General features: G+C 65.4%; 440 protein-coding genes, 4 tRNA genes, 1 other RNA gene, 3 pseudogenes and 1 riboswitch (2 of these 449 only partly in view). Of the genes and pseudogenes, 298 read left to right on the top strand and 150 right to left on the bottom strand.

All coding sequences use genetic code 11. The features are described 5' to 3' along the window. Positions 1-73, bottom strand: the 5' portion of a protein-coding gene (gene uraD, locus AYK61_RS07300; protein WP_121870325.1) for a 2-oxo-4-hydroxy-4-carboxy-5-ureidoimidazoline decarboxylase. 1,832 nt of this gene lie to the left of the window's left edge; the window shows 73 of its 1,905 coding nt (coding positions 1-73); its start codon is at positions 71-73; its stop codon lies off the left edge, out of view. 175 nt (positions 74-248) lie between these two features. Here uraD and AYK61_RS07295 point away from each other — a divergent pair, with 175 nt between their 5' ends. Both AYK61_RS07295 and AYK61_RS07290 read left to right on the top strand, forming a co-directional pair. Further along, a complete protein-coding gene (locus AYK61_RS07295; protein WP_121872541.1) occupies positions 249-785 on the top strand; it encodes an NTP transferase domain-containing protein in 537 nt (178 codons plus the stop codon). Continuing rightward, positions 782-1,132: a CHC2 zinc finger domain-containing protein gene (locus AYK61_RS07290; RefSeq protein ID WP_183130198.1), complete on the top strand. Its 351-nt coding sequence runs from the start codon at positions 782-784 to the stop codon at positions 1,130-1,132. The genes AYK61_RS07295 and AYK61_RS07290 overlap by 4 nt, the downstream gene beginning before the upstream one ends. On the opposite strand, the gene AYK61_RS07285 is transcribed toward AYK61_RS07290, so the two are convergent. Then, positions 1,104-1,664, bottom strand: coding sequence for an alpha/beta fold hydrolase (locus AYK61_RS07285; RefSeq protein ID WP_121870323.1), 561 nt, complete (start codon positions 1,662-1,664; stop codon positions 1,104-1,106). The genes AYK61_RS07290 and AYK61_RS07285 overlap by 29 nt on opposite strands. 168 nt (positions 1,665-1,832) lie before the next feature. Between AYK61_RS07285 and AYK61_RS07280 the strand changes: the two genes are divergently transcribed. The 5 genes from AYK61_RS07280 (at position 1,833) to AYK61_RS07260 (ending at position 4,856) form a co-directional block, all read left to right on the top strand. Beyond that, positions 1,833-2,234, top strand: coding sequence for a VOC family protein (locus AYK61_RS07280; protein WP_121870322.1), 402 nt, complete (start codon positions 1,833-1,835; stop codon positions 2,232-2,234). 5 nt (positions 2,235-2,239) lie between these two features. Continuing rightward, on the top strand, positions 2,240-2,881 hold the full coding sequence (locus tag AYK61_RS07275) for a class I SAM-dependent methyltransferase (protein ID WP_259467958.1): 642 nt from the start codon (positions 2,240-2,242) through the stop codon (positions 2,879-2,881). Positions 2,882-2,908: 27 nt separating this feature from the next. Beyond that, positions 2,909-3,736 carry a hypothetical protein gene (locus AYK61_RS07270; RefSeq protein WP_121870321.1) on the top strand — a complete coding sequence of 276 codons (828 nt, stop codon included), beginning with the start codon at positions 2,909-2,911 and terminating at the stop codon, positions 3,734-3,736. An 86-nt stretch (positions 3,737-3,822) separates the two neighbouring features. Beyond that, complete coding sequence (locus tag AYK61_RS07265; RefSeq protein ID WP_121870320.1) at positions 3,823-4,299, top strand: DUF2306 domain-containing protein; 477 nt, start codon at positions 3,823-3,825, stop codon at positions 4,297-4,299. Further along, positions 4,296-4,856 carry an AAA family ATPase gene (locus AYK61_RS07260; RefSeq protein WP_310886817.1) on the top strand — a complete coding sequence of 187 codons (561 nt, stop codon included), beginning with the start codon at positions 4,296-4,298 and terminating at the stop codon, positions 4,854-4,856. Before AYK61_RS07265 ends, AYK61_RS07260 begins: the two co-directional genes overlap by 4 nt. Before the next feature lie 9 nt (positions 4,857-4,865). On the opposite strand, the gene AYK61_RS07255 is transcribed toward AYK61_RS07260, so the two are convergent. The 9 genes from AYK61_RS07255 to AYK61_RS07215 all read right to left on the bottom strand — a co-directional run bounded on the left by AYK61_RS07255 (position 4,866) and on the right by AYK61_RS07215 (position 15,198). After that, a complete protein-coding gene (locus AYK61_RS07255; protein WP_121870319.1) occupies positions 4,866-5,552 on the bottom strand; it encodes a haloacid dehalogenase type II in 687 nt (228 codons plus the stop codon). Next, positions 5,549-5,974: a DUF1707 domain-containing protein gene (locus AYK61_RS07250; protein ID WP_121870318.1), complete on the bottom strand. Its 426-nt coding sequence runs from the start codon at positions 5,972-5,974 to the stop codon at positions 5,549-5,551. Before AYK61_RS07250 ends, AYK61_RS07255 begins: the two co-directional genes overlap by 4 nt. Positions 5,975-5,981: 7 nt before the next feature. Then, on the bottom strand, positions 5,982-7,778 hold the full coding sequence (locus AYK61_RS07245; protein WP_121870317.1) for an acetyl/propionyl/methylcrotonyl-CoA carboxylase subunit alpha: 1,797 nt from the start codon (positions 7,776-7,778) through the stop codon (positions 5,982-5,984). 128 nt (positions 7,779-7,906) lie between these two features. Continuing rightward, positions 7,907-9,376, bottom strand: a complete 1,470-nt coding sequence (locus AYK61_RS07240) for a condensation domain-containing protein (protein ID WP_121870316.1) — start codon at positions 9,374-9,376, stop codon at positions 7,907-7,909. Between the two features lie 125 nt (positions 9,377-9,501). Next, positions 9,502-9,915 (bottom strand): SufE family protein, encoded by a 414-nt coding sequence (locus tag AYK61_RS07235; protein ID WP_121870315.1) that lies wholly within the window; start codon positions 9,913-9,915, stop codon positions 9,502-9,504. Beyond that, entirely contained in the window at positions 9,912-10,808 is an 897-nt protein-coding gene (locus tag AYK61_RS07230; RefSeq protein ID WP_121870314.1) for a sulfurtransferase, read from the bottom strand. Before AYK61_RS07230 ends, AYK61_RS07235 begins: the two co-directional genes overlap by 4 nt. Before the next feature lie 86 nt (positions 10,809-10,894). Then, positions 10,895-12,268, bottom strand: a complete 1,374-nt coding sequence (locus AYK61_RS07225) for a condensation domain-containing protein (protein WP_183130197.1) — start codon at positions 12,266-12,268, stop codon at positions 10,895-10,897. Further along, on the bottom strand, positions 12,246-13,703 hold the full coding sequence (locus AYK61_RS07220) for a condensation domain-containing protein (protein ID WP_121870312.1): 1,458 nt from the start codon (positions 13,701-13,703) through the stop codon (positions 12,246-12,248). The genes AYK61_RS07225 and AYK61_RS07220 overlap by 23 nt, the downstream gene beginning before the upstream one ends. 46 nt (positions 13,704-13,749) lie before the next feature. After that, positions 13,750-15,198: a condensation domain-containing protein gene (locus AYK61_RS07215; RefSeq protein WP_121870311.1), complete on the bottom strand. Its 1,449-nt coding sequence runs from the start codon at positions 15,196-15,198 to the stop codon at positions 13,750-13,752. 602 nt (positions 15,199-15,800) lie between these two features. Here AYK61_RS07215 and AYK61_RS07210 point away from each other — a divergent pair. Continuing rightward, complete coding sequence (locus tag AYK61_RS07210) at positions 15,801-17,105, top strand: hypothetical protein (RefSeq protein ID WP_121870310.1); 1,305 nt, start codon at positions 15,801-15,803, stop codon at positions 17,103-17,105. Positions 17,106-17,110: 5 nt separating this feature from the next. On the opposite strand, the gene AYK61_RS07205 is transcribed toward AYK61_RS07210, so the two are convergent. After that, entirely contained in the window at positions 17,111-18,376 is a 1,266-nt protein-coding gene (locus AYK61_RS07205; RefSeq protein WP_259467957.1) for a glycosyltransferase, read from the bottom strand. Positions 18,377-18,531: 155 nt separating this feature from the next. Here AYK61_RS07205 and AYK61_RS07200 point away from each other — a divergent pair, with 155 nt between their 5' ends. Together AYK61_RS07200 and AYK61_RS07195 are read left to right on the top strand one after the other, a co-directional pair. Beyond that, entirely contained in the window at positions 18,532-19,917 is a 1,386-nt protein-coding gene (locus AYK61_RS07200; protein ID WP_121870308.1) for a hypothetical protein, read from the top strand. 114 nt (positions 19,918-20,031) lie between these two features. After that, a complete protein-coding gene (locus AYK61_RS07195) occupies positions 20,032-20,475 on the top strand; it encodes a flavodoxin domain-containing protein (protein WP_121870307.1) in 444 nt (147 codons plus the stop codon). A 48-nt stretch (positions 20,476-20,523) separates the two neighbouring features. Here the strand turns inward: AYK61_RS07195 and AYK61_RS07190 are convergent, their stop codons facing one another. Genes AYK61_RS07190 through AYK61_RS07180 form a run of 3 tightly spaced genes read right to left on the bottom strand, consistent with a single transcriptional unit; the run spans position 20,524 to position 23,089 of the window. After that, positions 20,524-21,192: a nucleoside triphosphate pyrophosphatase gene (locus tag AYK61_RS07190; RefSeq protein WP_259467956.1), complete on the bottom strand. Its 669-nt coding sequence runs from the start codon at positions 21,190-21,192 to the stop codon at positions 20,524-20,526. Beyond that, positions 21,189-21,452 (bottom strand): acyl-CoA carboxylase subunit epsilon, encoded by a 264-nt coding sequence (locus tag AYK61_RS07185; RefSeq protein ID WP_121870306.1) that lies wholly within the window; start codon positions 21,450-21,452, stop codon positions 21,189-21,191. The genes AYK61_RS07190 and AYK61_RS07185 overlap by 4 nt, the downstream gene beginning before the upstream one ends. After that, positions 21,449-23,089 carry an acyl-CoA carboxylase subunit beta gene (locus AYK61_RS07180; RefSeq protein ID WP_121870305.1) on the bottom strand — a complete coding sequence of 547 codons (1,641 nt, stop codon included), beginning with the start codon at positions 23,087-23,089 and terminating at the stop codon, positions 21,449-21,451. Before AYK61_RS07180 ends, AYK61_RS07185 begins: the two co-directional genes overlap by 4 nt. Before the next feature lie 96 nt (positions 23,090-23,185). On the opposite strand from AYK61_RS07180, the gene AYK61_RS07175 reads away from it, so the two are divergent. From AYK61_RS07175 to AYK61_RS07160, 4 genes are read left to right on the top strand one after another with little or no spacing between them, the layout of a single operon-like run. Beyond that, the gene (locus tag AYK61_RS07175) at positions 23,186-24,022 is read left to right on the top strand and encodes a biotin--[acetyl-CoA-carboxylase] ligase (protein WP_121872537.1); all 837 of its coding nucleotides are present in this window, start codon (positions 23,186-23,188) and stop codon (positions 24,020-24,022) included. A gap of 47 nt (positions 24,023-24,069) precedes the next feature. Further along, positions 24,070-24,669 carry a PH domain-containing protein gene (locus AYK61_RS07170; RefSeq protein WP_237669608.1) on the top strand — a complete coding sequence of 200 codons (600 nt, stop codon included), beginning with the start codon at positions 24,070-24,072 and terminating at the stop codon, positions 24,667-24,669. 39 nt (positions 24,670-24,708) lie between these two features. Continuing rightward, positions 24,709-25,389 carry a response regulator transcription factor gene (locus AYK61_RS07165; RefSeq protein ID WP_121872536.1) on the top strand — a complete coding sequence of 227 codons (681 nt, stop codon included), beginning with the start codon at positions 24,709-24,711 and terminating at the stop codon, positions 25,387-25,389. A 6-nt stretch (positions 25,390-25,395) separates the two neighbouring features. Then, positions 25,396-26,715, top strand: coding sequence for a HAMP domain-containing sensor histidine kinase (locus AYK61_RS07160; RefSeq protein WP_121870303.1), 1,320 nt, complete (start codon positions 25,396-25,398; stop codon positions 26,713-26,715). A gap of 5 nt (positions 26,716-26,720) precedes the next feature. Here the strand turns inward: AYK61_RS07160 and AYK61_RS07155 are convergent, their stop codons facing one another. Beyond that, positions 26,721-27,281, bottom strand: a complete 561-nt coding sequence (locus AYK61_RS07155; RefSeq protein ID WP_183130195.1) for a GtrA family protein — start codon at positions 27,279-27,281, stop codon at positions 26,721-26,723. 147 nt (positions 27,282-27,428) lie between these two features. On the opposite strand from AYK61_RS07155, the gene AYK61_RS07150 reads away from it, so the two are divergent. The 3 genes from AYK61_RS07150 (at position 27,429) to AYK61_RS07135 (ending at position 29,783) form a co-directional block, all read left to right on the top strand. Further along, positions 27,429-28,682: a 5-(carboxyamino)imidazole ribonucleotide synthase gene (locus AYK61_RS07150; protein WP_121870301.1), complete on the top strand. Its 1,254-nt coding sequence runs from the start codon at positions 27,429-27,431 to the stop codon at positions 28,680-28,682. Between the two features lie 241 nt (positions 28,683-28,923). Beyond that, positions 28,924-29,397, top strand: coding sequence for a 5-(carboxyamino)imidazole ribonucleotide mutase (purE, locus tag AYK61_RS07140; protein WP_057477451.1), 474 nt, complete (start codon positions 28,924-28,926; stop codon positions 29,395-29,397). 59 nt (positions 29,398-29,456) lie between these two features. Beyond that, the gene (locus AYK61_RS07135) at positions 29,457-29,783 is read left to right on the top strand and encodes a hypothetical protein (RefSeq protein WP_121870300.1); all 327 of its coding nucleotides are present in this window, start codon (positions 29,457-29,459) and stop codon (positions 29,781-29,783) included. On the opposite strand, the gene AYK61_RS07130 is transcribed toward AYK61_RS07135, so the two are convergent. After that, the gene (locus AYK61_RS07130) at positions 29,771-30,496 is read right to left on the bottom strand and encodes a TIGR03089 family protein (RefSeq protein ID WP_121870299.1); all 726 of its coding nucleotides are present in this window, start codon (positions 30,494-30,496) and stop codon (positions 29,771-29,773) included. The two genes, AYK61_RS07135 and AYK61_RS07130, sit on opposite strands and share 13 nt — an antisense overlap. Positions 30,497-30,553: 57 nt before the next feature. Continuing rightward, positions 30,554-31,978 (bottom strand): LCP family protein, encoded by a 1,425-nt coding sequence (locus tag AYK61_RS07125; RefSeq protein ID WP_121872535.1) that lies wholly within the window; start codon positions 31,976-31,978, stop codon positions 30,554-30,556. Positions 31,979-32,422: 444 nt separating this feature from the next. On the opposite strand from AYK61_RS07125, the gene rfbD reads away from it, so the two are divergent. Genes rfbD through AYK61_RS07110 form a run of 3 tightly spaced genes read left to right on the top strand, consistent with a single transcriptional unit; the run spans position 32,423 to position 35,307 of the window. Next, on the top strand, positions 32,423-33,277 hold the full coding sequence (gene rfbD, locus AYK61_RS07120) for a dTDP-4-dehydrorhamnose reductase (protein ID WP_121870298.1): 855 nt from the start codon (positions 32,423-32,425) through the stop codon (positions 33,275-33,277). 34 nt (positions 33,278-33,311) lie between these two features. Continuing rightward, the gene (locus tag AYK61_RS07115) at positions 33,312-34,223 is read left to right on the top strand and encodes a glycosyltransferase family 2 protein (RefSeq protein WP_121870297.1); all 912 of its coding nucleotides are present in this window, start codon (positions 33,312-33,314) and stop codon (positions 34,221-34,223) included. Then, positions 34,213-35,307: a sugar phosphate nucleotidyltransferase gene (locus tag AYK61_RS07110; RefSeq protein ID WP_121870296.1), complete on the top strand. Its 1,095-nt coding sequence runs from the start codon at positions 34,213-34,215 to the stop codon at positions 35,305-35,307. The genes AYK61_RS07115 and AYK61_RS07110 overlap by 11 nt, the downstream gene beginning before the upstream one ends. 27 nt (positions 35,308-35,334) lie before the next feature. On the opposite strand, the gene AYK61_RS07105 is transcribed toward AYK61_RS07110, so the two are convergent. From AYK61_RS07105 to cofD, 3 genes are all read right to left on the bottom strand, one after another. Beyond that, positions 35,335-35,793, bottom strand: coding sequence for an NUDIX hydrolase (locus tag AYK61_RS07105; RefSeq protein WP_121872534.1), 459 nt, complete (start codon positions 35,791-35,793; stop codon positions 35,335-35,337). Positions 35,794-35,916: 123 nt separating this feature from the next. Then, positions 35,917-37,287, bottom strand: a complete 1,371-nt coding sequence (locus AYK61_RS07100; protein ID WP_121870295.1) for a coenzyme F420-0:L-glutamate ligase — start codon at positions 37,285-37,287, stop codon at positions 35,917-35,919. Then, positions 37,284-38,258 carry a 2-phospho-L-lactate transferase gene (gene cofD, locus AYK61_RS07095; protein WP_121870294.1) on the bottom strand — a complete coding sequence of 325 codons (975 nt, stop codon included), beginning with the start codon at positions 38,256-38,258 and terminating at the stop codon, positions 37,284-37,286. The genes AYK61_RS07100 and cofD overlap by 4 nt, the downstream gene beginning before the upstream one ends. A gap of 710 nt (positions 38,259-38,968) precedes the next feature. Between cofD and AYK61_RS07090 the strand changes: the two genes are divergently transcribed. Further along, a complete protein-coding gene (locus AYK61_RS07090) occupies positions 38,969-39,202 on the top strand; it encodes a WhiB family transcriptional regulator (RefSeq protein WP_027496498.1) in 234 nt (77 codons plus the stop codon). A gap of 30 nt (positions 39,203-39,232) precedes the next feature. Here AYK61_RS07090 and AYK61_RS07085 read toward each other — a convergent pair whose 3' ends face one another. Further along, the gene (locus AYK61_RS07085) at positions 39,233-39,712 is read right to left on the bottom strand and encodes a metallopeptidase family protein (RefSeq protein ID WP_121870293.1); all 480 of its coding nucleotides are present in this window, start codon (positions 39,710-39,712) and stop codon (positions 39,233-39,235) included. 72 nt (positions 39,713-39,784) lie between these two features. Here AYK61_RS07085 and AYK61_RS07080 point away from each other — a divergent pair, with 72 nt between their 5' ends. The 14 genes from AYK61_RS07080 to secA all read left to right on the top strand — a co-directional run bounded on the left by AYK61_RS07080 (position 39,785) and on the right by secA (position 58,529). Then, positions 39,785-40,195 (top strand): DUF3499 domain-containing protein, encoded by a 411-nt coding sequence (locus AYK61_RS07080; protein WP_183130194.1) that lies wholly within the window; start codon positions 39,785-39,787, stop codon positions 40,193-40,195. Between the two features lie 196 nt (positions 40,196-40,391). After that, entirely contained in the window at positions 40,392-41,774 is a 1,383-nt protein-coding gene (locus AYK61_RS07075; protein WP_121872532.1) for a phosphomannomutase/phosphoglucomutase, read from the top strand. A gap of 71 nt (positions 41,775-41,845) precedes the next feature. After that, complete coding sequence (locus AYK61_RS07070) at positions 41,846-42,988, top strand: tobH protein (protein WP_121870292.1); 1,143 nt, start codon at positions 41,846-41,848, stop codon at positions 42,986-42,988. Continuing rightward, positions 42,988-44,217 (top strand): mannose-6-phosphate isomerase, class I, encoded by a 1,230-nt coding sequence (gene manA, locus AYK61_RS07065; protein WP_121870291.1) that lies wholly within the window; start codon positions 42,988-42,990, stop codon positions 44,215-44,217. The genes AYK61_RS07070 and manA overlap by 1 nt, the downstream gene beginning before the upstream one ends. Before the next feature lie 159 nt (positions 44,218-44,376). Next, positions 44,377-45,894 (top strand): amino acid permease, encoded by a 1,518-nt coding sequence (locus tag AYK61_RS07060; RefSeq protein ID WP_121872531.1) that lies wholly within the window; start codon positions 44,377-44,379, stop codon positions 45,892-45,894. A 268-nt stretch (positions 45,895-46,162) separates the two neighbouring features. After that, complete coding sequence (locus AYK61_RS07055; RefSeq protein ID WP_310886841.1) at positions 46,163-47,266, top strand: alkane 1-monooxygenase; 1,104 nt, start codon at positions 46,163-46,165, stop codon at positions 47,264-47,266. Positions 47,267-47,388: 122 nt separating this feature from the next. Next, positions 47,389-48,873, top strand: a complete 1,485-nt coding sequence (ahcY, locus tag AYK61_RS07050; protein WP_121870289.1) for an adenosylhomocysteinase — start codon at positions 47,389-47,391, stop codon at positions 48,871-48,873. 19 nt (positions 48,874-48,892) lie between these two features. Then, on the top strand, positions 48,893-49,558 hold the full coding sequence (locus tag AYK61_RS07045; protein ID WP_121870288.1) for a dTMP kinase: 666 nt from the start codon (positions 48,893-48,895) through the stop codon (positions 49,556-49,558). Positions 49,559-49,562: 4 nt separating this feature from the next. Then, positions 49,563-50,240 (top strand): MtrAB system response regulator MtrA, encoded by a 678-nt coding sequence (gene mtrA / locus AYK61_RS07040; RefSeq protein ID WP_027496508.1) that lies wholly within the window; start codon positions 49,563-49,565, stop codon positions 50,238-50,240. Further along, positions 50,237-51,937, top strand: a complete 1,701-nt coding sequence (gene mtrB / locus AYK61_RS07035) for an MtrAB system histidine kinase MtrB (RefSeq protein WP_121870287.1) — start codon at positions 50,237-50,239, stop codon at positions 51,935-51,937. Before mtrA ends, mtrB begins: the two co-directional genes overlap by 4 nt. A gap of 35 nt (positions 51,938-51,972) precedes the next feature. Beyond that, complete coding sequence (gene lpqB, locus AYK61_RS07030) at positions 51,973-53,715, top strand: MtrAB system accessory lipoprotein LpqB (RefSeq protein WP_121872530.1); 1,743 nt, start codon at positions 51,973-51,975, stop codon at positions 53,713-53,715. Positions 53,716-53,762: 47 nt separating this feature from the next. Next, positions 53,763-54,446 carry a ComF family protein gene (locus tag AYK61_RS07025; RefSeq protein ID WP_121870286.1) on the top strand — a complete coding sequence of 228 codons (684 nt, stop codon included), beginning with the start codon at positions 53,763-53,765 and terminating at the stop codon, positions 54,444-54,446. 201 nt (positions 54,447-54,647) lie between these two features. Next, positions 54,648-55,316, top strand: a complete 669-nt coding sequence (gene hpf, locus AYK61_RS07020; RefSeq protein ID WP_094614258.1) for a ribosome hibernation-promoting factor, HPF/YfiA family — start codon at positions 54,648-54,650, stop codon at positions 55,314-55,316. A 306-nt stretch (positions 55,317-55,622) separates the two neighbouring features. Continuing rightward, entirely contained in the window at positions 55,623-58,529 is a 2,907-nt protein-coding gene (gene secA, locus AYK61_RS07015; RefSeq protein ID WP_121870285.1) for a preprotein translocase subunit SecA, read from the top strand. 37 nt (positions 58,530-58,566) lie between these two features. Here the strand turns inward: secA and AYK61_RS07010 are convergent, their stop codons facing one another. Beyond that, positions 58,567-59,142 (bottom strand): Rv3235 family protein, encoded by a 576-nt coding sequence (locus AYK61_RS07010; RefSeq protein WP_121870284.1) that lies wholly within the window; start codon positions 59,140-59,142, stop codon positions 58,567-58,569. 185 nt (positions 59,143-59,327) lie between these two features. Here AYK61_RS07010 and AYK61_RS07005 point away from each other — a divergent pair, with 185 nt between their 5' ends. The 5 genes from AYK61_RS07005 to AYK61_RS06985 all read left to right on the top strand — a co-directional run bounded on the left by AYK61_RS07005 (position 59,328) and on the right by AYK61_RS06985 (position 65,332). Next, positions 59,328-60,773, top strand: a complete 1,446-nt coding sequence (locus tag AYK61_RS07005) for a wax ester/triacylglycerol synthase family O-acyltransferase (protein WP_121872529.1) — start codon at positions 59,328-59,330, stop codon at positions 60,771-60,773. A gap of 11 nt (positions 60,774-60,784) precedes the next feature. Next, positions 60,785-61,309, top strand: a complete 525-nt coding sequence (locus tag AYK61_RS07000; RefSeq protein WP_094614262.1) for a DUF6912 family protein — start codon at positions 60,785-60,787, stop codon at positions 61,307-61,309. A 124-nt stretch (positions 61,310-61,433) separates the two neighbouring features. After that, positions 61,434-62,549 carry a ferredoxin reductase gene (locus AYK61_RS06995; RefSeq protein ID WP_121872528.1) on the top strand — a complete coding sequence of 372 codons (1,116 nt, stop codon included), beginning with the start codon at positions 61,434-61,436 and terminating at the stop codon, positions 62,547-62,549. A 108-nt stretch (positions 62,550-62,657) separates the two neighbouring features. Further along, a complete protein-coding gene (locus AYK61_RS06990; RefSeq protein WP_121872527.1) occupies positions 62,658-63,959 on the top strand; it encodes a fatty acid desaturase in 1,302 nt (433 codons plus the stop codon). A 122-nt stretch (positions 63,960-64,081) separates the two neighbouring features. Next, complete coding sequence (locus AYK61_RS06985; RefSeq protein ID WP_037189901.1) at positions 64,082-65,332, top strand: fatty acid desaturase; 1,251 nt, start codon at positions 64,082-64,084, stop codon at positions 65,330-65,332. Positions 65,333-65,385: 53 nt separating this feature from the next. Here the strand turns inward: AYK61_RS06985 and rsgA are convergent, their stop codons facing one another. The 3 genes from rsgA to ybaK are packed head-to-tail and all read right to left on the bottom strand — an operon-like array spanning position 65,386 to position 68,186. Then, complete coding sequence (gene rsgA, locus AYK61_RS06980; RefSeq protein WP_183130193.1) at positions 65,386-66,420, bottom strand: ribosome small subunit-dependent GTPase A; 1,035 nt, start codon at positions 66,418-66,420, stop codon at positions 65,386-65,388. Beyond that, entirely contained in the window at positions 66,372-67,688 is a 1,317-nt protein-coding gene (gene aroA / locus AYK61_RS06975) for a 3-phosphoshikimate 1-carboxyvinyltransferase (RefSeq protein ID WP_121870283.1), read from the bottom strand. Before aroA ends, rsgA begins: the two co-directional genes overlap by 49 nt. A gap of 6 nt (positions 67,689-67,694) precedes the next feature. Beyond that, complete coding sequence (ybaK, locus tag AYK61_RS06970; protein WP_121870282.1) at positions 67,695-68,186, bottom strand: Cys-tRNA(Pro) deacylase; 492 nt, start codon at positions 68,184-68,186, stop codon at positions 67,695-67,697. A 90-nt stretch (positions 68,187-68,276) separates the two neighbouring features. Here ybaK and AYK61_RS06965 point away from each other — a divergent pair, with 90 nt between their 5' ends. Together AYK61_RS06965 and rsrA are read left to right on the top strand one after the other, a co-directional pair. Further along, the gene (locus AYK61_RS06965) at positions 68,277-69,059 is read left to right on the top strand and encodes a sigma-70 family RNA polymerase sigma factor (protein ID WP_094642309.1); all 783 of its coding nucleotides are present in this window, start codon (positions 68,277-68,279) and stop codon (positions 69,057-69,059) included. Next, positions 69,056-69,355 (top strand): mycothiol system anti-sigma-R factor, encoded by a 300-nt coding sequence (rsrA, locus tag AYK61_RS06960; RefSeq protein ID WP_374700636.1) that lies wholly within the window; start codon positions 69,056-69,058, stop codon positions 69,353-69,355. The genes AYK61_RS06965 and rsrA overlap by 4 nt, the downstream gene beginning before the upstream one ends. A gap of 71 nt (positions 69,356-69,426) precedes the next feature. On the opposite strand, the gene AYK61_RS28230 is transcribed toward rsrA, so the two are convergent. Further along, entirely contained in the window at positions 69,427-69,501 is a 75-nt protein-coding gene (locus AYK61_RS28230) for a 50S ribosomal protein bL37 (RefSeq protein WP_370878772.1), read from the bottom strand. 119 nt (positions 69,502-69,620) lie between these two features. On the opposite strand from AYK61_RS28230, the gene AYK61_RS06955 reads away from it, so the two are divergent. Together AYK61_RS06955 and AYK61_RS06950 are read left to right on the top strand one after the other, a co-directional pair. Beyond that, positions 69,621-69,836, top strand: coding sequence for a biotin/lipoyl-binding carrier protein (locus AYK61_RS06955; RefSeq protein WP_008717734.1), 216 nt, complete (start codon positions 69,621-69,623; stop codon positions 69,834-69,836). Positions 69,837-69,857: 21 nt separating this feature from the next. After that, entirely contained in the window at positions 69,858-71,336 is a 1,479-nt protein-coding gene (locus AYK61_RS06950; protein ID WP_121870281.1) for a sensor histidine kinase, read from the top strand. Positions 71,337-71,457: 121 nt separating this feature from the next. Here AYK61_RS06950 and AYK61_RS06945 read toward each other — a convergent pair whose 3' ends face one another. Further along, positions 71,458-71,712: a WhiB family transcriptional regulator gene (locus tag AYK61_RS06945; RefSeq protein WP_032366305.1), complete on the bottom strand. Its 255-nt coding sequence runs from the start codon at positions 71,710-71,712 to the stop codon at positions 71,458-71,460. Between the two features lie 265 nt (positions 71,713-71,977). Beyond that, a complete protein-coding gene (locus AYK61_RS06940) occupies positions 71,978-72,931 on the bottom strand; it encodes a diacylglycerol kinase family protein (protein WP_121872524.1) in 954 nt (317 codons plus the stop codon). A gap of 251 nt (positions 72,932-73,182) precedes the next feature. Between AYK61_RS06940 and AYK61_RS06935 the strand changes: the two genes are divergently transcribed. Beyond that, on the top strand, positions 73,183-73,611 hold the full coding sequence (locus tag AYK61_RS06935; RefSeq protein ID WP_121870280.1) for a hypothetical protein: 429 nt from the start codon (positions 73,183-73,185) through the stop codon (positions 73,609-73,611). A gap of 9 nt (positions 73,612-73,620) precedes the next feature. Here AYK61_RS06935 and AYK61_RS06930 read toward each other — a convergent pair whose 3' ends face one another. Together AYK61_RS06930 and AYK61_RS06925 are read right to left on the bottom strand one after the other, a co-directional pair. Then, on the bottom strand, positions 73,621-74,097 hold the full coding sequence (locus AYK61_RS06930; protein ID WP_121870279.1) for a GNAT family N-acetyltransferase: 477 nt from the start codon (positions 74,095-74,097) through the stop codon (positions 73,621-73,623). Further along, positions 74,094-74,735, bottom strand: a complete 642-nt coding sequence (locus AYK61_RS06925; RefSeq protein ID WP_121870278.1) for an acid phosphatase — start codon at positions 74,733-74,735, stop codon at positions 74,094-74,096. The genes AYK61_RS06930 and AYK61_RS06925 overlap by 4 nt, the downstream gene beginning before the upstream one ends. A gap of 180 nt (positions 74,736-74,915) precedes the next feature. Between AYK61_RS06925 and AYK61_RS06920 the strand changes: the two genes are divergently transcribed. After that, on the top strand, positions 74,916-76,382 hold the full coding sequence (locus tag AYK61_RS06920) for a DHA2 family efflux MFS transporter permease subunit (RefSeq protein WP_121870277.1): 1,467 nt from the start codon (positions 74,916-74,918) through the stop codon (positions 76,380-76,382). Positions 76,383-76,442: 60 nt separating this feature from the next. Next, positions 76,443-77,237 (top strand): ParA family protein, encoded by a 795-nt coding sequence (locus tag AYK61_RS06915; RefSeq protein WP_121870276.1) that lies wholly within the window; start codon positions 76,443-76,445, stop codon positions 77,235-77,237. Between the two features lie 21 nt (positions 77,238-77,258). Here the strand turns inward: AYK61_RS06915 and AYK61_RS06910 are convergent, their stop codons facing one another. Both AYK61_RS06910 and AYK61_RS06905 read right to left on the bottom strand, forming a co-directional pair. Beyond that, positions 77,259-78,512: a hypothetical protein gene (locus AYK61_RS06910; RefSeq protein ID WP_121870275.1), complete on the bottom strand. Its 1,254-nt coding sequence runs from the start codon at positions 78,510-78,512 to the stop codon at positions 77,259-77,261. A 9-nt stretch (positions 78,513-78,521) separates the two neighbouring features. Next, complete coding sequence (locus AYK61_RS06905; protein ID WP_259467954.1) at positions 78,522-80,072, bottom strand: DEAD/DEAH box helicase; 1,551 nt, start codon at positions 80,070-80,072, stop codon at positions 78,522-78,524. A gap of 413 nt (positions 80,073-80,485) precedes the next feature. Between AYK61_RS06905 and AYK61_RS06900 the strand changes: the two genes are divergently transcribed. Both AYK61_RS06900 and AYK61_RS06895 read left to right on the top strand, forming a co-directional pair. Beyond that, entirely contained in the window at positions 80,486-81,208 is a 723-nt protein-coding gene (locus AYK61_RS06900; RefSeq protein WP_121870274.1) for a ferritin-like fold-containing protein, read from the top strand. A 129-nt stretch (positions 81,209-81,337) separates the two neighbouring features. Further along, positions 81,338-81,565: a DUF3107 domain-containing protein gene (locus AYK61_RS06895; protein WP_032397679.1), complete on the top strand. Its 228-nt coding sequence runs from the start codon at positions 81,338-81,340 to the stop codon at positions 81,563-81,565. Positions 81,566-81,637: 72 nt separating this feature from the next. Here AYK61_RS06895 and AYK61_RS06890 read toward each other — a convergent pair whose 3' ends face one another. Beyond that, on the bottom strand, positions 81,638-82,291 hold the full coding sequence (locus AYK61_RS06890; RefSeq protein WP_121872522.1) for a TetR/AcrR family transcriptional regulator: 654 nt from the start codon (positions 82,289-82,291) through the stop codon (positions 81,638-81,640). A 300-nt stretch (positions 82,292-82,591) separates the two neighbouring features. On the opposite strand from AYK61_RS06890, the gene AYK61_RS06885 reads away from it, so the two are divergent. From AYK61_RS06885 to AYK61_RS06875, 3 genes are all read left to right on the top strand, one after another. Beyond that, the gene (locus AYK61_RS06885) at positions 82,592-83,671 is read left to right on the top strand and encodes a DUF3152 domain-containing protein (RefSeq protein ID WP_121870273.1); all 1,080 of its coding nucleotides are present in this window, start codon (positions 82,592-82,594) and stop codon (positions 83,669-83,671) included. Positions 83,672-83,764: 93 nt separating this feature from the next. Then, a complete protein-coding gene (gene moeZ / locus AYK61_RS06880; RefSeq protein ID WP_121870272.1) occupies positions 83,765-84,931 on the top strand; it encodes an adenylyltransferase/sulfurtransferase MoeZ in 1,167 nt (388 codons plus the stop codon). 60 nt (positions 84,932-84,991) lie between these two features. Then, entirely contained in the window at positions 84,992-85,846 is an 855-nt protein-coding gene (locus AYK61_RS06875; protein ID WP_121872521.1) for a TIGR02569 family protein, read from the top strand. Here the strand turns inward: AYK61_RS06875 and AYK61_RS06870 are convergent. After that, entirely contained in the window at positions 85,836-86,546 is a 711-nt protein-coding gene (locus AYK61_RS06870) for a FadR/GntR family transcriptional regulator (RefSeq protein WP_121870271.1), read from the bottom strand. The genes AYK61_RS06875 and AYK61_RS06870 overlap by 11 nt on opposite strands. An 81-nt stretch (positions 86,547-86,627) precedes the next feature. Here AYK61_RS06870 and AYK61_RS06865 point away from each other — a divergent pair, with 81 nt between their 5' ends. From AYK61_RS06865 to AYK61_RS06840, 6 genes are all read left to right on the top strand, one after another. Beyond that, positions 86,628-87,869: an MFS transporter gene (locus AYK61_RS06865; RefSeq protein WP_259467953.1), complete on the top strand. Its 1,242-nt coding sequence runs from the start codon at positions 86,628-86,630 to the stop codon at positions 87,867-87,869. 238 nt (positions 87,870-88,107) lie between these two features. Continuing rightward, positions 88,108-89,499 (top strand): NarK/NasA family nitrate transporter, encoded by a 1,392-nt coding sequence (locus AYK61_RS06860; protein ID WP_121872520.1) that lies wholly within the window; start codon positions 88,108-88,110, stop codon positions 89,497-89,499. A 61-nt stretch (positions 89,500-89,560) separates the two neighbouring features. Next, positions 89,561-92,056, top strand: coding sequence for a nitrite reductase large subunit NirB (gene nirB / locus AYK61_RS06855; RefSeq protein WP_121870269.1), 2,496 nt, complete (start codon positions 89,561-89,563; stop codon positions 92,054-92,056). Positions 92,057-92,177: 121 nt separating this feature from the next. Then, the gene (gene nirD / locus AYK61_RS06850) at positions 92,178-92,570 is read left to right on the top strand and encodes a nitrite reductase small subunit NirD (protein ID WP_121870268.1); all 393 of its coding nucleotides are present in this window, start codon (positions 92,178-92,180) and stop codon (positions 92,568-92,570) included. Beyond that, positions 92,567-93,772: a uroporphyrinogen-III synthase gene (locus AYK61_RS06845; RefSeq protein WP_121870267.1), complete on the top strand. Its 1,206-nt coding sequence runs from the start codon at positions 92,567-92,569 to the stop codon at positions 93,770-93,772. The genes nirD and AYK61_RS06845 overlap by 4 nt, the downstream gene beginning before the upstream one ends. After that, a complete protein-coding gene (locus AYK61_RS06840; RefSeq protein WP_121870266.1) occupies positions 93,772-94,500 on the top strand; it encodes a sirohydrochlorin chelatase in 729 nt (242 codons plus the stop codon). Before AYK61_RS06845 ends, AYK61_RS06840 begins: the two co-directional genes overlap by 1 nt. On the opposite strand, the gene AYK61_RS06835 is transcribed toward AYK61_RS06840, so the two are convergent. From AYK61_RS06835 to AYK61_RS06810, 6 genes are read right to left on the bottom strand one after another with little or no spacing between them, the layout of a single operon-like run. Continuing rightward, a complete protein-coding gene (locus AYK61_RS06835; RefSeq protein ID WP_121870265.1) occupies positions 94,454-96,238 on the bottom strand; it encodes an NTP transferase domain-containing protein in 1,785 nt (594 codons plus the stop codon). The two genes, AYK61_RS06840 and AYK61_RS06835, sit on opposite strands and share 47 nt — an antisense overlap. A 13-nt stretch (positions 96,239-96,251) precedes the next feature. Further along, positions 96,252-96,698, bottom strand: coding sequence for a PaaI family thioesterase (locus AYK61_RS06830; RefSeq protein WP_259467952.1), 447 nt, complete (start codon positions 96,696-96,698; stop codon positions 96,252-96,254). Beyond that, a complete protein-coding gene (locus AYK61_RS06825; RefSeq protein ID WP_121870264.1) occupies positions 96,695-97,036 on the bottom strand; it encodes an MGMT family protein in 342 nt (113 codons plus the stop codon). The genes AYK61_RS06830 and AYK61_RS06825 overlap by 4 nt, the downstream gene beginning before the upstream one ends. Continuing rightward, positions 97,037-97,813, bottom strand: a complete 777-nt coding sequence (locus AYK61_RS06820; RefSeq protein WP_121872518.1) for an alpha/beta fold hydrolase — start codon at positions 97,811-97,813, stop codon at positions 97,037-97,039. Between the two features lie 23 nt (positions 97,814-97,836). Continuing rightward, positions 97,837-98,613 (bottom strand): ABC transporter permease, encoded by a 777-nt coding sequence (locus AYK61_RS06815; RefSeq protein WP_121870263.1) that lies wholly within the window; start codon positions 98,611-98,613, stop codon positions 97,837-97,839. Next, entirely contained in the window at positions 98,610-99,341 is a 732-nt protein-coding gene (locus tag AYK61_RS06810) for an ABC transporter ATP-binding protein (RefSeq protein ID WP_121870262.1), read from the bottom strand. Before AYK61_RS06810 ends, AYK61_RS06815 begins: the two co-directional genes overlap by 4 nt. A gap of 137 nt (positions 99,342-99,478) precedes the next feature. On the opposite strand from AYK61_RS06810, the gene AYK61_RS06805 reads away from it, so the two are divergent. From AYK61_RS06805 to AYK61_RS06790, 4 genes are all read left to right on the top strand, one after another. Continuing rightward, on the top strand, positions 99,479-100,600 hold the full coding sequence (locus AYK61_RS06805; RefSeq protein ID WP_183130192.1) for a sensor histidine kinase: 1,122 nt from the start codon (positions 99,479-99,481) through the stop codon (positions 100,598-100,600). Next, entirely contained in the window at positions 100,597-101,241 is a 645-nt protein-coding gene (locus tag AYK61_RS06800; protein ID WP_121870260.1) for a response regulator transcription factor, read from the top strand. Before AYK61_RS06805 ends, AYK61_RS06800 begins: the two co-directional genes overlap by 4 nt. 65 nt (positions 101,242-101,306) lie before the next feature. Continuing rightward, complete coding sequence (locus AYK61_RS06795) at positions 101,307-104,624, top strand: ATP-dependent DNA helicase (protein WP_121870259.1); 3,318 nt, start codon at positions 101,307-101,309, stop codon at positions 104,622-104,624. Further along, the gene (locus AYK61_RS06790; RefSeq protein ID WP_121870258.1) at positions 104,621-108,037 is read left to right on the top strand and encodes an ATP-dependent helicase; all 3,417 of its coding nucleotides are present in this window, start codon (positions 104,621-104,623) and stop codon (positions 108,035-108,037) included. The genes AYK61_RS06795 and AYK61_RS06790 overlap by 4 nt, the downstream gene beginning before the upstream one ends. Here the strand turns inward: AYK61_RS06790 and AYK61_RS06785 are convergent. Then, positions 108,000-108,386 carry a hypothetical protein gene (locus AYK61_RS06785; RefSeq protein WP_121870257.1) on the bottom strand — a complete coding sequence of 129 codons (387 nt, stop codon included), beginning with the start codon at positions 108,384-108,386 and terminating at the stop codon, positions 108,000-108,002. The genes AYK61_RS06790 and AYK61_RS06785 overlap by 38 nt on opposite strands. A gap of 105 nt (positions 108,387-108,491) precedes the next feature. Here AYK61_RS06785 and AYK61_RS06780 point away from each other — a divergent pair, with 105 nt between their 5' ends. Both AYK61_RS06780 and nudC read left to right on the top strand, forming a co-directional pair. Further along, positions 108,492-109,559, top strand: coding sequence for a TrkA family potassium uptake protein (locus AYK61_RS06780; protein ID WP_121872517.1), 1,068 nt, complete (start codon positions 108,492-108,494; stop codon positions 109,557-109,559). A 24-nt stretch (positions 109,560-109,583) separates the two neighbouring features. Continuing rightward, complete coding sequence (gene nudC / locus AYK61_RS06775; protein ID WP_121872516.1) at positions 109,584-110,486, top strand: NAD(+) diphosphatase; 903 nt, start codon at positions 109,584-109,586, stop codon at positions 110,484-110,486. Positions 110,487-110,493: 7 nt separating this feature from the next. Here nudC and AYK61_RS06770 read toward each other — a convergent pair whose 3' ends face one another. Further along, positions 110,494-110,763, bottom strand: coding sequence for a mycoredoxin (locus AYK61_RS06770; RefSeq protein WP_032398313.1), 270 nt, complete (start codon positions 110,761-110,763; stop codon positions 110,494-110,496). Positions 110,764-110,879: 116 nt separating this feature from the next. Between AYK61_RS06770 and AYK61_RS06765 the strand changes: the two genes are divergently transcribed. Together AYK61_RS06765 and AYK61_RS06760 are read left to right on the top strand one after the other, a co-directional pair. Continuing rightward, a complete protein-coding gene (locus AYK61_RS06765; RefSeq protein ID WP_397484772.1) occupies positions 110,880-112,994 on the top strand; it encodes an ATP-dependent DNA helicase UvrD2 in 2,115 nt (704 codons plus the stop codon). A gap of 602 nt (positions 112,995-113,596) precedes the next feature. After that, positions 113,597-113,917, top strand: coding sequence for a WhiB family transcriptional regulator (locus AYK61_RS06760; protein ID WP_032397690.1), 321 nt, complete (start codon positions 113,597-113,599; stop codon positions 113,915-113,917). A 34-nt stretch (positions 113,918-113,951) separates the two neighbouring features. Here the strand turns inward: AYK61_RS06760 and AYK61_RS06755 are convergent, their stop codons facing one another. The 3 genes from AYK61_RS06755 to AYK61_RS06745 form a co-directional block, all read right to left on the bottom strand. Continuing rightward, complete coding sequence (locus AYK61_RS06755; RefSeq protein ID WP_121872514.1) at positions 113,952-115,262, bottom strand: AarF/ABC1/UbiB kinase family protein; 1,311 nt, start codon at positions 115,260-115,262, stop codon at positions 113,952-113,954. A gap of 92 nt (positions 115,263-115,354) precedes the next feature. Beyond that, positions 115,355-116,248, bottom strand: coding sequence for a hypothetical protein (locus tag AYK61_RS06750; protein WP_121870256.1), 894 nt, complete (start codon positions 116,246-116,248; stop codon positions 115,355-115,357). Between the two features lie 123 nt (positions 116,249-116,371). Then, positions 116,372-117,760 carry a zinc-dependent metalloprotease gene (locus AYK61_RS06745; protein ID WP_121870255.1) on the bottom strand — a complete coding sequence of 463 codons (1,389 nt, stop codon included), beginning with the start codon at positions 117,758-117,760 and terminating at the stop codon, positions 116,372-116,374. A 146-nt stretch (positions 117,761-117,906) separates the two neighbouring features. Here AYK61_RS06745 and AYK61_RS06740 point away from each other — a divergent pair, with 146 nt between their 5' ends. Beyond that, on the top strand, positions 117,907-118,932 hold the full coding sequence (locus AYK61_RS06740; RefSeq protein WP_121870254.1) for a PDZ domain-containing protein: 1,026 nt from the start codon (positions 117,907-117,909) through the stop codon (positions 118,930-118,932). Positions 118,933-118,945: 13 nt separating this feature from the next. Here AYK61_RS06740 and AYK61_RS06735 read toward each other — a convergent pair whose 3' ends face one another. Then, the gene (locus AYK61_RS06735) at positions 118,946-119,527 is read right to left on the bottom strand and encodes a PPA1309 family protein (RefSeq protein ID WP_121872513.1); all 582 of its coding nucleotides are present in this window, start codon (positions 119,525-119,527) and stop codon (positions 118,946-118,948) included. A gap of 277 nt (positions 119,528-119,804) precedes the next feature. Between AYK61_RS06735 and AYK61_RS06730 the strand changes: the two genes are divergently transcribed. Beyond that, positions 119,805-122,789 carry a UPF0182 family protein gene (locus tag AYK61_RS06730; protein ID WP_183130191.1) on the top strand — a complete coding sequence of 995 codons (2,985 nt, stop codon included), beginning with the start codon at positions 119,805-119,807 and terminating at the stop codon, positions 122,787-122,789. A 154-nt stretch (positions 122,790-122,943) separates the two neighbouring features. Here the strand turns inward: AYK61_RS06730 and AYK61_RS06725 are convergent, their stop codons facing one another. Continuing rightward, on the bottom strand, positions 122,944-123,501 hold the full coding sequence (locus tag AYK61_RS06725) for a transglycosylase family protein (RefSeq protein ID WP_121870252.1): 558 nt from the start codon (positions 123,499-123,501) through the stop codon (positions 122,944-122,946). Positions 123,502-123,994: 493 nt separating this feature from the next. On the opposite strand from AYK61_RS06725, the gene AYK61_RS06720 reads away from it, so the two are divergent. Together AYK61_RS06720 and AYK61_RS06715 are read left to right on the top strand one after the other, a co-directional pair. Further along, positions 123,995-124,071: transfer RNA gene (locus tag AYK61_RS06720), tRNA-Met, on the top strand. 109 nt (positions 124,072-124,180) lie between these two features. Continuing rightward, on the top strand, positions 124,181-124,693 hold the full coding sequence (locus tag AYK61_RS06715; RefSeq protein WP_121870251.1) for a putative immunity protein: 513 nt from the start codon (positions 124,181-124,183) through the stop codon (positions 124,691-124,693). A 5-nt stretch (positions 124,694-124,698) separates the two neighbouring features. Here AYK61_RS06715 and AYK61_RS06710 read toward each other — a convergent pair whose 3' ends face one another. Next, positions 124,699-125,304, bottom strand: a complete 606-nt coding sequence (locus AYK61_RS06710) for an ATP-binding protein (RefSeq protein ID WP_121870250.1) — start codon at positions 125,302-125,304, stop codon at positions 124,699-124,701. Between the two features lie 6 nt (positions 125,305-125,310). Beyond that, positions 125,311-125,511 carry a hypothetical protein gene (locus AYK61_RS06705; RefSeq protein ID WP_121872512.1) on the bottom strand — a complete coding sequence of 67 codons (201 nt, stop codon included), beginning with the start codon at positions 125,509-125,511 and terminating at the stop codon, positions 125,311-125,313. Between the two features lie 69 nt (positions 125,512-125,580). On the opposite strand from AYK61_RS06705, the gene AYK61_RS06700 reads away from it, so the two are divergent. After that, positions 125,581-126,126 (top strand): GNAT family N-acetyltransferase, encoded by a 546-nt coding sequence (locus AYK61_RS06700; protein ID WP_121870249.1) that lies wholly within the window; start codon positions 125,581-125,583, stop codon positions 126,124-126,126. Here the strand turns inward: AYK61_RS06700 and AYK61_RS06695 are convergent. The 4 genes from AYK61_RS06695 to AYK61_RS06680 all read right to left on the bottom strand — a co-directional run bounded on the left by AYK61_RS06695 (position 126,099) and on the right by AYK61_RS06680 (position 130,614). After that, entirely contained in the window at positions 126,099-127,379 is a 1,281-nt protein-coding gene (locus AYK61_RS06695; protein WP_121870248.1) for an RNA polymerase sigma factor, read from the bottom strand. The two genes, AYK61_RS06700 and AYK61_RS06695, sit on opposite strands and share 28 nt — an antisense overlap. Positions 127,380-127,410: 31 nt before the next feature. Next, entirely contained in the window at positions 127,411-127,755 is a 345-nt protein-coding gene (locus AYK61_RS06690) for a YciI family protein (RefSeq protein ID WP_121870247.1), read from the bottom strand. 184 nt (positions 127,756-127,939) lie between these two features. Further along, positions 127,940-129,160 carry an acyl-CoA dehydrogenase family protein gene (locus AYK61_RS06685; RefSeq protein ID WP_121870246.1) on the bottom strand — a complete coding sequence of 407 codons (1,221 nt, stop codon included), beginning with the start codon at positions 129,158-129,160 and terminating at the stop codon, positions 127,940-127,942. A gap of 44 nt (positions 129,161-129,204) precedes the next feature. Next, positions 129,205-130,614, bottom strand: coding sequence for an acyl-CoA dehydrogenase family protein (locus tag AYK61_RS06680; protein WP_121872511.1), 1,410 nt, complete (start codon positions 130,612-130,614; stop codon positions 129,205-129,207). Between the two features lie 141 nt (positions 130,615-130,755). Between AYK61_RS06680 and AYK61_RS06675 the strand changes: the two genes are divergently transcribed. Then, entirely contained in the window at positions 130,756-131,124 is a 369-nt protein-coding gene (locus AYK61_RS06675; protein WP_121870245.1) for a DUF1304 domain-containing protein, read from the top strand. Here AYK61_RS06675 and hisN read toward each other — a convergent pair. Next, complete coding sequence (gene hisN, locus AYK61_RS06670; protein ID WP_121870244.1) at positions 131,121-131,924, bottom strand: histidinol-phosphatase; 804 nt, start codon at positions 131,922-131,924, stop codon at positions 131,121-131,123. The two genes, AYK61_RS06675 and hisN, sit on opposite strands and share 4 nt — an antisense overlap. Before the next feature lie 92 nt (positions 131,925-132,016). Here hisN and prfB point away from each other — a divergent pair, with 92 nt between their 5' ends. The 19 genes from prfB to AYK61_RS06575 all read left to right on the top strand — a co-directional run bounded on the left by prfB (position 132,017) and on the right by AYK61_RS06575 (position 149,769). Further along, positions 132,017-133,129 (top strand): peptide chain release factor 2, encoded by a 1,113-nt coding sequence (prfB, locus tag AYK61_RS06665; protein ID WP_027496571.1) that lies wholly within the window; start codon positions 132,017-132,019, stop codon positions 133,127-133,129. Between the two features lie 38 nt (positions 133,130-133,167). Continuing rightward, on the top strand, positions 133,168-134,070 hold the full coding sequence (locus tag AYK61_RS06660; protein ID WP_121870243.1) for a mechanosensitive ion channel family protein: 903 nt from the start codon (positions 133,168-133,170) through the stop codon (positions 134,068-134,070). Next, on the top strand, positions 134,067-134,516 hold the full coding sequence (locus AYK61_RS06655; RefSeq protein ID WP_121870242.1) for a hypothetical protein: 450 nt from the start codon (positions 134,067-134,069) through the stop codon (positions 134,514-134,516). The genes AYK61_RS06660 and AYK61_RS06655 overlap by 4 nt, the downstream gene beginning before the upstream one ends. An 86-nt stretch (positions 134,517-134,602) precedes the next feature. Further along, the gene (gene ftsE, locus AYK61_RS06650; RefSeq protein ID WP_121870241.1) at positions 134,603-135,292 is read left to right on the top strand and encodes a cell division ATP-binding protein FtsE; all 690 of its coding nucleotides are present in this window, start codon (positions 134,603-134,605) and stop codon (positions 135,290-135,292) included. A gap of 66 nt (positions 135,293-135,358) precedes the next feature. Then, the gene (gene ftsX, locus AYK61_RS06645) at positions 135,359-136,264 is read left to right on the top strand and encodes a permease-like cell division protein FtsX (protein ID WP_121870240.1); all 906 of its coding nucleotides are present in this window, start codon (positions 135,359-135,361) and stop codon (positions 136,262-136,264) included. A gap of 83 nt (positions 136,265-136,347) precedes the next feature. Continuing rightward, a complete protein-coding gene (gene smpB / locus AYK61_RS06640; RefSeq protein ID WP_027496576.1) occupies positions 136,348-136,821 on the top strand; it encodes an SsrA-binding protein SmpB in 474 nt (157 codons plus the stop codon). An 8-nt stretch (positions 136,822-136,829) separates the two neighbouring features. Continuing rightward, positions 136,830-137,684: a DMT family transporter gene (locus AYK61_RS06635; RefSeq protein WP_121870239.1), complete on the top strand. Its 855-nt coding sequence runs from the start codon at positions 136,830-136,832 to the stop codon at positions 137,682-137,684. A 31-nt stretch (positions 137,685-137,715) separates the two neighbouring features. Continuing rightward, positions 137,716-139,137, top strand: coding sequence for an SDR family NAD(P)-dependent oxidoreductase (locus AYK61_RS06630; RefSeq protein ID WP_121870238.1), 1,422 nt, complete (start codon positions 137,716-137,718; stop codon positions 139,135-139,137). Positions 139,138-139,231: 94 nt separating this feature from the next. After that, positions 139,232-139,602, top strand: a transfer-messenger RNA (tmRNA) gene (ssrA, locus tag AYK61_RS06625). A gap of 118 nt (positions 139,603-139,720) precedes the next feature. Beyond that, a complete protein-coding gene (locus AYK61_RS06620; RefSeq protein ID WP_121872510.1) occupies positions 139,721-140,380 on the top strand; it encodes an alpha/beta hydrolase in 660 nt (219 codons plus the stop codon). Further along, positions 140,359-141,648: an NAD(P)/FAD-dependent oxidoreductase gene (locus AYK61_RS06615; protein ID WP_374700544.1), complete on the top strand. Its 1,290-nt coding sequence runs from the start codon at positions 140,359-140,361 to the stop codon at positions 141,646-141,648. The genes AYK61_RS06620 and AYK61_RS06615 overlap by 22 nt, the downstream gene beginning before the upstream one ends. Next, entirely contained in the window at positions 141,639-142,418 is a 780-nt protein-coding gene (locus AYK61_RS06610) for a DUF1365 domain-containing protein (RefSeq protein WP_121870237.1), read from the top strand. Before AYK61_RS06615 ends, AYK61_RS06610 begins: the two co-directional genes overlap by 10 nt. Further along, the gene (locus AYK61_RS06605; protein WP_121870236.1) at positions 142,415-143,725 is read left to right on the top strand and encodes a cyclopropane-fatty-acyl-phospholipid synthase family protein; all 1,311 of its coding nucleotides are present in this window, start codon (positions 142,415-142,417) and stop codon (positions 143,723-143,725) included. The genes AYK61_RS06610 and AYK61_RS06605 overlap by 4 nt, the downstream gene beginning before the upstream one ends. Next, entirely contained in the window at positions 143,722-145,047 is a 1,326-nt protein-coding gene (locus AYK61_RS06600) for a class I SAM-dependent methyltransferase (protein WP_121870235.1), read from the top strand. The genes AYK61_RS06605 and AYK61_RS06600 overlap by 4 nt, the downstream gene beginning before the upstream one ends. Before the next feature lie 56 nt (positions 145,048-145,103). Then, positions 145,104-145,835 carry a DUF1295 domain-containing protein gene (locus AYK61_RS06595; RefSeq protein WP_374700545.1) on the top strand — a complete coding sequence of 244 codons (732 nt, stop codon included), beginning with the start codon at positions 145,104-145,106 and terminating at the stop codon, positions 145,833-145,835. Positions 145,836-145,921: 86 nt separating this feature from the next. Then, positions 145,922-147,562 (top strand): phosphoglucomutase (alpha-D-glucose-1,6-bisphosphate-dependent), encoded by a 1,641-nt coding sequence (pgm, locus tag AYK61_RS06590; RefSeq protein WP_121870234.1) that lies wholly within the window; start codon positions 145,922-145,924, stop codon positions 147,560-147,562. A 77-nt stretch (positions 147,563-147,639) separates the two neighbouring features. Continuing rightward, entirely contained in the window at positions 147,640-148,797 is a 1,158-nt protein-coding gene (locus tag AYK61_RS06585) for an MFS transporter (protein ID WP_121872507.1), read from the top strand. A gap of 25 nt (positions 148,798-148,822) precedes the next feature. Further along, a complete protein-coding gene (locus tag AYK61_RS06580; RefSeq protein WP_183130189.1) occupies positions 148,823-149,569 on the top strand; it encodes a DsbA family protein in 747 nt (248 codons plus the stop codon). A 127-nt stretch (positions 149,570-149,696) separates the two neighbouring features. Further along, positions 149,697-149,769: transfer RNA gene (locus tag AYK61_RS06575), tRNA-Ala, on the top strand. 134 nt (positions 149,770-149,903) lie between these two features. On the opposite strand, the gene AYK61_RS06570 is transcribed toward AYK61_RS06575, so the two are convergent. Then, the gene (locus AYK61_RS06570; RefSeq protein ID WP_037190211.1) at positions 149,904-150,248 is read right to left on the bottom strand and encodes an Lsr2 family protein; all 345 of its coding nucleotides are present in this window, start codon (positions 150,246-150,248) and stop codon (positions 149,904-149,906) included. 535 nt (positions 150,249-150,783) lie between these two features. Here AYK61_RS06570 and AYK61_RS06565 point away from each other — a divergent pair. Together AYK61_RS06565 and AYK61_RS06560 are read left to right on the top strand one after the other, a co-directional pair. After that, on the top strand, positions 150,784-151,842 hold the full coding sequence (locus AYK61_RS06565) for an N-acetylmuramoyl-L-alanine amidase (RefSeq protein WP_121872506.1): 1,059 nt from the start codon (positions 150,784-150,786) through the stop codon (positions 151,840-151,842). An 11-nt stretch (positions 151,843-151,853) separates the two neighbouring features. Further along, positions 151,854-152,894, top strand: coding sequence for a GTP-binding protein (locus tag AYK61_RS06560; RefSeq protein ID WP_121870232.1), 1,041 nt, complete (start codon positions 151,854-151,856; stop codon positions 152,892-152,894). Positions 152,895-152,898: 4 nt separating this feature from the next. On the opposite strand, the gene AYK61_RS06555 is transcribed toward AYK61_RS06560, so the two are convergent. From AYK61_RS06555 to glp, 3 genes are read right to left on the bottom strand one after another with little or no spacing between them, the layout of a single operon-like run. After that, positions 152,899-153,312 carry a molybdenum cofactor biosynthesis protein MoaE gene (locus tag AYK61_RS06555; RefSeq protein ID WP_068045866.1) on the bottom strand — a complete coding sequence of 138 codons (414 nt, stop codon included), beginning with the start codon at positions 153,310-153,312 and terminating at the stop codon, positions 152,899-152,901. Then, on the bottom strand, positions 153,305-154,255 hold the full coding sequence (gene moaCB / locus AYK61_RS06550; RefSeq protein WP_237669556.1) for a bifunctional molybdenum cofactor biosynthesis protein MoaC/MoaB: 951 nt from the start codon (positions 154,253-154,255) through the stop codon (positions 153,305-153,307). The genes AYK61_RS06555 and moaCB overlap by 8 nt, the downstream gene beginning before the upstream one ends. A gap of 56 nt (positions 154,256-154,311) precedes the next feature. Then, entirely contained in the window at positions 154,312-155,502 is a 1,191-nt protein-coding gene (gene glp / locus AYK61_RS06545) for a gephyrin-like molybdotransferase Glp (protein WP_121870231.1), read from the bottom strand. A 207-nt stretch (positions 155,503-155,709) separates the two neighbouring features. On the opposite strand from glp, the gene moaA reads away from it, so the two are divergent. Next, a complete protein-coding gene (gene moaA, locus AYK61_RS06540) occupies positions 155,710-156,738 on the top strand; it encodes a GTP 3',8-cyclase MoaA (RefSeq protein ID WP_183130417.1) in 1,029 nt (342 codons plus the stop codon). Then, on the top strand, positions 156,731-156,985 hold the full coding sequence (locus AYK61_RS06535; RefSeq protein WP_121870230.1) for a MoaD/ThiS family protein: 255 nt from the start codon (positions 156,731-156,733) through the stop codon (positions 156,983-156,985). Before moaA ends, AYK61_RS06535 begins: the two co-directional genes overlap by 8 nt. Before the next feature lie 42 nt (positions 156,986-157,027). Here the strand turns inward: AYK61_RS06535 and nadE are convergent, their stop codons facing one another. Then, on the bottom strand, positions 157,028-157,873 hold the full coding sequence (gene nadE / locus AYK61_RS06530) for an ammonia-dependent NAD(+) synthetase (RefSeq protein WP_121870229.1): 846 nt from the start codon (positions 157,871-157,873) through the stop codon (positions 157,028-157,030). 12 nt (positions 157,874-157,885) lie between these two features. Here nadE and AYK61_RS06525 point away from each other — a divergent pair, with 12 nt between their 5' ends. Next, entirely contained in the window at positions 157,886-158,716 is an 831-nt protein-coding gene (locus AYK61_RS06525) for a fructosamine kinase family protein (protein ID WP_121870228.1), read from the top strand. A 9-nt stretch (positions 158,717-158,725) separates the two neighbouring features. Here AYK61_RS06525 and AYK61_RS06520 read toward each other — a convergent pair whose 3' ends face one another. Further along, positions 158,726-159,325: a TetR/AcrR family transcriptional regulator gene (locus tag AYK61_RS06520; RefSeq protein ID WP_121870227.1), complete on the bottom strand. Its 600-nt coding sequence runs from the start codon at positions 159,323-159,325 to the stop codon at positions 158,726-158,728. Between the two features lie 104 nt (positions 159,326-159,429). Here AYK61_RS06520 and AYK61_RS06515 point away from each other — a divergent pair, with 104 nt between their 5' ends. The 7 genes from AYK61_RS06515 to nrdF all read left to right on the top strand — a co-directional run bounded on the left by AYK61_RS06515 (position 159,430) and on the right by nrdF (position 165,696). Next, on the top strand, positions 159,430-159,996 hold the full coding sequence (locus tag AYK61_RS06515; protein ID WP_121870226.1) for an NAD(P)H-dependent oxidoreductase: 567 nt from the start codon (positions 159,430-159,432) through the stop codon (positions 159,994-159,996). A 43-nt stretch (positions 159,997-160,039) separates the two neighbouring features. Next, positions 160,040-160,162, top strand: coding sequence for a type B 50S ribosomal protein L36 (gene ykgO, locus AYK61_RS06510; protein WP_037189801.1), 123 nt, complete (start codon positions 160,040-160,042; stop codon positions 160,160-160,162). A 412-nt stretch (positions 160,163-160,574) separates the two neighbouring features. Continuing rightward, positions 160,575-160,808, top strand: a complete 234-nt coding sequence (locus tag AYK61_RS06505; protein WP_032398330.1) for a redoxin NrdH — start codon at positions 160,575-160,577, stop codon at positions 160,806-160,808. Positions 160,809-160,832: 24 nt separating this feature from the next. Then, positions 160,833-161,294 (top strand): class Ib ribonucleoside-diphosphate reductase assembly flavoprotein NrdI, encoded by a 462-nt coding sequence (nrdI, locus tag AYK61_RS06500; protein WP_121870225.1) that lies wholly within the window; start codon positions 160,833-160,835, stop codon positions 161,292-161,294. 36 nt (positions 161,295-161,330) lie between these two features. Further along, positions 161,331-163,496: a class 1b ribonucleoside-diphosphate reductase subunit alpha gene (gene nrdE, locus AYK61_RS06495; protein ID WP_121870224.1), complete on the top strand. Its 2,166-nt coding sequence runs from the start codon at positions 161,331-161,333 to the stop codon at positions 163,494-163,496. A 91-nt stretch (positions 163,497-163,587) separates the two neighbouring features. Then, on the top strand, positions 163,588-164,682 hold the full coding sequence (locus tag AYK61_RS06490) for a type IV toxin-antitoxin system AbiEi family antitoxin domain-containing protein (RefSeq protein WP_121870223.1): 1,095 nt from the start codon (positions 163,588-163,590) through the stop codon (positions 164,680-164,682). A gap of 48 nt (positions 164,683-164,730) precedes the next feature. Continuing rightward, entirely contained in the window at positions 164,731-165,696 is a 966-nt protein-coding gene (nrdF, locus tag AYK61_RS06485; RefSeq protein WP_008717549.1) for a class 1b ribonucleoside-diphosphate reductase subunit beta, read from the top strand. Between the two features lie 25 nt (positions 165,697-165,721). On the opposite strand, the gene AYK61_RS06480 is transcribed toward nrdF, so the two are convergent. From AYK61_RS06480 to AYK61_RS06465, 4 genes are all read right to left on the bottom strand, one after another. After that, on the bottom strand, positions 165,722-165,919 hold the full coding sequence (locus AYK61_RS06480; RefSeq protein ID WP_037189794.1) for a hypothetical protein: 198 nt from the start codon (positions 165,917-165,919) through the stop codon (positions 165,722-165,724). Positions 165,920-165,922: 3 nt separating this feature from the next. Further along, the gene (locus AYK61_RS06475; protein WP_183130188.1) at positions 165,923-166,840 is read right to left on the bottom strand and encodes an SPFH domain-containing protein; all 918 of its coding nucleotides are present in this window, start codon (positions 166,838-166,840) and stop codon (positions 165,923-165,925) included. Between the two features lie 98 nt (positions 166,841-166,938). Next, positions 166,939-167,412 (bottom strand): NUDIX domain-containing protein, encoded by a 474-nt coding sequence (locus AYK61_RS06470; RefSeq protein WP_121870222.1) that lies wholly within the window; start codon positions 167,410-167,412, stop codon positions 166,939-166,941. Positions 167,413-167,416: 4 nt separating this feature from the next. Then, entirely contained in the window at positions 167,417-168,421 is a 1,005-nt protein-coding gene (locus AYK61_RS06465) for an iron-siderophore ABC transporter substrate-binding protein (protein ID WP_121870221.1), read from the bottom strand. Between the two features lie 383 nt (positions 168,422-168,804). Between AYK61_RS06465 and ctaD the strand changes: the two genes are divergently transcribed. The 3 genes from ctaD (at position 168,805) to AYK61_RS06445 (ending at position 172,755) form a co-directional block, all read left to right on the top strand. Continuing rightward, positions 168,805-170,595 carry a cytochrome c oxidase subunit I gene (gene ctaD, locus AYK61_RS06455; protein WP_121870219.1) on the top strand — a complete coding sequence of 597 codons (1,791 nt, stop codon included), beginning with the start codon at positions 168,805-168,807 and terminating at the stop codon, positions 170,593-170,595. 145 nt (positions 170,596-170,740) lie between these two features. Continuing rightward, on the top strand, positions 170,741-171,967 hold the full coding sequence (serB, locus tag AYK61_RS06450; RefSeq protein WP_121870218.1) for a phosphoserine phosphatase SerB: 1,227 nt from the start codon (positions 170,741-170,743) through the stop codon (positions 171,965-171,967). Positions 171,968-171,978: 11 nt separating this feature from the next. Further along, positions 171,979-172,755: an aminoacyl-tRNA hydrolase gene (locus AYK61_RS06445; RefSeq protein ID WP_121872502.1), complete on the top strand. Its 777-nt coding sequence runs from the start codon at positions 171,979-171,981 to the stop codon at positions 172,753-172,755. Positions 172,756-173,413: 658 nt separating this feature from the next. On the opposite strand, the gene glgX is transcribed toward AYK61_RS06445, so the two are convergent. Then, complete coding sequence (gene glgX / locus AYK61_RS06435; protein ID WP_183130186.1) at positions 173,414-175,579, bottom strand: glycogen debranching protein GlgX; 2,166 nt, start codon at positions 175,577-175,579, stop codon at positions 173,414-173,416. Between the two features lie 31 nt (positions 175,580-175,610). Between glgX and AYK61_RS06430 the strand changes: the two genes are divergently transcribed. The 5 genes from AYK61_RS06430 (at position 175,611) to AYK61_RS06410 (ending at position 180,452) form a co-directional block, all read left to right on the top strand. Next, on the top strand, positions 175,611-176,453 hold the full coding sequence (locus tag AYK61_RS06430) for an ABC transporter ATP-binding protein (protein WP_121872500.1): 843 nt from the start codon (positions 175,611-175,613) through the stop codon (positions 176,451-176,453). Positions 176,454-176,500: 47 nt separating this feature from the next. Further along, a complete protein-coding gene (locus AYK61_RS06425) occupies positions 176,501-177,316 on the top strand; it encodes an NUDIX hydrolase (RefSeq protein WP_121870217.1) in 816 nt (271 codons plus the stop codon). Between the two features lie 26 nt (positions 177,317-177,342). Further along, positions 177,343-178,122, top strand: coding sequence for an enoyl-CoA hydratase/isomerase family protein (locus tag AYK61_RS06420; protein WP_121870216.1), 780 nt, complete (start codon positions 177,343-177,345; stop codon positions 178,120-178,122). Positions 178,123-178,229: 107 nt separating this feature from the next. Further along, positions 178,230-179,240 (top strand): class I SAM-dependent methyltransferase, encoded by a 1,011-nt coding sequence (locus AYK61_RS06415; RefSeq protein WP_121872499.1) that lies wholly within the window; start codon positions 178,230-178,232, stop codon positions 179,238-179,240. Positions 179,241-179,279: 39 nt separating this feature from the next. Next, entirely contained in the window at positions 179,280-180,452 is a 1,173-nt protein-coding gene (locus AYK61_RS06410) for a THUMP-like domain-containing protein (protein WP_121870215.1), read from the top strand. Here the strand turns inward: AYK61_RS06410 and AYK61_RS06405 are convergent. Beyond that, positions 180,440-181,762: a PQQ-binding-like beta-propeller repeat protein gene (locus AYK61_RS06405; protein WP_121870214.1), complete on the bottom strand. Its 1,323-nt coding sequence runs from the start codon at positions 181,760-181,762 to the stop codon at positions 180,440-180,442. The genes AYK61_RS06410 and AYK61_RS06405 overlap by 13 nt on opposite strands. Positions 181,763-181,911: 149 nt before the next feature. On the opposite strand from AYK61_RS06405, the gene AYK61_RS06400 reads away from it, so the two are divergent. Next, the gene (locus tag AYK61_RS06400) at positions 181,912-182,673 is read left to right on the top strand and encodes an acyltransferase (RefSeq protein WP_121870213.1); all 762 of its coding nucleotides are present in this window, start codon (positions 181,912-181,914) and stop codon (positions 182,671-182,673) included. An 11-nt stretch (positions 182,674-182,684) separates the two neighbouring features. On the opposite strand, the gene AYK61_RS06395 is transcribed toward AYK61_RS06400, so the two are convergent. The 3 genes from AYK61_RS06395 to AYK61_RS06385 are packed head-to-tail and all read right to left on the bottom strand — an operon-like array spanning position 182,685 to position 186,324. Beyond that, a complete protein-coding gene (locus tag AYK61_RS06395) occupies positions 182,685-183,932 on the bottom strand; it encodes a glycosyltransferase family 4 protein (RefSeq protein ID WP_121870212.1) in 1,248 nt (415 codons plus the stop codon). Further along, on the bottom strand, positions 183,929-185,461 hold the full coding sequence (locus AYK61_RS06390; RefSeq protein ID WP_121872498.1) for a glycoside hydrolase family 57 protein: 1,533 nt from the start codon (positions 185,459-185,461) through the stop codon (positions 183,929-183,931). Before AYK61_RS06390 ends, AYK61_RS06395 begins: the two co-directional genes overlap by 4 nt. Positions 185,462-185,484: 23 nt before the next feature. After that, positions 185,485-186,324, bottom strand: coding sequence for a bifunctional 2-polyprenyl-6-hydroxyphenol methylase/3-demethylubiquinol 3-O-methyltransferase UbiG (locus AYK61_RS06385; protein WP_121870211.1), 840 nt, complete (start codon positions 186,322-186,324; stop codon positions 185,485-185,487). A 155-nt stretch (positions 186,325-186,479) separates the two neighbouring features. Between AYK61_RS06385 and AYK61_RS06380 the strand changes: the two genes are divergently transcribed. The 10 genes from AYK61_RS06380 (at position 186,480) to ligA (ending at position 197,331) form a co-directional block, all read left to right on the top strand. Continuing rightward, complete coding sequence (locus AYK61_RS06380) at positions 186,480-187,280, top strand: electron transfer flavoprotein subunit beta/FixA family protein (RefSeq protein ID WP_121870210.1); 801 nt, start codon at positions 186,480-186,482, stop codon at positions 187,278-187,280. Between the two features lie 42 nt (positions 187,281-187,322). Continuing rightward, the gene (locus AYK61_RS06375; protein WP_121870209.1) at positions 187,323-188,279 is read left to right on the top strand and encodes an electron transfer flavoprotein subunit alpha/FixB family protein; all 957 of its coding nucleotides are present in this window, start codon (positions 187,323-187,325) and stop codon (positions 188,277-188,279) included. 146 nt (positions 188,280-188,425) lie between these two features. Next, positions 188,426-189,244: a GNAT family N-acetyltransferase gene (locus tag AYK61_RS06370; RefSeq protein WP_121870208.1), complete on the top strand. Its 819-nt coding sequence runs from the start codon at positions 188,426-188,428 to the stop codon at positions 189,242-189,244. Beyond that, entirely contained in the window at positions 189,241-190,131 is an 891-nt protein-coding gene (locus tag AYK61_RS06365) for a 1-acyl-sn-glycerol-3-phosphate acyltransferase (protein WP_259467951.1), read from the top strand. The genes AYK61_RS06370 and AYK61_RS06365 overlap by 4 nt, the downstream gene beginning before the upstream one ends. An 82-nt stretch (positions 190,132-190,213) precedes the next feature. Further along, complete coding sequence (locus tag AYK61_RS06360; RefSeq protein ID WP_121870207.1) at positions 190,214-191,452, top strand: cysteine desulfurase family protein; 1,239 nt, start codon at positions 190,214-190,216, stop codon at positions 191,450-191,452. Beyond that, a complete protein-coding gene (gene mnmA, locus AYK61_RS06355) occupies positions 191,452-192,540 on the top strand; it encodes a tRNA 2-thiouridine(34) synthase MnmA (protein WP_121870206.1) in 1,089 nt (362 codons plus the stop codon). The genes AYK61_RS06360 and mnmA overlap by 1 nt, the downstream gene beginning before the upstream one ends. Further along, positions 192,537-193,556 (top strand): methionine synthase, encoded by a 1,020-nt coding sequence (locus AYK61_RS06350; RefSeq protein ID WP_121870205.1) that lies wholly within the window; start codon positions 192,537-192,539, stop codon positions 193,554-193,556. The genes mnmA and AYK61_RS06350 overlap by 4 nt, the downstream gene beginning before the upstream one ends. Positions 193,557-193,689: 133 nt before the next feature. Then, positions 193,690-194,877, top strand: coding sequence for a diguanylate cyclase (locus tag AYK61_RS06345; protein WP_121870204.1), 1,188 nt, complete (start codon positions 193,690-193,692; stop codon positions 194,875-194,877). 65 nt (positions 194,878-194,942) lie between these two features. Next, the gene (locus AYK61_RS06340) at positions 194,943-195,125 is read left to right on the top strand and encodes a hypothetical protein (protein ID WP_121870203.1); all 183 of its coding nucleotides are present in this window, start codon (positions 194,943-194,945) and stop codon (positions 195,123-195,125) included. Positions 195,126-195,180: 55 nt separating this feature from the next. Continuing rightward, on the top strand, positions 195,181-197,331 hold the full coding sequence (ligA, locus tag AYK61_RS06335; protein ID WP_183130185.1) for an NAD-dependent DNA ligase LigA: 2,151 nt from the start codon (positions 195,181-195,183) through the stop codon (positions 197,329-197,331). A gap of 15 nt (positions 197,332-197,346) precedes the next feature. Here the strand turns inward: ligA and AYK61_RS06330 are convergent, their stop codons facing one another. Further along, on the bottom strand, positions 197,347-197,997 hold the full coding sequence (locus tag AYK61_RS06330) for an amino acid-binding protein (RefSeq protein WP_068045765.1): 651 nt from the start codon (positions 197,995-197,997) through the stop codon (positions 197,347-197,349). A 341-nt stretch (positions 197,998-198,338) separates the two neighbouring features. Here AYK61_RS06330 and gatC point away from each other — a divergent pair, with 341 nt between their 5' ends. The 3 genes from gatC to AYK61_RS06315 are packed head-to-tail and all read left to right on the top strand — an operon-like array spanning position 198,339 to position 201,196. Beyond that, a complete protein-coding gene (gatC, locus tag AYK61_RS06325) occupies positions 198,339-198,638 on the top strand; it encodes an Asp-tRNA(Asn)/Glu-tRNA(Gln) amidotransferase subunit GatC (RefSeq protein ID WP_068045762.1) in 300 nt (99 codons plus the stop codon). Next, positions 198,635-200,107, top strand: coding sequence for an Asp-tRNA(Asn)/Glu-tRNA(Gln) amidotransferase subunit GatA (gene gatA, locus AYK61_RS06320; protein ID WP_121870201.1), 1,473 nt, complete (start codon positions 198,635-198,637; stop codon positions 200,105-200,107). Before gatC ends, gatA begins: the two co-directional genes overlap by 4 nt. A gap of 6 nt (positions 200,108-200,113) precedes the next feature. Then, positions 200,114-201,196 carry an esterase family protein gene (locus AYK61_RS06315; protein WP_259467950.1) on the top strand — a complete coding sequence of 361 codons (1,083 nt, stop codon included), beginning with the start codon at positions 200,114-200,116 and terminating at the stop codon, positions 201,194-201,196. A gap of 16 nt (positions 201,197-201,212) precedes the next feature. Here the strand turns inward: AYK61_RS06315 and AYK61_RS06310 are convergent, their stop codons facing one another. Together AYK61_RS06310 and AYK61_RS06305 are read right to left on the bottom strand one after the other, a co-directional pair. Beyond that, positions 201,213-202,610 (bottom strand): alpha/beta-hydrolase family protein, encoded by a 1,398-nt coding sequence (locus AYK61_RS06310; protein ID WP_121870200.1) that lies wholly within the window; start codon positions 202,608-202,610, stop codon positions 201,213-201,215. After that, positions 202,607-203,251, bottom strand: coding sequence for a hypothetical protein (locus tag AYK61_RS06305; protein WP_121870199.1), 645 nt, complete (start codon positions 203,249-203,251; stop codon positions 202,607-202,609). Before AYK61_RS06305 ends, AYK61_RS06310 begins: the two co-directional genes overlap by 4 nt. Before the next feature lie 165 nt (positions 203,252-203,416). Here AYK61_RS06305 and AYK61_RS06300 point away from each other — a divergent pair, with 165 nt between their 5' ends. From AYK61_RS06300 to AYK61_RS06285, 4 genes are all read left to right on the top strand, one after another. Then, positions 203,417-204,655, top strand: coding sequence for a sensor histidine kinase (locus AYK61_RS06300; RefSeq protein WP_397484771.1), 1,239 nt, complete (start codon positions 203,417-203,419; stop codon positions 204,653-204,655). Between the two features lie 10 nt (positions 204,656-204,665). Then, positions 204,666-205,328, top strand: a complete 663-nt coding sequence (locus AYK61_RS06295; protein ID WP_121870197.1) for a response regulator transcription factor — start codon at positions 204,666-204,668, stop codon at positions 205,326-205,328. Between the two features lie 146 nt (positions 205,329-205,474). Next, entirely contained in the window at positions 205,475-205,816 is a 342-nt protein-coding gene (locus tag AYK61_RS06290) for an HPF/RaiA family ribosome-associated protein (protein ID WP_121870196.1), read from the top strand. 252 nt (positions 205,817-206,068) lie between these two features. Beyond that, a complete protein-coding gene (locus tag AYK61_RS06285) occupies positions 206,069-207,100 on the top strand; it encodes an ATP-dependent 6-phosphofructokinase (protein WP_032397750.1) in 1,032 nt (343 codons plus the stop codon). Positions 207,101-207,123: 23 nt separating this feature from the next. On the opposite strand, the gene AYK61_RS06280 is transcribed toward AYK61_RS06285, so the two are convergent. Continuing rightward, positions 207,124-207,588: an acyl-CoA thioesterase gene (locus AYK61_RS06280; RefSeq protein WP_170946068.1), complete on the bottom strand. Its 465-nt coding sequence runs from the start codon at positions 207,586-207,588 to the stop codon at positions 207,124-207,126. Between the two features lie 94 nt (positions 207,589-207,682). Between AYK61_RS06280 and gatB the strand changes: the two genes are divergently transcribed. Continuing rightward, on the top strand, positions 207,683-209,194 hold the full coding sequence (gene gatB / locus AYK61_RS06275) for an Asp-tRNA(Asn)/Glu-tRNA(Gln) amidotransferase subunit GatB (RefSeq protein ID WP_121870195.1): 1,512 nt from the start codon (positions 207,683-207,685) through the stop codon (positions 209,192-209,194). Between the two features lie 60 nt (positions 209,195-209,254). On the opposite strand, the gene AYK61_RS06270 is transcribed toward gatB, so the two are convergent. Beyond that, positions 209,255-210,403 carry a sorbosone dehydrogenase family protein gene (locus AYK61_RS06270; RefSeq protein WP_121870194.1) on the bottom strand — a complete coding sequence of 383 codons (1,149 nt, stop codon included), beginning with the start codon at positions 210,401-210,403 and terminating at the stop codon, positions 209,255-209,257. A 93-nt stretch (positions 210,404-210,496) separates the two neighbouring features. Here AYK61_RS06270 and AYK61_RS06265 point away from each other — a divergent pair, with 93 nt between their 5' ends. Next, the gene (locus AYK61_RS06265; protein WP_259467949.1) at positions 210,497-211,471 is read left to right on the top strand and encodes a DoxX family protein; all 975 of its coding nucleotides are present in this window, start codon (positions 210,497-210,499) and stop codon (positions 211,469-211,471) included. Positions 211,472-211,546: 75 nt separating this feature from the next. Here AYK61_RS06265 and ilvD read toward each other — a convergent pair whose 3' ends face one another. Together ilvD and AYK61_RS06255 are read right to left on the bottom strand one after the other, a co-directional pair. Then, the gene (gene ilvD, locus AYK61_RS06260) at positions 211,547-213,388 is read right to left on the bottom strand and encodes a dihydroxy-acid dehydratase (RefSeq protein WP_121870192.1); all 1,842 of its coding nucleotides are present in this window, start codon (positions 213,386-213,388) and stop codon (positions 211,547-211,549) included. 60 nt (positions 213,389-213,448) lie between these two features. Then, a complete protein-coding gene (locus AYK61_RS06255; RefSeq protein WP_183130183.1) occupies positions 213,449-213,991 on the bottom strand; it encodes a PH domain-containing protein in 543 nt (180 codons plus the stop codon). Positions 213,992-214,248: 257 nt separating this feature from the next. Between AYK61_RS06255 and AYK61_RS06250 the strand changes: the two genes are divergently transcribed. The 5 genes from AYK61_RS06250 (at position 214,249) to AYK61_RS06230 (ending at position 220,607) form a co-directional block, all read left to right on the top strand. Beyond that, positions 214,249-216,204, top strand: a complete 1,956-nt coding sequence (locus tag AYK61_RS06250; RefSeq protein WP_121870191.1) for an acetolactate synthase large subunit — start codon at positions 214,249-214,251, stop codon at positions 216,202-216,204. Then, complete coding sequence (gene ilvN / locus AYK61_RS06245) at positions 216,201-216,704, top strand: acetolactate synthase small subunit (RefSeq protein WP_032397758.1); 504 nt, start codon at positions 216,201-216,203, stop codon at positions 216,702-216,704. Before AYK61_RS06250 ends, ilvN begins: the two co-directional genes overlap by 4 nt. Positions 216,705-216,764: 60 nt before the next feature. Continuing rightward, the gene (gene ilvC / locus AYK61_RS06240) at positions 216,765-217,766 is read left to right on the top strand and encodes a ketol-acid reductoisomerase (RefSeq protein ID WP_170944858.1); all 1,002 of its coding nucleotides are present in this window, start codon (positions 216,765-216,767) and stop codon (positions 217,764-217,766) included. A gap of 185 nt (positions 217,767-217,951) precedes the next feature. After that, positions 217,952-219,547: a phosphoglycerate dehydrogenase gene (gene serA / locus AYK61_RS06235; RefSeq protein ID WP_121870190.1), complete on the top strand. Its 1,596-nt coding sequence runs from the start codon at positions 217,952-217,954 to the stop codon at positions 219,545-219,547. A 49-nt stretch (positions 219,548-219,596) separates the two neighbouring features. Then, entirely contained in the window at positions 219,597-220,607 is a 1,011-nt protein-coding gene (locus AYK61_RS06230) for a 3-isopropylmalate dehydrogenase (RefSeq protein ID WP_121870189.1), read from the top strand. An 81-nt stretch (positions 220,608-220,688) separates the two neighbouring features. Here the strand turns inward: AYK61_RS06230 and AYK61_RS06225 are convergent, their stop codons facing one another. Then, positions 220,689-221,924 (bottom strand): MFS transporter, encoded by a 1,236-nt coding sequence (locus AYK61_RS06225; RefSeq protein ID WP_121870188.1) that lies wholly within the window; start codon positions 221,922-221,924, stop codon positions 220,689-220,691. Positions 221,925-222,055: 131 nt separating this feature from the next. Between AYK61_RS06225 and AYK61_RS06220 the strand changes: the two genes are divergently transcribed. Genes AYK61_RS06220 through AYK61_RS06210 form a run of 3 tightly spaced genes read left to right on the top strand, consistent with a single transcriptional unit; the run spans position 222,056 to position 225,363 of the window. Further along, positions 222,056-222,829, top strand: coding sequence for a fumarylacetoacetate hydrolase family protein (locus AYK61_RS06220; protein ID WP_121870187.1), 774 nt, complete (start codon positions 222,056-222,058; stop codon positions 222,827-222,829). Between the two features lie 7 nt (positions 222,830-222,836). Next, entirely contained in the window at positions 222,837-224,312 is a 1,476-nt protein-coding gene (gltX, locus tag AYK61_RS06215; protein ID WP_121870186.1) for a glutamate--tRNA ligase, read from the top strand. Positions 224,313-224,358: 46 nt separating this feature from the next. Further along, positions 224,359-225,363: a YihY/virulence factor BrkB family protein gene (locus AYK61_RS06210; protein ID WP_121870185.1), complete on the top strand. Its 1,005-nt coding sequence runs from the start codon at positions 224,359-224,361 to the stop codon at positions 225,361-225,363. On the opposite strand, the gene AYK61_RS06205 is transcribed toward AYK61_RS06210, so the two are convergent. Beyond that, positions 225,321-226,907 carry a bifunctional 3'-5' exonuclease/DNA polymerase gene (locus AYK61_RS06205; RefSeq protein WP_121870184.1) on the bottom strand — a complete coding sequence of 529 codons (1,587 nt, stop codon included), beginning with the start codon at positions 226,905-226,907 and terminating at the stop codon, positions 225,321-225,323. The genes AYK61_RS06210 and AYK61_RS06205 overlap by 43 nt on opposite strands. 245 nt (positions 226,908-227,152) lie before the next feature. On the opposite strand from AYK61_RS06205, the gene AYK61_RS06200 reads away from it, so the two are divergent. Further along, positions 227,153-227,224 (top strand) — tRNA-Gln (locus tag AYK61_RS06200). A 91-nt stretch (positions 227,225-227,315) separates the two neighbouring features. After that, a tRNA-Glu gene (locus AYK61_RS06195) sits at positions 227,316-227,388 on the top strand. A 62-nt stretch (positions 227,389-227,450) separates the two neighbouring features. Here AYK61_RS06195 and AYK61_RS27235 read toward each other — a convergent pair. Next, positions 227,451-227,618 carry a DUF5302 domain-containing protein gene (locus AYK61_RS27235; RefSeq protein WP_170946045.1) on the bottom strand — a complete coding sequence of 56 codons (168 nt, stop codon included), beginning with the start codon at positions 227,616-227,618 and terminating at the stop codon, positions 227,451-227,453. A 114-nt stretch (positions 227,619-227,732) separates the two neighbouring features. Next, positions 227,733-228,461 (bottom strand): IclR family transcriptional regulator, encoded by a 729-nt coding sequence (locus AYK61_RS06190; protein ID WP_121870183.1) that lies wholly within the window; start codon positions 228,459-228,461, stop codon positions 227,733-227,735. Between the two features lie 149 nt (positions 228,462-228,610). Between AYK61_RS06190 and leuC the strand changes: the two genes are divergently transcribed. The 3 genes from leuC to AYK61_RS06175 all read left to right on the top strand — a co-directional run bounded on the left by leuC (position 228,611) and on the right by AYK61_RS06175 (position 231,536). Beyond that, a complete protein-coding gene (gene leuC, locus AYK61_RS06185; protein WP_121870182.1) occupies positions 228,611-230,035 on the top strand; it encodes a 3-isopropylmalate dehydratase large subunit in 1,425 nt (474 codons plus the stop codon). Positions 230,036-230,079: 44 nt separating this feature from the next. Continuing rightward, a complete protein-coding gene (gene leuD, locus AYK61_RS06180; protein ID WP_121870181.1) occupies positions 230,080-230,697 on the top strand; it encodes a 3-isopropylmalate dehydratase small subunit in 618 nt (205 codons plus the stop codon). Between the two features lie 149 nt (positions 230,698-230,846). Continuing rightward, entirely contained in the window at positions 230,847-231,536 is a 690-nt protein-coding gene (locus tag AYK61_RS06175; RefSeq protein WP_121870180.1) for an HU family DNA-binding protein, read from the top strand. A 101-nt stretch (positions 231,537-231,637) separates the two neighbouring features. Here AYK61_RS06175 and AYK61_RS06170 read toward each other — a convergent pair whose 3' ends face one another. The 3 genes from AYK61_RS06170 to cofC form a co-directional block, all read right to left on the bottom strand. Continuing rightward, complete coding sequence (locus tag AYK61_RS06170; protein WP_121870179.1) at positions 231,638-232,573, bottom strand: NUDIX hydrolase; 936 nt, start codon at positions 232,571-232,573, stop codon at positions 231,638-231,640. Then, positions 232,573-234,693: an RNA degradosome polyphosphate kinase gene (locus tag AYK61_RS06165; protein ID WP_259468167.1), complete on the bottom strand. Its 2,121-nt coding sequence runs from the start codon at positions 234,691-234,693 to the stop codon at positions 232,573-232,575. The genes AYK61_RS06170 and AYK61_RS06165 overlap by 1 nt, the downstream gene beginning before the upstream one ends. A 193-nt stretch (positions 234,694-234,886) precedes the next feature. Next, positions 234,887-235,681, bottom strand: coding sequence for a 2-phospho-L-lactate guanylyltransferase (gene cofC, locus AYK61_RS06160; RefSeq protein WP_397485436.1), 795 nt, complete (start codon positions 235,679-235,681; stop codon positions 234,887-234,889). Between the two features lie 102 nt (positions 235,682-235,783). Here cofC and AYK61_RS06155 point away from each other — a divergent pair, with 102 nt between their 5' ends. Further along, the gene (locus AYK61_RS06155; RefSeq protein ID WP_121870178.1) at positions 235,784-236,782 is read left to right on the top strand and encodes an NAD(P)H-dependent glycerol-3-phosphate dehydrogenase; all 999 of its coding nucleotides are present in this window, start codon (positions 235,784-235,786) and stop codon (positions 236,780-236,782) included. Positions 236,783-236,855: 73 nt separating this feature from the next. Further along, on the top strand, positions 236,856-237,962 hold the full coding sequence (locus AYK61_RS06150) for a D-alanine--D-alanine ligase family protein (protein ID WP_121870177.1): 1,107 nt from the start codon (positions 236,856-236,858) through the stop codon (positions 237,960-237,962). Between the two features lie 18 nt (positions 237,963-237,980). Here the strand turns inward: AYK61_RS06150 and AYK61_RS06145 are convergent, their stop codons facing one another. Both AYK61_RS06145 and AYK61_RS06140 read right to left on the bottom strand, forming a co-directional pair. After that, a complete protein-coding gene (locus AYK61_RS06145; protein WP_121870176.1) occupies positions 237,981-238,574 on the bottom strand; it encodes a DUF3515 domain-containing protein in 594 nt (197 codons plus the stop codon). Between the two features lie 3 nt (positions 238,575-238,577). Next, a complete protein-coding gene (locus tag AYK61_RS06140) occupies positions 238,578-238,826 on the bottom strand; it encodes an Lrp/AsnC ligand binding domain-containing protein (RefSeq protein WP_121870175.1) in 249 nt (82 codons plus the stop codon). Positions 238,827-238,999: 173 nt separating this feature from the next. Between AYK61_RS06140 and AYK61_RS06135 the strand changes: the two genes are divergently transcribed. From AYK61_RS06135 to AYK61_RS06125, 3 genes are read left to right on the top strand one after another with little or no spacing between them, the layout of a single operon-like run. Beyond that, entirely contained in the window at positions 239,000-240,007 is a 1,008-nt protein-coding gene (locus AYK61_RS06135; protein ID WP_121870174.1) for a thiamine-phosphate kinase, read from the top strand. 38 nt (positions 240,008-240,045) lie between these two features. Then, positions 240,046-240,570, top strand: a complete 525-nt coding sequence (locus AYK61_RS06130) for a gamma carbonic anhydrase family protein (RefSeq protein WP_032397774.1) — start codon at positions 240,046-240,048, stop codon at positions 240,568-240,570. Beyond that, positions 240,567-241,259 carry a uracil-DNA glycosylase gene (locus AYK61_RS06125; RefSeq protein ID WP_121870173.1) on the top strand — a complete coding sequence of 231 codons (693 nt, stop codon included), beginning with the start codon at positions 240,567-240,569 and terminating at the stop codon, positions 241,257-241,259. The genes AYK61_RS06130 and AYK61_RS06125 overlap by 4 nt, the downstream gene beginning before the upstream one ends. A gap of 5 nt (positions 241,260-241,264) precedes the next feature. On the opposite strand, the gene AYK61_RS06120 is transcribed toward AYK61_RS06125, so the two are convergent. The 6 genes from AYK61_RS06120 to rpmB all read right to left on the bottom strand — a co-directional run bounded on the left by AYK61_RS06120 (position 241,265) and on the right by rpmB (position 245,899). Continuing rightward, positions 241,265-242,059: an enoyl-CoA hydratase/isomerase family protein gene (locus AYK61_RS06120; RefSeq protein ID WP_121870172.1), complete on the bottom strand. Its 795-nt coding sequence runs from the start codon at positions 242,057-242,059 to the stop codon at positions 241,265-241,267. Positions 242,060-242,142: 83 nt separating this feature from the next. Next, positions 242,143-243,537, bottom strand: coding sequence for a cell wall metabolism sensor histidine kinase WalK (locus AYK61_RS06115; RefSeq protein ID WP_259467948.1), 1,395 nt, complete (start codon positions 243,535-243,537; stop codon positions 242,143-242,145). Next, entirely contained in the window at positions 243,537-244,238 is a 702-nt protein-coding gene (locus AYK61_RS06110; RefSeq protein WP_121870170.1) for a response regulator transcription factor, read from the bottom strand. Before AYK61_RS06110 ends, AYK61_RS06115 begins: the two co-directional genes overlap by 1 nt. Before the next feature lie 52 nt (positions 244,239-244,290). Next, a complete protein-coding gene (locus AYK61_RS06105) occupies positions 244,291-244,935 on the bottom strand; it encodes a phosphatase PAP2 family protein (protein ID WP_121870169.1) in 645 nt (214 codons plus the stop codon). Positions 244,936-244,937: 2 nt separating this feature from the next. Continuing rightward, positions 244,938-245,504 (bottom strand): M15 family metallopeptidase, encoded by a 567-nt coding sequence (locus AYK61_RS06100; RefSeq protein ID WP_121870168.1) that lies wholly within the window; start codon positions 245,502-245,504, stop codon positions 244,938-244,940. A 203-nt stretch (positions 245,505-245,707) separates the two neighbouring features. Further along, complete coding sequence (gene rpmB / locus AYK61_RS06095) at positions 245,708-245,899, bottom strand: 50S ribosomal protein L28 (protein WP_008717389.1); 192 nt, start codon at positions 245,897-245,899, stop codon at positions 245,708-245,710. A gap of 276 nt (positions 245,900-246,175) precedes the next feature. Between rpmB and AYK61_RS06090 the strand changes: the two genes are divergently transcribed. The 14 genes from AYK61_RS06090 to smc all read left to right on the top strand — a co-directional run bounded on the left by AYK61_RS06090 (position 246,176) and on the right by smc (position 263,660). Further along, positions 246,176-247,855 (top strand): DAK2 domain-containing protein, encoded by a 1,680-nt coding sequence (locus AYK61_RS06090; RefSeq protein ID WP_121870167.1) that lies wholly within the window; start codon positions 246,176-246,178, stop codon positions 247,853-247,855. A gap of 13 nt (positions 247,856-247,868) precedes the next feature. Then, on the top strand, positions 247,869-250,145 hold the full coding sequence (recG, locus tag AYK61_RS06085) for an ATP-dependent DNA helicase RecG (RefSeq protein WP_121870166.1): 2,277 nt from the start codon (positions 247,869-247,871) through the stop codon (positions 250,143-250,145). A 105-nt stretch (positions 250,146-250,250) separates the two neighbouring features. After that, positions 250,251-253,667, top strand: a complete 3,417-nt coding sequence (locus tag AYK61_RS06080; protein ID WP_121870165.1) for a pyruvate carboxylase — start codon at positions 250,251-250,253, stop codon at positions 253,665-253,667. Further along, the gene (gene rsmD, locus AYK61_RS06075) at positions 253,664-254,239 is read left to right on the top strand and encodes a 16S rRNA (guanine(966)-N(2))-methyltransferase RsmD (protein ID WP_121870164.1); all 576 of its coding nucleotides are present in this window, start codon (positions 253,664-253,666) and stop codon (positions 254,237-254,239) included. The genes AYK61_RS06080 and rsmD overlap by 4 nt, the downstream gene beginning before the upstream one ends. 13 nt (positions 254,240-254,252) lie before the next feature. After that, complete coding sequence (gene coaD, locus AYK61_RS06070; protein ID WP_121870163.1) at positions 254,253-254,741, top strand: pantetheine-phosphate adenylyltransferase; 489 nt, start codon at positions 254,253-254,255, stop codon at positions 254,739-254,741. 119 nt (positions 254,742-254,860) lie between these two features. After that, entirely contained in the window at positions 254,861-255,652 is a 792-nt protein-coding gene (locus AYK61_RS06065) for a DivIVA domain-containing protein (RefSeq protein WP_121870162.1), read from the top strand. A 91-nt stretch (positions 255,653-255,743) separates the two neighbouring features. Continuing rightward, entirely contained in the window at positions 255,744-256,352 is a 609-nt protein-coding gene (locus tag AYK61_RS06060; RefSeq protein WP_183130181.1) for a DUF177 domain-containing protein, read from the top strand. Then, positions 256,353-256,535 (top strand): 50S ribosomal protein L32, encoded by a 183-nt coding sequence (gene rpmF, locus AYK61_RS06055; RefSeq protein WP_032397784.1) that lies wholly within the window; start codon positions 256,353-256,355, stop codon positions 256,533-256,535. It begins immediately after the preceding gene. 26 nt (positions 256,536-256,561) lie between these two features. Beyond that, the gene (rnc, locus tag AYK61_RS06050; protein ID WP_121870161.1) at positions 256,562-257,344 is read left to right on the top strand and encodes a ribonuclease III; all 783 of its coding nucleotides are present in this window, start codon (positions 256,562-256,564) and stop codon (positions 257,342-257,344) included. After that, entirely contained in the window at positions 257,344-258,210 is an 867-nt protein-coding gene (mutM, locus tag AYK61_RS06045) for a bifunctional DNA-formamidopyrimidine glycosylase/DNA-(apurinic or apyrimidinic site) lyase (RefSeq protein WP_121870160.1), read from the top strand. The genes rnc and mutM overlap by 1 nt, the downstream gene beginning before the upstream one ends. A 91-nt stretch (positions 258,211-258,301) precedes the next feature. Continuing rightward, entirely contained in the window at positions 258,302-258,730 is a 429-nt protein-coding gene (locus AYK61_RS06040; protein ID WP_094614370.1) for an OsmC family protein, read from the top strand. After that, complete coding sequence (locus tag AYK61_RS06035) at positions 258,730-259,629, top strand: SMP-30/gluconolactonase/LRE family protein (RefSeq protein WP_259467947.1); 900 nt, start codon at positions 258,730-258,732, stop codon at positions 259,627-259,629. Before AYK61_RS06040 ends, AYK61_RS06035 begins: the two co-directional genes overlap by 1 nt. Continuing rightward, a complete protein-coding gene (locus AYK61_RS06030; RefSeq protein ID WP_121870159.1) occupies positions 259,626-259,901 on the top strand; it encodes an acylphosphatase in 276 nt (91 codons plus the stop codon). The genes AYK61_RS06035 and AYK61_RS06030 overlap by 4 nt, the downstream gene beginning before the upstream one ends. Before the next feature lie 60 nt (positions 259,902-259,961). Next, entirely contained in the window at positions 259,962-263,660 is a 3,699-nt protein-coding gene (gene smc / locus AYK61_RS06025) for a chromosome segregation protein SMC (RefSeq protein ID WP_121870158.1), read from the top strand. 16 nt (positions 263,661-263,676) lie between these two features. On the opposite strand, the gene AYK61_RS06020 is transcribed toward smc, so the two are convergent. Further along, positions 263,677-264,309 carry a pyridoxamine 5'-phosphate oxidase family protein gene (locus AYK61_RS06020; RefSeq protein WP_121870157.1) on the bottom strand — a complete coding sequence of 211 codons (633 nt, stop codon included), beginning with the start codon at positions 264,307-264,309 and terminating at the stop codon, positions 263,677-263,679. Between the two features lie 105 nt (positions 264,310-264,414). On the opposite strand from AYK61_RS06020, the gene ftsY reads away from it, so the two are divergent. The 12 genes from ftsY to trmD all read left to right on the top strand — a co-directional run bounded on the left by ftsY (position 264,415) and on the right by trmD (position 277,194). Further along, positions 264,415-265,812 (top strand): signal recognition particle-docking protein FtsY, encoded by a 1,398-nt coding sequence (gene ftsY, locus AYK61_RS06015; RefSeq protein ID WP_121872491.1) that lies wholly within the window; start codon positions 264,415-264,417, stop codon positions 265,810-265,812. Between the two features lie 187 nt (positions 265,813-265,999). Continuing rightward, a complete protein-coding gene (locus tag AYK61_RS06010) occupies positions 266,000-267,304 on the top strand; it encodes an ammonium transporter (protein WP_374700637.1) in 1,305 nt (434 codons plus the stop codon). A 72-nt stretch (positions 267,305-267,376) separates the two neighbouring features. After that, positions 267,377-267,715: a P-II family nitrogen regulator gene (locus tag AYK61_RS06005; protein ID WP_019664269.1), complete on the top strand. Its 339-nt coding sequence runs from the start codon at positions 267,377-267,379 to the stop codon at positions 267,713-267,715. Then, positions 267,705-270,236, top strand: a complete 2,532-nt coding sequence (locus AYK61_RS06000; RefSeq protein WP_121872490.1) for a [protein-PII] uridylyltransferase — start codon at positions 267,705-267,707, stop codon at positions 270,234-270,236. Before AYK61_RS06005 ends, AYK61_RS06000 begins: the two co-directional genes overlap by 11 nt. Before the next feature lie 237 nt (positions 270,237-270,473). Continuing rightward, positions 270,474-271,406 carry a M23 family metallopeptidase gene (locus tag AYK61_RS05995; protein WP_121872489.1) on the top strand — a complete coding sequence of 311 codons (933 nt, stop codon included), beginning with the start codon at positions 270,474-270,476 and terminating at the stop codon, positions 271,404-271,406. A 130-nt stretch (positions 271,407-271,536) separates the two neighbouring features. Then, entirely contained in the window at positions 271,537-273,096 is a 1,560-nt protein-coding gene (gene ffh, locus AYK61_RS05990; protein WP_121872488.1) for a signal recognition particle protein, read from the top strand. 19 nt (positions 273,097-273,115) lie between these two features. Beyond that, on the top strand, positions 273,116-274,222 hold the full coding sequence (locus tag AYK61_RS05985; RefSeq protein ID WP_183130179.1) for an amidohydrolase family protein: 1,107 nt from the start codon (positions 273,116-273,118) through the stop codon (positions 274,220-274,222). After that, a complete protein-coding gene (locus AYK61_RS05980; RefSeq protein ID WP_183130178.1) occupies positions 274,219-275,049 on the top strand; it encodes a type II CAAX endopeptidase family protein in 831 nt (276 codons plus the stop codon). The genes AYK61_RS05985 and AYK61_RS05980 overlap by 4 nt, the downstream gene beginning before the upstream one ends. 188 nt (positions 275,050-275,237) lie before the next feature. Further along, positions 275,238-275,714 carry a 30S ribosomal protein S16 gene (rpsP, locus tag AYK61_RS05975; RefSeq protein WP_121870154.1) on the top strand — a complete coding sequence of 159 codons (477 nt, stop codon included), beginning with the start codon at positions 275,238-275,240 and terminating at the stop codon, positions 275,712-275,714. Continuing rightward, on the top strand, positions 275,711-275,953 hold the full coding sequence (locus AYK61_RS05970; RefSeq protein WP_094614376.1) for an RNA-binding protein: 243 nt from the start codon (positions 275,711-275,713) through the stop codon (positions 275,951-275,953). The genes rpsP and AYK61_RS05970 overlap by 4 nt, the downstream gene beginning before the upstream one ends. 14 nt (positions 275,954-275,967) lie before the next feature. Then, entirely contained in the window at positions 275,968-276,510 is a 543-nt protein-coding gene (rimM, locus tag AYK61_RS05965; RefSeq protein ID WP_121870153.1) for a ribosome maturation factor RimM, read from the top strand. A 3-nt stretch (positions 276,511-276,513) separates the two neighbouring features. Beyond that, positions 276,514-277,194 carry a tRNA (guanosine(37)-N1)-methyltransferase TrmD gene (trmD, locus tag AYK61_RS05960; RefSeq protein WP_121870152.1) on the top strand — a complete coding sequence of 227 codons (681 nt, stop codon included), beginning with the start codon at positions 276,514-276,516 and terminating at the stop codon, positions 277,192-277,194. A 5-nt stretch (positions 277,195-277,199) separates the two neighbouring features. Here the strand turns inward: trmD and AYK61_RS05955 are convergent, their stop codons facing one another. Then, positions 277,200-278,153, bottom strand: a complete 954-nt coding sequence (locus tag AYK61_RS05955; protein ID WP_121870151.1) for a serine hydrolase — start codon at positions 278,151-278,153, stop codon at positions 277,200-277,202. 68 nt (positions 278,154-278,221) lie between these two features. Between AYK61_RS05955 and AYK61_RS05950 the strand changes: the two genes are divergently transcribed. The 13 genes from AYK61_RS05950 to AYK61_RS05885 all read left to right on the top strand — a co-directional run bounded on the left by AYK61_RS05950 (position 278,222) and on the right by AYK61_RS05885 (position 291,474). After that, positions 278,222-280,576, top strand: coding sequence for a Tex family protein (locus AYK61_RS05950; protein WP_121870150.1), 2,355 nt, complete (start codon positions 278,222-278,224; stop codon positions 280,574-280,576). Positions 280,577-280,692: 116 nt separating this feature from the next. Further along, on the top strand, positions 280,693-281,547 hold the full coding sequence (locus AYK61_RS05945; protein WP_121872486.1) for a hypothetical protein: 855 nt from the start codon (positions 280,693-280,695) through the stop codon (positions 281,545-281,547). A gap of 132 nt (positions 281,548-281,679) precedes the next feature. After that, positions 281,680-282,021 carry a 50S ribosomal protein L19 gene (rplS, locus tag AYK61_RS05940; protein WP_027496692.1) on the top strand — a complete coding sequence of 114 codons (342 nt, stop codon included), beginning with the start codon at positions 281,680-281,682 and terminating at the stop codon, positions 282,019-282,021. Positions 282,022-282,205: 184 nt separating this feature from the next. Further along, the gene (lepB, locus tag AYK61_RS05935; RefSeq protein ID WP_121870149.1) at positions 282,206-282,982 is read left to right on the top strand and encodes a signal peptidase I; all 777 of its coding nucleotides are present in this window, start codon (positions 282,206-282,208) and stop codon (positions 282,980-282,982) included. Then, a complete protein-coding gene (locus AYK61_RS05930) occupies positions 282,979-283,773 on the top strand; it encodes a ribonuclease HII (RefSeq protein ID WP_121870148.1) in 795 nt (264 codons plus the stop codon). Before lepB ends, AYK61_RS05930 begins: the two co-directional genes overlap by 4 nt. A gap of 37 nt (positions 283,774-283,810) precedes the next feature. Next, positions 283,811-284,116 (top strand): DUF2469 domain-containing protein, encoded by a 306-nt coding sequence (locus AYK61_RS05925; protein WP_008717288.1) that lies wholly within the window; start codon positions 283,811-283,813, stop codon positions 284,114-284,116. Between the two features lie 422 nt (positions 284,117-284,538). Next, complete coding sequence (locus tag AYK61_RS05915; RefSeq protein WP_037189646.1) at positions 284,539-284,883, top strand: Lsr2 family protein; 345 nt, start codon at positions 284,539-284,541, stop codon at positions 284,881-284,883. A gap of 350 nt (positions 284,884-285,233) precedes the next feature. Beyond that, positions 285,234-285,590 (top strand): YraN family protein, encoded by a 357-nt coding sequence (locus tag AYK61_RS05910; RefSeq protein WP_121870146.1) that lies wholly within the window; start codon positions 285,234-285,236, stop codon positions 285,588-285,590. After that, a complete protein-coding gene (locus AYK61_RS05905; RefSeq protein ID WP_121870145.1) occupies positions 285,590-287,095 on the top strand; it encodes a YifB family Mg chelatase-like AAA ATPase in 1,506 nt (501 codons plus the stop codon). Before AYK61_RS05910 ends, AYK61_RS05905 begins: the two co-directional genes overlap by 1 nt. Beyond that, positions 287,092-288,213, top strand: a complete 1,122-nt coding sequence (dprA, locus tag AYK61_RS05900) for a DNA-processing protein DprA (RefSeq protein ID WP_121870144.1) — start codon at positions 287,092-287,094, stop codon at positions 288,211-288,213. Before AYK61_RS05905 ends, dprA begins: the two co-directional genes overlap by 4 nt. 95 nt (positions 288,214-288,308) lie before the next feature. Further along, a complete protein-coding gene (locus AYK61_RS05895) occupies positions 288,309-289,091 on the top strand; it encodes a siderophore-interacting protein (RefSeq protein WP_121870143.1) in 783 nt (260 codons plus the stop codon). Positions 289,092-289,160: 69 nt separating this feature from the next. Continuing rightward, positions 289,161-290,087, top strand: coding sequence for a tyrosine recombinase XerC (locus tag AYK61_RS05890; RefSeq protein WP_121870142.1), 927 nt, complete (start codon positions 289,161-289,163; stop codon positions 290,085-290,087). 208 nt (positions 290,088-290,295) lie between these two features. Continuing rightward, positions 290,296-291,474, top strand: coding sequence for a MinD/ParA family protein (locus tag AYK61_RS05885; RefSeq protein WP_310886813.1), 1,179 nt, complete (start codon positions 290,296-290,298; stop codon positions 291,472-291,474). A gap of 3 nt (positions 291,475-291,477) precedes the next feature. Here the strand turns inward: AYK61_RS05885 and AYK61_RS05880 are convergent, their stop codons facing one another. Continuing rightward, the gene (locus AYK61_RS05880) at positions 291,478-291,984 is read right to left on the bottom strand and encodes a M23 family metallopeptidase (RefSeq protein ID WP_183130177.1); all 507 of its coding nucleotides are present in this window, start codon (positions 291,982-291,984) and stop codon (positions 291,478-291,480) included. 347 nt (positions 291,985-292,331) lie between these two features. On the opposite strand from AYK61_RS05880, the gene rpsB reads away from it, so the two are divergent. From rpsB to AYK61_RS05850, 6 genes are all read left to right on the top strand, one after another. After that, positions 292,332-293,222 carry a 30S ribosomal protein S2 gene (gene rpsB, locus AYK61_RS05875; protein WP_121870140.1) on the top strand — a complete coding sequence of 297 codons (891 nt, stop codon included), beginning with the start codon at positions 292,332-292,334 and terminating at the stop codon, positions 293,220-293,222. A 159-nt stretch (positions 293,223-293,381) separates the two neighbouring features. Then, a complete protein-coding gene (gene tsf, locus AYK61_RS05870; RefSeq protein WP_037189637.1) occupies positions 293,382-294,206 on the top strand; it encodes a translation elongation factor Ts in 825 nt (274 codons plus the stop codon). Between the two features lie 177 nt (positions 294,207-294,383). Next, the gene (gene pyrH / locus AYK61_RS05865) at positions 294,384-295,112 is read left to right on the top strand and encodes a UMP kinase (RefSeq protein WP_032397808.1); all 729 of its coding nucleotides are present in this window, start codon (positions 294,384-294,386) and stop codon (positions 295,110-295,112) included. 55 nt (positions 295,113-295,167) lie between these two features. After that, positions 295,168-295,725 (top strand): ribosome recycling factor, encoded by a 558-nt coding sequence (gene frr / locus AYK61_RS05860; protein ID WP_121870139.1) that lies wholly within the window; start codon positions 295,168-295,170, stop codon positions 295,723-295,725. A 36-nt stretch (positions 295,726-295,761) separates the two neighbouring features. Next, entirely contained in the window at positions 295,762-296,676 is a 915-nt protein-coding gene (locus AYK61_RS05855; RefSeq protein ID WP_121870138.1) for a phosphatidate cytidylyltransferase, read from the top strand. A 38-nt stretch (positions 296,677-296,714) separates the two neighbouring features. Next, positions 296,715-297,413: a class I SAM-dependent methyltransferase gene (locus AYK61_RS05850; RefSeq protein ID WP_237669137.1), complete on the top strand. Its 699-nt coding sequence runs from the start codon at positions 296,715-296,717 to the stop codon at positions 297,411-297,413. A gap of 43 nt (positions 297,414-297,456) precedes the next feature. Here AYK61_RS05850 and AYK61_RS05845 read toward each other — a convergent pair whose 3' ends face one another. Together AYK61_RS05845 and AYK61_RS05840 are read right to left on the bottom strand one after the other, a co-directional pair. After that, positions 297,457-298,299: a CoA ester lyase gene (locus AYK61_RS05845; RefSeq protein WP_121870136.1), complete on the bottom strand. Its 843-nt coding sequence runs from the start codon at positions 298,297-298,299 to the stop codon at positions 297,457-297,459. A gap of 105 nt (positions 298,300-298,404) precedes the next feature. Continuing rightward, positions 298,405-298,824, bottom strand: a complete 420-nt coding sequence (locus tag AYK61_RS05840) for a lipopolysaccharide assembly LapA domain-containing protein (protein ID WP_121872484.1) — start codon at positions 298,822-298,824, stop codon at positions 298,405-298,407. A gap of 127 nt (positions 298,825-298,951) precedes the next feature. Between AYK61_RS05840 and rlmN the strand changes: the two genes are divergently transcribed. Next, on the top strand, positions 298,952-300,103 hold the full coding sequence (gene rlmN / locus AYK61_RS05835; RefSeq protein ID WP_121870135.1) for a 23S rRNA (adenine(2503)-C(2))-methyltransferase RlmN: 1,152 nt from the start codon (positions 298,952-298,954) through the stop codon (positions 300,101-300,103). An 8-nt stretch (positions 300,104-300,111) separates the two neighbouring features. On the opposite strand, the gene AYK61_RS05830 is transcribed toward rlmN, so the two are convergent. Beyond that, the gene (locus AYK61_RS05830) at positions 300,112-300,381 is read right to left on the bottom strand and encodes a DUF2631 domain-containing protein (protein WP_121870134.1); all 270 of its coding nucleotides are present in this window, start codon (positions 300,379-300,381) and stop codon (positions 300,112-300,114) included. A gap of 217 nt (positions 300,382-300,598) precedes the next feature. On the opposite strand from AYK61_RS05830, the gene puuE reads away from it, so the two are divergent. Next, the gene (gene puuE / locus AYK61_RS05825) at positions 300,599-301,498 is read left to right on the top strand and encodes an allantoinase PuuE (RefSeq protein WP_183130411.1); all 900 of its coding nucleotides are present in this window, start codon (positions 300,599-300,601) and stop codon (positions 301,496-301,498) included. Positions 301,499-301,515: 17 nt separating this feature from the next. Here puuE and AYK61_RS05820 read toward each other — a convergent pair whose 3' ends face one another. Continuing rightward, positions 301,516-302,037, bottom strand: a complete 522-nt coding sequence (locus tag AYK61_RS05820; protein ID WP_121870133.1) for a DUF1990 family protein — start codon at positions 302,035-302,037, stop codon at positions 301,516-301,518. A 121-nt stretch (positions 302,038-302,158) separates the two neighbouring features. Between AYK61_RS05820 and dxr the strand changes: the two genes are divergently transcribed. From dxr to AYK61_RS05795, 5 genes are all read left to right on the top strand, one after another. Further along, positions 302,159-303,298 carry a 1-deoxy-D-xylulose-5-phosphate reductoisomerase gene (gene dxr / locus AYK61_RS05815; RefSeq protein ID WP_121872482.1) on the top strand — a complete coding sequence of 380 codons (1,140 nt, stop codon included), beginning with the start codon at positions 302,159-302,161 and terminating at the stop codon, positions 303,296-303,298. Between the two features lie 6 nt (positions 303,299-303,304). Further along, entirely contained in the window at positions 303,305-304,516 is a 1,212-nt protein-coding gene (locus AYK61_RS05810) for an RIP metalloprotease (protein ID WP_121870132.1), read from the top strand. Between the two features lie 38 nt (positions 304,517-304,554). Then, on the top strand, positions 304,555-305,718 hold the full coding sequence (ispG, locus tag AYK61_RS05805) for a flavodoxin-dependent (E)-4-hydroxy-3-methylbut-2-enyl-diphosphate synthase (protein ID WP_179273381.1): 1,164 nt from the start codon (positions 304,555-304,557) through the stop codon (positions 305,716-305,718). A gap of 121 nt (positions 305,719-305,839) precedes the next feature. Further along, positions 305,840-306,676 carry a GNAT family N-acetyltransferase gene (locus AYK61_RS05800; RefSeq protein WP_068050264.1) on the top strand — a complete coding sequence of 279 codons (837 nt, stop codon included), beginning with the start codon at positions 305,840-305,842 and terminating at the stop codon, positions 306,674-306,676. A gap of 82 nt (positions 306,677-306,758) precedes the next feature. After that, the gene (locus tag AYK61_RS05795; protein WP_183130175.1) at positions 306,759-308,573 is read left to right on the top strand and encodes a penicillin-binding transpeptidase domain-containing protein; all 1,815 of its coding nucleotides are present in this window, start codon (positions 306,759-306,761) and stop codon (positions 308,571-308,573) included. A gap of 22 nt (positions 308,574-308,595) precedes the next feature. Here the strand turns inward: AYK61_RS05795 and AYK61_RS05790 are convergent, their stop codons facing one another. After that, positions 308,596-309,468 carry a helix-turn-helix transcriptional regulator gene (locus AYK61_RS05790; RefSeq protein ID WP_121870130.1) on the bottom strand — a complete coding sequence of 291 codons (873 nt, stop codon included), beginning with the start codon at positions 309,466-309,468 and terminating at the stop codon, positions 308,596-308,598. Between the two features lie 138 nt (positions 309,469-309,606). Between AYK61_RS05790 and map the strand changes: the two genes are divergently transcribed. Next, on the top strand, positions 309,607-310,482 hold the full coding sequence (gene map, locus AYK61_RS05785; RefSeq protein WP_121872481.1) for a type I methionyl aminopeptidase: 876 nt from the start codon (positions 309,607-309,609) through the stop codon (positions 310,480-310,482). 2 nt (positions 310,483-310,484) lie between these two features. After that, positions 310,485-312,014: a cobyric acid synthase gene (locus tag AYK61_RS05780; RefSeq protein WP_121872480.1), complete on the top strand. Its 1,530-nt coding sequence runs from the start codon at positions 310,485-310,487 to the stop codon at positions 312,012-312,014. Here the strand turns inward: AYK61_RS05780 and AYK61_RS05775 are convergent. The 3 genes from AYK61_RS05775 to AYK61_RS05765 are packed head-to-tail and all read right to left on the bottom strand — an operon-like array spanning position 311,998 to position 313,972. Next, a complete protein-coding gene (locus tag AYK61_RS05775; protein WP_121870129.1) occupies positions 311,998-312,693 on the bottom strand; it encodes an ABC transporter permease in 696 nt (231 codons plus the stop codon). The genes AYK61_RS05780 and AYK61_RS05775 overlap by 17 nt on opposite strands. Beyond that, positions 312,690-313,613 (bottom strand): ABC transporter ATP-binding protein, encoded by a 924-nt coding sequence (locus AYK61_RS05770; RefSeq protein WP_121870128.1) that lies wholly within the window; start codon positions 313,611-313,613, stop codon positions 312,690-312,692. The genes AYK61_RS05775 and AYK61_RS05770 overlap by 4 nt, the downstream gene beginning before the upstream one ends. Continuing rightward, positions 313,610-313,972: a GntR family transcriptional regulator gene (locus tag AYK61_RS05765; protein ID WP_183130410.1), complete on the bottom strand. Its 363-nt coding sequence runs from the start codon at positions 313,970-313,972 to the stop codon at positions 313,610-313,612. Before AYK61_RS05765 ends, AYK61_RS05770 begins: the two co-directional genes overlap by 4 nt. Positions 313,973-314,078: 106 nt before the next feature. Here AYK61_RS05765 and AYK61_RS05760 point away from each other — a divergent pair, with 106 nt between their 5' ends. Further along, the gene (locus AYK61_RS05760; RefSeq protein ID WP_121870127.1) at positions 314,079-314,645 is read left to right on the top strand and encodes an alpha/beta fold hydrolase; all 567 of its coding nucleotides are present in this window, start codon (positions 314,079-314,081) and stop codon (positions 314,643-314,645) included. Between the two features lie 6 nt (positions 314,646-314,651). On the opposite strand, the gene mtr is transcribed toward AYK61_RS05760, so the two are convergent. Beyond that, positions 314,652-316,037: a mycothione reductase gene (gene mtr / locus AYK61_RS05755; protein ID WP_121870126.1), complete on the bottom strand. Its 1,386-nt coding sequence runs from the start codon at positions 316,035-316,037 to the stop codon at positions 314,652-314,654. Continuing rightward, the gene (locus AYK61_RS05750; RefSeq protein ID WP_183130174.1) at positions 316,034-317,074 is read right to left on the bottom strand and encodes an alpha/beta hydrolase; all 1,041 of its coding nucleotides are present in this window, start codon (positions 317,072-317,074) and stop codon (positions 316,034-316,036) included. The genes mtr and AYK61_RS05750 overlap by 4 nt, the downstream gene beginning before the upstream one ends. 144 nt (positions 317,075-317,218) lie before the next feature. On the opposite strand from AYK61_RS05750, the gene mqo reads away from it, so the two are divergent. The 11 genes from mqo to AYK61_RS05695 all read left to right on the top strand — a co-directional run bounded on the left by mqo (position 317,219) and on the right by AYK61_RS05695 (position 331,164). Continuing rightward, positions 317,219-318,787, top strand: a complete 1,569-nt coding sequence (gene mqo, locus AYK61_RS05745) for a malate dehydrogenase (quinone) (RefSeq protein WP_259467944.1) — start codon at positions 317,219-317,221, stop codon at positions 318,785-318,787. 11 nt (positions 318,788-318,798) lie between these two features. Continuing rightward, complete coding sequence (locus tag AYK61_RS05740; protein ID WP_027496727.1) at positions 318,799-319,275, top strand: GNAT family N-acetyltransferase; 477 nt, start codon at positions 318,799-318,801, stop codon at positions 319,273-319,275. An 85-nt stretch (positions 319,276-319,360) separates the two neighbouring features. Next, positions 319,361-319,511: riboswitch (cobalamin riboswitch) on the top strand. A 40-nt stretch (positions 319,512-319,551) separates the two neighbouring features. Further along, positions 319,552-321,492: a magnesium chelatase subunit D family protein gene (locus tag AYK61_RS05735; protein WP_183130173.1), complete on the top strand. Its 1,941-nt coding sequence runs from the start codon at positions 319,552-319,554 to the stop codon at positions 321,490-321,492. Between the two features lie 10 nt (positions 321,493-321,502). Next, complete coding sequence (gene cobO, locus AYK61_RS05730; RefSeq protein ID WP_121870124.1) at positions 321,503-322,123, top strand: cob(I)yrinic acid a,c-diamide adenosyltransferase; 621 nt, start codon at positions 321,503-321,505, stop codon at positions 322,121-322,123. After that, on the top strand, positions 322,117-323,544 hold the full coding sequence (locus tag AYK61_RS05725; RefSeq protein ID WP_183130172.1) for a cobyrinate a,c-diamide synthase: 1,428 nt from the start codon (positions 322,117-322,119) through the stop codon (positions 323,542-323,544). Before cobO ends, AYK61_RS05725 begins: the two co-directional genes overlap by 7 nt. A 12-nt stretch (positions 323,545-323,556) precedes the next feature. Next, positions 323,557-323,934 (top strand): cobalamin biosynthesis protein, encoded by a 378-nt coding sequence (locus AYK61_RS05720; protein ID WP_121870122.1) that lies wholly within the window; start codon positions 323,557-323,559, stop codon positions 323,932-323,934. Positions 323,935-323,971: 37 nt separating this feature from the next. Next, the gene (locus tag AYK61_RS05715) at positions 323,972-325,639 is read left to right on the top strand and encodes an alkaline phosphatase D family protein (RefSeq protein ID WP_183130171.1); all 1,668 of its coding nucleotides are present in this window, start codon (positions 323,972-323,974) and stop codon (positions 325,637-325,639) included. Between the two features lie 76 nt (positions 325,640-325,715). Next, a complete protein-coding gene (locus AYK61_RS05710; protein WP_121870120.1) occupies positions 325,716-327,398 on the top strand; it encodes an ABC-F family ATP-binding cassette domain-containing protein in 1,683 nt (560 codons plus the stop codon). A gap of 11 nt (positions 327,399-327,409) precedes the next feature. Then, positions 327,410-328,645 carry a uroporphyrinogen-III C-methyltransferase gene (gene cobA, locus AYK61_RS05705; RefSeq protein ID WP_397484770.1) on the top strand — a complete coding sequence of 412 codons (1,236 nt, stop codon included), beginning with the start codon at positions 327,410-327,412 and terminating at the stop codon, positions 328,643-328,645. 7 nt (positions 328,646-328,652) lie between these two features. Continuing rightward, positions 328,653-330,140, top strand: coding sequence for an MFS transporter (locus AYK61_RS05700; RefSeq protein ID WP_121870118.1), 1,488 nt, complete (start codon positions 328,653-328,655; stop codon positions 330,138-330,140). 343 nt (positions 330,141-330,483) lie between these two features. Then, complete coding sequence (locus tag AYK61_RS05695; protein WP_259467943.1) at positions 330,484-331,164, top strand: hypothetical protein; 681 nt, start codon at positions 330,484-330,486, stop codon at positions 331,162-331,164. Between the two features lie 67 nt (positions 331,165-331,231). Here the strand turns inward: AYK61_RS05695 and AYK61_RS05690 are convergent, their stop codons facing one another. Both AYK61_RS05690 and yaaA read right to left on the bottom strand, forming a co-directional pair. Next, on the bottom strand, positions 331,232-332,440 hold the full coding sequence (locus tag AYK61_RS05690) for a DUF2786 domain-containing protein (protein WP_121870117.1): 1,209 nt from the start codon (positions 332,438-332,440) through the stop codon (positions 331,232-331,234). Further along, positions 332,437-333,180 (bottom strand): peroxide stress protein YaaA, encoded by a 744-nt coding sequence (gene yaaA, locus AYK61_RS05685; protein WP_121870116.1) that lies wholly within the window; start codon positions 333,178-333,180, stop codon positions 332,437-332,439. Before yaaA ends, AYK61_RS05690 begins: the two co-directional genes overlap by 4 nt. Positions 333,181-333,249: 69 nt before the next feature. Here yaaA and AYK61_RS05680 point away from each other — a divergent pair, with 69 nt between their 5' ends. Together AYK61_RS05680 and AYK61_RS05675 are read left to right on the top strand one after the other, a co-directional pair. Then, complete coding sequence (locus AYK61_RS05680) at positions 333,250-335,001, top strand: proline--tRNA ligase (protein ID WP_121870115.1); 1,752 nt, start codon at positions 333,250-333,252, stop codon at positions 334,999-335,001. A 75-nt stretch (positions 335,002-335,076) separates the two neighbouring features. Beyond that, positions 335,077-336,801, top strand: a complete 1,725-nt coding sequence (locus AYK61_RS05675) for an acyl-CoA dehydrogenase family protein (RefSeq protein ID WP_183130170.1) — start codon at positions 335,077-335,079, stop codon at positions 336,799-336,801. A gap of 9 nt (positions 336,802-336,810) precedes the next feature. Here AYK61_RS05675 and AYK61_RS05670 read toward each other — a convergent pair whose 3' ends face one another. Continuing rightward, positions 336,811-337,419, bottom strand: a complete 609-nt coding sequence (locus AYK61_RS05670) for a TetR/AcrR family transcriptional regulator (protein WP_259467942.1) — start codon at positions 337,417-337,419, stop codon at positions 336,811-336,813. Between the two features lie 82 nt (positions 337,420-337,501). Between AYK61_RS05670 and AYK61_RS05665 the strand changes: the two genes are divergently transcribed. After that, the gene (locus AYK61_RS05665) at positions 337,502-338,956 is read left to right on the top strand and encodes a DHA2 family efflux MFS transporter permease subunit (RefSeq protein WP_121870113.1); all 1,455 of its coding nucleotides are present in this window, start codon (positions 337,502-337,504) and stop codon (positions 338,954-338,956) included. Here AYK61_RS05665 and AYK61_RS05660 read toward each other — a convergent pair. Together AYK61_RS05660 and AYK61_RS05655 are read right to left on the bottom strand one after the other, a co-directional pair. Then, on the bottom strand, positions 338,919-339,359 hold the full coding sequence (locus AYK61_RS05660; RefSeq protein ID WP_121870112.1) for a ferritin-like domain-containing protein: 441 nt from the start codon (positions 339,357-339,359) through the stop codon (positions 338,919-338,921). The two genes, AYK61_RS05665 and AYK61_RS05660, sit on opposite strands and share 38 nt — an antisense overlap. Then, positions 339,356-339,859 (bottom strand): hypothetical protein, encoded by a 504-nt coding sequence (locus AYK61_RS05655; RefSeq protein WP_121870111.1) that lies wholly within the window; start codon positions 339,857-339,859, stop codon positions 339,356-339,358. The genes AYK61_RS05660 and AYK61_RS05655 overlap by 4 nt, the downstream gene beginning before the upstream one ends. A gap of 168 nt (positions 339,860-340,027) precedes the next feature. Between AYK61_RS05655 and rimP the strand changes: the two genes are divergently transcribed. The 8 genes and pseudogenes from rimP to AYK61_RS05615 all read left to right on the top strand — a co-directional run bounded on the left by rimP (position 340,028) and on the right by AYK61_RS05615 (position 348,443). Further along, a complete protein-coding gene (gene rimP / locus AYK61_RS05650; RefSeq protein ID WP_121872475.1) occupies positions 340,028-340,603 on the top strand; it encodes a ribosome maturation factor RimP in 576 nt (191 codons plus the stop codon). After that, positions 340,600-341,607: a transcription termination factor NusA gene (gene nusA, locus AYK61_RS05645; protein ID WP_121870110.1), complete on the top strand. Its 1,008-nt coding sequence runs from the start codon at positions 340,600-340,602 to the stop codon at positions 341,605-341,607. Before rimP ends, nusA begins: the two co-directional genes overlap by 4 nt. 96 nt (positions 341,608-341,703) lie before the next feature. Further along, complete coding sequence (locus AYK61_RS05640; protein WP_183130169.1) at positions 341,704-342,036, top strand: YlxR family protein; 333 nt, start codon at positions 341,704-341,706, stop codon at positions 342,034-342,036. Between the two features lie 97 nt (positions 342,037-342,133). Further along, a pseudogene (gene infB / locus AYK61_RS05635) lies at positions 342,134-345,036 on the top strand (translation initiation factor IF-2). Between the two features lie 154 nt (positions 345,037-345,190). Beyond that, on the top strand, positions 345,191-345,481 hold the full coding sequence (locus AYK61_RS05630; RefSeq protein ID WP_068050194.1) for a DUF503 domain-containing protein: 291 nt from the start codon (positions 345,191-345,193) through the stop codon (positions 345,479-345,481). A 103-nt stretch (positions 345,482-345,584) separates the two neighbouring features. Continuing rightward, complete coding sequence (rbfA, locus tag AYK61_RS05625; protein WP_121872473.1) at positions 345,585-346,118, top strand: 30S ribosome-binding factor RbfA; 534 nt, start codon at positions 345,585-345,587, stop codon at positions 346,116-346,118. Between the two features lies 1 nt (position 346,119). Then, on the top strand, positions 346,120-347,118 hold the full coding sequence (locus AYK61_RS05620; RefSeq protein WP_121870109.1) for a bifunctional oligoribonuclease/PAP phosphatase NrnA: 999 nt from the start codon (positions 346,120-346,122) through the stop codon (positions 347,116-347,118). After that, positions 347,115-348,443 carry an MATE family efflux transporter gene (locus tag AYK61_RS05615; protein ID WP_121870108.1) on the top strand — a complete coding sequence of 443 codons (1,329 nt, stop codon included), beginning with the start codon at positions 347,115-347,117 and terminating at the stop codon, positions 348,441-348,443. The genes AYK61_RS05620 and AYK61_RS05615 overlap by 4 nt, the downstream gene beginning before the upstream one ends. Positions 348,444-348,453: 10 nt before the next feature. Here the strand turns inward: AYK61_RS05615 and AYK61_RS05610 are convergent, their stop codons facing one another. From AYK61_RS05610 to AYK61_RS05595, 4 genes are all read right to left on the bottom strand, one after another. Further along, the gene (locus AYK61_RS05610; RefSeq protein WP_121870107.1) at positions 348,454-349,548 is read right to left on the bottom strand and encodes a sulfate/molybdate ABC transporter ATP-binding protein; all 1,095 of its coding nucleotides are present in this window, start codon (positions 349,546-349,548) and stop codon (positions 348,454-348,456) included. After that, positions 349,545-350,372 (bottom strand): ABC transporter permease, encoded by an 828-nt coding sequence (locus tag AYK61_RS05605; RefSeq protein ID WP_121870106.1) that lies wholly within the window; start codon positions 350,370-350,372, stop codon positions 349,545-349,547. Before AYK61_RS05605 ends, AYK61_RS05610 begins: the two co-directional genes overlap by 4 nt. Further along, positions 350,369-351,112: a molybdate ABC transporter substrate-binding protein gene (modA, locus tag AYK61_RS05600; protein ID WP_121872472.1), complete on the bottom strand. Its 744-nt coding sequence runs from the start codon at positions 351,110-351,112 to the stop codon at positions 350,369-350,371. The genes AYK61_RS05605 and modA overlap by 4 nt, the downstream gene beginning before the upstream one ends. 64 nt (positions 351,113-351,176) lie before the next feature. Then, positions 351,177-351,575 (bottom strand): molybdopterin-binding protein, encoded by a 399-nt coding sequence (locus tag AYK61_RS05595; RefSeq protein ID WP_121870105.1) that lies wholly within the window; start codon positions 351,573-351,575, stop codon positions 351,177-351,179. A gap of 244 nt (positions 351,576-351,819) precedes the next feature. Between AYK61_RS05595 and AYK61_RS05590 the strand changes: the two genes are divergently transcribed. The 3 genes from AYK61_RS05590 to truB are packed head-to-tail and all read left to right on the top strand — an operon-like array spanning position 351,820 to position 354,373. Then, positions 351,820-352,743 carry a metallophosphoesterase gene (locus AYK61_RS05590; RefSeq protein ID WP_121870104.1) on the top strand — a complete coding sequence of 308 codons (924 nt, stop codon included), beginning with the start codon at positions 351,820-351,822 and terminating at the stop codon, positions 352,741-352,743. Beyond that, positions 352,740-353,405 (top strand): 4'-phosphopantetheinyl transferase, encoded by a 666-nt coding sequence (locus AYK61_RS05585; RefSeq protein WP_121870103.1) that lies wholly within the window; start codon positions 352,740-352,742, stop codon positions 353,403-353,405. Before AYK61_RS05590 ends, AYK61_RS05585 begins: the two co-directional genes overlap by 4 nt. A 35-nt stretch (positions 353,406-353,440) precedes the next feature. Continuing rightward, a complete protein-coding gene (truB, locus tag AYK61_RS05580; RefSeq protein WP_121872471.1) occupies positions 353,441-354,373 on the top strand; it encodes a tRNA pseudouridine(55) synthase TruB in 933 nt (310 codons plus the stop codon). 34 nt (positions 354,374-354,407) lie between these two features. On the opposite strand, the gene AYK61_RS05575 is transcribed toward truB, so the two are convergent. The 4 genes from AYK61_RS05575 to AYK61_RS05560 are packed head-to-tail and all read right to left on the bottom strand — an operon-like array spanning position 354,408 to position 357,824. Next, complete coding sequence (locus AYK61_RS05575) at positions 354,408-355,160, bottom strand: metal-dependent transcriptional regulator (protein WP_397484769.1); 753 nt, start codon at positions 355,158-355,160, stop codon at positions 354,408-354,410. Position 355,161: 1 nt separating this feature from the next. Then, positions 355,162-356,034, bottom strand: a complete 873-nt coding sequence (locus tag AYK61_RS05570) for a metal ABC transporter permease (protein ID WP_121870102.1) — start codon at positions 356,032-356,034, stop codon at positions 355,162-355,164. Positions 356,035-356,037: 3 nt separating this feature from the next. Further along, positions 356,038-356,835 (bottom strand): metal ABC transporter ATP-binding protein, encoded by a 798-nt coding sequence (locus AYK61_RS05565; RefSeq protein WP_121870101.1) that lies wholly within the window; start codon positions 356,833-356,835, stop codon positions 356,038-356,040. A gap of 26 nt (positions 356,836-356,861) precedes the next feature. Then, on the bottom strand, positions 356,862-357,824 hold the full coding sequence (locus tag AYK61_RS05560) for a metal ABC transporter substrate-binding protein (protein WP_397484768.1): 963 nt from the start codon (positions 357,822-357,824) through the stop codon (positions 356,862-356,864). Positions 357,825-357,927: 103 nt separating this feature from the next. On the opposite strand from AYK61_RS05560, the gene AYK61_RS05555 reads away from it, so the two are divergent. From AYK61_RS05555 to AYK61_RS05540, 4 genes are all read left to right on the top strand, one after another. After that, complete coding sequence (locus AYK61_RS05555; protein WP_170946035.1) at positions 357,928-358,896, top strand: bifunctional riboflavin kinase/FAD synthetase; 969 nt, start codon at positions 357,928-357,930, stop codon at positions 358,894-358,896. A gap of 122 nt (positions 358,897-359,018) precedes the next feature. Beyond that, positions 359,019-359,288: a 30S ribosomal protein S15 gene (rpsO, locus tag AYK61_RS05550; protein WP_027496764.1), complete on the top strand. Its 270-nt coding sequence runs from the start codon at positions 359,019-359,021 to the stop codon at positions 359,286-359,288. 392 nt (positions 359,289-359,680) lie between these two features. Continuing rightward, positions 359,681-361,942 carry a polyribonucleotide nucleotidyltransferase gene (locus AYK61_RS05545; protein WP_121870100.1) on the top strand — a complete coding sequence of 754 codons (2,262 nt, stop codon included), beginning with the start codon at positions 359,681-359,683 and terminating at the stop codon, positions 361,940-361,942. Further along, positions 361,905-363,296 carry a pitrilysin family protein gene (locus tag AYK61_RS05540; protein WP_183130168.1) on the top strand — a complete coding sequence of 464 codons (1,392 nt, stop codon included), beginning with the start codon at positions 361,905-361,907 and terminating at the stop codon, positions 363,294-363,296. Before AYK61_RS05545 ends, AYK61_RS05540 begins: the two co-directional genes overlap by 38 nt. Here AYK61_RS05540 and AYK61_RS05535 read toward each other — a convergent pair. Next, on the bottom strand, positions 363,277-363,849 hold the full coding sequence (locus AYK61_RS05535) for a TetR/AcrR family transcriptional regulator (RefSeq protein WP_237669250.1): 573 nt from the start codon (positions 363,847-363,849) through the stop codon (positions 363,277-363,279). The two genes, AYK61_RS05540 and AYK61_RS05535, sit on opposite strands and share 20 nt — an antisense overlap. Before the next feature lie 53 nt (positions 363,850-363,902). Between AYK61_RS05535 and AYK61_RS05530 the strand changes: the two genes are divergently transcribed. Together AYK61_RS05530 and AYK61_RS05525 are read left to right on the top strand one after the other, a co-directional pair. Further along, on the top strand, positions 363,903-364,577 hold the full coding sequence (locus AYK61_RS05530; RefSeq protein ID WP_121870098.1) for a 1-acyl-sn-glycerol-3-phosphate acyltransferase: 675 nt from the start codon (positions 363,903-363,905) through the stop codon (positions 364,575-364,577). Then, on the top strand, positions 364,574-365,374 hold the full coding sequence (locus AYK61_RS05525; protein ID WP_121870097.1) for an SDR family oxidoreductase: 801 nt from the start codon (positions 364,574-364,576) through the stop codon (positions 365,372-365,374). Before AYK61_RS05530 ends, AYK61_RS05525 begins: the two co-directional genes overlap by 4 nt. Positions 365,375-365,382: 8 nt before the next feature. Here the strand turns inward: AYK61_RS05525 and AYK61_RS05520 are convergent, their stop codons facing one another. Beyond that, the gene (locus AYK61_RS05520; protein WP_121872467.1) at positions 365,383-366,126 is read right to left on the bottom strand and encodes a polyprenol monophosphomannose synthase; all 744 of its coding nucleotides are present in this window, start codon (positions 366,124-366,126) and stop codon (positions 365,383-365,385) included. Between the two features lie 97 nt (positions 366,127-366,223). Beyond that, on the bottom strand, positions 366,224-366,988 hold the full coding sequence (locus AYK61_RS05515) for a 2-phosphosulfolactate phosphatase (RefSeq protein WP_121870096.1): 765 nt from the start codon (positions 366,986-366,988) through the stop codon (positions 366,224-366,226). A gap of 58 nt (positions 366,989-367,046) precedes the next feature. On the opposite strand from AYK61_RS05515, the gene AYK61_RS05510 reads away from it, so the two are divergent. Continuing rightward, entirely contained in the window at positions 367,047-367,478 is a 432-nt protein-coding gene (locus tag AYK61_RS05510; RefSeq protein ID WP_121870095.1) for a hypothetical protein, read from the top strand. Positions 367,479-367,486: 8 nt separating this feature from the next. Here the strand turns inward: AYK61_RS05510 and AYK61_RS05505 are convergent, their stop codons facing one another. Next, a complete protein-coding gene (locus AYK61_RS05505) occupies positions 367,487-367,762 on the bottom strand; it encodes a hypothetical protein (protein WP_057477670.1) in 276 nt (91 codons plus the stop codon). 100 nt (positions 367,763-367,862) lie between these two features. Between AYK61_RS05505 and AYK61_RS05500 the strand changes: the two genes are divergently transcribed. Both AYK61_RS05500 and AYK61_RS05495 read left to right on the top strand, forming a co-directional pair. Further along, positions 367,863-368,507, top strand: a complete 645-nt coding sequence (locus AYK61_RS05500) for a hypothetical protein (RefSeq protein ID WP_128646469.1) — start codon at positions 367,863-367,865, stop codon at positions 368,505-368,507. A 79-nt stretch (positions 368,508-368,586) separates the two neighbouring features. After that, the gene (locus AYK61_RS05495) at positions 368,587-369,036 is read left to right on the top strand and encodes a hypothetical protein (RefSeq protein ID WP_121870093.1); all 450 of its coding nucleotides are present in this window, start codon (positions 368,587-368,589) and stop codon (positions 369,034-369,036) included. Position 369,037: 1 nt separating this feature from the next. Here the strand turns inward: AYK61_RS05495 and AYK61_RS05490 are convergent, their stop codons facing one another. Continuing rightward, positions 369,038-369,700: an aquaporin gene (locus tag AYK61_RS05490; protein ID WP_121872466.1), complete on the bottom strand. Its 663-nt coding sequence runs from the start codon at positions 369,698-369,700 to the stop codon at positions 369,038-369,040. Between the two features lie 273 nt (positions 369,701-369,973). Between AYK61_RS05490 and AYK61_RS05485 the strand changes: the two genes are divergently transcribed. The 14 genes and pseudogenes from AYK61_RS05485 (at position 369,974) to nuoN (ending at position 385,485) form a co-directional block, all read left to right on the top strand. After that, positions 369,974-370,333 (top strand): NADH-quinone oxidoreductase subunit A, encoded by a 360-nt coding sequence (locus tag AYK61_RS05485; protein ID WP_032397854.1) that lies wholly within the window; start codon positions 369,974-369,976, stop codon positions 370,331-370,333. A 72-nt stretch (positions 370,334-370,405) separates the two neighbouring features. Beyond that, positions 370,406-370,960 (top strand): NADH-quinone oxidoreductase subunit B family protein, encoded by a 555-nt coding sequence (locus AYK61_RS05480; RefSeq protein WP_121870092.1) that lies wholly within the window; start codon positions 370,406-370,408, stop codon positions 370,958-370,960. Next, a complete protein-coding gene (locus AYK61_RS05475; protein WP_121870091.1) occupies positions 370,957-371,619 on the top strand; it encodes an NADH-quinone oxidoreductase subunit C in 663 nt (220 codons plus the stop codon). Before AYK61_RS05480 ends, AYK61_RS05475 begins: the two co-directional genes overlap by 4 nt. Continuing rightward, entirely contained in the window at positions 371,619-372,917 is a 1,299-nt protein-coding gene (nuoD, locus tag AYK61_RS05470; RefSeq protein WP_121870090.1) for an NADH dehydrogenase (quinone) subunit D, read from the top strand. Before AYK61_RS05475 ends, nuoD begins: the two co-directional genes overlap by 1 nt. Next, the gene (nuoE, locus tag AYK61_RS05465; protein ID WP_121870089.1) at positions 372,914-373,807 is read left to right on the top strand and encodes an NADH-quinone oxidoreductase subunit NuoE; all 894 of its coding nucleotides are present in this window, start codon (positions 372,914-372,916) and stop codon (positions 373,805-373,807) included. The genes nuoD and nuoE overlap by 4 nt, the downstream gene beginning before the upstream one ends. A 1-nt stretch (position 373,808) precedes the next feature. After that, positions 373,809-375,110, top strand: coding sequence for an NADH-quinone oxidoreductase subunit NuoF (nuoF, locus tag AYK61_RS05460; protein WP_121870088.1), 1,302 nt, complete (start codon positions 373,809-373,811; stop codon positions 375,108-375,110). A gap of 71 nt (positions 375,111-375,181) precedes the next feature. Beyond that, positions 375,182-377,577, top strand: a pseudogene (locus AYK61_RS05455) (NADH-quinone oxidoreductase subunit G). Next, on the top strand, positions 377,574-378,884 hold the full coding sequence (nuoH, locus tag AYK61_RS05450; protein ID WP_259467941.1) for an NADH-quinone oxidoreductase subunit NuoH: 1,311 nt from the start codon (positions 377,574-377,576) through the stop codon (positions 378,882-378,884). The pseudogene AYK61_RS05455 and the gene nuoH overlap by 4 nt, the downstream one beginning before the upstream one ends. Then, positions 378,877-379,446 (top strand): NADH-quinone oxidoreductase subunit NuoI, encoded by a 570-nt coding sequence (gene nuoI, locus AYK61_RS27735; RefSeq protein WP_374700648.1) that lies wholly within the window; start codon positions 378,877-378,879, stop codon positions 379,444-379,446. Before nuoH ends, nuoI begins: the two co-directional genes overlap by 8 nt. Next, positions 379,443-380,210 (top strand): NADH-quinone oxidoreductase subunit J, encoded by a 768-nt coding sequence (locus AYK61_RS05445; RefSeq protein WP_121870087.1) that lies wholly within the window; start codon positions 379,443-379,445, stop codon positions 380,208-380,210. The genes nuoI and AYK61_RS05445 overlap by 4 nt, the downstream gene beginning before the upstream one ends. Then, the gene (nuoK, locus tag AYK61_RS05440; protein ID WP_008717020.1) at positions 380,207-380,506 is read left to right on the top strand and encodes an NADH-quinone oxidoreductase subunit NuoK; all 300 of its coding nucleotides are present in this window, start codon (positions 380,207-380,209) and stop codon (positions 380,504-380,506) included. The genes AYK61_RS05445 and nuoK overlap by 4 nt, the downstream gene beginning before the upstream one ends. 13 nt (positions 380,507-380,519) lie before the next feature. Further along, positions 380,520-382,391 carry an NADH-quinone oxidoreductase subunit L gene (nuoL, locus tag AYK61_RS05435; protein ID WP_183130167.1) on the top strand — a complete coding sequence of 624 codons (1,872 nt, stop codon included), beginning with the start codon at positions 380,520-380,522 and terminating at the stop codon, positions 382,389-382,391. 35 nt (positions 382,392-382,426) lie between these two features. Beyond that, a complete protein-coding gene (locus AYK61_RS05430; RefSeq protein WP_397485430.1) occupies positions 382,427-383,926 on the top strand; it encodes an NADH-quinone oxidoreductase subunit M in 1,500 nt (499 codons plus the stop codon). Then, positions 383,923-385,485: an NADH-quinone oxidoreductase subunit NuoN gene (gene nuoN / locus AYK61_RS05425; protein ID WP_121870085.1), complete on the top strand. Its 1,563-nt coding sequence runs from the start codon at positions 383,923-383,925 to the stop codon at positions 385,483-385,485. Before AYK61_RS05430 ends, nuoN begins: the two co-directional genes overlap by 4 nt. 11 nt (positions 385,486-385,496) lie before the next feature. Here nuoN and AYK61_RS05420 read toward each other — a convergent pair whose 3' ends face one another. Continuing rightward, entirely contained in the window at positions 385,497-385,976 is a 480-nt protein-coding gene (locus tag AYK61_RS05420) for a DUF4188 domain-containing protein (RefSeq protein WP_121870084.1), read from the bottom strand. 76 nt (positions 385,977-386,052) lie between these two features. Here AYK61_RS05420 and AYK61_RS05415 point away from each other — a divergent pair, with 76 nt between their 5' ends. Further along, the gene (locus AYK61_RS05415; RefSeq protein WP_121870083.1) at positions 386,053-386,649 is read left to right on the top strand and encodes a TetR/AcrR family transcriptional regulator; all 597 of its coding nucleotides are present in this window, start codon (positions 386,053-386,055) and stop codon (positions 386,647-386,649) included. On the opposite strand, the gene AYK61_RS05410 is transcribed toward AYK61_RS05415, so the two are convergent. Both AYK61_RS05410 and AYK61_RS05405 read right to left on the bottom strand, forming a co-directional pair. Beyond that, on the bottom strand, positions 386,643-387,563 hold the full coding sequence (locus tag AYK61_RS05410; protein WP_121870082.1) for a YdcF family protein: 921 nt from the start codon (positions 387,561-387,563) through the stop codon (positions 386,643-386,645). The two genes, AYK61_RS05415 and AYK61_RS05410, sit on opposite strands and share 7 nt — an antisense overlap. Positions 387,564-387,689: 126 nt before the next feature. Continuing rightward, positions 387,690-387,944: a hypothetical protein gene (locus tag AYK61_RS05405; RefSeq protein ID WP_121872464.1), complete on the bottom strand. Its 255-nt coding sequence runs from the start codon at positions 387,942-387,944 to the stop codon at positions 387,690-387,692. 161 nt (positions 387,945-388,105) lie between these two features. Between AYK61_RS05405 and AYK61_RS05400 the strand changes: the two genes are divergently transcribed. The 7 genes from AYK61_RS05400 to AYK61_RS05370 all read left to right on the top strand — a co-directional run bounded on the left by AYK61_RS05400 (position 388,106) and on the right by AYK61_RS05370 (position 398,789). Next, the gene (locus tag AYK61_RS05400) at positions 388,106-388,309 is read left to right on the top strand and encodes a DUF664 domain-containing protein (protein ID WP_121870081.1); all 204 of its coding nucleotides are present in this window, start codon (positions 388,106-388,108) and stop codon (positions 388,307-388,309) included. Positions 388,310-388,361: 52 nt separating this feature from the next. Continuing rightward, entirely contained in the window at positions 388,362-389,888 is a 1,527-nt protein-coding gene (locus AYK61_RS05395; RefSeq protein WP_121870080.1) for an aldehyde dehydrogenase family protein, read from the top strand. Positions 389,889-389,913: 25 nt separating this feature from the next. After that, positions 389,914-391,425 (top strand): APC family permease, encoded by a 1,512-nt coding sequence (locus AYK61_RS05390; RefSeq protein ID WP_121870079.1) that lies wholly within the window; start codon positions 389,914-389,916, stop codon positions 391,423-391,425. Positions 391,426-391,437: 12 nt separating this feature from the next. Beyond that, on the top strand, positions 391,438-392,985 hold the full coding sequence (locus AYK61_RS05385; RefSeq protein ID WP_121870078.1) for a GMC family oxidoreductase: 1,548 nt from the start codon (positions 391,438-391,440) through the stop codon (positions 392,983-392,985). A gap of 70 nt (positions 392,986-393,055) precedes the next feature. After that, complete coding sequence (locus AYK61_RS05380; protein WP_310886840.1) at positions 393,056-394,897, top strand: putative nucleotidyltransferase substrate binding domain-containing protein; 1,842 nt, start codon at positions 393,056-393,058, stop codon at positions 394,895-394,897. A 24-nt stretch (positions 394,898-394,921) separates the two neighbouring features. Next, positions 394,922-397,600, top strand: coding sequence for an MGH1-like glycoside hydrolase domain-containing protein (locus AYK61_RS05375; protein WP_237669611.1), 2,679 nt, complete (start codon positions 394,922-394,924; stop codon positions 397,598-397,600). 82 nt (positions 397,601-397,682) lie between these two features. Then, positions 397,683-398,789, top strand: coding sequence for an alcohol dehydrogenase catalytic domain-containing protein (locus AYK61_RS05370; RefSeq protein ID WP_121870076.1), 1,107 nt, complete (start codon positions 397,683-397,685; stop codon positions 398,787-398,789). Between the two features lie 3 nt (positions 398,790-398,792). Here AYK61_RS05370 and AYK61_RS05365 read toward each other — a convergent pair whose 3' ends face one another. After that, positions 398,793-399,581, bottom strand: coding sequence for an ABC transporter ATP-binding protein (locus AYK61_RS05365; protein ID WP_121870075.1), 789 nt, complete (start codon positions 399,579-399,581; stop codon positions 398,793-398,795). 91 nt (positions 399,582-399,672) lie between these two features. Here AYK61_RS05365 and dapB point away from each other — a divergent pair, with 91 nt between their 5' ends. From dapB to AYK61_RS05345, 4 genes are read left to right on the top strand one after another with little or no spacing between them, the layout of a single operon-like run. Then, positions 399,673-400,431: a 4-hydroxy-tetrahydrodipicolinate reductase gene (dapB, locus tag AYK61_RS05360; RefSeq protein WP_121870074.1), complete on the top strand. Its 759-nt coding sequence runs from the start codon at positions 399,673-399,675 to the stop codon at positions 400,429-400,431. A gap of 50 nt (positions 400,432-400,481) precedes the next feature. Continuing rightward, positions 400,482-400,901: a hypothetical protein gene (locus tag AYK61_RS05355; RefSeq protein WP_183130407.1), complete on the top strand. Its 420-nt coding sequence runs from the start codon at positions 400,482-400,484 to the stop codon at positions 400,899-400,901. Between the two features lie 6 nt (positions 400,902-400,907). Further along, a complete protein-coding gene (locus tag AYK61_RS05350; protein WP_121870072.1) occupies positions 400,908-401,360 on the top strand; it encodes a flavodoxin family protein in 453 nt (150 codons plus the stop codon). A gap of 16 nt (positions 401,361-401,376) precedes the next feature. Further along, positions 401,377-402,282 carry an alpha/beta hydrolase gene (locus AYK61_RS05345; RefSeq protein WP_121870071.1) on the top strand — a complete coding sequence of 302 codons (906 nt, stop codon included), beginning with the start codon at positions 401,377-401,379 and terminating at the stop codon, positions 402,280-402,282. Positions 402,283-402,284: 2 nt separating this feature from the next. Here the strand turns inward: AYK61_RS05345 and AYK61_RS05340 are convergent, their stop codons facing one another. Further along, positions 402,285-402,767 carry a hypothetical protein gene (locus tag AYK61_RS05340; RefSeq protein ID WP_259467940.1) on the bottom strand — a complete coding sequence of 161 codons (483 nt, stop codon included), beginning with the start codon at positions 402,765-402,767 and terminating at the stop codon, positions 402,285-402,287. Positions 402,768-402,864: 97 nt separating this feature from the next. Here AYK61_RS05340 and AYK61_RS05335 point away from each other — a divergent pair, with 97 nt between their 5' ends. The 3 genes from AYK61_RS05335 (at position 402,865) to zwf (ending at position 407,101) form a co-directional block, all read left to right on the top strand. Beyond that, entirely contained in the window at positions 402,865-404,226 is a 1,362-nt protein-coding gene (locus AYK61_RS05335) for an OFA family MFS transporter (protein ID WP_121870070.1), read from the top strand. Positions 404,227-404,374: 148 nt separating this feature from the next. Further along, positions 404,375-405,583 carry a winged helix-turn-helix domain-containing protein gene (locus AYK61_RS05330; RefSeq protein WP_121870069.1) on the top strand — a complete coding sequence of 403 codons (1,209 nt, stop codon included), beginning with the start codon at positions 404,375-404,377 and terminating at the stop codon, positions 405,581-405,583. Positions 405,584-405,646: 63 nt separating this feature from the next. Then, the gene (gene zwf / locus AYK61_RS05325; RefSeq protein ID WP_121870068.1) at positions 405,647-407,101 is read left to right on the top strand and encodes a glucose-6-phosphate dehydrogenase; all 1,455 of its coding nucleotides are present in this window, start codon (positions 405,647-405,649) and stop codon (positions 407,099-407,101) included. A gap of 27 nt (positions 407,102-407,128) precedes the next feature. On the opposite strand, the gene AYK61_RS05320 is transcribed toward zwf, so the two are convergent. After that, positions 407,129-407,608, bottom strand: a complete 480-nt coding sequence (locus AYK61_RS05320; RefSeq protein WP_094614464.1) for a hypothetical protein — start codon at positions 407,606-407,608, stop codon at positions 407,129-407,131. Positions 407,609-407,748: 140 nt separating this feature from the next. Between AYK61_RS05320 and thyX the strand changes: the two genes are divergently transcribed. The 3 genes from thyX to AYK61_RS05305 all read left to right on the top strand — a co-directional run bounded on the left by thyX (position 407,749) and on the right by AYK61_RS05305 (position 411,369). After that, a complete protein-coding gene (thyX, locus tag AYK61_RS05315) occupies positions 407,749-408,501 on the top strand; it encodes an FAD-dependent thymidylate synthase (RefSeq protein ID WP_037189533.1) in 753 nt (250 codons plus the stop codon). 100 nt (positions 408,502-408,601) lie between these two features. Continuing rightward, on the top strand, positions 408,602-409,510 hold the full coding sequence (dapA, locus tag AYK61_RS05310) for a 4-hydroxy-tetrahydrodipicolinate synthase (RefSeq protein ID WP_121870067.1): 909 nt from the start codon (positions 408,602-408,604) through the stop codon (positions 409,508-409,510). A 107-nt stretch (positions 409,511-409,617) separates the two neighbouring features. Continuing rightward, entirely contained in the window at positions 409,618-411,369 is a 1,752-nt protein-coding gene (locus tag AYK61_RS05305; protein ID WP_121870066.1) for a ribonuclease J, read from the top strand. A 1-nt stretch (position 411,370) separates the two neighbouring features. Here AYK61_RS05305 and AYK61_RS05300 read toward each other — a convergent pair whose 3' ends face one another. After that, entirely contained in the window at positions 411,371-412,150 is a 780-nt protein-coding gene (locus AYK61_RS05300) for a sulfite exporter TauE/SafE family protein (protein WP_094682827.1), read from the bottom strand. A 96-nt stretch (positions 412,151-412,246) separates the two neighbouring features. Between AYK61_RS05300 and AYK61_RS05295 the strand changes: the two genes are divergently transcribed. Next, the gene (locus AYK61_RS05295; protein ID WP_183130166.1) at positions 412,247-412,870 is read left to right on the top strand and encodes a TIGR03085 family metal-binding protein; all 624 of its coding nucleotides are present in this window, start codon (positions 412,247-412,249) and stop codon (positions 412,868-412,870) included. 69 nt (positions 412,871-412,939) lie between these two features. Then, the gene (locus AYK61_RS05290; RefSeq protein WP_183130165.1) at positions 412,940-415,627 is read left to right on the top strand and encodes a DNA translocase FtsK; all 2,688 of its coding nucleotides are present in this window, start codon (positions 412,940-412,942) and stop codon (positions 415,625-415,627) included. A gap of 83 nt (positions 415,628-415,710) precedes the next feature. Here AYK61_RS05290 and AYK61_RS05285 read toward each other — a convergent pair whose 3' ends face one another. Both AYK61_RS05285 and AYK61_RS05280 read right to left on the bottom strand, forming a co-directional pair. Further along, positions 415,711-415,995 carry a YciI family protein gene (locus tag AYK61_RS05285; RefSeq protein WP_121870064.1) on the bottom strand — a complete coding sequence of 95 codons (285 nt, stop codon included), beginning with the start codon at positions 415,993-415,995 and terminating at the stop codon, positions 415,711-415,713. Positions 415,996-416,036: 41 nt separating this feature from the next. After that, the gene (locus tag AYK61_RS05280; RefSeq protein WP_121870063.1) at positions 416,037-416,624 is read right to left on the bottom strand and encodes an amino-acid N-acetyltransferase; all 588 of its coding nucleotides are present in this window, start codon (positions 416,622-416,624) and stop codon (positions 416,037-416,039) included. A gap of 140 nt (positions 416,625-416,764) precedes the next feature. On the opposite strand from AYK61_RS05280, the gene pgsA reads away from it, so the two are divergent. The 5 genes from pgsA (at position 416,765) to AYK61_RS27230 (ending at position 420,183) form a co-directional block, all read left to right on the top strand. Further along, positions 416,765-417,457, top strand: a complete 693-nt coding sequence (gene pgsA, locus AYK61_RS05275; protein WP_121870062.1) for a CDP-diacylglycerol--glycerol-3-phosphate 3-phosphatidyltransferase — start codon at positions 416,765-416,767, stop codon at positions 417,455-417,457. A 252-nt stretch (positions 417,458-417,709) separates the two neighbouring features. Further along, positions 417,710-418,051 (top strand): helix-turn-helix domain-containing protein, encoded by a 342-nt coding sequence (locus tag AYK61_RS05270; protein ID WP_121870061.1) that lies wholly within the window; start codon positions 417,710-417,712, stop codon positions 418,049-418,051. Positions 418,052-418,188: 137 nt separating this feature from the next. Beyond that, positions 418,189-418,998 carry a PspA/IM30 family protein gene (locus AYK61_RS05265; protein WP_094615295.1) on the top strand — a complete coding sequence of 270 codons (810 nt, stop codon included), beginning with the start codon at positions 418,189-418,191 and terminating at the stop codon, positions 418,996-418,998. 43 nt (positions 418,999-419,041) lie between these two features. Then, positions 419,042-419,911, top strand: coding sequence for a phage shock envelope stress response protein PspM (locus tag AYK61_RS05260; RefSeq protein ID WP_259467939.1), 870 nt, complete (start codon positions 419,042-419,044; stop codon positions 419,909-419,911). A 98-nt stretch (positions 419,912-420,009) separates the two neighbouring features. Then, on the top strand, positions 420,010-420,183 hold the full coding sequence (locus AYK61_RS27230; RefSeq protein WP_037190120.1) for a hypothetical protein: 174 nt from the start codon (positions 420,010-420,012) through the stop codon (positions 420,181-420,183). A 14-nt stretch (positions 420,184-420,197) separates the two neighbouring features. Here AYK61_RS27230 and AYK61_RS05250 read toward each other — a convergent pair whose 3' ends face one another. After that, positions 420,198-421,094 (bottom strand): diacylglycerol kinase, encoded by an 897-nt coding sequence (locus AYK61_RS05250; RefSeq protein WP_259467938.1) that lies wholly within the window; start codon positions 421,092-421,094, stop codon positions 420,198-420,200. Positions 421,095-421,317: 223 nt separating this feature from the next. Here AYK61_RS05250 and AYK61_RS05245 point away from each other — a divergent pair, with 223 nt between their 5' ends. From AYK61_RS05245 to AYK61_RS05225, 5 genes are all read left to right on the top strand, one after another. After that, positions 421,318-421,956, top strand: a complete 639-nt coding sequence (locus AYK61_RS05245; RefSeq protein WP_259467937.1) for a TetR/AcrR family transcriptional regulator — start codon at positions 421,318-421,320, stop codon at positions 421,954-421,956. Positions 421,957-422,071: 115 nt separating this feature from the next. After that, the gene (locus AYK61_RS05240; protein WP_183130164.1) at positions 422,072-423,244 is read left to right on the top strand and encodes a glycosyltransferase; all 1,173 of its coding nucleotides are present in this window, start codon (positions 422,072-422,074) and stop codon (positions 423,242-423,244) included. 10 nt (positions 423,245-423,254) lie between these two features. After that, a complete protein-coding gene (locus AYK61_RS05235) occupies positions 423,255-423,446 on the top strand; it encodes a DUF3046 domain-containing protein (protein WP_032397886.1) in 192 nt (63 codons plus the stop codon). A gap of 194 nt (positions 423,447-423,640) precedes the next feature. Continuing rightward, entirely contained in the window at positions 423,641-424,678 is a 1,038-nt protein-coding gene (gene recA / locus AYK61_RS05230) for a recombinase RecA (protein WP_008716921.1), read from the top strand. A gap of 12 nt (positions 424,679-424,690) precedes the next feature. Further along, entirely contained in the window at positions 424,691-425,242 is a 552-nt protein-coding gene (locus AYK61_RS05225; protein WP_121870059.1) for a regulatory protein RecX, read from the top strand. A gap of 95 nt (positions 425,243-425,337) precedes the next feature. Here AYK61_RS05225 and AYK61_RS05220 read toward each other — a convergent pair whose 3' ends face one another. The 4 genes from AYK61_RS05220 to AYK61_RS05205 all read right to left on the bottom strand — a co-directional run bounded on the left by AYK61_RS05220 (position 425,338) and on the right by AYK61_RS05205 (position 428,575). Next, positions 425,338-426,204 carry an amino acid ABC transporter permease gene (locus tag AYK61_RS05220; RefSeq protein WP_121870058.1) on the bottom strand — a complete coding sequence of 289 codons (867 nt, stop codon included), beginning with the start codon at positions 426,202-426,204 and terminating at the stop codon, positions 425,338-425,340. Next, the gene (locus tag AYK61_RS05215) at positions 426,204-426,881 is read right to left on the bottom strand and encodes an amino acid ABC transporter permease (RefSeq protein WP_121870057.1); all 678 of its coding nucleotides are present in this window, start codon (positions 426,879-426,881) and stop codon (positions 426,204-426,206) included. Before AYK61_RS05215 ends, AYK61_RS05220 begins: the two co-directional genes overlap by 1 nt. Positions 426,882-426,963: 82 nt before the next feature. After that, positions 426,964-427,794 carry a glutamate ABC transporter substrate-binding protein gene (locus AYK61_RS05210; RefSeq protein ID WP_121870056.1) on the bottom strand — a complete coding sequence of 277 codons (831 nt, stop codon included), beginning with the start codon at positions 427,792-427,794 and terminating at the stop codon, positions 426,964-426,966. Positions 427,795-427,846: 52 nt separating this feature from the next. After that, positions 427,847-428,575, bottom strand: a complete 729-nt coding sequence (locus AYK61_RS05205; protein ID WP_170944851.1) for an amino acid ABC transporter ATP-binding protein — start codon at positions 428,573-428,575, stop codon at positions 427,847-427,849. Between the two features lie 276 nt (positions 428,576-428,851). Between AYK61_RS05205 and miaB the strand changes: the two genes are divergently transcribed. Beyond that, entirely contained in the window at positions 428,852-430,375 is a 1,524-nt protein-coding gene (gene miaB / locus AYK61_RS05200; RefSeq protein WP_121872457.1) for a tRNA (N6-isopentenyl adenosine(37)-C2)-methylthiotransferase MiaB, read from the top strand. Next, entirely contained in the window at positions 430,372-430,959 is a 588-nt protein-coding gene (locus AYK61_RS05195) for a hypothetical protein (protein ID WP_237669423.1), read from the top strand. Before miaB ends, AYK61_RS05195 begins: the two co-directional genes overlap by 4 nt. 42 nt (positions 430,960-431,001) lie before the next feature. On the opposite strand, the pseudogene AYK61_RS05190 reads toward AYK61_RS05195, so the two are convergent. Beyond that, a pseudogene (locus AYK61_RS05190) lies at positions 431,002-432,488 on the bottom strand (DUF349 domain-containing protein). A gap of 151 nt (positions 432,489-432,639) precedes the next feature. Between AYK61_RS05190 and AYK61_RS05185 the strand changes: the two are divergent. The 5 genes from AYK61_RS05185 to AYK61_RS05165 all read left to right on the top strand — a co-directional run bounded on the left by AYK61_RS05185 (position 432,640) and on the right by AYK61_RS05165 (position 437,893). Then, positions 432,640-433,362 (top strand): class III extradiol dioxygenase subunit B-like domain-containing protein, encoded by a 723-nt coding sequence (locus AYK61_RS05185; protein ID WP_183130163.1) that lies wholly within the window; start codon positions 432,640-432,642, stop codon positions 433,360-433,362. Then, positions 433,355-434,284: a tRNA (adenosine(37)-N6)-dimethylallyltransferase MiaA gene (gene miaA / locus AYK61_RS05180; RefSeq protein WP_121870055.1), complete on the top strand. Its 930-nt coding sequence runs from the start codon at positions 433,355-433,357 to the stop codon at positions 434,282-434,284. The genes AYK61_RS05185 and miaA overlap by 8 nt, the downstream gene beginning before the upstream one ends. A 24-nt stretch (positions 434,285-434,308) precedes the next feature. Then, on the top strand, positions 434,309-435,178 hold the full coding sequence (dapF, locus tag AYK61_RS05175; protein WP_121870054.1) for a diaminopimelate epimerase: 870 nt from the start codon (positions 434,309-434,311) through the stop codon (positions 435,176-435,178). A gap of 79 nt (positions 435,179-435,257) precedes the next feature. After that, positions 435,258-436,808, top strand: coding sequence for a GTPase HflX (gene hflX, locus AYK61_RS05170; protein ID WP_220709105.1), 1,551 nt, complete (start codon positions 435,258-435,260; stop codon positions 436,806-436,808). 5 nt (positions 436,809-436,813) lie between these two features. Then, the gene (locus AYK61_RS05165; RefSeq protein ID WP_121870053.1) at positions 436,814-437,893 is read left to right on the top strand and encodes a hypothetical protein; all 1,080 of its coding nucleotides are present in this window, start codon (positions 436,814-436,816) and stop codon (positions 437,891-437,893) included. A 213-nt stretch (positions 437,894-438,106) separates the two neighbouring features. Here the strand turns inward: AYK61_RS05165 and AYK61_RS05160 are convergent, their stop codons facing one another. The 4 genes from AYK61_RS05160 to AYK61_RS05145 are packed head-to-tail and all read right to left on the bottom strand — an operon-like array spanning position 438,107 to position 442,237. Continuing rightward, entirely contained in the window at positions 438,107-438,364 is a 258-nt protein-coding gene (locus AYK61_RS05160) for an HPr family phosphocarrier protein (RefSeq protein WP_032397893.1), read from the bottom strand. Between the two features lie 43 nt (positions 438,365-438,407). Then, positions 438,408-440,453: a fructose-specific PTS transporter subunit EIIC gene (locus AYK61_RS05155; protein ID WP_121870052.1), complete on the bottom strand. Its 2,046-nt coding sequence runs from the start codon at positions 440,451-440,453 to the stop codon at positions 438,408-438,410. Between the two features lie 9 nt (positions 440,454-440,462). After that, complete coding sequence (locus tag AYK61_RS05150) at positions 440,463-441,473, bottom strand: 1-phosphofructokinase family hexose kinase (protein ID WP_121870051.1); 1,011 nt, start codon at positions 441,471-441,473, stop codon at positions 440,463-440,465. Further along, positions 441,470-442,237 (bottom strand): DeoR/GlpR family DNA-binding transcription regulator, encoded by a 768-nt coding sequence (locus AYK61_RS05145; protein WP_121870050.1) that lies wholly within the window; start codon positions 442,235-442,237, stop codon positions 441,470-441,472. Before AYK61_RS05145 ends, AYK61_RS05150 begins: the two co-directional genes overlap by 4 nt. 171 nt (positions 442,238-442,408) lie before the next feature. Here AYK61_RS05145 and ptsP point away from each other — a divergent pair, with 171 nt between their 5' ends. The 3 genes from ptsP (at position 442,409) to AYK61_RS05130 (ending at position 446,728) form a co-directional block, all read left to right on the top strand. Continuing rightward, positions 442,409-444,139 carry a phosphoenolpyruvate--protein phosphotransferase gene (gene ptsP / locus AYK61_RS05140; RefSeq protein ID WP_259467936.1) on the top strand — a complete coding sequence of 577 codons (1,731 nt, stop codon included), beginning with the start codon at positions 442,409-442,411 and terminating at the stop codon, positions 444,137-444,139. 22 nt (positions 444,140-444,161) lie between these two features. Beyond that, complete coding sequence (locus tag AYK61_RS05135) at positions 444,162-445,433, top strand: uracil-xanthine permease family protein (RefSeq protein ID WP_183130162.1); 1,272 nt, start codon at positions 444,162-444,164, stop codon at positions 445,431-445,433. A 152-nt stretch (positions 445,434-445,585) separates the two neighbouring features. Beyond that, positions 445,586-446,728 (top strand): acyl-CoA dehydrogenase family protein, encoded by a 1,143-nt coding sequence (locus AYK61_RS05130; protein WP_121870049.1) that lies wholly within the window; start codon positions 445,586-445,588, stop codon positions 446,726-446,728. Between the two features lie 75 nt (positions 446,729-446,803). Here AYK61_RS05130 and lexA read toward each other — a convergent pair whose 3' ends face one another. Next, positions 446,804-447,487, bottom strand: a complete 684-nt coding sequence (gene lexA, locus AYK61_RS05125; protein WP_094615357.1) for a transcriptional repressor LexA — start codon at positions 447,485-447,487, stop codon at positions 446,804-446,806. Between the two features lie 384 nt (positions 447,488-447,871). Here lexA and AYK61_RS05120 point away from each other — a divergent pair, with 384 nt between their 5' ends. Beyond that, on the top strand, positions 447,872-448,255 hold the full coding sequence (locus AYK61_RS05120) for a hypothetical protein (RefSeq protein WP_121870048.1): 384 nt from the start codon (positions 447,872-447,874) through the stop codon (positions 448,253-448,255). A 100-nt stretch (positions 448,256-448,355) separates the two neighbouring features. After that, positions 448,356-448,820, top strand: coding sequence for a transcriptional regulator NrdR (gene nrdR / locus AYK61_RS05115; protein ID WP_008716872.1), 465 nt, complete (start codon positions 448,356-448,358; stop codon positions 448,818-448,820). A 12-nt stretch (positions 448,821-448,832) separates the two neighbouring features. Here nrdR and hrpA read toward each other — a convergent pair whose 3' ends face one another. Beyond that, positions 448,833-452,729 carry an ATP-dependent RNA helicase HrpA gene (gene hrpA, locus AYK61_RS05110; protein WP_121870047.1) on the bottom strand — a complete coding sequence of 1,299 codons (3,897 nt, stop codon included), beginning with the start codon at positions 452,727-452,729 and terminating at the stop codon, positions 448,833-448,835. A 68-nt stretch (positions 452,730-452,797) separates the two neighbouring features. Between hrpA and AYK61_RS05105 the strand changes: the two genes are divergently transcribed. Continuing rightward, the gene (locus tag AYK61_RS05105) at positions 452,798-453,460 is read left to right on the top strand and encodes a Pr6Pr family membrane protein (RefSeq protein WP_121870046.1); all 663 of its coding nucleotides are present in this window, start codon (positions 452,798-452,800) and stop codon (positions 453,458-453,460) included. A 14-nt stretch (positions 453,461-453,474) separates the two neighbouring features. Beyond that, on the top strand, positions 453,475-454,725 hold the full coding sequence (locus AYK61_RS05100; protein WP_121872452.1) for an aspartate aminotransferase family protein: 1,251 nt from the start codon (positions 453,475-453,477) through the stop codon (positions 454,723-454,725). Here the strand turns inward: AYK61_RS05100 and AYK61_RS05095 are convergent. Continuing rightward, complete coding sequence (locus AYK61_RS05095; protein ID WP_121870045.1) at positions 454,709-454,939, bottom strand: hypothetical protein; 231 nt, start codon at positions 454,937-454,939, stop codon at positions 454,709-454,711. The two genes, AYK61_RS05100 and AYK61_RS05095, sit on opposite strands and share 17 nt — an antisense overlap. Before the next feature lie 38 nt (positions 454,940-454,977). On the opposite strand from AYK61_RS05095, the gene AYK61_RS05090 reads away from it, so the two are divergent. Next, positions 454,978-455,652 carry a hypothetical protein gene (locus AYK61_RS05090; RefSeq protein ID WP_121870044.1) on the top strand — a complete coding sequence of 225 codons (675 nt, stop codon included), beginning with the start codon at positions 454,978-454,980 and terminating at the stop codon, positions 455,650-455,652. Here the strand turns inward: AYK61_RS05090 and AYK61_RS05085 are convergent. The 3 genes from AYK61_RS05085 to AYK61_RS05075 form a co-directional block, all read right to left on the bottom strand. Continuing rightward, a complete protein-coding gene (locus AYK61_RS05085; protein WP_121870043.1) occupies positions 455,642-456,313 on the bottom strand; it encodes a PhzF family phenazine biosynthesis protein in 672 nt (223 codons plus the stop codon). The two genes, AYK61_RS05090 and AYK61_RS05085, sit on opposite strands and share 11 nt — an antisense overlap. A 77-nt stretch (positions 456,314-456,390) precedes the next feature. Continuing rightward, entirely contained in the window at positions 456,391-456,930 is a 540-nt protein-coding gene (locus AYK61_RS05080) for a carboxymuconolactone decarboxylase family protein (RefSeq protein ID WP_121870042.1), read from the bottom strand. Between the two features lies 1 nt (position 456,931). Further along, a complete protein-coding gene (locus AYK61_RS05075) occupies positions 456,932-457,519 on the bottom strand; it encodes a peroxiredoxin (protein WP_121870041.1) in 588 nt (195 codons plus the stop codon). Between the two features lie 154 nt (positions 457,520-457,673). On the opposite strand from AYK61_RS05075, the gene AYK61_RS05070 reads away from it, so the two are divergent. Beyond that, positions 457,674-458,612 carry a hydrogen peroxide-inducible genes activator gene (locus tag AYK61_RS05070; RefSeq protein ID WP_121870040.1) on the top strand — a complete coding sequence of 313 codons (939 nt, stop codon included), beginning with the start codon at positions 457,674-457,676 and terminating at the stop codon, positions 458,610-458,612. Here AYK61_RS05070 and AYK61_RS05065 read toward each other — a convergent pair. Together AYK61_RS05065 and AYK61_RS05060 are read right to left on the bottom strand one after the other, a co-directional pair. Then, positions 458,599-461,115: an RNA helicase gene (locus AYK61_RS05065; protein WP_121870039.1), complete on the bottom strand. Its 2,517-nt coding sequence runs from the start codon at positions 461,113-461,115 to the stop codon at positions 458,599-458,601. The genes AYK61_RS05070 and AYK61_RS05065 overlap by 14 nt on opposite strands. A 70-nt stretch (positions 461,116-461,185) precedes the next feature. Then, on the bottom strand, positions 461,186-461,373 hold the 3' end of the coding sequence (locus AYK61_RS05060) for an alpha/beta fold hydrolase (RefSeq protein WP_094615355.1). It continues 853 nt past the right edge of the window; only the last 188 of its 1,041 coding nucleotides appear in the window; the start codon falls outside the window, past its right edge; it ends in the stop codon at positions 461,186-461,188.

Genomic DNA, 461,373 nt, shown 5'->3' with positions numbered 1-461,373 from the left:
CGGCAAGTTTCGGAACGGGGAGAACTTCGTCGACAGGATGGACGCGTTTGCGTGTGGTGGGCTTGACGGACATGGCTGGGCACCTCGCGGAAGCAACAGGGCAGGATTCCTGCGACGCTGCAGGAGAAGTGCACTAAGAATCAGTCATCGCGCCTATCCTCGCTAGTCGAGCGCGCACAAACTTGTCGACGTACTCGAGATGGATGTTGTGCGAACATCCAAGACTCCAACCGAGAGTGAAAGGAGCGATCGTGTCGGACCTCGCCGTCGGAGTGGTACTGGCTGCCGGTGCCGGAACGCGATACGGATCGCCCAAAGTGCTCGCCCACGACGGGCTGTGGCTGAAGACGGCGGTGCAGGCGTTGCGCAACGGCGGCTGCGATCGAGTCGTCGTGGTGCTGGGCGCGGCGGATGCGCCCATGCCCGACGGCGCGATCGCCGTGCACACCCCCGACTGGCACCAGGGCATGAGCGCCTCCTTCATCACCGGGCTGTCGGCGGCGTCGGACTCGGAATACGCTGTAGTGCACGTGGTCGATACCCCGGACGTCGGACCCGAGGTGGTGCAGGCAGTGCTCTCCGCAGCGCGGGAGACCGGTCTCGCCAGGGCTGTGTTCGACGGCCGTCCCGGCCATCCGGTCGTTCTGGCGCGTCGACACGTCGACGCAGCCGTGGCATCGGCGTCGGGAGACTCCGGTGCCCGGGACTTCCTGCGGGGAAGAGACGACGTGATTGCCGTCGAATGTTCTCGATGGGCAACGGGAATCGACCACGACTATCGGTGAGCGGCCCCGGCGGCGGTAGCGTGCACGCCATGGAGCGGCGCATTCCCGATCGAACAGTGGATGCCATCCGCGCCGCTGTCGTGCTCGAAGACTTGATCAGCGAGCGGACGCACCTTGTCCGCTCGGGACTGGACTCGATGAAGGCTCTGTGTCCGGTGCACGGTGAGCGGACGCCCAGTATGCATGTTCGACCGACCCGGCAACGTTTTCACTGCTTCGGGTGCGGAGCAGGAGGCGATGCGTTCGATTTCATCCAGGCGGTCGACGGGGTCAGCAGGATCGAATCGGTCGAACTCCTGGCGAACCGAGTCGGCCTCGTCATCGACTACGAGGATCGGGGTCAGTAGAAGCGTCCCCGCGGGGACGCGTCCATCCGCGGATTTCGGCGGCAACGGCGTCGATCATGCCGTCGAACTGATGACCACCGGTCGGGAACTCGACCACCGTCGCCGACGGTAGAGCCGTCGAGTTCAGCGCCAGGTGAGAAATGGGAACCACGTCGTCGTCCCGGCAGTGGACGAGCGTCAGGTCGGTCTCGGGCTCTGGGTCGGTGAACGCGTAGTCGGCGACGTCCCACCCACGCGGAGTCCAGTCCGGCATCGCCAACAGAGTTGCCCGCCGCGGCCGTTCCCGTCGATGTTCTGCCAAGACCCTGACGAGGATCGATGCGCCGAAGGAGTGCGCAATCACCGAATCCTCCGGTCCGAGCCGGTCGAGGTGCCGGCGAACCGGTTCGGCCCAGTCCTCGAAACCCATTGCGGTGTCGGACAACTCCGGCATCCGAAGGTCGAGGCGCAGAGCTTCGGCCAACCAGCGCGCCAGCTCCGCGTCGTCGAAAAATCCGCCGGCACCGTGAACGAACAGAAGTCGACCGACCATGCTGGGTTCCTCTCCTCGGCAATACTGTCACCGAAGAAGACCGGTGCCGGCCCGTGAATTCACCGGTTGACTCGGATTCGGGGTCCGTGAGAGCATCGTCGGCAGCGTCGCGTGCCGATGACGGACTGCGTCAGGCATGGAGGCGTCGTACTGCCCAGGAGGCAGCGCATGACCATTTCGTTCGATCACACCATCATCGTTGCGAAGAACAGTTCCGATTCTGCGGCGTTCTTTCGCGAGCTGTTCGCCCTGCCGGAGGCACCGTCGTGGGGGCCGTTCGTCAACGTCCAACTCACCGACGGCACGCTCGTTCAATTCGCCGAGCCTCCCTTCGACGATATTCAGGTTCAGCACTATGCCTTTCGGGTGGGCGACGATCTGTTCGACGCGGCCTACACCAGGCTGGTCGACCAGGGCGTCGAGCACTGGGCCGATCCTCGAATGACCGAACCCGGCACTGTCAACACCGACCACGGTGGCCGCGGAGTGTACTTCCGCGACCCGACCGGGCACTTGTTCGAGATGCTGACGCACTCCTACCTGTCGACGCCGGGTGAGCCGGTACCGTAGCCACCGTGACCGAGCAGCAGCATGTTTCGATGACGAGGGCCGCCTACGACACCGTTGCCGAGAGCTACGCCGACCTGGTTCGCGACGAACTCGACGGGCGACATCTCGAGCACGGACTGTTGGCGACATTTGCGGACCGAGTGTCGAGCGGCGACGTTCTCGAAGTGGGATGCGGAACCGGCCGCATCACCGAACATTTGCACCGCCTCGGCCTCGGGGTTGTGGGAATGGACCTGTCGCCCAACATGATCGAGGTCGCGCGGCGCGAATACCCGCACCTGCGATTCGGTGTCGGATCGATGGAGGTATTGGACGCGGGGGACAGCTCCCTGGTAGGGATCGTTGCCTGGTACTCGATCATCCACACGCCGCCACAGCAATTGTCGGGGATATTCGCCGAATTGCACCGGGTGCTGGTGCCGGAAGGTCTGCTGTTGTTGGCATTTCAAGCAGGCAACGAGCGAGTGCGACTGGAGCAGGCGTATGGACACTCGGTCTCGTACGACGCATACCGACTCGACCCCGACACAGTCGTGGCCATGCTCGTCGAGGCCGATTTCGAGGTGGACGTGCGCGTGCATCGCGCTCCGATGGATTACGAGTCGACATCGCAGGCATTTCTGTTGGCCCGCAAACGGACATCGTGACGTCTCGAGACCGGTAGGAGTTGCCCGATGCATGCACCCCGTCCACGCGTTCTCTTCGTCACCGACCTGGCTTATCTGTCAAGGGGCCGACGCTACTGCGACGAGGACATCTTCCTGTCGTCGCAGCTCCGCAAGTGGGTCGACATTGCGCTGTGTCACCCGCTCGACGCGCTTGCGCTGATGGACGGGTTCGATGTTGTCGTTATCCGGAACTCCGGGCCTGTGCTGGGGTACCAGGATGCTTTCGACGCGTTCACTCGCCATGCGCGCGAGAACGGTACGAGGGTCTTCACCCAGCTCACCGGCAAAGGCGACCAGAGAGGCAAGCAGTACCTGGTCGACCTTTGTGCAGCTGGCTTTCCTGTTATTCCTACCGTCGACGACCCACGGGACGTCTCGCGCCTACCCGAGGTCGATGCCTATGTGGTGAAACCGAAATGGGGTGCCGACTCGATCGGTATGCGTCACATCGGGCGCGCCGAACTGTCGGAAGTCGAGGCGGGCCATCTGATTCAGCCGCGAATCGATTTCGTGTACGAAGTGTCGTTCTACTTCATCGGCCGCACATTTCAATACTCCTTGTACGCTCCGGACCCCGGCCGACGCTGGGACCTGGAGCCGTACTCGACTACTGCGCAGGACGAGGAGTTCGCGCAACGATTCGTCGACTGGAACGACATCGACCACGGAATCACGCGGGTGGACGCGTGCCGCACCGTCGAAGGCGCGCTTCTTCTGGTCGAGCTCGAAGACCTCAACCCGTACCTCTCACTCGACCGGCTGCCCGAGTCGGCGCGTCGAGAGTTCGTGAACCACATGGCGGAGGCGATCGTAGCGCTGTGTGCCCAACCGTAGAGGGCGACATCAGTCCGGTACAGCACGCTGGCGCAGCATCGGTGCTCGCGATTCGGTAGCGTCGAGGCCGCGGAAGGTGGTGGCGGATGCCGATCACAGTGCTGCACATCTCGGCCGCAGTGCTGTCCGTTCTGGTCGGAGCAGTGGTTCTGTTCGCCCGCAAGGGCACTGCTTTTCATCGGGCATGCGGACGCACATATGTCGTGGCGATTCTGGTGATGATCGTGTCGTCGTTCTTCGTCACCGAGATCCGTGACGGATGGAGCGTGTTCCACGATGTGTCGATCCTGACAGCCGCGCTGGTGCTGTTCGGCTGGCTGCAACCGGCGGTCGGACGCTCACGGTCGGGGTGGCTTCGGCGGCACATGCTGTCGATGCAATTGTCCTACCTGGTGCTCATCGTGACCGGAACGGCCCAGTTCTTCGACTACTTGCCTCTTCCGAACGACGCTCTGAACGCCATCGTTTTTCTGCAGATGCCCTTGATGGTCGGGATCGTTGCAATCGTCCGACGTAGTCGACGGCCTATCGGTTTCCACGATTCGCTACCGTCTCCTTCGTGATTGTCGGACCGGACGCCGCCCTGCCGCATCGCCCCGCGCGAATAGTCGTCGCGGGGACATCCGGTTCCGGCAAGACCACGCTGGCCGCTCGCATCGGGTCCTTGCTCGACATCGAACACGTCGAGATCGACAGCTTGTTCCACGGCCCGAACTGGACGCCGCGTCCGACCTTCGAGAGCGATGTCGACGAGTTTCTTGTACGCCCGTCGTGGGTCACCGAGTGGCAGTACGGTGTTGTGCGCGATCGCCTCGCAGATGCGGATCTGCTCTTGTGGCTCGACCTGCCACGTCGAACGGTCATGCGGCAGGTGATAACTCGGACGCTACGCCGCATGCTCGGTAGGCACGAGCTGTGGAACGGCAACATCGAGCCACCGCTGCACCGGATCTTCTTCGATCGCGAGTACATCGTCCGGTGGGCCTGGAGCACCTACCGGTTGACTACCGAGCGGGTGCAACGGTTGAGTGTGCGCCGTCCGGAGCTGCCGATCGTTCGATTCCGGTCGCACCGGGACGTGGACGCGTGGATTGCGCACCAGCTGATTCCGCCGACGTGACTGGTGTTGTCAGCAGCCCAATTGCGATGCGAGAGAATCGATCGAGTCGACGCTGTGAGTCCAGTCGGATTCCGCGGTGCGGTCGGTGGTTTGACTCGGGCCGTGTTCGAGCGGACGGGCGACGAATGCCGTTGCGAAGCCACAGTCCGCGGCCGCAGCGAGATCACTGTTGTGTGCGGCGACCATCATGCACTCGCTCGGCTCGAGACCCAGAATGTCCGCGGTGCGGAGATATGCGTCGGGCATGGGCTTGTATGTCTGTACCGGTTCTGCGCCGAGGATAGCGTCCCACGGCAGTCCGGCATTCTTGGCCATATCGAGCAGCAGCGAGATGTTGCCGTTCGAGAGCGGGGCGATGATGAACTGGGTACGAAGTCGCGTGAGCCCGGGCACCGAGTCCGGCCACGGATCCAACCGATGCCACGCGTGATTCAAGGATGCGATATCGCTGTCGTCGAGCTGAATATCGAACTCCGACAGGACGACTCGAAGCGACTCGAGATGGAGTACATCGAGCCGGGTGAACGGTCGACTGCCCGACCGAACCTGTTCCATCGCCGGTTGATACAGGCTGCGCCAGCGGTCGGCGAATGCATGACTGGCGACGTCGGGACCACACACGGATTCGACCTCGCGGGCCACGCTGGTGCGCCAATCGACCACTGTGCCGAACACATCGAACAGAAGCGCCTTCAACGATCTCTCTTCTTTTTCTTCTTTTTCTCGTCCTTGGAATGTCCACCGGCCGACAGCAGCGCACCCGCCAGTGGGATGAGAAGGAAGAAGAGCCACTTCTGATCGAAGTCGGTGAGGAAGAACAATGCCAGTGAACCGAAGACGACCAGGGGCATCACTACTGCGCGCCAATCGATTCCGGCTCCGCTCTCGGCCGGTGCCGGAGACTTCCCGAGTTGGGCGGGCGTGTGCGACGTCGAAGCAGTGGGGAGATCGACGAAGACCTTGTCGATCTCCCCACGCGTCGTCGCCGAAGCAACGACGGCGCTGCGCTCGTCGAACTCGGGCACGGTGAGCCGACCCTCGCTGAAGTGCAGACTCAGCGCTTCGAGGGCCTTCTCCCGGTCAGCCGTACCGATCCGAATTTCCGGAAGCTCGGACATCGCTACGTCATTTGATCTCTGCGAGGACGGTGCCTTGGGTGATGGCGTCGCCTGCGGTGACGGTCAGGCCGGTGATGGTGCCTGCTTTGTGGGCGTTGACGGGGTTTTCCATTTTCATTGCTTCGAGGACGGCGATGAGGTCACCGGATTCGACGGTTTGGCCTTCGGTGACGGCGACTTTGACCACGGTGCCCTGCATGGGTGCGGTGACCGAGTCGCCGGAGGCGGCTCCTGCTCCGGCACCGCCGCGGGTGCGGGCTTTGGGTTTGCGGCGCACTGCACCCGCAGGACCGCCGCCGCCGTTGCCGCCGAGGGACAGTTCCCCGGGTAGGGACACCTCGACGCGTCGGCCGCCGACCTCGACGACGACGGACTGCCGCGGCAGGACCTCGTCGTCGTCGATGGGTTGTCCGGCGGTGAACGGGGGGACCTGGTTGTCCCATTCGGTTTCGATCCACCGGGTGTGGACGTCGAAGGATTCGCCGTCGCCGATGAACGCGGGATCGGAGACCACCGCGGCGTGGAACGGAATCACCGTCGCCAACCCTTCGACGGTGAACTCCGCGAGCGCACGACGCGAACGCGCGAGGGCCTCGTCGCGGGTGGCTCCGGTGACGATGAGTTTGGCGAGCATCGAGTCGAACTGGCCCCCGATCACCGAGCCGGATTCGACTCCGGAATCGACCCGCACACCCGGTCCGGAGGGGGCGGTGAAGGTGGTGACCGGTCCGGGGGCGGGCAGGAATCCGCGTCCGGCGTCTTCGCCGTTGATCCGGAACTCGAAGGAGTGGCCGCGTGGTTCGGGGTCTTCGGTGATGGACAGTTCTTCGCCGTTGGCGATGCGGAATTGTTGCAGGACCAGGTCGATGCCGGAGGTTTCCTCGGTGACGGGGTGTTCGACCTGCAGTCGGGTGTTGACTTCGAGGAACGAGACGAGGCCGTCTTGGCCGACGAGGTATTCGACGGTGCCGGCGCCGTAGTAGCCGGCTTCGAGGCAGATGGCTTTGGCGCTCGAGTGGATTTCTTTGCGTTGGGCGTCGGTGAGGAACGGGGCGGGGGCTTCTTCGACGAGTTTCTGGAAGCGGCGTTGCAGGGAGCAGTCGCGGGTGCCGGCGACGATGACGTTGCCGTGTTGGTCGGCGATGACCTGTGCTTCGACGTGGCGGGGCTTGTCGAGGTAGCGTTCGACGAAGCATTCCCCACGCCCGAACGCGGCGACGGCTTCGCGGGTGGCGGAGTCGAACAGTTCGGGGATTTCCTCGCGGGTGCGGGCGACTTTCATGCCGCGTCCGCCGCCACCGAATGCGGCTTTGATCGCGATCGGGAGGCCGTGTTCGTCGACGAACGCCAGGATCTCGTCGGCGTCCTTGACCGGTTCGGAGGTGCCGGGGACCGAGGGTGCTTTGGCGCGGGCGGCGATGTGGCGGGCGGTGACCTTGTCGCCGAGGTCGCGGATCGATTGTGGGGAGGGTCCGATCCAGATCAGTCCGGCGTCGATGACGGCTTGGGCGAAGTCGGCGTTCTCGGAGAGGAAGCCGTAGCCGGGGTGGATGGCGTCGGCACCGGACTTGGCGGCGGCGTCGAGGATCTTGTCGATCACCAGATACGACTCCGCCGAGGACTGTCCACCGAGCGCGAAGGCTTCGTCGGCGAGGCGGACGAACGGGGCGTCGGCATCGGGCTCGGCGTACACAGCGACACTGGCCAACCCGGCATCGGCGGCCGCCCGGATCACCCGCACCGCGATCTCACCACGATTGGCGACAAGAACCTTGGTGATCTGAGCACTGGCATGGCTGGGCACTGAGCCTCCTACAGATGTATTTCTCGCGTGCTTCGTTGCGAACGTCACGTCGGAGTCTAAGCACCGGCACTGTCGTCGCTGCAATCGGTCCGCACAGCTGCAGCGGATCGGCCGCGACCCGCAGTGAGCTACTGATTGGTAGCGATCTGACCGGTGTCGGTATGTCCGATATCGGACCGATCGTCGCCCGCATGAGGGAATCGGGCGGTACCGGTGTCCGCCACATCGGTCAACAGCTTTCGGAAGGCACCGACGTACTCGTGAACCCGAGCGGTCGCCTGCTCGGTGTTGGGATAGCGAGCCGCGATGTTGATTCCCTGCGGCGTGCGGTTGATCCAGATGTACACATCGTGCTGATACTGCTTACTGCGTAGCGCGCGGGCATTCCAGTCCGGCCAGTGCTCGGCGGCAGGCGCGAACCGCACATCCATGAACGAGACGACGAAACGCGGGCGGGCGGAGTAGCCCAGAGTGGTGAACACGCGATCGAGAGGAACGCGGGCGATCGGTTTCGTCTTCTTCACCTCGGCCGAGGCCGCCGCGACCACAGAGCCGAACGAGTCCGCACCGGCGAAGTCGAAGGAGATGGGGCACAGTCCGACGAACCAGCCCAGCGCGGAGGCCCACTGCGGCTCGTCTCGGGTGTGAACCGGAGTCACCGTGCGGAAACGAGTGCCACCGCCCAATTCGGAGCCGGTGATGGCGAGCACTGCCAGCAATCCCGCGAACAGGCTGTGTCCGGTCTTGCGGCAGGCGACCGAGAACGAGTCGGCCTGATCGGGGTCGAGCACCCACGCGGACAAACCACCCTGCGGCAGATCGTCGGGGCTCGGATCGCCGATGTCGAGTGGAAAGGCCGGTAGCTCACCATTGCCGTCGACCAGAAAATCCCGCCAGATTCTCACGGCGTCGTGCGAGTGCTCGAGCTCTGCATTCCTCTCACGTTCGGAGGAACCGAAGTCGAGGTAGCTGCCGGCCTCGAACAGCGCAGCAGGCGCGCCACCGAGTTCCTCGCCGTACAGAGCAGCGATCTCGTGCGCGACCAACACCGTGGACAGACCGTCGATGATCGAGTGATCCGCAGCGAAGAACACGGTGATCGGACGCGTCTCGTCAATTGGTTCGAGAGTCACGAAGGCGTACGCGGGCCAGATCAACGGTGAGGTGAACTCGTCGAACAGATACTGCAGGTGCTCGAACACCTCGCTCGATTGCGCGCACCGTTCCTGCTCGACCTGCCAGATGTCGATGGCACCCTGCGCCGCGGTCACCCGCGTCATCTCGCCCGTCACCTCGTCGATCGACGCGCTCGAACGCATCGCCTCGTGCCGGTCGATCCAGTTCAGAACTGCCTGGCGAAACGCGCGCTTGTCCAACGGGCCCGCGATTTCGAAGGCCGCGCCGAGCCACGATTCACGACCGCGACGAGGACTGCTCAGGCTCGTGCGAAGGTGCGCCTCGTGAACATAGGACGTCGGCCTGGCGTCGGGATGCCACCCTGCGGCTTCCGGAGTGCGGGCCTGCGGGCCGACGCTGGGTATCCACTCGGTGAGCGTGCCCGCGGGAACCGCGTAGTCCGCCAACTCCGTGAACTCCATATCGGCAGCAACCAACCTTCGTCGTACGCATCGGGGGGACTGGGCCTCAGTGGCCCTGTCGCGGAGTCTAACGACGACCCGTTGTATCGATCAAGACGACGGCGCACTACCTGCGCCGTCGCCCGTCAACGCAGGTGACGCTTGATCCGCGCCAACATCGCCGACATACCGCGCAGTCGCAGCGGACTGACCGCGTCGCTCAGGCCCAGAGCCGAGTAGAAGTCGTCCGGTACGTCGAGGATCTCCTGTGCGCTGAGACCGTCGAGTCCCTGCGCCAGGATCGAGGCGAACCCCCGCGTGGTCGGAGCTTCCGGCGGGGCGCTGAAAAACAGCCGGATCCGCGCCGGATCGCCTGCATCCACCGACAGGAACAGTGGAGACTGGCACTCCGGCACCGGTTCCATCGCATCCTGAGCAAGGTGCTCCGGCAGCGGGGGCAGTTCGCGACTGAACTCCAGCAGTAGCTGCAGCTTGTCCTGCCCCTCCACCGCGGCGAAGTCGTCGACGATCTCGGCCAGCGACTCCGGCAGGGCACTCATCGAGCGGCCGGAGCCGATCCGGGCTCCTCGCCCTTGGCGATCGGAACGCGAACGGCGTTGCCCCATTCGGTCCACGAGCCGTCGTAGTTGCGAACCGACTGGTACCCCAGCAGATGGGTCAACACGAACCAGGTGTGGCTCGAACGCTCACCGATACGGCAGTACGCGATCACGTCGTCGGTCGCGGAGGTACCGGAGTAGATCTCGTCCAGTTCCGTACGAGAACGGAAGCGTCCGTCCGGTGCGGCTGCCTTGGCCCAGGGAATGCTCACGGCGGTGGGGATATGACCTCCGCGCAGAGCACCTTCTTCGGGGTAGTCGGGCATGTGGGTGCGCTCGCCGGTGTACTCGGCGGGGGAGCGGACGTCGATCAACGGCACCGTTCCGAGCGAGCCGAGGACGTCGGAGGCGAACGCGCGGATGGGCGCGTCGTGACGTTCGATCACCGGGTAGTCGGTTGCGGGGAACTCGGGCACGTCGAGGGTGGTGTCGCGGTTCTCCGACAACCATGCGTCGCGGCCGCCGTCGAGCAGACGGACGTCCTGATGTCCGAACAGAGTGAACACCCACAGTGCATACGCTGCCCACCAGTTGCTCTTGTCGCCGTACACGACGATGGTGTCTTCCCGGGAAATACCTTTGCGGCTCATCAGTTTCGAGAACTGCTCGCCGTCGATGTAGTCACGGGTGACCGGATCGTTGAGGTCGAGATGCCAATCGATCTTGACCGCGCCGGGAATGTGGCCGACGTCGTAGAGCAACACGTCCTCGTCGGATTCGACGACGCGAAGGCCGGGGGTGCCGAGATGAGCGGACAGCCATTCGGTCGATACGAGACGATCCGGATGCGCATAGTCGGCGAACGTTGCGGTGGAATCGGTTGGTACAGGCACGTATCGGCTCCTACGGAAGATATTCGGCTGGCGGCCCGCCCGGGGGTGAACGGTCTGCACTGTCGATCCTATGCGGAATCGGTTCGTCAGGGCGTCAGGGCAGCGCTCTCGGGTTTCGCTGCGGAGGCCCGCATGAGTGCGTCGAGTTCGGCGGTGAACGCGTTCATCACCGAGCGTGCCGTTGCAGTGTCGGGAAATCGTGACCGCAGGGCCAGGCCCGATGTGGTGCGGGAGACCCAGAACTGTGCGTCGTCGGACACCGTGGCATTGCTGATGTGGTGCGCATCGGTTCGATCGAAGCGTTCGTGTCCTTCGATTCTGGTGTAGTCGATGTAGGACACCATGAACACATCTCGACGCGACAGGGTGAAGGCCTCACCGAGGTTGTTCAGTACCTGGGGGATCGGAACGGTGCTCAGCGGTAGTGCCGCGCGAAACGCTGTGTGGGCCGCGGTGATCGTGTCGGCGAGGTCGCGTTCGACCTCCAAGGTCATGGGAGCGTTGGTGGTGAACCAGCCCAGTGCTCGCGAGAATTGCTGCTGATGGCGGGTGTGCAACGGGAACAGGAACGGCACGCGGCTCGGTCCGCCGATGCCGACGCACGCCTGCCCGATCGCAGCTACGACGCCGGCGAACATTCCGGCTCCGGACCGGGCACAGAGCTGCTCGAAGCCGAGGGTGTGCTGCGCGTCGAGTAGGGAAGTGACAGTCGTTGCCTGAGGCGCGGTTTCACCCTCGGCGACGCCGAGGTCGAGCGGGAAACGTGGCGTGGTGCCCCCGCACTCGGTGAGGAAGGTCGACCACCGCACCATGCGCTCGTCCGTTGGGTCGACGAGTGGCTGGGTTGCTTCGACGCGGCAGTACTCGACGAACCCGCCGACCGGAGGCAGGTCTGCTTCCGGGTTCGACGGGCAGCGGCGGTAGGCGTCGTACAGGGTGTGGATCTCGTCGACCACGACGGCGATCGACATGGCGTCGACGTTGGAGTGGTCGAATGCGCACAGGATCGTCGAGGTATCCGGCCGGTCGATTCCGAAACAGGTGTACGACGGGAATCGTCGTGCATCGCAGTGCAGTTCGAGCGTGCGTCGGAGATGATTCCGGAGCATCGACGCCGACGAGAAGGTGGTTCGAGTGGATTGCCTCATCTGCACCGAACCCGGTTCGTAGACCACCCGCTCGATTCCGGCCGCCATGCGAACGAAGGAACTGCGCAGGGTGTCGTGGCGGTCGATCAGGTGCTCGAAGGCCCACCCGAGTGCCCGAGTATCGAGGCTGCCCTGCACTTCGAAGGCTCCGGCTATCCAGACGCGCTCGGCCTCGTCCAGATCACCGAGGTGAAACCGTTGGTTGAACGACGGTGGAATCGGTGACGGCTGCGGCTCCCCGGTGACGACGGCGGTGAACTCGACGACCGTGCCCGCGCGTGGTGTGTACTCAGTGATCGAGGTGACCCGCACCGGCCGGCTCCTGAACGAGATCGTCGAGCGTCAGGCTGTAGTCACCTTCGCGTGCAATGGTTTCCAGTACGTGGGCCAGATGATCGTGGTACCGCTTCACCGCTGCGGCGGCAACCTCGGTATCGGGAGTCTGGGCCACCAGGTACAAGTGCTCACCGTCTCGGTTGATCCACATCGATGCGTTCGACGTCGAGCCCTCACCGGTGAAATGCTCGGCGCGCGTGTCTGCGTCTCGCCCGACGCCGGGGAACCAGCGAAAGTCGATGTACGAGAGCATGTTCGGACTCACTGCCAACTCGCTACCGAGAGTGCCGTCGGCGGCCAGAGCGCCCAGTGCGGCGTGCACCGGGGCCTCCGCGATCTGCTTGGCCTGCTCGAAGCCGCGGTGGGCCAGAACCGCGACGTCGGAGAAGGTGTCGTTTCCTGCCACCTCGAACGCGACCGGAGCAAAATTGACGAACCACCCCTGGGATTGTCCGTAGTCACCGTGGTGCCGGGTACTGAGCACGGTGATCCCGAAGTAGTCGGTGTTTCCCGCCAATTCGAAGTCGGTGATCCCGACGGCGGCGAATATGCCGCTGCTCATCCGGGCCCCGGCGGCCTTGCATGCGGCGTCGAATGCAGCGGTCAGTTCTTTGCTCAACAGGTCGCGTTCGACGATGCGAACCGGAGCTTTCTCGCCCGGCGCGAGTCCGAGGTCGAGCGGGAACCGAGGCATTCGCCCGTCGTGTCGGGTGAAAATGTCTCGCCAAGCGGCGATTTCGGGAGAATCGGCCCCGAACGTCGCGGCCCGAGCCCGCTCGTCGGTGGCGTAGGCCAGATGGCTACCTGCCTCCGCGGGGATCGGTACGTCCGCACCGGTCTCCAGCGCATACAGATCGGTCAACTCGCTGATGACCAACGCCTGCGAGCCGCCGTCGGTGAATGCGTGATCTGCGCCGTAGTACAAGGTGAAGCTGCCGGGCCTGGCCACGACGCCGACGACGAATCCGGGCCAGGCGTCCGCGGTCGCCTCGGACGAGAAGCGCCCACGTACGTACCGTTGGAATTCGTCGTCGTCCGTCGCTTCTCCGGCGTCGGATACTTCGAACGCCGCGACCTCGGGTGGAGCGAGATGCCGAACGACGTCGTTTCCCTCGACCTCGAACCAGCATCGAAGACCCTCGTGCCGCAGCACGTAGGCGGCCAGCGCGCGGCTCATCGCGTCGGTGTCCACGTCACCGTCGATCTCGGTTGCCACCCCGGTGTACGCGGTGTGAACATCGCCGCGTTCGCGGGCCGCCCACGCGGCCTTCAGGTGGTCCTCCTGGAGAAACGAGGCCGGAGCCGAATCGACAGGAGCCGCTTCGGCACTCGCCCGGGCAGCCGAAGTGGGGTGCCATTCGAGCAGCCGGCCGGGAGCCGGATTCCACCGACCCATAGCGGTGATGATCATCGTCGCTTCATCCTCCTCGAAAAGGGCCGCGGGCTGATTCGATGGCTCACTCTGCGGCGACGGTCACCGACCGAGAGGCCGACGTGAGCACCGTATCGGTACCACCGTCGGAGTCGATCACTGCCGTCAACACCGCGACGAATTCGGTGATGAAGCGGTGGACGTTGGTGGACGCGACGTCCGAGCTGGGGAATCGAGCGGAGATGTTGAGCCCTTGGAGCGTCCGGTTGACCCAGAAGTAGACCTCGTCGTCGGCGTGGCAGTTGCTCCGCAGAGCCCGACCCTTTCGGCCCTGCCACTGCTCGGCGTCCGGGAGGAACCGAAGGTCGATGTAGGACACCACGAATCGAGGAATTTCCGTCGATTCGAGGATCTGGGCGATCTTCGAGTACGGCATCCGCGCCAACCCCTTGTTGGCCGCGCCTGCAGTTGCCGCCGCCTCGAGCGCCTCCCCGAACGTGCGAGCGTTCTCGAGCTCGATCTCCATCGGCAGAATTCCGACGTACCAGCCGACCGCCGCGGCCCACTTCTGTTCGTCTCTGGTGTGCATCGGCATCACGGTGCGCAACGTCGTGCGGCCGGACAGGCGCACGTTCGTCAGCGCCAGAGCGGCGAGGATTCCGGCCTGCATGTTGTACCCGGCGGCGCGGCATGCGGCGTTGAAGGCATCCGATTGATCGGCGGTCAGCAGCCAGGACGAGATGCTGCTCTGCGCGGCCGGGCCGGTGCCGGTGAGCGAACGGTCGACCGACACCGGAAGCGGAAACGCGGGAAAGCGTCCGTCCTCCACGGAAAGGAAGTCCTGCCAGGTGCGCACGGCGCTGTGGTCACCGGTGAGCGTCTCGCCGAGAGCCCTCTCGGACTGGCTGAAGTCGACGTAGCTGCCCACTTCGGGCAACTCCGGGTCGATGCCCTCGAGGGCGTGTGCGTAGAGCCGGTCGATCTCGTTGATGGCGTAGATCTGGCTGTAGGCGTCCATCACCGAATGGTCGGCGGCGAACGCGAGCAGGAACGACTCTCCGGGTCCGTTCGACAGAGCACGTGAGGCATCGTCCGGTTCGATGGTGGCGAGGACGAAGTGCGGCCATGCCGTCGGAGACACGGTTTCGCCGAACCAGGAGTGCAGATGGCTGAAGACCTGAGTCTCGGTCCGAGGTTCGGTGTGTGCCCGATCGGTCACCTGCACTGCATCCGTCGGTGCGGTGTAACGCAGCCAGGAACCGGATTCCTCGTCCCGCCGAACCTTGGTCCGAAACGCCTCGTGACGACCCATGTACGCGGCGATGGTTGCACGCACTGCCTCGACGTCGTAGCGGCGATGAATCTCGAACACCGTGCCGATCCACGAGCCCGGTGCGCTTCGCTCGCAATGGTCCTGGTGCGTGAACGACAGCCCGCGGGGGTCCTGTGCCCAACGGTCGTTCTCGACGCGGGGGACCCACTCGGTCAGGCGACCGGCGGGGAGGGGGTAGTCGGCGAGTTCGGTGTATTCCATGGGAGTCCTCTTCCGTTCCGGGCTCGGTCGGCGGTGTGCGGCGTTGGTTCGGTATTGCACGTTCGATTACGGTCGAGTCGATCGTGTAAACCTGTCAGCGGTGCTGGTTCAGCCGATCAGTCGTTTATCCGATTGCTGTTGGATTGCTGTTTGATTGCTGCTTTCCGCATTGAAAGAACAACGTCATTGCCGTCGACCCGAAGTGAGATCAGCACTCACGATAGGGCGAAAGCGAAATTATTTCGCGACGCAAAAAAGTAATACTTCTCACTGTCGAGCGTCTTGACCCGCCGGTCTCCGATCAGGAGTCGTCGGTGTGTCCGATTGTCGTATCCTACGATCGGATCACTGATTTTGCTGGTCGTAGTGATGACAGTTCACAGTCGGAGCGTGATGCGGACTGCCTCATTGGTCGGCGCACGACCTACGTCACTGAATGGCCCGAACATGGTGCGGGACACAATCAGGTTCCCCTTTTGTGCATCTATTGCCGAATGTGAATGCATTGGTGGTGGCGAATTGACACCGCTGCCCCTGTTTCTCGCATGTAGTAGGTTCGGCGCGTGACTCGAATTGGATTTGCCGATCACCTATTCTTGCGAATGCATCACGGCATCGGATATCCCGTCTACAACCAGTTCCTGTGGTGGTTCGACGAATCCGTCCAGCGAATCGACCTGGAAAAACTACGGGACAACCTGTCCGACGGTCTGCTCGCGCGCCGAGTGGTCGCGTCGACGGTGCCTGGTGCCCGCGATCGATGGGTCGCCTCGAACGTCTCCCATTCACTGGATTTTCACCCACACTTCATCGAATCGACCGATGTACTGGCCTGGGCCGACGGTCGCCTCGATCGCGACATCGATCCCGAGACCGGGCTCGGTTGGCGACTGGCAGCGGCACCGTTGGCGAACGGAGGGACGGTGCTGTCGTTGGTCGCTTCGCACATGGTCGCCGATGGCGGCGCCCTGATCGCCGCGTTCGGTGCTGCCAATTCCCCGTCCGAGCAACCTCGGTCGGTTGCGACGGCGGACGGCACAGCAGCCATCGGCTCGGACCTACGAGACGCCGTGGAGCAGGTGCGGTCGGTCGCCGGCTGGCTGGTGAACGCCGCTGCGTCCGCACTCCCGATTCCCACCCGGTCCGGTTCGGACGCTGCTGTCCCGCGCTCGCAGCCGACTCGCTCGCAGCCGAAGGCCGAGGCGGTGGACGCGAACTGGGTATCGCCCCACGCGGTGGCAGAGGTGGACGCAGATGCCTGGAAAGCAACCGCCCGGCGATGGGGTGGCACGTCGAACTCCCTGTTCATCGCGGTCCTCACGGCAGCCTCCGGGCAGGCCGGGCGAGCCTCGATCGGAGACTCGGTGCAGTGGTCACTGCCGGTCAGCGATCGCACCGCCGACGACACCCGCTCCAATGCCACCAAGATCGTCAAGATCGAGGTCCCCGTCACCGACGCGGCCGACCGCGATCTGTCGACGATTCGGACAACCAGCAAGGCGGCGTTCACTGCCTTCGCGTCGAGGCAGGCTGCCGGTCTGCCACCGGCAGGCATCTCGCAGGCCCTCGTGCAGATGCTGCCCGACGCCGTGGTCGCGCGTGTTCCGCAACCGCGTGACGGTGCGGAAGGTCTGGCGTCGAACCTGGGTGTTCTGCCCGAGGTCTTCACCACGGTGGCCGGTATTCGAGCTCGCGCAGTATCGGGCAGAGCGACCTTCGCGGGTGCCGACGCCGCGTTCGCGCGGTCGTTGGACGGTGGCCTCACGGCGTGGGTGTGCGAGACGGGCGCGAGCGTCACCGTGACCGTCCACGCCATGGATCCCGATCGATTCGCCGACGACCAGGCGCTGCGTGACCACCTGGCGGAGGCGCTCGGTCGCTGGGAATTGACTGCGCGCTTCTGGTGAGTGCGTCAGCGGTTCCGCGCTGCCGCCTCGGTGATGTCGGCAGCTGCGGCCACCGCTGTTGTGGTCGGGGCGACGGTGTCGGCGAGTCGGCGTGCCGCTTGCCTGGCTCGGTCGGTGGTGATATCGGAAATGCCCTGCTGTAGAACGGATTCGGTCAACGCCGAGAATTTCGTGCTGGTCCCAGCTCCGATCCGGCGCAGCGCGGCTCCCCAGAACGGCTGATCGGCGCTGAACCAGCAGACGAGCGTCGGCACTCCGGCCCGCGCCGTCGCGGCCGTGGTACCCGCGCCGCCGTGGTGGACCGCAGCCAGGCAGCGCGGCAGAATGCTCGCATGATCGACGGACTCGACGATCATGATGTTCGAGTTCGACTGGGCGGCAGCAGGATCGGCACCGGCAAGGTCGCTCCAGCCGGCACAGACGAGAGCGCGAACGCCCAGTCGTCCGGTCACGTTCTCGATCATGCGCAGCAGCGCCGTGGGATCGGGCACGGGCATGCTGCCGAATCCGAAGTACACCGGCGCGGAGCCCGCCTGCAGCCATCGTTCGAGCGCGGGATCGGCGTCGACGCGAACGCTGCTGAGCCCCAGGAATCCGACGAACGGCCGTTGCGGGCCCCACTGTTCGGCGAGCCCGGGGAACAGTGCCGACTCGTAGGCCTGAATTTCCACTCCGCCGTAGCGTTCGGATCGAACGGGCAGTGAATTCCTCGTCGGTGCCAGGCCAAGAGACACTCGCTGCGCGTTCTCGCGAGCCTTCATGGACTTCCAGCGCATCGACTCCGCCAGCGCCCACATCGATCGGTTGACGTATCCGGGCAACGCGACGCCCGGGGTCACGGGCACCACGCCGTTGCGTCGAAGCGGGCAATAGTGCAGTGCCACAAAGGCATTGCCCGCCGATTCCGCCATGTTGAACGCCATCTCCTGCCCCAGTGAACCGGTGACGATCGCGTCGCAACCCTGGGCCATCCGTTCGAGTTCCGTGGTCATCCGATCCCAGCCGTGATTGGCCAGTTCCGCGAGTGCCGCCATCCTGGTTCGCGGGTTACGCGACTTGATGCGCACCCTGATCAACTCCGACTCCAACAGCCGCTGGGTGTCGGGCCCGAACGAGACCACGCTGACGCGTTCGGACTCAGCCGTTTTCGCGCGAGCGAACTCCATCAGATTGGGTGGTGCGCCGAACACCACGTCGTGTCCGCGATCCGCGAGCTCTACGCCGAGTGCAAGACCGGGCGTCACGTCACCGCGACTGCCGTTGAATGGCATCACGAACTTCATAGGGTCACTCGCAGTCGCGTCGGCGTGGAAAACGTCCTCAACCTATCAGTCCCGCCCGCCGCAGTCCGGGTCGGAAAACATATGGCGGGAAACACATTTGCGGCCCACCTGCGTCCGCACTCGCGCAGCGATAGTCTCGCGTGGTGGAAAGACTGACGTACGACGACGACCTGTTCCTCCGCATGGAATGCGTTCTCGGGGTACCCGTGGTGAACCAGATCGTTTGGCGGTTCGACCGCGCCGTCGCACCGGACGCGCTCCGATCGATGTGGCAAATGCTCGCCGCAGGCCCCATCGATCGATCCGTTCGGCGGGCCCGAGTGCCGGGAGCCCGTGACAGCTGGACCGCAGCGCGTCGATCCGCCGATCCCGTGGTCATCGGATCACCGATCGCCCGCGCGGCGGTCGACAGCTGGATCGAGGACGAGGCCGCGGTGCCGTTGGACCCGATCGGGGGACCGGCGTGGCGATTGTCGGCCACCTCGGTGGACGACGGCGGCACAGTCGTGTCGTTGGTCGGCTCCCACGTCGTCGGCGACGGCGGCGCCCTCACCAGCGCGGCCGCGGCCGCGCTGGCCGGACACGCTGTTCCCGACGATTTCGCACGGGTCGGGCTCGATGACGGTTCCGCGTCCGCGTCGGTGATCTCGCGCGCCGATCTGTTCGATGGTGTCGGCCGTGTCGGTGCGGCGCTCTCGGGTGCGGCACGAGCGCTCGGCCGCACCGCGGTGGAGGCGGTACGGGCACGATCCACGGCGTCCGCCGACCCGAGCGAGGGAATGCCGGAGGGCACCGGTACCGGTGCGGACCGTCCACGTGTGATCGTCGCACCTGCGGAGGGTCCGTGGACGCCGAGCACCGTCGTCGTCGATTGCCTGTCCGCGCAGTGGTCTGCTGCCGCGGCGAGCAAAGGCGGCAGTTCCAACAGTCTGCTGGTCGCGGTGGTGCTCGGCATCCTGACCGGGAGCGGCCGAGTGTCCACGGAGGACCGGGTACGCGTCGCCCTCCCGGTCAGTACCAGGACCGCGGGAGATCGGCGCGCCAACGCGACATCCGGTGTCTCGATCCACGTCGAACCGGGAGCGGCGTACCTCGACGATCTCGGTGCGATTCGTGCGTCGAGCAAGCAGGCATTCAGAACTCAGGCCGATCGCACGGTCACGACGACGTTCGAGCTCCTCAAACCGCTGATGCAGTTGCTGCCCGACGCGATCGTCGCCAAACTCGCCGCGTCGGGCTCGGCTCCGCTGTGCCTGTGCTCGAATCTCGGTGCCAGAGGTGTTGCACTGCGCACCATCGGTGGTGTCGACGCCACCGCGGTGGCGATGAGGTCGATCACGCAGAACACCGACGTGGCCTTGCTGCGCCGCACCGGCGGCGGCGTCAGTGCCTGGTGGAACGAATCGGGAGAACGCGCGACCCTGTGCGTCACCGGGCTCGATCCGGACAGCTTTCCCAGCAAGGAACACCTGCGAGGGCTGGTCGAGGCGGAGTTCGATCGATGGGGCCTGACGCCCGAATTCTGGTGACCTCGAGACAAGTCACAACTGCAGGCGAGGACGGATTTTCGACCGGATCGCCGGTGAGGCTATGCTTTCCGACTGTTCGAGTGTTCGGGCAGGTGTGAGAAAGGGGAGCGATCCATGGCAGTGGTCGTGTTGTTCGGGTCCGAGACCGGTACGGCCGAGGAGGTCGCCGACAAGATTGCGGACGTGCTCAGCGATCATGACGCCGAGGTACGCGACATGCTCGAGTACGAGGTGTCCGACATCGACACCGACGACTTCCACGTGGTCATCTGCTCCACCTACGGAGACGGAGAGCTCCCCACCGGGGCAGAACCCTTCTACGAAGCACTCGTCGAGGACGCGCCGGACCTCGCCGGACTGCAGTTCGCGGTGTTCGGACTGGGCGACCGGGTCTACGAGGACACGTTCAACCGCGGCGGCGAGATCATGGCCGAGAAGCTCACCGAACTCGGCGGCAAGCAGATCGGCACCCACGCTCGGCACGACAGCTCGTCGAACATCAAGCCGAAGACGATGGCCGAGGAGTGGGCTCGCGAACTGATCGACCTGCTGCCCTGACGGTAGGAATCGGCTCCGATGGCCCAGCGGCCGGCGGAGCCGAAACGATCAGGACGCGGTTCCGTCCCACAGAGCGGCAAGAGACGTACCCACACGAGTGAGCAGGGTGCGCACCAGCGGTAGGCCTATCCCGATCACCGAGGACGGATCGCCCTCGATGCGGTCGACGAACCAGCCGCCGAGACCGTCCAGCGTGAACGCCCCCGCCACCGACAGCGGTTCACCGGAGTCGAGGTAGGCCTCGAGGTCCACCGAGGACGGCGTCGCGAAATGCACGACGGTCGTGCTGTGTGCTGCAGCCTGCGCCACGACTACGCCGTCGGTCACCCGGAGCACAGCGTGGCCGGTCAGCAATTCGCCGCTGTTGCCCGCCATGGACTGCCATCGCTCGCGCGCCACCTCGACCGAGTGTGGCTTTCCGTGCAGCTCCCCGCCGATGGCCAACATCGAATCGCAACCGACGATCACCAGATCGTCGGTCGAATCCGCGAACGTCTCGGCCACCGCCGCAGCCTTGGCCCGGGCGAGTTCCGTGACCACCGTTTCCGAAGTCACCGACGGCCCCAGTGCTGCGGTCAACGCATCCTCGTCGACACCCGACACCCGGACGATCGGCTCCACCCCGGCACCGCGCAGCACCGACAGGCGCGCAGGCGACGCCGACGCCAGGACCAGACGAACAGCGCCAGGCGCCGCGTCGGAGGATCGGAGCGTCACCGCGTGTGGCGGCCCGACGCGGCGTACGAATACGCCGACTGAGCCGCGAACCGGCGGTGCAGCAACTCCGGGGAACCCCACAGCTCACGGGGACGAGAATCGCCCGTCGACTCCGATCCGCTCTGCGCAGCCGTCAGAACCGTCACCAGCGCGGCGAGTTCCTCGTCGCTCGGATTGCCCTTCACCACTCGAACGGCAGCGGGGGTCGGAGAGACCACCTCGTCGAGAGTCTCTGCGTCATGATTCGCTTCGCCGCTCATAGTGGGATGTTTCCGTGTTTCTTGGGTGGGAGGGTGACTTGTTTGCGTTCGAGTAGTCGTAGTGCGGTGACGATCTGGCCGCGGGTGTGGCTCGGTGGGATGACGGCGTCGAGGTAGCCGCGTTCGGCGGCGATGTAGGGGTTGACGAGGGTGTCCTCGTATTCCTGCTGCAACGTCAGGCGGAGGGCGTCGACGTCTTCACCGTTCTTCGCGGCGTCGAGCAGTTGTTTGCGGTAGACGAATCCGACGGCTCCGGAGGCTCCCATGACGGCGATCTGTGCGGTGGGCCAGGCGAGGTTGACGTCGGCTCCCATGTGCTTGGATCCCATCACGTCGTACGCCCCGCCGTACGCTTTGCGGGTGATGACGGTGATCTTCCCGACCGTTGCTTCGCCGTAGGCGTAGAGCAGTTTCGCGCCGCGTCGGATGATGCCGTTGTATTCCTGGCCGGTGCCGGGCAGAAAGCCCGGTACGTCGACCAGGGTGATGATCGGGACGTTGAAACAATCGCAGGTGCGCACGAACCGGGCAGCCTTCTCGGAGGCGTCGATATCCAATGTGCCCGCGAACTGGGTGGGTTGGTTGGCCACGATCCCCACCGATCGGCCGTCGATGCGCCCGAACCCGACGATGATGTTGCGTGCCCGCCCTTCCTGGACTTCGAGGAATTCGTCGTCGTCGAGGATCCGGGTGATGACCTCGTGCATGTCGTAGGGGGTGTTCGGTGAATCGGGGATCAGGGTGTCGAGTTCGAGATCCTCGGCAGTGAGCGAGTCCTCGATCGACCCGACAACGGGGTCCGACGGTGCGGTGCGGGGGGCGTCGGCGCGATTGTTCGACGGCAGGTACGACAGGAGGTCGCGGACGTAGTCGAGGGCGTCCTGTTCACCGGAGGCGACGTAGTGCGCGACCCCGGATTTCTCCATGTGGGTTCTCGCGCCGCCGAGTTCTTCCATCGTGACGTTCTCACCGGTGACGGTTTTGATGACGTCGGGTCCGGTGACGAACATCTGGCTCGTGCCGTCGACCATGACCACGAAGTCGGTCAACGCCGGGGAGTAGACGTGCCCGCCTGCGGCGGGTCCCATGATCACCGAGATCTGCGGGATCACTCCCGACGCGCGGACGTTGCGGTGGAAGATCTCCCCGTACAGTCCGAGGGAGACGACCCCTTCCTGGATGCGGGCTCCGGCGCCTTCGTTGATGCCGACCAGAGGGCGGCCGGTCTTGACGGCCAGGTCCATGACCTTGACGATCTTCTCGCCGTAGATTTCCCCCAACGAGCCGCCGAAGACGGTCGCGTCCTGGGAGAACACGCACACATCGCGGCCATCGACCGTGCCGTAGCCGGTGACGACACCGTCACCGAACGGCCGGTTGTCGGCCAACCCGAAATTCTGGGAGCGGTGCCGGGCCAGGGCGTCGAGTTCGACGAACGAGCCCTCGTCGAGCAGGGCGGTGATCCGCTCGCGGGCGGTCAGCTTGCCTTTGGCGTGGACCTTGTCCACCGCCGCCTCACCGGACGGAATCTCCGCAACCGCGAGACGTTTACGAAGATCGGCCAATTTACCCGCAGTGGTATGGATATCGGGGGCTTCGGCCGACCCGTGTGCAGTGGAATCCTGGACGCTGGTCATGGGGAACCACTTTAACTGCGAGTGTGATCTGCGCCCCGACCGAGGGTGGTTCGCCGAGGTCGTCGGCCTGTCGGACGAGCCCATATGCTGGTGCGCATGTGGACAAACCTCGACCGCCCACCACTGGACGTTCGCGCGCTTCGCCGGGCACTGGTGGACGGCCCGCAGGCCTCCTGGTCGCGGGTGGACGTGGTAGCGGAAACCGGTTCGACCAATGCCGACCTGATCGCGGGGGCAGCGAACTACGCCGACCGCACGGCACTGATCGCCGAACATCAGGACAGCGGACGCGGCAGGCACGCGCGACCGTTCTCCGGCGCGCCGCGGTCACAGATTCTGGTGTCGATGCTGCTGAAGTTCCCGGGAATCGATCCTGCGGTGCTCGGGTGGGTGTCGCTCATGACCGGAATCGCTCTGGTCGACGCGTTGCGCACCGTCGGTGAAGTCGATGCTCGACTGAAATGGCCCAACGACGTCCTCATCGGTGGCAAGAAGGTCTCGGGCATCCTGGCCGAGGTCGCCGCACACGGACCGTCGCCCACTGTCGTCATCGGTCTCGGAGTGAACGTGTCGATGACGGTCGACGAGCTGCCGGTACCCACGGCGACGTCACTGGCGCTGGAGGGGGCCGCGGTTCTCGACCGCGACACGTTGGTTCGGGCGATTCTGCGTGGAATGGCCGCCGAGGTGGACTCGTGGCGGGACTCGAACTGGAACACCGACGCCCTCGTCCACCGGTACCGGGAGAGGTGCGGCACCATCGGGCAGCGCGTGCGAGTCGATCTGCCCGGCGGCGACGAGAAGGTCGGAACCGCGGTCGACGTCGACGAGCACGGCCGGATCGTGATCGAGGTCGAGCAACCCGGGTCCGACCGGCCGTCGGTGCTGGCCGTAGCGGCCGGTGATGTCACTCATCTCCGACCTCTCTCGTGAGACCATATCGACTCGACGGAAGTCGTAGCGAGTAGTCAGGAGTGCACGTGGCTTATCCACAGGACGCGTTGGCCGACGAGGAAGAGCTCCTGCTTCATCATCACCCCCACTGGAAGATGCTCGTCCTGCCGTCGGTGACCTTCGTGCTCGTCACGGGCCTGGCAGGCGTCGGCCTCGGGGTCGCGAGTGCGCGGCTCGAATCGACCGCTGCGAACGTCGCCATGATCGCCACCGCTGTGCTGTGGGCGGCGATCGTCGTGTGGCGGTGCCTGGTGCCGCTGATCAGCTGGAAGTGCACGCACTTCATCGTCACCGATCGACGAGTGTTGATCAGGCAGGGCGTGCTCACCCACTCCGGCATCGACATTCCGATGAGCCGAATCAGCAACGTCCAGTTTCGACACGGACTGATCGACCGGATGTTGCGGACCGGCACGCTCATCATCGCCTCGGCATCGGACGATCCACTCGAGTTCGACGACATTCCGCACGTGCAACGAGTGCATTCCCTGCTCTACCAGCAGGTATTCGATTCGATGGAGTACCGCCGCGAATCCGTGCACGGCCGGGAGGCTGCGTTCGAGCCGATGCCCGAGGATTCGGCTGCCGAGTCCAAGCCCGGTTGGCGAGCTGGGAAACGCAGGTAACACAGGCTGTTCTCACCTTCGAACCGTATGGTGACCGATGTGACCGACGTGCTGCTTGCCGAAGACGACGAAGCCATCGCTGCGCCCCTGTCCCGAGCTCTCGGGCGTGAGGGCTACACGGTGACCGTCGAACAGACCGGCCCCGCAACCCTTCAGCGCGCGCTGGACGGAAAATTCGATCTGCTGATACTCGACCTCGGCCTACCGGGGATGGACGGCCTCGAAGTGTGTCGGCAGGTGCGTGCCAACCGATCCGAGGTTGCCGTACTCATGCTCACCGCACGAACCGACGAAGTCGACTTCGTGGTCGGTCTCGACGCCGGGGCCGACGACTACGTCGGCAAGCCCTTCCGGCTCGCCGAGCTCATGGCCCGCGTACGTGCGTTGCTTCGTCGCCGTGGTGCCGGGGAGGACTCCCCGATCGAGGTCGGTGCCATTCGCCTCGAACCCGCTGCTCGACGCGTCCTGGTCGGCGGCAGCGAGATATCTCTCGCCAACAAGGAATACGAGCTGCTCAAGGTTCTGCTCGACCATGCGGGCCAAGTCGTCTCTCGCGAAGTGATCCTGCGTGAGGTCTGGGGCGACGCGGAGCTGCGTGGATCGAAGACCCTCGACATGCACATGTCCTGGCTGCGTCGCAAGATCGGCGACGAGGGACCGGTGGCCGAGCGTCGTATCGCGACGGTGCGCGGCGTCGGCTTCCGTATCAACAGCGACTAGCGGTCGATGCGGCGTCGAATTCTGGTCTCGATTCTCGCTGTCGTCGTCATGACGGCGTTGCTGCTCGGTTTGCCGCTGATGTACACCGCTTGGTTGTGGGTGGAGGATTTCACGCGCAACGACCTGCAGGCACGCCTGGATCGAATGGCGGCGGAGATCATCTCGCAGGAAGGGTCGACCGGGCTGATCGAGGGCCAGCTCGACATCGGCTCGCTTCGGTTGGCGATCCCGCAGGGTGGCCGGCTCGTGGTCATCTACCCGACCCCCGAGGATGCCGCATCGCGCGCGGACATCGGACAGTCCTCCGTGCCTCGACCACTGGTGGAGTCGCTGTCGATGGGTACCTCGGGTTCGCTTCGGCTCGAAGTGCCGTCCGACGACATGCGTTCTCTTCAGCGTCAGGCGCTCGGAGCGGTGACCCTCGTCGTTCTCGCCTCTGCAATGGCAGGCACCGTCGTGGCCGTCGTGACAGCCAAGCGGCTGGCCGATCCGCTGCAGGATGTGGCGCGGCGAGCTGCTCGCCTGGCGGAGGGCGACTTCCGGCCGGACCCACGACGGCACGGCATCGCCGAGCTCGATCGGGTCTCGGAAGTTCTCGACTCGGCCACTGTCGAGATCGCCGGACGGCTGCAGCGTGAACACACGTTGGTTGCCGATGTCTCGCATCAGCTCCGCAGCCGCCTGACCGCTGTCCGCCTACGCCTGGACGAGATTTCCACGCACCCGGATCCGGCGGTGGTCGACGAGGCCAACGAGGCGATGGATCAGGTGGACCGACTGACCCTTGCCATCGACGAGCTCGTTCGATCCTCTCGTAGTGACGGCGCGGCCGACGCGCACGAGGTCTCGGTCGTCGAGGAACTGCTCGGCACCATCGTCGAATGGCAGCGAAACTTCGAGGACGCGGGGCGGACCCTGGTGATCAAGGGTGACGTAGATCTGAAGGCCTCGGTGACCGGATCGCGGTTGCGCGAAGCGGTCTCGGTGCTGATCGACAATTCTCTGGTGCACGGAGACGGGGCATGCACGGTGGCGGTTCGGGCCGTCTCGGCCGTCGAGAGCACCGAGAGACGCCGTGAACGACTGGTCTGTGTCGAGGTTTCGGACGAGGGGCCAGGGGTGAGCAACGAACTCGCTCCGCACATCTTCGACCGTGGATTCTCCGGAGCCGGTTCCACCGGTGTCGGGCTCGCTCTGGCCCGGGCCCTGATCGAGGCGGACGGAGGCAGGCTGGAATTGCAGCGACGCCGTCCCGCGCTCTTCTCGGTGTTCCTGCCTGCGTGGCGTGAACCGTCGCCTGCCGTGCCTCGACGCGAGCCGCGCTGAGCGTCTCAGGGTTGGTCGAGTGCGTCCGCTGCGTCGGTCGGGTCCTCGTTGCGTTCGGCGTCCACTTCCAGGATCGTCCGCGCGTTGTCCTCGGGAAAAGCGAAGCGGCGCAGTGCCCAGAACCGGAATGCCATTTGCAGCAGGTTGCCGATGATGTAGTTGAGGACGAAGTCGATGATGACCACCGTCGTCAGGGATTCGCTGGTGTCGCGAATGTCGAAGATGTTGTTCGCGATCCACAGGGGACCGGCTGCGATGAGCACGCCGATGCCGCTGATCGCGAAGAAGAGCAGTGCCTCGTGGTGTCGCTCGCGTCCGCCGCGATGCTTGAAGGCCCACTCGCGGTTGAGGAAGTAGCTGAGCAGGGTGGCGAGAACACCCGAGATGATCTTGGCGATCACGGGCTTCTGCTCGAGCACCGTCAGGCTCAGTGAATAGAAGATGACGAGGTCGAACACCATCGTCGTGCCACCCACGATGGCGAACTTGATCAGCTCACTGTGCCGAATCGCGAGATCCCGAATGGGCGTGGGTAGGCGTTGGAGCACGCTTGCGATCGTCGGCACAACGGTGAAGTCTACGAAACACACCCCGGTTTCGCCGAACCGAGGCTCCGATCATCAGGGTTTCCACAGGTCCTCGCCCAGCTTGCCGTCTTCCGTGCCAGACGCCGGGTCGGACCGAATGCGCGCGACATGACACCATGGTGAGCCGTGACAGGTACCGAACCGCGCCCCACTGCTGCGCGCCCGTCGTCGACCGGAATGCCCGTGGTGACGATGATCGGCGGCGGTCAGCTCGCCCGAATGACTCATCAGTCCGCGATCGAGCTCGGACAGACTCTTCGCGTCCTCGCCGCGGGGGCCGACGAGCCGGCAGCTCAGGTCAGCCCCGACGTCGTCTTCGGGCACCACGACGATCTCGATGCGCTGCGCACGGCCGCGACCGGTTCCAATGCGCTCACCTTCGATCACGAGCAGGTGCCCACCGAGCACCTCGAGACTCTCGTGGCAGAAGGCGTCAACGTACAACCGCCGCCGAGCGCGTTGATTTTTGCCCAGGACAAACTTCGGATGCGTCGCAAGCTCGCCGAACTCGGAGCGCCCGGCCCCGCCTACGCCGAGGTTTCGTGGGCGCAGGACGCGATCGCGTTCGGAGACGAGCACGGGTGGCCGGTGGTACTCAAGGCCGTTCGCGGCGGCTACGACGGGCGCGGAGTGTGGATGCCCGCCGACGCCGAGGAAGCCGAGGCGATCGTCACGGCCCAACTCGACCTGGGTGTACCGCTCATGGTGGAGGAGAAGGTCGCCATGCGCCGCGAGCTGTCGGCCATGGTTGCACGGTCGCCGTTCGGCCAGGGAGCTGCATGGCCCGTCGTGCAGACGGTGCAGCGCAACGGCCAATGCGCCGTCGTGCTGGCACCGGCCCCCGACCTCGACGAGGACGTGGCCACGTTCGCAGGCAGGCTGGCCCTCGACATCGCAGGTGCGCTCGGTGTGGTCGGCGACCTCGCGGTCGAACTGTTCGAGACCACCTCGGGCAAGCTTCTGGTGAACGAACTCGCCATGCGACCCCACAACTCCGGTCACTGGACCATGGACGGGTGTCGCACCTCGCAGTTCGAGCAGCACCTACGCGCGGTACTCGACTACCCGCTCGGTGACACCGATCCACTCGCTCCGCTGACGGTGATGGCCAACATTCTGGGCGCGCCCGAGGCCCCCGAGATGACGATGGACGAGCGGCTGCATCACCTGTTCGCCCGCATGCCCGATGCGAAAGTGCATCTGTACGGCAAGAGCGAGCGCAAGGATCGCAAGATCGGCCACGTGAACATCCTGGGCGCGCAGTCGGGTTCGCTCGCCGACCCCGCCTACGTGGCCTCGGTGCGCGAGCGAGCCGAACGCGCGGCGCACTGGATGTCGCACGCCGAATGGACCGACGGATGGGACCCGCACGATGACTGACAACTCCACTATCGCTCCGGCCGGGCCTGCGTCCGAGGGTCGTTCCGCAGGCTCCACTCCTGCCCCCGATGGTCGTTCCGCAGGCTCCACTCCTGCCCCCGATGGTCGTTCCGCAGGCTCCACTCCTGCCCCCGATGGTCGTTCCGCAGGCTCCACTCCTGCCCCCGATGGTCGTTCCGCAGGCTCCACTCCTGCCCCCGATGGTCGTTCCGCAGGCTCCACTCCTGCCGTCGGCCTGATCATGGGCAGCGACTCCGACTGGCCGACCATGGAAGCCGCGGCAGAAGCGCTCGCGGAGTTCGGAATTCGGTTCGAGGTCGGCGTGGTGTCGGCGCACCGCACCCCGCAGCGCATGCTCGACTACGCCCGCGAGGCCGCAGGCCGCGGGATTCGGGTGATCATCGCCGGGGCCGGGGGAGCGGCCCACCTGCCCGGCATGGTCGCATCGGCGACGCCGCTGCCGGTCATCGGCGTTCCGGTGCCCCTGAAGTACCTCGACGGTATGGACTCACTGCTCTCGATCGTCCAGATGCCTGCCGGTGTTCCCGTGGCCACGGTCTCCATCGGTGGTGCACGCAACGCCGGGCTGCTCGCGGTCCGGATTCTCGGTGCGTCCGATCCGGCTCTGCAAGAACGGATGTCTGCGTTCCAGGCCTCTCTCGAGGCCATGGTGCTGGAGAAGGACAAAGCGCTGCGCACCACTCTGCTCGGGTGAACGCAGCCGTGTCTCGGAGCGAGCAGATCAGACGCGCGGGTCGCGGTAGTCGGCAGTCCATGTTCGTGACGCGGTCGGCGTTGCTCTATGCCCGGCTCTGGCGCGGCACGGCGCGCTTCGACGACGAGTTCTCCCTGTTCGTGTGCACCGGGCTGCGCGGTGGGTTCGGCCGCGGCGGAACGACATTCGGCGGTGCCTATCTGACGAAGGGCAACACCGCCCGTCGGGTACTGCGGCACGAGGCCGTACATGCGGACCAATGGGCGAACTTCGGGCTCACCTTCCCGTTCCGCTACCTCGCCGAAGAAGCGCGACATCGGGGCCCGGCGAACAAGTACGAGATAGAGGCCGGACTCGCCGACGGTGGCTACCGTCAGCCCGGCTGAGCAGTAGTAGCGGTGACCTTCTCGGTCTCGGCGCGCCGCTGCGACTTCGCCTCGTCCGCATTGGCCACCTGAACCAGTGACGCACCCACGACGAGAACCGAGAGCAGACCGTCGACCAGCTCGTCGGCCGTCGTCCAGGACGCGCTGGACATGACTCGGTCCGAGGCCGACCACGACCGCGCGTCGGCTCTCTCACGAGCGGCAGCGAGTACCTCGTCCACCGAACGCCCGTCCAGCGCCGCGCCTCCGCTCCCGGAACCCGCGACCCTGAACTGATCGCCGTGCACCCGCACCGACGTTGCGTAATCGGTCATACCGATCGGCAGATCGGGGACTGCCTTGCCGAATGCGTCGAGCGAGAACGCCAGCACCTCGTCTGCGTCGGGAGACTCATCGAGCCGATCACCCGACACCATCGCCACGTCCGCGGAGTCGTCGGCCCCGACGACCACCTCGCCGCCTGCCCACCAGATTCCCAGCAGCGCCGCAGCCGTCTGCCAATGCGCGGGTAACAGCACACTCACCCTGCCACCCACCTCGAAGCCGAACTCGTCGCGCAACAGGTTGGCGGTCTTGGCCGCCCAGTTCGCGAGGGTCACCGCCGACACCTCGACCCGCTCACCGGTCGCATCGTCGTAGAACGTCACGCGCGGACCGGCCGGATCGGCGGCGAGAATCGGGTCGAGCAGGGTCTGAGTCAGATTCGAAGCCACCCCACGACCCTAGATGACGCTCGCCGACACCGATTCACACGCTGTGAGCGGTACCGATCAGTTGACGCACATCGGACCGGTGGAGCCGGCGTCGATCGGAGCGGCCGGTGCCTCGGGAATCGCCGTACCCGATTCGGGAGCAATGGTTTCCGCAGTCGCGGCCTGACCCGAGCCGGGCCCCGCGTAGTCGTTCGCGAGTACCACGCGCACAGTGTCCGCCGACAGCGAGTCGTCGGCGGTGATCTGTAGTCCGCCGAGCGCTGCCGAGACGGCGCGCGCGGCGTCACTGTCCACATCGGCAGCCTGGATGCGGCTTGCCGAGATCGACGTGCCCTCGTAGTTGCCGATGGTGCCGTCGACATATCCCAATGCGGTCAGCGAACCGGCGACACCGTTGGCGAGTCCGTCGATCCCGCTGTCGTTCGCGACATCCACCGTCACCGTCGACGGATCGACAACCGGTGCGTCCGAATCCTCGGCGTTGGTCTCTGCCGAATTGCCGTCGCCGAGCAGTCCTTCGACGTACTTCTTCACCGCAGCCGGATCGACCTGCACGATCGATTCGCCGAACTCGGTCGTCGCATTGATGTCGACTGCCGGGATCGTCTCGAACTTGACCTTGCCGCCGGCGAGATCCTGCAGGCGAGTGGCGAACTGCAGAATGTCCCAATCGGAATCGAGCGTCACCGATCGCTGCACAGCAGTGCTGAGTTGGCCCAGTTTTCCGGGGTTGCTCAGCGTCTGGGCACTGAGCACACTCCGCACGAGCGAGGCCATGAACACCTGCTGGCGCACGATGCGGTCCAGATCTCCGCGGGGAAGATCGTGCCGCTGACGGACGAAACTCAGAGCCTGCGAACCGGCGAGCTTCTGCACGCCCGCCGGGAAGTTCGCACCCGACAGTGGTTCCTGCACAGCGTTGTTCAGGCACACCTCGACACCGCCGACGGCATCGGTCAGCAGCACGAAACCGAGCAGCCCCACCTCGGCATAGTGATCGACGGTGATACCGGTGAGGTTGGCGACGGAGTCGATCAGGGCCTCGCGCCCGGCTTCGGTGGCCTGGGATTCGGCATCGGCGTCGGTGACACCCTGCTCCACCAATTCGAGCCGCTTGTTCTCCTTGGTCGCGCCGTACGCAGCGTTGATCTTCGACATTCCGATGCCGGGTACCTCGACGTACGAGTCTCGCGGGATGGAAATCGCGGTGGCCGACGAACCGTCGTTCGGGACGCGGATCAGCACGATCGTGTCGGTGTTGGACGCCACCTCTTCGCCGGCATTGAGGGACGCCAGTTCCGCTGGGGACAACGCGTTGCCGTGGGCATCGGTACGACTGTCGGTGCCGACCATCAGAATGTCGACGGCACCGTCGGCGGCTCCGCCGAGACCGAGACCACCCGCGGTGGCGATGTTGGAGCGCAGGCTGTCGACACTGCGCCATGCGAAACCGGTCACCAGCAGGACGAGGATCGAGAGCACGGCGACCGCGACGTGGGTCGCCGGCCACCGGGTACCGGCGGCGCGAGGCGACCTGCCGCCGGATTCGGGTTGCTCGACGCCGCCGCGTTGGTTGCGCCGATCCGGCCGGCGCGGTCTGTCCGCACCTTCGCTGCGAGTTCTCTGCCTGCGTTCTCCGCGGAGTTCGTCGTCGCCGTATCGGTGGGCAGCGCCCCCTCGGTCGCTGGGGCGGCCCGTGGTGCGCGCTCGGGGACCGTCGGGTCGCCGGGGAGCGCTCCGCCTCGGCGGGGGAGTGCGCTCACCTCCGGGCGTGCCTGGATCTCGTGGCACCGTGACGACCCTCTCTCGTTTCCGGCCGGCCTGAAACACCCGCCTACTTCGTTGTTCTCCCCCCGCCGTTCGAAGGTTACTTGTCGCCGGTCGCTGCCTCGCCGAAGCGAACGCGGCGTGCCACACTTGGCAACCGTGAATGCGATCGTGGTGACCGGTGCACACGGCCAGTTGGGCCGCCGAGTGATGTCTCTGGCCTCCGAACGAGGTGACGGTGTCGAGGTGTCCGGATATTCCTCCGCCGACCTGGACATCACCGACCCCGACGCCGTGGCTGCCGCGGTGAGCGCGGGGGCAACGGTGATCAACTGTGCTGCGTACACCGCCGTCGATGCCGCCGAGACCGACGAGGCCAGGGCGTCCGCGGTCAACGCGGACGGCCCTCGAAATCTCGCGCGCGCCTGCGGGCGTGTCGGAGCCCGGCTGATCCACGTCTCCACCGATTATGTGTTCGACGGCACAGCAACCGAACCGTACGAGGTCGATGCCGAGACCGCGCCGCAGTCGGCGTACGGACGCACCAAGCTCGCCGGCGAGCTCGCTGTGCACGAGGAGCTGCCCGAGGCCGTGATCGTGCGGACCGCATGGGTGTACGACAACACGGGCAAGAATTTCGTGACCACGATGCGCCGACTCGAAGGTGAGCGCGAGACGCTCTCTGTGGTGAACGACCAGATCGGCTCGCCCACGTTCGCCCTCGATCTGGCGGCGGGCCTGCTCGAGATCGAAGCCGACCCTGCTGTGGGCGCACGAACGCTGCACTACACCAATGCGGGGCAGGCCAGCTGGTTCGACCTCGCACGCGCGGTGTTCGCGGGGATCGGAGCCGATCCCGAGCGAGTGCACCCGTGCTCGAGTGCCGAGTACGTGGTTCCGGCACCTCGCCCGGCGTACTCGGTGCTCTCACCGACCGCGTGGGTCGAGGCCGGTTTGACGCCGGCGCGGCCGTGGTCGGACGCGTTGACAGCAGCCTTGGCGCAGTCGACATGAGGGTTCGACGCGAGATCGGGCTAGTCTTGCCCGCGTGAGTTCCGAGCTGGCCGTGGTGACGGTGACCTATTCACCCGGCGAATACCTTGACCAGTTCCTGACGTCTCTACGTGAGGCGACGACGCGTCCCCTTCGGGTGATCATGGCGGACAACGGCTCGGTCGACGGTACGCCCGAGGCAGCCGAGGTCGCGTTCGAGGAGGCGGAGTTGCTGCGAACCGGCGCGAACATCGGCTACGGCGCAGCAGTCAATCGCGCGGTGGCCGAGATCGACCCCGACATCGAGTTCGTCGTCGTGGCCAATCCCGACGTGCGGTGGCATCCCGGATCGCTCGACGGCCTGCTCGACGCTGCGGCGCGGTGGCCACGGGCGGGTGCCCTCGGACCGCTCATTCGCGAGCCCGACGGCTCGCGGTACCCATCGGCACGGTCGGTGCCCGATCTCACGTCCGGTGCGGGCCACGCGGTGTTGGGCAAGCTCTGGCCGACGAACCCGTGGACTCGGCGGTATCGCCAGGAGAACGAGACGGTCAGCGAGCGGCCGGTGGGGTGGCTGTCGGGATCCTGCCTGTTGCTGCGGCGTTCGGCGTTCGACTCGATCGGTGGATTCGACTCGCGCTACTTCATGTACATGGAGGACGTGGATCTCGGCGACCGGCTCGGCAGAGCGGGCTGGCACAACGTCTACGTTCCCGACGTCGAGGTGACCCACTCGAAAGGCCATGCGGCAGGACGGCATCCGGAAGTGATGTTGCCCGCACATCACACCAGCGCGTACCGATTCCAGGCCGATCGGCACGACCGGACGTGGCAGGCTCCCTTACGATGGGCACTGCGCGGCGGTCTCGGTCTTCGCTCGAAGATCGTTGTGGCCTCGGCGCTTCGGGCGCGTGCAGTTGACGGACGAGAATCGGACGAGAGAACAGAGGCTGGACATGTCGGATAGTTCCACATCGGTCGCCGCACGTACCGACGCAGTCATCTTGGTGGGCGGCAAGGGAACTCGGCTCCGGCCGCTGACGCTCTCGGCACCCAAGCCGATGCTTCCCACCGCAGGGCTGCCGTTTCTCACGCACCTGCTGGCGCGCATCAAGGCTGCGGGTATCGAGCACGTGGTTCTCGGTACTTCGTTCAAAGCCGAAGTGTTCGAGCAGCATTTCGGGGACGGATCCTCGCTCGGTATCGAACTCGAGTACGTCTTCGAGACCGAGCCGATGGGCACCGGCGGAGGCATCAGAAACGTGTTGCCGCGTCTGCGCGCCGAGAACGTCATGGTCTTCAACGGTGACGTCCTGGGCGGCACCGATCTGACAGCTGTCCTCGATACGCATCGAACCACCGAGGCCGATGTCACGTTGCACCTGGTTCGCGTCGGTGACCCGCGCGCGTTCGGTTGCGTGCCGACGGACGAATCCGGCCGAGTGACAGCGTTTCTCGAAAAGACTCAGGATCCGCCGACCGATCAGATCAATGCGGGCTGCTACGTCTTCAAGCGCGAGATCATCGAGTCCATTCCATCCGATCGCCCGGTGTCGGTGGAGCGAGAGGTGTTCCCCGCCTTGCTCGCCGAGGACAAGAAGGTCTACGGGCACGTCGACAGTGCGTACTGGCGAGACATGGGAACACCGGAGGATTTCGTCAAGGGCTCGGCCGATCTGGTTCGCGGCATCGCGCCGTCGCCCGCACTGCACGGTGATCGCGGCGAATCGTTGGTCCACCCGGGTGCAGGCGTGGCACCGGGTGCCCTGCTGATCGGTGGAACCGTCGTCGGACGCGGTGCCGAGATCGGGGCGGGTGCCCGCCTCGACGGTGCCGTCGTGTTCGACGGTGCGATCGTCGAAGCAGGGGCCGTCGTCGAGCGATCCATTCTCGGCTTCGGTGCCCGTATCGGACCCCGTGCACTGGTGCGCGACGCAGTCATCGGCGACGGTGCCGACATCGGGGCTCGCTGCGAGTTGCTCCGCGGCGCGCGCGTGTGGCCCGGGGTCAAATTGCCCGACGGTGGAGTGCGTTTCTCGACCGACGTCTGACGTCACGACGCCGCTGGGGGCGATCGATCAGCGAAGCGCGGCAAGCGCGACGAGGTGATCGATCGTCTCGCGCTCGGCGTCGTCGGGCAGGGCATCGACCGGCCACCAGCGCAGATCGGTCGATTCCTCGCTGCGCACTGCTCGCGCGCCGTCCGGAGCCCGCACCAGAAACCTCAGGTCGAGGTGCCGCGTCGGCTTTCCTAGCGAGCAGGTGATCGGGTGCGTGTGTGCGGAGAGCAGAATCGGATCGACCGTCAGCTCGGCGATCCCGGATTCTTCGGTGGCCTCCCGCAGCGCCGCGTCGACAACCGTGTCGTCCGTCGGTTCGCAGTGGCCGCCGAGTTGAATCCACCGACCGACCTTCGGGTGAAGCGTCAGCAGCACATGGGTTCCCGACGTGTCGAGTACCAACGAGGATGCGGTGAAGTGGCCGGCCTCGTTGGCGCGCAGGCAGGCGTTCGGGTTGCTGTCGAGAAACGCCAGCATGGTGTGCCGAAGCGATTCCTCGCCCGCATCCGACGGTGCCCACCGGTCGAGTGTCGTTGCAGCCGAGTGCCACAGTTTCGAATGAGGCAGTGTCGAATGAGGCAGTGGCGACTCCGACACGACTCAGAGCTCCAGTAGCGAGGACCCGGGAACCACCGGATCCCTGACGGTCAGCGTTTCGCTCGGGTGCCCGATTGCGATGGCTCCCATCGCTTTCCAGTCTGCGCGCAGGCCGAGTTCGGCGCGCACGGTATCGGCGGCGAAGATCGTCGAACCGATCCAGCAGCTGCCCAGTTCGCGCACCGCGAGGGCGACGAGAAGCCCCTGAACGGCCGCACCGACCGCGACGGTGAACATCGTGTCCTCCGCGGTTCGACGCCTCTCGTCGGGGTACGAGTGCGCGCCGTCGGGCACGCAGAACGGGATCACGATCTCGGGGGCGTCGAACAAGATGTCGCCGCGGCCGAGTCTGGCGGCGATCCGCTCCTCGCTCAGCCCGTCGCCGGCCAGATCGGCTCGCCATTGCTCTCGCATCGTCTCGAGTAGCCGGCGTCGGAGCGCAGGGGTCCTGACCCAGACGAACCGAACCGGACGGGTGTGGTGCGGGGCCGGGGCGGTGAGTGCATCGGCAACGGCACCGCGAACGGCGTCCGGATCGACCGGTTCGTCGGTGAACGAGCGCACCGACCGTCGACGCAGCAGCGCCTCGCGTCGACCACGATCGAGTGCCTCGGCGGTACCGAGCCAGAACAGGTCGTCCTCACCGCCGCGCAGCAGCGTCGCGGCGGTGGAACCGTCGTCGACGGGAGTCAGTCCACGTACGATGGCGATCGGAACCCCGCCGAGCTTCCCCTTCACCAGATCGCCCGCGGCAGCGAGCTCGTCGGCGATCGCGACCTCGGTGACGACGAGCTCGTTTCCCTGACCGTCCTCGGCTCCGGCGTACGCATGTACGACGCCCAGGCCGGCGGCACCGATGGCGGCGTCGGTCTGGCCGATCCGCCATGCCCGACCCATGGTGTCGGTGACGACCACGGCGACCGTCACCCCCAGCAGCGCGCCGAGTGCAGTGCGGAGCGCTGCGGCACTGGCGTCGGGGTTCTCGGGCAGCAGTGCCAGTTCGCCGCCGTCGACGTTGGAGCCGTCGATTCCCGACGCGGCCTGCACGATGCCGAGTCGATTCTCGGTGATGAGGGTTCGGCCCTTGCGTGCGACGATGCGCACGGCCTCCTGCTCCACCAGGACTCTGCGGGCGGCATCTCGCTCGTCCGCATCACGGGGTGCCTGCACCAGACGGCCCTCGACCTTGGAGAGGATCTTGCTGGTGACGATCAGGATGTCGCCGTCACGTAGCCACGGCGCTCGGTCCGCCACGGTCGCAGCCAGATCGTCGCCCGGCCGGAACTCGGGGAGCCCGGTCACCGGCAGAATTTCGATCGCCCCGCCGGGAGCGTGATCACCCGGTGCAGTGTGTGCGGCGTGGGAGTCGGTCACAGGTCGAGTCCCGCTGCTCGCAGAGCGGTGCGGGCCATGACCGCTGTGGTCTCGGGGTCGGTCATCAGCAACGGAACCGACTGCACGTCCACCCCGTCGACGACCGCCGTATCGGTGGTGTGCACCAGCCATGCGTCGAGAATGCCGGTACCGCTTCGGCTTCCGTAGTGACGGCCCACCGCCTGCGCCGTGGTCTCGACTCCGATGACGGACAGGCACTCGTCGGCCATGCCGCGCAACGGCTTACCGTCCACGACGGGGGAGAGCCCGACCACCTTGGCAGCCGTCGTGCGAAGCGCCCCGCGGATACCCGGCACCGCGAGGATCGCGCCGACGCTCACCACCGGATTGGACGGCGCGAGAACGACGGCGTCGGCCTCGGTGATCGCCTCGACGACTCCCGGTGCCGGAGTTGCCTGTTCGGCCCCGATGTTGGCGAAACTGTGGGTCGGAATCTGTGCGCGGTACCGAACCCACCACTCCTGGAAGTGAATTGCGCGCTGCTGCTCCCCGCTCGGGTCCTCGGGATCGGTGACGACGACGTGGGTCTCGGAGCGATCGTCGGTGACGGGCAGGAGCCGGACTCCGGGTTGCCAACGGTTGCACAGGGCTTCGGTCACGGCCGACAGCGGATAGCCGGTGCGCAACATACGACTGCGGATCAGGTGCGTGGCGATGTCGCGGTCGCCGAGTCCGAACCAGTCGGGATCGGCACCGTAGGCTGCCAATTCGTCCCGCGCGTTCCAGGTCTCCGCGATGCGACCCCAGCCGCGATCGGTGTCGATTCCTCCGCCGAGGGTGTACATGCACGTGTCGAGATCCGGGCAGATGCGCAGTCCGTGCATCCACACGTCGTCGCCGACGTTGACCACGGCGGTGATCTCGTGCTCGGGGTTGTCGCCGAACAAAGATTTGAGACCCTGAAGGAACCGAGCGCCACCGACGCCACCGACCAGAACAGTAACTTTCACAACACGCGAGCCTAGTGGGGTTGCGGTGGTGCGTGGTGAGCGCCCACCCGGTGCCGCACCCGTGCGAGAGGACGGTGAGCAGGTGCCATAACCGCCGCGACACGCACGGGACGGGCTCCGATCCGGGGAGAGCGCCGATTTCGGGCATGTGATGGTATTGGATTTGCTCGATCGGCTTGACCGCGACACACCTGGACGTGTCTAATCACAGGTATGTCATTCAGTGTTCGCAGCACGAGTTCGATTGCAGCGAACCTGGTTTCGAACACTCGTTCCCTTTCTGTTCGTCCCTGACTGGACGTCGAGTAGAGGTCGAGAGTCGGACCGACACGTTGGACCAGCTCGATCGAATATCGGCGCGGGGCAAGGTATTCGAGAACACGAGGACCGAAAGTATCTGCGCTACCACAGGTGAGGAGGCGGAAGCGATGTATGACCAGCACGTGACACGTGATCAGCGGGGCGGACCCACTGCACATCTCAGCGCTGTCGACGACGCGCCGCAAACCGAGTCCGGCATCGGCGCAGATTCGAGCGTCTCGATCGACGCGGGTTCTGCGTACGTCGAACCGACGGACGAGACCGACGTCGACGTCATCGACACCGACGTCGAACTCGACTCGGATTCCGACGCCGACTCGATGCCGTTCGTCGCCGAGTCGGTTCCACCGGCCAAGCCGTTCCTCAGTCTCGTCGCGGGTTTCGACGAGATGTTCGAGGAGATCGAGGACCAGTGGCAGGAGCGCGCTCTGTGCGCGCAGACCGACCCCGAGGCCTTCTTCCCGGAAAAGGGTGGTTCCACCCGCGAGGCGAAGCGCATCTGCCTCGGCTGTGAGGTCAAGGACGAGTGCCTCGAGTACGCGCTCGCCAACGACGAGCGGTTCGGCATCTGGGGTGGGCTGTCCGAGCGGGAACGTCGCAGGCTCAAGCGCGGAATCGGCTGAGTAATTCGGTTCCGTCTCCGGGCGGATCGATCATTCCCCGGCCGGGTCTATCTCGTCGGGGTCGATGCCGAGATACGTGGCCACTTGCTCGACCAGAACCTCGAACAACAGATCTTCCAAATCCTCCGGGTGCTTGGCCCGCCGTTCCAGCGGTCGCCGGAACAGCACCACCCTGGCGCGTGTCGTCTCGCCGCGCTTGTCGATGCCGGCGGGTACCAATCGCGAGAGCGGCACCGGACCTTCAGCCACCACCTCGGGCGGCCACGTCACCGATTCCGGATCCAACGCCCTGATCTTGGGTACCTCGTCCACGGCGATGTCGAGCTTCGAGAGCTTCTCGTGCCATCGATGATCGATCCGCGCGAAAGCCTCGAGCACCAGCCGGTCGAACTTCTCCGCTCGTGACCGCCTGGCCGGGATGTCCTCGGGCAGAACCGGTCCGCGAACGCCGCGGCCGTGCCGAGCCACGGATCGAGAGGTGATCCTGCGCGCGGAAGAGAATCGAGGCATAGGGGGAGGTTATCGCGCTCGTCCGGTGTGTCGGTCGTTCGGTCGGTTGCACCCACCGGATACTCTGCACTCGTGAGATCACTGCGTGGCTGCTGCAGGCCTGGTTGCAACCGTTCTGCCGTTGCGACGCTCACATACGTCTACTCCGATTCCACCGCGGTCGTCGGGCCGCTGGCCACAGTCGACGAGCCGCATTCCTGGGATCTGTGCGAGGTGCACGCGTCGACCACCACCGCTCCCAAGGGCTGGGAACTGGTGCGGTACGAAGGCGGCTACTCGACGTCGAGCCCCGACGAGGACGATCTGACGGCCCTCGCGGAAGCCGTACGCGAAGCGGGCCGCGGCGATCGCGTCCGCTCCGAGGATCGCGAGAGCTCCGACCGCTCGATCTCTCGGCCGTCCGACACCGAACGCCGATCCGCTCCGGCCGTCCGAACCGGCAGGCGCGGGCACCTTCGAGTTCTTCCCGACCCCACGTCCTGAGCCGTCCGAGCGCACCGAGTGTGGTGTGCATCGGTCCGACTGGCCGGTCCGTCTGCCGTCTGGCAAGGTTCCGTGAGCAGGACCGAAACGGACCGCGACGGTCCGCCGATACTTGGTGTGGATCGCACCGCTACCGACGCTCGATTTCCGACGCCGATGTGCGGCGTCGTCGACAACGATCACCAGGAGAATCTTCGTGGCCCGAACCGCAGAGTCCGTGAACGCCGTCATCAAGGCCTACGACGTCCGTGGCGTCGTAGGTGAGCAGATCGACGAGGCGTTCGTGCGTGACGTCGGTGCATCGTTCGCACGATTGGTTCGTGACGAGGCCGGGGCCGCGCGCTCGGTCGTCATCGGTCACGACATGCGTGATTCCTCGCCGGCACTGTCGCGGGCATTCGCCGACGGCGTCACCGCTCAGGGCCTCGACGTGGTGCACATCGGGCTGGCGTCGACCGATCAGCTCTACTTCGCCTCCGGCATGCTCGAATGCCCGGGAGCGATGTTCACCGCCAGTCACAATCCGGCGAAGTACAACGGGATCAAGCTCTGCCGCGCCGGTGCCAAGCCGGTGGGCCAGGACACCGGCCTGGCCACGGTCAAGGCCGAATTGGTGGACGGGGTGCCGGAGTTCGACGGCCCCGCCGGGACCGTGGCGTCTCGTGACGTGCTGGCCGAGTACGCCCAGTTCCTGCGCGACCTGGTCGATCTGTCGGGTATTCGCTCCATGAAGATCGCGGTGGATGCAGGCAACGGCATGGGCGGACACACCGTGCCCGCCGTGTTCGCGCCGCTGCGGGTGACGATCGAACCGTTGTTCTTCGAACTCGACGGCAGCTTCCCCAATCACGAGGCCAATCCACTCGACCCGGCGAACCTGGTGGACCTGCAGCGATTCGTCGTCGAGACCGGTTCCGAGATCGGCCTTGCCTTCGACGGCGACGCCGATCGGTGCTTCGTCGTCGACGAGAAGGGCGACCCGGTGTCACCATCGGCGGTGACCTGCCTGGTGGCCGAACGCGAACTGGCCAAGGAGCCGGGCGCGGTCGTCATCCACAATCTGATCACCTCCCGCGCCGTGCCGGAGCTGGTCGAGAAGCTCGGTGGCACCCCGGTCCGCACCCGAGTGGGGCACTCGTTCATCAAGCAGGAGATGGCCGACACCGGAGCCATATTCGGCGGAGAGCACTCAGCGCACTACTACTTCCGTGACTTCTGGGGTGCAGACTCCGGCATGCTCGCCGCGCTGCACGTTCTCGCTGCCTTCGGGGCACAGGATCGCCCGTTGTCGGAAATGATGGCCACCTACGAGACCTACAGTGCATCGGGCGAGATCAACTCGACCGTCGACGACGGCGCCGAACGCACCGAGGCGGTACTGGCGGCGTTCGCGGATCGGACTTCGGGTATCGACCGACTCGACGGTGTGACGGTCGATCTCGCCGACGGTGCCTGGTTCAACCTGCGGGCCTCGAATACCGAACCGCTGCTCCGGCTCAACGTCGAAGCACGCACCGCAGCGGATGTCGACGCGCTTTCGACAGAGATATTGAGCATCGTTCGCGCCGGACTGGAATAGTGGTTACCAAGGGTTCATGAGTGGGTATGCAGACGTTTCGAGCGGGTGAGGTAAGGGGAGGTGTCGCAGCCATGACGGCAGTGTCGTCTCTGGTCGATCTCGACGATTCGGATGCTCTCATCGCAGCCGATCGTGAGGGCTCCCTGCGTAGCGCAGCGCTGGCGGGCGCGCAGGTTCGTGCCGTTGCGACCGCGGTCGACGAATCGGTTCTGGCCCGGTTGGCCGATCTGCGTCCCCGGAGCGTGGTGATCGTCACCGGCGACGGACGGAGCAGCCGGGCAGCGTCACTGCTCGTCGCCGCGCTCGGTGATCGCCTCGGGGTCCCTCTCGTACGAAGCACCGGAACTCCGCCGTGGATCGGCCCACTCGACGTGGTGGTGGTGGCAGGCGACGACGCCGGGGATCCACGACTGGCCGAGTCGGTCGACGCGGCAGCCCGGCGCGGTGCCGAAGTCGTGGTGGTCGCTCCCGAGGAGGGGCCTCTGCGTGCCGTCCGGGGAGCCAGAGTCATGTGGCTGCCGCCGCGAATCGCAGTCCGTGACCACAATGCTCTGATGCGCTACCTCGCGGCGTTCGTGGCCGTACTGGGGGCGGTTGCCGGCGGATCGTGGAAGACGTTGCTGCCCAATTTGTCTCGTCTTGCAGACCTGCTCGACGCAGAGGCGGTACGAAACAGTCCGTCCAACGAGATGTTCCACAATCCGGCCAAGGCCCTCGCCAGTGGGTTGAACGGTCGGCGGGTGGTGCTGACCGGGGGCAGTCCCGCTGCGGTCGAGGTCGCTCGGCACGGCAGCGAGGTGCTGCTGCGCGTTGCGGGTGTCGTCGTCGGTGCGGGGGAGCTGGGCGACGTCATTGCTGCATCCATCCGGGCGTCCGTCGTCGAATCATCCGGCACACCACAGACATTCGACTCGTTCTTTCACGACGAGCAGCTCGACGGACCACCGCCGGTGCTGCCGATGCGCGTCGTCGTGGTGGCCTCGGAGGCTGATCGCGCGATGACCGAACGACGAATCGCCGGTGTTCCGGAATCGGAGTTGTTGCTCGCCGATTCGAGTGAGCCGCTGTTCGGCGGCGATCGCGTGAGATCCGAATTCGACAACCCCGCACCGGTGCCGGATCCGGATAGACTCTCGGTGCTCGACACGATGTCCGTGTTGGCGACGCGGTTGGACACCACTGCCGCGTATCTGCTGTTGATGGGCGGTAGCTAGTGCAGCTCTTGCGAGGCGCGGTGCGGTCCTACGCATGGGGTTCGCGAACGGCGCTGGCTCGGATTCAAGGCCGCCAGGTGCCGTCCGATCATCCCGAGGCAGAGATTTGGCTCGGCGCTCACCCGGCCGACTCCGCGCACGTCGTGCACGAGGGCGGCAGCACACCACTGCTCACGCTGATCGACGGCGACCCGGGCACGCACCTGGGCGGCTCTGCACAGCACTTCGAGTCGCGCCTGCCGTATCTGCTGAAACTGCTTGCCGCAGAAGAGCCGTTGTCGCTGCAGGCGCATCCCAGCAGTGCTCAGGCCCGGGAAGGCTTTGCACGCGAGAACGCCGCGGGTGTCCCCATCGACTCTCCGGTACGCAACTACCGGGATCCGAACCACAAGCCCGAGCTGATCGTCGCGCTCACCGAGTTCGAGGCGTTGGCGGGCTTCCGGCGGCCCGCCGACACCGTCGAACTGCTCGACGCGTTGGCCGTCCCCGCCCTGGGTGGGTATCGAACCCTGCTGGCCGCCCAGCCGGACGCTTCCGGGCTGCGCACCGTGTTCACCTCGTGGATCACGCTGCCCGGGCAGGCATTGGACGACATCTTGCCTGCCGTCGCCCAGGGATGCATCGACTATCTCTCCGGTCCCGCACGCACGGACGGTGGACGATTCGCCGCCGAGGCCAGAACTCTGCTCGAGCTCGGGGAGTCGTATCCCGGTGACGCCGGAGTGCTCGCGGCGCTGCTGCTCAATCGGGTGACACTGACTCCCGGCCAGGGTCTGTACCTCGACGCTGGGAACCTGCACGCGTATCTGCGCGGTACCGGCGTGGAGATCATGGCGAACTCCGACAACGTGCTGCGCGGCGGACTGACTCCCAAACACGTCGACGTTCCGGAACTGTTGCGTGTGTTGGATTTCGAGCCTGCCGACATCTCGCCCATCACCCCGGGTGTCGACGATCGACCGACCTACCTCTATCCGACGCCTGCACCCGAATTCGCACTGAGCCGGACTGCGGTTGCGGCGGGGGAGACGGTCGCCGTTCCCGGCTCCGGCCCGAGAATTCTGTTGTGCACCAGTGGCACCGTCGTGGCCGGTACGAAAGGCGGACAGGTCGAGCTGACGGTGCCGCAGGGCAGCTCTGCCTGGATACCCGCTGCAGACGAATCCGTCACCGTGACCGCCGATTCGAGCGAGGCCGAGGTGTTCGTGGCCTCCGTCGGACGCGTGTAGATCGGGCAATTCGGGCATCGTTGCGCCGCTTGCGGTTTCGAACTGCGTAATTGTGCGAACGGTCCGTCCGGAGGCAATAGTCTGATGCCACAGTGAATCGAAGTGACGGATGTGTTCGGTGATCCGTCGGTAGATGTGAAGTGGCGATACGGAGACCCGATGACCAGAGCAGACCGGCCCGCGAAGACCCCACGCACGACGGGTTGGTTCCGGACCAAATCGATCGAGCAGTCGATCCAGGACACCGACGAGCCGGACACGAAACTTCGGAAGGAACTCGGATCCTGGGATCTGACCGTGTTCGGCGTCGCCGTGGCCGTCGGTGCAGGCATCTTCACCCTGACCGCGCGGACCGCCGGAAACGTTGCGGGGCCGGCAGTGTCGTTGGCCTTCGTGCTCGCGGCGATCGCCTGTGGCCTCGCGGCGCTGTGTTATGCGGAGTTCGCGTCCACCGTGCCCGTGGCAGGAAGCGCGTACACGTTCTCGTACGCGGCGTTCGGTGAGTTCATCGCCTGGATCATCGGATGGGATCTCATCCTCGAGTTCGGCCTCGCAGCCGCCGTGGTGGCGAAGGCGTGGTCGCTCTATCTGGGCGATCTGCTCGGTACGGCCGCCCCGGTGCTCGAGATCGGCTCACTGAACTTCGATTGGGGTGCACTGCTGATCGTGGTGGTGCTGACGGTGCTCATCGCGTCGGGAACCAAATTGTCCTCACGGGTGTCGTTGGTCATCACCGCCATCAAGGTGATCGTCGTTCTGTTCGTCGTCGTGCTCGGAGCCTTCTACATCAAGGTCGCCAACTACGACCCCTACATTCCGCCGTCGGAACCGGGCTCGACGGGCGAGGGGCTGCATCAGTCTCTGCTCTCGTTCGTCACTGGTGCGGGAGGCAGCACGTTCGGTTGGTACGGACTGCTGGCCGCGGCGTCTCTGGTGTTCTTCGCTTTCATCGGATTCGACGTGGTGGCAACGACCGCCGAAGAGACCAAGGAACCGCAGAAGGCGCTCCCACGCGGAATCCTCGGATCGCTCGCGATCGTCACCGTGCTGTACGTGGCCGTCACGCTGGTTCTGACCGGGATGGTCAAGTACACCGATCTGGCCGGTGACAGTTCCACGCTGGCGACGGCATTCGAGCTGAACGGGTTGACCTGGGCCAAGAACATCATCTCGTTCGGCGCACTCGCCGGTCTGACGACCGTGGTGATGGTGTTGATGCTCGGGCAGACCCGGGTGCTCTTCGCGATGTCGCGAGACGGGCTGGTGCCGCGGGCATTGGCGCGCACCGGAAAGAAGGGCACGCCGGTTCGGACGACGATTCTCGTCGGTGTCATCGTCGGCCTGCTCGCAGCTTTCGTTCCGCTCGGCACGCTCGAGGAAATGGTGAACATCGGTACGCTGTTCGCGTTCGTGCTGGTCTCGGCCGGGGTTCTCGTACTGCGCAGAACTCGCCCCGACCTCCAGCGTGGTTTCCGCGTTCCGTGGGTTCCGCTGGTGCCGATTCTCGCGGTCCTCGCGTGCCTGTGGTTGATGCTGAACCTGTCGGTCGAAACATGGCTGCGTTTCCTGGTCTGGATGGCCGCCGGTGTCGTCATCTACGTCGTGTACAGCAGACGGCACTCGGTGACGGGAATGCGGGAAGCCGAGAAAGTTCGTGTCGAAAAGTCGGAGCACTGACCCGGCACCGACGACGCGTAAGCGCCGAGTTACGTCCTGAGCAGGGACTTCCGGCTGACTTTAGATAGCGTCACATCAAACCGCTGGAATGTTATACCCTCGAAAACAGACTTGGAGGACTCAAAACGTTCGATGAGAGGGTGTTGCAACAGTGAGTGTGGACGGCCGAATTCCTTCGATGGAGGGTTCGGGTGTCGCTTTCGGGGGGCGGGATTCGAAGGCCAGTGAACGGTCGGTTCGCTGGCAGGACAACAAACGTTATCTGTGGATGCTGGGGCTGTTGGCCCCGGCATCGGCGCTACTGCCGTCGCAGTTGGTCTACTGGACGGGCATGCCGCTGTTCTGGTGGAGCGGCGTGCTGGTGTTTTTCGTGATCATTCCGGTGATCGATCTGATCGCAGGCGAGGACGGGCACAACCCGGATGCCTCGGCCAGCGAAAAGCTGCAGAACGATCGGTACTACCGGTGGTGCACATACCTCTTCCTGCCCGTTCAGTTCGTCGGACTCTTCGTCGCATGCTGGATGTGGGCGTACGGCGAGCTGAACGTGGTGGACAAGATCGGCCTCGCGGTGACGGTGGGCCTGGTGGCAGGCACCGGTATCAATGCCGCTCACGAACTGGGCCATCGCATCGAGCAGCACGAGCGGTGGTTGGCCAAGATCGCCCTGTCCCAGACGCTGTACGGGCACTTCTTCGTCGAACACAATCGCGGACACCACGTCCGAGTGGCGACGCCCGACGACCCCGCGAGCGCACGACTCGGCGAGAGCGTGTGGACCTTCGTGCCGCGCAGTACCGTCTTGGGACTCGCCTCCGCCTGGAAGCTCGAGGCGCAGCGACTTCGCCGCAAGGGCCGCTCGGTCGCGAGCCCGACCAATGCCCTGCTGCACACGTGGCTGCTCAGTGTCGTGCTGTTCGGCGCGCTGCTGATCGTGTTCGGCTGGTCCATCGCGCCGTACCTGCTGTTGCAGGCCATAGTCGGATTCGTCCTGCTCGAGATGGTGAACTACGTGGAGCACTACGCCCTGCTCCGCGAAACGAACGATCGAGGCAGATACGTTCGGTGCTCGCCCCGCCACAGCTGGAACAGCGACAGGATCTGCACCAATATCTTTCTGTACCACCTGCAGCGACACAGCGACCACCACGCCAATCCGGGCAAGCGCTATCAGACCCTGCTCTCCTGCGACGAGGCTCCGCAGTTGCCCGCCGGCTATGCATCGATGGTGATGCTCGCCGCAATTCCGCCGCTGTGGCGTCGGGTGATGGATCCGCGGGTATCGGCGCATTACCAGGGAGATATCACCCGCGCGAACATCCTGCCCCGCAAAAGGGCGCGAATTTTGGCGCGAGCCGGACGAAACGGATAGAGCGGGTTCTCGACAATCGGTCGTTTCGTCGGTTCCACTCCTGCACGCTCGGGCAGCCGGGGGTGCCGCCGCGCGGACCCGATAGCCTGGACCACAGATACTCAGTCAACAGGAGAGGCAAGATGACGACCTCAGTTACGTCAGGATCGGCACTCACCGTGGATCACCGCGGTGGAATCGACTTCAAGGTCGCAGACCTGTCGCTCGCGGAATTCGGCCGCAAGGAAATCCGACTCGCCGAACACGAGATGCCCGGCTTGATCGCGCTGCGTCGCGAATACGCCGACGTTCAGCCGCTCAAGGGAGCACGGGTTTCGGGATCGCTGCACATGACCGTGCAGACAGCCGTGCTGATCGAGACCTTGGTTGCACTCGGAGCCGAAGTTCGTTGGGCGTCGTGCAACATCTTCTCCACCCAGGATCACGCAGCAGCGGCCGTCGTCGTCGGCCCGTACGGCACCGTCGAGGAGCCCAAGGGCGTCCCGGTGTTCGCTTGGAAGGGCGAAAGCCTCGAAGAGTACTGGTGGGCGGCCGAGCAGATGCTCACCTGGCCCGAGCAGCCCGCCAACATGATTCTCGACGACGGTGGCGACGCCACGATGCTGGTACTGCGCGGCGCGCAGTTCGAGAAGGCAGGCGTCGTCCCGCCGACCGACGACGATCACGATTCGGACGAGTACAAGGTGTTCCTCGGCCTGCTTCGTCGCTCGCTCGAGGCATCGAAGTCCAAGTGGACCGAGGTGGCCGAGTCCGTGCAGGGCGTCACCGAGGAGACCACCACCGGCGTGCTCCGGCTCTACCAGTTCGCGTCCGCGGGAGAGCTCACGTTCCCCGCCATCAACGTCAACGACTCGGTCACCAAGAGCAAGTTCGACAACAAGTACGGCACCCGGCACTCGCTGATCGACGGCATCAACCGCGGCACCGACGTCCTCATCGGTGGCAAGGCCGTGCTGGTCTGTGGCTACGGCGACGTGGGCAAGGGCTGTGCCGAGGCGCTCAAGGGCCAGGGCGCACGGGTGACCGTCACCGAGGCCGACCCGATCAACGCGCTGCAGGCGCTCATGGACGGCTTCGATGTGCGCACGGTCGAGGAGTTCATCGAGCAGGCCGACATCGTGATCACCTCGACGGGCAACCTGTCGATCATCACGTTCGAGCACATGCGCAAGATGAAGCACCAGGCAATCCTGGGCAACATCGGCCACTTCGACAACGAGATCGACATGGCCGGTCTGGAGAAGGCCCCCGATGTCACGCGGATCAACATCAAGCCGCAGGTCGACGAGTACCAGTTCAAGGACGGGCACTCGATCATCGTGCTGTCCGAGGGCCGCTTGCTCAATCTCGGCAATGCAACGGGCCACCCGTCGTTCGTGATGAGCAACAGCTTCTCCAACCAGGTCATCGCTCAGATCGAACTGTGGACCAAGCCCGACGAGTACGACAACGAGGTCTACCGCCTGCCCAAGCACCTCGACGAGAAGGTCGCACGCATCCACGTCGAAGCGCTCGGTGGCTCGATCACCAAGCTCACCAAGGAGCAGGCCGAGTACATCGGCGTCGACGTCGAGGGCCCGTACAAGCCCGAGCACTACCGCTACTGACCGAAGGACCGGTCCGGCAGTGGGAAAACTGTTCGTCATCGAAGGAGTCGACGGAGCGGGCAAGAACACGCTCGCCCGTCGGCTCGTTTCGGCGTGGAAACGTGACGGCCTGTCGGTCGAGCGCATCGGGTTTCCCCGGTACGACCGGTCGATCCATGCCGATCTGGCGGCGGAGGCGTTGCACGGCGAACACGGTGACACCGCGGGCAGCGTGCACGCGATGGCCCTGTTGTTCGCGCTCGATCGCCGGGACGCGGGCGACGAGATCCGAAAGTTGCTCGCGGACAACGATATCGTTCTTCTCGATCGGTATGTGGCATCCAATGCGGCCTACACCGCGGCTCGGCTCGAGCAGTCCGCCGACGGCGAGGCCGTCGAATGGATCAGGTCGCTCGAATTCGACCGATTCGTAGTACCTGTTCCCGACGTCCAAATTCTCCTCGACGTCCCGGTGGCGCTGGCCGCCGAGCGGGCTGCGGCCCGTGAGAGTGCGGACGCCGCTCGCACCAGGGATGCCTACGAACGGGACAGTTCGCTGCAGAACCGAACCTCGGCTGCGTACGGCAGCCTCGCTGCCTCGCACTGGGTGTCGCCGTGGCGAGTCGTCACCGCCGACGTCGATCCCGATCGACTCGCCGCCGACATGTTCAATCAGCCATCAGGCGTTCGGAAAGTGACACCATAGGACCATGAAGCCTCGGATTCTGGTTGTGGACGACGATTCGGCTCTGGCGGAGATGCTCACCATCGTGTTGCGCGGTGAGGGATTCGAGCCCTTCGTGGTCGGCGACGGCACTCAAGCACTGGCTGCTGTGCGCGAGAACCGGCCGGACCTGGTGCTGCTCGATCTGATGCTTCCCGGCATGAACGGCATCGACGTCTGCCGCGTGCTGCGAGCCGACTCGGGCGTGCCGATCGTCATGCTGACGGCCAAGACCGACACCGTCGACGTCGTCCTGGGTCTCGAGTCCGGTGCGGACGACTACATCATGAAGCCCTTCAAGCCGAAGGAACTGGTCGCTCGGGTGCGCGCGCGCCTGCGCAGGACCGAGGACGAACCGGCCGAACTGCTGTCCATCGCAGACATCGTCATCGACGTTCCGGCCCACAAGGTCAGTCGCGGCGACGAACTCGTTTCCCTCACCCCACTCGAGTTCGATCTGCTCGTGGCATTGGCGCGCAAGCCGCGACAGGTGTTCACGCGAGAGGTGTTGCTCGAACAGGTCTGGGGCTACCGCCACGCGGCCGACACCCGACTGGTCAACGTGCACGTGCAGCGCCTGCGCGCCAAGGTCGAGAAGGATCCGGAGAACCCCGAGGTGGTGTTGACCGTGAGGGGGGTCGGCTACAAGGCCGGACCGCCGTGATCCGTTTCTCCCATTCTCGGCGGCGAATCAACGGCAAGTTCTCTCCCGTACTGCGTTGGTTTCGTTCGCTGAGTACGTCGCTGGGCCATGCCTGGCGTCGATCACTACAGCTACGCGTCGTCGTGTCGACGTTGACGCTGTCCCTGGTGGTCATCCTCATCCTCGGGGTGGTGTTGACCAGTCAGATCACCGATCGACTACTCGAAGCGAAGCTGTCCGCCGCCACCGAGGAACTCGACCGTTCGCGGACCACCGTCGAGGGCAATCTCGCCGGAGCCGACGATTCGAGCGGGCTCGCGACGCGCCTCGAACGAGCCAGGGCGGCACTGACCAATCAGGACCTGGACGCCGCGTCGACCACCGGGTCGGCGGGATCGTTCGACCCGGTCCTGATCGTCGAAGGCGACGCCACCCGCGCGGAGGCCTCGGTCGGTCCGGTCGATCAGATCCCGAACAGCCTGCGCGACTTCGTCAAGAAGGGCCTGATCAGTTCGCAGTATGCGACGGTCACCGACAGTGACGGCGGATATACCGGCTCTGCGCTGATCATGGGATCTCCCACCGGATCCGACATCTCGGCTCTGCAGCTCTATCTCATCTTCCCGTTGGCCAGCGAGGATCGCACGCTCTCTCTGGTGCGCGGCACGTTGTTCATCGGCGCGGTGGTGCTGCTGGTACTGCTCGCCGCGATTGCGATGCTCGTCGCACGTCAGGTGGTCCTGCCCATTCGTTCGGCGTCGAGGATCGCGGTTCGGTTCGCCGACGGCAGGCTCAAGGAGCGCATGCCGGTCCGCGGCGAGGACGACATGGCCAGACTCGCGATGTCGTTCAACGAGATGGCCGAGAGCCTCTCCAAGCAGATCACCCAGCTCGAAGAATTCGGTAACCTTCAGCGCCGATTCACCTCCGACGTCAGCCACGAACTGCGCACCCCGCTCACCACCGTGCGGATGGCCGCAGACCTCATCCACGACGCCAGCGACGACCTCGAGCCCGCACTCAAGAGATCCTCCGAGCTGCTGGTCAACGAGCTCGATCGGTTCGAGACCCTGCTCGGCGACCTGCTCGAGATCAGCCGTCACGACGCGGGTGTCGCCGAACTGGCCGCCGAGCAGCTCGACCTGCGCATGTGCGCGCGAGCGGCCGTGTCGACCGTGCGGCACCTGGCGCGCGAGACCGGTACCGAAGTGATCGTCGATATGCCCGAGACCGCAGTGGTCGCCGAGGTCGACCCCCGACGGGTGGAACGGATTCTGCGCAATCTGCTGGCCAACGCACTCGACCACGGCGAAGGCAAGCCGGTCCTGCTGCGGCTGCGCTCGGACGCCGATGCGGCAGCATTCGTGGTGCGCGATCAGGGGGTCGGTCTGCGACCAGGAGAAGAGAAGCTGGTGTTCAACCGGTTCTGGCGCTCGGATCCCTCCCGCGTCAGGCGATCCGGCGGCACCGGCCTGGGGCTGGCGATCAGCGTCGAGGACGCCCGCCTGCACGACGGTAAGCTCGAAGCGTGGGGAGCAGTAGGCGAAGGCGCATGCTTCCGACTCACCCTGCCGCTCGTGCGCGGGCACAAGGTGATCGGATCCCCACTGCCCCTCAAACCCAGCACCAAGAAATTCGCACAAGGACAACCGATTCCCGCGATAACCGCACCCAAGACATCCGCGCCGAGGACATCCGCGTCGGAGCCTGCGACGTGACCTTCTCGTTTCGTCGCAGCACCCGCGTGCTGGCGATGTGCACGCTCGTCGTCGCCCTCGTCGGCGGATGCGCGAGCCTTCCCGAGTCGTCCAGCCCCCAGGCCATCGGCACCTTGACCGCCGGTGCCGTGCCCACCAGTGCTCCGGCTCCCGAGCCGGGACGCGAGCCCGATCGCTTGTTGGACGACTTCTTCGAGGCCAGCGCCGTCTCGGCCAACCGGCACCAGGCCGCCCGCCAGTTTCTCACCGAGGAGGCGTCGGGAACCTGGGACGACGGCGCACGCACCGTTGTCGCGGACCGGATCGACACCCTGTCCGGACCGCGTACCTCCGACACCGCGCAGTTCACGATCCGCTCGGCGACGGCCGGAATGCTGGCCTCCGGCGGCGAATACCAGGCCGGCTCGGACACCTTCGACGCCGCGATCGAGATGGCGCGAGTGGACGGGCAGTGGCGCATCTCGAAATTGCCGCCCGGCGTCGTCATCGATCGATCCGCGTTTCTGAACACCTATCAGCAGCGATCGCTCTACTTCGTCGATCCGCTCGGTGGCGTGCTCGTGCCCGATGTCCGGTGGACCAGCGGATCGCAGGACCAACTCGCCAACCAACTCGTGCAGCTGCTCATCGACGGCCCCAAGTCGGCGCTGTCGGCCGCGGTGAGCAACGAACTGTCCGAGGATGTGAGCATTCGCGGGCCCATCACCAAGGCCGACGGTCAGACCGCGCAGGTGGGGGTGGGGCTCGGTGGCATCAAGATCGACTTCGGCGGCCTGCAGAACAAGGGTGACCGCGACCGCGAACTGCTTGCTGCTCAGGTGATCTGGACCCTCGCCTCGGCCGAGGTGGCAGGGCCGTACGTGTTGCTCGCCGACGGCCAACCCATCGACACCACCAAGCCCGACGGGTGGACGACCGCAGGCGTCGACTCGTTCGATCCGCTGGGCAGCACCGACGACAGTGTCGGACTGCATGCACTGGCGTCCGGCACATTGCTTCGCGTCGACGAGGCGGAGACCACTCCCGCTCCCGGGTACTTCGGGCAGGCCCGCAACCTGCGCTCGGTGGCGCTGTCCAACGACGGCACACTCGTGGCAGGCGTCGCGGACACCGGACGGCCTTCCCCTGCGCCGTCGAGCACGCTCATGGTCGGCAGCTACGACGGCGGCGCGTTCCCCGTAGCGGAGGGGCAATCGATCACGCGGCCCACGTGGGGGGCCGACGACAACGCGGCGTGGGCGGTGATCGACGGCACCAACGTCATCCGCGCCGCCCGCGATCCTTCCACCGGTCAGGTATCGGTGATACCGGTCGAGGCCACCGCCGTCACGACACTCGGCAACCGGATCACCGAACTGCGACTTGCCCGAGACGGAGTGCGAGCGGCGCTCATCGTCGACGGCGTCGTGTACGTGGCGACGGTGGTGCGCGAGCCCTCGGGCGTGTACTCCCTGACCGAGCCCAGGGCCGTGGCCATCGGACTCGGTAGCGACGCCACGAGTTTGGACTGGAGTACCGGCGACACCATCGTGATCGCGCGGGTCGCCACCGACACACCGGTGGTCCAGGTGACCGTCGACGGATCCCGGATGGATCCGCTGCCCTCACGCAATCTGACCACTCCGGTGCTGGCGGTCGATGCCTCGCCGGAAACGGAGTACGTGGCCGATGCACGGGCCGTGTTCGCCCTCAACAATGCCGATCCGGTCGGCGACCGGTACTGGCGCGAGGTCACCGGATTGGCCGGAGTCAAAGCAGTGCCGATTCTGCCCGGCTGACGTCGGCCGGGGATGTCTGTCGGTGGGCCCGGGCAGACTCTGCATCCATGCGGACGCTCCTCGATCTGGTTCTGCCACTCGAATGCGCCGGGTGCGGTGTGCCGGGGGAGCACTGGTGCACGGTGTGTTCCCTGGCCCTGTTCGTCCCGCCCATCGCCGTTCGGCCACGAGTCGATCCCGGTGTGCCGTGCTGGTCCCTGGGTACCTACAGCGGGCCGCGCCGCAGTGGTGTGATCGCCCTGAAGGAGCGAGGTCGACGGTCGGTGGCCCGGCCTTTCGGGCGAGCGCTCGCCGAGGCCGTCGGACATCTTCGCGACGCGGGTGAGATCGATCCACCCGAGCTGAGTTCGCTGATTCTGATCTGCGCGCCCTCTCGGGCTCGTGCGGCCCGCGCTCGCGGGGGTGATCCCGTTCTGCGATGCGCTCGAATCGCTGCCGAACAGTTGGCACCGGAGCGAGTGCTCGTTCCCGAGTTGCTCCGCATGACCGGCGGAGTCCGCGATTCGGTCGGACTGTCGGCCGGGCAACGCCAGCACAACGTGGCGGGCCGGATCGAGGCTGTCGGGGTGGCTGGTCCGCGAGCAGGCGCACGTGTGACGGGGTCGGCGGACTTCACCGTTCTGCTGATCGACGACGTCGTCACCACCGGCGCGACGTTGGCCGAATCGGCAAGAGTGCTAACCGATTTCGGAGTGCCGGTGGCCGGCGCGCTGGTTGTGGCGAGTGCGTGACGGAAAGGAAGGGGGACACGCCGACAACCAATTCGGGGTGAACGGTGGCACACGAGTCGATGACCGACTAACGTCGCGGACACGCACCGACTGGACCAGATATGAGGTGATGCCCCGGACTCGAGATGCCGGAAGGTTCCCCATTCGGCATGCACACTTGCCACGTCCAACAGTGGGCGTGGCCCATATCGGGAGGTACGCGTGACGACCCCTTCACAAGCCTCGGTTTTCTTCGACGAGAAGCCCTCGGAAGAACCCGCCAAGAGCAATGCGGACGTCGTGGTCAAGGGCCGCAACGTCGAGATACCGGATCATTTCCGGATATACGTCTCCGAGAAATTGGCTCGCCTCGAGCGCTTCGATCCCTCCATCTACCTGTTCGACGTCGAACTGCAGCACGAACGAAATCGCCGCCAGGCCAAGGCATGTCAACGCGTGGAGATCACCGCGAAGGGCAAGGGCCCGGTCGTTCGAGCCGAAGCGTGTGCCGACAGTTTCTATGCCGCACTCGAAGCGGTGACGTCGAAACTCGAGAGCAGGCTCCGGCGCACCAAGGACCGTCGCAAGGTCCACTACGGCGAGAAGAGGCCCGTGTCCGTTGCCGAGGCCACTGCCGAACTCGCCGAGGACGACACGCTGGCACTCGATCCCGAGACGAAACTCGACTCGTTCGAGGACGACCAGAGCGGTCCCGGGCACATCGTGCGAACGAAGATCCACTCGGCCGCACCGATGAGCGTGGACGACGCACTGTACGAAATGGAACTCGTCGGTCACGATTTCTTCTTGTTCCACGACAGCGCAAGCGATCGCCCCTCGGTTGTGTACCGACGGCACGCCTTCGATTACGGCTTGATCAGACTCACCTGACCGGACCGCCCGGGACGGCTCGACACGTTCGCCGTCCGTGAAATCTTTGCACCGCTGCAGGCTCGACACCGGAGACTCGATCCCCACGTCGAGCCTGCAGTGCTGTGTCGGTGTTGTCCGAATGGCCGACCGGCGATCTCCGACGACCGATAGTCGGGCTGCCGGGTTCGCAGCGACACCGCCTACCATGGACGCGTTCGGGTTACCCGCCGCGCAGAAGTCGTGGTGACGACCCGTGAGCTCGTGCAGTATGCAGTGTTGTTCGTACCAGTACCCGTGAACCGAGGATCGAGGACGAGAAAGCCCGTGCCGTCGCTGTCGTTTTCCAAGCTGCTCCGTGTCGGTGAAGGTCGCATGGTCAAGCGGCTCAAGAGCATCGCCGACCACGTCTCGACCCTGTCTCCGGACGTCGAGAGCCTCTCCGATGACGAACTGCGCGGCAAGACCGCGGAGTTCAAGGAGAGGTACTCCGCAGGCGAGACCCTGGATCAGCTCCTGCCCGAGGCCTTCGCCGTGGCCCGTGAGGCGTCCTGGCGAGTGCTGTCGCAGCGACACTTCGACGTTCAGGTGATGGGCGGTGCCGCCCTGCACTTCGGCAACATCGCCGAGATGAAGACCGGTGAGGGCAAGACACTGACGTGTGTTCTCCCCGCCTACCTCAACGCCATCTCCGGCGAGGGTGTGCACGTGGTGACGGTCAACGACTACCTCGCCAGGCGCGACTCGGAGTGGATGGGCCGCGTCCACCGTTTCCTCGGTCTCTCGGTCGACGTGATCCTCTCCGGCATGACCCCGGTGGAACGCCGCGCCGCGTATGCCGCGGACATCACCTACGGCACCAACAACGAGTTCGGTTTCGACTACCTGCGCGACAACATGACGCACTCGCTCGACGACCTCGTCCAGCGCGGCCACAACTTCGCCGTCGTCGACGAGGTCGACTCGATCCTCATCGACGAGGCCCGCACGCCGCTGATCATCTCGGGACCGGCCGACGCGTCGAGCAAGTGGTACGGAGAGTTCGCCCGTATCGCGCCGATGCTCAAGGTCGACACCCACTACGAGGTCGACATCCGCAAGCGGACCATCGGTGTGCACGAGGCAGGCGTCGAACTGGTCGAGGATCAGCTCGGCATCGACAACCTGTACGAGGCCGCCAACTCGCCGCTGGTGAACTACCTCAACAACGCGATCAAGGCCAAAGAGCTCTACACGAAGGACAAGGACTACATCGTCCGCGACGGTGAGGTCATCATCGTCGACGAGTTCACCGGCCGCATCCTGGTGGGACGCCGCTACAACGAGGGCATGCACCAGGCGATCGAGGCCAAGGAAAAGGTGGAGATCAAGGCCGAGAATCAGACTCTGGCCACGATCACTCTGCAGAACTACTTCCGCCTCTACGACAAGCTCTCGGGCATGACGGGTACCGCCGAGACCGAGGCCGCCGAGCTCCACCAGATCTACGGCCTCGGCGTCATTCCGATTCCGACGAACCGTCCGATGGTCCGAGTGGACAACGGCGACCTGATCTACAAGACGGAAGAGGCCAAGTTCGACGCCGTCGTCGACGACGTCGTCGAGCGGCACGGGAAGGGCCAGCCGGTCCTCATCGGCACGACGAGCGTCGAGCGCTCGGAGTACCTGTCGAAGCAGTTCACCAAGCGCGGCGTCGCCCACAACGTGTTGAACGCGAAGTTCCACGAGCAGGAAGCGACGATCATCGCCGAGGCGGGCCGACAGGGCGCGGTGACCGTGGCCACCAACATGGCCGGTCGTGGCACCGACGTCGTGCTGGGCGGCAACCCGGACATCCTCGCCGACCTGAAGCTCCGCAAGCAGGGCTTGGACCCGGTCGAGACCCCCGAGGACTACGAGGCTGCCTGGGAGCCCGCGCTCGAAGAGGTCAAGGCACAGGTCAAGGCCGACGCCGATACCGTGCGCGAGGCCGGAGGCCTGTACGTCCTCGGTACCGAGCGGCACGATTCGCGCCGTATCGACAACCAGCTTCGAGGCCGCTCCGGTCGTCAGGGAGATCCGGGCGAATCGCGTTTCTACCTCTCGCTCGGCGACGAATTGATGCGTCGATTCAACGGCGGCGCACTCGAGTCGATCATGACCCGGCTCAACCTGCCCGACGACGTCCCGATCGAAGCCAAGATGGTGTCCAAGGCCATCAAGAGTGCTCAGACGCAGGTCGAGCAGCAGAACTTCGAGATCCGCAAGAACGTTCTCAAGTACGACGAGGTGATGAACCAGCAGCGCACCGTCATCTACGAGGAGCGCCGCCGCATCCTCGAAGGTGCCGATATGGAGGGCCAGGTCGAGGGCATGATCACCGACGTGATCACCGCCTACGTCGACGGTGCCACCGGCGAGGGCTACGTCGAGGACTGGGATCTGGAACAGCTCTGGACCGCGCTGAAGACTCTCTACCCGGTGGGAGTCGACCACAAGGTGCTCGCCGGTGAGAACGAGGACGGCGAGAAGGGCGACCTGAGCCGCGACGAATTGCGTGAGGCGTTGCTCGAGGACGCGCGATCTGCGTACGCCACCCGCGAGGCCGAGATCGACGGTATCGCCGGCGAGAACGGGATGCGCGAACTCGAGCGCCGAGTGCTGCTGTCGGTACTCGACCGCAAGTGGCGTGAGCACCTCTACGAGATGGACTACCTCAAGGAAGGCATCGGCCTGCGTGCGATGGCGCAGCGCGACCCGCTGGTCGAATACCAGCGTGAGGGCTACGACATGTTCCAGGGCATGCTCGACGGCCTGAAGGAGGAGTCGGTCGGATTCCTGTTCAACCTGCAGGTTGAGGCGACGCCGGCTCCGACAGGACCTGCGGCCTCGGCGGGTCTCGCCGTGGCTCCGGGACTGTCCTCTCCGGTGGGCTCCGGCCGCCCGGCAGCGACACCCGCCGCAGCACCCGCACCGACGGCACCCGCACCGACGGCTCCGGCACCGACGGCTCCGGTACCTTCCGCTCCTGCAGTGCCCTCGGCTCTGCGGGCGAAGGGTCTCGACGAGCAGGAAGAGCAGAGACTGACCTTCTCCGGTCCGGCCGAGGGCGGTGGCACTGCCGTTCGTCGATCCGGCTCGTCTCCGTCCGGCAGCGAGTCCGCCGCCGAGGGCACCCGCCGCGAGCGTCGCGAAGCAGCGAGGACTCAGAGCAAGGCACCCAAGAAGGCAGCTCGCTCCAAGCGGAAGAGGTAGTGCACGACGGCCGCGTCGCCACTGGGCGACGCGGCCCTCACCCCACTCGCAGCGACGTGACCGTCCACCCGGGGCGGCGCGGGTCGATCGCCAGCTCGATTCGGCCTGCGAAGGCGAACGTGCGCGGGCCGCGGGTGTAGGAGCCGAAGATCTCCGCCGAGACATCCGACCGATACGCCACGTGGACTCGTCGCACTGCTGCGAATCCGAGTCGTCTGCCCGGCGGCGGGTTCCGCACTATGGTCCGCACCAGATCGATCATCGAGGCAGTGAACAACGGCGCCAGCTGGTCTGCGCTGCGTCGTCGATCGATCACCTCGATCATCATGCGCATCGCGCGGTCGGCACTCGAACGTGCATCGACGGGCACCGGTGGCCGGCCGGGAGGCTCGGCGCGTGGTCGAGAACGGGTGCTGCGTACGGATGGTCGGTGGCGGGCCGGCCGCGGTTCGGTGGCTGCCGCCGGGTCCCACGTGTGCACGGCGCCGGAGCTGAGCGGCGGCTCGAACGGAGCGGCACGCGAGAGAAAGCAATGATGTTCGGCGCGGAGTCGCGGGCCCGTGGCCGACGTGTCCGGGATGTCCGGCGGGTCGCTCGATTCGATGACACTCACACCGTCATTGACGGTCCGAGAGCGCGTTCGGTTCCCGTCCGGACCCTGGATCGGCCCGCGACACGGTCCTCGACCGACCCCGAGACCGACAAATGTCCGCCACGTACTCTAGGTTCGAGCACACTGCGCGCTCGGCCACAGGAATCGGCGCGTACTTCACGCGAGGACGGGGACTGGAACACGCGATGGCGACCAGGCTGACAGCGCAGGATGCGTCGTTCTACTTTCTCGAGGCCAGTAGCAGCCCTATGCACCTCGGGTCGCTCGCCATCTTCCGGACTCCGCGCAGTGGATTCAGCTACGACCGACTGCTGTCGTTGGTCGAGCAACGGTTGGCATTGGTTCCCCGGTACCGGCAGAAGGTGCGTGAGGTCGCCTTCGGTCTGGCCCGGCCGGTGTGGGTCGACGACGCGGATTTCGACATCACCTACCACATCCGCCGATCGGCACTACCCAAGCCGGGTTCGGACGATCAGTTGCACGATCTGATCGCGCGGCTGACCTCGCGCCCACTCGATCGCACTCGGCCGCTGTGGGAGATGTACCTGGTCGAGGGGTTGTCGAAGAATCGCTTCGCCGTCTTCACCAAGTCCCACTCGGCGCTGGTCGACGGCGAACACGCGCTCGACATCGGTCAGGTCATCCTGGATGCGAGCAAGAATCCACCGCCGATGGCCGAGGAACTCTGGATGCCTGCGCGCGAGCCCAAGGATTCGGCGTTGGTCATCGATGCGCTGACCGAGTTGGTGGTACGTCCGGGGGAGAGCGTCGAGGCTCTGCGCGGCGCGGTCCACGGGGCTGCCGGTGTCGCGGGTGAAGCCTTGCGGGCCGCAGCGAAGGTCGCGGCGGTGCTGCGCACCGCGACCCAGAGTGCACCGTCGAGTCCGCTGAACGCCCCGATCTCGCGAAACCGCAGATTCGCGGTGGCCAAGACCGAGCTCGCCGACTACCGCAGAATTCACAACAGGTTCGACTGCTCGATCAACGACGTGGTGCTCGCTGTCGTCACCGGGGCACTGCGCAATTGGTTGCTCTCTCGGGGCGAGCCCGTGACGGCCTCCTCGACGGTGCGGGCCATGGTGCCCATGTCGGTGTACGTCTCGGCCGATCGGGTCGGTTTCGGAGATGCGGCCGACCGGCCGGTCGAGCCGGCCGAGGAAGATCGCAGCGAGGTCTCGTCGTTTCTGGTCGATCTGCCCGTCGGTGAATCGAATGCCGTGGTGCGGCTCTCGCACATTGCGCACGCCACCGAGGCGCACGCCAAACAGAGTCGCGGAGTCACTGCACAGACACTGATGCGCATCTCCGGATTCGCCCCGGCGAGCCTGCACGCGATGGGTGCGCGAGCGGGCAGTCGGCTCTCTCAGCGGGTGTTCAATCTGATCGTCACCAACGCACCAGGACCCCAGTTCCCGCTGTACGTGGGCGGTGCGCGCATGCTCGAGATGTATCCGGTGTCGCCGCTGTTCGAGAACCAGGCGATGAGCATCGGGTTGACGTCCTACGACGGCTACGTGTTCTTCGGGCTCAATGCCGATAGAGGTGCCATGCCGGACGTGGACGTCGTCACGGCGCTTCTGCACGAGGCGCTGGAAGAGTTGGTCGACGCCAGCAACGAATCGAGAGTGTGAGGTCTTCTGCAATGCGTGTCTACGTTCCGGCGACGCTGGAGTTCTTGAAAGTGTTGTCGGCAGAGGGCGAGTTCAGCCCGGTCTCGCGCACGGCCTTCGCGGTGACACCGACGCTGCGTGAGGCGTACTCGTCCGGCGACGACGAGGAGCTCTCCGAGGTGGCGATGGGGGAGGCCGCTCGGGCCTCTCTGCGTCTGATCGCTGCTGCAGTCGACGACGAGACCGACACCGGGACGGTCGCCGAAGGGGTGGTGTACCGGCGGGCGGTGATCGCGGCCGATGTGGACGATCCCACTCTGCGCCCAGATCTGGACGATGCCGTCGTCCGGCTGAAGGAACCGTTGCGGATGGATCAGGTTGCGTCGGTCCATGTCGATCTCGAAGGGGCCGAATCGGCGGTCGCGAAGGCCGTTGCCGCTGTCGATGCCGCGGACATGGGTGACGTGGACGCGGAGTTCGTGCTCGGAGACGCCGAGGATCACACGCTCGCGTGGTACGCCCCGCAAGAATTGTCGTTTCTGCTCGAACTGCTGTAGCTCCGCGGTGTTCGTTCGCGCACTATCGACACCGGCACAGGTGTTCCCGGACCCGAACCTACGGTAGCGTAACCTCGATGACCGCAAGCGGTTCAGTATCTCGATCGAGGGGATGGAACACCCGATGGATCTGAAGAAGTGGCTGGAGGCTCCGGCGGCCGGTATATCGGCCCCCAAGCGTCCCAGACTGAACATGGTGCGTGGTGCCTTCACCCGCATCACCACTCCCTTGTTGCCCGACGACTACCTGCACCTGGCGAATCCTCTCTGGTCGGCACGCGAACTCCGCGGCCGCATCGTGCGGGTGGAGAAGGAAACCGCCACGGCGGTGACCCTGGTGATCCAGCCGGGTTGGGGCTTCAACTTCGACTACCGGCCCGGCCAGTACATCGGGATCGGGTTGCACCTCGGCGGGCGATGGCACTGGCGGTCCTACTCGTTGACCTCCCCACCGAACTGGGAAGACAAGCTGATCTCCATCACCGTCAAGGCGATGCCGGAAGGCTTCCTCTCCTCGCACCTCGTCGGCGGTGTGCCACAGGGAACCATCGTTCGGCTGGCCGCCCCGAAGGGCAATTTCGCGCTGCCCGTGCCGCCGCCGAACAAGATCTTGTTCGTCACGGCAGGCAGCGGCATCACGCCGATCATCTCGATGCTGCGGGCATTGGATCGGCACGGCGACATGCCCGACACCGTGCACATCCACTCGGCACCCACCGAGGACGAAGTCATGTTCGCCGCCGAGATCGCCGCGCTGGAGAAGTCCCATCCCAACTTCACCTCGCACGTGCAGTTGACGCGATCGGACGGCAAGTTCGCACTCGCCTCTCTCGACGAGCTCTATCCCGACTGGCGCACGCGCGACACCTGGGCGTGCGGGCCGGCAGCACTGCTCGAAGAAATCGAGAAGACCTGGAAGCGCGAGAAAATCGAGGACAGCCTTCATCTGGAGCGGTTCGAGATCTCGCGCGCCGACACCTCCGGTGCCGGCGGCACCGTCACGTTCTCCAGGTCGGACAAGAAGACCACCGTCGACGGCGCGACCAGTCTGCTCGAAGCCGGCGAGAACGTCGGCGTTCAGATGCCGTTCGGTTGCCGGATGGGTATCTGCCAGACGTGTGTGGTGCCGTTGACGGCAGGACATGTCATCGACCTGCGTTCCGGTAAGGAACACAGCGAGGGCGACCGCGTCCAGACGTGTATTTCCGCAGCTGCGGGCGACTGCACATTGGAATTGTAGGTCTGTTTTTCGCACACTGCCTTCTCAGGCTGTTCGGTTACGCTTACGTAGGTTGCCCACGTCGAAACCCGATATTTCGGGCACTGCACTCAACTGTTGGAGGACCCGGTGGCCATCACCGACATCAAAGAGTTCGCTCATCTCAGCGAAGCGGACATGGAAGCGTTCGGTCGTGAACTGGATGCGATTCGTCGAGACGTCGAAGACAGCCGCGGCGAGCGCGATGCCGCCTACATCCGTCGGACCATCAGGCTGCAGCGGCTGCTCGAGCTCGGTGGCCGCGCGGTGCTGCTCGGCAGCAAGTATCGGCCGGCCTGGATCGCAGGCACGGCGATGCTCAGTGTCGCCAAGATCATCGAGAACATGGAGCTCGGCCACAACGTCATGCACGGCCAGTGGGACTGGATGAACGACCCGGAAATTCATTCCACGTCGTGGGAGTGGGATCAGACCGGACCGTCGGAGCAGTGGAAGCGCGCTCACAACTACTCGCACCACACGTACACCAACATCGTCGGCATGGACGACGACATCGGCTTCGGCATCCTGCGGATGACCCGCGACGAGCCGTGGAAGCCGATCAACCTCGTTCAGCCGCTCGCCAACATCGTGCTGGCCACCACCTTCGAGTGGGGCATCGCGCTGCACGACTACGACGCGCAGAAGCAGCTGGACGGCGAGGACGAGAAGGGTCTGCTGAAGTCTCCGGCCAGCCGCGCCTTCGCGCGCAAGATCGCCAAGCAGGTCGGCAAGGATTTCGTCCTGTTCCCGGCACTGTCCGGCCCGGCGTGGAAGTCCACGTTGACGGCCAACGCGACGGCCAACCTCGTCCGGAACCTGTGGGCGTACGCGGTGATCTTCTGCGGCCATTTCCCCGACGGGGCAGAGAAGTTCACGATCGGGCAGTTCGAGACCGAGACACGACCCGAGTGGTACCTGCGTCAGATGCTGGGCAGTGCCAACTTCGAAGCCGGTCCGGTCATGGCGTTCATGAGCGGCAACCTCTGCTACCAGATCGAGCACCACATGTTCCCGGATCTGCCGAGCAACAGGTACTCGGAAATCGCCGAGAAGGTGCACGCTCTGTGCGAGAAGTACGACCTGCCGTACACCACGGGGTCGCTCGGCAAGCAGTACCTGCTGGCGCTGCGAACCATCCACAAGCTGTCGCTGCCCGACTCGTGGTTGCGGGCCACGTCCGACAACGCTCCCGAGACGTCCTCGGAGCGGCGATGGCGCGTCGGCGATTCGCCTGCTGTTCATGCGCTTCGGATCGATCCGCTCACCGGGCAGCGTCGAGGACTGCGTTCGGCGATGCAGGAGGCGCGCGTGAGCTTGCGCAATGCCAAGAAGGAAGCCAAGCGTCAGGCCAAGGCTCTTCGTCGTTCGGGCGACCGCGTTCGATTGTGAATCGTCACACAGATTTCCGCCGCTAACCTACGGAACCGTAAGTTACGATACGGTAGGTGACGGAATTGCACATGGCCTGATACGCGAGCTGTGTGTTCACGACTGCCAGGAGGTTGTTTCCCATGGCGATTACGGACGTCAAAGAATACGCGCATCTGACCGATGCCGACATCGAGGCGTTGGGCCACGAGCTCGACTCCATCCGGCGTGACATCGAAGCGTCCCGCGGTGAACGCGACGCCCGGTACGTCAAGAACACGATCCGCCTGCAGCGCTCTCTCGACATCGGTGGCCGGGCCGTGCTCTTCGCCAGCCGCCGTCGTCCGGCGTGGCTCGTCGGCACCGCCATGCTCGGGGTCGCGAAGATCATCGAGAACATGGAGCTCGGCCACAACGTCATGCACGGCCAGTGGGACTGGATGAACGACCCGGAGATCCACTCCACGTCGTGGGAGTGGGACAACACGGGGCCGTCGGCTCACTGGAAGCAGACGCACAACTACATCCACCACAAGTACACCAACGTGCTCGGCATGGACGACGACGTCGGCTACGGTCTGCTGCGCGTCACCCGCGATCAGCGGTGGAAGCCCTTCAATATCGGCAACCCCGTCTACAACCTGTTGCTGCAGCTGTTCTTCGAGTACGGAGTGGCGCTTCAGCACCTCGAACTGGGCAAGGTCGCCAAGGGCCGAGTGCCGCGTGAGGAATTCGAGCAGAAGCGGCGCGAGGTGCTCGAGAAGGTCGGCAAGCAGATCGGCAAGGACTACATCCTGCATCCGTTGCTGACCGGTCCCGCCTGGAAGAGCACGTTGACGGCGAACATCGTCGCCAACATGATGCGCAACGTGTGGACCAACACCGTCATCTTCTGCGGCCACTTCCCGGACGGTGCGGAGAAGTTCACCAAGTCCGACATGGAGGGCGAGACTCAGGGACAGTGGTACCTGCGTCAGATGCTCGGCAGCGCGAACTTCAATGCAGGTCCCGTCATGGAGTTCATGAGCGGCAATCTGTGCTACCAGATCGAGCATCACCTGTTCCCCGACCTCCCCAGCAACCGCCTGCGGGAGATCAAGGTGCGAGTGCTGGAACTGGCGGAGAAGTACGACCTGCCGTACACGACCGGTTCGATCGTTCACCAGTACTTCTTGTCCTGGCGAACCATCGCCAAGCTGTCGCTGCCGAACAAGTACTTGAAGGCGACCAGCGACGACGCTCCCGAGACCGCGTCCGAGCGCAAGTGGGCCGACGCGCCGGCAGGCCTGTTCACCGTCGATCCAGAGACCGGCAAGCGTCGTGGTCTGCGCACCGCCATCGCAGAGACGAAGAAGCGCAAGGGAATTCGTAGGCTGGTCGGTAGGGCCGCGTAAGCTCTCCACCGAGTTCGAGCCTGGTGGCAACCGATTCCGACCGGAGTCCGTTGCTACCAGGCTTCGTTCGTTCGAACGGCTTCGAGGAGCAGGCGCACGGCCGCGACACGTCGACCGGCGTCCGAAGTGAGTGCGTCGAGAGCGCACTCGGGATCTGCCGGTGGGCCGAGGTGGGTGCATCCTCGGGGACAGTTCTCGATCGTGTCGGCCAGATCGGAGAACGCTGCGACGACGTTCTCGGGGGAGATGTGTGCCAGTCCGAACGACCGGATACCGGGAGTGTCGACCACCCAGCCGCCGCCGGGCAGCGGTAGCGCCACCGACTGCGTCGAGGTGTGACGGCCCTTGCCGACGCCCGAGACCACCCCGGTGGCGCGATAGGCGTCGGGCACCAGCCGGTTGACGAGCGTGGACTTTCCGACGCCCGAGTGACCGATCAGCGCGGTCACCGAGTTCGTCAGCATCGCGGTCAGCTCCGTGAGGTCCTCGGATTGGCCGGCCAGCACCACCGGGACGTCCAGATCGGCGAAGGCCGCAGTGAATTCCTCGGGGGCGGCGAGATCGCTCTTGGTCAGGCACAGAACGGGTTCGAGTCCGCCGACGTACGCGGCCACGAGTGCTCGCTCGACGAAGCCGGTGCGAGGAGGAGGGTCTGCGAGCGCCGCGACGATGAGTAGCCGGTCGGCGTTGGCCACCACCACACGTTCGAACGGGTCGGTGTCGTCTGCGGTGCGACGCAACACCGTCCGCCGCTCGGCCACGCGCACTATTCGGGCCAGGGTGTCGACCTTGCCGGACAGATCTCCGACGATTCCGACCTCGTCTCCCACCACGATCGGAGTTCGGCCCAGCTCGCGGGCACGCATCGTCACGACCGGCCGTGCCGGGTCACCGTCGAGCACACAACCCCATCGGCCGCGGTCGACGGACACCACCATGCCTGCTTCGGCGTCGTTGTGTTCGGGTCGAGTCTTGGTTCGTGGACGCGAACTCTTGCCCGGTCGGATCCGAACGTCGGACTCGTCGTACCGGCGCGCGGTCAGGAGCCGACCCCGCTCGGTGTCGATGCGGACAGCATTGCGTCCCACAGCATCTCGAAACCGGGGAGCGTCTTGGCGGTGGTGCCGATGTCGTCCACCTCGACCCCGGGTACCCGCAGTCCGACGATCGCGCCTGCGGTGGCCATCCGGTGGTCTGCGTAGGAATGCCAGACGCCTGCGTGCAGCGGTGCCGGATCGATGCGGATGCCGTCGTCGGTCTCGACTGCGCGTCCGCCGAGTCGAACGATCTCGGTTGTCAGTGCGGCGAGTCGGTCGGTCTCGTGGCCACGCAGGTGGGCGATGCCACGCAGAATCGACGGCCCCTCGGCCAGTGCGGCGAGCGCCGCGACCGTCGGGGTCAATTCGCCGACGTCGTGGAGATCGAAGTCGATGCCGCGCAACGTATCGGGGCCCTCGACGGTCAAGATGCCTGCGGTCAGGTCGACGCGAGCGCCCATCCGGGTGAGTATCTCGCGGAAGACATCGCCGGGCTGGGTGGTCGATTCGGGCCAATTCGGCACGCGCACTCTGCCTTTCGTCACCACCGCTGCAGCGAGGAAAGGGGTGGCGTTGGACAGGTCCGGCTCGATGCTCCACTCGATCGGCGCGACCGGCCCGGGGTGCACCCGCCAGGTGTTCGCGTCGCCGCCGGACTCGGGGGTATCGACTCGGACGCCCGCACGCCGCAACATGTCCACTGTCATGTCGATGTGCGGCATGGACGGAACGGGCTTGCCGGTGTGGTGGATTTCGATTCCCTCGTCGAATGCCGCCGCGGAGAGCATCAGACCCGAGACGAACTGTGAGGACCCCGAGGCGTCGATGTCGACCGACCCGCCGCGCAGCGAACCGGTGCCGCGCATCGTGAACGGCAGCGCGCTGCCGTCGATCTCGGCCCCCACCGCGCGCAGAGCGTCGAGAATGGTGTCGAGTGGACGGATACGTGCCTGCTCGTCGCCGTCGAACGACACCTCGCCTGCGGCAAGGGCAGCCAGGGGCGGCACGAAGCGCATGACGGTACCCGCCAGACCGCACTCCACGGCTCCTCCGTGCAGCGGTGCCGGAGTCACGCGCAACGACGTCCTGTCGTCGTCCGCGGCGATGATCTCGATTCCCAAGGTTGCCAGGGCGTCGATCATGAGATCGGTGTCACGGCTGCGCAGGGCACCGGTGATCGTCGACGAGCCGGTGGCGAGCGAGGCGATGATCAGTGCGCGATTGGTGATCGATTTCGATCCGGGCAGAGTGACTGTCGCGTCAACGGGTGCGACGGCGGCGGGGGCTGTCCAATTGCTCACCCGTCCATCTTCTCTCATTCGCTGTCAGTGCGCGGCGATGGGCGCGGATGTTGCGCCTGTGAGCCGCACCAGATCGGCTGGTGCGAGTTCGATTTCCAGTCCGCGGCGACCCCCGCTGCACAGAATCGTCTCGAAATCGAGAGCCGAGACGTCGATCGCGGTGGGCAGGGGCTTGCGTTGGCCGAGAGGCGAGATACCGCCGAAGACGTATCCGGAGGAGCGCTCGGCGGCAGCCCTGTCGGCCATCGTGATCTTTCTGGTGGACAGAGCGGCGGCCGCGGCCTTGAGCGAGAGCATGGCCGTCACCGGGACGATCGCCACCGCAAGCGAGCGATCTGCTCGTTCGACGACGAGCGTCTTGAAGACCTGGTCGGGCCGAACGCCGAGCCGCTCGACGAGGATCTGTGCCGCCTCCTCGCCGTAGGACTGCGCCCGAGCATCGTGGTCGTACGAATGCACGGTGTGCGCCACCTTCCGTGCGATGAGCAGCGCGAGAGCGGGTGTGGACGCAGCCATTCACCGGACTCTAGCGACCGCGCGGGAACACCGCGGCACGACGGTGTGTTGTGCAACAACAGATACGGATGCAGGCGGAAGGAAAGACGAATGGCAGTGCTGACCGCGGGACGTCCCCTCGCGTTGAAGGGGGTGATCTCTTCGCAGAAGTCGACTTCGGGCGCGGTAGCCTGGGCGGTGGAAGCTATCGAAGGGATCAGCGTGACAGAAGCCAGCAATCCCGTCGCTGACGTGGACGACGAGAAGGCGATCGCGGAGCGCAGGGCTGCCGAGACCGAGGCACAGTTGACCGAGCGCTTCGAGCGCGACGCGTTGCCGATGCTCGATCAGCTGTACGGCGCAGCTCTGCGAATGACGCGCAACCCCGCCGACGCCGAGGATCTGGTTCAGGAGACGTTCGTGAAGGCCTACTCGGCTTTCCGGTCGTTCCGTGAGGGCACGAACCTCAAGGCGTGGCTGTACCGAATTCTCACCAACACCTACATCAACTCCTACCGCAAGAAGCAGCGTCAGCCCGCGCAGTACCCGACCGACGAGATCAGTGACTGGCAGCTCGCCGCCACCGCCGAACACACGTCCACGGGGCTGCGTTCGGCCGAGGTCGAGGCCCTGGACGCGCTGCCGGACGACGACATCAAAGCCGCGCTGCAGTCTCTTCCCGAAGAGTTTCGAATGGCTGTGTACTACGCCGACGTCGAGGGGTTCCCGTACAAGGAGATCGCCGAGATCATGGGCACTCCCATCGGGACGGTGATGTCGCGTCTGCACCGCGGACGCAAGCAACTGCGGGGCCTGCTGGCAGGGGTTGCGCGGGAGCGTGGTTTCAACCGGGACGGCGCAGTCGATCGGCACGAGCAGGAGGTAGTCCAGTGACGGGCACCGGAAGGATCGACGACGGCGACGCACAGTTCGAACGCCTCGACTGCTCGGCCGTGATCGCGGACGTGTGGGTGATGCTCGACAACGAATGCGACGAAGCGAGCCGATCCCGTCTGCAGAAGCACATCGACGAATGCGGATCCTGCTTCGAGGCCTACGGAATCGAAGAGAAGGTCAAGCGGCTGATCTCACGCAAATGCGGGGGAGACCAAGCGCCGGCCGGGCTGCGCGAACGGCTCAGCGTCGAGATTCGACGGACCGTGCTGATTCGCCAGACCGACTCCGAGTAGTCGCAGGTCGCACAACGACGAGGGGCCGAGAAGCAATCGCTTCTCGGCCCCTCGCGGCTTGTGGCAAACCGTCAGCTGTTCGGACGTTTGCCGTGGTTGGCCTTGTTGCCCTTACGAGCACGCTTCTTACGTCCACGCTTTCCCACGATGGGCTCCTCTCGTTTGTTCACTACAGTCTCCCACGTGTGATTGGCTTACTGTGACTGGCCTGGTCTCCGATGGGTGGCCGGCGCAGTTCGTGGTGACGTGAGAGAGGGGTTCGCCGGTGTCCGAGGACGTTCGTGCGGAGATGGTGTCCACGGTATTTCAGGTGGTCGTGGCCCGAGGCGACGCCGTCGAGGTCGGTGACACCCTCGTGATCCTGGAATCGATGAAGATGGAAATTCCCGTGCTGGCCGAGACCGCAGGGACGGTCACGTCGGTGGACGTCGCGGTCGGCGACGTCATCCAGCAGGGCGACCTCATCGCCGTCGTGTCCTGAGCATCGGTCCCGTGAGATCCCGTGTCGACCCTCAGTGACCTTCTGGCCGAACACACCGACCTCCGCGGCGTCGCGGTCGACCATCTTCAGCGCGTCGTAGGCGAGTGGCAGCTGCTGGCCGACCTCTCGTTCGCCGACGTGCTGCTGTGGGTCGGCACCGACGACGTGTCCAGTGGGACTGCCGACGTGCTCTGTGTGGCCCAGTGCCGGCCGACAACCGCGCCCACGGTCTTCACTCACGACATCGTGGGAACGACGATCTCCGAATCCGAGCACCCCGACGTGATGGTCGCGCTGCAGCAGCGGGAGATCGTGCACGGAGGAGTCGTGACGCGGACCGAGAGCATTCCGGTGCGCTGCGGAGAGCACGTCATCGCGGTGCTGACCCGCGACACCAATCCCGCGCAGCTTCGACCGCCGAGTGCCCTCGAGGTCGCTTATCGGGAATGTGCCGACGACCTGTGTCTGATGATCAGTGAAGGGACGTTTCCCACCCCGGAGGAGCGCACCGATGTGAACTCGTCCCCCCGCGCAGGCGACGGATTCATCCGCGTCGATACCGAGGGGCGGGTGGACTACGCCAGTCCCAACGCACTCTCGGCATACCACCGGATGGGATTGACGACGGAGTTGTCCGGTCGAGATCTGGCGTCGGTCACGCGGTCTCTGGTCACCGACCCGTTCGACTCGCAGGAGGTGGCCGATCACATCCGATCGTCGCTCAGTGGCAACGTGGGCCACCGGATGGAAGTCGATGCGCGCGGTGCCACCGTTCTCGTGCGCACGCTGGCTCTGCAGCCCCGGGGGAGGTCTGCCGGTGCGGCCGTGTTGATCCGCGATGTCACCGAAGTGAAGCGACGCGATCGTGCTCTGCTCAGCAAGGACGCGACCATCCGGGAGATCCATCATCGGGTGAAGAACAACCTGCAGACGGTGGCTGCGTTGCTCCGGCTGCAGTCTCGGCGACTCGAGAACGAGGAAGCGCGCACGGCGTTGTCCGAGTCGGTCCGTCGGGTGACATCCATTGCACTCGTGCACGAAATGTTGTCGATGTCGGTGGACGAAGAAGTGGACCTCGACGAGATCGTCGATCGTCTGGTGCCGATCATGCTGGACATCGCGACGGTCAATCCGAAAGTTCGAGTGGTGCGCGAGGGCAAACTCGGAGTCTTCTCGGCCGAACGGGCGACGCCCCTGGTGATGGTGCTCACCGAGCTGGTGCAGAACGCGATGGAACATGGATTCGACGCCGGGTCGGCCGGTGTCGTCCGAATCGGAGCCGACCGGTCCGCGAAGTGGCTGGACGTGGTCATCCACGACGACGGGCGCGGGTTGCCCACCGGGTTCTCCCTGGAACGCTCGGACGGTCTCGGCTTACAGATCGTGCGCACGCTGGTCTCGGTGGAACTGAACGGATCGCTGGGTCTGCATCCTGCGGCGGGCGGGGGAACCGACGCGCTGTTGAGGGTTCCTCTGGGACGGCGTGTGCCGAGGCCCTGATGCACGTTCGGTGAACAGTGCGTAACGCGCTCTTCGCGGTACGCAGACGGCCCGTGGAACGCAGAAGGCCCGGTGTCCGCTGTGGCGGATACCGGGCCTTGCCGATTGCTGGTTGCGCGTCCTAGACGGAGCTACGTGCGCGCGTACGTGCGTTGCGTCGCTTGAGTGCACGGCGCTCGTCTTCACTCATTGCGCCCCATACTCCTGCGTCCTGGCCGGATTCGAGTGCCCAGGACAGGCATTCAGCGGTGACGGGGCACCGAGTACAGACGACTTTGGCATCGGCGATCTGCGCGAGCGCCGGACCACTGTTTCCCACCGGGAAAAATAGTTCCGGATCTTCATCGCGACAAATAGCCTTGTGGCGCCAGTCCATCCTCTGCTCCTTACCGGGCGCCGAAGCGCCGTTTCGTTTCTCTTCTGTTCACGAGTGGGTAACCAATGTTTCCGCACTGTTGCTTGTGAATGCTTTCACGAACTCAGGTGAAGTCAAGGGGTACGCGCGTGACCGTGGTCAAGCTCACTCTGTTAGGCTCGCTTTAGCCTTCTGCGCTCCTTTGTACCCCGAGTGAACAGATTTCGCTCGTGATTTCGCGAGAACAACGCTGTGTGCAGCCCCATATGCCCAGGGACAAGCCCTCTCAGCGGCTCGGCGCAACCACTTCCAGCGCGTCGGGAGTCGAGAAGAACTCGGCCTCGGTGCGTTCACCCAGGTAGTCCCCGTCCATCTGCAAGCCGACCGGCTCCGCGGAGGAAATTCGGACACTCGGTACATCGTCGATCCGAATCAGCTTGCGGGACTTCGGTTCTGCCCCCTTCGCGAGCAACTGGCGAGACACCCGCAACGTTGGGAACAGAGCAGTGGAGCGCATACCGAACACGCCCAGACCCGAATCGAAGCCGGTACCCGGATTCGTGTGCACCGGCCGCTCGTTCAGATACGTCCACGGACTCGAGTTCGACACGAATGCATAGTGGACACCCTCGAACGGATCCTGCCCGGGGACCTCGACCGTCAAACGAGCAGGCCGTCGCTTGTGCTTGAAGAACTCCTGCACCGCCGACCTCAGGTAACGCGTCGCAGAGACCGGCTTGCCGTCCTTGCGACTGGCATCGATGGCCCGACACACATCCGCATCGAGTCCCATACCCGCATTGAACGTGAACCAGCGATTGCCGGAATGCCCCAACCCGATCGTCCGCCGTGCCCGCGCATCGAGCAGACCGATCAACTGATTCGTCGCCGCCACCGGATCCGCCTCGATCCCCAGCGACCGCGCGAACACATTCGCACTACCGCCCGGAACGACCGCGAGCGGCGGAATCGCACCGATCGTCACCGCCTGCATCGACGTCGGCAACGGCACCCCGAGCAAACCGTTGATCACCTCGTTGACCGTCCCGTCACCACCGTGAACGATCACCAGACCCATCCCGTCCTCACGGGCACCCCGAGCAAGCTCCGACGCATGATCCCGATGAGTCGTCTGCGCAACCGTCACCCGCACCCGACTCGACAACGCATGAGCCAACAGATCACGAGCCGCAGCCGTCGTAGAAGTCGCATTGGGATTGACGATCAGCAGCGCACGCACGAGCACTGACACTAACCGGGTCGTTCCGCAGGCTCCACTCCGGTCACCTGGGTCGTTCCGCCGGCTCCACTCCGGTCACCTGGGTCGTTCCGCCGGCTCCACTCCGGTCACCTGGGTCGTTCCGCCGGCTCCACTCCGGTCACCTGGGTCGTTCCGCCGGCTCCACTCCCGGCCATGGGTCGTTCCGCCGGCTCCACTCCCGGCCATGGGTCGTTCCGCCGGCTCCACTCCCGGTTGCCTAGGCTGGACGCGTGTCCACCTCACCCGAGAACCTCACCCCTCCGGCTACGTTCAGATCCGCCGGGGCGCTCGTCGCAGCGCAGGGCTTGGCGTCGTTGGTGGCCGCGATAGTCCTACTCGTCCGAGCGTTCTCCGGAGAAGGGGACAACGCCGTGGCCAACGGCTACGGCACCGCGGGGTGGTTCGGCGTCCTCGGTATCGGAGTGGGGGCGGCGGGCGTCGCCCTGATCCTCGGAAAGCGGTGGGGACGGTCCATCGCCACCGTCGTACAGCTGCTGCTGCTCCCCGTCGTGTGGTCGCTGTTGACCGGATCGCATCAGACCGTCTACGGCGTCGCCCTCGGAGCAGTGGTCGTCGGCGTACTCGTGTTGCTGTTCAGCCCGCCGTCCTCCCGGTGGATGGCCGCCGAATACAGCGACGTCGACGACGAGCTCCGTTGAGATAGTCGTTCAACGCGCCCGGGTGGCCAGCTCTGCCAACGCGTCCTCGGTCAGGCGGAACGTGGTCCACTCGTCCTGTGGCTCAGCACCGAGCGATCGGTAGAAGCCGATCGACGGGGTGTTCCAGTCCAGCACCGACCAGGCCAATCGCGTGTATTGCCGATCTACGCACTCGGCGGCCAACGCGGCGAGCAATGCAGTTCCGAAGCCTTCTCCCCGCGCGGCGGGCTGCACGTAGAGGTCCTCCAGATAGATCCCGTTCACACCGTCCCAAGTGGAGAAGTTCAAGAACCACAGCGCGCATCCCGCCACCGTGCCCTCGTGCTCGGCGACGTGTGCGAACACCGACGGCTGCGCTCCGAACAGCGCAGAGCGAAGCTGCTCGTCTCGAACGGTGCACAGCGAGGACGACTTCTCGTACGCGGCGAGTTCGTGCACGAGAGCGGTGATGGCGGGAACATCGGCCTCGGCGGCGCGGCGAATCATTCGGGGTTTCCTTTCGGTGCCGTGGCGGCGGTGAGAATCGACGGGTGCACGTTGTGCGCCACGAGCTGGCGAAACGAATGCTCGAAGCCGAGCACCGAATACGCGGCGGGCGAGAGTGCGAAGCGTTTGCCCTCGGTGATGGGTGCCTCGGTCCAGCCGGCGATCAGTGCCCGCGAGAAGTGGCCGTGGCCGACCAACACGACGTCGTGGCCGCTCAACAACGGTAGGACGACCGAGAGCACCAGCTCGACGCGCACGGCGATGTCGCCGATGGACTCACCGCCCGGGCACGGATGCGTCCAGACGGTCCAGTGCGGCACCGTCTCGTGGATCTGCGTCGACGTGATGCCCTCGTAGTCGCCGTAGTCCCACTCCGACAACGCATCCCACGTTCGATCGACCTGCAGGCCTGCGAGCTCGGCGGTTCTGCGAGCGCGCTCTCGCGGGCTCGTGATCACCAGGGGATCGCGCAGCTTCAGTAGTCGGAGGAGTGATCCGGCCTCGACGGCCTGTTGCTCGCCGGTGCTCGTGAGGGAGACGTCGGTGTTGCCGGTGTGTTTGCCGGCCAGCGCCCATTCGGTCTCGCCGTGCCGAAGTAGAACGACTCTGCCGGCCTCGCCGCCGCCGTGTGTGGTCATGCAACGATCATGCCTGCCCGCAGGATGTGGCTCTTGTCATAGGTGGCCTGCGGATGTGTCCGATTTGTCGATTGAGTACGGACCTACCGGCCGGTTACTCTCGTTTCGATTCTTCACTTTCTCGGGCGACACAGGTCTGCCCGTCGTGCCTCACAGCTCCTTCTCATCGCCTGGAGAACCATGACCGACCTGCACAAGCCCGCGTCGCCCGATGCTCCGGAGAAGCTCGACGGTGCGTTGTTGAAGATCGCCGGGGTCGTCGTCCTCGGGGCCATCATGTCGATTCTGGACGTCACCGTCGTCAGCGTCGCGCTCCGGACGTTCACCGACGTCTTCGACACCACCTACGCCAACGCCGCCTGGACGATGACGGGTTACACGCTCGCCCTGGCCACCGTCATACCCCTGACCGGGTGGGCTGCCGATCGGCTCGGAACCAAGCGCCTCTACATCACCGCGCTGGTGCTGTTCGTCCTCGGTTCGGTGCTGTGCAGCTTCGCCTGGGACATCACCTCGCTCATCTTCTTCCGAGTGCTGCAGGGACTCGGCGGCGGCATGCTGATGCCGCTGGGCATGACGATCATGACGCGCGCCGCAGGCCCCGAGCGGATCGGGCGCGTGATGGCCGTGTTGGGCGTCCCGATGCTCATCGGGCCCATCGCAGGACCCATCCTCGGCGGCTGGCTGATCGAGGCGGCGAGCTGGCACTGGATCTTCCTCATCAACCTGCCCATCGGTATCTTCGCCCTGATCGCGGCCGTGGTGATCTTCCCCAAGGACAACCCGACCCCGTCCGAGTCCTTCGACTTCCGCGGAATGCTGATGCTCTCGCCCGGCCTCGCTCTGTTCCTCTACGGCGCGTCCTCCGTCGTCGAAACCGAAACCGTTCTCGCGGTCAAGGTCCTGGTCCCGGTCATCGTCGGGCTCGTGTTGATCGTCCTGTTCGTCTTCCATGCCCTGCGCGTGCAGCATCCGTTGATCGATCTACGGCTGTTCGGGAACAGATCGCTCACCGTGGCCGTGATCACCACGACGTTCTTCATGGTCGCCTTCATGGGCGCGGGTCTGCTGTTCCCCAGCTATTTCCTGCTTCGCGGTGAAACGACGTTGACGGCCGGGCTGCTGCTGGCACCGCAGGGCATCGGCGCGATGATCGCGATGCCGATCGCCGGAGTGATCGCGGACAAGTTCGGTCCCGGCAGGATCGTGCTGGTGGGCATGGTGCTCATCACCGCAGGAATGGCGGTGTTCACGCAGGTCGGCACCGACACCTCCTACACCCTGCTCATCGGCGCACTGTTCGTCATGGGGCTCGGCCTCGGTTCGACGATGATGCCCATCATGACGGCCGCCCTGCAGACGCTGACCGACGACACGGTTGCACGCGGCTCGACCTTGATGAACATCGTTCAGCAAGCGGCCGGCTCGATAGGTACCGCGTTGATGTCGGTGGTGCTGACCGCTCAGCAGAAGCCCGCATCGACTGCGACCAGCCAGGTCGAGGCCTTCGACATCTCGGCCAGGGCGTTCGGCACCACCTTCATGGTCGCGTTGGTTCTGATCCTCGTGACGTTCGTTCCCGCGTTCTTCCTGCCCAGGACGAAGCACGTGACCGAGCGAGCCGCGGCACCGATCGCGCTGCACTAGACGCGCCCGAGAGATGCCGAACCCTCGCTCATCGGCTCGATGTAAGCAAGGATCAGGGCCGTGACGACAATTCTCGCGGTAGCGAATCAGAAGGGCGGCGTCGCCAAGACCACCACGGTGGCTTCGCTCGCGGCTGCGTTGCATGCTCTCGATCGACGAGTCCTGGTGGTCGACCTCGACCCACAGGGCTGTCTGACGTTCTCCCTCGGACACAACCCGGACAAGCTCGATTCCTCGGTCCACGAAGTGCTGACCGGGGATGCGAAGGTCGAGGACGTACTGATCGAGACTGCGGAAGGAATCGTGCTGCTGCCGGCGACGATCGATCTCGCCGGAGCGGAAGCGTTGCTGCTGATGCGTGCGGGTCGCGAATTCGCACTCAAGCGGGCGCTCGCACCGATCCTCGAGGATTTCGATGTCGTCGTCATCGACTGTCCGCCGTCGCTGGGAGTGCTGACCCTCAACGGCCTCACCGCCGCACAGTCGGTGTTGGTGCCCCTGCAGTGCGAGACTCTCGCGCATCGCGGGGTCGGGCAGTTGTTGCGAACGGTGTCCGAGGTACAGCAGATCACCAACCCCGACCTGGCGCTGCTCGGGGCTCTTCCCACACTGTTCGATGCCCGCACCACGCACAGCAGGGACGTGCTCGGCGATGTCTCGGACCGCTATTCGTTGCCGGTGCTCGCGCCGCCGATTCCGCGGACCGTACGCTTCGCCGAAGCCAGTGCATCGGGCGCGACCGTACTCTCGGGCCGAAAGAACAAGGGCGCGCAGGCCTATCGAGAACTCGCCGAGAATCTGCTGGCGTACTGGGACGGCGAAGCCGATCTGAAGACCTACGATCCGGCGGGGTAGAACGAAGCCCGTGCGAGCGAGTCAGCCGAGAGCGACCACGTCGGAACCGCGTTGCTCGACGACCACATCGCCGATCACCGCCATCTGAATCGGGCCGTCGTAATCGCCTCGATCGACTGGAATGTCGGCCGTCGCGTTACCGGTGGACAGATCGACCACCGAGATGCCGTCGGGTACGGGTACGAGAAGTCGGCCGGCCATGACCGCCCCACTCCCGAGGGCTCCGGGGACGGTCCACAGAGGACCGAGGTTGTCGGCGTCGAACGCAAGGATTCCCGCGCCGGTGAACCAGGTGAGCACCGAACCTGCTTTCGTCGCAGGGAAATTCGGGGAGTCCAGGGTTGGGGAAGAGCCGGCCGGGAGAGGGAATTCGGATACTCTCGCGGCCGCGTCGTCGAAGAGTCCCACCCGGTCGGGTGCGCCGTTCGCCGCTGGGATGTACAGCGCCACAATGCCGCCCGTGATCGCGATGATCCGTCCGGCAGTCGGTGCGTCGGATTCGGGAACGAGTTCCGGCACCACCGTCGACCCGTACTCCTCGGGTTCACTGGCGTCCTTGGGCGCGGGATTGATCAGCGACAATCGGGCGGCGGCCTCGCCGGGGCATTGTTCGAGTACGGCCGTACGTGAGTTCGTCGACGCCGAGGACAGCAGTGTGCATCCGGTTCTCGGCTGACTACCGGGATTGACCGGGGCATCGACTCGACCGTATTCGAGGGTGCGCACCAGGTCCGACCGCCACAGCTCCATGCGGGTCTCGCCCCTCGATGTCACGTAGGTGCCGTCGGAGGACAGGCGGACCGCATCGTCGGCATCGGATGTGCGCTGTGCCTTGCGTTCTCCGGTGGGCCCGTCGAGCTCGGTCACCTGAGAGCAGCCGCGGTCGTCGCGGTAGACCGTCACCGCTGTGTTCCACGACGCGACCACCGAGCAGAGCGGGAGATCGCGTGTGTACGACCAGGATTGCTCACCCGAGCGTGGATCGCGGCCCAGGACGGAGCCCCCGTCCGCAGTCACCACCGTGGATCCGGTGACGACAGGGAGGGGAGTTCGCGTCGAATCCGTCGCTGCGCTCGGCGCGCGCCACAATTCGGTGAGCGCCGTGGGCACCGCGGTCGCGGGCTCGGCCTGAGGCAGTGGCTCCTCGGCCGTTATCGATGCAGTCCCGCGAGCATCACCGGTGAACCACGCGATGCTCGCGGCAACCACCACCACCACTGCGATGACGGCGGCGACGACGAGGTCGGTTCTCGTCCGACGTTCTGGAGCCAGCACGGCGGGAGATTACTCCGATGCGCTCGCAGTCGACGGTCCGGCATCGGCGGACGACCCACTGGGGCGACGACGCCTGCGGCGGCGCGGAGCAGTCTTGGTGACCGTGTCCGCGGACGACGCGTCCGACGTATCCGATCGTTCGGCAACCGAATCCGCGGTAGATGCGGAATCGGCCTGCGCACCGGAGGTTGCGGCGGCGTTGTCGCCGTCCTGCCCTGCGCGGGTGCGCCTGCGACTGCGCGAGCGGCGGGGCTTGCTCGCCGGCGACGCGTCGGCCGCAGGCGCTGCCGTGTTCGCCTCGCCGTCTTCGTCCGCCTTCTCCGGGGCGCGCGAGGGTGCCTTGCGTACCGTGCCGGTGGCGTCGGTGGCGATACCGAGATCGGTGAACAGATGCGGCGAGCTCGAGTAGGTCTCGACCGGATCCGGCATGCCGAGATCGAGCGCCTTGTCGATCAGCTGCCAACGGGGGATGTCGTCCCAGTCGACCAGAGTGACCGCGATGCCGGTGCGTCCTGCACGGCCGGTGCGGCCGATGCGGTGCACGTAGGTCTTCTCGTCCTCGGGGCACTGGTAGTTGATGACGTGGGTGACGTCGTCGATGTCGATGCCGCGGGCTGCGACGTCGGTAGCCACCAGAACGTCGATCTTGCCCGTCCGGAACGACTTGAGGGCCTTCTCGCGCTGGACCTGGCCGAGGTCACCGTGCACGGCACCGACCGAATATCCGCGTTCGGCCAGTTCGTCGGCAACCTTCTGTGCGGTGCGTTTGGTGCGGGTGAACACCATCGTCGCGCCGCGACCTTCGGCCTTGAGGACCTTGGCGACCATCTCGACCTTGTCGAGGGCGTGGGCCCGGTAGACGTGCTGAGCAGTGCGGTCGTGGACGGCCGAGGACTCCGCCTCTTCGGCGCGGATGTGCGTCGGCTGCGTGAGGAACGTCCGGGCCAGGGTGATGATCGGCCCCGGCATCGTGGCAGAGAACAGCATCGTCTGACGCTTGTCGGGAACCATGCCGAGGATGCGTTCGATGTCGGGGAGGAACCCGAGGTCGAGCATCTCGTCGGCCTCGTCGAGAACCAGGACGCCGACCTTGCCGAGGATCAGGTGGTTCTGCTTGGCGAGGTCGAGCAGTCGGCCCGGGGTGCCGACGACGACGTCGACGCCGTTCTGCAACGCGCTGATCTGCGCCTCGTACGGACGGCCGCCGTAGATGGAGAGCACCTTGACGGGGCCGTTCGCGCCGCTGAGGTACTTGGACGCGTTCTCGAGGTCGGAGCTGACCTGAACGCACAGTTCACGCGTCGGCACGATCACCAGGGCGCGGGGAGTGCCGTCGAGCGGGGAGGTGCCGGAGTTGTCCGTGGCGAGTCGGTGCAGCAGGGGCACACCGAAGCCGAAGGTCTTGCCCATTCCGGTACGTGCCTGACCGATGAGGTCGTCGCCCGCGATGGCGAGCGGCAGCGTCAACTCCTGGATGGCGAACGTGCGCTCGATTCCCATCTCGGAGAGCGCACGAACGATGGTGGGATCCACGTTCAGCTCGGCGAAAGTGGGAGGCACGTGCGTGTCGTCCAGCTGCGCCGACAGCGTGTTGTCGCCGGTGTCGGACTCTTGGTCGATGACTATCTTGCTCAGGGGACTGGCCTTCCTCGTGGTCGAACGTGCGCACGAGGAAGGGCATAGGCCTATTGCCGGCCGAAGTCGATGCCCTCGATCCGATGTGATGTCGCCGTCAGCCTCAGCGCGGCCGCGAACTGCGATGTCCGCTGCGGCGAAGCTGTCGAGGCGACCCGGATCAGGTGCGCACACATTATCGATGACCGTCGCGTGCTTCTTCGGTCCGTTTCATCGGTCCGCGAGCGACGATCGAGCACCATGGTAGCTTGCCGAACGGAATTCTCCATTGTCGGCAGGTCACGACAGGTCCGGCGCGCGCCGCGACGAGGCGTCGGGCACCGGACTACGATTGCCACATGGGAGCCCATTCGTCGGAGCCGTCGTCCGCAGATTCACCCACCACGCTCGTCGAGTCGGGCCGAGTCGAGCCGGCGATCGCCCACGATCACCCCGGTATTCCGGATCTGTTCGCGGTGCTCGCATACGGCGAGATCTCTGCGTTCTATCGACTGGCGGATGACGCTCGAATGGCTCCGTCCATGGAGGGTCGCGTCGCGCTGGCGAGCATGGCGGCCGCCGAGATGAGCCACTTCGAGACGCTGCAGAGAGCCTTGTCGGACCGCGGTCTCGACGTCTATGCCTCGATGGATCCGTTCGTTCGCGCTCTGGACGAGTACCACGAGTCGACGACTCCCTCGACGTGGTTGGAGTCGTTGGTCAAGGCGTACGTGGGTGACGGCATCGCGGCCGATTTCTACCGGCAGATCGCGCACAGTCTCGACCCCGAGGTTGCCGAGATCGTTCGCGACGTGCTCGCCGAGACCGGACACTCGGAGTTCGTGGTGCACGAGGTGTCCGACCGGGTTCGTGCGAGCACTCAGGACAAGGCACGACTGATGCTGTGGGGTCGTCGTCTGCTCGGTGAAGCCATCACCCAGGCGCAGTTCGTGCTCGCTCGCCGCGAGTCGCTGACCGATCTCGTCATCACCGCGTCGGGAGACCTCAACGGCGTCGTCGCACTGTTCGATCGCATGCAGGAACAGCACGCGGAACGGATGTCCTCACTCGGCCTGGACTGACCACTGTGGTCGGTGTTCGCCGACAGCACAGGGCGGTGTTCGCTGACAGCACAGGGCGTCGGGCGTCTGGGGCGACGCCGCTGCACTAGCCTGGCGTGAGCAGAGTTGTCGAGAGTTCGGAGGTTGACCGTGGAGGTCAAGATCGGTGTTTCGGAGAGTTCCCGTGAGCTAGTCGTGAACAGCACGCAGTCCCCGGCCGAGGTCGAAGCGCTCGTATCGACCGCCTTCGCCGGTAAGGACGGAGTGCTGTCGTTGGAGGACGAGAAGGGACGCAAGTTCTTGATTCAGGCTTCCAAGGTGTCGTACGTCGAGATCGGCCCGTCCGATGCTCGGAAGGTCGGATTCGCGACCGCCTGAGACTGCGCGGAACGCACGACACGCCCCTCACTCGTATCGAGTGAGGGGCGTGTTGCGTTCGTTGGTCCGGATCTACGGTGCCTGCAGGGGAACGTGCGACAGACCGCCCCAGGCCAGCGACACCGTGGTGTCGACGGCGTCTTCCTTGGAAATCGGCCGGTCGGCTTCGAGCCAGTACCGAGCGGTGAATTGGCTGGCACCGACCAGGCCGACAGCCAGTACGCGGGCCCGGTAGGGATCGAGTCCGGAGTCGTGGGCAACCAGGTCGAAGACGGCGTCGACACACGCTTCGGTTGCCTGCTCGACGCGCGCGTTGACCTGCGGGTCGCCCATCAGATCGGACTCGAAGACCAGGCGGAATCCCTGTGTGTCGGTGTCGACGAAATCGTAGAACGCCAGCACTGCGGCTCGAACGCGCTGACGATTGTCCGTGGTCGAGCGCAGGGCCTGACGCACTCCCGCGATCAGGGTATCGACGTAGCTCTGCAGCACCGCCAGATACAGCTCCAGTTTTCCGGGGAAGTGTTGGTACAGGACAGGCTTGCTCACGCCCGCGCATTCGGCGATCTCGTCCATTCCGGATGCGTGATATCCGCGGGTCACGAATATTTCGCTCGCGGCAGCGAGCAGTTGCGCCCGACGGGCATCGCGCGGCAGCCGTGCGCTGCGGCGATTGCCGGTGGTGGCCGGCCGGTCGGAAGACCGCCGGTCATCGAGATCTGTCATCAATTCTGTTCCCATCCGCGTCGACAGCTGCGCTCGTCTTGGTTCGACAACGAACGGTCCGGCATGAACTTCCGGCGGGTGGCCGTCGGTTCGGACCGCTCGTAGCGCAGATCACGGGCAACGATACTCGTGGCCGCCTGCACTCACGGGATCCTGGGGGACCGTTGCCGAAAGTGAGCAATACCGGATCACGTCGAGCGGTTTGTTCGTACCATGTTTTCGTACCTGAAACCCGATAGTTCCGTTCCCTGTATCGGCGTGCCGAGCAGCGAGCGGTGAGGATTGTGAGATCGTGATCGAGTGACTGACCGAGGCGGGCCGCGGATCCGCGGTGGTGTGCAGTCGGGCGGCGTCGACGAGAGTGACGACGATCGGTCGGACGACTTCCCACGCACCGTGGGAAGTCGCGGGTCGCATCAACCGCTCCGGGCGCAGTGGGACCCGACGCAACGCGAGGTCAAGCAACGCAGTCGTCGTCCGGATCGCGACATCAGGAAGCAGAGCAAGCTCGGAAAGTTCGCGTCCACGTACGGCTGGCGGGCGTACGCGGTTCCGATCCTGATCGTGGTGACCGCGCTCGTCGTGTTCGATGCCGTGCGTACCGGTGACCCCGTCACCGGCTCTGCAGCGCAGTCCACCAACGCCGATCCTGGATTCGGCACCTTGAGTTCGGATACCACGTCGGGCACCGGAATAATCGGTGTGCCGCCGCAGGCCGACGGTAACTTCGCGGCGTCGATCTCATCGGGTGAACTACCCGACGGTGGTCCGTTCGCGGTGCAGGGAGCCGGAACCTGGCGAACCGTGCCGGGCACTACCGAGCAGGTGGGTCAGGGGACCGAGCGGGTGTTCACCTACACGGTCGAGGTCGAGGACGGCGTGGACACCGTTGGATTCGGCGGCGACGAGTCGTTCGGCCGTCTCGTGGATCAGACGCTCGCCAACCCGAAGAGTTGGACCAACGATCCACGGTTCGGATTTCGGCGAATCGATCAGGGCGACCCCGACTTCAGGATCTCGCTGACGTCGCAATTGTCGATCCGACAGGCCTGTGGCTACGACATCCAGCTCGAGGTGTCCTGCTACAACCCCGGCATCGAGCGAGTGGTGTTGAACGAGCCGAGATGGGTGCGCGGGGCGATCTCGTTCCAGGGCGACATCGGCTCGTACCGCCAGTACCAGATCAATCACGAGGTCGGCCACGCGATCGGTTACCAGCAGCACCAACCGTGCGAGACCGACGGCGGGCTCGCACCGGTGATGATGCAGCAGACCTTCGGGACGTCCAACGACGACATCGCGCGACTTGACCCTGCGGGCGTCGTCCCCATGGACGGCAAGACGTGCCGATTCAATCCGTGGCCATACCCGCGAGGCTGATCGGCTGCGTTCAGGACAGGCCGGGGGATTAGATTCGAACGTGGCGCGCCGGGTAACCGGTCGCCGTGTCGAGTCGAGGAGCGTCGCTGCGTCGTGGTCCATCTACCCCCGCTGGTCGAACCCGCAGGCGAACTGACGCCCGAGGACGTCGCCCGGTACAGCAGGCACCTGATCATCCCCAGCGTGGGAACCGACGGTCAGAAGCGACTGCGTAACGCGCGCGTGCTCGTCGTCGGTGCCGGGGGACTCGGCTCACCCGCACTGCTGTACCTCGCAGCCGCCGGCGTCGGGACTCTGGGCATCGTGGAATTCGACGATGTCGAACTGTCGAACCTGCAACGGCAGATCATCCACGGCCGGTCCGACGTGGGTCGTCCGAAGGCCGACAGCGCCAGGGACTCGATTCTCGAACTCAACGACGGCGTCGAGGTGGCGCTGCACCGTGTTCGACTCGACTCGTCGAACGCGCTCGAGCTCTTTCGGCAGTACGACCTCGTGCTGGACGGGACCGACAACTTCGCCACCCGATACCTGGTCAACGACGCGGCCGCGCTGGTCGGAATCCCGTACGTCTGGGGCTCGATCTACCGGTTCGAGGGGCAGGTGTCGGTGTTCTGGGATCAGGCCCCCGGCGACGCGGGAATCAACTACCGCGACCTCTACCCCGAGGCTCCGCCGCCGGGCATGGTGCCCTCGTGTGCCGAAGGTGGGGTGCTGGGGGTGCTGTGCGCGTCCATCGGGTCGGTCATGGTGACCGAGGCCATCAAGCTGATCACCGGAATCGGCGAGACGTTGCTGGGTCGATTGATGATCTACGACGCGCTGGCGATGAGCTATCGAACCGTGGGTCTGACTCGGGACCCGCATCGAACGCCGATCACCGAGCTCATCGATTACGAGGCATTCTGCGGAGTGGTCCCGGCCACCGAATCCATCGGCGAGTCGATCACCCCGGAGGAGCTGCACGCGATGATGCAGTCCGGTCGCGAGATCGCCCTCATCGACGTGCGTGAGCCGGTGGAGTGGGACATCGTCCGTATCGCCGGTGCGCGTTCGATACCCAAGGATCGAATCCTGTCGGGCGCGGCGATGGCAGATCTACCGCAGCACGTCCCCATCGTGCTCTACTGCAAAACCGGCATCAGGTCGGCGGAGGTGCTCTCCGCTCTCGTCGGTGCCGGTTTCTCGGACGCCGCCCATCTGCACGGCGGAATAGTGGAGTGGGCCAAGCGGATCGATCCCGATTTGCCCATGTACTGATGCTGTCCGTGTGTGCGCGTCGTCCGCAGCGGCACCGCGATCGGCGGTAGCGTGGCGCTCGTGAGCTCTGTCGAACCTCCTCAGCACGTGATCTCTACGTTCGGGCTGCGCGATGTCGAGCCTGCACCTCTCGGTGCGGACTGGGACGGTGGATGGCGTCTGGGTGACGTCGTCCTGTCTCCGGTGGCAGACCATGCCCGCGCCGCGTGGTCGGCCAAGGTGCGCGAGACATTGACCGTCGACGGGGTTCGTCTCGCCCGACCCGTGCGTTCGACCGACGGCCGATACGTCGTGTCGGGCTGGCGCGCAGACACGTTCGTCGCCGGCGAACCCGAGCCCCGTCACGACGAGGTGATCTCGTTGTCGATGCGGTTGCACGCGGCGACCGCGCAACTCGAGCGACCCCGGTTTCTGGTTCAGCCTCCCGTGGCCCCGTGGGCCGACGTGGACGTGTTCGTTGCTGCCGACAGAGCCGCCTGGGAAGCGGTCCCGCTGCGCTCTGCTCGCGGCGCCGGCGCACCCGAACCGTCGTCCAGCGATGGCAAGAGCAGTTTGGAACTGGTCAAACAGCTTGCGACACTGCGCAAGCCCGTCGAGTCACCCGACCAGTTGGTACACGGTGATCTGTTCGGAACGGTGTTGTTCTCCGGTAGCGATGCCCCCGGGATCAGCGACATCACCCCGTACTGGCGTCCCGCACCCTGGGCTGCCGGAGTGGCCGTGGTGGACGCACTTTCCTGGGGTGATGCCGACGACGGTCTGGTGGGCCGCTGGGACGATCTACCGGAATGGCCGCAGATGTTGCTGCGCGCGTTGATGTTTCGTCTCGCAGTACACGCGCTTCATCCGCGATCGACGGCGGAGGCCTTCCCCGGCTTGGCGCGAACAGCAGATCTGGTGCGCCTCATTCTGTGAGTTCCACTGCGCGAGCCGGCAATTCCGCTGCGCGAGCTGGGGACTCGGAGAGTTCGTGGAACAGTGACCTGGCGGCCTGCATCGCACGGGCGGCGTCACCGGCGATGACCGCCGCCACGAGCGCGGTGTGTTCGTCGATGTAATCGTCGTCGTGCTCGACGGCATGGTGGCGCATTGCGTCGTGGATCACCGGCAGCAGCGAATCGTAGAACTCCAGATAGATGGCGTTGTGGCTGGCCGCGACGATGGCCCGGTGCAGGCGTGCGTCGATCCGAACGGCATCGGCCAGCGGGGTCGCGTCGGACCACGCCGCGTTGCGATCGGCGAGCGCGGCGAGCATGGCACGGATGTCGGCGTCGTCGCGTCGGTCGGCTGCGAGAGCCGCTGCAGTGACTTCCAGGGTTTCGCGTAGCTCGGTGACGTCGCGGTGCCGGGCGTCCGAGAAGTACTTTCCCAGGGTTCCGCCGAGGTCGGAGCACGTCATGACGAATGTGCCCGAACCCTGCCTGCGTTCGACCATGCCGGCATGAACGAGTGCCTGTACTGCTTCGCGTACGGTGTTGCGCCCGGTACCGGTCATCTCGCACAGTTCGGCTTCGGTGGGAATGCGGGTACCCACCGGCCATCGCTGCGAGGTGATCTCCGCGCGCAGCGCAGCCGTTACCTGGGAAATCAGGCTCGATCGCTGGACCTGCCGCACGTGGGCTCCTCATGCCGGGGACGTTGCAGCGTCGATAGTAATACTTTGCACCCAATGATCCGGTCATCCTATGATTGCGCGGTGAGTGCGCCCACCGTCCCCGCCGGCCGAATCGTCGGTACCCCACTCCTGCGCGGGCGAATTCTGGTCTTCTCCGCCATCGTTCTGTCCGCACTGACGCTCCGTGCGGCGGTGACCTCGATCAGCCCGCTGTTCGGCAGGATCGGCACCGACCTCGACTTCGGCACCACGGTGATCGGCATCGTCGGAATGTTGCCTCCGGCGATGTTCGCCGTGTTCGGTCTGGCAACACCGTTTCTCGCCAAGCGCACCGGTCTGGAGCGAGCCGCGTTGCTGGCCATGGCGCTGACCACCATCGGCATGGCCACCCGTGCATTCGCGCCGAACACCGCCTCGCTGCTCGCCCTGTCCGCGATCGCCCTCGCCGGAATGGGAATCGGGAACGTCGTCATCCCGCCGTTGGTCAAACGGTATTTCTCCGATCGCCTCGCTGTGGTGAGCACCATCTACATCTGCGCGATGCAGATCAGCACCATGATCCCGCCCCTGCTCGCGGTCCCCATCGCCGATGCCAACGGGTGGCGGCTCTCGATCGGCCTCTGGGCGATCGTCGGCGTTGCCGCCGCACTGCCGTGGCTCGGCGTCGTGATCTCCCGACGCAGCCGTGACGAGAAGGATGTCTCGGGCGAGGCCGGTTCGGCAGCAGTGCACACCCGGTCCGGCGGCCGGATTCATCGCTCCTCGCTGGCATGGGGAATGGTCACGATGTTCGCGATGACGTCGCTGATCACGTACTCCATGCTCACCTGGCTGCCGACGCTGTTGATCGACTCGGGTATCGGCGAAGGGTTGGCCGGTGCATCGGTCGCCGCGTTCGGTGCGATGGGGTTGATCACCTCGCTGGCCACGCCGACCCTGTGCGCCAAACTGCGCAATCCCTTCGGTCTCGTCGTGGTTGCCGCGGTGTGTTATCTCTGCGGGTTCGCGGGACTGCACTGGTCGCCTGCTGCCGGTACGGTCGTGTGGGTGTGCCTGGTCGGGCTGGGAACGATGACCTTCCCGATGTCGCTGACGCTGATCAACCTCAGGACACGAACCGCGGTGGGATCGTCCTCGCTCTCGGGATTCACTCAGGGGCTCGGTTATGTGGTGTCCTCGACCGGCCCGATTCTGTTCGGGCTGTTGCACACACAGTCCGGCGGATGGGGACTGCCGTTGGTACTGCTGACCGGATGCGTGGCGGTTCTGCTGGTCGGAGGGTTCCTGTGCTGCCGGCCGAGGATGCTCGAAGACACCTGGTGACGCATAGCGACCGTTGACGCTTCATCTCACGTCGGTGTCGGTGAGCGCGTGAGACCAAGTTAATCTTTCGCGTCACCGCACGCAGCGCCGCTGCAACATGGCTTTCCTATGTTCGGTCCACACACCGATCAGGAGGCCACACGTGACCAGCCTTTCTCGCAGCGCTTCGGCAGATGCCGGCTCAGCCACCACGGCGACGGTTCCGCCCGGAACAGTCCCCGTCTCCGTCAACCATCACATCGCGCACTGGAATTCCGAGGACGTCGAGGCCTGGGAGGCCGGCGGCAAACAGATCGCCAAGCGCAATCTGATCTGGTCGGTCATCGCCGAGCACGTCGGATTCTCCATCTGGTCGATCTGGTCGGTGATGGTGCTGTTCATGCCGTTGTCGGTCTACGGCATCGACGCGGCGGGCAAATTCTTCCTCGTCGCCGTCCCCACACTCGTCGGCGCGATCCTGCGGATTCCGTACACCTTCGCCACGGCCAAGTTCGGCGGGCGTAACTGGACCATCTTCAGCGCTCTGGTGCTCCTGATCCCCACCGTGTTGACCATGTACTTCATGCTCAACCCGGCCTCGTACACCACGTACATCATCGTTGCGGCGTTCGCCGGACTCGGCGGCGGCAACTTCGCTTCCTCGATGACCAACATCAACGCGTTCTATCCGCAACGTGAGAAGGGTTGGGCTCTCGGCTTGAACGCGGGCGGCGGCAACATCGGTGTGCCCGTCATCCAGCTCATCGGCTTGTTGGTCATCGCCACCATCGGTAACACCGCTCCCGAGATCGTGTGCGCGGTCTATCTCGTCTTCATCGCCCTCGCCGCCGTCGGTGCCGCGCTGTACATGGACAACCTGGACAATCAGAAGACGAACGGGCGCTCCATGATCGACGTATTGAAGTTCTCGGACTCGTGGTGGATCGCCTTCTTGTACATCGGCACGTTCGGATCGTTCATCGGCTTCAGCTTCGCGTTCGGCCAGGTACTGCAGATCAACTTCCTCGCCGGACTCACCGACGGCGGACCCTCGACTCCCGCTCTGCAGGCGCAGGCTTCGCTGCAGGCCGCTCAGATCGCTTTCATCGGACCGTTGCTGGGATCGCTGTCGCGTCCGTTCGGCGGCAAGCTCGCCGACAAGATCGGTGGCGGCAAGATCACTCTGTACACGTTCGTGGCCATGACGTTCGCCACCGGAGTTCTGGTCGCGGCCAGTACCTGGGACGATTCGACTCCCGGGGCGGCCAGCGGCACGGTGATGGTGCTCTTCGTCGTCGGATTCATTGCACTCTTCCTGCTCTCCGGTATCGGAAACGGCTCGGTCTACAAGATGATTCCCGCAATCTTTGCCGCGAAATCGGTTGCGCTGCAGGGTATGACGGTCGACGAGCAGCAGCACTGGTCACGCAAGATGTCCGGCGCACTCATCGGCATCGCCGGTGCGATCGGTGCTCTCGGTGGAGTCGGAATCAACCTGGTGCTGCGGGCGTCGTACTCGGGCACAGCGAAGTCGGCCACGACGGCGTTCTGGGTGTTCCTCGCCTTCTATGTCGTGTGCGCCCTCGTCACGTGGGCGATCTACCTGCGCAAGACCAACTCCGCCGATGCCGACGCTCCGGTGGCCGTCTGAGGATCCATCACCGGTGAGAACGAAACACACTGCACGGCAACGTAGATCGGAAGGACCCGCAATGAAGAACGCGGTAGTGGTAGGTCACGGGATGGTCGGACACCGATTCGTCGAAGCGTTGCGTGCGCGCGACGAGGCAGCGGAGTGGAAGATCACGGTCCTGTGTGAAGAGGCACTGGCGGCGTACGACAGGGTGGGACTGTCGTCCTACGTCGGTGCCTGGGACCACAAGGAACTCGCTCTGGCGGGCAACGACTATCCCGGTGACGCACTCGTCGAGATGCGCACCGGAGTACGGGCCGATCGCATCGACCGTGACCACCGCACCGTCGTGACCTCGGCGGGAGACACGGTCGAATACGACGCTCTGGTCCTCGCCACCGGTTCCTACCCGTTCGTGCCGCCGATCACCGGACACGACCTGCCCGCGTGCTTCGTCTACCGCACCCTCGACGACCTGGACAAGATCCGTGCCCGGGCCGACGCCGCGGGACCGGGAGCCGTCGGTGTGGTGGTCGGTGGTGGCCTCCTCGGTCTGGAAGCGGCGAACGCGCTGAAGAAGATGGGCATGACCCCGCACGTCATCGAGTTCGCTCCACGATTGATGCCGTTGCAGGTGGACGAGGGCGGCGGCGCGCTGTTGGCTCGCCTCGTCACCGAACTCGGGTTGAACGTGCACGTGGGAGTGGGCACGTCGTCGATTTCCGAGAACGACAGCGCAGGCCTGACCGTCGAACTGAGCGACGGCAGCACCATCGACGCCGCGCTGTTGGTGTTCTCCGCCGGTGTGCGTCCACAGGATCGGCTGGCCCGCGAGAGTGGCCTCGAGGTCGGTGAGCGCGGCGGCATCATGGTCGACATCGGGTGCAGTACCTCCGACCCTGCCGTCTACGCGATCGGCGAATGTGCCGCGGTCGAGGGTCGGTGCTACGGCCTGGTCGCCCCCGGATATTCGACGGCGGAGGTCGTGGCCGACCGATTGCTCGGCGGCGCAGCGCAATTCCCGGGCGCCGACATGTCCACCAAGCTCAAGCTGATGGGCGTCGACGTCGCGAGCTTCGGCGACGCGATGGCGGCCACACCGGGTGCACTCGAGGTGGTGTTCAGCGACGCGCCCAAGGGCACGTACGCCAAGCTCGTCGTGACCGACGACGCCAAGACGCTCCTCGGCGGCATCCTCGTCGGCGATGCCTCCGCGTACTCGTTGCTTCGTCCGCTCGTCGGACGGGAATTGCCCGGCGACCCGGGTGCCCTGATCTCACCGGCAGCCGAACAGGTCGGTATCGGTGCGCTGCCCGACGACGCCGAGATCTGTTCCTGCAACGGCGTGAGCAAGGGTGCCATCTGTTCGGCGATCGCCGACGGAGCCTGCGATCTGGCGGCCGTGAAGAGCTGTACCACCGCGGGTACCACCTGTGGTGGATGCCTGCCGTCCATCAAGTCGTTGCTGGCGGCATCCGGTGTGGTGCTCTCGAAGTCGTTGTGCGAGCACTTCGCTCAGTCCAGAGCCGAGCTGTTCGAGATCGTTCGGGCCACCGACACCCGCACCTTCTCGTCGCTGATCGCCAAGTACGGCACGGGAACCGGTTGCGACATCTGCAAGCCCGTCGTGGCATCGATTCTCGCGTCGACGTCCTCGGATCACATTCTCGACGGCGAGCAGGCGTCGTTGCAGGACACCAACGATCACTTCCTGGCCAACATCCAGAAGAACGGCACGTACTCGGTGGTGCCCCGGATGCCCGGCGGCGAGTGCACGCCCGAGCAGCTCATCGTCATCGGTGAGGTCGCTCGCGACTTCGGGCTGTACACCAAGGTGACCGGGGGCCAGCGTATCGACATGTTCGGTGCCCGGGTGGAGCAGTTGCCTGCGATCTGGAAGCGCCTCGTCGACGCCGGGATGGAATCGGGCCAGGCGTACGGGAAGTCGTTGCGGACGGTCAAGAGCTGCGTGGGGTCCACGTGGTGCCGCTACGGCGTCCAGGACTCGGTGGGGATGGCGGTCGACCTCGAGAACCGCTACCGGGGTCTACGGTCGCCGCACAAGATCAAGTTCGGTGTCTCGGGTTGCGCGCGAGAATGCGCCGAGGCCCGTGGCAAGGACGTCGGAATCATCGCGACGGAGGGCGGCTGGAACCTGTACGTGGGCGGCAACGGCGGTCAGTCGCCCAAGCACGCGCAGCTGCTGGCCTCCAACCTCGACGATGCCACCCTGGTCAGCTACATCGACCGCTACCTCATGTTCTACGTGCGTACCGCCGATCGGCTGCAACGCACGGCGCCGTGGCTCGAATCGCTGGACGGGGGACTCGATCACCTCAGAGCCGTCGTGTGCGAGGACAGTCTCGGCATCGGTGCCGAGCTCGAGGCCGACATGGAACGCCACGTCGCCGGGTACAAGGACGAGTGGGCCGGTGTGCTCGAGGACGACGAGAAGCTCGGCCGGTTCGTCTCCTTCGTCAATGCTCCGGACGAGACCGATCCCACCATCGCGTTCGACGAGTCCGGGGTGCGCAAGGTGCCCGTGCTGATGGGAATGCCACGTATCGGCGCGTGAGTCGACGCGGGAGCTGACAACCGGCAGGTCACGAGACTGAGTGCATGTGCACAGACGAGTAATCGCGACTTAACGGGCCAGAAACACAAGCAACGTGGAATAGCTGACCAGGAGGTGCGCCATGACTGTCATCGATTCATCAACAGTGAAGTCAGCAACAGCGGTACCGAACGACCTCGCTCGTGATTGGACCCCGGCCTGCACACTCGACGCGCTGATTCCGGGGCGTGGAGTGGCGGTGCTCCTGCGCGGGGGCACCCAGGCGGCGCTGTTTCTGCTCGCGGACGGGCGGTTGTTCGCGGTGGGCAACATCGATCCGTACGGGCGCGCAGCAGTGATGTCACGCGGACTGGTGGGAGACCGAGGGGGCGAACCCACCGTCGCATCGCCGCTGCTCAAGCAGGTCTTCTCCCTGGCCGACGGGCGCTGCCTCGACGACCCACAGGTCACCCTCGGATCGTTCGAGGTCTCCTGCGTCGAAGGCGTCGTGCTCGTCCGCGGCGGATCTACGTGAGCGAAATCGCCGGGGCAGCAACGCCTCTGGCCGGGTTCACAGTCGGGATCACCGCGTCGCGTCGGGCCGAGGAGTTCGCGACTCTGCTCGAGCGGCGCGGTGCCACCGTGATGCACGCCCCCGCGATTCGCATCATCCCATTGGCCGACGACGCCGAACTCGAACGCGTCACCGCCGCCGTCATCGCTGATCCTCCCGAAATAACCGTGGCCACAACAGGAATCGGATTCCGTGGCTGGATCGAGGCAGCGGACGGGTGGGGTCGGGCAGAAGAACTGGGGCGCGCACTGGGCGCGTCCCGCCTGCTGGCTCGCGGCCCGAAGGCCAAAGGAGCCATCCGAGCGGCCGATCTGCGCGAGGAATGGTCACCCGTTTCGGAGTCCTCGGCGGAGGTACTCGAACATCTGCTCGCCGAAGGGGTGGAGGGCAAACGTATCGCCGTGCAGCTGCACGGCGCGACCACCGAATGGGAGCCGGTCCCCGATTTCTGCGAGGTGTTGCGCTGCGCGGGAGCCGAAGTGGTTCCGGTGCCGGTGTACCGCTGGACCGCGCCCGACGACCAGAGCCCGATGGACCGGATGATCGAAGCCGTCATCGTCGGGGATCTCGACGCCCTCAGCTTCACCTCGGCACCGGCGGTGGCGTCGATGCTGATGCGGGCCGACGAGAACGGCGTACTCGAACCCCTGCTGCAATCGATGCGATCGAGGGTGCTGCCGGTGTGCGTCGGACCGGTCACGGCCGCGCCCCTCGAACAACTCGACGTGGCCACCACACAGCCCACACGAGCGCGTCTGGGGGCACTCGCGCGGCACATCGCCGAAGAATTGCCGAGGCGCACCGGTCGGCTGCATGCAGGCGGACACGTGGTCAGTGTCCGCGGTAAGTGCGTGGTGGTCGACGGTGAAGTTCGACCGGTGTCCCCGGCAGGCATGGCGCTGATGAAGACACTGGCCCGCAATCCCGGACGCGTCGTCTCCCGCGAGGACCTGTTGGCGTCGCTGCCCGGTGGAGGCGGAGACACCCACGCGGTGGAAACCGCGATGACCAGACTCAGGTCCTCGCTGGGCGCGCCGAAAGCGATCCAGACCGTGGTCAAGCGCGGCTATCGCATCGCACTCGATCACATCGAGACCGAAACGGACTGCGATTCCGACGAATCGGCCGCACGTGCGGCCGTCGTAGAAGGGGGAAAGTACTGATGACACCGACTCTGGTGTTGGTTGCACACGGCACCCGCAACCCCCGTGGTGTCGAGATGATCGCCGCACTCGCCGATGCCGTGTCGACGCAGATCGGTACCACGCGGGTGGCATTCGTCGACGTCCTCGGGCCGTCGCCGGCCGAGGTGCTCCGCGACACCGCCGAGTCGGCGGTCGTGGTTCCCGCTTTCCTTGCCTCGGGCTACCACGTGCACACCGACGTGCCGCGAGAGATCGCCGACAGCGCCCACACGTCGGTCGCGGTCACCCGTGCTCTCGGACCCGACCCCGTGCTGGCCGAGGTCATGGTCGACCGATTGCGCGATGCAGGATGGCAGGCGGGTGACTGCATCGTGCTCGCTGCCGCAGGATCCTCCGACGCTCGGGCGTTGGAAGAACATCGACGCGCGGCAGCGATGCTGGCCGACGTCGCCCGGGTGCCGGTGCGTATCGGCTACGTCGCCACCAGCACCCCCACCGTGTCCGACGCGGTCTCGACTCTACGAGAAGCCGGACACGAACGTGTGTTCGTGGCGTCGTATCTGTTGGCGCGCGGGCTCTTTCACACTCGTTTGGCTGACGCCGGGGCCGACGGCGTCGGTCAACCGCTCGGAGTGCATGCCGCGATCGTCGATCTCGTGGTCGCGCGCTACCGCGAGGGTGTTCGCTCTCTCGGTGAATCTAGTGGTGCGGCAACGGAAGAATTGTCACCGGCTCGTCGGCGCTGACCTCGGCCGGAATCACTGCCAGGGCGTCGCGGCCGACGAGGTGGGCCAGGTGCGCCGTGCGGACCTGGGTGTCTGCGCGCCACCGCGTGCCGTCCGCGGTGACCGGGACGAGGCGAGGAGCCGCGGATCGAACCTCGGCGGCATTGGACAACAGGCCGATTCGCGGCGGGCGCACCGTTCTCCCGGTCAGGGCATCGACGATGGCGGGCGCGGTGAGCATCGCGGTGCCGACGGCCGCCAACGGGTTCCCCGGTAGGCCGAGCACCACCGTGCCGTCGGGCAGTGCCGCGGTGATCTGAGAACCGCCGGGACGCATCCGCATTCGCCCGACGACGGTCTCGGCATCGAGGCCGGTGAGGGTCGCACGGAGTTGATCTGCGGCCCCACCTCCGGTTGCCCCGACGACGATGATCACGTCCACATCCTGGGTTCGGGTCAGCACGTCTCGGAACCCCGTTGCGGTGTCGTCGAGCAGCGCCACATCGACGACGGAGATGCCGCAGTGTGCCAGGTACTCCGGCAACACCGATCCGAGAACATCCCTGGTCTCGCCGGGAGCGAGTGGTCCGGTGGATCGAATCTCGTTGCCGCTGATGACCACTCGTCCTCGGACCGGACCGCGCACCGCCACCTCGAACACCTCTGCACTGGCGGCGAGCGACCGGACGGCGGCATCGATCGGGGTGCCTGCTGCGACGAGTTCGGTGCCGGGCAGCCAGTCCTCGCCGCGTCGACGCGTGTCGTCGGACTGCGGGGCCGTCGGCATACGCCGAGCCGAACCGTCGGACTCGCGAGTCATGTGTTCGTCGCGAACCACCGATGTCGCTCCGGGCGGAAGCGCAGCGCCGGTCGCGATGCGCACGGCCGTTCCTTCGGTGAGTCGGGCGACGTCGGAGCTTCCGGCGTATGCGATGTCGGACCGTAGCGTCCACGGTTCGGTGCCGCAGACGGCGTAGCCGTCCATCGCGGAGATGTCGACGGCCGGCAACGCGGTCTGGGTCACGAGCGGTTCCGCGAGGACAGTCCCGGTGCTGTCCTGCAGGGGAATTCGCCGAATCGATAGGGCGGAGAGCCGGCTCCGGATGCGTTCGAGTGCCTCGCTCACCTCGAGTGTCTCCGACGGCCGTGCGGCGAGGCGGGCGGCGAGAAGATCGGCGGGGGTGTCGCAGTCCTCGACACCGGACACCGCGATCACCAGATGTTCGGACGGAAGGATCGTGCGCATGGGCGCACCATCGACCGAATCCAGTTGCGCCAGCGCGGAACGCAGTGCGGATTGTCGCCAGATTCCGAGCAGGAATTGCGTGCGGCCCGCATCGTCGCGGGCGAAGACGGCGTCGGTCTGCGAGTGCGAGATGGATCCGGTCAGCGATTCGACCGCCGCGGCGTCGAGAAAGGGCAGATCCGACGCGACGACGACGACCAGATCTGCAGTGCCCTCCGAATCCGCACAGTCGTCGAGTGATCGCAGTCCCGCGGCAAGGGCAGCGACGGGCCCACCGCCTGCGGGCGACTCGCGAGTCTGCACCACGTGCTCGGGCACTCCGGTACGGGTCGGGCCCACCAGAACCGTTCTGCGACAACTTGATACCGCGTCCACGGCGATATCGACCATGCGACGCCCGCCGACGGTCAGGGCAGGCTTGTCGACCTCTCCGGGCGCGGTGGGGTGCTCGGGATCTGACATCCTCGACCCTCGACCGCCGGCGAGAACGATCGCGTCGCAGATCGGCGTCATGGTGCGGGCGCTGTCATGTCGGCAGCGGCACGTTCTGCAGGCGAACCTGCCCACGCGCGATGATCTTGCCGCTGTCGGAGGCGGTGATCGTGACCAGCCACAGTTGCTGAATGCGGCCCTGCTGCAACGGTTCTGCGACAACGTCGACGCGGCCGCCCTTGCTGGCGCGGAGAAAGTCGGTGCCGTTGTGAACGCCGACTGCGAACTCACCGCGATCCTTGACCGCCTCGCTGGCACCGATGCTGGCGGCGCTCTCGACGGCAGTGGTGTAGACGCCGCCGTGAACGACGCCCCACGGGGTGAAGTGCTCGTCCGTCAAATCGATGTGCCCCGCCACTCTGGTGCCCGAGACCTCGTCGACGACGAGACCGGCGGAGGCGACGAAGCTGCTCGCCTTCGACAGCGCGTACTTCGCCGTGGGGCGTGGGTCGAACTGCTCGAGTGCGTCCCTGATGTTCATTCTCCGAGATTAGTGGTCGGCGGCGGAGGCGGCGGGAGCGCCCCGAAGTCGAATCGAATCGAGGTCAGTGGCACGCGCCCGTCGTGTATCGGTACGCCTTCGGTGCGCAGAGTCTCGAGCTGTCGCGAGGCCAGGTGCGGGGCCGGCTTTCCACTCGCGCCGAGGACTCGATGCCAGGGCAGATCGGCAGAATCGGTGCGCATGATCCAACCGACGATACGCGGGCTCGACAGGTCTGCGGCTGCTGCGATGTCTCCGTAGGTGGCAACGAACCCCCGGGGGATCGACGCGACCAACGCGCGAACTCTCTCGACCTGGGCTTCGGTGATCGGGGCCATCTACAGCAGGGATCGCACCAGTTCGGCGACCTCGACCGGCTTGGCCTGGCCGACCATGTGATCGCAGTCGAGTTCGACGGTACGCAGGTTCTCGCCCAGCCGGTCTCGCAGCGCCGAGAGGAATTCTTCGGTGACATAGGGAGGTTGGACGCGCATCGCCCGTACCACGATGGTCGGGATGCTCTCGGCCGGTACGACCAGCGGGCGGGCCAGCTCGCCCCACGTCGCGACGACGGCCGGAATGGACATCCGCCACGCGACCTTCCCGTCTTCGGCCGGAACCAGATGTTCGGCGACCTCGCGGTCGAGGAGTTCGGTCGGCACGTCGGCCCACGCGCCGTGGATCTTCTCCGAGCGCGCTTCGTCGGCGTCGGTGTAATCGGGGAACTTCGCGGTCGCCTCGGCCACTTCGAGCAGTTCCTCCGGCGGCAACGCGATCGCGGGATCGAGCAGCACCAGGGCGCGTACCGTTTCGGGGAATCTCTGCGCGAGGTGCACGGCCAACGCGCCGCCGTACGAGTGGCCGAGGACCACCACCGGTCCGCGCGCATGGGCGTCGAGCACGGATTTCAGAGCCGTGACCTGAGCGTCGATGTCCCAGGGCGGCGTGGACATCGAATGCCCGTGACCGATGAGGTCGGGTGCCAGAATCCTGGCCTCGGGTAGGTGGTTCTCGGCGAGATCCCACCACCGGGCACCGTGTCCGGTGACACCGTGGATGGCGAGGATTTCGGGACCGTCTGCGGGTCCGAACGTATGCAGATTCAACTCGGGCACGTCGACCACTATGCCGTATCGCGCTAGGACCAGCGAAACAACCGGATCGCGCATGCGGTTCCGGCGATCACCGCGATCACGAGCCCGATGGGTCCGACGATGTCGACAGGCGTTCCGGCCCAAGCCGATCCCAGCGCAGTGACGGTGGCACCGAAGGGGAGTACCTCACCGACGGCCGCAACAGGCTCCGGCAGATCCGCGACCGGTCCGAACAGTCCGCCGGTGGCACCGAGAGCCAGAAACAGGGTCAGGCCGATCGCGACGGCCGAGTTCGCAGTGGGTGCGACGGCAGCCACCACGATCCCCAGCGAGTACATCGCGGCGGCACCGAGCACCACGATGGCCGCAACCAGGATGGGGTTGTGCGGGGGCGTGATTCCGAAGAGCAGGGCGCCAGTGGACAGAGCGATACCGATTCCGAGTGTCGCCTGGACGGCGCTGGTGATCACCTGCGCAGCCAGCACCTGCGCCGGTCGGATCGGTGTCGTCGACAGTCGCTTCAGCACGCCGGACTTGCGATAGAGCGCAAGAAAGCTCGGCATGTTCACGATGCCGATGACGGCGATGATCATGGTCAGGGCGAGCGGCAGGACGAACCGATCGAACGCGGTGATCGCGCCGGGACCGACGATCTCCGCCGAAGTACCCGAGCCGTTCATCACCAGTACGAGAACCGGGAGGGCGATGGGGACGATCAGTCCGGCCGTGTCCCGGATGACCATGCGCATTTCGGCCCCGACGAGTGCGCCGGTGGCGCGCAGGCCCGGACGAGGTGCTGCGTCGATGTCGTGTGTGGTCATGCCGAGCTCCGTTCCGTCAGCGTCAGGAATGCGTCTTCGAGGGTGGCCCGGTGGTCGCCTCCGAGGCCGGCGTCGACGATCAGAGATTCCGGTGTGCCGGTGGCCACGACGGACCCTCGATCGAGGACGGTGATGCGATCGCACAGGCGGTGTACCTCGTCCATGTGATGGTTGACCAGCAGGATGGTGACACCGTCTGCGCGGAGGTCCTCGATCAGTCGCCACACGGTGCGTCGTGCATCCGGATCGAGTCCGGTGGTGAGCTCGTCGAGCAGGACGACCCGAGGGGAACCGATCAGGGCGAGGACCACCGACAACCGCTGTTGCTGGCCACCGGACAGCCGCTCGTAGCGCACCCGGCGGTGCTCGTGCAGGCCCACCGCACGGACGAGAGCGTCTCGATCGGCAGGTCGACGGTAGAAGGAGGCGAACAGATCGACCAGTTCGGCAACGGTGAGCGCGGTGTGAAGATCGTTGGACTGCAGCTGTACTCCCAGAACGGCTCGCACTCGATCGCGCTCGGTGAAGGGGTCGAGTCCCAGAACTCGCACGGCACCCGAGCTCGGTTTACGAAGGCCCGCAACGGTTTCGACCAGAGTCGTCTTGCCGGCGCCGTTACGCCCGAGCAGGCCGTGTGTTTCGCCTTCGGCCACTGTGAGGCGCACTCCTGCCAGGGCTGTCCGCCCCCGATACCGCTGGGTGATGTCTCGAACGTCGATCGCTGCCATCCGATGCTCCCTCCTCGATCGTGTCGATTTCGACGCTAGATCCGCCGTGGCCTGCGCACAGGTGCCGATGGTCATCGATGGTGATCGTGACTTTCGGCAGGGGGTGTGCGGGCGGACCTGGCGATAGGGTCGACAGAATGAGACGCCTCGGACCCGACGTTCTGGCCGGTGCGTTCGTGTCCGCGCTCGCGGTCGCGATGGGCGCTCTCGTCGTCTTCGATCGGTCGATCGCCGACGGCCTCTCGGCTCCGCGTTGGGTCTGGGCTGCGCTGTTCGCAGCCTTCCTGCTCGCGCAGACCGCGGGCATGTGGTGGGAAGACCGGCTGCCGGATCGTCTCGTGCGCGCATGCTTCGCCGCACAGGTGGTGCTGGCACCGGTTCTGGTGCTGACCGCCCCGACGGCAGGTTGGTTGCCCATTCTGCTGGTCTTCACCTCGACGTTCGCCGTGTATCGGGTGTCCGGCTCGTCGGTGGCGGTCATCGTTGCGGTCTTCACCTGCTGTGTGGGGGTGTCGGTTGCGATCCGGGGTGGACGGATCTCGGAGATCGCGCTGATCGCATCGATCTACGGTGCGCTGCAGGTGGCCAGTGCGTTGTCGGTGACCGCGCAGCTGCGGCAGGCTCGGTTGCGTCGGGAACTCGCGGTCGCGCATGCCGAACTGCGCACCGCCAGTGCGTTGTTGGACGATTCCTCCCGTGCCGACGAGCGGTTGAGAATCGCGCGAGAGTTGCACGACGTGCTCGGTCACCAGCTCACCGCACTGAGCCTCGAGCTCGAGGTGGCATCCCATCAGGTGCCCGGGCCCGCACGCGAGCACGTCGTTCGGGCTCGAACCATCGCACGTGACCTGCTCGGCGACGTCCGGGCGACCGTCGGCGAGGTGCGCAGCAGGACTCCGGTGCTGGGGGAGTCGCTCGATCGTCTGGTTGCGCAGCTGCCCGAACCCGTTGTGCATCTGACGGTCGACCCCGACATTCGGGTCGACGAAGCTCGCGCGGTGGCGGTGGTGCGCTGCGTGCAGGAGATGATCACCAACACCATTCGCCATGCGAATGCCGAAGAGATGTGGATAGAGGTGACTGCGGATCCGGCCGGTGCGCTGTCGGTCTCGGTGCGCGACGACGGCCGGGCGTCGGCCGATTTCGAGCCGGGGCACGGGCTGCAAGGTATCCGAGAACGCATCGAAGGACTGGGCGGCACGGTCACGTTCTCGGTCGATCGCGGTTTCGCGGTCCAGGCGACGGTGCCCGCACCGTGATCACGGTCTTGATCGTCGACGACCACACTCTGGTTCGGCAGGGTATCCGCAGCCTGCTCGAACTGGACCCCGACATCGAGGTGACCGGCGAGGCGGACGACGGCGCTGCTGCGGTCGCGTCGATCGAACTCGATCCTCCCGATGTGGTGTTGCTCGATCTACGCATGCCGCGGTTCGACGGACTGTGGACGCTGCGGGCATTGCAGGACAGAGGAATCACGGTTCCGGTCCTGGTGCTGACGACGTTCGACGACGACGAGTTGGTGCTCGGGGCGCTGCGTGCGGGCGCGAAGGGTTATCTGCTCAAGGACGTGACCTTCGAGCGGCTCGGCGGTGCTGTACGTGAACTCGCGGCCGGGCGCACCTTGGCGCAACCTGCCATCACCGAGAGATTGCTGGACGCTTTTCGGACCGGGAAGCACGGCCCGAGCGACGTCGGAGTCGCCGACACACTCACAGCCCGCGAGATCGACGTCCTACGGCTCGTCGCAAGCGGGTACACCAACAGGTCGATTGCCGATGCATTGCATCTGGCCGAGGGAACCGTCAAGAACCACATGTCTTCGGCCATTCTCAAACTGGGTGCGAACGACAGAACGAGCGCAGTTCTGCGTGCGCTGCGCGACGGGCTGCTCGACTGACCGTTGTCCAGGGCTCCGTCCGGGCGACGGTCGATGTGTCGGTGGCTCGTGATTGCATCTGTGTCATGAGCTCGGACGGCAGACACGGCGCGACGGTCACTCTCGTCCGTGCACCCAAGGTGGCTCGCCCGGCACGGGAGTGGAACGGCCCGGCAGCGCGGCTGCTGGCGTCGACTCCCGACGCGGCAGCCGAGGCCGCGAAAGGCGCTCCGCGATGGAATCCGTGGCAGATCCTGGGTGGCCCCGGCACGGGTAAGACCTCCCTTGTCGCGGATTACGCCGTCTCGCGCATCGTCACCGGTGATCCGGAGTCGGTTCTGGTGCTCACACAGTCCAAACGGGCGGCAACCGCGGTGCGCGAGGTCATCACTTCGGGTCTCTTCAGTGGCGATCACGCACTACGAGCGACCCGTGAACCGTTGGTGCGCACGGTGCACTCCTACGCCTTCGCGGTGCTGCGGCTGCAGGCCTCGCTGTACGGCAATCCGCCACCGCGCTTGCTGACCGGTGCCGAGCAGGACGCCGTGGTGCGCGAGATGCTGCGCGGCGATCTCGAGGACGGGGCAGGCGACTGGCCGGAGCGACTGCGTCCGGCACTGGGCACCGCGGGATTCGTCACCGCGGTGCGAGACATGATGCTCAGGTCCGCCGAACGCGGGATCGGTCCGGAAGACCTCGTCAAACTCGGTCGCAAGCACGGCAGACCCGAGTGGGTTGCCGTCGGGAGGTTCGCCGCCGGATACGAGCAGGCCATGTTGTTGCGCGGTGCCGTCGGAGTGGAAGCGGCCGGAGCCACTGCACCTGGTCTGGACGCCGCCGAGCTGATCGGTGCCGCGCTCATGGCCTTCGCCACCGATCCCGAACTGCTGCGCAGCGAACGCGCCCGCATCCGGCACCTCGTCGTCGACGACGCGCAGCACCTCGATCCGCAGGCAGCACAGCTGGTTCGGCTGATCGGCACCGACACCGAATCCACCGTCGTCGCCGGAGATCCCGATCAAGCCGTGTTCACCTTCCGGGGTGCCGACCCCACCTTCGTGGCCGACCTGGTCGAGGTGGATTCGCCGCGTCGCGTGCTGCTCACTCGCAATCACCGGTCGGTGCCCGAGGTCGCGGAGCTGACCGACATCGTCGCCGGACGGCTGCCCGGGCTCGGTCGGCACCGATGTCCCGAACCGGTGGGCACCGCCCGATTCGGTGCACCGGCAGTGCGAGTGCACGTCGTGTCCTCGCCAGCGAAGGAGGCGGCGATCATCGCCGACGCCATGCGTCGGGCCCACCTGATCGACGGCATGCCGTGGTCCGAGATGGCGATCGTGGTGCGGTCCGTGCCGCGCACCCTCGCACCGTTGCGGCGGGCTCTGCACGGCGCAGGGGTTCCGATGATCACCCCGACTTCGGAGCTGCCGCTGCACCGGCAGCACGGGGCAGTGGGTCTCCTGCTGGTACTACGGGCGATCTCCGACCCGAGCTTCGACGGTGAAGATGCACTCGCGTTGCTCTCCGGGCCGATCGGCGGAGCCGACCCGGTGGGTCTGCGGCGATTGCGCCGGGGAGTGCGCAGGCTCGAGCTCGCATCGGGCGGCGAGCGCGACTCGGCCGAGTTGCTCAGAGTCGTACTCACCGACGACGCTCGGGGGAGTGCCGGTTGGACGAACGGACTCTCGGACGTGGAGTCCGCCCCGTTGCGCCGAGCCCTCGGTGTCATCCGGAAGGCGCGGGCCCTCGCCCGCACGGGCCGCGGTGTCGAGGACGTTTTGTGGGCGGCGTGGCAGGCTTCGGGCCTCGAGCGGCGTTGGGCCGCCGCGTCCGCCTGGGGTGGTTCGGCCGGTGCCCAGGCCGACCGCGACCTGGATGCGGTGGTGGCGCTGTTCGATGCGGCGGCAGCATACGTGGACAGGTTGCCGCGGGCACAGATCGGTGGATTCCTCGATTACATTGCGCAGCAGGAGATTCCCACTCTGAACTCACACCGCCCCACGGTTCGAGCCGACGCGGTGACGCTGCTGAGCGCGCATTCTGCGGCGGGTCGGGAATGGGAGCTCGTCGCGGTTGCCGGGGTGCAGGAAGGGCTGTGGCCGGGTCTGCGGTCACGCGGCAGCCTGCTGGGCACCGACACTCTGGTCGACCTCGCGTCCGGCAAGGTCGATGCCGCTGCGGCGCTCGACGGGCGACTGTCGAAGTCGGCTCCGTTGCTGGCCGAGGAGCGCACGCTTTTTCTGGTGGCGTGCAGCCGCGCTCGATCGACCTTGCTCGTCACCGCCGTCGATTCCAGTACCGGAGATGCCGATCTGGTCCGGTCGCGATTCGTGGACGAACTACGCGGCGTCGACGGCGGAGAGGAATCGGATCTCGCACCCGAGCTCCCCGGGCCGGAGACTGCACACCGAGTGTTGGCGCTGCCCATGCTGGTGGCCGAACTGCGGAGTGTGGTGTGCGATCCGGTTGTCGCCGAACAGGATCCGGACAAGCGAGCCCGAGCGGCCCGGCATCTGGCCACTCTCGCCCACGCCGGTGTCCGCGGCGCACATCCCGACGAGTGGTTCGGGGTGGCAGGGCCCAGTACCGACGCGCCGCTGTGGCAGCTCGGCGACGGTCCGGTGCCGCTGTCGCCGTCCACGGTGGAACAATTGACCACCTGTCCGCTGCGGTGGATGCTCGAACGTCACGGCGGCAACGACGGCACCAACACCCATGCGGTCACCGGCACGCTCGTGCACACTCTCGTCCAGGCGGTGGCCGGTCGGATACCGCCGGAGCAACTCCGGCGTGCCCTCGAAACAGCATGGGATGCAGTGGATCTCGGATCGCAGTGGTACTCGCGGCACGAGCTCGACCGAACCGGGGCGATGCTCGGGACCTTCGAGGCGTGGCTGCAGGGCAGTCGAGGCGAGCTCACCGAGGCCGGAGTCGAAGTGCGCGTCGACGGCATACTCGACGCCCGGTCCGAGGACGAGCCTGCGGTGGCGTTGCGCGGTCGCATCGACCGACTCGAGCACGATCCGGACGGTCGGCCGGTGATCATCGACGTCAAGACGGCGAAGACCGTCATGTCGAAGGAGGACGCACGAAACCATCATCAGTTGGCCACCTATCAGGTCGCGGCGGCAGCCGGTGCCATCGAGGGCGAACCCGCGGGCGAACCCGGCGGAGCGCGGCTGGTGTTCGTGGCCAAGCCCCACAACAAGGACGGGGCGACGCAGCGTGTCCAGGAAGTGCCGACACCGGAGAAACTCGGGGAGTGGCGAGACACCGTGCACCAGGCCGCATCGGCAACGCAGGGACCCACGTTCGAGGCGCGGATCAACGACGGTTGCAGGCACTGCCCGGTCAAGTCCAGTTGCCCGGCACACGAGACGGGTAGGCAGGTGACCGAACAATGACGACAGCGACGAAGACACGGACCGGTTCGGTGCGGGTGTCGCCGGTCGAGCTCGCCCGGGCGCTCGGGCAGAAGCATCCACCGACCGACGAACAGGCCGCTGTGATCGCAGCGCCGCCCGGCCCGACGCTTGTCGTCGCGGGGGCAGGTGCGGGCAAGACCGAGACCATGGCTGCCCGCGTGGTGTGGATGGTGGCCAACGGTTTCGTCGACCCCGACCAGGTTCTGGGTCTGACCTTCACCCGAAAAGCCGCACAGCAGTTGACCTCTCGGATCAGAGCTCGACTGGCTCGGCTGGCCGGATCCGATCTGGTGCGCGCACTCGACCCCGGGCTGGGATTGCGCGAGCGAATCCTCGGTGCCGAGCCGGAAGTGAGCACCTACCACTCCTATGCAGGCCGATTGCTCACCGAGCACGGCTTGCTGTTGCCGATCGAACCGTCCGCGACACTGCTCTCGGAAACCGAACTGTGGCAGCTGGCCCACCGGGTCGTCAGTACCTGGGACGGCGACCTGGACACCGACCGCAACCCCACGTCGGTGACCGAGGCGGTACTCGCGCTCTCCGGTCAGTTGGCCGAGCATCTGGTCGATCCCGAGGATTTGCGGCACGCGCACGTGGAGCTGGAGAAATTGGTGCACACGCTCGGGCCGGGGCCGCGACAACGCGGTGGCCCCACCAAGGAGTTGCTGAACATCCTCGACGCACAGCATCAACGAATCGAGTTGCTGCCGTTGGTGGAACGGCTGGCGCAGACTCTGCGGCGCGAGGGCGCACTGGATTTCGGCTCGCAGATGTCGATGGCGGCGCGGGTCGCTGCCGAGCACGCCGAGGTGGGCATCGCAGAGCGGCAACGCTTCCGGCTCGTATTGCTCGACGAGTACCAGGACACCGGCCATGCCCAACGCGTCCTGCTGTCGTCTCTGTTCGGATCCGGCAGCGACCCGCAGTTGGCCCTGACCGCCGTCGGCGACCCGATGCAGTCGATCTACGGGTGGCGCGGCGCATCGGCAGCGAATCTGCCTCGGTTCGCCACCGATTTTCCGAAGGCGGACGGAAGCCCCGCGCCTCGGCTCGAATTGCTCACCAGCTGGCGAAATCCGCCCGAGGCATTGACGCTGGCCAACCTGATCACCGACCCATTGCGCCGCGTCGGCGTGCCGGTGCCGACTCTGCGAGCCCGCCCGGGTGCGGTTCCCGGTGATGTCCGACTGGCCGTCACCGACACCGTTCCGGACGAACGAGAGTGGATCGCCGACCGGATCGCGGGGGAGTACCGCGCTGCCCTCGAGCAGGATCGGCCGCCGCCCACCGCTGCGGTTCTGGTGCGCCGCAACGCCGACGCCGAGCCGATCGCTGAGGTGCTTCGCAGCCGCGGATTACCGGTGGAGGTCGTCGGGCTCGGTGGATTGCTGCACGTTCCCGAGGTGGCCGACATCATCGCGATGCTGCGGCTGGTAGCCGACCCCACTGCGGGTAGCTCGGCGATGCGCATCCTCACCGGCTCGCGGTGGCAGATCGGGCCGACGGATCTGCGGGCACTCTCGCAGCGCGCCCGAGAACTCGAGATCCGCGGCGGGTACGGCACCGCGGGTCGCGTCGACGACCCGCAGGCACTCGACGCTGCGCTCGGTAGCGCCCTGCCCGGCGAGCAGTCGGAGCAGGCCGGTCTGGCCGACGCGATAGCCGATCCCGGTCCGGCCGAGCGGTACTCGGAAGTGGGGCATCGCCGGATCGTCGCGCTGGCGGGCGAGCTGCACCTGCTGCGCGATCGAATCGGTCAGCCGCTGACGGAATTGGTCGGCGACATCGAGCGGATCATGGGCATCGGTGTCGAAGCTCAGGCCCGCACGCCGATCAGCACCGACGGCGCGGTCGGTCGTGAACATCTCGACGAATTCGCCCATGTGGTAGCCGATTACGCCGACAATCCGACCGCCACGGTCACCGGGTTCCTGTCGTTCCTCGCCGCCGCGGCGACGGTCGAGGACGGCCTCGCCCCCGGTGAGGTCGACGTCGCCCCCCATCGCGTTCAGGTGCTCACCGTCCATTCCGCGAAAGGCCTCGAATGGGAGGTGGTGGCGGTCCCGCACGTGGCGAAGGGTGTGTTCCCCTCCTCGAACGCATCCTCGACCTGGCTCGGGGCGATGGCCGAGCTGCCGCCGTCGTTGCGCGGTGACCGCGCACTCGACGGAGAAGGATCGGAAGGGGTTCCGGTCCTCGAACTCGACCGGCTCCACAATCGCAAGGACCTCGAGGACGCCGTCAAGAGCCACAAGGATGCGCTGGCGAGGCGTCGACTCGCCGAGGATCGCCGACTGTTCTACGTGGCACTCACCCGAACCGAACGGGTGTTGCTCGTATCCGCGCATCACTGGGACGAGACCGCCACGAAGCCACGTGGGCCGTCGGAATTTCTCGACGAGTTGCACACGCAAATCGAAGAATTCGCCGACATCGCGGTGATCGAGCAGTGGGCACCGGCACCGGAGGACGGGGCGTCGAACCCACTCGGAGCCGTGCCGCACACCGCGTCCTGGCCGCGCGATCCCCTCGGTCCCAGACGAGCAGCGATCGAGAGCGGAGCGCAGGAAGTGTTGCGCGCGCTGGCAGACATCTCGGCCACGCCGAGCGAAGAAGACGACGGTGTCCAGGATCGAACCGAGGAGGACCCCGAGAACTGGGCCGCGGACGTCGACACTCTGCTCGCCGAGCGAGCCGCGAGATCGGTCGCGGGAGTCGACGTGGCTCTTCCCGGCAACCTGTCGGTGACGCAGCTGGTCGACCTCGCAGCCGACCCCGATGCGTTGGCGTCACGCCTGCGGAGGCCGCTGCCGTTCCCACCGAACCCGTTGGCGCGCAGAGGAACTGCGTTTCACGCCTGGATCGAACGGAGGTTCGGCGCGACTCGACTGCTCGACCTCGACGAATTGCCGGGCTCGGCCGACACCGGGGCATCGGCCGACGTGGACCTCGAAACGCTCCAGCAGGCGTTCCTCGAATCGGAGTGGTCGCTCCGCAGCCCCGTCGAAGTGGAGGTGCCGTTCGAGACGTCCGTGGCGGGAACGGTACTGCGAGGACGCATCGACGCGGTGTTCGCGGACCCGGACGGCGGCTGGACCGTCGTCGACTGGAAGACGGGCGCAGAGCCGACGGCGTCGGAACAGCGGGCGGTAGCGATGCAGCTCGCGGCCTACCGATTGGCCTGGGCCGAGCTGATGTCCATCGGGCGCACCGAACCGGTACCGCTCGACCGAGTGCGCGCAGCGTTCCACTATGTGCGCAGCGGTCACACCATTGCGCCCGAGAACCTACCGGACGCAATAGAATTGGCCCAGCTGCTGGAGGGCCCGGTCGGTCCCGAGCAGCCGGGAGCTACGGTGCGTTCCGACGGGCTTTCAGAGCCTCGGTGACCAATGGAATCTGCAGTGGCAGACGGGCGATCATCGCTGCTTTGAGAGCCGGCGAGGTCTTCGGGCTCTGCACGTACTTGTATGCCAGGTTGATGTTGGCGGGGAACACCACGACGAACAGGGTGGCCGCGAGTGCGCCGCCCAGTCGACGGGTCCGCGGTGCGGCCAGCGTCGCAGCCACGGCGAGTTCAGCGACCCCCGAGACCTGCGTGTAGGTCCGCGCCGAACCCGGCAATGCCGTCGGTACCTGGGCATCGAAGAACTTCGGAGTGACGAAGTGGAGAACTCCGGCTCCGGCGAGCAGTCCCGCGAGACGCAATGCGGCTGCCTGACTCGATCTCTGTGTCATACGCATACCGTGCCACACCCTGCGTCGTCGGCACGGAAGCCTGGCATGGGGTTACGCTGCGTGCCGTGAATGATCTCGACTTCGGTGAGTACCTCGGCGGCCGACGTGGCAGGTAGGTTGCGAGCGCGCCTGAGTGACAGTGGCGCGCTGACCGACAAGCCCGACTTCGCGCTCGTCGGAGTGCTCCGGGTACCGGAACTGGAATCGAGTCCGTGGCGCGCCATCTACAAGCGGGTTCTGATGGCGCTGGGGATACTGCTGCTCGCGTCGTTCGTGGTGTACCTCGATCGCGATGGATACAGCGACACCCAGGACGGCGAACTGTCCTTCCTCGACTCGTTCTACTACGCGACGGTGTCGCTCTCGACGACGGGATACGGTGACATCGCACCGGTGAGTGCGTCGGCGCGACTGGTCAACATCCTGGTCATCACACCCCTTCGGGTCCTTTTCCTCATTCTGTTGGTCGGTACCACGCTGTCGGTTCTCACCGAGCGTTCCCGGCAGGCATTCAAAATTCAGCGATGGAGACGCAGCGTGCGCAATCACACCGTGGTCATCGGTTTCGGCACCAAGGGCCGTACCGCAGTCGACGCGATGCTCGGAGACGGCGTGTCGGCGTCCGACATCGTCGTGGTCGACACCGATCAGATGGTGCTCGACACCGCGTCGGCGATGGGCTTGGTCACCGTCCACGGTTCTGCGACCAAGTCCGATGTGCTCAGGCTCACCGGTGCCCAGCACGCGTCGGCCATCATCGTGGCGACCAATCGAGACGACACCGCAGTTCTGGTGACTCTGACCGCCCGCGAGATCGCTCCGAAAGCGAAGATCGTCGCCGCCATCAGGGAAGCGGAGAATACGCACCTGCTGCGTCAGTCCGGGGCCGATTCGGTGGTCGTCTCGTCCGAGACCGCGGGACGTCTGCTCGGGATCGCCACGTCGACTCCGTCCGTGGTGGAGATGATCGAGGATCTGTTGACCCCGGAGGCGGGCTTCGCGATCGCGGAGCGTGAAGTTGAGCGTGACGAGGTCGGCGGATCTCCGAGACACCTCACCGACATCGTTCTCGGAGTGGTGCGGGCCGGCAAACTGTTCCGAGTCGGCACTCCCGAAGTCGACGCGATCGAGGCGTCCGACCGACTGCTCTACATCCGTCGCGTGGGCGACTAGCCACAGCCAAGTAGGGTCGTGCGCGTGCCGAAATTCCAACTCGCTCACCCACCTCGACTGTCCCGATCGCCACTGAACAGGGCAGAGGAACTGCGCCGAGACACCGCAGCGTTGGCGGCGGGTTGGCCGACTGCTCGGGTCCTGAACGTGGACGGCAGAGGCAGATTCCCGGTGGACGAGAACGGCCTCGTGCTCGGCCCTGCCGCGGACGTCGCTGCCGAGCCGACGGCCGATGCGGTCTTTCTCGGAATTCACGGCGATCGACACCTGTGGGCCCGCCGGGTCGAGGTCGTGGCAGGCACGGTCGGCGACCTGCGTACCGACGGTGATCGATTGGACAGCAACGCGTTGTCGATGGTGACCGGTGCCCTGGCGATCCTCAACTGGCATGCGAGCGCGCAGTTCAGTTCACTCGACGGTGCGGCGTCCGTTCCGTCGAGCGCGGGGTGGTCGCGGACGAGCACGTCCACCGGTCACGAGGAATTCCCGCGTACCGATCCGGCGGTGATCTGTCTGGTTCACGACGGTGGCGATCGAGTGCTGCTGGCGCGAGCTCCTGCGTGGCCCGAGCGTCGGTTCTCGGTGCTGGCGGGTTTCGTCGAGGCCGGTGAGTCGCTGGAAACCTGTGTGACACGGGAGATCAGAGAAGAAGTGGGCCTCGACGTCTCCGCTATCGAGTATCTGGGGAGCCAGCCCTGGCCGTTTCCGCGTTCGGTGATGATCGGGTTCTCCGCCGTCGCCGACCCGGAGCAACCGCTCCATTTTCAGGACGGCGAGATCGCCGAGGCCCATTGGTTCGATCGAGCAGAAGTTGTTGCCGCACTCGAGCTGGGCGACTGGGGATCGGATTCGACCTCCCGGCTGCTTCTTCCTGGCTCGATCTCCATCGCCCGTGGAATGCTCGAGGCGTGGGCGGCGACGGCCTGACGGCCGGTCAGAGTGACAGTGCGCGCTTGACCTCGGCCAGAGTGGGATTCGTGGCCGTCGAGCCGTCGGCGAACAGCACGGTCGGCACCACATGGTTGCCGTTGTTGACGCTGCCGACGAAGTCGGCCGACTCGGGGTTCTGCTCGATGTCGATCTCGGCGTACTCGATTCCGGCCTGGTCGAGCTGGGTCTTGAGCCGGCGGCAGTAACCGCACCACGTGGTGGAGTAGACGGTCAGCGCGGCCGGGGTCTGTGGGGTGTTCTCGGTAGTGGTCACGCCAACAGTCAACAGGAGCGCCGACGCGATTGTTCCGGCCGACACCTGCATCGGCCGTTGGCCACCCGCTTCGGCCCCGGGTGGAACTGTCGGTACGCACTGACACAATGGACCCCATGGCTGACGACGCGATGACCGCCGGACTCGATCCGGAGCAATCCGCGGCGGTACTGGCTCCCCGCGGACCGGTCTGCGTCCTGGCCGGTGCGGGCACGGGCAAGACCCGCACGATCACCCGACGCATCGCCCACCTCGTCTCGGCCGGTCACGTGTCTTCGGGGCAGGTACTGGCGGTGACGTTCACCGCGCGTGCGGCCGGTGAGATGCGCGGCCGCCTGCGTGAGCTCGGCGTCGGGGGAGACGGTCCTCCGGTGCAGGCTCGCACGTTTCACGCCGCGGCCATGCGTCAGCTCAAGTACTTCTGGCCGCAGGTGGTCGGCGACACCGGATGGCAGCTTCTCGATCGCAAGTTCACCGTTGTCTCGCAGGCGGCCAACCGGGCCGGTGTGTCGACGTCGACAGACGCCATCCGAGATCTCGCGGGAGAGATCGAATGGGCCAAGGGATCGTTGATCGCACCCGAGGACTATCCGCGCATCGCGGCGAGCAACCGCCGCGACGTTCCGATGGACGCGATCAAGGTCGCTGCCGTGTACGCCGGCTACGAGGAGCTCAAGTCCCGCGGCGGCGACTCGATGTTGCTCGATTTCGACGACCTTCTGTTGCACACGGCCGCTGCCCTCGAAGAACATTCGTCGGTGGCCGACGAGTTCCGTGAGCGCTACCGCTGCTTCGTCGTCGACGAGTACCAGGACGTGACGCCGTTGCAGCAACGGGTACTCGACGCCTGGGTGGGCGAGCGTGACGATCTCACCGTCGTCGGCGACGCGAACCAGACCATCTATTCCTTCACCGGCGCATCTCCGCGGTATCTCCTCGACTTCTCACGGAAGTACCCCGAGGCCACCGTGGTTCGGCTCGAGCGCGACTACCGGTCGACGCCCGAGGTGGTGTCGCTGGCGAACCGCGTCATCGGAGCCGCCCGCGGTCGCATCGCCGGCACCCGATTGCAATTGATCGGTCAACGCCAGCCGGGACCGGAGCCGGAGTTCTTCGAATACGACGACGAGCCTGCGGAAGCCGACGGTGTGGCGCGTGCGATCAAGAGGTTGATCTCGAAGGGCACCTCGCCGGCCGAGATCGCGATTCTGTACCGCATCAACGCACAGTCGGAGGCACACGAGCAGGCGTTGACCGAGCTGAAGATCCCTTATCAGGTTCGCGGCGGTGAGGGGTTCTTCACCAGGCCCGAGGTGCGGCAGGGAGTCAACGCGTTGCGGCAGGCAGGCGGTCGCGACGATCTGCCCGACGGCGCGCAGGCGGGCGAGGGACTACCGGCTCTGGTGCGAGCGGTGCTGGCTCCGCTCGGCCTGACGGCCACCGAGCCGACGGGTGCGCAGGCCCGCGAGAAGTGGGCATCGCTCGGCGGTTTGGTGCAGCTCACCGAAGAACTTCTGGTGCACGAGCCGGACCTGACCCTCGAGAAGTTGTTGGGGGAGCTCGCCGCACGTGCCGAGGCGCGGCATCCACCGACGGTGCAGGGCGTCACTCTCGCCTCGCTGCATGCGGCGAAGGGACTCGAGTGGGACGCGGTGTTCATCGTCGGTCTCGCCGACGGCACCCTGCCGATCTCGCACGCGATCGGCAACGACCCCAGTGCCAACAACGAGGCGGCCGTCGAGGAGGAACGCAGGCTGCTCTACGTCGGTGTCACGCGCGCCCGAGTCCACCTGCATCTGTCATGGGCACTCGCCCGCAACGAGGGCGGACGCAAATCGCGGCGCCGGTCGAGGTTTCTGAACGGTCTGATTCCCGAGGACTCGCCCGCCTCGCGTATTGCCGCGCCCGCGGCCAAGAAGTCCGGTCCCAAGTGTCGGTTGTGCGGCAAGCCCCTGATCGGCACGTCTGCGACCATGTTGGGTCGGTGCGACAGTTGTCCGTCGAACGTCGACATCGCCCTGCTCGATGCACTGAAGTCGTGGCGACTGGACAAGTCCCGCGAACTGAAGGTGCCCGCGTACGTCGTGTTCAGCGACAACACGCTGACGGCCATCGCGGAGCAGCAACCGCAGGACGAGCGTGGGCTGGTGGCGATTCCGGGAATCGGGGCCAAGAAGCTGGAGCGGTTCGGCGAAGAAGTTCTCACCGTGGTGCGGGCCTCGGACACGTGACGCGGAGGTACGGAAATCTCCGCGAAACCGCAGGTAGAAAATAACTTGTGCAGATATCGGCAGGGGGCTTAGTCTGTTTCACGTGCCGCGGGAGATCGCGCACTGTCCAATCCGCCAACGAGACCAGAACAGGAGCTGAAGAAATGATCAACACATTGCACGCCGCCGTTGCCCACGCAACCGTCGCGTTCAGCCCTGTCCTCGGCACGGCACCTTTCGGAGTTGCCCCCCTCGGCACTCATGCCGCCGCCGCAGGCTCTGTTGCGCAGACGTGGATTCGTTCCTCTGCTTTCGGCCCCATGCAGGAGTCCGCATATGCGGCCTCGGGTTCGAATTCCGCCCAGGTCGCCCTGGCACCAGGAGCGAAAGCCGTTGCTCAGGCAGCCCGACGTCACCGCGCACCTTGTGCGTCCGTGCTCGACAGCAGACACCGACTTCACTGTCGGTAGACGCTTCGACAAGCCCCACCAGGCCACGGACCCGCACACGCGGACCGTGGCCTTTCTCGTTCAGGTAGTTCCTCTATCCGAGCGTGAGGCCGACAGGTTCGCATCACCCCTCGAACCGATAACGACGCCGCACGAAAAGTAGAGGAGACCGACGTGTCAACCGCCACGATCCGGACGACATGCCGACCAGAGTCCGAGAGTGCCTACGCTGCACAGTGTTCGACCGAATCGGTCGAGCTGGCACTGTCGGTGCCATGCCGAGCGGCGAACCCCGACATGTGGTTTGCCGACACCCCTGCCGAACTCGAGCAGGCCAAGGCGCTGTGCGCCGAATGCCCCATCCGGCGTACCTGCCTGAGCGCGGCCCTCGACCGCGCTGAGCCGTGGGGCGTGTGGGGCGGTGAGATCCTCGAGCAGGGTGTCGTCATCGCCCGCAAGCGTCCCCGCGGACGGCCGCGGAAGAACGCAGCATGATCCACGAGACCGGTGCCCGGTTTCGCCGAACGAATCAGTCGGCGAAGCCGGGCAGCCACTCGGTGAGGATGGCCATGTACGGCGCGTAGGCGTCCAGCTGCGCGCAGATTCCGACCAACCCGCCGAGGACTCGGAAGATCATTACGTACTCGGCAGGCATGTTCAACGCGCGAACGGTGCGGAACTGCGCGCTGTTGAAATCCGTAGCGGTGCCCGCAGCTTTCTGCAGCCAAGCCCGGGTGAAGTGGAACGATTCGGTGTGGATCGGATCGGTGAAGGGACGCAGATAATCTTCGATCTCCTTCTCCGTGACGGTGCGGCCCGGCACCACGAACCCGCTCTCGGTGAACAGTTCGACGAGTTCGTCGAACTTCTCGTCGCGTGCGAGCGAGACCATCCGACCCAGGACGGGCGGGAGACCGTCGGGCATCGGGGCACAGGCACCGAAATCGATGACGCCCATGCGTCCGTCGTCGAGCATCATGAAATTGCCCGGATGAGGATCGGCGTGCAGCAACTTCGCGCGCGCCGGAGACACGAATGCGAACAACGCGAGCAGTTCGCCCGCCTGATTACGTTCCTCGGTCGTTCCGTTCGCGATCACATCGGCCAGCGGCCGACCCGTCATCCATTCGCTGACAACGACTTTGGGTGCGCTGGCGACGATCTTGGGAATGGCGAACTGGGGATCGCCTGCAAATTCCTTGCTGAAGGCACGTTGATTCGCCGCTTCGATGCGGTAGTCGAGCTCGTCCTCGGTACGGGCCGTCAATTCCTCGAGCACCGGCTTGACGTCCGTGCCCGCGAGCACCGTGCTGAACAGGTTCGCGAACCTGTTCAGCGTCTTGAGGTCGGAGCGCAATGCGTCGTCCGCGCCGGGGTACTGGATCTTCACCGCGACATCGCGTCCATCCGACCACGTTGCTCGGTGCACCTGTCCGATGCTGGCCGAGGCGATCGCAGTGTCGTCGAAATCGAGAAAACGTGACCGCCACGCAGTTCCGAGTTGCTGGTCCAACACCCGATGCACGGTCTTCGCGGGCATGGGCGGTCCCTGCGCCTGCAGCTTGGTCAGTGCCTCGCGGTACGGCTCCGAGAACTCCTCCGGAACGGCCGCTTCCATCACCGAGAGCATCTGCCCGAGCTTCATGGCACCGCCCTTGAGCTCCCCGAGGACGGAGAAGAGCTGTTCTGCTGCTTTGGCGGCCATGTCCGCATCGATTTCATCGCGATTGCCGCCGGCGAGCTTCTTGCCGAACCCTACGGCAGCACGACCGGCCATTCCGAGGGGAATGCTGGCCAGTTTTGCAGTACGAGTCGATCCACGGCGCGGTATGTCAGACACAGCTCCATCATGGCTGAACCTTCCGACAATTGCTCGGACCGCCCCGCACCGACCCCTGTCGGTCGAGGTGAACTCACTTTCGGTGCGTTTCGTCAGTGCCAGCAATCGCAGTGCGGATGCTTCGACCACAGCCGTTTGTGCACCGTGGTTCCGGCCGCTGCGAAGTCCAGTTCCATGGTGCAGTCGGCGGTCTCGGGTAGGGCGGAGTCGGAACGGCCGATGAGGTTCTCCAACTGAGCGAACGCGAACGCTGCCGTGGCCAGCACCGTCGCGCTGCTGGCTTGGCCGACCGTGCCGAGCAGTTGGGCGGACAGATGCGGCCACTCCGGCTCGAAGTCGCAGCGCGTCAGATCTGCACACCGCAGGCAACTCGTCCGACCGGGCACCACGAAGGGCCCGACGATGCCCTTCCCATCTCGTAGCCGCACCTGCAGATGCGGGATGCGCAGACGCACCAGATCGGTCACCAGTCGAGGTTCGGCAACCAGATCGTCGGCGAGTACCACGACGTCGTAGCTCCATGACCTCACCACCGAGTGCGGGTAGCGCGTCGGGGTCAGACTCGTTCGGCTCACCGTGACACCGGTTCGACTCAGACCGGAGGCCAACGCGTCCGAGATCGGACCCCGCCCCACGAGGTGGACGGTCTTCACCGCCCCCGGTCCGGTCTGCGAGGCCTGCAGCGAGGCGTCGGGCACCACCGGTTCGCTCGTGCCGTGCATCAGCAACCCGGAATCTTCCAGTTCGCCGAGCATCGCCGATGTTCGATTGGCGGACAGTCCCAATGTCATTGCGTGACAGACGATGTGAGGTCTGGAGTGGCCCGCGGCGAGTAGTCGGAGAATGTCGAGTATCGAGCCCGGCTCGGCACCGGGAGGTGGAGTGACGACGACGCTGGTCTCGGGATTCCAGCCCAACTGAACGGTGCCGTCTCGACGCGGCAAAATTGCTACCGCAGGATCGAGTCGAACGGTCGGTGTGATCATGGAACACACTCTGGCAGCGCCGACAGCGAAGAACGCCCGCTCAGGGCACGTTATCCACAGGGTGGAAGTGCCTCCGAGCAGGCGTTCGACGACCTCGATCGAAGTGGTGCGAAACCGGCCGGTTCAGGTTGTGGATGAACCCTTCTCGGGATCACCGTCGGTGCCCTTGCCGTCGTTTTCGGCGGCACGTTCGGCGGCCTCGGCTGCCTCCATGGCTTCGAGCTGCGCGATCGGGTCGTCGAAGCTTGACGTTCCACCGCCGACGACTCGGTCGATGAAGGCCGCGGGGTTGTCGAGGTCCGACGAGTCGGGCAGCAGGTCGGGGTGTGCCCACACACCGTCCCGTCCCTCGATGTCGGCTGCGGCGAGGAGCTGACGCCACAGATCGGCTGCTTCGCGGACCTTGCGGGGTCGTAGTTCGAGGCCGACCAGCGTCGCGAATGTCTGTTCGGCAGGGCCTCCCGACGCTCGGCGGCGCCGGATCGTTTCGCCGAGCGCGACGGCACCGGGCAGGCGGTCGCCCAGAGCGGCCGCAACCACCGTCTCGACCCATCCTTCGACCAAGGCGAGCAGCGTCTCGAGACGCTCGAGTGCGTGCTTCTGCTCCGGCGTCGTCTGTGGCTCGAACGCACCCTGTTGCAGGATCGCCTCGATCTTCGACGGATCGGTCAGCGCGGACGGGTCGAGCCCTGCGGCGGCCTCCTCGATGGCCGAGAAGTCCATCCGGATGCCACGCGCGTACTCCTCGACTGTAGCCAGAACCCGCTGCCGCAGCCACGGAATGTGGCTGTACAGCCGCTGGTGGGCGGCTTCACGGGCGGCGAGGAACACCAACACCTCACGGTCGGGCTGCTCGAGTCCCTCACTGAACGACGCGATGGCCGACGGCAGCAGCGCCGCCGTGCCCGACGGTCCGAGGGGCAGGCCGATGTCGGTGGACGTCAGAACCTCCTTGGACAGCTGGCCGAGAGCTTGGCCGAGCTGCGAGCCGAACGCCATCCCGCCCATCTGCGTCAGCATGCCCATCATCGGCCCGGCCATCTGCTGGGCCTCGGCGGGCAGTCCCGATGTCCACATGCCCGAAATCTGCTCGGCGACGGGGTCGCACAGGCGCTTCCAGGTGTCGATCGTGTTGTCGAGCCAGTCGACCGGCGTCCACGCAACGGTTTTCGTGGCACCGGCCGGCAAAGTCGTCGCCCCGTCCAGCCACAGCTCGGCCAGGTGCGCGGCGTCGGTGACGGCCTCTCGTTCGCCTGCCGACACCGGGCTGAAATCGCCCATCTGCTGGCGTGCCAGCTGCTTGGCCAGGTCGTAGTTCACCGGTCCCGACCCGGTCCCGCCTGCGGCTCCCATTCCGCTGAGCATCTGGCCGAACTGGGTGAGCATCTGGCCCAGCTGTGCGGGGTCGAAGCCCTCGCCACCGAAGCCGAAACCGGCAGGGTTGCCCGAGCCGTCCGGATCCTTCTTCTTGTCCGGGTCGTCGTCGGAGGCACCGAAACCAAAATTGCTCATGACTCAACGGTACAAGCCCGACGAACGGAGAGAGTGGTGGATCGTCACGCTGACGGCGAACAGTCCGGGCCGTGAGAAGTCGGCGCTGACGCACTCGGTAGGGGCGGTCTGCACGGTCGACCGTATTCGGATCTAGTGTCTACGGAGTGAACCGAAGGATCGCCACTCTCGTCGCTGCGCTGCTACCCGTGGTGGTGCTGGGCGTCACCGGCTCGGTCGTCACCGTTCCGTTCGCCGCTCTCGGCCCCGGCCCGACGTACAACACCCTCGGTGACGTCGACGGGGTGCCCGTGGTGCAGATCGACGGAACCGAGGTCGATCCGACCGCGGGCCACTTGAACATGACGACCGTGGCCGTGCGCGATCAGCTCAACCTGTTCGAGGCTCTCGGCTTCTGGGCCAGCGGCAGGCAAGGACTGGTTCCGCGCGAGGAGGTCTATCCGCCGGACAAGTCGAAGGAAGAAGTTCAGGAAGGCAATCAGGCGGACTTCGAGGAGTCGGAGTCCAGCGCCGAACTCGCCGCGCTGCATCATCTGGATCTGCCGGTGTCGCTGGCGGTGGCCAGCGTGGCCGATGACGGGCCCGCTGCCGGCGTGCTGAACGTGGGGGACACGCTCGTCTCGGTCGGCGACACCCCCGTGGCCACGGCATCGGCGGTTCGTGAGGCGGTCAGCTCCCGAGCCCCCGGTGATTCCGTCGAGATCGAGTACGTCCGGGACGGCATCACACAGACGGGTTCGGTGGTACTCGGAGCCCGGCCCGACGACGACGCGTTGGGGTACCTCGGCGTCACGCCCGAGGAGCAGCCCGATGTGCCGTTCGAGGTGAAGTTCAACCTCGCCGACGTCGGCGGACCGTCGGCCGGACTGATGTTCAGCCTGGCCGTGGTCGACAAGCTCAGTCCCGGTGAGCTGAGCAACGGAGAGTTCGTCGCGGGGACGGGAACCATCGACGCCGAAGGCACGGTCGGCCCCATCGGCGGTATTCCTTACAAGCTGATCGCCGCCCGCGAGGCCGGAGCCACCACGTTCCTGGTGCCGGACGCCAACTGCGGTGAGGCGCAACAGAACGTCCCCGACGGCCTCAGATTGGTGCGTGTCGAATCGTTGGACAGTGCTGTCGACTCGCTGCAGGCGATCGGCTCGGGCGGCGACGCGCCGTCCTGCAGCTGACCCGGCCCGGCCGCTAGTCGTCGTCGTCGACGACGTCGAACGTCGCGTAGAGGCCGTGCACGACGTTGGGGGCCAGGTCCGGCGCGATGCGAAGGTCGATGGGCGCGAATGGATCGGCGTCCTCGTCCGGGTGCAACTGCAGCAGAGTCAAGGACGGACCGTCCTTGAGGACGGCGACGATCAATCGAGCATCCCGTTTCTCGGGATGGTTCTCGGCAGCCGAGCGCGCTGCCTCGTCGGCCGCATCGGGATCGGCGAGCAACGGCATCAAGGCATCGTCGAGTGTCGATTCGGCGGCGGGGGGAAGGACCACGATCTCCTGGACCAGTGCGCATCCGACGACACCTTCGGGCCATGTGGAGGTGGCCAGGAACTCGTCCAGGGCGGGGGAGCCGCCGGTGATGTCCTCGGGCAGCGAATGTTGCTGAATGGGAGTCAGTGCAGCGCCGTCGGCAAGATCGTCGAGGAGTCCGGGCTCTGCCGCGGCGAGCGCTGCGGTGGGTACCAACGCGAACATCTGCGGGGCCTGGTGCCAACCGCCTGCCTCGACGAAATCCGCCACTTCGCGAGCACATCGAGCCAGAGCCTCGGCCACTTCCTGCCCACCCGACTCGGGGTCGAACTCGTCACCGAAATGGTCTTCGCCGGGCAGTCCGTTGCTGTCGTTGCTCACCGCACTATCCTCGCATCCGGATGGTTCCATGGACGCCGACGCTCCTGACCTGCGACCAGCAGTGGCCGCAGTACGGGCGTCGCAGCCGTAGGATCAACGTACGTACAGTAGGGCGAAACGGACATGCGGCGCACGACGAGTGCGCCGAAGAAGTCATCTGCGGCGCCGGTCGGCGTCGCCCGAAGTTGGAGTGTGGCACGTGGGCATGAGGCCCCCCACCGGTATGCCGTCCTTGTCGCGGCGAAGCCGGATCTTGCTCGTATTGGCCTTGGTAGCAGCAGGTCTGCTTCTCATCGGTCCCCGTCTGATCGACGTTTACACGAACTGGCTGTGGTTCGGTGAGGTCGACTTCCGCGGCGTGTACACCACTACTCTGCTGACGCGGTTGGTGATCTTCCTCGTCGTTGCCCTGGTCGTCGGGCTCATCATCTTCGCGGCACTGCTGTTGGCGTACCGCAATCGGCCGGTGTTCGTCCCGGTCGCCGGTCCCAACGATCCGATCGCGCGGTACCGCACCACGGTGATGAGCCGGCTGCGCCTGTTCGGCATCGGAATTCCGCTGGTGTTCGGATTCCTGTCCGGCATGATCGCTCAGGCCAACTGGGTGACGGTGCAGCTGTTCCTGCACGGGGGAGACTTCGGGACCACCGATCCGCAGTTCGGCCTCGACGTCGGGTTCTACTCGTTCGACCTCCCGTTCTACCGGTTCATCCTCAACTGGCTGTTCGTGGCCGTCGTATTAGCCTTCCTTGCGAACCTGCTGACGCAGTACGTGTTCGGTGGTATTCGCCTGGCCGGACGCGAGGGTGCACTCACTCGTGCTGCGCGTATTCAACTGGCGGTGATCGCGGGCAGCTTCGTTCTGCTCAAGGCCGTCGCATATTGGTTGGACAGGTACACGCTTCTGTCGAGCAGCCGCAAGGAACCCACGTTCAGCGGTGCCAGCTTCACCGACATCAACGCGGTGTTGCCGGCCAAACTGATTCTGCTCGCGATCGCCGTGATCTGTGCGATCGCCTTCTTCGCGGCGATCTTCCTCCGTGATCTCCGGATTCCGGCCTTGGCCACGGCATTGCTGGTCCTCTCGTCCATCCTGATCGGAGCCGTTTGGCCGCTGGTGATGGAACAGTTCTCGGTGCGCCCGAACGCGGCGGAGAAAGAGAGCACTTACATCCAGCGGAACATCACCGCGACGCGGGATGCGTACGGAATCGGCGACGACGTCGTCGAGTACCAGGACTACTCGGGAGAGAGTTCGCAGAATCCGCGCGAGAGCGAGGCGGACAGGACCACCATCGCCAACACTCGTCTGCTGGACCCGAACGTGTTGTCCCGCACCTTCACCCAGCAGCAGCAGCTGAAGAACTTCTTCGGTTTCCCCGACACACTCGACATCGACCGGTACGAGATCGACGGGCAGCTGCAGGACTACATCGTCGCTGCTCGCGAGCTCTCGCCGCAGTCCCTGACCGGCAACCAGACGGACTGGATCAACCGGCACACCGTCTACACACACGGGAACGGCTTCGTTGCAGCTCCTGCCAACAGGGTCAACGCAGCTGTGCAGGATCCGACCGCCGAGGGTGCCAACAGCAACAGCGGCTACCCGATCTACACGGTCAGCGATATCGCGTCGCAGGATTCCCAGCAGGTCATTCCGGTCGATCAGCCCCGTATCTACTACGGCGAAGTCATCGCCGCAGCGGATCCGGACTACGCGATCGTCGGCGCTACCGGTACCGGGGACCGCGAGTACGACACCGACGAATCCAACTACACATACACCGGTTCGGGTGGCGTCTCGGTGGGCAATTGGTTCAACCGCCTGGCGTTCGCTGCGAAATACGCAGAGCGAAACATTCTCTTCTCCGGAGCTATCGGCGACGACTCGAAGATTCTGTTCGATCGCGATCCTCGTGATCGAGTGCAGAAGGTTGCGCCGTGGTTGACCACCGATACCGATTCGTACCCGGCGGTCGTGGACGGCAAGATCGTCTGGATCGTCGACGGCTACACGACGTTGAAGGACTACCCGTACGCTCAGCGGGCATCGCTGGACGGTCTGACCGTGGACAGCGTGGAGTCGACGACAGGTCGGCCACTTCCACGCGACGAGGTCTCGTACATCCGAAATTCCGTCAAGGCGACGGTCGACGCGTACGACGGCACCGTGACGCTGTACCAGGTCGATGACACCGATCCCGTGTTGAAAGCATGGATGGGCGTGTTTCCGAATTCGGTCCAGCCCGAGTCCGCGATCACGGACGAGCTCCGTTCGCACTTCCGCTACCCGGAGGACTTGTTCAAGGTTCAGCGAGAAATGCTGGCGAAGTACCACGTGGACAACCCCAACGAGTTCTTCACCAACAACGCGTTCTGGTCCGTACCGAGTGATCCGACCAGCAACAGCGGTGCCGGCAGTGATTTGAATCAGCCGCCCTACTACGTCCTGGTCGGCGATCCTGAGACCGGAGAGCCGTCGTTCCGGCTGACCAGCGCCATGGTCGGGTTCAACCGAGAATTGCTGGCTTCGTACATCTCGGTGCGGTCCGATCCCGACGACTACGGCAAGTTCACGGTTCTGCAATTGCCGACGCAGACGCAGACCCAGGGCCCGCAGCAGGCGCAGAACTCGATGACCTCCGACGCGCGGGTGGCATCGGACAGAACGCTGCTCGAGCAGTCGAACGAACTGCAGTACGGCAACTTGCTGACGCTCCCGATTGCAGACGGCGGAATCCTGTACGTGGAACCGCTGTACACCTCTCGGAAGAATGCTTCGACCTCGACGTTCCCGCAGTTGACGAAGGTTCTGGTCAGCTACCGGGAGCCGGGGGCGGAAGGTGGCGTCCGCGTCGGGTACGCGCCCAGGTTGTCCGAGGCGCTCGATCAGGTGTTCGGAGCGGGAACAGGCGCGGCTGCCACTGCTCCTGGTGGTGCTCCCGAGGATCCACAACCGGCCGAATCGGGAGGTACCTCGGGCGCTGAGGCCACAACGCCGGCTTCCCCGAATCCGGCTCCGTCCACCGGCGGCTCGGCAACACGGGACGCTGCGGTCACAGGGTTGAATGCCGCGCTCGAAGCCGTGCGCACTGCACAGCAGAGCGGAGATCTCGCAGAGCTCGGCACCGCGCTCGAAAATCTGCAGACCGCCGTCGACACGTACAACGGGGCCGGCAACTGATCGGTTCGGGTCAGGTCTGCTGACCCGAACCCGTTGATACGAGCGAAAGGGCCGCCTCACCGAATGGTGAGGCGGCCCTTTCGTCGTTCGTCACCTGGCTCGTGCGCGCGGCGCAGCGGCAAGGTGAGAGGCAGTTCTACGAACTGCCGGGTGATCAGCGTCCGATGGGCGCGAGCACCGGGGCGTTGGCAGCAACGAGGTGCTGGAACTGCGTGCTCAGGCCGTACTGGTCGGCGAGCTTGGACGCTGCGTCGAACGCGCCCTGTGCAGCCTGCGTGGCCGCTGCGGCCTCGGGAGCCACGGCCGGTGCCGGTGCCGGTGCCGGCTGCGGTGCCGGTGCGGGAGCTGCCTCGGGCGCGGGAGTGGAGGCACCGGTGCTCAGCTGCTTTCCGCACGTGGGCCATGCGCCCGGTCCCTGAGTCTGCAGGGTGTTCTCCGCTACGCGGATCTGCTCGGCCTTGGATGCGTTGGCCGGTGACCCGGTTCCACCGTTGGCCGTCCAGGTGCTCTGCGAGAATTGCAGGCCACCGTAGTAGCCGTTTCCGGTGTTGATGCTCCAGTTGCCGCCGCTTTCGCACTGTGCGACCGCGTCCCAGTTGTTCGGGGCTGCGTTGGCGGTTCCGGCAGAGACGCCGAGGGGGATGGCTACGGCGGCACCGGCGACAACGGCAAATCCGAGTGCGCGCTTACCGAAATTGTTCTGAGTGGTCATGCGGGGTGAATCCTCTCCGCGCTCGACTGGCGCGACTGGCCTGCAATCACCTCGCCGGGAATATCTGACGTTCGTGACCAGGCACTTCGTATCGTCGCGGCTCTGCCCCCGTACGTATTGGGGACCACACCCGCGGGGCAGAGCGAAGGAAGCGGCGGGGTGGTGCAGGCCCAGCGGTTTAGGGCCGTCCGTGAAGGTAGTCGAGGATCTGCTCACCGTCACTGAGCCGGAATGGGATGACTGGTGTCCACATGCTGGGATGAAAGGGGGTATCTTTGCAGCTCAGACGCGCTCGTGGCGCTATTGTTTCTACTTCGTAACCCGAACGTTATGTGACTCGAAACACGTACCAAAAGAGACGCGGAGCACTATTTCGAGCCGCCTTCGGCGTGATATCTGCGCGTCGCGATGCGCTCGTTCGGGTGCGCACGACCGCAGAGAAGTCACGTGATTTGCATTGGCTGTACGCACGGTAGTAACTTCGTAGTTGCAACGCGGGGTGGAGCAGCTCGGTAGCTCGCTGGGCTCATAACCCAGAGGTCGCAGGTTCAAATCCTGTCCCCGCTACCACTGAAGAAGACCCAGGACGAATGTCCTGGGTCTTTTTTCCGTTCCCATGTGTGCATGAACGGCCGCTCTGACGAAGGGCGAACGCGATACCGCCGAAAGGACGACTCGTATGATTCTTCCCGCCGTTCGGGACCCTCGCCTCATCACCGTGCAGCGCGGCGGACTTCTGTCAGACGACGACCACCGGAGCCTCGCGCTCTGGGCGGCCGAGTGTGCGGAACACGTTCTCCCTTTGTTCGAGACGGTCGAACCCGCCGATTGCCGACCGCGCGAGGCGATCGAGGCCACCCGCGCGTGGGTGCGCGGCGAACTCGCGATGATGGCCACCCGCGCCCTGGGCGGCCACGCCATGGGAGCGGCACGACCGCTGGACGGTTGCTCTCGCTTCGCCGCATACGCCGCGGGCCAGGCGGCCTGCGTGGCTCACGTACCCGAACACGACCTCGGAGCGGCCGCCTACGCTATCAAGGCAGCTCGGGCGGCGGCACCTGCCGGCCGGGAGATGAGTGCAGGTAGGGAAGAGCTCGAGTGGCAGCGCGACCGGCTTCCGAACAGCGTGCGGCAGCTGGTGCTGGAGGACCAGAGGAGAAGAAACAGTATCTGTTGGTCCGTGTTCGACTGATCCCGCTACGTCACCGACACCGTGAAGAAGTCACGAGGCACGATTGCCGCGCGCACATCTTCCGGGGTCAGCGGTGACGCAGGTATCAGGGAGGCGTCGGGCAGGAACCGGATGGTGGTGCCGGTGTGCTCGGTCGGTTCGGTCGCCGCCAGCTCGGTCACGGGGACTCCGTGCTCGTATCGTCCGGTCCATGCACCATCGACCCGCCGGTTGGTGTGTTCGAGCATCTCGGACAGTGCCGCGACGGTGGACATCCCGCGTCTGGCATGGCCGTCGTCGAGCAGAACGGGTCGAGTTTCGTCGAAGAAGCGCACATCTTTCGTGCTGACGACAGGCTTTCGTACCGCAACGCCGTCGTCGAGTCTGGTGTCGGTGCCTCGACCGGTGTCGGAGACCTCGATCGTCCCGTCCGAGTGCACAGTCACGGTTGCGTCACCACCGCCCTGGTGTTCGGCTTCGTCCGCCGCGTAGGCGAGTACCTCGAGCACGAGGTGCAGGACTCCGCCGGGCGCGTATTCGCCGGGTCGGGACCTGATGTGCGACAGATGATCCAGATCGACGTCCACCGACCAGTCGTGTGTCGTCGTGGTCCAGGTGTGACGACTGGACATCGGGGTTCAGTCCGAGACCTGCTCGCGGGCATCGTCGCTGGTGACTGTTTCGGAATGGGCGGTGTCTTCTGTGTCTTCTGCGTCGTCGTCGGCGGCATCGGCGGTGAGATCGACCGTGTCCACACCCTCGAGCGCCGTCAACTCCTGCTCCGCCTCCGCGATGAAGCCCTTCGCGTTCTCTTCGATCTTCTTGACCCACTCGGCCATGACGGTCACACCCTTCGCTCGATCGTGTACCACCGGTCTACCAGACTTCTTCCCCCTAGGATCCACGGTGTGCGAACACGAACCTCGCGTCTCGATCTCGACGAACCGGTCGTCACCGATCTCGATGCGCTGTACGCGATCTGCAGCGACCCGCAGTCGTGGACCCACTTTTCGAGCCTGCGGCACACCGATCCCAGCGTGACCGAACGAATGTTGCAGGGCTGGTCGGAGCTGTGGCGGCGGGATGGATTGGCCACGTGGATCATTCGTGAGCGCGGCAGCCGCACGGTCGGTGGCTACGGCGGGTGCTCGAAGCGGCAGAACTCGTTCTGGAATCTCGGCTATCGCCTCCATCCCGACGCACAGGGCAAAGGGTATGCCGCGGAGATGTGTGAGATCGCAGTCGAGTGCGCGCATCGAACCGAGCCCGACTTGCCGATCGTGGCGTACCTGCTCGAACACAACGTCGCGTCGGCCCGGGTGGCCGAACGCGCGGGCCTGGAGTTGATCACCCGTGGACCCGACGTCGGCAATCCCGACGCCGACGCAGTTCGCCTGGTGTACGCAGACCGCTCCTTGACGGCAGATCAGGTGGACGTGGTTCTGTCGGCCTGACCGCGGCAGGTGGTCACCTCCTCGAGCCGACGTCGGAGCAGGCGCTTCTCCGGTGCGGTTCGGGCGACATCCGACGCTCGGCGACACTCGATCGCCGCCTCCTCGAACCTTCCGAGTCGTTGCAGCAGATCGGCTCTCGCCATGGGATAGGGATGATAACGACGCAACGACGCCTCGCCGGCAAGCCGGTCCAGCTCTCGAAGGCCGGGTCCGGGGCCGTCGCGCATCGCCAGAGCAACAGCCCTGTTCAGTGCGACGATTGCACTCGGTGTCCGAGTCATGAGGACGTCGTACAGCGCAACGATCTGGGGCCAGTCCGTGCTGTCGGCGTCCGGTGACTCGTCGTGCAGTGCAGCGATGGCGGCCTGCACGGCGTAGGGACCGCCCCGGCCGCCGCCGAGGGCCTCGAGCACGAGTTCCTTACCCTCGGCGATCGACTCTGCGTTCCAGAGTCGACGGTCTTGATCTGCCAACAGCACGATCTCACCGTCCGGTCCGATTCGAGCGTCGCGTCTGGCGTCGACCAGCAACATCAGCGCCAGCAGACCGGTCACCTCGGGCTCCGCAGGCAAGGCGGCGTGCAGGAGTCGGCCCATCCCGAGTGCCTCGTCGGTGAGGCCGATTCGTCCGACGTGATCACCCGACGTCGCCGAATAGCCCTCGGTGAAGATCGAATAGACCACCTCGAGCACCATCGGCACCCTGCCTGCCAGCTCGTCCGGGCCTGGGAGGCGAAAGGGGATCCGTGCGGCCCGAATCTTGTTCTTGGCTCGAACAATTCGCTGCGCTGCCGTGGCCGGAGGGATGAGCAGCGCCCGGGCCACCTCGCCGGTGGTGAGACCGGCCAGGCATCGAAGAGTCAGTGCGAGCCGGTCACCGGCAGCGAGGGCCGGATGCGCGCAGGTGAAGAACAACTGCAGTCGGTCGTCGGGCAGAGCATCGTCGAGCGAATTCAGGCGGCTCGGTTCCCTGCGATCCGTATCCGCTTGCAGCACTCCGACTTTCGCGGCCAGGCTCTGGTCGCGGCGCAGGCGATCGACCGCCTTCCTGCGGGCAGTGGTGAGCAACCAGGCACCAGGCCTGACCGGGACGCCATCGACCGGCCAGTGCTTCAGGGCCGATTCGATGGCGTCCGAGGTCACTTCTTCTGCGAGGTCGAGGTCGCGATACCGCTGCACCAGCGAGGCGAGCAGAATCGAGCGCTCGGCTCGGAAGACCGATTCGAGCGCCCGATGAACCCCGGGATCGTTCACCGAAGAAGCCTGCGTGTCGGGACTGCGACGGTCAGAATTCTGCAAGGGGTCGCACGATCACCGCGCCGCCGTCCTTGGAGCCCGGGCATCGGGCCGCCCACTCGAGTGCAGCGTCCAGGTCGGGAACGTCGATCACGTCGTAGCCGCCGAGTACCTCGTGAGATTCGGCATACGGTCCGTCGGTCACGGTGCGTTCTCCGGTGGCGGCGTCGACGCGCACAGCCGTGGCTGTCGTGAGGTCGGCCATCGCGTGACCGGAGACGTGAACGCCCGCCTCCTTCATCTCTTTCTCGTAGGTCATCCAGTCCTCGACACTGCTGCAGCCCGGTGCTGCGCCGGGCGCGGTGTCGGCGTTGATCAAAAGGATGTACTTCATGGTGCGCTCCTGGGTTCGGTACCTCGTTGTCGCGGCGCGAGTCGCCGTACACGATGACGACGTTCGGCCGACCACGATATCGACACCGGTCCCGGAATTTTTTTTCTCACGTACGAAAAACGGCATCGGACTCGAGGTCCGATGCCGTTTCGCAGCTACTTTCGGCTCGACGACGAGCCAGGTGTCACTTCAGTTCTGCAGACGACTTTCCGAGTACACGACGAGCAACGATCAGCTGCTGAATCTGCTGCGTTCCCTCGAAGATGTCGAGAATCTTGGAGTCGCGGCTCCACTTCTCGAGCAGCGGGCGCTCGGAGTAGCCGTACGTGCCGGCCAGTTCCACTGCCTTGAGGGTGATGTCGACCGCCGAGCGACCCGCCTTGGCCTTGGACATCGAGGCCTGCAGGGAGTTCGGCTCCTTGTTGTCGGCCATCCATGCCGCACGCAGTGCGAGCAGATGAGCTGCCTCCCAGTCCGCTTCGAGGCGCAGGAACTCCGCGGCCGCCGCGTGCTGGTTGTAGGCGGGTGTCTCGTACGAGATCTCGACTCCGGCGTCCACCAGGATGGACCGCAGCTCTTCGAGTGCTGCCCGTGCCACGCCGATTGCCATGCCTGCCACCAGTGGGCGGGTGTTGTCGAAGGTCTGCATGACGCCGGCGAACCCTTTTTCGACGTTCACCTCGGCGGTGCCGAGCAGGTTGTCCTTCGGGATGCGGCAATCCTCGAGCAGCAGGGCTGCGGTGTCGGAGGCCTTAATGCCCAGCTTGTGTTCGAGGCGGGCAACCGACAGGCCCGGAGCGTCACGCGGGACGACGAACGACTTGATGGCCGCGCGGCCGAGAGACTTGTCGACCGTTGCCCATACGACGACGTGGGTGGAACGCTCACCGGCGGTGACGTAGATCTTCTCGCCGTTGAGTACCCACTCGTCGCCGTCGAGGACAGCGGTGGTGGTCACGGCTGCGGAGTCCGAGCCGAAGCTGGGCTCGGTGATGGCCATCGAAGCCCACACCTTGCCGAAGCGCTCGAGCTGCTCGTCGGTGGACACCGCCGCGATGGCCGAGTTGCCGAGTCCCTGGTAGGGGATCGACAGCGTCAGGCCGACATCGCCCCAGCAGGTCTCGATCACGTTCACCAGAGCGGACATGTTGCCGCCGTTGGCGTTCGCGGTCTTGCTGGGCTTGGCCGACTCGCTGTCCTTCTCGCGGCCACCGGCGGCTCCGCCGATTTCCCCGCCGGCGTCGGACATGCCTTCGACCATCGAGGCCATGGTGTCGAGCTCGACCGGATACTCGTGCTCGGCGAGGTCGTACTTGCGGGAAATCGGGCGGAAGATCTCGGCAGCGACCTGGTGAGCCTGATTCGCCTGCGCCCGAAGCTTCTTGGGAAGTTCAAGATTGATCATCGTGTATGTCCTTGGGTGAGTGCCATGGAATTCGGGGCGGCGAGTTAGATGAGAACGATGCCCTCGGCGACGCCGACGGACCGCAGATCGCGGTACCAACGCTCGACCGGGTGCTCCTTGGTGAAGCCGTGACCGCCGAGCAGCTGCACGCCGTCGGAACCGATCTGCATGCCCTTCTCGGAGGCGAGCCGACGCGCGAGCGCCGATTCACGAGCGAACGACAGTCCCTGCTCGGCCCGCGAAGCGCCGCGCAGCGTGACCAACCGCATGCCGTCGAGTTCGATGGCGATGTTGGCGACCATGAAGGCCACGGCCTGGCGGTTGCTGATCGGCTCACCGAAGGCGACACGATCGTTGACGTACGGAACGACGTAGTCCAGTACGGCCTGGCTCGTACCGACGGCCAGCGATGCCCAGCCGAGGCGCGCGAGACCGATGGCAGCGCTGTACTCGGCGGCCCGCTGGTCTGCGTCACCGTCACCGAGCAGTGCCGACTCGGGAACTGCGACGTCGGTCAGGATCAGGCGACCGAGGCCGGCTGCGCGCAGGCCCATGCTCGGGTCGGCTTCGACGACGAGGCCCTTGGAGTCGGACTCGACGATGAAGAATGCCGGACGGCCTTCGAGTTCTGCGGCGATGACGAACAGCTCGGAGCTGCCGGCAGCAGGCACGAGGCTCTTGACTCCGTTGAGCTTGTAGCCGCTGGGAGAGCGAACGGCCTTGGTCTGCAACGCGTACGGATCGAGCAGTGCGCGCGGCTCGTTGACGACCACTGCTGCATTGGGCACCTTCTCGCCGACGAATGCCGGGAGGTAGGTCTTCTGCTGTGCGTCGGTGCCCCACTGGGTCAGAGCCACGGCGACGCCGCTGGGCGCGAGGATGGGCAATGCCAGGCCCATGTCGCCGTGGGCCAGTGCCTCGGCGACGAGGGAGTTGGTGACCGCGCCACGCTCGCTGGCGGCACCGTCGAGTTCCTCGGGAACGTTGATGAGCGTGATGCCGAGCTCGGCGGAGCGACGAACCAGATCCTCGGGTGACGAGGCACTGTGATCTGCGTCGAAGGCGGCCGGGCGGAGGATCTCCTCGGCGAACTCCTTGACCGTCTCGACGATCATGCGCTGTTCGTCGTCGGGCGTCAGGTCGAAGTAGCTCAGGTTCTTGGCGGCACCGTCTTCGAGACGCTTGGGCTTGCCGCCGCCGGTGACCTTGGCGAACGTGCGATTGGCAGCGCCGAGGGTCTTGAACCCGGTCTTGGTGCTCTCGTACGTCACCCGGTCGATGGTCTGGCGGAGGTTGTACTTCTCCGCCAGTTCCGATCCGGTGATGGCGGTCAGAACGCGCATGGCGGTTCCGATGGCATCTCTCTTGAACGGGTTGAGGCCAACCGCAGAAGTATCGCGGGGCACCTTCGGGGCCTTCGCGTCGACCACACTGTCTTGCTTGCTCATGATCACCAGTTCCTCGGCGTCGGTCACGGACTTCACAGATCTTACTCCCGAGTAAGTTAGCTGTCTACTGTCGAGTAAGTACCGGTGGTCTCGACATCCGCGCGACATTTCGTATCACCCGTCGTATCGGTGTGACAGGCTGTTCGCGTGCATCCGATCGCTCAGGTCTTCGCCGCCGTCGCCGCGGCCCTTCACGTCGTCATCTTCGTCATGGAAAGCGTGGTGTGGTCCAGGCCCGCGGTGTGGGGGCGCTTCGGCGTCGCGAGTCAGCACGACGCCGACGTCGTGAAACCGATGGCCTTCAATCAGGGCTTCTACAACCTGTTTCTCGCCATCGGCATCGTGGTCGGGCTGATCGTGGGCGGATCTGCAGGCCACGCCATCGTCTACTTCGCCTGCGCCAGCATCGTCGGCGCTGCGCTCGTTCTGGCCACCGGCGGCACGAAGTATTTCCGAGCTGCGTTCGTCCAGGGCATCACGCCGCTGATCGCGCTGATTCTGGCGGCAGTTCTCTAGGCGAGATTTTTCGCGCTGGGGGACAGGTGCGCGAGGACCTCGTGGTGCAATAGGCCGTTGGTGGCCACTGCGCTGCCACCGTGCGGGCCTGCGCTGCCGTCGAGTGCGGTGAAGTCGCCCCCGGCCTCGCGCACGAGGACATCGAGTGCGGCCAGGTCCCACAGCGAGACCTCGGGCTCGGCGGCGATGTCGACTGCCCCTTCGGCCACGAGGCAGTACGAGAAGAAGTCGCCGTAGCCGCGCACCCGCCACACGGCGTCGGTCAGATCGAGGAACCGATCCCTGATGCCCAATTCGGACCACCCGGACAGGCTGGAGAAACTCAGACTCGACGACGCCAGCGAATCGACCTTCGAGACCTCGATCCGGCGCGGGGTGCCCATGTCCGATGCCGTCCAGGCACCCAGATCGAGTGCGGCCCACCAGCGTCGGTTCAAGGCAGGTGCGCTGACGACTCCGACCCGGGGTACGCCGTCGTCGAGCAGGGCGATCAAGGTGGCCCACACCGGTACGCCGCGGACGAAGTTCTTGGTGCCGTCGATGGGATCGACGACCCACTGGCGTCCGCGCAACGTCGCCGTGCCGCCGAACTCCTCGCCCAGCAACGCGTCGGCGGGGCGGTGCGATCCGAGAGAGCTGCGGATCGTCGTCTCGACGGCCAGATCCGCGTCGGACACCGGTGTCAGATCCGGCTTGGAATCCACCGAGAGGTCCATGGCGAGAAATCGTCGGCGAGTGATGGCGTCGGCCTCGTCGGCGAGTCGAAGGGCGAGAGAAAGATCCTCGGAGTAGTCGGTCACCGCGTAAGACTAACGACGGGTACGGCCGACTGTGCCTGCCGATACTCGGGGGCGGTCGGGCGTGGGTTCGCGTGCCGGTAACCTTGACTCTCGTGCATCCCGACGTTTCTGCAGACCTGGCCGAGCTCGACACCACTCTGTCCACCGTCGAGTCGGTTCTCGACGTCGAGGAACTGCGGCGACGCATCGATGAACTCGAGCACCAGGCCGCGTCGCCGGACCTGTGGAACGACCAGGAACATGCGCAGCAGGTGACCAGTCAACTGTCTCATGCGCAGGCCGAACTTCGCCGCGTCGAAGAGCTCCGCCAGCGCCTCGAGGACATGCCGGTGCTGTACGAGCTCGCCGAGGGTGAAGAGGGTGAGGCAGCCGCGTCGGCCACTGCCGATGCGGACGCCGAACGCGCGTCGCTCCGGGAGGACATCGCAGCCATGGAAGTGCGGACCCTGCTGTCCGGCGAGTACGACGCCCGTGACGCTCTCGTGAATATTCGGTCCGGTGCCGGCGGAATCGACGCCGCCGACTGGGCGGAGATGCTCATGCGCATGTACATCCGCTGGGCCGAGAAGCACGGCTACGGCGTCGAGGTCTACGACACGTCCTACGCCGAAGAGGCCGGCATCAAGAGTGCGACGTTCGCGGTCAAGGCTCCGTACACCTACGGCACGCTGTCGGTCGAGCAAGGTACGCACCGGCTGGTCCGCATCAGCCCGTTCGACAACCAGGGTCGCCGGCAGACTTCGTTCGCCGAGGTCGAGGTTCTCCCGGTCGTCGAGACCACCGATCACATCGAGATCCCCGAGAACGACATTCGTGTGGATGTCTACCGCTCGTCCGGTCCGGGTGGCCAGTCCGTGAACACCACCGACTCCGCTGTCCGACTGACACACATTCCGACCGGCATCGTGGTGACCTGCCAGAACGAGAAGTCGCAGCTGCAGAACAAGGTCTCGGCCATGCGAGTGCTGCAGGCCAAGCTGCTCGAGGTCAAGCGCAAGGAAGAGCGCGCCGAGATGGACGCGCTCAAGGGTGACGGCGGTAGCTCCTGGGGCAACCAGATGCGCTCGTACGTGTTGCACCCTTACCAGATGGTCAAGGATTTGCGTACCGAGTACGAGGTCAACAATCCGTCTACTGTTCTCGACGGAGACATCGATGGATTCCTTGAGTCGGGAATCCGCTGGCGAATGCGAGGGGAGCAGTAGATGACCGGTCATTGCGCAGGTTTCACTCCATCGATCCGATGACGACCTGGCTCAACGTGACGCCCGAGGTCAAGCTCAACGGCCTCGGAATCGTGATGTACATCCTCGGGGGGTTGCTGGCCGCGCGATTCGTCACCTGGACCGGGTCTCGGATCACTTCCCGAATCGACGACAACTACAAGCACAGCGACGCCCTCGTCCGTTCCGAAGCCGCCAAACATCGCCATGCTCTGGCTCAGGTCATCACCTGGGTCGCGGTCACACTCATCTACATCCTGGTCACCATCGAGGTGTTGCGCCGCTTCGGCTTCGGCGTCGGCGGGCTCGTGGCACCGGCAACGGTCCTCGGTGCGGCTCTCGGCTTCGGAGCTCAGCGCGTCGTGCAGGACATTCTCGCCGGGTTCTTCATCATCACCGAGCGACAGTACGGATTCGGTGACGTAGTGCAGATTGCCGTCCTCGGTTCCGCAGAGGACGCCGCGGGGACTGTCGAGGACGTGACATTGCGGGTGACTCGGGTACGCAGTGTCGACGGCGAGGTCATCACTGTTCCGAACGGTCAGATCGTCAAAGCGATCAACCTCTCCAAGGACTGGGCACGCGCGGTCGTCGACGTTCCGGTGCCCAGTACCGCCGATCTCACTCAGGTCAACGCTTTGCTCCGCGCGGTCGGCCGGGATGCGTTCGCCGATTCTCGATTGCGTCCACTACTGCTCGACGAACCGACGGTGATGGGTGTGGAGAGCATCGAAGTGGGGCAGGTCAATGTCCGTCTCGTGGCGCGAACGTTGCCGGGAAAGCAGTTCCAGGTCGGTCGCGAGATCCGGGTCCGAGTGGCCGCTGCTCTGCAGCCCGAGGGCATCAGTGTCGCCCCCGACATCAGTACCGCAGGCGTTGCACCGGAATCCACAGGACCCGTCCGGGTGGTGGACAAGAAGTGAGCACTCCGAATATCGAAACCGAGCATCCGAAACCGCAGTGGCGACAGTGGCGCATCCCCACCAAGATCGGTGGCCGGGTCCGTACGTCCACGGTGGCGTTCGGCATCTGTTTCGTACTGACAGGCTTGTTGTACGGCCAGGTCAGCGCCGAGGTCGATGCGCAGAACCGAGAAGCCGTTCAGGGGCCGACGGCAGTCGACCCCGCCGAACTGACGCCGTACACCGAGCCGCAGACGACCCAGCCGAGCAGCTCGGTCACGTCCACCACAGCGCCGACGCCTACCGCAACCACCGAACCGGAGCAATCCGGAGGCGTCGTCGACGGCACCGGACAGCAGCCGACGACCACCGCACCGGCGGCGACGACCACACCTTTCGGCCTGCCGCTTCCGCCGGGGATTCAGTCGCTGATACCCACCCAGCCTGCGCCGACATCGGCGCGCTGAGTCGGCCTTTACCGACTCTCGGGACTCGCCGCGGTGCCCACGAGGTTCCGGCGGTTACCGACGGGTAGGGACTACACTGGCGACCCGTGATCAGCACCTCGAATGTGTCCAAGTCCTACAAGACCTCCACCAGGCCCGCCCTGGACAAAGTGACGGTCTCCATCGACAAGGGTGAGTTCGTGTTCCTGATCGGCCCGTCCGGTTCGGGCAAGTCGACGTTCATGCGGCTGCTCCTCAAGGAGGAGACGCCTACCTCCGGCGACATTCACGTCGCCGATTTCCATGTCAACCGGCTGGCCGCGCGACGCGTCCCGCGGCTGCGTCAGAGCATGGGCTGCGTGTTCCAGGACTTCCGCCTGCTTCAGCAGAAGACCGTGGTGGAGAACGTGGCGTTCGCGCTCGAGGTGATCGGTAAGCCTCGTTCGATGATCAAGCGGACCGTCCCGGAAGTTCTCGAGCTCGTGGGACTCGGCGGCAAGTCCGATCGTCTGCCGAACGAGCTGTCCGGTGGCGAGCAGCAGCGAGTGGCCATCGCTCGGGCCTTCGTCAATCGCCCACTGGTTCTGCTCGCGGACGAGCCGACCGGCAACCTCGATCCGGACACCAGCCAAGACATCATGCTGTTGCTCGAGCGCATCAACCGCACGGGAACCACGGTGCTGATGGCCACTCACGACAACCACATCGTCGACTCGATGCGCCGTCGCGTGGTCGAACTCGACAATGGGCGAGTCGTTCGTGACGAGGCCCGCGGGGTCTACGGCGTCGGTCGCTGACGCCGCCGCAGATTCAGGACCGCACAGACTTCACGACCGAACGAACCGAAGGGCTCGGATTCCGCGATGCGCGCAAGTTTCATCTTCAGCGAGGTCTTCACCGGCCTTCGCCGCAACATCACCATGACGATCGCCATGATCTTGACGACCGCGATTTCCCTCGGCCTGTTCGGCGGCGGACTTCTCGTGGTGCAGATGGCGGGAAAAACCCAGCAGATCTTCCTCGATCGGGTCGAGGTGCAGATCTTCCTCACCGACGACATCTCCGCGACCGATCCCGACTGCGCCCAGGAGACCTGCGCCACCCTGCGCTCGGATCTCGACAACACCCCGTCGGTGGTGTCGGTGCAGTACCTCAACCGTGAGGACGCGGTGAAGGACGCCACCGAGCGCGTGTTCAAGGATCAGCCGGAATTGGCCGAGCTGGTCAGTGCCGACAGCTTTCCCGCGTCGTTCAAGGTGCGTCTGAGTGATCCCGAACGGTTCGGGGTGATCAACGACAACTTCGAGAATCGACCGGGTGTGCAGAGCGTGCTCAATCAGCGCGACCTGGTCGAGCGCCTGTTCAGTGTGCTCAACGGGGTGCGCAACGCTGCCTTCGCCATTGCCACGGTGCAGGCCATCGCCGCAATCCTGTTGATCGCCAACATGGTTCAGATTGCCGCGTTCACCAGGCGAACCGAGGTGGGAATCATGCGCTTGGTCGGTGCCACTCGTTGGTATACCCAGCTGCCCTTCTTGCTCGAGGCGGTGGTGGCGGCATTGATCGGCTCGGCGCTGGCCATCGCGGGCCTGTTCACCGCCAAGAACATGTTCATCGACGACGTGCTCTCGGATGTGTATCAAGCCAACATTCTGGCCCGGATATCGAACAGTGACGTGCTGCTCGTCTCGCCGTTCCTCGCTCTGGTCGGAGTCGGAATGGCCGCGGTGACGGCGTACATCACGTTGCGCCTGTACGTGCGCGAATAAATCCGCTTGCCGTTCGGTTCTATGCTGGAGCGGTTGCCCGTGGAACCGCTCCACGCGGCGAACGCTCGAGAAAGGGCCCTGCAGTGAGAGAGAAGGGCCGCAAGGCCATCGCGACCAATCGCAAGGCGCGGCACAACTACTCCATACTCGACGTCGTCGAGGCCGGAGTTGCCCTCGTCGGAACCGAGGTCAAGAGTCTGCGTGACGGCAAGGCCTCGCTGGTCGACGCCTTCGCGACCGTCGACGACGGTGAGATCTGGCTACGCGGACTGCACATCGCCGAGTACACGCTCGGCAGCTGGACCAACCACGCGCCGCGGCGAAACCGCAAACTGCTCCTTCACCGTCGCGAGATCGACCGCCTCGCAGGCAAGGTGAAAGAGGGAAACCTGACGTTGGTGCCGTTGTCGATGTACTTCTCCGACGGCAAGGTCAAGGTCGAGCTGGCACTGGCCAAGGGTAAGCAGGATTACGACAAGAGGCAGTCGCTGGCCAAGCGCACCGCCGAACGCGAGGTCACTCGCGAGCTCGGTCGTCGCGTGAAGGGAATGCGCTGACCGCTGTTCTGCTCGCGCTGGTAGCCGCCGTCGGCTACGGGGTGAGCGATTTCGTCGGAGGTGTCGCGTCCCGCCGGGTCGCCGCCCTCCGGGTGGTCATCGTGTCGTACCCCCTGTCACTGGTGATCGTTCTGCTCGTCGCACCGTTCGTCGGCGGCACCATCGAGCTCCCAGCGATGCTCTGGGGGCTGGCCTCGGGTGTCGCAGGTGGCGTCGCGGTGTGGTGGTTCTACCTGGCCCTCGCTGCCGGCCCGATGGCCGTGGTCTCACCGGTCACCGCCGTGCTGGTAGCCGGGATCCCGGTGCTGGTGGGGCTGTCGATGGGTGAGCGTCCCGGCGTCATCGCGTTCGTCGGTATCGCCGTCGCACTGGTGGCCGTGGTGCTGGTGAGCAGGGAATCTCCGGATGAGGTGACCGGCGAGGTGGCCGGTGGACGTGAGATGAAGTTCACCCGAACGGTCGCCTGGTTGACGGTCGGCTCGGGGGTGACGTTCGCGTTCGCCTTCATTTTCCTGCACCGGATCGGGGACGGCAGCGGGCTGTGGCCGCTCGCGGCGTCGCGCGCATCGGCGACCGCGGTGGTCTGGATCGTGGCCCTGGCGTCCGGCCATTTTTCACCTCCGCACGGGAGCGTGCTCAAACTGGCGGCCTTCGTCAGCGTCCTCGACGTCGTCGCCAACGCTGCGATGATCTACGCCTACCAGGATGGTCTGCTCTCTTTGGTGAGTGTGATCGCGTCGCTGTATCCGGCGGCGACGGTACTGCTGGCGATGGTGATGCTCGGCGAGCGAGTCGGCACGTTGCAGAAGATCGGAATGGTATTGGCGCTCGGTGCGATCGCGATGATCGCGCTCTCTGGTTGAACCGCATCGCGCGGGGGTAATGACTCCGGTTATGACAGCTTTCGACGCTTACTCCGACACCCCCGCGCCCGAGAAGTCGCCGCGCGTCCTCGTCACCGGTGCCACGGGATACCTGGGCGGACGGCTGGCCCCGCGACTCCTCGAAGAGGGGTACACGGTCCGCGTGCTGGCGCGCACGCCCGCCAAGCTCGATTCGGTGCCGTGGGCGGCCGATGTCGAGATCGTTCGGGGCGATCTGAGCGATCGGGAATCGTTGAAGGAAGCGCTCAGCGGCGTCGACGTCATGTACTACCTGGTGCACTCCATGGGGACCGCCGGGCACTCGGACTTCGCCGATACCGAACGCGACAGCGCCGAGAACGTCGCGGCCGTGGCGGCGGAATGCGGTGTGGGGCGCATCGTCTATCTCGGCGGCCTGCACCCGCCGACCGGTGAGCTCTCACCACACCTGAAGTCCCGAGCCGAGGTGGGACGAATTCTGATCGACTCGGGGGTGCCGACGATCGTGCTGCAGGCCGGCGTCGTCATCGGATCCGGCTCGGCGTCGTTCGAGATGATTCGGCACCTCACCAATCGGCTTCCGGTGATGACCACACCGCGGTGGGTACACAACCGCATCCAGCCCATCGCCGTGCGCGACGTGTTGCATTACTTGATCGGGGCCGCGAGTGCCCCGATCACCGAATCCAGGACCTTCGACATCGGTGGTCCCGATGTCATGCAGTACGGCGAGATGATGAACATCTACGCCGACGTCGCGGGTCTGCGGCAGCGTCGGATCATCGTTCTGCCGGTTTTGACTCCGCGACTCGCCGGCCACTGGATCGGGCTGGTGACACCCATTCCTCGTGGGCTGGCGATGCCGCTCATCGAATCGCTGCAATACGACGCCGTCGGCCACGAGATGGACATCGACGCCGTCGTACCGCGTCCGGACGGCGGCTTGACCGGCTACCGAGATTCCGTGAGATTGGCGCTACGCAAGATCGACGACGGTGAGGTGGAGACTCGCTGGACCGATGCCACCGGTACCGCGGCCCCCTCGGATCCGCTGCCGTCGGATCCGGCATGGGCAGGCGAGGTCGTCTACACCGACACCCGGGTCGCCCGCAGCGCAGCGAAGTCGACCGCGATCAGGCCCGCGCTCGAACGATTGGCCGACGCCGACGTTCTCACGGGCTGGCATCGCGACGTCACCGGGCCCGACGCATCCGCGTCGGGCACCGAGCACACCACTCGGCTCAAGTCCTCCACTCGACTTCCCGGCGAGGCCTGGCTCGACCTGACGGTCGGGGGAACTGCGAAGCAGCCGACGATCGAGCAGCGGTTGGTGTTCTTCCCGCGCGGTTTGGCCGGTCGCGCCGTCTGGTACGCCTCGTTGCCTGCACGCCTGGTGATGGCGCGTCGGATGCTGCGCACGGTGGTGCAACGAGTCGACGCCGATGCGGCCTGAATTCTGCGGATCGCCGTGTCGGCCGTTAATGGAATGAATGTGTCCGGGCGAGGCGTTACACTGAACAGCCCGGACACGGTGTTCGGGAACATACGGGGCTGAACGGTTTCGACTTTGTATGTTGAGTCAGGGGAAGCGTGTCGGTGCAGGCGAGAGACCACCGTAAGCGTCATCGCAACCTTATAAGCGCCGATTCCAATCAGCGCGACTACGCACTCGCTGCCTAAGTAGCGACTGCGTGTCTGTCAGTCCGGGCTCGCCCTCGGTCCGGGTACTGGCATCAGCTAGAGGGCTCACCGATTCATCCGGCCGCGGGATGATGAGGAACATCAAACAGTGGCTGGGATCGTCATCCTGACTTGTTCGCGAGATCGGGAGATCCAAGTAGAGGCATAGCGGACTGCACACGGAGAAGCCCTGGCAATGCAGCAGAGGACCCGGGTTCGATTCCCGGCAGCTCCACCGACGAAGACCGGGCCGAGAGACACACTCTCGGCCCGGTCTTCTTTCTGTGTCGGCCAGGTCACAATCGACTAGGTCGAAGCCATCCCACCCGAAGCGACCGCGGTGCCGAATAGTGGTCATGAGCAACGAGCCCATCCCAGTTCTGCGGACCGGCAGGCGGGTGCACGCGCCGTCACTGGTCGTGTTGGTCCTCGGCGGCGGTAAAGACGTCAGCCGGGCGCGCAGTCGACCGTGGCACCTGGCCGGTCTGCGAATGTGGCCGTTCACCTGGATGCTTCGGCGCGTGGGACGCGCACACGACATTTCGGTGCAGCAGTTGCAGTACCGGTTCCGGGGCTGGAACGCCCCCGCTGGAAGCCCCGTCGAAGATGCCCGCTGGGCGCTCGATCGCATTCGTGCCGAGCACCCCGACGTTCACGTGGTGGTCGTCGGTCATTCGCTGGGTGGCCGCACCGCCGCTGCCCTGATCGACGACCCTTCGATCGTGGGTGTGGTGGCTCTGGCCCCGTGGTGGCCGGAGGGGGCGGAAGCCGATGCGTTCGGACCGGGCAAGAAGCTGCTCGTGATGCACGGAACTGCCGACAGGTGGACCGATCCGCGAACCTCGCGTCGTGCGACCGAGAGAGCAGCCTCCCGAGGGGCGGACGCCCGCTACCTCAACGTTCCGGGTGGGCACTTCATGCTCCGCAATCCGCGGCTCTGGTCCAGGGCAACGCGCGACCTCGTTCTCGGTATCGCCGCCGATGCGCGGGCCGACTGCATGGGCAGGCAATCGTGACGCGGCGTCGTATCGCGGTGGTCGGGAGCGGCGTCGCCGGCCTGACGGCTGCCTACGCATTGTCGAAGAACTCGTCGGTCACGTTGTACGAGGCGGACTCTCGGCTGGGCGGTCACGCGGACACCCACTACGTGGACGGCCCCGATGGACGGGTAGGCGTCGACACCGGGTTCATCGTGCACAACGACCGGACGTATCCGACTCTGCTGCGCCTGTTCGCCGAGCTCGATGTGCCCACCCAGGATTCGGACATGAGCATGTCCGTGCGCTGCGACGGGTGCGGGCTCGAGTACTCGGGCGGCCAGGGCATGCGCGGGATCCTCGCGCAGCGTACCGCGGTGTTCAAGCCACGATTCGTCTCGATGTTGCTCGATGTCAAGCGTTTTCATCGGCTGGCAACCGAACTGTTGGACAGTGCCGAACCGGTGCAGTCCGAGACGACTCTCGCACAATTTCTCGAAGAGCATTCGTTCTCCGCGTACTTCGAATCCCACTTCATGACGCCGTTGGTGTCGGCGGTGTGGTCGTGCGATCCGGACACTGCTCTCGCCTACCCGGCTCGCTACCTGTTCAGCTTTCTTCGACATCACGGAATGCTCACCGTCACAGGATCTCCCACCTGGCGCACCGTCTCCGGCGGGTCCATCGAGTACGTTCGCCGGGTTGCGGAGCACATCGACGAGGTAATGCTCGATACCCCGGTGCGCGCGGTGTACAGGTCCGAGGACTCCGTGCAGATCCGCGACGGCCACGACCGCCTGCGCACGTTCGACGCGGCCGTGATCGCGGTGCACCCCGGTGCCGCGCTGAAGATGCTCGCCGAACCGACGGCGCTCGAGCACAGCATCCTGGGAGCGATGCCGTACTCCACCAATCACACGCAACTGCACACGGACTCGTCGGTGTTGCCGAAGAACACCAGGGCGCGTGCATCGTGGAACTACCACCTCCCGTCGTGCGCGGCCAGGCCCGACCGGGTGCTGGTCAGCTACGACCTGACCAGGTTGCAGCGCCTGGACGAAACCGATCGCAGAATGCTGGTCACCCTCGGTGGAGCGGACCGCATCGACCCGAATGCGGTACTCGACGAGATGACCTACGAACACCCTCAGTACACCCCTGAATCGGTTGCAGCGCAGCGGCGACTTCCTGAATTGGATACCGACACAGTGGCATTCGCTGGTGCCTACCATGGCTGGGGATTTCACGAGGACGGTGCGTTGTCGGGAGCGCGCGCCGCACAACGGGTGGGGGCCACGTGGCTCTGACATCGGTTCTGCCGACCACCCGCGCACACGGGGCGGCTTTGTATCGCACTCGGATCGATCACGTGCGACGCGCGCCGATTCGAAACACGTTCTCGTACAAGAGTTACAGCTGGTTCGTGGACCTCGATGCACTCCCCGAATTGCCCCGGATGCTGCGACTGCTGGCCTCGTTCGACCCCCGTGACCACCTCGGTGACCCCGACGCCACCATTCGCCAGAACGTCGATGCGTTCCTGGCCGAGAACGGTATCGACCTCGGCGGCGGACGGATCACGATGTTGGCCAGCGCGAGGGTGCTCGGTCATACGTTCAACCCATTGAGTGTGTACTGGTGTCACGATAGCGACGGAGAGCTCCGCTGCGTGGTGGCTGAGGTGCACAACACCTACGGCGAGCGATACCGGTATCTGCTGCACACCGATCATCGCGGCGCGGCTCGCACGACCAAGGAGTTCTACGTCTCGCCGTTCAACGACGTCGACGGCGAATACTCCATGCTGCTACCCGAGCCGGACGCCGCGCTCCGGCTGTCGATCGTCCTCGAGCGGCCCGGTCAGCCTCCGTTCGTGGCGACCGTCGACGGCCGTCGACGCGAGGTGACGACGCGGTCGATTCTTCGTACCGCACTCGAGATCCCGTGTGCGCCGTTACGAGTGGTGGTACAGATCCGCTGGCAGGGCATTCGGCTCTGGGCGCGGGGTCTGAAGATCGTGCAGAAACCTGCCCTTCCCGGGGCACCAAAATTCCAGAAGGAAGGGGCCCACAGATGACAACTGTGTCGAAGGCCGATTCTGTGTCGTACCCGTACGGTGGTTCCGCTGCCGGTCCGCGCCCGTTGGTGGATCCGCGGGTCTGGCCTCAGATCGCCCATGTTCCCGGTGGCATGAAGGTTGCTGCCGCCGCGCCCGTCGCCAATTTCCTCTTCCGTCGTGCGGTCGCGGGATTGCAGGTCCGGGTTGCGATGCCCGACGGCGAGGTGATCGGTGCCGGGTCGGCCGACGCACCGTTGATGACCGTGTATCGGCCACACGACTTCGCCGCACGGGTCGGAGACAGTGGACTCATCGGATTCGGTGAGGCATACATGGCCGGAGACTGGGATGCCGAGGACCTCACCGCTGTGCTCGAGGTCTTCGCTCGGCGAATGGCGTCGCTGATTCCGAAGTCCCTGCAGCGCCTCCGAGGACTCTATATCCCCAAACCTCCACGGAGCGAGCGGAATACGACCAAGAACACCCGATCCAACATCTCACGGCATTACGATCTGTCGAACGACCTCTTCGAGCTCTTCCTCGACGAGACGATGACCTACTCCAGTGCGTTGTTCGCCGCATCGGGAGGCGACGACAGTGAGGAGCTCGCCGACGCTCAGTGCCGAAAGATCGACCGGCTACTCGACCGCGCGGGCGTCGGCGAGGGGACCAGGGTTCTCGAGATCGGCACCGGATGGGGCGAGCTTGCTATCCGTGCGGCCGCTCGTGGCGCGACGGTACGATCGGTGACACTGTCGACCGAACAGCAGGAACTAGCGCGTAAGCGTTGTGCCGCTGCTGGCTACGGCGATCGAATTCAGATCGATCTCCTCGATTATCGTCTGGTCGACGGCGAGTACGACGCGATCGTGTCGGTCGAGATGATCGAGGCCGTCGGGCATCAGTACTGGGCGACGTACTTCGAGACGATCGACGCGCTGCTCGCACCGGGTGGGCGGGTTGCCCTCCAAGCCATCACGATGCCGCACGACCGCATGCTGGCTACCCGCAACACGTACACCTGGGTGCACAAGTACATCTTTCCCGGCGGGTTCCTGCCGTCCGTGCGGGCCATCGAGGAGGTGACCGAACAGCACACCTCGCTTCGGGTTCGCGAGCGTCTGTCCATGGGCGATCACTACGCGCGAACCCTCGCTCAGTGGGACAGGCGTTTCCGTGAATACCGCAGCGAGGCCGAGCAGCTCGGTTTCGACGAGGTGTTCGCGCGAATGTGGCACTTCTACCTGTGCTACTCGGAGGCCGGATTTCGATCCGGGTACCTCGATGTTCAGCAGATCGTGCTCGACCGAAGGGACAACCGATGACCACCTCGACACTTTCCGTGGATCGGACCGATCGCAGTGCCGGTGTCGCACATCGGATTGCCGAGTTGATAGAACCCCTGTTGGGTGGTCCGCTTCCCGTTCGGCTGCAGGCGTGGGACGGATCCGTTGCAGGCGATGCTTCGGCACCGCGAGTGCTGTTGCGGAGCCCGAGCGCCCTTCGTCGATTGTTGTGGAGCCCCGGCGAACTCGGCGCTGCGCAGGCATACGTCACCGGGGAGCTGGACGTCGACGGCGATCTAGCCGCGGCCCTCGATCACGTCTGGGGTGTGGTGCGTGAGCGCCGACTCTCGGCGATACGACCGGGTCCGGCGTCGCTACTGCGGTTGGCGAAACTGGCCAAGGATCTCGGAGTGTTCGGCCGCCCTCTGCCGCCGCCCGTGTCGCAGGCCTCGGTGAAGGGGCGGCTGCACTCGGTGCTCCGTGACCGCGCTGCGATCAGCCACCACTACGACTTGTCGAACGACTTCTACGAATTGGTGCTCGATTCGCACATGGCGTACTCGTCGGCGTACTGGACCTCCGATTCGCCGGACTACACCCTCGACGATGCCCAGCGCGACAAACTCGACCTCGTCTGTCGAAAGGTCGGGCTCGACAAGCGTGCAGGGCAACGCTTTCTCGACGTCGGTTGCGGCTGGGGGTCGCTGAGTCTGCATGCGGCCCAGGAGTACGGAGCGCAGGTCGTCGGAGTGACCATCTCGCGCGAGCAGAAAGCCTTCATCGACAAGCGAATCGCCGACCGAGGACTGCAGGACAAGGTAGAGATCCGAATCCAGGATTATCGCGAAATTCCGGACGGGCCCTTCGACGCGGTGGCGTCCATCGAGATGGGTGAGCACGTGGGGGAGGCCAATTACCCGACCTACACCGCCGCACTGCACACCAACGTCAAGCCGGGTGGACGCGTGCTGATTCAGCAGATGTCGCGAGGAGAGGGTGACAACCCGGGCGGCGGAGCATTCATCGAATCGTTCATCGCGCCGGACATGTACATGCGCCCGGTCGGGCGGACCGTCGCGATGATCGAGGAGGCAGGACTCGAGGTTCGCGACGTCCACGCCCTTCGGGAGCACTACGTGCGGACCGTCGATGTCTGGACGGAGCGCTTCGAGGCGCGCTTCGACGATGTGGTGGCGATGGTCGGGGAAGAGGTCGCTCGCGTGTGGCGGCTGTACCTGATCGGCGGTGGAATGGCCTTCCGGGACAACAGGATGGGCGTCGACCAGATTCTGGCGGTTCGGTCCGAGAACGGACCGTCCGAGATGGAACCGGTGCGACCGGTGTGGGTGTGCCCGCGGTGAACTGGTCCGATTTCCTGACCGTATCGCTGGCGAGCCTCGGCGGTACCGCCCTCCTGATGATCGTCACCGCCCTCATCGGCGCGCGAATCGGACGCCACAACGTCGTGGACGTGACGTGGGGCGGCGGGTTCGTTCTGATCGCGCTGATCTCGGCTGCGACCGGAACAGGTGAAGTGTGGCGTCGAATACTTCTGCTCGTCCTCGTCGGTGTGTGGGGGCTTCGTCTTGCCGTGCACGTCTTTCGACGCTCGCGCGGTCATGGTGAGGATCCGCGCTACACCGAGCTGCTCGCCAAGGCCACCGGCAACGAAACCCTGTATGCCCTGCGCAAGATCTATCTGACGCAGGCCTTTGCCTTGTGGTTCGTATCCCTCCCGGTGCAGGTGTCGGCTGTCGCACACGGATCGGTCGTACCCGTGGTCGTGCTCGGGGTGGCCGTCTGGATTCTCGGATGGACGTTCGAGGCAGTGGGCGACGCTCAGTTGAAGGCCTTCAAGGCCGACGCGTCGAACAAGGGCAAGATCATGGATCGTGGTCTGTGGTCCTGGACGCGGCATCCCAACTACTTCGGTGACTCGGCAGTGTGGTGGGGCTTGTTCCTCGTGGCCGCATCGGCGTGGCCCGGAGTGTTCACCCTCCTGTCGCCCATCGCGATGACGTACTTCCTGGTGTTCGCCACCGGTGCGCGATTGCTCGAGCGCAGCATGGAGAAGCGTCCGGGATATCGTGAATACCAGCAGCGGACCAGCTATTTCCTCCCACGGCCGCCGAAAGGATCCAGCAAGTAGCTCGCGGGTGGGGTAGCGGCGTTAGGGTTGTCGAGGAGTTCGATCCATCGATCGAGTTCGGTTCGACCACAACGAGGAGGCGCATCGTGGCGCACGAGAGAGCTGGAACCACTGCATTGCCGGAGGATCTGGTGGATCTTTCGCAGCTCGTGACCGCGTACTACTCGCGGGTTCCCGACGTGTCGGAACCGAGTCAGCAGGTGGTGTTCGGCACCTCAGGGCATCGAGGGTCCAGTCTGGACTCGGCGTTCAACGAGGCGCACATCGTGGCGACGACGCAGGCGATCGTGGAGTACCGGTCCGCGCAGGGCATCACCGGGCCGCTGTTCATCGGTCGGGACACTCACGCACTGTCCGAACCCGCCTGGACGACGGCGTTGGAAGTGTTGGCGGCCAACGGTGTCGACGTTCTGGTCGACTCGGGCGATCGGTACACGCCAACCCCAGCGGTCAGTCACGCAATTCTTCGGTACAACGAGACCGGCCCGTCGGCGCAGGCCGACGGCATCGTGGTGACTCCGTCGCACAATCCGCCGCGGGACGGCGGATTCAAATACAACCCTCCGCACGGCGGTCCGGCCGACAGCGACGCCACATCGGTCATTGCTGCGCGCGCGAACGAGCTTCTGCGCGATGGTATTTCGGGCATCAAGCGGGTGACCCTCGCACAGGCGTTCGCGGGGAGCGTCTCGCGCTACGACTTCCTCGGCACCTATGTGGACGACCTGCCGAACGTGCTCGATCTCGACGCGATCCGCGCGGGCGGGGTGCGTATCGGAGCAGATCCGTTGGGCGGTGCGAGTGTCGATTACTGGGATGCCATCGCCGAGCGGCACAATCTGGACCTGACCGTGGTGAATCCGTTGGTGGACGGCACATTCCGCTTCATGACTCTTGATACCGACGGCAAGATCAGGATGGATTGCTCCTCGCCGAACGCGATGGCGTCGCTCATCGCTGCCCGCGATCGGTTCGACATCTCGACGGGCAACGATGCCGACTCCGACCGCCACGGCATCGTCACCCCCGACGGTGGCCTGATGAATCCCAACCACTTCCTCGCCGTGGCCATCGACTATCTGTTCACCCACCGACCCGATTGGTCACCCACGGCGGCAGTGGGCAAGACGTTGGTGAGCTCGTCGATGATCGACCGGGTCGTCGCCGGTCTCGGCCGTCGCCTGCTCGAGGTGCCGGTCGGATTCAAGTGGTTCGTTCCGGGTCTGCTCGCCGGTGAGCTCGGGTTCGGCGGCGAGGAGAGCGCCGGTGCGTCGTTCCTCCGACACAACGGCCGAGTGTGGACCACCGACAAGGACGGAATCGTGCTGGCGCTGCTGGCGTCCGAGATCACCGCCGTCACCGGATCCACGCCATCGCAGCGCTACAGCGAGTTCACCTCGAAGTTCGGCAATCCGACGTATGCCCGCGTCGACGCACCTGCCACCCGTGACCAGAAGGCCGTTCTGGCCAAGCTCTCGCCGAGCCAGATCACCGCCACCGAGTTGGCGGGCGAGACGATCACGGCGACGCTGACCGAGGCTCCGGGCAACGGAGCTGCCCTCGGTGGCCTGAAAGTGACGACGGAGAGTGCCTGGTTCGCTGCGCGCCCGTCCGGAACCGAGGACGTGTACAAGATCTACGCGGAGTCGTTCCAGGGCGAGGAGCATCTGGCCCGGGTTCAAGCCGCCGCACGTGAACTGGTGTCGTCCGCACTCGAGAGCTCGTGACCGACTCACCTCCACCCGACCACGACAGTTCGGCTCCCGAGCCCGCATTCCAACCCGGCGGCAAGCTCCCACCGGAGATCTGGGTACTGGTATCGGCGGCGTTCGTCATCGCGCTCGGATTCGGCATCGTCGCGCCCGCTCTGCCGCAGTTCGCCCGAGAATTCGGCGTCGGTTACACGGCGGCGTCGGCGGTCATCAGTGCTTTCGCGCTCATGCGGTTGTTGTTCGCACCCGCCAGTGGTGCTCTGGTGCAGCGGCTCGGCGAGCGGCCGGTGTACCTGATCGGACTGCTGATCGTTGCGGTGTCCACCGGTGCGTGCGCTCTGGCTCAGACGTACTGGCAGCTGCTGGTGTTTCGCGGACTCGGCGGCATCGGCTCGACGATGTTCTCGGTGTCGGCACTGGGATTGCTGATCAGGATCAGTCCTCCGACCAGTCGTGGCCGCATCTCCGGCCTGTATGCGACCGCCTTCCTGTTGGGAACCATCGGCGGCCCGCTCGTCGGCGGCGCGCTCGTCGGATTCGGTCTGCGGGTGCCGTTCGTCATCTATGCCGTGGCTCTCGTGATCGCCGCGGCCGTCGTGTATTTCACCCTGGGCAATTCCGACCTCGTCAAGCCGGAGAAGGGTTCGGCACCGCCCACGATGTCGTTGCTCGCCGCGCTGCGGATCCCGTCGTATCAGGCCGCGCTGGCGTCGAACTTCGCCAACGGTTGGGCGGTCTTCGGTGTCCGGGTGGCTTTGGTGCCGTTGTTCGTCGTCGAGGCGATGCAGCGATCCGAGGTGTTCGTCGGTATCGCGCTGACCGTGTTCGCAGTGGGAAATGCCCTGGTTCTCACCACAGCCGGCCGCCTGTCCGATGTGCGCGGACGCAAGCCCTTCATGGTGGGTGGGTTGGTGGTGTGCGGTCTGGGAACCGTCGTGATGGGATACGTCCACGATCCCGTGCTGTTTCTCGTGGTGTCCTTGATCGCCGGAATCGGATCGGGTCTGATGAGCCCTGCCCAGCAGGCCTCGGTTGCCGACGTGATCGGCTCGAAGGCTCGCGGCGGGCCCGTGCTGGCCGCATTCCAGATGGCGTCCGACGTCGGCGCGGTCATCGGCCCGATCGTGGCCGGAATGATCGTCGAACAGGTCTCCTTCGGTCCGGCTTTCGCCGTGACGGGAGCGCTGCTCCTCCTGGCGGGACTTTGGTGGTCGCGAGTTCCAGACACACTCGGGCGCGAGCGCATCTGACGGGCGCAACCGTAGTATTCGCTGTGTGAGCCAGAAGAAGATATCGAGTACGAAACACACACCCGAGGCAACCTCCAACACGATGACCTACGTATTGGGCGGCATCGCATTCGTCGTAGTGGTGATCGTCATCGGGGTGGCGATCATGTGGCAGAGCGGAAGCGACGCTCCACGCAACGACGGCTACGGCACGGTCAAGAATCCTGCGGTCGAATTGTCGTTGCCGGGTGACGGGGTGGTGCAGCTGTCGCGTCCGGAAGCGCAGCGTGTCATCGATGTCTTCGAGGATCCGATGTGCCCGTTCTGCGGTGACCTCGAAGTGAAACACGGCCAGGAGTTGGCTCAGAAGATCGACGACGGTGTCGTCTCGGTGAATTACCACCTGGTCAATTTCCTGGATCCACAGTCTGCGTCGGGTGACTATTCGACGCGTGCCGTCGCGGCCTCGCACTGCGTGGCAGCGACGGAGAACGCGCGGGTCTACTCCGCATTTCACGCCGGGTTGTTCGACCCGGAATTTCGCCCCGAAGAAGGTGGTGACTCCGACCGAACCGATGCCGAACTAGCGGAGCTCGCTCGTTCCTCCGGAGCGAGCGAGCTGGCAACGGAGTGCATCGTCAGCGGCGCACAGCGAGACGCCGCGGTGGCGGATGCGAACACCGGACGGGACGCGCTCGCCGCCTCGGGTGCCCGCGGAACACCGGGGGTACTGGTCGACGGTCAGGTTGTCGATGCGCTCGGTGACTCGGAATGGTTGGCGTCGATCAACTGATCTCTAGGCGCGGGTGCGGCCGGTCGTCGAGTATTCGGAACCGGCCTTACCAGGTGATTTGTTGCTGCTGCGACCGATGGTGTAACTTCGTTCGAGCAACCGCATGAGCGGGAGCACGCAGTAACTCGGGGCTATGGCGCAGCTGGTAGCGCACCACACTGGCAGTGTGGGGGTCAGGGGTTCGAGTCCCCTTAGCTCCACCGAGAAGCAAGCTCCATAGAGAGCAAACTAAAAAAGCGTCGCCCTCGGGCGACGCTTTTTTCGTGTTCGGTGTCACCGAGCGCCGAATCGGCATCCGTTCGTCGTGCCCGGAGCCGATTCGGCAGTCGACGGCTCAGTGAGCGGCGTCGAACGCCTGCTCGACCTCGGCGGGGATTCTGCCTCGCGCCGAGATATTGTGGCCGTTCGCCTTGGCCCATTCTCTGATGGCTTTGGTCTGATTGGCGTCGCGCTTGGCACCGGTTGCGGGAGTGCTCGACTTCTTCGTTCGCTTTCCACCGACCTTGGTGGAGTGCTCGATGTAATAGTCGAGCTTGCGGTGAAACTCCTTCGCGTTCTTGTCGCTCAGGTCGATTTCGTAGCTGACTCCGTTGACCGAATAGGTTATGTGTTCGCCACCGGATTCGATCGGTTTTTCGTCGATGTCATCGACTAGTTGCACATAGACTTTTCTGGCCATGCTGAAGCTCTCCAATGATGCAGGGGATGATGCGGGGATGTCCAGATCGAACTGATGCGACTATACGGCTGAACAATGTGTTTATCCATGCGGGTCGGGGGATTGTTACTCGATTCGCAGAATTCCCACAGAAATCACCTCGTCCTTCGACGAAACCGACAAGGTGATTGCGAGAAGCATTCTCTCGGCGGTCGTGTTCGTCGTTATCCGTGAGAAAGACGAACTGTCCGGTTTGAATACGTATTGCCATCCTCGGGTCGGTTCGAGTTCGATCGAACGGAGATCTGCAGGCGACGCTCGGGATCTCCGTATTTACACAACGAATCGGTCACGAAACGCAATCGTTTCACTAACGAAAGATCACTCGATACGCGTCGACGGTGATATCTGCTTCACTTGATGCGCAAGTGTCTGTTGTGACGTGTGGTGTCCCGTGATTCGGTGACCTGTTCGGATCAGCGGTGTCCGAGGGGCCGAGAGGGGAGTTGCGCAGCGAGTTCCACCGCCTGCGCCAGACGATATGAAATCTGCACCGATGACCAGGTCGACTTTGACGGCGCTGATGTGCGCCGGAATTCTCGGTGCCGGGGTGCTCGTGTCTGCGCCGGCCACCGCCGCACCGGCCGGCACGGCCCCCACCGCAGGTACGGAACTGTCCGGCAAGACGGTCTTCCTCGATCCGGGCCACCAGGGCACCGCACATTCGGAGAATCTGCAGCGACAGGTGGACGACGGGCGGGGCGGCACCAAGGATTGCCAGACCACCGGCATGACCACCCTGGACGGCGTGCCCGAGCACACCATCAACTGGAAAGTCAGCGAGCTCGTCCGATCCAGCCTGGAGAGTCTGGGTGCAACGGTGAAGACGAGTCGAGCAGACGACACCGGCTGGGGCGGATGTGTGGACGACAGGGCGCGGGCCGCCAGCGAGTCCGGGGCCGACGTGGCCGTGAGTATCCATGCGGACTCCACGAGTGCGACGACCGACGCCGACAAGCACGGGTTCCATCTCATCGTGCCCACCCTGCCGATTCCGAGCGCGGCGGCCGACGCTGCCCAGTCCGAGCGTGGACGTTCGGCATCGACGCTGATGCGGGACTCCTACGTGCGCGCCGGCTTCGAGCCTGCCAACTACGCAGGGGTCGAGAACGGGATACAGGAGCGATCCGATGTCGCCGGGCCCGCGCTGACCACGGTGCCCCTCGTGTTCGTCGAGATGGGCAACGGATCCAACCCCGACGACGCAGCTCTTCTCGAGAGCTCGGACGGTCAGCTCGAGCATGCGATCGCCATCTCGACGGGAATCATCGACTACCTGCTCGGGGCCGAAACCCCGTCCACGACAGCGGACACCGCCACCACGCCTGCGGCCACCACGACTGCGACAATCGCCGCCCCCGCCCCGACGGCACCCAGCGACGCAGGCCCCGCGACCGAGGGGCGTAGCGCGTTGTCCCGGTTGCTCGAGAGCGTCTCCCCGTACGTGAACTCGTTCGGCGTCGACGGTCTGGAAGGACTTGCGACCCCGGACAATGTGAGCAGTGTGTCGACGTTCGCGCAAGGCCTGCTGAAGCAGATTCTCGCCGACAGGTAGTCTCGGACGCCGTGGCGCGTCGACGAATTCCGGTGGTGATAGTTGCGGGCTTTCTCGGCGCAGGCAAGACCACCCTCCTGAACCACCTGCTGCGCAACGATTCCGGCATCCGCATAGGGGTTGTGGTCAACGACTTCGGGGCGATCAACATCGACTCGATGCTCGTGGCAGGCCAGGTCGATTCGATGGTCTCTCTCGGTAACGGCTGTATCTGTTGCGCCGTCGACATCAGCGATATGGACGCGATGTTCGACGCCCTCGCGCACCGCCGGTCCGCCATCGACGTGATCGTGGTGGAGGCCAGCGGCCTGGCCGAACCCCGCAATCTCATCAGAATGGTCCGGGGTAGCGAGAACGAATTCATCGTCTACGGCGGGCTCGTCGGGGTGGTCGACGCGGTCGAGTTCCGGCAGACCCGCGCGCGGCATCCCGAGATCGACCAGCACCTGCAATTGGCCGACCTGGTGGTGCTGAACAAGTCCGATGCGGTGACCGAGTCCGAACGCTCCGCGGTGCTGTCGACGGTGCAGTCCGTCGTAGCAGATGTGCCCGTCGTGCCGGTGGCCTTCGGTCGCGTCGACCCGTTGCTGCTGTTCGATCGGCGCGAGGATCAATCGGTGGATTCGGCAATGGCGGTGCAGCTGTCGTTCGACGAACTACTCCGCGAGAACCACGATCACGATCACGATCATCACCTGCACGCGCAGTACTCGCACACCGAGTTCGTCAGTTCGGATCCGGTCGAACCTCGACGACTGATCGAGTTCCTGGAGAATCCTTCCGGAAATCTCTACCGCATCAAGGGATTCGTACACTTCGACATTGCCGGCCACACCCAGAAATTCGTCGTGCACACGGTGGGCCGACACATCCGATTCGAGGCCGCGTCGTGGGCCAGGGGTGAGTCTGCGCAGACCTCACTGGTGCTGATCGGTACCGAGCTCGATGCACCGGCCGTTGAGCAGCGGTTGCGTGCCTGTGTACGAGGACCGGACGACGCCGACGACGCCTCCGCCATGCTTCCGGTCCATCGCTACCTCGAGACCGGCTAGTTCCCTAGAGCCCGACCCACTCGGTACGTCCGCCCTCGAATCCCTGACGCTTCCAGATCGGGACCTCGGCCTTGATGCGCTCGACGAGTCGGGCGCAGGCCTCGAACGCTTCGGCGCGATGGGCCGAGCCGACGGCGGCAACGAGTGCGAGGTCGCCGACCCGCAGATCGCCGACGCGATGCACTGCGGCCACCGCCAATCCGGTCTCTGCCGAAACCTCCGAGCAGCATCGGCTCAGGAATCGTTCCGCGTCGGGGTGTGCGCGGTATTCCAGAGTCTCCACGGCATGTCCGCCGTCGTGATCGCGCACGATGCCGCTGAACAGTACGACGGCACCGTGACGCGAATCCTGCACTGCTGCCTCGACTTCGGCAGTGCTCAACGGTTCGTTCGAGATACGGGCGACGAGCTCACTCATCATGGGGGCCTCCTCCGGCGATCTGGGCCAGCACATGGTCGAGGAGCGGGTCGAGAACGGAGAGTCCGTCCTTCACGGCACCCGGCGAGCCCGGCAGATTGACTACGAGCGTGCGTCCGATCAGACCCGAGACACCGCGGCTGAGCACCGCATGAGGCGTCGCAGATGTTCCGCGGGTTCGGATCGCATCGGCGATCCCCGGCATGTCGACGTCGAGCAGTGCTGCCGTCGCCTCGGGGGTCGCGTCGGTGGGGGATACACCGGTGCCACCTGTGCTGACGATCAGCGACGGTTCGCCGCGTAGGGCGTCCTGCAACCCCGCAGCGATGTCGGCATCGGCGTACACCAGTGGGCCACGTACGGCGAAGTCTCGATCGGTCAACCAGGACGCGATGGTGGGGCCGGTGGTGTCCGGTCGAGTGCCGTTCGCGCCGCCGGTGGAGGCCACCAGAACCACCGCGGACCGTGAGGATTCGAGTATCGGTGCGGCCGAGGACTCGGGGGAGACCTCTGCGTCGTCCCGTTGCCAATGCCCGTGCTTGCCGCCGTCTTTGGTGAGCAACCGGACACCGTTCATGGTGGCACCGGGATCGACGGCCTTGACCATGTCGTGCAGGGTCAGGCCGGCGACGGCGACCGCGGTCAGTGCTTCCATCTCCACCCCGGTGCGTCCGGTGGTGCGGGCTGTTGCCTCGACCGTGATGGACGACTCGGTGAATCCGAAGGAGATCTTCACCGAGGAGAGGGCGAGCTGATGACACAGCGGAATCAGTTCCGACGTTCGCTTCGCTGCCGAGATGCCGGCGATGCGGGCGGTGGCCAGAACGTCGGCTTTGGGCATGTCGTCGGCGCGCACGAGCGCGATGACCTCGGCGGTGGTGACGAACTCACCGGTGGCGACGGCCGTGCGCGAGGTTTCCTTCTTGTGCGCCACATCGACCATGCGGGCGCGGCCCTGATCGTCGAGATGAGAGAGCTGGGGTTGCTGGGCATCGGTGGTCACAGTGGCCACACCTCCACGTCGGATCCTGCAGCGAGTTCGGTTGTCTCGGAATCGATATCGATCAGCACATCGGCCCATGCCAGTGCCGCGACCAGGTGCGAGCCGGGGCCGGCGACGAGCTCGACCCGACCGTCGTCGCGCAGTCGGCCACGGAGCAGCTGTCTTCTACCGGGCGGTGACACGATCGGTTCGTGCAAGGCTGCGGTGGTCGAGAGCACCGGAGGCAGACCGGCAGCTCGCCGAACGATGTTGCGCGCGAACATGATGTAGGAGACGACCGTACTGACGGGATTGCCGGGAAAGCTGAGCACGGGAACACCGTCGAACATCGTGATGCCCTGCGGTCCGCCCGGCTGCATCCGAACCGACCCGAAGTTGCCGCCGAGCGGCCGGAGCACGTCCTTGACCACTTCGAAATCGCCCATCGAAACGCCGCCGGACGTGATGATCAGCTCTGCCGATTCCGCTGCCGCGTCGAGGATCTCGCGAAAGCGGCTCGGCTCGTCGGAGCTGCGCGAGACGGAGACCACCTCGGCACCGCTGGCGCGCAGGTGTGCGGCAAGGGTGATTCCGTTCGAGTCGTAGATCTGACCGGGCGTCAGCGTCGACCCGGCGTCGACCAGTTCGGCACCGGTGGTCACGACGGCCACGCGAGGACGTGAGCGTACGTCGAGCTCGCCGAAGCCGACGGCAGCCAGAACGGAGATGTGGCGGGGTTCGAGCACTCGGCCCGACTCGACCAGGACTGTTCCGACGCGTACGTCGCTGCCCTGTTCGCGTACGAATTCACCTGCTGCGCGGCTTCTTTCGATGGTCACCGAACCGGCCGCCGGTACCGAGGTGTCTTCGACGGGGACGATGGCGTCCGCTCCGTCCGGAATGGGGGCACCGGTCATGATCTTGGCGGCGCTGCCCGAGGCGAGAACTGCCGATTCCGTCGGGCCTGCGGCGATGATCGTCGAGACCGGAAGCGTCACCGGGGTCGTGGCCACGGATCGAGAATCCACGGCATAGCCGTCCATCTGCGAGTTGCGGAACAGAGGCAGATCGACCGGCGATCGCACGTCCTCGAACGAGACGCGTCTCAGCGCGTCGTCGAGACGAATTCGCTGAGCTGTTCTCGTGGTCAGTGCCGCGAGCAGAGTCTCGATCGCGGCGGCATGTTCCTCGACCGATACAGCGGTCACTGTGCGGATCCAGTGATCGCGTGCGTGTGCTCAACCGTCATGGGTGCCAATCCTAAGCACGCCGATCCGTCCGCTCGGTGTGGGCTGCGGCATAATGGGTAGACACATCGACGACAGACATGATTTTCGACGGAGACGAGGTACGAGGTGACGGTGGACAGTGTCACCTCGCTGGGCATTCCCGGGTTCGGCAGCACCACGGGTTCGGTGGCAGGCAGTGCGAACTCCGTCTCCGACCGGCCGGACGTGCCGCACCTGATCGATCGTTTCGGTCGAGTGGCCCGCGACCTGCGCATCTCGATCACCGAGAAGTGCTCGTTGCGGTGCACCTACTGCATGCCGGAGGAAGGCCTTCCGGCGATCCCTGCGGCGGCACTACTGACACCCGCCGAGATTGCCCGAGTGGTCTCGGTGTCGGTCCGCCTGCTGGGCATTCGGGACGTGCGCTTCACCGGAGGCGAGCCGCTGATGCGCCGCGATCTCGACGACATTCTGCGGCTGTGCGCCGATGTTGCCGAGGGTGTGCCTCTGTCGATGACAACCAACGCCGTCGGTCTCGAACACCGGGCACAGTCCTTGGCCGACGCCGGATTGACCCGAGTGAACGTCTCGCTCGACTCCGTCGACCGCGAGGATTTCGCGCGCTTGACCCGACGCGATCGGCTGCCGTCCGTGCTCGCCGGAATCAGGGCAGCGCAGCGAGCCGGGATCGGACCGGTCAAGGTCAACGCCGTTCTGATGCGCGACACACTGTCCGGTGCCGTCGATCTGCTGCGCTGGTGTCTCGACGAAGGCGTGGCTCTGCGCTTCATCGAGCAGATGCCGCTCGATGCCGACCACGAGTGGGCTCGCGCGAACATGATCGATGCCCAGACCTTGCTCGACGAACTGTCCACCGAGTTCGACCTGCGTGAGGTGGGACGCGTCGATCCGTCCGCCCCGGCCGAGGAATGGAGCGTCGACGGAACCGACGCCACCGTCGGCATCATCGCGTCGGTGACGCGCTCGTTCTGCGGTGATTGCGACCGCACCAGGATCACTGCCGAAGGAACCATTCGGTCCTGTCTGTTCAGCGACGACGAGACCGATCTGCGGGCAGCCCTGCGCGGCGGTGCCACCGACGACGAACTGGCAGCGGTGTGGCGTGGGGCGATGTGGAACAAGTGGGCGGGTCACGGCATCGACGCCGACGGCTTCGTACCTCCCACCCGCAGCATGGGAGCCATCGGTGGTTGAGACCCAGGTGGAGGTGCGGTACTTCGCTGCAGCGGTCGACGCGTCGCACTGCGAGTCCGAGTACCTGACCGTGCCGACCGGAGCCACCCTCGCAGATCTGCGAGAGCTGATTCTGTCCAAGCACGGCGCGCCGATGGAGCCGATTCTCAGGGTGTCGGCGTATCTGGTGGGAGAGGATCTGACCCGCGATCTGGAGCGCGTGATCGGCGGCAGGGTCGACGTGCTGCCGCCCTTCGCCGGCGGCTGAGCGCACCCGTTTCACCGCGCCACGGGCAGGTGGCCGCCCGATTCAGCTGCTCCTCTTCCACCAATCGTCGAACGGCGTCACGGGCACCGTCCGCTTGTGCCGAGTTGCGAGGAACATCTTCTCCAGCTTTTCGGCGATCTCGTCGGTGACGTCCTTGCCCTCGAGGTAGTCGTCGATCTGTTCGTACGTCACGCCGAGCGCTTCCTCGTCGGGTAGCGCAGGTCGATCGTCTTCGAGATCGGCGGTGGGAACCTTGCGCCAGGTGCTCTCGGGTGCACCCAGTTCGCGCAGCAGCGCCGCACCCTGACGCTTGCTCAGGCCGGTGAGCGGAGTCAGATCGACCCCGCCGTCACCGAACTTGGTGAAGAAGCCGGTGATCGCCTCGGCGGCATGATCGGTGCCCACGACGACGTAGCCGAGTTCGCCGGCGAGGGCGTACTGCGCGACCATGCGCTGGCGAGCCTTGATGTTGCCGCGGACGAAATCTCGGATTTCGGCACTACCCAGCGCATCGGCCGTCGCGGCCGCTGCGGCGTCGGCGGCGTCCTTGATGTTCACCGTCACCGTGCGGTCGGGATCGATGAACTTCAGAGCGATCGATGCGTCGTCCTCGTCGGCCTGCACGCCGTAGGGGAGGCGAACGGCGACGAACTCGGCCTCGTGTCCATCGGCTCGGAGCTCCGTCGCTGCCTGTTGGGCAAGCTTGCCGGTGAGCGTGCTGTCCTGCCCGCCACTGATGCCGAGCACGAATCCCGAGGCCGGAGTCGACGCCAGGTAGTCCTTGAGGAAGTCCACTCGCCTGCGGACCTCCGTGATCGGGTCGATGGTCGACTGCACGGCCAGTTCGCGCATGATCGCCGTGCGCAATTCCGAGTTGATGTGTCCCATCACGTCATCCTAATGACGAGTGCCGGTATCGATCTCGCGCCGTGCGTAGTGTCGGTGGTCGTGAGTGGATCCTCCGATACTTTCGTCAAGCGAAATCCCCAGGCACACCCCGACTTCTACGCTGCCGAGGCCACCGGGCTCCGATGGCTCGGCGAGGCGGCGGCCCCTGTCGTCGGAGTTCGCGGGCATGGCCGGACGTACATCGAACTCGACCGACTGGTTGCGGCCCGTCCCACGCCGGGCGCAGCCGAACGATTCGGCCGCACACTGGCCGCGATGCATTCCGCCGGAGCCGACGGGTTCGGTGCGCCACCGGTGGATGCCGACGGCGTCGTTTTTTCGGGTCGGCTGTTCATCGGTGCTCGGCCCATGAGCAGCACTGTGCACAGGTCGTGGGGTGCGTTCTACGCGGCTGAACGAGTGTTGCCGTTTCTCCGAAGCGCGGTCGACGCAGGCACCGTGATGCAGGGCGAGGCGGAAATCGTCGAATCGGCGTGCGGACGCATCGCGGACGGCGACTTCGACGATGCGGAGCCGCCGAGCCGTATTCACGGTGATCTCTGGAACGGCAACGTGTTCTGGACCGACGCGGGAGTGGTGCTGATCGATCCGGCAGCGCACGGTGGGCACCGCGAGACCGACCTGGCGATGCTGGCGCTGTTCGGTTGCCCCCACCTCGACGTCGTCGTAGACGGTTACGAGACGGTACATCCGTTGCGAGCCGGGTGGCGCGCGCGCATACCGGTGCACCAGTTGCACCCGCTCGCCGTTCATGCGGCCGGTCACGGCCGCTCGTACGGCACCGCGCTGCACGCGGCCGCCGCGGCCGTGCTCAGGCTCTGAGTACCGGATCTACCGAGTGCGAGTTGCCCGGCGAACCAGGTCTTCCCAGCCGTCGGCAAGGCGATCCATCGGCATCCCAAGATCTCGGTACTGGTGGAGCACCAGGGTGGCTTCGAGTGGTGTGAGCAGCCAGTACGCGAGCAGTTCGAGATCCCCGTCCACCTCGGCTGCACGGAGCAGCGACAGGACGTGGGTGAAGTTGACCATGTGCGCCGGGGCGGAGTACCGCGCGTCGTCGGCGCTCTCCGCGGCGCGCAGTACTTCCCCCTGGACGTTGACGAACTCGAGTCGAGCTCGGCCGAAGGCGACGAGTCGATCGATCGGGTCGGCTCCCGGGCCCAGCGGCGGGTCGCCGAACATGAACGAGTGCTGAAGTTTCTTCTCGGTGTGGTCGAGCAGCGCACGCATCAGCCCGGCCCGGTTCCCGAAGCGACGGAATACCGTGCCCTTGCCCACTCCGGCCTTGGTGGCCACTGCGTCCATGGTGATGGCGTCGGCTCCGACGGTCGCCACCAGATCCGTTGCGGCGTCGAGGAGCAGGCGACGGTTGCGCGCTGCGTCGCACCGTTCGGATTCCTCGCCCGCTATGGGCAGCATCGGGCCGGTCACAGCAGAAGCCTACCTTGCCGGGAACATAAATGGACCACGGTCCGTTTGAATGGTAGGAATTGACACGACGATCACGTCATCCGAACTTGCGAAGGAATAACCTCATGTCAGACGCTCATGTACTCGTTCTCGTCGGAAGCTTGCGCGCCGAGTCGGTGAACAAGCGGATCGCCGAGACCGCTGTCACCGTCGCTCCCGCCGGTGCCGAGGTAGTGATGTACGACGGACTCGGAGATGTCCCCTTCTACAACGAAGACATCGACGTCGAGGGATCGGAGCCCGCGGCCGCGCTCGCTCTGCGGGCCGCTGCAGAGAAGGCTTCGGCGTTGTTGCTGGTCACGCCCGAATACAACGGCACCATCCCGGCCGTGCTGAAGAACGCCATCGACTGGCTCTCGCGCCCGTACGGTGCGGGTGCCATGGTGGGCAAGCCGGTCGTCGTCATCAGCGCGTCGATCAGTGGTAACGGAGCCAAGTGGGCGCACGAGGACACCTGCAAGGCCGTGCGCATCGCAGGCGGAACCGTTCTCGAAGATGTCCAGCTCTCCATCGGCGGCATCGCGGAGAAGTTCGGTTCGGCCCATCCGCGTGAGAACGTCGAGGTCTCCGGTGAGATCGGCCACGTTGTCGCCGAGCTGGTCAAGGTCGCCGACGAACTCGTCAGTGCCTGACCCCATGTCGATTATGGGAATCGTTTTCATGTAGGATGATTGCATGAAGGTGAGAAACTCATTGAAATCGCTCAAGAACAAGCCCGGCGCACAGGTGGTACGACGCCGCGGCACGGTGTTCGTCATCAACAAGAAGGAACCGCGGTTCAAAGCGCGCCAGCGCTGACGACAGTGTGATCGCCGACGAAGGACCCTCGGAGAAATTCGAGGGTCCTTCGTCGTGTCGGGGGAGGGTCGGCGGTCGTCGGCACACGTCACCGTCCGGGCAGGGTCCCGTTGTGACGAACAACATGCCGGTGCTGTGACCCGCGACACGCCGAAACTGACCGATATTTGCGGCTGGGCAACGCCGTGACCAGCGAATACCAAGCGTGTTGTTCGCAACATCTCGTGTTCTAGGCAGATGTCGGACACTAGGTGTAGTGTTTGACCGACCGAGAGGCCACAACTCGAAGAACGTGCACAAACGGGTTCGAGCAGGTCGAAGTCGCCCTGAGCGGGAGATGTTCTCGGTGCCACACGCAGAGCACATCGGTCGCGTCGGTGCACCCGATGGCGACAACGGAAAGAGGGACACCATGAGCATCACCGTTTACACCAAGCCCGCCTGCGTTCAGTGCAATGCCACCTACCGCGCCCTCGACAAAGCCGGTATCGAGTACTCCGTCATCGACATCTCGCAGGATCCCGAAGCGCGTGACTACGTCATGGCCCTCGGCTACCTGCAGGCCCCGGTAGTCGTCGCCGGTGACGATCACTGGTCCGGCTTCCGTCCTGATCGCATCAAAACCCTCGCAGCGAACGCTGCTTGAACAGTACGAGAAAGTGAGTGAGCGGTGAGTTCGCAACCGCAGTCCTCCCACTCACTGGTCTACTTCTCCAGCGTGTCCGAGAACACTCATCGCTTCGTCTCGAAGCTGGACATTCCTGCCACACGCATCCCTCTGCGTGATCCGGACGGCACCTTTCGTGTCGACTCTCCTTACGTTCTCATCGTGCCGACGTACGGGGGAGGGACCACCTACTCCGGGCGCGACACCAACTACGTCCCCAAGCGAGTGATCAAGTTTCTCAACGACGAGCACAATCGTTCGTTGATCCGAGCCGTCATCGCTGCCGGAAACACGAACTTCGGTGACTCCTTCTGCTTTGCGGGAGATGTCATTTCGCAGAAGTGCGCCGTTCCGTATCTGTACCGCTTCGAATTGATGGGCACCCCCGAGGACGTAGTGCGGGTCCGCGAGGGACTGGAGGACTTCTGGGAACGTGAAGTCCGACGCGCCGCCCACACGCACTAGAGCACCACACACCACATACCCAGTAGGAGCATCGCCGTGGCACCGACCATCACCGACGCAGGACCCGTACCCACCACCGTCCGCGGCGACGGCGACATGGATTACCACGCGCTCAACGCGATGCTCAATCTGTACGGCCCCAACGGTGAGATCCAGTTCGAGAAGGATCGCGAGGCTGCCAATCAGTACTTCCTGCAGCACGTCAACCAGAACACCGTGTTCTTCCACGATCTCGACGAGAAGCTGGACTACCTCGTCGAGGAGAACTATTACGAACCCGAGGTTCTGGACCAGTACTCTCGCGAGTTCGTCAAGTTCCTGATCAACCACGCGTACTCGAAGAAGTTCCGGTTCCCCACGTTCCTCGGGGCGTTCAAGTACTACACCTCGTACACGCTCAAGACGTTCGACGGCAAGCGTTACCTCGAGCGTTTCGAGGACCGGGTGTGCATGGTGGCGCTGACACTGGCCGCCGGCGACGAGGCTCTGGCCACAGATCTGGTCGACGAAATCATCGCCGGGCGCTTCCAGCCCGCGACGCCCACCTTCCTCAACTCCGGCAAGAAGCAGCGCGGCGAGCCCGTGTCCTGCTTCCTGCTTCGTATCGAAGACAACATGGAGTCCATCGGCCGCTCCATCAACTCGGCCCTTCAGCTGTCCAAGCGCGGTGGCGGAGTTGCGTTGCTGCTGAGCAATATTCGCGAGGCCGGCGCGCCGATCAAGCGCATCGAGAACCAATCCTCGGGTGTCATCCCGATCATGAAGCTGCTCGAGGACTCGTTCTCGTACGCCAACCAGCTCGGTGCACGTCAGGGCGCAGGCGCGGTGTACCTGCACGCGCATCACCCCGACGTCTACAAATTCCTCGACACCAAGCGTGAGAACGCGGACGAGAAGATCAGGATCAAGACGCTCTCGCTCGGAATCGTCATCCCGGACATCACGTTCGAGCTCGCGAAGAAGAACGAGGACATGTACCTGTTCTCGCCCTACGACGTCGAGCGCATCTACGGCGTCCCGTTCGCAGACATCGACGTCTCCGAGAAGTACTACGAGATGGTCGACGACAAGCGGATCCGCAAGACCAAGATCAAGTCGCGCGAGTTCTTTCAGACGCTCGCCGAGTTGCAGTTCGAGTCCGGCTACCCGTACATCATGTACGAGGACACCGTCAATCGCGCGAACCCGGTGAAGGGCAAGATCACTCACTCGAACCTGTGCTCGGAGATCCTGCAGGTCTCGACGCCGTCCACGTTCAACGACGACCTCTCGTACAGTCATGTCGGCAAGGACATCTCGTGCAACCTCGGCTCGCTGAACATCGCCAAGACGATGGACTCGCCCGATTTCGGTAAGACGATCGCAGTGGCCATTCGCGGCCTCACCGCGGTGTCGGATCAAACGCACATCTTCTCGGTGCCGTCGATCGAGCAGGGCAACAACGATTCTCATGCGATCGGCCTCGGGCAGATGAATCTGCACGGCTACCTGGCGCGCGAGCGAATTCACTACGGTTCGACCGAGGGCATCGACTTCACGAACATCTACTTCTACACCGTGCTGTTCCATGCGCTTCAGGCGTCGAATCAGCTGGCGAAGGATCGCGGTCAGAACTTCAAGGGTTTCCCCGACTCCAAGTACGCGTCGGGTGAGTTCTTCGACAAGTACACCGACCAGGTCTGGGAGCCGGCCACACCGAAGGTGGCGAAGTTGTTCGCCGACTCGGGCGTATCGGTTCCCACCCAGGCGGATTGGACGACGTTGAAGGCGTCCGTGCAAGAGCACGGGATCTACAACCAGAACCTGCAGGCCGTCCCGCCGACCGGTTCCATCTCGTACATCAACAACTCCACCTCGTCGATTCACCCGGTGGCGTCGAAGATCGAGATCCGCAAGGAAGGCAAGATCGGTCGCGTCTACTACCCGGCTCCGTATCTCGACAACGACAACCTGGACTTCTACCAGGATGCGTACGAGATCGGGTACGAGAAGATCATCGACACCTACGCTGCCGCAACGCAACACGTCGATCAGGGCCTGTCGTTGACGCTGTTCTTCAAGGACACCGCCACCACCCGCGACATCAACCGCGCGCAGATCTACGCATGGCGCAAGGGCATCAAGACGCTGTACTACATCCGCCTGCGCCAGTTGGCCCTCGAAGGCACCGAGGTGGAGGGTTGCGTGTCCTGCATGCTGTAGGGCTCCGCCCTCGTGCGCCTTTTGCGCACCTGGAGGTACGCAAAAGGCGCACGACGAAAGATGTCGTACCCGCTGGGCAGGATGACCGGCCATGGAACATGGTCGGGGGGACGGTCGAGAACTACAGGTTCTGATCGATACGCAGGTGGGGCTGTTCACGCAGTCGCAGGTCACGGCATTGGGCTACAGCCGGAATCGGGTTCGCACGCTGGTGGACAGTGGGGCATGGATCATCGTTCTCAGAGGCGTCTACTCCGTCTTCACCGGGCCGTTGACACGCGATCGGATTCTGATGGCAGCACTTCTGTACGGAGGTGGACATTCGATGCTGAGTCATCGGTCAGCAGCCGAGGAATGGGGTTTTCGGCAGACCGAGCCCACCGCTCCGGTCCATGTGACCGTTCCGTACGGGAAGTCTGCACGCAACCAACGGTCTACTGCGCGCAAAGCCGCTGCCGTAGGGACCAGGCTGGTGGCAGGAGTTGGATCGGCACTTCATCCCGGAGTGGTCGTGCACCGATCCCGCGCGCACAAACACATCGGTGTAGCCGGCAACATGCCGCGCACGACATTGGTGGATACCGCAATCGATCTCGCGGTGGCGGAATCGACGCCCGAGCAGGCTTTCGCGAGCTTGGTGTCGTCGGTGACCGATCGCGGAATCCGCCTGACCGACGTGCGTGAGCAGATCGCTGTCCGACGTCCGTACCGGTACTGCACCGTACTCGGGAAGGCCATCGACCTACTCGCGAATGGAGTTCAGTCGATCCTCGAGCTCGAATACGCAACCAACGTCGAAGCGGCTCATGGGCTTCCGGTTGCCGACCGGCAGTGCCCGGTACGAGTGGACGGTCGGACCCTGTACGAGGACGTCGAATATCGGATCGGATCTCGCGCGGTGTCGGTGCGGCTGGACGGGCGTCGCTTTCATTCGATGCGCGAGGTCGCGTTCCGGGATCGGCGACGCGACAACGCTGCGGAACTCGCGGGGCGTGCACGACTCGTGTTCGGCTACGAGGAAGTCAACAGCGATCCGTGTGGGGTGGCGCGAGACGTCGCGCGAGTTCTGCGGCGTGAGGGGTGGGATGTCGTGCCCACGTCGTGCGCACTTTGCGCACGAATAGGTACGCAAAAGGCGCACGACACAGATCTTGTGTTAGCCATTGATGTCCGACACAACAGGTAGTGTTCAGGCAGGCCAGTATTCGGCAGATTTCCCCGGTAGATAGGACACATGGTGAAGCTCATCGATCGCGTTTCCGCAATCAATTGGAACAGGGTCCAGGACGACAAGGACTCCGAAGTGTGGGAGCGCCTCACCAGCAATTTCTGGTTGCCGGAGAAGGTGCCGGTATCCAACGACATCCCGTCGTGGGCAACGCTGACCGCCGTGGAGAAGCAGTTGACGATGCGGGTGTTCACCGGGTTGACACTGCTCGACACCATTCAGGGCACGGTCGGCGCGGTCAGCCTCATCCCGGATGCCATCACTCCCCACGAGGAAGCGGTGTACACCAACATCGCGTTCATGGAGTCGGTGCACGCCAAGAGCTACAGCTCCATCTTCTCCACCCTCAGCTCCACCCGCGACATCGACGATGCATTCCGCTGGTCCGAGGAGAACGTCAACCTCCAGCGCAAAGCCGAGATCGTCCTGAACTTCTACCACGGTGACGATCCGCTCAAGCGCAAGGTCGCGTCGACGCTGCTCGAGTCGTTCCTGTTCTACTCCGGCTTCTACCTGCCGATGTACTGGTCCTCGCGGGCCAAGCTCACCAACACCGCGGACCTGATCCGGCTGATCATCCGCGACGAGGCCGTGCACGGGTACTACATCGGCTACAAGTACCAGAAGGGTCTCGAGAAGGTCAGCGAGGCGCAGCGCGAGGAGCTCAAGAACTACACGTTCGAGTTGCTGTTCGAGTTGTACGACAACGAGGTCGAGTACACCCAGGACCTCTACGACGAGATCGGCCTGACCGAGGACGTCAAGAAGTTCCTGCGCTACAACGCCAACAAAGCACTGAACAATCTCGGCTACGAGGGCCTGTTCCCCAAGGACGAGACGGACGTCAACCCGGCGATCCTGTCGGCGCTCTCACCCAACGCCGACGAGAACCACGACTTCTTCTCCGGCTCGGGTTCCTCGTACGTCATCGGCAAGGCCGTCAACACCGAAGACGAGGACTGGGACTTCTGAGCCCGCCCGCGCCGTTCCGGGACGCTCACGAATTCGGTGGGCGTCCCGGCGGGCGAATGTCCTCGGCGTCCTTGGGCATTCGGCCCTTCTCGCTCAGAGCGCGGCGCAACAGGAACTCGATCTGAGCGTTGGTGCTCCGCAACTCGTCGGAGGCCCAGCGGGCGAGGGCGTCGTGCACCGCTGGGTCCAACCGCAGCAGAATCTTCTTACGTTCGACGGCCATGGCTCACTGATACAGCGATCCGGTGTTGACGACAGGTTGCGTGTCGCGGTCGCTGCACAGCACCACGAGCAGATTCGACACCATCGTGGCCTTGCGCTCCTCGTCGAGCTCGACGACGTGCTTCTCCTCGAGCTTCCCGAGAGCCATCTCCACCATTCCGACGGCACCTTCGACTATCTGCTGACGGGCGGCGATGACTGCCCCGGCCTGCTGACGTCGCAACATGGCCTGGGCGATCTCCGGGGCATAGGCCAGCCGGTTGATTCGGGTTTCGATCACCTCGACACCGGCCGAACGTACCCGTGCGTGCACCTCCTCCGACATGGCGGCGGTGATCTCGTCGGCGTTCTCCCGCAACGACATTCGCCCTTCGGCGTCGTACGGGTAGCTGCCGGCGATGTGCCGGACGGCCGACTCGGTCTGGACGGCGACGAACTCCTCGTAGTCATCGACCTGGAACGATGCCAGCGCGGTATCGGCAACCTGCCAGACGACGATGGCGGAGATCTCGATCGGATTGCCGTCGGCGTCGTTGACCTTCGATTGGCCGGTCTCGTGGTTGCGGATACGCGTCGAGATGGCCCTGCGGTACGTCAACGGATTGGTCCAGCGCAGACCCGGTGTCCGCAGGGTGCCGCTGTACGAACTCCCGAGAAGCTGAAGAACGCGAGCCTGATTCGGTTGCACCAGCGTCAGACCCATGAGTGCAGGCAATGAGAGAACGAACAGGACGACTCCGGTCACGACGAGCCAGACGACGGTGAACACGAGTCCGAGCGCGAACGCGGCGATTCCACCGAGGAGCAGTGCGAGGCCGATGCCGAGCATCGACCAGCCGGGCAGATCCCAACCCGGGCGCTCGGCAATGGTGGTGGTCGGGGTGCCCGTCGGCTTCTCGGCGACGGTTGCGGGTGCGGACATGAGAACCTCCCTCTCAATGGTGATACTAAAGTGGTATCACATTTAGCGATGGCAAGCGCTGGATCGGGAGAATCGGTCAGTCGTGTTCGGCGGGCGAGTCAGCGCCGGAACCACGCCGACGGATCACCGGCGATGGCCTTCTCGATCCGCAATCGTGAAGTGGCCGTAAGGTTTTCCGGGAGTGCGTCGAGTGCGAACCAGGCTACGTCGAGATTCTCGTCGTCGGCCACATGAGGGGTGCCGCCGGTGTACCGAGCGAGAAACGTGATGTCGAGATACTGCGCGACGTCGCCATTGGGGTACGCGATCGGATCCGTCACGTCGACGCTCGTCAGACGCAAGATCGAGGCGTCGACTCCGGTTTCCTCGCCGATCTCGCGCAGGGCGGCCGGGGCAGGTTCCTCGCCCGGTTCGAGAATTCCGGAAACCACGGCCCAGGTGTTGTTGTCCGCTCGCAGGGTCAGGAGCACACGCCGGTCGTCGTCGAGAACGACAGCGCTGACACCGGACAACCACAGGGGCGACGTACCGACGACACTGCGCAGTGCGCGGACGAACTCGGGAATCGGCATCGCGTCAGGAGACGTAGGCGTTGAGGGAAGCGGACAGATCGTCCAGAACGGCCCGCGCAGCGACGACGCCGCTGCCCGACCACACCGTGTCGTTCACGGCGAACACCCGACCGTCGGTGACCGAACCGAGAGCGTGCCACGCGTCACCGTCCATCACCTCGCGCCCGAACGTCTCGCCGTCGGGGCCCGCGAATCGCACGTAGACGATGTCTCCCTCGACCGGCGAGAGGTCGTCGGTCTCGACCGAGAATGCGGCGTCGCGCTGGCTCTGGGGCCGGCCGACTCCGACCTCAGCGAGTATCTGCCCCGCGAACGAGTTCGGTCCGTCCACCTCGATGGAGTCCGCATCGAATCTAACGACGGACGCCTGGGTCTGGGTGGCGTCGATCTCGCGACCGACCCGTTCGGCATCCGCGGAGAACGACGCGAGTGCCTCGAATCCCGCTTGGCCGCGACCGAGCGCCGCCGCGGATTGCAGGAAGGTGTCCTTCCAGCCCTGCCCGGTTGCGGTGAAGACGGTCGGGGCGATGGTCGTCAGTTCGTCGTAGGTGTTGGACCCGAGCAAATCTGCACCCAGGATCAGATCGGGGTCGAGGGCGGCGATGGCATCGATGTCCGGTGCACCCACCGGGCCGACGGACGGGACGGACGCCAATCCGGTGCCCAGGTACAGCGGTTGATCGCCGTCACCGCGGAAATCCGGGTCGATCGTGGCCGCCCCGACGACCCGCTCCCAGATTCCGACTGCGCAGCTCGCGTCCAGGCCCGCGGCATCGAGCACGACGATGCGCTGCGGGTCGGCCGGAAGGGCACTGATCCCCTCGGCATGTCCCACGGGTCGGGTGTCACCCTCGATTCCGGTCGGGTCGAGTGGTGCGAGCGCGGGGCACAGTCCCACGGTGTCCCGATTGTTTCCGACCACTCCGGCACCGGCGATGTTCGTGGTGGTGCGAATGATGGTGGATGCGTCGTCCTGCGTCTCGGAATCGGAGCAGCCGGCCAGCGCCATGGCGGCGGCAAGGCACACGGCGGCGACGGCGCCGATCCTGCGCGGCGCACACGAACGGGGGACTCGTGGGTGGAGTGGCAACGCGGGACTTCCTTCGACGGGTCGGGTGGTCTCACACAGTATCGGAAGGCGGCCGTCGCAGAACACCCGAACGGACGCCGTCGAGCGTCCGGAATCTGCAACTCTCGCGGCGTTCCCGACTGCGTCGGAAAGGCCGACAGCGCAGGCAGATCGCGCGATCCGGGCATGCTCTGTTCGGCCCAATACGACACACGGTAGGACCGGTTCGGCAAGCGTCGGTCCGACGGTCTACGATTCGAGGAGCGCACGACTAGATGACGTCGCCTCGTGGTTCGAGGTCCGACGCGCAATCAGGAGGATCTGTGACTGCCCTAGCGCCTAGGCCCGCTCCCGCGGTGGATGCTGCTCGGCCGTTCCCGCCGCGGACGGGACCGAAGGGGTCGTTCCTGCACAAAGCGGTGACGACCACCGATCCCAAGGTGTTGGGAATCATGTACATCGCGACATCGTTCGCGTTCTTCCTGGTCGGTGGACTCATGGCGCTGCTGATGCGCGCCGAGTTGGCCATTCCGGGAATGCAGTTCCTGTCCAACGAGCAGTACAACCAGCTCTTCACCATGCACGGCACCATCATGCTGCTGCTGTACGCGACGCCGATCGTGTTCGGATTCGCGAACTACATCCTTCCGCTGCAGATCGGCGCTCCCGACGTCGCGTTCCCGCGGCTGAACGCCTTCTCGTACTGGCTCTACCTGTTCGGCGCGTTGATCGCCACGGCCGGATTCATCACCCCCGGCGGTGCCGCCGACTTCGGGTGGACCGCGTACACCCCGCTCACCTCGGCCCTGCACTCGCCCGGTGTCGGTGCGGACCTGTGGATCATGGGCCTGGCCGTCGGTGGTCTCGGTACCATCCTCGGTGGCGTCAACATGATCACCACCGTGATCTGCCTGCGTGCTCCCGGTATGACGATGTTCCGTATGCCGATCTTCACCTGGAACATCCTGGTGACGTCCATTCTGATCCTGCTGGCGTTCCCGCTGCTGACGGCCGCGTTGCTCGGCCTGGCGGCCGACCGACATCTGGGGGCGCATCTGTTCGACCCGGCAACCGGCGGAGTGCTGTTGTGGCAGCACCTGTTCTGGTTCTTCGGTCACCCCGAGGTCTACATCATCGCGCTGCCGTTCTTCGGAATCGTCTCCGAGGTGTTCCCCGTCTTCTCGCGTAAGCCGATCTTCGGCTACTCGGGTCTGATCTACGCGACGATCGCGATCGCCGCCCTCTCCATCGCAGTGTGGGCGCACCACATGTACGCCACGGGTGCTGTGTTGCTGCCGTTCTTCTCCTTCATGACGTTCCTGATCGCGGTGCCGACGGGTGTGAAGATCTTCAACTGGGTCGGCACGATGTGGCGAGGCCAGGTGACACTGGAAACGCCGATGCTGTTCTCGATCGGGTTCCTGATCACCTTCGTCTTCGGCGGACTGACCGGTGTTCTGCTGGCATCGCCGCCCATCGACTTCCAGGTCACCGACACGTACTTCGTGGTCGCCCACTTCCACTACGTGGTGTTCGGCACCGTGGTGTTCGCGACGTACGCCGGCATCTACTTCTGGTTCCCGAAGATGACGGGCCGGATGATGGACGAGGCGCTGGGCAAGTGGCACTTCTGGCTGACGTTCTTCGGATTCCACGCCACGTTCCTGGTGCAGCACTGGCTCGGAAACGAGGGCATGCCGCGTCGCTACGCCGACTACCTGCCCTCGGACGGGTTCACCGAGTTGAACGTCATCTCCACGATCGGTGCCTTCATCCTCGGTGCCTCGACACTGCCGTTCGTGTGGAACGTGTTCAAGTCCTACCGATACGGCGAGGTCGTCACCGTCGATGATCCGTGGGGCTACGGCAACTCGTTGGAGTGGGCCACCTCCTGCCCGCCGCCGCGGCACAACTTCACCGAACTGCCTCGGATCCGTTCCGAGCGTCCGGCCTTCGAGTTGCACTACCCGCACATGGTCGAACGGATGCGCGCGGAAGCGCACGTCGGGCCGGGAGCGCACGGCGGTAAGACCACCGCAGTCCTCGAACAGGCCCGTCGGGCTCCGATCGCCACCAGCGATCACGAAGGGTCCGGAGACCCGGACCCCAAGTAGTCCACAGCAGCAGCGAGAGCCCCTCCCGGCTACCGGGTGGGGCTCTTCGCTTGCGACAATCTCGTGGCGTGTTCGGGCTGGCTCGTCCACGACAGGTGACACGAAGACCTATCCGGCCGCTGGCCGTGCGCGAAAGGGAGATCCGGTGACTTCGAGCGACACCGCAGTGCTGGTGACGGTGACGGGACCCGACAAGCCGGGCGTCACATCGGTGCTGTTCGCAGCACTGTCACGGCACAACGTCAGCCTCCTCGACGTCGAGCAGGTGGTCATCCGCGGCAGACTGACTCTCGGCGTTCTGCTGTCCTGTCCCCGCGACCCCGAGGCTCTCCAGGAAGAGCTCGAGGACGCGATGGCGACGGTCGGCGTTCACGTCGATGTCGAGATCGACACCACGCGGGGTGGCGGTCAGAGCCTGGCCACCCACGTCGTCGTCGTTCTGGGCCGACCCGTGACAGCTCGCGCTTTCAGCACCATCTCCCGTGAACTCGCCCGACAGGGCGCGAACATCGATTCCATTCGCGGGATTGCCGACTATCCCGTCACGGGCCTCGAACTTCAGGTGACCGCGAAAGACACCTCGCCGGATGCCGACCTGCAACTGCGTACCGGTCTGGCGGCCATCGCAGCCGGAATCGGCGTCGACATCGCCGTGCAGCGCGGCGGAATTGCACGGCGATCCAAGCGGCTGATCGTGTTCGACGTCGACTCCACGCTCGTTCAGGGGGAGGTCATCGAAATGTTGGCAGCTCGCGCCGGACGCGAGGACGAGGTGCGCGCGGTCACCGAAGCTGCCATGCGCGGTGAGATCGACTTCGCGGAGTCGCTCGAACAGCGGGTCGCCGTGTTGGCCGGCCTCGACGAATCCGTCATCGACGAAGTGGGCGAAAGCCTGGAACTGACGGCAGGGGCCAGGACCACCATCCGCACCCTCCGACGTCTCGGGTTCGCCTGCGGCGTCGTATCCGGAGGATTCCGCCAGGTCATCGAGGGACTCGCGCACGAACTCGAACTCGACTACGTCAAGGCGAACACCCTCGAGATCGTCGACGGCAAGCTCACCGGCCGGGTTATCGGAGAAGTGGTCGATCGTGCTGCGAAAGCGACCGCACTGCGTGAGTTCGCGGCACAGTCGGGAGTGCCGATGGAGCAGACCGTCGCCGTCGGCGACGGAGCGAACGACATCGACATGCTGACGGCCGCGGGCCTCGGTGTCGCCTTCAACGCCAAGCCTGCGTTGCGAGAGATCGCCGACACGGCCATCTCGCATCCGTATCTGGATGCAGTTCTGTTCATCCTCGGCGTCACCCGCAACGAGATCGAAGCTGCGGACGCGGTCGACGGGGGAGTCCGCCGCGTCCCGATCCCATGACCGGCGATCGCATGACCGGCGATGCACCGGACGATGTGGTCGTCGAGACTCCGGCCGAGGAATTCTCACCGGACAACACGTTCGACTCGCGCCACGCCGAGCTCGCTCGTGGGTACGGCGGAGCCGAGGACCCGGCAGATCCGTCGCAGGTTCTGGCCATGCCGTTGGTGTTGCACATACCCAAAATCGATCCGCCCCTGCGTAGTGAGTTGCTCGAGGCAGCTGCCAGAGCAACCGTTGCGCTGTGCCTGGACCCGCGAGTGGGCGTCGGCGCGTCGTGGAACGTGGCCTTCGCCGAGTGGACGTCGGCTCGCATCCGGAAGGTTGCCCGACGTGCACGCGGAGCACAGTGGCGTGCGGCGCAGGATGTTCCGGGTGTGACGGTCGACGTCGGGGGAGCCTCGGCACGCGCTTTCGTGCCCGGTCGGGTCGGCGATCTGGATCCGCGGATCAAGCGGCTGCAGATCGGTGGGACCGACGTGTCGGCCGAAGACGAACCCTCGGTCTCGCCCGGCCCTGTGTTGTGGATCGACGCCTCCCTGTCGATGACGGTGGGTAAGGCGGCCGCTCAGGTAGGGCACGCGTCGATGCTGCTGGCGGGTGCGATGAGCACGGAGCAATGCCGCGAGTGGGCTGCGGCGGGTTTCGCATGTTCGGCCCGATCCGCGAACCCGGAACAATGGTCGCGTGCACTGGACGAGGTTCGCGCCGGACGTGCCGTCGCGGTGCGGGATGCAGGCTTCACCGAAGTGGCACCCGGATCGACGACCGTGATTGCCGTTCTCTAGAGCTGGGGTCCACTGTCGTACAAGTGGCTATGCCGAACATATCCAGTAGCCCCGAGACTGGAAGCATGTTCACCTCACCACGTCGTCTTGTCGCCGGTCGCCGGCTTCCGTCTCGGTTGGCCGCCTTGTACGTGGGGCTGTGGCTGTACGGGGCGTCGATGTCGTTGATGATCGCCGGTGGACTGGGCGTCAACCCATGGGACGTCTTTCACCAGGGTCTCGAGAGTCACCTCTCGCTCAGCTTCGGAACCATCACCGCGATCACCGGCGTGGCCGTACTGCTGATGTGGATCCCGCTGCGGCAACGTCCTGGCCTCGGCACCGTGAGCAACGTAGTGGTGATCGCCGTTGCGGTGGACGCGACGTCAGCACTGTTGCCGCATCTCGACGGGCTGCCGATCAGGACCCTGGCCATGGTGTCGGGCATCGTGATCAACGCGTTCGCGACCGCGCTGTACATCGGTGCCGGGATGGGGCCGGGGCCACGAGACGGACTGATGACCGGTCTGGTGGCCAGGACCGGATGGTCGATTCGCCTCACCCGCACCGGAATCGAGTTGTCGGTGGTGCTCACCGGTTGGTTGCTCGGCGGGACGCTCGGCGTCGGGACGGTTCTCTATGCGCTCGGAGTCGGTCCGCTCGTGCAATTGTTCATGACTCATCTGCCTGCGCTGCGCAGTACCAGGACTGTCGATCCGGTCACCGATATCGTCGAACCCGGTTCCAGCGCAGTGGTATCCGAGGGCACTCCGTCCACACGCGAGGAATCGAGGACCGGAACGAACCGCGACGACGACCAACTCGGGCACGCCAGAGTGATGTCGGCGGGGCCGCCGGAATGAAGGACGAGGAGCGAACTGGCGTCGTCCACCTGCCCGCCGTCGGAGGCGTAGGAGCGGACGTCGGAACCGTCCACCCAGGCCTGAATGGTGCGCACCGAGTCGTCGTTCCATCGGTCCGTGTCGAATTCGACTCCGGCGGAATCGAACCACACCAGATCGGGTCGGCCGGTCGGTGTCGCGCGGCCGGTGAAGAACTCCTGCTGACGTAGTGTCGGAGCGCTCGCTCGGACGCGAAGCAGTCGACCCACGAAGCGAATCATGTTCTGGTCCGCACCGTCCCAGTCGATTGCCCATGCGTCTGCCGCCGGTGCATCCTCGGCGACGCAGTACGCGTTGTTGTTGCCTCCCTGACTGTGTCCCAGTTCGTCGCCGGCAAGCAGCATCGGTGTACCGGTGGAGAGCGTCAGGGTTGCCAGTAGTGCCCGGACGTGGCGTCCCCGGGCCTCGACGACGGCCGGATCGTCGCTCGGCCCCTCGACGCCGTGGTTGACCGAGGAGTTGTTGTCGGTCCCGTCCCTGTTCTCTTCGCCGTTGGCCTCGTTGTGTTTTCGCTCGTAGGACACCAGATCGCGGGCGGTGAACCCGTCGTGCGCGGTGACGAAGTTGATCGACGCCCACGGCAGGCGTCCGCCGCCCGCGAAGAGATCTTCCGAACCGGCCAGGCGCGAGGCCAATTCGCGGACGCCGTGCTGGCCCGCCCAGAAGCGCCGGACCGTGTCGCGATAGCGATCGTTCCATTCCGTCCAGGCCACTCCGAAGTTACCGACCTGATAGCCGGCACCGGTGGCGTCCCACGGCTCGGCGATCAATTTGACCCGAGCCAGGACCGGATCGGTGGCAATGGCGGTCAACAACGGTGCGCGAGAATCGAATCGCCAACCGCCGGGCCGGCCGAGAGTGCTGGCGAGGTCGAATCGGAAGCCGTCGACACCCACGTCCTCGACCCAGTACCGAAGGCTATCGCACACCATCCGCACGACCGCGGGCGACGCGGAATCGAGGGTGTTGCCGCAGCCGGTCAGATCGACGTCCGATCCGCGTCCGTCCAGTAGGTAGTAGCCGGGCGCATCGAGTCCACGCCAGCTGATCGAGGGGCCGTCGACCGCGGATTCGCACGTGTGGTTGTAGACGACGTCGAGGATCACCTCGATCCCGGCAGCGTGCAGCGCGTCGACCATGGTGCGAAATTCGTCCACCTCGGCACCGGGAACAGCGGCGAACCGTGGATCCGGTGCGAAGTACGCACCCGTCGAGTACCCCCAGTGGTTTCGCATACCCCGGGCGCGGACGCCGGGTTCGGTGAAGGTGGTGTGTACGGGCAGCAATTCCACCGACGTGATGCCGATGCGCGCGAGATGTTCGAGGACCGCCGGCTCGGCGAGCCCCAGGTATGTGCCGCGAAGATGCTGGGGCACAGCAGGATTGCGGGCTGTGAACGATCCCACGTGCAGCTCGTAGAGGACGGTTCGGTCCCAGGGCACCTCGGGGCGCGCGGGACGGCCGACGTGATCGTCAGCTGCGCGGACGACGCCGAGCGGGAGGTGGCCGAGCGAGTCGCGAGAACTGGGCGCACCGAACGGGTCGTCCTCGTAGGCGAGCAATGCCGATGGGTCTCCGAATACTCCGGTCACCTGGCGCGCCGCTGGATCGAGCAGAATCTTCGATCCGTTGAACCGGCGGCCGGAGTGCGGGTCCCACCGCCCGTGGGCGCGGAAGCCGTATCGGTCACCGGGCCGCACTCCCGGGACGAAGGCATGTCGCACTCCGAACGTGCGGGTGGTCAGCTCCACCCGTCGTTCACCGCCGTCCGGATCGATCAGGCACACCTCGACTCCATCGGCCTCGGGTGCATGGACTGCAAATTGAGTGCCAGTCGACAGTGCAGTGGCACCCAGTGGGAACGGTGATCCGGGCGGGTTCGAGGCGGACTCGCCGCCGGCGGTCCGGTGGGAGCTACGAGGCAGATCGTCATTGGGCGACACGCGTGCACATCCTGCCGTGAATGCACGGTCGATGTGCGGGAAGATAGGCGTCGTGTCTGAACCGGATCCCGACCTGCTCGTAGATTTCACCGACGTAGTCGTCCGCCGCGGTGGTGCGACCCTGGTGGGACCCGTCACCTGGAAGGTGGAACTGGACGAACGGTGGGTCGTCCTCGGCCCGAACGGCGCCGGAAAGACGTCCCTGCTGCGTATCGCTGCGGCCGAGATCCATCCCACGTCCGGTGTCGCCCACGTTCTCGGTGAGGTCATGGGCAAGGCGGACGTCTCCGAACTCCGACCGCGGATCGGCTTGTCGTCCTCCTCGCTGGCGCAGCGCATTCCGTCCGACGAACTCGTGTCCGATCTGGTGGTGTCCGCAGGGTATTCGGTACTGGGTCGTTGGCGAGAGAAATACGACGCGGTCGACACCGAGCGCGCAGTCGAAATGCTCGAGAGCCTCGGTGCCGAACATCTCGCCACCCGCACCTACGGCACGCTGTCCGAAGGCGAGCGAAAGCGTGTTCTCATCGCCCGCGCTCTGATGACCGATCCCGAACTCCTCTTGCTCGACGAGCCGGCGGCAGGCCTCGACCTCGGTGGACGCGAGGAACTGGTGGCACGCCTGACCGACCTCGCGGCCGATCCCGACGCCCCCGCCACCGTGCTGATAACCCACCACGTGGAAGAAATTCCGCCGGGCTTCAGTCACGCGTTGTTGCTCAAGGAAGGCGGGGTGGTGGCCCAGGGGCTGGTCGACGACGTCATCACCGCGGAGAACCTGACCGAGGCATTCAGTCAGTCGATCGCGCTCGATCGCGTCGACGGTCGGTTCTTCGCGCGGCGGACTCGGGCTGCCGGGGCGCACCGCCGGTAGGTGGACCGAGCGACTGCGCCGCGTTGTGCAGCGGTACGTTGCCTTTCATGAGCTCGAACAGTGCTGCCGATCACGTACAGGCACGGGACGCCTCGACGGTCATCTTGATCCGTGACGGTTCTTCGCGGCCCGACATCGAGGTGTTCCTGCTCGAACGCGTCGGTGGCATGGCGTTCGCGGGTGGCATGACGGTGTTTCCCGGTGGCGGAGTCGACCCCTCGGACGCGGCAGCGGACGTGCGCTGGGCAGGGCCGCCGCCGTCGTGGTGGGCCGAGCGCTTCGGAATCGACGAGGGCAAGGCGCAGGCTCTGGTGTGTGCTGCGGCGCGCGAGACGTTCGAGGAGTGCGGCGTGCTGTTGGCCGGCTCGACGCCGGATTCGATCGTTGCCGACACCGCTCCGTTCGCTGCGGAGCGGTGTCGGCTCGAGCGTCGGGAGGTGTCGTTCGCCGAATTCCTCACCGCCCACGACCTGGTGCTGCGATCGGATTTGCTCCGGCCGTGGTCGCACTGGATCACCCCGGTGGGCGAAGCGCGACGGTACGACACCCGGTTTTTCGTCGCAGTGCTGCCCGAGGGCCAGAATGCGGACGGCGAGACCAGCGAGGCAGTATCGGTGAGCTGGCGTTCGACCGGTGACGCACTGGCGGACTGGCGGTCGGGAAACACCATTCTCCTGCCGCCGACCTGGAGCCAACTGGACGCACTGTCTCGGTTCGACACCGTCGCCCAGGTCGTCGATCACGACCGCGAGATCGCCCCGGTCCTACCGATTCTCACTCGCACGGACGGGACGGTCCGGGTGCTCTTCGACGGCGACGATGCGTACTACGCCGGAACGCGACATCCCTGGTCGGATCGCTGATCCTCGGCCCGGTAGCCTTTCGGCCCATGGCTGAGTTCGTGAATCTCGAAGTATCCGACGGTATCGGCACCATCCGGCTGGATCGTCCGCCGATGAATGCACTCGATCGGCAGATGCAGGAGGAAATCCGAGCAGCCGCCCGCGAGGCCACGATCAATGCCGACGTCAAGGCCGTCATCGTCTACGGCGGCGAGAAGGTCTTCGCCGCCGGTGCCGACATCAAGGAGATGGTGGCGTTGTCCGCGGCCGAGATGGCCGAGATCGCCGGAGATCTGCAGTCCGCCCTCGGCTCACTCAGCACCATTCCCAAGCCCGTGGTTGCGGCCGTGACCGGATACGCACTCGGTGGTGGGCTCGAGGTCGCACTGGGCGCGGACCGTCGGATCGCCGGCGACAACGCGAAGTTCGGTGTCCCCGAGGTGCTGCTCGGTGTCATCCCCGGCGGCGGCGGAACGCAGCGGCTGGCTCGGCTGATCGGCCCCAGCCGTGCGAAGGACATGGTCTTCACCGGCCGCTTCGTCGGCGCCGAGGAAGCATTGCGCATCGGATTGGTGGACGAGGTGGTGGCACCGGACGAGGTGTACAACGCCGCCCGCGCCTGGGCGATGCAGTTCACCACGGGTGCATCGCGAGCGCTCGCAGCGGCGAAAGCGTCGATCGACCAGGGGCTCGACGTCGATCTCACCACCGGTCTGCGGATCGAGGCTCAGCAGTTTGCGGCCCTGTTCGCCACCGAGGATCGCACCATCGGGATGACGTCGTTCGTGGCCGACGGCCCGGGCAAGGCGACCTTCACCGGACGGTGATTCGGCAGCCGTTCACAGAGAAAAGTTGTTCCACAGCTACCGGATAGTAGGCTCGCCTGATGACTGCAAGCCCCCACGACGGTGTCAATCGATCGATCTCGAACGCGATGCCTTCGGCCTCGTCCGAGGCCGAAGACCGCCAGGTCGATCCAGCCCCGAATCCGCACGCCACCGCCGAGCAGGTCGAGGCTGCACGGTCGGACACCAAACTGGCGCAGGTGCTATATCACGACTGGGAAGCCGAGACCTACGACGACAAGTGGTCGATCTCCTACGACGAGCGCTGCATCGACTACGCACGCGGCAGGTTCGATCAGGCGGTCTCCGGTGACGCGTCGGCGCACTCCGCACTGCCGTACGGCCGCGCGCTCGAACTGGGCTGCGGTACCGGGTTCTTCCTGCTCAACCTGATGCAGGCCGGCATCGCAGACAAGGGCTCGGTCACCGACCTCTCGCCAGGCATGGTCAAGGTCGCACTGCGCAACGCCGAGCACCTCGGGCTGGACGTCGACGGCCGCGTCGCCGACGCAGAGACGATTCCGTACGAGGACAACACGTTCGATCTCGTCGTCGGGCACGCCGTCCTCCACCACATCCCCGACGTCGAACAGTCGCTGCGCGAGGTGCTGCGGGTGCTCAAGCCGGGCGGTCGCTTCGTTTTCGCGGGCGAACCCACCACGGTCGGCAACTTCTACGCACGCTGGCTCGGACGCATCACCTGGGAGGCGACCACCCGCGCAACCAAGCTCCCGTTCCTGGCGAGCTGGCGCAAGCCACAGGAAGAGCTCGACGAGTCCTCGCGAGCAGCGGCACTCGAAGCCGTCGTCGACCTGCACACGTTCGATCCGACCGATCTCGAGCACATCGCGCTCTCGGCCGGTGCGGAGTCCGTGCAGGCGAACACCGAGGAGTTCGCCGCCGCTCTGCTCGGCTGGCCGGTGCGTACATTCGAGGCCGCAGTACCCGCGGGCAAGCTGGGGTGGAACTGGGCCAAGTTCGCTTTCGGCGGTTGGAAGACACTGAGCTGGGTCGACGAGAACGTGCTGCAGCACGTGGTACCGCGCGGGCTGTTCTACAACGTGATGATCACCGGCATCAAGCCTGCACCTCGCGATTGACAGGCAGTGACGCCGTAGGTCTCGATTTCGGGGCCTGCCGTGGGGTATGACTTCACCGGTGCCGACCTCGATTTCCTGCACAGCGAGGTCGGCATCGAGGCGCTCGACGCCGCGGACGGGCTCGAGCTCAGTGCGAGAACGACGGTGCGAGATATCTCCTCGATGCGGGAGCGTTTTCCCGCCCACGCGGGTGCACTGATCGAAACCGTCGCCGTCCGCCGCAAAGCGCGGGTGAAGCTGCTCGACTCCGACCGATGGTGGGTCACCGACGAGGCGGTGCAGCAGGCCACGCCGACGCTCGTCGCGCGCAGGCGGGCCGCTCGACTCGCCGGACGACGCGTGCACGATGTCACGTGTTCGATCGGCAGTGAACTGTCCGTTCTGATCGGGACGGCGGAGTTGGCGGTGGGTAGCGATCTCGACCCGATTCGGCTTCGCATGGCCGCACACAACGTGCCGGACGCCACCGTGCTGCGCGCAGACGCGCTGACCCCGACGACGCGGGAGACCGTCGTGGTCGCCGACCCCGGCCGCCGAGCGGGTGGGCGGCGACGCCACGACCCGGCGGCGCTGCAACCACCCCTACCGGACCTGTTAGACGTCTATCGAGGCCGAGACCTGGTTGTCAAGTGTGCGCCCGGTCTGGATTTCGACGCTGTCGACTGGGCCGGCGAGATCGAGGTGGTCTCGCTCGACGGGGGAGTGCGAGAAGCGTGCCTCTGGTCGGAAGGTTTGAGCGAGAACGGTGTTCGGCGTCGGGCGGCTGTTCTTCGATCCGACGGCAGCGTTATGGAATTCACCGATGCAGAATCCGACGACATTCCGGTTCGGCCGCCGGGGCGCTATATCGTCGATCCAGACGGGGCGGTGGTCAGGGCCGGTCTGGTTCGGCATTACGGTGCCAGATTCGGTCTGTGGCAACTCGATCCGAGAATCGCGTATCTGACCGGCGACACGGTCCCTGCCGGGGTGCGCGGCTTTCGGATTCTGGAGCAGTCCAAGTTCTCCGAGAAAGTGCTTCGGCAACAACTGAATCGGATGGACTGCGGTTCGGTGGAAATTCTCGTCCGCGGAGTCGACGTGGATCCGGCGATACTGCGGCCCAGGCTCAAACTTCGCGGATCCGTGGCACTGTCGGTGGTGATCGCCCGAGTCGACCGGTCCGCGGTGGCGTTCGTCTGCGCTCCAGGATCTATCGGTCAGCCCGTGTAGGTGAAGATCTCGCCGAGGTAGCTTGCGGTGACGACCTGACCGTCCGGGCCGATCGACGTGCCGACGGTGGTGCCGACGACGTCGGGAACCGGCTGTACATCCACCGTCTCACCGGTCGCTGCGTCGAACGTGAGCAGCGCCAGTCCGTCGTCCTCACGAACGACGGTATGGCCGCGTCCGTCTGCGGATTGGGCTGCGCTGCCTGCCTGTTCGAGGTCGTCGCGGACCCAGACTCGCTCGGCCGAATCACCGTTGTCGCGCAGGCCGACGAGGGTGCCGTCGCCGCCCGTCGGCACGATCGTGCCGTCCGAGGAAATCGAGGGACTGGCACCGATTCCGAGCCCGGTGCCCTCGGTCCACTTCTGTCGCCCGTCGGCGGTGTCGAACGCGGTCAGCCTGCCGTCGACATCGGCCAGGTAGACCGTCGACCCGTCCTCGGACAGCACCGGACTCGACGCGACACCGGCGGGCAGCAGGTCCGAGGACCAACGTTCGACGAGACCGGGAGAACCGTCTCGGTTGTACTGCAGGGAAACGAGCTGCGGCGCAATCGAACCGGGACGCCACAGCGTCAAGTAGATCGTTCCGGTCGCACTGTCGACCGCGGGCGCCGCGGGCACGGGGCATTCGGATCCGCCCGAGCTGCACTGGGCGAGTCCGGTGTCGACCGGCAGGAAGTCGGTATTCGGGTCGGTGAAGAAATTCGGCGTCGGAACCAGATCCAGAATCGGTACTCGAAGTTGCCCGTTCTGCGAATCCAGAACGCTGACCTGCCCCATCTGGGTGATCGAGAGCACGCTGCCGTCCCCGAGGAACTGCGCGGACTTGGGCACTCCGTACACCGGTGTGCGCCACCGCAGTTGGCCGTGGTCGTTGTACGAGTTCAGGCCGCCGTCGTCGCCGATGTAGACGTTGATCGCCGAATCGACGGTCGGCGTTGCAGTGACGACGGAGGGCCCGACGCGATTGCACCAGCGTTTGCGTGCGGAGTCGATCTCGAACGAGAAGAGGTTGCAGCCGGATTCGGTGGCGGCAGTGACGAACATCTGACCGGTCGACCCGATGGACACCGGGGAGGTCACCGTGCCGCCGGTGGGGCGCGTCCAGTCCAAGGACAGAGGAGTCGACACCGACACTGCGGTGGCGCCGCTGTTGTGGGAGTTCGCGTGCGCTGCAGGCCATGAATCGGGAGAGAGGGGTTCTATGGCCGGCCTGTCGGTGCCACAACCGCTCACGGTCACCAGCGCCAGCGCTGCTGCGAGCGCAGTGACCCTTCTGCCGGTCCTGCCCTTGGCCCTGACGCCGCGCATCGATCGCTCCCCATGACTCGAGTCCGTGCCCGACATGGTGCCGGGGCGTCTGTGTTCGTTCTGCCGACGAGCAACAGTCGACAGGCAACCCTAGCCCGCGCAAGGGTGGCGGCAGAGAGCGGGCGAACGAGAAACTAGGGTGAACGTCCATGACGAGTATGTGGAACGCGCCGCTGCGGACACGCTGGCGCGGGTCGAGACGACGCGACACCGAACAGGCGCGGTTCCTCACGCGCGCGTCCCTCGACTGGGTTCTCGCCAACAAGGCGTACACGCCGTGGTACCTGGTCCGCTACTACCGCCTCGCGAAGTTCAAGCTGGCCAATCCGCACGTGATCCTCAAGGGCATGGTGTTTCTCGGCAAGAACGTCGAGATTCATTCCACTCCCGAGCTCTCGCGCCTCGAGATCGGACGCTGGGTACACATCGGCGACGGCAATGCCATTCGCTGCCACGAAGGTTCGCTGCGGATCGGCGACAAGGTGGTGTTCGGCAAGGACAACGTCGTCAACACCTACCTCGACATCGAGATCGGCGCGTCGACGCTGGTGGCCGACTGGTGCTACATCTGCGACTTCGATCATCGGATGGACGATGTGAACATGCCGATCAAGGATCAGGGAATCGTGAAGGGACCCGTGAGAATCGGTCCGGACACGTGGATCGCGGCCAAGGTGACGATCCTGCGCGAGACCCGCATCGGCCGGGGCTGCGTGCTCGGGGCCCACGCCGTGGTCAAGGGTGAGATCCCGGACTACAGCATCGCGGTCGGTGCCCCGGCCAAGGTCGTCCGCAATCGCAAGGTCGCCTGGGAGGCCGGTGCCGGCGAGCGCGCGAAATACATTGCTGCGCTGGAGGACATCGCCCGCAAGAAGGCTCTCGGACAGGCCGAGGCGGCGCGGGAGGACTGACCCTACTGTTCTCAGGTACGGCCGGGAAGCGCGCGCTCGACGATGTGCGGGCGCGCCAGCGGATGCCGAACTTTGCGTTTGGCTTCCAGATAGACCTGCGCAGTCGATTCGGCGACGTGTTTCCAGTCGAAATCCACGGTGAGGCGCTCGCGGGCGGCCACGGCCCGTTCCTGCGCGGCGTCCGCGTTGTCGAGAACACGCCGCACGGCGGCGGCCAACCCACCGACGTCGCCGGGCTCGAAGGACAACCCGGTCACGCCGTCGACGATGGCGTCACCCAGCCCGCCTGCGGTGGACGCGACCAGCGGGGTGCCCGCAGCCGCTGCCTCGAGCGCGATGATGCCGAAAGGTTCGTATCGACTGGGCAGGACGATGGCGTCGGCCCCGTGCAGCCAGCCGAGTAGTTCGGTGTGGTCGAGATTGCCCAGGAACGACACTGCGCGGGCCACCCGGTGCGTGCGCGCCAGCCCTGCCAACCAGGCGAACTGTGTTCCTTCGCCGGCGATGTGCAGGGTGGTACCCGGGTGGCTTCGTCGGATGCGGGGCAGAGCTGCGATGGCATCCTGGATGCCCTTCTCGTACTCGAGCCGGCCGACGTAAAGCAACTTGGCCGGCTCCGATCGAGGCTCTCGTCGCCGAAAGTGCCAGGTGGATCGGTCGATTCCGTTGCGAATCACCTTCACCGCCGACTCCGATACTCCGAACAGGGTGGTGACCTCGTCCTTCATCGATGCCGAGCAGGTGATCACCGCATCGGAATCGTTGGCGAGCCACCACTCGACGGAGTGCACCTGGCGGTTGACGGGACCGGAGATCCAGCCGCTGTGGCGTCCGGCCTCGGTGGCGTGGATGGTCGAGGCGAGCGGTACGTCGTAGAACTCGGCGAGGGCGATCGCCGGGTGCGCAACGAGCCAGTCGTGCGCATGAACGACGTCGGGTTGCCAGCCGTCGCCCAGACCCGGCTTACCGAGCGCGACGCCGGCACGGACCATCGCGTGTCCCATCGCGAGGGTCCACGCGAGCATGTCCTCCCCGAAGACGAAGTGAGCCGGGTCTTCGGCGACGGCGACGACGAGCACCCCGTCCTCGATGTGGTGAGACGTCGGGTGGGTGGCGGCGTCGGTTCCGGTGGGTCGACGCGACAGAACGACGACCTCGTGCCCGCATCGGACCAGTTCGGTGGCCAGGTGATGCACGTGCCGACCGAGCCCGCCGACCACCACGGGTGGGTACTCCCACGACACCATCAGAATCTTCATCGACGCCCCCCTGCACCTTCTCGCTCGCCGTCACCGTGTGCACCGGGCAGCCGGCGCGCATCCAACGCAGGAAACAGTCCGTCCGCGCGGTTCCATTGCCGAGCCAGTTCGTTCGCCCGGACAGGTGACCCACCTGCGGCCGCGGCCGCGATCTCACGCAGCGCATGTGCATGGACGTGCGCCCGCTCCCGTGCGTAACCTGCGGCGGAATCCTTGCTGACCATGAATGCCCAGTCGCTGGCCACGGCCATCAGTGTCTCACGCAGTATCTGATCGTTGACCCGATTGCGAAGTTCGGGCCCGCCGGCGCGACGCTGTACATCTCGGGCGGTGTCGACGGCGTCGAGTGCGGTCCGAGATACCTCGGAATTGAGCGCGACCAGGTCGGCGACGTCGTCGCCCGCCCACACCCGCCAGTCCTTGCCCGATCCCCACGACGAATCCTGCAGTTCCAGTGGCGCTCCGACGTAACCCTGCTCGCGGGCGTCGCTGAGCGTGCCGACGGTGATGCCGGCCGCCGGAAGCGCGCGCATGAGCTTGCCGAGCCACTGTGGGCCCTCGTGCCACCAGTGTCCGAACAACTCGGTGTCGAATGCCGCCACCACCAGCGCGTCGCGACCGATCCGCTCGGATTCGGAGACCAATCGCCTGCGGACCACATCGACGAAGTCGGCGACGTGACGGTCCACCGTCGCCGCGGCCCGCTCGGGATCGTAGGGAGCCTTGTCGTTCGACGCGACCGAACGGCCGGTGACCCGGGCCGGTTTGAGACCGGTGGCGTGATCGTAGGTGTGGAAATCCCGATAGGAACCGTGGCCGGGATAGCCGGACTTCGGTGACCAGACGCGGTAGCTGACCGGCAGATCGCGTCCGAATGCGACGACATCGGAGTCCCACACCGGCCTGCCGAGGGAGGTGTCTCCGCGCATCGCGGGCCCGTCGACCATGAAGTGCGAGACGCCGGCCGCGGCGTAGTCGGTTTCCATGCCGGGGGTGAATCCGCATTCGGGTGCCCAGATGCCTCGGGGTGTGGTGCCCCACCGGGCGCGGGCGTCGAGCAGACCTTCTCGGAGCGAGAATTCGCGTAGTCGGGGATCGAGCAGCGGCTGGAACGGGTGCGCCAACGGTCCACCCAGCAGTTCGACGGTTCCGGTTTCGACCAGCGGCCGGAGTACCGCCGACCCGCCGTGCCGCCACCGGGACTCGAATCGATCGAGCGCAGCGGCAGAACCTCGGTGTTCACGAACGGACAGGTCGCGGTCCGTTGCCTCGTGGGCTCTGAGCTGCCAGTTCGCGAGCCAGTGGTGCATTCCGGACAGACAGTGCGGATCGTCGAGTTGAGCAGCCAGCACCGGGGTGATCCCCAGCGACAGCACGTTGCTGTGGCCGTCGTCGGCCAGCTGCTCGAGTGCCGCGGTGAGCGGCAGATAGCAGTCGGCCCAGGACTGATACAGCCATTCCTCGCCTACCGGCCAGCGTCCGTGATTGGCCAACCACGGCAGGTGGGAGTGCAGAACGAGAGAGAACATGCCCGGCACGGTGGCACCGGATGTCACCCGATCACCGTGCTCGAGCTCTTGCGGGCGACGGCGACCAGGTCGAGGCTGTCGTCTATGCGGTCGGCCGCGATGTCGAAGTCCTCGATCGAGATGGCCGCGACGTCCTCGGTGAGTTCGGCAGGCCAGGGTTCCCCGGCCAGGGCTCGTTCGATCTGCGCGTCGATGAACGAACCGCCGTGCTTGGCGTCGAGTGCGGCCAGCGTGCGTCCGTGCCGGACTCCGGTGAGTTCGTCGACCTCGAGCCGTGCGTCCACGAGAAGCTCGGTGAGTTCGGCCGCGTCGAGTTCGCGAGTGTGGAACGGGTTGAGCGGGGTGTCGCGGCCTGGCGAGAAGGTGATGCGGTTGGGAGTGCTGATCAACAGAATGCCCCCGGGCGCGAGCACCCGGTGCACTTCGGCGAGGAACGCACCTTGATCCCAGAGGTGCTCGATCACCTGGAAATTGACGACCACGTCGATCGAGGAATCGGCGACGGGAAGGCGGTCGAGGTTGCCACGCAGCATCGTCACCCTGGGGTAGCGGGCATGCACGTGTGCGGCGGCCGACGCGTCGTAGTCGAGACCGAGAACATTCGTCGCGACACCGGCAATCATGTTGGCTCCGTAGCCTTCTCCCGATCCCGCTTCGAGCACCGTTCGGTCGCGGCAGCGCTCGACGAGTGCGCGGTAGACCACCTCGTGTCGGCGGAACCAGTAGTTCTCCTCGGCGATCCCGGGCACGGTGCGCTCCCCGGTGAGGGGGAGTGGTTCCGGTGCCGGTGCCTGAGCCGATGAATCGTTCACCGACGAAAGGTTAGTGGAGGCGCAGGAGAGGTAAGCCAACGTGGTCTCCATAACAGTCGGGGTGCAGATGTATGGTCGGACAGGCAAGGAGGTAAGTTACCCACCAGTAACTACGGTGAGGTAACCTCGTCCCAGACCGTAGAACTGCACGAACCGTTAGAACACTCACGATCAGCAGAACATGACCAGGAGGTCGACGCAGACCCATGACGAACATCGTTGTTTTGATCAAGCAGGTTCCAGACACGTGGTCCGAGCGCAAGCTCACCGACGGTGACTACACCCTCGATCGCGAGGCCGCCGACGCCGTCCTCGACGAGATCAACGAGCGGGCCGTCGAAGAAGCGCTGCTCATCAAGGAAGCCCAGGGCGGTGAGGTCAAGGTTCTGTCCGCAGGCCCCGATCGCGCCACCGATGCCATCCGCAAGGCCTTGTCGATGGGTGCAGACAGCGCAGTGCACCTCAACGATCCGACCCTGCACGGCTCCGACGCGATCCAGACCGGATACGCGCTGGCCGCAGCGCTCGGCAACGTCGCATTCGAGAACGACGAGCCGGCCGATCTCATCATCGCAGGCAACGAGGCCACCGACGGTCGCACCGGTGCCGTTCCTGCGATCATCGCCGAGTACCTGCAGATCCCGGCCCTGACTCAGATGCGCAAGCTCACCGTCGCCGACGGCAAGGTCACCGGCGAGCGGGAGACCGACGAAGGCATCTTCGGCCTCGAAGCCGCGCTTCCCGCCATCGTGAGCGTCACCGAGAAGATCAACGAACCGCGCTTCCCGTCGTTCAAGGGCATCATGGCCGCCAAGAAGAAGACGGTGCAGACCATCACGCTCGCCGACATCGGTGTCGAGGACGGCATCGTCGGCGTCGACAACGCGGGAACGACCGTCACGTCGTCCACCCCCAAGCCTCCCAAGACTGCAGGCGAGCGGCTCACCGACGAGGGCGACGGCGGCGACAAGATCGCCACCTACCTCGTCGGCCAGAAGATCATCTGATCCCGCCCCACCGAGCAATCGAAGACAAACGAGGAGCAAGTCATGGCAGAAGTACTCGTGCTCGTGGAGCACGTCGAGGGAACACTGAAGAAGGTCAGCCACGAGCTGATCACCGCCGCTCGTGCGCTGGGTGAGCCGTCCGCGGTCGTCACCGGCCCGGTCGGCACCACCGACAAGGTCGCCGACGCGCTGACCGAAGCCGGTGCCGAGAAGATCTACGCCGCCGAATCCGATGCAGTCGACGGATTCCTCGTCACCCCGAAGGTCGACGTGCTGTCGGCACTCGCGGAGTCGGTCTCGCCGGCAGCGATCATCACCGCGGCCACGATCGAGGGCAAGGAAGTTGCGGGTCGACTCGCAGCACGCCTCGGCTCGGGCTACCACAACGACGTCGTCGCACTGAACGGCGACGGCAGTGCCGTCTACTCCATCTTCGGTGGCGCGTTCACCGTCGAGGCCAAGGCCAACGGCGACGTTCCGGTCATCTCGCTGCGCCCCGGTGCAGTAGAGGCCGAGCCGAAGGCAGGAGCGGGCACCCGCGAAACCGTCGAGGTCCCCGCGCAGGAAGAAGGGGCCGTCAAGGTCACCTCGCGTGACCCGATCGTCGGCGGCGACCGTCCGGAGCTCACCGAGGCATCGGTCGTCGTCTCCGGCGGACGTGGTGTCGGCAGTGCCGACAAGTTCTCCGTCGTCGAGGAGCTCGCCGACTCGCTCGGTGCCGCAGTCGGTGCCTCGCGCGCCGCTGTCGACTCCGGCTACTACCCCGGCCAGTTCCAGGTGGGTCAGACGGGCAAGACCGTCTCCCCGCAGCTGTACGTTGCCCTGGGTATCTCCGGAGCCATCCAGCACCGTGCAGGCATGCAGACCTCGAAGACGATCGTCGCGGTCAACAAGGACGAGGAAGCACCCATCTTCGAGATCGCCGATTACGGCATCGTCGGTGACCTCTTCAACGTCGCACCGCAGCTGACCGAAGCAGTCAAGAAGCACAAGGGATAGCTTCGATCGCTGTTCCCACACAGGCCCTCACCGCCCGCGCGGTGGGGGCCTGTCGTGTCCAGTAGCGCAACCTTGTTCACGCAAACTCTTCCGACACGTTTCCCTGACGATGCCCGGTAGCCTTCCCCGCTCGTTAGACACACCTCATGACCACTTCCGTCATGAGCTCGACTGCATCGATCGTCCCGGCCACCGACCGCTACTCGCTGGTGTTGTCCACCGACCCGGAGCACCGACTCGCGGCGCAGCGTCTGCGCTACGAGGTGTTCGCTTCCGAGCCGGGGTTTTCCATTCCCACCGACACCGACGGCCTCGACGCCGATCGGTTCGACGAATTCTGTGATCACCTGCTCGTTCGTGACCAGTGGACCGACACGTTCGTCGGCTGCTACCGCATGTTGCCGCCGCAGGCCGCCGTGTCCGCCGGCGGGTATTACACGGCAACCGAATTCGATATCTCCGCGCTCGATCCCGTCGGCATGAACATCGTCGAAATGGGAAGGGCTGCAGTTCATCCCGATCATCGCTCCGGGTCCGTGCTCGGGCTGATGTGGGCCGGAATCCTGCACTACCTCGATGTGACGGGATACGAGTGGGTGATGGGCTGCGTGTCGGTGCCCATGCAGTCGGCATCAGGGGACCCCATCGGGGCCAACGTACGCAGTGTTCGAGACCGCTTGTTGGGCAAGCACGCTACGCCGCTCGACCGTCGGGTCCGGCCGTACTCTCCGGTCGTCGTCGACGGGGTGGATCTGATCGACATCGAACCCGCGAAGCGAACGTCGATGCCGCCGTTGATGAACGGCTACCTCCGGCTCGGTGCCTCCATCTGCGGTGAGCCGGCTCATGATCCCGAATTCGGTGTCGCCGATTTCGTCGCGTTGCTCGGGCTGCACGAGACCAACACTCGCTATCTCGACCGCTTGCGTTCGGCAGCAACGACGTTCGAGTCGGGTGTCCGGTGACACGACCGATCGTGCACGCGTGGATGCCGTCGTCGCCGTGCAGTGACGGCTGTCTGCCGAAGAACCCACCGACAGTGGGACGAATCGTCCTCGCGCTCCGAATCGTACTGGCGTTGGCGGCGTTCGGGTTGCTGCCGGTGTTGGTCGTCCTCGGGGTTCCGTTCCCGCGGGTTCGCCGGTCGCTGACGCGGATCGGTGCTCGCACTCTGCTGTTCGCCATCGGGATCGACCTGACCGTGCTCGACGCTCGCTCGGAGCGGGAACGCTCCCGTACCGCCGCAGGTGCACTGCACGTCGCCGGTCACATCTCCTGGACCGACGTCGTGGTGCTCACCGCGGTACAGCCGTCGACCTTCGTCGCGCGTGCCGACCTGATCGACTGGCCGGTGCTCGGTCGCCTCGCGCGGGCCATGAAGGTACTTCCGATCGATCGAGCTCGACTGCATCAGCTCCCCGGCGTCGTCGATCAGGTGGCCGATCGTGTTCGCGCCGGCGGATCGGTCGTCGTCTTCCCCGAGGCCACCACCTGGTGTGGTCGCGCCTACGGCTCGCTACGGCCTGCGCTGCTTCAGGCCGCGATCGATTCCGAGACCTGGGTGCAGCCGATTCGGCTGCGCTACCTCGACCGGACCGGCGAGCAGACCACCGCCACGTGCTTCGTGGGGGACGAAACGATCGGCGCGTCCATCGGCCGGATCTTCCGACTGCGCGGACTGCGTGCCGAGGTGGAGTTCACGGCCCCGGAGGCACCCGGCGGCGATCGCCGCGACCTCGCTCGACGATGCGAGGTCGCGATTCGACGCGATGACGTCTACGACCCCACCGTGCACGAGGTGATGGCCGAGGCCGAACGCAGCCCGATGCCGCCGACGGTTGCGGCGGCCTGACCGAGCATCGATCACCGTGACCGCGGACCCACCTCGCGCAGGTAGGTCCGCGGTCACGGCAGCGGGTATCGTCTAGCCTGTTATGCCTTCTGTGCGCAGTACGACTGCTCCCGTCCCGCCGCGGCCACCGGTGTACCTCGATCACGCAGCGACGACCCCGATGCTGCCGAGCGCGATCGAGGCGATGACCTCTGTGTTCGCCACGGTGGGCAACGCGTCCTCGCTGCACACCTCAGGTCGGTCCGCTCGGCGTCGAGTGGAGGAATCTCGCGAGTCGATCGCCGCGGACCTGGGCGCGCGCCCGTCCGAGGTGATCTTCACCTCCGGCGGCACCGAGAGTGACAACCTCGCCGTCAAGGGCATCTTCGCGGCCCGTCGAGACTCCGATGCCGCACTGACCAGGATCATCGCCAGCTCGGTGGAGCATCACGCGGTGCTCGACGCAGTCGAGTGGCTCGTCGCACACGAAGGTGCGAGTGTCACCTGGCTCCCGGTCGACACCGAGGGGCGGGTCACCCCGGATACGCTGCGCGCCGAGCTGGCCCTGCATGCCGACGAGACTGCGCTGGTCACCGTGATGTGGGCCAACAACGAGATCGGCACCGTCATGCCGATCGCCGAGCTGGCAGCCGTGGCCGCCGAATACGGGGTCCCGATGCACAGCGACGCGGTCCAGGCGGTGCCGCATCTGCCCGTCGGATTCTCCGCGAGCGGTCTGTCCGCGCTCAGCATCGCCGCACACAAGTTCGGTGGACCGCAGGGCGTCGGAGCGCTGTTGCTCGGCCGCCAGGTCCCGTGTGTTCCGCTGTTCCACGGCGGGGGACACGAGCGAGACGTTCGATCCGGCACCCCGGACACTGCAGGCGTCGTCGCGATGGCGGCTGCATTGCGGTCGACCGTCGAGAACTCGGCGCGGCACCGCGCAGAACTGAGAGCACTGCGCGATCGGTTGATCGTCGGAATCAGAGATGCCGTTCCCGACGCCATCCTCAACGGTCCGGAAGGCGACGACCGGCTGGCCGGGAACGTGCACTTCACCTTTCCCGGGTGCGAGGGTGATTCGCTGTTGATGCTCCTCGACGCGGCCGGGATAGAATGCTCGACGGGCTCGGCGTGCACTGCGGGTGTGGCCAGCGCCAGTCATGTACTGATTGCGCTCGGGTGCGATCCGGCCGTCGCCCGCGGATCACTGCGGTTCTCGCTGGGAACCGGCTCGTCCGAATCGGACGTCACCACTGTGCTTGCGGCTCTGCCGCAGGTCGTCGAACGCGCTCGTGCCGCCGGACTTGCCGGCGTCGGAGCTCGAGGAGGAAATCGCTGATGCGTGTTCTGGCTGCTATGAGCGGGGGAGTCGACTCGGCCGTTGCCGCGGCCCGTGCCGTGGACGAGGGCCACGACGTCGTCGGCGTGCACCTGGCTCTGTCGACCGCTCCCGGCGCTCTGCGCACCGGCTCGCGTGGTTGCTGCTCCAAGGAGGACGCGGGTGACGCTCGTCGAGCTGCCGACGTACTCGGAATCCCGTTCTACGTATGGGATTTCGCCGATCGTTTCAAAGAGGACGTCATCGACGATTTCGTCGCGTCCTACGCCGCCGGTGAGACCCCGAATCCGTGCCTGCGCTGCAACGAGAAGATCAAGTTCTCCGCTCTGGCGGACCGCGCTCTCGCACTGGGCTTCGATGCCGTGGCGACCGGGCACTACGCGCAACTGCACGACGGAGTGCTGCGACGTGCCGTGGACGCGGACAAGGACCAGTCGTACGTGTTGGCCGTGCTGAACCAGGCGCAGCTCTCGCGTGCGATGTTCCCCATCGGGGACACCCCGAAGTCCGAGATTCGTGAGGAGGCCGCCGAGCGTGGGTTGGCTGTTGCCGACAAGCCGGACAGTCACGACATCTGCTTCATCCCCTCGGGCGACACTCGCGCATTCCTCGGCGCGCGGATCGGCGTGCGCCCGGGCAAGGTCGTCGACTCCGAGACCGGAGCCGAACTGGCCGATCACGAAGGCGTGCACGGGTTCACCATCGGGCAACGCAAGGGCCTCGGCGTGGAAGGACCGGCCGCGGACGGCCGGCCCCGCTATGTGACGTCGATCGAACCCGACAGTGGCACGGTCATGGTCGGCTCGGCGCAGAAACTCGACGTCTGGGCGATCAGCGGAGACCGCGCGGTATGGACCGAAGGTACCGCTCCTACCGGCCCCATCGAGTGCGTCGTGCAGGTCCGCGCGCACGGCGGACTGACCGAGGCCGTCGCCGAGGCAGCAGGTGACGGTATGGAGATCCAGCTGCGGGCTCCACTGACCGGTGTGGCCAAGGGGCAGGCTGCGGTGCTGTACCGCAAGGACATTCACGGAGACATCGTGATCGGCAGCTCGACGATCTCAGGCACTCGATCCGAGCGCGAGTGACCCCGGGCGTCTTCGCTGGACTGGCGACCGGCATCGGTTCGTGGCCGGGCACCGACATTCGTGAGGCTGCGGCGGTCGTCGTCGGGGAGTTCACCGAGCTTCCACACATCGTCGAACTTCCGGCGCGCGGCCTGGGTGCGGACATGATCGGACGCACCGGAGCCATCATGGTCGACGTCGAACTCGACGTGCGCACCTCCGGCTATCGCGTCGTGCCGCGTCCGATGCTCGCCGGCCGCCGGGCGACCGACTTCCTGGCCGAGGACCTCGACGTGCTCGAGGAACTGTGGGAGGTGTCCGGGCTTCGCGGCAGCGGCCGCACCATCAAGGTCCAGGCCGCCGGTCCGTTCACGATGGCAGCCCAGGTCGAACTTCGGCACGGGCATCGGGCCCTGACCGATCGCGGGGCGCTGCGGCATTTCGCCGAATCCCTCGGTGAGGGACTGCGCCTGCATTGCGCGGAGTTGACGCGTCGGCTCGGAGTCGAGGTTCTCGTTCAGCTCGACGAACCCAGTCTCGCAGCCGTTCTCGCCGGCAGCCTGACGGGCATCACCGGGCTCGATTCGGTGCGGGCAGTCCCGGAACCGGACGCTCTCGACCTGCTGGATTCGCTGATCGAGACGATCGACCTTCCCGTTGCGGTGCATTGTTGCGCCGGCGACGTTCCGTTCGATCTACTTCGCCGTTCGCGTGCCGTTGCGGTCGCCGCCGACGCGACTGCGCTGCGCCGCAGCGACTTCGACGGAGTCGGCGAGTTGCTGCAATCCGGCAAGACGCTGATGCTCGGGTTGATTCCGTCCGAAACCCCCGTGCGGCCACCCCATTGGCGCGAACTGGCCGAGCCGGGTGTCACGTTGATCGATCGACTCGGTTTCGACAGATCGGTTCTCGCCTCCCGGATCTCGGTGACGCCTGCATGTGGATTGGCCGGCAGCACACCGGAGTGGGCCCGTCGCGCAACAGGACTCGCCCACGACGTGGCATCCGCGTTCGCAGATTCACCCGATTCGTTGTGAGATCGCACAGCCGGTCGGAGTGAAACCCCGCGGACTCCGGGCCGATCGAGACCACCACCATTAGGACGCCGAACAGGTGTGACACTATTCACATGGCCGTTGGGGGTCTGTTGGATACGTGGGAGTTCGGAAAATGGCATCAGGTGGTCGCGACTTCGACGAGGTTGCCTCCCTCCGGCGTTCCGGCAGGCACCGTCGAGGTCTCGTAGCGAAATTGGCCGCGGCCACCTCCGACTGGTATCGAGCGCCGCACGATTTCGAGTGGATCCTCAATCACAGATCGACCCGTCCGCTGACCGGGATCATCCGTGCCGTGTTCGGTACCGCCACCTTGATGTACGCCGTCACCTCGATCCTGATGCTGTTCAGCGACCTCGGTCCGCGCGGCTCCCTGGCAATCGGGTGGGTCTTCGTCGTACTGGTGACTCAGGTGCTGGTCGCCGCACGGTGCGTGTTCGGCCCGATTCCCGGCAAGAAGTTCTTCGTGGGATTCCTCGCCTTCGGTGACATTTTGACCACGTCGATTCTGCTTCTCTACGCGCCCGTTGCCTCGTTGATCGGGACCGTGCTCTTCGCCGTCACCGGGGCGTTCTGCACGTACTTTCTCAGCCCTCGATTGCTCGTCGCGCACCTGGTGTGGACCGCGACGTTCATCATCGGGTTCGGCATTCGCGTGTTCGTGGCAGTGATGAACGGCGAGGTCGGATACATCGACGGGCCTTCGGTCGCAACGGCCACCGTGGTTCTCCTTCTCGCCACGGTGGGAGTACCCGTGTTCGCCCAGGTGGCGTGGACGACGCTGTCCAACGACGCCAAGCGGTCGGTTCTCGATCCTCTGACCGGGGTGTACAACCGGCGCGGCATCGACAGCGAACTGCTCGACCTGTGGCACCAGGCCAGCAAGGGGGGCATGTCCATGGCCTTCCTGGTTGTCGACATCGACAAGTTCAAGGCCGTCAACGATCGATTCGGGCACAGTCGCGGAGACGACGTGATCGTCCGGGTCGCCGACCGGCTACGCCGCTTGGTCCGGCATCAGGGCGGAGTGCTCGCCCGAACCGGTGGCGAGGAGTTTCTCGTCGCCATGGTCGGTGATGCGCGGGGGATGGTCGATCTCGGCTTCGACGTCGTCCGCGTGCTCTGTGACGACCGCGACGACATCCCCGTCACCGTCAGCGTGGGAATGGCGTTGTTGCGCGAGGACTCGGCTCTGTGGGACGTGGGCAAGTCCGTGGTCGGCAGAGCAGCTCGAACGGCGGACGCGGCGATGTACCGGTCCAAGCAGTCCGGTGGAAACCGTTTGGTCATCGACGAGATCTGAGCCCTCGAACCGACGTCGCTCGATGCGCCGGCGCGCTCGGGTGCGACCTCTGCGATGATCGTGCGATGTATCGGCTATCGGATGCCCAGCGACGTGGACTACCTGCCGGAGTGCTGTTGTCGGTGATGGCCTCCGTGCTCGGCGGCATCTACGCCGACTCCTTCGTGACCGGCTTCGCGTTGACCGCCGGTATCTGTGCGGTGGCGATCATCGCTGCCACGCTGTTGCTGGGTCTGATGGGGCGGTAGTTGCTGCGCTGCAGCGGGTGCTTCCGTGTCGGTGGGTTCGGATAATCTTCGACACGTGCCCGAATCGACCGAACCGCCAGCAGGAAACGACGAGACCGCAGGGACCGTCGGTGTCGAACTCGATGCCGCGTCGTCCGCCGATCGCGAGCGATGGCAGAAGCTGGCCGAGGAAGTGCGCGCTCATCAGTTCCGCTACTACGTGCGCGACGCGCCGCTGGTGTCCGACGCCGAGTTCGATGCACTGCTGCGTGAGCTGAACGAGCTGGAGGAGGTGCACCCGGATCTGCGCACGGCGGATTCACCGACACAACTCGTCGGGGGCGGTTTCGCGACGGAATTCACCGCCGTGGACCACCTGGAACGAATGTTGAGCCTGGACAACGTGTTCGACCACGACGAGCTTCGGGCCTGGGCCAAACGGGTCGAGACCGAAGCAGGGCCGGATCTGGAATACCTCTGCGAGGTCAAGATCGACGGCGTTGCACTGAATCTGGTGTACGAGAACGGCACCCTCGTGCGCGGTGCCACCCGAGGTGACGGACGTACCGGTGAGGACGTGACGCTCAACGCACGCACGATCGACGACATCCCGGACACTCTGACGGGTAGCGAGCAGTACCCCGTGCCGGAGTTGTTGGAAGTGCGCGGCGAGGTCTTCTTCCGGTTGGAGGACTTCCAGGCGCTCAACGCCTCACTCGTGGCGGAGGGCAAGCCCCCGTTCGCGAATCCGCGGAATTCGGCGGCGGGGTCGCTGCGACAGAAGAATCCGGCGGTCACCTCCAAGCGGCGTCTGGGAATGATCTGCCACGGCTTCGGTCGCATGGTGGGTTTCACCCCCGAGTCGCAGTGGCACGCCTACGAGGCGCTGCGCGCCTGGGGTCTGCCCATTTCCAGCCACACGACCCGTGTGCAGGGCGTCGACGCCGTCATCGAGAAAGTCGTCTACTGGGACCAGCACCGACACGACGTCGAACACGAGATCGACGGTCTGGTCGTCAAGATCGACGACATGTCGCTGCATCGTCGACTGGGAACGACGTCTCGCGCGCCGCGGTGGGCCATCGCGTACAAGTACCCACCCGAGGAAGTAACCACGACGCTGCTCGACATCCGCGTCAGCGTGGGCCGGACCGGCAGAGTCACGCCGTTCGCGTACATGACGCCGGTTCTCGTGGCCGGCTCCACGGTGTCGCTGGCGACGCTGCACAACGGCTCGGAGGTCAAGCGCAAGGGCGTTCTGATCGGTGACACCGTGACCATTCGCAAAGCGGGAGAGGTCATTCCGGAGGTTCTCGGGCCCGTCGTCGACGCCAGGACCGGAGACGAGACCGAGTTCGTCATGCCCACCGAGTGCCCGGAGTGCTCGACGCCTCTCGCCCCGGCCAAGGAGGGTGACGCCGACCTGCGCTGCCCCAACTCGCAGTTCTGCCCGGCACAACGTCGCGAGCGGGTGTTCTTCGTGGCAGAGAGGCAGCGATTCGACATCGAGGGCCTCGGCTACGAGGCCGCATCCGACCTGTTGGCCACCGGGGCCATCGAGGACGAAGGTGATCTGTTCTCGCTCACCGAGGACGACCTGATGAAGACGGCGATCTTTCGCACCAAGTCCGGGGCGTTGTCTGCCACCGGTCGAAAGTTGCTCGACAACCTGGCCACCGCACGGAACCAGCCGCTGTGGCGGGTGCTGGTCAGTCTGTCGATTCGGCACGTGGGGCCGTCGGCTGCCCGCGCGTTGGCAGGGGAGTTCGGCAGCCTCGAGCGGATCCGAGCGGCGTCGGTCGAGGAACTCTCGGCGGTCGATGGGGTGGGCGGCACCATCGCGGCCGCAGTCTCCGAGTGGTTCGAGGTCGACTGGCACCGCGCCATCGTCGACAAGTGGCGGGCCGCGGGCGTGCGGATGGAAGACGAGCGTGATGCCTCGATCGAGCGCAATCTCGAGGGGCTGTCGATCGTGGTCACCGGGTCGCTGACGTCGTACTCACGCGACGAGGCCAAAGAAGCGATCCTGCTGCGAGGCGGCAAGGCTGCAGGTTCGGTGTCCAAGAAGACGGCGTTCGTGGTCGTCGGCGAAGCTCCGGGGTCCAAGCACGACAAGGCAATCGAGCTCGGCGTGCCGGTGCTCGACGAAGCGGGATTCACCCTGCTGCTGACCGAGGGGCCCGATGCGGTGGCTCCGACCGAAGCAGAATCGGGATCGACGGAATGATCGGGCCGGGACGGGTCAGTTCAGTACCGTCGCGACGATGCCGGCGAGATAACCGAGTCGGGCAACCTCCGAGGGCCTGAACTCCGGGCCCCCGGGCCTGCCCAGCATCAGCACGGTGCCGGTGGTGCCGAGGGGAGCAGCGGCGATCTTGGTGTCCATGTCGCGCCATACCTGGGGCACCCACTCGGCGTCGGAATCCAGAGCGGCGGGGGCGTTCAGCGGGAACCACGGCAGCTCGGCGGCGTGCGTCTCGGGAGCCCCCGAGCTGCCCACCAGACGGAACGGGCCGTGCGCGTTGGTGGCGACGACGGTGCTCCACCCCACTCGAAGGACACGGGGGGCTCCGTCGACGAGCACCTGAAGTCGATCGTCGGACGCCGCGGCGACCCGATCGATCAGTTCCAATTCGCGGTGCGTGTCGAGGACGCCGGTGTACGGGCGGATGGAATCGACCCGAACATCGGTGAGGTTCTCGGCAGCGGTGATCAGCGTGTCGGGAAGCGAACCCGGAGCAACGTCGACCACCAGGTCGTCGACTGCGTAACCGTCGCCACGTTCGATGACGTCGAGGGAGAGGATGTCCGCCCCGACCGAACCGAGCGCGACGGCCAACGATCCGAGGCTGCCCGGTCGGTCCGGCAGTTGGACGCGGAGCAGGTAGGACATGTCACGCTCCCTTTCGACTTCTGGCGTACTCGACCACCCCAGCGTCATCGGTCGTTGCTGGCAGTTGGCATGTCGCTCCGGGGTCGTTCCGTAGGCTCCACTCCTGGAAACACTGTGCACCCCGGCGCGAGCAATCCTTGCATCTTCGACCTGTCCGGTACGTCGCGCAACGCGGGCCGTGACAATTCCGACACCCGCTGTGTCCATTGGGAGTGCGCGAAAGCCCGCGTAACACTACGCACTAGGCTGGACCGCGTTCGCGAACCCGTGAGGTTCGCTCTGCACGAATACGGGGCCGCTTCTGCAGGCTCCGCTCCTACCGTCTGAAAGGGGTCTACGCGGTGCCAGACATCTCCCGCGACGAGGTCGCTCACCTCGCCCGGCTGTCGCGCTTGGCTCTTAGCGACGCCGAACTCGACGAGTTCGCCGGCCAGTTGGACTCGATTCTTCATCACGTCAAGGCAGTGGCGGAGGTGGCGACGGACGACGTGCCGCCGACGGCCAACCCCAGTGACATCGTGAATGTGACGCGTCCCGACGTGATCGTTCCCGGCCTGACGCCGGAGCAATCGCTGTCCGGTGCACCGAACGCCGAGGAGGGCCGTTTCGCGGTGCCGCAGATTCTGGGAGAGAGCGAATGACCGATCTGACGAAGCTCGACGCGTCCGAGCTCGCCACCCGCATCCACGCGCGTGAGGTCAGCGCCGTCGAGGTGACCCAGGCGCATCTCGACCGGATCTCCGAGGTGGACGTAGACCTGCACGCATTTCTGCATGTGGCAGCAGCCGAGGCACTCGCAGCGGCCACCGATGTCGATGCGGGATTGTCCGCGGGACGCGCACCTGCCTCGGCTCTGGCCGGCGTGCCGCTGGCCCTCAAGGACGTGTTCACCACGACCGACATGCCGACGACGGCCGGATCGAAGATTCTCGACGGGTGGATGTCGCCGTACGACGCGACGTTGACCACCAAGCTGCGGGCCGCGGGCATTCCGGTGCTGGGCAAGACCAACATGGACGAGTTCGCGATGGGTTCGTCCACCGAGAACTCGGCCTACGGACCGACCAAGAACCCCTGGGACACCACCCGCATCCCCGGCGGCTCGGGCGGCGGCAGTGCTGCAGCGCTCGCGTCGTACCAGGCCCCGCTGGCCATCGGTACCGACACCGGTGGATCGATCCGTCAGCCGGCGGCGTTGACCGGCACCGTGGGTACCAAGCCGACCTACGGCAGCGTCTCGCGCTACGGACTGATCGCCTGCGCTTCCTCGCTCGATCAAGGCGGCCCGTGCGGTCGGACCGTGCTCGATACCGCGTTGCTGCACGAGGTCATCGCCGGCTACGACGCGCGGGACTCCACGTCGGTCGAGACGGCAGTTCGACCGGTGGTCGCAGCGGCACGAGAGGGTGCTCGCGGTGACCTGTCGGGCGTGCGCGTCGGTGTCGTCAAGGAATTGCACTCGGACAAGTACCAGCCCGGTGTGATCTCGTCCTTCGATGCCGCGGTGGCGACACTGACCGAACTCGGTGCCGAAGTGGTCGAGGTGTCGTGCCCCAACTTCGTGCACGCGTTGGCCGCCTATTACCTGATTCTCCCGTCGGAGGTGTCGTCCAACCTGGCTCGGTTCGACGGCATGCGGTACGGACTGCGGGCGGGTGACGACGGCAAGCACAGCGCCGAGCAGGTCATGGCCACCACACGCGCGCAGGGGTTCGGACCGGAAGTCAAGCGTCGCATCATGATCGGGACGTACGCCCTCTCCGCGGGCTACTACGACGCCTACTACGGCTCTGCCCTGAAAGTGCGCACGTTGATCGCCCGTGACTTCGATGCCGCTTACGAGAAGGTCGACGTGCTGGTATCGCCGACGACCCCGACGACGGCATTCCCGCTGGGGGACAAGGTCGACGATCCGATGGCGATGTACCTCAACGACCTGTGCACGCTGCCGACGAACCTCGCCGGTCATTGCGCGATGTCGGTACCGTCGGGTCTTGCCTCCGAGGACGGACTGCCCGTGGGTCTGCAGATCATGGCTCCGGCGTTCGCGGACGAGCGGCTCTACCGCGTCGGTGCCGCATACGAGGCCGCTCGCGGCGACCTGAGGTAGTTCGAGGTGCTGCATCGGTGGGCCGTCGATCTGGCTCATCTGCCCCTGCTGTCCGGTGCAGTGCCCGCGGTCGCGTCGACTGCAACCGCTGTCGTGACGGCTGTGCTGCTCGTCGCTGTCGTACTGCGGGTCGGGCGGGGCCGATCACCGGGAACGGTGTTCGGCCCGCTGAGTGCTCTCGGTCTCGTGGCGTCGCTTCTGGTCGCGGCGACGGTGCTCACCAATCTGACCGTCACTCGATACCCGACGGTGGCCGTGGCGCTGGGTCATCGACCGGCAGTCCAGTCCGAGGGCACCGGCAGGTTGATGGATGTGGACGTGCCCGGCACGGTATCGCACTTCGCCGCTCGACCCGCGACCGTCTACCTTCCGGCGTCGTACGACGCCGGAGCGAGCGACCTACCGGTGCTGGTGCTGCTCACCGGCCAACCCGGCCATGTCGTCGACTGGATCGAGGGTGGTCGTCTGGCCCAGACGATGGACGCCTTCGCAGCACGTCACCGCGGTGCGGCCCCGATCGTCGTGGTGGCCGACGGACTGGGTGACACCGAGGAAAATCCGATGTGCATGGATTCGAACCTCGGAAACGCCGCGACGTACCTGTCCGTCGATGTGCCGCACTGGATTCGATCGAACTTTCGGGTGTCCTCGGATCCGAGTGCCTGGGCGGTGGGCGGCTATTCCTACGGGGGAACGTGCGCGCTGCAGCTGGCGGTGACGGCACCGTCGGTGTACCCCACCTTTCTCGACATCTCCGGTGAGGACGAGCAACGCCGGGGCACCAGAAGCGAATCCGTTGCAGCGGCATACGGCACGGACACCCCGGCGAACGAGGCGCGTTTCGAGCGCGCCACGCCACTGAACATACTCTCGCACAACAGCTTTCCCGGTTCGGCCGGTGCCTTCGTCGTCGGTGCCGACGACGAAGAATTCCGGCCGCAGACCGAGCGTGCGTTCGAGGCTGCAGTGGCATCCGGTGTGGACGCGCACTACAGCGAGCTGCCCGGTGGACACTCGATGCAGGTGTGGGCTCCGGCGCTGGAGCAGGAAATGGACTGGCTCGGCGGGCGTCTGGGGCTACTCGGCTGAACGGCTGGCCTTGTCATCACCGACACCGCGGCATGCTCGTACCTTGGTCGGTGCCGTACCGATGGCCGTGACCGGGGTCGACATCGAGCGCTGCCGCGAGATCGATGGACGTCTGGACGAAACTGACGAGGGGCAGCCACATCGGCGACGGTGCGTCGGGTCGGGTGGTCGAGGTGTTCGGCGGTGACCACAGTAGGTCGGCCGACCACCGAACGACGGGGTCCGAGGAATTGGCGAGTACCGTTGCGCCGTCGGTGTCGACGGCTCCGGCGGGTGGACCCGCCCATACGGCACCGCAGATGCGCGGATCCGTATGCCGGAGAGACAGATACGCGTCGCTTCCCGCCACCGAACCCAAACTCTGGCCGTACACGACGATCTGCGGCGGTGTCGACTCGGTGGCCGCGCGTGCTGCGACCGCGCGGGCAACTGTATCTGCCGACCGTCGTGCGTCGTCCTCGGCGAACACGAACGTCGCCCAGCTCGGTTTGTTCGAGTACTGCACCGCCACGGTCGCGACGTCCCCGCCGAATCTGCTTTCGGCACCGGTGACGGCATTTTCGTCCACCCAGCCCGATCCGGTGGGTATCGCCACGACCACGACACTGCGATCGAAAGCGCCGGCGCGTTCCATGTCCGCTATGGCCAACTCGACCCGCTGATCGAGGGTGGCCGCCGAGTCGAGCCCCACATAGGTGCGCACGGTGCTGGGGTCCAGGCCGCCGGTGGTGAATTTTCTGCCCTCTCGGCCGAGAGTGCGCCACGGCACGAGTGAGTTCGGACTTCCTGATCTCGCCGCAGCGACGGGTGCGGTCACCGCGTCGTCCAGCGCAGAGTTCGAGGCCGCGAAAGAACTGGACATGGCCGACCAGAGCGCGGGCACGGCAACGAAATACGACAGCACGCCGACGACACCGATCAGGACGACCGATCGAAAGCTGCCGATCGCAGTGCACATTCTCCGGATGGCAAGACCGATTCCCCACAGGACGACAGCAACGCATGTCGCTCCACCGACTACGTCGACGGCATAGTGCCAGTCCACTGAGGGGGTACCCATCGACACTCGCAACCGGTTCTGCCACTGAATATTCGAGAGAACTGCACTCGTCGAGATCAGTGTTCCAACGCCTGCTGTCCACGCCTGCGCTCGGAGTCGAGCAGGTCGCCGGGTGCCGAGTGCGCGCCGAGCCGACCATCCGATGGCGAGGGCGATCGCCATCGATACGCCGGTCAAGAGAGCCTGGGTGACAGCTGGACGGGGGAGCAGCGCGGGGGCCGACGACGCCAACACCGCAGCAGTGAGAGCGACGGAGGTCCCGACGCGCGGTAGCCGTACCCCCGTCGGCGGGGGTCCGATGTCGGATTGTGCAGCACCGATTCGTGCGGAGGCTCCGGTGATCGAGGTGCTCATGCGCGTGCGCCGATCTCGGGTGTCGACACTCGCCTGCGCAGGTATCGGCGCGTCAGAAGAGCCGACAGCGCAATCAGCGCCATGCCCGCGCCGGCCGACACGAAGGGCAACGCGGGCTCGGCCACCGGAGCGCCGAACGACTGTCGCCAGGAATTGACGTCGACTGCCGTGGCGGCCACCGATGCGGCGGCGTCGCAGACCTGGCGAGGCCCGTCATCGGGCCGGTCCGTGCAGGCGGCGTGCATGCGGCCTTCGAGCTGGGCATCGATCGATCTGCGCCACTGCGGGTCCACTGTCGTTCCTGTCGCAGCGGCGTACCGAATCAGGTCGTAGCCCAGATCGTGGGCCCTGCATGCGGAATCGAAGTCGGACGGCAGCGGAACGGGCGACGAACAGTCGCCGTGTGGGTTCTCTGCCATGTCGTCCTGCACCCGAGGCCGGTACCCCATCACCGACCCGAAGTCGTCGGGGATGGTCAGGGCGGCGGTGTCCGCGGACTCGGTGACCAGTGCGTGCACCGAGACCGCGACAGGTGAAGTGAAGTCGGCAGCGGGCGGTGTCGATGCTGCGCCGGTCGTTGCCGTCACCGCTACGATCGCTGCAGCCGTGCACATCACGGCGCGAGAAGTGTTCCTGTTCATGGCTTTCGACGCTAGGGAGCGATGTACCCGTCGAACATCGGACCGAAGTCTCGTTCTGCAGCGCCCGTAGAGGGCGTTCGGGGCGTGACCCGAGACCTCGGTAGTGGACCGAAGTGATACTCAGGTATGACGACCTGGTCGGCTCACACTCCTTAAGCTCGGTCCGTGCGTAAGAACAGAGCGACAGAACCCGGCACCGGCGTAGTTCGGCGTCGAGTGCCGACTCGCATTGCCGGCTTCCGCTCGATCGACGTACTCATCGTGGCCGTCACGGCGGTGCTGTATTCGATCTCGTGGCCGACGTTGCCGTTGACACATGATGTTTCGGGACCGTTACTGCCGATCGTCGGCGCGCTCGCCGCGTTTCCGTTCGCGTTGATCCGCATCAATCCCGCACTGGGGTGGGCGGTCTCGGCGCTGTCCGCACTGGTGATTCCGGTGGCGTTCGATCGCGTGCCGGGCTACGACTATCCCTGGCAGGTAGTGCACATTCTCGTTCTGCTGTCGTTGTTGTTCGCCGTCGCTCTGCGCTCGCCGCCGTCGCTGCTGCTCGTGGCCTGGTTGTCCAGCGTGCTGGTGTTCTTCGCCTACGTGCCGGGCTCGGACGGCGTCGGCTGGTCGGTCGGACTGACCGCAGTCGTGGTGTTCGGACTGTTGATCCGCTGGCTCGTTCTCTCCCGCAGGCAGCTCGCGCAGCAAGAGGAAGTCAGTGAACTCGAGCGCACCCGACGCACCGTTCTCGAGGAGAAGGCAAAGATCGCCCGGGATCTGCACGACGTCGTTGCACACCACATGTCGATGGTCGTCGTGCAGGCGCAGAGTGCGCCGTATCGGCTCGATGACGTATCTGTCGCCGCAGCAAAGGAATTCGAGTCGATCGCAGTTACCGCACGGGAAGCGCTCAACGAGATCCGGGGGATGCTGGGGGTGCTGCGCAGCGACGGACAGCAGTGGCAGGACGCACCGGCACCGAATGCACTCGATCTCGAACGTACCCTGCAGGCGAGTCGCAAGGCAGGTATGGATGTGCGGTGGACTGTCACCGGTCCGGTCGATTCGATCTCCGACACAACAGGTTTGGCGCTGTACCGAATTCTGCAGGAGTCGCTGTCCAATGCTGCCCGGCACGCCCCCGACGCTGCGGTGACCGTCGACATCACGGTCGGGCCGAGCACGGTGGTCATGACCGTGGTCAATGCGCCGTCACCGAGCAAAAGTGTCGGACGCACCGTTGGAGCCGATACCGGTGGGCACGGGATTGCGGGTATGCGCGATCGTGCGCGCGCGGCGCACGGCTGGCTGCATGCCACCGCTCTGCCCGACGGCGGATTCGAGGTCGCGGTGCACGTTCCGAACGGCATGCCGATCTCGACGGCACCGGTTGTCCGGAACGATCTCGCCTAGGCTGTTGCGCGTGGCTACAACGGTGTTCATCGCCGACGACCAAGCGATGGTGCGGCAGGGGTTCGGTGCGCTTCTCGGTGCTCAGGCCGACATCTCGGTCGTCGGAGACGCCGACAACGGCAGGACCGCGGTCAGCGAGGTCGCCCGGTTGTTGCCCGACGTGGTGCTGATGGACGTTCGGATGCCCGAGATGAACGGTCTCGATGCCGCACGCGCAATTCTCTCTGCGTCACTTCCGTCGCCGGTGCGCATTCTGATGCTGACGACGTTCGACATCGACGATTACGTCTACGAGGCCCTGGCACTCGGTGCAAGTGGCTTTCTGCTCAAGGATGCACCGGCCGAGGAGTTGATCAGAGGTGTTCGGGTCGTCGCGGCAGGTGACGCGTTGCTGGCACCGTCGGTGACGAGACGGCTCATCGCCGACGTCACCTCCAGGCGGGGAGCGCGGCGACACACCTCTGGGCGTTTGAGCGATCTGACTCCGCGGGAACGCGAGGTTCTCGAACTCGTCGCCACCGGCATGTCCAACTCCGAGATAGCGGGTTCACTGTTCCTGGCCGAGCAGACCGTGAAAACGCACGTGGGCAAGGTTCTTGCGAAGCTCGGACTGCGCGACCGCGCCCAGGCGGTCGTACTGGCCTACGAGACCGGTGTCGTCACCCCGAAGTGAGGACCGAACGATACCGACGCGCGCAGCATCCCACGCCCGAGCTTGGGACATCTTTTGCCTCCCTCGGAGAGGACTATCGGCACTGCCGACATGATGTCGACCCTGGTTGAGTAAGGGACCTACCCGAGCCCAGGAGTTGCATTCGCATGGATATCCACGTTCGTACCGACGCCAATGTCGACATCACCGGTCAACTTCGAGAACGCATGGAAACAGATGTTGTGAGCGCCCTCGACCGATTCTCCGACCACCTCACGCGCATCGATATCAGCTTTCGTGACGAGAGCGCGGGCCGCGAGACCGCCGATGACATCCGGTGCTTGATGGAGGCCCGCCCAGCAGGCCAGGAACCCGTGACCGTCACCGCGTCGTCAGCTAGGGTCCTCACCGCTTTTGCCGAGGCGCTGGACAAACTTGAAACACTTCTCACCCATAAGTTCGGCAGGCTGGACGACAAGGACTCGCGCGAGACCATTCGCGGTCGCTGATACGCGCGGACGTCGGCCGCGCCTGTAGCGAACCCAGGCGCGCCAACGGCCGACCCGGGTGGTGCTCGCCCGATCGAGGCGAACAGCGAGCTGTACCCAGCTGGGCACAGCTCGTCACGAAACGGTTCGAAGGGTATCGACGCGCGCACGTCGAGACGGACGATTAAGGTGGCATTCGATATTGGGCTTCACCGAAAGAACGGTCTGTGGTTGTGCCGCAGGCTCCACTCCCTGTCAGAGAGGCGAAAATCGATGCGCATCGGAGTTCTGACCGGAGGCGGCGATTGCCCAGGGCTCAACGCGGTGATTCGCGCAGTCGTACGCACCGCGGACGCGCGGTACGGCTCCACTGTCGTCGGTTTCCAGGACGGATGGCGCGGGCTTCTCGAAGACCGTCGGGTGCAACTGCGCAACGACGACCGCAACGACCGGTTGCTCACCAAGGGCGGCACGATGCTCGGCACCGCGCGCACCAATCCGGATGTGTTGCGCGCCGGACTGGACCGGGTCAAGCAGACTCTCGAGGACAACGGCATCGACGTGTTGATCCCGATCGGTGGCGAAGGGACTCTCACCGCGGCAGCGTGGTTGTCGGAAGAGGGTGTGCCCGTGGTCGGTGTGCCGAAGACGATCGACAACGACATCGACTGCACCGACGTCACATTCGGCTTCGACACGGCGCTGACGATCGCCACCGATGCGATCGACCGTCTGCACAGCACCGCAGAATCCCATCAGCGCGTGATGCTCGTCGAGGTGATGGGTCGTCACGCGGGGTGGATCGCTCTGCACGCAGGCCTGGCGTCGGGTTCGCACATGACGCTCATCCCCGAGCAGCCGTTCGACGTCGAAGAAGTGTGCACGTTGGTACGCAAGCGTTTTCAGCGTGGAGACTCGCACTTCATCTGTGTCGTGGCCGAGGGGGCCAAGCCTATGGAGGGCTCGATGAAGCTTCTCGACGGCGGTATCGACGAGTTCGGCCACGTTCGATTCACCGGGGTTGCCCATCAGCTCGGTGTCGAGATCGAGCGCCGCATCAACAAGGAAGTACGCACCACGGTGCTGGGCCACGTCCAGCGCGGTGGAACGCCGACGCCGTACGACCGCGTTCTCGCAACACGATTCGGCGTCAACGCGACCGATGCGGCCCATTCGGGAGACTTCGGCAAGATGGTCTCGTTGCGCGGCACCGAGATCGGCCTGGTGTCTCTGGCCGAGGCCACCAAGCAACTCAAGCGGGTACCGCAGACCCGATACGACGACGCCGCCGCGTTCTTCGGCTGACTCCGGTGCGACGGCGTGAGCCGTCAGATGCGACCGGCGGCCTCCTGGATTTCGGCCTCACGTTCCTCGGTCTCGCGGCGCAGTTCGCGTCGTCGCCGCGCTGCCTCGAAACGCTGAGCACCGACCTCGGTGGTCGGCGTCAACTGAGGCAGTGTCTTCGGCTTGCCGTCGTCGCCGATCGCGACCATGGTGAAGTAGCAACTGTTGGTGTGGCGTAATTCACCGCACTGAATGTTCTCGGTCTCCACTCGGATGCCGACCTCCATGGATGTGCGGCCGGTGTAGTTGACCGACGCAGAGAACGTGACCAGTTCTCCGACGTGGATGGGTTCGCGAAACACGACGCGATCGACCGACAGAGTCACGACGTAGGCCCCCGCGTAGCGACTGGCGCAGGCGTACGCCACCTGGTCCAGGAACTTCAGGATCGTGCCGCCGTGGACGTTGCCGGAGAAGTTGGCCATGTCGGGTGTCATCAGCACGGTCATGGCCAGTGTCTGCTTCTCTGGGGGAGTCACCCGTGCACGGTAACGAGTGCACGTGGTTACTCGCGCGTCGAATGCAATGCATAAACTACTGACCATGACTGCTGCAACCGTCGATTTGATCGATTACGACGATGTGCTCGCCAAGTTCGACCCCGTGTTGGGCATGGAGGTCCATGTGGAGTTGGGCACGGCGACCAAGATGTTCTGCGGCTGCCCCACCGAGTTCGGTGCCGAGCCGAACACGCAGGTGTGCCCGGTGTGCCTGAGCCTTCCCGGCGCGCTTCCGGTGGTGAACTCTGCTGCGGTGGAGTCGGCGATTCGGATCGGGCTGGCGCTCAATTGCTCGATCACCCCGTGGGGACGGTTCGCTCGCAAGAACTACTTCTACCCGGATCAGCCGAAGAACTATCAGATCTCGCAGTACGACGAGCCCATCGCGACCGAGGGCTACCTCGATGTGCTGCTCGACGACGGCAGCACGTTTCGAGTCGAGATCGAGCGTGCGCACATGGAGGAGGACACCGGTAAGTCGACGCACGTCGGCGGAGCGACCGGCCGCATCGAGGGCGCGTCGCATTCGCTGCTCGATTACAACCGTGCCGGTGTGCCGTTGGTGGAGATCGTGACCAAGACCATCACGGGAACCGGTGCGCGTGCGCCCGAGGTCGCACGCGCGTACGTCACCGCGCTGCGTGACCTGTTGAAGTCTCTGAACGTGTCCGACGTGCGGATGGATCAGGGCTCGTTGCGCTGCGATGCCAACGTGTCTCTGATGGCGAAGACGGCAACCGAATTCGGCACGCGCACCGAGACGAAGAACGTCAACTCGCTCAAGAGCGTCGAGGTTGCCGTTCGGTACGAGATGCGGCGTCAGGCAGCGGTTCTCGAATCGGGCGGAGAGGTGACGCAGGAGACTCGGCACTTCCAGGAGTCGGACGGCACCACCACCGCAGGCCGCAAGAAGGAGACCGCCGAGGACTACCGCTACTTCCCCGAGCCCGACCTTGCGCCCGTCGCTCCCGACGCGGCCTGGATCGAGGAGCTTCGGACGACGTTGCCCGAGCTGCCGTGGTTGCGCCGCGGTCGGATTCAGAAGGAGTGGGGCGTCTCCGACGAGGAGATGCGCGATCTGGTGAACTCCGGTGCGCTCGAGCTCGTCGCGGCGACGGTCGAGGCGGGTGCGTCGGCGCAGGCGGCGCGGTCGTGGTGGGTGTCGTACCTGGCGCAGCAGGCCAACATCGCCGGGGTCGAACTGACCGATCTGTCCATCACTCCGGCTCAGGTTGCCGAGGTGGCCGCGTTGGTCGCCGACGGCAAGCTCAACAACAACGGTGCCCGTCAGGTGGTTGACGGGGTGCTGGCGGGTGAGGGTGAGCCTGCGCAGGTCATGGCGGAGCGCAATCTCGTACTGGAGAAGGACGACACCAAGTTGCAGGCCGCCGTGGACGAGGCGCTCGCAGCGAATCCCGGTGTGGTCGAGAAGATCCGCAGCGGCAAGGTTCAGGCCGCCGGTGCCATCGTCGGTGCGGTGATGAAGGCGACACGCGGCCAAGCCGATGCTGCTCGGGTGAAGGAACTCGTACTCGAGGCCTGCGGCCAGCCCTGATCACGACCGAGAAAGACTGCGGCCGAGCGCGATACGCGCTCGGCCGCAGTCGTCTCTCTTTCAGTCGAAGCCGCCTCCGCCGCCGCCGGGGAACGGCACCTTGACGACGCGGTCGTCGGTGGGTCCGACGGTCGGCCCGTTCTTGTTGACGGTGCCCACCAGGATCTGCCCATCGGCCGAACTCGTCGCACCGTTCAACTGGCCGTACTCGTCCTGGATGAGCAGTATCGGTTCGGCCGAGACAGCTCCGGTGTTCGGGTCCGTGGTCAGTGCTGCAACAGCTTTGGCCGTCGTGAGGGCTACGGCCACTCCACCTGCGCCCGCTGCGCATCCGGCAACACCGGGACGGTCCGGCCACGTCCACACCGGGTTGAACACCGCGCCGAGAGTGTCGATGCGCTGCAGACGATCTTCGAGCGCTGTGCGGTCGGTGACGTAGATGTTTCCGGTGCCGTCGGTGCAGACGTCGCCCGCCGTACCGATGCCGCTCAGTGCGATCTGCGGTCGCGGTGGGTTCGTCGTCGGAGACAGTGAGGTAACCCGCAACAACTTGCCGGACAGGGAGTTCGGGCTCGCAGCCGCAGCTGGATCGCCGTTGTCGCCGGTGAGCACGAGTAGTTCGTTCGGTGTGTAGAAGTCGATCGCTCCGCGATTGCCCGCCGCGCCGCGGGGGATGCCGGTCAGGATGTCCTTGGGTACGTCGCCCTGAGCGAGTCGGACCACCCTGGTGTCCGCGGATGTGGTGATGAGGGCGTAGAGCAACCCGTCCTCGATGTACGTCGGAGACAGCGCGATGTCGAGAAGGCCGCCGTCACCGGTGCCGTCCACGTCGACTCGGGCCACCTCGACCGGCGTCCGGCCTGCAGCGACCTCCATGATGCGACCGGTGCGACGCTCGGCAACCAGTGCCGACTGTCCATCGGGGAGCGCGACGAGTCCGCCCGTGGTGTCCAGGCACGTCGCGATCACCGCCGAATCGGGGTCGACGCAGGGACCGGACGGCGGGGGCGGTGCGCCCGGATCGGACGGCGGTGGCGTCTCGCTGGGGGTGGTCGGCTCCAGTTCGGCCGCACCCACCTCAGGCGCAGGAGTGAACGGCGTCGCGTTCGAGTCGTCGAAACGGGCGCACCCGGCGAGCAGGGCAGCGGTCATCGACAGGGCGACGACGGCAGCGGTTGCAGTTCGTGGCGACGCTCCGACCGGCTTCATGCTTCGAACGTTACGGAACGTCGGGGGAGACTCGCCACGCGGCCGTGAGCGTCGACGTCGGTGAGGAGCGCTCATCGGCTCTACTGTGGAGAGGTGACCGATACACCGCGCGACCCCAACCGGCCGGATCCGTCGTACGAACCGGCCGAGAGCCCGTACGACAATCCCACGGAGCAGATTCCGCCCTCGCGCTCCACCTCCGAGTCGCCAGCGTCCGAGCGCACCGACGCCTCGGGTACGCCGACCACGGCGTTCGGGGCTCAGCGCTCGGACCGACTGCCGCGAACCGACGACGAACTCGATTTTCCGTACTCGTCGTCGTCCGACGCACGCTCGGCCGATGCGCAGCCCACGGAGAAGATGCAGACCTATCGACCCTCGGCGTTCGCCGATACGCCGACCGACCGTCCTTCGACCTCGGACAGCACGTCGTCGAGTGCGTACTCCGATCACTCCACCGAGTACCTCGGGACCACCCCGGCCGCTGCGCCTGCGACGGCCGTCGCCCCGGAGCCCGAGGTTCGTACCGAGACCGTCGAGGTTCCCGCACGCCGCGGCAGCACCGACCTGGGTCTGTTCGTCCTTCGCGTCACGATCGGAGCGGTGTTTCTCGGTCACGGACTGCAGAAGCTCGTCGGACTGTGGGACGGCCCCGGTCTCGACGGATTTCAGAACCTGCTGGAGAGTTCGGGATTCCGCTACTCGGAAATCCTCGCGATCGCGGCCGCGGCGGGCGAAACCCTCGGTGGAGCACTGCTGATCCTGGGCCTGGCAACACCACTGGCAGGCGCGGCCGTGCTGGCCACGATCATCAACGCCTGGTGCTTCAAGCAGGCCGTCGAGCCCGGATTGCAATTCTCCGGCACCGGCGGCGTCGAGTACGAGACGGTCCTCGGCTTCGCTGCGGCCGCGATCATCCTCACCGGTCCGGGACGCATCGCGTTCGACGGCCGACGAGGATGGGCCACCCGGCCGCGGATCGGTTCGTTCCTCGCGCTCGCCGTCGGCATCGCCGCAGGCGTGTGCATCTGGATCTTCCTCAACGGGGCCAACCCCGTCGTCCGCTGACCTCGGACACGTACCCGACCACGTGAGCGGAACCTCGTAGCCTGCTACGAGGTTCCGCTCACGTGATTTTCACCCTCAGGGGACGTAGCGGACGGCACCCTTGTCCGCCGATGTCGCCAACGCGGCGTATGCGCGCAAAGCGGTGGTGACCGTGCGCTGGCGATCGACGGGCTGCCACGGCCGCTCGGACGCGTTCATCTTCGCGCGTCGCGTCTCGAGGGTCTCGTCGTCGACGAGGATCTCGAGGGTGCGAGTGGCGACGTCGATTCGGACCTGGTCGCCGTTCTCGACGAGCCCGATCACACCGCCCGCAGCGGCCTCGGGGGAAATGTGCCCGATGGACAGTCCCGAGGTTCCGCCGGAGAAGCGGCCGTCGGTGATCAGGGCGCAGACCTTGCCCAGTCCGGCACCCTTGAGGAAGGCCGTCGGGTGCAGCATTTCCTGCATGCCGGGACCGCCCTTGGGTCCTTCGTAGCGAACGACCAGCACGTCACCGGGCTGAATCTTCTTCTGCAGGATGGCCGAGACGGCTTCTTCCTGCGACTCGACGACCAGCGCCGGTCCCTGGAAGGAGAACAGGTCCTCGTCGATGCCCGCGGTCTTGAGGATCGCACCGTCGACGGCGATGTTGCCGCGCAATACCACCAGGCCACCTTCGACCGTGTAGGCATGCTCGAGATCGCGGATGCAGCCCCCTGCGGCGTCCGTGTCGAGCGAGGACCAGCGGTTGCTCGTGGAGAACGGTTCGACGGTGCGGACACCGCCCGGGGCGGCGTGGAACAACTCGACGGCCTCGGCGGACGCTTTGCCGGACCGGATGTCCCAGGTGTCGAGCCATTCGTCGAAGCTCTTCGTGTGCACGGTCGAGACGTCGGTTTCGAGCAGGTTCGCCCGTCGCAATTCGCCGAGGAGAGCCGGGATTCCGCCGGCGCGGTGCACGTCTTCCATGTGGTAATCGGAATTGGGGGAGACCTTCGACAGGCACGGAACCTTGCGACTGATGGCGTCGATGGAGTCGAGGTCGAAGTCGACCTCGCCTTCCTGCGCAGCAGCGAGGGTGTGCAGCACTGTATTGGTGGATCCGCCCATCGCCACGTCTAGTGCCATGGCATTGCGAAACGCGGCCGGAGTGGCGATGTTGCGGGGGAGGACGGATTCGTCCTCGTCGCGGTAGAACTTCAGCGCTGCCTCGACGATGGTGGTGCCTGCGCGTGTGAACAGCGCCCGGCGGGCCTCGTGAGTGGCCAGGGTGGAGCCGTTGCCGGGCAATGCCAGGCCGAGCGCTTCGGTGAGGCAGTTCATCGAGTTCGCCGTGAACATGCCCGAGCACGACCCGCACGTGGGGCACGCGCTGCGCTCGACCTCGTCGAGGCCCGCCTCGGACACGGCGTCGTTGGCGCTGGCGGAGATCGCGGTGATCAGGTCGGTCGGTGCCTGCGCGACGCCGTCGACGACCACCGCCTTGCCTGCCTCCATCGGTCCACCGGAGACGAAGACGGCCGGGATGTTCAGGCGCATCGCGGCATTGAGCATTCCGGGGGTGATCTTGTCGCAGTTGGATATGCAGACGAGCGCGTCGGCGGTGTGGGCGTTGGCCATGTACTCGACGGAGTCGGCGATGATCTCGCGGCTGGGCAGCGAGTACAGCATTCCGCCGTGGCCCATGGCGATTCCGTCGTCGACGGCGATGGTGTGGAACTCTCGGGGAACGCCGCCCGCAGCTCGTACGGCGTCGGCGACGATCTCGCCGACGTTCTTCAGATGCACGTGGCCTGGAACGAACTGGGTGTACGAGTTCGCGATGGCGACGATGGGTTTTCCGAAGTCCGAATCGGTCATTCCGGTGGCGCGCCACAGCGAGCGTGCGCCCGCGGCATTGCGTCCGACAGTGGTGACCCGTGAGCGTAGCGGCGGCATAGTGCGGTGTCCTCGTTCGTTGCAGCGGTTTCTCGCATCGACGAGATTACTCGCCGCCGACTACTGCTCCTTCGGTGCCTGCTCGCCGTCGTCCTCGGCGTTCTCGGCCTCCGCACGGTCTCGATCCTCGGCCGCAGCGGCGGCCGCGGCGTAGGGGTCGGTGATGCGGCCGCCGCTGGCCGCGGCGAGTTGGGGGAGGAGATCGAAACGCACGAGCGGCAACGACTTCTCGCTCTTGTCGGTCAGAACCACCCGCGCCCAGCGGCGATCAGGGAAGTGCAGACCCGCCACCGATTCCCACGCGATCACATCCGAACCAACGAACCGTCGAGCCGTGATCGCCTCTGGGGAGATGACCGTGCGCACTCGAAACACCCAGATGCCCGCGACGATCGGCAGGATCAGCAACCATCCCATGGCCACGGGCCAGCTGGCGGCGGTCAGTCCCGTGCCGAACAGCAGCAGTCCCACGCCGAGGAGCGCGAGGCGCGGGACTCGGATGACCTGCGTTCTCGACGGTTGCGGTCCCTCGGCACCGTTCGGTGACTCGGGTGCGGTGTGGGATGATGGCCGAGGTGGTTCGGACTGCTGCGAAGACGACACCCATTCATCTTCGCATTGCATCTACGCGATCTCACATAATGGGATTGCGTCGTGACGAGTTTGACTCTTCCCTGTGCGCGCGCCTACCGTCGAGCGCGTGAAGCGGAATTGGATACTCGTAATCGGCCGGCGCGTCAACGCCTGAGCCGGTTGTTCAAACTCGCATCGACGCGCCACCCTCGTACAGCTCACGCTGACGGGGGTTTTTTCTTGCCCAGAGATCGCCCAGCAATTTCACATTCCTGAGGAAGCAATCAGTGAGCGCACCAACCGCACGCCCAGGGCCCACGACCCGTAAGTCGGGGACAGCGTCCAGCCCGTCGACCAGCCCGTCCGCAGAAGCGGCGACCAACGGATCGCGACGCCACGTCGCGCCGGAGAAGGTCACCGGCGCACAGTCGGTCGTTCGGGCCCTCGAAGAACTCGACGTCGACACCGTATTCGGCATTCCCGGAGGCGCGGTTCTCCCGGTCTACGACCCGCTCTTCGACTCCGTGAAGGTGCGCCACATTCTGGTGCGCCACGAGCAGGGTGCCGGCCACGCCGCGACCGGCTACGCCCAGGCGACCGGCAAGGTCGGCGTCTGCATGGCAACGTCCGGTCCCGGCGCGACCAACCTCGTGACCCCACTCGCCGACGCTCAGATGGATTCGGTTCCCGTCGTCGCGATCACCGGTCAGGTCGCCCGCAGTCTCATCGGGACCGACGGCTTCCAGGAAGCCGACATCTCGGGAATCACGATGCCGGTCACCAAGCACAACTTCCTCATCACCGACGGTGCCGACATCCCGCGCATCATGGCCGAGGCGTTCTACATCGCGTCCTCGGGCCGTCCCGGTGCCGTGCTCGTCGACATCCCCAAGGACGTCCTGCAGGCGCAGACCACGTTCTCGTGGCCGCCGGAGATGCGTCTGCCCGGCTACCGTCCGGTCACCAAGCCGCACGGCAAGCAGGTCCGCGAGGCAGCCCGCTACATCGCCGACGCCAAGCAGCCGGTGCTGTACGTCGGCGGCGGCGTCATCAAGGCCAACGCCTCGGCAGAACTGCTCGAGCTCGCCGAACTGACCGGAATCCCTGTCGTGACCACTCTGATGGCCCGCGGCGCGTTCCCCGACTCGCACAATCAGAACCTCGGAATGCCGGGCATGCACGGCACCGTCGCCGCGGTGGCCGCTTTGCAGCGGAGCGATCTGCTGATCACGCTCGGTGCCCGGTTCGACGACCGAGTCACCGGCCAGCTCGCGTCGTTCGCTCCGAGTGCCAAGGTCATCCACGCCGACATCGATCCGGCCGAGATCGGCAAGAACCGCTACGCGGACGTGCCGATCGTCGGCGACTGCCGTGAGGTCATCACCGAGCTCATCGAGGCGCTGCGGGCGGACCGGGCGACCGGAACCACGCTCGATCTCGAACAGTGGTGGGTGTACCTGAACGGCATCCGCAAGACCTACCCGCTGAGCTACGACCGCCCGGCCGACGGATCGATGTCACCGGAGTTCGTCATCAGCTCGGTCGGCAAGTTCGCCGGCCCCGACGCGATCTACTGCGCAGGCGTCGGTCAGCACCAGATGTGGGCCGCGCAGTTCATCAACTACGAGAAGCCGCGTACGTGGCTCAACTCGGGTGGCCTCGGCACGATGGGGTACGCGGTCCCGGCCGCAATGGGTGCCAAGAGGGGCCTGCCCGACGCCGAGGTGTGGGCCATCGACGGCGACGGATGCTTCCAGATGACCAACCAGGAACTCGCGACCTGTGCGGTCGAGGGCATCCCGATCAAGGTCGCGCTCATCAACAACGGCAACCTCGGCATGGTCCGCCAGTGGCAGACCCTGTTCTACGAGGAGCGCTACTCCAACACCAATCTCGGTACGCACGGGGCCGTCCGCATCCCCGACTTCGTCAAACTCGCCGAGGCGCTGGGTTGCGTCGGGCTGCGATGCGAGCGCGAAGAGGACGTCGATGCAGTGATCGCTCAGGCGCGAGCGATCAACGATCGTCCGGTCGTCATCGACTTCATCGTCGGAGCCGATGCACAGGTGTGGCCGATGGTCGCTGCCGGAACCGGCAACGACGAGATCATGGCCGCCCGCGGAATTCGTCCGCTGTTCGACGAGGACGAGACCGTGGGCAGCGAGCCAGGCCTCGACGAGGCCATGGAGCGCGAGCAGGCCCCGCACCCGCAGATCGACGACGTGAAAGGCACCGACAAGTGAGCACGAGCCATACCCTCAGCGTCCTCGTCGAGGACAAGCCAGGTGTGCTGGCCCGCGTCGCCGCGCTGTTCTCGCGCCGTGGATTCAACATCTCCTCGCTTGCCGTCGGCGGCACCGAGATTCCCGAGATCTCGCGGATGACCATCGTGGTGACCGTCGACGAATTCCCGCTCGAGCAGGTGACCAAGCAGCTCAACAAGCTCATCAACGTCATCAAGATCGTCGAGCAGGACGACGACTCCTCGGTGGCTCGCGAGTTGGTGCTGATCAAGGTCCGCGCCGACGCCAGTGTGCGCAGTGAGGTCATCGAAACGGTGAACCTGTTCCGCGCCAAGGTGATCGACGTGTCCCCCGAGGCCGTGACGGTCGAGGCGACGGGAACCCGCTCGAAGCTCGATGCGTTGTTGAAGATGTTGGACCCCTATGGAATTCGAGAAATAGTTCAGTCGGGAGTCGTTGCCGTCGGACGTGGACCGAAATCGATCACAGCGTCGCGCTGAGCGACGGACGTGATTTTCAGCGAAATCGAAGAGGAAAGGTTACAAACAGTGGCAGTCGAGATGTTCTACGACGACGATGCTGATCTGTCGATCATCCAGGGCCGCAAGGTCGCTGTGATCGGTTACGGAAGCCAGGGCCACGCGCACTCGCTGAGCCTGCGCGATTCCGGTGTCGATGTGCGCATCGGCCTGGCAGCGGGCTCGAAGTCCCGCGCCAAGGCGGAGGAGCAGGGCCTGAAGGTCGGCACTCCCGCCGAGGTGTCCGAATGGGCCGACGTGATCATGGTGCTCGCACCGGACACCGCGCAGGCCAAGATCTTCTCCGAGGAGATCGAGCCCAACCTGAAGGACGGCGACGCGCTGTTCTTCGGCCACGGACTCAACATCCACTTCGACCTGATCAAGGCTCCGGAGTTCGTCACCGTCGGCATGGTCGCACCCAAGGGCCCCGGCCACCTCGTGCGTCGCCAGTTCGTCGACGGCAAGGGTGTTCCCGCGCTCATCGCCATCGACCAGGACCCCAAGGGCGAAGGCCAGGCACTGGCCCTGTCCTGGGCCAAGGGCATCGGTGGAACGCGTGCAGGCGTCATCAAGACCACGTTCAAGGAAGAGACCGAGACCGACCTCTTCGGCGAGCAGGCCGTGCTGTGCGGCGGCACCGAGGAGCTCGTCAAGACGGGCTTCGAGGTCATGGTCGAGGCCGGATACGCGCCCGAGATGGCGTACTTCGAGGTGCTGCACGAGCTCAAGCTGATCGTCGACCTCATGTACGAGGGCGGCATCGCTCGGATGAACTACTCGGTGTCCGACACCGCGGAGTTCGGTGGCTACCTCTCGGGCCCGCGCGTGATCGACGCAGGCACCAAGGAGCGCATGAAGGCCATCCTGGCCGACATCCAGTCGGGTGAGTTCACCCGTCGCCTGGTCGCCAACGTCGAGAACGGCAACACCGAGCTCGAGGGCCTGCGCAAGGCCAACGCCGAGCACCCCATCGAGGTCACCGGCAAGAAGCTGCGCGACCTGATGAGCTGGGTCGATCGCCCGATCACCGAAACGGCCTGATTCTCATCGAATCACGTTCTCACGCATGCTGATCGAAGGGCACCCCTGCATCCGTAGGGGTGCCCTTCGGTGCGTGAACCAGGTGGCGTCACAGTTCGACGTCTCCGGCCTCTAAACTGTTTCTGCTGCACCAGCTCCGAACTTTCACCGACAACAGTCTCGAACCGACATAGGGAGTTTTTCACGTGAGCCAGCCAGGCCGTCCTGTCGTTCTGATCGCCGACAAACTTGCGCCGTCCACCGTCGAGGCATTGGGCGACGGCGTCGAGGTCCGTTGGGTCGACGGCCCGGATCGCCCCGCGCTGCTCGCCGCGGTTCCCGAGGCCGACGCGATCCTGGTGCGTTCCGCGACCACGGTCGACGCAGAGGTTCTCGCCGCCGGAACCAACCTCAAGATCGTCGCCCGCGCCGGTGTCGGCCTGGACAACGTCGACGTACCTGCAGCCACCGAGCGCGGTGTCCTCGTCGTCAACGCACCGACGTCCAACATCCACACGGCGGCCGAGCATGCGGTGACGCTGCTGCTGTCGGCCGCGCGCCAGATTCCCGCTGCCGACGCCACTCTGCGTCAGCACGAGTGGAAGCGCAGCAAGTTCAACGGTGTCGAGATCTTCGGCAAGACCGTCGGCGTCGTCGGACTCGGCCGCATCGGTCAGCTGTTCGCACAGCGTCTCGCTGCATTCGAGACCCACATCATCGCTTACGACCCCTACGTCTCGTCCGCGCGTGCCGCCCAACTCGGCATCGAACTGGTGAGCCTGGACGAGCTACTCGAGCGCGCCGACATGTTCTCGGTTCACCTGCCGAAGACCCCGGAGACCAAGGGAATAATCGGCAAGGAAGCCCTGGCCAAGACCAAGCCGGGTGTCATAGTCGTCAACGCCGCTCGCGGTGGACTGGTCGACGAGCAGGCCTTGGCCGACGCCATCACCAGTGGCCACGTCTTCGCCGCCGGAATCGACGTCTACGCCTCCGAGCCGTGCACCGACAGCCCCCTGTTCGAGCTGCCCCAGGTCGTGGTCACCCCGCACCTCGGTGCGTCGACGACCGAGGCCCAGGACCGCGCGGGCACCGACGTCGCCAAGTCGGTTCTGCTTGCTCTCGCAGGCGAATTCGTGCCCGACGCGGTCAACGTCAAGGGTGGCGCAGTGGGCGAGGAGGTGTCGCCGTGGCTCGAGATCGTGCGTAAGCAGGGTGTGCTGCTCGGCGCTCTGTCCACCGAACTTCCCACGTCGCTGTCGGTCGACGTACGCGGCGAACTCGCCACCGAGGACGTCGAGATCCTCAAGCTCTCGGCGCTTCGTGGACTGTTCTCCGCCGTCATCGAGGACTCGGTCACGTTCGTCAACGCTCCGTCGCTCGCCGAGGAGCGTGGCGTCACCGCCGAGGTCACCACGGCGTCCGAGAGCGAGAACCACCGCAGTGTGGTCGACATCCGCGCCGTGTACGGGGACGGTTCGGTGCTCAACGTCGCGGGCACGCTGACCGGCACCACGCAGGTCGAGAAGATCGTCAACATCAACGGTCGCAACTTCGACCTCCGTGCCGAGGGCAAGAACCTCATCGTCAACTACGCGGATCAGCCCGGCAGCCTCGGCCGGATCGGCACCCTGCTCGGCGATGCAGGCATCGACATCCAGGCCGCCGCGCTGAGCCAGGACTCCGAGGGGGACGGTGCAACGATTCTGCTGCGCGTCGACAAGGACGTTCCGGAGGAACTGAGCGCGAGCATCGCCACCGCGGTCGGCGCGTCCACCATCGAACTGGTCGACCTGTCCTGAGCATCGCTCGCAGTCGATCGAACGACGTCGAACAATCACGAGGAGTGAGATGAAGCTGGCCGTCATCGCCGGGGACGGAATCGGGCCCGAGGTCGTCACCGAGGCGCTTGCCGTGCTCGACGTGGTTGCACCCGGTGCCGAGAAGACCGAGTACGACCTCGGTGCGCGTCGCTACAACGCAACCGGAGAACTGCTGCCGGACTCGGTGTTGGCGGAATTGCGTGAGCACGACGCAATTCTGTTGGGAGCCATCGGAGATCCGTCGGTGCCGAGCGGCGTGCTCGAGCGTGGACTGCTGTTGCGAGCTCGGTTCGAGCTCGATCACCACATCAATCTGCGCCCGGCCAAGCTGTACCCCGGAGTGGTCGGCCCGCTGGCCGGTGACAAGCAGATCGACGTCGTGGTCGTGCGCGAGGGCACCGAGGGTCCGTACACCGGGAACGGCGGAGCGCTTCGGGTCGGCACACCGCACGAGGTGGCCACCGAGGTCAGTGTCAACACCCGCTACGGCGTCGAACGGGTGGTGCGCAACGGTTTCGAGCGGGCTCTGACTCGGCGCAAGCATCTGACGCTGCTGCACAAGACCAATGTGCTCACGTTCGCCGGCAGCCTCTGGGCTCGCACGGTGGAGGAGGTCGCGGCCGAGTTCCCGGACGTCGAGGTCGCGTACCAGCACATCGATGCCGCGATGATTCACCTCGTGACCGACCCGGGCCGCTTCGACGTGATCGTCACCGACAATCTGTTCGGAGACATCGTGACGGACCTGTCGGCGGCGGTGACCGGTGGAATCGGTTTGGCCGCAAGCGGAAACATCGATGCGGCCGGTACCAATCCGAGCATGTTCGAACCCGTGCACGGTAGTGCTCCCGACATCGCAGGTCAGCAGAAGGCCGATCCGACGGCGGCGATCCTGTCGGTGTCGTTGTTGCTCGATCATCTCGGCGATGCGGCAGGAGCGGCGCGCGTGGAGGCCGCTGTCGCAGCGGATCTCGCCGAGCGAGGAACCACCACCGCGTCGACCAAGGACATCGGCGCGAGAATCGCAGCGCGCCTGTAACTCTCACGCCACGACATGCCACGGTGGGCCGACAGCCCACCGTGGCATGTCGTGTATTGCGGGCACGTCACCTTCGGCACGTCATCGTGCGCGGTCTGCACTCTCGTCGGGAGGTTCGTTCGAGGGCTGGGGAGCCGGATCGTCGGGGACGATCGGCACCGAGAGTGCGGGGAAGACCGCCGACACCAGGAATGCGACTGGGAAGCTGATCGCCGCGATTGCCCCGAACACCGGCGGTACAGCCGAGGCGAACACGTACTGACTCGTGTTCTGCACTCCGAGAGTGCGTCCGCTCCAATACGGTCCTGATATCTCTGCAACAGCGGTGAACGCAAGACCGTTCGGGGCAACGGTGGCGACGGACGCGACGACGAGCAGGACGATGGCGGCGGGGGAGTCGAACCAGTCGGCGATGCCGAGCCCCATCATGCTGACGGTGGCAGTAGCCGCAACCCACCGTAAGGGCCGCATGCGGCTACCGACACGATCGGACAGCGCTCCGACGCTCATCCGGCCCAGCGCACCGAGGATCTGGGTGACGGTGACGAGGACGCCTGCGGCCGCAGCAGTCCATCCCCGGTCGGTCATCAGCCAGACGAGTGCAAATGTCCAGACCACGTACTGCGGAACCACCAACAGAATGGACGTGGCATGAATGCGCCACAGTTGGCTGCTGCCTCGGTACGGATTGTCGAGCAGACCCTGCGCCGCCGCATCGATACGATTCGGCCGAGGAGGGTCGACGACCGCGAGGCACAGCAGGGCGCTCGCAGCGCACACGGCAGCGGGTACGAGCAATGCCGCGCCGACGCCGTGGTCACGGGCGATGGGTGGGATGGTCAGTGCGGCAAGGGCAACGCCGAGGGGCACCGACATCTGTCTTATGCCCATGGCCAGTCCACGGCGATGCGGCGGGAACCACCCCACCACCACGCGTCCGCTCGCGCTGTTCGCACTGGCCGCTGCCATACCGCCGATCAACAGCAGGACGGCGAGCACCGGGATGGAGTTGCTGACAACTGCGGCGAGACTCGCTGCGGCCGTGAGCCCGAGACCGATCACCAGAACGAGACGTTCGCCGATGCGGTCGACGAGCACGCCCCATGCGATGAGGGTCGCCATGATGCCCACGGTGGGCATCGCAACCACGAATCCTGCAGTCGCAAGGCCGAGTCCCCGGTCGTCGTGCAGGGCGGGAATGAGAAATGCAGCACCGTTGATGAAGACGGCACCCGCAGTCTGCGCGAGCATCCCGAGCACGAGCATGAACCACCGTCGCGTCTCGCCGATGCTGGACAACTGCTTCGTGGCACTCATTCCGGCCTTTCGTCTCAATATATGGACTTGCAATCTTGCTATGTGGATCAATCGTGAACATTACACCGGCGAAAGATCTGCGGATGGGACGGCGTCGACGTGCGGAGAACGACGGTCGATAGACTTCCGGCATGCGTCTCGGTCGAATTGCAAGTCCTGATGGTGTGGCATTCGTGAGTATCGAAGGTGAGGGTGACTCGCAGACTGCGAAGGAAATCGCCGAACATCCCTTCGGCACACCCACGTTCACAGGTCGGTCGTGGCCTCTGGCCGATGTGCGACTGCTCGCGCCCATCCTCGCCAGCAAGGTCATCGCCATCGGTAAGAACTACGCCGCGCACGTGGCCGAGATGGGCGGTGAGGCACCGAAGGACCCCGTGATCTTCATCAAGCCGAACACCTCCATCGTCGGCCCCGGTGCGCCCATCGTGCTGCCACCGTCCTCCAACGAGGTGCACTTCGAGGGCGAACTGGCGATCGTCATCGGCCGTCCGTGCAAGGACGTCCCCGCCGCCAAGGCGTACGAGGTGGTGCTCGGATACACCGTCGCCAACGACGTCTCGGCCCGTGACCACCAGAAGCGCGACGGACAGTGGACTCGCGCCAAGGGGCACGACACCTTCTGTCCGCTCGGTCCGTGGATCGAGACCTCGCTCGACCCAACCGATCTCGAGATCAAGACCGAGGTCGACGGCGTGGTCAAACAGCAGAGTCGCACTTCGCTTCTGCTGCACGACATTCCGAAGATCATCGAGTGGGTGTCCGCGGTGATGACGCTGCTCCCCGGAGACGTCATTCTCACCGGAACCCCCGAGGGAGTCGGACCCATCACCGACGGAGACAGCGTGTCGATCACCGTCGAGGGAATCGGTACCCTGACCAACCCCGTCGCAGCGAAGAAGTAGGGCGAGCATGACCACAGCAACAGATGTCCGCGTTCGGTTCTGCCCGTCGCCCACCGGTACCCCGCACGTCGGTCTGGTCCGAACCGCATTGTTCAACTGGGCGTTCGCCAGGCATCACGGCGGCACCTTCGTCTTTCGTATCGAGGACACCGACGCCGCACGCGACTCCGAAGAGTCCTACGCCGCCCTGCTCGACGCGTTGCGCTGGCTCGGCCTCGAATGGGACGAGGGCCCCGAAGTGGGTGGCCCGTACGAGCCCTACCGTCAGTCGTTGCGCCGCGACCAGCACATCGCCGTCGTGCAGCAGTTGCTCGACGCCGGCGAGGCGTACGAGTCCTTCTCCACGCCCGAGGAAGTGGAAGCCCGTCACAAGGCAGCCGGGCGCGACCCCAAACTCGGCTACGACAACTTCGACCGCGACCTGACGCCCGAGCAGCGACAGGGCTTTCGGGACGAGGGGCGCGGGGCCGTCGTGCGACTGCGGATGCCCGATCACGATCTGACGTGGAACGACCTGGTGCGCGGGGAGACCACGTTCAAGGCGGGGACCGTACCGGATTTCGCCCTGACCCGCGGCAACGGAGTTCCCCTGTACACGTTGGTCAATCCGGTCGACGACGCACTGATGAAGATCACCCACGTCCTGCGCGGCGAGGACCTGCTGTCGTCGACGCCTCGTCAACTCGCTCTCTACGAGGCACTGATCAGGATCGGTGTCGCCGAACGCACCCCCGAGTTCGGGCACCTGCCGTTCGTCATGGGCCAGGGCAACAAGAAGCTGTCCAAGCGTGACCCCGAATCGAATCTGTTCATCCACCGTGATCGTGGGTTCGTGCCGGAAGGCCTGCTGAACTACCTCGCTCTTCTCGGGTGGGGCATCTCGGACGATCACGACGTCTTCTCGCTCGACGAGATGGTGGCGGCGTTCGAGATCTCGTCGGTCAATTCCAATCCGGCACGCTTCGATCAGAAGAAGGCAGACGCGATCAACGCCGAGCACATCAGGATGCTGGCGGCAGACGATTTCGCGGCGCGACTGCGCGAATACCTCGTCGCACAGGGCCATCTCACCGAGCCCGTCGACGAGAAGACCTTCGCCGTCGCGGCCGATCTGGTGCAGACCCGCATCGTCGTCCTGTCGGACGCCTGGGGATTGCTGAAGTTCCTGTTCGTCGACGAGGCGGGCTTCGAGATCGACCCTGCAGCCGCGGCGAAGAACCTCGGCGCCGATGCCGCACCCGTTCTCGACGCCACGATCGAGGCATTGACGGCGTTGCAGACCTGGACGACGGCCGACCTGGAGGCGACTCTCAAGGACGCGTTGATCGAGAAGCTCGAGCTAAAGCCACGCAAGGCTTTCGCCCCGATTCGGGTGGGAGTGACGGGGTCGCACATCAGCCCGCCGCTGTACGAGTCCATGGAACTGCTCGGGCGCGAGAAGACCTTGGCGCGCCTGGCTGCAGCGCGCGCCCAGGTGGCGTGACGGCGCACGGTCGCCGGCGCACCCCGGTCCTCGGGGACAGCCTCGAATGAGTGTCTCCGATCGACTGGATCGACTCCAGCGCAGGCGGCCGGTTCTCGGGTTTCCCATTGCGGTGGTGTACAAGTTCGTCGACGATCAGGGCGGCTACCTCGCCGCCCTGATCACCTACTACGCCTTCGTCTCGCTGTTTCCTGCACTGTTGCTGTTCTCGACGGTTCTGGGCATCGTGTTGGCCGGTAGTCCGGAACTGCAGCAACAGATCCTCAACTCGGCGCTCGGTCAGATTCCGGTGATCGGCGACGAACTGGGCCGGCCCGAACGCATCGGTGGCGGCACCGTCGGTCTCGTGGTGGGCGTTCTCGGCTCCCTGTACGGCGGACTGGGGGTGGCCGTGGCGCTGCAGAACGCGATGAACACTGCGTGGACGGTGCCGAAGAACCTACGGCCCGATCCCATTCGGGCCCGGGTGCGCGGACTGGGCCTGTTGAGCACGGTCGGTCTGGCCGTCCTGGCCATCACGGCACTCAATGTGCTCAGTGCCGCAGGATATTTCGGTCCGGAATCCGGGCTCGTGGTGTTCGTGGTCGGCACATCCTTCTACGTCGGCGTGTTCGTCGTGGCGTTCCGGCTCGCCACGGCGAGACCGGTATCGATCCCCGAGGTTCTTCCCGGAGCCGTCGTCGCCGGGCTGATCTGGCAGCTGCTGCAGACCTTCGGCAGTGGCTACGTCAAGTACGTCGTCAGCAACGCGACCGTCACCAACGGTGTGTTCGCCGTCGTACTGGGACTGCTGGCGTTTCTGTACGTGACGTCGGTGTCGATCGTGATGTGCATCGAGATCAACGTGGTTCGCGTCGATCGGCTCTTTCCGCGAGCGTTGCTGGCCCCGTTCACCGACGACGTGGAACTGACCGAGGGCGACAAGCTCACCTACACCGGGCAGGCAGAAGCGCAACGCAGCAAGCCCTTCGAGGACATCGACGTGACGTTCGTGGACCCGCCGCGAAGTCAGTCCGAATCCGGCTCCGAACCGGCAGCCGAAGCGCCGTAGAAGCGGTCGATTCTCGTCTCCATCGGAAACCGGACGGCCGTGTCGCCGAACATCAGTCGAGTTGCCGACAATGCCGATGCTGCAATCGCTTCGGCGGCACGATCGGAATCGGCGGCGGGACAATGCACCACCACTTCGTCGTGCTGAAAGAACACCAACTCGCTGCCGGTCTCGGAATTCTGGTCGCTCCTGCGGGCTCCGCTCCCGGCCAACCGACCACGGAGATCGGCCAGCAAGCACAGCGCCCACTCGGCGGCGGTGGCCTGCACGACGAAATTGCGAGTGAACCGGCCCCGCGCGTGTGCGTCACCGGTAGACCACCACTGCGCCGAGGGCGGTGGGCAGGCCCGTCCCAGCCACGAACGAACGACCTCGCCCCGTTCACCGGCGCGGGCGGCCTCCTCCACCAGTGCGACGGCACCGGGAAACGAGGCCCGTAGTCGCGTCAGCAGAGCGCGCGCCTCACCCGAGGTCGCGCCGTACAGCACCCCGAGAACGGCGACCTTGGCGTGACTGCGATCGCCGCCGAACGATTCTGCCGCCACCGGTGCGTACAGATCTGCGGTGCCTGCAGCGGCGACCATACGGGGATCGCCGGACATCGCAGCAAGGATGCGTGGTTCGAGCTGACCGGCGTCGGCGGACACGAAGGTGTAGCCGGGATCGGCGATCACGCTGGCGCGCAGGGGTTTCGGAATTTGAAGGCCGCCTCCGCCGCGACTGGCCCACCGGCCCGACACCACAGCGCCGGGAACATAGACCGGACGGAAACGATCGTCGCGAACCCACGCTTCGAGCCATGCCCACCCGTTCGCGGCGTGCAACTTCGAGAGATCCCGGTGGCGCAACAGCAGCGGAACTGCCGGGTGGTCGATGTCGCGGATGACGTGCGCGCGAGTCGATGTCAGTTCGATTCCGACGCGCGCGAACGCGGCCACCAGCTCCGCGGGCGAGGCCGGGTTGATGCGTCGGCCGAACGCCGAGGAAATCTGGTTCTCGAGTTCTGCGAGAGCCGGGGGAGGGGATCCGTCGAGCGGCCGAGCGCCGAGCATCGTGTCGAGATGACGGCGATGCGCGGAGGCAGAGAAGGGCAACCCGTCGAAGGTCATCTCCGCTGCGGCCAGGCCTCCGGCCGACTCGGCCGCTGCCAGCAGGTGCAGTGCGCGATCGTCACCGATGTCCCGAAGCTGACGCCGATACTCGGTGAGCACTGCCGCGGGATCGGAGTTCGGGTTCGCGTCGAACAGACCCGGTCGCAGGTCGGCGGGAGCCGACGGGACAGTCGCGGAGCCGGCCCGCATCGCCAGAATTGCACCGACCAGTGCGAGATCGTGACAGCGGCGTACGCGTACCCCTCGTTCGAGCAACCGAGGGTAGATCCGGCTCGTGTCTTCCCACACCCACCTCGGCCGTTCGTTTCGCTCGAGCTCGGCTACGGCCGCGACCGGATCCTCGACCACTGTGGGATCGCTCTGCGTCGAGCCGTCGTCGGCGAGGTGCGTCAGCACGGCCTGCTCGCCCTGAGGAACGAGCAGAACCTTCATCGGACTCGGCGGGGTCTGCGATCGGTCACGGAGAACAAGTGTGCTCCACTCGTCGGACGAGGCGTAGAGGGGGCTCGCGGGTCCCCGTGAGACAGTGCCTCATGCCACTCCCGACCCGTCCACGGCGCGGTTTCGGTGGCTCTGAGCAGCCGATTTGGAGAATGGGTAGTCACCTTTGATAGTCTCTATCCCGGCTCGAAACGCAGTGCACATCGATCGTGATGAGCAATTCGATTCAAGTCCATTGGGGTATGGTGTAATTGGCAACACAGCGGTTTCTGGTACCGCCATTCTAGGTTCGAGTCCTGGTACCCCAGCGAGCAGGTGAAGGCGATTTTGTCGCCGAGGCCGAGGCAGTTAAGCTGGCTCAGCACTACAAGCTCGATCAACACTGCAGGTGAAGTTCCTGGCCCCGTCGTCTAGCGGCCTAGGACGCCGCCCTCTCAAGGCGGTAGCGCGGGTTCGAATCCCGTCGGGGCTACAACAGACAACACCCTCTCGATCCGCGGATCGAGAGGGTGTTGTCGTTTCGCTGCGAGCGTCTCAGACGCTTTTGCGGCGGAACATCTTCTGATGGTCGGCCGGACCGTGGGCGTTGTTGACCTTCGGTCCACCGTCCTTGTGTTCGACGGAATTGTGGGACTTGCTGTTCTTCTGTTCCAGAACCTCGCGGAACTTCTTCTTCAGTTCTTCACTGCCGGATTCGGGCATGGGTGACTCCTCGCAGTCGACGACCGGCCGGGTAGGCCGCTCGAGACGAAGGTACCCCACTCTCACAGCTCGATCAGCTCGTTTTCCTCGGGCCGACAGGTCTGCGGGTTTCCCTCAGAGTCGCTTGTGCAGAGCGTCCGCGGCCGCCAGGAGATCCGCAGCCCAGCGCGCCCCGGGCTTGCGTCCGATTCGATCGATCGGTCCGGATACCGAGATCGCCGCCACCACAGTGTCGTTGCTGTCGCGCACCGGCGCGGCAACACTCGCCACGCCCGGTTCACGCTCGCCCGCACTCTGTGCCCAACCGCGCCGCCGAACCTCGAGAAGAATGCGCTCGCTGAATTCTGCATCGGGCAGAACTGTTCGTTGAGTCTGCGAATCTGCCCATGCAAGAAGGACTTTGGCACCCGATCCTGCTGTCATCGGCAGACGTGCGCCGACGAGCACGGTGTCTCGAAGTCCGGTCGGCGGCTCCATGGATGCCACACACACCCGCACCGTCCCTTCGCGCCGATAGATCTGCACACTCTCACCGGTGATTTCGCGCAGCCGTGGAAGTACCGAGGCGGCAGCATCGAGCAGGGCATCCGATGCGCTCGCCGCAAGCTCTCCCAGTCCCGGCCCGGTCCGCCACAGACCGTCGGCATCTCGTACCAGAAGTCGGTGGATCTCCAGGCCGACCGCGAGGCGGTGGGCCGTGGCCCGGGGCAGGCTCGTTCGAGCGCACAGATCATTGAGATTGCAGGGCTTCTCGGCCACCGCGTGCAGCACCGTCATCGCCTTGTCGAGGACACCGATACCGCTCGATTTGTCGACGAGGCCGTTGGGGCTATGCTGTCTCATAGAACGATATTAGACTCCCGCATGCTGAGATTGCACAACTACGAGATCTTCGGTGCGCGCCAGGGGCATGATGTCGAGACGATCACGCGAGGTGGACCAGCCCGTCCACCGGCGCGACGACGACAGGGAAGACGAGGTCCGCGACAGCGATGTCCGAAACACCGAAGACTTTGGCGGAGAAGGTATGGGACCAGCACGTAGTGGTCCGAGGCGGCGGAGAAGGCGGAGCGCGTGAGCCGGATCTGATCTACATCGACCTCCATCTGGTGCACGAGGTGACGAGCCCGCAGGCGTTCGACGGACTCCGGTTGGCCGGCCGTGGACTCCGGCGTCCCGATCTGACGATCGCGACCGAGGACCACAACGTCCCGACAGCCGACATCTTCGCGCCCATCGCCGATCTGGTCTCGCGCACACAGGTCGACACCCTGCGACGCAACTGTGAGGAATTCGGTGTTCGGCTCTACCCGATGGGCGATCTCGATCAGGGCATCGTGCACATCATCGGCCCACAGTTGGGGCTCACCCAGCCCGGCATGACCGTGGTGTGCGGAGACAGTCACACCTCGACGCACGGTGCCTTCGGCTCGATCGCGATGGGCATCGGTACCAGCGAGGTCGAGCACGTCATGGCCACGCAGACCTTGTCGCTGCGTCCTTTCAAGACGATGGCGATCACCGTCGACGGTGAGCTGGCCCCCGGTGTGACGAGCAAGGACCTCATCCTTGCTGTCATCGCACAGATCGGCACCGGCGGCGGTCAGGGCTACGTCCTCGAGTACCGCGGTGAGGCCATTCGCAAGCTGTCGATGGAAGCGCGAATGACCATCTGCAACATGTCGATCGAAGCCGGAGCGCGGGCAGGCATGATCGCACCCGACGAGATCACCTACGAGTACCTGAAGGGGCGCCCGCACGCTCCTCAGGGAGCCGACTGGGACGCGGCGGTCGCGGCGTGGAACGAACTGGCGACCGATCCGGATGCGGTGTTCGACAACGAGGTCCACATCGACGCCGACACGTTGACGCCGTTCGTCACGTGGGGAACGAATCCGGGTCAGGGTGCGCCACTTGGCGATACGGTGCCCGATCCGGAGGCGATGGTCGACGAGAGCGAGCGGGTGGCAGCCCAGAAGGCTTTGCAGTACATGGGTCTGGAAGCGGGCACACCCATCCGCGAGATCGCCGTCGACACCGTGTTCGTGGGTTCGTGCACCAACGGTCGAATCGAGGATCTGCGGGCCGTTGCGTCCGTTCTCGAAGGGCACCGGGTTGCTGACGGAGTGCGAATGCTGGTGGTACCCGGTTCCATGCGGGTGCGAGCGCAGGCCGAAGAGGAAGGTCTGGGCGAGATATTCACGGCCGCAGGAGCGGAGTGGCGTCAGGCCGGTTGCTCGATGTGCCTGGGAATGAATCCGGACCAACTGGCGTCGGGTGAGCGATCGGCGTCGACGTCCAACCGGAATTTCGAGGGTAGGCAGGGCAAGGGCGGTCGCACCCATCTCGTGTCACCGTTGGTTGCGGCGGCCACCGCAATCCGCGGAACCCTGTCCTCTCCGGCGGATCTCGCCTGAAAGCGTCTTCGCTCGGATCGATCGAACTCATAGGAGCACATTCGATGGAAGCTTTTACTCGACACACCGGTATCGGAGTTCCGCTACGACGGTCCAACGTCGATACCGACCAGATAATCCCCGCGGTCTACCTCAAGCGCGTCACCCGGACCGGATTCGAGGACGGGTTGTTCGCCGCCTGGCGCTCGGACCCGAACTTCGTCTTGAACCTCGAGCCCTACAACCGAGGTTCGGTGCTCGTTGCTGGGCCCGATTTCGGCACGGGATCGTCACGCGAGCATGCCGTCTGGGCGCTCTCGGACTTCGGATTTCGGGTTGTGATCGCCTCCCGCTTCGCCGATATCTTTCGCGGAAACTCGGGCAAAGCCGGGCTGCTGGCCGCCGAAGTGGACCAGTCGGACGTCGAATTGCTGTGGAAAGCCTTAGAAGAACAGCCCGGTCTGGAAATAATTGTCGACCTCGTCGACAAGACCGTAACGGCTGGAACGTTGGTGGTGCGCTTCGCGATTGACGACTACACGCGGTGGCGTCTGCTGGAGGGTCTGGACGACATCGGATTGACATTACGCCAGGTAGAGGCCATTACGGAGTACGAAAAGTCAAGGCCGTCATACAAACCCCTGACCCTTCCGGCGCGGATCGAGACACCCACCGAAAGCTGACCGGGCAGCGGTCCGACACGCTTTGCGGCCGTGAATCATTCCGCGACACCAGAATGAAAATTGGCGTGGCGCATAGACTCTTGACGACTTGGGGTTTACCGTTGTAGTAGTCGGTCCGACGATGGGCCACCATATAGCGGAGGAAATCCATGAACAAGGCAGAGCTGATTGACGCCCTGACCGAGAAGTTGGGGTCTGATAGGCGGAGCGCCACAGAGGCTGTCGAGAACATCGTCGACACCATCGTGCGTGCAGTACACCGCGGCGAGAGTGTCACGATCACGGGCTTCGGCGTGTTCGAGCAGCGTCGTCGCGCAGCGCGAGTTGCCCGTAACCCCCGCACCGGTGAGACCGTTCGCGTGAAGCCGACCAACGTCCCGGCGTTCCGTCCGGGTGCGCAGTTCAAGGCCGTCATCGCGGGTGGACAGAAGTTGCCCGCCACCGGTCCTGCCGTCAAGCGCGGTGCGGCTGTGGCTCCGGCCAAGAAGACTGCGGCTGCGAAGAAGACGGCTGCGAAGAAGGCGGCCGTGAAGACGACCGCCCGCAAGGCAACCACCGCTGCCGCCAAGAAGGCAGCACCGGCCAAGACCACGGCTCGTAAGGCAGCGGCTCCCGCAAAGGCCGCCGCCAAGAAGGCAGCTCCCGCGAAGACCACCGCGCGCAAGACCGTTGCGAAGAAGGCTCCGGCCAAGACGACTGCGCGCAAGGCTGCAACGACTGCTGCTCCCGCCAAGAAGGCTCCGGCCAAGACAGCGGCCAAGAAGACCGTTGCAAAGAAGGCTCCGGCCAAGAAGGCTCCGGCCAAGAAGGCACCCGCGAAGCGCGCAGCGAAGAAGTAGAGCCTGCAGGCTCCACTTGCACGTGTGACAGCGTTGATACCGCAGAAGGCCCCCGACTCGAAGATCGAGTCGGGGGCCTTCTGTCGTAAGTGTCGAGCCGCTCAGCCGTCGGCGGTGAGGGTGGGCAAGGGACTGGCGATGTGGTCGGCAGAGATGAGCCTGCCGTCACGGCGCGAGAGCACCCACACGCTACCCTTGCGGTTTCTGTTGGCAGGCAACGTGATTCCGTCTCTCTCGGCCCACCAGCGCATCAAGTCGGGGATCACTTTTCCCTGGCTGCAGACCACGGGGGTGCCGGGCAGTTCGGCGATGTCGCGTGCGCGATGTCGCCCCTTGCGAGGGTCGTCGGCGTACCCTTCCTCTGACAGCAGGTGCTCGGGAGTGATGTCCACCCCCAACGATTCCGCGAACGGAGCGACCGTCTGGACGCATCGAGCGCGGTCGGCTGCATAGACGGCATCGCCGCCGAATGCCCGAAGCAACGAGACCAAGGATTCGGCCTGTCGACGTCCGGTCCTGTCGAGTGGACGATCGACGTCGTTGCCTTTGTACCGCGAGCGCGACCCGGCACTGCCGTGCCGAACCAACAGCACCGTGGAGGTGTCGGCAGGCTTGGCCACGAACCGCCGAAGGATCTTGTGGTCCATGGGATACGAGAGTTCGCGGCCGACGTCCTCGGGCGCTACCCAGCGAATTTCGTCCACCTCGACATTGGGGACGAACTCGCCCCCGGTGACCTCGGCCGCCCAGTAGAGAACCTTCTTGACCCGACGGTGCCCCGGGATCGGGTAGGTGACGTAGGACAGCGACCGTCCCAGTCGTGAGTCGAATCCGGTCTCCTCCTTGACCTCTCGGACCGCTGCGTCGACAGCTGTTTCACCGGGATCGAGCTTTCCCTTGGGGAACGACCAGTCGTCGTATTTGGGCCTGTGCACCAGGGCGACCTCGACGCCCGAGTCGCCGCTCGGTGAATGTCGCCACAGGATCGAGCCCGCCGCAAAGATGTTGGCGCGGGGAGAGCCGTCGGAAGTGCCCATCAGGACGCCTGATTCCTCCGACTGCGCATCAAGTCCACCTGATGCTCACGAACTTTCTCACCCTGAGCCGGTGACGCGACCCAGCCGCCGTCCGGTCCCAACTCCCAGCATCGAGTGGTGGGGTCGAGGGCAGAATCGAAGATCTCGCTCAGCTGGTTCGCCAGTCGAGGATCCTTGACCTGAGCCATCACCTCGACTCGGCGATCGAGGTTGCGGTGCATCATGTCTGCGCTGCCGATCCAGAACTCGTCCGCGCCTTGGAAGTGCAGAACTCGCGAGTGTTCGAGGAATCGGCCGAGGATGGAACGGACTTCGATGTTCTCCGACAGACCGGGAACTCCTGGCTTGAGTGCACAGATTCCGCGCACCACCACCTTGACCGGAACCCCTGCCATCGATGCTCGGTAGAGCGCGTCGATGACCTGCTCGTCGACCAGGGCGTTGGCCTTGAGCCGAATTCCGGCGTCGCGGCCCTCTTTGAGGTGTTCGACCTCGGCCTCGATGCGTTCGACGATGCCGCGCCGCACCCCGTACGGTGCCACGAGAAGATTGCGGTACTTGGACTTTCGCGAGTATCCGGTCAGTGAGTTGAACAGATCGGTGAGGTCGGCCCCGATCTCGGGCGACGACGTCAGCAGGCCCACGTCCTCGTAGATCCGTGCTGTCTTGGGGTTGTAGTTGCCGGTACCGATGTGGCAGTACCGGCGAATGACGGACCCCTCTCGACGCACGACCAGGCAGGTCTTGCAGTGCGTCTTGAGGCCGACGAGCCCGTACACCACGTGCACGCCCGCCTTTTCGAGCTTGCGTGCCCACTCGATGTTGGCCTGCTCGTCGAAACGTGCCTTGATCTCGACCAATGCCACGACCTGCTTGCCCGCTCCGGCGGCATCGACGAGCGCGTTGACGATCGGGGAATCTCCCGAGGTTCGATAGAGGGTCTGCTTGATGGCGAGCACCTGCGGGTCGGCCGCGGCCTGCTCGATGAAGCGTTGAACGCTGGTGGAGAAGGAATCGTAGGGATGATGTACCAGGACGTCGCCGTCGCGCAGTGTGGAGAAGACGCTCTTGGGGGTCTCGCGCTCACCGAATGCCGGGTGGGTGGCCGGGACGAAGGGGGCATCCTTGAGGTTGGGACGGTCGACGCTGTAGACCTGCCACAGGCACGACAGATCGAGCAGTCCGGGGACCTGAATGACGTCGCCCGGATCGACATCGAGTTCGCGAAGCAGCAATTCGAGCATGTGCTCGGTCATGTCGTCGGCGATCTCGAGGCGGACAGGTGAGCCGAAGCGCCTGCGGGCGAGCTCTCGCTCCAGTGCCTGCAGGAGGTCCTCGTCGCGGTCTTCCTCGACCTCGAAATCGGCGTTGCGCGTGATACGGAACGCGTGAGACTCGACGACCTCCATCCCGGGGAAGAGGACATCGAGGTGAGCCGAGATCAATTCCTCCATCGACAGGAAGGCGTCGATGCGGTGGTTGCCCTCGCCGCGCTTGACCCGCACGAAGCGATCCACGTTGTCGGGAACCTTCACACGGGCGAAGTGCTCACCGGTTGTGGAGTAATCCTTCACTGTCACAGCGAGATTCAAGCTCAGGCCGCTGATGTACGGGAAGGGGTGGGCCGGGTCGACGGCCAGCGGCGTGAGAACCGGAAAGACCTGCTCGGTGAAATATTCCGACAGTCGAGCGCGCTCGTCGCTGTCCAGATCGGACCACCGGATGATCGCGATTCCCTCGGCGGTGAGCTCGGGAAGGATCGAATCGAGCAGTACTCGCGCATGTTTGAGCGCGAGCTCCTGGGTGCGCTGTCCGATCACCGCGAGCTGCTCGCGCGGAGTCATACCGTCGGCGGAGCGAACCGACAGACCGGTTTCGTCACGGCGCTTGAGGCCTGCAACCCGAACCATGTAGAACTCGTCGAGATTCGACGCGTAGATCGCGAGGAACTTCGCCCGTTCGAGCAAAGGGAGCGACGAGTCCTGCGCGAGCGCGAGAACCCGTGAGTTGAAATCGAGCCAGCTCAATTCCCGGTTGAGATAGCGATTTTCGGGGAGCACGGTGCCGGCGTCCACCGATTCGGGTGTAGCAGCCGGTAGCGCGGAGGGGATACTCGGCATAGTCGCCGCGACCGGAGCGCTCCATGCCGGATCCGAACCGGTGGCCTTTCCGGTCTCGATCGGCGGATCCTGGTTCGCTGGCTGCACGTCGTCTTTGCTCACCGCACGATCATCCCCCAAACCCGGCGTGGGTGAAACTCCGATGGCCGAACTCGGGTCCGTGTTCACTCGACTGCCGTGCCGGTCCTCACGCTCACGCAGTCGTCGCAGATGCTTCGTCACTCCACCCGAGCGAGTGGAGGACGGCCGCCGTCGCCGGTCCGACTCCCAGACGGTGCGCTCTGCGGACGTCGTCGGCGGTGTCCACGTCCAGTCGAAGACCCGGCCACGCGCCGTCGAGTTCCCGTGCGCCCGACGCGGTGTGGCGGCGTGCGGAGTCTCGTCCGAACAGTGGTGCCAGTTCGTCGGGGGAGTCCTTGAGGATCAGTGCGGCGGTCCCCGTGCCGTGATGGTCGACCACGAGTGATCTGCCTCCCAGTCGGGCACCGCTGTAGGCCTGGGCGAGTTCTGCCGAACGCATCGCCGGAAGGTCTGCTTGCAACGCGATGATGTCGACGCGGTGTGCGGGGACGGTCTCGCGCCCACCGACATCCGCGTCGACGTGACCGTGCCGCAGTACGTGCGAAGCTGCCGCGAACGCGTGATTGAGGCGTTCGTCCGGTTGCTGTGCAGGATCGCGGACCGGTTCGTCGAACACTCGTGCACCGATTCTGCGGGCGGTCTCTGCGACGAGAGGATCCGGGGTCACCACCGTGACCGAATCGACCACCGACACCGCGCCTGCGGCCGCCACGGTGTCGCTGAGCATCGCGAGCACCAATCGTGTTCGGTCAGGTGCCGAGAACTCCGCCGCCAAGCGCGACTTCGCCGCGGTGAGATCCTTCACCGCAATGAGAACCCTGACGGCGCGGCGGGCAGGGTCCGGCGACGCGCCGGCCCGGTCGCCGTGGTCGTCTCGTGATGCACCCATGGTGCTCGATCCTGCCAGCGTCATGGATCTGTGCCGACTCCGACCGCCCGAGCAGGTCTGCGAGTTAGGGTGATGCGCGCGTGGACAGGGCATCGGCGAAGTAGGCGAGGGGTTGGCGGAATGAGCAGAGCAGCGGTATTGGGATCGGGTTCGTGGGGAACCGCATTCGCCAAGGTGTTGGCCGATGCCGGAACGGACGTCACCATGTGGGCCCGCCGCGAGGAACTCGCTGCATCCATCACCGACGACCACGAGAACAAGGACTACCTTTCGGGAATCGAGCTGCCGTCGTCGATCCGCGCGACGAGTGATCCCGTCCGCGCACTCGACGGAGCCGACATCGTGGTGCTGGCCGTGCCGTCGCAGAGTCTGCGGGCCAATCTCGAGGCGTGGACCGACTCCATCCCGCCGCACGCAACGCTGCTCTCCCTGGCGAAGGGAATCGAGACCGGAACGCTCATGCGGATGAGCCAGGTGATCTCTCAGGTCACCGGTGCGGATCCCAGCCGGGTCGCGTGCCTGTCCGGGCCGAATCTCGCGCGCCCGATCGCCGAGGGGCAGCCTGCCGCAACCGTCATCGCGTGCTCCGATTCCCAGCGTGCCCTCGAGATTCAGAAGTCCTGCGCCACAGGATATTTCAGGCCTTACACCAACAGTGATGTCATCGGTGCCGAGATCGGTGGTGCCTGCAAGAACGTCATCGCCCTCGCCTGCGGGATGGCCGCAGGCGTCGGATACGGCGAGAACACCCTCGCGTCGATCATGACCAGGGGTCTGGCCGAGATCATCCGCCTCGGAGTAGCACTCGGTGCCAAGCCGTCGACGCTGTCGGGCCTGGCAGGCGTGGGCGACCTGGTCGCCACCTGCTCGTCACCCCTCTCGCGCAATCGCACGTTCGGAGAACGACTGGGTTCGGGTGGCTCCCTCGAGAGTGCGCAGGAAGCAGCTCACGGGCAGGTTGCCGAGGGCGTCAAGTCCTGTACCTCGGTGCGTGCGCTCGCCGAGAGCTACGACGTCGAGATGCCGCTGACCGACGCCGTGCATCGGGTCTGTCACGGCGGCATGTCCGTTCCGGATGCGGTCGGGCACCTGCTGGGACGTCGTATCAAGCCCGAGTGAGGCAGTGATCGCGGTCTCGCCGCGAACAGGGCGAATCCGCGTTCGATGAGCCGCGGCGGTACGGTTTCTCATCGTGAGTACTCCCCGCATCAAAGTTGCCGTCGTCTTCGGTGGCCGCAGCAGCGAGCACGCTGTGTCCTGTGTATCGGCAGGTAGCGTGCTGCAGAACCTCGATCCGGCCAAGTACGAGGTGGTTCCCGTGGGGATCACCGCGGACGGTGCCTGGGTACTCGGCTCCTCCGACGTCGAAGCGCTGACGATTCACGACCGGGTACTGCCGACCGTCGACAAGACGGGAGCAGCGCTTGCTCTCAGTACGGACCCGGGTCACGCCGGCGCTCTGCTCGCCCTCGGCGAGGGGGAAGGCGGGACGGTACTCGCATCCGTCGACGTCGTGTTCCCGGTTCTGCACGGACCGTACGGCGAGGACGGCACCTTGCAGGGCCTGCTCGAAATGGCCGGCGTTCCGTATGTCGGGCCGGGCGTGCTGGCCAGCGCTGCAGGGATGGACAAGGAATTCACCAAGAAGCTGCTCGGTGCCGAGGGATTGCCGATCGGTCGCCAGGTGGTACTCCGGCGCGCCGTCGACGACCTGACGGCCGCCGAGCGTGAACGAATCGGCCTGCCCGCATTCGTCAAACCGGCCCGAGGCGGATCGTCCATCGGAATCTCGCGCATCACCGCGTGGGACCAACTCCCCACCGCGATCGCCGTTGCGCGCGAACACGACCCCAAGGTGATCGTCGAAGGCATGATCCACGGCCGCGAGGTCGAGTGCGGGGTGCTGGAATTTCCCGACGGCACCGTGCTCGCGAGCGCCGTCGCCGAGATCCGAATTCCCGACGCGGACATCGACGATCATGCTTTCTACGACTTCGACACCAAGTACCTCGACGATGTCAGTGAGTTCGACATCCCGGCTGCCCTCGACGACGCCACGAGCGACCGCATTCGCGAACTCGCCGTCGCCGCCTTCCGCGCGTTGGACTGCCAGGGACTGGCGCGCGTGGATTTCTTCGTCACCGAGAACGGTCCGGTCATCAACGAGATCAACACGATGCCCGGTTTCACCTCGATCTCGATGTACCCCAAGATGTGGGCGGAATCCGGCGTCGACTACCCGACGCTCATCGCCACCCTGATCGACACCGCTCTCGCCCGCGGTACCGGTTTGCGTTAGAGCTGTTGCGGCCCTGCGCTACTGCAACGGAGCGGGGTCGAGAGGCTGTTGGGGCAGCGCGTCCGATACGGCCGAGGACGCGTCCTGCAACGGGGTTGGGCCCGAGTCTCCCGGAATCGTCAGGGCAACGTAGACACCGCGATCGACGACGAACCAGGTGCTGGCGTCGATCCCGTCGTCTTCCCCGGACACCTCGAACCACTGAACTCCGTTGATCACCTGCAAAGGTGCAGCCACATCGAACCCGATCGGCCTGGGCAGACCGCAGCGCAACACGACCGGCTCGGCGTTCTCCTCGGCCGAGACCCACGCACGGACTCCGACCGGCGCCGGGTCGGCCAACTCGGCTCTCGTGTAGTCGCCGAGGTTCTCGGGCAACGCGTCCAGCAGGAACGTGCACTGCTCACTCGCGGCATCGGGGGAGTCGACCGGGCCGAGAGCGACCGGATCCTGGACGGGTGAGCGGTTGACCGCGATGGCCGCAACCAGAACTCCGACCACCAGCGCGACCGGTAACGCGATCGCGGTGGCGATGACCGCGGGATGGCGCTGCTCGCGAGTGGCCTCGGTCTCGGCCGAGCTGTCTTCGGTGCCGGTGTCGGGTGACGTCACGAGCTATCCGACGGACGTCGTCGACTGCGGGGCCACCGGGCAGGTCAGGGTGCGAGTGATGGCATCGACCTTCTGGATGCGGGAGACGATCTCGGCGATCTCGGCGTCGGAGGCACCGTCGGCGCGTGCGATCACGTCGTAGGGCCCGACCACTGCCTCCGCCGACACGACACCGTCGACGGCCTCGATCTGCTGTGCGACGGCCCTCGCACGGCCGACCTCGGTCTGAACGAGAACGAATGCTTGCACCATCGGTGGTCCCTTTCCCCTGCCGGACTTCTCGACTGTAGGTTGGTTCGACTACGTTCTCTTCGCACGTAACCTGCTGCATCGGTATTGTCCCGACCGCCGCTAAAAGGTACCGCAGGCGCGGCGCGCGCTCCGCGTGAGACCGTCGCGCACGCACCGCGTTCTCAGGAAGGAACATCATCGACGACACCGTCATCGACTCGGCCACCGGCAGCGAGCGCACCGTCGCGCAGGTCGGCGAATTCGACGTCATCGCCCGCGCCATCGCAGATCGTGCACAGCCACCGTCGACCATCGTCGGGCCGGGCGACGACGCAGCCGTTGTCGTCGCGTCCGACGGTCGGATCGCGGCATCCACCGATATGTTGGTGCACGGCAGGCACTTTCGGCTCGACTGGTCGAGTCCGATACAGATCGGCCGCAAGGCGATCGCGCAGAACGGCGCGGACATCGCCGCAATGGGCGCGCAGTGCTCGGGTTTTCTCGTCTCTCTCGGCTGCCCGGCCGACACGCCGGTGAGTGTGACCGACGGCCTCAACGAGGGCATGTGGCTCGAGGCAGTTGCTGCGGGATCGGCCGTCGTCGGTGGCGATGTGGTGCAATCGCCGGAGCTGGTGATCTCGATCACCGCGCTCGGCGATCTTCAGGGCAGGGCTCCGGTCCTTCGATCGGGGGCACGTGCCGGTGATGTGATTGCGTACGCGGGACGGCTCGGCTGGTCGGCGGCCGGACTGGCTCTACTGCTCGGTGACAGGGACAGAACCGGGCACAACGCCGTGTTGGACGCCCACCGAGTGCCCGTCCCGCCGTATCGCGCCGGGATCGAGGCCGCAGAAGCTGGAGCGACCTCGCTCACCGACGTCTCCGACGGGTTGGTGGCCGACCTCGGCCACATCGCCGATGCGTCGGGCGTGCTGCTGGATGTCGATCCCGCCCTGCTGGACATTCCCGTCGAAGTGCGGTCGGCGGCAACGCTGATGGGGCACGATCCGCTGGACTGGGTGCTCACCGGAGGGGAGGATCACGCGCTCGTCGGCACCTTCCCCGACGACGCCGCCGTTCCCCGGGGGTGGACGGTGATCGGTCGCGTCGAGCACGGAGACGGTGAGCCTGCGGGTCGAGTGACGGTCGGCGGAGAAGTCCATGCGGGTAGATCGGGATGGTCGAGTTTCGAGAGCGAGTGAACACGGATCGGGTCCATCGAGTCGGCTAAGTTGCAGAGATGGCTATCTACGCACTCGGTGATCGAGAACCCGACATCCACCCCGACGCCTACGTCCATCCCGACGCCGTCGTCATCGGAGCGGTGACCTTGGCTGCCGGATCGTCGGTGTGGCCCACTGCAGTTCTGCGGGCCGACTACGGCACCATCTCGATCGGCGAGGGCACCAACGTGCAGGACGGAACCGTGGTGCACTGCACCCCGATCGACGCAACGGTCATCGGTTCCGGGTGCGTACTGGGCCACAATGCGCACGTCGAGGGTGCGACCATCGGGGACAACTGCCTCATCGCGTCGGGCTCGGTAGTACTGAACGGATCGAAGATCGGAGCCGGCTCGATCGTCGGTGCGGGCGCGGTGGTGCCGTTCAAGTTCGTCGTTCCCGAACGTTCGATGGCGCTCGGTGTGCCCGCCAAGATCCGCGAGGGCTATCAGGTTCCCGACGGCCACGTCGACATCAACGTTCAGATGTACTCGGCCAACGCCGCGTACTACCGCGATGCGCTGCGCCGGATCGACCGGTGACGCCTAAGCCGCTCGCCGATACCGTCGAATCGGGATGGGCACGCGCCCTCGCTCCGGTCGAGACGAATGTCGCTGCGATGGGCGACTTCCTACGAGCCGAGCTCGCCGCCGGACGCCACTACCTGCCCGCGGGCGAGAACGTGCTGCGCGCGTTCCGCTACCCCTTCGATCGGGTCCGTGTGCTCATCGTCGGCCAGGACCCCTACCCGACGCCGGGACATGCAGTGGGGCTGAGCTTCTCGGTCGCGCCCGACGTACGACCCGTACCGCGGAGTCTGAACAACATTTTCAAGGAGTACTCGGACGATCTGGGTTTGCCCACACCCAGCAACGGTGACCTCACGCCCTGGGCGGACCGAGGTGTGATGTTGCTCAACCGCGTGCTCACCGTCGAACCGTCACAGGCGGCCTCGCACCGTAAGAAGGGGTGGGAAGCGGTGACGGAGCAGGCGATTCGCGCACTCGTCGCCCGCGCCGAGAATCCCGATGAGCCCGGGCTGGTCGCGGTTCTCTGGGGCCGCGACGCATCGACTCTGAAGCCGATGCTCGGATCGGTGCCCATCATCGAATCGGCGCACCCGTCACCGCTGTCCGCCTCACGCGGGTTCTTCGGATCCAAGCCCTTCAGTCGCGTGAACGAATTGTTGGTCGAGGGCGGAGACGAACCGATCGACTGGACGCTGCCGTGATCGGATCAGGAGAAGTCGGGCCGACGCTTCTCGATGAACGCGTCGACACCCTCGACTCCGGCAGGAGATGACGCAGCCGCCGAGATCGACGCCGACTCGGCGTCCAACTGCTCTGTCAGAGTTGTCGATTCGGACGCTGCGAGCAGTCTCTTGATCCCCTGGTATGCCGATGTCGGCCCGTTGGCGAGGGTTCGAGCGAGGCGCTCGGCCTCACTGTCGACGATGTCGTCGCCCACCAACCGGCTGAGGATTCCGAGCCGAACTGCGTCCTCTCCGTTGATGATCGAGTCGTTGAGTAGGATGTCCATCGCTCGGCCCGAACCGACGATTCGGGGGAGTGTCCAGGACATTCCCCCGTCCGGTGTGAATCCGATGGAGGGGTACGCAGGGCGCAGTTTGGTCGAGGGCCCACCGATGGCGATGTCGGTGAGACAGACCAGGCTCATGCCTGCCCCGGCCGCCCAACCGTGGACACCGGAGACGACAGGAACGGTGACGGCGGACAGTTCGCGGACGAATGCATGGAACGTGTCGGCGACGGATCCGACGAATGCGCCGCGGTCGTCGGCTCCGGCGAAGTCACGTACGTTTCCGCCTGCGCAGAAGTTGGGCCCGCGGCCGATGAGGAGCACGCTCCCGATAGCGGTGGTGCCGGCGTTGACGGATCGCAGAGCCGCCGTGCCGCCGTCGATGCCGTCGAGGTCGAGCGAGGCACCACCGGCCTCGGTGGCAACGACGATTCTCAGTACACCGTCCTCGATGCTGACCTTGCTGGAAATGTCGGCGTCCGAATAAGTCACGTTCGGGACTCTAACCGACGCTTCTGTTCCGCCGTGGGGCCGCCGTGCTCGGGCACGGATGCGAGAGCCCGCTGTCGGGACCGCTACCGGGGTCGAAGACGGGGCAGCTCGACGCTGAAGACCGTGGTCGAATCCACTCGGTCGACGGTGATGCTGCCGCCGTGCAGACGCACGTTCTCGGCGGCGAGGGACAGTCCGAGTCCGCTGCCTTCGCTGCGTCCACGAGCGGTGTCCACCTTGTAGAACCGACGGAAGATCGCGTGGCTGTCTTCCGGCGATATCCCTGGCCCGTGGTCCACCACTGTCACGTCCACCCACTCGGGACGAGCGTTCATCTCCACGCGTACCGGGGGCTCGCCGTGACGCAGTGCATTCCCCACGAGGTTGGCTACCACCACGTCGATGCGTCGCGGATCCACGGTCGCGTCGATACTGTCCGGCACTCGCAGTTCGACGCTCTCCGCCCATCCGCGGCGGACCAGTGAGTGTCGGACGAGCTCGACGAGGTCGACATCGTCGAGAACGAGGCGCGTCTGTTGTGCGTCGTGACGAGACATCTCGATGAGATCCTCGACGAGCCGTGCGAGCTTCCCGATCTCACCGCTGACGATCCGGGCGGCTGCTCCCGCATCGGGCGAGAGTTGGGGGATCTCCTCTCGGAGTATTTCGCCGACCGGAACGAGTGCTGCCAGTGGAGTTCTCAGCTCGTGGGAGACGTCGGCGACGAACCTGCGCGCCTGCTCTTCCGACTCCTCCAACCCGCGAATGACCGTCTCGTTTCTGGCGATCATGGTGTTGAAAGTCGTCGTCAGCTCGGCGAGTTCGGTCACACCCTCCTCGGAGAGTCGAACACTCAGATCACCGTCGGCGGCGCGGGCAGCGGCCCGATCGAGGCGTCGCAGTGGACGCACCAGGGTCGAGGCGATCCACAATCCGAGCAGCCCACTGACCAGTACTCCGCCCGCCAGGGTGAGGGCCACCGCGCGCAGAAGATCGTCGAACTTGTCCTGCACGCCCTCGAGCGGCCGAATGGCGACGGCCGTGACCAGGGTTTCATTGCCGTCCGGATCGTTCGCCTCGAAGACACGGACGGACATCGCGAGCATGATCCGTTCGGAGTCGAGTCGCTCGAAGCGGATGATTCCTCGACTGCCCACCCCGGCGAGAAAACCGGGGGAGAGCGTGGTCGGGTCTACGGATCCCCGTTGTACTTCGTCGTCGCCGACGAGCAACGTCGCGTCGGACGGAAAGAACTGTCGCAGTTCGGATGACCTCGTTCGGGTCACCTGGGCCCCGTCGGCATCCCGGAGCTCGTCGCGAAACTGCGCCGTAGCCACGTCCTGCGCGTTGGAGTAGATCCACGATCGCGCCATGAACGAGACCACACCAGCCGTTGCACCGGCGATGATCACGACGATGGTGATGAACACGAGGACCAGTCGAGTACGCAGGCCGTCGACTCGCAGCCGGGACGGCATCAACGAACCGGTCCTGGATCGAATCGATATCCGAACCCGCGCACCGTTTCGATGACGGCCGGTGCAGAGGGATCGTCCTCGATCTTGCCGCGTAGTCTCTGGACTGCGGCATCGACGATTCGGGAGTCACCGAGATAGTCCTGATCCCATGCTGCAGAAAGCAATTGGCCTCGGCTGAGTACGTGACCCACGTTCTCGGTCAGGGCGAGCAGGAGACGAAGCTCGGTGGGCGTGAGCGTCAGCAGAGTTCCGCCCTTCCTCACCTGTAGCGACGAACGGTCGACGGTCAAGTCGCCGTACTGCTCGACGATTGCCGTCGCTGTCGGCGCGGAGGGTGTCGTGTCCGTCGATCGTCTGACCACAGCCTTGATGCGAGCGTCCAGGACCCGTGGGCTCGTGGGTTTGACGACGTAGTCGTCGGCACCGGCTTCCAGACCCGCGACGGTGTCGATGTCATCGGAGCGGGCGGTGAGGATGATGATCGGGACCGAACTCTGCGTTCGGATCCGTCGGCAGATCTCGTAGCCGTCGGCTCCGGGGAGGCCGAGGTCGAGCAGGACGATCTCGGCGGAAGTGAGCGCGTCGTCCAGATCACCGTTCCCGTCGGGGCGATGGACGACTCGGTGACCGAGTCGGTTGAGCCCCAACGTCATTGCTTCGGCCACAGCTGGGTCGTCCTCCACGAAGAGAATGTTCACCATGTCGAGGACCTTGTGTTGTAGGGGCGATCGCGATCGGCCAAGGGTACAGGGCTCACACTTGCGCGAGACGTTCGTTGCCGGGGTCGGCCAGCGTCGAATGACGGGGCGTGGAGATCCTGATCGGGAAAGCGGAGACCGCCAGGGCGTAGCACCCGACGAGCAGCAGCGCGCCGAGCGCGTCACTGGGGCGGTGCCATTTCAGGACGACGACCGACACGGCAGTTCCGAGGACGAGCAGTGCTCCGTTGATCGCGACGAGGTTTCGCCAGCGGCGAGCGCTCACGAGGTAGACCGCACAGACGACAGCTGTAACGCAGGTTACGGTGCCGCTGGGAAAGGAGTTGTGCTGGACGAGGCCGTCCAAATTCGGTCGGTCGAGCGAGTACTTGAGAATCCAGGCCGTGGCAATCGGTCCGAGTGTCATGATTCCCGCTCGCAGCGCAAGTGCGATCCTGTTGCCGCGCCACGCGATCAGGCATGCGACGAGAACCGCTCCTGCAGCCGAGACCGGTGCGACGAGTTCGACGAATGCGGCGCAGACGTCGAGGAGGTCCCCGGACAGTGCTTCGGCGCTCACCATCAGTTCCTGATCCACAGTTTGGCCTGTGGTCGTCAACACGCACAGGCAGTAGACGACGACTCCCAGGTTCAGCAGTGCCAGTGCGGCGAGCAGTCGCCGCGGTTCGACCCGTGTCATTTTCAACCCACCGCTCGTTCGTCGGTCGGGTCGTCGAGTGGCACCGGGCAGGTGCCGCCAGGAGTGGTCGCCATTTCGAAGTGCCACATTTCGTTGGCATAGGTCTGGCACAGGCCGTAGTCGTTGCCGTGTCGGATCATCCAGTCGGCGGCATCCGTCCGTCCGACATCGACCGCACGTCCGGTGACATGCTTGGAATTGCTGGGGGTCTGCACCCATCGTCTGGCTTCGTCGGTGCTGCCGTAGCGGGTCGCGGCCTCGTCGAACAAGCGTTGCTGGTACGCCGCGGAACGCCAGCCGGAGGTGACGTACACATCGACTCCGGACGATTTTGCGTCGGCAGCGGCGGAGTGCAGCGCCATGAGCACAACGGGGTCGAGACGGGCAAGCGCGGGAAGATCGGTGTTGTCGAGGCCGATCCGGTCGTCTATCTCACCGCCGGCCGGCCCCGAGTCGGGCTGACCGGCCAGATAGTGCGCGGCAGTCGGAGTGTCGGGCTCTGTGTTCGAGCATGCGGTGAGCGTCAGCGCTGCGAGCGCCGTGACGAAGAGTGTGCGTGTGGTCGCCATGCGTTCGAGACTGCTCGGCCGGTGTCACCGGCCGGTGCCCGTGATTCGCCGTCTTCGTCACGGTTCCGACCGGTTGTGTAACAGGACGGAACGGGACCGAAACGGAAGCTCACACGACTGTGCCCCGCCTCCGAGATAGGGGGCGGGGCACAGTGCTCGCACGCAGTCGAGGCCGTGGAGGAAAACGAAGAGCGAGGCCGAAATCAGCCCCGGACCACCTTGCCTGCCTTCAAGCAGGAGGTGCACACGTTCATGCGCTTGGAGTTACCAGGCGCAACCTGAGCGTGAACGGTCTGGATATTCGGGTTCCAACGACGGTTGGTCCGTCGGTGCGAGTGCGAGACCGACTTACCGAAGCCGGGCCCCTTGGCGCATACGTCGCAGACGGCAGCCATAGTCGCGAACTCCTTGATAGATGTTGATCGATACATGTGGTCGAAGACATCGAAACGAACTACGAGCAGATGCAAGGATTGCAATGCGTGAAGATCGCCTCGAGGCAACCCTGCAAGAATAGCGGCGTCGCACGCAATCACCAAACCGCCACGACAGACGCTGCGCGAGGGCTCACGGACGGCGCGCCACCGATCATGCCCGACTAAGCTTCGGGCACTGTCCGCGAGGGAGTTCGGACGAGGTAGCGGACGTGACGCGGGGGGAGGCTGCTCGAGGTGGTCGACGTACTCGAATCGATCGATGCCGCGGCCCTGCGACGGTGGGCCTACCGCTGCGTCGATTCCCTGACCGCGCGGTGCGACGAGATCAATGCACTCAACGTGTTCCCCATCCCAGACTCGGACACCGGCACCAATCTCATGTTCACCTTCCGTGCCGCGGTGGAGTCGATGCGCGCGGCCGGGCCCACTGCGGACGCCCGCGCCGTCGGCCGGGCACTGGCTGTGGGGGCAGTGGCGGGTGCGCGGGGCAACTCGGGAGTGATCGTCTCTCAGCTGTTGCGCGCTGTTGCCGAGGCTGCAGCGGACGGCCCGCTGGACACGGTGTCGATCCAGGCGATGTTGCGACGCGCGAAAGTCCTGGTCGCGGGAGCGGTCAGCGTTCCCGTCGAGGGCACGATGCTCACTGTTCTGGCCGCCGCCGATCGCGAAGCCTCAGCCCACGATGCCAATGTCAGCCTCTCCACGCTGGTGGTCGACATCGCCGAGGCCACCGCTCGCGCTGTCGACAGCACGACGGACCAACTGGCCGAGCTCCGGGAGGCGGGGGTCGTGGACGCAGGCGCACTCGGTCTCTCGGTGATCGTCGATGCGCTCGTGGAGGTGGTGATCGGCCGCACTCCGCCGCGCCGGCGATACCGTCGCCCGCACGAGCACGAACGCCGGACGGTCGGTGATGCGTCGAACGTCTCGTCGGACTGCGGCGGTGCACCCGAGGCGGTGTCGGGATACGGGTCACCTCGCCCCCTCGGGTACGAGGTGGTCTACGTCGTGCACGGCCCCGACGACGCGAGGGCGGCGGAACTTCGCCGGGCTCTGGCCGACATCGGAGATTCGGTCGTGGTGGCCGGTGACGGTTCCGGGGCCTGGTCCGCGCACGTGCACACCACCGACCCCGGTGGTGCCGTCGATCGAGGAATCGCGGCCGGAGATGTTCGCGGAGTGCGTATCTCGTGTTTCGGTCTCGCCGAGTTCGCCGGAGCGGTGAGCTTCGAAGCGCACGACGGAGCAGCGTTGTCGGTGGGTCGAGATATTTTGGCGCTGGTGGCCGGTGACGGTGCCGCGGATCTCTACGTTCAGGAAGGCGCGACGGTGGTGCGGTGCGACGAGGCGATCGACTCCTCGGTGCTGCATCGAGCGATCGTCGGGATGAAGCATCGCGAGGTATTGGTGTTACCGAACGGCGCGTTGTCCGCGCAGGAACTCGTTGCCGTCGGCGCAGCTGCCCGAGCGGACGGCAAAGACGTCGTGATGTTGCCGTGCTCGGCGATGGTGCAGGGTTTGGCCGCGCTCGCCGTACACGACGCCGCCCGGGCCGCAGTCGACGACGCGTTCACGATGTCCGAGGCCGCGGCGGGCACGAGGTGGGGTTCTCTACGTATCGCACAGGAGCGATCGCTGACGTGGGTCGGCACGTGCGAGCCGGGCGACTGCATCGGGCTCGCAGGGCAGGAGGTGGTGATCGTCGCCGCTCGTCCGCTCGATGCGGGGTGTCGGTTGCTCGATCAGCTCCTGGCCACGGGAGGGGAGTTGGTGACGGTGCTCGTCGGGGCCCAGGCATCGGATGGCTTCGGTGATCGGCTGGCCGAATACGTGTCGGGAGCACATCCCGGAGTCGACGTGGTGGTCTACACAGGTGGGCAGCCGGGGGATCTCGTGCAATTCGGAGTGGAATAGGGAATCTCGGACAATGGCAACGCTGGTGGACCCGCTCGATCACGTCCTCGGAGCCGCGGCGGCGACGCCGCTGGCAGACGTCTTCGGTATTCACACCGTCGAGGAACTGCTTCGGCACTATCCGCACCGCTACATGACGCACGGTTCGGAGCTGGGGGAGAAGGAGCCGCCCGAGGGCGAGCACATCACCATCGTCGCCACGATCGAGTCCGCGACGCTGCGTTCGATGAAGAACCGCAACGGTCAGTTCCTCGCAGTGACACTCGCCGCCGACGGACAGCGAATCGACGCCACCTTCTTCAGTCCACACAAGCTCAAGCACGTTCTGGTGCCCGGTCGCCGAGGAATGTTCTCGGGCAAGGTCAAGTACTTCGGCAAACGGTGGAATCTCACGCACCCCAGCTACGTGATTCTCGGCGGAGACGACAACGACGGGGCCGTCGTGCCTGCAGGACGAATCGTCGGCGGCGGCACCCTGGCCGGACTCGCTCGTGGCTCGGTCGATTCCTCCGGAGCCGTCGACATGTCGGTGTTCGATCGAGCATTCGTGCCCATCTACCCGGCCGCGAAGGACGTCGAGAGCTGGACCTTCATGCGCTGCGTTCGGCAGGTGCTCGACCAACTCGACGACGTGGTCGATCCACTGCCCGAGTCGGTACGTGCGCAGCGCGGTCTCGTCGACATCGACACCGCGCTTCGGTCGGTCCATTTCCCGGATACCGCACAGGACAAGGACTCTGCGCGAGAGCGGTTGAAGTTCGACGAGGCGCTCGCCGTTCAGCTCGTCCTCGCCGACCGCCGACGCGACTCATCCACCCGGGTGGCAGCGCGATGCCCACCGATCACCGACGGTATCGCCGCGGAGTTCGATCGGCGTCTGCCGTTCGAGTTGACGGCCGGCCAGCACCAGGTCGCAGCCGAGATCGCCCACGATCTGTCGGCACCACATCCGATGTCGCGGCTGTTGCAGGGTGAGGTCGGCTCGGGCAAGACGATCGTTGCGCTGCGGGCGATGCTGCAGGTGATCGATGCCGGGCATCAGTGTGCGCTGCTGGCACCGACGGAAGTTCTCGCCTCGCAACACGCGCGCTCTGTTCGGTCGATGCTCGGGAGCCTCGCGGCCGGCGGGGAACTAGGATCGCACGAGCTGGCCACCAAGGTCGCCCTGTTGACCGGCTCGATGTCCACGGCGGCCAAGCGGTCCGCGCTGCTCGATGCCGTCACCGGTGACGCGGGCATCGTGATCGGTACCCACGCCCTGATCGAGGACCGAGTCGAATTCCTCGACCTCGCGATGGTCGTCGTCGACGAACAGCACAGGTTCGGCGTCGAGCAACGAGATGCGTTGCGCGCGAAAGCTCGCGACAACACCAGTCCGCACCTGCTGGTGATGACTGCGACCCCCATCCCACGGACCATCGCATTGTCGACCCTCGGTGACCTCGAGACGTCGGTGCTCACCGAACTGCCCCGCGGCCGGTCGCCCATCGTCAGCAACGTGGTACCCGCCAGGAACAAGCCGGGCTGGGTGGAACGAGCGTGGCAGCGAATTCACGAGGAGGTGGCAGCCGGTCGCCAGGCCTACGTGGTGTGCTCCCGCATCGGGGACGACGAGGACGCGGAGACCGGGAAGAAGAGCGCTGCGAAGAAGAAGAGCGCGAGCTCGGAGGACGGCCCCGAGACGACGGCTGCGATGGACCTGTACGAGACCCTCTCCACCGGACCGATGCACGATCTGCGGGTGGGGCTGCTGCACGGACGACTGTCGGGAGACGACAAGGACATCACCATGTCCGAGTTCAACTCCGGCGAGATCGACGTCCTGGTCTGCACCACCGTGGTCGAAGTCGGAGTGGATGTTCCGAACGCGACGGTCATGGTCATCATGGATGCGGACCGATTCGGCGTGAGCCAACTGCATCAGTTGCGAGGCCGGATCGGCCGAGGCGGGCACCAGGGCCTGTGCATCATGATCAGCTATCTCAGCCCCGCGGGCGGATCCTTCGCCCGGCTCGAAGCGGTGGCAGCGACCAACGACGGTTTCGAGTTGGCCAAGCTGGACCTGGCCACTCGTCGCGAGGGCGACGTTCTCGGTGCTGCACAGTCGGGCACGGTCAGTGGGTTGCGGCTGCTCTCGTTCATCGACGACGAGGACATCATCGCCGACGCACAGGACTGTGCACGGTCCCTGTTCGCGCGGGACCCGTCGCTGGCGAACGATCCCGGCATCGCGTCGATGATGCGGTCGGCTTGGCGATCGGATCGAGTCGACTATTTGCAGAAGTCCTGACCTAGGGACTCACTGCACCGTTTCAGTGGAGGAAATCGACCGCCTCGTCCCGCATGATGAGATCAGTACACCTCGGTGACTCACGCTGCCGGGTAAGTTGAGCCAATGTTCTCCAAAGTTTTGGTTGCCAACCGCGGTGAAATTGCCATCCGCGCCTTCCGTGCCTCCTATGAACTCGGGGCCTCGACAGTTGCGGTGTTCCCGTTCGAGGACCGGAACTCGGTGCACCGGACGAAGGCCGACGAGGCGTATCAGATCGGGGAGAAGGGGCATCCCGTTCGCGCGTATCTCTCGGTCGACGAGATCGTCGCCGCTGCCAAGCGCAGCGGCGCGGACGCGGTGTACCCCGGGTACGGATTCCTTTCCGAGAACCCGGATCTGGCCGCAGCGTGCGCCGAGGCAGGCATCACCTTCGTCGGCCCGTCCGCCGACGTGCTCGAGCTGACCGGCAACAAGGCGCGGGCCATCGCGGCGGCCAAGGCTGCAGGACTTCCGGTGCTGGCGTCGTCGGAACCGTCGTCCGACGTGGACGAGTTGGTCGCGGCGTCCGAGACGATGACGTTTCCGTTGTTCGTCAAGGCGGTCGCAGGCGGTGGCGGCCGCGGTATGCGCCGAGTGGCCGAGCCCGAGCAGCTGCGCGAATCCATCGAAGCTGCTGCGCGCGAGGCGGAATCGGCCTTCGGTGATCCGACGGTGTTCCTCGAGCAGGCCGTGATCGATCCCCGGCACATCGAGGTTCAGATCCTCGCCGACGGCCAGGGCAACGTGGTGCACTTGTTCGAGCGCGACTGCAGCGTGCAGCGTCGGCATCAGAAGGTCATCGAGCTCGCTCCGGCTCCGAATCTGCCCGAAGGACTGCGTGAGAAGATCTGCGCCGACGCCGTCGCGTTCGCGAAGGAGATCGACTACTCGTGTGCCGGTACCGTCGAGTTCCTGCTCGACACCCGTGGCAATCACGTCTTCATCGAGATGAATCCGCGAATCCAGGTGGAGCACACCGTCACCGAAGAGGTGACCGATGTGGATCTGGTGCAGTCCCAGCTGCGGATCGCCTCGGGAGAGACGCTCGCGGATCTGGGTCTGCAGCAGGAGAACATCGTGCTGCGCGGTGCGGCTCTGCAGTGTCGCATCACCACCGAGGATCCGGCGAACGGATTCCGGCCCGATGTCGGACGCATCACCGCGTACCGCACGCCGGGCGGTGCCGGAGTACGCCTCGACGGCGGAACCACGCTGGGCGCCGAGGTCGGTGCCTACTTCGACTCCATGCTCGTCAAGCTCACCTGCCGCGGCCGCGACTTCGACACCGCCGTGGCTCGTGCTCGACGAGCCTTGGCGGAGTTCAGGATTCGCGGTGTCGCCACGAATATTCCGTTCCTGCAAGCGGTTCTGGTCGATCCCGACTTCACCGCAGGCCGCGTCACCACCTCGTTCATCGAGGAGCGCCCCGAACTGCTCACCTCGCGTTCCTCGGGCGACCGCGGCACGAAGATTCTCGCCTACCTGGCCGACGTGACGGTCAACAAGCCGCACGGCGAGCGTCCGTCCCCGGTGTACCCGCACGACAAGCTCCCCGCGGTGGACTTCTCGGCTCCGATTCCCGATGGTTCGAGGCAGCGTCTGCTGGCGCTCGGACCCGAAGGCTTCGCCCGCGATCTGCGCAACCAGAAGGCCCTCGGCGTCACCGACACCACGTTCCGTGACGCACATCAGTCGTTGCTGGCGACGCGAGTGAGGACGAGCGGACTGCTCGGTGTCGCCCCGTACGTGGCGCGCACGACGCCCCAGTTGCTCTCCATCGAGGCGTGGGGCGGTGCCACCTACGACGTGGCGCTGCGATTCCTGCACGAGGATCCGTGGGAGCGACTGGCGAGCCTGCGAGAGGCCGTGCCGAACATCGCAATTCAGATGTTGTTGCGCGGCAGGAACACCGTCGGCTACACCCCGTATCCGGAGAAGGTGACCCGCAGCTTCGTTGCCGAGGCCACCGACACCGGCATCGACATCTTCCGTATCTTCGACGCGCTCAACAACGTCGATCAGATGCGTCCGGCCATCGATGCCGTCCGCGAGACCGGCACGGCGCTCGCCGAGGTGGCACTGAGCTACACGGGGGATCTGTCGAACCCGAACGAGAACCTCTACACGCTCGACTACTACCTGAAGCTGGCCGAGCAGATAGTCGACGCAGGCGCGCACGTGCTCGCCATCAAGGACATGGCCGGACTGCTCCGCGCACCTGCAGCCAAGACGCTGGTGACGGCACTGCGCTCGAACTTCGATCTGCCCGTGCACGTACACACGCACGACACACCCGGTGGACAGCTCGCGACGTACCTCGCGGCCTGGGAGGCCGGGGCGGACGCCGTCGACGGTGCCAGCGCGGCGATGGCAGGCACCACCAGCCAGCCTGCGTTGTCCGCGATCGTCGCTGCTGCCGCACACACCGAGCGCGACACGGGTCTGAATCTGCAGGCCGTCTGCGACCTCGAGCCCTACTGGGAAGCCGTGCGAAAGGTATACGCGCCGTTCGAGTCCGGGCTGCCGGCACCGACGGGTCGTGTCTACACCCACGAGATCCCCGGTGGACAGCTCTCGAACCTACGGCAGCAGGCCATTTCGCTCGGGCTCGGTGATCGGTTCGAGACCGTCGAGGCCAATTACGCTGCAGCCGACCGCATGTTGGGCCGTTTGACCAAGGTGACGCCGAGCTCGAAGGTCGTCGGCGACCTGGCTCTGGCTCTGGTCGGTGCAGGCGCGTCCGCCGAGGAATTCGCCGAGAATCCAGGTCGCTACGACATCCCCGATTCGGTGATCGGATTTCTGCGCGGCGATCTCGGTACGCCTGCGGGTGGATGGCCGGAACCGTTGCGCACGAAAGCGCTGGAGGGTCGCGGCGAGGGCAAGCCGGTGACACCGTTGACCGACGAGGACGAGAAGAACCTCGACGGCACCTCCGCTCAGCGCCGCGAGACTCTCAACCGTCTGCTGTTCCCCGGTCCCACAGCCGAACTCGCTGCTCACCGCGAGAAGTACGGCGATACGACGCGGCTGTCGGCCAATCAGTTCTTCTACGGGCTGCGGCAGGGCGAGGAGCATCGAGTGGCCCTGGAGAAGGGCGTCGAACTGCTGATCGGGCTCGAGGCCATCTCCGATCCCGACGAGCGTGGCATGCGCACCGTGATGTGCATTCTCAACGGACAGCTGCGGCCGGTGTCGGTGCGCGACCGCTCCATCTCCAGCGAAGCCCCCACCGTCGAGAAGGCGGACCGATCGAACTCCGGGCACATCCCGGCACCGTTCGCCGGCGTCGTCACACTGTCCGTCGAAGAGGGACAGAAGATCTCGGCCGGAGACACCATCGCCACCATCGAGGCGATGAAGATGGAGGCTGCCATCACCGCTCCTCGCGGCGGCACCGTGACACGCTTGGCGATCTCGGGTGTGCAGCAGGTCGAGGGCGGCGATCTGCTCGTCGTCATCGGTGGGGGGTCGACGGGCGAAGAGGCCGGCAGCGAATGACGCGGATCGTGGCGGGTGTCGCGGGCGGCCGACGATTGTCGGTCCCCGGCCAGGGCACCCGACCCACCTCCGAGCGAGTTCGCGAAGCGCTGTTCAGCTCGCTGGAGAGTCGAATGGAACTCGACGGTGCCGCGGTGCTGGATCTGTTCGCGGGATCGGGAGCACTGGGGCTCGAGGCACTCTCGCGCGGCGCGTCGTCGGCGGTACTGGTCGAGTCCGACGCCCGAGCGGCGGCGGTGGTGCGAAAGAACATCGAGTCGGTGGGGTTGCCCGGCGCTTCGGTCCGGTGCGCCCCGGTGGCTTCGGTGCTGGCGGGGGCTGCGGATGCGGCGTACGACCTGGTGTTGGCGGACCCGCCGTATGCCGTCACCGATACGGCCGTCGCCGGTCTGTTGGACAGACTCGTCACCGGGGGATGGCTCACCCCCGATGCCGTCGTCGTCCTCGAGCGTTCGTCGCGTTCGCCGGAGACCCGATGGCCGACCGGACTGGTTCCGGAGAAGTCCAAGAAGTACGGCGAGAGTCGGATCGAGATCGCGTCACGAGTAACGAGCGAGCCCGGGATCGGCTGATAGGTTCGCGGACATGACTGGCGCACTCTGCCCTGGATCCTTCGACCCGGTGACCAACGGTCACCTCGACATCTTCGAGCGTGCCGCCGCCGCCTTCGACGAGGTGGTGGTGACGGTGATGGTGAACAAGAGCAAGAAGGGCATGTTCAGCATCGACGAGCGGATCGAGATGCTCGAGGTCGCAACGGAGCATCTGCCCAACGTCAGGATCGGTTCGTGGTACGGACTGTTGGTCGATTACGCTCGGCAAGAAGGCTTTTCGGCGATCGTCAAAGGTCTGCGCAGTGCCAACGACTTCGACTACGAGTTGCAGATGGCTCAGATGAACAGAACGTTGACCGGTGTGGACACGCTGTTTCTCCCGGCGAATCCTGCGCACAGCTTTCTGTCGAGTTCGTTGATCAAGGAGGTCGCGACCTTCGGGGGAGACGTCACCGGCATGCTGCCGCCCTTCGTTCAGGACCGCCTGCTTGCCCGTATCGCCGAGCGGGCAGCAGAGTAGTTCGAGGAGCGACACACCGAGCCGGTATAGCGCAGACGCACGCGTCGGCGGGCAGACTGAACAGCGCAGCACTGCGAGTGAAGACCGCGCAGTGGCAGATTCGACGATTGGGGTAACCGGTGTACCGCGTATTCGAGGCGCTCGACGAGCTCGTCGCCATTGTCGAGGAGGCGCGCGGCGTTCCGATGACTGCCGGGTGCGTCGTCCCTCGCGGCGATGTCCTGGAACTGCTCGACGACGTCCGCGACGCCATCCCCGGCGAGCTGGACGACGCCCAGGACGTACTGGATCATCGCGACAAGCTCGTCGGCGATGCCAGGGCCACTGCGGAGAAGACGGTCGGCACGGCCAATGCCGAGGCCCAGGACACGGTCGAGAACGCCCGGGATTCGGCCGATCGTATTCTCGCCGACGCCAAGGCCCAAGCAGATCGCATGGTGTCCGAGGCGTCCGCGCACGCCGACCAGCTCGTGGCCGATGCCGAGGCGGAGGCCGAGCGAACGGTGCTCGAAGGCCAGCGTGAGTACGAGGGCCTGACCGTTCGCGCTCGCACCGAGGCCGACCGGATGATCGAGTCCGGCACAGCGTCGTACGAGCGGTCGGTCGCAGACGGCACCGCCGAGCAGAACCGGCTCGTCTCGGAAACCGAGGTCGTCCAGGCAGCCCACGCCGAGTCGGCTCGGGTGATCGACAGTGCGCACGCCGAATCGGATCGGATGCGCAGCGAGTGCGACGTGTACGTCGACACCAAGCTTGCCGAGTTCGAGGAGTTCCTCAGCGGCACCATTCGTTCGGTCGGCCGTGGGCGTCAGCAACTGCGAACAGGTTCCGGTGTGCCGGAATACGGCAGCGAGCCGTACGGCGAATCCGCGTACGGAAGCCCGGAGCAGGGGCGTCGCAGCCGACACTGAACGGCAGCGATTTGCCCTCGTATGCACGCATGCGTACCGTTGTGGGGTTGCTTACCGACAGTAGGCATACCGACAGTAAGGAAGAACAGCCGTGCCCCCGCCCAAGAGAACGACCCGTCCGGAACTGGACGACGGATTCGTTCTGGACATTCTCAACCTCGGTCGTCGACCCGGGTCGACGAAGGCCGTCGAGCGGACGGTTCCTGCTCCTTCCCGAATCGGCCTCGATGCCATTGCCATCGAAGCCGGTGTTCCGGTCTCGCTCGATCTGCAGTTGCAGGCGGTCTCGGAGGGCGTACTCGTCACCGGCTCCGTACGAGCAGTCACCGCCGGAGAGTGCACACGCTGCCTCGACCCGGTCGGTGGCAACGTCGACGTCTACTTGACCGAGTTGTTCGCTTACCCGAACAGCATCACCGAGGAGACCACCGATGCGGACGAGATTCACCGCATCCTCGACGACCTGATAGATCTCGAACCCGTCATTGTCGACGCGGTCGGTCTGGAGCTTCCACTCCACCCCGTGTGCAGCGACGAGTGCGAGGGATTGTGCCCAGAATGCGGCGTTCGCCTGGCGATTGCTGAATCCGGCCACAGTCACGATACAATTGATCCTCGCTGGGCTGGTCTTGCAGCCAAATTTGGCGTGGATCCAGAACCGAGCACAGAACTTGTGAACAACGAAGCCGAGGAGAAGTAAGTGGCTGTCCCGAAGCGCAAAATGTCGCGTTCCAACACGAGGTCGCGTCGTGCACAGTGGAAAACCACTGCGCCCACCCTCGTGACGTGCCCCAACCGCGGTTGCGGCGAGAAGACTCTGCCCCACATCGCGTGCCCCTCGTGCGGCACCTACAAGGGCCGCCAGGTCGTCGCAGCGGTCTGATTTCCGCTTACGTGACAAACGAAGTAGTGGATCGGCACAACAGCGGTTCACAGAAGAATAGCTCCACTGCCGCCAGCGGCGGGGACGACCGGGAGTCGCTCCTCGCCGCTATCGGTGTCTCCCTGTCCGAGCCGCTGCTGACGTTGGCTCTGACGCACCGGTCGTTCGCGTACGAGCACGGTGGTCTGCCGACCAACGAGCGCCTCGAGTTCCTGGGCGATTCCGTCCTCGGCCTTGCGGTGACCGAGCACCTCTACGCGGTGCACCCCACCAAGTCCGAGGGCCAGCTGGCCAAGATCAGGGCGAGCGTGGTCAACATGCATGCCCTGGCCGAGGTCGCGCGTGGACTCGGCGACGGCGGCCTGGGTCGCCACCTGCTGTTGGGCAAGGGCGAGGAACAGACCGGTGGACGCGACAAGCCGAGCATCCTTGCCGACGGCATGGAGTCGTTGCTGGGTGCAATCCACCTCCAGCACGGCATCGACGTCGCGCGCACCGTTGTCCTGACTCTGTTCGCAGGCCTTCTCGATCGAGCTCCCAAGCTCGGTGCAGGGCTGGACTGGAAGACGAGCCTGCAGGAATTGACCGCCGAACGTGCACTCGGCGTTCCCGCGTACGAGATCTCGTCCACCGGACCCGATCACGACAAGGAATTCACTGCCACCGTGTTGGTCGGCGGATTCCCGCGCGGCGTCGGTATCGGTCGGTCGAAGAAGGAAGCCGAACAGAAGGCCGCCAGTCTGGCGTGGAACACGCTGTCGAACAACGACACTGCGATTTCGGCCGAGTCGGCAACCGACGAATCCTGATGCCGGAACTGCCCGAGGTCGAGGTCGTCAGGCTCGGTCTGGAATCTCATGTCGTCGGCAGGACGATGCAGTCGGTCGAGGTGCTGCACCCCCGCGCCGTGCGGCGTCACGATCTCGGTGGTCTCGATCTGATCGGCCAGCTGCGCGGTCAGCGCATCTCCTCGGCTCGGCGGCGCGGGAAGTACCTGTGGCTGGTGATGGAACCCGGCGATTTCGCGACCGTCGTGCACCTGGGCATGAGCGGACAGATGCTGGTGCAGCCGCCGTCCGCCCCGGACGAGAAGCACCTGCGCATCCGGGCACGACTCGACGACGGCACCGATCTGCGCTTCGTCGATCAGCGCACCTTCGGCGGCTGGGCGCTCGCCCCGATCGTCACCGTGGACGGTACCGAGGTACCCGAACCGGTCGCACACATCGCCCGCGACCCGATCGATCCACTGTTCGACGCCGAATCGGTGGTGAACGTGTTGCGCGGCAAGCACACCGAGATCAAGCGAGCACTGCTCGATCAGACCGTGCTCTCGGGCGTGGGCAACATCTATGCCGACGAGGCTCTGTGGCGCGCGAAGATCCACGGTAATCGAATCGCGGAGACCCTGACGCGGCCGGCGCTGCGGCGTCTTCTCACCGCAGTGCACGCGGTGATGGGCGAGGCCCTGGCGCAGGGCGGAACCTCGTTCGACGCGTTGTACGTGAACGTCAACGGCCAATCCGGCTACTTCGACCGTTCCCTCGACGCCTACGGTCAGGAGGGCCTGCCCTGCTCGCGATGCGGAGCCCCGATCAGACGCGAGAAGTTCATGAATCGCAGCTCGTTCAGCTGCCCCACCTGCCAGCCGCGACCCCGCCACGTGCGCGGCTGACACTGCACAGGTCATTCCGCAGGCTCCACTCCTGTTTCAATAGACCATTCCGCGGGCTCCACTCCTGAACAGCCCGCCTAGTATTTCCGTCATGGCAGAACAGAGCACGCCGACCAACCTTTGGGTCGAGCGCACAGGCACCCGTCGCTACACCGGCCGCAGCTCCCGAGGAGCGGAAGTGCTCATCGGGTCCGAGTCGGTGGAGGGTGTCTTCACCCCCGGCGAGCTGTTGAAAATCGCACTCGCGGCCTGCACCGGCATGAGCTCGGACCTACCGCTCTCGCGTCGACTGGGCGATGACTACTCCGCCACCGTCGAGGTGTCCGGTGCCGCCGATCGCGAAAACGAGCGGTATCCGGAACTGAACGAGATTCTCCGAGTCGATCTCAGCGCGATGGACCCCGAGGCGCAGGAGCGTCTGCTCACGGTCGTCGAGCGCGCCATCGACAAGGTGTGCACCGTCGGGCGGACCCTGAAGGCCGGTACGACAATAAACCTGGACATCGACGTGGACGCCTGATGAAAGCCAGGGCAGCCGTGGTAGTCACAGGTCTGCTCCTCGGCGCGGCGACCGCCCTGGCTCCCACCGCGGACGCGTCGAGCAGCTGCACTCCGTGGTCGGTGAGCACGGTGGCGTCGGGATTCGGGATGCTCGAGAATCTCGAGTTCGACGGCCGCGGTTCGATGATCGTGTCCGAGACCTCGCCTGTCGGACCCGGCGCGCTGCGTACCGTGGCGCCGAACGGTGTCCGGGGCACACTCGTTGCCGACGTCGAGTCGCCGGGCGGACTGGTCCGCGACGGCGACACGCTGTATTTCACGACCGGAAACAGCGCTGCCGCAGGGCTTCTCGATACCCGATCCGGCACCGTCGACACGATCGATCTCGGTACAGGGGTCCGGTCGACGTACGCGTCGGGACTGGCGATGCCCAACGGTCTGGCGCGATCGGAGTCGGGTGATCTGTTCACCACTCGCAACCTGGGCACCCTCTCCGGCCTGACGCGCGTTGCGGTCGACGGTTCGGTGTCGACGGTGCGTACCGACCTGGGATCGGCCAACGGCATCGGCATCGGCGAGGAAAAGGTCTACGTGGCCAACACGTTCGATCTCGAGACGACGCTCACCGTGCTCGACGAGAAGGATCCGTCCGGACCATCCGCGCGTATTCGCATCGACGGTGTCGGACCGCTGGCGATGTCGGACGACCTGACCGTCGGCGACGACGGAACGGTCTATCTCGCACAGAATCTCGCCGGCAGGGTAGTCCGTATCGACCCGGAATCCGGATCGTCCTGCGTGATAGCGACCGGCGTTCCACTGACCTCGTCGGTCGCCTTCGGCGGCTCCGGATTCGACGAGGAAGCGTTGTACGCCACCAGTTTCGACGGAACCGTCCGAAAGTTGGCTCGCTCGTGAACGACGAACGGTTGACGGCGTGGGTGCACGGGCTCGTTCAGGGCGTCGGGTTCCGGTGGTGGACTCGCTCGCGCGCACTCGAACTCGGACTCGTCGGTCACGCGACCAACCACGCGGACGGACGAGTCCTGGTGATAGCGGAGGGCCCACGTGAGCGTCTCGAGGCACTCCTGGAATTACTCCGAGGCGGAAAAACCCCGGGCACGGTCACGCTGGTCGTGGAGAGTTGGGACACCGCCCGCGGAGATCTGACGGGCTTCGTCGAACGCTGATCGTCCGTTGCGGGAGGCTCGGCGCACTTTCGGGCAGCGTGCCGGTAAAGTACGGACGCTATGTATCTCAAGAGTCTGACGCTGAAGGGCTTCAAGTCCTTTGCTTCGGCGACGACTCTTCGTTTCGAGCCCGGAATCACCTGTGTCGTCGGGCCCAACGGCTCCGGCAAATCCAATGTCGTGGACGCCCTGACCTGGGTGATGGGTGAACAGGGTGCCAAGGCGTTGCGCGGCGGGAAGATGGAAGACGTCATCTTCGCGGGCACGTCGGGTAGAGCCCCGCTCGGCCGCGCCGAGGTCACTCTGACGATCGACAATTCCGACGGCGCACTGCCGATCGACTACTCCGAGGTCTCGATCACCCGGCGGATGTTCCGCGACGGCGCGGGTGAGTACGAGATCAACGGCAGTTCGTGCCGATTGATGGACGTCCAGGAACTGCTCAGCGACTCCGGTATCGGGCGCGAGATGCACGTCATCGTGGGGCAGGGCCGGCTCGCCGCGATCCTGGAATCGCGGCCCGAGGACCGGCGAGCCTTCATCGAGGAAGCAGCCGGGGTGCTCAAGCACCGCAAGCGCAAGGAAAAGGCCGTCCGCAAGCTCGACGCGATGCAGGCCAACCTGGCGCGGTTGACCGACCTCACGACCGAATTGCGCCGCCAACTCAAGCCTCTCGGGAGGCAGGCCGAGGTTGCGCGTCGCGCGCAGACCGTCCAAGCCGACCTGCGCGACGCCCGGTTGCGGCTGGTGGCCGACGACCTGGTGGCCAGGCGCGAGGAGTTCGCGAACCAGACCCAGGACGAGGAAGCGGCGCGTGAGCAGTACGCGATGGTGCAGGACGCCCTCGAAGCCGGCTCGGTGGCACTCGGCGAACACGAGCAGGCCGTAGCACGGCTGACCCCCAGCGCCGAGGCGGCCGGGCAGACGTGGTTCCGTCTCTCCGCGTTGGCCGAACGGGTGAATGCGACGGTGCGCATCGCGCACGAACGAGCTCGGCATCTCGATGCCGTGCAATCCACCGGTCGGGGACAGGACCCGGACGAGCTCGAAGCGCAGGCCGAGCGGGTCGCCGAAGAAGAAATGGAACTCGTCGAAGCCGTCGAGATGGCACGCGAAACCCTCGAGGCGGCACGAGAGCAGTTGGCCGAGCGCGAGGCTGCGGCATCGGCCGCCGAGCGTGCCCACCTCGCTGCGGTGCGCGCAGTGGCCGACCGCCGCGAAGGTTTCGCGCGCCTGTCCGGCCGGGTCGACACCTTCCGAACCAAGGTCGAGTCGATCGACGCGGAGGTGGAGCGCTTGTCGGTGGCCATCGACGAGGCCCGAGAGCGCGGCGAATCGGCTCAGCGTGAGTTCGAGAGCGTGCAGGATCAGATCGGCACCCTCGATGCGAGTGAACTGAGCCTCGACACCAACTACGAACGAGCTGTCGCCGCGCTTCGACATGCCGACGCCCGAGTGACCGAACTGCAGGCCGAAGAACGCATCGCAGGCAAGAAGGTGGCGTCGTTCGAGGCCAGGATCGAAGCGCTCACGATGGGTCTCGAACGCAAGGACGGTGCCGGGTGGCTGGTGGAGAACCAGCAGGACGGTCTGTCGGGCCTGCTCGCAGGCCATCTCACGGTCGAGCCGGGATACGAGATCGCGGTGGCGGTGGCCATGGGGCCGGCCGCCGATGCCGCACACGCCGAATCGTTCGATGCCGCGCGTGATGCCGTGCTCGCGCTGCGTGCGGCCGACGGCGGCCGCGCGTCCATCGTGCACGGCAGTGTCGTTGCAGCACGATCGGTTCGACGCCCGGACCTCCCGAGTGGGGCTCGATGGGTGCTGGACCTGATCGGGTATCCGGACCGGTTGGCCGCGGCAATGGCGGCCCTGCTCGACGGTGTGGTCGCCGTCGATTCGCTCGACGCTGCCCACCGTCTCGTCTCCGATTCCGGTGAGCTGCGTGCGGTGACCAAGGACGGCGACGTCGTCGAAGCCGGCTGGGTCACCGGCGGCTCGGACCGTCGCCCGAGCACCCTCGAGGTGCAGTCGGCAATCGACACGTCGACGGTGGAGTTGGCGGCGGCGGTCCGCCGCGCGGAGGAACTCGACGCAGCGCTGTCGGGAGCGTTGGAAGAACAACGGGATCGGCGCGAATCGGCCGAGCAAGCGCTCGCGGCGCTCAACGAATCCGACGCTGCGATGGCCGCGGTGTACGAACAGTTGGGCCGATTGGGTCAGCTGGCGCGTTCGGCTCATGCGGAGTCGGCGCGATTGACGACGCAGCGTAGCTCTGCCGAGGCCAGTCGAGAAGAAGCGATTGCGCGGCTGGCCGAGCTCGAGGAAAACCTGCGGACGGCCGAGGACGAGCAATCGGGTTTCGCGGGAGACGGCGAGAGCGGTGACGCTGCGACCACCATGGAACGGGAGATGGCGGCAGCGGCGCTGACCGAAGTGCGTGCCGTGGAGGTCGAAGCTCGGTTGAACGTGCGGACCGCCGAAGAGCGCGCACAGTCCGTACGAGGCCGGGCAGATTCCCTTCGACGGGCGGCGCGAGCCGAGCGGGAGGCCAGGGCGCGAGCCGAGCGCGAGAGCGCAGCGCGGCGGCATGCGGCCGCAGTGGCGGCGGCGGTCGGAGAATCGGGCGAAGAAGTCGCCGCGCGGTTGGCCACGGTCGTTGCGGCCGCGGCACGCAGGCGCGACGAGCTCTCCGCCGAACGAGCAACGCGCACAATCGAACTCGACAAGGTCAAAGAGCAGGTTCGAGCCCTGCAGGGCCAGCTGGCGTCGATCACCGACGCCGTGCACCGGGACGAAGTGGCCCGCGCACAGGCCGCACTGCGGATCGAACAACTCGAGACGACGATTCTGGAGCAGCACGGCATCGGCCTCGACGATCTGGTGGCCGAGTACGGGCCCGATGTGGCCCTGCCGCCCACCGAACTCGAGATGGCCGAGTACGAGGCGGCAAAGGAGCGGGGCGAGCAGGTGGTGGCACCGGCCCCGATGCCGTTCGACCGCGCCACGCAGGAGCAGCGCGCCAAACGCGCCGAGCGTGACCTCGCCACCCTCGGCAAGGTGAACCCGCTGGCCCTCGAGGAGTTCGCTGCCCTCGAGGAGCGCTACAACTTCCTTTCCACTCAGCTCGAAGACGTCAAGTCCGCGCGCAAGGATCTGCTCGGCGTGGTCGCCGACGTCGACGAGCGGATTCTGCAGGTCTTCACCGAGGCCTGGCTCGACGTCGAACGGGAATTCACCGGAGTGTTCGCCAAGCTCTTTCCCGGCGGCGAAGGACGACTGATCCTGACCGACCCGTCGGACATGCTCACCACCGGAATCGAGGTCGAGGCACGCCCGCCCGGCAAGAAGGTCAAGCGGCTCTCGCTGCTCTCCGGTGGCGAGAAGTCGCTGACCGCGGTGGCCATGCTGGTGGCCATCTTCCGCGCCCGACCGTCACCGTTCTACGTCATGGACGAGGTCGAGGCTGCACTGGACGACACCAACCTGCGTCGACTGATCGGACTGTTCGAGCAGCTCCGCGAGAAGTCGCAGTTGATCGTCATCACCCACCAGAAGCCGACGATGGAAGTGGCCGATGCGCTGTACGGCGTCAGCATGCGCGGCGACGGCATCACCACCGTCATCTCGCAGCGGTTGAACCGAGAACGTGTCGCAGTGGACGCACTGCAGCCGGATACAGCCGAGCCGGAAACAGCCGAGCCGGAAACGCCCGAGTCGGGCGCGGCACCTGTCGTCGAGCCCGACACCGTCTCCTGAGATTCGTCCTTCGTGGCTACTGCTGCGGGTAGAGCTGCTCGGCGTAGGACGGCCCGTAGTACTCGCGCAGTTCCTCCACCGTCTCGGGTGCCTGCGGAATCAACGCCTTCGTCAGCGCGGCGACGTCGGGGAGGGCATCGGCATCCCAGGTCTCGGGCTGCCACAGCTTGGATCGCATGAACGCCTTCGCACAGTGGTGGAACACCTCCTCGATGTCGACGACGAGGCACATGATCGGGCGATGACCCTTGACTCGGAGCTCGTCGAAGAACGGGGCGTCGGTGACCAGGGAGGCTCGACCGTTGATGCGGAGGGTGTCGCCGCGGCCGGGTACGAAGAAGTTCAGCCCGACGAACGGGTTCTCGAGAATGTTGCGATAGCCGTCCATCCGGCGGTTGCCCGGCCGCTCGGCGAGAGCGATCGTGGCGTCGTCGAGGACGTGCACCAGACTGCCGGGCGGATCGCCCTTGGGAGAGACGTCGCATCGCCCGCTCGCGTCGGAGGTCCCGAGGAGGCAGAACGGTGATGCAGCGAGCCACTGCACGTCCAGTGGGTGCAGCGCGCGTCGGTCCTTGTTGGCGGCTCGAAAGCTCGGCTCGCCGAATATCTCGGTCAGTTCTGCGGCGTCGCGCACCGTGGTCCACTCCATGACCGTGAATGCTATCGACACCGACTCCCGGGCGGGAAGCGCATTTTTCACGGTCGGTGCACCACCGGTGACGATCTGCCGCGATCGCCTGAGAGGATGTTCTACGTGAGTAACCAAGCGTGGATCATCGTCGCGGCGATCGCTGCCGTCCTGCTCGTCGTCCTCGTCGTCGGGCTGGTGCTTTCCCGTCGCCGGAGAGTGTCCCTCAAGTCGGACGAGGCACCGCGAATCGAGGACGCGGCTGCCAAGGACAGATCCGGTGGCTACACCGCGGGCAGCGGTTTCTCCTTCAGTCAGGGAACGGCGACGGCCGAGCCCGTAGTCCCGAAGGCCCCCAAGCCGGCCGAGCCGAAGCCGATCGAGGCCGAGCCGGTCGAGAACATCCCCGTCGACTCCACTCCGGTCGAGCCGCCGCCGGTGGTTCCCACGCCTGAACCGGTCGAATCGGAGACCGTCTGGATCGAGCCGGAAGTGCTCGAACCCGAGGCCCCGGCGACCGATGTCACCGTCGCCGAGCCTGTTGCGCCCGAGCCTCCGGTAGCCGACACCGTTGCTCCTGCGCCTCGCCGCTTGGACACCATCGACCCGACCGAGGGACGGCTCGACCGTCTCCGTGGCCGGCTTGCACGATCTCAGTCCGCGGTGGGCAAGAGCCTGCTGGGCCTGCTCGGCGGCGGTGACCTGGACGAGGACTCGTGGGAAGAGGTCGAGGACACCCTGCTGATCGCCGATATCGGTTCGGCGACCACCGCAGAGATCATGCGCACGCTGCGTGAGCAGATGGCGGCGCGCAGTATTCGCACCGAAGCCGACGCCAGAGCTCTGCTGCGCGAGATCCTCGTGGCGCAGCTGCACCCCGAGTTCGACCGGTCGATTCGTGCTCTTCCCCACGACGGCGCACCCGCTGTGTTGCTGGTGGTCGGAGTCAACGGCACCGGCAAGACGACGACCACGGGCAAACTGGCTCGCGTGCTGGTCGCGGACGGGCGGCGGGTGTTGCTCGGTGCCGCCGACACGTTCCGCGCAGCTGCGGCCGATCAGTTGCAGACCTGGGCCGAGCGAGTGGGTGCCGAGGTGGTCCGCGGCAAGGAGGCCGCGGATCCGGCCGCTGTCGCCTTCGACGCGGTGAGCAAGGGAATCGAGAACGGCGTCGACGTGGTTCTGATCGACACCGCGGGACGGTTGCACACCAAATCGGGTCTGATGGACGAACTGAGCAAGGTCAAGCGAGTCATCGAGAAGCGGGCCCACGTCGACGACGTTCTGCTCGTTCTCGACGCAACCGTGGGCCAGAACGGACTGACGCAGGCCCGTGTCTTCGCCGAGATCGTGAACATCACGGGAGTCGTTCTGACCAAGCTCGACGGAACCGCGAAGGGTGGCATCGTTTTTCAGGTGCAGCGTGAGCTCGGAGTGCCCGTCAAGCTCGTCGGTCTCGGTGAAGGTGCCGACGATCTGGCACCGTTCGAGCCCGGGGCTTTCGTCGACGCACTGCTCGGCTGATGCTGACTCTCGAGTAGTTCGCAAACCGGGGCAAAAGCACAAACGCCAGCACGAAACCTTTTTGCAACAGAATTCGGTCATGCGTTCACATATCCGAAACACGCGAGTGTCACGGATGAAACCTCGTGAAACCACTCTTCTTGCGTAACGGCGCGCCAACCGGTGTGCAGGAGAATGGAGGGTGTACGTGAGTCCCGAGGATATGTTGGCCAACTCCGGCAACGCCGCGTGGATGCTGATGGCAGCATCGCTGGTACTGCTGATGACGCCGGGCTTGGCGTTCTTCTACGGCGGTATGTCGCAGTCGAAGTCCGTGTTGAACATGATGATGATGTCGTTCGGAGCGATGGCTGTCGTCTCGATCATCTATTTCCTGTGGGGCTGGTCCATGTCCTACGGAACCCAGGACATCGGCGGTGTCTTCGCCAACCCGTTCGAGTTCTTCGGACTCAAGGATTCGATCACCGATGCGGACGGTAACTACATCGTCGGCGCTTGGGGCTACGCCAACATCATCGATGTGGCATTCCAGGTCACCTTCGCCATCATCACGGTGGCACTGATCAGCGGCTCGATCGCCGGTCGCGTCAAGTACGGCACCTGGCTCGCCTTCTCCGGCATCTGGGTCACCCTCGCCTACTTCCCGATGGCCCACATGGTCTGGGGTGGCGGACTGCTCTCCGGATCCGAGAACGGCCTGGCGGCAATGATCTTCGGAACCACCGACGACGGTGACGGTGGACTCGTCGCCAGCGTCGCTCCGATCGACTTCGCAGGTGGCACCGTGGTGCACATCAACGCCGGTATCGCAGGCCTGATTCTGGCGATCATCATCGGCAAGCGCGCCGGCTTCGGCAAGGTCGCCTACCGCCCGCACAACCTCCCGTTCGTCATGCTCGGCGCAGCCCTGCTCTGGTTCGGCTGGTTCGGGTTCAACGCAGGTTCCGCCTTCGCCGCCGACGGCATCGCCGGTGTGGCCTGGGTCAACACCACCGCAGCCACGGCAGCCGCGATCGTGGGCTGGCTCATCACCGAGCGCATTCGTGACGGACACGCCACGAGCCTCGGCGCTGCCTCGGGCATCGTCGCAGGTCTGGTCGCCATCACCCCGGCCGCAGGCACGCTCACGCCGGTCGGTGCCATGATCCTCGGCGTCATCGCCGGTGTGCTCTCCGCACTTGCTGTCGGACTGAAGTTCAAGTTCGGCTACGACGACTCGCTCGACGTCGTGGGCGTTCACCTCGTCGCAGGCCTGTGGGGAACGATCGGAATCGGCTTCCTCGCATCCGAGACCGGCCTGTTCTACGGCGGCGACTACAAGCAGCTCGTCGTGCAGATCGTCATCGCACTGTTCGCCCTGGTCTTCACCGCCATCGTCACCGCGGTCGTCGCGTTTGCGCTCAAGCCTCTCGGCTGGCGCGTATCGGACGAGGAGGAGGCCAACGGCATCGACGAAGCCGAGCACGCCGAGACTGCATATGATTTCGCCTGACAAGGTAGAGATAGACGTGAACGCTGCACCGTACGACAACGGGCACTCGAGGTCTTGTGAAGGGAAGCAAAAATGAAGCTGATCACGGCAATCGTCAAACCGTTCACCCTGGAGGACGTCAAGACGGGGCTGGAGCAGGCCGGCGTACTCGGAATGACAGTCAGTGAAGTTCAGGGTTACGGCCGCCAGAAGGGCCACACCGAGGTGTACCGAGGTGCTGAGTACTCGGTCGACTTCGTCCCGAAGGTCCGTGTCGAGGTAGTCGTCGACGACGCCGCTGTGGAGAAGGTCGTCGAGGTCATCGTCGAGGCCGCTCGCACGGGCAAGATCGGTGACGGCAAGGTCTGGGTTTCCCCGGTCGACTCGGTCATCCGAGTGCGCACCGGAGAACGTGGCGCTGATGCACTCTGACCCCAAAGGGTCTCGGGCCGTGGGCCCCGGTTCTGGCGCGAAAGCGTCAGGGTCGGGGCCTTCGGTCTCCACGGGCTCCGCATCGAAGGGCACGAGCGATGCTGCAGCAGATCTCGCTCGGGCCAGAAAACAACTACTCGACGGCGGAACACGCAATCGTCGCCTCGATGCACCCTCGCTGCGGCAGGCTCTGGTCGATCTCCACGAGTTCTGGCTGACCACCAAAGGTGCCGAGCTCGGGATCAAACCGGACTCCGGTTTCGCGATCGTCGCCGTCGGCGGTCTCGCTCGTCGTGAACTGCTGCCGTATTCGGATCTGGACCTGATACTGCTGCACGACGATCTCGACCCACGCATCGTCTCCGATGTCGCCGACAAGCTCTGGTACCCGCTGTGGGACGCACACATCAAGCTCGACCACAGCGTGCGAACGGTGCCGCAGGCTCTGCAGGTCGCTGCAGCCGACATGACGGCATCGCTCGGAATGCTGGAGGCGCGTCACATCGCCGGTGACGTCGAATTGAGCAATCTCCTCATCGGCGGCGTACGTCGCCAGTGGCGCAACGGTATTCGAGGGCGTTTCGACGAGCTGATCGAGCAGACCCGCGGGCGGTGGTCGCGCAGCGGTGAGATCGCACACCGCGCCGAACCCGATCTCAAGAGCGGCCGCGGGGGACTGCGCGACGTCCAGTTGCTCGACGCTCTCTCCATTGCGCAGTTGACCGACGGTATGCCCGGGCTCGGACCCGAATCGCCCGGTGGCGGTTTGGCGTTCGCGCACGGCCGTCTGTTGGACGTGCGCACCGAACTGCACCGCGTCGCCGGTCGAGCACGAGATCAACTGCGGGCACAGGATGCCGACGAGATCGGGGCCGCGCTGCGAATCGGTGACCGCTTCGATCTCGCTCGCGTACTGAGCGATTCGGCCCGCACCATCAGCTACTCGGTCGACGTCGGGCTGCGCACTGCCGGCAATTCGCTTCCCAGACGTGGCCTTTCGCGACTGCGTCGAGTTCCGGTCCGGCGGCCACTGGACGAAGGTGTCGTCGAACACGGCGGCGAGGTCGTTCTCGCCCGCGACGCTCGACCGAACAAGGACCCCGGCCTGATCATGCGCGTCGCCGCTGCCTCGGCGCAGACCGGCATGCCGATGTCTGCCTCGACCTTGAACCGGCTGTCCGACAGTGCGCCCGAGCTTCGGGAGCCGTGGCCCAAGGAAGCCCTCAACGATCTGCTCGTGTTGCTCGGATCGGGTCGCAAAGCCATTTCGGCCATCGAAGCGCTCGACCGAACCGGACTGTGGGGCAGGCTCATTCCTGAGTGGGGCGCGGTACGCGATCTACCGCCGCGAGACGCCGTGCACACGTGGACAGTCGATCGTCATCTGGTCGAAACTGCCGCCTACGCAAGCGCATTGACCACCCGAGTTGCGCGCCCGGACCTGTTGGTGCTCGGCGCGCTGATACACGACATCGGCAAAGGACGCGGCGGCGACCACAGCGTCGTCGGCGCCGATCTGGCCATCCAGATCGGCAACAGGCTCGGACTGTGGCCGTCCGACGTGGCACTGCTGACGGCGATGGTGAGATACCACCTGCTGCTGCCGGAGACCGCCACCAGACGCGACCTCGACGACCCCGCAACCGTGCAAACCGTCGTCGACGCCCTCGGTGCCGACACCATTCTCCTCGAGCTGCTTCACGCACTGGCAGAGGCGGACTCGCTCGCCACCGGCCCCGGGGTGTGGGGCGATTGGAAGGCCTCGCTCATCCGTGAGCTCGTGCGTCGCTGTCGATTGGTGATGGCGGGAGAGAGCCTTCCCTCCCCGGATCCACTCGACCCGGCACACATCGAACTCGCAGCGCGGGGAGGCGTCCACGTCGACATCGCGCCGACCGACGGGCTGCACACCTTCGTCGTCACCGTCATCGCCCCCGACACGCCCGGGCTGCTCTCCGACGCCGCGGGAGTACTCGCACTGCATTCGCTGCGTGTGCTCTCGGCCTCCCTCGGCAGTCACGAGGGGTCGGCGATCAACTCGTTCGACGTCGCGCCGCTGTTCGGAGCCCCGCCACAGGCCGGTCTGCTGCGGCAGGAAATAATCCGGGCTCAGGCTGGCGAACTCGACCTCGTCGCCGTGCTCGACGCCAAGGAACGCGATGCCAGAGCCGAAGCCGTCGAGGACGACGCAGAGGATTCGGCAGTCCCGGTTCTCTACGCTCAAGCTCCGCCTCGCGTGCTGTGGTTCGACGACAACGAACCAGGTCAGGTAGTACTCGAACTACGAGCAGAGGACCGGCTCGGTCTGCTCTGCCGATTGGCCAGTGCAATCGAGCAGCAGGGATCGGACATCCGGTGGGCCCGCGTCTCGACCCTGGGCAGCTCGGTGGTCGACTCCTTCTGCATCGACTTGGCGGGAGCAGACAGCAGGGCGGTCCGCGAAGACCTCGAGCGAGCGATCCTCGCGGTCGTACCCGCCCCGGAACCGCCCAAGCCCCCGGAAAAGCCGGAAGGCACCTGACCGCGAGTCGGAATGCGAGAGCAGACCGACTCGCGCTGGTGACTTTTCACGAACTTCCGGCCGACGGGCCTGCCGCCGATGCCGATTTGTTACATTCGTCCCCAACGCAGAAACGACACTCTCATCCGTTCCTGCACGCTCCGCACTGCCCGAACCACGTCGTTCGGCAGGCTCCACACTGCTCGAACAAAGTCGTTCCTGCAGGCTCCACTCCTGGTCATTCGAGAGGCACGAACTGTGGGATCCCACCGACGGTCGACCGTCCACACACCGACCGACATCACAGCGCGTCCGGCGCGTGGCAGGCACCGCGCCGTGCAGGACACCCCCGACCTCGGTCGACGGGCGGCAACCATCGTCGCCGCGACCGGCGCGATCGTCGTCGGCGCGACGTCGATGGGTGCCGGCACCGCCGCGGCCGCACCGATCCCGGAGGCACCCGCAACCGGACTCCCGTTCGCCGTACCGGAGGGTCTGTTGCCCGCGGGATTCGAGCTGCCCCAGTTCGAGCTTCCGCAGTTCCTACCCCCACAGTTCGCGCCCCCGCCCCCGCCGTCACAGCCCGCACCGCCGGAGGCCGCGCCTGCCGAAGCCGCGCCTGCTGCGGAATCCGCGCCGGCACCGACCTCCGACCCACTGGCCGCGTTCGGAGTCACCGATCCCGGTGCCGCCGCCCAGCAATGGCTCGACGATGTCGGCCTGGGGCAGGTGGGAGTCGGTGTCGAGTCACCCCTCGAGAGCCTGCGCTCGCTGAAGAAGGGCACAGTGCAGCCCGTGGCAGGGGTGTTGACGTCCAACTTCGGCTCGCGATGGGGCACTCAGCACAGTGGCCTCGACATCGCGGCACCGATCGGGACGCCCATCTACGCCGCCGCCGACGGCACCGTGTCCGACGCAGGACCGGCATCCGGCTTCGGTCTCTGGGTCAAGGTGCGGCACGACGACGGCACCGAGACGGTCTACGGACACGTCAACGACTTCTCCGTTCATCCCGGCCAACGCGTGTCGGCCGGCCAGCAGATCGCCACCGTGGGCAACCGTGGCCAGTCGACAGGCCCACACCTGCACTTCGAGGTGCACGATCCCTCCGGTGTCAAGGTCGACCCCGCGCAGTGGCTCGCGACCCGGGGTGTGGCAGTGACGTGGAACGATTCCGCGCGCAAAGCCTGACCGGTCGGCATCGACACGTTCGACACGACAGTCGAACGCCCCAGCGACGACGCGGCGTGCTGCCGCTAGTCTGGTGAACGTGCCGGATTCGGCTCGTTTTCGGTGATCGGCTAGCTCAGGAGTGCAATCGGTGTTCGAATCCCTTTCCGACAGGTTGACCGGGACTCTCAAGGACCTGCGTGGCAAAGGTCGACTGTCCGGCGCGGATATCGACGCCACGGCCCGTGAGATCCGTCTGGCCCTGCTCGAAGCGGACGTGGCACTGCCCGTCGTACGCGAATTCATAGGCCGCATCAAGGTCCGGGCCAAGGGTGCCGAGGTTTCGGGCGCGCTCAACCCGGCCCAGCAGGTGGTCAAGATCGTCAACGAGGAACTGGTCGGCATCCTCGGCGGCGAGACTCGCAGGCTCGTCTTCGCCAAGAATCCGCCCACGGTGATCATGCTCGCCGGTCTGCAGGGTTCCGGTAAGACGACGCTGGCGGGCAAGCTCGCGAAATGGCTCAAGGACCAGGGCCACACCCCACTGCTCGTCGCGTGCGACCTTCAGCGTCCCGGTGCCGTGAGCCAGCTGCAGATCGTGGGCGAGCGGGCCGGAGCCGCCGTCTTCGCGCCGCATCCGGGCACGTCCATCGGCGGCGGCGAGAATGCACTCGGGGTCTCGGCTGCCGATCCCGTCGAGGTTGCCCGGTCCGGCATCGCCGAGGCTCGCAGCAAGCAGTACGACGTGGTCATCGTCGACACCGCAGGTCGCCTCGGCATCGACACCGAGCTGATGAGTCAGGCCGCAGGGATTCGTGACGCGGTCCAGCCGGACGAGACACTGTTCGTTCTCGATGCGATGGTCGGTCAGGACGCCGTCAGCACGGCCGAGGCGTTCCGTGACGGCGTCGGCTTCACCGGTGTCGTTCTCACCAAGCTCGACGGTGATGCTCGCGGCGGTGCCGCGCTGAGCGTCCGTGAGGTCACCGGCCAGCCCATCATGTTCGCGTCGACCGGTGAGAAGCTCGAGGACTTCGACGTCTTCCACCCCGATCGCATGGCCAGCCGCATCCTCGGCATGGGCGACGTGCTGAGCCTCATCGAGCAGGCCGAGCAGCACTTCGATGCCGAGCAGGCCGAGGCGACGGCCAACAAGATCGGCTCGGGACAACTCACGCTCGACGACTTCCTCGAGCAGATGATGGCCGTCCGCAAGATGGGGCCGATCGGAAACCTGCTGGGCATGCTGCCCGGTGCCGGTCAGATGAAGGAACTCGCCAACGTCGACGAGAAGCAACTCGACCGGGTTCAGGCGATCATCCGCGGCATGACGCCGCAGGAACGTACCGACCCGAAGATCATCAACGCGTCCCGTCGGTTGCGTATCGCGAACGGTTCGGGTGTGAAGGTCTCCGACGTCAATCAGCTGGTCGACCGGTTCTTCGAGGCTCGCAAGATGATGTCGGCCATGGCCGGTCGGATGGGCATGCCGGGCGCACGCAAGCAGGTGCGGAACAACAAGAAGGGCAAGAAAGGCAAGAAGGGCGCTCGCGGTCCGACGCAGCCCAAGATCCGCGGTGGATTCCCCGGCATGCCGGGCGGAATGCCAGCAGGCATGCCGGACCTGTCGTCCATGCCCAAGGGCCTCGACCAGTTGCCGCCGGGACTCGAGGGCATCGATCTCTCGCAGCTGAAACTGCCCAAGAAGTAAGCGCGCGCACGTGTCGGCGATGCGGGTGCGGGGCCGCGGACTGCCGGACGGGACGGAGATCGATCTCTGGATCGACGGCGGCGTTCTGTCGACCGAGCCGATTGCGGACGCGGATTTCGTCCACGACGGCGGTTGGATTCTGCCTGGTCTGGTCGACGCCCACTGCCATGTCGGAATCGAATACGGCGGGGGACACACCGACCTGACGGGGTCGATCCGGCAGGCCGAGACCGAGCGAGGCGTCGGCGCGCTGCTGTTGCGCGACGCCGGGTCACCGGTCGACACGCGCGCGCTGGACGAGTACGAGGACCTTCCTCGCATCATCCGAGCGGGCCGCCACATCGCATCACCCAAGCGATACATCCCGGGTCTGGCGATCGACATCGAGGACGAATCGCAACTGCCCGAGGCGGTGGCTCAGCAGGCGCGATTCGGCGACGGCTGGGTCAAGCTCGTCGGCGACTGGATCGACCGCTCGGTGGGGGATCTTCGACCGCTGTGGAACGACTCGATCCTCGTCGACGCCATCGCCGCTGCCCACGCCGAGGGCGCGCGGGTGACAGCCCACGTGTTCGGCGAGGATGCCCTGCCCGGACTGATCGCGGCGGGAATCGACTGCATCGAACACGGCACCGGCCTGACCGACGAGACCGTCGAGATGATGGTCGATCACGGCACCGCTCTGGTACCCACGCTGATCAACATCGAGACGTTCCCCGGCATCGCCGATTCCGCCACCCGGTATCCGGTCTACGCCCGGCACATGCGGGCGCTGCGCCAACGCGTCGCCGAGACCGTCGGACGAGCCCACGACGCGGGCATTCCCCTCTACGCAGGTACCGACGCCGGTGGTTCGATCGCGCACGGCCGCATCGCCGACGAGGTCGCCGCACTCGCTGCCGTCGGACTCTCGCCGACCGACGCACTCGGTGCTGCCTGCTGGGACGCCCGGTCGTGGCTGGGTCGGCAGGGGCTCGAGCACGGCGCTCCCGCAGATCTCGTCGTCTACTCCGAAGATCCGCGAGGGGGACCGGAGGTGCTGTCCAACCCGGATCTGGTGATCCTGCGCGGACGCGTGACCGACCGGCGCGGCCGCACGACGAGCGGACCGGCGGGCCGACGGTGACCGATCCGAGAAGTGATGCAGGACAGCCCGATCCGGACCGTCCCAGCTGGGCCGGCATGGCACCGATGAATCACGTTCAGCAGCAGGGATCGGGGTTGTCCGAAACCTACTGGCGAGCCGAGCAGGCCGCGCTCGAACGCAGAAGCGGTCAACGGTGGGGACTACCGGCCGCGGCGTTGGTGCTGGGGCTCAACCTGGTGGGATTCCTGATGCTCGGGCTCGTTGTGACGTCGGACGCCTCGGCCGTGTTCGTGGTGGGCATCATGATTCCGAGCCTGCTTGCTACGGGACTGGCGGTGGCGATCTCGATGACTCGGGGCAACGGCCCCGTCGTCGACTTCGGCCTCCCCAGGTCCACCCCTGAATTCCTCGGTCATCTCCGATCCGGGTTGGCGTGGGGTGGCGTCGCGGTGGTCGGTGGCCTCCTGCTGGCGCTGATTCTGTTGTCCGGTATCGAGTTGGACGACCCGATGCCGTTGGGCAACGTCACCGACTTTGCGGTCGGCTGGAAAATCGCTCTGGCCGTGTGGATCTGGCTCGGTGCGCCGATCTGCGAGGAAGTGATGTTCCGCGGCATGCTGTGGGGAGCGCTGGAGAAACGCACCCGCCCGATGCCCATGGCGTGGTTGGGCAACCGATGGGTCGTCCTGGCGATCACCGCGGTGTTGTTCGCGATCTGGCACCGCGAGTGGTGGCGCTTCGTGGTGCTGTTGTGGGGAGGCTTCGCGATCGGCATCGCACGAATGCGCTCCGGTTCGATCGTCGCGTCGACCACGGCGCACTCGGTGAACAACACCCTCCCTGCCCTGGTGATCCTGCTCGCGTGACAGGAGTGGTTCTGCAGGCCCGATTCACCGATCGCGCTGCCCGTCTGGCACAATGAACAGCTGTTCGCCCGTCTTCCGGTTACGTACCGCGCGGCGGTCACAACAACCCTCAACGCAAAACCGGGCTCGCATGCCGTGCGAACCGCTGAATTGCGCCGTGACCAACTTTCGAAAGGCTCCACCAGAACATGGCTGTCAAGATCAAGCTCATGCGTATCGGCAAGATCCGCACCCCGCACTACCGCGTCGTCATCTCCGATGCTCGCACCCGTCGCAACGGCCGTGCGATCGAGACCATCGGCACGTACGAGCCCAAGCAGGACCCCAGCATCATCGAGATCAACTCCGAGCGGGCTCAGTACTGGCTCGGCGTCGGCGCACAGCCGACCGAGCCTGTCGAGGCACTGCTCAAGATCACCGGTGACTGGCAGAAGTTCAAGGGCCTCCCCGGCGCTGAGGGAACCCTCCGCCTCGCCGAGCCGAAGCCGTCCAAGCTCGACCTGTTCAACGCCGCACTGGCGCAGGCCGACTCCGAGCCCCAGGGCGAGGCCACCACCGCCAAGAAGAAGAAGGCTCCGAAGGCCGACGACGCCGCTGCGGAGACCACCGACGCTGCAGCAACCGAGACGGCAGACGCGCCGGCCGCCGAGGCTGCTGAGAAGTGAGTGCCGTTGTCGCCGATGCCGTCGAACATCTCGTTCGCGGCATCGTCGCCAATCCCGATGACGTTCGCGTCGAGATGATCACCGGCCGTCGCGGCCGCACCGTGGAAGTCCACGTGCACCCCGACGATCTGGGCAAGGTCATCGGACGTGGCGGTCGTACCGCTACGGCGCTGCGCACGCTCGTCTCGGGAATCGGTGGTCGCGGCATCCGCGTCGACGTGGTCGACACGGACGCCTAGGTCACACACCCATCATGGAGCTGGTCATCGGCCGTGTCGCGAAGTCGCACGGCATCAAAGGCGAAGTCGTCGTAGAGGTTCGCACCGACAACCCCGACGACCGTTTCGCCGAAGGAACCGTTCTCTCGGGACGTAAGCCCCGATCGAACGCGCAGCCGGCCTCGTACACAGTGGACGCCGTCCGGGAACACTCCGGGCGGCTTCTGCTGCGTCTGAACGGTATCGACGACAAGACGGCCGCCGACCAACTACGCGGCATCTTGTTCGTCGTCGAATCCACCGACCTTCCGCCGTCCGACGACCCGGACGAGTACTACGACCACGAACTCGAAGGCCTCACGGTGATCCTGACCGACGGCACCGTCGTGGGAACGGTCCGTGAGGTCCTCCACTCTGCAGCGGGGGAGCTGCTCTCCATCACGCCGAGTCCTGGTTTCGGCGAAGCCACCCGCGCCGAAATTCTCGTGCCGTTCGTTGCGGCCATCGTGACCTCGGTGTCGTTGGCCGACAAGACGATCGAGATCGATCCGCCCGAGGGTCTGCTGGATCCGGAGTAGATCGTGCGCCTCGACGTCGTCACCATCTTTCCCGAATATCTCACGCCGCTCCGAACTGCGTTGCTGGGCAAAGCAATCGACCGCGGCCTCGTCTCGGTCGAGGTCCATGATCTGCGATCGTGGACTCACGACGTGCACAAGGCCGTCGACGATTCGCCCTACGGCGGTGGACCGGGAATGGTCATGAAGCCGACAGTGTGGGGAGACGCACTCGACGACGTGCTGACAGACGATTCTCTCCTCGTCGTCCCCACTCCGGCCGGTGTGCCGTTCACCCAGCGGACAGCCGAGCGATGGTCCTCCGAGCGGCATCTCGTATTCGCCTGCGGCCGATACGAAGGCATCGATCAACGTGTGTTCGACGACGCCGCGCGCCGCGTCCGTGTCGAGGAAGTCAGCATCGGCGATTACGTACTCATCGGCGGCGAAGCGGCCGTCCTCGTCATGGCCGAGGCCGTGGTGCGACTGATGCCAGGGGTTCTCGGCAATCAGCAGTCGCACCAGGAGGATTCGTTCTCCGACGGACTGCTCGAAGGGCCGAGCTACACCCGCCCCGCGCAGTGGCGCGATCTCGACGTTCCGCCGGTACTTCTCTCGGGTGATCACGCGAAGATCGCTGCGTGGCGTCGAGAGCAATCACTGGACAGGACCGCCGAGCGTCGTCCGGACCTGTTGCAGGACTGACGAATTCAGCTGACGGTGCCGTCGGGGAAGAGCATCGAGACGAAGCCGGTGAGAGTATCCCTTGCATGCAGTGCGCTGGCGTCGTCGCTGACGTCGACGACGGCGGTGTCCGGATAGCGTTCCATGTCGTCTGCGTAGAAGATGTCCTCGCGTGACGACAGCGCCAGAACGTAGCGGTTGTCGAGACCGATCGTGCCTGTCGACAGGTGTACCCACCGATCGGACACGCAGCACATCCAGCCCTGCTTCACAGCGTGCACGCTTTCGCCGGGCAAACCGTCGACGATCCCGAAATGTTGCTTGTAGCCGTCCGCGGCTATCGGTGCCGAACGACGCAGCATTCCGATCACCACGTCCGTCGACGCAGTCGTCAGGCCGCCGCTGCCGTTGAGCAACCCCGCGTAGTAGCCGACCAGGTCGCTGGGCGTGGTCTCGGTGTTGTACCACTGGTCGTCGCCGGGAGCTGTGGTGCTTGTCAAGCCGTAGCGAGCCGCGACCGTGCGCACGATCTCGGACGAGCCGTAGCGATACCAGAGCGTGTACGCGGCGTTGTCGTCGGACAATTCGAGCATGCTGGTCATGGTGGCCAGGTCGTCGGCCGAGACCGGACGGTTCTCCGACTGCGCTCGGAACAACACCTCGTCGGCGATAAAGAGTTTGGACACCGACGCGGTTTCGACCTGAACATCGGCGTTGCTGCTGTAATACGAGCCTGTCTGACGATCCAACAGCGCGAAATCGACATCGGCACCACGGGCCTGGGCCGACGCGACCGCCATCGGGATACGCGATTCGAGGGCTACGCCGTCGACCTTCTCCATATCGGGAAAGGGCGATGCCGACGTCTCGGCCATGTTCTGCGAGGCGGAGTCACCGATCTGATCGTCGGGAGGAACCGAGCACCCGGCCAACAACAGGGAGGCGCAGGCTGCAGCCAGGAATCGAGACCCCCTGACCATCCGCGTATCTCTCCCACACGTTGAACCGCTGACCGACTTGTCCCACAGTAGCGGTAGGGTCCATCGCCGTGACCACTGCTCTGAAATCTGTGAACAAGCGCATAGCCGAAGAACTCGACGTTCGTGAAGAACAGGTTCGTGCCGCCGTGGAGCTGCTCGACGGCGGGTCTACGGTCCCGTTCATCGCGCGCTACCGCAAGGAAGTCACCGGCACCCTCGACGACACGCAACTGCGTCAGCTCGACGAGCGGCTGCGGTACCTGCGCGAGCTCGACGAGCGCAGAGACGCCGTGATCGAGTCCATCCGCTCACAGGGCAAGCTCGACGCCGCGCTCGAGCAGTCGTTGATGCTGGCCGACACCAAGGCGCGCGTCGAAGACATCTATCTGCCGTTCAAGCCCAAGCGTCGAACCAAGGCTCAGATTGCGCGGGAGGCGGGGCACGAGCCCGTCGCCGACGCCCTGTTCTCCGACCCCACCACCGACCCGGCTCAGTTCGATCAGGAGCAACTCGACGGCGCACGGGCGATTCTCGTCGAGCGTTTCGCCGAGGACGCGGATCTGGTGGGTGAACTGCGCGAACTGGTGTGGACGTCCGGCAAGCTCGTCGCGTCGGTTCGCAAGGGCAAGGAGGAAGAGGGTGCCAAGTTCTCCGATTACTTCGAGTTCTCGGAACCGTTCACGAGCCTGCCCTCGCACCGCATCCTCGCCACGCTCAGAGGCGAGAAGGAAGAAATACTCTCGCTCGGCTTCGAGCCCGAGCGTGACGAACCGACCCCCGGGGTGCCGAGCGTCTACGAGGGTCGAATCGCCACCAAATTCGGGATCGCGAATCGAGGACGGCCCGCCGACAAGTGGCTGCTCGATACCGTCCGATGGGCGTGGCGCACCAAGATGCTGGTGACCGTCTCCCTCGATACCCGCATGCGACTGCGCCAATCCGCCGAGAAGGACGCCGTCGACGTGTTCGCGAGCAACCTCAAGGACCTGCTCCTCGCCGCGCCGGCGGGCAACCGCACGACCATGGGCCTGGACCCGGGCTTCCGGACCGGCACCAAGGTCGCCATCGTCGACGCCACCGGAAAGGTCGTCGACTTCGACACCATCTACCCGCACAAACCGCAGGGCAAGTGGGATCAGGCGGTGGCCACCCTCGCCGGCCTGGCCGCCAAGCACAAGGTGGAATTGATCGCCATCGGCAACGGCACCGCATCGCGTGAAACCGACTCTCTGGCAGCAGAACTGATCGCCAAGTTCCCTGCCGCCAATCTGACCAAGGTGGTGGTGTCCGAGGCCGGAGCGTCGGTGTACTCCGCCTCCGCCTACGCCTCGAGCGAGTTGCCCGAACTGGATGTGTCGATCCGCGGTGCCGTCTCGATCGCCCGCAGATTGCAGGATCCGTTGGCCGAGCTGGTCAAGATCGATCCCAAGTCCATCGGTGTGGGGCAGTATCAGCACGATATTTCCGAAACTCTGCTGGCCCGATCACTCGGTGCCGTCGTGGAGGACGCGGTGAACGCCGTCGGCGTCGACGTCAACACCGCGTCGGTTCCGTTGCTCTCGCGGGTCTCCGGTATCGCCGGCTCTCTTGCCGAGAGCATCGTGGCGCACCGCGACCAGAACGGTCCGTTCTCCAGCCGCAGCACGCTCAAGGACGTTCCGCGCCTGGGCCCCAAGGCTTTCGAGCAGTGCGCCGGGTTCCTCCGCATCTCCGGGGGAGAGGATCCACTCGATCGGTCGAGCGTGCACCCCGAGGCCTATCCCGTCGTGCGGCGCATCGTCGGCAAGGCCGGCGTCGGGGTGCGGGAGGTCATCGGCAACACGACACTGCTGCGCTCACTCGACCCAGCCGAATTCGCCGACGACCGATTCGGTCTGCCCACCGTCACCGACATCATCTCCGAACTCGAGAAGCCGGGACGCGATCCTCGTCCCGAGTTCAAGACCGCGACCTTTGCCGCCGGTATCGAGAAGGTCGCCGACCTGAAGCCGGGCATGACGCTCGAGGGAGTCGTGACCAATGTGGCGGCGTTCGGGGCATTCGTCGACGTCGGTGTGCATCAGGACGGGCTGGTGCACGTCTCGGCGATGTCGCACAACTTCGTCAAGGACCCGCGCGAGGTCGTCAAGTCCGGCGACGTCGTGCGCGTCAAGGTGATGGAGGTCGACATCCCCCGTCAGCGCATCGGTCTGAGTCTGCGGCTGGACGACGAACCCGGTGCGGCAGGCGGCAAGGACGCCGCCCGCGGACAGCAGGGTGACCGTCCTCGAGGCCAGGGACGGGCCGCGGGGGCGAATCAGGCCGGCCGCGGGCGAGACGCACGCCCGCAGCGGGATCGCCGAACGGCCGGGGGCGCAGGCGCAGCGGCACCGGCTGCTGGTTCGATGGCCGACGCGTTGCGGAAGGCGGGTTTCGGAAAATAGCGAGCGGCACCTCTGTCGTTGCTGCCCTCGGCGGTCCCGGACGCGAATAGTCTGAAACGCGATTCACCGGTCGTTCGGCCGTTCGGCAGGAAGGACGTGAGGCACACGTGAGGTGGTTGCAACACGGGGTCATCGATCACGGCCGCCTGCCGCTGCTGTGTTTCCTGCTCGGACTGTTGGTGGGATTCCTGCTGATTCGGCTCAGCGTCAGGATGATTCGCGCGGATGTGAAGTGGTGGCCGGGAAACATCACGCCCGGCGGTCAGCACATCCACCACGTCGTGTTCGGAATCGTGCTGATGCTGCTGGCGGGGATCGGCTTGATCGCGGTGTACGTCGACGGTTCCGAGTCGGTCGGGGCGGTGCTGGCGGCGATCTTCGGTATCGGCGCGGCGCTCGTCCTCGACGAGTTCGCGTTGATCTTCTATCTCCGTGATGTCTACTGGTCCGAACAGGGCCGCACGTCGGTGGACGCCGTGTTCGCAGCAGTGGCGTTCACCGGCCTGCTGCTGCTCGGCTTCCACCCTCTGGAGTTGTTGAGCCCGGCCGATTTCCGGGCCGATCCCGACCCGTGGGTGCGCGGCACCGTGGTGGTGTTGGCCCTGGCCAATCTCGCGCTCGGGGTCATCGTCCTGCTCAAGGGGAAGATCTGGACCGGACTGCTCGGGCTGTTCGTCCTGCCGATCCTCGTTCTGGCCGCAGTGCGGTTGAGCAGGCCGAGCGCACCGTGGGCGAGGTGGCGCTACACCACCAGGCCGAAGAAGATGGAACGCGCTCTGCGCCGAGAGAAGCGGTGGCGACGGCCGATCATCCGGGCCAAGATCTATCTCCAGGACGCGATCGCCGGGAAGCCGAGCATCGTGCATGCGCGTGAGGCCACCGAGGACGAATTGTCGCGGACGGTATTACCTGCGCCGATGGCGAGTGGAGCGGCTGCAGGCCGAGAAGCGCCGATTTCGTCGAACGCCTGATGGTCTGGCACAATGGTCGGGTTGCCTCTAGCAGGCACGGACCTCACTCGGAGTACGAACCAGTCGAGCCGTTGCATCAGCGAGCCGCTCGGTTCCTCTACTCATGCGCAGAACGCAAGGATGGCACAACCGATGAACACTCTGGACTTTCTCGACAATCAGTCGCTGCGTAGCGACATCCCCGATTTCCGCCCCGGCGACACGCTGAACGTGCACGTCAAGGTCATCGAAGGCTCGAAGGAGCGCATTCAGATCTTCAAGGGCGTCGTCATCCGACGTCAGGGCGGTGGCGTTCGCGAAACGTTCACGGTCCGCAAGGTCTCGTTCGGCGTCGGCGTCGAGCGCACCTTCCCGGTGCACAGCCCCAACATCGCGCAGTTCGAGGTCCTCACCCGTGGTGACGTCCGTCGCGCCAAGCTCTACTACCTCCGCGATCTGCGTGGCAAGGCCGCCAAGATCAAGGAAAAGCGCTGACCGGTTCCGCCCGGACACATCAGTTCACACCATGCCGCGTTGCCCGTCAGGGCGACGCGGCATGGTGCTTTCCGCCCACGCTCGTCCCGCCTTTCACCCCGCCGACGAGCGGATCGACCGCCGCGAACCGCCGGTGCGCAGACCGTCCGGCCGTGCGGGCGACGGTTCCGGCTAACCTGATCACGTGACGCAGTCCCCACAGGATCCAACCGACGAGCCCGACGACGAGTCTTCACGGAAGACGCGTCGGGAACGCAAGCCCCGATCGTTCTGGCGTGAGCTTCCCATTCTCATTCTGGTAGCGCTGGTACTGAGTTTCCTGCTCCAGACATTCGTCGCCCGGGTGTATCTGATCCCGTCCGAATCGATGGAGCCGACCTTGCACGGCTGCAACGGCTGCACCGGTGACCGCATCGTGGTGGAGAAGATCGGATACCGGTTCGGTGACCCGAAGCCCGGTGACATCGTCGTCTTCCGTGGCCCGGATTCGTGGAACGACGAATTCGTGTCTCAGCGGTCCGACAATTCGGTGATTCGTGGGGCACAGGAGGTCGGCTCGTTGATCGGAGTTGTCGCTCCCGACGAGAACGATCTGGTCAAGCGCGTCATTGCCACCGGCGGTCAAACCGTCGAATGCTGCGACGACCAGGGTCGAGTTCTCGTCGACGGACAGCCGTTGGACGAGCCGTACATTCAGATGGATTTTCCGTTCACCCCGGGGACGATGACGTGCGACACCGAGTTGAAGTCCGGACGATGCTTCGACCCCGTCACCGTGCCGGACGGCAACATCTGGGTCATGGGTGACAACCGGAGCAACTCGCGAGATTCCCGGTACCACGTCACCGACGAGTTCACCGGCACCGTTCCCCTCGACAACGTGATCGGTAAGGCCGTGTTCATCGCGCTGCCGCCGTCACGAACCGGCATCCTGGATTCTCCCGACATCCAGGGTCGATGACGGCAACCCCTCGACGTGCGCCGCGTGCGCGCGCAACACTGACTCGGTCGTCGTGGCCGCCGCGTCCGATCATCCGGCGAGCGGCCGGCTTACGGACGATGGAATCGGCGCTGGAGCGCAGTGGTCTCGGACCGGTCGCGGGAGTCGACGAAGCGGGACGAGGAGCATGCGCCGGTCCGCTGACCGTCGCGGCGTGTGTTCTCGGTGCGCGGGCTCATGCAGCTCTCGCGGACCTGGACGACTCGAAGAAGTTGACCGAGCGACGACGCGAGGAGCTCTTTCCCAAGATCCAGAGGCTGGCACTGGCGTGGAGCGTGGTGTCGATCGATGCGGCGGAGGTCGACCGCATCGGAGTCCACGTGGCGAACATCGAAGGAATGCGACGCGCGGTTGCCGGGCTCGGCATGACCCCGGGCTACGTACTCACCGACGGCTTTCGAGTACCCGGTCTTCCGGTTCCGTCGTTACCGGTGATCGGCGGCGACGCCACCGCGGCGTGCATCGCCGCGGCGAGCGTGCTGGCGAAGGTCTCCCGGGATCGATTGATGGTTCAGCTCGACGAGACGATTCCCGGCTACGGATTCGCCGTGCACAAGGGGTACAGCACGCGCGCGCATTCCGCCGCGATGACGGCACTCGGGCCCAGCGGTGAACATCGAATGTCCTATGCAAATGTCGCAGCGGCGGCCGCGGGGCTCTCTCGTGATTTGTCTGAGGGTCGTTCCGCAGGCTCCACTCCCGGGGTCGACGCACTGGGGCGAATGGACTGCCGCGACGCAGGTGCGCGATGATTGCTGTTCACGCCCGACTGGAGGATGAAAGAGACCGATGAGTGCCGAAGATCTCGAAAAGTACGAAACCGAGATGGAGCTCTCGCTGTATCGCGAGTACCGGGACATCGTGGGTCAGTTCAACTACGTCGTCGAAACCGAGCGTCGGTTCTATCTGGCGAACTCCGTCGAACTCATTCCGCACAACGCCGACGGTGAAATCTACTTCGAATTGCGAATGTCCGACTCGTGGGTGTGGGACATGTATCGCCCCGCCCGTTTCGTCAAGCATGTCCGGGTGATCACCTTCAAGGACGTCAACATCGAAGAGTTGGACAAACCAGATCTTCGTCTGCCGGAATAGCTCTCCTCGTCCGGTGCGGAGTAGCTGAGGCTCCCGAGCGTCGGACTCGAGTGACCGTGCCACGCCCGGCGTAGGAGCGGAGGGCTGCGAACCGCCTGATTCGATGCGATCGTTGTTGTTCCGGTTGTATTGCCACACGAAAAGCTGGACACCCGGCCAAATCGGTCCGCATGTTCTGTTTTCGTGCTCGGTGTCGCGGAAATTCGTTCGCGGTCGAACGGTGCGCGTGGCTGTGCCCATGAAACCAATTGCGCCACAGCACTATTCGATTTCATCGATTACGCACTCGAAAAGCTGATCAATTTCTGCACCGATATTCGTCGATTCGACACGTTGCGAAACGCCTGCAGTTCTTTGCGTGAATACGAGAATGGGTGGTAGAACTTGAATATCACATCCCCCAGACGTGTAAGAGGTACGAGATGGCACGCAAGACACTTGTGCAGATGATCGACGATGTAGACGGATCGGTCATCAAAGACGGCCAAGGTGAATCCATCGAATTCGGCATCGGTGGAAACCAGTACCGCATCGATTTGAATCTCAAGCATGCCAACGAATTGCACGAACAGTTGGCATTCTGGATCGAGCATGCCGAGAAGATTTCCGGACGCCGCACCCGTAAGGGCGGCGCTGCAGCAGCACCGGTTCGCGGCAAGGTCGATCTGCAGGACATTCGAGCGTGGGCACGCGAGAACGGCCACGAGGTCAGTGCCCGTGGTCGCATCAGCCAGGATGTGCAGGCAGCCTACGAGGCTGCTCACTGACCGTCCTCGCCGAACGAGGCATTGAAGTCTCCGCACCACGTTTTTCGTATCGGTACCTTCGTTGTCGGTACCGATACACCGCATCAGCTCCGTCCGAATTCGGACGGAGCTTTTTGCGTATCGGGTCTGCTCTCACCCGTTAACTCGGACACCCTCGAGCCCTAGCACGGCGGTCCGACACAGCGGACGAATCGCCGCCGGCAATCGAACGGTTCGTCCACAGTCGAGTAGTTGTCCACAGGGCAATCTCCCACCTGCACTTTCTTCGGTTCTCCTCTTTTCGGTCGTGTCACCGTCGAGACGACCGAATCGGCCGCAATGCACGGTCGGAGAGTGGAGGAACGGCGGACATGGCAACCAACCAGGAACTCGGTGCACGCGGTGAGGAACTCGCGGTGCGCCATCTCGAGGACATCGGACTGGATGTGATCGAGCGGAACTGGCGGCATCGATCCGGCGAACTCGACATCATCGCGCGCGAAGGCGACACAGTGGTGTTCGTCGAAGTGAAGACTCGATCGGGAATCGGATACGGAACGCCCGCCGAAGCGGTGACGTACACGAAACAGACTCGAATCAGAGGGCTCGCGCTGCGGTGGCTTTCGTTGCAGCAGGGACCGTGGGTGCAGATCAGGTTCGACGTGATCGCAATAGTGGTCGGTCGCAACGTCGAACCGGTCATCACGCACGTTCGGTCCGCATTCTGATGCCGCTCGGACGGGCCCACTCGGTGGCGGTCAACGGGGTCGACGGGGTGCTGGTGGAAATCGAAGCCGATATCGGGCAGGGCCTGCCCGGTACGCATCTGGTCGGGTTGCCCGACACTGCTCTCAACGAATCGCGTGATCGGGTCAAAGCAGCGGTGAAGAATTCGGGTGGCACGTGGCCGGACAGCCGGGTGATTCTCGCGCTGTCGCCCGCGACTCTGCCGAAGGGCGGATCGGTGTACGACCTTGCACTCGCATTGTCGGTTCTCGATGCCGCGAAGGCGATTCCGCGCGGATGCCTGTCCGACACCGTGTTTCTGGGTGAGTTGGCACTCGACGGCAGGCTGCGTGCAGTTCGTGGGGTCCTGCCCGGGGTGCTCGCGGTCAAGAGTGCGGGCTGGCAGCGGGTGATCGTTCCGCTGCAGTGTCTGCCCGAAGCGGGCTTGGTGGACGGAATCGAGGTGCTGGGTGCGGGTTCGCTCGGGGACGTGGTGGCCTGGCTTCGTGGTGAGCAGGCCCTCGAATCACCCATCCCGACCGAGTGGCACGAGGAGATCTACCCGGACCTCAGTGATGTCGCCGGACAGGCGGATGCGCGATGGGCCCTGGAGGTCGCCGCCGCAGGCGCACATCACATCATGCTGACCGGGCCACCGGGAATCGGAAAAACGATGCTCGCGCAACGTCTTCCGGGGATTCTCCCGCCGCTGACCGAATCGGAAGCGCTCGAAGTGACAGCCATCCACTCGGTGGCGGGCCTGTTGACCACGGCGCGGCCGCTCATCACGTCACCGCCTTTCATCGCGCCGCACCATTCGACCTCGGTGAGCGCATTGGTCGGGGGCGGAACCGGAATGGCCAAACCGGGAGCGGTCAGCCGCGCACACCGCGGAGTCCTGTTTCTGGACGAATGCGCCGAGATGAGCGTTCGGGTACTCGAGGCACTGCGTACTCCGTTGGAGGACGGCGAGATTCGTATTGCTCGTCGCGACGGTGTGGCCAGGTATCCGGCCAGATTTCAGTTGGTTCTCGCAGCCAATCCGTGCCCGTGTGCGCCGGCGCGGCAGGTCGACTGCGTCTGCCCGCCCACAGCGCGACGCAAGTATCTCGGCAAGCTGTCCGGGCCGTTGCTGGACCGCGTCGATTTGCGCATTCAGATGATGGGTGTCGCGACAGGCGCATTGGTCGACGAGGTCGGTGAGGGCACGAGCGAGATTCGCGCGCGTGTGACCGGGGCCAGGGACGCCGCTGCGCAGCGGTGGCGGGAGTTCGGTTGGAGGACCAATGCGGAGGTTCCAGGACCCGCTCTGCGTCAACGATTTCGATTGGCGCGCTCGACGCTCGCTCCGGTCGAGCGCGCATTGCGCAACGGATCGCTCACCGCACGCGGTGCAGACCGCGCCATTCGGGTGGCGTGGACGCTGAACGATCTCGCAGGCGGCTCGGTCCCCGGTGCCGACGAGGTCGGAGCCGCGTTGGACTTCCGGGACAGGGGAGTGGCATGACGGACGACTCGCGCCGACTCGCCTGGGCGTATCTGTCTCGCGTGGCGCAGGGCCCGCACCGACCGGTGGTCGATCATGCCGCAGCTCACGGTCCCGAATCGACGGCAGAAGCAGTGCGGGCCGGCGGGTTGGGGGAGCGACTTGCGGTTCGTGCCCACATCGACACCGCGGCAGCAGACCTCGATCACATCGCTGCGCTCGGAGGCCGATTGATCACGCCGGACGACGACGAGTGGCCGGCATGGCGTTTCCTCGGATTCGACGGCCCTGGTATGACGGCAGGGGTGGACACCTGTCCACCGATTGCGTTGTGGGCGCTGGGAACTCGGCCCGTGGCAACGATCACAGAGCGGTCGGTGTCCATTGTCGGGACACGCGCGTCGAGTCCGTACGGTGATCATGTGACGGCGGAGATATCCGCCGATCTGGCGCTCGACGGCTGGACCGTCATCTCGGGAGCAGCGTTCGGCATCGATGCCGCGGCACATCGAGCGGCTCTCGGAGTCGAGGGGACGACGATGGCGGTACTCGCCTGTGGCGTCGATCGTGCGTATCCAGCGGGCCATTCGCGGCTGCTGCGGCAGATCGCGGCTCACGGCCTGGTTCTGAGTGAATACGCGCCGGGCACGACCCCGGCGAAGCATCGTTTCCTCGCTCGCAACAGGCTCGTCGCGGCACTCGGATCGGCTGTGGTGGTCGTCGAGGCCGGGTGGCGCAGCGGTGCTCGCAACACGGCGGCCTGGGCAGCGAAACTGGGTCGGCCGGTGCTGGCGGTCCCGGGACCGGTTACGTCGCCCACGTCCACGGGCTGTCACCGCATGATCCGGGACGGCGAGGCCGTGCTGGTGTCGAGCTCTCACGACGTGGTCGCCGAGGCAGGCGCTCTCGGGTCCCCGGAGGAATCTCGGCCCGACCTCTTCCGTGAGACCGATGCGCTCTCGGACACCGCCCTGTTGATCTACGACGCGTTACCGGCAACCGGATCACTGTCGAGTCGAGAGTTGTCCGAGCACTCCGGTGTGCCGCTGAGCAAGGTGCGCGCATCCCTACCGGTACTGGAGATGGACGGATTCGTGGCCAGCGACGAGACCGGATGGTTCCGCGTGGTGCGTGGATGAGCGCACCACTACCCCGAGCCCGAACGGTAGGGTGTTAGGTAATGCTTAGTCGATGCATCGGGTATCGGCGTCGTTCGCTCGAAGAGGGGTCCGAAGTGCCACGTAAGAAAACCACCCTGTCCGTCCTGCGCACCGAAGCGCTCACTCCGCACATGCACCGGGTGTATCTGGGTGGGGCCAACTTCGACGACTTCGATGCGATCGACGAGACCGACGCCTACGTCAAGTTGTTCTTCGGGACCGATGACGAACCGATCATGCGCACGTACACCGTTCGCTCGGTCGACACCGGCGCGCGGGAGATCGCCATCGACTTCGTGGTGCACGGCGACGAGGGAGTCGCGGGGCCGTGGGCCACCCGGGCGAAGCCGGGGGACGAGATGTCGTTCTTCGGCCCGTCCGGTGGGTACGCCCCGCGCCCCGACGCGGACTGGCACCTGTTCGCCGGCGACGAATCGGCGATTCCGGCGATCGCTGCTGCCGTCGAGGCGCTCCCGGAAGACGCCGTCGCCAAGGTTTTCATCGAAGTTGCCGACCGGCACGACGAGATCTACATGGAGACGCTCGCCGTCGTCGATGTGACCTGGGTCCACCGGGGTGCGTCCTCGAACGAGGTCGGAGACGACCGGGCCGGAGACAACGCGCCCCTGATCGCAGCGGTGAAGGAAACGGAATGGCTGCCGGGGCAAGCTCAGGTCTTCGTGCACGGAGAAGCGCAGGCCGTCATGCACAACATCCGGCCCTACATCCGTAAGGAGCGCGGGGTCGGCGCCGAGTGGGCCTCGATCTCGGGCTACTGGCGCCGCGGCCGAACAGAGGAGACGTTCCGGGTGTGGAAGCGCGAACTCGCACAGGCCGAATCCGGAGTCGACGCCTGATCCGGCGACAACCCGTGCCGGACGGCGTGTCCGGTTGTCGCGCGGCCTGCCAGCGCCCAAGCTGAGCCGATGACCGATTCGCTGCCGTCTCACCTCGACATTCACGTCGAGGAGTTCGCCGAGCACCTGCGACTCGGTCGAGAGCGATCCGAGCACACCATCCGGGCCTACGTCTCCGATGCTCGTTCGTTGCTCGCTCACTTCGCGGAGTCCTCGCCGGATGCGACGATCGCCGACCTCGACCTCCGCGCGGTCCGTTCGTGGTTGGCCACGCACTCGGCCGCCGGGTCGGCCAGAACGTCGATGGCGAGGCGAACCTCGTCGGCGAGGACCTTCGGGAAGTGGCTCGAACGGGTGGGAGCGGTGGCGGTGGCACCGGCGGAACGCCTGGCCGGACCGGCAGGCCACCGCACGTTGCCCGGTGTTCTTCGCCACAGCCAGGCGGCGGACGCATTGGCCGCTGCCGAATCGGGTGCCGCCGAGCTCGAACCCATCGCGCTGCGGGACAGGCTCATCGTCGAGCTGCTGTATGCAACCGGCGTGCGCGTCGGGGAGCTGTGCGGACTCGATGTCGACGATGTGGACACCGAGCGTCGCCTGATCCGCGTGATCGGCAAAGGCAACAAGGAACGCTCGGCTCCCTACGGTGCGCCGGCCGCGCATGCGGTAGAGAACTGGCTGGTCAGCGGCAGGCCCGAACTGGCCTGCGATCGATCCGGTGCGGCATTGCTGTTGGGACGTCGAGGTGGACGGCTCGATCAACGGCAGGCCCGAACGGCGGTACATGCAGTGCTGGACACCGTCCCTGGTGGTCCCAGCCTCGGCCCGCACGGCCTGCGGCACACAGCGGCAACTCACCTGCTCGAAGGAGGAGCCGATCTGAGGGTGGTGCAGGAGCTGCTCGGTCACGCCTCGCTGGCGACCACTCAGATCTACACACACGTGTCGGTCGAACGGCTGAGGGCCGTGCACGATCAGGCTCATCCCCGAGCGTGAGCCGAGCGTCGGCGGCACAACGTTTGGTAGCGTCGTGAGCGACTGACTACACCGAATACGGGGGACCGTGGACCGCGACCGACCGCAAGGTACTTCGGAGACGTGGTCCATGCATGTCCGTAACGGCTCTGCCGCCGACCATCAGAATCCCCCTGCTCGGTCGGACAGTGCACGCGACAACGGCAGCGGGCCCGTATCGTCGGATTCGATGTCCACTCCCCGCTCGACGCCTCGGCAGCCGCCGCCCTGGCAGACACCCGACTCGGGCGACCGTCGGCCCCTGCCGCCGCGATACAACCCGCCGGTGCCGCTCGAGCCCGGGCCACCGGCCGTGCAGCCGGACCGGTACCTGCCGGTGCCGCCGCACACCGAGGACTCTCGAACGCAGCCCGATCGATGGTCGCCGCAACCGTGGTCGGGGGCACCCAACGCGTATCGACCCAACAGTCAGGATCTGGGCGCGGATTCGTTGCTCAAGCGCCCTAAACGAGCGTCGAACTCGGGCTGGCGGCGAGGGGTGCACCGGCTCACCGGCGGCGTCATCAACCCCGGCGAATCGACGGCGGAAGAGCGGTACCGAAACCAGGTCGAACGCATTCGGCAGCCGGTGCTCGGCGACTACCGGATCGCGTTCCTGTCACTCAAGGGTGGCGTCGGCAAGACGACGACCACTCTCGGTCTCGGGTCGACGTTCGCGTCGCTGCGCGGAGATTGCGTCATCGCCGTGGACGCGAACCCCGACTTCGGCACCCTGGGGGAGCGAGTTCCGCGTCAGACGTCGTCGACCGTGCGTGATCTGCTGGCCGCCGCACCGCACATTCGTCGCTACTCCGACATCCGCGAGCACACCTCGCAGGCACCGAGTCGACTCGAAGTGTTGGCCGGCGAGCGCGACCCGGCCGCGTCGGAGATGTTCGGCGAGGAGGACTACCGCGCCGTCATCGACATGCTGCAGGTGTACTACAACCTGATCCTGACCGATTGCGGTACCGGGATCATGCACTCGGCGATGAACGGGGTGCTGCAACTGGCGAATGCGCTGGTTCTGGTCAGCTCGCCCGCGGTCGACGGTGCGCGCAGTGCTGCAGCGACGCTGGACTGGCTCGAGCTGCACGGCTACGGCCATCTGGTGGAGCGGACCGTGGTGGTGATCAGCTCGGTTCGCCCGGGTTCGTCGGCGGTGGACATGAACTTGCTGCAACAGCACTTCCTCGAGCGCTGCCGCGCCGTCCTGGTGGTTCCCTTCGACGAGCACCTCGCCGAGGGTGCCGTGGTCGATCTCGACCAGTTGCGTCCCCAGACTCGAAGCGCGTTCGTCGAACTCGCCGCCATGGTGGCCGACGACTTTCCCGCGGCGTCCGGCAGGCACTCCGGCCCACAGCGCTGACGATCATCTGCCCTCGTCGTCGAGGGGTTTCAACCTGATCGGACTCGCGCGCACCAACGCCGTGGGATCGAGATAGTCGCGACCACGTCTGATGCCCCAGTGAAGGCACGTCGACGAGCAGCTCTCGTGCCCCGATGCCAACGAACCCAGCACGGCCCCTCGCCGGACGCGCGCGCCGGGGGTGACCGAGGCCAGCACCGGTTCGTACGTCGATCGCAGTCCGCCCGGATGATCCACCGATACGACGGGCTTGCCCGCGACCGACCCGGCGAACACCACGGTGCCGTCGGCGACGGCCAGTACCGACTGGCCTTCCTCCGCGGCGAGGTCGACACCACGGTGGCCCGGCAGCCAATTCTGCTCGGGACGGTCGAACGGGGTGACGACCTGCGGCTTAGGAGCCAGCGGCCAGGCGAATGCGCCTGTCTGCGCCGCTGCGACCGGCGTCGCGAGCGCTACTGCGGTCGCGAGGCACACCGCGAGTGCGCGGCGCGGGAGAGAGATGTTCACCCGTCCACCATCTCCCGGATCCGAGCGACCGAACGAACCCGGAGGTGATTTGTGGACAGGGAATTTCTTTGTCCACAGGCCTCGGAAACTCTTGACAGTCGGGCCTGGTTATGACGGGGGCGGTGGCAGGTCTACACTGGTCACTTGCGGCCTGTGCGTGCACGGGTCGACTTCGCGCGTCCGCTTCCATCGCATCGTCTGCTTCGAGCAGAATCACCGATACGAGAACCGGTTGTCGGCGGTCCTGAGATCTTCGTGGTGTCAGGTCCGGCAACTTCAGCGGCCGCCAGGGCAGAGGTCACCGACACTCTGCGTCAACCGCACCATCGAAAGAGAGTTCTTCAGCCATGGCTGTAGTAACAATGAAGCAGCTGCTCGACAGCGGCACACACTTCGGACACCAGACCCGTCGCTGGAACCCGAAGATGAAGCGATTCATCTTCACCGACCGCAACGGCATCTACATCATCGACTTGCAGCAGACTCTGACCTTCATCGACAAGGCTTACGAGTTCGTCAAGGAGACCGTCGCCCACAACGGCACGGTTCTGTTCGTCGGCACCAAGAAGCAGGCGCAGGAGTCCATCGCCGCTGAAGCAACTCGCGTGGGTATGCCCTACGTGAACCAGCGCTGGCTCGGTGGCATGCTCACCAACTTCCAGACGGTCCACAAGCGTCTGCTCCGCCTCAAGGAGCTCGAGGCAATGGAGCAGACCGGTGGCTTCGAGGGTCGCACCAAGAAGGAAATCCTCATGCTCACGCGTGAGATGACCAAGCTCGACCGCACCCTCGGTGGCATCCGGGACATGTCCAAGGTTCCGTCGGCCATCTGGATCGTCGACACCAACAAGGAGCATCTCGCGGTTGCCGAGGCGCGCAAGTTGAACATCCCGGTCATCGCGATCCTCGACACCAACTGCGATCCCGACGTGGTCGACTACCCGATCCCGGGTAACGACGACGCGATCCGTTCCGCTGCGCTGCTGACCAAGGTCGTCGCATCCGCAGTTGCCGAGGGCGTGCAGGCGCGAGCAGGTCAGAACACTGCATCCGACGCCAAGCCCGAGGTCGCCGCAGGCGAGCCCCTCGCCGAGTGGGAGCTCGAGCAGCTCGCTCAGGCTTCACCGGCAGCCGATGCTCCCGCAGCGGAAGCTCCGGCAGCAGAGGCTCCCGCAGCCGATGCCCCGGCCGCAGAAGAAGCGCCGGCAGCAGAAGAAGCACCGGCCGCTCAGGCTTGATCGAATTCGGTCCCGGTTCACCCTCAGGGGTGGGCCGGGGCCGCTTCGGTATGTCAGGGTTGTGGTCGGTACGGCTCCGTAGTGAGCCCGTCGATCACGGCCCGAGAACAGCATTTTTCGTCAACGCCCGTACCCAGACTTTGAGGAGGCTCGCCCACGATGGCGAACTACACTGCCGCCGACGTCAAGCGGCTCCGTGAGCTCACCGGCTCCGGAATGATGGACTGCAAGAACGCGCTCGCCGAGAACGACGGCGACTACGACAAGGCCGTCGAGTACCTGCGTATCAAGGGTGCCAAGGACGTCGGCAAGCGCGCCGAGCGCAACACCGCCGAAGGCCTCGTCGTCGCCGAGGGTGGAGTGCTCGTGGAGATCAACTCCGAGACCGACTTCGTGGCCAAGAACGACGAGTTCCAGACGTTCGCCGCGTCCGTTGCGGCGACGGCTGCAGCAGGCAAGCCGGCCGATGTCGATGCCCTCAAGGCGCTCGACCTGAACGGCAAGACTGTCGAAACGGCTCTGAACGAGCTGTCGGCGAAGATCGGCGAGAAGCTCGAGCTGCGTCGCGTCGTGTCCTACGACGGCAACACCGCGACGTACCTGCACAAGCGCAGCGCGGACCTGCCGCCTGCTGTCGGCGTGCTGGTCGAGTACACCGGTGACGGCGATGCCGCGGGCGACGCTGCGCGCGCTGCCGCGATGCAGATCGCGGCCCTCAAGGCCAAGTACGTCACGCGCGACGAGGTCCCCGAGGATCTGGTGGCCGCCGAGCGTCGCATCGCCGAGGAGACCGCTCGCGAAGAAGGCAAGCCGGAGCAGGCACTGCCGAAGATCGTCGAAGGTCGCGTCAACGGATTCTTCAAGGACGTCGTTCTCACCGAACAGAAGTCGGTGCAGGACGGCAACAAGACCGTCAAGGCCATTCTCGACGAGGCAGGCGTGACCATCACCCGCTTCTCACGGTTCGAGGTCGGTGCCAGCTAGTCTGCACACCGGTTCGGTCGAGGCGATGCCGTTCATTCGATTCCATCGAGTGGGCGGCATCGCTCGTGCGCAGGGCAGGTGGGTGTGCATGTCGGAGCCCTGTCCACCACCCGGGCTTCGATAGGGCAGGATGATCCAAGAGGAAACCGTAGTGTTCGACGAGTACCGAGGAGAGCTATGACCGATCCGGCCCCTGACCGTCCCGGGTTCCGACGCGTGATGCTCAAACTGGGTGGGGAGATGTTCGGAGGCGGCCAGGTCGGCCTCGATCCGGATGTCGTGAACAACGTTGCCGAGCAGATTGCCGAGGTGGTGGCCACCGGAGTGCAGGTCGCCGTGGTGATCGGCGGTGGCAATTTCTTCCGTGGTGCGGAACTGCAGCAGCGCGGCATGGACAGGTCTCGCTCGGACTACATGGGCATGCTCGGTACCGTCATGAATTGCCTTGCGCTGCAGGATTTCCTGGAGAAGCAGGGAGTGGCAACCAGGGTGCAGACGGCAATCACCATGGGTCAGGTCGCCGAGCCGTACCTTCCGCTCCGCGCGCGACGGCACCTGGAGAAGGGTCGCGTCGTGATCTTCGGAGCAGGCATGGGCATGCCGTATTTCTCCACCGACACCACGGCTGCGCAGCGCGCGCTGGAAATCGGTGCCGAGGTGTTGTTGATGGCCAAGGCAGTCGACGGCGTGTATTCGGCCGATCCGCGCCTCGACCCCGATGCGACGATGTTCGACACCATCACGCACCGCGAGGCCATCGAACAGGGACTCAAGGTTGCCGACGCGACGGCCTTCAGCCTGTGCATGGACAATCAGATGCCGATGCTGGTGTTCAATTTGCTGATTCAGGGAAATATTGCTCGCGCTGTGTCCGGTGAGAAGATCGGCACGCTGGTCACGTCGTGATCGTTGCCGACGGTGACGTGAGCGAATCGAAGACGAAGACGATGGAGGACAGATCGTGATTGACGAAGCTCTCTTCGACGCCGAAGAGAAGATGGAAAAGGCCGTATCGGTTGCACGTGACGATCTGTCCTCGATTCGCACCGGACGTGCCAACCCCGGAATGTTCTCCCGCATCGTCATCGAGTACTACGGTGCTCCGACGCCGATCACTCAGTTGGCCAGCATCAGCGTCCCCGAAGCGCGCCTCGTGGTCATCAAGCCGTACGAGTCCAGTCAGCTCGGACCCATCGAAACCGCTATTCGCAACTCCGACCTCGGTGTCAATCCCACCAACGACGGCAACCTCATTCGAATTGGAGTTCCGCAGCTCACCGAGGAACGTCGCCGCGAATTCGTCAAGCAGGCCAAGGGCAAGGGCGAGGACGCGAAGGTGTCGATTCGCAACGTTCGCCGAAAGACGATGGAAGAGCTCAAGCGAATCCAGAAGGACGGCGAAGCAGGCGAGGACGAGGTCGTCCGCGCCGAGAACGATCTGGACAAGACCACTGCGAAGTACACCGCCTCCGTGGACGATCTCGTCAAGCGCAAAGAGGGCGAGCTGATGGAGGTCTGACTCGACCTCGACAGCTGCTTTTCACGACGGACGACGATGAATTTCGAGGAGATGACGACAGTGGTGGGACCGGATCGGCAGGAGGGCAGCGGTACGCCCGCTGCCTCGTCCGGGGTCGCCGCAGCGAAGTCGACGGGCAAGGCAGGCCGAAATCTGCCGGCCGCGATCGGAGTCGGCGGGTCGTTGGGTATCGGCCTGATTCTCGTCCTCGTCTTCGTCCCGCTGGTGTGGATCGGGGTGGTGGCCGTCGCGTTGGCCGTCGCAACCTACGAGGTGTCGAAGCGCCTGCGTGAGGGCGGCGTTCTCGTGCCCCGCATTCCCCTCATCATCGGCGGTCAGGCGATGATCTGGCTCGGCTGGCCGTTCGGGGCAGTCGGTGTACTCAGCGCAGCGGTCGGCACCATCGTGGTCTGCATGGTGTGGCTGCTGCTGCGGCAGGGATTCGGAACCGCTCCGAAGAATTACCTCGAAGAACTTTCCGTCACCGTCCTGGTGGCATGTTGGCTGCCTCTGCTGGCCTCGTTCACCGTGCTGATGGTGCTGCAGGACAACGGCGCAGGCCGCATCCTGGTGTTCGTCATCGGCGTCGTGTGTTCGGACATCGGCGGCTACATCGCGGGTGTGTTGTTCGGAAAGCACCCGATGGCACCGGCCATCAGCCCGAAGAAGTCCTGGGAAGGGCTCGTCGGGTCGCTCATCTTCTGCATCATCGGATGTCTACTGACCGTCACGCTCATCCTCGAGGCCAACTCGATGATCGGCATCCTTCTCGGTGTCGTCCTGGTGGTGACCGGCACGTTGGGCGATCTGATCGAATCGCAGGTCAAGCGTGATCTTCGCATCAAGGACATGGGCACCCTGTTGCCCGGCCACGGCGGCATCATGGACAGGCTCGATTCGCTGTTGCCCTCGGCTTTCGTGGCATGGCTCGTCTTCACCGTGCTTCTCTGAGCAGACTGCTCTCGGGCGTGCGCAGTGATCTCACCGGGGTGATCCCCAGCCCGAACATCTGGAACTGGCCGCACCTGTACGAGGCGGAGAACCGCGCTCAGGACGTCGACGGTGCTCTGTTCGATACGATCCGGTCGGTGGCGGACTGGACAGCGAAGACGGTCGTCGACGTCGGCTGCGGAAGCGGCTTTCATCTTCCGATGTTCGCGGCCGATGCCGAACGGGTACTGGGCATCGAGCCGCACGAACCACTCGCCGCCGCGGCGAGAAAGCGCGTCGCGGACCTGCCGAACGTCGAGGTGAGGACCGCTCAGGCGGATTCCCTCCCGATCGGCGACGGCACCGTGGACGTCGTCCATGCGCGCACCGCGTACTTCTTCGGACCGGGCTGCGGGCCGGGAATCGTCGACGCGATGCGTGTGCTCGCGCCGGGAGGAGCGTTGGTCGTCGTGGATCTGGACGCGACCGCCTCGCCGTACGGAGATTGGATGCGGGCGGATCTACCGCACTACGACCCGTCGACGGTCGAGGCGTTCTTCGATGCACAGGGCTTTGCGCTCACCCGCGTCGACACGAGGTGGTCGTTTCCGAATCGACGCATACTGCGCGATGTGCTGGGAATCGAGTTCGGACCACGCGTTGCGCGCGACGCCATGAAGTCGGTGGACGGTGTCTCGTTCGACGTCCGGTATCGAGTTCACGTTCGATACAAGCCGACCGGAATCGAGCTGCGCTAGCGAGCCGGTGGGACTCGGGAGACGCACCTCGACTGCGGGGGCGTCAGGAGGCGGCGGAAATCCCGAAGATCTCGGCCAGCTCGTTGATCTTGAGTGCCTTCGCCAGGCGAGGCAGGTCGCTTCCGTCCTTGACGTGCGCTCCGTCGGCACCGAGGGCATCGATGACGTCACGAGCCCACGACACGTCCGTGGGCGACGGGGCGAGCTCGCGGTTGACGATGGCAGCCTGCTCCGAATGCATGCACAACTTGCCCGTCATGCCCATCGACAGGGTCAGGGCGGCATCGCGTCCGAGGATGCTGTCGTTGGCCGTAAGTGTCGGCCCGTCGATCGGTCCCGGAATGCGCGCTGCGCGGGAGGAGACGACGAGGCGCGAACGGGGGTAGGCCATGGCCAGCGGGTCGTCACTCATTCCCGTGTCGCGGCGGAAGTCGCCGCTGCCGAAGGCGAGACGGAACGTCGAATCTGCGCGAGCGATCTCGGTTGCGGCTTCGAGTCCCATCGCCGACTCCACCAGTGCCAGGATCGGGGTGCCGGGTGCCAGGCGAGCAGCTGTGGCTTCGACCTGGCCGCCACTCTCGGTCTTGGCGAGCATGACGCCGACCAGTCCGGACAGGCCGGACAACGCGGCGAGGTCATCGGCCCAGTAAGGGGTCGTTGCATCGTTGATGCGGACCCACGCCGAGTTCCCTTCGCCGAGCCACCGCACGACGGCGTCGCGCGCGGCCGGCTTCTTGGCCGGAGCGACTGCGTCTTCGATGTCGAGGATGACGGCGTCGACTCCCGACGCAACGGCATCGCCGAAGGTTTCGGGCTTGGTGGCCGGAACCAGCAGCCAGGACCGGGCGCGGTCGGGGGCAACGCCGGATGCCACGGGTGTCTCCATGAAAGTTGTCACGTCATGCTCCTCGAGTGAAGTGGGGCACCTCCAGCCTGATCGATTCAGTCGCTGCGCGCCACCTTCTGTACATAGTGTTCACGATTCGTGTCGCTACTTCTTCTTCGCTGCGCGTCGGACCTGAAGGATTCGAGCTCCGCCGACCATCGCCATCACCAGTGCGCCTGCGATCGCGGCCAGCAGCATGCTGATGCCCAATGGCAGATCGAGCTGCCAGGCGAAGATCTGCACGGTGACGGAGTCGAGATTCTGCACGATGAACACGAGCAGAATCACCAGGACCACGGCCCCGACCACCAGGCCGGTCCACAGCGCAGCGGTGCGGGTGTGGGCGATGTCGGACGAACTGTTCGCCTGGGGCTCCGGGACGAACTCGGGATCCGGCGCGGAATGACCGTCCGAATCCGGAGTCGTGATCGGAGCGAGGTCACCCGAGGCGCTGTGGTCGCCGGGGTGAACCGCCTTGGATGTGTCCAGCGGTGTCTCGTGGCTGTCGTCTGCTCTGGTGGCCATGTCGATGATCCTTTCGCACGTGAAGGCCGAATGCACGTGCATTCGGCCACGACCTCGATACCCATCGGGTAACGGACGGAAACAGACGCGAATAGGACTGCGAGGCGATCGGGTGGACAATGGAGGCATGAGTGAGGCCGCCGACGCAACGAACACTTCGACCGAGCAGACGAGGCCGAATCTCCCCCTGGTCTTCACCGACCGACGTCGCGGCATGCCGTCACGCCACCTCGCCGATCTCGACAGAGAGGGATTGCGCGAGGCCGTGAAGGCACTCGGTCTACCTGCGTTCCGCGCCGATCAATTGGCTCGGCACTATTACGGCCGCCTCGAAGCGGACACCACGAAGATGACGGATCTTCCTGCCGAGGCGCGCGAGAAGGTGGGAGCCGACCTCTTTCCGACCTTGCTCACGGCGATCAAACATCTGGCGTGTGACGACGGTGATACACGCAAGACCCTGTGGAAAGCCAACGACGGAACTCTGCTCGAGAGCGTCCTGATGCGCTACCCGGACCGCGCGACGCTCTGCATCTCGAGCCAGGCCGGTTGCGGAATGGCCTGCCCGTTCTGTGCCACCGGTCAGGCCGGCCTGACCCGGAACCTGTCGACGGCCGAGATCGTGGATCAGGTGCGTTCGGCGGCTGCGGACATGCGCGACGGCGTGGTTCCCGGCGGTGAGGGTCGTCTGTCGAACGTGGTGTTCATGGGGATGGGCGAGCCGCTGGCCAACTACAAGCGGGTCGTCTCCGCGGTGCGCAAGATCGTCTCGCCTGCGCCCGACGGGCTCGGCCTGTCGCAGCGTTCGGTGACGGTGTCGACGGTCGGTCTGGCACCGGCCATCCGCAAGCTGGCCGACGAGGGATTGTCGGTGACGCTGGCGGTGTCGTTGCACACGCCCGACGACGAACTCCGCGACACGTTGGTTCCCGTCAACAACCGTTGGTCGGTTGCCGAGGTGCTGTCCGCAGCGCGCTACTACGCCGACCAGACCGGTCGTCGGGTCTCGATCGAGTACGCGATGATCCGAGACGTCAACGATCAGCCGTGGCGAGCCGACATGCTGGGAAAGAAGCTGCACAAGGCGCTCGGCTCGCGGGTCCACGTGAACCTGATTCCACTCAATCCGACTCCGGGCAGCGAGTGGGACGCCAGCCCGAAGCCGGTGGAGCGAGAATTCGTTCGACGGGTGATCGCGCAGGGGGTCTCGTGCACCGTCCGCGACACCCGCGGTCAGGAAATCGCCGCGGCGTGCGGTCAGCTGGCAGCCGAGAACTGAATCGGTTGCTAGCGGGGCTTGCGGCGGACGATCACGTCTCGCACGACGAGGCCGACCAGCGTCACCGCGAATCCGATCAACCACAGATCCTCGACCTTGCCGGTGTGGTTGCCGATCATCATGAACAGCAGGAACGCGGCGACGACGAGAGCGGCCACCCGCATCGCGCGGTTCGATTCACCACTCCAACCCCACTCGGCGGACGGCACGTCCGGCACCTCGTTGCGGGTATCGACGACCGGGTCGTACGAAGCGGATTCCAGTTCGGTATTTGCCACCGGTCGGTCCTCTCGGGTGATGAATTCTCGAAGTCGTCCTTCACGAGGCGTCGAGCCTGCCGCGTTCGGACAATATTGGCATACGACCGCCCGTCGTAGCCATCAGGGTTGGGTGCTCACCCGGCGCGACTGCCGACTTCGGTGAGAGACTGCGGCGGTGACGTCCGAGCGCCTTCCGCATCCGCTGACCCAGTTTCCGCTGAGCTACCCCCGAGACATGGTGGGGTACGGCCGCACGCCGCCGCACGCGCAGTGGCCGGGTGAGGCCAACATCGCGGTCCAGTTCGTCCTCAACTACGAGGAGGGTGCGGAGAACAACGTCCTCGACGGTGACACCAAATCCGAGACGTTCCTGTCGGAAATGATCGGGGCACAAGCCTTTCCGAACCGTCACATGAGCATGGAGTCGCTGTACGAGTACGGCTCGAGGGCCGGCGTGTGGCGGGTGCTGCGGGCGTTCGAGAAGCGAGACCTACCCCTGACGGTGTTCGCCGTGGCGAAGGCCATGGAACGAAACCCGGAAGTGGTTGCCGCACTGGCGGAATTGGGCCACGAGATCGCCTGTCACGGACTGCGGTGGCTGTCCTATCAACAGATCGACGAGAACGTCGAGCGCGAGCACATGGCCGAGGCCGTCGCCATCCTTCAGGGCCTCACCGGCTCGGCCCCGCTCGGGTGGTACACCGGACGTGACTCTCCGAACACCCGGTCGCTCGTCGTCGAGCACGGCGGATTCGTGTACGACTCGGATTCCTACGCCGACGATCTGCCTTACTGGGAGAAGGTCACTCGTGGCTCAGAGGTGGTCGATCATCTGGTGGTGCCCTACACCCTCGACACCAACGACATGAGATTCGCCTCGCCGGGCGGTTTCTCGACCGGGGACGAGTTCTACGCGCATCTGCGGGACGCGTTCGACGTGCTCTACGCCGAGGGGGAGAACGGCAGCCCCAAGATGCTCTCGGTCGGACTGCACTGCAGGCTGGTCGGCAGGCCGGCTCGCATCGCCGCCCTCGAGCGTTTTCTCGATCACGTTCGGTCTCACGACAAGGTGTGGGTCGCAAAACGAATCGACATCGCCGAGCACTGGCGCGCGGTGCACCCACCGGTCTCCTGATCGGGGGGAGTTCTCGATCAGCGCGGCGACCGGCACGCTGTCGCCAACGCAGTCAGATAGCGGTCGGTGAACAGGGCTTGGACACGCTTGCCCACCGGACCGCCGAGCCTGGTGTACCAGCGGCCGGGGTTCGAGAACGCGGTGATGTGCGCGGAGACGGTTCCGTCCTCGGGGGAGTAGTCGACGTGGAACAGTTCCTCGCCGGACTCGGGATGGCCGTCGAGGGTGCCGTAGGCGAAGCCCTGTCGGTTGGCCTCGTCGATGACGTAGACGACCCGGCACGGGATACGGATGGGTCCGAGCGTGAGAACCACCACGGCGTCGGGGACGGCGTGGTCGTCGCTGGAGTGGACCTTCAGCCCGGTGCCGCGATGCATGTCCCAGCGCATCAGCGCGTCGGCTGCGGCCACGAAGTCCTCGACTCCGGATCCGATGACCTGCGACTTCTCGACGTGGTGGTAGCCGGCCGGGAGCCTGCCGCTCGTTGCCCCTACATCGGCGTAGTTGAACGATGCCGCGCGATACTTCGAGACGTCCATGGCCTCCAGCGTGCCAGCTACGGCGGCGCATAGGGGTTTCTCAGGCTCGGTAGGCAACAATGGACCGGTGCCAGACCACCGCGTGCGAACGACCACCTCCGATCGCCCCGAGCCGATTCGCGTGTTGCTGTTGGGGAGCACCGGCTCGATCGGAACCCAAGCGCTCGACGTCATCGCCGCCGACCCTGATCGCTTCGTTGTCGTCGGTCTTGCGGCGGGCGGCGGAAACATCGACCTGCTTCGCCGTCAGATCGCCGAAACCGGTGTTCGGCGGGTCGCCGTGGCCGACCCCGCCGCTGCCGCCGAGCTCGACTTCCCCGGGGTTCTCAGCGGGCCCCGTGCGGTGACCGAGCTCGTCGAGTCGACGCAGGCCGACGTGGTGCTCAACGCGCTGGTGGGTTCGCTCGGTCTCGAACCGACGTTGGCGGCGCTGAAGACCGGTGCCCGGCTGGCGTTGGCCAACAAGGAATCGCTGGTTGCCGGCGGCGAACTCGTGCTCGCCGCCGCCGCCCCGGGACAGATCGTTCCGGTGGACTCGGAGCATTCGGCGCTGGCGCAGTGCCTGCGCAGCGGCCACCGAAGCGAGGTGGATCGACTGATCCTCACCGCATCGGGTGGACCGTTCCGGGGCTGGAGCGAAGCGGAACTGAAGTCGGTCACCCCTGCTCAGGCCGCGGCCCATCCCACCTGGTCGATGGGTCCGATGAACACGTTGAACTCGGCAACCCTGGTCAATAAGGGCCTCGAGCTGATCGAAGCGCACCTGCTGTTCGGGGTGCCCTACGAGAAGATCGACGTCACCGTGCATCGGCAGTCCATCGTCCATTCGATGGTCACGTTCGTGGACGGATCCACCATTGCGCAGGCCAGCCCGCCGGATATGAAGCTGCCGATCGGGTTGGCGCTCGGGTGGCCGGATCGAGTGCCGGACGTCGCGCGTGCGCTCGATTTCACAGCAGCGTTCTCCTGGGACTTCGAGCCACTCGACGATCGAGTGTTCCCTGCCGTGCAGCTGGCCCGCGAGGCCGGAATCATGGGTGGGTGCATGACGGCGGTGTACAACGCGTCCAACGAGATCGCCGCCGACGCGTTCCTGGCCGGCCGCATCGAATTTCCCGAGATCGTGCGCACGGTGCGTGCGGTTCTGAGCGACGGCGGCGGGGACTGGTCGGCGGTGCCGACTACCGTGGACGACGTCCTCGCGGCGGATTCCTGGGCTCGCGCACATGCGCGTGAGCTCCTGAAACAGAAGGGCCTTTAGACTCACATGCTGTTCGCTCTGGGTGTGGTGCTGTTCGCCGTCGGCATCGGTGTGTCGATCGCGCTGCACGAGGCGGGACACATGTGGACCGCGAAAGCGCTCGGCATGAAGGTCCGCCGGTATTACATCGGTTTCGGCCCCAAGATCTTCTCTTTCAGGCGAGGCGAGACCGAATACGGACTCAAGGCGATCCCGGCCGGCGGATTCTGCGACATCGCCGGAATGACGGCGATCGACGAACTCGCTCCCGACGAGGTCGAGCGGGCGATGTACCGCCAGAAGACGTGGAAGCGCATCGTCGTCATGGTCGGCGGTATCGCGATGAACTTCGTACTGGGAATCGTGCTGATCTACGCACTCGTACTCGGGTGGGGCACGCCCGATCGGGTGACGCCCACGACGACGGTTCAAGGCGTCGTCTGTGTCAGTCCGACACAGACCGAGGACGGTGAACTCGCGCCGTGTTCGGGAGACGGTCCGGCTGCTGCATCCGGACTGCGAACGGGCGACATCATCACTGCAGTGAACGGTGAGCCGACCGAGGTCTGGTCCGAGGTCGTTCTCGCCATCCGGGACTCGACCGGGTCGGTCGAGCTGACGGTCGATCGCGACGGTGCTTCGCAGACTCTCAGTGTTCCGATCCTCCAGGTTCAGCGATACATCATCGATCCTGACACCGGAGCGACAGAATCGACGACGGTCGGGGCCGTGGGTATCACCGGCGGTCCTCCGCCGAACATCAGGTACAACCCGATCGAGGCGGTGCCCGAGACGTTCGTCTTCACCGGCGACATCTTCGTGGAGACCGGCAAGGCGCTCGTGCAGTTGCCGACCAAGGTGCAGGCGCTGTGGGAGTCGATCTTCGGTGGTGAGCGCGGCCTCGATACGCCGATGAGTGTGGTCGGAGCCAGTGTCATCGGCGGCCAGGCCGCGGAGAACGACAACTGGCCGACGTTCATCGGTCTGCTCGCGTCGTTGAACTTCTTCCTCGGCGCGTTCAATCTCGTGCCGTTGCTGCCGCTCGACGGCGGCCACATCGCGGTGACCATCTACGAGCGCATCCGCAACCTGTTCCGCAACCGCCGGGGTCTGCCCGACGGTGCGCCGGTGGATTACATGAAACTGATGCCCGTCACCTACGTGGTCATCGTCGTTTTCATCGGGTTCTCCTTGTTGACGCTCACGGCGGACATCGTCAACCCGATTCAATTGTTCTAAGTAGACTCGTCAGTCGTAGCTAGGAAAGAAGGCCACTCGTGACCGTGTCAGTCGGATTGGGAATGCCAGCACCGCCGGTGCCCGTACTCGCGCCTCGCCGCAAGACGCGGCAACTGCAGGTCGGATCGGTGGGAGTGGGCAGCGACAGCCCCATCTCGGTGCAGTCGATGTGCACCACCAAAACCCATGACATCAATGCCACGCTGCAGCAGATCGCAGAGCTGACGGCGTCGGGCTGCGACATCGTGCGTGTGGCATGCCCCACACAGGACGACGCGGATGCGCTGTCGATCATCGCCAGGAAGAGCCAGATCCCGGTGATCGCAGACATTCACTTCCAGCCCAAGTACATCTTCGCCGCGATCGACGCAGGCTGCGCTGCGGTGCGCGTCAACCCGGGCAACATCAAGGAATTCGACGGACGCGTCAAGGAGGTCGCCAAGGCGGCCGGCGACGCGAACATTCCGATCCGCATCGGCGTCAACGCCGGATCGCTCGATCCTCGCCTGATGAAGAAGTACGGCAAGGCGACGCCGGAGGCGCTCGTCGAGTCCGCGCTGTGGGAGGCGGGCCTGTTCGAGGAACACGGATTCGGTGACATCAAGATCTCCGTCAAGCACAACGACCCGGTCGTCATGGTCGCCGCCTACGAGCAGCTGGCCGCGCAGTGCGACTACCCGTTGCACCTCGGCGTCACCGAGGCAGGCCCCGCCTTCCAGGGCACCATCAAATCCTCGGTGGCATTCGGGGCACTGCTGTCCAGGGGAATCGGCGACACCATCCGCGTCTCTCTGTCGGCACCGCCCGCCGAGGAGATCAAGGTGGGCAACCAGATTCTGCAGTCGCTCAATCTGCGTCCTCGCAAGCTGGAAATCGTCTCCTGCCCGTCGTGTGGGCGTGCGCAGGTCGACGTCTACACCCTTGCCGACGAGGTAACCGCAGGCCTGGAAGGCATGGAGATTCCGCTTCGCGTCGCCGTCATGGGCTGCGTCGTCAACGGTCCGGGAGAAGCGCGCGATGCCGACCTCGGCGTGGCGTCGGGCAACGGCAAGGGCCAGATCTTCGTCAAGGGCAAGGTCATCAAGACCGTGCCCGAGGCACAGATCGTAGAGACCTTGATCGAGGAAGCAATGCGCATCGCCGAGGAATACGACAAGGATGAGACTGCAGACGGTGGCGCACCGGTCGTGACCGTCAGCTGAGCAGGTTCGACCGATTCGGTGTCCGGTTTGCCGCTCTGCCACCGGCGGAACAGGTTCTCTGGAATGATTCGGTACACGCTCGGTCGGTGTGTATGCGGTAGGTGGGTCAGGAGGTCGGTAGGTGCTCAAGCTCCTCGGTGCGAAGCCTCTCGGTAATCGGGACGTTGCGCATGTTCTGCGGGTGCTCGACGCCGACCCGGTTGCTACCTGCATGGTCGCCGCCCGGGTGCAGGAATCCGGACTGGATCCGAGGTCGTTCCACGGGGAGATGTGGAGCAGAGGCGGACCGGACGAGTCGTTGTGCTTCTACGGTGCCAACCTCGTTCCGCTGCTCGGATCGAGTGACGATCTGCGGTCGTTCGCCGATCGTGCGTGCCGCGGCCCACGGCTGTGTTCGTCGCTGGTCGGTCGAGCCGAACTGACATTGCCGCTGTGGGAGATGCTCGAGACCGACTGGGGCCCGGCTCGGGAAGTTCGCGGTGAGCAGCCACTGCTGGCCACGTCGGTTCGATCGTCGGTCACGCCCGATCCGCACGTACGTCTCGTTCGCCCAGAGGAACTGGACGTGTATCTGACTGCGGCAGTGGCGATGTTCATCGAGGAGGTCGGAGTCGACCCGAGACAGAACGACGGCGGCCGTGGATACCGGCGACGGATCTCGAGTCTGATTGCCGCGCAGCGTGCGTGGGCTAGATTCGAGGACGGTCGGGTGGTGTTCAAGGCCGAGATCGGATCGCAGTCGGCGACCGTGGGGCAGATCCAGGGAGTATGGGTTCATCCCGATCGGCGCGGGCACGGTCTCGGTGCGTCCGGTACCGCGGCGGTGGTGAACTCGGTGGTCCGCCAGGGCCGCACAGCCAGCCTGTACGTCAACAGTTTCAACTACGTCGCTCGGCGCGCATACGCGAAGATCGGCCTGACCCAGGTGGCGACCTTCACGACGGTGCTCCTCGACTAGTTCGAGCGTCGCTCGATCGGGTTGCGGCGAACCGCGATTCGTTGCGGCAGCCGAAGGCAGCGCCCTATTACGATGGGGCGCAATGAGATCACGTGGTGCAACCGAAGTGCGGTATCGAGTCGGAGCGGTATCGGTGGTCGCAGCCGTCATTGCTGCCGCCCTCACCGGATGTACCCCCAAGCCCGACGGCCCGGAGCCGGCCGCTCAGGCATTTCTCGCCGCATTCGAGGCCAACGACATCGCCGCCGCGGCCGCGGACACCGACAAGCCCGACGCGGCGGCCACGGCACTGACCGAGGCGTGGACCAATCTCCAGGCCGAGGCTCTGGAAGCCGAGACGACGTCGGTGCAGGTCCAGGGGGACACTGCCACGGTCGGCTACACCTACACCTGGCAGCTTCCGAAGGATCGGGTGTGGACGTACGACGGTCAGCTGAACATGGGCCGCAGCGAGGGGGAGTGGGTGGTGCGCTGGACGGCGTCGGACATCCATCCCAAGCTCGGCGACACCCAGACGATGTCCTTGCGGTCCACGGCGGCTCCGCGTGCACGGGTCAACGAGCGCTCCGGCACCGACGTGCTGGTGCCCGGGGTGGTGCATCGAATCAAATTCGATGCGGCGAATGCGAACAACGTGGTGGCCTCGGCGACGGCACTGTCGACGTTGCTGACGCCATTCGATGCGTCCATCACTGCGCAGTCCATCGTCGAATCCGCCACCTCGGTCGACGGCGACTACCCGGTGGTCCTGCTTCGAGACAGTGACTACCAGCCGATCTCGGCCGCACTGACCGAGATCCCTGGAGTCACCGCGTCCGACGAATCGGATCTGGTGTCCACCGACCCCACGTTCGCGCCGGACCTGGTGGGCCAGGTCAAGAAGGCCGTCATCGACGAGGTCGACGGCAAGGCGGGGTGGAGCGTGGTGACCACGAACCGCAACGGCGTCGACATCGATGTCCTCACCGACACCCCGCCGGAGCCCTCTCCGTCGTTCTCGATCAGTCTCGATCGCAACATTCAGGTCGCCGCACAGCGAGCGGTGAATGCACGCACCGAGCAGGCGATGACGGTGGTCATCCAGCCGTCGACCGGTGCCATCCTGGCGGTGGCACAGAATCCGGCTGCCGATCGGGACGGGCCGGTCGCGTCGGCCGGTCTGTACCCACCCGGATCGACGTTCAAGATCATCACCGCCGGTGCCGCCATCTCCAGGGGACTCGCGACTCCGGGCAGTACTGTTCCGTGTCCGGGGCGGATCGTGATCGGCGAGCGCAGCGTGCCCAACTACAACGAGTTCGCACTGGGTGACGTGACGATGAGTACCGCGTTCACTCGATCGTGCAACACCTCGTTCGCCAAGCTGGCCAGCGAGATGGCCCCCGACGCATTGACCGTCGCGGCCTCTCAGTTCGGCGTCGGCCCGGACTACGACGTCGTCGGATTGCCGACCGATTCCGGTTCGGTGCCACCGGCCGAAGAGCTCGTCCAGCGCACCGAGGACGGCTTCGGTCAGGGCCGAGTGGTCGTGTCGACGTTCGGTATGGCCCTGGCCGCCGCGACGGTGGCTCATGGCTCGACGCCGGTGCCGAACCTCCTGGTCGGACGCGACACCGTGATCGACGGAGACCATCCGCCGATCGAACCGGCGATGGTGGACGGACTGCGCGGGATGATGCGTTCGGTGGTCACCAGCGGCACGGCCGAACGCATCGCAGACCAGGGCGAGGTCTACGGAAAGACCGGTGAAGCGGAGGTCGACGGCGGTTCGCACTCGTGGTTCGTCGGCTATCGCGGAGACATCGCTTTCGCCACCCTCGTGGTGCGCGGCGGCAGCTCGGACAACGCGGTCGCGGTGACCCGAGAGATGTTCGAGCAACTGCCGCCGGGTTACTGACCGCGCTGCGGCGGCGCGTGGTTCAGGAAGGCAGAACGCCGAGTCGGCGGCACGCCACCACGGCTTCGTATCGGGTGTGCGAATCGGTTTTGCGCATCACACTGCGCAGGTACGACTTGACCGTCTCGGCACCGATCGACAGGCGCGCAGCGACCTCGATGTTGGTGCAGCCCAAGGCAACCTGCGCGATGACGTCGATCTCGCGTGGCGTCAACGACTGCGACACCTCCTGGGCTCGTGGGTCGTCGGGCGTGTTTTGTCCGAACGACGCGGCCACGCGCGCTGCGACTGCGTCGAGTCTGCGCCTGATCGATGCGTCGCCGATCGACCGGGCCAGATCGGACAGTTCCTCGTGGACGCTGCGCAGCTCGGCCGTACGCGAGAGATCCGAGTCGAGCGGCGAGCGGATGGTCGCCAGCAGACGGATCCTGCGGTCGACCTCGTCACGCACGGAGATCTCCTGGCCGAGACGCCTGGCTGCGGTCGTCATGATGTCGCCGACGCGATCTCCTAGTGGGCCGCGTTCGCGTAGCGCCGCGTACATCACTATTCGCGCGACTCCGGCAACGACCACCGGTACTGCCAGTATCGACTTGAGGCCCTCACCGAGCACCGGTCGATCGAAGTGATGGGTGATCGACATCGACGCGCCGTAATCGCTCACGGCCGCGGGCCTGCGCTGTTCCATGACCCGTCCGCCGAGGCCGGATCTGGGTGGGATGGCGAGTCCGTCCAGGCCGCGGGTTCTGGTTCCGTGGAACTCACTCAGGTACAGGGTCTCCGAGGAGACCTCGCCGCCGAACACGACGGGCACGTCGGACGTCGCTGCCACCTGGCGCAGCTCGGCGCGCAGGGCATCACCGTCACGGGGCCGCAACAGATTCGAATGGACCACGATGCTTCCTTTCTCGTGTCGGTTGCACGAGCGACGAACGTGATCCAGATCATATCCGCACCGGCATGCGGTGTTTCGACTGGTACGGGCACCGCGCTGCGGTTCGGGGCCCAATACGAGCCGACTACTCTGGACGCCATGTCTGTGACCGCCGAGAGCAAGCCCCGTCAGCCACTCGTACCAGGCGTCGTATCGCCCGTCCTTCCGGTGCCGAAGTCGATCGAGCGCCCCGAGTACGCGTGGAAGTCGACCGTGGCCGAGGGTAGCGAGCCCTGGGTTCAGACCCCCGAGGTCATCGAGAAGATGCGGGTAGCGTCGAAGATCGCGGCGAGGGCGCTGCAGGAGGCGGGCCGGGCGGTGGCACCGGGCGTCACCACCGACGAGCTGGACCGCATTGCCCACGAGTACATGATCGATCACGGCGCATACCCGTCCACGTTGGGCTACAAGGGGTTTCCGAAGTCCTGCTGCACCTCCCTCAACGAGGTCATCTGCCACGGCATCCCGGATTCCACGGTGATCCAGGACGGCGACATCGTCAACATCGACGTCACCGCGTACATCGACGGCGTCCATGGCGACACCAATGCAACCTTCCTGGCCGGCAACGTCTCCGAGGAAGCGCGCCTGTTGGTCGAGCGCACCCACGAGGCCACCTTGCGTGCCATCAAGGCGGTCAAGCCGGGTCGCGCGCTGAACGTGATCGGCCGCGTCATCGAGTCGTATGCGCACCGGTTCGGCTACGGCGTGGTGGAGGACTTCACCGGCCACGGCATCGGTACCACCTTCCACAACGGTCTCGTCGTGCTGCACTACGACCAGCCGTCGGTGGACACCGTCATCGAACCGGGGATGACGTTCACGATCGAACCGATGATCAACCTGGGCACGATCAACGCCGAGATGTGGGACGACGGCTGGACGGTGGTCACGCACGACAAGAAGTGGACCGCGCAGTTCGAGCACACGCTCGTGGTGACCGAGACGGGTAGCGAGATTCTGACCCTCCCGTGAGTCTGAAAGGTGCCCTGTTGGTCGCCGGGACGACGTCCGACGCGGGCAAGAGTGTGTTGGTCGCCGGGCTGTGCCGGATGCTGGCGCGGCGGGGCGTGCGGGTGGCTCCGTTCAAGGCGCAGAACATGTCCAACAATTCGGTGGTCACGCTCGACGGCGGCGAGATCGGGCGGGCGCAGGCGATGCAGGCGGCGGCCTGTGGCCTCGAGCCGAGTGTGCGTTTCAATCCGGTGTTGCTGAAACCGGGGAGTGACCGGACCTCGCAGTTGGTGGTGCGCGGTCGGGCCGTGGCGCAGGTGAGTGCGAGCAACTACATCGAGCACCGGCAGTCTCTGCGCGCCGTGGTGGCGGACGAATTAGCCTCTCTGCGTGCAGAATTCGATGTGGTGATCTGCGAGGGCGCGGGCTCGCCCGCCGAGATCAATCTGCGCGCCACGGATCTGGCCAACATGGGGTTGGCGACGGCGGCAGCGCTGCCGGTGATCGTGGTGGGGGATATCGATCGCGGGGGAGTGCTGGCTCATCTTTTCGGCACCGTGGCCGTGCTGTCTCCGCAGGATCAGGCGCTCGTCGCCGGGTTCGTGATCAACAAGTTCCGCGGTGATCCCGCTCTGCTGGCACCCGGTCTCGACCAGCTGCGCGCGTTGACGGGACGGCCGACGTACGGTGTCGTCCCCTTCGCCGACGGATTGTGGATGGACGCCGAGGATTCACTCGGAACCGTCCCCGATGCGCCGGTGGGGCGGCCGCGTCCACCACACGGTTCGCAATGGTTACGCGTCGCGGCGGTGCGTTTGCCGAGAATCTCCAACACCACCGATGTCGAGGCGTTGGCGTGCGAGCCCGGGGTGTCGGTGCACTGGGTCACCGAACCGTCCCGGCTCGAGGACGTGGATCTGGTGGTCGTCCCGGGCAGCAAGTCCACCGTGTCGGATCTGGAGTGGCTGCGGCGCAGCGGTCTTGCCGATGCGATCGCAGCACGCGGGGCGGCGGGACTTCCGGTTCTGGGGATCTGCGGTGGGTATCAGATGTTGGGTCGAACGATCGACGACACCGTCGAATCCGGAGCCGGTTCGGTCCAGGGGCTCGGTCTGCTCGATCTCTCGGTCGAGTTCGCGGCCGACAAAGTGCTCGCGCAGGTGACGGGGCGATCGATACAGTTCGGCTCGAATTCCTTGTCGGGCTACGAAATTCACCACGGGCGGGTCGTGCAGAACGGCGACGATGCGCTTCTTGCTGCTGCGTCGGGTAGCCCGGAGGGCAGTGTGCGCGGCGGTGTCGTGGGAACCCACTGGCACGGCCTGCTCGAGTCCGATGATTTCCGGCAATCGTTCCTCAGCTGGGTGGCAGGGAAATCGGGCCGTGTCGGCTTCGTGGTGGCACCCGCTACATCGGTCGCTGCGATGCGCGAGCAGCAGTTGGACCTGCTGGCGGATCTGGTGGAAGACAACCTCGACGTCGACGCCGTGCTCGACCTCATCGAGCACGGCGTCGATCCCATGACGAAAATGATTGTCACGCAGATGCTTTGAGAAGACCGAACCAGCTGGCGGCCGCCAACGCTCCGGTGATCAGCAAGGGGATCACCACGAGCAGAAGTATGCGTGGGGTGTCGGTGAAGAAGGTGCCGATGTTCGGCCACCATCGTTGCCAGGTCACGAGTATCGATCCACCGCCGAAGAATACGAGCGCACCCAGCCCGAGGGTGAACAATCCATTGACGCGGTACCGCCGATAGACGACGCCGATGAATGCGCCGATTCCGCCGATCACCAGCAGTCCGGTCACCAGGGCCGCCCATTGGAGCACAGGATTGTCGGTGGCAGCGCGGGCGATTCCGAACATTCGGATCTTCTTACCGAAACCACCCGTCGTGGACTCGACGGCCGACAGCACGTAGATGATCGTGCCGATCGCGACGGATTGGGCGATACCCACCAACGCTGTCGCCGAGAGGAATTCGCGCCGGGTGATGCTCAAACCCAGCGCGTACGGAAAGACCTGGGTGATGGCAGAGAGGTAGAAGGCGAGGGCGAAGCCATATACCGCGAAGACTCCGCCGGTGAAATTGGATTCCGATTCGGTGTCCGGAACGACGGAGAACAGCCCGTACGTGACGACGAACACTATGGCGAGTATGCCCAGCGGCCAGGCGAATGTCGTTGCCCAGGACGTGTTGTGGATTCGAGCGACGTTCAGTATTCGTTTCATGACACTGCCTCCTCGGCTTCGGCGGTGGTGCGTTCGATGATCAACTGCTGCAACGGGACCGGTTCGATGGTGAGCCCTACTGCAGCACCGTCCGATTTCTGCCGGTCGGTCAGTCGGCCGTCGATCGTGGCCCGAGCGCTCGCGCCGAGTGCCGTTCGACGCAGGGTTCGATGGCCCGAGGCGAACGAGTCGACGACGCGCGTCGGTCCGGTGATTTCGAAGGCGCTCTCGCGTAGATCGTCCGAGTCGGCGTCGAGCAGAATCTTTCCCTTGTCGATGAGAATCACGTGTTCGATCAGATCGCTGACCTCGTCGATGAGATGGGTGGACAGGATCACCGTCCTGGGATTTTCGGAGTAGTCGGCCAGCAATCTGTCGTAGAACAGGTGTCGGGAGACTGCGTCCAGTCCGAGATACGGCTCGTCGAATAAGGTCAGCGGTGCCCGAGATGCGAGTCCGATGACGATGCCCAGAGCCGACGTCATTCCGCGGGAGAGCTTCTTGATCTTGCGACCGAGGGGCAGGTCGAAGTCGCGCAGCAACTCGGCGGCGAAGTCGTTGTCCCAGTGCGGAAGAATGTGCGAGGCATGCGAAACGGCGTGCTTGACCTTCAGATCGTCGGGGTACTTCTGGCTCTCCTTGACGAAGCACACGTGACTCAGTGGAAACGGATTCTCCCACGGATGGTGCCCGAATATCGAGACCTCGCCCGCGCTCTGGCGCATCTGCGCGGTCATCATCTGCATGACGGTGGTCTTGCCTGCGCCGTTGCGGCCGAGAAAGCCGTAGATCTTGTTCTGTTCGATCTCGAAGCTCACGTCGTCGACAGCGGTGAACGAGCCGAACTTCTTGGTCAGGTGATGGGCCGACGCGACCACGCGGACACCTTCGCCGGTCGGATCGAATTCATGGATGCTCATCGCGCTGCCTCCCAGTTGTCGAGCATTGTCTTGAGTTCGTCGACGGTCATGCCGAGCTTGCGTGCCTCGGTGACGAGCGGGTCGATGTACTGGCGAGCGAAGAGGTCGCGGCGACGGAATCGAAGAGCGTCGCGAGCGCCTGTGGTGACGAACATTCCGATTCCTCGTTTCTTGTAGACGACGCCGTCGGCGACGAGCTTGGCGAGTCCCTTGCCTGCGGTGGCCGGGTTGATTCGATGGAACGCGGCCAGTTCGTTGGTCGAGGGGACCTGCTCTTCCTCTGCCAGGGAGCCGTCGATGATGGAGTTCTCGACCATCTCGGCGATCTGCAGGAAGATCGGCCTGCCCTCGTCCATCAGAACCACCGCCGGTGCGTCGAGGTTGGTCGCCTCGCTGGTTCATTACTCATGTAACTAACCATAGAACCGATGTGGGGTCGGCGCAAGAGGCAGTACCGTCGTCCCCATGGAGTTCACGCATGTGAGTGCTGCGGGTGGGCAATGTTCGGTGCGGGTCGCAGGCCCGGACAGCAGGCACGCCGTTCTCTTGCTTCCCGATACAGGCGATCCGGTGGATGTGTACGACGCCGTCAGTGAACGGCTGCACAATTCGGATCTGAAAACCGTTGCGCTGGAAAGCATCGACGGTGTCAGCGACAACGCGATCCTGACGGTTCTCGACGAGCTGAAGCTGTCGTGGGTGCATCTCGTCGGCAGCGGCGCGGGTGCGGAGTCGGCCTGGACGCTGGCTGCCAAGACCTTCGGTCGCTTCGCCAGCCTGATCGCGGTGAACCGTTGCCACCCCGCGATCGCCGACGAGCAGGGCACCGTGCGCGCCGCGGACTGCCCCCCGGTCGAGTTGCCGACGACACTGGTCGTCGGCTCCTCACTGGGCCGCGCATCCGCCGACGCGAGCGGTCGGTTCGTCTACTCGGACTTCCGCGTGGTCCAACTCGACGGCGCCGCTAATGTCGTCGCCGACGAGCCGGCTGCACTGGCAACGGAAATCGTGCTCCGCACCAGCCCCTGGTGACCGGAACTACAGGTCGAGTCCCAGCAGAGCGTTCTCGACAACCTCGGGCAGGCCGGGGTGAATCCAGTACTGGCCACGGGCCATGTCCTGGGCGGACAGGCCGAAGCTCATCGCCTGGATGAGGGGCTGAATCAGGGTCGGCGCCTGAGCGCCGATGATGTGCGCGCCGAGGATCTTCCCGGTGCCCTTCTCGGCGATGATCTTGCACAGGCCTTCGCTGTCCTCCATCGCCCAGCCGTAGGCGACATCCCCGTAGTTCTGAACCTTGACGGTGATGTCCAGGCCCGCGTCACGGGCTTGATCCTCGGTCATGCCCACCTCGGCGATCTGCGGATCGGTGAACACCGCCGCGGGAACGAATCGGTGGTCGTTGGTGCGCAGTGCGGCGGTGTCCCCGCGCCACGCGTCGTGCAGCAGGTTGTGCTGAACCACTCGTGCTTCCTGGTTGGCCACATGCTTGAGCTGGTAGGGCGACGAGACGTCGCCGAGAGCGAACACGCCCTCGGCGGTGGTGCGGCCGAACTCGTCCACCACGATGCGTCCCTCGTCGTCCATGGCGATGCCTGCCGTGTCCAGACCGAGACGGTCACCGTTCGGCTCACGGCCCACAGCGATGAGGAAGGCGTCGCCGACAACCTTGGTGCCGTCGGCCAGTTCGATTCCGTGCAGTGTGCCGTCGGTCGCGGGCCGGGTCTCACCGGAGTCGAGATGGACGTCCCACTTGGCGCGGGCGAGATCGGTGAACCGCTGCGAGATGTCGGCGTCCAGCGCGCGGAGCAAGGTGTCCTTGCGGGCGACGATCGACACCTTGGAGCCGAGGGCGGAGAACACGTGCGCGAATTCCGCTGCGATGTAACCGGATCCGAGAATCACCAGATGCTCGGGCAGCTCGCGCAGACGCATCACGTCGCCGTTGGTGTGGTACTTCACGCCCGAATCGGCGAAGGACTGCGGCACCACCGGCCGGGATCCGGCAGCGATGACGATCTGGTCGGCGGTGATGACGGTGCCCGTGCCGGTATCGATCGTGCGCGGGCCGACGAAGGTGGCATGCCCCTCGAACAGGGTGACATTGGGGCTGCCCTCGGCGCGGTAGCGCTTGCCGCCCTCCGAGATGGGGTCGATGCGGCCGAAGACGCGGTCGACGATGTTCGGCCAGCGCACCGCGTCCACATGGGCGTCGACACCGTATTTCGCGGAATCACGCACCGTCCGCGCAACTTCGGCTGCGTAGACGAACATCTTCGTGGGAATGCAGCCGACGTTGAGGCAGGTGCCGCCGAAGGTCGAGTTCTCTTCGAGCAGAGCGATCTTCTTGTCCTCGAAGCGCGAATCGGCGATGGAGTTGCCGGATCCGGAGCCGATGATCGCGACGTCGAAATGCTCGGTCATGAAATGTGCCCGCTCTCGGTGTGGTCCTTGCCCGACGCGTGGTCGGAGCTCTCGCTTCGATGCAACCAGTCGATCCACTCGTCCATTTCCTCGAAGGCCCGCGCTCGTGGGGCCTCGGTGGACAGGAAGACGTCGTGGCGGGCCCCCTCGATGGGCACGATCGTGGTGCGGTCACCCAGGCAGCCGGCCCAGCGGGCGATCTGGCGAACGTCCAGTACGGCATCTGCGGCGTCGACGGCGGAGCTGTACCGGCGTGAGAAGTGCGTCACTTTCGAGCGCAGAATCAGTGCGGGGATGCCGATGTCGAGGCCGCGATGGAGTTCGGCGTGACCGTGGCGGACGGCGCGGATCCAGCCGAAGGTGATGGGGAAGCCGGCGAGTGGCTTCCAGTCGAGGTCGTAGTCCCATTCGCCCTTCTCGGACGCAGCGAGCGACAGACCGTAGGTGTCGAGGCCGCCGCCGGGGACCTGCGCCTTGGACCGGAATCGGCCGATGACGTCGATCGCTGCGGTGCCGACGCTGCGAATGGCGGGCGGACCCTGCAGGTCGAACCAGGGGCTGTTGAGCACCACGCCTGCCAGGCCGAGGCCTGCGGACCCGCCTTCTCGGCGGTTGAGGCGGTTCAGCCAGAGCGGCAGTACGAGCCCTCCCGTCGAGTGCGCCATGAGCAGCACCGGGGCGTCGGCGCGTTCGGCGCGGACCAGGGCGAGAGCCTCGTTGAGCTCGGTGTCGTACATCGCCAGATCGGTTACGAAGTGCGCGGTCTGACCCTCACGGCGCGAGCGTCCGCATTTACGCAGGTCCAGTGCGTAGAAGGCGTACCCCTTGGCGGCGAAGTGTTCAGCGATGTGTCGCTGGAAGAAGTAGTCGGTGAAACCGTGGACGTAGATCACCGCGCGCTCGAAGTTCGCAGCGCCCGAGGGTTGATACCGCACGAGAGTGGCCTCGACCTGCCCCTCGCCGTCCGGATCGTCACCGAGTGGAATGGTCGTCTGTTCGTAGCCGTCGCCGAGGACATCGGGCACCCAGGTAGTCACAGATCACAACTGTAGTGGGCGCCGCGGACGGCGTCCGAGGAGCACAATCGAGACCGGGTTGACGTGGTGTCCGATGGGGTAGGCCCAGCTAGTAACCTGACCGCACCGGGTGAGTAGCCCCTCTACAGCAGAGTTCTTCGGTCGATGCCGCCACCGGCCGAGATCTCGACAGACAAGGAAGTCGATTCTCCAGTGTCCAAAGATGAGCAGGGTAAGCGGATCAAGACCGACGTCGTTCTGGTCGGTGCCGGAATCATGAGCGCCACCCTCGGTGCGCTGCTCCGTCAGCTCGAGCCGAACTGGTCGATCGACGTCTACGAGCGGCTCGACGCGGCCGCGGCCGAGAGCAGCGACGCGTGGAACAACGCGGGCACCGGTCACTCGGCACTGTGCGAGCTGAACTACACGCCGCAGAACAAGGACGGCAGCGTCGATATCGCCAAGGCGCTCAACGTCAACGAGCAGTTCCAGGTGTCGCGTCAGTTCTGGGCCCACGGCATCGAGACCGGTGTTCTCTCCGACGCCAAGAACTTCATCAACCCCATTCCGCACGTGAGCTTCGTGCACGGGGCCGAGAACGCGAAGTACCTCCGGGCTCGGTACGAGGCGCTCGTGGGCAACCCACTGTTCGCAGGCATGGAGTACATCGACTCCAAGGACGAGTTCTCGGCGCGACTGCCGTTGATGGCCAAGGGCCGTGACTTCTCGGATCCGGTGGCGCTGAACTGGAGCCAGGAGGGCACCGACGTCGATTTCGGCGCACTCACCAAGCAGCTGCTGAACTACCTGTCGTCCGCGGGCGGCACCGTGCACTTCGGCCACGATGTGCGCAACATCACCAAGCAGTCCGACGGCACCTGGGACGTCAAGGTCGCCAACCAGCGCACCGGCGCGAAGAAGACCGTCAACGCCAAGTTCGTGTTCGTCGGTGCAGGCGGCGGCGCACTGCACCTGCTGCAGAAGTCCGGGATCGCGGAGATCAAGGGATTCGGCGGCTTCCCGGTCAGCGGCGAGTGGTTGCGGTGCACCGATCCGGCACTGATCGAGCAGCATTCGGCCAAGGTGTACGGCAAGGCGTCGGTCGGAGCTCCGCCGATGTCGGTGCCGCACCTCGACACCCGCGTGATCAACGGCCAGCAGGGTCTGCTGTTCGGCCCGTACGCCGGTTGGTCGCCCAAGTTCCTCAAGCAGGGCAAGATCACCGACCTGCCCAGCTCGGTCAAGCCCGGCAACCTGATGTCGATGCTCGGAGTCGGCGTGACCGAACTCGGACTCGTCAAGTACCTGGTCAGTGAGTTGGCTCAGTCGCAGGCGGATCGTGTCGAGACGCTGCGCGAGTTCGCGCCCTCGGTGCTCGGCGAGAACTGGGAGCTCGTCACCGCGGGTCAGCGCGTCCAGGTGATCCGTAAGAAGGGTCGCGGCGGCGTGCTCGAATTCGGCACCGCTGTGGTCAACGCTGCGGACGGCACGATCGCGGGACTGCTCGGTGCCTCGCCCGGTGCTTCCACCGCTGTTCCGGCCATGCTGGACGTGCTGCAGCGTTGCTTCGGAGACAAGTACGACGCATGGCAGCCAAAGCTCAAGGAAATGGTCCCCTCGCTCGGGGTCAAGCTGGCGCAGAACAGCTCGTTGTTCGACGAGGTCTGGGGCTGGACGTCGAAAACACTGGAACTCGAAAACACGCGTGAGCTCGCACAGTCCACGGGTGTGTGATAGCAAAAGGTATGAATACGCAAGCAGCAGCTCTCAAACGATCATGGGCACTAGACCTGTCCAACAGCACGTTGTACGACCTGTTGAAGCTGCGTGTCGAGGTGTTCGTGGTCGAGCAGGCGTGTGCGTACCCGGAGTTGGACGGGCGTGACCTGCTGACCGAGACACGGCACTTCTGGCTCGAACGGGACGGCGAAGTGGTGTGCACACTCCGCTTGCTCGAGGAGCACGACGACGGCGAGAAGGCGTTCCGTATCGGCCGGCTCTGCACGCAGCGCTCGGCCAGGGGACAGGGCCACACCACGCGAATTCTGCGGGCCGCGCTTGCCGAGGTCGGCTCTGCCCCGTGCCGGATCAACGCTCAGAGCTACCTCGTCGACATGTACGCCAAGCACGGGTTCCTGCCCGACGGCGAAGAAGTTCTCGAGGACGGCATCCCGCACACCCCGATGCGTCGGGGCGGCGGCACCGCCTGGAGCGAGGCCTGACCTTTCGCAGTACTCGATTACCAGTGAGGTCATTCCGCAGGCTCCACTCCCGGAACGAATGCCACACCCGGTCCAGACCGTGTGTGGCATTCGTTCGTTCGGCGGTAGTGTTCCGTTCGAAGTCGGTCGCGGAGAAGTCCTGTGTCAATCAGGCGCGGTCCCGCCACTGTGTTCAGGAGAATCTTCGATCAGGAGATTTCCCTGTCAGCCAGATCGCCGCCCGGCTTCGCGTATCTCGACCGAACGTCCGGCGCGGAACTCCGGGCACGAAGGGAATTGGCTGTGCAGCGAAGTAGGAGTGTTCCCGAACCGGGATATCCGTTCAGTGCGATCGTCGGTCAGGATCAACTGAGGTTGTCGTTGATTCTGTGCGCCGTGCACCCCGGTATCGGCGGTGTACTGGTGCGAGGAGAGAAGGGCACCGCGAAATCGACGGTGGTGCGCGCACTCGCGACCCTGCTGCCTGCTGTGGAGGACGAGGACGGCTCGCGCCCGGCGAAGCTCGTCGAACTCCCGGTGGGGGCAACCGAGGACAGAGTGGTGGGGTCCATCGACCTCGAGAAGGTTCTGCGCGACGGCGAGCGTGCGTTTCAACCCGGTCTCCTCGCGGCCGCGCACCGTGGTGTTCTCTACGTCGACGAAGTGAACCTGCTGCACGATCATCTGGTCGACGTGCTGCTCGACGCGGCCGCAATGGGCCGGGTGCACGTCGAGCGTGACGGTGTATCTCATTCTCACCCTGCGCAATTCGTGCTCGTCGGCACGATGAATCCCGAGGAGGGTGAGCTTCGCCCGCAGCTGCTCGACCGGTTCGGTCTGGCTGTGGAGGTGACGGCTTCGCGGGACGTGGACGTCCGAATGAACGTCGTCCGCCGCCGGATGAACTACGAGCGTGATCCGCACGCGTTCGCCGCCGAATTCCGCAACGACGACATCGCCGTGGCCGAGCAGATTCTGGCCGCCCGGAAGATTCTCGACGATGTGGTGTTGAGCGACAAGGAACTTCGTCGTATCGCGGCGCTGTGTGCGTCCTTCGACGTCGACGGTATGCGCGCCGATCTCGTTCTGGCTCGTACCGCGTCCGCCCACGCCGCCTGGCGAGGCGCGAGCGAGGTGGCCGAGGAGGACGTGCGGATTGCCGCCGAACTGGCTCTGCCGCACCGGCGTCGGCGCGATCCCTTCGACGAGCCGGGCATCGACGACAAACAGTTGGACGAGGCCATGCGGGACGCCGCCGAACAGGCCGAGCAACAACCCGATCCGGAGCCCGACCCCGACGGCGGCGGGGGAGCGCCCGAGCCCGAGGCCCCCGACGATGACTCCCAGTCCCCGTCCTCCGATACACAGTCCTCCGATTCGCGCGACGAGTCGAAGCAACCACCGCCGTCCTCGGGTACCGGCAGCGAGAAGCAGGCAGGCACTCCGGGAGCACAGTTCAGAGCGCGGTTGCTCGAGGTTCCTGGAGTGGGCGAGGGCGCGCCCGGCCGACGCTCACGGTCACGGTCCTCGCACGGACGGTCGGTACGGCCCACCGTCGAGGCAGGCAAGGGTCTGCACCTGGTGGGCACCCTGTTCGCCGCGGCCGAGCAGCAGGTCGTCCGCGGCCGCACGTCCGGCCGGTTGAAGCTCGCGCCTGCGGATCTCCGGGGCGCGATCAAGGAGGGACGCGAGGGCAACCTGATCGTCTTCGTCGTCGACGCCTCGGGTTCGATGGCTGCGCGAGATCGATTGTCCGCGGTGACCGGTGCGGTGCTGTCGCTGCTGCGCGATGCGTATCAGCGCCGTGACAAGGTCGCCGTCATCACCGTGCGCGGCAAGGAAGCCGAGACCGTGTTGCCGCCGACGTCGTCGGTGGACGTGGCCGTGACGCGGTTGCGGAAGATGAAGACCGGCGGCAGATCTCCACTGGCGCAGGGCTTTCTGCAGGCACGTGAACTCGTTCTGCGAGAGCGTGTTCGGGACCCGCTGCGGCGCGCCCTGGTGGTCGCGCTGACCGACGGACGGGCCACCGGAGGTACCGATCCCGTCGGCCGGGCCCGCATCGCCGCCCGGCGCATCGCGTCGGACAAGATCGCCTCCGTCGTCGTCGACTGCGAATCGGGAATGGTCCGCCTCGGGCTGGCTGCCGATTTCGCGGCGTGCCTCGGCGGCGGATACGTGGCGCTTGCGGATCTGTCGGCCGAACAGGTCGCCGCCGTCGTTCGCGCAGCGGCGTAGGGGGTACGCGATGCCTCAGGGTGTACCGGCTCCCGGAACCGTTCCGCAGGACGGCCTCACGACGCGTCAGCGCCGCAATCTGCCCGTGCTCGCCGTGCACACCGGCCCGGGCAAGGGGAAATCGACCGCCGCCTTCGGAATGGCGTTGCGGGCCTGGAATCAAGGTTTCGACGTCGGAGTGTTCCAGTTCGTCAAGAGTGCCAAGTGGAAGGTCGGCGAGGAAGCGGCGTTTCGCACACTCGGCGAACTGCACGAGAGCACAGGGGTCGGCGGAGCCGTCGAATGGCACAAGATGGGCGAGGGGTGGTCGTGGACTCGCAAGAAGGGCAGCGACGTCGACCACGCCGAGGCCGCGGCGGAGGGCTGGCAGGAGATCGCCCGGCGAATCGAGCAGCAGTCGCACCGCTTCTACGTGCTGGACGAGTTCACCTACCCACTCAAGTGGGGGTGGGTCGACGTCGCCGAGGTGGTCGACGTCCTGACCCACCGACCGGGAAGCCAGCACGTCGTCATCACCGGACGCGACGCACCCCGTGAACTGATCGAGGCGGCAGATCTGGTCACCGAGATGGCCAAGGTCAAGCACCCGATGGACGCGGGACGCAAGGGTCAGCGAGGCATCGAATGGTGAGCGCGTCGTGTCCCGCAGTGGTGATCGCGGCCCCCGCGTCGGGTAGTGGAAAGACGACGGTGGCGACCGGGCTGCTGGGCGCGCTGCGCAGCGCCGGCCGCACCGTCGCACCGTTCAAGGTGGGTCCGGACTACATCGACCCCGGATATCACTCGCTCGCGGCCGGGCTCCCCGGCCGCAACCTCGACGCGGTGATGGTCGGTGCCGACCGCATCGGGCCCCTGTTCCGACACGGCAGTCGGGGCTGCGACATCGCGGTCGTCGAGGGTGTCATGGGACTGTTCGACGGCAAGATCGATATGACCGGCCCGGGGGAGGCCTCCGCCGAGGGATCGACCGCACGAGTGGCCGCCATGCTCGGTGCCCCGGTGATCCTGGTGGTCGACGCCCGCGGCCACAGTCAGTCGCTCGCCGCTGTGCTGCACGGGTTCTCGACGTTCGACGCCAGCGTCCGCATCGGCGGTGTGATTCTCAATCGCGTCGGCAGTCAGCGGCACGAGGACGTATTGCGTCAAGCGTGCGAACGGGTGGGCGTTCCGGTACTCGGCGCGTTGCCGCGCATGAGCGAACTGGTGGTCCCGTCACGGCATCTCGGGTTGATCACCGCAGTCGAACACGGGGGTGCCGCAACCGATGCCGTGGACGCGATGAGCGCTCTCGTCTCCCGGTTCGTCGACATCGAGGCAGTGAGCGCGCTGGCTCGATCGTCGGTGACAGCGCCGCAGTGGTCCCCGGAGAACGAGGTACGTACTTCCGAGGGATCGCCCGTGATCGCGGTGGCCGGTGGCCCCGCATTCACCTTCGGCTACACCGAACACGTCGAACTGCTCCGCGCAGCCGGGGCCGACGTCGCCGTGTTCGACCCGCTGCGTGACGGATTGCCGCCCGGCACAGCAGGAGTGGTACTCCCCGGCGGATTCCCGGAAGAACATGCGGCCGCACTGTCGGCGAACGAACTACTGCTCGCCGACATTCGAGCAGCGGCAGCCCAGGGCTTGCCGATCCATGCCGAGTGCGCCGGATTGCTGTATCTGGCACGGCGATTGGACGGTCATGCCATGGCGGGGGTCGTCGACGTGGACGCGGAATTCGGGAACACCCTCACTCTGGGATATCGCGATGCGGTTGCCCTCCAATCGTCGACGCTGTTCGACGCGGGTGCCCGCGTCACCGGACACGAGTTCCACCGAACGAAACTCGTGGGAGTGGAGCCTGCAGTAACGAACCGATTCAGGGACGTCCGCGAGAGCGCCCCGGCCGCCTGGGGCTGGCACAAGCAGAGCCCCGACGGCAGAACTGCGGCGCGCGAGGGCTTCGTGCAGGGCGGCGTCCACGCGTCCTACCTGCACACCCACGCCGCAGGGAATCCCGAGTCGATCACCCGATTCGTCTCCGCCGCAGTCGACTACGCGCGAGTGTAGGGGGGCGCGAGAATGCGGGTGGTCATCGGAATCGGTGCCCGAGCCGGCGTCGACGCCGCCGACGTCGTGGCCGCGATCTCGACGGTGCTGCAACCGAACTGGCGAGTCGAGGCCATCGCCTCGATCGACCGGAAAGCAGAACTGGTGGCGGCGGTGGCGTCGAGCATGGGGGTTCGGGGAGTCACTTACTCGGCAGAGGAACTCTCGTCGGTGTCGACTCCCCACACATCTCGGCGGGTGTACGACGCCGTGGGGAGTACGAGCGTGGCCGAAGCCGCGACCCTGCTCGCAGGCTCGGCGCAGCAGTTGCTGATCCCGCGAACGGTCGGCGGAAGAGTCACCGTTGCTGTCGCCGCGGTGAGCGAGGTCGCGGCGAATTCGCCCGACTGACTGGCGAAAGCCGGCCGACGAGGGCACTGTGAATCGAATGACTTCCGACAGCACCGTCCTACTCGGCCCGATCGTGCGGTACGTCGGCACCGAGACGGCGACCCTGTGGTTCGAGATGGCCGAATCGGCGAACATTACGGTCGTCACCGACGCCGACGTCCGGGGTTCCGAACGAACGTGGGGGGTGCACGGCCACCACTACGCGCTGGTGCCGCTCGAGGGATTACCGGCCAACGCGACGGTGCACTACGAGGTGTTCGTCGACGAGCGTCGCGTGTGGCCCCCGGAGGGTCGGACGGCCGCCATCCACACCGTCGATGCCGATGGACCCGTCACGTTGGCCTTCGGGTCGTGTCGGCGGGGTGACAACTACAGCGACGAATCGTTGAAGCAGATCGGAGCCGACGCCTTGGCCGGGCTGGGGAATGCGCTGATCGAGGAGGATCCGAGCCGATGGCCGCAGGCGCTGCTGCTCCTCGGTGATCAGGTCTACGCCGACGACCCGTCGCCGGAGATCGTCGAACGACTTCAGGCGCGCCGAAGCTCGGGCGAGGGACCGCAGAGCGCCATCGGTACCGACGCGGAGAACGAGATCTGCGATTTCGAGGAGTACTCCTGGCTGTACCGGGAATCGTGGGGACTCGAGCCGGTGCGAACTCTGATGGCGAGCATCCCGTCGTGCATGATTCTCGACGACCACGATCTGCGCGACGACTGGAACTCGTCCGCGTCGTGGCGGCGGGACATCGTGACTCGGCCGTGGTGGAACGATCGAGTCATCGGCGCGTACTCGTCCTACTGGGTGTACCAGCACCTGGGCAACCTCTCGCCCAAGGAACTGGCGCAGGACGAGATGTACGCCGCAGTTCGGTCGGCCGATACCGACGCCGATCGTGAAAAGCTGTTGGCCGACTTCGCGTTACGCGTGGACCGCAAGCCCGAGACCGGCCGCTGGAGCTTCTATCGCGATTTCGGTGATACCCGGCTGATCATGATCGATTCGCGATGTTCGCGGAATCTGGATCCGGACAACCGAGAGATGGTGGACGAGAAGGAATGGGCGTGGGTACGCGAGCGCGCACTCGAAGAAACCCCGCGGCACTTGCTGTTCGGTTCGTCGTTGCCCTATCTCATGCTGCCTGCCCTGCACTACCTCGAACAATGGAACGAGGCTGTGGCGCAGGGGAGTTGGGGATCCATGCCGGCCAAGGTGGCCGAGAAGATGCGGATCGGCCTCGATCTCGAACACTGGGCGGCCTTCACCAACTCGTTCAACGACATGGCGGCGTTGACGCGTGAGCTCTCGCGCGGCGAGAACAAACCCGCCTCGATCATGTGGCTCTCGGGCGACGTGCACTGCTCGTACGTGGCGAACGCGGACTTCGGGGTCGGCGGGCGCGAGGTACCGGCCACGTATCAGCTGACCATGTCGCCGTTCCGCAATCCGCTCGATCTGCCGATTCGTGCGGTCAACAAGCTGGCCATCAAACGTCCCGCCGCCCGCATTCTGTCGAAACTGGCGCGCGCGGCACACGTGGGCCCGTCCGGTGTCGAGTGGGAGGCCGAGGCAGGACCCTGGTTCGACAACGGTGTCATGCTGCTGACCCTGCACGGCGACTCCGCTCGGTTGCGGGTGCACCACGCCCACGTCGACGACGCCGGTAAGCAGGTTCTCACCGAGACATCGACCCTGGCCCTCGCCTAGAGAAGACACTGGCCCTCGCCCAGCGGACGAGTAAACGATTGGCCATCGCCGGGCCGATGAGGTTGGCTGGTTCGTTGTGGCCCACCTCGAACTCAACGACATCGTCTACTTCCTGCCCGACGGACGGCAGCTCCTCAACGGTGTCGGGTTTCGCGTCGGCGACGGTGCCAAGACCGCCCTCATCGGCCCCAACGGAACCGGCAAGACGACACTGACGCGCATCATCGCAGGCGACGAGACCCCCGACGAGGGGTCGGTGTCGCGCTCCGGCTCGCTCGGGGTGATGCGGCAGTTCGTCGGCCAGCTGCGAGACGACTCGACCGTTCGTGATCTGCTGCTGTCGGTTGCCTCCCCGGCCGTGCAGACGGCCGCTGCGGCCCTCGACGCCGCCGAGAACACGATGATCGAGGTCGACGACGAGAAGACCCAGATGAAATACGCGCAGGCCCTGTCGGATTGGGGCGATGTCGGCGGTTACGACCTCGAGCCGTTCTGGGACAAGGTCACCACAGCAGCACTCGGAATGCCGTTCGACCGCGCGAAGTGGCGCGCTGCGTCGACCCTCAGCGGCGGTGAGCAGAAGCGCCTCGTACTCGAAGCGTTGTTCGCCGGCTCGGACAATCTGTTGCTTCTCGACGAACCGGACAACTACCTCGATGTGCCGGGCAAGCGCTGGCTCGAAGCGACCATTCGGGATTCCGACAAGTCCGTTCTGTTCATCAGCCACGACCGAGAGCTCATCGCCAACGCCGCGAACCGGATCGTGACGTTGGAACCGGGCGTCAGCGGTGCCACCTCCTGGGTGCACGGCGGCGGGTTCGCGACGTATCACGCCGCGCGTGAGGACCGGAATGCTCGGCTCGACGAACTGCGACGGCGGTGGGACGAGGAACTGGTCAAACTCCGGGCGCTGGTGCTGCGCCTACGGGAGAAGGCCAAATTCAACGACGGGGTCGCCGCTCGCTACCACGCGTCCCAGACTCGGTTGGCCAAGTTCGAGGAGGCCGGACCGCCCGAAGCGGTGCCGTTGAAGCAGCACGTCACCGTGCGTCTGCGTGGTGGCCGAACTGCCAAGCGCGCGTTGGTCTGTACGGGTCTGGAACTGACCGGATTGATGAAGCCGTTCGACACCGAGATCTGGTACGGCGACCGCGTCGCGGTGCTGGGCTCCAACGGTTCCGGCAAATCGCACTTCCTTCGATTGCTGGCCAACGGTGGCACCGATCCCGAGAAGGAGCACGAGCCGGTTCAGGAACTGGCACTCGATCCGGTTCCGCACACCGGCACCGCGGTGCTCGGCGCTCGCGTCCGGCCCGGGCTGTTCGCCCAGACCCACACTCGGCCGGATCTCGCGGGCAACACGCTCCTCGACATCTTGCACATGGGCAACGAACACCGCGACGGAATGGGCCGGGAGGCCGCCAGTAGGGCACTGGACCGCTACGGTCTGGCCCGAGCCGCCGAACAGTCGTACGACAACCTTTCCGGCGGCCAGCAGGCGCGCGTGCAGATTCTGCTCCTCGAACTCTCCGGTGCCACCCTGCTGCTGTTGGACGAGCCGACCGACAACCTCGACCTCATGTCCGCCGACGCACTCGAAGACGCGATCGCAGCGTTCGACGGCACCGTCATCGCCGTGACCCACGACCGCTGGTTCGCCCGCAGCTTCGACCGATTCCTCGTGTTCGGCAGCACCGGTCAGGCCTACGAATCCGATGAGCCCATATGGGACGAAAAGCGGGTGCAGCGCGCGCGGTAGCGTTTCCTCTCGTGAACGCGACTGACTCTCCCTATCTGGTCGGCCTCAATCTGGAAGGTCGACGCGTCGTCGTGGTCGGTGGCGGCACCGTCGCGCAGCGTCGATTGCCGCTGCTGATCTCCTGTGGTGCCGTGGTACACGTCATCACTCGGGAGGCCACGCCCGCTGTGGAGGCGATGGCGACCTTCGGACAGGTGACGATGGAGTTGCGTGATTATCGGGAGGGCGACCTCGCCGATGCCTGGTACGCCGTCGCGTGCACCGACGAGGCCGAGACCAACATCGCCATCGTTGCCGAAGCCACTGCGTCCAGGATCTTCTGCGTGCGAGCCGACATCGCCAAGGACGGCACCGCGGTCACCCCGGCGTCGGCCGAGTGGGACGGGCTGACCCTCGGTGTCCTCGCCGGCGGCGAGCACCGTCGATCGGCCGCGGTCCGCAATGCCGTGATCGAAGCTCTGCAGTCCGGTGTGGTCGCCGATTCGGCACATGCGCCGTTGACGGGCGTCGCGCTGGTCGGCGGCGGACCAGGCGATCCGGACCTCATCACCGTCCGCGGGCGCAGGCTGCTCGCCTATGCCGACATCGTGGTGGCCGATCGGCTCGCACCGCCCGAGCTGTTGGCCGAACTGGGGCCGCACGTGGAGGTCATCGACGCCTCGAAGATTCCGTACGGCCGCGCGATGGCGCAGGAGGCGATCAACCAGGCGTTGATCGACGGCGCGAAGGCGGGCAAGTTCGTCGTCCGGCTCAAGGGCGGCGACCCCTACGTGTTCGGTAGGGGATACGAGGAACTCGAAGCGCTCGCCGCCGAGGGAATTCCGGTCACCGTGGTGCCCGGTATCACCAGCGCCATTTCGGTGCCCTCGTCCGCAGGGATCCCGGTGACGCACCGCGCCGTCACCCACGAGTTCGTCGTCGTCAGCGGCCACGTGGCACCCGACCATCCCGATTCGCTCGTCGACTGGAACGCGCTGGCCAAGCTCAAGGGCACCATCGTGTTGCTGATGGCCGTCGAACGCATCGGCCTGTTCGCCGACGTTCTCATCGCCGGTGGCCGGCCGTCCGGCACTCCGGTGATCGTCGTTCAGGAAGGCACCATGCGCACCCAGCGCGAAGTGCGCGCGACGCTGAGCACCGTGGCCGATGCGGTTCGGGACGCGGAGATCAGGCCTCCGGCCATCGTGGTCATCGGAACCGTTGCCGGTTTTTCTGTACACGCCGGTAACGTGAACGCCCGTGCCTGAATCATCGATGTCCGATACCTCCAGCACCGAGGTCAAGTACCCGGTGACGACCCGAGCGTTCGGGTTGGCGATCATCGTCCTGAGCGGCCTGCAGTTGATGGTGGTGCTCGACGGCACGGTCGCCAACCTCGCTCTGGCACCGTTGCAGGCCGATCTGGGTCTGTCCGATGCCGGACGCAACTGGGTGCTCACCTCGTATGCCCTCGCCTTCGGCGGGCTGATGCTCCTCGGCGGCAGACTCGGTGACGCCTTCGGTCGCAAGAAGATGTTCCTGGCCGGCGTCGTGTTGTTCACCATCGCATCCCTGCTGTGCGGGCTCGCGGTCAACGAGGCAACGCTGGTAGCGGCCCGCGCGCTTCAGGGCGTGGGAGCCGCGGTGGCGTCGCCCACGGCGTTCGCGCTGGTGGCGACCACGTTCGCTCCGGGCCCGGTTCGGAATCAGGCCATCGCGATCTACGCAGCCATGACGGGTGTCGGCTCCATTGCCGGGCTGATCATCGGCGGTGCGTTGACCGAGGTGTCGTGGCGGTGGATCTTTCTGATCAACGTGCCTATCGGTGTGGTCATCGTGGTGCTCGCGGTCGTCTCGCTGCAGGAGACGGTGGGGGCGAAGTTGCCGCTCGACGTGCCGGGAGCGATTCTGGCGACGCTCGGCTGCACCGGGGTGGTGCTGGCTCTGAGCGAGGGCACCGAACTGGGCTGGACCAATCCGATCGTCATCGTCTCCCTGCTCGCCGGACTGCTCTTCCTCGGGCTGTTCCTGCTGGTCGAGCGTCGCGCAGACAATCCACTGCTCCCGTTCTCGTTGTTCGGCAGCCGAGACCGAGTGGCGACGTTCGTGGCCATCTTCTTCGCCGGTGGCGTGATGTTCTGCCTCGCTGCCTACGTGGCACTGTTCGTCCAGGACATCCTGGGATACAGTCCGCTGCACGCGGGCCTGGCGTTCGTGCCGTTCGCCTTCGGGCTCGGTGCCGCCGCGTTCCTGGCCTCGCAGCTGGTGACGCGCATCGCCCCACGCTGGCTGATTCTGAGCGGCGCCGTCATCATGGTCGGCTGGCTGATGGTGTCTGTCGCGACGATGAACGCGGACTCGTCGTACTTCCCCGGCCTGTTCTTCCCCGTCATCGGGATCGGATTCGGCGTCGGCCTCACGGTCGTGCCGCTCCCGCTGTGCGCCATCGCCGGAGTGAGCCCCACCGAGATCGGCCCGTTGACCGCTATTGCCCTGGTTGCCCAGACCCTCGGCGGGCCGCTTGCCCTGGCCGTGATCGGTGCGCTGGTGACCTCACGAACACTGTCGCTGGGCGGCATCTCGGGACCGGCGACGCTGATGAACGACAACCAGCTCGATGCATTGAGCTCGGGCTACATGTTCGCGTTGTTCTGCTGCGCCGTCTGCGCCGTGGTCGCGGGAATCGCTGCGGTGTTCATTCGCTTCACCCCGCAGCAGGTCGCTCAGGCCCAGGCTGCGCAGGAGGATGCTCAGAAGGGCTGAGTCCTCTCTGACAAACCCGTTTCTGGTACCGGCGCACCACTATTGATCCACAGGTGCCGAGTTGTCCACAATTGCCGTTCGGCTCGGTTTTCGGAGTCGCTGTCGGTGCACGATCGGTGCATGCATCCTGACGTGCACGGTCTGATTTTCCGCGCTTCGGCGATTTCGGCCGGCTACACCAACACCGATCTGCAAAGGCTGTGCGTCCGAGGCGAACTGGTTCGGATCGTTCCCGGAATGTATGCACAGCGGCAGTTGTGTTCGACGCTCGATCCACGCGGAATGCACCGGTTGACGACCGTCGCCTCTCTGGCCACCAATGCCGACGCTGCAGTTGCCAGCCATGTCTCGGCTGCTGTTCGTCCGCGGGTTCGATCTGTGGAACACCGATTTGGACCGAGTGCACCTGACGATCCCCGACGGAAAAGGGCGCACGACTTCGCGATTGCACGTGCACTCGACGCCGCTTCCGGCGGAATTCGTGACGACGGAGATGGGAATACCGGTGACCTCGCCGGAGCGCACCGTGGTCGATTGCGCGCGGCTGCTCGATCTCGATCATGCCGTCGTGATCGGAGACTCGGCTCTGCGATCGAAGAAGGTGTCGATGGATCGGTTGCGGGCAGCGTTGGAGGTCTCGGCGCGCACGAACGGTATCGGCGCGGCTCGGCGGGCGGTCGCCGCAATGAACGGTCTGAGCGAAAGCCCCGGAGAATCCCTCAGCAGACTGCGGATGAAGGAGTACGGCTTCCCGAACCCAGTTCTGCAACAGGTACTGCGAGTGGGATCCCAGTTCCTTGCCCGAGTCGACTTCTACTGGAAAGGCTGGCGTGTGATCGGCGAATTCGACGGCATGGACAAGTACGCGACCGGAAAGACGTTGGCGCAGGGGAAGGTTCGCGAGGACGAGCTCCGGGACCGGGGAATGGAGGTGTTCCGGTGGACTTGGAAGGACCTGTGGCAGTTCGGCATGATGCGCGAGCGATTCGATCGTGCGTGTGCCAGGGCCGAACGTCGACGCTGAGTATGCCCACAGAATGTTCAGCTGCGCACCTGTACAGGTAGGCAACCGAATATTCTGTGGGCAAACGTCACCCGATGTGGGCGTCGTCGGCCGCGGCCTGGCCCGAATCCCATCCTTCGGCGTCCAGGCGTGGACCGCGCATCGGCTTCGCCGTCGGGAACAGTCGATCGAACTCGGCCTCGACGGCGACGGTCTGGGCAGCCAGAACAGGGAGCAGATCGGCCGATTCGACCGCGACCTCCTCCAAAGCGTGTGCATCGGCGTCGGTGAGGCGGTCTCCGATGCGGACGGCATAGGCGTAGAGGAACGCCTTCCCGAACGCCGCCGATCCGGCCTTCTTGCGCTTCTTGGCCTGCGGTGAATGTCCGAGGGCGCGCGTTGCCTGAACCAGCAGAGAGGTGAACAACAACTCGGTCTGTTCCACGTCCACCGGAGCTCCGACCAGGGTTGCGACGGCGAACTCCGGATCCCAGATCGCTTTGACGCGGTTGGCGGTTCCGACCACGTGCAGCAACTGCGCCTTGGCCGGGGCATGCGGGCCGTCGACGTGAACGCGTCGGCCGTGAATATCGATGTGGCCCTGCGTGAGCAGCATGGTGTCGATGGAGTAGCGCGTCATCAACTCCTGCGCCTTGGCAGTCAGCGTCTCGGCCTCCTCCTCGAAATCCGTGGCGTCGGCCTTGGCCAGCAGACCGCGAATCTTGCTCAGCATCTTGGTGTTCGGTGAGTCGGAGCCGGCGACACCCGTCACCGTGGGACGAGTGCGCGGCCACTGGGACGGCTTGGGGCCGAGCTGAGGCCACCGGGGGAGTGTCTGCCATTGACCGAGCAGCGTGAGTACGTCGAGCCACTGATCACTGGCAGCGATGTAATCGGACTTACCGGACGAGGTCAGGTATGCGGTCAGGAAATCGGGCGTGGCCTCGACCCGGGCCGCAACCTTGGGGAACTGCTCACAGATCGTGGACATCTGATCCACCCAGTCCTGCGGGGCCCGTGCGTCGGCGTCGGTGAGATCGGCCTGATGCAGCAGGACCGCGGCAGCGAGATTGGCCACGGCCACCGTGTGCTGACGCCGCACGACGTGCACCAGATCCATAGGCTGCCAGCCGTTTTCGTACATCGTCTCGATCATGTTCGTCAGCGCCCGAGAGCCGAGTTCGGTCGCGTCCATCGACACCAGTCGATCTGCGACGTCGTCGGCGACGCGTTGGCTCATGGTCTTGCCGACCGAGGCGTCGGCGCCGCGGCGGAGCAGTTCCGGAATCTCGCTCATTCGGTGAGCACGATCAATTCGGTGCTCGACGCCACTTCGACTCGCAGGCCGGCCTTGGATGCCACGCGCGCAACGGCTTTGACGTCCTTCGGCTCGGCGGTGGTCAGCGTCAACGCGCGTGCCAGCAGACCCTTGTGATGCTTGTTGAAGTGGCTCACCACCGATCGGCTGCCGTCGGGCTTCTCGGTGAGCACCGTCGCGGTGATCGCGCCCGGGACGGGACCGAGTTGTTGATAGGTGCCCGATCGGAGGTCGACGACGATGCCCTCATCCTCGGCTTCGATGGCGTCGGAGAGTTCGGGCTTCCAGTGTGATCGCAGCGTCCCGAAGTTCGGAACGGTCGATCCACCGGAAAGTCGATAGGACGGAATCGGATCGGAGGCGCGGACGGCTCCGAACAGGGCCGAGCCGATCCACAGCCTCGCTTCCGCTCGGGCGCGACCGGCCCGGGTGAACGACGCCGCGTCGAGGGCGTCGTAGAGCACGCCGGTGTACCGCTGCAGTGCTGGTGTGGTGGGTGAGGTCCACAACCGGGCGTTGCGTTCGATCTCGTCCACCTGGGTTGGGCCCAGGCCGAGCGCCGCGATCGACGCGTCGACGTCGGCGGACAGTTCCACCAGCGCATCGGCGAGCTTTCGGCGAAGCGGGGTCAGCGTGGGCAGCGACAGTCGGTCCAGATCGAGAGGTGCTCCGGAACCGCCGTCGGACTTCGTCTCGGAGGGAGGCAGCAGAATCAGCACGGGCTCGAGGCTACTCACTGTACGGCCGCCTGCTCACAGGCACTGTGTGAGCGACTAGTCTGACAACCCGTGATCACCCGTCTTTCGCAGTTGTTCCTTCGTACCCTCCGCGACGACCCGGCCGACGCCGAGGTCGACAGCCACAAGCTGTTGGTCCGCGCCGGTTACGTTCGTCGTATCGCGCCGGGCGTCTACTCCTGGTTGCCGCTTGGTCTGCGGGTGCTGCGGCAGGTCGAGCGTGTCGTGCGCGAGGAGATGAACGCCATCGGTGCGCAGGAGATATCTCTGCCCGCACTGCTGCCGCGCGAGCCGTACGAGACCACCAATCGGTGGACCGAATACGGCGACGCGCTGTTCCGGTTGCAGGACCGCAAGGGCAACGACATGCTGCTCGGTCCCACCCACGAGGAACTGTTCGCGCTGACGGTCAAGGCCGAGTACAACTCGTACAAGGACCTGCCGGTCACGCTGTACCAGATTCAGACCAAGTACCGCGACGAGGAGCGTCCTCGCGCCGGTATTCTGCGCGGCCGCGAGTTCGTGATGAAGGACTCGTACTCCTTCGACATGGACGAGGACGGACTGAAGAAGTCCTACGCCGCCCACCGCGAGGCGTATCAGCGCATCTTCGCCCGCCTCGGCGTCGGCTACGTCATCGTCGCCGCCACGTCCGGTGCCATGGGCGGCAGCGCCTCCGAGGAATTCCTGGCCGAGAGCGACATCGGTGAGGACACCTACGTGCGCTGCATCGAGTCGGGATACGCGGCCAACGTCGAGGCCGTCACCACTCCGGCACCGGAACCGCTGCCGATCGAGGGGCAGCCGGCTGCCGTCGATCACGAGACCGGCGACACCCCGACCATCGCGACCCTGGTGGAGTGGGCCAACTCCGCGGATCTCGGTCGCACCGTGACCGGCGCGGACACGCTCAAGAACATCCTGCTCAAGGTTCGCAACGCCGAAGGGGAGTGGGAACTGCTCGCCGTCGGGCTGCCCGGTGACCGCGAGGTGGACGAGAAGCGCCTCGAAGCATCCCTCGAGCCTGCCGAGTTCGCTTTGTTGACCGACGCGGACTTCGCGGCCAATCCGTTCCTCGTCAAGGGGTACATCGGGCCTCGCGCATTGCAGGCCAACGGAGTTCGCTACCTCGTCGATCCCCGGGTGGTCGACGGCACGTCCTGGATCACCGGCGCGGATGTCAAGGGCAAGCACGTGGTGAACCTCGTCGCCGGTCGCGATTTCGTTCCCGACGGCACCATCGAAGCAGCCGAGGTGCGTGACGGCGACATGTCTCCCGACGGGCGCGGGCCGCTCGTCAGTGCTCGCGGAATCGAGATCGGGCACATCTTCCAGCTCGGCTACAAGTACACCGATGCGTTCGCTGTCGACGTCCTCGGTGAGACCGGCAAGCCGGTTCGCCTGACGCAGGGTTCCTACGGTGTCGGCGTCTCCCGTCTGGTCGCCGTGATCGCCGAGCAGATGCACGACGACAAGGGCCTGCGGTGGCCGTCGGAGGTGGCACCTGCCGATGTCCACCTGGTGATCGCCAACAAGGACGACGCTGCTCGCGCGGGCGCGGAATCGATTGCGACACAACTCGATACACAGGGCATCGAGGTGCTGTTCGACGACCGCAAGGCCTCGCCCGGAGTGAAGTTCAAGGACTCGGAACTGATCGGTGTTCCGCTGGTGGTCGTCATCGGCCGCGGCTGGGCCGACGGCAAGGTCGAGATCCGTGATCGCTTCACCGGTGAGAGTCGCGAACTCGACATCGACTCGGCTGTCGAGGAGATCGTGAAGGCTGTGCGGCACACACCGTAGGGGAGTCTCGCGATCTCTCTGCGCGGTCGTTTACCCGCTGGTAGCTTCGGGTCAACGACTATGAGAGGTCACCACGTGTCTCACTTTGCGCTGTTCGATCCCACAACCTTCGATCCGGCCGAGCTCGACGGCGACTCTCGTCGAGCGCTGCGCGCCTTGATCGAGTGGTTCGAGAATCGAGGCAAGGCCAGGCTGCTCGCGGACGATCTCGACGCAGTCTGGCCCGCGGACTTCATCGAGTTCGTCGCCGAGCAGAAGCTGTTCGCAACCTTCTCCACGCCCGCCGCCTACGCGGACGGATCGCCGAACACGCGATGGGACGCTGCTCGCAATGCAGCGCTGAGCGAGGTTCTCGGGTTCTACGGTCTGGCCTACTGGTACACCTGGCAGGTCACCGTTCTGGGTCTCGGGCCCATCTGGATGAGTGCCAACGACGACGCCAAACGGCGCGCCGCACGCGAGCTGGACCGCGGCGGTGTGATGGCGTTCGGACTGTCCGAGCGCGCACACGGAGCCGACGTCTACTCCACCGACATGCTGTTGACGCCCTCGACCGAGGACTCCGAACTCGAGTTCACCGCGTCGGGGGAGAAGTACTACATCGGGAACGGCAACGTTGCGGGCATGGTCTCGGTGTTCGGCCGACGCACCGACGTCGACGGACCGGATTCGTACGTGTTCTTCGTGGCAGACAGCGCGCACCCGGCCTATCGGCTTCGCGAGAGCGTCGTCCACGGGCAGATGTACGTCAGCACCTTCGCGCTCGAGAACTACCCCGTCCGGCAACAGGACATCCTGCACACCGGTGCCGACGCATTCTCGGCTGCGCTGAACACGGTCAACGTCGGAAAGTTCAACCTGTGCACCGGATCCATCGGCATCTGTGAGCACGCGTTCTACGAGGCGATCACGCACGCGAACAACAGAGTTCTCTACGGCAATCGCGTCACCGATTTCCCGCACGTCCGCAGCGCATTCGTCGACGCATACTCCCGGCTGATCGCCATGAAGCTGTTCAGCGCGCGAGCGCTGGACTACTTCCGTGCCGCCGGACCCGAAGACCGGCGCTACCTCCTGTTCAATCCGATGACCAAGGCGAAGGTGACCTCCGAGGGCGAAACGGTCGTCCGTCTGTTGCACGACGTCATCGCGGCCAAAGGGTACGAGAAGAACACCTACTTCCGTGAAGCCGCCCAGCTGATCGGAACACTGCCGAAGCTCGAGGGCACGGTGCACGTCAACGTGGCGCTGATGCTCAAATTCATGCCTGCGTACATGTTCTCGCCCACCGACTACCCGGACGTCGGTACCCGAACCGAGCCGGTCGACGACAGCTTCTTCTTCGCGCAGGGGCCCGCCCGTGGTGCTAGCTCGGTCCGGTTCCATGATTGGAACCCGCTGTACAGCAAGCACTCCGCGATACCCAACGTGGGACGGTTCTACGAGCAGGCCCAGGCGTTCAGGTCGTTTCTTCAGGACTGTGCGCCCGACGAAGCGCAGCAGAAGGATCTCGATTTCCTACTCGTGGTGGGGCACCTGTTCTCGCTCGTCGTCTATGGCCATCTCGTGCTCGAACAAGCCGACGAGATCTCGCCCGAGATGCTGGACCAGATCTTCGACTTCCAGATCAGAGACTTCTCCGGCTACGCCGTCGCGCTGTACGGAAAGCCCTCATCGTCTGCGGCGCAACAGCAGTGGGCCCTGGACGCGATACGCAAGCCGGTGGTCGATGCGACTCGTTTCGAGGCGGTGTGGAACGAGGTCGCCTCCTACGACGGCCGGTACGAGATGCGTCCCTAGCTCGGACGCTCAGCCGGGATCGGCCGGAACCAGCGTGGTTCCGAACGCGCATAACGTCATCTCGTGCAGTCCGGAGCTGTCGTTCGGATGCTCGAGTGCCTGCATCGACATGAGGACGTTGAGCAGCATCCCGTGCGCGATGAACTGCCGGGCCTGATCCTCGGAACAGCCAGTGCCGTCACGTATCTGGCTGTAGATGGCACCCATTCCCTCCCGGGCCGCCCGGCCGATCTCGGGTACCGACCCTGCGCCGAATCCGTGCATCATGACCATCAACAGGTCGCGATCGGCCACCAGATCGGCGTAGGCCGAGCCGAGATTCGCCCAGGTGCTGTCGTCGTCGGGGTCGAGCGGGCCCGCCGCCAGCACGGCCTCGAACGCAGCCATGATGCCGTCGACGGAGCGTTGGAACACCAGACGAAACAACTCGACCTTGGTGCCGAACATGCGCACCACGTACGGCTGAGAGACACCTGCTTCCTTCGCGACCGCATCGGTACTGGTGCCTGCGTAGCCCCCGCGCGCGAACGCGCGCATCGCCGCGTCGAGAACGAGCTCTCGGCGGTCGGCTGCATCCATACGGGTGGCCTTGGGCTTGGGTGCAGAGGCGTCGGACATGTTGACAGGTTATCAGTCGATAACTTACGGTCTCGATTAAGTAATCATTCGATGCTTACAAGTTCGAGACGGGACGACCGCAATGACCGCCACAGCTTCCCCACCTGCAGTGCAGCCCGCCACTCGGAACGTTCCCGTGTGGCTCGGCATCCTCGCAGCATCCCTACCGATGTTCATGGCAACACTCGATAATCTGGTGGTGACCAGCGCGCTCCCGGTCATCCAGCAAGATCTGAACGCCTCCGTCGGACAACTGCAATGGTTCATGAACGCCTACACCCTCACCTTCGCGACGTTCATGCTGACGGCGGCGACGCTCGGCGACAGGTGGGGCAGACGCGCGGTGTTCCTCGGCGGAATCGCTGTCTTCACCGCCGCCTCGGTGGCCAGCGCGCTCGCTGCGAGTCCAGCGATGCTCATCGCGGCGCGCGCCGTGCAAGGAATCGGTGCCGCCGCGATCATGCCGTTGTCCCTGGCCCTGCTCGCCGCGGTGGTGCCGGTGGGCAAGCGGGCAATGGCAATCGGGATCTGGGGTGGAGTCTCCGGACTCGGCGTGGCGCTGGGGCCGGTGGTCGGCGGAGCCGTGGTCGACGGGATCTCCTGGCAGGCGATCTTCTGGATCAACGTTCCGGTGGCCCTCGTCGCAGTACCGCTGGCGTACGTCGCGCTGAAGGAAACCGCAGGGCGCATCCAACCGCTCGATCTGCTCGGCGCGGTCCTCGCGGGCGGCGGCGTCTTCCTTCTGGTGTGGGCGGTGGTCCACGGCAACGACGACGGGTGGGCGTCGACCACGGTGCTCGCCGGCTTCATCGGCTCGGCGGTACTGCTCGTCGCCTTCGTTCTGCGTGCATCGCGCACCCGGCACTCGGTACTGCCGCTGGCGCTCTTCCGTTCGCGCAGCTTCACCATCGCCAACATCATCGGAATCACGTTCTCGCTCGGCATGTTCGGGGCGGTGTTCCTCCTCGCGCAGTACCTGCAGATCGTGATGAACTACACGCCGTTTCAGGCAGGCCTACGCACGCTGCCGTGGACTGCCGCACCGATGGTGGTCGCACCCATCGCAGGCCTGCTCGCCGAGCGCGTCGGACTGCGTGGGTTGTTGGTCGCCGGCCTGTCGTTGCAGTCGGTCTCGCTCGTGTGGATGGCGCTGATTCTGGGACCCGACACCGAATACCTGTCCATGGTCCCGGCGCTGCTGATGGCCGGAGTGGGCATGGGACTGACGTTCGCCCCGTCCGCCACCGCAGTGCTGCGGGACATGAAGGACGAGGATCACGCCACCGCGAGCAGTGCGAACTCCACCGTGCGAGAAGTGGGTATCGCGCTCGGCATCGCGGTACTGACAGCAGTGTTCATCGGAGCCGGTGGATCACTGACGCCCACCGGCTACACCGACGCCCTGGCACCCGCCCTGCTCGTCGGCGCAGGGGCAGTGGCGATCGGACTCGTGGCGGCGCTGTTCATGCCGGGGCGTTCCGCCGGACCGGCGGAAGCGCTCACGGTTGGCCGGGAAATGCCGTCGACGACGGAGTGACGCCCAGAATTTGCTGCCACGTCGCGAGGCGAACCGCAGCGTCGGTCAACGCCTGCACGCCCATGTCGCGGGTCGCTCCCGACCGGCTGCGTTCGATCGACGAACGCCACGCGATGCTCGTGTCGATCTCGGCCTGCGCAGCCAACTGCGCAGCCGAGATCGCGTCGGTCACCGGGAACGGGGACGCGTACGCCGGATCGGGCAGTGGCACAGTGACGCTCGCCGCCCGGAGTGCATCGATGGTGGCGTCGCGGCGCGCGCGGTGAGCGGCAGTGTTCGACGCCACCACCTCGGCGCGCGTGGGGTTGGAGAACGCCGCGACGACGCCGTAGGCGAACACCGCCGCGTACTCGGCGTGCAGGGCATCGACCAGGCCTTGCTGTTCCGGACCGAGATCGCTCATGCCAGAACCACCAGGGCCGAGACCGTGCACGAGGCACTGATCGAACCGAGAAGGCCTGCCCGGTAACCACTTTCGTTGCGAGCTGCATCTGCCGCACTGCGAGCAGAGGAAGTCAACATCTCCCGCACGGCGGCGATATCGGGCGGCGGCGTCGTGGGAGCGGGTGTCGTGGTGGCCGTGGCCGACGACGTGTCGGTCGAGGCGCCGGTGGCTCGGGCGATCTCGGTCTCGAGCGCATCGGCGTGCTCGGTCCGCTGCGCCGCGACGATCCCGAGTGCGGCTGCGTAGTCGGCGATCACCGTCGCGGCCGCGGTGGCATCCGCGGCATCGGCGCGGGCTGCGCGCAACTGTGCGGTCAGTGTGTCGAGGGCAGGGCCCGAGATGGTCTCCTGGCCGCAGGCGGCAACGCCGGACACGGCGGCCGCGGACAGAGCGGCGACACCGGCGAGTCGGAACAACCCGCGGCGGCTGAGCGCGAAGGGGACGGTCGGCGTTGGCACTCCGATATCGTGCCAGACCGCAGCGCTCGTACGCGCCGTGCCCGCGTGTCGCGGCGGTCGATCGTGGTCACGAGCACTGCCTGCGGGGCGGTAGGCTGTTGGTTCACCAAACGCAGTCCGGCTGCCGTACGCCGGATCGCCCACAACTACACACGAGGAGTTCGCGACATGCCTGTTCCGTCCAAGGAAAGGGTTGTCGAACTGCTCGCCGACCTCGTTCGAGAACGGGGTTACGACCTCGAAGACGTGAACGTTGTCGCCGCAGGAAAGCACAGTGCAGTGCGGATCATGGTCGATCGCGAAGAGGGAATCGACCTCGACGCGCTCCCGGAACTGAGCCGCGAGATCTCGGATGCCTTCGATGCCGTGACCGATTTCGGGGAAGCTCCGTACACGCTGGAAGTCACCACCCCCGGAATCGACCGCCCGCTGACCGAGGCACGGCATTGGCGTCGGGCCCGCGGACGCAAGGTTCGTATCGAACTCGCCGACGTCAAGTTCGACGGTCGCGTCGGTGTGCTCGACGGTGACTCGGTCACCGTGGTGATCAAGGAGAAGGGTGTGCTGTCTACCCGGTCCGTTGCGCTGTCCGATGTTGTGAAAGCTGTTGTACAGGTGGAGTTCTCGCGGCCCAGCGCCGAAGAGATGGACCTGGCGGGTGGCGTGGTCGGCAGTAGACCGTCACCCGCAGACACCGATGAGATCGTGGACGTGGAAGCACCGGAAGAAGGGTCGAACAAGTGAATATCGATATCGCCGCACTGCGTGCCATCGAGGCGGACAAGGGAATTCCGATCGAGATGGTGATCTCGACGATTCAGACCGCGTTGCTGACGGCCTACCGGCACACCGAGGGACACCAGTCCAACGCGTGGATCGACGTCGATCGCAAGACCGGGTCGGTACGGGTGATGGCCAAGGAGCTCGACGCCGACGGCAATCTGATCTCCGAGTGGGACGACACCCCGGAAGGCTTCGGACGCATCGCGGCAACCACGGCGCGTCAGGTCATCCTGCAGCGCCTACGCGACGCCGAGCACGAGCGCTCGTTCGGCGAGTACTCCACGCACGAGGGTGAGATCGTCAACGGTGTCATCCAGCGCGACACGCGTGCCAACGCCAAGGGCACCGTCATCGTTCGTATCGGCAGTGACGCCAACGGAGCCGACGGCCTCCTGCCGCCCGCCGAGCAGGTGCCGGGTGAAAGCTACGAGCACGGCGAACGCATCAAGTGCTACGTCGTCGGAGTCGCCCGGGGCAACCGGGGTCCGCAGATCACCCTCTCGCGCACCCATCCGAATCTGGTGCGCAAGCTGTTCGCCCTCGAGGTGCCCGAGATCGCCGACGGTTCGGTCGACATCGTGGCAGTGGCCCGCGAGTCGGGGCATCGCTCGAAGATCGCCGTCGCGTCCACCGTGTCCGGTCTCAACGCCAAGGGTGCCTGCATCGGACCGATGGGGCAGCGCGTGCGCAACGTGATGAGCGAACTCGCAGGCGAGAAGATCGACATCATCGACTTCGACGAGGATCCGGCCACGTTCGTCGGAAACGCTCTTTCTCCGTCGAAGGTCGTCTCGGTGACCGTCGTCGACGCGGCTGCTCGTGCGGCCCGTGTGGTGGTTCCCGAGTACCAGCTTTCTCTGGCCATCGGCAAGGAAGGGCAGAACGCTCGACTGGCCGCTCGATTGACCGGTTGGCGGATCGACATCCGCAGTGATGCGGCGGCACCCGAGACGACCAGCGCGTAGGGCCGGAATGCGGAGTTCGGGGCAATACAGCGGTAGAGTGGTCGATGGTTCGGTAACGACCTCTCCGCCCAGGGGCATGAACGCGAGTATCCGGTAGTGACAAGCCGGCCTATTCGTACGTGCGTCGGGTGCAGGGAGCGAGTGCCGGCCGCCGATCTGTTGAGGATCGTGGTTCGAGAAGCTGGTTCGCACGAATTCGCTCTCGTCCCCGACGTCCGGCATTCGATGTCCGGCCGTGGTGCGTGGTTGCACTACAGCCGAGAATGCCTGCACAATGCGGAACGACGCCGAGTCTTCGGTCGTGCGTTTCGGATATCGGGAAATGTGGAATCGTCCGCAGTGACAGCCGTGCTCGACGAGTACGAACAGCTGCAGGCCGAGGACACGACAAGAGCAACACCCGTCGACAAGAACAGGCAACAGCACTGATGAGCACACCGTGAAGCACCAACGATGAACGTCCATCGGAGATAACCCGAGGTCGTGCGGGCACCAAGCCTCGCTCGGCCTCTCAGTGAGGAGAGCAGTGGCAGGCAAGGCCCGCGTGCACGAGTTGGCAAAAGAACTCGGTGTCACCAGTAAGGAACTACTCGCACGGCTCAAAGAGCAAGGCGAGTTCGTCAAGTCCGCATCATCCACAGTCGAAGCCCCCGTGGCACGTCGACTGCGTGAATCCTTCCCGTCCGACAGCGCGGACGCGTCGGCACCCGCCGCATCTGCACCGAACGGTCGCGCAGCGGCCGATCGCGCTGCAGGCAGCACCGCGAAGCCGGGCGCTGCGAAGCCGGGCGGACCCCGTCCCGGCCCCAAGCCGGCACCCCGTCCAGCAGAGCCGGAAGCACCCGCAGCGCAAGCTCCGGTGGAGGCAGCACCGGCCGCACCCGCAACTCCGGCTGCCGCACCCGCTCCGGCCCGGCAGCACCAACCCCTTCGCCTGCAGCGCCCGCCGCTCCGGTAGAGCAGGCTCCGGCCGCGTCGGCCACCACCAGCGACGCTGCACCGGCCCCGGCGGCACCCAAGCCCGCAGGTCCCGGCCCCAAGCCCGGCCCCAAGGCTCCGCGTGTCGGTAACAACCCGTACTCCTCGGCTCCCGTGGAGCGACCGGCTCCCCGTCCCGCTCCCGGTGCTCCGCGCCCCGGTGGCGGACGTCCCGCTCCCGGACAAGGTGGGCCTCGTCCCGCCGCACCGTCGGCCGGCAGCCGTCCGGCTCCCGGGCAGGGTGGGCCTCGTCCCGCACCGGGCCAGGCCGGACCTCGTCCGAGCCCGGGCTCGATGCCTCCTCGCCCGAACCCCGGTGCCATGCCGACCCGTTCGGCGCGTCCCGGTCCCGCAGCAGGTCGTCCCGGTCGTCCCGGTGGCGCTCCGGGTGGACGTCCCGGCGGCGGCGGTGGCGGTGGCTACCGCGGCGGCGGCGCTCCCGGCGCTCCCGGTGGTGCCCCCGCAGGCGGCGCTCCCGCAGGTGGTTTCCGCGGTCGCCCCGGTGGCGGTGGACGCCCCGGTCAGCGCGGCGCAGCAGCAGGTGCATTCGGTCGTCCCGGCGGAGCAGTTCGTCGTGGACGCAAGTCGAAGCGGGCGAAACGCGCCGAGTACGAGAGCATGCAGGCTCCCGCAGTCGGCGGCGTCAGGCTGCCCCGCGGCAACGGTGAGACCATCCGTCTCGCCCGCGGTGCGTCGCTGTCGGACTTCGCGGACAAGATCGACGCGAACCCGGCCGCACTCGTGCAGGCCCTGTTCAACCTCGGCGAGATGGTCACCGCGACGCAGTCCGTCAACGACGAGACGCTGGAGCTTCTCGGCGGCGAGATGAACTACGTCGTTCAGGTCGTCAGTCCCGAGGACGAAGACCGCGAACTGCTCGACTCGTTCGACCTCACCTACGGCGAGGATGCCGGCGGCGAGGACGATCTGGAACAGCGTCCCCCGGTGGTCACCGTCATGGGCCACGTCGATCACGGTAAGACGCGACTGCTCGACTCGATTCGCAACACCACGGTGCGCGAAGGCGAGGCAGGCGGAATCACGCAGCACATCGGTGCGTACCAGGTGCTGACCGAGCTCGAAGGCAACGAACGTCTCGTGACGTTCATCGATACCCCCGGTCACGAGGCCTTCACGGCCATGCGTGCCCGTGGTGCGAAGGCCACCGACCTCGCGATCCTGGTTGTCGCAGCCGACGACGGCGTCATGCCGCAGACGGTGGAGGCCATCAACCACGCCCAGGCGGCCGACGTGCCGATCGTGGTCGCGGTGAACAAGATCGACAAGGAAGGCGCGAACCCGGACAAGATCCGGCAGCAGCTGACCGAATACGGACTGGTCGCCGAGGAGTACGGCGGCGAGACGATGTTCGTCGACATCTCCGCCAAGCAGGGCACCAACATCGATGCCCTCCTCGAAGCGGTGCTGCTGACGGCCGACGCGTCGCTCGATCTGCGCGCCAACCCGGACATGGACGCCCAGGGTGTCGCCATCGAGGCGCACCTCGACCGTGGTCGTGGCCCGGTCGCGACCGTGCTCATCGCTCGCGGAACGTTGCGTGTCGGTGACTCGATCGTCGCCGGTGACGCGTACGGACGCGTTCGTCGGATGGTCGACGAGCACGGCGACGACGTCACCGAAGCGATGCCGTCTCGTCCCGTGCAGGTCATCGGCTTCACGTCGGTGCCCGGTGCAGGCGACAACCTGTTGGTCGTCGACGAGGATCGGATCGCACGTCAGATCGCCGACCGTCGAAATGCGCGCAAGCGCAATGCGCTGGCAGCCAAGAGCCGCAAGCGCATCAGCCTCGACGATCTCGACGCAGCTCTGAAGGAGACTTCGCAGCTCAACTTGATCCTCAAGGGTGACAACTCGGGAACCGTCGAGGCTCTCGAAGAGGCGCTGCTCGGAATTCAGATCGACGACGAGGTCGAACTGCGCGTCATCGACCGCGGTGTCGGTGGCGTCACGGAGACCAACGTCAACCTGGCGTCGGCATCCAACGCGATCATCATCGGCTTCAACGTTCGAGCGGAGGGCAAAGCCACCGAGCTGGCCAACCGCGAAGGCGTCGACATCCGGTACTACTCGGTGATCTACCAGGCCATCGACGAGATCGAGAAGGCCCTCAAGGGCATGCTCAAGCCGGTGTACGAAGAGGTTGCCCTCGGGCAGGCCGAGATCCGCGCGCTGTTCCGTTCCTCCAAGGTCGGAAACATCGCCGGTTGCCTCGTCACCTCCGGTACGATCCGTCGCAACGCCAAGGCGCGACTCATCCGAGACAGTGCCGTTGTCGCGGAAACCGTCACGATCTCCTCGCTCCGCCGCGAGAAGGACGACGCGACGGAGGTCCGTGAGGGCTACGAGTGTGGTTTGACGGTGACGTACTCCGACATCAAGGTGGGTGATGTCATCGAGGCGTACGAACTCCGTGAAAAGCCGCGCGACTAGAACAGATGCGGAGCCGTTCGGCTCCGCATCCGGTCGCGTCGGCTCGGTGGTGAAGCCAGGGGAGTGACACTGCGCTCCGACTTTCGAGCCGGTGGTGGTACGACAGATGTACCGCCACCGGCTTTGTCGTCGAAGCTGATCGAAGGACGTCAGCGTGTATCTGGGTGCTCTGGAGTTGGACGTGTTGTTGGGGGATGTGCGTTCGCTCGCCGAGAAACGGTCGATGGTGGAACCGGTCCTCGGTGATCTGCAACGGTTGGGAGTCTCGGCTGCCGAAACCGGTGAGCGAGAACGTATTCGGCGATCCCTGCTGGGGGTTGCCGCGGCCGGTACCGATGTCGACCTACTGCACGACAAACTGGACGAGTGCGAACGGCATGTCGCCGAACGCCACGATCTGGAACTGTTGGCAGTACGCCGGAGAATCTTCGGACCCGAGGATTGATCCGGGAAGTCTGCCGAGCACTGCTCGGCAGACGTGAAGTGCACAACCGTCGGTACGTCGCAACAGAATCGACGTTCGGCCATGAAAGAGGAGTGTGATTGTCGTGGTGGATCAGGCCAGGGCTCGTAAGTTGTCCAAGCGAATCGCCGCCATCGTTGCAACGGCGATCGATCACGAGATCAAGGATCCACGGCTGGCATTCGTGACCATCACCGACACCAAGGTGACCGCCGACCTGCACGACGCCACGGTGTACTACACCGTGATGGGTGAAGATCTCGATACTCCGCCCGATCTGCAGGCGGCCGCTGCAGGACTCGAGAAGGCCAAGGGTGTACTGCGCTCGAAGGTCGGAGCCGGAACGGGTGTTCGGTACACGCCGACATTGACGTTCGTGACCGACACGGTGCCCGACACCGCACGCCACATGGAAGACCTCCTCGAACGCGCCCGAGTGGCCGACGAGGAACTGGCCCGCGCCCGTGCGAACGCCAAGCCCGCAGGCGACCCCGACCCGTACAAAGCCCCGCGCGAAGTCGCAGACTCAGATGGTCATTCCGCAGGCTCCACTCCTGGATTGGATGGTCGTTCCGCAGGCTCCACTCCTGCAGACGTCGAGCCCGCCGAAGCCGACTGACATGTCCGATGGTTCGGGGTCGGTGTCGGAGACCGACGAGGATCTGGCCCAGGCGATCGAGATGCTCGAACGTGCATCGTCGGTGACCGTGCTGTGTCACGTTCAGCCCGATGCCGACACGATCGGTAGTGGGCTCGCGCTCGGTTCGGTACTCGAACGTCGCGGTGCGACCGTCCAGGTGGCGTTCGCAGCACCGGCGTCCCTGCCCGAGTCGATGGACGAGTTACCCGGCAGGCACCTTCTGGTCGACGCCGACCAGGTCACCGAGACCGTCGATCTGGTGGTCACGGTCGACGCCGGAAGTCGGGGTCGGCTGGGTTCGTTGGGCGACCGACTCGATACGGCGTCGGCCAGCCTCGTCATCGATCACCACCGCAGCAACACGCGATTCGGAACGCTGAATGTGGTGCATGCGTCCGCCGAGTCCACCACCGCCGTGATCGCGCGTCTGCTCGATCGGTGGGGCGTCGAGATCGATGCCGATCTGGCTCACCTGCTGTTCGCGGGCTTGGTCACCGACACCGGTTCGTTCCGCTGGGTTCGCCCGGGTTCTCATTTGTTGGCCGAAAGACTGTTGGCGACTGGGATCGACGGCGCTCACATCGCCCGCAAGCTGCTCGACACCCATCCGTTCGAGTGGTTGCCGATGCTCGGGTCCGTGCTCGGTTCGGCATCCTTGATTCCCGACGCAGCCGACGGACGAGGGCTGGTGTACGCGGTCATTCGGAGCGAGGATTCGGCCGGACTGCGGTCCGAGGAAATCGAGAGCGTGATCGACATCGTGCGCACCACCTCCGAAGCCGAGGTGGCAGCCGTGCTCAAGCAACAGGACTTCGGCGCGGTCTGGGTGGTCTCCCTGCGCTCGAAGACCGAGGTAGACGTCTCGGCGGTGGCGTGCGAACTCGGCGGCGGCGGGCACCGCAACGCGGCCGGCTACACCGCGACCGGTGACCTGCCCGACGTGATCGATGCGCTGCGCGGAGCTCTTTCGACGTCGTGAGCTCCACTCCGGTCACCGCTCGAAAGATTCTCGGCCTGTCGCTGCCCTCCCTCGGCGTCCTTGCCGCCGAACCCCTCTACCTGTTGTTCGACGCCGCCGTGATCGGCAGGCTCGGTGCGTTGGCCCTCGCAGGCCTGGCTATCGGCGGGCTCGTGCTGGCCCAGGTGAGCACCCAGCTGACCTTCCTGTCCTACGGCACGACCGCGCGAGCGGCTCGCATGCACGGTGCCGGTCGCGAACGCGATGCCGTCGGCGAGGGTGTGCAGGCAACCTGGCTGGCCTTCGCGATCGGTATCGCCATCGTAGCGGTGATGCAGCTCGCGGCCGAGCCCGTGGTGTCGGTGCTCACCGGCGGTGGCGACATCGCCGCGGAGGCGCTCGCGTGGCTGCGGGTGGCCTTGCTGGGTGTGCCGTTCATCCTGGTATCTCTGGCCGGAAACGGATGGATGCGCGGAGTCCAGAACACGGTGACCCCGCTGCGTTTCGTCGTGTTCGGCTTCGGTGTGTCGGCAGTTCTGTGCCCACTTCTCGTTCATGGGTTGCTCGGATTCCCGCGTCTGGAGCTGGTGGGATCGGCCGTGGCCAACGTGATCGGGCAGGGCGTCGCCGGTGCGCTGTTCGTCGTCGCGGTGGTGCGGGCGAGCACCGAATTGCGCCCGCGCTGGTCGGTGATGCGCGCGCAACTGGTGCTGGGGCGCGACCTGATCGTGCGCAGTCTGGCGTTCCAGGCCTGCTTTCTGTCTGCCGCTGCGGTCGCGTCGAGGTTCGGAGCGGCCTCTGTCGCCGCCAATCAGGTGGTTCTGCACATGTGGAACCTGGTGTCGTTGATGCTCGATTCGTTGGCCATCGCCGCTCAGACTCTGGTGGGTGCCGCCCTTGGTGCAAGCAGGACCGACGACGCGCGCGCACTGGCGTGGCGATTGACGGCATGGTCGACGGTGTTCGCGGTCGTCCTCGCCGGCGTGTTCGCTGTCGGGCGCTCCTTCGTCCCGGAGTTGTTCACCACCGACGCGTCGGTCATCGACGAGATGCATGCGATCTGGTGGATCTTCGTCGCGATCATTCCCATTGCCGGGGTGGTGTTCGCGTTGGACGGAGTGCTGCTCGGCAGTGGTGACGCTGCTTTTCTGCGAAATGCGACCATGGCGTGCGCCGTCGTGGGCTTTCTGCCGTTCATCTGGTCGGCTCTGGTGTTCGACTGGGGGTTGGTCGGCATATGGATCGGGCTCGGCGTCTTCGTCGGACTGCGGATGCTCGCGGTCGCGGGCCGGGTGCTGTCCGGTAAGTGGCTGGTGATCGGCAGCGACCGCCAACTACGCCACTGAGTGGTCTCGGTCAGGGCTGCGACGGCAATGCCGGGTGTAGTGCCACCTCACGGCTCTTGACGACGAAGAACACGCTGCGCCCGGGCTCGAGGCCGAGATCCGATACCGCAGCAGGGGTGATGTCGGCGGCCATGCCGGGAGACCCGTCGGGTTGCGGACGTGACCGAACACGAATCCCGGAGCCCTGCACCTCCATCTCCTCGATCACCACCTCGAACACGTTTCGGGGGCTGGCGTGCGGTGCAGTCGGGTGTACCGACACGGCGGCGGGGGAGAACACCGCTACCAGTGGAGTTCCGGTGGCGTGCCGCCCGGAGCCGTGGACCGTCCCTCCCCATGTTGTGATCAGGGACGTCGAGTCGTCGGCATCGACAGCCCGTCCCGAGATCAGGTTCACCCCGGCGATGCGGGCACCGAATTCGCTGCGAGGGGCGGTCAGTACCTCGGTGACCGATCCTCGCTCGACGACGCGCCCACCGTCGACGACCGCGACGGAATCGGCGAGCGCGACGACGTCGAGCAGATCGTGGGTGACGATCAGTGCCGTGCGGGCGCTCTCGCGTAGTACCGTGCGCAGCACTCGTCGGATGGCCGGTGCCGTTTCGACGTCCAATGCCGCGAGTGGTTCGTCGAGCAGCAGCAGTCGAGGATCTGCGGCAAGCGCGCGCGCAATCGCGATGCGCTGGGCCTGCCCACCGGACAGCTGTGCCGGGCGGCGGTCGGCCAGGTGGGATGCTCCCACGGCGTCCAGCCACCGATCGGCCACGACCTTCGCGGCTGCTCGGTTCGCACCGGCGCTACGCGGAGCGAAGGCCACATTCGTTCGCGCGTCCATGTGGGGAAACAGCAGAGCGTCCTGCGCAAGAGTGGCAACGCCTCGGGCATGTATCGGAACGAAGGTTCTCGACGAGGTGTCGGTCAACACCTTCTCGCCGAGTCGGACGATTCCGTCGTCGGGTGCCACGACGCCCGAGACGAGTTGCAGCAGCGTCGATTTGCCTGCCCCGTTCGGCCCGAGGATCGCGACCGTCTCACCCTCGCGGGCATCCAGTTCGAGGTCGATGTCACGGACGCCCAGGGTGGCGCGCAGGTGCAGTGGGCTCACAGCGTCCCCGACGACCGAGTGCCGCGTGCGGTGACGACGACGAGTGCCGCGACGAGAATCAACAGCAGCGACAGCGCCACCGCGGCATCGGGATCGGCTTCTCGCTGGAGATAGATTTCCAGTGGAAGTGTTCTGGTCACTCCCTCGAGCGAGCCGGCGAACGTCAAAGTCGCTCCGAATTCTCCGAGTGCGCGTGCGAACGCGAGTACGGTCCCGGACATCAATCCAGGAAGTATCAGCGGAATGGTGACGCGGCGTAGGACGGTCGTCGGAGTGGCCCCCAGCGTCGCGGCCACCACGTCGTATCGGTTACCGGCCGTCCGCAATGCGCCCTCGACGCTGACGACGAGAAACGGCAGCGACACGAATACCTGCGCCAGCACGACCGCGGAGGTGGTGAACGCGATTCTGATACCGAAAGCATCGAGATGTTCGCCCAGCAGTCCCTGGCGTCCGAAGGTGTAGAGCAGCGCGATGCCGCCGACCACCGGGGGCAGAACCAGAGGCAGCACGACCAGGGAGCGAAGTGCAGCTAGTCCTCGAATCGTACTGCGCGCGAGCACGATTGCCATCGGTACGCCAAGTAGCACGCACACCGCAGTGCTGGCCGTTGCCGTCTTCAAGCTCAGTACCAGCGCCGCAACCGCAGAATCCGACGTGATGAGCCCGAAGAAGTTCGACCAGTCGATTCGGGTGAACATCGCGGCAAGCGGTGCCACGACGACAAGCGCGCCGATGGCAGCCGGAACGAAAATCCACAGCGGCACGCCGACGGTCGGACTTCTGAGTGAGCCCGACTGCCCGGCCGCTGCCTGCGCGGTCACGGTGCCGCGAAACCGGCACCGGAGAGGACGTCTCGGCCGACGGGTCCGGTGACGAAGTCGGTGAAGGCGCGCGCGGTGGCCTCGTTGTCGGACGCGCTCAACGTCGCGATCGGGTAGGTGTTGACGGCCCGGCTCGATTCATCGAAGGGCACCGCGGTCACGGCGTCGCCCGCTCCGGAAGCATCGGTGACGTACACCAGGCCGGCATCTGCTTGACCCGACGTGACTTTGCCCAGCACGTCGGTCACCGAGGACTCCTCGCTCACCGCCGGGACGTCCGTGCCGGCCGCGGTCTCGATGGACGCTGTGGCCGCGCCGCACGGCACCTGTGGTGCGCAGATCACCGTCAGTACGTCGGGGTTCGCCAGATCTGCGAACGAGGTGATGTTCTTCGGGTTCCCCGGTGCGGTGACGATGGTCAGAGTGTTGGTGGCGAAGTCTGCTGGGTTGCCCGCGACGAGGCCTGCGTCGACGACCTTGGTCATGTTGTTCGTATCCGCCGAGGCGAATACGTCCGCAGGCGCGCCGGCGACCAGTTGCGCGGCGAGATCGGAGGACCCTGCAAAGCTGAGCTCGACCGAGGTGCCTGGATGTTCGGCCTGAAAGCGCGAACCGAGATCGGTGAACGTCGCGCGCAGCGAAGCCGCGGCGAACACCGTGATCTCACCTCCGACGGCACCGTCTCGCGGTTCGGAAGCCATTGCGGACGAATCGGATTGGGAACTGCACCCGGCCAGCATCAATGTAGCCGCGACCAGGGTGATGTAGGCCGGTCGTATTGCTTTCACTGAGATCTCCTGCTTTCTAGGGTGTTTCGACGATGACGGTCGTGGCCTTGATGACCGCGACGGTGACCTTGCCCGGCTCGAGTCCCAGTTCTCGAACCGACGCCGTACTCATCAGGGACACGATGGAGAACGGCCCGCACTGCATGCTGACCTCGCTCATCACCGTGTCCGAGACGACATCGGTGACCAACCCGACCAATCGGTTGCGGGCCGAACTGCCACCCGACGAGACTTCGGGCGGCGGAGCGGCATGCTCGCGGGCATAGGCGGCCAGATCCCGGCCGGCGATCACTTTGCGCCCGGTCTCGTCCTCGAGCGAGGCAAGCGTGCCACTGTCGATCCATCGACGCACGGTGTCGTCACTGACTCCGAGCAGCGCCGCGGCGTCTCGAACACGGACCGGAGGCACCGTCATCGAACCACCCCTGATAGCGAAATACTCCGCAAAATCGTCATGAAAACAACCATATACCCGAATTTGCGGTTGATGCGACCCGTTTGCGAACTCGGCGTTATTCACTGCCGTCGGTCCGCCGGAGCACCGCTTCACCCCGCCCGGATACGCCGCGGAATCTGCAGGGAGTATTGAACGTTGGTACGTTCTCGGACGGTTCTGGCGATTCGACGCCGGCGGCCGAGCGCATCGGAAGGAATTTTCAGTGGCAGCGAAGCTGTGGGCAGTGAGCGACATTCACGTCGGACATCGGGGCAACCGACCCGTGACCGAGGACATCTTTCCCGAATCGCCCGAAGACTGGCTGATCGTTGCCGGCGACGTGTCGGAGAAGACCGACGACATCAAGTGGGCGCTCGAACTGCTCCGTAGCCGTTTCGCGAAAGTCATCTGGGTTCCAGGAAACCACGAGCTGTGGACGACGGTGAAAGATCCCGTCCAGATCCACGGGGCAGCTCGATACGAGTACCTGGTGAACCTGTGCCGCGAGATCGACGTCGTCACCCCCGAGGACCCGTATCTGCGGTGGGAGGGTGAGGGCGGCCCGGCGACGATCGTGCCGATGTTCCTGCTCTACGACTACACGTTTCTGCCGCGGGGAGCTCGGGACAAGGAGCACGGACTGGCGATCGCACGTGAGAAGAACGTCGTCGCCACCGACGAATTCCTGCTGTCCTCGCAGCCTTACGCGACGCGCGACGCCTGGTGCCATGCGCGGATCGACGCCACCCGGGAACGTCTCGATGCGCTGGACACCTCCGTTCCGACCGTGTTGATCAACCACTTCCCGATGGTTCGGCAGCCGACCGAGGTGCTGTTCTACCCGGAGTTCGCGCTGTGGTGTGGGTCCACTCTGACGGCGGATTGGCATACGCGGTACAACGCGATCTGCTCGGTGTACGGGCACCTGCACATCCCGCGGACGACCTACTACGACGGCGTTCGCTTCGAGGAGGTGTCGGTGGGCTACCCGCGCGAATGGCAGCGCCGTGGCCTGCCGAAGAACGTTCTGCGCCAAATTCTTCCGGTCCCCGAGTATCCGCCGGGTGCGTTGAACAAGTGGGGTGGACACTTCACGGTGACGCCCGAGATGGAGGCAGAGGTCGAGAAGATGAGGGCAGGCAAGTGATCGAGTCCATACTTCCCAACGGCGTCGTCTCGGCCGAATTGTTCGCGGACCCACCGGGTTTGACGCCGCATCCGCTCGAAGCCCCGCTGGTGGCCAAGGCGGTGGACAAGCGCAAGCGTGAGTTCACGTCGGCTCGACACTGTGCGCGCGTGGCGATGGAGAAGTTGGGCGTGGAGCCGGTGCCGATCATGCGCGGTAAGTCCGGTGCCCCGCAGTGGCCGAAGGGTGTGGTCGGGTCGTTGACGCACTGCGACGGCTATCGCGGTGCGGTGTTGGCCTACTCGATGCAGGTGCGGTCGGTGGGAATCGACGCCGAGCCACACGGACCCTTGCCCGATGGCGTGCTCGGGGCGGTGAGCCTGGAGGCCGAACGCGAGTGGCTCGCGACCGTGGGCCGTGAGGACGTGCACTGGGATCGGGTGTTGTTCTGCGCCAAGGAAGCGACGTACAAGGCCTGGGAGCCGTTGACCGGACGCTGGCTCGGCTTCGAGGACGCGCACATCACTTTCGAGCGCACCGGTGTCGGTGACGACATTTCGGGAACGTTCCATTCCGAGCTGCTGGTGCCCGGGGACACGGTGTCCGGGCCGCCGTTGCGGGCTTTCGACGGTCGATGGATGGTGGCGGGCGGTCTGGTGATGACCGCGATCTCGGTGATGTGACGACCGGCTCCGCGAGCCTGGCACAATGCTCTCTCGTGAGTGCTCGCGAAAAGATCTCGTCCGGTCTCGTCGGTGCCGGCCTGTTGGTGGTCGACAAGGGTCCGGGAGTGACGAGCCACGATGTGGTGGCGTCGTGCCGAAAACTGTTGCGCACCAGAAAGGTCGGCCATGCGGGGACCCTGGACCCCATGGCGACCGGCGTGCTCGTGCTCGGCGTGGAGCGTGCGACCAAGATGCTGGGATTGCTCTCGCTGACCACCAAGTCGTACACCGCAACCATCCGGCTCGGCCGGAGCACGACGACCGACGACGCCGAGGGGGACGTCCTGGCCGATGCCTCGGCCGCGCATGTCTCCGACTCCGAGATCCAGGCCGCGATCGCCGCCCTGACCGGCGATATCGAGCAGGTGCCTGCCAGTGTCAGCGCCATCAAGGTCGACGGGCAACGTGCCCACAAGTTGTCCCGCGCAGGTGAGGAGTTCACACTCGCCGCCCGCAAGGTCAGCGTCACCCGATTCGACGTGACGGCCAGGCGTGATGTGGTGGAGAACGAATCCTCCTTCGTGGACCTCGATGTCGAGGTGGACTGCACGTCGGGGACCTATGTGCGCGCCTTGGCGCGCGACCTCGGCGCGGCGCTCGGCGTCGGCGGCCATCTGACCGTGCTGCGCCGCACTCGTGTCGGACCCTTCACCCTGGACCATGCGCGGACACTCGAAGATCTGGCCGATGACCCGGCCGTGAGCCTGGACATCGACCAGGCGGCGCGAACGGCCTTTCCGCACCGGCAGATCGACGCGGGTGAGGCGGAATCGTTGAGCCAGGGACGGTGGCTGGATCCGATCGGAATCGACGGGGTGTACGCGGCGGTCGATCCCACGGGGCACACCATCGCTCTGCTTCAGGAGAAGGGCAAGCGCGCCAGTTCGGTCATGGTCGTGCGGCCCGCGACCTTGCGCGGGCACTGAAACATTCGGCACGGGTGCGGCACCGATCCGAGGATCAGTTCGCCGGAACCATCCAGATCGCCTCGGCGGCGCGGTGGCCGAGGTCGATGGAATCGGTGGCATCGGTGCGGGCGAGCTCGATGGCGACGGTGCCTGCGTAGTCGCGTCGTTCGACCACCGTGATCGGCAGGTCCAGCGTGATGCCGACGGAATCGAAGTAGCGGAGCATCGCCGGATCGGAGTCGGAAATTCTGGCGACCCGGCCGGATTGTCCGTCGAGGTACTCGCTCAGGCGGGTCGCGGACGGAGTCTCGATCGCACCGTCGACCGACGGAATCGGGTCGCCGTGCGGATCCCGTTCGGGGTGGCCCAGTTTGGCGTCGATTCGATCCATCATCAGATCCGAGACGGCATGTTCGAGAATCTCTGCCTCGTCGTGCACTTCGTCCCAGCCGTAACCCAGTTCTCGGACCAGGTAGGTCTCGATCAGACGGTGCCGACGCACCATGCCGATGGCAGCCAGGCGACCCTTCTCGGTCAGTGAGATGGCTCCGTAGCGGGCGTGGTCGACCATGCCCTGGTCGGCGAGCTTGCGAATCGCCTCGGACACCGTCGATGCGGAGACACCGATGCGTTCGGAGAGCATCTTGGTGCTGACGGAATCCTCGCTCCATTCACTGGCCGTCCAGATGACCTTGAGGTAGTCCTGCGCAACCGCGGACAGCTGGACGCCCTCGTCGGCCGGTGCGGAATCGTCTTTTCGTTGCGCCACGTCGCCGAGCTTAGGCAATCCAATGGAAAAAGACATCTCACCCGGCCGGAGCTACCGGCGCCTGTCCGCGTTGCCGCAGGGCGCGGACGACGATGCCCTGTGAGGGGCTGAAGAGGTAGGCAAGGACGAAGACGAGTCCCTGGGTGAGTACGACGCTGCCGCCGGAGGACACGTCGAGGTAGAAGCTGGCGTAGATCCCCACCAGCGCGCAACCCACCGAAATGAGCGGGGCCAGCGCCAGCATGCGGCCGAAGCTGTGCGTGAGCAGATAGGCGGACGCACCGGGAGTGATGAGCATCGCCACCACGAGAATGACGCCGACGGCCTGGAGCGCGACCACGGTCGTCAACGCGAGCAGGGTCAGCATCACGGCCGAGATCACCGTCGGATTGATGCCGACGGCGCGGGCCTGGGTGCGGTCGAAGGCGAAGAGAGTGAAGTCGCGACGCTTGACGATCATGGCCACCAGCGCGATACCGCCGAGCACGAACACCTGAATCATGTCTGCCTGCGAGACGCCGAGCAGATTGCCGAACAGGATGTGGTTGAGGTCGATCTGACTCGGAAACTTGGAGATCAGGACGACTCCGAGCGCGAACAAGGTGGTGAAGACGACGCCGATCGCGGCGTCCTCCTTGACGATGGTGGTGTTGCGGACCACTCCGATGGCACCGACCGCGATGAGGGCGAACAGCAGCGCACCGATCGCGAACGGTGCCCCGAACAGGTAAGACAGCGCGACGCCGGGAAGAACTGCGTGCGAGACGGCGTCTCCCATCAGCGACCACCCGATGAGGACGAGCCAGCAGCTCAGGACCGCGCACACGATCGAGGCGGTGACGGTCACCAGGAGCGCCCGCTGCATGAAGGTGTATTCGAGTGGGTCCACGAGAAAGTCGATCAGATACATCGTTCAGCTCGCTTCCGTGGTTCGGGTGGCCGGAGTTCGAGTGCCCGCACCCAGTTGGTCGACGTTCGACGGGTCGATGCCGAAGGCCAGAGCCAGGTTCTCCGGGCGCAGTACGTCGGTCGGACTGCCGTGCATCAGCACCCGCTGCTGCAGCAGGATCGCTTCGTCGCACAGCTCCGGTAGGGCATGGAGATCGTGCGTGGACACGAGAACCGAGGCACCGTGTGCTGCGAGTTCGCGGAGCAACCGGGTGATGGTGGCTTCGGTCTTCTTGTCCACTCCGGCGAAGGGCTCGTCGAGCAACAGCAGCGACGCCTCCTGGGCAATGGCGCGGGCGACGAACGCGCGTTTGCGTTGACCTCCGGAGAGCTGACCGATCTGTCGGTTCGCTAGTTCGGCGAGGTCGACGCGCTGCAGAGCCTCGTCGACGGCCAGTCGATCGGCTGCTCGGGGTGTGCGAAAGAAATTCTGCTTCCCGTATCGGCCCATCATCACCACGTCGCGCACGCTGATCGGGAATGTCCAGTCGACGGATTCCGCCTGGGGCACGTAGCTGACCGTGCCTGCCTTGCGCGCCTGGGCCGGGTCGCCGCCGAACACGGTGATCGAGCCGGAGTTCGGCTTGACCACTCCCATGACGGCCTTGAACAGCGTCGACTTGCCCGATCCGTTCATGCCGACCAACCCGCACACCCGGCCGGGTGCGAGCGTCAGACTGGCACCGGTCAGGGCCACGACGTCGCGGTATCGGACATCGACGGCATCGACCGTCAGCGCCGCCTCGTTCTCGTGCGGGGCCATGCGGTGCGGGGCACCAGTGTGCTGGGTCATCGTTCTCCTACCGGTGAGTCGGCGATCAACCGTGCGTCGTAGCGCAGAAGATCCAGGTACGTGGGGACGGGGCCGGCCGCATCGCTCAGTGAATCGACGTAGAGCTGTCCGCCGAACCGAGCGCCGGTGTCGTCGGCGACCTGTAGCTGCGCCTTGTCCGAGACGGTCGACTCGCAGAACACGGCGGGTACGTCGTTGTCACGAACGAAATCGATGGTGCGGACCACCTGCTTCGGAGTTCCTTCCTGCTCGGCGTTGACGGGCCACAGGTAGGCCTCCTGCAGATCGAAGTCACGAGCCAGATAGCCGAATGCGCCCTCACAGGTGACGAGCGCACGTTGACGAGCGGGCAGCCCGGAGAGATCTGCGTCCAGTTCGGCACCGACCTCGCGGAGTTGTCCGATGTACGCGGTTGCGTTCGCGCGGTAGTCGTCGGTGTTGGCGGGGTCGAGCGCGATGAACGCGTCGGCGATGTTCTCGACGTACGTCTCGGCCACGACGGGGGACATCCACGCGTGGGGGTTCGCTTTGCCCGCGTAGGCGTCGTCCCGGATGTAGATCGGGTCCACGTTCGCACTCACCACGGCGTGGGGTGCGGGGATGCGCTCGACGAATTTCTCGAACCAGGCCTCCAGCCCGAGCCCGTTGTCCAGGATCAGCTCGGCCTGCTCTGCGGTGCGTAGGTCTCCGGGTGTCGGCTCGTAGCCGTGGATCTCGGCTCCGGCTTTTGTGATCGATTCCACTCGAAGGTGGTCACCGGCGACATTGGCGGCCATGTCGGCGAGAACGGTGAAGGTCGTCAGAACCAAGGGTCTGCCGTCGTCGAGAACAGTCGGATCGTCCTCTCCGACGGCGCGGGCACAGCCGGTCGACGCTGCTACCAGTAGTCCCACCACGGCCCAGCTCGCGAGAATCCGCCGGGCGCGAGATCCACGCTGGCGAAGAAATAAGTTAGGCACACCGAAATATTTACCGTGGGGACACCTTTTTGTCCATACCTGGCGCGCGCGACACGCCTGTCCGAGGGTGACCGAGCGGCCGTCGGGCCGTAGGCTTCGCGGTGTGCAGAGATGGCGAGGTCTCGACGATGTACCTGCCGACTGGGGTCGGTGCGTGCTCACGATCGGCGTCTTCGACGGCGTTCATCGCGGACACGCCCAACTGATCGGGAGAGCTGTGGCCGCTGCGAAGAAGCGCGGCGTTCCCAGCGTGCTCATGACGTTCGATCCCCATCCGATGGAAGTCGTGCGGCCGGGAAGCCACCCAGCTCAGTTGACCACCCTGACGAGGCGTGCCGAGCTTGCCGAGGAACTGGGAATCGACGTCTTCTGCGTGATGCCGTTCACGCCCGAGCTGATGAAGCTCACCCCCGAGCGATACGTGCACGAGATCCTGATCGAACGCCTGCACGTTGCCGAGGTCGTCGTCGGCGAGAACTTCACCTACGGGAAGAAGGCGCTCGGCACCGTGCCCATGCTGCGCAAGATCGGCGAACGGTCCGGATTCGCAGTCGACGGAGTCAACCTGCTCGCCGAGCACGCCGTCACGTTCTCCTCGACGTACATCAGATCGTGCGTGGACGCCGGAGACGTCGCCGCGGCAACTGCCGCGCTCGGGCGACCGCACCGGGTCGAGGGCGTCGTGGTGCACGGAGACGGCCGAGGTCGCCAGATGGGTTATCCCACAGCCAATGTCGCGCCGCCCATGTACTCGGCCATTCCCGCCGACGGCGTGTACGCGGCGTGGTTCACCGTGCTCGGGCCGGGTCCGATCATGGGGACGGTCACTCCCGGGGAGCGACATCCGGCTGCCGTGTCGGTGGGTACCAACCCCACGTTCTCGGGTCGCACCAGGACTGTCGAGGCGTTCGTACTCGACGGTGAGGCCGACCTGTACGGGCAGCATGTGGCAGTCGACTTCGTGGATCGACTGCGCGGTATGGAGAAGTTCGATTCGATGGAAGCACTCGTGGAAGAGATGGGGCGCGACGCCGAGCGAGCCCGCTCGATCCTGGCGGCGAGCACGGCCTGATAGGCTGTCCCCTCGGTGCTCGCTGCGGTCCGTGGCGGCTGCACCGGCTTCGGTCCCGTGGTTTCGACCACGGGGCGTGTTGCTTCCTTTCACGCGGACGTCATTGATCAGGAGTAGTACCAGTGGCATTGACCACCGAACAGAAGAAGGCCGTTCTCGGCGAGTACGGCTTGCACCCCACCGACACGGGCTCGCCCGAGGCGCAGGTTGCAATGCTCACCAAGCGCATCGTCGACTTGACCGAGCACCTCAAGATGCACAAGCACGACCACCACTCCCGCCGCGGCCTGCTACTGCTGGTCGGACGTCGTCGTCGCCTGCTCAAGTACATCGCGAAGGTCGACGTCACCCGCTACCGTTCGCTCATCGAGCGTCTGGGTCTGCGTCGATAATCTTTACGAACGCGAGGATGTCACCGATGCACGGTTCGACGCGCCGGTGCGCACCCGACTCGCAGCAATAGTGCAGTAGCCAACGAGGCAGTGCTTAGACTGTTCCTCGTTGGCTATCTGTGTTTGTACCGCAAGAACAGTTACGCCAGCACGAGAAAGCGGATGCACGGCATCCGCACACCGCCGTGTATGCCTGTCACGCCGTGGTGACGGTCTTCGGTAGTGGCCTTTCGGATACGAGATCCGGTGGGCTTCGATCGATGGCCGCCTCCGCGCAGCCGCGTCCCGAGAGAAGCTCGGAGATGGACGGCACAGGTATGCCGCCACAGCCAGGAGGGCTCGTGGTGTGTCCACGCGGGCACGGCAAAGACGAGAGGACGAGAACAGAACACATGTCGGAAACCACAACATCGGACGTCGAAGAAGGCGTCTACGAAGCAACTGCGATCATCGACAACGGCACGTTCGGCAAGCGGACGATCCGCTTCGAGACCGGCCGCCTCGCGCAGCAGGCCGCAGGCGCAGTCGCCGCGTACCTCGACGAGGACACGATGCTGCTGTCGGCAACGACCGCAGGCAAGCACCCCCGTGAGGGATTCGATTTCTTCCCGCTGACGGTCGACGTCGAAGAGCGCATGTACGCCGCGGGCCGCATCCCCGGATCGTTCTTCCGCCGCGAGGGCCGTCCGTCCACCGACGCCATCCTCACCTGCCGCCTGATCGACCGGCCGCTGCGTCCGACGTTCGTCGACGGACTGCGCAACGAGATCCAGGTCGTCATCACGGTCATGAGCCTCAACCCGGCCGATCTGTACGACGTCGTCGCGATCAACGCGGCCTCGGCCTCGACGCAGATCGCCGGACTGCCGTTCTCCGGCCCGATCGGCGGCGTTCGCGTCGCACTGATCGACAAGCAGTGGGTCGCGTTCCCGACCAACGAGCAGCTCGAGAAGGCCGTGTTCAACATGGTCGTCGCCGGGCGCATCGTCTCCGGCTCCGGTGCCGATGCAGACGTGGCGATCATGATGGTCGAAGCCGAGGCCACCGAGAACGTCATCGAGCTCATCGAGGGTGGCGCTACCGCCCCCAACGAGTCGGTCGTCGCCGAGGGCCTCGAAGCATCGAAGCCCTTCATCGCAGCCCTGTGCACCGCGCAGCAGGAGCTCGCGTCCAAGGCAGCCAAGCCCACCGGCGACTACCCGGTCTTCCCGGCGTACCAGACGGACGTCTTCGAGGCCGTCGAGAATGCCGCGAAGATCCCGCTGAACGAGGCACTGACCATTGCGGGCAAGGCCGAGCGTGAGAGCAAGCTCGACGAGGTCAAGGCTCAGGTCCTCACGTCGGTCGGAGACAGCTTCGCCGGCCGCGAGAAGGAGATCGGTGCCGCATTCCGCGCACTGACCAAGAAGTCGGTTCGCCAGCGCATCCTCACCGACCACTTCCGCATCGACGGCCGCGGCATCACCGACATTCGGTCGCTGTCCGCCGAGGTCGCGATCATCCCGCGTACCCACGGATCGGCTCTGTTCGAGCGCGGCGAGACCCAGATTCTGGGCGTCACCACCCTCGACATGGTCAAGATGGCGCAGCAGGTCGACTCGCTCGGGCCCGAGACGTCCAAGCGCTACATGCACCACTACAACTTCCCGCCGTACTCCACCGGTGAGACCGGACGCGTCGGTTCGCCCAAGCGTCGCGAAATCGGTCACGGCGCACTCGCCGAGCGCGCTCTGCTGCCGGTGCTGCCCAGCCAGGCAGAGTTCCCGTACGCAATCCGCCAGGTCTCCGAGGCACTGAGCTCCAACGGCTCGACCTCGATGGGCTCGGTCTGCGCATCGACCCTGTCGCTGCTCAATGCCGGTGTGCCACTGCGTGCCCCGGTCGCCGGAATCGCCATGGGTCTCGTGTCCGACGAGGTCGACGGCGAAACCCGATACGTCGCTCTCACCGACATCCTCGGTGCCGAGGATGCGTTCGGCGACATGGACTTCAAGGTCGCCGGAACCAAGGACTTCGTCACCGCACTGCAGCTCGACACCAAGCTCGACGGCATCCCCTCCAAGGTGCTCGCCGGCGCGCTGTCGCAGGCCAAGGATGCGCGCACGACGATCCTCGAGGTCATGGCCGAGGCCATCGACACCCCGGACGAGATGAGCCCGTACGCACCTCGCGTCACCGCGATCAAGGTGCCGGTCGACAAGATCGGCGAGGTCATCGGGCCCAAGGGCAAGATGATCAACTCCATCACCGAGCAGACCGGTGCCAACATCTCGATCGAAGATGACGGCACTGTCTACGTCGGTGCAGCGGACGGCCCGTCCGCACAGGCCGCGATCGACATGATCAACGCCATCGCCAACCCGCAGCTGCCGAAGGTCGGCGAGCGATTCCTCGGAACCGTCGTCAAGACAACGGCTTTCGGTGCATTCGTCTCGCTGCTCCCGGGCCGCGACGGACTGGTGCACATCTCCAAGCTCGGTAACGGCAAGCGCATCAACAAGGTCGAGGACGTCGTGAGCGTCGGATCCAAGTTGCGCGTCGAGATCGCCGATATCGACAACCGCGGCAAGATCAGCCTCGTTCCCGTCGAAGACGACAACGCGGCTGCTCCCGCCGATGCTCCCGAGGCACCCGCCGAGGTCAGCGCTGAGTAAGAAGCAATCGAGCCGAACGGTACGTCCCCTCGGGACGTACCGTTCGGCCGTTCCAGAGAGCACCGGCATCGACACTGGCGTGCAACGCACCACCCTGCCCGGCGGTCTTCGGGTGGTGACCGAGTTCGTGCCCGGCGTTCGTTCGGCCTCGGTCGGTGTGTGGGTCGGAGTCGGTTCACGGGACGAGCAGCCCAGTGTCGCCGGTGCAGCACATTTCCTCGAGCATCTGCTGTTCAAGTCGACTCCCACACGTAGTGCGCTCGAGATCGCCCAGGTGATGGACGGTGTCGGGGGAGAGCTGAACGCGTTCACCTCGAAAGAGAGCACCTGCTTCTATGCGCACGTGCTCGACGAGGACGTGGCGCTTGCCATCGATCTGGTCAGCGATGTCGTGCTTCGTGGGCGGTGCCGCTCGGCAGATGTGGACGTCGAGCGCCAGGTGGTCCTCGAAGAGATCTCCATGCGCGACGACGATCCCGAGGATCTGCTGGGAGATGCCTTCCTGGAAGCGATGTTCGGCGATCATCCGATCGGACGCCCGATCATCGGTTCCGTCGAATCCATCGAGTCGATGACCCGTGCGCAGTTGCACTCGTTCCACGTTCGCCGCTACACCCCGCATCGCATGGTCGTTGCGGTTGCGGGCAACGTCGATCACAAGCAGATCGTCTCGCTCGTGCGCCGAGCGTTCTCCGGCCATCTGGTCAAGGGTGTACGGCCGGCCGAAAGAAGGTCCGGCACAGCGCGATTGCGCAACGCTCCCACGTTGAGCCTGACCACTCGTGACAGCGAGCAAGCGCATCTGTGCCTCGGCGTGCGTGCGTTCGGCCGACACGAAGGGCATCGCTGGGCGTTGTCGGTGCTGAACTCGGCAGTGGGTGGTGGGCTGAGTTCTCGTCTGTTCCAGGAGATCAGGGAAGAGCGTGGCCTGGCGTACTCGGTGTACTCGTCGGTGGACACGTTTGCCGACAGTGGGGCTTTCTCCGTCTACGCGGGTTGCCAGCCGGAGAACTTGGGCGAAGTGACCACGGTGATCAGGGAAGTGCTGGCCAAGGTCGCCTCCGAAGGCATCACCGACGCGGAGTGTGCGCGGGCCAAGGGTTCGTTGCGAGGCGGATTGGTTCTGGGACTCGAAGATTCGGGCTCTCGGATGAACCGAATCGGTCGTAGTGAACTGAACTACGGAAATCACCGCGACATCACCGACACGTTGGCGCGGATCGACAGCGTCGGCAACGACGAGGTACGCGAGGTGGCTGCCGTGTTGCTCGAACGTCCTTTCGGTGCCGCGGTGGTCGGCCCTTACAAGAACGTCCGGCAGCTGCCTGCGTCGGTCAAGTCCCTGGTTCGGTAGCGTCGGCGATCACGTCGCGCACTGCGCGGCGGGTCAACTCCGTCACCGCCGAAAGGTCGGTGATCGGCTCGAATGCGCGGGTGGAGTTGAGCGCTGCTATTCCGTGCACGGAGGTCCACAGTCGCAGGGCGGTGAACTGTGGATTCTCCGGCGCGACAGCATCGACCGCGGCGATCAAGGCCTCGAACAGTGGACGCGACGCCAGCCGCAGGTTCTCGCCCGAGCCCTCGAGCAGGTCGTGCCTGAAGATGAGGGCGAACATCGCCGGTCGCTGCGCCGCAAAGTCCACGTAGGCGTCCGCTATCGCATGCAATGCCTCCTGTGGCGACATCGTTTGCAGCGCTGCGCGGTGCAAAGCCGCCCCCATGTCGACGAGACCGACCCGAGCGACGGCGGCGGACAGCGCACTCAATGTCGGAAAGTACCGTCTCGGTGCGCCGTGTGACACGCCGGCTTCACGAGTGACCGCTCTGATGGTCAGCCCGCCCTGTCCCTCGCTTTCGAGCAAGCGGACCCCTGCGTCCACGAGTCGGGTCCGAAGGTTGTCAGGCACGTAGACATTGTCTACTCTCGGCCGTGACGTTGTCCAGCCGAGGGGGTTCATCCATGTGGTATCTGCTGTTCAAATATGTGCTGATCGGGCCGATTCTCCGCATTCTCGGACGTCCGTCGGTGGTCGGTGGAGGCAATCTCCCGACGACGGGGCCGGTGATCATCGCCGGCAACCACCTCACAGTGGTCGACTCGTTCTTTCTCGTGCTCCTGGTTCGTCGTCGTGTCACGTTCATCGCCAAGAGCGAGTACTTCACCGGCCGAGGAATCAAAGGTGCGGCGCTTCGGTGGTTCTACAGCGCGACAGGTCAGGTTCCCGTCGATCGGCGCGGTGCCGACGCGTCAGCTCCAGCGCTCGAGGCTGCGAAAAGCATTCTGCAACAAGGGAAAGTGTGGGCGGTATATCCGGAGGGGACTCGGTCTCCCGACGGGCGACTGTACAAGGGCAAGACCGGCTTGGCGAGAGTTGCGATCGAAACGGGTGCGCCTGTCGTACCGGTGGTGATGCGCGGAACGCGCACGGTCAATCCGGTCGGCTCGCGGATGTGGCGTCCGGGGAAGGTGCGCATGATCGTCGGCGAACCGCTGGACTTCACGAGATATGCGGGGGGAGAGAACAGCAGGGCAATTCTGCGTGCGGCCACCGACGAGGTGATGGCGGGGTTGTCCGCCCTGTCGGGTCAGGAATACGCCGACGTGTATGCCGCCACGGTCAAGGATGCAGCATGAACACGTCGCACGGACAGAGACGCGGGCGTACCGTCCTTGTCACCGGTGTGGGTCGACGCCGCGGAATCGGTTACGCCATCACCCGCAGGTTGCTGCAGGACGAGCATGCCCGGGTCTTCGCGCAATCGTGCGACGACTACGACGTGAGCGAACCGTGGGGAGCGGGCACACCGGGAGCGGTACAGGTGCTCACCGAGTTATCCACCGCACCAGGTGGGCTCGGGCACCTCGACATCGATCTCTCCGATCCGGAAGCACCTTCCACCCTGTTCGATGCTGCCGAATCCAGGTTCGGTGCCGTCGACTCGTTGGTGATCAACCATGCGCGGTCGCAGCTGGGTGATCTGGATTCGATGACGGCGGAGTCGCTCGACCTGACCTGGGCGGTGAACGTGCGAGCGTCACTGCTCCTCGTGCAGGAATTCGTGCGGCAATATGTGGCGCATCCCGACGGTGGACGCGTCGTGCTGTTCACGTCCGGCCAGGACCAGGGGCCCATGCCGACCGAGATTCCCTACGCGGTGAGCAAGGGTGCCATCGCGTCGATCACCCCTACTCTGGCCGATTCGGTGATCGACCGCGGCATCACCGTCAACACGATCAATCCCGGTCCTACCGACACAGGCTGGGCGAGTGCCGATCTGGACGAATTCGTCGGACGCCACATGCCGCGCGGTCGGTGGAACTCACCCGAGGAGGCTGCGGCGGTCGTGGCGATGCTGCTCTCGCCCGATTCGGGCTCGATCACCGGTCAGGTCATCGGAGCCGAAGGCGGATTCCGACGCTTCACGCCGTGAGGCTTCGGTCAGAGCTTCTTCTTGCGCAGCAACAACTTCCAGGGCACAAGTGCCGACTCGAGTTGAACCGACAGGCTCATCTTGGATTCGCCCTCGCTGCGCTCCTCGAACGTGATCGGCACCTCGGCGAGAGTGAGGCGGTGCTTGACGGTCCGGTAGTTCATCTCCACCTGGAACGCGTACCCGTTGCTCTGGACCGAGGCCACGTCGATGGTGCGCAGGGTGCGCGCGTGCCACGCCTTGAATCCCGCTGTCGCATCCTTGACTCCGAGGCGCAGGATCGTGTTGACGTAGAAATTCGCCCATGCGGACAGGGCCTTGCGGTGCCAGGGCCAATCGGCGGCGACCGCTCCGCCGGGTACGTACCGCGACCCGAGGACCACGGCCGCGTCGGTGGTGTTCAGTTTGTCGATCATCGCCGGGATCACCTCGGTGGGGTGCGAGAGGTCGGCGTCCATCTGAACGACGATGTCCGCACCCTCGTCGAGCGCTCGCGTCATTCCTGCGACGTACGCGCGTCCGAGCCCGTTCTTCTCGGTGCGGTGCAGAACGCTGACGTCGATGGGGCCGTCGATCGCCAACTTGTCGGCGACGTCGCCGGTGCCGTCGGGCGAATTGTCGTCGACCACCAACACACCGAGCCCTTCCACCTGCAACCCGGCCAGCAGCTCGACGAGCTTGGGGAGGTTCTCACGTTCGTTGTACGTCGGTACAACGACGGTGGTCTTCGGGGCGACTCGTTCCGTACTCACCACCGTATGATCCGTGATTCGGGGTTCCGATCCAAATATCGGACACGATCGGCCGTGTCGGGTCGGCATCGTGGGTCGTTTTCGAGCCCGCGCCGATTCACGACCGAGTCGCGTCGACGAATACGCCGTCGCGCAGAATCGGAACGCAGGAACTCGAATCGACCTCGGCCGCAATGTCCACGTCTTCCGGGTGTCCCATCCCGGCCAATTCGCGACCGGAGCCGCATTGCCGCAGCTCGGACCCCACGTCGTGCTCGACGGCTCGCCACGCGGCAGCGGCCGTTCTCGCGTCCGGGGAGGCACCGGAAGCTCCGGCATCGAGCAGGGCGGCGATGACTGCACCGGCCCCCCACAGGTCCTCGACGGCAGGCCGAAGCGATCCGTCCGGCCACCGTTCCCCGGCCGCTATGACGGCTATCACCGCACTCCGGTTTCTCGCCCAGATCCACTGCGCTACCGCGGACGCGTTTCTCAGCGACGCTCCCACACACAGCTGGGCCGTACTCGCGAGCTCGTCGGCGATGGTGGACCCGTTCGGTGACGGCAGCACCAGCCGAGCCGGGGCAGGCGCGGCCCGTACGGTGGCCGGGCACAAGCTGATCCGGCCCGTTGCGGCGGCCGACCGTCCCACTGCGAGGACTGCGTCGAACTGCTCGGCCAACTGCGTGGCCCGGTCGTCGCGCCACTGACTGGGGATGACGTCGATGCCCGCGTCGACAGCGACCGTGAGAGTGGTCGTGAAAGAAAGGACATCCACGACGACGGCGATGTCTGCGCCGTCGGCGATGGCATCGGCACCGCACAGACCCCAGTCGAAGCGGAGTCCGTACGCGTTCTGGGACAGTACGGGGTCGGCCGGCATTGCCGAACGGTAGCAAGTCCGGTGATACCTTCGGCGCGGGATCGAGTGGGGGAGAAACATGCAGTTGGAACTGGACACCAAGGTGATCGTCCTCGTGGCCGGTTTCCTGCTGCTGTGGGCACTGGGGTTGGGGGTGGTCAAGTATCACCAGATGTCGACGTCGCCGGATGGCACTGCGCATCGCTATGTCGACATCGCCCATCGGGCAGCGTTGATGTACTCGTTCGCAGCCCTGGTGCTCGCTGTGTTGGCGCAGTTCAGTGCGTGGTCGGTCGCGGTGGATCTGATCGCCGCATCGGTGGTGCTGTTGTTCTTCGTCGCTGCCGTCGTGAGCTACACGGTGCACGGGTTTCGTCGGGACACCGAGAACCAGTTCGTCGATCCCGTCCCGGGGACGCATCTGTTCATGGTGTCGTTGATCGTCGGCGAAATCGGCGGTACAGCGGTGCTCGTGGCCGGTTTCGCAGTCGAGCAGTTCGGTCCGAGTTGAGCCCGGAGCTACCGAGGGTCCAGGTAAAGCTCGGCGGTCTCGGTGGCGACGGCGGAGACTGCAGCAGCGAGACCGGGCTCGAGGTCCAGTGCGGCGGTGAGTCGTTCTCCGCGCAGCCCCTGCGTTCGGAGTAGCTCCCAGGCCTGTTCGACCAGGCGCACCGAGGTGGGATGGTCCAACTCGGGGCGGTTCGAGCGCAGTGCAGTGGCAGCCCAGTCTGCGTCGAACGTCCCGTTGGGTGGACCGAACACACGCTCACCGGACGAATAGCTCTTCGGCTCCATACCGTCCGACGCTAGCAGGATCGGAGGGCTGTGCAATCGTGACCGAATTGCGTCGGGACGGCACTACCGAACCGATCGGTTTCTTCAGTACGGTATGGCGATGTACGACGGTCACCGCAGGGCTCCACTCGCGCTCTCGGTCGTCGGCTCACTGGCGCTCGGTCTTCTCGCCGGCTGTTCCGGCGAGGACGGCAGCATGCCGGTCGACGAGGTCTCGGCCGGCACGAACTACACCACGGTCACGGGATCACTGGTCGTCGGTGATCCCATGTCCAATCCCGAGCCGACCGTCGAAGCGCTGCCGCCCGCGGTGACAGAGCTTCCTCCGATCCTCGATGGCGCGCGATTCCCTGGTGCGTCGCCGGTCGGTGTCACCGACGTGGTGTTGGGGGCGTCGTCGACGGTCGAATTCCGGTTGGCGGGCAACGGCCCGGTGTCCTATACGGTGAGGTACGTCGACGAGGCCGTCCGCTACGCCACGAGTGAACCGATGGCAGTGCCGGGCAGATCCGTGTTGCAGGTCGATCTGTCGGGTACGTCGACGGACTCCGACGACACGTTCTCTCTGTACGCCGGGCCCGAACGGATCCGAAGCGATACGGATTCCGCCGTCGTCTCGGTCGATTTTCTGGCCGATCCCGGCGGAATCTCGCAGGCCTTCGTCGGAGTTGCCGCCGATCGACCCGAGTTCACGGTGGCCACCACCGAAGAACCCGCCGCGGTGATCGTCACCGTCGAGTCCTGAACGGCGCTGGAACGTCGAATGCACTTCGGCCGTGGCTGTTTCGATCCGTTCGCCGGGGACCGCGCGGTAGCATCGCGGTGTGTCCGACGCCACAGCGGGAGAGAGTCCATCCGGTCGTGTTCGCGTGCTGGTGTACAGCAGCAATGCGGCGACCCGTGCCCAGGTGCGGTCTGCGGTGGGAACTCGACCGGATCCCGCACTCGGTGACATCGAGTACGTCGACATCGCCACGGCGGCCGTCGTTATCGAGCACATGGATGCAGGCGGTGTCGCGTTGGCGATCCTCGACGGCGAGTCCTCGCCTGTCGGCGGTCTGGGTCTGGCGAAGCAGTTGAAGGACGAGATCGTCGACTGCCCACCGGTGTTGGTGCTGATCGGACGTCCGGACGACGCCTGGTTGGCCGAATGGTCGCGCGCCGAGGCTGCAGTTCCGCACCCGCTGGATCCGATCCGGCTCGGGCGGGCGGTGGTCGATCTACTGAGGCAGCACTCGGGACCCGTCGGTGTTCCGGTCTCTCGACCGCGCTAGATCAGACCGTCTTTTCCGCTGCGGGCACCGTCAGCACGAACCGGTGGATCGAGCCGGCGATGACAGCTCCGAGCACGGGGAACACCACGAATACCCATAATTGTGACAGGGCAGGGCCGCCGGCGAGGAGAGCTGGTTCGAAGGACCGAGCAGGGTTGACCGAGGTCGAGTCGATTCCGATGCCCAGCAGGTGAACGGTGGGGGCCGTGGTGGCCAGTACGACGGGGACGAGCAGGCCGGTCGCGATCGTCTCGAACACCGCCACCGACGCCAGCCCGTATTCTCCGGGCGAGGAGCTGCCGAATCCATTGGTGCCCAGACCGTCCGAGGGCATGTCGTATCCGGGACGGCCGGACGCGACGAACAGTACGATCAGCGCGCCGATCACTGCACCGACGGCCCGGGCGGCGATGTAGAACACAGCCTTGATCGGGGTGATGGCGCGAGCTGTCAGGGCTCCGATCGTCACGGCCGGGTAGATGTGGCATCCCGAGATCGGGCCGATCGCGTAGACGAGGGCGAGCAGTGTGAGCCCGAATGCCAGGGCGATGCCCGGGGTTCCGACAGTGTCGCCCGCGATGACGGCGGTGCCGACGCCGAAGATCACGAGCAGGGCAGTTCCCAGTCCGTCGGCGGCGAGCGCCGAGACGGAAATCGACTTCATCATTTTTCCTGTTGCATATCGGCGGCCGCGTTCGGCCGGGATCGTCGGCGGGTTTGTCGTTCTCCTCGGACCGGATCGCACGGGGCCGGTGAGTGATCTGAGTCACAGTCCTGAGATCGGGTGCCCCCGCGCGTCAACGGATTACGAAACTGACACCTCGAAATCCCGCGAGATCGACACCGAACCCATACTGTGTGGTTCAGGTCACATTGGTACGGCCGTCGCATTTACTACGCGCCGGCGCGGTAGTCGATCGAGGGAGCAGATGCCGGGATGAACGCCTACGTTCCGATACTCGTTCTCGGTGCCATTGCGGTCGTGTTCGCGGTGTTCTCGGTGATGGTCGGAACCATGGTGGGGCCGGCGCGGTACAACCGAGCGAAGTTCGACGCGTACGAGTGCGGCATCGAGCCCACGATGCATGCGCCTACGGGCCAACGATTTCCGGTGAAGTTCTATCTGACTGCCATGCTGTTCATCATTTTCGACATCGAGATCGTCTTCCTCTATCCGTGGGCGGTCCACCTGGACGTCCTGGGCGCTTTCGGGCTGGTTGCCATGGCACTGTTCGTCGTCAACGTGTCGGTGGCCTACGTCTACGAGTGGCGGCGAGGCGGGCTCGGATGGGACTGACGTCCGAACACTGATCGGCGACGGCACGATGCACGGTTCTCACCTCGAGCGGATGCGGAAAGAGTGTGATCGATGGGACTCGAAGAGAAGCTACCCAGCGGATTTCTGCTGACCACCGTCGAGGGGTTGGCCGGCTACGCACGCAAGGGTTCGTTGTGGCCCGCGACCTTCGGTCTCGCGTGCTGCGCGATCGAGATGATGGCCACCACCTCAGGTCGGTTCGATCTCGCGCGATTCGGCATGGAGGCGTTCCGTGCGTCTCCGCGCCAAGCGGACCTGATGATCGTGGCAGGCCGTGTCAGCCAGAAGATGGGGCCCGTACTGCGGCAGGTGTACGACCAGATGGCGGAACCGAAATGGGTCCTGGCCATGGGAGTCTGCGCGTCCTCGGGTGGAATGTTCAACAACTACGCGGTGGTTCAGGGTGTCGATCACATCGTTCCCGTCGACATCTACCTACCCGGTTGCCCACCCCGACCCGAGATGCTGCTCAACGCAATCCTGGAGTTGCACAAAAAGATTCAGGAGATGCCACTGGGTGTCAATCGTGACCAGGTGCGCGCGGCTGCCGAGGCTGCAGCGCTGGCGTCCACCCCGACCATCGATCTGAAGGGGCTGCTGCGATGACGGCGCACGGATCCCGCGGGATGTTCGGTGTCCGGGGGAGTGGCGACACCTCCGGTTACGGCCGGCTGCAGCCGCCGGTGGAGTCGGTGGATACCGCTGTCCGGCCGTACGGCAGCTACTTCGATGCCCTGGTCGATCGATTGGCCGCTGTTCTCGGCACCGGTGACGCGGCCGTGCCGTTCGAGGACGCCGTCGAGCGTGCGGTGATCTTTCGCGGTGAACTGACGCTGCATCTCTCGCGGGAGCACGTGCCCGCCGTGGCCCGTGCTCTCCGTGACGACGCGGAACTGAGATTCGAATTGTGCACGGGCGCATCGGGTGTGCACTACCCGGATCAGGTCGGCCGGGAATTGCGCGCGGTCTACCATCTGGTGTCCATCACCCACGGACGCCGTCTGCGACTCGAAGTGGCTGTGCCCGATGCGGATCCGCACACACCCTCGCTCTGTGCGGTGTATCCGACCAACGACTGGCACGAGCGTGAGGTGTACGACTTCTTCGGCATCGTCTTCGATGGTCATCCCGCACTGACGCGGATCGAGATGCCCGACGATTGGGTCGGTCACCCGCAGCGCAAGGACTATCCCCTGGGTGGAATTCCCATCGAGTACAAGGGCGCTCAGGTTGCGCCTCCCAACGAGCGCAGGTCGTACAACTGATGAGCGCAACGGACGAAACGATCTATGCAGTGTCGGGCCAGGACTGGGACGACGTGGTCGAACTGGCGCGCGGGTCGACCACGGAACGCATCGTGGTCAACATGGGTCCGCAACACCCGTCCACCCATGGTGTGCTGCGGTTGATTCTCGAGATCGAAGGCGAGACCGTCACCGAGGCCCGGTGTGGAATCGGCTACCTGCACACCGGTATCGAGAAGAATCTCGAGTATCGCAACTGGACTCAGGGCGTCACGTTCGTCACTCGGATGGACTATCTCTCGCCCTTCTTCAACGAGACCGCGTACTGCCTCGGGGTGGAGAAGCTACTCGACATCACCGACGACATTCCCGAGCGCGCGACGGTCGTACGGGTGATGCTGATGGAGCTCAATCGAATCTCGTCGCACCTCGTGGCATTGGCCACGGGCGGAATGGAATTGGGTGCCGTGACGGCGATGCTGTTCGGATTCCGGGAACGCGAACTGATACTCGACGTCTTCGAGGCCATCACCGGACTTCGAATGAACCACGCCTACATTCGTCCCGGCGGCTTGTCGCAGGATCTACCCGCCGATGCGATCGACAAGGTTCGCGAGCTGTTGCGGGTCCTTCCCGGACGGCTACGCGATCTCGAACTCATGCTCAACGACAACCCGATCTGGAAGGCCAGAACCGAGAACGTCGGGTATCTGGACCTGACGGGGTGCATGGCCCTCGGCGTCACCGGTCCGGTGCTTCGATCGACCGGACTTCCCTACGATCTGCGCCGGTCCGATCCCTACTGCGGGTACGAGAACTACGAGTTCGATGTCGTCACCGACACCGGATGCGACTGCTACGGGCGCTATCTGATTCGCGTCGAAGAGATGAAGGAATCGCTCAAGATCGTCGAGCAGACCCTCGATCGCCTGCGGGCCGGACCGGTGGTCATCGACGACAAGAAGATCGCCTGGCCGGCCGAACTGGTCTCCGGACCCGACGGTCTCGGCAATTCTCAGGACCACGTGCGCACCATCATGGACACCTCGATGGAGTCGTTGATCCACCACTTCAAACTGGTGACCGAGGGAATGCGAGTGCCGGCGGGCCAAGTGCTGTCCACGGTGGAATCGCCGCGAGGCGAACTGGGTGTGCACATCGTCAGCGACGGCGGAACTCGGCCGTACCGAGTGCATTTCAGAGACCCCTCGTTCACCAATCTGCAGGCGGTTGCCGCGATGTGCGAGGGCGGCATGATCTCCGACGTCATCGCTGCCGTCGCCAGTATCGATCCGGTGATGGGCGGGGTGGACCGATGATCGCGCCACGCTCGGAGCCGGTGCTCGTCCCACTCGGAGCCCGTCCCGAGGAAGCCGTACAACTGGTCGGCCCCGACGCACGCGCGTCCTATCCGGCCGACGTCCGGGCCCGGCTGCGCGCCGACGCCGACATCGTGCTCGCCCGCTACCCTCAGGCTCGATCGGCGTTGCTGCCGTTGCTGCACCTGGTGCAATCCGAGGACGGATATCTCACGCCTGCCGGAATCGAATTCTGCTCGGATGTAGTCGATCTCACCGGAGCAGAGGTGACCGCGGTCGCGACGTTCTACTCGATGTATCGCCGCGAGCCCACTGGCAACTATCGCGTCGGAGTGTGCACCAACACCCTGTGCGCCGTCATGGGCGGTGACGCCATCATGGATGCCTTGCGGGATCATCTCGATATCGACCACGGCGGAACCACGGCCGACGGTGCCATCACCCTCGAGCACATCGAGTGCAACGCCGCGTGCGACTTCGCGCCGGTGATGATGGTCAACTGGGAATTCTTCGACAACAGAACTCCGGCGTCGGCGCGGGAACTTGTCGACGCGCTTCGATCCGGTGCGCAGGTGACCCCGACCCGCGGCGCTCCGCTGTGCACGTTCCGCGAGACCGAGCGAATTCTGGCCGGGTTCGCCGACGACCGACCCGGGGCACTCGAATCCTCCGGCAGCGCAGGCGAAGCCACTCTCGCCGGCCTCCGGTACGCGCTAGAGCACTCGATGTCGGCTCCCCGGGCCGACGCCGGCTCCCCGGACGATCACCCCGATCTGGGTGCCGAAGCAGTGGCGGAGACGGTGCGCGAGAAACCCGCTCCGGCTCCTTCGGCCACCGTTCCACCGCAGCCGAACACCACCGAAACCGATCCGCCGACGAAGGGGATGTGACATGGCCCTGACGCCGGTGCTGAGCGAATTCTGGGACGAGAAGAACTCGTGGACACTCGACACCTACCGCAGTCACGAGGGATATCGAGGCCTGGAAAAGGCCCTGGCCATGGACCCCGACGATCTCATCGCCTTCGTCAAGGATTCCGGTCTGCGCGGTCGTGGCGGTGCAGGATTCCCGACCGGAACGAAGTGGAGCTTCATCCCACAGGGTGACGGGAAAGCTCACTACCTGGTGGTCAACGCCGACGAGTCGGAGCCGGGTACGTGCAAGGACATGCCATTGATGATGGCGAGCCCGCACACGTTGATCGAGGGGATCATTATCGCGGCGTACGCTATTCGGGCATCGCACGCCTTCGTGTACGTCCGCGGTGAAGTGGTACCGGTGCTGCGCCGTCTGCAGGCCGCGGTTGCCGAGACATACGCGGCCGGATACCTGGGCAAGGGCGTTCTCGGAACGGGATTCGATCTCGAACTGGTGATCCATGCCGGTGCCGGCGCGTACATCTGCGGCGAGGAGACGGCTCTGCTCGACTCGTTGGAGGGTCGCCGCGGACAACCCCGGCTGCGTCCACCGTTCCCCGCGGTCGCAGGCCTGTACGCGCGCCCGACAGTGGTCAACAACGTCGAATCGATCGCCAGCGTTCCGGTGATCCTGCGCAACGGAATCGAATGGTTCCGGTCGATGGGCAGCGAGAAGTCACCCGGATTCACCCTCTACTCGATCTCCGGCCACGTGTGTCGCCCCGGCCAGTACGAGGCCCCGCTGGGCATCACCCTGCGGGAACTGCTGGACTACGCGGGCGGCGTCCGGCCCGGTCACGAGCTCAAGTTCTGGACACCGGGAGGATCGTCGACACCGATGTTCACCGGCGATCACCTCGACGTGCCACTCGACTACGAAGGCGTCGGCGCCGCCGGATCGATGCTGGGAACCAAGGCATTGCAGATCTTCGACGACACGACGTGCGTGGTGCGAGCGGTGTTGCGATGGACGGAGTTCTACGCACACGAATCCTGCGGCAAATGCACCCCGTGCCGAGAGGGAACCTACTGGCTGGTGCAGATACTGCGCCGCGTCGACGGCGGAACCGGCAGCGAAGCGGACCTCACCACGTTGCTCGACATCGCGGACGGCATCGCCGGAAAGTCGTTCTGCGCCTTGGGAGACGGAGCCGCTAGCCCCATCGTGTCCTCGCTGAAGTACTTCCGCGACGAGTACATCCGACACGTCACCGAACAGGGATGCCCCTTCGATCCACACCGATCGACTCTGATGGCAGAGGAGCTGACGTCATGACCACAGCAGCACATGGTCGTTCCGCGGGCTCCACTCCTGGCAACCCTGAGCAGTCGGTCACTCGAGTGGAGATGGTGACACTGACCATCGACGACCACGAGATCAGTGTTCCGAAGGGCACGTTGGTGATTCGCGCCGCCGAGCTGATGGGCGTGCAGATTCCGCGCTTCTGCGATCACCCGCTACTCGATCCGGTGGGGGCGTGCCGGCAATGTCTGGTCGATGTCGAGGGGCAACGCAAGCCGTTGGCGTCCTGCACGACGACCGTGGCCGAGGGCATGATCGTGCGCACCCAGGTGACATCGGAGTCCGCGGAGAAGGCGCAGCGAGGCGTCATGGAATTGCTGCTGATCAATCATCCGCTCGATTGCCCGGTGTGCGACAAGGGCGGCGAGTGCCCGCTGCAGAACCAGGCGATGGCTGCGGGTCGAGCAGAGTCCAGATTCGTCGAAACGAAACGCACGTACCCCAAGCCGATTCCGCTGTCGGCCGAGGTCTTGCTGGACCGGGAGCGGTGCGTCCTGTGCGCGCGGTGCACTCGTTTCGCAGATCAAGTGGCCGGCGACCCGTCCATCGACTTACTGGAGCGTGGTGCGATTCAACAGGTGGGGATCTTCGGCAACGAGCCGTTCGACTCCTACTTCTCGGGCAACACCGTTCAGATCTGTCCGGTGGGTGCCCTGACCAATACCGAGTATCGGTTCCGTGCGCGCCCGTACGATCTCACCTCGTCACCGAGCGTGTGCGAGCACTGCGCAGGAGGCTGCGCTCAACGCACGGACCATCGACGCGGCAAGGTCCTTCGCCGGCTGGCGGGGGACGACCCGCAGGTCAACGAGGAATGGAACTGCGACAAGGGACGGTGGGCGTTCAAGTACGCCACCGAACCCGATCGCATCACGGCGCCGATGATCCGCGACGAATCGGGGGAGTTGATCGAGACGTCGTGGTCGGCTGCGCTGGCCGCCGCGGCGACGGGGCTGGCCGCATCGGTCGGCCGGGCCGCGGTGCTGATCGGCGGAAGGTCGACCTTCGAGGACGCCTACGCGTACTCCAAGTTTGCTCGAACAGTGCTGCACACCAACGATATCGACTTTCGCAATCGCAGCCACAGCGCCGAGGAAGCGGACTTCCTGGCCGGTCGAATCGCAGCGACCGGGTTGGGGGTCACCTACACCGACCTCGAGAACGCACCGGTGGTGTTGCTCGTCGGCTTCGAGCCCGAGGAAGAATCACCACTGTTGTTCCTGAGGCTTCGGAAGGCGCACCGCACGAGCGCGGTGGTGGTGGCGTCGATCGCACCGTTCTCCACCAGGGGCCTACGAAAGCTCGACGGCATCCTGCTGCAGTCGATTCCCGGTGACGAACCGGGGTGGCTCGATGCGTTGCACGTCGGCGATCGTGGCACCGAAGCGATTGCCCAGCTCCTCCGAGAGCCCGGTGCGATCGTGCTCGTGGGCGAGCGGCTCGGCTCCGTGCCGGGCGGTCTGGCGGCGGCCTCGAAACTGGCGGACGACACCGGGGCGCGCCTGGCCTGGATTCCGCGACGCGCCGGAGAACGCGGTGCCCTCGACGCAGGGGCGCTGCCGAACGTCCTGCCCGGCGGGCGTCCGGTGACCGACGCGGCTGCGCGCGCCGAGGTGGCGGCGGTGTGGGCAGTGCCCGAGCTGCCGGCGGGGGTGGGCCGCGACACCGCCGCGGTCCTGGCCGACGCCGGACCGAATCGTGTCCTGGTCACTGCCGGAATCGATGTCGACGATCTGCCGGACCCCCGGGCTGCGCTCGATGCACTGGACCGATCGGCGTTCGTGGTGAGCCTCGAGCTACGCCGCAGTGCGGTCACCGAGCGGGCCGACGTGGTGTTCCCGGTGGCGCCGGTGGTCGACAAGCCGGGAACTTTCGTCGACTGGGAAGGTCGACCTCGCGCCTTCGACACTGCGCTCGGTGCCGGAGCGGTGATGCCGGATCAACGCATCCTCGACGCGATCGCGGCACAGATGGGCGTCGAACTGGCCGTGCCCGACGCGGCAGCGGCACGCGCCGAGTTGGTTCGCCTCGGTGTGTGGGACGGCCCGCGCACCGCGGTGGCCCGGTGGCACCCCGCGTGGACGTTCCGGCCCTCGGTTCCGGGGACGCGGTTCTGGCCACGTGGCGGATGCTTCTCGATGCGGGACGGATGCAGGACGGTGAGGACAATCTCGCCGCGACCGGTCGCGCGCCCACGGTTCGGTTGTCGGCGGCGACGGCCTCGGCGATCGGGGCGGAGACCGGTGACTTGGTGAGCGTCGGGACGGACCGGGGCTCGATCACGTTGCCGCTGACGATCACCGACCTGCCCGACTCCGTGGTGTGGGTACCGATGAACTCGCCCGGTTCGGCGGTGTATCGCTCGCTGGGGGTGCAGTCGGGCGCGGTGGTAGGCATTCGTCGTGTTTCTGCGGAATCCACCGAGGGAGGCCAGTCATGATCGTGGCCGCGCCGACCGATCTGTCGATGTTCGGCACCGATCCGTGGTGGTTGGTTGTCGGGAAGGCCTTGGCGGTCTTCGTGTTCCTGGTGCTCACGCCGCTGGTGGCGATCTATGCCGAACGCAAGATCATGGCGTGGATGCAGATGCGGGTGGGGCCCAACCGGGTGGGTCCCTGGGGTCTGTTGCAGTCGCTGATGGACGGCATCAAGCTGGCGCTGAAAGAGGGGATCACTCCGACCGGCGTCGACAAGCCGATTTACATTCTGGCTCCGATCATTTCGGTGGTTCCTGCGTTCATGGCCTTCGCGGTGATTCCGTTCGGTCCCGAGGTGTCGGTGTTCGGTACGACGACGCCGCTGCAGATGACCGACCTGCCGGTGGGTGTTCTGTACATTCTCGCGGTCACGTCGGTGGGGGTGTACGGGATCGTGTTGGCAGGGTGGGCGTCGGGCTCGACGTACCCGCTACTCGGTGCTTTGCGTTCGACGGCGCAGGTGATTTCCTACGAGGTCGCAATGGGCCTGTCGTTCGCGGCGGTCTTCCTGTACGCGGGCACCATGTCGACGTCCGGAATCGTTGCTGCGCAACAGAACACCTGGTACGTGTTTCTGCTGCTGCCGTCGTTCCTGGTGTACGTGACGGCGATGGTCGGCGAAACCAACCGCGCTCCGTTCGATCTGCCCGAGGCGGAGGGTGAGTTGGTGGGCGGTTTCCACACCGAGTACTCGTCTCTTCGTTTCGCCATGTTCATGCTCGCCGAGTACATCAACATGGTCACCGTGTCGGCGCTCGCGACCACGCTGTTCCTCGGCGGCTGGCGGGCTCCGATTCCGCTGAGTCTGTGGAGCGGTGCCAATTCGGGCTGGTGGCCGGTGCTGTGGTTCACCCTCAAGGTGTGGGTGTTCCTGTTCGTGTTCATCTGGCTGCGTTCGACCCTGCCGAGGCTGCGCTACGACCAGTTCATGAACTTCGGCTGGAAGATTCTGATTCCCGTTGCCCTGATCTGGGTGATGGTGATCGCGACGGTGCGCGTCCTCGGGGCCGATCGGTACGACGTACCGCTGGTCACGTTCGGTGTGTCGATGATCTTCGCGGTGGCCGTGCTGGGTGCGCTGCTGCTGATGGTGCGCAGGCGTGCCCGGGAACGGAACGTGCCACCTCCTCTACCCGTCGCCGAGTTCGATGCTCTGGCAGGCGGATTCCCGATACCTCCCATTCCCACGCAGGGCTCGAATTTCCCGAGCCGGCATGCCGGTGTGCGCTCGCCCGCCGCCAGGTCACCGAAGGAGAACGCCGATGCCTGAATTTCTCGGTCCCATAGCGGGTTTCGGGGTCACGTTCGCCACGATGTTCAAGAAGGCCGAGACGGAGCTGTATCCGGAGGAGAAGAAGCCCACCGAGGTTCGCTACCACGGTCGGCATCAGCTCAATCGGTACGCCGACGGTCTCGAGAAGTGCATCGGCTGCGAGCTCTGCGCGTGGGCCTGCCCGGCCGACGCCATCTACGTCGAAGGAGCCGACAACACCGAGACCGAGAGGTTCTCTCCGGGTGAGCGTTACGGCGGGGTCTACCAAATCAACTACCTGCGGTGCATCGGGTGCGGATTGTGTGTGGAGGCCTGTCCCACACGGGCTCTGACGATGACCAACGAGTACGAACTCGCCGGTGACAACAGAGCCGATCTGATCTACGAGAAGGAATCTCTGTTGGCCCCTCTGCAACCGGAGATGGTGGCACCACCGCACGCGATGGCACCGGGCCTTTCGGCCGAGGACTACTACCGGGGAACCGTCACCGGCCACGAGACCCCAGCGGAGTCCGCAGCCGAACCCGCATCCGAACCCGAGGGCGGTTCGGTTCGATGACTGCCACAGTGCAGCTCGCCCTCGATGCCACGTCCACCGGTGAGGCCGTGCAGTTCTGGACCCTGGGTGTCGTTGCCGTCATCGGTGCCCTCGGGGTGGTGATGAGCACCAAGGCAGTCTACTCGGCGTTGTTCCTCGCTGCCACGATGGTGGTACTGGCCACCTTCTACATGGCGCAGGGGGCGTTGTTCCTCGGTGTCGTGCAGATCGTCGTCTACACCGGCGCGGTGATGATGCTGTTCCTGTTCGTTCTGATGCTCGTCGGAGTCGACACGTCGGAGTCGCTGACCGAAACCCTGCGCGGTCACCGCATTGCAGCCGTCGTCATCGGAATCGGCTTCGGACTGTTGATCATCGGGGTACTGCTGCGCGACGCGGCAAATGCCGGTCGGCTCGACTTCGCCGGTCTCGACGCCGTCAACTCCGCCGGAAACGTCGAGGGCCTGGCAGAGCTGATCTTCGTCGAGTACGTGTGGGCGTTCGAGTTGACCGGGGCGCTGCTGATCACTGCCACCATCGGAGCGATGATTCTGGCGCACCGGGAAGCTCTGGGGCCGGTCAAGGGTCAGCGAGAAATGGCACAGGATCGATTCCGCGACGGCTCGAGGGTGACACCGCTGCCGAGTCCTGGGGTGTACGCCAGACACAACGGGGTCGATCGCCGCGCCTTGTTGCCCGACGGAACCGAGTCCGAGTCCTCCGTCAACGCCATGTTCGCCGATCCTCGAAGCCAGTACAAGGTGGACGGGGGTGACGAGCGATGAATCCGGAGAACTATCTCTATCTGTCCGTTCTGCTGTTCACGATCGGAGCGGCGGGTGTCATCGTCAGACGCAACGCCATCATCGTGTTCATGTGTATCGAATTGATGCTCAACGCAGTCAATCTGGCGTTCGTCACTTTCTCCCGCATGCACGGCAATCTCGACGGACAGTTGTTCGCGTTCTTCACCATGGTGGTCGCCGCCGCCGAGGTGGTGGTGGGCCTGGCCATCATCATGGCCATCTTCCGATCTCGTCGGTCGATTTCGATGGACGAGAACTCCCTGATGAAGAATTGACGGGGGCGCAGAAATGATGTCGATGCTGTGGCTTCTTCCGGCTCTGCCTGCATTCGGTGCAGCGTTCCTGCTGCTCGGTGGCAGGCGCACCGACCGCTGGGGGCACCTCGTCGCGACGGCGGCGGCAGCGTCCTCGTTCGTCGTGGCTGCGGTGGTGTTCGGCTCGATGCTCGGCCGCGCCGAGTCGGGCCGAGCCTTCACCCAGACCCTGTTCCGGTGGGTTCCGGTCGACGAATTGCAGGTCGAGTTCGGCTTGCGCGCAGATCAATTGTCGATCTGCTTCGTCCTGCTGATCACCGGTGTCGGGTCGCTCATTCACGTGTACTCCATCGGCTACATGAGCCACGACGCCGAGCGGCGGCGCTTCTTCGCGTACCTCAACCTGTTTCTGGCAGCCATGCTGCTGCTGGTTCTGGCCGACAACTTCCTCGGCCTCTATCTGGGGTGGGAGGGTGTGGGTCTGGCGTCGTATCTGCTCATCGGCTTCTGGCAACACAAGCCGTCGGCTGCGTCGGCTGCCCGAAAAGCGTTCGTGGTCAACCGAGTCGGCGATATCGGCTTGGCCGTTGCGCTGATGATCATGTTCGTCAACTTCGGCTCCGTGCAGTACGACGACGTGTTCGCCGGAATTGGCGAGGCGAGCGAATCGGTGGCCACCGCCATGGCACTGATGTTGTTGTTGGCGGCGTGTGGAAAGTCGGCGCAGGTGCCGCTGCAGTCGTGGCTCGGCGACGCCATGGAGGGCCCGACACCGGTATCGGCATTGATTCACGCGGCCACGATGGTCACGGCCGGGGTGTATCTCATCGTCCGCTCGGGACCGGTGTTCGAGGCGTCGCCCGCCGCCCGCGCTGCCACCGTCACAGTCGGGGCGGTCACCTTGCTGTTCGGAGCCGTCATCGGTTGTGCGAAGGACGACATCAAGAAGGCGCTCGCGGCGTCGACGATGAGTCAGATCGGGTACATGGTGCTCGCGGCCGGGCTCGGCCCCTCCGGGTACGCGTACGCCATCGTGCTCCTGATCTCGCACGGCTTCTTCAAAGCGGGATTGTTCCTGGGCGCGGGCTCGGTGATGCACGCGATGAACGACGAGACCGACATGCGACGGTTCGGTGGACTCCGCGCCGCGATGCCGATCACGTTCGTCACGTTCGGCCTCGGGTATCTCGCCATCATCGGACTGCCGCCGTTCTCCGGCTTCTTCGCCAAGGATCCGATCATCGAGGTCGCCTTCGCCGCCGAGGGAGTGGCAGGCCCGGTTCTCGGCTGCGTGACTTTGCTCGGTGCAGGCCTGACGGCCTTCTACATGACTCGGGTGATGCTGTTGACGTTCTTCGGTCCGAAACGCTGGTCCGCGCAGGCACATCCGCACGAGGCGTCGGCGACGATGACCGCACCGATGATCGTGTTGGCCGTCGGCTCGGTGGCGTCGGGTGCCTTTCTCGCGGTGGGCGGACGCCTCGAGGCATGGCTCGAACCCGTGGTGGGATCGGCACACGAGGAGCACGCGATTCCGGCATGGGTGGTCACCGTCGCCGTCCTGGTGGTCGTGCTGATAGGCGCGACCCTCGCCTACCGCAAGTACATCGTCGGTGAGGTTCCACCGACGCCACCCGAGGATGTGTCGGCCCTGACCCGAGCTGCACGTGCCGATCTCTACGGAGATGCCGTCAACGAGGCGGCATTCATGCGTCCAGGACAGACCCTGACGCGCGCAATGGTGCACGCCGACAACGGTATCGACGCCGTCGTGGACGGGGTGGGTAGCTCGATCGGTGGCGCATCGACGCGGTCCGGGCGGCTGCAGACGGGATATGTGCGGTCGTATGCGTTGGCGATGTTCGCGGGAGCTGTTCTCGTGGTCCTGATGGTGGTGGCTCTGTGACGACTCCCTGGTTGACCGTTCTATGGGTAGTCCCGATGCTCGGCGCGATCGTCGTCGCCCTGGTGCCCGCCGCTCGCCCGACCGTCGCGCGCAGTGTCGCAGTGGGTTTCGCTGCCGGGACCTTGGCCGTGTCGGTCGCCTTGGCGGTGTCGTTCGACTCCGGTGGTGATCGGTACCAGTTCGTCGAAGACCACGCCTGGATAGCGGCTTTCGGTGCGCGGTACACCCTCGGCCTGGACGGAATCGGCCTCGTTCTGGTGTTGCTCACCACCGTTCTCACGCCCTTGCTGCTCGTCGCGGGCTGGAACGACGGCACTCGCGTCGCGAACTACGGCTCCCGTCGGGTGTCGCACACGTACATGGCGTTGATCCTGGTGGTCGAGTCGATGGTGCTGGTGTCGTTCACCGCGTTGGACGTGTTGTTGTTCTACATCTTCTTCGAGGCGATGCTGATTCCGATGTACTTCCTCATCGGTGGCTTCGGGGGAGTCCATCGAACGCGCGCCGCGGTGAAGTTCCTGTTGTACAACCTGTTCGGCGGTCTGGTGATGTTGGCGGCCGTCATCGGCCTGTACGTGGTGACCGCGAGACCCGACGGGCCTTTCGACGGCGGGACATTCGATCTGCGCGCGATCGCCGATGCGGCTGCATCGGGCGGACTCGGTGTGGATCCGATGGTTCTGAATGCGCTGTTCCTCGGCTTCATGTTCGCTTTCGCGATCAAGGCACCGTTGTGGCCGTTCCATTCGTGGCTACCCGACGCCGCTGTCCAATCCACACCCGCGACTGCGGTGCTGATGATGTCGGTGGTGGACAAGGTCGGCACGTTCGCGATGCTGCGGTTCTGTCTCGAACTGTTCCCCGGCCCGTCGCAGACGTTCGCGCCGTGGATCATCACTCTCGCGGTCATCGGCATCGTCTACGGCGCGATACTGGCGATCGGCCAGACCGACATGATGAGACTGATTGCCTACACGTCGATTTCGCACTTCGGATTCATCATCCTCGGCATCTTCGCCATGACCGGCCAGAGTCAGGCCGGCGCCACGCTGTACATGGTCAACCACGGAATCTCGACGGCCGCACTGTTCTTGATCGCGGGCTTCCTCGTGTCGCGTCGAGGGTCACGAGCTATCGCCGACTACGGCGGGGTGCAGAAGGTGGCACCGGTGCTTGCCGGGACGTTCTTGATCTCGGGGCTTGCCACGCTCTCGCTCCCCGGCCTCGCGCCGTTCGTGAGCGAATTCCTCGTGCTGATCGGCACGTTCGGTCGATACGGCGTCGCCGCGATAGTGGCCGCAGGAGCCCTCGTGCTGTCGGCGATCTACATTCTGTGGCTCTACCAGCGCGTCATGACCGGCCCGGTCCGGGAGGGCAACGAGACGGTGCCCGATCTCGTTCGACGCGAGCTGGTTGTGGTGGTGCCGTTGATCGCGTTGCTGATCGTGCTCGGGGTGTATCCGAAACCTGCGCTCGATGTCATCACTCCGGCAGTGCAATCCACGATAGTCGACAGTTCAGGAGGTCAGCGATGACCACACCCGAGGTGCAGTACGGTTTGCTGGCACCGATGTTGATCGTGTTTTCGGTCGCAGTGCTCGGTGTTCTCGTCGAAGCGTTCGTGCCGCTGCGGGCCCGTCGGATCACGCATCTGAGTCTCGCTCTCGCGGGACTGGTGGCGGCGCTGGCGGCGATCCTCGGTCTGGCAGGCACCGAGGCGTCGGCGATGTCCGGGGCGGTAGCGATCGACGGTCCCACCCTTTTTCTGCAGGGAACCATTGTGCTGGTGTCGATTCCGGCAATCGCACTGCTCGCGGAGCGCACCGTTGCAGTGACGTCGGCCGGTGCCGAACGCCGCATAGATTCGTTCACTCCGCAGGCATCGACCACTCCGGGCAGCGTGGCGGAGAAGGAGGCCATCGACGCAGGCGTCGCCCAGACCGAGGTGTTTCCTCTGGCGATGTTCGCGATCGGCGGCATGTTGTTGTTTCCGGCGTCCACGGATCTGCTGACGATGTTCGTGGCGCTCGAAGTGCTGTCGTTGCCGCTGTATCTGCTCTGCGGACTGGCCCGACGGCGGCGGTTGCTCTCTCAGGAAGCGGCTCTCAAATACTTTCTGCTGGGCGCGTTCTCGTCCGCCTTCTTCCTGTTCGGGGTCGCGTTCCTGTACGGATACGCCGGAACCGTTCGGTTGGACGGCATCGCCGACGCCATCGCGGCGGACGGTCAGGGTAGATCGCTCGCGCTGATCGGAACCGCCTTGCTCGCCGTGGGTCTGCTGTTCAAGGTCGGTGCTGTGCCCTTCCACTCGTGGATTCCCGACGTCTACCAGGGTGCCCCCACGCCGGTGACGGCACTGATGGCCACGGTGACCAAGGTCGCGGCTTTCGGTGCGATTCTCCGCATCTTCGGGATGGCGCTACCCGGTCTCGAATCGAGTTGGCGGCCGATGCTGTGGGTCGTCGCCATCGCGACGATGGTGCTGGGTTCGGTTGTCGCGGTGACGCAGACCGATGTGAAACGGATGCTGGCCTACTCGTCCGTTGCGCACACCGGATTCATCCTCACCGGAGTGACGGCACTGGGTGATCCGGGTGACGTGGGTGATTCCGGTGTGTCGGCCACGATGTTCTATCTGTTGGCGTATGCCTTCAGCACTCTCGGGGGGTTCGCGATCATCGGGTTGGCACGCGACGAACGCGGTGAGGTGAGTGATCTGGAACGGTGGGCGGGAATCGGTCGACGCTCTCCGCTGGTGGCTGCGGTCTTCGGATTGTTCTTGCTCTCGTTCGCCGGCATACCGCTCACCAGTGGCTTCATCGGCAAGTTCGCGGTGTTCAATGCTGCCTCGGGTGCCGGGGGAGCGGCACTGGTCGTGGTCGGCGTGGTGTGCAGCGCGATTGCAGCGTTCTTCTACGTACGGGTGATCGTGCTGATGTTCTTCACCGATCCGGGAGGCAGGACCGCCACGATCGTGCGCCCGACGGCCTCGGTATCGTGCGCGATCGGGCTCTCGGTGGTGGTCACCGTGGTTCTCGGAGTCTTCCCACAGCCCGTTCTCGACCTCGCTGCGCGTGCCGGGAACTTCCTGTAGCCGTCGAGCTTCTACTTCGCGGACTTCATTCGCTGCTTCCACGTCTGCGAGCCCGTACCGACCGGGAGTCCACCGATGGCTCCCGCGAGGCCGAACCCAGGCATGTTGACGTAGATCGCCTCACTGTTCTGTGCTGTCGCGGTATAGGTTTCGTGCCACACGCCGACGTGGCGGGTTGCGGCCACCGATCGGTTGAAGGCGCGCCAGGCGGGTGCATGTGGTGCGTCGGGATCGGAGGCGAATCGCGTCAAGTCCTCGGCAGTGCGCCAGTAGCTGACCAACATGGTGGTGCGTCCCAGCCACGAGTGATAGCCGAGCAGCCCGGAGGCGGGATCCTGCTCGAGATGGCCGAGCATCCGCGGCATCGCGCGCACCGCGGGTAGCCACGAGCGAACGGCCACCGGATTGTTGATACGCATTCCGATGAGGAAGACAGTGACGGTGTCTCGTTCGGATTCGACCGTGCGGCGTCCGTCGATGATGGGTGGCATGACGTGTTCCCGTCTGTTCGTGGGGTAAAGCATTATGTGACACTGTTATAAAACACCGTTGTGATAAGTTTCGCAAGTGGCGAGACCCAGAATTCACGACGCGGAGTTGCGGACCCGGCTACTCGAGGCCGCGGCGGAAACCGTTGCGAACCAGGGCGTCGACTCGTTGTCGCTGCGTAAACTCGCGGCCGCACAGAGCACCTCGACAACGGCGATCTATTCACTGTTCGGCGGACGCGCCGAGTTGCTCGTGGCACTGTTCGCCACGTCGTTCGCGAGTTTCGGGGACTCCCAGCGCCGGGTCCCGGTCACAGGCGATCCCGAGGTCGATCTGCGCGAACTCGCCGCCGCGTACCGAGACTGGGCTCTACGCAATCCGCATCTGTACGCGGTGATGTTCGGCGGAGTGCTCGGTTCGATCGATGTGGCAGACGAGGCGCAGCGCGCGGACGCGGCCATGGATCCGCTCCGCGCGGCCGTCTCGAGCGCCGTCGCGGCGGGAACGATGAGCGGGGCTTCGGTCGAGCTGATCAGCCACTCGTTCTGGGCGATCGTGCACGGGTTGGTGTCGCTGGAGTTGGCAATGCCCTCGACCTCCGACGACGACGAGACCCGTCGCGCGATGTTCGACGCGGGAACGGAGTCCGTGCTGCGCGGGTGGTCGCGTCAGTAGGTGCGCGGTATTCCGAGAATCTTGGTTGCATCCACGGTCATACCCAACCGAGCTGTCGGAGCGAGTGCGGGCAGATCCGGGACATCGTCGACATTGGTGGTCGCAGCGCCGATCACGTCGGAGCCGGCAATCTCGAAGTCCGATATCGCACGCCGTAGGTGGCTCGGAGTCGTCGCCAGCACCATGTTCTCGATGCCGATCTCAGCTGCCAGTGCGGTGGTGCGCTGTGCGTTCTGCACCGTCGAATTCGCGGTCGATTCGCTGTGAATGCGGTCGGCCGCGATGCCTTCCTCGACGAGCCACCGCTGCATTGCCTCGGCCTCGGTGATGCCGCTCTGCGGATTCCCGCCGGTGACGATGATGGGGGACTCGGGGGAGCGCTCCGCCGCGGCGACGGCCGAGCGTAGTCGTGCCACCAACTCGGGTGTCATGTTGCCGTCACCGTCGAGCCCCAGCCCGAGCACCACGATCGCGGTGCGCGGTCCGTCGGTGGTCGGCGCGAAGTCGATTGTCTCCGTGGCGACTTCGTCGATGACGGCGATGGCTCGATCGACTGCATCGGCCAGAGTGGGAGAGAGGCCGCGTAGGCGAGCCCCATGCTCCGCCACGGCAACGGCATCGGCGGTTGCGTTGGCGTAGAACGTCTGCAGCGCTGCCACATTGGCGTCGTCCGCGGCGGCGGTTGCGAGTGCGTCGAGTGCAGCGAAACCGGTGTCGTAGCGACCCTTCACCAGCGCATCCTGCGCGCCGTTGTACTGCTCTGCGTCGGCCGAGCGGACCGACTCGGCGGCGGTTGCCGGGGCCGACGCCGCGGGCTCGGCCACCGCCGTGATCGAGCCGAAACCGACAGCGAGGGCGGCGGCACAGGTGACGACAGCAATGCGAACGGTCGGATGTACTCGGCCTTGTCGCACTACTGACGTCCTTCCGAACGATGACGGGTTTCCGCCACCCTAGCTCAGTTCGGTGCCTGTGTGACTGATGTGAGCAGAGTTGTTCGAGTTACACGAATGTACTTCTGAGCAGGGACTCTCGTACTGTTACAGAGAAACGGGGGCGCGTCCGCGATCGGCGGGTTCGATGGTCACCTCGGCATCGGGAAGGAAAACTCGCTCGGTCGTCGTGGTTCCGTCGACGCCATCGGTCACCGTCACCGCCACGCTCTCGGCAACCTGGCCCGCGCTTTCGATGAACCCGGTCGCAACGCCTTCCTCTATGAGCAGATGATCACCCACCAGGAGAAGAAGCTCGTCCGCCGTCACCGTTCGTCTGCCGCCCACATCTTCGATAGTCATGAATCCCACCGTAATGCGCGGCGCTGCACAGTGCCGTCACATGTTCGACAATCGCAGCATGACCGAACGGCGAACGACATGGACAGCGCCAACTCAGGAACCGGTCGACGGTCCCCTCATCGGCGACGAGCGGCCGATTCTCGAAGGAATGCTGCAGTGGCATCGAGCGACGCTGCTCAACATCTGCGCAGGCGCGAACTCGGAGCAACTGGCACGACGTCCGTTCCCGCCCTCGATTGGGCTCGATGTCGTTCCACCCGATGTCGCTGCGGATGGTCTACGTGCACATGATCGGCGAATACGCCCGACGCAACGGACACGCGGACATCATCCGCGAACAGATCGATGGAGTGATCGGCCGTTGAGGGCATAGCGTAGACACACGACCCGACCCCCCATACGGAAGAAGGTGTTTCGGTGACCGACTCCGACGCAGTGTTCGACCCGACCTCGCTACGGCCGTCGTTGTTCGTCGACGGGCAGTGGCAGGGAGCCGGTGACGGCGGAACCCGAGACATCGTCAACCCAGCGGACGGCAGCACGGTTGCCGTCGTGGACGAGGCCACGCCGGACGACGCTCTGCGGGCGGTGGCCTCGGCGCGGGCGGCGTTCGACGACGGGCCGTGGCGGTCGGTGACGGTGGGCGAGCGCAGCGATCTGCTGAACCGCATCGCGGATCTGCTCCAGAGAGACAAAGCCGAGCTCGCGCGTATCGAAACTCTCGATACCGGAAAGACGTTCGGCGAGAGTGAAATCGACATCGACGACGTGACGTCGGTCTTCCGGTTCTACGCCGATCTTGCAGTGGTGCAGGCGGATCGCCTGATCGACGTCGACCGACCCGAAATCCTCAGCCGCGTCGTCCACGAGCCGATCGGCGTCTGCGTGATGATCGCACCGTGGAACTATCCGCTGCTGCAGATCTCGTGGAAGATCGCCCCCGCCTTGGCGGCCGGTTGCACGATGGTGCTCAAACCGAGCGAGGTGACTCCGCTGAGCACCATCGCGTTCACCAAGCTGGTGGAAGAAGCCGGAGTGCCGGCCGGTGTTGTCAACCTGCTGCAAGGCAGCGGTGCGGTTCTGGGGGACGCACTCACCAGGAACCGCGACGTCGACTTCATCTCGTTCACCGGTGGACTGGCGACAGGCAGGCACATCTTGGCCGCGGCGGCCGAGAACGTCACCAAGGTGGCCGTCGAACTCGGTGGCAAGAATCCACATATCGTGTTCGCCGACGCGGTGGCCGACGACCAGGCATTCGCCGACTCGGTCGACAACGTCCTGACCGGAGTCTTTCTGCATTCGGGTCAGGTGTGTTCGGCCGGCACCCGACTCATCATCGAAGAATCGGTCGCCGACCGTTTTGTTGCTGCCGTGGCCGAACGCGCCAAGACCATCGTGATCGGTCCGGGGATGGACCCGGCAAGCGAGACCGGACCACTGGTGTCGCAGGCGCAGCGAGAGAAGATCGAGGCCTTCGTCGCGGGCGGGATCGACGAGGGCGCGACGCTGGTCATCGGCGGAACGAAACCGGACGATGCTGCTCTGGACGGGGGTAGTTATTTTCTACCGACGATCTTCGACCACTGCGATCGGTCGATGAATATCGTGCAGGAGGAGACATTCGGGCCCATACTCACTGTGGAGCGCTTCGACACCGAGGCCGAAGCACTTCTGTTGGGCAACGATACGAATTACGGTCTCGCCGCGGGAGTTCGGACATCCGACGCCGCCCGAGGGGAAAGAATGGTTCGTGGGCTTCGCCATGGCACGGTGTGGCTCAACGACTTCGGCGTCTACACCGCGGCCGCAGAATGGGGCGGCTTCAAGCAGTCCGGCAACGGCCGCGAGCTCGGACCGTCCGGAATGTCCGAATACCAAGAGGCGAAGCATATTTGGCACAACACCTCACCCACAGCGGCGGGGTGGTTCGGCACCCGATAGCGAAGAGATCGGAAAGGCCAGGCGCATGGCATTACTGAACGACAGTTCGAGCGGAATGGACGACTTCGGCTACAAGGAGTCACTCGATCGAAGTCTCGGCAAATTCGCCAGCTTCGCCGCGGGCGTCAGCTACATCTCCATTCTCACCGGCACGTTTCAGCTCTTCTATTTCGGATTCGGCGCAGCCGGACCGGCGTATCTGTGGTCGTGGCCGGCGGTCTTCCTCGGTCAGCTCTGCGTGGCACTGTGCTTCATGGAACTGGCCGCGAAGTATCCGGTAGCGGGATCGGTGTACAACTGGGCCAAGCTGTTGGGCCGCAGAATCGTCGGATGGTCCGCGGGTTGGTTGATGCTGACGGCCTCGATCGTGACGCTCTCCGCCGTCGCGCTGGCATTGCAGCTGAACCTGCCCCGCATCTGGAGCGGATTCCAGATCATCGGCGACGGTTCCGGTGCCAGCGATTTCGCGGCCAATGCGGTGCTGCTCGGTGCGATCCTGATCGCCATCACCACCACGATCAATGCGCTCGGGGTCCGGCTGATGGCGATGATCAACAGCTCAGGAGTGTTCATCGAGCTCATCGCGGCCGTGTTGATAGCAATTCTGCTCGCGGCCAACATCACTCGCGGACCCGAGGTGTTCTTCTCCACCAACGGCTACGGCGCCGGTGAGAGCGGCGGCTACCTCGGAGCCTTCCTGGTGGCGTCGTTGGCGTCGGGCTACGTGATGTACGGGTTCGACACTGCGAGCTCGCTCGGCGAGGAAACCGTCGAACCCCGGCGTACCGCCCCGAAGGCCATCCTGCGCGCGATCCTCGCGTCGTTCGTCATCGGTGGAGCCATCCTGGTGTTCGCCGTCATGGCCGCGCCCGATCTGGACGATCCGTCGCTCGGCAGCCCGGACGGCAGCTTGCAGTCCATCGTCGAAGCGGTGATGTGGGGCCCACTGGGCACCGTCTTCCTCATCTGCATCGTCATCGCGGTCTTCGTCTGCTCGCTGGCAGTGCACACCGCAGCGATCCGGTTGACGTTCGCCATGGCGCGCGACAACGCTCTGCCGTTCGGCGAGAGCTTGGCCAAGGTGCATCCCAAGACCCAGACTCCGGTCGTTCCCGCGGTGACGATCGGCGTACTGGCCATCGTGATCCTCGTCGTCAACGTCGGTCAGCCGCAGATCTTCACGGTGCTGACCTCCATCGCGATCATCATGATCTACCTCGCCTACCTCATGGTCACCGGACCGCTGTTGGTCAAACGAATCAAGGGGCAATGGCCACCGGAGGACCTGAAGCCCGGCGGCTACTTCACGATGGGCAAGTGGGGCCTGCCGATCAACATTCTCGCGGTGGTGTGGGGAGCGGGCATGGCGATCAACCTCGCCTGGCCGCGCGAGGCCGTGTACGGCACCCCCTGGTACAACACGTTCGGGGCGTTCGTCTACATCGGCGGCATCCTGGCCGTCGGCTTGTTGTGGTACGCAGTCAAGGGACGCAAGCACATCGGCACTCTGCAATCACATGCCTCCACGGGCGACTAGAAGGAGCGTGCAGTGACAGACACCCAGTTCGATTACGTCGTCGCAGGTGGCGGGACGGCGGGGTGCGTCCTCGCTGCACGGCTGAGCGAGGACCCCTCCGTCAGTGTCTGCCTCGTGGAAGCAGGGCCGACCGACGTCGGCGACAAGGCAATTCTCGAACTGGTGGAGTGGATGCATCTGCTCGACTCCGGCTACGACTGGGACTATCCCGTCGAACCGCAGGAGCGCGGCAACAGCTTCATGCGGCACGCGCGAGCGAAAGTGCTCGGTGGCTGCTCCTCGCACAACTCCTGCATCGCCTTTCACCCGCCCGCGGAAACCCTCGACGACTGGGCGGCTGCAGGCGCGACGGGGTGGAAAGCGTCGGACATCCTGCCGCTCGTCGCGCGAGTGGAGAACAACGACACAGGTCGTGGACACGACGGCCCGGTGCGGATTCGCGACGTGCCGCCGAACGATCCGTGCGGTGCCGCGGTACTCGAGTCGGCCGCGGCCGTAGGCCTTCCCACCGTCGCATTCAACCGCGGAACGACGGTACTCAACGGTGCCGGCTGGTTCCAGATCAATGCGGGTGAGGACGGCTCGCGGATGTCGACCTCACACGCCTACCTGCACCCGATCATCGGTACGCGCCCGAACCTGGAGGTGCGCACGGACTGCTGGATCAGCGAGATTCTGATCGACGAATCGCTGACCGCGACCGGAGTGCGGTACCAACGCCCCGATCTCACCGGCTACGACACGGTGTCCGCGCGGCGCGAGGTCATCGTGACCGCCGGGGCCATCGACACGCCGAAGTTGTTGATGCTCTCCGGAATCGGACCGGCAGCCCAGCTACGCGAGATGGGAATCACGGTGCGAGTCGACTCGCCCGGTGTGGGCGAGAACCTCGACGACCACGTCGAAGGGCTGGTGTTCTGGGAGGCGAGCAAGCCGATGGTCACCACCTCCTCGCAGTGGTGGGAGATCGGAGTGTTCGCGCAGACCGACGACTCGCTGAACTACCCGGACATCATGATGCATTACGGCAGCGTCCCGTTCGACATGAACACCCTCCGATGGGGCTACCCGACCACCGACAACGGATTCTGCTTGACTCCGAACGTGACGCAGGGGCGCTCGCGTGGCACTGTTCGTCTGCGCAGCAGAGACTTTCGCGACCGTGCCAAAGTGGACCCGCGCTATTTCACCGACGCCGACGGCCACGACGACGCGGTGATGCTCGCCGGCCTGAAGCTGGCTCGTCGTATCGCGGCCGACGGCCCGATGGCCGGCTGGATCGAACGTGAACTCGCCCCAGGGCCCGACGCCGTCACCGACGACGACCTGCTCGACTATGTGCACAAGACCCACAACACCGTCTATCACCCGGCGGGCACGGCGCGGATAGGATCGGTGGACGACACCATGGCCGTGCTGGATCCCGAGTTGCGGGTCAAGGGCATCGCGCACCTGCGCGTGGTCGACGCGTCGGCGATGCCGAAGCTGCCGTACGTCAATCCCAACATCACGGTGATGACCATGGCGGAGAAATGCGCCGACCTGATCCGTGGCGGATAGACCGGAGCTGGCCGATTTTCTCGGCGTGCATCCGCCGTTTCAGGGCGCGCCACCGGCAGTCCTGGCAGAGATGGCCGCAGCAGCCGTCGAACGCGAGTACGGCAGTGGGGCATGGGTTGTGGACCCTGCGCGGACGGACGTCTCGACAGATGCCGACACCGTGTGGGTGGTGCGCACCGGGCGCGTGGTGATCACGCACCCGGACGACACCTCGCGCACCGAGGCACCGATCGACACCATCGGTCCCGGTGGTGTCTTCGGGTTCTCGGCGCTGCTGTCCGGCGCGACCGTCGAATTCCGAGCGCGGGCAACGGAACCGAGCATCGTGATTCGATTGCCCGGCGAGCTGATTCGACCGTTGTTCGCAACGCCGACCGGGCTGGCGTTCCTGGCCGACGCCGTCACCTCGGCCACCGCGCACCGCGGCGGGCCGGTCGAGGGCAGCGCCGGCCGCACCGTCGGTGAATTGCTCTCGGCACCAGCGGTGTTCACGCCCGTCGGCACCACGGTTCGAGATGCCGTCCGGCACATGACCGAGCAGGGCAGCTCCTACGTTCTGATTCCGCTGCGTGGTTCGCGCCATGGCATCTTCACCGACCGAGACCTCCGAATTCGGGTGGTGGCCGCCGGGATCGGCGTCGATACTCCGATCGAGCAGGTCATGACCTCGCCGGCCGAGACCGTCACGGCGGACCGGTTGGCGGGCACCGTGCTGATGGACATGCTCGAGCGAGGCTTGCGTCACATGCCGGTGGTGTCGAACCGTGGTGAGGTACTCGGCGTCGTCGAGGATTCGGATCTGCATGCCGCGTCGACTCGACGCAGTTTCGTGGTCCGCCGGGCTGTGGCATCGGCATCGACTTCCGCCGAACTCGCCGACGCGGGCAGGCTCGTGCCCCGCCTGGTGGTGGATCTGTTCCAGGGCGGAACCGATGCGATGGCGGTCAGCGCGATCCTCTCCGTCGTGGTCGACAGCCTCGTCCGACGGGCCGTCGAGATCGAGTGGACCGCACGTCCGGATGTGCCGCGTGACCACTTCGCCTGGATCACTCTCGGCAGCGTGGCGCGTCGAGAAGCCATGCCCTCCTCCGACGTCGACAGCGCATTGACCTGGGCGGACGCGACGGCGGACCCCTATGTGCGTGGGAAATCGAACGCGGTGCCGAGAACCCGCGACGAGGCGCTGATGGACTTGGCCGCTCGCGTGCACGTGAGCCTCGACGGGGCCGGGCTACCGTCGGACACCAACGGCGCGGTCGCGAGCTCGCCCCGATTCGCCCGCTCGGCCGGTCAGTGGGAACGCGCCGCGGCGCACTGGCTCAGCAACCCCTTCGGTGAACGCGGCAACCCGGCAGAGGACTCGGGCCTGATCATGTCCTCGCTGATGATCGACGGAAGAGTGGTGTGGGGCCCGAGGGAACTACACACCGTGCCCGAGGCCTACCGTCGACTCCTGGTCGATCACCCCGATGCGTTGCGGTTGCAACTGCGTGATGCGCTCGCCGGCCGCGCCCGGCTGCGATCGCTGCGCGATGTGCTGGCTCGGCGCGGTGGCACGTTCGACCTCAAAGCCCACGCACTGACGCCCATCGTCAACCTCGCTCGTTGGGGAGGGTTGTCGGTCGGCATCGCCTCGTCCTCCACCCCCGCGCGTCTCGCGGCGGCGTCGGGCAACGGCATGCTCTCCGAACGCGATGTCGCCGTACTGACCGAGGTGTTCGTGCTGCTGCAGCGCCTGCGACTGTCGCATCAGATCGACCAGATCACAGCGGGCCACCGCCCCGGCGACGTGCTGATCATGGCCGATCTGTCGCCGCTCGAACGAAGCCTGCTGACCGACGGCATCCGCGAGATCGCCGCGGTGCAGCGTCGCGTCGGCTATCTGGCGGCCAACGTCGGCGTGCATCGTTGAGTGCGAACGACCAGACTGTGTGCCGTGACCACCAATCCCGTGACCGTTCCCACCCCCTCCACCGTCGAACACCATCGGTTGGCAGAATCGCCGGGGGTCAGCGGCCCGTGGCGTCAGTGGGGTCCGTACCTGGCGGGTCGTCAGTGGGGCACAGTGCGCGAGGACTACTCGGAGGACGGCAATGCCTGGGCGTCGTTCCCGTTCGATCAGGCGCACAAGCGGGCGTACCGCTGGGGCGAGGACGGTATCGGCGGAATCTGCGACCGCTTCGGGTTCCTGAACTTCTCGTTCGCACTGTGGAATCGAAAGGATCCGATCCTCAAGGAACGGCTGTTCGGTCTCGCCAACGAAGAGGGCAATCACGGCGAGGACGTCAAGGAGTACTTCTGGGCCGTCGACGGAACACCGACGCACAGTTGGATGCAATGGCTCTACCGCTATCCGCACGCTGAGTATCCGTACGCCCACCTGCGAGAAGAGAATGCCCGACGCGGGCGTGACGACCGCGAGTACGAGCTGGCCGACACCGGGATCCTCGACGAGAACAGATTCTTCGACGTCCAGGTCACGTACGCCAAGGCCTCGCCCGACGACATCTGCATCACCATCTCCATCACCAACCACGGCCCCGAGGCGGCGTCGGTAGACCTACTGCCGCACCTGTGGTTGCGCAACACCTGGTCCTGGGGACGCGACGACCGGGGCGGAACACTGGCGCAGCTGAGCCCGCCGGACCTCATGGCTGGTGGACTCGAAGCCATCGCCGTCGACCACGGATTTCTCGGTCGCTACTACCTCAGTGCCGAAGGAACCCCGGCAGTTCTTTTCTGCGACAACGAAACCAATGCCGAGGCTCTTTGGGGGCAGGAGAACATCTCGGCCTACCCCAAGGACGGCATCGGCCGCCGCGTCGTCGACGGGGAGCTCGACGCGGTCAACCCGGAGCAGACCGGAACGAAGGCTGCGTTCTGGTATCGCTTCGACGACATCGCGCCCGGCGCAACGGAATCGGTCCGACTGCGGCTCTCGCCCAACCGCCCGGACGAGCAGACGTTCGGGACCGGATTCGATGCCGTCAACGTCGATCGCCAGGCCGAGGCCGACGAGTTCTACGGGGCCGTGATCGGTGCCGATCTCACCGACGTCGACCGGCACGTGGCGAGACGCGCGTACGCCGGTTTGCTGTGGACCAAGCAGCTCTATCGATACGACGTCGAGGAATGGATCGAGGGCGACAAGGTCGGAGCTCCGGCACCGGACTCGAGGCAGGACCCGGGCGGTCGCAACGCACACTGGCGTCACCTGGCGTTGGCCGATGTGATCTCGATGCCCGACGAGTGGGAGTATCCGTGGTTCGCGGCCTGGGACCTGGCTTTCCACGCGATTCCGTTGGCGCACGTCGACGCCGATTTCGCCAAGGAACAGTTGGTGCTCATGTGCCGGGAATGGGCCATGCACCCCAACGGCCAACTGCCCGCGTACGAGTGGGAGTTCGGTGACGTCAACCCACCCGTGCACGCGTGGGCGGCATGGCACGTCTATCGCATCGACGGCTACCGCGATCGCGAATTCCTGGTGCGGGTGTTCACCAAGCTGCTGCTCAACTTCGCCTGGTGGGTCAACCGCAAGGACTCCGAGGGCTCGAACATCTTCGAGGGTGGATTCCTCGGCATGGACAACATCGGTCTGTTCAACAGGTCTGCACCGCTGCCTCCCGGCTTCCGACTCGAGCAGTCCGACGCGACGAGCTGGATGGCGTTCTACTGCCAGCAGATGTTCAAGATCGCACTCGAACTCGCGCGGCACGACAGCGCCTGGGACGACGTCGCGACCAAGTTCTTCTCGCACTTCCTCTCGATCGCGAAGGCGGTCAATTCGTTCGGTTCGCAGCATATTTCGCTGTGGCACGAGGAGGACGGGTTCTTCTACGACGTCCTGGTTCAGCCCGAGGGCGATGCGGTTCCGATGCGGGTGCGGTCGATGGTGGGACTGCTGCCCATCCTCGGTGCCACCGAAATTCCGCCGTGGGTCGAGGACGAATGTCCGGACCTCACCGCCCGCCTGCGCTGGATTCAACGTAGGCGACCGGAGATGGTGAGCCCGCTGCTGGCTCGGCGTGAGGGCGGCGAGGTGCGCATGCTGCTCACGCTCGTCCAACCCGAGCGGCTCAAGCGCATCCTGGCCCGCATGTTCGACTCCGAGGAGTTCCTGTCGCACTTCGGGATTCGATCGCTCTCGGCGTCGTACCGCGAACCGGTCACGTTCGACGTGGACGGCCGTAGCCTGTCCATCGAATACGAGCCGGGGGAGTCGCGTACCGGAATGTTCGGTGGCAACTCCAACTGGCGTGGACCGGTGTGGTTCCCGGTGAACGTATTGCTGGCCGACAAGCTGCGCGCGTACGGCCGGTACTACGGCGACTCGTTCACCATCGAAATTCCCACTGGCTCGGGCAACCATCGCACCCTCACCGACGCCGCCGATCTGATCGACAACGGTCTCGCCGGACTGTTCCGGCCGGTGGACGGCAAGAGGCCTGCGGACGGTAATCGCATCGAGTCCAGTGCCGACCCATTGTGGTCCGAGCACCCGAGCTTCAACGAGTACTTCGACGGAGACACCGGCGAGGGACTCGGGGCAACGCACCAAACAGGCTGGACCGCATTGGTTGCGCACCTGCTCAGGCCGCGTCTGCCGCTGTAGTGCGCTACGCGCAGTGGTGTGCTTATGTGCCCTCAGTGGCACTTTTCCACACCACTGCGGCGGAGCCGCATAGTCTGGCGGGATGAAGATTCGCGGCGCAGTACTCGAAGAAATCGGCCGGTCCCGTCCCTTCGCGGACTCGCATCCCATCACCGTCTCCGACCTCGAACTCGGTTCGCCGGGCGACGGCGAACTGCTGATCAGAATCGAAGCCGCGGGGCTGTGCCACTCGGACCTGTCGGTGGTCGACGGCAATCGAGTTCGTCCGGTCCCGATGCTGCTCGGCCACGAGGCCGCAGGTCGAGTCGAAGAAGTCGGACCGGGCGTCGACGACGTGGAGGTGGGCACCCGCGTCGTCATGACGTTCCTGCCGCGCTGCGGCGAGTGTGCCGGGTGCGCCACCGACGGCCAGATGCCCTGCGTCACGGGCAGTGCGTCGAACAATGCGGGGACACTGCTCGGCGGCGGCATCAAGTTGCACCGTGACGGGGCAGAGGTCAAGCACCACCTCGGGGTCTCCGGATTTGCCACCCACGCTGTGGTGAGCCGAAAGTCCGTGGTTCCGGTCGAGGACGACATCCCGGCCGACATCGCTGCAGTCCTCGGCTGTGCGGTACTGACCGGCGGCGGCGCGGTGCTCAACGCCGGAACTCCGAAACCCGGTCAATCGGTGATGGTGGTGGGCCTCGGCGGAGTCGGCATGGCAGCCGTCCTGACGGCCGTATCGGTGGGTGCCGGTGAGGTGATCGGAGTCGACGGGGTCGCGGACAAACTCTCCACCGCAACCGATCTGGGCGCAACGCAGGTCTATTCACCGGCCGAGCTCGCCGAGAAGGGAATCAAAGCAGATATCGTGATCGAGGCGGCAGGCAACGCCCGAGCCTTCGAAACCGCCGTCGCTGCAACGGCTCCCGGCGGCAAGACCATCACCGTCGGTCTTCCTTCACCCGACGCCCGCTCGTCCATCTCGCCGCTGGGCCTGGTGGCGGAGGCGCGCACGATCATCGGCAGCTACCTGGGCTCCGCCGTGCCGGCACGCGACATCCCGACCTACGCCCAGATGTGGCGTGAGGGAAGGCTGCCCGTCGAAAAGCTGATCTCGTCGAGAATCACGTTGGACGAGATCAACCGCGGCATGGACGAATTGGCCGACGGCAACGCGATCCGTCAGGTCATCGTCTTCGATTGAGCATCAGCGATGGGACGCCGTGGCGACCCACCGGCCGCGTTGCGTAGTGATCTCGATGGGATGGTCGAAACACTCACTGATGTTGTCGGTGGTCAGCACCGCGTCGACGGCTCCCTGCGTCTGCACTCTTCCGTCACGGATGAGCAGGGCGTGGGTGGTCGAGGTAGGGATTTCCTCGAGGTGATGAGTCACCAGAATGCTGGCCAGGCTCGGATGCTCGACCCGCAGCGAGTCGAGAGCACTCAGAAGTTGTTCGCGGGCAGCGAGATCGAGGCCGGTGGCAGGCTCGTCGAGCAGTAGCACTGCAGGGTCGGGAAGTAGAGCGCGGGCGATGAGCGCTCGGCCTCGCTCGCCCTGGGAGAGTGTGTGCCACGATGCCTCGGTGCGATGGGCGACGCCGAGGGAATCGATCAGCCGGTGCGCACGTGCAATCTGGTCCTCGGTGGCCGACCATCTCGGAATCAGATCGGGAGTGTTGGTGAGCCCGGTCAACACCACCTGGAACAGCGTCAGCGGAGCCTCGATCTTCAACCGCGGATCGACGTGGCCGATGTGCGTCCGCAATTCGCGCATGTCCACCCGGCCGAGGCGATGACCGAGAACGTGCACGGAACCGTGCGTGGGATGAACGAGCGCGCCGAGCAGGCTGAGCAGGGTCGATTTGCCCGCGCCGTTGGCACCGAGCAACACCCAGTGTTCACCCTCCTCGACCCGCATCGTGGCGTCGCTGAGCAGGTATCGGCCGCCGCGGACGAGGTCGACTCGGTCGGCGAACAGGACGTTGGATGGCACCGAACGACCGTAGCTGCCGGGGCGGATCGTGGAGAAGTAGGCTCTGAGGTCGGTAGAACCGACAAGACGACGAAACGAGTGTGGGTACGACGTGAGTGCAACGGCACCTGATCGAGTAGGGGTACTGGGGTCACGCGGCAAGGTCGGTCAGGCCATCTGTGCCGCCGTCGAGGCAGCAGACGATCTCGAGCTCGTGGCGACCGTCGACCAGGGCGATCCGCTGGCGAACTTCGTCGACGCGAACGCCCAGGTAGTAGTGGATTTCACCCATCCCGACGTGGTGATGGACAACCTGCAGTTCCTGATCGAGCAGGGCATCCATGCAGTGGTCGGCACCACCGGATTCGACGACCGGCGCCTCGAGCAGGTTCGCGAGTGGTTGGCAGGTTCGCCGCAGACGGGTGTGCTGATCGCGCCCAACTTCGCCATCGGCGCGGTGCTGTCCATGCGATTCGCACAGCAGGCAGCGCGGTTCTTCGACTCCGTCGAGGTGATCGAACTGCACCACCCCAACAAGGCCGATGCGCCGTCGGGCACGGCGTACCGCACTGCCGCGTTGATCGCCGAGGCACGCGCCGCCGCAGGCACTCCGCCGAGCCCCGACGCGACGACGACCGAACTCGACGGCGCACGTGGTGCCGACGTGGACGGAGTGCGTGTGCACTCGATCCGGCTCGCGGGACTCGTTGCGCATCAAGAAGTTCTGCTCGGCACGCAGGGGGAGACGCTGAGCATTCGGCACGATTCGCTCGATCGAACGTCCTTCGCGCCCGGAGTCCTTCTCGGAGTCCGCGAGATCGCCGGACGACCGGGGTTGACCGTCGGCCTCGACCCGCTGCTGGACCTGTGAGCTGATCGACGGTGAACAAAACGACAAAGGTCGTCGCCATCATCACGGTGATGGTGCTGATCCTCGGCTTCTACTTCTTCCTGCTCGGCCAGCGCGGCGTGACGCTGATCCAGAACGGTGGCGTTGCGAGCATCGCGCTGGGGATCGGGGTCCTGCTGCTGCCGATACTCGGGTTGTGGATCGTGTGGGCCACCCTCAAAGCCGGTTTCGACCACCAGAGGCTGGCGTCGCGCATCCATGAGGAAGGCCTCGAACTCGACGTCGCCGATCTTCCGCGCAGGCCGTCGGGGCGGATCGAACGTGATGCGGCAGACGAGTTATTCCAACAGATCAAGACCGAGTGGGAGAAGGATCCGGACAACTGGCGCAACTCGTACCGTCTGGCTCGTGCCTACGATTACGCCGGTGACCGCGGGCGGGCCCGCGAGACGATGAAGCGCGCCGTGGCACTCGAACGGAACGAGAACTGACCTTCTATGCCGCGCACCCTGTTGGTCGTTCATCACACCCCGAGCCCGCTCACTCGGGAGCTGCTCGAGGCAGTGCTCGACGGCGCACACGACCCCGAGATCACCGGCGTGGACGTGCGCAGTGTGCCTGCACTCGGCGCGACCGTTCCGGATGTCCTCGGTGCCGACGGATTTCTCTTCGGAACACCGGCGAATTTCGGCTACATGAGCGGGGCTCTGAAGCACTTCTTCGACACCGTGTACTATCCGTGCCTCGGTGCCGTTGCCGGAAAGCCCTACGCCGCTTGGGTTCACGGCAACGACGACACCGTGGGTGCCGGACGGGCCATCGAGAAGATCGCGTCGGGGTGGGGCCTCGAGAAGGTCTTCGGGACCGTGCACATCGCCGAGAGCGGCAAGCCTGCACGCGAACGCTGCTACGAGCTCGGCGGAACCGTCGCGGCGGGGCTGTCGATCTGACGGCTACGATCCCATCATGGATTTCGACCGGTATGTCCGATTTGTGCCGGAGCAGTATCAGCCGGTAGCAGGGGAGAAGCCCGAGTCGACGTACTGGATGTGGGGCGAGCAGCGCGTTCACATCGCCCGTGCTGCGCGGCCCGAGTCCAGGGTCCGCGTCATGGCCTTGCACGGTGCCGGGGGCCACTCCGGTCTGTTGTGGCCGTACGCCGCCATCGCCGCCCGAGAGGGCTTCGAGGTGATGTGCCCCGACCTGCCTCTCTACGGAGACACCGTCGTCTCGGACCCCGCGTCCGTTCGCTACCGCGACTGGATCGACCTGCTGTGCGAGCTCGTGGCCGCCGAGAAGTCTCGCGACGGCCGTCCTCTCGTACTGCTGGGCGCAAGCATGGGAGGCATGCTCGCGTACGAGGTGGCGCACCGAACGGGGCTGGTGGACAGAGTGATCGCGACCTGCCTGCTCGATCCGGCCGATTCGAGCGCTCGCCGTGCGGCGGCGCGATTCGACCTGCTCGGTGGGCCGGCTCCACAGCTTCTTCGGATGCTCGCCGCTGGCGCAGGCGGAGTACGTATTCCGGTCCGGTGGATGGCGGACATGGCGAACATGAGCCTGAACGCGGAGCTGTCCGGCGTGTGCGCACGTGACCCCAGAGGCGGCGGGGTGCGTGTTCCGATCGGCTTCCTCGCGAGCTTCTTCGGCTACTCGCACACCCGACCCGAGAACTACGACGGTCCGCCGGTACTCCTGACCCACCCCGGCGACGACCGGTGGACACCACCGAGCGTCAGTATCCGCTTCCTGGAACGCATTCGGGCCGACACCGAGATCGTGATGCTCGACGGGTGCGGGCATCTCCCCGTCGAGGAACCCGGGCTGACCCAGCTGGCCGACGCCATGAGGTCCGTCCTGGGACGCTACTGACCTCAGTCGGAGTTCTCGGGGGAGTCCGGACGAAGGATGTCGTCGGCCGGGATCGGTAGCGGAAGCTCGAGCAGGCGCTCCGGCCAACTCGGGTACGCGGGCCGAATCCACACTCGGTTGTCGTCGAGTTGCGTCATCAGCACCCGCCGCCACGGCCAGTCTTCCTGCGGTGCACTCAGATCGGTCTCGGACTCCAGCGGCAGGGGTGCCTTTGTCCAATGTGGAGCCGACAGCGATGCCAGACCGCGATCCTCGAGGTGGGCGATCGCAGTCTCGATCGGAACGCACTGCGCGACGGCGATTCCGGCGGGATTGACGGCATCGACCAGATAGCCGTCGTCGTATTCGTCCTGCGCACTCGTGTCGTGCGCAACGGTCCACCCGATCACCTCGCCGTCGGAGGCTCGTCTCACCGGCAATCTGCTGCGCCACCGCTCGATATCCACTTCCTCGAAGATACCCGGCCCGAATAGTGAGTTCGGCACAGAAACTATTCTTGATTGTGAGCAGCCGAGGTGGTGCCCGTGTTTGACTGCTAGGGCTCGTGCAAGTTTGTACTACTTTCTATTCCAAGGGATTTCGATGACCCTCCGCATTCTCGATCGCTCCGCCATCGTCGCGACCCCCGAGTGGAGCCGCTGGCTGATACCCCCGGCCGCGCTGTCGATTCACCTCGCGATCGGATCCGCCTACGCCTGGAGCGTGTTCAAGAACGCCATCTCGCAGCCCGACGCACTCGGGCTCAGCGGCACCGTCACCGCCATTCCGTTCCAGCTCGCCATCGTGATGCTCGGCCTGTCCGCGGCGATCTTCGGGACCCACGTCGAGAAGAACGGTCCACGGTGGGCCATGGCAGTCTCCTTGGGCTTCTTCGTCTCGGGCCTGCTGCTGTCCGCGCTCGGCATGGCCCTCGGACAGTTCTGGCTGGTGATCTTCGGCTACGGATTCGTCGGCGGTATCGGCCTCGGAATCGGCTACATCTCACCCGTCTCGACCTTGATGAAGTGGTTCCCCGACCGGCCGGGCATGGCCACCGGTATCGCCATCATGGGATTCGGCGGTGGCGCACTCATCGCGTCTCCGCTCACCAGCCAGCTGATGGTGAACTTCGGCGGCTTCACCGAAGGTTCCATCGCCAAGACGTTCCTCACCCTGGGCGTCGGATACGCGGTGTTCATGGCCCTCGGTGTCGTGCTGATCAGAGTGCCCGCCGAGGGATGGACGCCGGCCGGGTGGACCCCGCCCGCGTCGTCGTCGATGATCTCGACGCACAACGTCTCGGCGGCGAACGCAGTGAAGACTCCTCAGTTCTGGCTGCTGTGGGTCGTGTTGTGCTTCAACGTCACTGCCGGAATCGGCATTCTCGAACGTGGATCGGGCATCTATCAGGACTTCTTTCCCGACGCGACCTCGCCCGAATCTCTCGCCGCCGCGGCCGCCGGCTTCGTCGCGTTTCTCTCGCTGACCAATATGATCGGACGGTTCGTCTGGTCTTCGGTATCCGATGTGGTGGGCCGCAAGAACATCTACCGGATGTACCTCGGCGTCGGCGCACTGCTGTACCTCTACATCGCGTTGTTCACCAACACCAACAAGATCTTGTTCATGGTCTCGGCCCTGCTGATTCTCTCGTTCTACGGTGCGGGTTTCGCAACGGTTCCGGCCTATCTCAAGGACCTCTTCGGTACTTATCAGGTGGGCGCGATCCACGGACGACTGCTCACCGCCTGGTCGGTGGCCGGTGTACTGGGGCCACTGATCGTCAACGCCATCGCCGACGCCGGAGAGCCCGGCACCACCGGCCGATACTTGCCGGCGTTCTACGTGATGATCGCCCTGCTGGTGGTCGGCTTCCTGGCCAACGAAGCGATCAAGCCGGTCGCCTCGAAGTACCACGAATCCGATCATGCGGGTTCTGCAGCAACCACGGGAGCAAAGGCATGAGCGGCGGACAGAAGCAGGTCACGATGGTGGTCGCATGGGCGTGGGTTGCCGTGCCGTTCGCCTACGGACTGTACGAATTGATCCTCAAGGCGGCGAATCTGTTCAGCACCTGAGTCGATGTGTCGGTGGGCCGTGACAGGCTGGCCCGATGCAGGAGATGAGTGCCGCCGCCGCCCGTCGCACCGCCCTGGCCGCCCAGGGGCTGGCGTCGAGGCGTTCGCGTACTCGGCCGGCGAGCAAGGCCTCCGTTCACGCAGCCATCGACGCCACCGGGTTGCTGCAGATCGACTCGGTGTCGGTGGTGGTGCGCGCGCACTACGCACCGGTGTTCAGCCGCGTCGGTGCCTACGACCGCACGATCGTCGACGACGCCGCATGGACCGATACTGCGCGTCGGCCTCGTCGATTGGTGGAGTACTGGGCCCACGAGGCCGCACTACTGCCCGTGGAGGACTGGGCGCTGATGCGGTGGCGAATGGAGCTGTATCGACACGGGCGGTGGGGCGGAGCCGCCCACGTTCTCGATCGTGAACCGACGCTCGTCGACGACGTCCTCTCGGTGATCGGCGACAACGGCGCGGCCAGCGCGGGTGAGATCGAGAAGCACCTCGAGGTGGACACTCCCGGTCGCAAGGGTCCGTGGTGGGACCGTAGCGATGTCAAGGTCGTCTGCGAACAGCTGTTCGCGGCCGGCGTGGTGACCGTGCCGGCACGCACGGGATTCGTGCGCCGGTACGAGCTCAGCGAACGGGTGATCCCGTATGACGTTCTCGACAGGCGTGTCGACGAACCGGACGCGGTACGCGCACTGATCGAAAAGTCCTCTCGGGCAATGGGAGTCGGAACCGAGCCAGACCTGAGGGACTACTACCGGCTCTCGCAGAAGCAGGCCAAGGCGGCGATCGCCGAACTCGTCGAGGACGGTGTACTCGAACAGGTGACCGTTCGAGGCTGGAACGCACCGGCATACCTGCACCGCGAGGCCAGAACGCCCCGAACGGCCACCGCGGCCGCACTGCTGTGCCCGTTCGATCCGATGATCTTCTATCGGCCGCGGGTGCAGCGAATCTTCGACTTCCACTACCGAATCGAGATATACACCCCACAGCACAAGCGAGTTCACGGCTACTACGTGTTTCCCTTCCTGCTCGACGGTCACCTGGTGGCTCGACTCGATCTCAAGGCAGTGCGAGCTCAGTCCGAACTGCACGTGATCGCGGCCTACATCGAAGGCGACCGCGACGCGCGCGACATCGCGCCTCGACTACGAGAGGTACTGCGGGAGATGGCGGATTGGCTCGAACTCGAACGCGTGGTGGTGGGGGACCGGGGAGACCTCGTCGCCGCATTGCGGTGAGTCCGTCAGTGAGTCGACTCCTGCCGAAGTGCACTCGGGCAGGATCGGTGTCACTATCGAACCGTGACTTCACGCCGGACGGACACTGCCACGGAACTCCCACCCCAGGTCGTCGTCCTGTTCGGGGCGACAGGAGACCTGGCCAAGCGAAAACTCCTGTCCGGGATGATGCATCTGGCGCTCTCCGACCTCGCGCCGAACATCCGCGTCGTCGGAACCTCGCTCGAAGAGATGTCGACCGACGAATTCCGCGCTCTCGCTCGCGAATCGATCAACGCCTACTCGAGCCGCAAAGTCGGCGACGAGCAATGGAGTCGTTTCGCCTCGCGACTGACGTACGTGTCCCAGAAGGCAGGACCGGCGGCGCTGGGAGAGGCCGTGGCCGAGGCCGAGATCGAACTCGGAGGAAGCGCGAAACGGCTGCACTACCTGTCCGTTCCGCCGAGAGCTGCTCTGGCAGTGGTGGATACGCTCGCGTCGGCCGATCTGGTGAAGCGCTCCCGGATCATCATGGAGAAGCCGTTCGGCACCGACCTCGAGAGTGCGATCGCGCTGAACGCGCGGGTTCACGAAACGTTCGACGAGGATCAGATCTTCCGCATCGACCATTTTCTCGGTAAGGAACCCGCTCAGAACATCCTGGCCTTCCGCTTCGCCAACGGGTTGTTCGAGCCGATCTGGAACCGTAATTTCATCGATCACGTCCAGATCGACATCCCGGAAAAGCTCGCCCTCGACGGTCGAGCCGGATTCTACGAATCCACCGGCGCGTACAAGGACATGGTGGTCACCCACCTGTTCCAGGTGCTGGCATTCATGGCCATGGAACCGCCGACGGCGCTCGAACCCCGCGCCATCAGCGAGGAGAAGAACAAGGTCTTCCGATCCATGATGCCGCTGGATCCGAAAAACGTTGTGCGAGGCCAGTACACGGGCTATCGCTCGGAGGAGGGGGTGGCTGCCGATTCCGACACCGACACCTTCGTGGCACTCAAGTGCGAGATCGACAATTGGCGCTGGGCCGGAGTGCCCTTCTACCTACGCAGCGGAAAACGCCTTGCAGAGGGACAACGGATCATCTCGATCGCCTTCAGGGAACCACCGAAGAGCATGTTCCCGGCCGGCTCCGGTGTGGGCGCGCAAGGTCCCGACCACCTGACCTTCGACCTCGCGGACGCCTCGAAGGTGTCACTGTCGTTCTACGGCAAGCGTCCGGGACCCGGTATGCGCCTGGACAAACTCAGCATGCAGTTCGCCATCCAGGAAACCGAGCGGGTCGGCGACGTCCTCGAAGCGTACGAGCGGCTCATTCTCGATGCCATGTACGGCGACCACACGCTGTTCACCACGGCAGAGGGCATCGAGCGGCTGTGGAAGGTGTCCGAGCCGCTGCTCGCCGATCCGCCACCGGTTCGTCTGTACGCACCGGGGTCGTGGGGTCCCAACGCCATCCATCAACTCATCGCCCCACACGCATGGCGGTTGCCGTTCGAGCGGGAGTGGCGCGAGAAGAAGTAGGGCCCAGCGCTCGCTCGAACCCGGAGCTCAGTTGTTCCAGCCGCGATCCTTGCGCATCTGATCGCGCAGTGCGCCCTGAACTGCTTGGGACAACCACGAATTGAGCGACACTCCACTGTTGTTCGCGGCGTCCTCGGCGCGTTCCTTGATCTGTTCGACCAGTCGCAGCGTCACCCGTCGGACCTCACCGGACACGTCGTCCATGGTCGGGTAGTCCTCGGTGACGGGCTCCGCCGGATCGCCGTCGTGCAGACCGGGCACCGGGCTGTCGCGTCGAACATCGGCGTGCGCCTGCGTTCCGTCGAGACGAACGGTGACCGTATGACCGTCCAGATCGTTCGATACCTCTGCTGCGAAGTCCGACAGCGCCGTGAGCAGCATCAATCTGGCCGAAGCCTCCGCCGTCTTGCCGAGTGCTTCGGCCGTCTGGCGGGTGTGCTCGTCTCCCAGGGCAGCCGCCGCGAGTAGATCCGTGCGCAGTGACGCGGTGTACTTGTCCAGTTCCATGACGCCAGTGTGACGCCATGAGTGACGTCGGTCAAGCAGCCCTGGTGGCGTCAGGTGGCAGCACTGTGACATCAACGTTCGCCGGGCATCGGTGCCGCGTTTAGGGTTGTGCGGTGTCAGCAGAAAACGAAGGTAGAGCTGTGCCGCGGACGGTTGCGCTGAGAGTGCAACTGGTCGCCCGAACCGAGTTCGTGCCGCCCGTCGACATCCCCTGGGAAACCGACGCCGACGGCGGGCAGGCGTTGGTCGAGTTCGCCGGACGTGCCTGCTATCAGAGCTGGTCCAAGCCCAATCCCCGAACCGCGACCAATGCGTCGTATCTGCGTCATCTGCTCGACGTCGGACACCTCTCGGTTCTCGAGCACGCGAGCGTGAGTTTCTACATCACCGGAATCTCGCGATCGTGCACGCACGAGTTGATTCGGCACCGGCACTTCTCCTACTCGCAGCTCTCGCAGCGATTCGTTCCCGAGCACGACGCCAACGTGGTTCTGCCACCGGCTGTCGAAGGCGATCCCGAGCTCGAGGCGCTGTTCGCGTCGGCGACCGAGGCGAGCCGGGCTGCGTACACCGAACTGCTCGGTGCGCTCGAGGGAAAGCTGGAATCGGTCACCAACGCCGCGTTGCGCGGTAAGCAGGCGCGGCAGGCGGCTCGGTCGGTATTGCCGAATGCGACCGAGACGCGGGTGGTGGTGAGCGGAAACTACCGGGCATGGCGGCACTTCGTGTCGATGCGTGCCTCGGAGCATGCGGACGTGGAGATTCGACGTGTTGCCGTCGAATGTCTGCGTAAGCTCGTGGGAGTGGCTCCGGACGTGTTCGGCGACTTCGAGATCTCGACGCTGCCGGACGGCACGGAAGTCGCCCGCAGCCCCTTCGTGACCGAGGTCTGACGACGAGGTTCGGTGGCGCAGGAGACCGGGTATACCCGCACGGTGTCGGCGGGGAGTCCCGCTGCGCGAGAGTGGGTAAAGCACCGGGTAATCTGCTGCCATGACCTACGGTGACGCCGCTCCTTCCGTTGCGCCTGTGTTCGGTACGGTGCTCACCGCCATGGTGACCCCGTTCACAGCGGACGGTAAGTTGGATATCGACGCGGGCGTTCGGCTGGCACATCACCTCGTCGAGCAGGGCAACGACGGATTGGTTCTGGCCGGCACGACGGGCGAATCGCCGACCACCACCGAGAACGAGAAGCTCGAACTGCTCCGCGCAGTGATCGCCGCAGTGGGCCATCGAGCTCGCATCATCGCCGGGGCAGGCAGCAACGACACCGCGCACAGCGTCGAACTCGCTCGTGACGCCGCCCGCGCAGGCGCGCACGGTCTCCTGGTCGTCACCCCGTACTACTCCCGGCCACCGCAGGCCGGTTTGTACGCGCACTTCACCGCGGTCGCCAACGCCACCGACCTGCCCGTGATGCTCTACGACATTCCACCGCGGTCGGTCGTTCCCATCGAAACCGAGACGTTGCGTCGGCTCGCCGAGCATCCACGGATCCTCGCGGTCAAGGACGCCAAGGGCGATCTGAACGCCGGCGCCGAACTGATCGCGTCGACCGGATTGCAGTTCTACTCCGGCGACGACCCGCTGAACCTGCCCTGGCTCTCGGTCGGTGCGACCGGTTTCGTCAGCGTCATCGGCCACCTCGTTCCGGCTCGTCTCCGTGAGCTGCACACCGCCTTCCTGATGGGCGACATCGCACGCGCACAGGCCATCAACGTCAGCCTCATCCCGGTCATTCGTTCGGTCGCGCGCCTCGGTGGCGTCAGCGCATCGAAGGCCGGCCTTCGCCTCATCGGACTCGATGTCGGCGAACCACGACTTCCCCAGGTGCCACCGAGCATCGACCACATCGAATTGCTTGCAGCAGAGCTGCGGGCGGCAGGAGTTCTTGTATGACACGACCGAACAGATCGCGCGGACGCGCAACCCGAAACGCCGGACCTCCCTCCGAGCGTCCGGCCCCGAAGCAGGGCCAACCGGCAGGAGCCCGGCAGGGCAAGCCGATGGTGCAGAACTCGGCGCGCACTCAGCGTCCCGACAAGCGGCGTGAATTCGATCCGACGGAGCGCCTCGGCACACCGCCGAAGGCCCCGTTCAAGGGCCTGCGAGTGGTCGCACTCGGTGGTATCGGCGAAATCGGGCGCAACATGACGGTGTTCGAGCACCAGGGCAAAATGCTCATCATCGACTGCGGCGTGCTCTTTCCCGAGGACCAGCAGCCCGGCGTCGACCTGATCCTGCCCGACTTCCGCCACATCGAGAACCGCATGGCCGACGTCGAGGCCGTGGTGTTGACGCACGGTCACGAGGACCACATCGGAGCAGTGCCGTTCCTGCTGCGTCTGCGTCCTGACCTACCCGTCGTCGGATCCAAGTTCACCCTCGCTCTGGTCGCGGCCAAGTGCCGTGAGCATCGGTTGCGTCCGAACCTCGTCGAGGTCATCGAGGGCCAGCACACGCAGCACGGCCCGTTCGACTGCGAGTACTTCGCGGTGAACCACTCGATTCCCGATGCGCTTGCCATCGCCATCAGGACCGATGCAGGTCTGGTACTGCACACGGGTGACATCAAGCTCGATCAGCTGCCGCTGGACGGTCGCCTGACCGACCTGGCCGGCTTCTCGCGGCTCGGCGACGAGGGCGTCGACCTGTTTCTGGTCGACTCCACCAATGCCGAGGTGCCCGGATTCGTCACGCCGGAACGCGAGATCGGCGGAGTGCTCGATACCGTCATCGGCAAGGCGAAACAGCGCGTCATCGTCGCGTCGTTCGCCAGTCACGTGCACCGCATCCAACAGGTCATCGACGTCGCCGAGCGGTACAACCGCCGGGTGGCGTTCGTCGGCCGGTCGATGGTCCGCAACATGCAGATCGCTCAGGACCTCGGCTACCTGCGTGTGCCCGACGGCCTCGAGGTCACTGTCGACACTGCCGCAACGCTTCCCGACGACCGGTTGGTGCTCATCTCCACCGGTTCGCAGGGCGAGCCGCTCTCGGCGCTGTCCCGGATGGCCCGCGGCGAGCATCGCCAGATCAACGTCAAGGCGAACGATCTCGTGGTGCTGGCGTCCTCGCTCATCCCCGGCAACGAGAACTCGGTGTTTGCCGTGGTCAACGGCCTCGCCAAGCGCGGCGCGACCGTCGTGACGCAGCAGAATGCGAAGGTTCACGTTTCGGGCCACGCTTCGGCGGGTGAACTGCTGTACCTCTACAACGCCGTACGGCCCACCAATGCCATGCCGGTGCACGGCGAGTGGCGTCACCTGCGTGCCAACGCGGCGCTGGCCAAGGCGACGGGTGTCCCCGAGGAGCGTGTGGTGTTGGCGGAGGACGGCGTGGTGGTCGACATGGTCGACGGTCTCGCCGAGATCGTCGGACAGGTGCCCGTGGGGCACGTGTACGTCGACGGCCTCTCGGTCGGTGACGTCGGCGATTCGACGCTGTCCGATCGACTGGTACTGGGCGAGGGCGGATTCATCGCGATCAGCGTTGCCGTCGATTCGGCCACCGGACGCGCGGTGACCGCACCCGAGGTGTCCGGTCGAGGATTCTCCGACGATCCGGCCGCACTCAAGGAGGCCGGTCAACTCGTCGAGTCGGAGTTGCAGCGTCTGGCGTCCGACGGCGTGTCCGATACGCATCGCATCGCGCAGGCCGTGCGCCGTGTGGTCGGTCGGTGGGTGGCGGACAAGTATCGCCGCAAGCCCATGATCGTTCCGACGATCATCGCGGTCAAGCCGCAACCGCAGTCCTAGTTCAGACGAGCAGTCGCCAGAGTCCGATCAGACCGAGAACGACGATTGCACCACGCAGGGCCGCCGGCGAGAGCCGGCGGCCGTAGCGCGCTCCGACCGCTCCACCGATCAGGGAGCCGACCGCGATCAGTCCGGCGGCCTGCCAGCTGATGTCGTCGAATCGAAAGATCGTGTACGTCACTGCTGCAACGACATTGACGACCAGCGACAACAGATTCTTGGCTGCGTTCATCCGCTGCATGGTTTCGGGGAGCAGTGCCCCCATCACCCCGATGAGCAGAATGCCCTGTGCGGCAGTGAAATAGCCGCCGTAGATGCCGACCAGCAGGGTGCCGCCGGTGACCAGTGCCATCCGGGTACGGCTGATGTGGTTCGCGGCCTTGCCAGCGGCTTCCGATCGTCGCTTGGCCCAGGCCTGAATTCGCGGTTGTGCGACAACGAGAATCAGCGCGCCGATGAGCAACACCGGAACCACTGCGGCGAACACGGTTTCGGGCAGATGCAGCAGCAGCCAGGCGCCACCGAGCGCTCCGAAGAACGAGGCGGGCAATTGCCACCGCAGGCGATGCCACTGCCCGCGCAGTTCCCGGCGATATCCCCACGTGCCCGACACGCTTCCCGCGACCAGTCCCACGGCATTGGACATGGTGGCGACCACTGGGGGATAGCCGAATGCGACCAAGGTCGGAAAAGTGATCAGCGTCCCGGAACCGACGACGGCGTTGATCGCTCCGGCTCCGAATCCGGCGAGCAGGATGACGAGAATTTCCGATACCGGCACTGTTGGGAGGCTACCGACGGGTCGGTTGCATCGAACATCGGGGAGTGTGAGGCCGGCGGGATGCCGTCGGTTCGCTCGGGACGTACCGTGGACTCCGTGAGCCTTGCCCAGGATGAACGTTCTCAACTGGTCCAGACCCTTCTCGACGTGGGTCCCGATGCGCCGACGCTGTGCGGTGAGTGGACAGCGGCCGATCTGGCGGCGCATCTCGTCGTCCGGGAGCGACGCCTGGACGCTTCGCCGGGCATATTTCTCTCTCCGCTCGCGGGGTACACGGAGCGGGTCCAGCGATCCGTGGCGAACAAGCCGTTCGCGACCGTGGTGGAGGACGTACGGACCGGGCCGCCCATGTGGTCGCCGTTCGCACTGCTGGATCCGTTGATCAACCTCGGTGAGATGTTCGTTCATCACGAGGATCTGCGCCGGGCAGGTGAGAGTTGGACTCGGCGAGTGTTGCCCACCGCGGTGGAGACCCGGCTCTGGCCGCAGGTTCGTCTGGTGGGTCGGGGCGGTCACCGCTCCTCACCCGTGCCGGTCCACGTGCGCACTCCCGATGGCCGACATGCCACGTTCAAGGGCGGGTCGGGCCCCGGCGTGACCGTGGTGGGGGAGCCGTCGGAACTGCTGCTCTACGCGTTCGGACGTGATCAGATCGAGGTGCTGTACGAGGGTTCGGCAGACGATGTCGCTGCCGTGAAGGCGCTCGATCTGAGCTTCTGACACATTCACCTCCGCTGTTACTGGTGTTGCGGATGGTTTCGACGGGGCTGTTGCGACTAGCCTGGGGGCATGGCAGGAAAGACCAGCACCTCCACCGCCAGGGCCGGATCCAGCGGATCCGGCTCCTCGCGTGCGTCCGGCACCGCCCGTAAATCCGGTGGCGGCCGTACCGCGCGCACCGTCACCACGCCGAAGAAGCCCACCGCGCCGCGCAACCCGGCGACGTCCCGCGCGAACGCGTCCTCGCGCGGCAAGGCCCCCGCCAGGGGCTCGTCGACGGCTCGGCGACCTGCGGCGAAGAAGAAGTCACGCGGTGCCCTCGACGCGATCGGGCGGGGCATTGCGTCCACCTGGTCGATGGCGGCACGCGGTGTCGGTGCCACGACCCGGACGGTGAGCAAGGCCGCCGACATCGAGCACGGCCACCGCCGGGACGGGATTGCCCTCGGACTGATCGCTGTCAGTGTGGTCGTGGCCGCGAGTGTGTGGTTGAGCGCCGGGGGACCGGTCGGCGAATGGATCGAGGTGGGCATTCGTGCCGTCATCGGCGAAGCCGGTTACGTCGCGCCCGTGCTCGGAGTCGCAATCGCCGTGGTACTGATGCGCTCGGAACCCCATCCCGAGGTACGGCCGCGACTGGTCCTCGGCTCGATCCTGCTCGGGCTGCCGATCCTCGGACTGTGGCACATGGCCGCCGGTTCACCGACCGACGCCGCCGGCCGATCCGAGGGCGCAGGCTTCGTCGGATACGTGGCGGGTGGGCCCATCGCCGACGGCCTCACGGTGTGGCTGGCCGTGCCGTTGCTGCTGCTCGCCGGTCTGTTCGGGGTACTGCTGCTCACCGGTACCACCGTGCGCGACGTACCCGATCGGATGCGTGCGCTGTTCGGCACCGACAGTCGCGGCGACGAATACGACGAGTACGACCCGGCCGACTTCGGCTCCGAGTTCGGTGACGAGGGCTACGGCGACTACGACAGCAACTTCGACGCCGACGGCTACCCGGTCCACGGCGGCGCGGACCCGTACGAGAACTACCCGACCGAGGAATATATCCCGGTCGCGAAGCCGCCACGCGCACGCAAGTCCCCGCCGCCCGAGGCCGCCACCGAGGTCATTGCCCCTGCAGCGGCTGCCCCCGCACCTGCCCCCGAGCCGGTCGCACCCCCGCGGCCGAAGCCCAAGCCGATCGTGAAGGCAGCCGAACCGAAGCAGGCAGCCGAGGACGACAAGATCGTCGTCGATCGCGTCGTCGACGGGGATTACACGCTTCCGTCGCTGTCGCTACTGATCGACGGGGATCCGCCCAAGACCCGCAGCCAGGCCAACGACGCCATGATCGAGGCGATCTCCGAGGTACTCGAACAGTTCAAGATCGATGCCGCGGTCACCGGTTTCACCCGCGGGCCCACGGTCACCCGCTACGAGGTGGAGCTGGGCCCCGGCGTCAAGGTCGAGAAGATCACCGCACTCGCACGCAACATCGCCTACGCCGTCGCCACCGACAACGTGCGCCTGCTCGCGCCGATCCCGGGCAAGTCAGCGGTCGGGATCGAGGTGCCCAACTCCGATCGTGAGATGGTCCGCCTGGCGGACGTGCTCACTGCGCCGTCGACGCGTAAGGATCACCACCCGTTGGTGATCGGGTTGGGCAAGGACATCGAGGGCGACTTCGTCAGCGCCAACCTCGCGAAGATGCCTCACCTGCTGGTGGCCGGCTCCACCGGTTCCGGTAAGTCGAGCTTCGTGAACTCGATGCTCGTCTCGCTGCTCGCTCGGGCGACGCCGGACGAGGTTCGGATGATCCTGATCGACCCGAAGATGGTGGAGCTGACACCCTACGAGGGCATTCCGCACCTCATCACCCCGATCATCACGCAGCCCAAGAAGGCTGCCGCGGCACTGGCCTGGCTCGTCGAGGAGATGGAGCAGCGCTACCAGGACATGCAGATCAACAAGGTCCGCCACATCGACGACTTCAACAAGAAGGTGCGTTCCGGCGAGATCACCGCACCCCTGGGCAGTGAACGCGTCTATCGGCCGTACCCGTACATCCTCGCGATCGTCGACGAGCTGGCCGATCTCATGATGACCGCTCCCCGCGACGTCGAGGAAGCGATCGTGCGGATCACGCAGAAGGCGCGCGCCGCAGGAATCCACCTGGTGCTCGCCACCCAGCGTCCCTCGGTCGACGTCGTCACCGGTCTGATCAAGACGAACGTGCCGTCGCGTCTTGCCTTCGCCACCTCGTCCCTGACCGACTCCCGCGTCATCCTGGATCAGCCGGGTGCCGAGAAGTTGATCGGTATGGGCGACGCGCTCTTCCTGCCGATGGGTGCAGGCAAGCCGACGCGTCTGCAGGGTGCGTTCATCACCGACGAGGAAATTGCTGCCGTCGTCGACTTCGCCAAGAACCAGGCCGAGCCCGAGTACAACGAGACCGTCACCGCAGCGAAGGTCTCGGACAAGAAGGACGTCGACCCCGATATCGGCGACGACCTCGACGTGCTGTTGCAGGCGGTCGAGCTGGTCGTGACGAGTCAGTTCGGTTCGACGTCGATGCTGCAACGCAAGCTTCGAGTCGGCTTCGCCAAGGCCGGGCGATTGATGGACCTGATGGAGAACCGCGGAGTCGTCGGCCCCAGTGAGGGATCGAAGGCCCGCGAGGTGCTCGTCAAACCGGACGAGCTCGACGGTCTGCTGTGGTCGATCAAGGGCGGCGACCCGGACGAGCAGCCCGCGTCGGACGAGTTCTGACGGTCCCCGTTCGCGTGAATGAACCACTGCAGCCGTCTCGGCGGTGCACTGGTCCATTCACGCGAACCGGGTGAGCGGGCCGATCAGGACGTGAAAGTGCCCATGACGGGTGTCCACTCGTGGAATGTCGCCGTCTCGATCAGGTTCTCCACCGCGAACGGATCCTGCGCGAACAGCGTTTCGACGGTGGCTGCATCGCGACCTTCCACCAGCAGCAGTGCGCCGCTGCCGTCGGCGTACGGCCCGCTCGACACGAGGGTCTTCCGGTCGAGTAGGTCGGCCAGCCAGGCACGATGTGCCGCGCGGTGGGTGTCGCGTCCTTCCATGGTGGCGGGCGAGTAGGTGTAGCTGACGGCGATCAGTGGCATGGAGCTCTCTTCCGGATTCGTGGGGTGATACCGGAATTCTGTCAGAGCGAGAGCAGCATCCGCGTGTTGCCCAGAGTGTTCGGTTTGACGTAACTCAGGTCCAGGAACTCCGCCACGCCGGTGTCGTACGACCGGCACATCTCCGCGTAGACCTCGGCCGTCACCGGGGTTCCGTCGATCTCAGCAAATCCGTGTCGGGAGAAGAAATCCACCTCGAAGGTCAGCACGAACACCTTCTGCAGCGCCAGATCACGAGCGACCTCGATCAGTTTGGCGACGATCAGGTGGCCTGCTCCGTGCCCCTTCGCGGCGGGATCGACGGCGACCGTGCGAACCTCGCCCAGATCGGCCCACAGCACGTGCAGCGCACCGCAACCCATGATCTCGCCGTCACGCTCGGCGATCCAGAACTCCTGCACCGCCTCGTACAGGGTGACGAGGTTCTTCTCGAGCAGAATGCGTCCTGCGTAGATGTCGATCAAACGCTTGATCTCGGGGATGTCGGAGGTCCGGGCTCGACGCACGACGAGGGTGCCGTCGTTCGCGGAGCCACGGTCCGCGATGTCGGAATGCACGTCGGATTCGGGGTCTGCGATGCCGCGACTCGCCCGATTCGGCCCAGAAGTCATGGGGTGAACAGTAGTCAGTACTTCAACCGATAAACTTTTCGTGTGTCGCTTCGTGAGCTGTGTCCCCGTCTCAGCGGATCGGTGCTGCGCAAAAGCCGACACACCGACCGGTGCGTCGTCGACGGCTCCCGGGTTCGCCGATGAGTGGGCCGGTCACGCCCGATCACGGCGTTCCATCCAGTGGCGAGATTCCGGGCAACCGCGCCTCCGGCACAGGAGATTCTGCGCGCACGTCGGGGCTGCCCCACAGCAATGCTGTCGCCGGTGGGCCGGACGAAGTGCCCCTGCTCAATATCGCGAACGTCCTCACAGTGCTCCGGATCGCACTGGTTCCGGTCTTTCTCGCAGCGCTGTTCGTCGGCGACGGACAGGACACGACCTGGCGGCTGGCGGCAACCGCGATCTTCGCTGCTGCTGCCATCACCGACCGGATCGACGGCCAGTTGGCCCGCAAATACGGTCTCGTCACCGACTTCGGGAAGATGGCCGACCCCATCGCGGACAAGGCACTGATCGGTGCCGCGCTGGTGGGACTGTCGATGTTGGGCGACCTGTCGTGGTGGGTGACCGTGATCATCGGGGTGCGGGAAATCGGCATCACCGCCGTGCGGTTCGCCGTCATTCGCCACGGCGTCATCCCCGCAGGCCGCGGCGGCAAGGTGAAGACTCTGGTGCAGACGTTCGCGATAGGGGTGTACCTGTGCCCGCTGCCGAGCGTCGTCGACCCGTTCGCGGTTGCTCTGATGGCGCTGGCGGTACTACTCACCGTGTACACCGGCCTGGACTACGTGGTGCAGGCCTTTCGTCTGCGACGAGGCGTGTCCTCCGCGTGAATCCTTCCGACGTGACCTCGACAACGGCCGTGTCGCGCGCGGGCGAGCAGGCGAACGAGTCGGCGGGATACAGTCTTGGCAGCCGTGTCGGAGCAACTTCGGCGCGTGTCGGAGTGAACGGGCATATAGGGTCGGGAACCAATCGGACCGGCTGGGACGTTGAACATCGTGACGGCTTCGGACGAACGAGATATGAACGTTGTCGTCTCGGCGGCACAGTCGTCGGCACGAACACCAACGAGGAGGAGCGAGATGGCGCTGCTATTGCGTGAAGCACTCGGCGACAGTCTGCGGCGTACTCGCGTCGCACAGAGCCGAACCCTGCGTGAAGTCTCGAACACCGCACGCGTGAGCCTCGGATACCTCTCCGAGGTGGAACGCGGTCGCAAGGAGGCGTCGAGCGAACTCCTCGCCGCGATCTGCGACGCCCTCGCCGTCCCTCTCTCGGACGTCATGAGCGATGTCAGCGTGACACTGTCCGACGCCTCCACCGCGGCCGCGCGGCTCGACGACGCGGCTGTCGCCACCCGTATCGACGGCGAGACTCGCGTCGTGATTCCGGCACCTGCTGCCAGAGCTCTCGCCGCCGCCTAAGATCGGAAAAGTACCCAGTTCCACTCCAGACCACGCACCCGACTTTCACAGCACGGACAGGTTCATTTCGGTCACTGCGAGAGCAGCCGACCCGTACGCGGCCACCGCGGCGCAACAGATGGAGGCAGGACCACCCCATGGCTAATCCTTTCGTCAAAGCCTGGAAGTACATGATGGCGCTCTTCAATTCCAAGATCGACGAGAAGGCCGACCCCAAAGTTCAGATTCAGCAGGCGATCGAAGACGCGCAGCGGCAGCATCAGGCACTGTCCCAGCAGGCCGCGTCCGTCATCGGTAATCAGCGCCAGCTCGAAATGAAGCTCAGCCGGCAGCTGGACGAGGTCGAGAAGCTCAACGCGAACGCTCGGCAAGCGGTGACGCTGGCCGATCAGGCCGCCACCGCAGGCGACATCGAGAAGGCCACGCAGTACACGAACGCAGCCGAGGCATTCGCTGCGCAGCTGGTGACCGCCGAGCAGAGCGTCGAGGACCTCAAGGTCCTGCACGACCAGTCCCTGCAGGCGGCCACCCAGGCCAAGAAGGCCGTCGAGCAGAACGCCATGGCTCTGCAGTCGAAGGTCGCAGAACGCACGAAGCTGCTCAGCCAGCTCGAGCAGGCGAAGATGCAGGAGAAGGTCAGCGAATCCCTTCGGTCGATGGACAGCACCCTGTCCGCGCCCGGCAACACCCCGAGCCTCGACGCTGTGCGCGACAAGATCGAACGTCGCTACGCAGATGCCCTGGGATCGGCGGAGCTGGCGCAGAACACGGTCTCCGGTCGCATGATGGAGGTCCAGCAGGCATCCGTGCAGATGGCGGGCCACAGTCGCTTGGAGCAGATCCGCGCATCGATGGCAGGCGACTCGCTGCCGTCCGGCAATGCCGCGGCGAAGCCGTCGATCGCCAAGTCCCCGGACGCGACGCCCGAGCCCCCGGCTCAGGCGTAGATCGACCTGACGAACACCTCGGTCGTCCGACAGCAGCGTCGACATGGGTAGAAGAGATCACGAATCCGGCCGGTCGCGTAAGCGGCCGGCCGTTTCGCTCGATCGAGAGTCCGTGACCGCGGCCGTCACCGAGTCCGGTGCAGTGGTCAGGTCTCTGGCGGAGTCCGCTCGTAGCGTCGGGACCTCGATTCTCGACGCTGCAGGACGTCGGAAGGACCCCCGCGTCAAGCATCTGAAGAAGATTCGCCGCGCCAGGCGACGCGGAATCAGGTTCGGAGCCGCGTCCACGACTACAGCGGTGGGAACTGCGGGGATGGCGGTGTTGTCGGCACCGGAGTGGACTCTGTTCGTGGGCGGCGGTGGTGCTGCCCTCATGGCCGTCCCGGCGGCATTTGCGGTGACGCGGTTGCGGCGTCTTCGGGCTCAACCGGTCCCCGTGGGCCTACCGACCAAGCGCGTGTCGCCGCAGCGCGGATCTGCCGCATACGAGTCGATGACCCGACTGGCCGGTGCCGAGCAGAGTCTGTTCGAGCTGCTGGGGATCCTGGCGAGGTCCGAGACGATCGGTGCCGACGACGTCGAGGAGATGATCGCGGTGACCTCCGATGCAGCCCGCGGTCTCGAAGGAGTCGCCGTCGACATCGCCGCTCTGGAACGTGCGGGGGCGGCGAGCGCTGTGACCCGCGAACACCTGAGCAACGGAATAGCTTCGGCTGCAGCCGAACTCGCTACCGGGGTCGATCAGTACGAGCAGCTCGTCGCAGCGGCCGCGCGGATGACCGGACCGGCCGGATCGGCGTCGACGACGGTCGTGGAATCGCATCGACGCGAGCTGCTGTCGGCGACGGATCGACTGCAGGGATGGGCCGAGGCGCTCACCGAGATCGACCAGATCCGGTCGCGGCACCGCTGAGACAATTCAGGGTTCACCCCGATGTGTTCGTCGCGCCCTGGTGACAGTATCGAAGTACGCGATACGACACGGTGCGCGGCGACACGGTAGGAGCACTCATGTTCTGGAAAGTACTGGGATTCATCGTTCTGATCTGGATTGCGCTCGCGCTTCTGGGCACCATCATCAAGGGTGTCTTCTGGCTGGTGGTGGCCGGCGCGATCGTGTTGGGACTGGTGTGGCTGTACAAGGCGATCTCGTCGAACGACGATCGCTCGTCGCTGAAGTTCTGACGCGGCGGTACCGGTCACCCACGAGACGCAGAAACCTGATCTACGAACACTCGAAGTGCCCGCGACACGCAACGTGCGGTAACAGGTAGTTCTGCGACACGTTCCCCGTCCGAATAGGCGACGATTCCGTCGCACCGCAGCGTGACCTGCGTCGAGGTGTAGGTGTCGACCTCCGGCAAGTCGATGTGTGTTCCCCGATAGAGAGTCGGCGACAGTCCGAGCAGTCGCGTCCGACTCACCGCGCGAACGACGGTGACATCGAGCAGACCGTCGTCCACCCGCGCGGCAGGGCACACGACCATGCCGCCTCCGTAGCTCCTGCCGTTTCCGACCGCGACCAAGGTGGCGTCGAGGCGAAGTTCGGCATCGTCCAGTTCGATGACGTACGGGAGCTTTTCCAGTGACGCCAGCTGTAGCATCATGGCCGCGTTGTACCGGAGAGGTCCGCGCGGCCAACGCAGTCGCTTGGCCCTCTCGGTGACCAGAGAGTCGAAACCACTGGACAGGACGGTGGCGAACCAGCGCTCGCCGATCCGGCCGAGATCGATTGCGCGCGTGACGTTGTCGGCGACAATGTCGGCTGCATGGGCAGCATCGTCGCGAGGCAGGCCCAGAGTCCGGGCCAGATCGTTGCCGGTGCCGGCCGGGATGAGGCCCATCGGAACGTCGGTGCCGGCGAGCACTTGAACGACGAGATTGACGAGCCCGTCGCCGCCGACGGCGACCACGGCGTCCGTACCGCTGCCGACGGCCTTCTCGAGCAATGTCAGCGCATCTCCTGGTGTGCGGCCTTCGATGGCCGTGACGTGAAGTTCTCGCTCCCTCAGGCGCGCCACGGCGCGCCGTCCGGCGTGCCCTGCGCGCCCACCTCCGGCCATCGGATTGGTCAACACCGTCACCGATCGGGTCACGGTTGCAACGATTCGTCGATCACATCGATCAGCTTGCCAGGGTTGACGATGGCCGTGGTGGTGACCGAGACGATTCATCGCCGGATGCCTCCGGCGTACATTGCGCATGAGTGTTACCGGTGATTTGCGGGCCCAATGTGCGTGTAACCGTGAGGTACTGTAACGAAAGAGATTGTTATCGCTGGAAATACAGTCCTTTTGTCTGAATTGCGAAGGGTGGCACGTGATCGAGCAGCCGGTGTCGAGTCCTGTCTCGTCCGAGCCCCCGCAGTCGCCCTCCCCAACCGGTGCTCCCGAGAAGTCGGTCGAGGACACCGTTCTCGACGCGGCCCGGTCCTGCATCCTCGAACACGGAGTCAAGCGCACGACCTTGGCCGAGATCGCGCGTCGTGCCAAGGTCAGCAGGCCGACCGTCTACAGGAGATGGGCCGATACGCGAGCAGTGGTGTCGAGCCTGCTCACTCGTGAGATCGGCGCCCTGATTCCGAGTTTCGACGCCACCGCGTCGGCTCGCGATCAGATCGTGACTGCCGTCGGCGAAGTTGCCGACCGCATCCGACTCCATCCGCTGTTCGTGAAGATTCTGCGTTCCGATTCCGACGTGTTGGCCACCTACATTCTGCATCGACTCGGAACCAGTCAGTCGTTGATCATCGACGCACTGTCTTCTCTGGTCGTTGCCGGACAACGTGATTCCTCGATTCGTGCGGGGGATCCCACCACTCTGGCCACGCTGGTGCTGCTGATGGTGCAGTCCGCGGTGCAGTCGGCGGAGATGGTGTCCGAGCGTGTCTCCGGTACCGAGGTGACACGCGAGATGGCGTATGCGGTCGACAGTTACCTCCGGCCCGAGAGTGCGTGAACGAGGCTGCGTCGAACGCGATCTCGACCGATCGCCGCACAGGTTCGGGCCGACTCTCACGACCTGATCTCGGCACACGTCGAGCGGCACGGCTCGAGTGTGGCACGCTGTATTCGTGCGAGTAGCAGTGGTGGCCGGGCCCGATCCGGGGCATGCTTTTCCGGCAATCGCGCTGTCTCTGCTCTTCCGCGCGGCAGGCGACGAACCGATCCTCTTCACCGGTAGCCGGTGGGTGCCCGACGCGCATGCCGCGGGGCTGCGGGCGCTTCCGTTGGGTGGCCTTGCACCGCGGCCGGAGGACGACGATCTCGATGCCGGACAACGCATCCACTCACGGGCGGCGTTCGTCTCGACCGAGTTGCTGCCCGACCTCGAGCGGGAGAACGTCGATCTCGTCGTGTCCGACATCCTGACCGCAGGCGGCGGTATGGCCGCCGAGCGGCTCGGTATCACCTGGGTCGAACTCTCGCCCCATCCACTGTATTCGCCCTCGAAAGGGTTGCCTCCCATCGGAAGTGGCCTGGCTCCGGGGACCGGGGTTCGCGGCAGGCTGCGCGACACCGTGATGCGCGCGTTGACGGCACGCTCGATCGCTCAGGGGCGAGCTCAGCGGTCAAGCGCACGGACGAGCATCGGGCTGCCTGCCGAGGATCCGGGCCCGGCTGCTCGGCTCGTCGCCACCATTCCCGCGCTCGAGGTGCACCGTCCCGACTGGCCGCAGGACGCACACGTGGTCGGCCCGCTCCTGTGGGAACCGACGGACGACCTGCTCGATGCTCCCGACGGCTCGTCACCGCTGGTGATGGTCGCGCCGTCGACAGCGTTCACCGGGGCGGAGGGAATGCTCGAGATGACTTTGAAAGGGTTGGACGGCAAGGGAGTTCGGGTCGTGGCGTCCGTTCTCGATGGAGGCCCGCACGTACTCCCGAACTGGGCGAACGCAGGCCTGGGCCGCCAGGACGAACTTCTGCGACATGCCGATGTGGTGGTGTGTGGCGGTGGCCACGGCATGCTGGCCAAGGCACTCATCCACGGCGTTCCGGTGGTGACCGTCCCCGGAGGTGGTGATCAATGGGAGCTGGCGAATCGGGCCGCCCGGCAGGGGAGTGCCGTCATCGTACGACCCGCTACGCCGGCCTCGATCGCCGACGCGGTGGCCACCGTGCTGTCCGATCCGGGCTTCGCCCGAGCAGCGGAGACGGCGGCGGACGGGGCGCAGTCCGTCGAGGATCCGGTGTCCGTCTGTCATCGGGTGCTCGCCCGCAGCACGCCACGGCGCGGGCGTTAGGGTTGTCGTTGTGCGTCTGACCGAATTTCGTGAACTGCTCACCGAGGAGTTCGGCTCCGTTCGTGGTGATTCCCTGCTGACCGATCACGTGCTGTCCGGTATAGGTCGAACCGGAGCGCAGGCCATCGAGGACGGCGTGGATCCACGCGAAGTGTGGCGATCGATCTGTTACGAGTTCGATGTGCCGAGAGAACGCTGGTAGCTCCTCGGGTCCTTACGATCCTCTCGGCGTGTCGATTGCTGCGGTAGTTGACTCGAACACGTGTTCCCCTATGCTTGTGTCAACGGTTGCCGGGCGGTTTCGAGAAACTTCTTGTCGGTACCCCGATCTAGCGTTACCGACGACAAAGCTGATCGACACGACACAGCTGAACGACACGACACAGGGAGCTCACGATGGCTGCATACGATCGCGACAAAGCACTCGATCTCGCACTCGCGCAGATCGACAAGAACTTCGGCAAGGGTTCGGTGATGCGCCTCGGCGACGAGGTCCGCCAGCCCATTGCCGTCATCCCCACGGGATCGATCGCGCTCGATGTGGCACTCGGCATCGGAGGGTTGCCGCGTGGACGTGTCATCGAGGTCTACGGTCCGGAATCCTCGGGTAAGACCACCGTCGCCCTTCACGCGGTGGCCAGTGCTCAGCGCGCCGGCGGCATCGCCGCCTTCATCGACGCCGAGCACGCACTGGATCCCGACTACGCGAAGAAGCTCGGTGTCGACACCGATGCACTGCTGGTGTCGCAGCCCGATACCGGTGAGCAGGCTCTCGAGATCGCCGACATGCTGATCCGTTCGGGTGCTCTCGATATCCTCGTGATCGACTCGGTGGCGGCATTGGTACCGCGCGCCGAGATCGAGGGCGAGATGGGCGACAGTCACGTGGGTCTGCAGGCCCGCCTGATGAGCCAGGCGTTGCGCAAGATCACCGGTGCCATGAGCAACTCCGGTACCACCGTCATCTTCATCAACCAGCTGCGCGAGAAGATCGGCGTCATGTTCGGCTCTCCCGAAACCACCACCGGTGGTAAGGCATTGAAGTTCTACGCCTCGGTGCGCCTCGACATCCGCCGCATCGAGACTCTGAAGGACGGAACCGACGCCATCGGTAACCGCACCCGGGTCAAGGTGGTCAAGAACAAGGTTGCGCCGCCGTTCAAGCAGGCCGAGTTCGATATCATCTACGGCAAGGGCATCAGCCGCGAAGGCTCGTTGATCGACATGGGCGTCGAGCACGGCTTCATCCGTAAGTCGGGTTCGTGGTTCACCTACGAAGGGGACCAGCTCGGCCAGGGCAAGGAGAACGCCCGCAAGTTCATGCTCGAGAACCCGGACGTGCGGGACGAGATCGAGAAGAAGATCATGGAGAAGCTGCAGATCGGCGCGGACGTCACCGCAGAAGAGCCCGCAGCTGCTCCGGTCGACTTCTAACCTGTCGTCGCTGTGCAGCAGCGAGACGAAGGCGGCGGCACCGAGGCACAGGCGAAAGATGTCTGCCTTCGGCTGCTGACCGACCGAGCGCGCAGCAGGCACGAACTCGAAGCCAGCCTGGCCAAGAAGGGTTTCACCACCGAGATCGCGAACGCCGTTCTCGACCGGCTCGAGAAGGCCAAACTGGTCGACGACGAATCGTTCGCGCAGCAATGGGTTCAATCTCGGCACAAATACTCCGGCAAGGGCAAACGTGCACTGAGCATGGAGCTCCGCAACAAGGGAGTCAGTAGTGAACTCGCAGTGCATGCACTGGATCTGATCGATGCCGAGGACGAACGCCGTCGCGCAGGTGAGTTGGTACGCAAGCGATTCCGCACCCTGCATTTGCCCGATCCGAATGGACCCGACGCTCGCGCGGATCGAGACAAGGTGGTGCGCAAGTTGGTGGGCATGCTCGCGCGCCGCGGATACTCGCAAGGAATGGCATTTGCGGTGGTCAAAGAAGAACTCGACCGCGTCGGTGCCGACACCGGAGACTTCGACGGCCCCGACTCCATGTGATCGTCCACCTCGAGCCGGTGCCGTCGAGAAACAGTAAGGCCCGCAACACCACTGGTGTTGCGGGCCTTACTGATACCAGTCACGGCGAAGAGCTATCAGGCCGCCTGGCCGGCATCCGGAGCCGGTACGGGAGTACCGGATTTACTCTTGCCGGTTCTCAGCCTCTTCTCGACCGCGGTGGCGAGCTTGGTCAGGGAGGAGTTGATGATGATCATGATGACGGCCACGACCACCAAGGATGGCAGGTAGTTGCTGTAGAACGCACCCACCTGTTGACCGGATCGCACCACTTCGACGTAACCGATGACATAGCCGAGCGCCGAGTCCTTCAGCGCCACCACCATCTGCGAAATGATCGCGGGAAGCATGGCAGTGACGGCCTGCGGGAGCAGGACGAGGAGCATGACCTGGCTCTTGCGCATTCCGAGCGCCGACGCCGCCTCGCGCTGGCCCTTGGGTAGTGAATTGACGCCTGCTCGCACGATCTCGGCGATGACCGAACCGTTGTACAGCGTCAGGCCGGTGACCACCGCCGCCAAGGCCAGGTACTTGACCTTGAAGACCTCGTAATCGGCGTAGACGGCGTACAAGAAGATCATCAGGATCAGAACCGGGACCGCGCGGAACACCTCGACGAAGGTGCCGCTGATTCCACGCACCACACGGTGATCGGACAACCTGCCGATACCGAGTACGGCGCCGAGAATCAAGGCGAACACGATCGACAGCGCCGCTGCCACCAGCGTGCCTTGAATGCCGGGAAGCAGGTAGGTGGTCCACGTGGTGGATTCGAGGAACGGATCCCACTTGTCCGCGGTCAGCTGACCTTTGGAATCGAGGGCCTGGTAGATGAGGAAGGCGATTCCCAGCGAAATCACCGCTACTACTCCGGTCAGGATGCGGTACCGCAGTACCGCTTTCGGACCCGGGACGTCGTACAGAACTGCTACTGCATCACTCATCATGACACCGCCAATCGCTTGCTGATGTAGCCGAACAGCAACCCGGTCGGGAGCGTCAGGATCATGAAACCGAGCGCAAAGATGCCGCCGACCACGAAGATGGCGGCCTCGTTCTCGATCATCTCCTTCATCAGGAACGACGCCTCGGCGACGCCGATGACCGATGCGATGGTCGTGTTCTTCGTCAGGGCGATCACGACGCTGCCGAGAGGTCCGACCACGGCCCGGAATGCCTGGGGGAGAACGACGATGGAGATGTTCTGCGTGAACGTCATGCCGAGTGAGCGGCCTGCCTCGGCCTGACCGACCGGAACCGTGTTGATTCCCGACCGTAGCGATTCGGCGACGAACGACGCTGTGTAGACACTCAGGCCGAGGATGGCCAACCGAAAGTTGTTGTCATCGAGGAAGTTCGGCGAGGTCTCGGAAGCCAGCGAGACACCCATTGTCCCGTACAGCCCGAAGGAGGTGAACAGGATGATCAGGGTAAGCGGGGTATTACGGAAGATAGTGACGTAGGTCGCGGCTATCCCACGTGCGATTGGAACGGGGGAGACCCGCATGGCGGCGATGATCGTTCCGATGACCAACGCGCCGACCAAGGAGGCCAGGGTGAGGTAGATGGTCGTCAGGAACGCGTCTATCAGTTCATCGCCGTACTTGCTCAGTAGGTTCAAGGTGCTTCAGGTCCTCACGGCTCGGCGAGTTCGACCCCGTCGGTCCGCTACACCGAGTGCAGCGGACCGACGGTGTCATCGATCAGTAGCGGTCGACGGTGGGCTCGGCCGGCAGGGGGTAGCCGGAGGCGCCGACGGTGTCGTTGAACGCCTGCTCCCAGGCACCGCTCGAGACCATCTCTTCGATGGCGTCGTTGATCTGGTTGCGGCCCTCGGTGTCGTCCTTGTTCAGGCCGATTCCGTAGTTTTCCGTCGTGAAGGGCTCCCCGACCACCTTGAACTGTCCGGGGGACTGAGCCGCGTAACCGGCGAGAATGATGTCATCGGTCGTGACGGCGTCGACGGTGCCGTTGCGCAGGGCTTCGACGCAAGCGGAGTAAGTGTCGTACGGCTGGAGCGAGACACCGGGGTACTCGTCGGCGATGTTCTGTGCCGGGGTGGAGCCGGTGACCGAGCACAGACGCTTGCCCTCGAGCGAATCGGCACCGGTGATGTCGGTGTTGTCCTGGCTCACCAGCAACGACTGGCCTGCCACGAAGTACGGTCCGGCGAAGCCGACCTTCTCCTTGCGGGTATCGGTGATCGAGTAGGTGGCGACGACATAGTCGACCTCACCGTTTTCGATCAGCGTCTCGCGCTGCGCCGAGGGAGCTTCCTTGAACTCGATGTTCGCTTCGTCGACGCCGAGCTGACCGGCGACGTACTTGGCCACCTCCACGTCGAAGCCTGTGAACGTGCCGTCGGGGTTGCGCAGGCCGAGGCCGGGCTGGTCGAACTTGATGCCGACGATGAGGTTGCCGGATTCGGCGCTGCTCGAGATGGTGCGGGCTTCTTCTCCGCCTCCGCAGGCGGTGGCGACGATGGAGAGAGCGGCGATGGCGACACCGAAACGAAGCGGTCGGGTGATTCTCACAGTGAATGTCCTTCGGATAGGTCGTGCGTACGGGGACGAGCGGTGAATCGGGTCAGTGACCGAGGATCTTGCCGAGGAAGTCCTTGGCGCGTTCGGACTTGGGGGATTTGAAGAACGTCTCCGGATCGGTGTCCTCGACGACGGCACCGTCGGCCATGAAGATGACGCGGTCGCCTGCCTTACGGGCGAACCCCATCTCGTGGGTGACGACGAGCATTGTCATGCCCTCCTTGGCGAGTGAGGTCATGACGTCGAGTACCTCGTTGACCATTTCGGGGTCGAGGGCCGAGGTGGGCTCGTCGAAGAGCATCACCTTGGGATTCATGGCGAGAGATCGAGCGATGGCGACGCGCTGCTGCTGACCACCGGACAGCTGAGCGGGGTACTTGTCGGCCTGGTTGGCGATACCCACGCGCTCGAGCAGAGCCAACGCGCTCTTCTCTGCCTCGTCCTTCTTCTGCTTGCGCACCTTCATCGGCGCGAGCATGACGTTCTGCAGAATCGTCTTGTGGGCGAACAGGTTGAACGACTGGAACACCATGCCCACGTCGGCGCGCAATGCGGCGAGGGCCTTACCCTCCGCGGGGAGTAGATCTCCGTCGACCTCGATGGCACCGGAATCGATCGGTTCCAACCGGTTGATCGTTCGGCACAAGGTCGACTTGCCCGATCCGGAGGGACCCACGACGATGACGACCTGTCCGGCCGGCACTTCCAGGTTGATGTCCTTGAGGACGTGCAGATCACCGAAATGTTTGTCGACGGATTTGAGCGAGATCATCGAAGGTGCGCCCGGCGGGGGAGTCGATGCCGGCGCGTCGGTGGCGTGCGTCATAGATCGAAACCCTATGCGTAGTTTCCTCGCCGACCGGTGTTTTCGCCCGTCATCTTCGATTATGTAATGGAAACTTTACTGACGGTCTGCATCGGCCCTGGACAGTCCCCGGTGGGGCCCTCGACCCCGGCGTGCCGGTCGGTGCGATGGACGTACCCTGGAGGGGTGCAAACGAGTGTTTTTCCGACCGTGGACGTGACCGAACATGGGGTTTCCGAGCCCGTGCCGTTCACCGACGGGTCGGCGACGAGTCCCCGCAGCTACGAAGTGCGTACGCACGGTTGTCAGATGAACGTCCACGATTCGGAGCGGTTGTCCGGGTTGCTCGAGGAAGCGGGCTACGTTCCTGCCGACGCAGGCACCGACGCAGATCTGGTCGTGTTCAACACGTGCGCGGTGCGCGAGAATGCCGACAACAAGCTGTACGGCAACCTGGGTATGTTGCGGCCCGCGAAGACGCGGAACCCCAACATGCAGATCGCCGTGGGGGGTTGCCTGGCGCAGAAGGATCGCAACACCGTCGTAGAGAAGGCGCCGTGGGTCGACGTCGTCTTCGGAACACACAACATCGGGTCGTTGCCGGTATTGCTCGAGCGCGCCCGGCACAACGAACAGGCACAGGTCGAGATCCTGGAGTCCCTCGAGGCGTTCCCGTCGACCCTGCCGGCGAAGCGCGAATCGGCATACGCGGGCTGGGTGTCGATCTCGGTGGGCTGCAACAACACCTGCACGTTCTGCATCGTCCCGGCCCTGCGCGGCAAGGAGATCGACCGCAGGCCGGGGGACATCCTCGCCGAGGTGCAGGCTTTGGTGGATCAGGGCGTACTCGAGGTGACGTTGCTCGGCCAGAACGTCAATGCGTACGGTGCCTCGTTCGCCGATCCGGACATGCCTCGTGATCGCGGCGCGTTCGCGTCGCTGCTGACCGCATGCGGCTCGATCGAGGGTCTCGAGCGAGTGCGGTTCACGTCACCGCACCCGGCCGAGTTCACCGACGACGTCATCGAGGCGATGGCGTCCACCCCGAACATCTGTCCCACCTTGCACATGCCGCTGCAGTCCGGATCGGATCGAATACTCAAGGCGATGCGCAGGTCCTACCGGCAGAGCAAGTTCATGGGCATCATCGACAAGGTGCGCGCGGCCATGCCGCACGCGGCTGTCACCACCGACATCATCGTCGGTTTCCCGGGCGAGACCGAAGAGGATTTCCAGCAGACCCTCGACGTGGTGCGGCGGGCGAAGTTCGCGAACGCCTACACCTTCCAGTACTCCAAGCGGCCGGGAACGCCCGCCGCCGACATGCCAGACCAGGTGCCCAAAGAAGTTGTGCAAGAACGGTACCTGCGATTGATCGCCCTGCAGGAGGAGATCGTCCTGGCTGCCAACCAGGCTCTGATCGGTACCGAGGTCGAGCTGCTCGTCGCCACCGGTGAAGGTCGCAAGAACGCGGCAACCCATCGGATGAGTGGGCGAGCCAGGGACGGTCGACTCGTGCACTTCGCAGTCGACGCCGATCGCGTGAGCGAGATCCGCCCGGGCGACGTCGTCACGACCACACTCACTGCGGCCGCCCCGTACCACCTCATCGCCGATGCCGGCGTACTCACCCACCGCCGTACGGCCGCAGGAGACGCCCACGAACGTGGGGTGATGCCGAAGACGGCACCGATCGGCGTCGGCCTCGGACTTCCCTCGATCGGCGCACCGGCGCCGCTACCGGTAGAGACAGGATGCACCGCATGACAGACACAGACGGACCCGATCGCGTCGTACCCTCTCGATCAGCGGAGGAGCTGGGTCGAACGGAGAGGGCGGTGATGACCGAGCTGGACCCGGGCGCGCGGGCCATGGTCGTGGCCGGGCTGGTGCTGGTCCTGTTGGTCACGTTCGCGTTGCCGCACACCGGATCTGCCAGCGGGTTCGACGTGCTCACGGGCAGCGATGCCGCAGTTGCCGAATCGATCGCCCTGCCGTCGCGCGTCTTCGTCGTGCTGGTACTGACGTTCGGTGTGGTGATGTCGGTGCTCGCGCTCGTCACCCGGATATGGGCGCTGGCCTGGGCCGCCCTCGCAGGGTGTGCGGTGTCCTCGGTGTACGGGATGCTCTCGATCTGGACACGGCAGACCGTGCCGGACAACCTGCAGGGTGCCGGACCGGGAATCGGCCTGATCATCGCGTGGATCGCCGTCATCGCATTGACGTTCCACTGGCTCAAGGCCGTGTGGAACAAGACGAACGCCCAGCTCGCAGCTCAGGAGCAGCGACGCATCGCCGCCGCGTCGGGTGAACAGAAGTTGCGACTGTGGGACGGCCACTCGGCCCCGTAGGTCCGATCGGCCGCCCCCCGGGTCAGGAGTGCTGCCGGCGAATCACAACTCGTCGACGGCGCTCTCTGCTGCGTCGGCCCACTCGCGCCACTGCTGCGCCTGTGCGAGCGCACGCTCGGCGTCCTTGGTCTTGCCTGCTGCGGTCGCCTTCGCGGCCTGATCCTCGAACTGAGCCACCCGCTCGCGGAACTGGGCGGCGCGGGCGACTGCCTCGGGGTCGGACCGACGCCACTGCGACTCCACCGCGTCGTGGACGGACTTCTCGATCGCCCTCAGTTTGCCCTCGAGCTCCCCCATCTTCTCGCGGGGAACCTTGCCGATGGCATCCCACTTGTCCTGCAGGTCGCGCAGCGCCGAACGGGCAGCATCGAGATCCTTGCTCGGATCTATGTGAGTCTTGGCCAGCAGGGCTTCCTTGGCCTCGGCGTTGGACTCGAACTCGGCATCCCGCTCGGACGCCGCTGCGTTGCGGGCAGCGAAGAACACGTCCTGTGCGGCCTTGAAGTTCTTCCACAGGGCGTCGTCGGCATCGCGTGGCGCACGACCGGATGCCTTCCACTCCACCAGTAGATCGCGGAACGCCGCTGCGGTGGGACCCCAATCCGTGGACGACGACAAGGCCTTGGCTCGGTCGACCAGTTCTTCCTTGCGAGTCTTGGCCGCACCGCGCTCACGATCGAGATCGGCGAAGTGTGCGCCGCGGCGACGGTTGAAGTTCTCCCGTGCCTTGGAGTACCGCTTCCAGAGGGCATCGTCGATCTTGCGGTCGACCCCGCGGATCGTCTTCCATTCGTCGAGGATTTCTCGTAGCCGGTCTCCCGCGTGCTTCCACTGGGTCGATTCGCTGCCGATCTGCTCGGCTTCGACGGCGAGCGCTTCCTTACGTGCCGTGTGTTCGGCCCGTTCGAGCTCCTTCTCGTGCTTGGCCACCGCTGCGGCAGCATCCGAATGCTCGACGACCGCGTCGAGTCGCCTGGCGAGCAGGTCGAGGTCGCCGATCACTGCCGCAGTCGGCAGGCTCTCCAACAGCGCGGACGCTGCGGCCTTGGTCTTCTTGGCATCGCCCGTGCCGGAGGTCAATCGAGCTTCGAGCAGACCGACCTCGGTGGCCAGATCGTCGTAGCGCCGACCGAAGTGAGCGAGCCCTTCCGCTGCGTCTCCGGCCTGCCAGGACCCGATCTGTCGCTCGCCGTCCGAGGTGGTCACCCACGCGGTGCCGTCGTCGTCGACTCTGCCGAATTTGCTGGGGTCGCTCGCCGGCGTGACCGTCGGGATCGCGGTGGGGACGTGGGAGGGGTCGGGTGAGGTTTGGCACCGGCCGAACCGCCGGGACGAGGAGAAGCGGGACCCGGGACGCCTGGCCTGGGTCCTCCACCGGGCTTCGGTCCACCGCCCGGCTTGGGTCCACCTCCGGGCTTGGGTCCGCCGTGGTTCGCAGCACCGGGCGCGGTGGCACCGGGGGTCTGGGCGGGTGCATCCGAGGCCGCAGCCTCGGGGGTGGTGGGGGTGCCGGCGTTCGGGTCGGTCATTGTTCCTCATCTCTGCCGCGCGTCACGGCTGCCTCAATCGCGATCTGGACACCATTGAACTAGGTGACGACCGATCGGACCATTGAAACAGCTCAGACGACTCGAAGTGGACTCGTCCGGCCAAGTTGCACCAGCGACTAGCGTGGTGCTCGTGTTTCGTGCCGCGGCCCTGGTGCCCTCTCCGCCGTTGCTGGTCCCCGAATTGATGGGCGCGGGGGCGGCCGAGACGGCCGATCTTCGGACCGCCGCCGTCAGCGCGACGACTCACTTGGCGTCGATGGTCGACCGCTGGATCGTCCTCGGCGTCGATCGCACGTCGTCCACGTACGGCGAGGCAACGGTCGGCACGTTGCGGGGCTTCGGAGTCGATGTGGTGGTGAGCCTGTCCGGCGGCACAGCGCAGACTGCGGCAGACCCGGACCTGCCGCTGGCCGTTCTGATCGCGGGGTGGCTGCGAGGAGTGGCTGCGCCCGACGATGCGGTCGAGGTCCGCACGATCGCGGCCGATGCGAGCCCCGGGTGGTGCGCCGAGTTCGGCGAGGAGCTACGCCGAGAAATCGACGCTTCGGCGCAGAGCTGGGGCGTTCTGGTGCTGGCAGACGGAGCGAACACACTGACTCCGAAGGCCCCTGGATCGTTCGACGAGCGCGCCGAGGAGCTCCAGCGCCGGATCGACGATGCCCTCGCGAGCGCCGATGTCGATGCATTGGCGCGTCTGGATCCGGACCTGTGCGCATCGCTCGGTGTCGGCGGCAGAGCGGCATGGCAGGTGCTGGCAGCGCTCGCCGGAGCCGATGCGACAACGACGAGCGAGCTCTACCGAGGTGCTCCCTTCGGGGTCGGGTACTTCGTGGGGACCTGGGCTCGTGACTGACGGGGCGAGCGATTCGGTCACGACTCCGGTCGCGGTCATCGGGCCGACTGCCGCAGGCAAATCCGATCTGGCTCTCGATCTGGCCGAGGGACTCGGCGGCGAAATAGTCAATATCGACGCCATGCAGCAGTACCGGGGGATGGACATCGGGACCGCGAAACTGCCCGTCGCGGAGCGGCGCGGAATTCCGCACCATCAACTCGATGTGCTCGAGGTCACCGACATCGCTACCGTCGCGCGGTACCAAGCGGCTGCGGTCGCCGACGTCGAGGACATTCGATCGCGGGGTCTGCGGCCGATCATCGTCGGCGGATCGATGATGTACGTGCAGTCGTTGCTCGACGAATGGGCCTTTCCGGCCACCGACCCCGTCGTCCGAGCGAAATGGGAAGCAGTCCTCGAACGCGACGGCGTCGAGGAGATCCATCGCGCGTTGACGGCCGCCGATCCCGAGGCTGCCGCATCGATCCTGCCCACCGACGGCAGGCGCATGGTCCGGGCGCTCGAGGTGGTGGAGCTGACCGGGCAGCCGTTCGCGGCCTCGGCCCCGAAGATCGGCGCACCTCGCTGGGGCACGGTGGTGTTGGGAGTCGACCGCGACACAGCAGAACTGGACGATCGGATCGCCGAGCGCACTCGGCTGATGTTCGAGAGCGGACTGCTCGACGAGGTGGAGGGGCTGCTCGCCTCGGGACTACGGGAGGGCGTCACCGCGTCGCGGGCGATCGGGTACGCGCAGGCTCTCGACGTGTTGGCGGGGGAGTACGACGTCGAGTTCGCACGCGAACGGACGTTCATCGGAACCAGACGCTACGTGCGACGCCAACGATCCTGGTTTCGCCGCGACGAACGCGTTCGTTGGCTCGACGGTGCCTCGCCCACGCTGAGGTCGGACGCCTTGTCTGCGATCGACCCCTCGTAGCCGAACCCCCGTAGACTCGCGGCCATGGAATTCGCCAAAGGCCACGGAACTCAGAACGACTTCGTCGTACTGCCGGATCCGGCAGCCGAGCTCGAACTCACCAGGTCGGCGGTCTCGGTGTTGTGCGATCGACGCCAGGGCCTCGGTGCCGACGGAATTCTGCGCGTCGCGCGGGCCGGTGTGCTCCGAGATGCAGGCGTACTCGACCGAATTCCGACGGGTGTCGAGCCCGAGGACTGGTTCATGGACTACCGCAACGGCGACGGCACCATTGCCGAGATGTGCGGCAACGGTGTCCGCGTGTTCGCGCACTACTTGCGGGTGCACGATCTCGAACAACGTGACCAGTTCGTGGTGGGTTCGCGGGCCGGCGCGCGCGCTGTGACCGTCCACTCGTTCGACGACACCGACGCCGATGTCACCGTGGCGATGGGTGACGTCACGCTGATGGGCTCGAGCTCGGTGACCCTCGCGGGCGGAACGTACGAGGGCGTCGGAATCGACGTCGGCAACCCTCATCTGGCCTGTGTCGACGGTGCGTTGACGCGCGCTTCTCTCGGCGCTCTGGACTTGTCCGCACCGCCGACGCTGGACACCGAGTTCTTTCCCCACGGTGCGAACGTCGAGATCCTGACCAGGCTCGACGACGGCGGCGTCGAGATGCGCGTGTTCGAGCGTGGCGTCGGGGAGACGCGATCGTGTGGCACCGGAACCGTGGCGGCGGCCGCGGCCGCGCTGTCCTACGAGGGTCTCGAGACCGGGGAGGTGAGCGTCGGTGTGCTCGGCGGTCGGGTACGCGTGGCCATCGATCACGTCGGAGCCACTCTGCGCGGTCCGTCGGTGCTGCTGGCCCGCGGCGAGATCGACGACCGGTGGCTGAAGGCTCAGTCCTGACGATCGCACCGGCCTCGGCATCCGCCCGGACCGAAACCCGCGTGCATACGCTGGGCTTTTCGTGGATCATGGAGCTCGTATGACGAACTCACATGAAACATCCCCTGCGGGCGAACCGGTCGACGACAGTCGCGACGATATCGACGGTGCTCCCGAAACCGAATCCGCCTGGACTCGTGAAGAGTCCGACGCGTGGTCGAGGCGACTGGCTCGGTCTCCGCTGAACGACGAGAACTCCCCGTCCTCCGGCGACATGCAGCTCGAAGATCGCACCGCGCTACGTCGAGTGGCCGGACTGTCCACCGAGCTCACCGACGTCACCGAGGTCGAGTACCGGCAGCTGCGCCTCGAACGCGTCGTGCTGGTCGGAGTCTGGACCACCGGCACGGCCGCGCAGGCCGAGTCCAGCATGACCGAGCTGGCTGCACTGGCCGAGACCGCCGGCTCGGAGGTACTCGAAGCGCTGATGCAGCGACGCGACAAGCCCGATGCCGCGACGTACATCGGCTCCGGTAAGGCCAAGGAGGTACGCGACATCGTCCTCGCGACCGGCGCCGACACGGTGATCTGCGATGGTGAACTGACCCCTGCTCAGCTCAATGCGCTGGAGAAGGTCGTCAAGGTCAAGGTCATCGATCGCACCGCGCTGATCCTCGACATCTTCGCCCAGCACGCGACCTCGCGAGAAGGCAAGGCGCAGGTCGCCTTCGCGCAGATGGAATACATGTTGCCCAGGCTTCGCGGCTGGGGCGAATCGATGTCGCGGCAGGCCGGTGGACGGGCAGGCAGCAACGGTGGTGTGGGTCTGCGCGGACCGGGTGAGACGAAGATCGAGACCGACCGTCGACGCATCCGTGAGCGAATGGCCAAACTGCGTCGCGAGATCAAGGGTATGAAGCAGGCCCGCGACACCAAACGCGAACAGCGCCTGAGCGGTACGGTGCCGTCGATCGCGATCGTGGGGTATACGAACGCAGGCAAATCGAGTCTGTTGAATGCGCTGACCGGATCCGGTGTGTTGGTTCAGAACGCACTGTTCGCCACCCTCGATCCCACTACGCGCAAGTCGACGCTCGAGGACGGTCGCGAGATCGTGCTGACCGATACCGTCGGTTTCGTTCGGCACCTTCCGACTCAGTTGGTCGAAGCGTTCCGTTCGACGCTCGAGGAAGTCACCGATGCAGATCTGCTGCTGCACGTGGTCGACGGATCGGATCCGCTTCCGATCGATCAGATCAAGGCCGTGCGTGAGGTGATCACCGAGGTGGTTCGCGAGCAGGATGCGAAGATGCCCCCGGAGTTGTTGGTGGTCAACAAGATCGACGCAGCCGATCCGGTGCAGCTGACCCAGCTGCGCGGATTGCTCGACGGCGCTCGGTTCGTCTCGGCCAAGACCGGCGAGGGAATCGACGCCCTGCGAGATCACCTGGCCGAGATCCTGTCCGAGCCGGACGTGTTGGTCGACGTTCTCGTGCCCTACACGCGTGGTGATCTGGTCGCACGAATCCATACCGACGGCCGGATCGTGAAGTCCACCCACGAGGAGGAGGGCACACGCGTGGAAGCTCGTGTGCCGCAATCGCTTGCGGCAGCGCTCGTCGAATTCACGGCGACCGTGCCCAGCGTCTGACCTCGGTGGGGCCACGATTGGTGGTGGGCGGAGCGGTGGCGGCTGCAGTCGCCGCGACGATCGCGTTCTCGGGTACTGCCTTCGCTTCGCCGATCGATACCGAAACGTATTGTCGGCCAACAGATCCCGGCCTCGACGAGTTGTCCGGGCTGACCTCGATCGACGGGGTCCTGTACGCGATCGGTGACAGTGGAGCCGATGATCGGGTTGCGGTGCTCGGTGCCGACTGCGCGGTTCAGCGATGGATCGACGTGCCCCTCGACCCGTACGATGTCGAGGACTTGACGTCGTACGACGGCTCGCTGTGGTTGGCGAACATCGGCGACAATCAGATGAGCCGCGACACGGTGGCATTGACGCGAATGGACCCGGCCTCGGGTGCGGGCGAACTGTACCGACTGACCTATCCCGACGGCGCGCACGACGCCGAGACGATACTGATCGAGCCCGGTGGTAGGCCGGTGATCGTCACGAAGGAACTCTCGGGCGTGAGCGGGGTGTACGTACCTGCCGACGACCAATCCGTCGCCGATCTGACCAGCCCTGGGCCGACGCCGATGCGCAAGGTCGGAGATCTGGCGTTCACGGCAACCGACACAGTCGGTGGGCCGCCGTTCGTGGTCGGATCGATACTGGCGACCGGGGGAGCGGTGAGTGCCGACGGCACCGTCGCCGCAGTGCGCACCTACACCGACGCCTACCTTTTCCGCCCGTCGGACGGGAACATCGCGTCGGCATTGGTCGATCCGATAGCGCCTCGCGCCGTGGTGCCGTTGCCCGATCAGCCGCAGGGCGAGGCACTGGTCTTCACCGACGACGGGTCCTTGCTCATCGCATCCGAGGCAGGATTCGGACCCGCCGAGGCCACGCTTCCGCCCATCCTGAGGATCCCCGACGCGGTAGCGCTCGACACGTCCACGCCCGAACCTGCTGCTGCGGAGCCGGTATCGCCGACCGTCGTTCCCGATCAGACGCCGACAGCGACGGACTCGGAATGGACATTCCGAGCGGCCGTCGCTGCCGGTGTGGTGCTGATCGCCGGAGCGGTGGGATTCACCGTCCGGCGATCGATGCGCTCTCGCTAGAAGCTGGACCTAGGCGTTGCAGGAGTGGAGCCTGCGGAACGACTCAGGCGTTGCAGGAGTGGAGCCTGCGGAACGACTCAGGCGTTGCAGGAGTGGAGCCTGCGGAACGACTCAGGCGTTGCAGGAGTGGAGCCTGCGGAACGACTCAGGCGTTGCAGGAGTGGAGCCTGCGGAACGACTCAGGCGTTGCAGGAGTGGAGCCTGCGGAACGACCTATGCATCCAAGTCTGCTTCGACAAGTGCGACCACCTTGTCGTGTGCTGCCTGGTCGTCGCTGCTGACGGTGACTTCGGTGCCCTTGGTGGCGCCGAGCGTCATGATCATCAGGGCCGAACCTGCGTCCACCGGCTCCGAGTCGGCCACTGCGAGGGTGACGTCCACGCCGGCTTCGGCGACGGCGTCGGCGATCAGTGCTGCGGGTCGAGCGTGCAGACCGATCGAGGATCCGACGGCGACTGTGGTGCTGGGCATGTGGTGCTCCTTCGTAGTGGGGTTGTTGCGATCGTAGCGAGTGTCAGACGGTGGCGAGTGCGGGATCGAGTTCGGCGTCCGACGGGGCGTTCTTGCCCTTGACGAACTGCTTGGCGGAGACGACCAGGAACGCGGAGACGATGGTGCCCGCCGCCAGCGAGAGAATGAACCACAGGATGTTTCCGATCGCGAAGAACACGAAGATGCCGCCGTGGGGTGCGCTGAGGGTGACGTCGAACGCCATGATCATCGCGCCGGTCACTGCGCCGCCGGCCATCATCGAGGGGATGACGCGGAACGGGTCGGCTGCGGCGAACGGGATTGCGCCCTCGGAGATGAATGCAGCTCCCAGGAACCATGCAGCCTTGCCGTTCTCGCGCTCGGCTTCGGTGAACAGGCGTGCGCGAACGGTCGAGGCGAGTGCCATGGCCAGAGGCGGCACCATTCCTGCGGCCATGACCGCTGCCATGATGCGCAGCGATGCGGTATCGGTGACCGACAGGCCTGCGGTGGCGAATGCGTAGGCAGCCTTGTTGACCGGTCCACCGAGGTCGAAGCACATCATGAGGCCGAGAATGATGCCGAGGATGATGACCGAGGAACCGCTGAGGCCGTTGAGCCAGTCCGTGAGTCCGCTGGTGATCGCGGCGAGTGGCTTGCCGAGCAGCAGGAACATGATCGCGCCGACGATGAGGGTGGCGAACAGCGGAATGATGACGACGGGCATGAGGCCGCGCAGAACTGTGGGGATCTTCCACTTGCTGATCCACAGTGCGACGAAGCCGGCGATCAGGCCACCGACGAGACCGCCGATGAAGCCTGCACCCACCAGAACGGCCACCGCGCCTGCGGTGAATCCTGGTGCCAGACCTGGTCTGTCGGCAATGGCGTAGGAAATGTAGCCGGCCAGCGCGGGCACCAGGAAGCTGAAGGACAGTGCGCCGATCTGGAAGAGCACGGCACCGAGGTAGGCGGCGATTCCGCCTTCGGGCAGCGAGGTGATGGAGTTGTTGACGACGATATCCTCGGCGACATCCTTGATTTCGTATCCGCCGAGCAGGAAGCCCAGGGCGATCAGCAGGCCACCGGCGGCGACGAACGGGATCATGTAGCTGACGCCGGTGAGCAGGATCTGGCGGATGCGGGTGCCCCAGCCGAGTTCGCCTGCGGACTCGTTCGAGCCGGCCGCCACTGCGGTACCTCCGACGCGAGCTGCGTCCGGGTTCAGTGCAGCGCGTAGGGCTTCGGTGAGCATGACGTCGGGCTCGTTGATGGCGCGCTTGACGCCGGAGGAGATGACCGGCTTTCCGGCGAAACGCTCGCGGCCCTTGACGCCCACATCGGTGGCGAAGATGACTGCCTCGGCTCCGGCGATGATCGAGGGGTCCAACGGCGTGCTGCCGCTCGAGCCCTGGGTCTCGACGTGAACCGTGACTCCGGCTCGCTCACCGGCTGCGACGAGTGAATCGGCAGCCATGTAGGTGTGCGCAATTCCGGTGGGGCAGGCGGTGACTGCGACGATGTGCTTGGGCGCGGTGGCCTCGGCAGGGGTGGCGGCCGCGCTGTGCTTGGCAGTCGACACGGGAGCTGCCGCAGGGGTCGTCGCTGCGGGCTTGGCGGCAGGGTTGATGACACCGTCGACGAGGGTAACGATCTCGGCGGCCGAGGACGCGTTGCGCAGCGAGGTGACGAACTCCGGCTTGACCAGTGCGCGCGCCAGGCTCGAGAGCAACTTCATGTGCGCCGAACCGGCACCGGCCGGCGCTGCGATGAGGAAGACGAGGTCGGCCGGGCCGTCGGGGGCACCGAAATCGACCTTGGGGTTCAGCCGGGCGAATCCGAGCGAGGCCGAAGTGACCGCTTCGGAACGGCAGTGCGGGATGGCGATGCCGCCGGGCAGGCCGGTTGCCGACTGCGCTTCGCGGGCCAGAGCGGCGTCGCGCAGGGCATCGGTCTCGGTTGCGCGACCCGCGGAAGCCAGAACGCCTGCGAGGCGTTCGATGACGGCTTCCTTGGATTCGCCGAGATCGGCGTCGAGGAGGATCAGATCCTCGGCGATGATCTGCTGATCTTCGGTGGGGGTGGACATTGCGGGCTCCTAGAGACGGTTCGAAGAAGGGGAGAGCGTGGACGGGCTGACGGAGGTCGGGATGTCGAGCGCACGGACCGTCACCGAATTCGGGTGGGTCTGCTCGGGCAGTGGAAGCGTGGTGCCTGGAAGCGCGGTTGCTGCCGTTCCGTAGGCGACGGCGCGGCGAAGTTTGTCTGCGTCGGAACAGTCCTCGGCATCGGCGAGGATGTAGCCGGCGAGCGAGGAATCGCCTGCGCCGACCGTGCTGACCGCGGTGATCGGGGGCGGGCTGGCGTACCAGGAACCGTCCTCGGTGACCAGTACGGCTCCGGCACTGCCGAGAGTGGCCAGTACCGCGCCGACGCCTCGGCCGAGAAGGATCGTGCTGGCTGCGATGGCGGCCGTCGGATCACCCTGCGCCGCTGCGCTTTCCAGCTCTTCGGAATCGTACCCGGTAAGTTGGGCGAGTTCCTCGGAATTGGGTTTGATCAGATCGGGTGCCGACGCCGGGAAGGCCGCAGCGAGTGCGAGCAGTGGCTCGTCGGAGGTGTCCACGGCAACTTTCGCCGACGTGGCACGCAGGGCAGTGACGAGCTCGGCATACCAGTCGACGGGGAGGCCCGGCGGAAGCGAACCGGAGAGAACCACCCATTCGGCATCGACTGCGAGAGAGAGGATCCGCTCCCGCAGCTCCGCGCGGGTCCGCTCCGACACCGTGGCACCGGGCTCGTTGATCTTGGTGGTGGTGCCACCGACCTCGCTCACCGTGATGTTGGTCCGTGCCGGACCCGACGTCGGAACCGCGGAATACCGCACTCCCTTCGCGGCCATAGCGTCGAGCAGGGGGTCTCCGGTGTTTGCCGGGAGCACCGCAAGGGCCTCGACTCCCGATCCGCCGAGTACGCGAGCGACGTTGACGCCCTTGCCTCCCGGGTCGGTGGCCGACGTCGATGCCCGGTGTACGCCGCCGCGGACGAGCGGCGTGTCGAGTGTGACCGTCCGGTCCATGCTCGGGTTGGCCGTGAGTGTGACCATCATGCGATCACCACCTCGATTCCTTTGTCGCTGAGTTTTTTACGGTCGTTGGTCGAGATGTCGCTGTCGGTGACGATGACATCGATGGAGCCCACTCGGGCGAAGCTGACCAGGTGCTCGCGGCCGATCTTCGACGAATCCGCTAGCACCACAACGTGGTTCGCCGCCTCGACCATGGCACGCTTGACTGCTGCCTCGTCGCTGTCGGGAGTGGACAGTCCGTGCCCGACGCTGATGGCGTTGGTGCCGATGAACGCGACGTCCACACGGAGCCATTCGAGGGCGCTCAGCGCTTCGTCGCCGACAGCCGCCTGAGTGGTCCCACGTACCCGACCGCCGAGCAGTCGAAGGCTGACACTCGGCATCGTCGCGGCGCGAGCGGCGATCGGGACCGAGTTGGTCACCAACGTCAGTTCGCGATCGTGAGGAAGCAAACCGGCGAGTCGGCCCGTTGTGGTGCCGCCATCGAACACGGCGCTGCCCCCTACCGGCGGCAGGAAGGACAGCGCGGCGGCCGCGATCGCGTCCTTCTGCTCGGCGCGGGTGAATTCGCGTTCCGAGACGCCCGGTTCGAGTGTGGTCAGCGCCGATGCCGGTACTGCTCCACCGTGGACGCGGCGCACGACGCCCATTCGATCGAGGGTGGCGAGGTCGCGTCGCACAGTTTCTGTGGTGACGCCGTAGGTGGCAGAGAGATCGTTGACGGAGACGCGTCCATGGGTGCTGATCAGTTCGGCTATGGAGTGCTGTCGTTCTTCTGCGTACACCTGCGTCTCCTTCCATGTTGATGTTGCTTTATGTTGTTTTACGCCCGTGTGTGTTGACATGTCAAGACTTTGGAGTAATCTCGGTCACAACACAGGCGAGAAATTGAGTGCGCCACAGCTCGCCGAACAGTACGAAGACCTTTTGTTCACGCAGGATTCGAGGAGGACCACATGACGGGATCGGTTAGCACCGCTTCGACCGGACACTCAGACACGACAGTCGACGCTGCCGGGACCGGAGCAGCGCAGACCACGCTGCACGGCACGCCTGTCGTGCCCGGCGTCGGATACGGCCGAGTGATCCGCCCCGGTGCCCGTCCCGCCATCCCAGCCGACACCGGCGAGGTGGCCGAGGCGGATCGAGGTGCCGAGAAGGACGTCTTCGACGCCGCAGCGAACGCCGTCGCCGCTCGACTGCGTGGTCGCGCGGAGCTGGCGACCGGCGCTGCCTCGGAAGTACTGTCGGCCAACGCCGCGATGGCAACGGACCGCGGTTGGCTCGGAGCTGCGCGCGCCTCGATCGCCAAGGGCAGTTCGGCCGTCACCGCAACGGCGGCGGCGACCGAGAAGTTCGCCGCGATGTTCACCCAGCTCGGCGGTCTGATGGCCGAGCGCGTGACCGATCTGCGCGACATCCGCGATCGCGTCATCGCCGAGATCCTCGGCGTTCCGGAGCCCGGTGTTCCGGTGCCGGACGAACCGTCGGTGCTGTTCGCCGACGACCTGGCACCCGCCGACACCGCTGGCCTCGACCCTGCGCTGATCGTGGGACTGGCCACCTCGCTGGGCGGTCCGACCAGTCACACCGCGATCATCGCGCGCCAGCTGGGCATTCCCTGCATCGTTGCCGTGGCCGGCCTCGACGACATCGCCGCGGGTACGAACGCATCGGTCGACGGCACCAGCGGCCGCATCGAACTCGAGCCCGACGCCGAGTCGGCTCGCGCCGCCGTCGTCTCTGCCCGCGACGAGCTGGACCGAGTGTCCCAGTGGGTCGGCCCCGGTACCACCGCCGACGGCCATGCGGTCGACATTCTGGCCAACGTCCAGGACGGTGCCGGTGCTCGCGCAGCACGGTCCAGCGCAGCGGACGGCGTCGGACTGTTTCGTACCGAACTATGCTTCCTCGACCGCGACTCCGAACCCACCGTCGACGAGCAGGCCGAGATCTACGCCCAGGTACTCGACGCGTTCGCGGGCAAGAAGGTCGTCGTGCGAACTCTCGACGCAGGCTCGGACAAGCCACTTCGGTTCGCCACGCATCCCGACGAAGCCAACCCGGCACTGGGCATCCGCGGCATCCGCATCGCCGAGGCCGACCGAGGGATTCTGTACCGCCAGCTCGACGGCATCGCAGCGGCCGCCAAGGCGACCGACTCCTTCCCGTGGGTGATGGCTCCGATGATCGCGACCGCGCTGGAGGCGAAGGACTTCGCCGCCGACGTGCGCGAGCGCGGACTCACCCCCGGCGTCATGATCGAGATCCCCGCCGCCGCTCTGCTCGCCGAACACATCCTCGAGCACGTCGACTTCCTGTCGATCGGCACCAACGACCTGGCTCAGTACACGATGGCCGCCGACCGTATGTCCGCTCAGCTCGCCGGCCTGACCGATCCGTGGCAGCCGGCCGTATTGGCACTCGTGGCGCACACCGCGGCCGCGGGAGCCAAGGCGGGCAAGCCTGTTGGTGTCTGCGGTGAGGCCGCTGCCGATCCGCTTCTGGCCTGCGTGTTGGTCGGACTCGGCATCACCTCGCTGTCAGCGGCATCGGCTGCCGTCGCGCACGTGGGGTCGAAGCTGGCGACGGTCACGCTCGATCAGTGCAAGGAAGCGGCCGCCGCAGCCCTGAAGACGGACAGCACCGCCGCTGCCCGCGAGGCAGTGAGCGCGATCCTCGGCTGATCCAATAGTGTTGCCTTCCATCATGAGAACTCTGGGTTGGACGCTGCACGGAAACGGAAAGACCGTCGAAGCCGGGGCGGTGGTCTCGCCCGACGAACGATTGACGTGGCCACGCACCATCGGTATCGGAATGCAGCACGTCGTCGCGATGTTCGGTGCGACACTGCTGGTTCCGACGATCACCGGATTTCCGGTCTCGACGACGCTGCTGTTCTCGGGCATAGGAACGGCGCTGTTTCTCGTCATCACCCGAGGGCGTGTTCCCAGCTATCTGGGTTCGTCCTTCGCTTTCCTGGCCCCGCTCGGTGCCACCCAAGCGAACGGACCCGCCGCCCAACTCGGAGCGGTTCTGTGTGTCGGCGTCGTATTGGCAGCCGTCGGCCTCGTGGTGAAGTTCGCGGGCCAACGGGTACTCGACGCGGCCATGCCGCCCGTCGTGACCGGTGCCGTCGTCGTGCTGATCGGGCTGAACCTGGCACCGGCCGCCACCACGTCGTTCGAGGCACAGCCGCTGATCGCAGCCGTCACCCTGATCGCGATTCTGTTGGCGACGGCTCTCGGACCCGGTTTGATCGGGCGACTCGGAATTCTGCTCGGTGTCGTCGTGGGTTGGGTGTTCGCCGCCGTCACGGGGGGAATCGCGCAAGCGCGTCTCGACGCACTGAGCGCGGCGAGCTGGATCGGTCTGCCCGAGTTTCGTGGTCCGTCCTTCGAGCTGTCGGTGATCCTCGTGGCGCTGCCCGTGGTGATCGTCCTCGTCGCCGAGAACGTGGGGCACGTCAAAGCCGTCGCCGCGATGACCGGCAAGAACCTCGACGACGTGGCCGGTGACGCATTGATCGCCGACGGGCTGGCGACGACACTCGCGGGAGCCGGCGGCGGTTCGGGAACCACTACCTACGCAGAGAACATCGGCGTCATGGCCGCCACTCGCGTCTACTCGACCGCCGCGTACTGGGTCGCGTCGATCACCGCGATGGTGCTCGCGTTCTCGCCCAAGTTCGGTGCACTGATCTTCACCGCGCCCGACGGGGTCATCGGCGGCGCAACCCTGGTGCTGTACGGACTCATCGGGCTGCTCGGCGTACGCATCTGGACCGACGCGAAGGTCGACTTCACCGATCCGGTCAATCTCACGGTCGTCGCTGCGGCGCTCGTCGCCGGAATCGGTGATCTGACACTGTCCGTCGGATCGGTCGAGCTCGGCGGTATCGCCTGGGGTTCGGTGGGCATCCTTCTCGGCTACCCGATCGTCTCGGCGCTCGCGAGGAGTGCAGGCACACGAGGTCGTTAGCGAGGTCGGTCACGGATCGCGCGCGTTTTGGTCATCGACCGACCCGACACCGCGGACGTAGTGTTTCCCTGTGACGTCAGTCGTACCGGCGACCGAGATCCGTAGAGATTTCGCGTGGTCGCTGCCGGTATGCACCGAACAAGGAGACATTCGTGGAACGCACACTTTTCGAGCCCGAGCACGAGCTGTTCCGGGAGTCGTACCGGAAATTTCTCGATCAGCATGTAGCGCCGAACCACGCGAAGTGGGAAGAGCAGAACATCGTCGATCGCGGCGTCTGGGTCGAGGCCGGTAAGCAGGGCTTCCTCGGAACGGCAGCGCCCGAGGAGTTCGGCGGCGGCGGAGTCAAGGACTTTCGCTACAACGCCATCGTCACCGAGGAAACCACCCGCGGCGGGTACAGCGGTATCGGGTTCACCCTGCACAACGATGTCGTCGCGCCGTACCTGATCGATCTTGCGAACGACGAGCAGAAGCAGCGCTGGCTCCCCGGATTCTGCTCCGGCGAACTGATCACGGCGATCGCGATGACCGAGCCGGGCACCGGAAGCGACCTGCAGGGCATCAAGACCAAGGCCGTACGTGACGGTGACGACTGGGTGCTCAACGGCTCGAAGACGTTCATCACCAACGGAATCAATGCCGATCTGGTGATCGTCGTGGCCTGCACCGACCCCGAGAAGGGCGCACAGGGCTTCAGCCTGCTGGTCGTCGAACGCGACATGCCCGGATTCGAGCGAGGCCGCAACCTGGACAAGATCGGCATGAAGGCCCAGGACACCGCCGAACTCAGCTTCACCGACGTTCGCGTGCCCGCCGCCAACCTGCTCGGCGACGAGGGCATGGGCTTCATCTACCTGATGCAGAACTTGCCCCAGGAGCGGCTCTCCATCGCCGTCGTCGCTGCCGCGGCGATGGAATCGGCGCTGGACATGACCATTCAGTACTGCCGTGACCGCAAGGCGTTCGGAAAGTCGATCGGCAAGTTCCAGAACACGCGCTTCGTGTTGGCGGAGTTGGCCACCGAAACCACCGCCACCCGCATCATGGTGGACAAGTTCATCGAACTGCTCAACGCAGACAAGTTGACCGTCCAGGAAGCCGCGATGGCGAAGTGGTGGACCACCGAGAATCAGGTCAAACTGATCGACAGGTGTCTGCAGCTGCACGGTGGCTACGGCTACATGAAGGAATACCCGATCGCCAAGGCGTACATGGACTCCCGTGTGCAGACTATCTACGGCGGCACCACCGAGATCATGAAGGAGATCATCGGCCGCGGATTGAATCTGTGATCCGCTGATCCGAGGAATGCGAAGGGCCGCAGCACATGTGCTGCGGCCCTTCGCATGTCACTACGGTGACGATCCCTACAGCTTGCGCATCACGGTGACGACCTTGCCGAGGATCGCGGCGTTGTTGCCCGGAATCGGCTCGAACAGCGGATTGTGCGGCAGCAGCCACACCTCGCCCTTGGACCGCTTGAACGTCTTGACGGTGGCCTCCCCGTCGATCATCGCAGCGACGATGTCACCGTTGTCCGCCACGGACTGCTGACGAACCACCACCCAGTCGCCGTCGCAGATGGCCGCGTCGATCATCGATTCACCGACCACCTTGAGCAGGAACAGCGAACCCTGACCGACCAGCTCGCGGGGGAGCGGGAACACGTCCTCGACGGCCTCCTCGGCCAGAATCGGGCCGCCTGCAGCGATCCGGCCCAGCACCGGCACGAACGTCGGGGTCGGCAATCGATCCTGATCCTCCGATGCCTGCGATCCGTCGACCGCCGCGGCAGCCTGATCGGCCTGCACCTCGTCGAGACCGCGGACATCGACGGCGCGGGGGCGGTTGGCGTCGCGCCGGAGGAAGCCCTTGCGCTCGAGGGTGCGGAGTTGGTGAGCGACGGACGAGGTCGACGTCAGACCGACCGCGTCACCGATCTCCCGAATGCTCGGTGGGTAACCGCGCTCGGTGACCGAAGCGCGAATGACCTCGAGTACCTTCCGCTGCCGCTCGGTCAGACCCGCACTGATGTCGGTGCCGACTTCCATGGCCTTGGATGTCGGTTCCGCGGCCGGCTTGCCCGCTGCGGCCTTCGGTGCGGTGGCCCTGGCTCCGGTCGTCTTGGAACCGGTCGTCGTGGAACGCGTGGTCGACCTCGTCGAGGTCTCGTCCTTCATGCTGTCGGCCTCCTGCTGGTGTCCTGGATCCGGTCTGCGGGGTAGGTCTGCGCGGACTGGAGTTGATGGTGTCGACTCGTGTGGCGTGTGGTTTCTGACACGAATCTAGCGTGTATCAGCTGTTGAATCAAACATCTGTTCGACTCGTGTCGCGTTTTCTGCAGACATTGTCGGAGGCTCGTGATAGAACTTCGAACAAGCGTCCATCGAACGCCTGATCGAACAATCGATCCAACGAGCGAAGACGAGGTTCCGATGACCATCATCACCGATCGCCCCACCGCCGCCGGTGTCCGTGCCCGATCCACTGTCGTCGAGCGTCGTCGCCGGGCGCGTCCGGTGTTGCACGGGCTCGCCACGCAACCGGGCCCGTGCCTGCCCGTCCTGGACCCGTCGTGGACCGACGTCACCGATCGCGAGGTGGCCGATCGCGAGTTCGACGCGACCTCGGCGCACTTCGCGAGCCAGCCTGTTCGGATTCGATCGCTGATGTTGTGGATGTTGGCGGTCCTGGTCGTCGCGGGCGGACTGATCGGCATTGCGAACCTGCGGGCCGTTGCCCCCGAGGCCGGCGCGCAACCGGCGGGTGTGGTCGAGGTGCACGACGGAGCTGTCGTCGAGTACACGCCCGGCAGATGACCACCGGCCCCGTCGGGTTCGAGAAGACTGAGTATCCTCGACAGACTGCCCCGATGTGCGTGCTCGTCGTCGGAGCATCGGCTACGACGGAGGATCCCTCATGCATTGCCCGTTCTGCAGGCATCCCGACTCACGCGTGGTCGACTCGCGTGAGATGGACGAGGGGCAAGCAATCCGGCGGCGTCGCTCCTGCCCTGAGTGCGGTCGTCGATTCACGACTGTCGAGGCTGCCGTGCTCGCAGTCGTGAAGCGCAGCGGCGTCACCGAGCCGTTCAGCCGCGAGAAAGTCGTCAAGGGAGTCCGACGTGCCTGCCAGGGCAGAGATGTCGACAACGACGCGCTGAACCTGCTGGCACAGCAGGTCGAGGACGCCATCCGTGCAGCGGGATCCGCGGAGATCCCCAGCAACGAAGTGGGGTTGGCCATACTCGGTCCGCTCCGCGATCTGGACGAAGTGGCTTACCTGCGCTTCGCTTCCGTCTACCGCTCGTTCAGCTCGGCCGAGGACTTCGAGAAGGAAATCCACGAACTGCGCAAGCACCGCGAGTCCGCCGACATCGACTGACAGTCCCGCCCGTCAACGACTCTGGTCCGAGATCGCCTTCTCGATGCGCTTCTCCGATACCGGATACGCCGTGCGAATGCCCTGGGCGAACAGTCCGACGCGCAGTTCCTCGATCATCCAGAACAGCTCCTGTACCCCGGAACTGTTCTTTCTGCTTTCCGGAAGCGAATCCAACAGTCGTCCGTACGAGGCGTACACCCGATCGAGTACGTCCATCGCCGCCGCGTCCCGGCCTGCACTGCTCGGCAGCGTCGCCAACCGCTTCGTCGCAGCGGCCAGATAGCGCGGCAGGTCCGCCAATCTGCGAGAACCGAACTCGGTGACGAACCCGCGAAAGATCAAGCCGTCGAGCTGTTCCCGAACATCGTCCGCCGGCTCACCCGAGGAGGAGTGCAGTTGCGCGGACAGTGCCAGGGCAGCGGTCAACACCGGGCGAACCAGGGCCAGCACCGCGGCGGTACGCTGCGGAACCTCCGCGTCGACGAGTGCCCTGAGCTTGTCGAAGGCCTCGGGATCGCGTACCGGTCCACCGTGCGCATCCATCGCTTCCTCGACCGCCAGAGCCCGGCATTCTTCGAGGAGCGCATCGACTCCGCCGTACGGATTCTGGCCCAGGGCAAGGCGTTCGGCGGTCGGTAGTCCGGCCAGCAATGCCTTGGTTCCCTTCGGTACCGTCGACAGCAGCAGGGCTCGGGTTCCCGACCGCATCGCGGCCCGCGCCTCGGCGGGGGTGCTGAGGACCCGCACCGCGACGCCCGGTCCCTCGGGTACCAACGCCGGGTAGCCGGTGACCTTCTGTCCGGCCACTTCTCTGGTGACCGTCGACTCCAACCGGCCGAGCGTGCCCGAAGTCCAGGCCAGCGAGGGCGCGCGTTCCGCGTCACCCACCGCACTCGCCACCTGGCGACCGACCTCCCCGGACAGTTCGGTGCGCAGAACGGTCAGATCCTTGTTGCTGCCCAACACCTTTCCGGACGGGTCGACGGCCGCGAACGTCATCCTCAGGTGCTCGGGCAGTGCCGCAACATCGAAGTCCTTCGCCGTGATGTGGCACTGCGCAGCCCGAGACAGCTCACGTGCCAAGGCCGTCACCAGAGTTTCCGCGCGCGGCTTCATGACCGCCAACGCCGCGGCCGCGAAGTCGGGAGCCGGGACGACGTTGCGGCGCAGTGCCTTCGGCAGTGTCTTGATCAGAGCGGTCACCAATTCGCCGCGCATCCCCGGGACCAGCCAGTCGAAGCCCACCGGCTGTACCTGAGCGAGCAGCGCGATCGGAATACGAGCGGTGACTCCGTCGGCAGCGGTACCCGGCTCGAACTGATACGTCAGGGGGAACTGGATCTCGCCCTGTCGCCATGCGTCGGGATACGCCCCGGTCAGTACCGAGGCCGCGTCGGAGTTGACGACGGTGTCGGTGGTGAAGTCGAGTAGGTGCGGGTCCTGTCTGCGGGCCTTCTTCCACCAGGTGTCGAAGTGCCTCGCCGACACCGCCTCCGGGGCGATGCGTGCGTCGTAGAAGTCGAAGAGAGCATCGTCGTCGACCACGATGTCTCGTCGCCGTGCGCGATGTTCGAGTTCACCCACGTCGTCGAGCAGAGCCCGGTTCTTGTGGAAGAACGCGTGCTGGGTCTTCCATTCACCCTCCACCAGCGCATGTCTGATGAACAGCTCTCGGGACGCCTCGGCGTCGATGCGGTGGTAGTTCACCGGACGTTGCGTCACCAACGGAATGCCGTACAGCGTCACCCGTTCGTAGGCCATCGCCGATTCCCGCTTGATGGACCAGTGCGGTTCCGAGTACGTCCGCTTGACCAGGTGCGGTGCCAACCGCTCGGCCCACTCTGGCTCGATGCGAGCAGCCATCCGGCCCCACAGGCGTCCGGTCTCGACCAGTTCGGCGGCCATGACCCAGCGCGGGGGCTTCTTGAACAGACCCGACCCGGGGAAGATGGCGAAGTGAGCTCCGCGCGCGCCGAGGAACTCGCGCTTGTCGCCCTCCCTGAGGCCGACGTGCGAGAGCAACCCGGACAGTAGCGACTGATGCAGTGCGGTCTCGGTGGAGTCGGCGTCGGGCACCGTCCACCCGAGCCCGCGGGTGATCTGACGCAGCTGGCCGTGCAGATCCTGCCACTCGCGAATCCGTAGATAGTGCAGGAACTCGGTGCGGCACATGCGTCGGAACTGGTTGGAGGACAATTCGTTCCGCTGTTCGCGCAGATAGGTCCAGAGCTTCACGTACGCGAGGAAGTCGGAGTTCTCCACCGCGAAACGCGCATGCTTCTCGTCCGCCGCTTGCTGATGCTCGGCCGGCCGCTCCCGAACGTCCTGAATCGACAAGGCGGCCACGACCACCAACGCGTCGCGCAGAGAGCCGTTGCCGTTGGCCTCGACGAGCATCCGCGCCATCCGAGGATCGACCGGTAGTGCCGAGAGTTCACGGCCGATGGGGGTGAGCTCCGCGGTGCCGTCCTTGGTGGCAGGTTTGAGCGCCCCGAGTTCCTCGAGCAGTCCGATGCCGTCCCTGATGCTGCGCGGATCGGGCGGTTCGACGAACGGGAACGCATCGATCTTGCCCAGCCCGAGTGCGGTCATCTGCAGGATCACCGACGCCAGGTTGGTACGCAGAATCTCCGGCTCGGTGAACTGCGGACGCGACTCGAAATCCTCTTCGGAATACAACCGGATGCAGATGCCGTCGGCAACGCGGCCACAGCGGCCGGCCCGCTGCCGCGCCGATGCCTGGGAGATCGGCTCGATGGGGAGCCGCTGAACCTTGGTTCGCAACGAGTATCGCGAGATTCGGGCCGTACCCGGGTCCACCACGTAGCGGATGCCGGGGACCGTCAGCGACGTCTCCGCAACGTTCGTCGAGAGCACCACGCGCCTGCCCGAGTGCGGTGAGAACACTCGATGCTGCTCGGCCGCAGAGAGTCTCGCGTACAGCGGAACGATCTCGGTGTTGCGCAGATTGCGGTCGTTCAACGCATCGGCGGTGTCGCGAATCTCGCGTTCCCCCGACAGAAATACAAGAATGTCGCCGTCGCCCTCGGCCATCAGCTCGTCGACGGCCTGGCAGGTCGCGTCGACGGGGTCGAGGTCGATCGTCGTGTCTCCGGCGTCGACAGTCAGTGGTCGATAGCGCATTTCGACCGGGAACGTGCGGCCGGAGACCTCGATGATCGGCGCGGGCACGCCGTCCCGTGCGAAGTGCTGAGCGAACCGTTCGGGATCGATCGTCGCCGAGGTGATGACGATCTTCAGGTCGGGTCTGCGGGGGAGAAGCTGCGCGAGGTAGCCCAGGATGAAGTCGATGTTGAGGCTGCGCTCGTGGGCCTCGTCGATGATCAGGGTGTCGTACTGACGGAGCAGTCTGTCTCGCTGGATCTCCGCCAGCAGGATGCCGTCGGTCATCAGCTTGACGAGGGTCGAATCCGAGGACTGGTCGGTGAATCTCACCTTGTAGCCGATGGATTCACCCAGTGGTTCGCCCACCTCCTCGGCGATGCGCTCGGCCACGGTACGCGCGGCGAGCCGACGGGGCTGCGTGTGACCGATCGAGCCCCGGATCCCGCGCCCCAGTTCGAGGCAGATCTTGGGAATCTGAGTGGTCTTGCCGGATCCGGTCTCGCCGGCGACGATGACCACCTGGTGCTCGGCGATGGCCGCTGCGATGTCGTCCTTGCGAAGACTGACCGGAAGTGACTCGGGAAATTCGAGGGTGGGGACCGCAGCTCGGCGATTGGCGACCACGGTTTCGGCGCGGGCGATGTCGCGGTCGAGAGCGGCGAATGCGTCGTCGGTGCGAGCCTTGTCCAGTCGTCGCCGCAGCCGGTTCTCGTCGCGGATGGTGACCTGGGCCAGACGTGTGGCGAGAGCGCGACGCTGAACGGACGGATTCGAGGTAGACATACTCGGACCAGGATATCCGTATCGGCAGTGCCGCCGAATGCAGGCCGTGACTGTGCCAGGATCGCCGCATGAGCATCTCGCAGGATGTGATCGGCCCAGCGCGCACTCCCGTACCGATCAGGACGTTGCGCGTGCTGTTCGCAGTGCTCACTGCCTCGGCACTGATCTCGATCGTCGTGGACGGTCTCGCGTCCCCGACGTTCTCGTTGGCCAACTATTTCAGCTACTTCACCGTCATGAGCAACGTGCTGACGGTGCTGGTGTTGACGGTTGGGGGTGTCATCGATCCACGGGCAGCACACTGGCAGCTCATCCGTGGTGCCGTCACCCTGTACATGGTCATCACCGGAATCATCTACGCAGTACTGCTGGCGAACATCGATGTGGGCGTGGCGGATCCGTGGACGAACAACGTGGTGCATCGCATCATGCCCGTCGTCCTGCTGATCGACTGGATCCTCACACCACCGCGACGGCAGATCTCGGAATCGCGCAGCCTGACATGGCTGCTGTTTCCGCTTCTCTACGGGATCTACACTCTCGTCCGTGGGCCCGTTGTCGATTGGTATCCCTACCCGTTTCTCGACCCACGGGTCCAGGGCTACCTCGCGCTCGTGATCGGCTTGCTGGTTCTCACCGTCGCCTTCGCGCTGATGGCTCTTGCGGTCGGTGCACTCGGGCGGATCGCCGGACGGTGGAGGTACGGATCGGGCTCGGCCGGATCCACGTGACTACTGTGTACCGCATGTCTTCTGCCACCGGAACCACACACTCTTCCGCGCTCTGGCACGGATTCGCCGATATGGGTGCCGTCACGGCCGGCGGCCCGTTCGTCGTCTCTCGCGGTGAAGGTGCCTACATCTACGACCACGCGGGCACCGAGTACCTCGACGCGACCGCGGGCCTGTGGTTCACCAATGTCGGCCACGGCCGTCGTGAGATCGCCGACGCCGTTGCGACGCAGTTGAGCTCGATCGCCCACTACTCGAACTTCGGTGACTTCGTACCCGAGACCACACTCGCGCTCGCCGATCGTCTCGCCGCGATCGCCCCGGTACCGGGCAGCAAGATCTTCTTCACCTCGGGTGGCTCGGACTCCATCGATACCGCCGCGAAACTCGCGCGGCGCTACTGGGTGGAAATGGGTCGACCGAGCAAGAAACTGATCGTCGGTCGGCAGAAGGCCTACCACGGGATGCACGTCGCGGGCACCGCGCTCGCCGGCATTCCGGTGAACAAGGAGCACTACGGCGAGCTCATGTCCGACGCCCGAACGGTGGCGTGGGACGACGCGAAGTCTCTGCTGGCGCTGATCGAGGAGGTCGGTGCCGAGAACGTGGCCGCATTCTTCTGCGAGCCCGTCATCGGTGCAGGCGGAATCTACCTCCCACCGGAGGGCTACCTGCGCGAGGTGCGGCAGATCTGCCGCGACAACGACGTACTGTTCGTCGCGGACGAGGTCGTCACCGGATTCGGCCGGATCGGCGGCAGCTGGTTCGCCTCCACCCGATTCGAGCTCGAACCGGACCTGATGACGACCGCCAAGGGCCTGACGTCCGGATACGTACCGATGGGTGCTGTGTTCATCGCCCCGACGATCGCCGAACCGTTCTTCGCGGGCGGCGTGTGGTGGCGGCACGGGTACACCTACGGTGGCCATGCCGGTGCGGCCGCGGCGGCGATGGCCAACCTCGACATCATCGAGCGCGAGGAACTGCTGTCACACTCGAAGCGCATCGAGGCGGCGTTGCACACCCACCTCGCGCCACTGGCCGCACACGAGCGGGTGTCGGAGATCCGCAGCGGAATCGGTGCGGTTGCCGCCGTGCAGCTCGCCGACCCGGCCGAGGCATTGCCCTTCGTCAAGACGCTTCGAGCGCACGGCGTTTCCAGCCGCGCGGCCGGTCAGGGTGCGATGCAGATCTCGCCGGCATTCGTCATGACGAACGCCGAGATCGAAGAGCTGGCCGCGCGAATCCTCAGCGCGCTCGGCTGAACCGGAGCCTGCTCAGCAGCTGCTTGCCGCGCGAGAGCGGGGGAGCAGCTGCCGGCTGCGGCTCGTCGGAGATGGCGGCGAAACGCCGGTGCAGCTGATCACGCACTTCCTCGGGCGCATACGAACGACGCTTGCGTTCGGAACGGACCACCAACGCCCCGGTGGCCGCGACACCGACCATCCCGGCGAGACCGAGGGCCTTCCACACGTTCATCCGGCCACCGTACCGTCACGAGATCTAGGGTGTGGACCATGAATCCGTCGCGAATCAGCCTCGATACCGCAGTCGAGGCCACCAGAACGGGCGACATCTGGATCTTCCGCGGACAGTCGAACGCCGATCGCGCTATCCAGGCACTGACCAACAGTCCCGTCAATCACGTCGGAATGGCCGTCGTGATCGACGACCTGCCGCCGCTGATGTGGCACGCCGAACTGGGAAAGTCGTTGCAGGACATGTGGAGCGGAAATTTTCAACGCGGCGTTCAGCTGCACGATCTGCGTGCGGCCGTCACCCAATGGGCCACGAAGTACGAACAGCGTTGTTGGTTGCGACAATTGGACGGATACCTGGGTCGTTCCGCAGGCTCCACTCCGTCCGTGACGACAGCGCAGGAAGACGCCCTGCTGCGCACCATCGCCCGCATGGACGGAACGGCCTTTCCGACCACTGCGGCGCTCGCCGGACGATGGTTCCGGGGCCGAGTCCCCACACTGCGTCGCAGCCGACGCGAGGGAGCCGCCCTCGAAACCGCCTACTGCGCCGAGGTGGTAGCCATGACCTACGACGCGATGGGTCTGCTCACCGGCAACAAGAAGGCCAACTGGTTCGACCCCGGCAAGTTCTGGAGCGGCGACCGGCTCCCGCTCGCCGACGGAGTTCGTCTGGGCGAGGAAATCGAAGTGGACGTACCCGTCACACGCTGATCGACGCGTCCGCCGCGGTGCGTCCGCCCAGTTCCACCCAGCCGTCGTCGAAGGTGGTGTGCAACCGAGATCCGGCTCCCTGCACGATGTTCAGACTCCGACCGAGTTCGCCGGTCAGCCGGACGGCGGCAGCACCGGTCGCCTCGTCCTCGGCGATACCCATCATCGGGGCGAACATGCGCGAGCGCAGTGCGCCGTGCTCTTCGTCGGTCCAGGCCCAGACGTAATGGTGCCCACTGTCGTACGCACTCGGGTCTGCTGCCGCCACCTCGGCCGCATCGTTGACCTGATGGAAGGTGAACTGCGGAGTCCAATCGGCGCGGGCGCGAACCCAGGTGTACTCGCCGTCGTAGCGGATGTTCAACGGTGCGGCGGGGACGGTGAGCACACCGACCGGATGTCCCTGCTCGCGCAGCCACCACGAGAGTCCGACAGTGGGATGCCCGGCGAAGGGCAGCTCCACGGCGGGGGTGTAGATGGTGGCCGACGCCGTACCGGACTCGGTTCGATCGACGAACACCGTCTCGCTGAAGCCGAGCTCGGTGGCGAACTGCTGCCTGTCCGCCTCCTCGACATCGCCTTCGGCCACGATGCCGAGGGGGTTGCCGAACCTACCGTCGGCATCGGTGAACACTCGGACGACGGACACGTCGGTAGCCATGCTCGGACGCTACCAAACGCCGAACGAGGGACCCGCGGCCGCGGATCCCTCGTTCGGTGAACAGATCGAGTCGAAGCTCAGACGGAGGCACCGTCGAGGATTCGGCCTGCTTCGATCGCCTGCGCAACACCCGCGACGATCGACGCGGCGCGGATGGCCTCGAAGATCGTCTCGCGGTCGACGCCCTCGGCACGCAGAGTCTTCTCGTGTGCCTCCAGGCAGTGGTTGCACCCGTTGACGGCCGACACCGCGAGCGACCACAGCTCGAAGTCGGCCTTGTCCACGCCGGGGTTGCCGATGATGTTCATGCGCAGGCCGGCGCGCAGATCGTCGTACTTACCGTCCAGGTATCCCTTGGTTCGGTAGAAGACGTTGTTCATGCCCATGATCGACGCGGCACCGAGTGCCGCGTTGTACGCCTCGGCCGACAGTGAATCGGCAGCGTCCTCGGCGATCTCCTTCAGCGTCGTTGCGGACTTCGACGCTGCGGCCACCGACAGCAGGGTGCCCCACAGCTGCTGCTCACTGAGCACCGTGGACCGGGCGATGGAACCGAGATTGAGCTTGAGGTCCTTGGCGTACTCGGGGACGGCGTTCTTGAGGTTGTCGATCGTCATGTCAGACGCTCGCCGTCAGCAGTTCGCCCGCGTCGATGGTGGGATCACCCTTCTTCCAGTTGCAGGCACACAGCTCGTCGGACTGCAGGGCGTCGAGAACTCGCAGGACCTCGTCCACGTTGCGGCCCACCGAGCCTGCCGTGACCGATACGAACTGGATCTCGTTGTTGGGGTCGACGATGAACGTGGCACGGTCGGCAACGCCGTCGGCGTTGAGAACGCCGGTGGCAGAAGCCAATTCGCGCTTGAGGTCCGACAGCATGGGGAAGGGAAGCGTCTTGAGCTCGTCGTGCTGTGCTCGCCACTGGAAGTGGACGAACTCGTTGTCGACCGACGCACCGAGAACCTGTGCATCGCGGTCCTCGAACTCCTCGTTCAGCTTGCCGAACGCGGCGATCTCGGTGGGGCAGACGAACGTGAAGTCCTTGGGCCAGAAGAAGACGATGCGCCACTTGCCTGCGTGATCGTCACTGGTGACGGTGGTGAAGTAGTCGTCGGGCTGCTGGGCGTTCACCTTGGACAGGTCTCCGCCGATGACGGCGGTCAGGTTGTATGAAGGGAACTGGTCGCCAATTGTCAACAGTGCCATGTGGTCTCCTCGTGTCGAATGATCGCGTCGGTTCCGTATGTGAGCAGTTGGGGTCGGTGGCGTGACTGCAGCCGTGCGAGCCCGGCCGACCGGTACGAGTGTGCCAAAAATGTTGTGAAAGGTAAACGTGATGAGTGGCACTACACTCATAGGCGTGACCGATCGAAGCTATCAGCCGACCCTGTCGCATCTGCGAGCCTTCGTAGCGATCGCGCGACATCGCCATTTCGGCACTGCAGCAACACAATCGAACATCAGCCAGCCGTCTCTGTCGCAGGCCCTGGCTGCGCTCGAGCAGGGGCTGGGGGTGCAGCTGGTCGAGCGCAGCACCCGCAGGGTGTTGCTGACGTCGGCCGGCAGTCAGTTGCTCGGTCGTGCCACTGCAGCACTCGAGGCCGTGGACGGATTGGTTGCTACCGCAGCAGGATTGGGCGGTCGTTTGACCGGTGGTATCCGGCTCGGAATCATTCCCACCGTGGCGCCGTACGTGCTTCCGGCAATGCTCCCGGCCGTGCGCGCCGAGTACCCCGATCTCGTGCCGAAGATAGTGGAAGATCACACCGCCCGACTGCTCGACGCACTCCGTTCCGGTGCACTCGACGTCGCCGTTCTCGCGCTGCCCTTCGCTGATCCGGGCTTGATCGAAGTACCCATGTACACAGAGGATTTCGTGCTCGCGCTCCCTGCCGAGCACGCCCTCGCGGGGCGTCGGGATCTGACGGTCACCGACCTCCGGGGCCTGCCTCTGCTCCTGCTCGACGAGGGGCACTGTCTGCGCGAGCAGACCCTGGACCTGTGCCGCTCGGTCGACATCGCGCCCGATGCGAGCGATACGCGGGCGACGTCGTTGACCACGGTGGTGCAGTGCGTTGCCGGAGGGCTCGGCCTGACGTTGCTGCCGCGCAGTGCCGTCGATGTCGAGGTCGCTCGTGCGGGCTTGTCCACCGCAGAGTTCGCGCACCCTGCTCCAGGCCGCACCATCGGTCTCGTGCACCGATCCACGAGTGCGCGCTCGGCCGAATACAGTGCGCTGGCAAGTCTTCTCGCCGCCGAGGTTCGCGCCGGCAACGCAGGTGGCCTCAGCCGGGCGTGATCACGATCTCGTCGAACACGATCTCGCCTGCCGCGTCGGACTCCGGCACATCGACGACGGCGTCGAGCGACCAGCCGTGGTCCCCGTCGGGGTCCTCCAACACCTGACGCACCGTCGTGGTTTCCGCACCGACGTTCAGGGTGAACAACGCGGGGCCGCGGGCCGATGGGCCGGTCCCGATCGAGCCGTACTCGGCGAAGAACGGTTCCAGTTCCGTCTCCCAGTCCGGGCCGTCGTCGAGTTCGTCGAGCGTATTCCACTGTCGGCGCGCCGCTAGGTCCACGCGGCGGAAGATCGCGTTGCGCGCGAGAATTCGGAAGGCCCGCGGGTTGGCCGAGATCGGACGTGGCACATCGGATCCGTACGCCTCCACGAGCGCTTCCGGCTCGGCACCGGGGTCGGTCAGGTTCTCCCACTCGTCGAGCAGGCTCGAATCCACCTGCCGGACGAGCTCGCCCAGCCACTCGGTGATGTCCTGTACCTCTTCGGTTCGAGACTCCGGCGGAACCGTCTGGCGCAGTGTGCGATAGGCGTCGGCGAGATAACGCAGGACGAGTCCCTCGGACCGCATCAAACCGTAGTGGCTGATCAATTCTGCGAACGTCATCGCGCGCTCGACCATGTCGCGCACCACGGACTTGGGTGACAGGCCGACCTCGGAGAGCCACGGGTGGGTGCCCCGATAGATCTCGAACGCCGGAACGAGCAGCTCTGCAAGAGGTTTCGGCCACGTGACCTCCTCGAGCAGCTCCATTCGCTCGTCGTACTCGATGCCGTCGGCCTTCATCTGCGACACCGCTTCGCCGCGCGCGGCGTGTTGCTGTGCCATCAGGATCTGACGCGGATCGTCGAGGGTCGATTCGATGATCGACACCACATCGAGTGCATGGGTCGGCGATTCGGCGTCGAGCAGATCGAAGGACGCGACCGCGAACGTCGACAGCGGCTGATTGAGCGCGAAATCCGGTTGCAGGTCCACCGTCAGTCGAGCATGTCGACCGTCGGGATCCGGCTCGTCGAGTTGCTCGACGATGCCCGCATCGACCAGACCGCGGTAGAGCGAGAGTGCCCGCAGAATGTGCTTGCGCTGAGCGGGCCGGGTCTCGTGATTGTCCTCGAGCAGGTGGCGCATGGCATGAAAGCAATTACCCGGCCGGGCAATGACATTGAGCAGCATGGCGTTGCTCACCGAGAATCGGGACGTGAGCGGCTCCGGGCTTGCGGCAATGATCCGCTCGAACGTCGGCTCGCCCCACGAGACGAAACCGTCGGGTGCCTTCTTGCGCTGCACGCGCTTGAGCTTCTTCGGATCGTCGCCTGCCTTTGCTACCAGACGCGCGTTCTCGATGTCGTGTTCGGGGGCCTCGACCACAACGGTGCCGAGGGTGTCGTAACCGGCGCGTCCCGCGCGGCCCGCGATCTGATGGAACTCGCGGGCCCGGAGCTTGCGAGTTCGAATGCCGTCGTACTTGGTCAGGCCGGTGAACAACACGGTACGAATGGGGACGTTGATTCCCACCCCCAACGTGTCCGTTCCACAGATCACCTTGAGCAGGCCGTCCTGCGCCAACTTCTCGACCAGCCGTCGATACTTGGGAAGCATGCCGGCGTGGTGCACCCCGATGCCGTGCCGAACCAGCCTCGACAGGGTCTTCCCGAAACCGGTGGTGAAGCGGAAGGCCCCGATGGCCTCGGCTATCTCGGCCTTCTCCTGCTTGGACGCGACGTTGACGCTCATCAGCGCCTGGGCTCGTTCGAGTGCCGCGGCCTGCGTGAAATGCACGACGTACACCGGCGCAAGATGCGTTTCCACCAGTTCTTCGATGGTCTCGCTGATCGGAGTGGTGACGTACGAGAACATCAGCGGAACCGGCCGTTCGGTGCCCGAGACGACGGTGGTCGTGCGTCCGGTACGTCGGGTCAGATCGTCCCGGAAGAACGAGACGTCGCCCAGCGTCGCAGACATCAACAGGAATTGCGCGTGCGGCAGCTCGATCAACGGCACCTGCCAGGCCCACCCTCGATCGGGCTCGGAGTAGTAGTGGAACTCGTCCATGATCACCTGGCCGATATCTGAGCCGGCACCCTGACGCAGGGCGAGGTTCGCGACGATCTCGGCGGTGGCGCAGATGATCGGTGCACCGGAATTGACCGACGCGTCGCCGGTCATCATGCCGACGTTCTGGGCACCGAAGATCTCGCACAGGGCGAAGAACTTCTCGCTGACGAGTGCCTTGATCGGCGCGGTGTAGAAGCTGCGAATGCCTGCGGCCATCGCCGCGTAATGGGCTCCGATGGCCACCATCGACTTACCCGATCCGGTCGGCGTCGCGAGGATGACGTTGGAGCCGGAGACCAGCTCGATGAGAGCTTCCTCCTGTGCGGGATACAGGGTCAGGCCGCGATCGGCAGTCCAAGTGGTGAAGGTGTCGAACAGGACGTCCGGATCCACGCCGTCGGACCGAGCGGCGGCGGCATCGGGAATCAGTTCGGTGAGAAGCACCCCTACAGGCTATGTGGGATCGACTGCCGGACCCGCATCGACACCGAGCGTCCGTGGCCGAGTCGACGCGTCAGGTGGCGCTGCGTTCGTCCGAGCCCATGGCTCCGAGCACCGCGAGGCGCGTACTCGCGCTGCCGGTGATCATGTCCTCGCCGACACCGGTGATGAGCAGGTTGCGCCACCGCACCTCGTCGAACGTCAACGACGGTGTGGAATCGATGAAGTCCTCCACGACCTGCAGGAAGCGCATCGGATCGT

Source organism: Rhodococcus sp. SBT000017, from assembly GCF_003688915.1.
GTDB lineage: Bacteria > Actinomycetota > Actinomycetes > Mycobacteriales > Mycobacteriaceae > Rhodococcoides.
Note: the sequence above shows the minus strand (reverse complement) of the source record. Positions and strands in the feature narration are given on the sequence as shown.

Excerpts from the sequence above, each read along its gene's own strand:
- AYK61_RS06690 (WP_121870247.1), bottom strand. The coding sequence starts at position 127,755 with ATGAAGTACATCCTTTTGATCAACGCCGACACCGCGCCCGGCGCAGCA.
- rplS (WP_027496692.1), top strand. The coding sequence starts at position 281,680 with ATGAACACTCTGGACTTTCTCGACAATCAGTCGCTGCGTAGCGACATC.
- AYK61_RS06745 (WP_121870255.1), bottom strand. The coding sequence starts at position 117,760 with ATGAGCAATTTTGGTTTCGGTGCCTCCGACGACGACCCGGACAAGAAG.
- nuoE (WP_121870089.1), top strand. The coding sequence starts at position 372,914 with ATGATCGCGCCACGCTCGGAGCCGGTGCTCGTCCCACTCGGAGCCCGT.
- mtr (WP_121870126.1), bottom strand. The coding sequence starts at position 316,037 with ATGACCGAGCATTTCGACGTCGCGATCATCGGCTCCGGATCCGGCAAC.
- AYK61_RS06230 (WP_121870189.1), top strand. The coding sequence starts at position 219,597 with ATGAAGCTGGCCGTCATCGCCGGGGACGGAATCGGGCCCGAGGTCGTC.
- AYK61_RS07205 (WP_259467957.1), bottom strand. The coding sequence starts at position 18,376 with ATGCCATTCAACGGCAGTCGCGGTGACGTGACGCCCGGTCTTGCACTC.
- AYK61_RS05515 (WP_121870096.1), bottom strand. The coding sequence starts at position 366,988 with ATGCCGGCCGACCCCGTACTGTCCCAGAACGCGTACGGACTCCGCTTC.
- AYK61_RS06400 (WP_121870213.1), top strand. The coding sequence starts at position 181,912 with ATGACGAGTATGTGGAACGCGCCGCTGCGGACACGCTGGCGCGGGTCG.
- AYK61_RS07280 (WP_121870322.1), top strand. The coding sequence starts at position 1,833 with ATGACCATTTCGTTCGATCACACCATCATCGTTGCGAAGAACAGTTCC.
- AYK61_RS05350 (WP_121870072.1), top strand. The coding sequence starts at position 400,908 with ATGCCGCGCACCCTGTTGGTCGTTCATCACACCCCGAGCCCGCTCACT.
- recG (WP_121870166.1), top strand. The coding sequence starts at position 247,869 with ATGGCAACGCTGGTGGACCCGCTCGATCACGTCCTCGGAGCCGCGGCG.
- AYK61_RS05955 (WP_121870151.1), bottom strand. The coding sequence starts at position 278,153 with ATGGTCAGGGGGTCTCGATTCCTGGCTGCAGCCTGCGCCTCCCTGTTG.
- nuoN (WP_121870085.1), top strand. The coding sequence starts at position 383,923 with ATGACCACACCCGAGGTGCAGTACGGTTTGCTGGCACCGATGTTGATC.
- AYK61_RS06105 (WP_121870169.1), bottom strand. The coding sequence starts at position 244,935 with ATGACACGGGTCGAACCGCGGCGACTGCTCGCCGCACTGGCACTGCTG.
- AYK61_RS06830 (WP_259467952.1), bottom strand. The coding sequence starts at position 96,698 with ATGAACATCAGGGACGCACTCGAGCAGTTCGACCCACGCCCCACGGCG.
- AYK61_RS06415 (WP_121872499.1), top strand. The coding sequence starts at position 178,230 with ATGCCTTCGGCCTCGTCCGAGGCCGAAGACCGCCAGGTCGATCCAGCC.
- AYK61_RS06345 (WP_121870204.1), top strand. The coding sequence starts at position 193,690 with ATGGCATCAGGTGGTCGCGACTTCGACGAGGTTGCCTCCCTCCGGCGT.
- AYK61_RS05445 (WP_121870087.1), top strand. The coding sequence starts at position 379,443 with ATGACTGCCACAGTGCAGCTCGCCCTCGATGCCACGTCCACCGGTGAG.
- AYK61_RS07185 (WP_121870306.1), bottom strand. The coding sequence starts at position 21,452 with ATGAGCGGCGAAGCGAATCATGACGCAGAGACTCTCGACGAGGTGGTC.
- gltX (WP_121870186.1), top strand. The coding sequence starts at position 222,837 with ATGACCACAGCAACAGATGTCCGCGTTCGGTTCTGCCCGTCGCCCACC.
- nrdF (WP_008717549.1), top strand. The coding sequence starts at position 164,731 with ATGGTGAAGCTCATCGATCGCGTTTCCGCAATCAATTGGAACAGGGTC.
- AYK61_RS06425 (WP_121870217.1), top strand. The coding sequence starts at position 176,501 with ATGAGCTCGAACAGTGCTGCCGATCACGTACAGGCACGGGACGCCTCG.
- AYK61_RS05670 (WP_259467942.1), bottom strand. The coding sequence starts at position 337,419 with ATGTCCGACGCCTCTGCACCCAAGCCCAAGGCCACCCGTATGGATGCA.
- AYK61_RS07265 (WP_121870320.1), top strand. The coding sequence starts at position 3,823 with ATGCCGATCACAGTGCTGCACATCTCGGCCGCAGTGCTGTCCGTTCTG.
- AYK61_RS05905 (WP_121870145.1), top strand. The coding sequence starts at position 285,590 with ATGCCGCTCGGACGGGCCCACTCGGTGGCGGTCAACGGGGTCGACGGG.
- AYK61_RS05265 (WP_094615295.1), top strand. The coding sequence starts at position 418,189 with ATGGCTAATCCTTTCGTCAAAGCCTGGAAGTACATGATGGCGCTCTTC.
- AYK61_RS05530 (WP_121870098.1), top strand. The coding sequence starts at position 363,903 with ATGTGGTATCTGCTGTTCAAATATGTGCTGATCGGGCCGATTCTCCGC.
- AYK61_RS05085 (WP_121870043.1), bottom strand. The coding sequence starts at position 456,313 with ATGGCTACCGACGTGTCCGTCGTCCGAGTGTTCACCGATGCCGACGGT.
- AYK61_RS06705 (WP_121872512.1), bottom strand. The coding sequence starts at position 125,511 with ATGGCCGAGTGGGTCAAGAAGATCGAAGAGAACGCGAAGGGCTTCATC.
- AYK61_RS05095 (WP_121870045.1), bottom strand. The coding sequence starts at position 454,939 with ATGAACGTGTGGAAGGCCCTCGGTCTCGCCGGGATGGTCGGTGTCGCG.
- nirB (WP_121870269.1), top strand. The coding sequence starts at position 89,561 with ATGAAGAACGCGGTAGTGGTAGGTCACGGGATGGTCGGACACCGATTC.
- AYK61_RS06165 (WP_259468167.1), bottom strand. The coding sequence starts at position 234,693 with ATGCCGAGTATCCCCTCCGCGCTACCGGCTGCTACACCCGAATCGGTG.
- AYK61_RS06710 (WP_121870250.1), bottom strand. The coding sequence starts at position 125,304 with ATGTCCAGTCGTCACACCTGGACCACGACGACACACGACTGGTCGGTG.
- AYK61_RS07005 (WP_121872529.1), top strand. The coding sequence starts at position 59,328 with ATGGCGACCAGGCTGACAGCGCAGGATGCGTCGTTCTACTTTCTCGAG.
- AYK61_RS07160 (WP_121870303.1), top strand. The coding sequence starts at position 25,396 with ATGCGGCGTCGAATTCTGGTCTCGATTCTCGCTGTCGTCGTCATGACG.
- dprA (WP_121870144.1), top strand. The coding sequence starts at position 287,092 with ATGACGGACGACTCGCGCCGACTCGCCTGGGCGTATCTGTCTCGCGTG.
- AYK61_RS05740 (WP_027496727.1), top strand. The coding sequence starts at position 318,799 with ATGAATACGCAAGCAGCAGCTCTCAAACGATCATGGGCACTAGACCTG.
- dapA (WP_121870067.1), top strand. The coding sequence starts at position 408,602 with ATGACCTACGGTGACGCCGCTCCTTCCGTTGCGCCTGTGTTCGGTACG.
- AYK61_RS07090 (WP_027496498.1), top strand. The coding sequence starts at position 38,969 with ATGTTCGAGGAGATCGAGGACCAGTGGCAGGAGCGCGCTCTGTGCGCG.
- rimM (WP_121870153.1), top strand. The coding sequence starts at position 275,968 with ATGGAGCTGGTCATCGGCCGTGTCGCGAAGTCGCACGGCATCAAAGGC.
- AYK61_RS06835 (WP_121870265.1), bottom strand. The coding sequence starts at position 96,238 with ATGACGCCGATCTGCGACGCGATCGTTCTCGCCGGCGGTCGAGGGTCG.
- AYK61_RS06375 (WP_121870209.1), top strand. The coding sequence starts at position 187,323 with ATGGCAGAAGTACTCGTGCTCGTGGAGCACGTCGAGGGAACACTGAAG.
- AYK61_RS06190 (WP_121870183.1), bottom strand. The coding sequence starts at position 228,461 with ATGAGACAGCATAGCCCCAACGGCCTCGTCGACAAATCGAGCGGTATC.
- AYK61_RS07060 (WP_121872531.1), top strand. The coding sequence starts at position 44,377 with ATGACCAGAGCAGACCGGCCCGCGAAGACCCCACGCACGACGGGTTGG.
- AYK61_RS05280 (WP_121870063.1), bottom strand. The coding sequence starts at position 416,624 with ATGACTTCTGGGCCGAATCGGGCGAGTCGCGGCATCGCAGACCCCGAA.
- rlmN (WP_121870135.1), top strand. The coding sequence starts at position 298,952 with ATGAGTGAGGCCGCCGACGCAACGAACACTTCGACCGAGCAGACGAGG.
- AYK61_RS06490 (WP_121870223.1), top strand. The coding sequence starts at position 163,588 with ATGGAACATGGTCGGGGGGACGGTCGAGAACTACAGGTTCTGATCGAT.
- leuC (WP_121870182.1), top strand. The coding sequence starts at position 228,611 with ATGTCCGAAACACCGAAGACTTTGGCGGAGAAGGTATGGGACCAGCAC.
- AYK61_RS05795 (WP_183130175.1), top strand. The coding sequence starts at position 306,759 with ATGAGATCACGTGGTGCAACCGAAGTGCGGTATCGAGTCGGAGCGGTA.
- AYK61_RS06430 (WP_121872500.1), top strand. The coding sequence starts at position 175,611 with ATGTGCGGGAAGATAGGCGTCGTGTCTGAACCGGATCCCGACCTGCTC.
- AYK61_RS05475 (WP_121870091.1), top strand. The coding sequence starts at position 370,957 with ATGACGGCGCACGGATCCCGCGGGATGTTCGGTGTCCGGGGGAGTGGC.
- rpmB (WP_008717389.1), bottom strand. The coding sequence starts at position 245,899 with ATGGCTGCCGTCTGCGACGTATGCGCCAAGGGGCCCGGCTTCGGTAAG.
- nrdR (WP_008716872.1), top strand. The coding sequence starts at position 448,356 with ATGCATTGCCCGTTCTGCAGGCATCCCGACTCACGCGTGGTCGACTCG.
- AYK61_RS05570 (WP_121870102.1), bottom strand. The coding sequence starts at position 356,034 with ATGTATCTGATCGACTTTCTCGTGGACCCACTCGAATACACCTTCATG.
- AYK61_RS07235 (WP_121870315.1), bottom strand. The coding sequence starts at position 9,915 with ATGAGTGCCCTGCCGGAGTCGCTGGCCGAGATCGTCGACGACTTCGCC.
- map (WP_121872481.1), top strand. The coding sequence starts at position 309,607 with ATGTCTGTGACCGCCGAGAGCAAGCCCCGTCAGCCACTCGTACCAGGC.
- AYK61_RS06595 (WP_374700545.1), top strand. The coding sequence starts at position 145,104 with ATGATCGTCACCGCCCTCATCGGCGCGCGAATCGGACGCCACAACGTC.
- AYK61_RS06725 (WP_121870252.1), bottom strand. The coding sequence starts at position 123,501 with ATGACCACTCAGAACAATTTCGGTAAGCGCGCACTCGGATTTGCCGTT.
- AYK61_RS06000 (WP_121872490.1), top strand. The coding sequence starts at position 267,705 with ATGCACTCTGACCCCAAAGGGTCTCGGGCCGTGGGCCCCGGTTCTGGC.
- AYK61_RS06715 (WP_121870251.1), top strand. The coding sequence starts at position 124,181 with ATGATTCTTCCCGCCGTTCGGGACCCTCGCCTCATCACCGTGCAGCGC.
- AYK61_RS05105 (WP_121870046.1), top strand. The coding sequence starts at position 452,798 with ATGAGCATCTCGCAGGATGTGATCGGCCCAGCGCGCACTCCCGTACCG.
- rimP (WP_121872475.1), top strand. The coding sequence starts at position 340,028 with ATGCCTGTTCCGTCCAAGGAAAGGGTTGTCGAACTGCTCGCCGACCTC.
- AYK61_RS05135 (WP_183130162.1), top strand. The coding sequence starts at position 444,162 with ATGAGAACTCTGGGTTGGACGCTGCACGGAAACGGAAAGACCGTCGAA.
- AYK61_RS05695 (WP_259467943.1), top strand. The coding sequence starts at position 330,484 with ATGTCTCGGCTGCTGTTCGTCCGCGGGTTCGATCTGTGGAACACCGAT.
- AYK61_RS06795 (WP_121870259.1), top strand. The coding sequence starts at position 101,307 with ATGAGCTCGGACGGCAGACACGGCGCGACGGTCACTCTCGTCCGTGCA.
- AYK61_RS05525 (WP_121870097.1), top strand. The coding sequence starts at position 364,574 with ATGAACACGTCGCACGGACAGAGACGCGGGCGTACCGTCCTTGTCACC.
- AYK61_RS07210 (WP_121870310.1), top strand. The coding sequence starts at position 15,801 with ATGCATCACGGCATCGGATATCCCGTCTACAACCAGTTCCTGTGGTGG.
- AYK61_RS06515 (WP_121870226.1), top strand. The coding sequence starts at position 159,430 with ATGTCAGACGCTCATGTACTCGTTCTCGTCGGAAGCTTGCGCGCCGAG.
- AYK61_RS06480 (WP_037189794.1), bottom strand. The coding sequence starts at position 165,919 with ATGGCCGTCGAACGTAAGAAGATTCTGCTGCGGTTGGACCCAGCGGTG.
- mqo (WP_259467944.1), top strand. The coding sequence starts at position 317,219 with ATGCCGCCACCGGCCGAGATCTCGACAGACAAGGAAGTCGATTCTCCA.
- AYK61_RS06930 (WP_121870279.1), bottom strand. The coding sequence starts at position 74,097 with ATGATTCGCCGCGCCGCCGAGGCCGATGTTCCCGCCATCACCGCTCTC.
- AYK61_RS05285 (WP_121870064.1), bottom strand. The coding sequence starts at position 415,995 with ATGCCACTGATCGCCGTCAGCTACACCTACTCGCCCGCCACCATGGAA.
- AYK61_RS06945 (WP_032366305.1), bottom strand. The coding sequence starts at position 71,712 with ATGGACTGGCGCCACAAGGCTATTTGTCGCGATGAAGATCCGGAACTA.
- AYK61_RS06805 (WP_183130192.1), top strand. The coding sequence starts at position 99,479 with ATGAGACGCCTCGGACCCGACGTTCTGGCCGGTGCGTTCGTGTCCGCG.
- AYK61_RS05100 (WP_121872452.1), top strand. The coding sequence starts at position 453,475 with ATGTCTTCTGCCACCGGAACCACACACTCTTCCGCGCTCTGGCACGGA.
- AYK61_RS07110 (WP_121870296.1), top strand. The coding sequence starts at position 34,213 with ATGTCGGATAGTTCCACATCGGTCGCCGCACGTACCGACGCAGTCATC.
- AYK61_RS06395 (WP_121870212.1), bottom strand. The coding sequence starts at position 183,932 with ATGAAGATTCTGATGGTGTCGTGGGAGTACCCACCCGTGGTGGTCGGC.
- AYK61_RS05480 (WP_121870092.1), top strand. The coding sequence starts at position 370,406 with ATGGGACTCGAAGAGAAGCTACCCAGCGGATTTCTGCTGACCACCGTC.
- AYK61_RS06305 (WP_121870199.1), bottom strand. The coding sequence starts at position 203,251 with ATGAACAGGAACACTTCTCGCGCCGTGATGTGCACGGCTGCAGCGATC.
- rsmD (WP_121870164.1), top strand. The coding sequence starts at position 253,664 with ATGACGCGGATCGTGGCGGGTGTCGCGGGCGGCCGACGATTGTCGGTC.
- AYK61_RS06175 (WP_121870180.1), top strand. The coding sequence starts at position 230,847 with ATGAACAAGGCAGAGCTGATTGACGCCCTGACCGAGAAGTTGGGGTCT.
- AYK61_RS06475 (WP_183130188.1), bottom strand. The coding sequence starts at position 166,840 with ATGTCCGCACCCGCAACCGTCGCCGAGAAGCCGACGGGCACCCCGACC.
- lexA (WP_094615357.1), bottom strand. The coding sequence starts at position 447,487 with ATGGAAGTCGGCACCGACATCAGTGCGGGTCTGACCGAGCGGCAGCGG.
- AYK61_RS05320 (WP_094614464.1), bottom strand. The coding sequence starts at position 407,608 with ATGGAACTGGACAAGTACACCGCGTCACTGCGCACGGATCTACTCGCG.
- AYK61_RS07070 (WP_121870292.1), top strand. The coding sequence starts at position 41,846 with ATGACGGCAGTGTCGTCTCTGGTCGATCTCGACGATTCGGATGCTCTC.
- AYK61_RS06405 (WP_121870214.1), bottom strand. The coding sequence starts at position 181,762 with ATGCGCGGCGTCAGGGCCAAGGGCAGGACCGGCAGAAGGGTCACTGCG.
- ahcY (WP_121870289.1), top strand. The coding sequence starts at position 47,389 with ATGACGACCTCAGTTACGTCAGGATCGGCACTCACCGTGGATCACCGC.
- ykgO (WP_037189801.1), top strand. The coding sequence starts at position 160,040 with ATGAAGGTGAGAAACTCATTGAAATCGCTCAAGAACAAGCCCGGCGCA.
- nuoL (WP_183130167.1), top strand. The coding sequence starts at position 380,520 with ATGATGTCGATGCTGTGGCTTCTTCCGGCTCTGCCTGCATTCGGTGCA.
- AYK61_RS06750 (WP_121870256.1), bottom strand. The coding sequence starts at position 116,248 with ATGATCACACCGACCGTTCGACTCGATCCTGCGGTAGCAATTTTGCCG.
- nuoH (WP_259467941.1), top strand. The coding sequence starts at position 377,574 with ATGATCGTGGCCGCGCCGACCGATCTGTCGATGTTCGGCACCGATCCG.
- AYK61_RS06130 (WP_032397774.1), top strand. The coding sequence starts at position 240,046 with ATGGCTATCTACGCACTCGGTGATCGAGAACCCGACATCCACCCCGAC.
- AYK61_RS05760 (WP_121870127.1), top strand. The coding sequence starts at position 314,079 with ATGGAGTTCACGCATGTGAGTGCTGCGGGTGGGCAATGTTCGGTGCGG.
- AYK61_RS05430 (WP_397485430.1), top strand. The coding sequence starts at position 382,427 with ATGCTCGGCGCGATCGTCGTCGCCCTGGTGCCCGCCGCTCGCCCGACC.
- AYK61_RS05700 (WP_121870118.1), top strand. The coding sequence starts at position 328,653 with ATGTCCGATACCTCCAGCACCGAGGTCAAGTACCCGGTGACGACCCGA.
- AYK61_RS06330 (WP_068045765.1), bottom strand. The coding sequence starts at position 197,997 with ATGTCCTACCTGCTCCGCGTCCAACTGCCGGACCGACCGGGCAGCCTC.
- AYK61_RS05335 (WP_121870070.1), top strand. The coding sequence starts at position 402,865 with ATGACCCTCCGCATTCTCGATCGCTCCGCCATCGTCGCGACCCCCGAG.
- AYK61_RS05380 (WP_310886840.1), top strand. The coding sequence starts at position 393,056 with ATGGCCGCAGCAGCCGTCGAACGCGAGTACGGCAGTGGGGCATGGGTT.
- AYK61_RS05810 (WP_121870132.1), top strand. The coding sequence starts at position 303,305 with ATGCTGTTCGCTCTGGGTGTGGTGCTGTTCGCCGTCGGCATCGGTGTG.
- AYK61_RS06035 (WP_259467947.1), top strand. The coding sequence starts at position 258,730 with ATGAAAGCCAGGGCAGCCGTGGTAGTCACAGGTCTGCTCCTCGGCGCG.
- AYK61_RS05910 (WP_121870146.1), top strand. The coding sequence starts at position 285,234 with ATGGCAACCAACCAGGAACTCGGTGCACGCGGTGAGGAACTCGCGGTG.
- AYK61_RS06900 (WP_121870274.1), top strand. The coding sequence starts at position 80,486 with ATGGGAGCCCATTCGTCGGAGCCGTCGTCCGCAGATTCACCCACCACG.
- AYK61_RS05545 (WP_121870100.1), top strand. The coding sequence starts at position 359,681 with ATGTCGGAAACCACAACATCGGACGTCGAAGAAGGCGTCTACGAAGCA.
- AYK61_RS05155 (WP_121870052.1), bottom strand. The coding sequence starts at position 440,453 with ATGTCCACCCCCACCGAAGATCAGCAGATCATCGCCGAGGATCTGATC.
- AYK61_RS05575 (WP_397484769.1), bottom strand. The coding sequence starts at position 355,160 with ATGTCTTTTTCCATTGGATTGCCTAAGCTCGGCGACGTGGCGCAACGA.
- AYK61_RS05715 (WP_183130171.1), top strand. The coding sequence starts at position 323,972 with ATGACTTCCGACAGCACCGTCCTACTCGGCCCGATCGTGCGGTACGTC.
- AYK61_RS07250 (WP_121870318.1), bottom strand. The coding sequence starts at position 5,974 with ATGTCCGAGCTTCCGGAAATTCGGATCGGTACGGCTGACCGGGAGAAG.
- smc (WP_121870158.1), top strand. The coding sequence starts at position 259,962 with ATGTATCTCAAGAGTCTGACGCTGAAGGGCTTCAAGTCCTTTGCTTCG.
- AYK61_RS05855 (WP_121870138.1), top strand. The coding sequence starts at position 295,762 with ATGAATTTCGAGGAGATGACGACAGTGGTGGGACCGGATCGGCAGGAG.
- AYK61_RS06020 (WP_121870157.1), bottom strand. The coding sequence starts at position 264,309 with ATGGAGTGGACCACGGTGCGCGACGCCGCAGAACTGACCGAGATATTC.
- AYK61_RS06290 (WP_121870196.1), top strand. The coding sequence starts at position 205,475 with ATGGATATCCACGTTCGTACCGACGCCAATGTCGACATCACCGGTCAA.
- AYK61_RS06360 (WP_121870207.1), top strand. The coding sequence starts at position 190,214 with ATGCCTTCTGTGCGCAGTACGACTGCTCCCGTCCCGCCGCGGCCACCG.
- AYK61_RS06995 (WP_121872528.1), top strand. The coding sequence starts at position 61,434 with ATGGATCTGAAGAAGTGGCTGGAGGCTCCGGCGGCCGGTATATCGGCC.
- ftsX (WP_121870240.1), top strand. The coding sequence starts at position 135,359 with ATGCGCGCAAGTTTCATCTTCAGCGAGGTCTTCACCGGCCTTCGCCGC.
- ilvC (WP_170944858.1), top strand. The coding sequence starts at position 216,765 with ATGTTCTACGACGACGATGCTGATCTGTCGATCATCCAGGGCCGCAAG.
- hflX (WP_220709105.1), top strand. The coding sequence starts at position 435,258 with ATGACGAACTCACATGAAACATCCCCTGCGGGCGAACCGGTCGACGAC.
- gatB (WP_121870195.1), top strand. The coding sequence starts at position 207,683 with ATGACTGCTGCAACCGTCGATTTGATCGATTACGACGATGTGCTCGCC.
- cobO (WP_121870124.1), top strand. The coding sequence starts at position 321,503 with ATGCCTCAGGGTGTACCGGCTCCCGGAACCGTTCCGCAGGACGGCCTC.
- nuoI (WP_374700648.1), top strand. The coding sequence starts at position 378,877 with ATGCCTGAATTTCTCGGTCCCATAGCGGGTTTCGGGGTCACGTTCGCC.
- nuoK (WP_008717020.1), top strand. The coding sequence starts at position 380,207 with ATGAATCCGGAGAACTATCTCTATCTGTCCGTTCTGCTGTTCACGATC.
- AYK61_RS05370 (WP_121870076.1), top strand. The coding sequence starts at position 397,683 with ATGAAGATTCGCGGCGCAGTACTCGAAGAAATCGGCCGGTCCCGTCCC.
- AYK61_RS05305 (WP_121870066.1), top strand. The coding sequence starts at position 409,618 with ATGGTGCAGAACTCGGCGCGCACTCAGCGTCCCGACAAGCGGCGTGAA.
- mutM (WP_121870160.1), top strand. The coding sequence starts at position 257,344 with ATGCCGGAACTGCCCGAGGTCGAGGTCGTCAGGCTCGGTCTGGAATCT.
- nuoF (WP_121870088.1), top strand. The coding sequence starts at position 373,809 with ATGGCCCTGACGCCGGTGCTGAGCGAATTCTGGGACGAGAAGAACTCG.
- ptsP (WP_259467936.1), top strand. The coding sequence starts at position 442,409 with ATGACGGGATCGGTTAGCACCGCTTCGACCGGACACTCAGACACGACA.
- leuD (WP_121870181.1), top strand. The coding sequence starts at position 230,080 with ATGGAAGCTTTTACTCGACACACCGGTATCGGAGTTCCGCTACGACGG.
- AYK61_RS05510 (WP_121870095.1), top strand. The coding sequence starts at position 367,047 with ATGCAGTTGGAACTGGACACCAAGGTGATCGTCCTCGTGGCCGGTTTC.
- rpsB (WP_121870140.1), top strand. The coding sequence starts at position 292,332 with ATGGCTGTAGTAACAATGAAGCAGCTGCTCGACAGCGGCACACACTTC.
- AYK61_RS06310 (WP_121870200.1), bottom strand. The coding sequence starts at position 202,610 with ATGAGCACCTCGATCACCGGAGCCTCCGCACGAATCGGTGCTGCACAA.
- AYK61_RS06285 (WP_032397750.1), top strand. The coding sequence starts at position 206,069 with ATGCGCATCGGAGTTCTGACCGGAGGCGGCGATTGCCCAGGGCTCAAC.
- AYK61_RS06110 (WP_121870170.1), bottom strand. The coding sequence starts at position 244,238 with ATGGTGAACATTCTCTTCGTGGAGGACGACCCAGCTGTGGCCGAAGCA.
- puuE (WP_183130411.1), top strand. The coding sequence starts at position 300,599 with ATGGTGGGGTACGGCCGCACGCCGCCGCACGCGCAGTGGCCGGGTGAG.
- rpsP (WP_121870154.1), top strand. The coding sequence starts at position 275,238 with ATGGCTGTCAAGATCAAGCTCATGCGTATCGGCAAGATCCGCACCCCG.
- AYK61_RS06825 (WP_121870264.1), bottom strand. The coding sequence starts at position 97,036 with ATGGCCCCGATCACCGAAGCCCAGGTCGAGAGAGTTCGCGCGTTGGTC.
- AYK61_RS06380 (WP_121870210.1), top strand. The coding sequence starts at position 186,480 with ATGACGAACATCGTTGTTTTGATCAAGCAGGTTCCAGACACGTGGTCC.
- AYK61_RS05080 (WP_121870042.1), bottom strand. The coding sequence starts at position 456,930 with ATGACGATCGACAACCTCAAGAACGCCGTCCCCGAGTACGCCAAGGAC.
- AYK61_RS07180 (WP_121870305.1), bottom strand. The coding sequence starts at position 23,089 with ATGACCAGCGTCCAGGATTCCACTGCACACGGGTCGGCCGAAGCCCCC.
- AYK61_RS05690 (WP_121870117.1), bottom strand. The coding sequence starts at position 332,440 with ATGAGCGAGATTCCGGAACTGCTCCGCCGCGGCGCCGACGCCTCGGTC.
- nirD (WP_121870268.1), top strand. The coding sequence starts at position 92,178 with ATGACTGTCATCGATTCATCAACAGTGAAGTCAGCAACAGCGGTACCG.
- AYK61_RS07105 (WP_121872534.1), bottom strand. The coding sequence starts at position 35,793 with ATGCTGGCGTTTCTCGACAGCAACCCGAACGCCTGCCTGCGCGCCAAC.
- AYK61_RS06505 (WP_032398330.1), top strand. The coding sequence starts at position 160,575 with ATGAGCATCACCGTTTACACCAAGCCCGCCTGCGTTCAGTGCAATGCC.
- AYK61_RS05720 (WP_121870122.1), top strand. The coding sequence starts at position 323,557 with ATGCGGGTGGTCATCGGAATCGGTGCCCGAGCCGGCGTCGACGCCGCC.
- AYK61_RS05845 (WP_121870136.1), bottom strand. The coding sequence starts at position 298,299 with ATGGAGACACCCGTGGCATCCGGCGTTGCCCCCGACCGCGCCCGGTCC.
- AYK61_RS05160 (WP_032397893.1), bottom strand. The coding sequence starts at position 438,364 with ATGCCCAGCACCACAGTCGCCGTCGGATCCTCGATCGGTCTGCACGCT.
- AYK61_RS06605 (WP_121870236.1), top strand. The coding sequence starts at position 142,415 with ATGACAACTGTGTCGAAGGCCGATTCTGTGTCGTACCCGTACGGTGGT.
- AYK61_RS05120 (WP_121870048.1), top strand. The coding sequence starts at position 447,872 with ATGACCATCATCACCGATCGCCCCACCGCCGCCGGTGTCCGTGCCCGA.
- AYK61_RS06890 (WP_121872522.1), bottom strand. The coding sequence starts at position 82,291 with ATGACAGATCTCGATGACCGGCGGTCTTCCGACCGGCCGGCCACCACC.
- AYK61_RS06155 (WP_121870178.1), top strand. The coding sequence starts at position 235,784 with ATGAGCAGAGCAGCGGTATTGGGATCGGGTTCGTGGGGAACCGCATTC.
- pyrH (WP_032397808.1), top strand. The coding sequence starts at position 294,384 with ATGACCGATCCGGCCCCTGACCGTCCCGGGTTCCGACGCGTGATGCTC.
- AYK61_RS05220 (WP_121870058.1), bottom strand. The coding sequence starts at position 426,204 with ATGAGTGATGCAGTAGCAGTTCTGTACGACGTCCCGGGTCCGAAAGCG.
- AYK61_RS05775 (WP_121870129.1), bottom strand. The coding sequence starts at position 312,693 with ATGAAACGAATACTGAACGTCGCTCGAATCCACAACACGTCCTGGGCA.
- AYK61_RS27235 (WP_170946045.1), bottom strand. The coding sequence starts at position 227,618 with ATGCCCGAATCCGGCAGTGAAGAACTGAAGAAGAAGTTCCGCGAGGTT.
- AYK61_RS05345 (WP_121870071.1), top strand. The coding sequence starts at position 401,377 with ATGGATTTCGACCGGTATGTCCGATTTGTGCCGGAGCAGTATCAGCCG.
- purE (WP_057477451.1), top strand. The coding sequence starts at position 28,924 with ATGGGCAGCGACTCCGACTGGCCGACCATGGAAGCCGCGGCAGAAGCG.
- hrpA (WP_121870047.1), bottom strand. The coding sequence starts at position 452,729 with ATGTCTACCTCGAATCCGTCCGTTCAGCGTCGCGCTCTCGCCACACGT.
- AYK61_RS27230 (WP_037190120.1), top strand. The coding sequence starts at position 420,010 with ATGTTCTGGAAAGTACTGGGATTCATCGTTCTGATCTGGATTGCGCTC.
- AYK61_RS05620 (WP_121870109.1), top strand. The coding sequence starts at position 346,120 with ATGTCCGATGGTTCGGGGTCGGTGTCGGAGACCGACGAGGATCTGGCC.
- AYK61_RS06620 (WP_121872510.1), top strand. The coding sequence starts at position 139,721 with ATGAGCAACGAGCCCATCCCAGTTCTGCGGACCGGCAGGCGGGTGCAC.
- AYK61_RS07055 (WP_310886841.1), top strand. The coding sequence starts at position 46,163 with ATGCTGGGGCTGTTGGCCCCGGCATCGGCGCTACTGCCGTCGCAGTTG.
- AYK61_RS06170 (WP_121870179.1), bottom strand. The coding sequence starts at position 232,573 with ATGGGCACTTCCGACGGCTCTCCCCGCGCCAACATCTTTGCGGCGGGC.
- AYK61_RS06630 (WP_121870238.1), top strand. The coding sequence starts at position 137,716 with ATGACAGCTTTCGACGCTTACTCCGACACCCCCGCGCCCGAGAAGTCG.
- ilvD (WP_121870192.1), bottom strand. The coding sequence starts at position 213,388 with ATGCCGCCGCTACGCTCACGGGTCACCACTGTCGGACGCAATGCCGCG.
- AYK61_RS06570 (WP_037190211.1), bottom strand. The coding sequence starts at position 150,248 with ATGGCCAGAAAAGTCTATGTGCAACTAGTCGATGACATCGACGAAAAA.
- AYK61_RS05930 (WP_121870148.1), top strand. The coding sequence starts at position 282,979 with ATGACGGCAACCCCTCGACGTGCGCCGCGTGCGCGCGCAACACTGACT.
- AYK61_RS05660 (WP_121870112.1), bottom strand. The coding sequence starts at position 339,359 with ATGAGCGATCTCGGTCCGGAACAGCAAGGCCTGGTCGATGCCCTGCAC.
- AYK61_RS06205 (WP_121870184.1), bottom strand. The coding sequence starts at position 226,907 with ATGAAGGTTCTGCTCGTTCCTCAGGGCGAGCAGGCCGTGCTGACGCAC.
- AYK61_RS06420 (WP_121870216.1), top strand. The coding sequence starts at position 177,343 with ATGGCTGAGTTCGTGAATCTCGAAGTATCCGACGGTATCGGCACCATC.
- AYK61_RS05355 (WP_183130407.1), top strand. The coding sequence starts at position 400,482 with ATGGTGCTGATCCTCGGCTTCTACTTCTTCCTGCTCGGCCAGCGCGGC.
- AYK61_RS06840 (WP_121870266.1), top strand. The coding sequence starts at position 93,772 with ATGACACCGACTCTGGTGTTGGTTGCACACGGCACCCGCAACCCCCGT.
- AYK61_RS06370 (WP_121870208.1), top strand. The coding sequence starts at position 188,426 with ATGACCACTTCCGTCATGAGCTCGACTGCATCGATCGTCCCGGCCACC.
- AYK61_RS05330 (WP_121870069.1), top strand. The coding sequence starts at position 404,375 with ATGCAGGAGATGAGTGCCGCCGCCGCCCGTCGCACCGCCCTGGCCGCC.
- AYK61_RS06985 (WP_037189901.1), top strand. The coding sequence starts at position 64,082 with ATGGCGATTACGGACGTCAAAGAATACGCGCATCTGACCGATGCCGAC.
- AYK61_RS06225 (WP_121870188.1), bottom strand. The coding sequence starts at position 221,924 with ATGAGTGCCACGAAGCAGTTGTCCAGCATCGGCGAGACGCGACGGTGG.
- AYK61_RS05770 (WP_121870128.1), bottom strand. The coding sequence starts at position 313,613 with ATGAGCATCCATGAATTCGATCCGACCGGCGAAGGTGTCCGCGTGGTC.
- AYK61_RS07025 (WP_121870286.1), top strand. The coding sequence starts at position 53,763 with ATGCGGACGCTCCTCGATCTGGTTCTGCCACTCGAATGCGCCGGGTGC.
- AYK61_RS06005 (WP_019664269.1), top strand. The coding sequence starts at position 267,377 with ATGAAGCTGATCACGGCAATCGTCAAACCGTTCACCCTGGAGGACGTC.
- AYK61_RS06100 (WP_121870168.1), bottom strand. The coding sequence starts at position 245,504 with ATGGCGACCACACGCACACTCTTCGTCACGGCGCTCGCAGCGCTGACG.
- mnmA (WP_121870206.1), top strand. The coding sequence starts at position 191,452 with ATGCGTGTTCTGGCTGCTATGAGCGGGGGAGTCGACTCGGCCGTTGCC.
- AYK61_RS05195 (WP_237669423.1), top strand. The coding sequence starts at position 430,372 with ATGACAGACACAGACGGACCCGATCGCGTCGTACCCTCTCGATCAGCG.
- AYK61_RS06220 (WP_121870187.1), top strand. The coding sequence starts at position 222,056 with ATGCGTCTCGGTCGAATTGCAAGTCCTGATGGTGTGGCATTCGTGAGT.
- AYK61_RS05260 (WP_259467939.1), top strand. The coding sequence starts at position 419,042 with ATGGGTAGAAGAGATCACGAATCCGGCCGGTCGCGTAAGCGGCCGGCC.
- AYK61_RS06210 (WP_121870185.1), top strand. The coding sequence starts at position 224,359 with ATGAGTGTCTCCGATCGACTGGATCGACTCCAGCGCAGGCGGCCGGTT.
- coaD (WP_121870163.1), top strand. The coding sequence starts at position 254,253 with ATGACTGGCGCACTCTGCCCTGGATCCTTCGACCCGGTGACCAACGGT.
- AYK61_RS06080 (WP_121870165.1), top strand. The coding sequence starts at position 250,251 with ATGTTCTCCAAAGTTTTGGTTGCCAACCGCGGTGAAATTGCCATCCGC.
- AYK61_RS06965 (WP_094642309.1), top strand. The coding sequence starts at position 68,277 with ATGGCAGTGCTGACCGCGGGACGTCCCCTCGCGTTGAAGGGGGTGATC.
- AYK61_RS06600 (WP_121870235.1), top strand. The coding sequence starts at position 143,722 with ATGACCACCTCGACACTTTCCGTGGATCGGACCGATCGCAGTGCCGGT.
- pgsA (WP_121870062.1), top strand. The coding sequence starts at position 416,765 with ATGAGTGGGCCGGTCACGCCCGATCACGGCGTTCCATCCAGTGGCGAG.
- AYK61_RS05725 (WP_183130172.1), top strand. The coding sequence starts at position 322,117 with ATGGTGAGCGCGTCGTGTCCCGCAGTGGTGATCGCGGCCCCCGCGTCG.
- AYK61_RS05205 (WP_170944851.1), bottom strand. The coding sequence starts at position 428,575 with ATGATCTCGCTCAAATCCGTCGACAAACATTTCGGTGATCTGCACGTC.
- AYK61_RS06470 (WP_121870222.1), bottom strand. The coding sequence starts at position 167,412 with ATGCCGATTCCCGAGTTCGTCCGCGCACTGCGCAGTGTCGTCGGTACG.
- AYK61_RS06815 (WP_121870263.1), bottom strand. The coding sequence starts at position 98,613 with ATGACCACACACGACATCGACGCAGCACCTCGTCCGGGCCTGCGCGCC.
- dapF (WP_121870054.1), top strand. The coding sequence starts at position 434,309 with ATGGAATTCGCCAAAGGCCACGGAACTCAGAACGACTTCGTCGTACTG.
- AYK61_RS05270 (WP_121870061.1), top strand. The coding sequence starts at position 417,710 with ATGGCGCTGCTATTGCGTGAAGCACTCGGCGACAGTCTGCGGCGTACT.
- AYK61_RS05090 (WP_121870044.1), top strand. The coding sequence starts at position 454,978 with ATGAATCCGTCGCGAATCAGCCTCGATACCGCAGTCGAGGCCACCAGA.
- AYK61_RS05595 (WP_121870105.1), bottom strand. The coding sequence starts at position 351,575 with ATGACGGTGCCTCCGGTCCGTGTTCGAGACGCCGCGGCGCTGCTCGGA.
- AYK61_RS06115 (WP_259467948.1), bottom strand. The coding sequence starts at position 243,537 with ATGCCGTCCCGGCTGCGAGTCGACGGCCTGCGTACTCGACTGGTCCTC.
- AYK61_RS06920 (WP_121870277.1), top strand. The coding sequence starts at position 74,916 with ATGACCGACCTGCACAAGCCCGCGTCGCCCGATGCTCCGGAGAAGCTC.
- AYK61_RS06565 (WP_121872506.1), top strand. The coding sequence starts at position 150,784 with ATGACCAGGTCGACTTTGACGGCGCTGATGTGCGCCGGAATTCTCGGT.
- AYK61_RS05420 (WP_121870084.1), bottom strand. The coding sequence starts at position 385,976 with ATGCCACCCATCATCGACGGACGCCGCACGGTCGAATCCGAACGAGAC.
- AYK61_RS06465 (WP_121870221.1), bottom strand. The coding sequence starts at position 168,421 with ATGGCGCTGGCCGGCTGCTCCGATTCCGAGACGCAGGACGACGCATCC.
- AYK61_RS05665 (WP_121870113.1), top strand. The coding sequence starts at position 337,502 with ATGACCGCCACAGCTTCCCCACCTGCAGTGCAGCCCGCCACTCGGAAC.
- AYK61_RS06660 (WP_121870243.1), top strand. The coding sequence starts at position 133,168 with ATGACGACCTGGCTCAACGTGACGCCCGAGGTCAAGCTCAACGGCCTC.
- AYK61_RS07135 (WP_121870300.1), top strand. The coding sequence starts at position 29,457 with ATGTTCGTGACGCGGTCGGCGTTGCTCTATGCCCGGCTCTGGCGCGGC.
- AYK61_RS06790 (WP_121870258.1), top strand. The coding sequence starts at position 104,621 with ATGACGACAGCGACGAAGACACGGACCGGTTCGGTGCGGGTGTCGCCG.
- AYK61_RS05150 (WP_121870051.1), bottom strand. The coding sequence starts at position 441,473 with ATGATGGTCACACTCACGGCCAACCCGAGCATGGACCGGACGGTCACA.
- AYK61_RS07000 (WP_094614262.1), top strand. The coding sequence starts at position 60,785 with ATGCGTGTCTACGTTCCGGCGACGCTGGAGTTCTTGAAAGTGTTGTCG.
- AYK61_RS07285 (WP_121870323.1), bottom strand. The coding sequence starts at position 1,664 with ATGGTCGGTCGACTTCTGTTCGTTCACGGTGCCGGCGGATTTTTCGAC.
- AYK61_RS06390 (WP_121872498.1), bottom strand. The coding sequence starts at position 185,461 with ATGTTCTCTCTCGTTCTGCACTCCCACCTGCCGTGGTTGGCCAATCAC.
- AYK61_RS05500 (WP_128646469.1), top strand. The coding sequence starts at position 367,863 with ATGTACGACGGTCACCGCAGGGCTCCACTCGCGCTCTCGGTCGTCGGC.
- AYK61_RS07220 (WP_121870312.1), bottom strand. The coding sequence starts at position 13,703 with ATGATCATCACCGCTATGGGTCGGTGGAATCCGGCTCCCGGCCGGCTG.
- AYK61_RS05565 (WP_121870101.1), bottom strand. The coding sequence starts at position 356,835 with ATGGCCCCGCACGAGAACGAGGCGGCGCTGACGGTCGATGCCGTCGAT.
- AYK61_RS07195 (WP_121870307.1), top strand. The coding sequence starts at position 20,032 with ATGGCAGTGGTCGTGTTGTTCGGGTCCGAGACCGGTACGGCCGAGGAG.
- AYK61_RS05985 (WP_183130179.1), top strand. The coding sequence starts at position 273,116 with ATGCGGGTGCGGGGCCGCGGACTGCCGGACGGGACGGAGATCGATCTC.
- lpqB (WP_121872530.1), top strand. The coding sequence starts at position 51,973 with ATGTGCACGCTCGTCGTCGCCCTCGTCGGCGGATGCGCGAGCCTTCCC.
- AYK61_RS06340 (WP_121870203.1), top strand. The coding sequence starts at position 194,943 with ATGTATCGGCTATCGGATGCCCAGCGACGTGGACTACCTGCCGGAGTG.
- AYK61_RS05885 (WP_310886813.1), top strand. The coding sequence starts at position 290,296 with ATGTCCACTCCCCGCTCGACGCCTCGGCAGCCGCCGCCCTGGCAGACA.
- AYK61_RS05915 (WP_037189646.1), top strand. The coding sequence starts at position 284,539 with ATGGCACGCAAGACACTTGTGCAGATGATCGACGATGTAGACGGATCG.
- AYK61_RS05840 (WP_121872484.1), bottom strand. The coding sequence starts at position 298,824 with ATGGCCACCAGAGCAGACGACAGCCACGAGACACCGCTGGACACATCC.
- AYK61_RS06140 (WP_121870175.1), bottom strand. The coding sequence starts at position 238,826 with ATGGTGCAAGCATTCGTTCTCGTTCAGACCGAGGTCGGCCGTGCGAGG.
- AYK61_RS06765 (WP_397484772.1), top strand. The coding sequence starts at position 110,880 with ATGGCTGACGACGCGATGACCGCCGGACTCGATCCGGAGCAATCCGCG.
- mtrA (WP_027496508.1), top strand. The coding sequence starts at position 49,563 with ATGAAGCCTCGGATTCTGGTTGTGGACGACGATTCGGCTCTGGCGGAG.
- AYK61_RS06280 (WP_170946068.1), bottom strand. The coding sequence starts at position 207,588 with ATGACCGTGCTGATGACACCCGACATGGCCAACTTCTCCGGCAACGTC.
- AYK61_RS05505 (WP_057477670.1), bottom strand. The coding sequence starts at position 367,762 with ATGGAGCCGAAGAGCTATTCGTCCGGTGAGCGTGTGTTCGGTCCACCC.
- AYK61_RS07215 (WP_121870311.1), bottom strand. The coding sequence starts at position 15,198 with ATGGAATACACCGAACTCGCCGACTACCCCCTCCCCGCCGGTCGCCTG.
- AYK61_RS07175 (WP_121872537.1), top strand. The coding sequence starts at position 23,186 with ATGTGGACAAACCTCGACCGCCCACCACTGGACGTTCGCGCGCTTCGC.
- AYK61_RS05290 (WP_183130165.1), top strand. The coding sequence starts at position 412,940 with ATGGCAGGAAAGACCAGCACCTCCACCGCCAGGGCCGGATCCAGCGGA.
- AYK61_RS05405 (WP_121872464.1), bottom strand. The coding sequence starts at position 387,944 with ATGACTATCGAAGATGTGGGCGGCAGACGAACGGTGACGGCGGACGAG.
- aroA (WP_121870283.1), bottom strand. The coding sequence starts at position 67,688 with ATGAGAGAAGATGGACGGGTGAGCAATTGGACAGCCCCCGCCGCCGTC.
- AYK61_RS07240 (WP_121870316.1), bottom strand. The coding sequence starts at position 9,376 with ATGGAGTTCACGGAGTTGGCGGACTACGCGGTTCCCGCGGGCACGCTC.
- tsf (WP_037189637.1), top strand. The coding sequence starts at position 293,382 with ATGGCGAACTACACTGCCGCCGACGTCAAGCGGCTCCGTGAGCTCACC.
- AYK61_RS06270 (WP_121870194.1), bottom strand. The coding sequence starts at position 210,403 with ATGAAGCCGGTCGGAGCGTCGCCACGAACTGCAACCGCTGCCGTCGTC.
- AYK61_RS06925 (WP_121870278.1), bottom strand. The coding sequence starts at position 74,735 with ATGACCACACACGGCGGCGGCGAGGCCGGCAGAGTCGTTCTACTTCGG.
- AYK61_RS07085 (WP_121870293.1), bottom strand. The coding sequence starts at position 39,712 with ATGCCTCGATTCTCTTCCGCGCGCAGGATCACCTCTCGATCCGTGGCT.
- AYK61_RS05925 (WP_008717288.1), top strand. The coding sequence starts at position 283,811 with ATGAGTGCCGAAGATCTCGAAAAGTACGAAACCGAGATGGAGCTCTCG.
- AYK61_RS06525 (WP_121870228.1), top strand. The coding sequence starts at position 157,886 with ATGACGAGTGCCGGTATCGATCTCGCGCCGTGCGTAGTGTCGGTGGTC.
- AYK61_RS06445 (WP_121872502.1), top strand. The coding sequence starts at position 171,979 with ATGACCGGCGATGCACCGGACGATGTGGTCGTCGAGACTCCGGCCGAG.
- AYK61_RS05485 (WP_032397854.1), top strand. The coding sequence starts at position 369,974 with ATGAACGCCTACGTTCCGATACTCGTTCTCGGTGCCATTGCGGTCGTG.
- AYK61_RS05490 (WP_121872466.1), bottom strand. The coding sequence starts at position 369,700 with ATGAAGTCGATTTCCGTCTCGGCGCTCGCCGCCGACGGACTGGGAACT.
- AYK61_RS05075 (WP_121870041.1), bottom strand. The coding sequence starts at position 457,519 with ATGGCACTGTTGACAATTGGCGACCAGTTCCCTTCATACAACCTGACC.
- AYK61_RS06785 (WP_121870257.1), bottom strand. The coding sequence starts at position 108,386 with ATGACACAGAGATCGAGTCAGGCAGCCGCATTGCGTCTCGCGGGACTG.
- AYK61_RS05890 (WP_121870142.1), top strand. The coding sequence starts at position 289,161 with ATGACCGATTCGCTGCCGTCTCACCTCGACATTCACGTCGAGGAGTTC.
- AYK61_RS05390 (WP_121870079.1), top strand. The coding sequence starts at position 389,914 with ATGGCATTACTGAACGACAGTTCGAGCGGAATGGACGACTTCGGCTAC.
- AYK61_RS07270 (WP_121870321.1), top strand. The coding sequence starts at position 2,909 with ATGCATGCACCCCGTCCACGCGTTCTCTTCGTCACCGACCTGGCTTAT.
- AYK61_RS06685 (WP_121870246.1), bottom strand. The coding sequence starts at position 129,160 with ATGATCAATCTTGAACTTCCCAAGAAGCTTCGGGCGCAGGCGAATCAG.
- ybaK (WP_121870282.1), bottom strand. The coding sequence starts at position 68,186 with ATGGCTGCGTCCACACCCGCTCTCGCGCTGCTCATCGCACGGAAGGTG.
- AYK61_RS06040 (WP_094614370.1), top strand. The coding sequence starts at position 258,302 with ATGGCAGAACAGAGCACGCCGACCAACCTTTGGGTCGAGCGCACAGGC.
- AYK61_RS06555 (WP_068045866.1), bottom strand. The coding sequence starts at position 153,312 with ATGAGTGAGCTCGTCGCCCGTATCTCGAACGAACCGTTGAGCACTGCC.
- AYK61_RS06385 (WP_121870211.1), bottom strand. The coding sequence starts at position 186,324 with ATGGAGACCACGTTGGCTTACCTCTCCTGCGCCTCCACTAACCTTTCG.
- moaCB (WP_237669556.1), bottom strand. The coding sequence starts at position 154,255 with ATGGTCGATGTGGCGCACAAGAAGGAAACCTCGCGCACGGCCGTCGCC.
- AYK61_RS06810 (WP_121870262.1), bottom strand. The coding sequence starts at position 99,341 with ATGGCAGCGATCGACGTTCGAGACATCACCCAGCGGTATCGGGGGCGG.
- modA (WP_121872472.1), bottom strand. The coding sequence starts at position 351,112 with ATGCTGGCCGGGTGCAGTTCCCAATCCGATTCGTCCGCAATGGCTTCC.
- gatA (WP_121870201.1), top strand. The coding sequence starts at position 198,635 with ATGACCGATCTGACGAAGCTCGACGCGTCCGAGCTCGCCACCCGCATC.
- recA (WP_008716921.1), top strand. The coding sequence starts at position 423,641 with ATGGCTGCATACGATCGCGACAAAGCACTCGATCTCGCACTCGCGCAG.
- nadE (WP_121870229.1), bottom strand. The coding sequence starts at position 157,873 with ATGGGACACATCAACTCGGAATTGCGCACGGCGATCATGCGCGAACTG.
- AYK61_RS05540 (WP_183130168.1), top strand. The coding sequence starts at position 361,905 with ATGCTCCCGAGGCACCCGCCGAGGTCAGCGCTGAGTAAGAAGCAATCG.
- AYK61_RS05820 (WP_121870133.1), bottom strand. The coding sequence starts at position 302,037 with ATGGACGTCTCGAAGTATCGCGCGGCATCGTTCAACTACGCCGATGTA.
- nuoD (WP_121870090.1), top strand. The coding sequence starts at position 371,619 with ATGAGCGCAACGGACGAAACGATCTATGCAGTGTCGGGCCAGGACTGG.